The sequence below is a fragment of the Nonomuraea polychroma genome, assembly GCF_004011505.1.
Classification (GTDB): Bacteria; Actinomycetota; Actinomycetes; order Streptosporangiales; family Streptosporangiaceae; genus Nonomuraea; species Nonomuraea polychroma.
The window spans coordinates 3,308,720-3,758,778 of record NZ_SAUN01000001.1 but is presented as its reverse complement, the minus strand read 5'-3'; the positions used below and the strand labels follow the sequence as shown (position 1 = coordinate 3,758,778).

442 protein-coding genes, 4 tRNA genes, 8 pseudogenes and 2 riboswitches (2 of these 456 running past the window's edge) are annotated in these 450,059 nt (G+C 70.1%); of the genes and pseudogenes, 229 read left to right on the top strand and 225 right to left on the bottom strand.

The features are described from left to right. A protein-coding gene (locus EDD27_RS16940) for an LLM class flavin-dependent oxidoreductase (RefSeq protein WP_127933298.1) crosses the window boundary here: on the top strand, positions 1-556 show its 3' portion. The gene continues 350 nt to the left of window position 1, outside the view; 556 of the gene's 906 nt are visible here — the last part of the coding sequence; the start codon falls outside the window, past its left edge; it ends in the stop codon at positions 554-556. Positions 557-661: 105 nt separating this feature from the next. Here the strand turns inward: EDD27_RS16940 and EDD27_RS16935 are convergent, their stop codons facing one another. From EDD27_RS16935 to EDD27_RS16920, 4 genes are all read right to left on the bottom strand, one after another. After that, positions 662-1,039 carry a YceI family protein gene (locus EDD27_RS16935; protein WP_127933297.1) on the bottom strand — a complete coding sequence of 126 codons (378 nt, stop codon included), beginning with the start codon at positions 1,037-1,039 and terminating at the stop codon, positions 662-664. Positions 1,040-1,070: 31 nt separating this feature from the next. Next, on the bottom strand, positions 1,071-1,532 hold the full coding sequence (locus tag EDD27_RS16930; RefSeq protein WP_127933296.1) for a MarR family winged helix-turn-helix transcriptional regulator: 462 nt from the start codon (positions 1,530-1,532) through the stop codon (positions 1,071-1,073). Positions 1,533-1,657: 125 nt separating this feature from the next. After that, positions 1,658-2,635: an NADPH:quinone reductase gene (locus EDD27_RS16925; RefSeq protein WP_127933295.1), complete on the bottom strand. Its 978-nt coding sequence runs from the start codon at positions 2,633-2,635 to the stop codon at positions 1,658-1,660. Next, on the bottom strand, positions 2,635-2,937 hold the full coding sequence (locus tag EDD27_RS16920; protein WP_127933294.1) for an antibiotic biosynthesis monooxygenase family protein: 303 nt from the start codon (positions 2,935-2,937) through the stop codon (positions 2,635-2,637). Before EDD27_RS16920 ends, EDD27_RS16925 begins: the two co-directional genes overlap by 1 nt. A 180-nt stretch (positions 2,938-3,117) precedes the next feature. Here EDD27_RS16920 and EDD27_RS16915 point away from each other — a divergent pair, with 180 nt between their 5' ends. From EDD27_RS16915 to EDD27_RS16900, 4 genes are all read left to right on the top strand, one after another. Then, positions 3,118-3,624, top strand: coding sequence for a nuclear transport factor 2 family protein (locus EDD27_RS16915; RefSeq protein WP_127933293.1), 507 nt, complete (start codon positions 3,118-3,120; stop codon positions 3,622-3,624). Between the two features lie 583 nt (positions 3,625-4,207). After that, positions 4,208-5,515: an ABC transporter substrate-binding protein gene (locus tag EDD27_RS16910; RefSeq protein ID WP_241564083.1), complete on the top strand. Its 1,308-nt coding sequence runs from the start codon at positions 4,208-4,210 to the stop codon at positions 5,513-5,515. 58 nt (positions 5,516-5,573) lie between these two features. Further along, the gene (locus EDD27_RS16905) at positions 5,574-6,461 is read left to right on the top strand and encodes a carbohydrate ABC transporter permease (RefSeq protein WP_127933292.1); all 888 of its coding nucleotides are present in this window, start codon (positions 5,574-5,576) and stop codon (positions 6,459-6,461) included. Next, positions 6,458-7,312, top strand: coding sequence for a carbohydrate ABC transporter permease (locus tag EDD27_RS16900; RefSeq protein WP_127933291.1), 855 nt, complete (start codon positions 6,458-6,460; stop codon positions 7,310-7,312). The genes EDD27_RS16905 and EDD27_RS16900 overlap by 4 nt, the downstream gene beginning before the upstream one ends. Before the next feature lies 1 nt (position 7,313). Here EDD27_RS16900 and EDD27_RS55520 read toward each other — a convergent pair whose 3' ends face one another. Beyond that, on the bottom strand, positions 7,314-7,541 hold the full coding sequence (locus EDD27_RS55520; RefSeq protein WP_206641455.1) for an NAD(P)-dependent oxidoreductase: 228 nt from the start codon (positions 7,539-7,541) through the stop codon (positions 7,314-7,316). A gap of 262 nt (positions 7,542-7,803) precedes the next feature. Between EDD27_RS55520 and EDD27_RS16890 the strand changes: the two genes are divergently transcribed. Further along, on the top strand, positions 7,804-12,564 hold the full coding sequence (locus EDD27_RS16890) for a GH92 family glycosyl hydrolase (RefSeq protein WP_206641454.1): 4,761 nt from the start codon (positions 7,804-7,806) through the stop codon (positions 12,562-12,564). A gap of 70 nt (positions 12,565-12,634) precedes the next feature. On the opposite strand, the gene EDD27_RS16885 is transcribed toward EDD27_RS16890, so the two are convergent. From EDD27_RS16885 to EDD27_RS16875, 3 genes are all read right to left on the bottom strand, one after another. Further along, on the bottom strand, positions 12,635-14,356 hold the full coding sequence (locus EDD27_RS16885) for a glycerol-3-phosphate dehydrogenase/oxidase (protein WP_127933289.1): 1,722 nt from the start codon (positions 14,354-14,356) through the stop codon (positions 12,635-12,637). Between the two features lie 85 nt (positions 14,357-14,441). Continuing rightward, positions 14,442-15,959, bottom strand: a complete 1,518-nt coding sequence (glpK, locus tag EDD27_RS16880) for a glycerol kinase GlpK (RefSeq protein WP_127933288.1) — start codon at positions 15,957-15,959, stop codon at positions 14,442-14,444. Positions 15,960-15,993: 34 nt separating this feature from the next. After that, positions 15,994-16,821, bottom strand: coding sequence for an MIP/aquaporin family protein (locus EDD27_RS16875; protein ID WP_127933287.1), 828 nt, complete (start codon positions 16,819-16,821; stop codon positions 15,994-15,996). 303 nt (positions 16,822-17,124) lie between these two features. Between EDD27_RS16875 and EDD27_RS16870 the strand changes: the two genes are divergently transcribed. Both EDD27_RS16870 and glpK (EDD27_RS16865) read left to right on the top strand, forming a co-directional pair. Then, on the top strand, positions 17,125-17,892 hold the full coding sequence (locus EDD27_RS16870) for an IclR family transcriptional regulator (RefSeq protein WP_127933286.1): 768 nt from the start codon (positions 17,125-17,127) through the stop codon (positions 17,890-17,892). Positions 17,893-17,924: 32 nt separating this feature from the next. Then, positions 17,925-19,433, top strand: a complete 1,509-nt coding sequence (gene glpK / locus EDD27_RS16865; protein WP_127933285.1) for a glycerol kinase GlpK — start codon at positions 17,925-17,927, stop codon at positions 19,431-19,433. 108 nt (positions 19,434-19,541) lie between these two features. Here glpK (EDD27_RS16865) and EDD27_RS16860 read toward each other — a convergent pair whose 3' ends face one another. From EDD27_RS16860 to EDD27_RS16850, 3 genes are all read right to left on the bottom strand, one after another. Beyond that, a complete protein-coding gene (locus EDD27_RS16860; protein WP_127933284.1) occupies positions 19,542-24,836 on the bottom strand; it encodes a type I polyketide synthase in 5,295 nt (1,764 codons plus the stop codon). A gap of 178 nt (positions 24,837-25,014) precedes the next feature. Next, positions 25,015-25,428, bottom strand: a complete 414-nt coding sequence (locus EDD27_RS16855; RefSeq protein ID WP_127933283.1) for a VOC family protein — start codon at positions 25,426-25,428, stop codon at positions 25,015-25,017. A gap of 10 nt (positions 25,429-25,438) precedes the next feature. Beyond that, positions 25,439-25,879 carry a helix-turn-helix transcriptional regulator gene (locus tag EDD27_RS16850; RefSeq protein WP_127933282.1) on the bottom strand — a complete coding sequence of 147 codons (441 nt, stop codon included), beginning with the start codon at positions 25,877-25,879 and terminating at the stop codon, positions 25,439-25,441. Between the two features lie 137 nt (positions 25,880-26,016). Here EDD27_RS16850 and EDD27_RS16845 point away from each other — a divergent pair, with 137 nt between their 5' ends. Continuing rightward, positions 26,017-27,663 carry a RecQ family ATP-dependent DNA helicase gene (locus tag EDD27_RS16845; RefSeq protein ID WP_338324646.1) on the top strand — a complete coding sequence of 549 codons (1,647 nt, stop codon included), beginning with the start codon at positions 26,017-26,019 and terminating at the stop codon, positions 27,661-27,663. A gap of 31 nt (positions 27,664-27,694) precedes the next feature. On the opposite strand, the gene EDD27_RS16840 is transcribed toward EDD27_RS16845, so the two are convergent. The 7 genes from EDD27_RS16840 to EDD27_RS16810 form a co-directional block, all read right to left on the bottom strand. After that, positions 27,695-28,069 (bottom strand): chorismate mutase, encoded by a 375-nt coding sequence (locus EDD27_RS16840; RefSeq protein WP_127933281.1) that lies wholly within the window; start codon positions 28,067-28,069, stop codon positions 27,695-27,697. Positions 28,070-28,136: 67 nt separating this feature from the next. Next, a complete protein-coding gene (locus EDD27_RS16835) occupies positions 28,137-28,739 on the bottom strand; it encodes a gluconokinase (RefSeq protein WP_127933280.1) in 603 nt (200 codons plus the stop codon). Further along, entirely contained in the window at positions 28,729-29,958 is a 1,230-nt protein-coding gene (gene manD / locus EDD27_RS16830) for a D-mannonate dehydratase ManD (protein ID WP_127933279.1), read from the bottom strand. Before manD ends, EDD27_RS16835 begins: the two co-directional genes overlap by 11 nt. 39 nt (positions 29,959-29,997) lie before the next feature. Beyond that, positions 29,998-31,146: a galactonate dehydratase gene (dgoD, locus tag EDD27_RS16825; RefSeq protein ID WP_127933278.1), complete on the bottom strand. Its 1,149-nt coding sequence runs from the start codon at positions 31,144-31,146 to the stop codon at positions 29,998-30,000. Positions 31,147-31,152: 6 nt separating this feature from the next. Next, positions 31,153-31,968: a carbohydrate ABC transporter permease gene (locus EDD27_RS16820; protein WP_127933277.1), complete on the bottom strand. Its 816-nt coding sequence runs from the start codon at positions 31,966-31,968 to the stop codon at positions 31,153-31,155. Then, entirely contained in the window at positions 31,965-32,909 is a 945-nt protein-coding gene (locus EDD27_RS16815) for a carbohydrate ABC transporter permease (protein ID WP_206641453.1), read from the bottom strand. Before EDD27_RS16815 ends, EDD27_RS16820 begins: the two co-directional genes overlap by 4 nt. A 67-nt stretch (positions 32,910-32,976) precedes the next feature. Further along, positions 32,977-34,263 carry an ABC transporter substrate-binding protein gene (locus EDD27_RS16810; RefSeq protein WP_206641452.1) on the bottom strand — a complete coding sequence of 429 codons (1,287 nt, stop codon included), beginning with the start codon at positions 34,261-34,263 and terminating at the stop codon, positions 32,977-32,979. 138 nt (positions 34,264-34,401) lie between these two features. Here EDD27_RS16810 and EDD27_RS16805 point away from each other — a divergent pair, with 138 nt between their 5' ends. Continuing rightward, on the top strand, positions 34,402-35,163 hold the full coding sequence (locus EDD27_RS16805; protein WP_206641451.1) for a FadR/GntR family transcriptional regulator: 762 nt from the start codon (positions 34,402-34,404) through the stop codon (positions 35,161-35,163). A gap of 75 nt (positions 35,164-35,238) precedes the next feature. Here EDD27_RS16805 and EDD27_RS16800 read toward each other — a convergent pair whose 3' ends face one another. From EDD27_RS16800 to EDD27_RS16775, 6 genes are all read right to left on the bottom strand, one after another. Next, positions 35,239-36,105, bottom strand: coding sequence for a sugar phosphate isomerase/epimerase family protein (locus tag EDD27_RS16800; RefSeq protein ID WP_127933274.1), 867 nt, complete (start codon positions 36,103-36,105; stop codon positions 35,239-35,241). After that, complete coding sequence (locus EDD27_RS16795) at positions 36,102-36,863, bottom strand: ATP-binding cassette domain-containing protein (RefSeq protein ID WP_241564078.1); 762 nt, start codon at positions 36,861-36,863, stop codon at positions 36,102-36,104. The genes EDD27_RS16800 and EDD27_RS16795 overlap by 4 nt, the downstream gene beginning before the upstream one ends. Positions 36,864-36,896: 33 nt before the next feature. Next, a complete protein-coding gene (locus EDD27_RS16790) occupies positions 36,897-37,949 on the bottom strand; it encodes an ABC transporter permease (RefSeq protein ID WP_127933272.1) in 1,053 nt (350 codons plus the stop codon). Between the two features lie 76 nt (positions 37,950-38,025). Next, positions 38,026-39,108, bottom strand: a complete 1,083-nt coding sequence (locus tag EDD27_RS16785) for a substrate-binding domain-containing protein (protein WP_127933271.1) — start codon at positions 39,106-39,108, stop codon at positions 38,026-38,028. A gap of 112 nt (positions 39,109-39,220) precedes the next feature. After that, a complete protein-coding gene (locus EDD27_RS16780) occupies positions 39,221-40,213 on the bottom strand; it encodes a sugar phosphate isomerase/epimerase family protein (protein WP_127933270.1) in 993 nt (330 codons plus the stop codon). A 12-nt stretch (positions 40,214-40,225) separates the two neighbouring features. Then, positions 40,226-41,419: a Gfo/Idh/MocA family protein gene (locus EDD27_RS16775; protein ID WP_127933269.1), complete on the bottom strand. Its 1,194-nt coding sequence runs from the start codon at positions 41,417-41,419 to the stop codon at positions 40,226-40,228. Positions 41,420-41,587: 168 nt separating this feature from the next. On the opposite strand from EDD27_RS16775, the gene EDD27_RS16770 reads away from it, so the two are divergent. The 4 genes from EDD27_RS16770 (at position 41,588) to EDD27_RS16755 (ending at position 45,460) form a co-directional block, all read left to right on the top strand. Then, complete coding sequence (locus EDD27_RS16770; protein WP_127933268.1) at positions 41,588-42,637, top strand: LacI family DNA-binding transcriptional regulator; 1,050 nt, start codon at positions 41,588-41,590, stop codon at positions 42,635-42,637. 109 nt (positions 42,638-42,746) lie between these two features. Beyond that, positions 42,747-43,607 (top strand): SDR family NAD(P)-dependent oxidoreductase, encoded by an 861-nt coding sequence (locus EDD27_RS16765; protein WP_127933267.1) that lies wholly within the window; start codon positions 42,747-42,749, stop codon positions 43,605-43,607. Positions 43,608-43,616: 9 nt separating this feature from the next. Next, complete coding sequence (locus EDD27_RS16760; protein ID WP_127933266.1) at positions 43,617-44,159, top strand: MerR family transcriptional regulator; 543 nt, start codon at positions 43,617-43,619, stop codon at positions 44,157-44,159. Continuing rightward, a complete protein-coding gene (locus EDD27_RS16755) occupies positions 44,156-45,460 on the top strand; it encodes an MFS transporter (RefSeq protein ID WP_241564077.1) in 1,305 nt (434 codons plus the stop codon). Before EDD27_RS16760 ends, EDD27_RS16755 begins: the two co-directional genes overlap by 4 nt. Before the next feature lie 34 nt (positions 45,461-45,494). On the opposite strand, the gene EDD27_RS16750 is transcribed toward EDD27_RS16755, so the two are convergent. The 4 genes from EDD27_RS16750 to EDD27_RS16735 all read right to left on the bottom strand — a co-directional run bounded on the left by EDD27_RS16750 (position 45,495) and on the right by EDD27_RS16735 (position 48,165). Continuing rightward, entirely contained in the window at positions 45,495-46,346 is an 852-nt protein-coding gene (locus tag EDD27_RS16750) for an ABC transporter permease (RefSeq protein WP_206641450.1), read from the bottom strand. Beyond that, on the bottom strand, positions 46,343-47,323 hold the full coding sequence (locus tag EDD27_RS16745) for an ATP-binding cassette domain-containing protein (protein ID WP_127933265.1): 981 nt from the start codon (positions 47,321-47,323) through the stop codon (positions 46,343-46,345). Before EDD27_RS16745 ends, EDD27_RS16750 begins: the two co-directional genes overlap by 4 nt. Beyond that, positions 47,320-47,646 (bottom strand): alpha/beta hydrolase fold domain-containing protein, encoded by a 327-nt coding sequence (locus EDD27_RS16740; RefSeq protein ID WP_127933264.1) that lies wholly within the window; start codon positions 47,644-47,646, stop codon positions 47,320-47,322. The genes EDD27_RS16745 and EDD27_RS16740 overlap by 4 nt, the downstream gene beginning before the upstream one ends. Before the next feature lie 222 nt (positions 47,647-47,868). Then, positions 47,869-48,165 carry a hypothetical protein gene (locus EDD27_RS16735; RefSeq protein WP_127933263.1) on the bottom strand — a complete coding sequence of 99 codons (297 nt, stop codon included), beginning with the start codon at positions 48,163-48,165 and terminating at the stop codon, positions 47,869-47,871. Positions 48,166-48,474: 309 nt separating this feature from the next. Here EDD27_RS16735 and EDD27_RS16730 point away from each other — a divergent pair, with 309 nt between their 5' ends. Beyond that, positions 48,475-52,632 (top strand): phospholipase A2, encoded by a 4,158-nt coding sequence (locus EDD27_RS16730; protein WP_127933262.1) that lies wholly within the window; start codon positions 48,475-48,477, stop codon positions 52,630-52,632. A 120-nt stretch (positions 52,633-52,752) separates the two neighbouring features. Here EDD27_RS16730 and EDD27_RS58650 read toward each other — a convergent pair. Then, a pseudogene (locus EDD27_RS58650) lies at positions 52,753-52,908 on the bottom strand (TetR family transcriptional regulator); the annotation flags it as partial. Positions 52,909-52,933: 25 nt separating this feature from the next. Here EDD27_RS58650 and EDD27_RS16720 point away from each other — a divergent pair. Next, the gene (locus EDD27_RS16720; RefSeq protein ID WP_241564076.1) at positions 52,934-53,224 is read left to right on the top strand and encodes a hypothetical protein; all 291 of its coding nucleotides are present in this window, start codon (positions 52,934-52,936) and stop codon (positions 53,222-53,224) included. 190 nt (positions 53,225-53,414) lie between these two features. Here EDD27_RS16720 and EDD27_RS16715 read toward each other — a convergent pair whose 3' ends face one another. The 3 genes from EDD27_RS16715 to EDD27_RS16705 are packed head-to-tail and all read right to left on the bottom strand — an operon-like array spanning position 53,415 to position 56,043. Next, a complete protein-coding gene (locus tag EDD27_RS16715) occupies positions 53,415-54,074 on the bottom strand; it encodes a response regulator (RefSeq protein ID WP_127933260.1) in 660 nt (219 codons plus the stop codon). Beyond that, positions 54,071-55,225 (bottom strand): sensor histidine kinase, encoded by a 1,155-nt coding sequence (locus EDD27_RS16710; protein ID WP_127933259.1) that lies wholly within the window; start codon positions 55,223-55,225, stop codon positions 54,071-54,073. The genes EDD27_RS16715 and EDD27_RS16710 overlap by 4 nt, the downstream gene beginning before the upstream one ends. Continuing rightward, entirely contained in the window at positions 55,222-56,043 is an 822-nt protein-coding gene (locus EDD27_RS16705; protein ID WP_127933258.1) for a CPBP family intramembrane glutamic endopeptidase, read from the bottom strand. The genes EDD27_RS16710 and EDD27_RS16705 overlap by 4 nt, the downstream gene beginning before the upstream one ends. A gap of 368 nt (positions 56,044-56,411) precedes the next feature. On the opposite strand from EDD27_RS16705, the gene EDD27_RS16700 reads away from it, so the two are divergent. Beyond that, positions 56,412-57,326 carry an alpha/beta fold hydrolase gene (locus EDD27_RS16700; RefSeq protein ID WP_127933257.1) on the top strand — a complete coding sequence of 305 codons (915 nt, stop codon included), beginning with the start codon at positions 56,412-56,414 and terminating at the stop codon, positions 57,324-57,326. Between the two features lie 222 nt (positions 57,327-57,548). Here the strand turns inward: EDD27_RS16700 and EDD27_RS57755 are convergent, their stop codons facing one another. Both EDD27_RS57755 and EDD27_RS16690 read right to left on the bottom strand, forming a co-directional pair. Then, positions 57,549-57,674 (bottom strand): hypothetical protein, encoded by a 126-nt coding sequence (locus EDD27_RS57755; RefSeq protein ID WP_277750720.1) that lies wholly within the window; start codon positions 57,672-57,674, stop codon positions 57,549-57,551. An 11-nt stretch (positions 57,675-57,685) separates the two neighbouring features. Then, positions 57,686-58,504, bottom strand: coding sequence for a TetR/AcrR family transcriptional regulator (locus tag EDD27_RS16690; RefSeq protein ID WP_127933256.1), 819 nt, complete (start codon positions 58,502-58,504; stop codon positions 57,686-57,688). Between the two features lie 86 nt (positions 58,505-58,590). Between EDD27_RS16690 and EDD27_RS16685 the strand changes: the two genes are divergently transcribed. From EDD27_RS16685 to EDD27_RS16660, 6 genes are all read left to right on the top strand, one after another. After that, positions 58,591-59,535, top strand: a complete 945-nt coding sequence (locus EDD27_RS16685) for an ATP-binding cassette domain-containing protein (RefSeq protein ID WP_206641449.1) — start codon at positions 58,591-58,593, stop codon at positions 59,533-59,535. Further along, positions 59,532-60,350 (top strand): ABC transporter permease, encoded by an 819-nt coding sequence (locus EDD27_RS16680; RefSeq protein WP_127933254.1) that lies wholly within the window; start codon positions 59,532-59,534, stop codon positions 60,348-60,350. The genes EDD27_RS16685 and EDD27_RS16680 overlap by 4 nt, the downstream gene beginning before the upstream one ends. Before the next feature lie 64 nt (positions 60,351-60,414). After that, positions 60,415-60,834 carry a DUF6069 family protein gene (locus EDD27_RS16675; protein ID WP_127933253.1) on the top strand — a complete coding sequence of 140 codons (420 nt, stop codon included), beginning with the start codon at positions 60,415-60,417 and terminating at the stop codon, positions 60,832-60,834. A gap of 100 nt (positions 60,835-60,934) precedes the next feature. Beyond that, entirely contained in the window at positions 60,935-61,288 is a 354-nt protein-coding gene (locus tag EDD27_RS58295; RefSeq protein ID WP_127933252.1) for an FAD-dependent monooxygenase, read from the top strand. A gap of 101 nt (positions 61,289-61,389) precedes the next feature. Continuing rightward, complete coding sequence (locus EDD27_RS16665) at positions 61,390-62,733, top strand: FAD-binding oxidoreductase (RefSeq protein ID WP_127933251.1); 1,344 nt, start codon at positions 61,390-61,392, stop codon at positions 62,731-62,733. After that, complete coding sequence (locus tag EDD27_RS16660; RefSeq protein WP_127933250.1) at positions 62,733-63,200, top strand: SDR family NAD(P)-dependent oxidoreductase; 468 nt, start codon at positions 62,733-62,735, stop codon at positions 63,198-63,200. The genes EDD27_RS16665 and EDD27_RS16660 overlap by 1 nt, the downstream gene beginning before the upstream one ends. A gap of 203 nt (positions 63,201-63,403) precedes the next feature. On the opposite strand, the gene EDD27_RS16655 is transcribed toward EDD27_RS16660, so the two are convergent. Further along, positions 63,404-64,192 carry an SDR family NAD(P)-dependent oxidoreductase gene (locus EDD27_RS16655; RefSeq protein ID WP_127933249.1) on the bottom strand — a complete coding sequence of 263 codons (789 nt, stop codon included), beginning with the start codon at positions 64,190-64,192 and terminating at the stop codon, positions 63,404-63,406. 72 nt (positions 64,193-64,264) lie between these two features. Between EDD27_RS16655 and EDD27_RS16650 the strand changes: the two genes are divergently transcribed. From EDD27_RS16650 to EDD27_RS16635, 4 genes are all read left to right on the top strand, one after another. Further along, positions 64,265-64,879 carry a TetR/AcrR family transcriptional regulator gene (locus tag EDD27_RS16650; protein ID WP_127933248.1) on the top strand — a complete coding sequence of 205 codons (615 nt, stop codon included), beginning with the start codon at positions 64,265-64,267 and terminating at the stop codon, positions 64,877-64,879. Continuing rightward, positions 64,876-65,679 (top strand): maleylpyruvate isomerase family mycothiol-dependent enzyme, encoded by an 804-nt coding sequence (locus EDD27_RS16645; RefSeq protein WP_127933247.1) that lies wholly within the window; start codon positions 64,876-64,878, stop codon positions 65,677-65,679. Before EDD27_RS16650 ends, EDD27_RS16645 begins: the two co-directional genes overlap by 4 nt. 169 nt (positions 65,680-65,848) lie before the next feature. Beyond that, positions 65,849-66,229, top strand: coding sequence for a hypothetical protein (locus EDD27_RS16640; protein WP_127933246.1), 381 nt, complete (start codon positions 65,849-65,851; stop codon positions 66,227-66,229). 196 nt (positions 66,230-66,425) lie between these two features. Further along, on the top strand, positions 66,426-66,839 hold the full coding sequence (locus EDD27_RS16635; RefSeq protein ID WP_127933245.1) for an SRPBCC family protein: 414 nt from the start codon (positions 66,426-66,428) through the stop codon (positions 66,837-66,839). 183 nt (positions 66,840-67,022) lie between these two features. Here the strand turns inward: EDD27_RS16635 and EDD27_RS16630 are convergent, their stop codons facing one another. Next, complete coding sequence (locus EDD27_RS16630; protein ID WP_127933244.1) at positions 67,023-68,063, bottom strand: Tn3 family transposase; 1,041 nt, start codon at positions 68,061-68,063, stop codon at positions 67,023-67,025. Positions 68,064-68,237: 174 nt separating this feature from the next. On the opposite strand from EDD27_RS16630, the gene EDD27_RS16625 reads away from it, so the two are divergent. Both EDD27_RS16625 and EDD27_RS16620 read left to right on the top strand, forming a co-directional pair. Beyond that, on the top strand, positions 68,238-68,885 hold the full coding sequence (locus EDD27_RS16625; RefSeq protein ID WP_127933243.1) for a DUF2975 domain-containing protein: 648 nt from the start codon (positions 68,238-68,240) through the stop codon (positions 68,883-68,885). Beyond that, positions 68,886-69,128, top strand: coding sequence for a helix-turn-helix domain-containing protein (locus tag EDD27_RS16620; protein WP_127933242.1), 243 nt, complete (start codon positions 68,886-68,888; stop codon positions 69,126-69,128). A 17-nt stretch (positions 69,129-69,145) separates the two neighbouring features. On the opposite strand, the gene EDD27_RS16615 is transcribed toward EDD27_RS16620, so the two are convergent. The 3 genes and pseudogenes from EDD27_RS16615 to EDD27_RS58645 form a co-directional block, all read right to left on the bottom strand. Then, the gene (locus EDD27_RS16615; RefSeq protein WP_127933241.1) at positions 69,146-70,885 is read right to left on the bottom strand and encodes a hypothetical protein; all 1,740 of its coding nucleotides are present in this window, start codon (positions 70,883-70,885) and stop codon (positions 69,146-69,148) included. Positions 70,886-70,897: 12 nt separating this feature from the next. Beyond that, positions 70,898-71,458, bottom strand: a complete 561-nt coding sequence (locus EDD27_RS56545; RefSeq protein ID WP_241564075.1) for a hypothetical protein — start codon at positions 71,456-71,458, stop codon at positions 70,898-70,900. Between the two features lie 187 nt (positions 71,459-71,645). Next, positions 71,646-71,798 (bottom strand): annotated as a pseudogene (locus EDD27_RS58645) (helix-turn-helix domain-containing protein); the annotation flags it as partial. Between the two features lie 395 nt (positions 71,799-72,193). Here EDD27_RS58645 and EDD27_RS16605 point away from each other — a divergent pair. The 3 genes from EDD27_RS16605 (at position 72,194) to EDD27_RS16595 (ending at position 74,854) form a co-directional block, all read left to right on the top strand. Beyond that, positions 72,194-72,967, top strand: a complete 774-nt coding sequence (locus tag EDD27_RS16605; protein ID WP_206641448.1) for a class I SAM-dependent methyltransferase — start codon at positions 72,194-72,196, stop codon at positions 72,965-72,967. A gap of 268 nt (positions 72,968-73,235) precedes the next feature. After that, a complete protein-coding gene (locus tag EDD27_RS16600; protein ID WP_241564048.1) occupies positions 73,236-74,480 on the top strand; it encodes an IS256 family transposase in 1,245 nt (414 codons plus the stop codon). 191 nt (positions 74,481-74,671) lie between these two features. Beyond that, entirely contained in the window at positions 74,672-74,854 is a 183-nt protein-coding gene (locus EDD27_RS16595) for a hypothetical protein (RefSeq protein WP_206641447.1), read from the top strand. Between the two features lie 16 nt (positions 74,855-74,870). Here the strand turns inward: EDD27_RS16595 and EDD27_RS16590 are convergent, their stop codons facing one another. The 4 genes from EDD27_RS16590 to EDD27_RS16575 form a co-directional block, all read right to left on the bottom strand. Beyond that, complete coding sequence (locus tag EDD27_RS16590) at positions 74,871-75,281, bottom strand: HIT family protein (RefSeq protein WP_127933239.1); 411 nt, start codon at positions 75,279-75,281, stop codon at positions 74,871-74,873. A gap of 77 nt (positions 75,282-75,358) precedes the next feature. Next, positions 75,359-76,666 (bottom strand): hypothetical protein, encoded by a 1,308-nt coding sequence (locus tag EDD27_RS16585; protein ID WP_127933238.1) that lies wholly within the window; start codon positions 76,664-76,666, stop codon positions 75,359-75,361. After that, positions 76,632-77,348, bottom strand: coding sequence for a tyrosine-type recombinase/integrase (locus EDD27_RS16580; RefSeq protein WP_277750719.1), 717 nt, complete (start codon positions 77,346-77,348; stop codon positions 76,632-76,634). Before EDD27_RS16580 ends, EDD27_RS16585 begins: the two co-directional genes overlap by 35 nt. An 85-nt stretch (positions 77,349-77,433) precedes the next feature. Then, positions 77,434-78,903: a VCBS repeat-containing protein gene (locus EDD27_RS16575; RefSeq protein WP_127933236.1), complete on the bottom strand. Its 1,470-nt coding sequence runs from the start codon at positions 78,901-78,903 to the stop codon at positions 77,434-77,436. 387 nt (positions 78,904-79,290) lie between these two features. On the opposite strand from EDD27_RS16575, the gene EDD27_RS16570 reads away from it, so the two are divergent. Continuing rightward, the gene (locus EDD27_RS16570) at positions 79,291-79,947 is read left to right on the top strand and encodes a site-specific integrase (protein ID WP_127933235.1); all 657 of its coding nucleotides are present in this window, start codon (positions 79,291-79,293) and stop codon (positions 79,945-79,947) included. A gap of 25 nt (positions 79,948-79,972) precedes the next feature. Here EDD27_RS16570 and EDD27_RS16565 read toward each other — a convergent pair whose 3' ends face one another. The 5 genes from EDD27_RS16565 to EDD27_RS16545 all read right to left on the bottom strand — a co-directional run bounded on the left by EDD27_RS16565 (position 79,973) and on the right by EDD27_RS16545 (position 84,926). Further along, the gene (locus EDD27_RS16565; protein ID WP_127933234.1) at positions 79,973-80,887 is read right to left on the bottom strand and encodes an LLM class flavin-dependent oxidoreductase; all 915 of its coding nucleotides are present in this window, start codon (positions 80,885-80,887) and stop codon (positions 79,973-79,975) included. 30 nt (positions 80,888-80,917) lie between these two features. Continuing rightward, positions 80,918-81,850, bottom strand: a complete 933-nt coding sequence (locus tag EDD27_RS16560; RefSeq protein ID WP_127933233.1) for an aldo/keto reductase — start codon at positions 81,848-81,850, stop codon at positions 80,918-80,920. Then, a complete protein-coding gene (locus tag EDD27_RS16555) occupies positions 81,847-82,533 on the bottom strand; it encodes a response regulator (RefSeq protein WP_277750718.1) in 687 nt (228 codons plus the stop codon). Before EDD27_RS16555 ends, EDD27_RS16560 begins: the two co-directional genes overlap by 4 nt. Then, positions 82,530-84,518, bottom strand: coding sequence for a sigma-70 family RNA polymerase sigma factor (locus EDD27_RS58290; protein WP_127933232.1), 1,989 nt, complete (start codon positions 84,516-84,518; stop codon positions 82,530-82,532). Before EDD27_RS58290 ends, EDD27_RS16555 begins: the two co-directional genes overlap by 4 nt. Positions 84,519-84,596: 78 nt before the next feature. Continuing rightward, on the bottom strand, positions 84,597-84,926 hold the full coding sequence (locus EDD27_RS16545) for a YciI family protein (protein WP_127933231.1): 330 nt from the start codon (positions 84,924-84,926) through the stop codon (positions 84,597-84,599). A 146-nt stretch (positions 84,927-85,072) separates the two neighbouring features. On the opposite strand from EDD27_RS16545, the gene EDD27_RS16540 reads away from it, so the two are divergent. Both EDD27_RS16540 and EDD27_RS16535 read left to right on the top strand, forming a co-directional pair. Beyond that, the gene (locus tag EDD27_RS16540) at positions 85,073-85,726 is read left to right on the top strand and encodes a DUF998 domain-containing protein (RefSeq protein ID WP_127933230.1); all 654 of its coding nucleotides are present in this window, start codon (positions 85,073-85,075) and stop codon (positions 85,724-85,726) included. Between the two features lie 67 nt (positions 85,727-85,793). Then, the gene (locus tag EDD27_RS16535) at positions 85,794-86,165 is read left to right on the top strand and encodes a DUF1801 domain-containing protein (RefSeq protein ID WP_127933229.1); all 372 of its coding nucleotides are present in this window, start codon (positions 85,794-85,796) and stop codon (positions 86,163-86,165) included. Between the two features lie 59 nt (positions 86,166-86,224). Here the strand turns inward: EDD27_RS16535 and EDD27_RS55515 are convergent, their stop codons facing one another. From EDD27_RS55515 to EDD27_RS54230, 4 genes are all read right to left on the bottom strand, one after another. Continuing rightward, the gene (locus EDD27_RS55515) at positions 86,225-86,383 is read right to left on the bottom strand and encodes a hypothetical protein (protein WP_206641446.1); all 159 of its coding nucleotides are present in this window, start codon (positions 86,381-86,383) and stop codon (positions 86,225-86,227) included. Positions 86,384-86,632: 249 nt separating this feature from the next. After that, on the bottom strand, positions 86,633-86,875 hold the full coding sequence (locus tag EDD27_RS59185; RefSeq protein ID WP_241564074.1) for a hypothetical protein: 243 nt from the start codon (positions 86,873-86,875) through the stop codon (positions 86,633-86,635). Continuing rightward, positions 86,821-87,015 carry a hypothetical protein gene (locus EDD27_RS59180; protein WP_479680942.1) on the bottom strand — a complete coding sequence of 65 codons (195 nt, stop codon included), beginning with the start codon at positions 87,013-87,015 and terminating at the stop codon, positions 86,821-86,823. The genes EDD27_RS59185 and EDD27_RS59180 overlap by 55 nt, the downstream gene beginning before the upstream one ends. Before the next feature lie 200 nt (positions 87,016-87,215). Beyond that, positions 87,216-89,216 (bottom strand): ATP-binding protein, encoded by a 2,001-nt coding sequence (locus tag EDD27_RS54230; protein ID WP_164903641.1) that lies wholly within the window; start codon positions 89,214-89,216, stop codon positions 87,216-87,218. A gap of 347 nt (positions 89,217-89,563) precedes the next feature. Here EDD27_RS54230 and EDD27_RS16515 point away from each other — a divergent pair, with 347 nt between their 5' ends. Beyond that, on the top strand, positions 89,564-89,977 hold the full coding sequence (locus tag EDD27_RS16515) for a PadR family transcriptional regulator (protein ID WP_206641445.1): 414 nt from the start codon (positions 89,564-89,566) through the stop codon (positions 89,975-89,977). A gap of 219 nt (positions 89,978-90,196) precedes the next feature. Further along, the gene (locus EDD27_RS16510) at positions 90,197-90,793 is read left to right on the top strand and encodes an HAAS signaling domain-containing protein (RefSeq protein ID WP_127933228.1); all 597 of its coding nucleotides are present in this window, start codon (positions 90,197-90,199) and stop codon (positions 90,791-90,793) included. 379 nt (positions 90,794-91,172) lie between these two features. Here EDD27_RS16510 and EDD27_RS16505 read toward each other — a convergent pair whose 3' ends face one another. Continuing rightward, the gene (locus EDD27_RS16505; RefSeq protein WP_127933227.1) at positions 91,173-91,865 is read right to left on the bottom strand and encodes an iron-dependent transcriptional repressor DtxR; all 693 of its coding nucleotides are present in this window, start codon (positions 91,863-91,865) and stop codon (positions 91,173-91,175) included. 8 nt (positions 91,866-91,873) lie between these two features. Then, positions 91,874-92,407 (bottom strand): YbhB/YbcL family Raf kinase inhibitor-like protein, encoded by a 534-nt coding sequence (locus EDD27_RS16500; RefSeq protein ID WP_127933226.1) that lies wholly within the window; start codon positions 92,405-92,407, stop codon positions 91,874-91,876. A gap of 162 nt (positions 92,408-92,569) precedes the next feature. Between EDD27_RS16500 and EDD27_RS16495 the strand changes: the two genes are divergently transcribed. Further along, positions 92,570-93,274, top strand: coding sequence for a GntR family transcriptional regulator (locus tag EDD27_RS16495; RefSeq protein WP_127933225.1), 705 nt, complete (start codon positions 92,570-92,572; stop codon positions 93,272-93,274). 177 nt (positions 93,275-93,451) lie between these two features. On the opposite strand, the gene EDD27_RS16490 is transcribed toward EDD27_RS16495, so the two are convergent. Continuing rightward, positions 93,452-93,925 carry a hypothetical protein gene (locus EDD27_RS16490; protein ID WP_206641444.1) on the bottom strand — a complete coding sequence of 158 codons (474 nt, stop codon included), beginning with the start codon at positions 93,923-93,925 and terminating at the stop codon, positions 93,452-93,454. A gap of 1,180 nt (positions 93,926-95,105) precedes the next feature. Between EDD27_RS16490 and EDD27_RS16485 the strand changes: the two genes are divergently transcribed. Beyond that, positions 95,106-95,354 carry a hypothetical protein gene (locus EDD27_RS16485; RefSeq protein ID WP_127933224.1) on the top strand — a complete coding sequence of 83 codons (249 nt, stop codon included), beginning with the start codon at positions 95,106-95,108 and terminating at the stop codon, positions 95,352-95,354. Positions 95,355-95,774: 420 nt separating this feature from the next. Here EDD27_RS16485 and EDD27_RS16480 read toward each other — a convergent pair whose 3' ends face one another. Then, positions 95,775-96,935 (bottom strand): AAA family ATPase, encoded by a 1,161-nt coding sequence (locus EDD27_RS16480; RefSeq protein WP_127933223.1) that lies wholly within the window; start codon positions 96,933-96,935, stop codon positions 95,775-95,777. A 130-nt stretch (positions 96,936-97,065) separates the two neighbouring features. After that, positions 97,066-97,386 carry a hypothetical protein gene (locus EDD27_RS55510; protein ID WP_206641443.1) on the bottom strand — a complete coding sequence of 107 codons (321 nt, stop codon included), beginning with the start codon at positions 97,384-97,386 and terminating at the stop codon, positions 97,066-97,068. Between the two features lie 224 nt (positions 97,387-97,610). On the opposite strand from EDD27_RS55510, the pseudogene EDD27_RS16470 reads away from it, so the two are divergent. Continuing rightward, positions 97,611-97,973, top strand: a pseudogene (locus EDD27_RS16470) (MerR family transcriptional regulator); the annotation flags it as partial. Between the two features lie 265 nt (positions 97,974-98,238). Here the strand turns inward: EDD27_RS16470 and EDD27_RS16465 are convergent. After that, positions 98,239-98,844, bottom strand: coding sequence for a helix-turn-helix domain-containing protein (locus EDD27_RS16465; protein ID WP_127933222.1), 606 nt, complete (start codon positions 98,842-98,844; stop codon positions 98,239-98,241). An 88-nt stretch (positions 98,845-98,932) separates the two neighbouring features. On the opposite strand from EDD27_RS16465, the gene EDD27_RS16460 reads away from it, so the two are divergent. The 4 genes from EDD27_RS16460 (at position 98,933) to EDD27_RS16445 (ending at position 102,333) form a co-directional block, all read left to right on the top strand. Beyond that, a complete protein-coding gene (locus EDD27_RS16460; RefSeq protein ID WP_127933221.1) occupies positions 98,933-99,559 on the top strand; it encodes an SAM-dependent methyltransferase in 627 nt (208 codons plus the stop codon). A gap of 46 nt (positions 99,560-99,605) precedes the next feature. Beyond that, positions 99,606-100,100, top strand: a complete 495-nt coding sequence (locus EDD27_RS16455; RefSeq protein ID WP_127933220.1) for a DinB family protein — start codon at positions 99,606-99,608, stop codon at positions 100,098-100,100. 29 nt (positions 100,101-100,129) lie between these two features. Beyond that, complete coding sequence (locus EDD27_RS16450) at positions 100,130-100,909, top strand: alpha/beta fold hydrolase (RefSeq protein WP_241564073.1); 780 nt, start codon at positions 100,130-100,132, stop codon at positions 100,907-100,909. A gap of 68 nt (positions 100,910-100,977) precedes the next feature. Continuing rightward, complete coding sequence (locus EDD27_RS16445; RefSeq protein ID WP_127933219.1) at positions 100,978-102,333, top strand: FAD-binding oxidoreductase; 1,356 nt, start codon at positions 100,978-100,980, stop codon at positions 102,331-102,333. Between the two features lie 44 nt (positions 102,334-102,377). On the opposite strand, the gene pdxR is transcribed toward EDD27_RS16445, so the two are convergent. Then, complete coding sequence (pdxR, locus tag EDD27_RS16440; RefSeq protein WP_206641442.1) at positions 102,378-103,802, bottom strand: MocR-like pyridoxine biosynthesis transcription factor PdxR; 1,425 nt, start codon at positions 103,800-103,802, stop codon at positions 102,378-102,380. A 181-nt stretch (positions 103,803-103,983) separates the two neighbouring features. Between pdxR and EDD27_RS16435 the strand changes: the two genes are divergently transcribed. The 3 genes from EDD27_RS16435 to EDD27_RS16425 all read left to right on the top strand — a co-directional run bounded on the left by EDD27_RS16435 (position 103,984) and on the right by EDD27_RS16425 (position 105,831). Then, on the top strand, positions 103,984-104,301 hold the full coding sequence (locus EDD27_RS16435; protein ID WP_127933217.1) for a dihydrofolate reductase family protein: 318 nt from the start codon (positions 103,984-103,986) through the stop codon (positions 104,299-104,301). Further along, entirely contained in the window at positions 104,295-105,131 is an 837-nt protein-coding gene (locus EDD27_RS16430) for an MBL fold metallo-hydrolase (RefSeq protein ID WP_127933216.1), read from the top strand. The genes EDD27_RS16435 and EDD27_RS16430 overlap by 7 nt, the downstream gene beginning before the upstream one ends. Positions 105,132-105,231: 100 nt before the next feature. Next, the gene (locus EDD27_RS16425; RefSeq protein ID WP_164903640.1) at positions 105,232-105,831 is read left to right on the top strand and encodes a recombinase family protein; all 600 of its coding nucleotides are present in this window, start codon (positions 105,232-105,234) and stop codon (positions 105,829-105,831) included. Positions 105,832-106,137: 306 nt separating this feature from the next. Here EDD27_RS16425 and EDD27_RS54225 read toward each other — a convergent pair whose 3' ends face one another. Beyond that, positions 106,138-106,491, bottom strand: a complete 354-nt coding sequence (locus tag EDD27_RS54225) for a hypothetical protein (protein ID WP_164903639.1) — start codon at positions 106,489-106,491, stop codon at positions 106,138-106,140. Between the two features lie 160 nt (positions 106,492-106,651). On the opposite strand from EDD27_RS54225, the gene EDD27_RS16415 reads away from it, so the two are divergent. After that, a complete protein-coding gene (locus EDD27_RS16415) occupies positions 106,652-107,461 on the top strand; it encodes a helix-turn-helix domain-containing protein (RefSeq protein WP_127933214.1) in 810 nt (269 codons plus the stop codon). Between the two features lie 224 nt (positions 107,462-107,685). Here the strand turns inward: EDD27_RS16415 and EDD27_RS16410 are convergent, their stop codons facing one another. The 4 genes from EDD27_RS16410 to EDD27_RS16395 form a co-directional block, all read right to left on the bottom strand. Continuing rightward, complete coding sequence (locus EDD27_RS16410) at positions 107,686-108,528, bottom strand: helix-turn-helix domain-containing protein (RefSeq protein ID WP_164903638.1); 843 nt, start codon at positions 108,526-108,528, stop codon at positions 107,686-107,688. Between the two features lie 116 nt (positions 108,529-108,644). Beyond that, complete coding sequence (locus tag EDD27_RS16405) at positions 108,645-110,468, bottom strand: DUF2264 domain-containing protein (RefSeq protein WP_241564072.1); 1,824 nt, start codon at positions 110,466-110,468, stop codon at positions 108,645-108,647. Positions 110,469-110,576: 108 nt separating this feature from the next. Further along, positions 110,577-111,605, bottom strand: coding sequence for a LacI family DNA-binding transcriptional regulator (locus EDD27_RS16400; RefSeq protein WP_127933212.1), 1,029 nt, complete (start codon positions 111,603-111,605; stop codon positions 110,577-110,579). 29 nt (positions 111,606-111,634) lie between these two features. Beyond that, positions 111,635-112,411: a sugar phosphate isomerase/epimerase family protein gene (locus tag EDD27_RS16395; RefSeq protein WP_164903637.1), complete on the bottom strand. Its 777-nt coding sequence runs from the start codon at positions 112,409-112,411 to the stop codon at positions 111,635-111,637. Between the two features lie 294 nt (positions 112,412-112,705). Here EDD27_RS16395 and EDD27_RS16390 point away from each other — a divergent pair, with 294 nt between their 5' ends. The 8 genes from EDD27_RS16390 to EDD27_RS16355 all read left to right on the top strand — a co-directional run bounded on the left by EDD27_RS16390 (position 112,706) and on the right by EDD27_RS16355 (position 121,683). Then, on the top strand, positions 112,706-114,178 hold the full coding sequence (locus EDD27_RS16390; RefSeq protein ID WP_164903636.1) for an ABC transporter substrate-binding protein: 1,473 nt from the start codon (positions 112,706-112,708) through the stop codon (positions 114,176-114,178). Between the two features lie 63 nt (positions 114,179-114,241). Then, positions 114,242-115,246, top strand: coding sequence for a carbohydrate ABC transporter permease (locus EDD27_RS16385; RefSeq protein ID WP_127933209.1), 1,005 nt, complete (start codon positions 114,242-114,244; stop codon positions 115,244-115,246). Next, a complete protein-coding gene (locus tag EDD27_RS16380) occupies positions 115,246-116,100 on the top strand; it encodes a carbohydrate ABC transporter permease (RefSeq protein WP_127933208.1) in 855 nt (284 codons plus the stop codon). The genes EDD27_RS16385 and EDD27_RS16380 overlap by 1 nt, the downstream gene beginning before the upstream one ends. A gap of 8 nt (positions 116,101-116,108) precedes the next feature. Beyond that, positions 116,109-117,266 carry a hypothetical protein gene (locus EDD27_RS16375; protein WP_127933207.1) on the top strand — a complete coding sequence of 386 codons (1,158 nt, stop codon included), beginning with the start codon at positions 116,109-116,111 and terminating at the stop codon, positions 117,264-117,266. After that, a complete protein-coding gene (locus EDD27_RS16370) occupies positions 117,260-118,246 on the top strand; it encodes a hydroxyacid dehydrogenase (protein WP_127933206.1) in 987 nt (328 codons plus the stop codon). The genes EDD27_RS16375 and EDD27_RS16370 overlap by 7 nt, the downstream gene beginning before the upstream one ends. Beyond that, positions 118,243-119,211: a D-2-hydroxyacid dehydrogenase gene (locus EDD27_RS16365; RefSeq protein WP_127933205.1), complete on the top strand. Its 969-nt coding sequence runs from the start codon at positions 118,243-118,245 to the stop codon at positions 119,209-119,211. Before EDD27_RS16370 ends, EDD27_RS16365 begins: the two co-directional genes overlap by 4 nt. A 1-nt stretch (position 119,212) precedes the next feature. Then, positions 119,213-120,559: a BNR-4 repeat-containing protein gene (locus EDD27_RS16360; RefSeq protein ID WP_127933204.1), complete on the top strand. Its 1,347-nt coding sequence runs from the start codon at positions 119,213-119,215 to the stop codon at positions 120,557-120,559. Continuing rightward, on the top strand, positions 120,556-121,683 hold the full coding sequence (locus tag EDD27_RS16355) for a mandelate racemase/muconate lactonizing enzyme family protein (RefSeq protein WP_127933203.1): 1,128 nt from the start codon (positions 120,556-120,558) through the stop codon (positions 121,681-121,683). Before EDD27_RS16360 ends, EDD27_RS16355 begins: the two co-directional genes overlap by 4 nt. 223 nt (positions 121,684-121,906) lie before the next feature. On the opposite strand, the gene EDD27_RS16350 is transcribed toward EDD27_RS16355, so the two are convergent. Continuing rightward, entirely contained in the window at positions 121,907-122,497 is a 591-nt protein-coding gene (locus tag EDD27_RS16350) for a TetR/AcrR family transcriptional regulator (RefSeq protein ID WP_127933202.1), read from the bottom strand. Between the two features lie 89 nt (positions 122,498-122,586). Between EDD27_RS16350 and EDD27_RS16345 the strand changes: the two genes are divergently transcribed. Further along, entirely contained in the window at positions 122,587-123,786 is a 1,200-nt protein-coding gene (locus EDD27_RS16345; protein WP_241564071.1) for an MFS transporter, read from the top strand. 79 nt (positions 123,787-123,865) lie between these two features. Beyond that, positions 123,866-124,648: a hypothetical protein gene (locus EDD27_RS16340; protein ID WP_127933201.1), complete on the top strand. Its 783-nt coding sequence runs from the start codon at positions 123,866-123,868 to the stop codon at positions 124,646-124,648. 163 nt (positions 124,649-124,811) lie between these two features. On the opposite strand, the gene sigJ is transcribed toward EDD27_RS16340, so the two are convergent. Then, positions 124,812-125,750: an RNA polymerase sigma factor SigJ gene (gene sigJ / locus EDD27_RS16335; protein ID WP_127933200.1), complete on the bottom strand. Its 939-nt coding sequence runs from the start codon at positions 125,748-125,750 to the stop codon at positions 124,812-124,814. 153 nt (positions 125,751-125,903) lie between these two features. Here sigJ and EDD27_RS16330 point away from each other — a divergent pair, with 153 nt between their 5' ends. The 6 genes from EDD27_RS16330 (at position 125,904) to EDD27_RS16305 (ending at position 129,580) form a co-directional block, all read left to right on the top strand. Next, complete coding sequence (locus EDD27_RS16330) at positions 125,904-126,362, top strand: nuclear transport factor 2 family protein (RefSeq protein ID WP_127933199.1); 459 nt, start codon at positions 125,904-125,906, stop codon at positions 126,360-126,362. Beyond that, positions 126,359-126,904 carry a YceI family protein gene (locus tag EDD27_RS16325; RefSeq protein WP_127933198.1) on the top strand — a complete coding sequence of 182 codons (546 nt, stop codon included), beginning with the start codon at positions 126,359-126,361 and terminating at the stop codon, positions 126,902-126,904. The genes EDD27_RS16330 and EDD27_RS16325 overlap by 4 nt, the downstream gene beginning before the upstream one ends. Before the next feature lie 280 nt (positions 126,905-127,184). Next, positions 127,185-127,421 (top strand): hypothetical protein, encoded by a 237-nt coding sequence (locus tag EDD27_RS55505; RefSeq protein ID WP_206641441.1) that lies wholly within the window; start codon positions 127,185-127,187, stop codon positions 127,419-127,421. Positions 127,422-127,609: 188 nt separating this feature from the next. Next, complete coding sequence (locus tag EDD27_RS16315) at positions 127,610-128,008, top strand: VOC family protein (protein WP_127933197.1); 399 nt, start codon at positions 127,610-127,612, stop codon at positions 128,006-128,008. A 22-nt stretch (positions 128,009-128,030) separates the two neighbouring features. Next, positions 128,031-128,369: a YciI family protein gene (locus EDD27_RS16310; RefSeq protein ID WP_164903635.1), complete on the top strand. Its 339-nt coding sequence runs from the start codon at positions 128,031-128,033 to the stop codon at positions 128,367-128,369. Beyond that, positions 128,366-129,580, top strand: coding sequence for an RNA polymerase sigma factor (locus tag EDD27_RS16305; RefSeq protein ID WP_241564070.1), 1,215 nt, complete (start codon positions 128,366-128,368; stop codon positions 129,578-129,580). Before EDD27_RS16310 ends, EDD27_RS16305 begins: the two co-directional genes overlap by 4 nt. A gap of 4 nt (positions 129,581-129,584) precedes the next feature. Here EDD27_RS16305 and EDD27_RS16300 read toward each other — a convergent pair whose 3' ends face one another. Continuing rightward, on the bottom strand, positions 129,585-130,259 hold the full coding sequence (locus EDD27_RS16300; RefSeq protein ID WP_127933196.1) for a TetR/AcrR family transcriptional regulator: 675 nt from the start codon (positions 130,257-130,259) through the stop codon (positions 129,585-129,587). Positions 130,260-130,408: 149 nt separating this feature from the next. On the opposite strand from EDD27_RS16300, the gene EDD27_RS16295 reads away from it, so the two are divergent. Then, positions 130,409-131,173 (top strand): SDR family NAD(P)-dependent oxidoreductase, encoded by a 765-nt coding sequence (locus tag EDD27_RS16295; RefSeq protein WP_127933195.1) that lies wholly within the window; start codon positions 130,409-130,411, stop codon positions 131,171-131,173. Between the two features lie 215 nt (positions 131,174-131,388). Here the strand turns inward: EDD27_RS16295 and EDD27_RS16290 are convergent, their stop codons facing one another. Further along, positions 131,389-132,606, bottom strand: coding sequence for an FAD-dependent monooxygenase (locus EDD27_RS16290; protein ID WP_206641440.1), 1,218 nt, complete (start codon positions 132,604-132,606; stop codon positions 131,389-131,391). A gap of 85 nt (positions 132,607-132,691) precedes the next feature. Beyond that, positions 132,692-134,731 (bottom strand): SpoIIE family protein phosphatase, encoded by a 2,040-nt coding sequence (locus EDD27_RS16285; RefSeq protein WP_164903634.1) that lies wholly within the window; start codon positions 134,729-134,731, stop codon positions 132,692-132,694. Positions 134,732-135,117: 386 nt separating this feature from the next. On the opposite strand from EDD27_RS16285, the gene EDD27_RS16280 reads away from it, so the two are divergent. The 4 genes from EDD27_RS16280 to EDD27_RS16265 all read left to right on the top strand — a co-directional run bounded on the left by EDD27_RS16280 (position 135,118) and on the right by EDD27_RS16265 (position 138,062). Further along, entirely contained in the window at positions 135,118-135,708 is a 591-nt protein-coding gene (locus EDD27_RS16280; protein ID WP_206641439.1) for a 4Fe-4S binding protein, read from the top strand. 175 nt (positions 135,709-135,883) lie between these two features. Continuing rightward, the gene (locus EDD27_RS16275; protein ID WP_127933193.1) at positions 135,884-136,453 is read left to right on the top strand and encodes a TetR/AcrR family transcriptional regulator; all 570 of its coding nucleotides are present in this window, start codon (positions 135,884-135,886) and stop codon (positions 136,451-136,453) included. Between the two features lie 94 nt (positions 136,454-136,547). Then, entirely contained in the window at positions 136,548-136,964 is a 417-nt protein-coding gene (locus tag EDD27_RS16270; protein ID WP_241564069.1) for an SDR family NAD(P)-dependent oxidoreductase, read from the top strand. A 321-nt stretch (positions 136,965-137,285) separates the two neighbouring features. Beyond that, positions 137,286-138,062, top strand: coding sequence for a hypothetical protein (locus EDD27_RS16265; protein WP_127933192.1), 777 nt, complete (start codon positions 137,286-137,288; stop codon positions 138,060-138,062). 215 nt (positions 138,063-138,277) lie between these two features. Here EDD27_RS16265 and EDD27_RS16260 read toward each other — a convergent pair whose 3' ends face one another. After that, positions 138,278-138,697 (bottom strand): MerR family transcriptional regulator, encoded by a 420-nt coding sequence (locus EDD27_RS16260; protein WP_127933191.1) that lies wholly within the window; start codon positions 138,695-138,697, stop codon positions 138,278-138,280. 59 nt (positions 138,698-138,756) lie between these two features. Here EDD27_RS16260 and EDD27_RS16255 point away from each other — a divergent pair, with 59 nt between their 5' ends. Then, a complete protein-coding gene (locus EDD27_RS16255) occupies positions 138,757-139,464 on the top strand; it encodes an SDR family oxidoreductase (protein WP_127933190.1) in 708 nt (235 codons plus the stop codon). A gap of 477 nt (positions 139,465-139,941) precedes the next feature. Here EDD27_RS16255 and EDD27_RS54220 read toward each other — a convergent pair whose 3' ends face one another. Both EDD27_RS54220 and EDD27_RS16250 read right to left on the bottom strand, forming a co-directional pair. Further along, positions 139,942-140,097 (bottom strand): hypothetical protein, encoded by a 156-nt coding sequence (locus EDD27_RS54220; protein ID WP_164903633.1) that lies wholly within the window; start codon positions 140,095-140,097, stop codon positions 139,942-139,944. Further along, on the bottom strand, positions 140,094-141,158 hold the full coding sequence (locus EDD27_RS16250) for an SMI1/KNR4 family protein (protein ID WP_127933189.1): 1,065 nt from the start codon (positions 141,156-141,158) through the stop codon (positions 140,094-140,096). The genes EDD27_RS54220 and EDD27_RS16250 overlap by 4 nt, the downstream gene beginning before the upstream one ends. 257 nt (positions 141,159-141,415) lie before the next feature. Here EDD27_RS16250 and EDD27_RS16245 point away from each other — a divergent pair, with 257 nt between their 5' ends. The 3 genes from EDD27_RS16245 (at position 141,416) to EDD27_RS16235 (ending at position 144,250) form a co-directional block, all read left to right on the top strand. Further along, positions 141,416-142,117, top strand: a complete 702-nt coding sequence (locus EDD27_RS16245; protein ID WP_127933188.1) for an SDR family oxidoreductase — start codon at positions 141,416-141,418, stop codon at positions 142,115-142,117. 30 nt (positions 142,118-142,147) lie between these two features. Continuing rightward, on the top strand, positions 142,148-143,182 hold the full coding sequence (locus EDD27_RS16240) for an alpha/beta fold hydrolase (RefSeq protein ID WP_127933187.1): 1,035 nt from the start codon (positions 142,148-142,150) through the stop codon (positions 143,180-143,182). 87 nt (positions 143,183-143,269) lie between these two features. Continuing rightward, positions 143,270-144,250 carry an NAD(P)H-binding protein gene (locus EDD27_RS16235; protein WP_206641437.1) on the top strand — a complete coding sequence of 327 codons (981 nt, stop codon included), beginning with the start codon at positions 143,270-143,272 and terminating at the stop codon, positions 144,248-144,250. 124 nt (positions 144,251-144,374) lie between these two features. On the opposite strand, the gene EDD27_RS16230 is transcribed toward EDD27_RS16235, so the two are convergent. Together EDD27_RS16230 and EDD27_RS16220 are read right to left on the bottom strand one after the other, a co-directional pair. Further along, on the bottom strand, positions 144,375-145,646 hold the full coding sequence (locus tag EDD27_RS16230) for an aldehyde dehydrogenase family protein (RefSeq protein ID WP_241564067.1): 1,272 nt from the start codon (positions 145,644-145,646) through the stop codon (positions 144,375-144,377). A gap of 543 nt (positions 145,647-146,189) precedes the next feature. Next, complete coding sequence (locus EDD27_RS16220; RefSeq protein WP_127933185.1) at positions 146,190-147,146, bottom strand: NAD(P)H-dependent flavin oxidoreductase; 957 nt, start codon at positions 147,144-147,146, stop codon at positions 146,190-146,192. A 161-nt stretch (positions 147,147-147,307) separates the two neighbouring features. On the opposite strand from EDD27_RS16220, the gene EDD27_RS16215 reads away from it, so the two are divergent. Further along, positions 147,308-147,895, top strand: a complete 588-nt coding sequence (locus EDD27_RS16215; protein ID WP_164903632.1) for a TetR/AcrR family transcriptional regulator — start codon at positions 147,308-147,310, stop codon at positions 147,893-147,895. 22 nt (positions 147,896-147,917) lie between these two features. Continuing rightward, positions 147,918-149,129 carry a cytochrome P450 gene (locus tag EDD27_RS16210; RefSeq protein ID WP_127933183.1) on the top strand — a complete coding sequence of 404 codons (1,212 nt, stop codon included), beginning with the start codon at positions 147,918-147,920 and terminating at the stop codon, positions 149,127-149,129. Here EDD27_RS16210 and EDD27_RS16205 read toward each other — a convergent pair. Next, a complete protein-coding gene (locus EDD27_RS16205; protein WP_127933182.1) occupies positions 149,113-149,982 on the bottom strand; it encodes a helix-turn-helix domain-containing protein in 870 nt (289 codons plus the stop codon). The genes EDD27_RS16210 and EDD27_RS16205 overlap by 17 nt on opposite strands. A 175-nt stretch (positions 149,983-150,157) precedes the next feature. Here EDD27_RS16205 and EDD27_RS16200 point away from each other — a divergent pair, with 175 nt between their 5' ends. Together EDD27_RS16200 and EDD27_RS16195 are read left to right on the top strand one after the other, a co-directional pair. After that, on the top strand, positions 150,158-150,922 hold the full coding sequence (locus tag EDD27_RS16200; RefSeq protein ID WP_127933181.1) for an SDR family oxidoreductase: 765 nt from the start codon (positions 150,158-150,160) through the stop codon (positions 150,920-150,922). 56 nt (positions 150,923-150,978) lie between these two features. Further along, positions 150,979-151,860, top strand: a complete 882-nt coding sequence (locus EDD27_RS16195) for a class I SAM-dependent methyltransferase (protein WP_127933180.1) — start codon at positions 150,979-150,981, stop codon at positions 151,858-151,860. Here the strand turns inward: EDD27_RS16195 and EDD27_RS16190 are convergent. The 3 genes from EDD27_RS16190 to EDD27_RS16180 all read right to left on the bottom strand — a co-directional run bounded on the left by EDD27_RS16190 (position 151,849) and on the right by EDD27_RS16180 (position 153,976). After that, complete coding sequence (locus EDD27_RS16190; protein WP_277750833.1) at positions 151,849-152,724, bottom strand: haloalkane dehalogenase; 876 nt, start codon at positions 152,722-152,724, stop codon at positions 151,849-151,851. The two genes, EDD27_RS16195 and EDD27_RS16190, sit on opposite strands and share 12 nt — an antisense overlap. Next, entirely contained in the window at positions 152,721-153,071 is a 351-nt protein-coding gene (locus EDD27_RS16185; RefSeq protein WP_277750716.1) for a pyridoxamine 5'-phosphate oxidase family protein, read from the bottom strand. The genes EDD27_RS16190 and EDD27_RS16185 overlap by 4 nt, the downstream gene beginning before the upstream one ends. Positions 153,072-153,160: 89 nt before the next feature. After that, entirely contained in the window at positions 153,161-153,976 is an 816-nt protein-coding gene (locus EDD27_RS16180; RefSeq protein WP_127933177.1) for an NAD(P)H-binding protein, read from the bottom strand. A gap of 85 nt (positions 153,977-154,061) precedes the next feature. On the opposite strand from EDD27_RS16180, the gene EDD27_RS16175 reads away from it, so the two are divergent. After that, entirely contained in the window at positions 154,062-154,628 is a 567-nt protein-coding gene (locus EDD27_RS16175; RefSeq protein WP_127933176.1) for a TetR/AcrR family transcriptional regulator, read from the top strand. A 110-nt stretch (positions 154,629-154,738) separates the two neighbouring features. After that, the gene (locus EDD27_RS16170; protein WP_127933175.1) at positions 154,739-155,659 is read left to right on the top strand and encodes a TauD/TfdA family dioxygenase; all 921 of its coding nucleotides are present in this window, start codon (positions 154,739-154,741) and stop codon (positions 155,657-155,659) included. Positions 155,660-155,878: 219 nt separating this feature from the next. Here the strand turns inward: EDD27_RS16170 and EDD27_RS16165 are convergent, their stop codons facing one another. After that, on the bottom strand, positions 155,879-156,796 hold the full coding sequence (locus EDD27_RS16165) for a LysR family transcriptional regulator (protein WP_127933174.1): 918 nt from the start codon (positions 156,794-156,796) through the stop codon (positions 155,879-155,881). A gap of 113 nt (positions 156,797-156,909) precedes the next feature. Between EDD27_RS16165 and EDD27_RS16160 the strand changes: the two genes are divergently transcribed. From EDD27_RS16160 to secD, 5 genes are all read left to right on the top strand, one after another. Next, entirely contained in the window at positions 156,910-157,803 is an 894-nt protein-coding gene (locus EDD27_RS16160) for an MBL fold metallo-hydrolase (RefSeq protein WP_127933173.1), read from the top strand. A 256-nt stretch (positions 157,804-158,059) separates the two neighbouring features. Beyond that, positions 158,060-159,253 (top strand): sensor histidine kinase, encoded by a 1,194-nt coding sequence (locus EDD27_RS16155; protein WP_241564066.1) that lies wholly within the window; start codon positions 158,060-158,062, stop codon positions 159,251-159,253. Further along, positions 159,250-159,906 carry a response regulator gene (locus EDD27_RS16150; RefSeq protein ID WP_127933172.1) on the top strand — a complete coding sequence of 219 codons (657 nt, stop codon included), beginning with the start codon at positions 159,250-159,252 and terminating at the stop codon, positions 159,904-159,906. The genes EDD27_RS16155 and EDD27_RS16150 overlap by 4 nt, the downstream gene beginning before the upstream one ends. Positions 159,907-159,956: 50 nt before the next feature. Further along, entirely contained in the window at positions 159,957-160,298 is a 342-nt protein-coding gene (locus tag EDD27_RS16145; RefSeq protein ID WP_127933171.1) for a hypothetical protein, read from the top strand. Between the two features lie 39 nt (positions 160,299-160,337). Continuing rightward, positions 160,338-162,560 (top strand): protein translocase subunit SecD, encoded by a 2,223-nt coding sequence (gene secD, locus EDD27_RS16140; protein ID WP_127933170.1) that lies wholly within the window; start codon positions 160,338-160,340, stop codon positions 162,558-162,560. A 167-nt stretch (positions 162,561-162,727) separates the two neighbouring features. On the opposite strand, the gene EDD27_RS16135 is transcribed toward secD, so the two are convergent. From EDD27_RS16135 to EDD27_RS16110, 6 genes are all read right to left on the bottom strand, one after another. Then, positions 162,728-165,496: a heparinase II/III family protein gene (locus tag EDD27_RS16135; RefSeq protein ID WP_127933169.1), complete on the bottom strand. Its 2,769-nt coding sequence runs from the start codon at positions 165,494-165,496 to the stop codon at positions 162,728-162,730. Between the two features lie 189 nt (positions 165,497-165,685). Beyond that, the gene (locus tag EDD27_RS16130) at positions 165,686-166,459 is read right to left on the bottom strand and encodes a MerR family transcriptional regulator (protein WP_127933168.1); all 774 of its coding nucleotides are present in this window, start codon (positions 166,457-166,459) and stop codon (positions 165,686-165,688) included. 63 nt (positions 166,460-166,522) lie between these two features. Beyond that, positions 166,523-167,119, bottom strand: a complete 597-nt coding sequence (locus tag EDD27_RS16125; protein WP_127933167.1) for a hypothetical protein — start codon at positions 167,117-167,119, stop codon at positions 166,523-166,525. A gap of 73 nt (positions 167,120-167,192) precedes the next feature. After that, positions 167,193-167,798, bottom strand: a complete 606-nt coding sequence (locus tag EDD27_RS16120; protein ID WP_127933166.1) for a TetR/AcrR family transcriptional regulator — start codon at positions 167,796-167,798, stop codon at positions 167,193-167,195. 96 nt (positions 167,799-167,894) lie between these two features. Next, positions 167,895-169,118 (bottom strand): formaldehyde dehydrogenase, glutathione-independent, encoded by a 1,224-nt coding sequence (gene fdhA, locus EDD27_RS16115; RefSeq protein ID WP_127933165.1) that lies wholly within the window; start codon positions 169,116-169,118, stop codon positions 167,895-167,897. A gap of 57 nt (positions 169,119-169,175) precedes the next feature. After that, positions 169,176-170,069 (bottom strand): MIP/aquaporin family protein, encoded by an 894-nt coding sequence (locus EDD27_RS16110; RefSeq protein ID WP_127933164.1) that lies wholly within the window; start codon positions 170,067-170,069, stop codon positions 169,176-169,178. A 367-nt stretch (positions 170,070-170,436) separates the two neighbouring features. Here EDD27_RS16110 and EDD27_RS16105 point away from each other — a divergent pair. From EDD27_RS16105 to EDD27_RS16080, 7 genes are all read left to right on the top strand, one after another. Further along, a tRNA-Ala gene (locus tag EDD27_RS16105) sits at positions 170,437-170,507 on the top strand. Between the two features lie 13 nt (positions 170,508-170,520). Beyond that, a tRNA-Leu gene (locus tag EDD27_RS16100) sits at positions 170,521-170,593 on the top strand. A 10-nt stretch (positions 170,594-170,603) separates the two neighbouring features. After that, positions 170,604-170,676, top strand: a tRNA-Glu gene (locus EDD27_RS16095). 4 nt (positions 170,677-170,680) lie between these two features. Next, a tRNA-His gene (locus EDD27_RS54215) sits at positions 170,681-170,779 on the top strand. Positions 170,780-171,052: 273 nt separating this feature from the next. Continuing rightward, positions 171,053-171,877, top strand: coding sequence for a nitroreductase/quinone reductase family protein (locus EDD27_RS16090; protein ID WP_127933163.1), 825 nt, complete (start codon positions 171,053-171,055; stop codon positions 171,875-171,877). A 38-nt stretch (positions 171,878-171,915) separates the two neighbouring features. Continuing rightward, on the top strand, positions 171,916-172,482 hold the full coding sequence (locus EDD27_RS16085) for a helix-turn-helix domain-containing protein (protein WP_127933162.1): 567 nt from the start codon (positions 171,916-171,918) through the stop codon (positions 172,480-172,482). Between the two features lie 17 nt (positions 172,483-172,499). After that, entirely contained in the window at positions 172,500-173,030 is a 531-nt protein-coding gene (locus EDD27_RS16080) for a GNAT family N-acetyltransferase (protein ID WP_127933161.1), read from the top strand. 26 nt (positions 173,031-173,056) lie between these two features. Here the strand turns inward: EDD27_RS16080 and EDD27_RS16075 are convergent, their stop codons facing one another. Further along, a complete protein-coding gene (locus EDD27_RS16075; RefSeq protein WP_127933160.1) occupies positions 173,057-173,905 on the bottom strand; it encodes a MurR/RpiR family transcriptional regulator in 849 nt (282 codons plus the stop codon). 65 nt (positions 173,906-173,970) lie between these two features. On the opposite strand from EDD27_RS16075, the gene thrC reads away from it, so the two are divergent. From thrC to EDD27_RS16035, 8 genes are all read left to right on the top strand, one after another. After that, the gene (thrC, locus tag EDD27_RS16070; protein WP_127933159.1) at positions 173,971-175,035 is read left to right on the top strand and encodes a threonine synthase; all 1,065 of its coding nucleotides are present in this window, start codon (positions 173,971-173,973) and stop codon (positions 175,033-175,035) included. Between the two features lie 99 nt (positions 175,036-175,134). After that, a complete protein-coding gene (locus EDD27_RS16065) occupies positions 175,135-175,743 on the top strand; it encodes a biotin transporter BioY (protein WP_127933158.1) in 609 nt (202 codons plus the stop codon). Between the two features lie 55 nt (positions 175,744-175,798). After that, entirely contained in the window at positions 175,799-177,166 is a 1,368-nt protein-coding gene (locus tag EDD27_RS16060) for a class I adenylate-forming enzyme family protein (protein WP_127933157.1), read from the top strand. Between the two features lies 1 nt (position 177,167). Beyond that, positions 177,168-178,445 carry a thiolase family protein gene (locus EDD27_RS16055; protein WP_127933156.1) on the top strand — a complete coding sequence of 426 codons (1,278 nt, stop codon included), beginning with the start codon at positions 177,168-177,170 and terminating at the stop codon, positions 178,443-178,445. A gap of 105 nt (positions 178,446-178,550) precedes the next feature. Next, positions 178,551-179,225, top strand: a complete 675-nt coding sequence (locus EDD27_RS16050; RefSeq protein ID WP_127933155.1) for an energy-coupling factor ABC transporter ATP-binding protein — start codon at positions 178,551-178,553, stop codon at positions 179,223-179,225. After that, on the top strand, positions 179,222-179,827 hold the full coding sequence (locus tag EDD27_RS16045; RefSeq protein ID WP_127933154.1) for an energy-coupling factor transporter transmembrane component T family protein: 606 nt from the start codon (positions 179,222-179,224) through the stop codon (positions 179,825-179,827). Before EDD27_RS16050 ends, EDD27_RS16045 begins: the two co-directional genes overlap by 4 nt. 52 nt (positions 179,828-179,879) lie before the next feature. Further along, on the top strand, positions 179,880-180,230 hold the full coding sequence (locus EDD27_RS16040) for an ArsR/SmtB family transcription factor (protein ID WP_127933153.1): 351 nt from the start codon (positions 179,880-179,882) through the stop codon (positions 180,228-180,230). Next, complete coding sequence (locus tag EDD27_RS16035) at positions 180,230-180,847, top strand: SRPBCC family protein (protein WP_127933152.1); 618 nt, start codon at positions 180,230-180,232, stop codon at positions 180,845-180,847. Before EDD27_RS16040 ends, EDD27_RS16035 begins: the two co-directional genes overlap by 1 nt. A 53-nt stretch (positions 180,848-180,900) precedes the next feature. On the opposite strand, the gene EDD27_RS16030 is transcribed toward EDD27_RS16035, so the two are convergent. Beyond that, a complete protein-coding gene (locus EDD27_RS16030; RefSeq protein WP_127933151.1) occupies positions 180,901-183,861 on the bottom strand; it encodes a hypothetical protein in 2,961 nt (986 codons plus the stop codon). Positions 183,862-184,042: 181 nt separating this feature from the next. On the opposite strand from EDD27_RS16030, the gene EDD27_RS16025 reads away from it, so the two are divergent. Further along, complete coding sequence (locus tag EDD27_RS16025; protein ID WP_127933150.1) at positions 184,043-184,681, top strand: NAD(P)-dependent oxidoreductase; 639 nt, start codon at positions 184,043-184,045, stop codon at positions 184,679-184,681. Between the two features lie 22 nt (positions 184,682-184,703). Here EDD27_RS16025 and EDD27_RS16020 read toward each other — a convergent pair whose 3' ends face one another. Together EDD27_RS16020 and EDD27_RS16015 are read right to left on the bottom strand one after the other, a co-directional pair. Further along, the gene (locus EDD27_RS16020; protein ID WP_127933149.1) at positions 184,704-185,057 is read right to left on the bottom strand and encodes a YdeI/OmpD-associated family protein; all 354 of its coding nucleotides are present in this window, start codon (positions 185,055-185,057) and stop codon (positions 184,704-184,706) included. Continuing rightward, positions 185,054-185,506, bottom strand: coding sequence for a VOC family protein (locus tag EDD27_RS16015; protein WP_241564065.1), 453 nt, complete (start codon positions 185,504-185,506; stop codon positions 185,054-185,056). The genes EDD27_RS16020 and EDD27_RS16015 overlap by 4 nt, the downstream gene beginning before the upstream one ends. A 61-nt stretch (positions 185,507-185,567) precedes the next feature. Here EDD27_RS16015 and EDD27_RS16010 point away from each other — a divergent pair, with 61 nt between their 5' ends. After that, positions 185,568-186,512: a helix-turn-helix transcriptional regulator gene (locus EDD27_RS16010; RefSeq protein ID WP_127933148.1), complete on the top strand. Its 945-nt coding sequence runs from the start codon at positions 185,568-185,570 to the stop codon at positions 186,510-186,512. Here the strand turns inward: EDD27_RS16010 and EDD27_RS16005 are convergent. Both EDD27_RS16005 and EDD27_RS16000 read right to left on the bottom strand, forming a co-directional pair. Next, on the bottom strand, positions 186,500-187,636 hold the full coding sequence (locus tag EDD27_RS16005) for an SWIM zinc finger family protein (RefSeq protein ID WP_127933147.1): 1,137 nt from the start codon (positions 187,634-187,636) through the stop codon (positions 186,500-186,502). The two genes, EDD27_RS16010 and EDD27_RS16005, sit on opposite strands and share 13 nt — an antisense overlap. Continuing rightward, a complete protein-coding gene (locus EDD27_RS16000) occupies positions 187,633-190,353 on the bottom strand; it encodes a DEAD/DEAH box helicase (RefSeq protein ID WP_127933146.1) in 2,721 nt (906 codons plus the stop codon). The genes EDD27_RS16005 and EDD27_RS16000 overlap by 4 nt, the downstream gene beginning before the upstream one ends. 110 nt (positions 190,354-190,463) lie before the next feature. Between EDD27_RS16000 and EDD27_RS15995 the strand changes: the two genes are divergently transcribed. The 4 genes from EDD27_RS15995 to EDD27_RS15980 all read left to right on the top strand — a co-directional run bounded on the left by EDD27_RS15995 (position 190,464) and on the right by EDD27_RS15980 (position 193,636). Next, positions 190,464-191,081 carry a DedA family protein gene (locus EDD27_RS15995; protein ID WP_127933145.1) on the top strand — a complete coding sequence of 206 codons (618 nt, stop codon included), beginning with the start codon at positions 190,464-190,466 and terminating at the stop codon, positions 191,079-191,081. Further along, positions 191,065-192,165, top strand: coding sequence for a sensor histidine kinase (locus EDD27_RS15990; RefSeq protein ID WP_127933144.1), 1,101 nt, complete (start codon positions 191,065-191,067; stop codon positions 192,163-192,165). The genes EDD27_RS15995 and EDD27_RS15990 overlap by 17 nt, the downstream gene beginning before the upstream one ends. A 155-nt stretch (positions 192,166-192,320) precedes the next feature. Beyond that, positions 192,321-192,719, top strand: a complete 399-nt coding sequence (locus tag EDD27_RS15985; protein ID WP_127933143.1) for a hypothetical protein — start codon at positions 192,321-192,323, stop codon at positions 192,717-192,719. 263 nt (positions 192,720-192,982) lie between these two features. Next, positions 192,983-193,636: a glyoxalase superfamily protein gene (locus tag EDD27_RS15980; protein WP_127933142.1), complete on the top strand. Its 654-nt coding sequence runs from the start codon at positions 192,983-192,985 to the stop codon at positions 193,634-193,636. A 2-nt stretch (positions 193,637-193,638) separates the two neighbouring features. On the opposite strand, the gene EDD27_RS15975 is transcribed toward EDD27_RS15980, so the two are convergent. Beyond that, a complete protein-coding gene (locus EDD27_RS15975) occupies positions 193,639-194,742 on the bottom strand; it encodes an epoxide hydrolase family protein (RefSeq protein WP_127933141.1) in 1,104 nt (367 codons plus the stop codon). A gap of 87 nt (positions 194,743-194,829) precedes the next feature. Between EDD27_RS15975 and EDD27_RS15965 the strand changes: the two genes are divergently transcribed. From EDD27_RS15965 to EDD27_RS15945, 6 genes are all read left to right on the top strand, one after another. Beyond that, a complete protein-coding gene (locus tag EDD27_RS15965; RefSeq protein WP_164903630.1) occupies positions 194,830-195,786 on the top strand; it encodes a helix-turn-helix transcriptional regulator in 957 nt (318 codons plus the stop codon). 299 nt (positions 195,787-196,085) lie between these two features. Then, complete coding sequence (gene tsaA, locus EDD27_RS15960) at positions 196,086-196,487, top strand: tRNA (N6-threonylcarbamoyladenosine(37)-N6)-methyltransferase TrmO (protein WP_127933139.1); 402 nt, start codon at positions 196,086-196,088, stop codon at positions 196,485-196,487. A gap of 305 nt (positions 196,488-196,792) precedes the next feature. After that, positions 196,793-198,226, top strand: coding sequence for a DUF4158 domain-containing protein (locus tag EDD27_RS56525; RefSeq protein WP_241564064.1), 1,434 nt, complete (start codon positions 196,793-196,795; stop codon positions 198,224-198,226). Then, positions 198,216-199,277: a Tn3 family transposase gene (locus EDD27_RS58280; protein WP_338324752.1), complete on the top strand. Its 1,062-nt coding sequence runs from the start codon at positions 198,216-198,218 to the stop codon at positions 199,275-199,277. Before EDD27_RS56525 ends, EDD27_RS58280 begins: the two co-directional genes overlap by 11 nt. Positions 199,278-199,285: 8 nt before the next feature. Beyond that, a complete protein-coding gene (locus tag EDD27_RS57745) occupies positions 199,286-199,852 on the top strand; it encodes a Tn3 family transposase (protein ID WP_277750715.1) in 567 nt (188 codons plus the stop codon). Positions 199,853-200,189: 337 nt separating this feature from the next. Continuing rightward, positions 200,190-201,929, top strand: a complete 1,740-nt coding sequence (locus EDD27_RS15945; RefSeq protein WP_206641435.1) for a CocE/NonD family hydrolase — start codon at positions 200,190-200,192, stop codon at positions 201,927-201,929. Here the strand turns inward: EDD27_RS15945 and EDD27_RS15940 are convergent. After that, positions 201,919-202,962: a helix-turn-helix domain-containing protein gene (locus EDD27_RS15940; RefSeq protein WP_206641434.1), complete on the bottom strand. Its 1,044-nt coding sequence runs from the start codon at positions 202,960-202,962 to the stop codon at positions 201,919-201,921. The two genes, EDD27_RS15945 and EDD27_RS15940, sit on opposite strands and share 11 nt — an antisense overlap. A gap of 323 nt (positions 202,963-203,285) precedes the next feature. Next, positions 203,286-203,525: a zinc-binding dehydrogenase gene (locus EDD27_RS15935; RefSeq protein WP_164903629.1), complete on the bottom strand. Its 240-nt coding sequence runs from the start codon at positions 203,523-203,525 to the stop codon at positions 203,286-203,288. Between the two features lie 126 nt (positions 203,526-203,651). Here EDD27_RS15935 and EDD27_RS55500 point away from each other — a divergent pair, with 126 nt between their 5' ends. Further along, entirely contained in the window at positions 203,652-204,161 is a 510-nt protein-coding gene (locus EDD27_RS55500; RefSeq protein ID WP_206641433.1) for an LLM class flavin-dependent oxidoreductase, read from the top strand. A gap of 291 nt (positions 204,162-204,452) precedes the next feature. Here the strand turns inward: EDD27_RS55500 and EDD27_RS15920 are convergent, their stop codons facing one another. The 6 genes and pseudogenes from EDD27_RS15920 to EDD27_RS15895 all read right to left on the bottom strand — a co-directional run bounded on the left by EDD27_RS15920 (position 204,453) and on the right by EDD27_RS15895 (position 209,554). Then, positions 204,453-205,751, bottom strand: coding sequence for a serine hydrolase domain-containing protein (locus EDD27_RS15920; RefSeq protein ID WP_127933136.1), 1,299 nt, complete (start codon positions 205,749-205,751; stop codon positions 204,453-204,455). Positions 205,752-206,017: 266 nt separating this feature from the next. After that, positions 206,018-206,233 (bottom strand): annotated as a pseudogene (locus EDD27_RS58640) (SDR family NAD(P)-dependent oxidoreductase); the annotation flags it as partial. A 104-nt stretch (positions 206,234-206,337) separates the two neighbouring features. Then, positions 206,338-207,330 (bottom strand): medium chain dehydrogenase/reductase family protein, encoded by a 993-nt coding sequence (locus tag EDD27_RS15910; protein WP_241564063.1) that lies wholly within the window; start codon positions 207,328-207,330, stop codon positions 206,338-206,340. 98 nt (positions 207,331-207,428) lie between these two features. Next, complete coding sequence (locus EDD27_RS15905; protein ID WP_127933134.1) at positions 207,429-207,800, bottom strand: DoxX family protein; 372 nt, start codon at positions 207,798-207,800, stop codon at positions 207,429-207,431. Positions 207,801-207,901: 101 nt separating this feature from the next. Next, positions 207,902-208,576: an SDR family NAD(P)-dependent oxidoreductase gene (locus tag EDD27_RS15900; protein WP_127933133.1), complete on the bottom strand. Its 675-nt coding sequence runs from the start codon at positions 208,574-208,576 to the stop codon at positions 207,902-207,904. Between the two features lie 42 nt (positions 208,577-208,618). Next, on the bottom strand, positions 208,619-209,554 hold the full coding sequence (locus EDD27_RS15895; RefSeq protein ID WP_127933132.1) for an NADP-dependent oxidoreductase: 936 nt from the start codon (positions 209,552-209,554) through the stop codon (positions 208,619-208,621). Positions 209,555-209,652: 98 nt separating this feature from the next. On the opposite strand from EDD27_RS15895, the gene EDD27_RS57740 reads away from it, so the two are divergent. Beyond that, a complete protein-coding gene (locus tag EDD27_RS57740; RefSeq protein WP_127933131.1) occupies positions 209,653-210,345 on the top strand; it encodes a TetR/AcrR family transcriptional regulator in 693 nt (230 codons plus the stop codon). A gap of 159 nt (positions 210,346-210,504) precedes the next feature. Then, the gene (locus EDD27_RS15885) at positions 210,505-211,458 is read left to right on the top strand and encodes a recombinase family protein (protein WP_127933130.1); all 954 of its coding nucleotides are present in this window, start codon (positions 210,505-210,507) and stop codon (positions 211,456-211,458) included. 558 nt (positions 211,459-212,016) lie between these two features. Here EDD27_RS15885 and EDD27_RS15875 read toward each other — a convergent pair. After that, complete coding sequence (locus EDD27_RS15875) at positions 212,017-213,093, bottom strand: WD40 repeat domain-containing protein (protein WP_127933129.1); 1,077 nt, start codon at positions 213,091-213,093, stop codon at positions 212,017-212,019. Positions 213,094-213,632: 539 nt separating this feature from the next. Between EDD27_RS15875 and EDD27_RS15865 the strand changes: the two genes are divergently transcribed. Next, positions 213,633-214,307 carry a DUF4158 domain-containing protein gene (locus EDD27_RS15865; RefSeq protein ID WP_127933127.1) on the top strand — a complete coding sequence of 225 codons (675 nt, stop codon included), beginning with the start codon at positions 213,633-213,635 and terminating at the stop codon, positions 214,305-214,307. Next, positions 214,307-216,670, top strand: coding sequence for a Tn3 family transposase (locus tag EDD27_RS15860; RefSeq protein WP_127933126.1), 2,364 nt, complete (start codon positions 214,307-214,309; stop codon positions 216,668-216,670). The genes EDD27_RS15865 and EDD27_RS15860 overlap by 1 nt, the downstream gene beginning before the upstream one ends. A gap of 20 nt (positions 216,671-216,690) precedes the next feature. Here EDD27_RS15860 and EDD27_RS15855 read toward each other — a convergent pair whose 3' ends face one another. The 3 genes from EDD27_RS15855 to EDD27_RS15845 form a co-directional block, all read right to left on the bottom strand. Beyond that, the gene (locus EDD27_RS15855) at positions 216,691-217,446 is read right to left on the bottom strand and encodes a recombinase family protein (RefSeq protein ID WP_206641431.1); all 756 of its coding nucleotides are present in this window, start codon (positions 217,444-217,446) and stop codon (positions 216,691-216,693) included. Between the two features lie 383 nt (positions 217,447-217,829). Beyond that, positions 217,830-218,462 (bottom strand): cysteine hydrolase family protein, encoded by a 633-nt coding sequence (locus tag EDD27_RS15850; protein ID WP_127933125.1) that lies wholly within the window; start codon positions 218,460-218,462, stop codon positions 217,830-217,832. A 151-nt stretch (positions 218,463-218,613) separates the two neighbouring features. Next, positions 218,614-219,858, bottom strand: a complete 1,245-nt coding sequence (locus EDD27_RS15845) for an MFS transporter (protein ID WP_127933124.1) — start codon at positions 219,856-219,858, stop codon at positions 218,614-218,616. 135 nt (positions 219,859-219,993) lie between these two features. Between EDD27_RS15845 and EDD27_RS15840 the strand changes: the two genes are divergently transcribed. After that, positions 219,994-220,929 carry a LysR family transcriptional regulator gene (locus EDD27_RS15840; RefSeq protein WP_127933123.1) on the top strand — a complete coding sequence of 312 codons (936 nt, stop codon included), beginning with the start codon at positions 219,994-219,996 and terminating at the stop codon, positions 220,927-220,929. Positions 220,930-221,293: 364 nt separating this feature from the next. Here EDD27_RS15840 and EDD27_RS15835 read toward each other — a convergent pair whose 3' ends face one another. The 4 genes and pseudogenes from EDD27_RS15835 to tnpA form a co-directional block, all read right to left on the bottom strand. Next, positions 221,294-221,791 carry a VOC family protein gene (locus tag EDD27_RS15835; protein WP_206641430.1) on the bottom strand — a complete coding sequence of 166 codons (498 nt, stop codon included), beginning with the start codon at positions 221,789-221,791 and terminating at the stop codon, positions 221,294-221,296. Between the two features lie 125 nt (positions 221,792-221,916). Next, positions 221,917-222,042 carry a hypothetical protein gene (locus EDD27_RS57735; RefSeq protein WP_277750714.1) on the bottom strand — a complete coding sequence of 42 codons (126 nt, stop codon included), beginning with the start codon at positions 222,040-222,042 and terminating at the stop codon, positions 221,917-221,919. 423 nt (positions 222,043-222,465) lie between these two features. Continuing rightward, complete coding sequence (locus tag EDD27_RS15830; protein WP_206641429.1) at positions 222,466-223,062, bottom strand: TIGR03086 family metal-binding protein; 597 nt, start codon at positions 223,060-223,062, stop codon at positions 222,466-222,468. Positions 223,063-223,340: 278 nt separating this feature from the next. Further along, positions 223,341-223,752, bottom strand: a pseudogene (gene tnpA, locus EDD27_RS15825) (IS200/IS605 family transposase); the annotation flags it as partial. A 23-nt stretch (positions 223,753-223,775) separates the two neighbouring features. Between tnpA and EDD27_RS15820 the strand changes: the two are divergent. Together EDD27_RS15820 and EDD27_RS15815 are read left to right on the top strand one after the other, a co-directional pair. Next, the gene (locus tag EDD27_RS15820; protein ID WP_241564062.1) at positions 223,776-225,035 is read left to right on the top strand and encodes an RNA-guided endonuclease InsQ/TnpB family protein; all 1,260 of its coding nucleotides are present in this window, start codon (positions 223,776-223,778) and stop codon (positions 225,033-225,035) included. Positions 225,036-225,096: 61 nt separating this feature from the next. Then, a complete protein-coding gene (locus tag EDD27_RS15815; protein WP_127933122.1) occupies positions 225,097-225,531 on the top strand; it encodes an SRPBCC family protein in 435 nt (144 codons plus the stop codon). A 95-nt stretch (positions 225,532-225,626) separates the two neighbouring features. Here the strand turns inward: EDD27_RS15815 and EDD27_RS15810 are convergent, their stop codons facing one another. After that, on the bottom strand, positions 225,627-226,340 hold the full coding sequence (locus EDD27_RS15810; protein ID WP_127933121.1) for a CTP synthase C-terminal region-related (seleno)protein: 714 nt from the start codon (positions 226,338-226,340) through the stop codon (positions 225,627-225,629). A gap of 70 nt (positions 226,341-226,410) precedes the next feature. On the opposite strand from EDD27_RS15810, the gene EDD27_RS15805 reads away from it, so the two are divergent. The 3 genes from EDD27_RS15805 to EDD27_RS15795 all read left to right on the top strand — a co-directional run bounded on the left by EDD27_RS15805 (position 226,411) and on the right by EDD27_RS15795 (position 229,868). Further along, positions 226,411-227,292: a LysR family transcriptional regulator gene (locus EDD27_RS15805; RefSeq protein WP_127933120.1), complete on the top strand. Its 882-nt coding sequence runs from the start codon at positions 226,411-226,413 to the stop codon at positions 227,290-227,292. 213 nt (positions 227,293-227,505) lie between these two features. Beyond that, a complete protein-coding gene (gene bla / locus EDD27_RS15800; RefSeq protein ID WP_241564061.1) occupies positions 227,506-228,396 on the top strand; it encodes a class A beta-lactamase in 891 nt (296 codons plus the stop codon). Positions 228,397-228,506: 110 nt separating this feature from the next. After that, entirely contained in the window at positions 228,507-229,868 is a 1,362-nt protein-coding gene (locus tag EDD27_RS15795; protein ID WP_127933118.1) for an MFS transporter, read from the top strand. Between the two features lie 563 nt (positions 229,869-230,431). Here EDD27_RS15795 and EDD27_RS15790 read toward each other — a convergent pair. From EDD27_RS15790 to EDD27_RS15780, 3 genes are all read right to left on the bottom strand, one after another. Further along, positions 230,432-231,580: a serine hydrolase domain-containing protein gene (locus EDD27_RS15790; RefSeq protein WP_164903628.1), complete on the bottom strand. Its 1,149-nt coding sequence runs from the start codon at positions 231,578-231,580 to the stop codon at positions 230,432-230,434. A 61-nt stretch (positions 231,581-231,641) separates the two neighbouring features. After that, positions 231,642-232,847, bottom strand: coding sequence for a serine hydrolase domain-containing protein (locus tag EDD27_RS15785; RefSeq protein ID WP_206641428.1), 1,206 nt, complete (start codon positions 232,845-232,847; stop codon positions 231,642-231,644). Between the two features lie 94 nt (positions 232,848-232,941). Continuing rightward, the gene (locus EDD27_RS15780) at positions 232,942-233,520 is read right to left on the bottom strand and encodes a TetR/AcrR family transcriptional regulator (protein ID WP_127940724.1); all 579 of its coding nucleotides are present in this window, start codon (positions 233,518-233,520) and stop codon (positions 232,942-232,944) included. A 72-nt stretch (positions 233,521-233,592) separates the two neighbouring features. Between EDD27_RS15780 and EDD27_RS15775 the strand changes: the two genes are divergently transcribed. Then, positions 233,593-234,093, top strand: a complete 501-nt coding sequence (locus EDD27_RS15775; RefSeq protein ID WP_127933116.1) for an FBP domain-containing protein — start codon at positions 233,593-233,595, stop codon at positions 234,091-234,093. A gap of 30 nt (positions 234,094-234,123) precedes the next feature. Here EDD27_RS15775 and EDD27_RS15770 read toward each other — a convergent pair whose 3' ends face one another. The 4 genes from EDD27_RS15770 to EDD27_RS15755 all read right to left on the bottom strand — a co-directional run bounded on the left by EDD27_RS15770 (position 234,124) and on the right by EDD27_RS15755 (position 238,668). Continuing rightward, a complete protein-coding gene (locus EDD27_RS15770; RefSeq protein ID WP_127933115.1) occupies positions 234,124-235,455 on the bottom strand; it encodes a serine hydrolase domain-containing protein in 1,332 nt (443 codons plus the stop codon). A gap of 18 nt (positions 235,456-235,473) precedes the next feature. Further along, complete coding sequence (locus EDD27_RS15765) at positions 235,474-237,024, bottom strand: hypothetical protein (RefSeq protein WP_127933114.1); 1,551 nt, start codon at positions 237,022-237,024, stop codon at positions 235,474-235,476. Between the two features lie 22 nt (positions 237,025-237,046). After that, on the bottom strand, positions 237,047-238,015 hold the full coding sequence (locus EDD27_RS15760) for a CE1 family esterase (RefSeq protein WP_127933113.1): 969 nt from the start codon (positions 238,013-238,015) through the stop codon (positions 237,047-237,049). Positions 238,016-238,098: 83 nt separating this feature from the next. After that, positions 238,099-238,668, bottom strand: a complete 570-nt coding sequence (locus EDD27_RS15755) for a dihydrofolate reductase family protein (protein WP_127933112.1) — start codon at positions 238,666-238,668, stop codon at positions 238,099-238,101. A gap of 258 nt (positions 238,669-238,926) precedes the next feature. Here EDD27_RS15755 and EDD27_RS15750 point away from each other — a divergent pair, with 258 nt between their 5' ends. After that, complete coding sequence (locus EDD27_RS15750; RefSeq protein WP_127933111.1) at positions 238,927-239,277, top strand: VOC family protein; 351 nt, start codon at positions 238,927-238,929, stop codon at positions 239,275-239,277. 84 nt (positions 239,278-239,361) lie between these two features. On the opposite strand, the gene EDD27_RS15745 is transcribed toward EDD27_RS15750, so the two are convergent. Next, complete coding sequence (locus EDD27_RS15745) at positions 239,362-240,075, bottom strand: carbonic anhydrase (RefSeq protein WP_127933110.1); 714 nt, start codon at positions 240,073-240,075, stop codon at positions 239,362-239,364. A gap of 774 nt (positions 240,076-240,849) precedes the next feature. Between EDD27_RS15745 and EDD27_RS15740 the strand changes: the two genes are divergently transcribed. The 5 genes and pseudogenes from EDD27_RS15740 to EDD27_RS56510 form a co-directional block, all read left to right on the top strand. Beyond that, positions 240,850-241,503 carry a DUF4158 domain-containing protein gene (locus EDD27_RS15740; RefSeq protein WP_164903627.1) on the top strand — a complete coding sequence of 218 codons (654 nt, stop codon included), beginning with the start codon at positions 240,850-240,852 and terminating at the stop codon, positions 241,501-241,503. Further along, a complete protein-coding gene (locus EDD27_RS15735; protein ID WP_164903626.1) occupies positions 241,485-243,947 on the top strand; it encodes a Tn3 family transposase in 2,463 nt (820 codons plus the stop codon). The genes EDD27_RS15740 and EDD27_RS15735 overlap by 19 nt, the downstream gene beginning before the upstream one ends. 562 nt (positions 243,948-244,509) lie before the next feature. Beyond that, positions 244,510-245,442 carry a hypothetical protein gene (locus EDD27_RS15730; protein ID WP_127933107.1) on the top strand — a complete coding sequence of 311 codons (933 nt, stop codon included), beginning with the start codon at positions 244,510-244,512 and terminating at the stop codon, positions 245,440-245,442. Positions 245,443-245,474: 32 nt separating this feature from the next. Next, complete coding sequence (locus tag EDD27_RS15725; protein WP_164903625.1) at positions 245,475-249,059, top strand: hypothetical protein; 3,585 nt, start codon at positions 245,475-245,477, stop codon at positions 249,057-249,059. Between the two features lie 316 nt (positions 249,060-249,375). Next, a pseudogene (locus tag EDD27_RS56510) lies at positions 249,376-249,726 on the top strand (transposase family protein); the annotation flags it as partial. 11 nt (positions 249,727-249,737) lie between these two features. On the opposite strand, the gene EDD27_RS15720 reads toward EDD27_RS56510, so the two are convergent. After that, positions 249,738-251,903, bottom strand: a complete 2,166-nt coding sequence (locus tag EDD27_RS15720; protein WP_127933105.1) for a hypothetical protein — start codon at positions 251,901-251,903, stop codon at positions 249,738-249,740. 438 nt (positions 251,904-252,341) lie between these two features. On the opposite strand from EDD27_RS15720, the gene EDD27_RS15715 reads away from it, so the two are divergent. Further along, entirely contained in the window at positions 252,342-253,007 is a 666-nt protein-coding gene (locus tag EDD27_RS15715) for a recombinase family protein (RefSeq protein ID WP_127933104.1), read from the top strand. Positions 253,008-253,170: 163 nt separating this feature from the next. On the opposite strand, the gene EDD27_RS15710 is transcribed toward EDD27_RS15715, so the two are convergent. Continuing rightward, positions 253,171-253,542, bottom strand: a complete 372-nt coding sequence (locus EDD27_RS15710) for a hypothetical protein (protein WP_127933103.1) — start codon at positions 253,540-253,542, stop codon at positions 253,171-253,173. Positions 253,543-254,086: 544 nt separating this feature from the next. On the opposite strand from EDD27_RS15710, the gene EDD27_RS15705 reads away from it, so the two are divergent. Beyond that, positions 254,087-254,392, top strand: a complete 306-nt coding sequence (locus tag EDD27_RS15705) for a site-specific integrase (protein ID WP_127933102.1) — start codon at positions 254,087-254,089, stop codon at positions 254,390-254,392. 194 nt (positions 254,393-254,586) lie between these two features. Here the strand turns inward: EDD27_RS15705 and EDD27_RS15700 are convergent, their stop codons facing one another. The 3 genes from EDD27_RS15700 to EDD27_RS54210 form a co-directional block, all read right to left on the bottom strand. Then, positions 254,587-255,474 (bottom strand): IS5 family transposase, encoded by an 888-nt coding sequence (locus tag EDD27_RS15700; RefSeq protein ID WP_206642146.1) that lies wholly within the window; start codon positions 255,472-255,474, stop codon positions 254,587-254,589. 263 nt (positions 255,475-255,737) lie between these two features. Then, the gene (locus EDD27_RS58635) at positions 255,738-255,947 is read right to left on the bottom strand and encodes a DUF6082 family protein (RefSeq protein ID WP_421917283.1); all 210 of its coding nucleotides are present in this window, start codon (positions 255,945-255,947) and stop codon (positions 255,738-255,740) included. Between the two features lie 465 nt (positions 255,948-256,412). Then, positions 256,413-256,568 carry a hypothetical protein gene (locus EDD27_RS54210; RefSeq protein ID WP_164903624.1) on the bottom strand — a complete coding sequence of 52 codons (156 nt, stop codon included), beginning with the start codon at positions 256,566-256,568 and terminating at the stop codon, positions 256,413-256,415. A gap of 249 nt (positions 256,569-256,817) precedes the next feature. Here EDD27_RS54210 and EDD27_RS15695 point away from each other — a divergent pair, with 249 nt between their 5' ends. Then, positions 256,818-257,255, top strand: a complete 438-nt coding sequence (locus EDD27_RS15695; RefSeq protein ID WP_127933100.1) for a hypothetical protein — start codon at positions 256,818-256,820, stop codon at positions 257,253-257,255. Positions 257,256-258,637: 1,382 nt separating this feature from the next. Here EDD27_RS15695 and EDD27_RS15690 read toward each other — a convergent pair. Continuing rightward, positions 258,638-259,153 carry a hypothetical protein gene (locus tag EDD27_RS15690; RefSeq protein WP_127933099.1) on the bottom strand — a complete coding sequence of 172 codons (516 nt, stop codon included), beginning with the start codon at positions 259,151-259,153 and terminating at the stop codon, positions 258,638-258,640. A gap of 231 nt (positions 259,154-259,384) precedes the next feature. On the opposite strand from EDD27_RS15690, the gene EDD27_RS15685 reads away from it, so the two are divergent. The 3 genes from EDD27_RS15685 (at position 259,385) to EDD27_RS15675 (ending at position 261,864) form a co-directional block, all read left to right on the top strand. Continuing rightward, entirely contained in the window at positions 259,385-259,603 is a 219-nt protein-coding gene (locus EDD27_RS15685) for a hypothetical protein (protein WP_127933098.1), read from the top strand. A gap of 1,521 nt (positions 259,604-261,124) precedes the next feature. Beyond that, positions 261,125-261,580: a hypothetical protein gene (locus EDD27_RS15680; RefSeq protein ID WP_127933097.1), complete on the top strand. Its 456-nt coding sequence runs from the start codon at positions 261,125-261,127 to the stop codon at positions 261,578-261,580. Between the two features lie 95 nt (positions 261,581-261,675). Further along, the gene (locus tag EDD27_RS15675; protein ID WP_164903623.1) at positions 261,676-261,864 is read left to right on the top strand and encodes a hypothetical protein; all 189 of its coding nucleotides are present in this window, start codon (positions 261,676-261,678) and stop codon (positions 261,862-261,864) included. A 105-nt stretch (positions 261,865-261,969) separates the two neighbouring features. Here the strand turns inward: EDD27_RS15675 and EDD27_RS15670 are convergent, their stop codons facing one another. Next, positions 261,970-262,491, bottom strand: coding sequence for an RICIN domain-containing protein (locus EDD27_RS15670; protein WP_127933095.1), 522 nt, complete (start codon positions 262,489-262,491; stop codon positions 261,970-261,972). Between the two features lie 588 nt (positions 262,492-263,079). Between EDD27_RS15670 and EDD27_RS15665 the strand changes: the two genes are divergently transcribed. From EDD27_RS15665 to EDD27_RS15640, 7 genes and pseudogenes are all read left to right on the top strand, one after another. Further along, positions 263,080-263,826: a hypothetical protein gene (locus EDD27_RS15665; protein WP_127933094.1), complete on the top strand. Its 747-nt coding sequence runs from the start codon at positions 263,080-263,082 to the stop codon at positions 263,824-263,826. 589 nt (positions 263,827-264,415) lie between these two features. Next, positions 264,416-264,583: a hypothetical protein gene (locus tag EDD27_RS54205; protein WP_164903622.1), complete on the top strand. Its 168-nt coding sequence runs from the start codon at positions 264,416-264,418 to the stop codon at positions 264,581-264,583. Between the two features lie 34 nt (positions 264,584-264,617). Next, positions 264,618-264,896, top strand: coding sequence for a hypothetical protein (locus EDD27_RS15660; RefSeq protein WP_127933093.1), 279 nt, complete (start codon positions 264,618-264,620; stop codon positions 264,894-264,896). After that, positions 264,889-265,458, top strand: coding sequence for a hypothetical protein (locus EDD27_RS56505; protein WP_241564060.1), 570 nt, complete (start codon positions 264,889-264,891; stop codon positions 265,456-265,458). The genes EDD27_RS15660 and EDD27_RS56505 overlap by 8 nt, the downstream gene beginning before the upstream one ends. A 265-nt stretch (positions 265,459-265,723) precedes the next feature. After that, positions 265,724-265,981, top strand: coding sequence for a holin (locus EDD27_RS15650; protein WP_127933091.1), 258 nt, complete (start codon positions 265,724-265,726; stop codon positions 265,979-265,981). A gap of 74 nt (positions 265,982-266,055) precedes the next feature. Next, positions 266,056-267,283: pseudogene (locus tag EDD27_RS15645) on the top strand (IS30 family transposase). Between the two features lie 70 nt (positions 267,284-267,353). Then, complete coding sequence (locus EDD27_RS15640) at positions 267,354-268,067, top strand: GNAT family N-acetyltransferase (protein WP_206641427.1); 714 nt, start codon at positions 267,354-267,356, stop codon at positions 268,065-268,067. A gap of 516 nt (positions 268,068-268,583) precedes the next feature. On the opposite strand, the gene EDD27_RS15635 is transcribed toward EDD27_RS15640, so the two are convergent. After that, entirely contained in the window at positions 268,584-269,504 is a 921-nt protein-coding gene (locus EDD27_RS15635; RefSeq protein WP_127933090.1) for a hypothetical protein, read from the bottom strand. Beyond that, the gene (locus EDD27_RS15630; RefSeq protein WP_241564059.1) at positions 269,501-269,833 is read right to left on the bottom strand and encodes a PadR family transcriptional regulator; all 333 of its coding nucleotides are present in this window, start codon (positions 269,831-269,833) and stop codon (positions 269,501-269,503) included. The genes EDD27_RS15635 and EDD27_RS15630 overlap by 4 nt, the downstream gene beginning before the upstream one ends. Before the next feature lie 367 nt (positions 269,834-270,200). Between EDD27_RS15630 and recD2 the strand changes: the two genes are divergently transcribed. The 4 genes from recD2 to EDD27_RS15605 all read left to right on the top strand — a co-directional run bounded on the left by recD2 (position 270,201) and on the right by EDD27_RS15605 (position 274,504). Continuing rightward, positions 270,201-272,378 (top strand): SF1B family DNA helicase RecD2, encoded by a 2,178-nt coding sequence (gene recD2 / locus EDD27_RS15620; RefSeq protein ID WP_127933088.1) that lies wholly within the window; start codon positions 270,201-270,203, stop codon positions 272,376-272,378. Between the two features lie 124 nt (positions 272,379-272,502). Beyond that, on the top strand, positions 272,503-273,702 hold the full coding sequence (locus tag EDD27_RS15615) for a L,D-transpeptidase (protein ID WP_127933087.1): 1,200 nt from the start codon (positions 272,503-272,505) through the stop codon (positions 273,700-273,702). Positions 273,703-273,770: 68 nt separating this feature from the next. Beyond that, positions 273,771-273,983 (top strand): hypothetical protein, encoded by a 213-nt coding sequence (locus EDD27_RS15610; protein WP_206641426.1) that lies wholly within the window; start codon positions 273,771-273,773, stop codon positions 273,981-273,983. 17 nt (positions 273,984-274,000) lie between these two features. Then, on the top strand, positions 274,001-274,504 hold the full coding sequence (locus EDD27_RS15605) for a GNAT family N-acetyltransferase (RefSeq protein WP_206641425.1): 504 nt from the start codon (positions 274,001-274,003) through the stop codon (positions 274,502-274,504). A gap of 110 nt (positions 274,505-274,614) precedes the next feature. On the opposite strand, the gene EDD27_RS15600 is transcribed toward EDD27_RS15605, so the two are convergent. From EDD27_RS15600 to EDD27_RS15570, 7 genes are all read right to left on the bottom strand, one after another. Beyond that, positions 274,615-275,916: an MFS transporter gene (locus tag EDD27_RS15600; RefSeq protein WP_206641424.1), complete on the bottom strand. Its 1,302-nt coding sequence runs from the start codon at positions 275,914-275,916 to the stop codon at positions 274,615-274,617. After that, positions 275,913-277,025 carry a MerR family transcriptional regulator gene (locus EDD27_RS15595; RefSeq protein WP_127933086.1) on the bottom strand — a complete coding sequence of 371 codons (1,113 nt, stop codon included), beginning with the start codon at positions 277,023-277,025 and terminating at the stop codon, positions 275,913-275,915. The genes EDD27_RS15600 and EDD27_RS15595 overlap by 4 nt, the downstream gene beginning before the upstream one ends. A gap of 367 nt (positions 277,026-277,392) precedes the next feature. Continuing rightward, positions 277,393-278,451 carry a tyrosine-type recombinase/integrase gene (locus EDD27_RS57730; RefSeq protein ID WP_127933085.1) on the bottom strand — a complete coding sequence of 353 codons (1,059 nt, stop codon included), beginning with the start codon at positions 278,449-278,451 and terminating at the stop codon, positions 277,393-277,395. 106 nt (positions 278,452-278,557) lie between these two features. Then, on the bottom strand, positions 278,558-280,087 hold the full coding sequence (locus EDD27_RS15585) for a helix-turn-helix domain-containing protein (RefSeq protein WP_127933084.1): 1,530 nt from the start codon (positions 280,085-280,087) through the stop codon (positions 278,558-278,560). A 14-nt stretch (positions 280,088-280,101) separates the two neighbouring features. Then, on the bottom strand, positions 280,102-281,805 hold the full coding sequence (locus EDD27_RS15580) for an enoyl-CoA hydratase-related protein (protein WP_127933083.1): 1,704 nt from the start codon (positions 281,803-281,805) through the stop codon (positions 280,102-280,104). Between the two features lie 570 nt (positions 281,806-282,375). Then, the gene (locus EDD27_RS58630; protein WP_421917281.1) at positions 282,376-282,738 is read right to left on the bottom strand and encodes a GNAT family N-acetyltransferase; all 363 of its coding nucleotides are present in this window, start codon (positions 282,736-282,738) and stop codon (positions 282,376-282,378) included. A gap of 462 nt (positions 282,739-283,200) precedes the next feature. Further along, the gene (locus EDD27_RS15570) at positions 283,201-283,659 is read right to left on the bottom strand and encodes a winged helix-turn-helix transcriptional regulator (protein WP_127933082.1); all 459 of its coding nucleotides are present in this window, start codon (positions 283,657-283,659) and stop codon (positions 283,201-283,203) included. Positions 283,660-283,746: 87 nt separating this feature from the next. On the opposite strand from EDD27_RS15570, the gene EDD27_RS15565 reads away from it, so the two are divergent. Then, entirely contained in the window at positions 283,747-284,940 is a 1,194-nt protein-coding gene (locus EDD27_RS15565; protein ID WP_127933081.1) for an MFS transporter, read from the top strand. 91 nt (positions 284,941-285,031) lie between these two features. Here the strand turns inward: EDD27_RS15565 and EDD27_RS15560 are convergent, their stop codons facing one another. The 7 genes from EDD27_RS15560 to EDD27_RS15530 all read right to left on the bottom strand — a co-directional run bounded on the left by EDD27_RS15560 (position 285,032) and on the right by EDD27_RS15530 (position 288,774). After that, positions 285,032-285,214, bottom strand: coding sequence for a hypothetical protein (locus EDD27_RS15560; protein ID WP_127933080.1), 183 nt, complete (start codon positions 285,212-285,214; stop codon positions 285,032-285,034). 456 nt (positions 285,215-285,670) lie between these two features. Next, on the bottom strand, positions 285,671-285,925 hold the full coding sequence (locus EDD27_RS15555) for a hypothetical protein (RefSeq protein ID WP_127933079.1): 255 nt from the start codon (positions 285,923-285,925) through the stop codon (positions 285,671-285,673). 660 nt (positions 285,926-286,585) lie between these two features. Beyond that, positions 286,586-286,963, bottom strand: coding sequence for a nuclear transport factor 2 family protein (locus EDD27_RS15550; RefSeq protein ID WP_127933078.1), 378 nt, complete (start codon positions 286,961-286,963; stop codon positions 286,586-286,588). A 5-nt stretch (positions 286,964-286,968) separates the two neighbouring features. Next, on the bottom strand, positions 286,969-287,301 hold the full coding sequence (locus EDD27_RS15545) for a DUF952 domain-containing protein (RefSeq protein WP_241564058.1): 333 nt from the start codon (positions 287,299-287,301) through the stop codon (positions 286,969-286,971). Continuing rightward, positions 287,298-287,864, bottom strand: a complete 567-nt coding sequence (locus EDD27_RS15540; RefSeq protein ID WP_127933076.1) for a GNAT family N-acetyltransferase — start codon at positions 287,862-287,864, stop codon at positions 287,298-287,300. The genes EDD27_RS15545 and EDD27_RS15540 overlap by 4 nt, the downstream gene beginning before the upstream one ends. 20 nt (positions 287,865-287,884) lie before the next feature. Further along, positions 287,885-288,454 carry a TetR/AcrR family transcriptional regulator gene (locus EDD27_RS15535; protein ID WP_127933075.1) on the bottom strand — a complete coding sequence of 190 codons (570 nt, stop codon included), beginning with the start codon at positions 288,452-288,454 and terminating at the stop codon, positions 287,885-287,887. Next, positions 288,451-288,774 (bottom strand): DMT family transporter, encoded by a 324-nt coding sequence (locus EDD27_RS15530; RefSeq protein WP_127933074.1) that lies wholly within the window; start codon positions 288,772-288,774, stop codon positions 288,451-288,453. Before EDD27_RS15530 ends, EDD27_RS15535 begins: the two co-directional genes overlap by 4 nt. A 183-nt stretch (positions 288,775-288,957) precedes the next feature. On the opposite strand from EDD27_RS15530, the gene EDD27_RS15525 reads away from it, so the two are divergent. After that, on the top strand, positions 288,958-289,911 hold the full coding sequence (locus EDD27_RS15525) for a radical SAM protein (RefSeq protein ID WP_241564057.1): 954 nt from the start codon (positions 288,958-288,960) through the stop codon (positions 289,909-289,911). Positions 289,912-290,035: 124 nt separating this feature from the next. On the opposite strand, the gene EDD27_RS15520 is transcribed toward EDD27_RS15525, so the two are convergent. Beyond that, on the bottom strand, positions 290,036-290,287 hold the full coding sequence (locus EDD27_RS15520; protein ID WP_127933073.1) for a helix-turn-helix domain-containing protein: 252 nt from the start codon (positions 290,285-290,287) through the stop codon (positions 290,036-290,038). A gap of 117 nt (positions 290,288-290,404) precedes the next feature. Here EDD27_RS15520 and EDD27_RS15515 point away from each other — a divergent pair, with 117 nt between their 5' ends. Then, entirely contained in the window at positions 290,405-290,653 is a 249-nt protein-coding gene (locus tag EDD27_RS15515; RefSeq protein WP_127933072.1) for a hypothetical protein, read from the top strand. Positions 290,654-290,830: 177 nt separating this feature from the next. Here EDD27_RS15515 and EDD27_RS15510 read toward each other — a convergent pair whose 3' ends face one another. Further along, the gene (locus EDD27_RS15510) at positions 290,831-291,982 is read right to left on the bottom strand and encodes a hypothetical protein (protein WP_127933071.1); all 1,152 of its coding nucleotides are present in this window, start codon (positions 291,980-291,982) and stop codon (positions 290,831-290,833) included. A gap of 324 nt (positions 291,983-292,306) precedes the next feature. Between EDD27_RS15510 and EDD27_RS15505 the strand changes: the two genes are divergently transcribed. Then, on the top strand, positions 292,307-293,224 hold the full coding sequence (locus tag EDD27_RS15505) for a LysR family transcriptional regulator (RefSeq protein ID WP_127933070.1): 918 nt from the start codon (positions 292,307-292,309) through the stop codon (positions 293,222-293,224). 29 nt (positions 293,225-293,253) lie between these two features. Here the strand turns inward: EDD27_RS15505 and EDD27_RS15500 are convergent, their stop codons facing one another. Beyond that, entirely contained in the window at positions 293,254-294,600 is a 1,347-nt protein-coding gene (locus EDD27_RS15500) for an MFS transporter (RefSeq protein ID WP_127933069.1), read from the bottom strand. Between the two features lie 31 nt (positions 294,601-294,631). After that, the gene (locus EDD27_RS15495; protein WP_127933068.1) at positions 294,632-295,132 is read right to left on the bottom strand and encodes a cupin domain-containing protein; all 501 of its coding nucleotides are present in this window, start codon (positions 295,130-295,132) and stop codon (positions 294,632-294,634) included. A 531-nt stretch (positions 295,133-295,663) separates the two neighbouring features. On the opposite strand from EDD27_RS15495, the gene EDD27_RS15490 reads away from it, so the two are divergent. Next, positions 295,664-296,941, top strand: coding sequence for a chymotrypsin family serine protease (locus EDD27_RS15490; protein WP_127933067.1), 1,278 nt, complete (start codon positions 295,664-295,666; stop codon positions 296,939-296,941). A gap of 54 nt (positions 296,942-296,995) precedes the next feature. Here EDD27_RS15490 and EDD27_RS15485 read toward each other — a convergent pair whose 3' ends face one another. Then, positions 296,996-297,919 carry a helix-turn-helix domain-containing protein gene (locus EDD27_RS15485; protein WP_127933066.1) on the bottom strand — a complete coding sequence of 308 codons (924 nt, stop codon included), beginning with the start codon at positions 297,917-297,919 and terminating at the stop codon, positions 296,996-296,998. Positions 297,920-298,214: 295 nt separating this feature from the next. Between EDD27_RS15485 and EDD27_RS15480 the strand changes: the two genes are divergently transcribed. Further along, positions 298,215-299,252, top strand: a complete 1,038-nt coding sequence (locus tag EDD27_RS15480) for a hypothetical protein (protein ID WP_127933065.1) — start codon at positions 298,215-298,217, stop codon at positions 299,250-299,252. A gap of 88 nt (positions 299,253-299,340) precedes the next feature. Here EDD27_RS15480 and EDD27_RS15475 read toward each other — a convergent pair whose 3' ends face one another. The 3 genes from EDD27_RS15475 to EDD27_RS15465 are packed head-to-tail and all read right to left on the bottom strand — an operon-like array spanning position 299,341 to position 301,950. Continuing rightward, on the bottom strand, positions 299,341-300,039 hold the full coding sequence (locus EDD27_RS15475; protein ID WP_127933064.1) for a hypothetical protein: 699 nt from the start codon (positions 300,037-300,039) through the stop codon (positions 299,341-299,343). A 4-nt stretch (positions 300,040-300,043) separates the two neighbouring features. Further along, positions 300,044-301,297 carry a sensor histidine kinase gene (locus EDD27_RS15470; protein ID WP_127933063.1) on the bottom strand — a complete coding sequence of 418 codons (1,254 nt, stop codon included), beginning with the start codon at positions 301,295-301,297 and terminating at the stop codon, positions 300,044-300,046. Then, on the bottom strand, positions 301,297-301,950 hold the full coding sequence (locus tag EDD27_RS15465; RefSeq protein WP_127940718.1) for a response regulator transcription factor: 654 nt from the start codon (positions 301,948-301,950) through the stop codon (positions 301,297-301,299). Before EDD27_RS15465 ends, EDD27_RS15470 begins: the two co-directional genes overlap by 1 nt. A 215-nt stretch (positions 301,951-302,165) precedes the next feature. On the opposite strand from EDD27_RS15465, the gene EDD27_RS15460 reads away from it, so the two are divergent. From EDD27_RS15460 to EDD27_RS15440, 6 genes are all read left to right on the top strand, one after another. Beyond that, complete coding sequence (locus EDD27_RS15460; protein ID WP_127933062.1) at positions 302,166-302,762, top strand: hypothetical protein; 597 nt, start codon at positions 302,166-302,168, stop codon at positions 302,760-302,762. Continuing rightward, complete coding sequence (locus EDD27_RS54195; RefSeq protein ID WP_164903621.1) at positions 302,759-302,932, top strand: hypothetical protein; 174 nt, start codon at positions 302,759-302,761, stop codon at positions 302,930-302,932. The genes EDD27_RS15460 and EDD27_RS54195 overlap by 4 nt, the downstream gene beginning before the upstream one ends. Next, the gene (locus EDD27_RS15455) at positions 302,881-303,537 is read left to right on the top strand and encodes an ABC transporter permease (RefSeq protein WP_127933061.1); all 657 of its coding nucleotides are present in this window, start codon (positions 302,881-302,883) and stop codon (positions 303,535-303,537) included. The genes EDD27_RS54195 and EDD27_RS15455 overlap by 52 nt, the downstream gene beginning before the upstream one ends. 146 nt (positions 303,538-303,683) lie before the next feature. After that, entirely contained in the window at positions 303,684-305,144 is a 1,461-nt protein-coding gene (locus EDD27_RS15450) for a S41 family peptidase (protein ID WP_127933060.1), read from the top strand. 403 nt (positions 305,145-305,547) lie between these two features. After that, positions 305,548-305,745 carry a helix-turn-helix domain-containing protein gene (locus EDD27_RS58625; protein ID WP_127933059.1) on the top strand — a complete coding sequence of 66 codons (198 nt, stop codon included), beginning with the start codon at positions 305,548-305,550 and terminating at the stop codon, positions 305,743-305,745. Positions 305,746-306,204: 459 nt separating this feature from the next. Further along, on the top strand, positions 306,205-306,654 hold the full coding sequence (locus EDD27_RS15440; protein WP_127933058.1) for a hypothetical protein: 450 nt from the start codon (positions 306,205-306,207) through the stop codon (positions 306,652-306,654). Between the two features lie 232 nt (positions 306,655-306,886). Here EDD27_RS15440 and EDD27_RS15435 read toward each other — a convergent pair whose 3' ends face one another. From EDD27_RS15435 to EDD27_RS15420, 5 genes are all read right to left on the bottom strand, one after another. After that, positions 306,887-309,262: an ATP-binding protein gene (locus EDD27_RS15435; protein ID WP_127933057.1), complete on the bottom strand. Its 2,376-nt coding sequence runs from the start codon at positions 309,260-309,262 to the stop codon at positions 306,887-306,889. A 269-nt stretch (positions 309,263-309,531) separates the two neighbouring features. Then, a complete protein-coding gene (locus EDD27_RS54190; protein WP_164903620.1) occupies positions 309,532-309,693 on the bottom strand; it encodes a hypothetical protein in 162 nt (53 codons plus the stop codon). 57 nt (positions 309,694-309,750) lie between these two features. Then, positions 309,751-309,987 (bottom strand): DUF5999 family protein, encoded by a 237-nt coding sequence (locus EDD27_RS15430; protein ID WP_127933056.1) that lies wholly within the window; start codon positions 309,985-309,987, stop codon positions 309,751-309,753. A gap of 173 nt (positions 309,988-310,160) precedes the next feature. After that, complete coding sequence (locus tag EDD27_RS54185) at positions 310,161-310,706, bottom strand: hypothetical protein (protein ID WP_164903379.1); 546 nt, start codon at positions 310,704-310,706, stop codon at positions 310,161-310,163. Then, entirely contained in the window at positions 310,703-311,488 is a 786-nt protein-coding gene (locus EDD27_RS15420; protein ID WP_127933054.1) for a MerR family transcriptional regulator, read from the bottom strand. The genes EDD27_RS54185 and EDD27_RS15420 overlap by 4 nt, the downstream gene beginning before the upstream one ends. Positions 311,489-311,568: 80 nt before the next feature. Here EDD27_RS15420 and EDD27_RS15415 point away from each other — a divergent pair, with 80 nt between their 5' ends. From EDD27_RS15415 to EDD27_RS15405, 3 genes are read left to right on the top strand one after another with little or no spacing between them, the layout of a single operon-like run. Further along, a complete protein-coding gene (locus EDD27_RS15415) occupies positions 311,569-312,327 on the top strand; it encodes a MerR family transcriptional regulator (RefSeq protein WP_127933053.1) in 759 nt (252 codons plus the stop codon). Positions 312,328-312,372: 45 nt separating this feature from the next. Beyond that, complete coding sequence (locus tag EDD27_RS15410) at positions 312,373-312,681, top strand: ArsR/SmtB family transcription factor (protein WP_127933052.1); 309 nt, start codon at positions 312,373-312,375, stop codon at positions 312,679-312,681. Next, positions 312,678-313,472, top strand: coding sequence for an SRPBCC family protein (locus EDD27_RS15405; protein WP_206641422.1), 795 nt, complete (start codon positions 312,678-312,680; stop codon positions 313,470-313,472). Before EDD27_RS15410 ends, EDD27_RS15405 begins: the two co-directional genes overlap by 4 nt. A gap of 1 nt (position 313,473) precedes the next feature. Here the strand turns inward: EDD27_RS15405 and EDD27_RS15400 are convergent, their stop codons facing one another. From EDD27_RS15400 to purB, 3 genes and pseudogenes are all read right to left on the bottom strand, one after another. Next, positions 313,474-314,511 carry a DUF4037 domain-containing protein gene (locus EDD27_RS15400; RefSeq protein ID WP_127933051.1) on the bottom strand — a complete coding sequence of 346 codons (1,038 nt, stop codon included), beginning with the start codon at positions 314,509-314,511 and terminating at the stop codon, positions 313,474-313,476. A 198-nt stretch (positions 314,512-314,709) separates the two neighbouring features. Continuing rightward, positions 314,710-315,057 carry a hypothetical protein gene (locus tag EDD27_RS15395; RefSeq protein WP_127933050.1) on the bottom strand — a complete coding sequence of 116 codons (348 nt, stop codon included), beginning with the start codon at positions 315,055-315,057 and terminating at the stop codon, positions 314,710-314,712. After that, a pseudogene (purB, locus tag EDD27_RS15390) lies at positions 315,054-316,483 on the bottom strand (adenylosuccinate lyase). The gene EDD27_RS15395 and the pseudogene purB overlap by 4 nt, the downstream one beginning before the upstream one ends. Positions 316,484-316,772: 289 nt before the next feature. Between purB and EDD27_RS15385 the strand changes: the two are divergent. Beyond that, on the top strand, positions 316,773-317,360 hold the full coding sequence (locus EDD27_RS15385) for a hypothetical protein (protein ID WP_127933049.1): 588 nt from the start codon (positions 316,773-316,775) through the stop codon (positions 317,358-317,360). Between the two features lie 3 nt (positions 317,361-317,363). Beyond that, entirely contained in the window at positions 317,364-318,374 is a 1,011-nt protein-coding gene (locus EDD27_RS15380; protein ID WP_241564056.1) for a DUF916 domain-containing protein, read from the top strand. A gap of 102 nt (positions 318,375-318,476) precedes the next feature. On the opposite strand, the gene EDD27_RS15375 is transcribed toward EDD27_RS15380, so the two are convergent. From EDD27_RS15375 to EDD27_RS15360, 4 genes are all read right to left on the bottom strand, one after another. Then, positions 318,477-319,028 (bottom strand): hypothetical protein, encoded by a 552-nt coding sequence (locus EDD27_RS15375; RefSeq protein WP_127933048.1) that lies wholly within the window; start codon positions 319,026-319,028, stop codon positions 318,477-318,479. A gap of 144 nt (positions 319,029-319,172) precedes the next feature. Then, complete coding sequence (locus tag EDD27_RS15370) at positions 319,173-320,636, bottom strand: hypothetical protein (RefSeq protein ID WP_127933047.1); 1,464 nt, start codon at positions 320,634-320,636, stop codon at positions 319,173-319,175. A gap of 94 nt (positions 320,637-320,730) precedes the next feature. After that, a complete protein-coding gene (locus EDD27_RS15365) occupies positions 320,731-321,312 on the bottom strand; it encodes a hypothetical protein (RefSeq protein WP_127933046.1) in 582 nt (193 codons plus the stop codon). 13 nt (positions 321,313-321,325) lie between these two features. Further along, a complete protein-coding gene (locus EDD27_RS15360; protein ID WP_127933045.1) occupies positions 321,326-321,850 on the bottom strand; it encodes a zinc metalloprotease in 525 nt (174 codons plus the stop codon). Positions 321,851-322,396: 546 nt separating this feature from the next. Between EDD27_RS15360 and EDD27_RS15355 the strand changes: the two genes are divergently transcribed. Both EDD27_RS15355 and EDD27_RS57725 read left to right on the top strand, forming a co-directional pair. Continuing rightward, on the top strand, positions 322,397-322,963 hold the full coding sequence (locus EDD27_RS15355) for an RICIN domain-containing protein (protein WP_164903619.1): 567 nt from the start codon (positions 322,397-322,399) through the stop codon (positions 322,961-322,963). A gap of 26 nt (positions 322,964-322,989) precedes the next feature. Further along, entirely contained in the window at positions 322,990-323,124 is a 135-nt protein-coding gene (locus EDD27_RS57725) for a hypothetical protein (RefSeq protein ID WP_277750713.1), read from the top strand. Here EDD27_RS57725 and EDD27_RS15350 read toward each other — a convergent pair. Continuing rightward, positions 323,108-326,362 carry an efflux RND transporter permease subunit gene (locus EDD27_RS15350; RefSeq protein WP_127933043.1) on the bottom strand — a complete coding sequence of 1,085 codons (3,255 nt, stop codon included), beginning with the start codon at positions 326,360-326,362 and terminating at the stop codon, positions 323,108-323,110. The genes EDD27_RS57725 and EDD27_RS15350 overlap by 17 nt on opposite strands. Before the next feature lie 108 nt (positions 326,363-326,470). On the opposite strand from EDD27_RS15350, the gene EDD27_RS15345 reads away from it, so the two are divergent. Then, positions 326,471-326,926: a MarR family winged helix-turn-helix transcriptional regulator gene (locus tag EDD27_RS15345; RefSeq protein ID WP_127933042.1), complete on the top strand. Its 456-nt coding sequence runs from the start codon at positions 326,471-326,473 to the stop codon at positions 326,924-326,926. Between the two features lie 73 nt (positions 326,927-326,999). Here the strand turns inward: EDD27_RS15345 and EDD27_RS15340 are convergent, their stop codons facing one another. The 4 genes from EDD27_RS15340 to EDD27_RS15330 form a co-directional block, all read right to left on the bottom strand. Next, entirely contained in the window at positions 327,000-329,276 is a 2,277-nt protein-coding gene (locus tag EDD27_RS15340) for a HelD family protein (protein WP_127933041.1), read from the bottom strand. A gap of 114 nt (positions 329,277-329,390) precedes the next feature. Beyond that, the gene (locus EDD27_RS15335; protein ID WP_241564802.1) at positions 329,391-330,446 is read right to left on the bottom strand and encodes a lanthionine synthetase LanC family protein; all 1,056 of its coding nucleotides are present in this window, start codon (positions 330,444-330,446) and stop codon (positions 329,391-329,393) included. Continuing rightward, positions 330,413-330,712 (bottom strand): hypothetical protein, encoded by a 300-nt coding sequence (locus tag EDD27_RS56490; RefSeq protein WP_241564055.1) that lies wholly within the window; start codon positions 330,710-330,712, stop codon positions 330,413-330,415. Before EDD27_RS56490 ends, EDD27_RS15335 begins: the two co-directional genes overlap by 34 nt. A gap of 115 nt (positions 330,713-330,827) precedes the next feature. Continuing rightward, the gene (locus tag EDD27_RS15330) at positions 330,828-331,868 is read right to left on the bottom strand and encodes a LacI family DNA-binding transcriptional regulator (protein WP_127933040.1); all 1,041 of its coding nucleotides are present in this window, start codon (positions 331,866-331,868) and stop codon (positions 330,828-330,830) included. Positions 331,869-331,974: 106 nt separating this feature from the next. Here EDD27_RS15330 and EDD27_RS15325 point away from each other — a divergent pair, with 106 nt between their 5' ends. After that, complete coding sequence (locus EDD27_RS15325) at positions 331,975-332,736, top strand: SDR family NAD(P)-dependent oxidoreductase (RefSeq protein WP_206641421.1); 762 nt, start codon at positions 331,975-331,977, stop codon at positions 332,734-332,736. 22 nt (positions 332,737-332,758) lie between these two features. Here the strand turns inward: EDD27_RS15325 and EDD27_RS15320 are convergent, their stop codons facing one another. Beyond that, complete coding sequence (locus tag EDD27_RS15320; RefSeq protein WP_127933038.1) at positions 332,759-333,229, bottom strand: pyridoxamine 5'-phosphate oxidase family protein; 471 nt, start codon at positions 333,227-333,229, stop codon at positions 332,759-332,761. A 138-nt stretch (positions 333,230-333,367) separates the two neighbouring features. On the opposite strand from EDD27_RS15320, the gene EDD27_RS15315 reads away from it, so the two are divergent. Then, entirely contained in the window at positions 333,368-333,733 is a 366-nt protein-coding gene (locus EDD27_RS15315; protein ID WP_127933037.1) for a cupin domain-containing protein, read from the top strand. Between the two features lie 60 nt (positions 333,734-333,793). On the opposite strand, the gene EDD27_RS15310 is transcribed toward EDD27_RS15315, so the two are convergent. Continuing rightward, positions 333,794-334,135, bottom strand: coding sequence for a VOC family protein (locus EDD27_RS15310; RefSeq protein WP_127933036.1), 342 nt, complete (start codon positions 334,133-334,135; stop codon positions 333,794-333,796). A gap of 86 nt (positions 334,136-334,221) precedes the next feature. Here EDD27_RS15310 and EDD27_RS15305 point away from each other — a divergent pair, with 86 nt between their 5' ends. After that, positions 334,222-334,557 carry an ArsR/SmtB family transcription factor gene (locus tag EDD27_RS15305; RefSeq protein ID WP_127933035.1) on the top strand — a complete coding sequence of 112 codons (336 nt, stop codon included), beginning with the start codon at positions 334,222-334,224 and terminating at the stop codon, positions 334,555-334,557. Continuing rightward, positions 334,554-334,976 (top strand): SRPBCC domain-containing protein, encoded by a 423-nt coding sequence (locus tag EDD27_RS15300; protein WP_164903618.1) that lies wholly within the window; start codon positions 334,554-334,556, stop codon positions 334,974-334,976. The genes EDD27_RS15305 and EDD27_RS15300 overlap by 4 nt, the downstream gene beginning before the upstream one ends. Here EDD27_RS15300 and EDD27_RS15295 read toward each other — a convergent pair. From EDD27_RS15295 to EDD27_RS15285, 3 genes are read right to left on the bottom strand one after another with little or no spacing between them, the layout of a single operon-like run. Beyond that, positions 334,973-335,185: a hypothetical protein gene (locus EDD27_RS15295; RefSeq protein ID WP_127933033.1), complete on the bottom strand. Its 213-nt coding sequence runs from the start codon at positions 335,183-335,185 to the stop codon at positions 334,973-334,975. The genes EDD27_RS15300 and EDD27_RS15295 overlap by 4 nt on opposite strands. A 22-nt stretch (positions 335,186-335,207) precedes the next feature. Further along, positions 335,208-335,819 (bottom strand): LysE family translocator, encoded by a 612-nt coding sequence (locus EDD27_RS15290; protein ID WP_241564054.1) that lies wholly within the window; start codon positions 335,817-335,819, stop codon positions 335,208-335,210. 45 nt (positions 335,820-335,864) lie between these two features. Beyond that, positions 335,865-336,836: a helix-turn-helix transcriptional regulator gene (locus EDD27_RS15285; RefSeq protein ID WP_127933031.1), complete on the bottom strand. Its 972-nt coding sequence runs from the start codon at positions 336,834-336,836 to the stop codon at positions 335,865-335,867. A 44-nt stretch (positions 336,837-336,880) separates the two neighbouring features. On the opposite strand from EDD27_RS15285, the gene EDD27_RS15280 reads away from it, so the two are divergent. Both EDD27_RS15280 and EDD27_RS15275 read left to right on the top strand, forming a co-directional pair. Continuing rightward, positions 336,881-337,651: a DeoR/GlpR family DNA-binding transcription regulator gene (locus tag EDD27_RS15280; RefSeq protein WP_338324645.1), complete on the top strand. Its 771-nt coding sequence runs from the start codon at positions 336,881-336,883 to the stop codon at positions 337,649-337,651. Continuing rightward, the gene (locus tag EDD27_RS15275; RefSeq protein ID WP_127933030.1) at positions 337,648-338,796 is read left to right on the top strand and encodes an MFS transporter; all 1,149 of its coding nucleotides are present in this window, start codon (positions 337,648-337,650) and stop codon (positions 338,794-338,796) included. Before EDD27_RS15280 ends, EDD27_RS15275 begins: the two co-directional genes overlap by 4 nt. A 39-nt stretch (positions 338,797-338,835) precedes the next feature. On the opposite strand, the gene EDD27_RS15270 is transcribed toward EDD27_RS15275, so the two are convergent. From EDD27_RS15270 to EDD27_RS15255, 4 genes are all read right to left on the bottom strand, one after another. Further along, positions 338,836-339,597 (bottom strand): TSUP family transporter, encoded by a 762-nt coding sequence (locus EDD27_RS15270; protein ID WP_127933029.1) that lies wholly within the window; start codon positions 339,595-339,597, stop codon positions 338,836-338,838. An 83-nt stretch (positions 339,598-339,680) separates the two neighbouring features. Then, a complete protein-coding gene (locus EDD27_RS15265; protein WP_127933028.1) occupies positions 339,681-340,886 on the bottom strand; it encodes a M20 family metallopeptidase in 1,206 nt (401 codons plus the stop codon). A gap of 893 nt (positions 340,887-341,779) precedes the next feature. Further along, positions 341,780-342,397, bottom strand: coding sequence for an ATP-dependent Clp protease proteolytic subunit (locus EDD27_RS15260; RefSeq protein WP_127933027.1), 618 nt, complete (start codon positions 342,395-342,397; stop codon positions 341,780-341,782). Between the two features lies 1 nt (position 342,398). Continuing rightward, entirely contained in the window at positions 342,399-342,962 is a 564-nt protein-coding gene (locus EDD27_RS15255) for a ClpP family protease (RefSeq protein WP_127933026.1), read from the bottom strand. A gap of 143 nt (positions 342,963-343,105) precedes the next feature. Here EDD27_RS15255 and EDD27_RS15250 point away from each other — a divergent pair, with 143 nt between their 5' ends. Then, positions 343,106-344,299 (top strand): sensor histidine kinase, encoded by a 1,194-nt coding sequence (locus tag EDD27_RS15250; protein ID WP_127933025.1) that lies wholly within the window; start codon positions 343,106-343,108, stop codon positions 344,297-344,299. Then, the gene (locus tag EDD27_RS15245; protein ID WP_127933024.1) at positions 344,296-344,940 is read left to right on the top strand and encodes a response regulator; all 645 of its coding nucleotides are present in this window, start codon (positions 344,296-344,298) and stop codon (positions 344,938-344,940) included. The genes EDD27_RS15250 and EDD27_RS15245 overlap by 4 nt, the downstream gene beginning before the upstream one ends. A gap of 24 nt (positions 344,941-344,964) precedes the next feature. Here the strand turns inward: EDD27_RS15245 and EDD27_RS15240 are convergent, their stop codons facing one another. Both EDD27_RS15240 and EDD27_RS15235 read right to left on the bottom strand, forming a co-directional pair. Next, positions 344,965-345,825, bottom strand: coding sequence for a DUF2268 domain-containing putative Zn-dependent protease (locus tag EDD27_RS15240; RefSeq protein ID WP_127933023.1), 861 nt, complete (start codon positions 345,823-345,825; stop codon positions 344,965-344,967). Between the two features lie 45 nt (positions 345,826-345,870). Beyond that, positions 345,871-346,641, bottom strand: coding sequence for a hypothetical protein (locus EDD27_RS15235; RefSeq protein ID WP_241564053.1), 771 nt, complete (start codon positions 346,639-346,641; stop codon positions 345,871-345,873). 55 nt (positions 346,642-346,696) lie between these two features. Between EDD27_RS15235 and EDD27_RS15230 the strand changes: the two genes are divergently transcribed. The 8 genes from EDD27_RS15230 (at position 346,697) to EDD27_RS15195 (ending at position 353,799) form a co-directional block, all read left to right on the top strand. Further along, the gene (locus EDD27_RS15230) at positions 346,697-347,698 is read left to right on the top strand and encodes an AAA family ATPase (RefSeq protein WP_127933022.1); all 1,002 of its coding nucleotides are present in this window, start codon (positions 346,697-346,699) and stop codon (positions 347,696-347,698) included. A gap of 128 nt (positions 347,699-347,826) precedes the next feature. Next, entirely contained in the window at positions 347,827-348,774 is a 948-nt protein-coding gene (locus EDD27_RS15225) for a DUF58 domain-containing protein (RefSeq protein WP_127933021.1), read from the top strand. A gap of 1 nt (position 348,775) precedes the next feature. Next, complete coding sequence (locus tag EDD27_RS15220) at positions 348,776-349,723, top strand: VWA domain-containing protein (protein ID WP_127933020.1); 948 nt, start codon at positions 348,776-348,778, stop codon at positions 349,721-349,723. Positions 349,724-349,734: 11 nt separating this feature from the next. Then, complete coding sequence (locus tag EDD27_RS15215; protein WP_127933019.1) at positions 349,735-350,325, top strand: class I SAM-dependent methyltransferase; 591 nt, start codon at positions 349,735-349,737, stop codon at positions 350,323-350,325. Further along, complete coding sequence (locus tag EDD27_RS15210; RefSeq protein ID WP_127933018.1) at positions 350,322-350,861, top strand: TrmH family RNA methyltransferase; 540 nt, start codon at positions 350,322-350,324, stop codon at positions 350,859-350,861. The genes EDD27_RS15215 and EDD27_RS15210 overlap by 4 nt, the downstream gene beginning before the upstream one ends. A 36-nt stretch (positions 350,862-350,897) precedes the next feature. Then, positions 350,898-351,698, top strand: coding sequence for a glycerophosphodiester phosphodiesterase family protein (locus EDD27_RS15205; protein WP_127933017.1), 801 nt, complete (start codon positions 350,898-350,900; stop codon positions 351,696-351,698). Between the two features lie 10 nt (positions 351,699-351,708). Beyond that, positions 351,709-353,073, top strand: a complete 1,365-nt coding sequence (locus EDD27_RS15200) for an MFS transporter (RefSeq protein ID WP_127933016.1) — start codon at positions 351,709-351,711, stop codon at positions 353,071-353,073. A gap of 381 nt (positions 353,074-353,454) precedes the next feature. Continuing rightward, entirely contained in the window at positions 353,455-353,799 is a 345-nt protein-coding gene (locus tag EDD27_RS15195; protein ID WP_125637410.1) for an RNA polymerase-binding protein RbpA, read from the top strand. Positions 353,800-353,884: 85 nt separating this feature from the next. Here EDD27_RS15195 and EDD27_RS15190 read toward each other — a convergent pair whose 3' ends face one another. From EDD27_RS15190 to EDD27_RS15175, 4 genes are all read right to left on the bottom strand, one after another. Beyond that, a complete protein-coding gene (locus EDD27_RS15190; protein WP_241564052.1) occupies positions 353,885-354,379 on the bottom strand; it encodes an FxsA family protein in 495 nt (164 codons plus the stop codon). A gap of 58 nt (positions 354,380-354,437) precedes the next feature. Next, a complete protein-coding gene (locus tag EDD27_RS15185) occupies positions 354,438-355,187 on the bottom strand; it encodes a polyprenol monophosphomannose synthase (RefSeq protein ID WP_127933015.1) in 750 nt (249 codons plus the stop codon). Between the two features lie 3 nt (positions 355,188-355,190). Next, positions 355,191-357,350, bottom strand: coding sequence for an apolipoprotein N-acyltransferase (gene lnt, locus EDD27_RS15180; RefSeq protein ID WP_241564051.1), 2,160 nt, complete (start codon positions 357,348-357,350; stop codon positions 355,191-355,193). 516 nt (positions 357,351-357,866) lie between these two features. Further along, entirely contained in the window at positions 357,867-360,059 is a 2,193-nt protein-coding gene (locus tag EDD27_RS15175; RefSeq protein ID WP_206641420.1) for a HelD family protein, read from the bottom strand. Between the two features lie 323 nt (positions 360,060-360,382). Here EDD27_RS15175 and EDD27_RS15170 point away from each other — a divergent pair, with 323 nt between their 5' ends. From EDD27_RS15170 to EDD27_RS15145, 6 genes are read left to right on the top strand one after another with little or no spacing between them, the layout of a single operon-like run. After that, entirely contained in the window at positions 360,383-361,579 is a 1,197-nt protein-coding gene (locus EDD27_RS15170; protein WP_127933013.1) for an ROK family transcriptional regulator, read from the top strand. A 22-nt stretch (positions 361,580-361,601) separates the two neighbouring features. Next, the gene (locus EDD27_RS15165; protein ID WP_127933012.1) at positions 361,602-362,945 is read left to right on the top strand and encodes an ABC transporter substrate-binding protein; all 1,344 of its coding nucleotides are present in this window, start codon (positions 361,602-361,604) and stop codon (positions 362,943-362,945) included. A gap of 1 nt (position 362,946) precedes the next feature. Next, positions 362,947-363,885, top strand: a complete 939-nt coding sequence (locus EDD27_RS15160) for a carbohydrate ABC transporter permease (protein ID WP_127933011.1) — start codon at positions 362,947-362,949, stop codon at positions 363,883-363,885. Beyond that, positions 363,882-364,778 (top strand): carbohydrate ABC transporter permease, encoded by an 897-nt coding sequence (locus EDD27_RS15155; protein WP_127933010.1) that lies wholly within the window; start codon positions 363,882-363,884, stop codon positions 364,776-364,778. Before EDD27_RS15160 ends, EDD27_RS15155 begins: the two co-directional genes overlap by 4 nt. Beyond that, positions 364,775-366,034 carry a 6-phospho-beta-glucosidase gene (locus EDD27_RS15150; RefSeq protein WP_127933009.1) on the top strand — a complete coding sequence of 420 codons (1,260 nt, stop codon included), beginning with the start codon at positions 364,775-364,777 and terminating at the stop codon, positions 366,032-366,034. Before EDD27_RS15155 ends, EDD27_RS15150 begins: the two co-directional genes overlap by 4 nt. Next, positions 366,034-367,008: an N-acetylglucosamine kinase gene (locus EDD27_RS15145; protein ID WP_127933008.1), complete on the top strand. Its 975-nt coding sequence runs from the start codon at positions 366,034-366,036 to the stop codon at positions 367,006-367,008. Before EDD27_RS15150 ends, EDD27_RS15145 begins: the two co-directional genes overlap by 1 nt. A 55-nt stretch (positions 367,009-367,063) precedes the next feature. On the opposite strand, the gene EDD27_RS15140 is transcribed toward EDD27_RS15145, so the two are convergent. The 7 genes from EDD27_RS15140 to EDD27_RS15110 all read right to left on the bottom strand — a co-directional run bounded on the left by EDD27_RS15140 (position 367,064) and on the right by EDD27_RS15110 (position 373,588). Then, complete coding sequence (locus tag EDD27_RS15140; RefSeq protein ID WP_127933007.1) at positions 367,064-367,741, bottom strand: FadR/GntR family transcriptional regulator; 678 nt, start codon at positions 367,739-367,741, stop codon at positions 367,064-367,066. After that, positions 367,738-368,865, bottom strand: coding sequence for an L-talarate/galactarate dehydratase (locus tag EDD27_RS15135; protein WP_127933006.1), 1,128 nt, complete (start codon positions 368,863-368,865; stop codon positions 367,738-367,740). The genes EDD27_RS15140 and EDD27_RS15135 overlap by 4 nt, the downstream gene beginning before the upstream one ends. Then, positions 368,862-370,325 carry a glycosyltransferase 87 family protein gene (locus EDD27_RS15130; RefSeq protein ID WP_206641419.1) on the bottom strand — a complete coding sequence of 488 codons (1,464 nt, stop codon included), beginning with the start codon at positions 370,323-370,325 and terminating at the stop codon, positions 368,862-368,864. Before EDD27_RS15130 ends, EDD27_RS15135 begins: the two co-directional genes overlap by 4 nt. A 74-nt stretch (positions 370,326-370,399) precedes the next feature. Further along, complete coding sequence (locus EDD27_RS15125; protein ID WP_127933005.1) at positions 370,400-370,876, bottom strand: Lrp/AsnC family transcriptional regulator; 477 nt, start codon at positions 370,874-370,876, stop codon at positions 370,400-370,402. Positions 370,877-370,899: 23 nt separating this feature from the next. Beyond that, a complete protein-coding gene (locus EDD27_RS15120; protein ID WP_127933004.1) occupies positions 370,900-371,493 on the bottom strand; it encodes a GTP-binding protein in 594 nt (197 codons plus the stop codon). Between the two features lie 257 nt (positions 371,494-371,750). Beyond that, positions 371,751-372,617, bottom strand: a complete 867-nt coding sequence (locus tag EDD27_RS15115; RefSeq protein WP_127933003.1) for a terpene synthase family protein — start codon at positions 372,615-372,617, stop codon at positions 371,751-371,753. 200 nt (positions 372,618-372,817) lie between these two features. Continuing rightward, complete coding sequence (locus EDD27_RS15110; RefSeq protein ID WP_127933002.1) at positions 372,818-373,588, bottom strand: protein phosphatase 2C domain-containing protein; 771 nt, start codon at positions 373,586-373,588, stop codon at positions 372,818-372,820. A gap of 27 nt (positions 373,589-373,615) precedes the next feature. Here EDD27_RS15110 and EDD27_RS15105 point away from each other — a divergent pair, with 27 nt between their 5' ends. Continuing rightward, a complete protein-coding gene (locus tag EDD27_RS15105; RefSeq protein WP_127933001.1) occupies positions 373,616-374,191 on the top strand; it encodes an HD domain-containing protein in 576 nt (191 codons plus the stop codon). A 12-nt stretch (positions 374,192-374,203) separates the two neighbouring features. Here EDD27_RS15105 and EDD27_RS15100 read toward each other — a convergent pair whose 3' ends face one another. Continuing rightward, the gene (locus tag EDD27_RS15100; RefSeq protein ID WP_164903617.1) at positions 374,204-375,313 is read right to left on the bottom strand and encodes a M24 family metallopeptidase; all 1,110 of its coding nucleotides are present in this window, start codon (positions 375,311-375,313) and stop codon (positions 374,204-374,206) included. A 155-nt stretch (positions 375,314-375,468) separates the two neighbouring features. Here EDD27_RS15100 and EDD27_RS15095 point away from each other — a divergent pair, with 155 nt between their 5' ends. Beyond that, positions 375,469-376,671, top strand: a complete 1,203-nt coding sequence (locus EDD27_RS15095; RefSeq protein WP_127933000.1) for a PP2C family protein-serine/threonine phosphatase — start codon at positions 375,469-375,471, stop codon at positions 376,669-376,671. A gap of 5 nt (positions 376,672-376,676) precedes the next feature. Further along, positions 376,677-377,570 carry a 5'-3' exonuclease gene (locus EDD27_RS15090; protein WP_127940709.1) on the top strand — a complete coding sequence of 298 codons (894 nt, stop codon included), beginning with the start codon at positions 376,677-376,679 and terminating at the stop codon, positions 377,568-377,570. 17 nt (positions 377,571-377,587) lie between these two features. Here EDD27_RS15090 and menD read toward each other — a convergent pair whose 3' ends face one another. Continuing rightward, the gene (menD, locus tag EDD27_RS15085) at positions 377,588-379,249 is read right to left on the bottom strand and encodes a 2-succinyl-5-enolpyruvyl-6-hydroxy-3-cyclohexene-1-carboxylic-acid synthase (RefSeq protein WP_127932999.1); all 1,662 of its coding nucleotides are present in this window, start codon (positions 379,247-379,249) and stop codon (positions 377,588-377,590) included. Between the two features lie 164 nt (positions 379,250-379,413). On the opposite strand from menD, the gene EDD27_RS15075 reads away from it, so the two are divergent. The 3 genes from EDD27_RS15075 to EDD27_RS15065 all read left to right on the top strand — a co-directional run bounded on the left by EDD27_RS15075 (position 379,414) and on the right by EDD27_RS15065 (position 382,489). Next, the gene (locus tag EDD27_RS15075) at positions 379,414-380,559 is read left to right on the top strand and encodes an AMP-binding protein (RefSeq protein WP_127932998.1); all 1,146 of its coding nucleotides are present in this window, start codon (positions 379,414-379,416) and stop codon (positions 380,557-380,559) included. Between the two features lie 43 nt (positions 380,560-380,602). Beyond that, entirely contained in the window at positions 380,603-380,920 is a 318-nt protein-coding gene (locus tag EDD27_RS15070; RefSeq protein ID WP_127932997.1) for a hypothetical protein, read from the top strand. Positions 380,921-381,097: 177 nt separating this feature from the next. Further along, complete coding sequence (locus EDD27_RS15065) at positions 381,098-382,489, top strand: RNA polymerase sigma factor (RefSeq protein WP_127932996.1); 1,392 nt, start codon at positions 381,098-381,100, stop codon at positions 382,487-382,489. A 372-nt stretch (positions 382,490-382,861) separates the two neighbouring features. Here EDD27_RS15065 and EDD27_RS15060 read toward each other — a convergent pair whose 3' ends face one another. Continuing rightward, positions 382,862-383,260, bottom strand: coding sequence for a hypothetical protein (locus EDD27_RS15060; protein WP_127932995.1), 399 nt, complete (start codon positions 383,258-383,260; stop codon positions 382,862-382,864). Positions 383,261-383,373: 113 nt separating this feature from the next. On the opposite strand from EDD27_RS15060, the gene EDD27_RS15055 reads away from it, so the two are divergent. Together EDD27_RS15055 and EDD27_RS56485 are read left to right on the top strand one after the other, a co-directional pair. Then, positions 383,374-383,934, top strand: a complete 561-nt coding sequence (locus EDD27_RS15055; protein ID WP_127932994.1) for a TetR/AcrR family transcriptional regulator C-terminal domain-containing protein — start codon at positions 383,374-383,376, stop codon at positions 383,932-383,934. A 199-nt stretch (positions 383,935-384,133) separates the two neighbouring features. Beyond that, positions 384,134-384,325, top strand: a complete 192-nt coding sequence (locus tag EDD27_RS56485; protein ID WP_127932993.1) for a DUF5999 family protein — start codon at positions 384,134-384,136, stop codon at positions 384,323-384,325. Position 384,326: 1 nt separating this feature from the next. Here the strand turns inward: EDD27_RS56485 and EDD27_RS15045 are convergent, their stop codons facing one another. Then, positions 384,327-384,923 (bottom strand): alpha/beta hydrolase family protein, encoded by a 597-nt coding sequence (locus EDD27_RS15045; RefSeq protein ID WP_127932992.1) that lies wholly within the window; start codon positions 384,921-384,923, stop codon positions 384,327-384,329. 81 nt (positions 384,924-385,004) lie between these two features. Between EDD27_RS15045 and EDD27_RS15040 the strand changes: the two genes are divergently transcribed. Next, positions 385,005-385,358, top strand: coding sequence for a hypothetical protein (locus tag EDD27_RS15040; RefSeq protein WP_127932991.1), 354 nt, complete (start codon positions 385,005-385,007; stop codon positions 385,356-385,358). Between the two features lie 168 nt (positions 385,359-385,526). Here the strand turns inward: EDD27_RS15040 and EDD27_RS15035 are convergent, their stop codons facing one another. The 13 genes from EDD27_RS15035 to EDD27_RS14975 form a co-directional block, all read right to left on the bottom strand. After that, a complete protein-coding gene (locus EDD27_RS15035) occupies positions 385,527-386,315 on the bottom strand; it encodes a tetratricopeptide repeat protein (RefSeq protein ID WP_127932990.1) in 789 nt (262 codons plus the stop codon). Between the two features lie 132 nt (positions 386,316-386,447). Continuing rightward, positions 386,448-389,273 carry an aminomethyl-transferring glycine dehydrogenase gene (gene gcvP, locus EDD27_RS15030; RefSeq protein ID WP_127932989.1) on the bottom strand — a complete coding sequence of 942 codons (2,826 nt, stop codon included), beginning with the start codon at positions 389,271-389,273 and terminating at the stop codon, positions 386,448-386,450. 56 nt (positions 389,274-389,329) lie between these two features. Beyond that, positions 389,330-389,442: riboswitch (glycine riboswitch) on the bottom strand. Then, positions 389,443-389,541: riboswitch (glycine riboswitch) on the bottom strand. Positions 389,542-389,589: 48 nt separating this feature from the next. After that, on the bottom strand, positions 389,590-390,210 hold the full coding sequence (locus EDD27_RS15025; RefSeq protein WP_127932988.1) for a MerR family transcriptional regulator: 621 nt from the start codon (positions 390,208-390,210) through the stop codon (positions 389,590-389,592). Positions 390,211-390,357: 147 nt separating this feature from the next. Next, complete coding sequence (locus tag EDD27_RS15020; RefSeq protein ID WP_020539830.1) at positions 390,358-390,828, bottom strand: bifunctional nuclease family protein; 471 nt, start codon at positions 390,826-390,828, stop codon at positions 390,358-390,360. Positions 390,829-390,949: 121 nt separating this feature from the next. Beyond that, a complete protein-coding gene (ftsR, locus tag EDD27_RS15015; RefSeq protein ID WP_206641418.1) occupies positions 390,950-391,603 on the bottom strand; it encodes a transcriptional regulator FtsR in 654 nt (217 codons plus the stop codon). Positions 391,604-391,664: 61 nt separating this feature from the next. Further along, positions 391,665-392,177: an FHA domain-containing protein gene (locus EDD27_RS15010; RefSeq protein WP_127932987.1), complete on the bottom strand. Its 513-nt coding sequence runs from the start codon at positions 392,175-392,177 to the stop codon at positions 391,665-391,667. A gap of 280 nt (positions 392,178-392,457) precedes the next feature. Continuing rightward, entirely contained in the window at positions 392,458-394,962 is a 2,505-nt protein-coding gene (locus EDD27_RS15005) for a mannose-1-phosphate guanyltransferase (RefSeq protein ID WP_127932986.1), read from the bottom strand. A gap of 2 nt (positions 394,963-394,964) precedes the next feature. Next, the gene (clsA, locus tag EDD27_RS15000; protein ID WP_127932985.1) at positions 394,965-395,546 is read right to left on the bottom strand and encodes a cardiolipin synthase ClsA; all 582 of its coding nucleotides are present in this window, start codon (positions 395,544-395,546) and stop codon (positions 394,965-394,967) included. Between the two features lie 216 nt (positions 395,547-395,762). Next, positions 395,763-396,569: a GNAT family N-acetyltransferase gene (locus tag EDD27_RS14995; protein WP_206641417.1), complete on the bottom strand. Its 807-nt coding sequence runs from the start codon at positions 396,567-396,569 to the stop codon at positions 395,763-395,765. Positions 396,570-396,574: 5 nt separating this feature from the next. Further along, a complete protein-coding gene (locus EDD27_RS14990; protein WP_127932984.1) occupies positions 396,575-397,177 on the bottom strand; it encodes a phosphoribosylanthranilate isomerase in 603 nt (200 codons plus the stop codon). A 10-nt stretch (positions 397,178-397,187) separates the two neighbouring features. Beyond that, the gene (locus EDD27_RS14985; RefSeq protein WP_241564050.1) at positions 397,188-397,598 is read right to left on the bottom strand and encodes a hypothetical protein; all 411 of its coding nucleotides are present in this window, start codon (positions 397,596-397,598) and stop codon (positions 397,188-397,190) included. 111 nt (positions 397,599-397,709) lie between these two features. Further along, the gene (locus EDD27_RS14980; protein ID WP_127932983.1) at positions 397,710-398,384 is read right to left on the bottom strand and encodes a response regulator; all 675 of its coding nucleotides are present in this window, start codon (positions 398,382-398,384) and stop codon (positions 397,710-397,712) included. Beyond that, positions 398,381-399,994, bottom strand: coding sequence for a sensor histidine kinase (locus tag EDD27_RS14975; protein ID WP_241564049.1), 1,614 nt, complete (start codon positions 399,992-399,994; stop codon positions 398,381-398,383). Before EDD27_RS14975 ends, EDD27_RS14980 begins: the two co-directional genes overlap by 4 nt. A 128-nt stretch (positions 399,995-400,122) precedes the next feature. On the opposite strand from EDD27_RS14975, the gene EDD27_RS14970 reads away from it, so the two are divergent. Continuing rightward, entirely contained in the window at positions 400,123-400,713 is a 591-nt protein-coding gene (locus EDD27_RS14970) for a class I SAM-dependent methyltransferase (RefSeq protein WP_127932982.1), read from the top strand. An 88-nt stretch (positions 400,714-400,801) separates the two neighbouring features. Here the strand turns inward: EDD27_RS14970 and EDD27_RS14965 are convergent, their stop codons facing one another. From EDD27_RS14965 to EDD27_RS14945, 5 genes are all read right to left on the bottom strand, one after another. Beyond that, positions 400,802-401,356, bottom strand: a complete 555-nt coding sequence (locus EDD27_RS14965; RefSeq protein ID WP_127932981.1) for a hemerythrin domain-containing protein — start codon at positions 401,354-401,356, stop codon at positions 400,802-400,804. A gap of 43 nt (positions 401,357-401,399) precedes the next feature. After that, complete coding sequence (locus tag EDD27_RS14960; RefSeq protein ID WP_127932980.1) at positions 401,400-402,188, bottom strand: enoyl-CoA hydratase/isomerase family protein; 789 nt, start codon at positions 402,186-402,188, stop codon at positions 401,400-401,402. Then, entirely contained in the window at positions 402,185-403,099 is a 915-nt protein-coding gene (locus EDD27_RS14955; RefSeq protein ID WP_127932979.1) for an alpha/beta hydrolase, read from the bottom strand. The genes EDD27_RS14960 and EDD27_RS14955 overlap by 4 nt, the downstream gene beginning before the upstream one ends. A gap of 9 nt (positions 403,100-403,108) precedes the next feature. Beyond that, positions 403,109-403,795 carry a gamma-glutamyl-gamma-aminobutyrate hydrolase family protein gene (locus EDD27_RS14950; protein ID WP_127932978.1) on the bottom strand — a complete coding sequence of 229 codons (687 nt, stop codon included), beginning with the start codon at positions 403,793-403,795 and terminating at the stop codon, positions 403,109-403,111. Between the two features lie 235 nt (positions 403,796-404,030). Continuing rightward, positions 404,031-404,327, bottom strand: coding sequence for a hypothetical protein (locus EDD27_RS14945; RefSeq protein ID WP_127932977.1), 297 nt, complete (start codon positions 404,325-404,327; stop codon positions 404,031-404,033). A gap of 47 nt (positions 404,328-404,374) precedes the next feature. On the opposite strand from EDD27_RS14945, the gene EDD27_RS14940 reads away from it, so the two are divergent. The 3 genes from EDD27_RS14940 to EDD27_RS54180 all read left to right on the top strand — a co-directional run bounded on the left by EDD27_RS14940 (position 404,375) and on the right by EDD27_RS54180 (position 407,768). After that, positions 404,375-404,698: a hypothetical protein gene (locus EDD27_RS14940; RefSeq protein ID WP_127932976.1), complete on the top strand. Its 324-nt coding sequence runs from the start codon at positions 404,375-404,377 to the stop codon at positions 404,696-404,698. Positions 404,699-404,959: 261 nt separating this feature from the next. Continuing rightward, on the top strand, positions 404,960-406,078 hold the full coding sequence (locus tag EDD27_RS14935) for a globin domain-containing protein (protein ID WP_127932975.1): 1,119 nt from the start codon (positions 404,960-404,962) through the stop codon (positions 406,076-406,078). A gap of 250 nt (positions 406,079-406,328) precedes the next feature. Next, complete coding sequence (locus EDD27_RS54180; protein WP_164903616.1) at positions 406,329-407,768, top strand: sialidase family protein; 1,440 nt, start codon at positions 406,329-406,331, stop codon at positions 407,766-407,768. Positions 407,769-407,899: 131 nt separating this feature from the next. On the opposite strand, the gene EDD27_RS14925 is transcribed toward EDD27_RS54180, so the two are convergent. Next, a complete protein-coding gene (locus tag EDD27_RS14925; RefSeq protein ID WP_127932974.1) occupies positions 407,900-408,694 on the bottom strand; it encodes a helix-turn-helix domain-containing protein in 795 nt (264 codons plus the stop codon). Between the two features lie 236 nt (positions 408,695-408,930). Here EDD27_RS14925 and EDD27_RS14920 point away from each other — a divergent pair, with 236 nt between their 5' ends. The 3 genes from EDD27_RS14920 (at position 408,931) to EDD27_RS14910 (ending at position 411,199) form a co-directional block, all read left to right on the top strand. Beyond that, positions 408,931-410,010 (top strand): WD40/YVTN/BNR-like repeat-containing protein, encoded by a 1,080-nt coding sequence (locus tag EDD27_RS14920; protein WP_127932973.1) that lies wholly within the window; start codon positions 408,931-408,933, stop codon positions 410,008-410,010. An 18-nt stretch (positions 410,011-410,028) separates the two neighbouring features. Beyond that, on the top strand, positions 410,029-410,325 hold the full coding sequence (locus EDD27_RS14915) for a ubiquitin family protein (RefSeq protein WP_206641415.1): 297 nt from the start codon (positions 410,029-410,031) through the stop codon (positions 410,323-410,325). Between the two features lie 127 nt (positions 410,326-410,452). Next, positions 410,453-411,199 (top strand): DUF2071 domain-containing protein, encoded by a 747-nt coding sequence (locus EDD27_RS14910; RefSeq protein ID WP_127932972.1) that lies wholly within the window; start codon positions 410,453-410,455, stop codon positions 411,197-411,199. Positions 411,200-411,223: 24 nt separating this feature from the next. Here EDD27_RS14910 and thyX read toward each other — a convergent pair whose 3' ends face one another. After that, on the bottom strand, positions 411,224-411,952 hold the full coding sequence (gene thyX, locus EDD27_RS14905) for an FAD-dependent thymidylate synthase (protein WP_127932971.1): 729 nt from the start codon (positions 411,950-411,952) through the stop codon (positions 411,224-411,226). A gap of 209 nt (positions 411,953-412,161) precedes the next feature. Here thyX and EDD27_RS14900 point away from each other — a divergent pair, with 209 nt between their 5' ends. Further along, on the top strand, positions 412,162-412,512 hold the full coding sequence (locus EDD27_RS14900) for a DoxX family protein (protein WP_127932970.1): 351 nt from the start codon (positions 412,162-412,164) through the stop codon (positions 412,510-412,512). Positions 412,513-412,525: 13 nt separating this feature from the next. Continuing rightward, a complete protein-coding gene (locus EDD27_RS14895) occupies positions 412,526-412,984 on the top strand; it encodes a MarR family winged helix-turn-helix transcriptional regulator (RefSeq protein ID WP_127932969.1) in 459 nt (152 codons plus the stop codon). A gap of 249 nt (positions 412,985-413,233) precedes the next feature. Here the strand turns inward: EDD27_RS14895 and EDD27_RS14890 are convergent, their stop codons facing one another. From EDD27_RS14890 to EDD27_RS14875, 4 genes are all read right to left on the bottom strand, one after another. Next, positions 413,234-413,935, bottom strand: a complete 702-nt coding sequence (locus EDD27_RS14890) for a hypothetical protein (RefSeq protein WP_127932968.1) — start codon at positions 413,933-413,935, stop codon at positions 413,234-413,236. 46 nt (positions 413,936-413,981) lie between these two features. Continuing rightward, entirely contained in the window at positions 413,982-415,226 is a 1,245-nt protein-coding gene (locus tag EDD27_RS14885) for an IS256 family transposase (RefSeq protein WP_241564048.1), read from the bottom strand. 550 nt (positions 415,227-415,776) lie between these two features. Continuing rightward, positions 415,777-416,967, bottom strand: coding sequence for an amidohydrolase family protein (locus tag EDD27_RS14880; protein ID WP_127932967.1), 1,191 nt, complete (start codon positions 416,965-416,967; stop codon positions 415,777-415,779). 58 nt (positions 416,968-417,025) lie between these two features. Then, positions 417,026-419,152 carry an anthranilate synthase component I gene (locus tag EDD27_RS14875; RefSeq protein WP_127932966.1) on the bottom strand — a complete coding sequence of 709 codons (2,127 nt, stop codon included), beginning with the start codon at positions 419,150-419,152 and terminating at the stop codon, positions 417,026-417,028. A 259-nt stretch (positions 419,153-419,411) separates the two neighbouring features. On the opposite strand from EDD27_RS14875, the gene EDD27_RS14870 reads away from it, so the two are divergent. The 5 genes from EDD27_RS14870 to EDD27_RS14850 all read left to right on the top strand — a co-directional run bounded on the left by EDD27_RS14870 (position 419,412) and on the right by EDD27_RS14850 (position 425,097). After that, complete coding sequence (locus EDD27_RS14870; RefSeq protein ID WP_127932965.1) at positions 419,412-420,602, top strand: cytochrome P450; 1,191 nt, start codon at positions 419,412-419,414, stop codon at positions 420,600-420,602. A gap of 1 nt (position 420,603) precedes the next feature. Next, positions 420,604-421,185: a TetR/AcrR family transcriptional regulator gene (locus EDD27_RS14865; protein ID WP_127932964.1), complete on the top strand. Its 582-nt coding sequence runs from the start codon at positions 420,604-420,606 to the stop codon at positions 421,183-421,185. A gap of 441 nt (positions 421,186-421,626) precedes the next feature. After that, positions 421,627-422,490, top strand: coding sequence for a DUF4394 domain-containing protein (locus EDD27_RS14860; protein ID WP_127932963.1), 864 nt, complete (start codon positions 421,627-421,629; stop codon positions 422,488-422,490). A gap of 58 nt (positions 422,491-422,548) precedes the next feature. Further along, entirely contained in the window at positions 422,549-424,147 is a 1,599-nt protein-coding gene (locus EDD27_RS14855) for a CocE/NonD family hydrolase (protein ID WP_206641414.1), read from the top strand. Continuing rightward, positions 424,129-425,097 (top strand): helix-turn-helix transcriptional regulator, encoded by a 969-nt coding sequence (locus EDD27_RS14850; protein ID WP_127932962.1) that lies wholly within the window; start codon positions 424,129-424,131, stop codon positions 425,095-425,097. Before EDD27_RS14855 ends, EDD27_RS14850 begins: the two co-directional genes overlap by 19 nt. 2 nt (positions 425,098-425,099) lie before the next feature. Here EDD27_RS14850 and EDD27_RS14845 read toward each other — a convergent pair whose 3' ends face one another. After that, positions 425,100-425,993: an SDR family oxidoreductase gene (locus tag EDD27_RS14845; protein WP_127932961.1), complete on the bottom strand. Its 894-nt coding sequence runs from the start codon at positions 425,991-425,993 to the stop codon at positions 425,100-425,102. A 299-nt stretch (positions 425,994-426,292) separates the two neighbouring features. Between EDD27_RS14845 and EDD27_RS14840 the strand changes: the two genes are divergently transcribed. Continuing rightward, positions 426,293-426,502 carry a DUF3311 domain-containing protein gene (locus tag EDD27_RS14840; protein WP_127932960.1) on the top strand — a complete coding sequence of 70 codons (210 nt, stop codon included), beginning with the start codon at positions 426,293-426,295 and terminating at the stop codon, positions 426,500-426,502. Beyond that, a complete protein-coding gene (mctP, locus tag EDD27_RS14835; RefSeq protein WP_127932959.1) occupies positions 426,499-428,109 on the top strand; it encodes a monocarboxylate uptake permease MctP in 1,611 nt (536 codons plus the stop codon). Before EDD27_RS14840 ends, mctP begins: the two co-directional genes overlap by 4 nt. 41 nt (positions 428,110-428,150) lie before the next feature. Here the strand turns inward: mctP and EDD27_RS14830 are convergent, their stop codons facing one another. Continuing rightward, a complete protein-coding gene (locus EDD27_RS14830; protein WP_127932958.1) occupies positions 428,151-428,498 on the bottom strand; it encodes a DUF6285 domain-containing protein in 348 nt (115 codons plus the stop codon). A 49-nt stretch (positions 428,499-428,547) separates the two neighbouring features. On the opposite strand from EDD27_RS14830, the gene EDD27_RS14825 reads away from it, so the two are divergent. Genes EDD27_RS14825 through EDD27_RS14805 form a run of 5 tightly spaced genes read left to right on the top strand, consistent with a single transcriptional unit; the run spans position 428,548 to position 433,088 of the window. Next, a complete protein-coding gene (locus tag EDD27_RS14825; protein ID WP_127932957.1) occupies positions 428,548-429,330 on the top strand; it encodes a CPBP family intramembrane glutamic endopeptidase in 783 nt (260 codons plus the stop codon). 40 nt (positions 429,331-429,370) lie between these two features. Next, a complete protein-coding gene (locus tag EDD27_RS14820) occupies positions 429,371-430,561 on the top strand; it encodes an acyl-CoA dehydrogenase family protein (protein ID WP_127932956.1) in 1,191 nt (396 codons plus the stop codon). Further along, positions 430,558-431,523 carry a phosphotransferase family protein gene (locus tag EDD27_RS14815; RefSeq protein WP_127932955.1) on the top strand — a complete coding sequence of 322 codons (966 nt, stop codon included), beginning with the start codon at positions 430,558-430,560 and terminating at the stop codon, positions 431,521-431,523. Before EDD27_RS14820 ends, EDD27_RS14815 begins: the two co-directional genes overlap by 4 nt. A gap of 27 nt (positions 431,524-431,550) precedes the next feature. Further along, positions 431,551-432,270, top strand: a complete 720-nt coding sequence (locus EDD27_RS14810; RefSeq protein WP_127932954.1) for an ABC transporter ATP-binding protein — start codon at positions 431,551-431,553, stop codon at positions 432,268-432,270. Further along, the gene (locus EDD27_RS14805; protein WP_127932953.1) at positions 432,267-433,088 is read left to right on the top strand and encodes an ABC transporter permease; all 822 of its coding nucleotides are present in this window, start codon (positions 432,267-432,269) and stop codon (positions 433,086-433,088) included. The genes EDD27_RS14810 and EDD27_RS14805 overlap by 4 nt, the downstream gene beginning before the upstream one ends. Here EDD27_RS14805 and EDD27_RS14800 read toward each other — a convergent pair. Continuing rightward, on the bottom strand, positions 432,994-433,650 hold the full coding sequence (locus EDD27_RS14800) for a TetR/AcrR family transcriptional regulator (RefSeq protein ID WP_127932952.1): 657 nt from the start codon (positions 433,648-433,650) through the stop codon (positions 432,994-432,996). The two genes, EDD27_RS14805 and EDD27_RS14800, sit on opposite strands and share 95 nt — an antisense overlap. Beyond that, a complete protein-coding gene (locus tag EDD27_RS14795; RefSeq protein ID WP_127932951.1) occupies positions 433,647-434,087 on the bottom strand; it encodes a hypothetical protein in 441 nt (146 codons plus the stop codon). Before EDD27_RS14795 ends, EDD27_RS14800 begins: the two co-directional genes overlap by 4 nt. 384 nt (positions 434,088-434,471) lie before the next feature. On the opposite strand from EDD27_RS14795, the gene EDD27_RS56480 reads away from it, so the two are divergent. The 6 genes from EDD27_RS56480 to EDD27_RS14765 all read left to right on the top strand — a co-directional run bounded on the left by EDD27_RS56480 (position 434,472) and on the right by EDD27_RS14765 (position 440,107). After that, positions 434,472-434,699, top strand: coding sequence for an amidohydrolase family protein (locus EDD27_RS56480; protein WP_338324751.1), 228 nt, complete (start codon positions 434,472-434,474; stop codon positions 434,697-434,699). A 30-nt stretch (positions 434,700-434,729) separates the two neighbouring features. Beyond that, positions 434,730-435,431 (top strand): class I SAM-dependent methyltransferase, encoded by a 702-nt coding sequence (locus EDD27_RS14785; protein ID WP_127932950.1) that lies wholly within the window; start codon positions 434,730-434,732, stop codon positions 435,429-435,431. A 68-nt stretch (positions 435,432-435,499) separates the two neighbouring features. Beyond that, positions 435,500-436,270, top strand: coding sequence for a hypothetical protein (locus tag EDD27_RS14780; protein ID WP_127932949.1), 771 nt, complete (start codon positions 435,500-435,502; stop codon positions 436,268-436,270). Further along, entirely contained in the window at positions 436,267-437,397 is a 1,131-nt protein-coding gene (locus EDD27_RS14775) for a hypothetical protein (protein WP_127932948.1), read from the top strand. Before EDD27_RS14780 ends, EDD27_RS14775 begins: the two co-directional genes overlap by 4 nt. Then, positions 437,394-438,833 carry a hypothetical protein gene (locus tag EDD27_RS14770; protein WP_127932947.1) on the top strand — a complete coding sequence of 480 codons (1,440 nt, stop codon included), beginning with the start codon at positions 437,394-437,396 and terminating at the stop codon, positions 438,831-438,833. Before EDD27_RS14775 ends, EDD27_RS14770 begins: the two co-directional genes overlap by 4 nt. After that, positions 438,830-440,107, top strand: coding sequence for an AAA family ATPase (locus EDD27_RS14765; protein WP_127932946.1), 1,278 nt, complete (start codon positions 438,830-438,832; stop codon positions 440,105-440,107). The genes EDD27_RS14770 and EDD27_RS14765 overlap by 4 nt, the downstream gene beginning before the upstream one ends. 209 nt (positions 440,108-440,316) lie before the next feature. On the opposite strand, the gene EDD27_RS14760 is transcribed toward EDD27_RS14765, so the two are convergent. Continuing rightward, a complete protein-coding gene (locus EDD27_RS14760) occupies positions 440,317-441,246 on the bottom strand; it encodes a GNAT family N-acetyltransferase (RefSeq protein WP_127932945.1) in 930 nt (309 codons plus the stop codon). Between the two features lie 65 nt (positions 441,247-441,311). On the opposite strand from EDD27_RS14760, the gene EDD27_RS14755 reads away from it, so the two are divergent. Further along, positions 441,312-441,632 carry an STAS domain-containing protein gene (locus EDD27_RS14755; RefSeq protein ID WP_164903615.1) on the top strand — a complete coding sequence of 107 codons (321 nt, stop codon included), beginning with the start codon at positions 441,312-441,314 and terminating at the stop codon, positions 441,630-441,632. On the opposite strand, the gene EDD27_RS14750 is transcribed toward EDD27_RS14755, so the two are convergent. Further along, positions 441,613-443,187, bottom strand: a complete 1,575-nt coding sequence (locus tag EDD27_RS14750) for an MDR family MFS transporter (protein WP_241564047.1) — start codon at positions 443,185-443,187, stop codon at positions 441,613-441,615. The genes EDD27_RS14755 and EDD27_RS14750 overlap by 20 nt on opposite strands. A gap of 97 nt (positions 443,188-443,284) precedes the next feature. Between EDD27_RS14750 and EDD27_RS14745 the strand changes: the two genes are divergently transcribed. After that, a complete protein-coding gene (locus tag EDD27_RS14745; protein WP_127932943.1) occupies positions 443,285-443,824 on the top strand; it encodes a TetR/AcrR family transcriptional regulator in 540 nt (179 codons plus the stop codon). 183 nt (positions 443,825-444,007) lie between these two features. After that, on the top strand, positions 444,008-444,439 hold the full coding sequence (locus tag EDD27_RS14740; protein ID WP_127932942.1) for an ATP-binding protein: 432 nt from the start codon (positions 444,008-444,010) through the stop codon (positions 444,437-444,439). 79 nt (positions 444,440-444,518) lie between these two features. Here EDD27_RS14740 and EDD27_RS14735 read toward each other — a convergent pair whose 3' ends face one another. Both EDD27_RS14735 and EDD27_RS14730 read right to left on the bottom strand, forming a co-directional pair. After that, entirely contained in the window at positions 444,519-444,881 is a 363-nt protein-coding gene (locus tag EDD27_RS14735) for a hypothetical protein (RefSeq protein WP_127932941.1), read from the bottom strand. A gap of 76 nt (positions 444,882-444,957) precedes the next feature. Next, positions 444,958-445,917 carry a Ppx/GppA family phosphatase gene (locus EDD27_RS14730; RefSeq protein ID WP_127932940.1) on the bottom strand — a complete coding sequence of 320 codons (960 nt, stop codon included), beginning with the start codon at positions 445,915-445,917 and terminating at the stop codon, positions 444,958-444,960. Positions 445,918-446,245: 328 nt separating this feature from the next. Here EDD27_RS14730 and EDD27_RS14725 point away from each other — a divergent pair, with 328 nt between their 5' ends. Both EDD27_RS14725 and EDD27_RS14720 read left to right on the top strand, forming a co-directional pair. Further along, on the top strand, positions 446,246-447,061 hold the full coding sequence (locus tag EDD27_RS14725) for a formylglycine-generating enzyme family protein (protein ID WP_127940701.1): 816 nt from the start codon (positions 446,246-446,248) through the stop codon (positions 447,059-447,061). 4 nt (positions 447,062-447,065) lie between these two features. After that, positions 447,066-448,202 (top strand): UDP-N-acetylglucosamine--N-acetylmuramyl-(pentapeptide) pyrophosphoryl-undecaprenol N-acetylglucosamine transferase, encoded by a 1,137-nt coding sequence (locus tag EDD27_RS14720; protein WP_127932939.1) that lies wholly within the window; start codon positions 447,066-447,068, stop codon positions 448,200-448,202. Between the two features lie 317 nt (positions 448,203-448,519). On the opposite strand, the gene EDD27_RS14715 is transcribed toward EDD27_RS14720, so the two are convergent. Then, positions 448,520-449,464 carry a hypothetical protein gene (locus EDD27_RS14715; protein ID WP_206641412.1) on the bottom strand — a complete coding sequence of 315 codons (945 nt, stop codon included), beginning with the start codon at positions 449,462-449,464 and terminating at the stop codon, positions 448,520-448,522. An 11-nt stretch (positions 449,465-449,475) separates the two neighbouring features. Beyond that, positions 449,476-450,059, bottom strand: partial view of a hypothetical protein gene (locus EDD27_RS54175; protein WP_164903614.1) — the 3' portion only. 334 nt of this gene lie beyond the right edge of the window; the window shows 584 of its 918 coding nt (coding positions 335-918); the start codon falls outside the window, past its right edge — the gene reads right to left on this strand; it ends in the stop codon at positions 449,476-449,478.

Below are 450,059 nucleotides of genomic sequence, written 5' to 3'. Positions count from 1 at the left end.
CCGGGCCGAAGCCCTCGACCAGCTTGACGAGGCCGTCCGCGTTCTGAGGGCCCTGTGGCGCGGGGAGCCGGAGCCCGTCACCTTCGAGGGCCGTTACTACAACATCCCGGGGCTGCAGGGCGGACCGGTCCCGGCTCACCCGATCGGTATCTGGCTGGGCGCCCAGGGGCCGCGTTCGCTCAGGCTGACCGGCCGGGTGGCCGATGGATGGGCCGCGCCCATCCCCAGCTACCTGCCGTACGAGAAGTGGGCCGAGTCGAACGCGGCGATCGACAAGGCCGCCAGTGAAGCCGGCCGGGACCCGCATGACGTGGTGAGGATCGCTCAGCTTGTCGGCACCGTCACCGACCGGACCGGCGACGCCGAGTCGGCGTCCGGCAACGCGCCCATCCGCGCGACGGCGCGGCAGTGGGCCGATTTGATCGTCCGTCTGGCGACCGAGCAGCCCTTCCGGTCCTTCGTCTTCTGGCCGGAGCAGACCACGGTCGGACAGGTGGAGCGATTCGCCCGCGAGGTGGCACCCGCAGCCCGGGAAATGCTCGGCCGGCGGGCGTAGCCACCGGGCGAGCACCCCTGTGTACGGCAAGTGGAGGTGCGGCCGTGACGTTTCAGCGCTCCTTGACCGCCTCGATCTCCAGCTCCAGATCGACGGTGTCACCGATCAGCGCGCGCCCCCGCCCAGGGGTAGGTTCCCGGTGACCCCGAACTCCGATCGGCTGAGACGGGTGGTCGCCCTGAAGCCGGCCCGGACCGCTCCCCAGGCATCGGGTGCGACCCCCAGGAATTCCAGGCTGAGGGTGACCGGGCGGGTCTCACCCCGGATGGTCAACAGCCCGTCGACGGCGAACCGGCCGTCCTCCTCCCGGACGCCGGAGGACTCGAAGGACGCCGTCGGATACGACGAGGTGTCCAAGTAATCGGCACCGCGCAGGTGCTCGTCCCACTCCGCGTTGCGCGCCCACGCGGGCGTTCCATCGTGGAACGACCCCAGACACAAGACAAGGTGACAACGCCGAAACCGATTGTCGTCGCCGATCATCCGGGCATCCCAGCCGGGAAGACGGGCGGCCTCAGTCGCCGCGCCAGGCGAGCTGCTGCCGCGTGATTTCCCGGAAGGTGCCCTTGAAGGCGGCGAACCTGTCCTCGCTCGACGCTCGCGCGTGCCGCCGCTCGATGGCGGCCATGATCTCGTCTGCTTTCGCCATCTGGTCCAGCCCCCGGGGCGTGGGCACGATCAGCTTGGCGCGCCGGTCCTGGGGGTCGGGCCGGCGTTCGACGTAGCCGAGTTCCTCAAGTTCGTCGATCAGATTGCCGATGACCTGCTTGTGCGTCCCCGACAGCCGCGACAGCTCGGTCGCTCGGCTCCCTTCCTCGTCGAGGTAGCCAAGCACCGCCCCGTGCCTTGGTCTGAGCTGGGGGTGTCCCTGCTCGGCCAGGGTCTCGAAGAGCTCTTTCTGGATCGAGAAGAGCAGCTGCGCGGACAGGATCCCGAGATCCGGGTCCTGCTGCTTGCGTTCACTGCGTCGACCCACCGCGCGCTCCTCGTCACCTGCGCTGACTGTCACCTTTTGGAATGATAATGGTCATGCCAACGGCCGGCATGGCCTACGGACACGCTCGGATCGGGCACGTGGACGTGATGCGGGCGCCGGCGGGCTCAGAGCTCGATCACGACCCGGCCGGTGGAGCCCAGCGTCTCGGCAGCCTCGTGCGCCTCGGCGATCCGGTCGAGCGGGAAGCGGCTGGCGATCGGGTAGCGCAGGTCGCCTGCGGCCACAGCGGCGGTGAGGTCGGCGGCGGCCGCCTCATTGGCCGGTTCGGGGAAGTCGTCGTTGCTGAGGAAGCGCACGGTGATGTTCTTGAAGGCGATGGGCCAGTACGGCACCGCCGGATCAGTCGCGCCCGTGGCGTAGGTGGCCACCGTGCCGCCGTACCGGAGAATGTCGGCGTCCGTGGCAATACCGGTGTCGAAGGCGACCTCGGCGACTCGGTCGACGCCCTCCGGAGCGATCTTCAAGATCTGCTCGACCACATCTCCGGTGGAGGCGTCCACCACGTGGTGGGCGCCCGCGTCAAGGGCCTGCTCTCCTTGGGAGGACCGCCGTACGGTGGCGATGACCGTCGCGCCGCCGCGACGGGCGACGGCCACAGCGGCCCTGCCGACGGCGCCCAACGCGCCGGTCACCACGATCGTCTGGCCGCCGACCGGGCCGTCTCCGAAGATCGCCCGGTGGGCGGTGATGCCCGGGATGCCCAGCAGCGCTCCCTGCTCGTACGGCACTGAGGGGGGCAAGGGCACGGCGTGCCCGTCCGGAACCACTGTGTACTCGGCGGCGGTGCCGTACGGGCGGTAGGACTGGGCAAGGAACACCCAGACCCGCTCGCCGACCCGGTGCGGGTCTACGCCGGAGCCGACCGCGTCGATCACTCCCGCGCCGTCTCCGTGCGGGATCACCCGGGGAAAGGCCATGGTCGATCCCCACCAGCCCTGCCGCTTGCCCAGGTCGCCCACGTGAACGCCGGAGACCGCGATTTTGACGCGCACCTCGCCGGGACCAGGCTCCGGAGTCGGCAGCTCTCCGACGGTGAGCACCTCCCGCGCCGGTCCTTGCCGGTCGTACCAGGCGGCGCGCATCACCGCTCACCCCCGTCGGCACGTGTGCCCTCTTCCACGCTCACCAGCTCGCCGATCGCGGCGAAGAACGCGGCGATGCCCGGCAGGTTCGCGCCCTTGCCGCGGGAGGCCGCGAAGTCCTCTGCTGAGCGCCATTCCACGATGTCGAGCCACTCGTCATCGGGCAGACGTACCAGTCTCGCGTCGAGGAAGCCCTCGCGATCGGCACGGAAGTCGGCCAGCATGCCCGCTCGGGCCGCCAGCAGCGCCTGGACCTTCTCCGGTGGCACCCGGAAGCGGGTCAATTCCACAGTTGTCGCCATCACTGCCCTCGCTGAGGTGGTTCCTACGCCCCCATCATCTAAGACACTCTCTTGATAGTCAAGAAAATGACTATGATGGATAGGGGGTGGACGCCACATCCGGGGTGGGAATAGCCTCTACATAGTCAAAGTTGTGACTGTCATCTTCTATACCAACTACCTTGTCGTGAAGGAGTCGACATGAACAGCATCCGGAGGGTCCTCGCCCCCGTCATGGGTGTCGTGGCCGGCGCGGTGGCCGCCGGCGTGTTGCTGGGCGGCGACGCCACGGCCGCGCAGGGCGACAACCCCGATGACCGCCTCGCCATCCGTGAGGTGATCGACCATCACCAGATGTACATCGATCTGCGCGATGCCGACGGTTATGCGAACCTCTACGCCGAGGACGGCCGCTACAGGAGCCCCTTCGGCTCCGCTGACGGCCGGGACGAGATCAAGGCCATGTTCGTCGATCTGGCCGCGAAGGGCTTCACCAAGGGCAAGCGGCACATGACCGGGCCCGCCATGATCGAGGTGGCGGGCACGACCGCCACCGCCCGGTCCTGGTACTGGGTCGCGGAGACCGAGAAGGCGCCCGCCGTCTACGCCACCGGCACCTACACCGACACGTTCCGCAAGGTGAACGGCGAGTGGAAGATCGTCCAGCGCGTGCAGACGCTGGACCAGAGCTCTTCGCAGACCGAGTAAGCCCGCACGTCCATTCCCTCCCGCTCGCGAAGCCGTCTGCCGTCATCGCGATGCTCGGCTCTCACTCGATGGTCCCTTCGGCGCTGCCGGGCGAGGGCGCGTTCACCTTCGTCTTCGCCCTCGGCGCCGTGTTCGCGGCGGCCGGTGTCGGGATGGTCCTGCTTATGCCGAGGGCCGCGGCTCGGTGGGCCGGCCTCCCCCCACGTGCCGTGGTTGGCCAGACCGCGCCCCGCTCGCTCAACCGCTCCTTGGCCTCTTCGACGGTGGCCGGTCTCCTGCATTCGTGCGGCCTGGCGCGGGGCGACATCCCACTGCTGGTCGAAGCGCTCGGCGGTCATCTTGTCCATGTGGACGTGCCAGTCGGAGAAGGAGATCTGGCCGAGGTCGAGGGCCTCGTCGGCCATGCCTTGGAGCGTGCCCGGCGAGGCCGGCCATTCCGCCCCCGAGACCGGGTGGGCCTGAGTTTGCGGAGCTGTTATCCGCACATGCCTTGACGTCCGGGAGTGCGAAGTGGCTTGATTGCCCTGCTGACAACGTTGTCAAAATCACCACCTCGGGGGTTTCCGCGAAGGGATGATGTGCGATGCGGCGAAGAATGCGCTCACACTGGACGGCGGCCGCCGCCGTTGTGATGGCCGGCGTGCTGAGCCTGTCGGCTTGTGGAGGTGGCGGCGGCCAGGCGGCGCAGCCCACTCAGGGCGGCGGTGACGCGAAGAAGCAGGTCGAGGTGTTCTCCTGGTGGACCGGACCGGGTGAGGCCGACGGTCTGCAGGCGATGCGGAAGATCTTCGAGGAGCGCAATCCGTCCTACACCTTCTTCGACGCCGCAGTGGCCGGCGGCTCCGGTGACAAGGCCAAGGCGCTGCTGCAGTCGAAGCTGCAAGCCGACACCCCGCCCGACACCTTCCAGGGGCACGCGGGCGCCGAGCTGCAGGGCTACATCAAGGCGGGCGACCTGGAGGAGCTGAACTTCCTCTACGACGAGCTGAAGCTCAAGGACGCCTTCCCGGCCCAGCTCGTCGATCAGATCAGCGTCCAGGGCAAGATCTACTCGGTTCCGGTGAACATCCACCGGTCCAACGTCCTGTGGTTCAACCCGGCGGTGCTGAAGGAGGCCGGGGTCGCGGGCGCGCCGAAGACGCTGGAGGAGTTCGTCGCGGCGCTGGAGAAGGTCAAGGCCAAGGGCAAGGTCCCGCTGTCCATCGGCTCGGAGTGGACCGTCACCCACCTGATGGAGAGCGTGCTGCTCGGCTCGCTCGGCACCGACGCCTACAACGCGCTGTTCAAGCCGGGCGCCGACTGGAACAGCCCGCAGGTGACCAAGGCGCTGGAGCAGTTCAAGACGATCATGTCGTACGCAGGTGACCCGCAGGACGACTGGCAGCCCGCTGCCAAGCAAGTGGCGGACGGCGAGGCCGCCTTCAACGTGATGGGCGACTGGGCGTACGGCTACTTCCACAACCCGCCGGAGGGAGGCCTGGGCAAAAAGTCCAAGACCGACTTCGACTGGGCGCCCGCGCCAGGTACGGAGGGCACCTACCTGTGGCTTTCCGACAGCTTCACCCTGCCCAAGGGCGCCAAAAACCGTGACGGTGCGGTCGCCTGGCTCAAGGTCGCGGCGAGCAAGGAGGGTCAGGACGCCTTCAACCCGAAGAAGGGCTCGATCCCGGCACGCAAGGACGCCGAGCACTCCCTCTACACCGACTACCTGGCCGACGCGCTGAAGGACTGGTCGAGCAACAAGCTGGCCGGCTCCATCCAGCACGGCGTGGCGGTTAACCAGCCCTGGCTGGCCTCCATCAACGAGGCCGTGGGCCTGTTCATCGGCACGAAGGACGTGGCCGGGCTGCAGAAGGCGCTGGCCGACGCCGCGCAGGCCAACGCTCAGTGAACCGCGGCACGGCAGGCGCCGCCGTCAGCCGGCGCCTGCCACCGCCCCTTCGGAGGGAATGCTTGTGAGGCGGGTACGCACCTGGCTGCCCGGCCTGCTCCTCGTCGCCCCGTCGATCGTGGCGATCGGCGTGTTCGTGTACGGCATGCTGGGCTGGAACTTCCGGCTGGCCATGACCGACAAGCACGACGAGGTGTCGGAGGGCAGGTTCGTCGGGCTGGAGAACTTCATCGGGCTCTGGGACCAGCCCAGATGGCACCTATCGGTCAACCACGCGATCATGTTCACGGTCGTGTTCGTGCTGGGCGCGCTGGTGCTCGGCTGGCTCCTCGCCTTCCTCATGGAGAAGGGGATCAGGGGCGAGGCCACGTTCCGGGCCGTCTATCTGTTCCCGATGGCCATCTCGTTCGTCGCGACCGGCATCGTGTGGCGGTGGCTGATGAACTCGGGGATGGAGGAGCGGGCGGTCGGGCTCAACCGGCTGTTCGACGCGATCGGGCTGCCGCAGTGGCAGTGGTTCCGGGATCCGGACTGGGGGATGGCCGCCATGGCCATCCCCGCCATCTGGCAAATGTCTGGATATGTCATGGCACTGTTCCTGGCGGGGTTCCGGGGCGTGCCCGAGGAACTGCGCGAGGCCGCCCGGGTCGACGGCTGCACCGAGTGGGGCGTCTACCGGCACGTGGTGCTGCCCCTGCTGCGCCCGGTGACGCTCTCGGCGCTGATCATCCTGGGCCATATCTCGCTGAAGGTGTTCGACCTGATCGTGGCGGTGTCGGGCAAGCAGATCATCACCGACGTGCCCGCCGTTTTCATGTGGGTGGCGGTGTTCGACTCGCACGACCCGGCCAAGGGCGCCACCATCGCCTCGTACATCGTGCTCAGCGTGGCGATCTTCGTCGTCCCGTACCTGATCTGGTCCGTGCGAAAGGAGAGGCGGTCATGACGGCGGTCGCGGCCGGACGGCGGCGGGTGTCCACCGGGGTGCGGCTCGGCGTGCTGCTGGCCCTCGTGGTCGTCTTCCTGATCCCGATCTACGTCCTGCTGGTCACCAGCTTCAAGCCGCTCACCGAGGCCGACCCGAGCCAGGCCTGGAACCTGCCGCAGACCTGGACCGTCGAGGCGTGGCGGGTGGCCTGGGAGAAGCTGGCTCCGGGTCTGTGGAACAGTGTGCTGCTCGCGGTGCCCGGCTCGCTGCTGTCGTGCGCGCTGGGCTCCATGAACGGGTACGTGCTGTCGAAATGGCGCTTCCCGGGCGCCGACCTGCTGTTCACGTTGTTCCTGTTCGGCATGTTCATCCCGTATCAGGGTGTGATGATCCCGCTGGTGCAGCTCCTGGTGGGACTGAACGAGCTGACCGGGCTGCAGTTCTACGGCGCCATCCCCGGGCTGGTGCTGGCCCACGTGATCTACGGCATCCCGATCTGCACGCTGATCTTCCGCAACTACTACGTCACCATCCCGGACGAGCTGATCGAGGCGTCCCGGGTGGACGGCGCGGGCATGCTGCGGACCTACTGGTCGGTGGTGCTTCCGGTGTCGGGGCCGGCGATCGCTGTGGTGATCATCTGGCAGTTCACGTCGCTGTGGAACGATTTCCTGTTCGCCGTCTTCCTGACCGGGCCGACGAGCTGGCCCGCCACGGTGATGCTGAACAACATCGCTGGGGCCCAGGCCACGCCGTACAGCCAGCAGATGGCCGCGGCCATCCTGGCGTCGGTCCCGACGATGCTCATCTACGTGCTGCTGGGCCGCTTCTTCATGCGCGGCCTGATGGCGGGAGCGCTCAAGGGGTAGCTCAGAGGCCGACCGGCGCGGGGTTGGCGCAGTGGGCGAGCGGCTCGCCGCGTGGCGTGGCGCGGGCGTGCAGGGACACGAACCGCGAGCGCGACAGCAGCTCGTCCAGCTCCACGCTCCCGGGCGTCTTCACGTACGAGTCGAAGACCAGCACCTCCGCGCCGAACCCCTCCAGCGTGCGGTCCACCCGCTGAGTGCTCGAATCGAGCGGCGGCCACCTGTCGTCCACGACGCAGGCCTGGCCAGGACGGCCGCCAACGTCTGCGAAGCGGGAGCATTCGCTACCCACCTGCCACAGAAATGGACTCTTGACACGCTGATTCCGGTTTGAGAAGTTTCCTAACAGTTTCGGATTGACAACGTTGTCAATTTCCTCAGGCCAGCGGCACCGCCAATCGAGCACTTCTGCCGCACCTCCGCGATCCCCTCCGGTTGACCCACGGAAGGTACCGATGAAACGCCCTCACCCCCCACGACGTCGAGTTCTTCTGGTGGCCTCATGCGCGGCCGCCGCGCTCTTCGTCTCCACACCGGCCGCCGCCTTCGCATCCGGCCCGGTCCCCAACCCGGGCCCGTCGGCGACTCCGACCCCCGGCCCGTCGTACAGCCCCCCGCCCGGACCCGAGCGGCCGGAAGCGACCCCGCCCGAGGCGGAGCTACGCCGGTCGGCGGCGAACGGCCGCTCCCTCGCCGAGGCCGAGGGAGCCGCCTTCTACTCCTCCCTCGAATCCGGTGACACCCAGCCGACCTGGACCAACACCGCGGAGACCGACGCCGAAGGCAGCAAGAAGGCCGCGAACGTCACCGGGACGACGCCCGGAGGCATCCCCGGAAGCATCGCCGACGCGATCACGGAGATCGCAGCGAGCGGCGAGAACACGGCCGGGGGAGAGGTCAAGGAAAACCTCGCCGACGGCGACACCAACACCAAGTGGCTCGTCTTCGCCGGCACGGCCTGGGCACACTACAAGCTCTCCTCGCCGGTCGCGGTCGTGCGCTACGCGCTGACGTCGGCGAACGACGCGCCCGGGCGCGATCCCCGCGACTGGCAACTCCAGGGCTCGCAGGACGGGCAGAACTGGACGACGCTCGACACTAGGACCGAGGAGACGTTCGGCGCGCGGTTCCAGCGCAAGGAGTACACCTTCGCGAACACCACCGCGTACGCCTACTACCGGCTGAACATCACCCGTAACGGAGGCGCCTCCATCGTCCAGCTCGCGGAGTGGGAGCTCTCCGACGGCGACACGAGCCCCAAGCCGCCGACGGACATGCGCAGCCAGGTCGGCACCGGGCCGAACGGCGGCTTCGTCTCCAAGCCCAGGGCCGGCTTCACCGGGCTGAAGGCGTTGCAGTACGGCGGCACCACGACAGCCGAGAGCGGTGGCTACTCCTACAACAAGGTGTTCGAGGTCGACATCCCGGTCGCCCCGAGCACCGAGCTGTCCTATGTGGTCTTCCCCGAGTTCACGGCGGCGGACCTGCGCTATCCCAGCACCTACGTGTCGGTGGACCTGGCCTTCGACGACGGCTCCTACCTCAGCGAGCTCCGCGCCACGGACCAGCACGGGGCGTTGCTGAGCCCGCGCGGCCAGGGGGAGTCCAAGACCCTGTACGCCGACCAGTGGAACTACAGGCAAGCGGAGATCGGCCGGGTCGCCCGAGGCAAGACGATCAAGCGGATCCTCGTCGCCTACGACAGCCCCGCCGGCCCCGCCGGGTTCCGCGGCTGGGTCGACGACATCAAGATCGTCACCGCGCGGAAGCGCCAGCCTTACCAGGCGAGCGGCCCGCGCGCGGACGGCGTCAGGCTCTCCGAGCACGTGGTCACCACCCGCGGCACGCACTCGACGGGCGGTTTCTCCCGAGGGAACAACTTCCCGGCCACTGCCGTGCCGCACGGCTTCAACTTCTGGACGCCGATGACCAACGCCGGCTCGATCAGCTGGCTGTACGAGTACCACCGGGCGAACAACGCCGCCAACCTCCCGCAGATCCAGGCGTTCACCGCCAGCCACGAGCCGAGCCCGTGGATGGGTGACCGGCAGACGTTCCAGGTCATGCCGTCCACGGCAGAGGGCACCCCCGACCCGTCCCGTACCGCGCGGGCACTGCCCTTCCGCCACGAGAACGAGGTTGCCCAGCCGCACTACTACGGGGTGACCTTCGAGAACGGGCTGAAGAGCGAGATCGCGCCCACCGACCATGCCGCGATGTTCCGCTTCACCTTCCCCGGGGATGCCGCCAAGCTCATCTTCGACAACGTCAACAACAACGGCGGCCTCACCCTCGACACGGCAAGCGGCACGGTCAGCGGGTACTCCGACGTGCGCAGCGGCCTGTCGACCGGTGCGACCCGCATGTTCTTCTACGCCGTCTTCGACAAGCCGGTCACCGGCGGCTCGATGCTGACCGGGCAAGGCCGCGACAACGTGCTCGGCTACCTCGCCTTCGACCCCGGCGCCGACAAGGTCGTCACCATGCGGATCGCCTCGTCGCTGATCAGCGTGGAGCAGGCCAAGCACAACCTGCAGCTGGAGATCGCCCCCTCCGACACCTTCGACGCGGTCAAGGAGCGGGCGCAGCGGGCCTGGGACGCCAAGCTCGGGGTCATCGAGGTGGAGGGGGCGACCGAGGACCAGCTGGTGACGCTCTACTCCAACCTCTACCGGCTGTTCCTCTACCCGAACTCCGGGTTCGAGAACACAGGCACCGCTGCCGCCCCCGTCTACAAGCACGCGGTGCAGTCGTCGACGACCACCCCGGCGAGCACGCCCAAGCAGACCGGCGCCCCCGTGGCCGACGGGAAGGTCTACGTCAACAACGGCTTCTGGGACACCTACCGCACCACCTGGCCGGCGTACTCGCTGCTCACCCCGGAACACGCCGCCGAGATGGCGGGCGGCTTCGTCCAGCAGTACAAGGACGGCGGCTGGATCGCCCGATGGTCCTCGCCGGGCTACGCGGACCTGATGGTCGGCACCAGCTCGGACGTCGCCTTCGCCGACGCCTACCTCAAGGGCGTCACGGGGTTCGACGCCAAGGCGGGGTACGAAGCGGCGATCAAGAACGCCACGGTGGCCCCGCCGACCCGTCACGTCGGTCGCAAGGGCCTGTCCACCTCGCAGTTCCTCGGCTACACCTCGATCGGGTCCACCGGCGAGGCGATGTCCTGGGCCCTGGACGGGTACATCAACGACTTCGGCATCGCGAACATGGCCGAGGCGCTCGCCGGCCGATCGACCGGCGCGGAGCGCAAGCGGTACCTGGAGGAGCACGAGTACTTCCTGAACCGCGCGCGGGGCTACGTGCACATGTTCGACCCAGCCGTGGATTTCTTCCAGGGCAGGAACGCCGACGGCACCTGGCGCAACAAGCCGAAGACCTACGACCCTCGCGAGTGGGGCCACGACTACACCGAGACAAACGGCTGGAACAGCGCCTTCCACGTGCCGCAGGACGGGCAGGGGCTCGCCAATCTCTACGGCGGCAAGGCCGGCCTCGCCGACAAGCTCGACAGGTTCTTCGCCACCCCGGAGACCGCCACGTTCCCCGGCTCGTACGGCGGGATCATCCACGAGATGCGCGAGGCCCGGGACGTCCGGATGGGCCAGTACGGGCACAGCAACCAGCCGTCCCACCACATCATCTACATGTACAACTACGCAGGGCAGCCGTGGAAGGCCCAGGCCAAGGTGCGCGAAGCGCTGTCCCGCCTCTACACCGGCAGCGAGATCGGCCAGGGTTACCCGGGCGACGAGGACAACGGCGAGATGTCGGCATGGCAGATCTTCGGCGCCCTCGGCTTCTACCCGCTGCAGATGGGCAGCCCGTACTACGTGATCGGCTCGCCGCTGTTCACCAAGGCCACCGTGCACCTCGAGAACGGCGAGGACCTGGTCGTCAAGGCGCCGGACAACAGCCGCCGCAACGTCTACGTGCAGGGGCTGAAGGTCGACGGCAGGCCCTACACCAAGACCTACCTGCCGCACGACCTGCTCGCGCGCGGCGGCGTGCTGGAGTTCGACATGGGGCCGAAGCCCTCGCGCTGGGGCACCGGCGCGGACGCTGCCCCGCCGTCGATCACCCAGGGCGACGAGGTTCCGGCGCCGCTGGGCGACGCGACCGGCAAGGGGCGGGGCACGCCGTCAGCGAGCGGCGACGCCGCCGTGGCCGCTCTGTTCGACGACGACTCCGGCACCGAGGTGTCCGTGCCCGGCTCCGCGCCGTGGATCCGGTACCAGTTCACCGGCGGGCAGCAGGTGAGCTTCTACACGCTCACCTCGGGCACCAGGGCGGAGGCGGAGGATCCCAAGGCGTGGGTGCTCGAAGGTTCCGACGACGGAGCCCAGTGGAAGGTCCTCGACGAGCGCGACGGTGAGACGTTCCAATGGCGCCGGCAGACCCGCCCGTTCAAGATCGCCGATCCGGGCGCGTACGCGTACTACCGGATCAGGGTCACCGGCAACGGCGGCGCGGCCTCGACGTCGCTCGCCGAGGTGGAGCTGCTGAACCCCCGGCGGGCCGACACCTCGCCGCTGGTCGTGGAGGTCGAGGGCGTCGTCGCCTCGGCGGGGCAGACCGTCCCGGTGGAGGTCACCGTGTCCAACTACGCCCGCGACGCCGCGAGCGGTCAGATCACCGTGACGGGCCCGCAGGGCTGGAGCGTGCAGCCCGCGAGCGCCGAGTTCGGGCCCGTCGCGCCGGGTGAGTCCAAGACCTTCACCCTCCAGGTGGCGGTCCCGCAGGGCACGGCGCCGGGGAGCTTCCCGGTGCAGGTCGCCGTGACGTCCGACCACGGCTCCCTCACCGGCAAGGGCCTGGTGACCGTGGTCGGCGACACCATCGACTTCACGCCCGGCACCGACGCCGAGACGCCCTGGCTCCTCGACGCGGGCGCCTCCCAGCTCAACGGCGAGGTGTACGACGGCCGTGCCCGCTTCACCGACGGCGCGAGCACGGCGACGTACCGCTTCCAGGTGCCCGCCGACACCTCCGGCGGCACGCTGACCCTGGACATCGGCAATCAGTTCCTCGTCCAGACGTCGCCCGACGGCCAGACCTGGCGCACCATCCTGCAGGAGACGAACAACGTGCGCGACCTGTCCAACCGCGGGAAGCACGACTTCGCCCTCGACGAGTTGCGAGGCACGAGCCGCACGCTCTACCTGCGCATCGGCGACAGCCAGCCGCAGGACGGGTGGGGAGCCTGGCTCGCCAGGGTGACGCTCACCACGAAGGCGGCCGGCTAGCGACAGCGGCCTTCACCACCGGGGCCGGGCCGAAGATCTCCTCGGCCCGCCCCCCAGCGGTTGGGTCCGGTCAGACGTTGAGCGCGCGGTCGCCGGTCCGCGGGGCGGACGGCTCGCAGATGTCCGCGCGCGCTGCGTCCGCGGACAGGTCGTCGGGCTGCAGCTCCGCGGCCAGCTCGGCATGCACCATGGTCCGGTAGGCCTCCGTCTCGCGCCGCACGTCCTCGTCGTCCCAGCCCAGCACCGGGGCGATGAGTGCGGCCACCTCGGATGCGGCGGCGAGGCCGCGGTCGCGTTCCTCGATCGAGATGCGGGTACGGCGGGCCAGCACGTCCTCCAGGTGCAACGCCCCCTCGTGCGAGGCCGCGTACACCGCCTCCGCCCTGAGGTAATCCGCCGCCCCGGCGAGGGGCTCGCCAAGGGCGGGATTCGCCTCGATCATGTGGAGGAGATCCACGATGGCCGAGCCGTAGCGCCCGAGCAGGCGCTCGACGCGGGCGACGTCGATGCCGGCGCGCGCCGCCAGAAGTGCGCGGCCGTTCCGCAGCGCCTCGAACCCCTCTGCTCCCAGGAGCGGCAGCCGGTCGGTGACGGACGGGGGCACGGCCGCGTCCAGCTCCTGTACGGCCACGTCGACGGCGTCCCTGGCCATGACCCGGTACGTGGTGTACTTGCCGCCGGCGATGACCACGAGCCCGGGGGCGGGCCGCGCGACGGTGTGCTCCCTGGACAGCTTGGCGGTGTCCGAGGCGTCTCCGGCCAGGAGGGGCCGAAGACCGGTGTATACGCCCTCTATGTCGTCGTAGGTGAGCGGCGTGCTCAGCACCTGGTTCACGCGGTCGAGTAGGTAGTCGATGTCGGCCTGGCTGGCCACCGGGTGGCCCATGCCGAGGCTCCAGTCCGTGTCGGTGGTGCCGATGATCCAGTGCCGGCCCCAGGGGATGGTGAAGAGCACGCTCTTCTCCGTACGGAGGATCAGGCCGGTGTCGAGCCTGATCCGGTCACGCGGAACGGTGATGTGGACGCCCTTGGACGCCCGGACGCGCAGGCCGCCCTGGTTGCCCATGAGCTGGGCGGTCTCGTCGGTCCAGACCCCGGTGGCGTTGATCACCTGGCGGGCGCGCACGACGATCTCGCGGTCGCTCTCCAGGTCAAGCACGTGCGCTCCGGTGACCCGTGCCCCGTCGCGGACCAGCCCCGTCACGCGTGCCCTGGTCGCGATGGCGGCGCCGTACTGCGCGGCGGTGCGCGCGAGCGTCATCGCGAACCGCGCGTCGTCGACCTGCGCGTCGTGGTACTGGACCGCGCCGACGAGCGCCTCTGGACTGAGGCCAGGTGCGGCCGCCAGCGCGCCTCGCCGGCTCATGTGGCGATGGCGGGGAAGGGTCCGCGCGCCGTCGAGCATGTCGTAGAGGGCGATCCCCGCGCCGACATAGAGCCGTTCCCAGAGCCGGCGGCGGAGCGGGAACAGGAAGGGCACCGGGCGCACCAGGTGGGGCGCGAGCCTGGTCAGCAGCAGGCCACGCTCCTTGAGGGCCTCCCTGACCAGCCGGAAGTCGAGCTGTTCGAGGTATCTCAGGCCGCCGTGCACGAGCTTGCTTGACCGGCTCGACGTGCCTGCCGCCCAGTCCTGGGCCTCCACCAGCGCGACCGAGAGGCCACGGGACACCGCGTCGAGCGCCACGCCTGTGCCGACGACTCCGCCGCCGACGACGAGCACGTCGAACTCGTTCTCGCCTATCCGGCGCAGCGTTCCCGCGCGGTATGCCGGTCCCAGTGGTACAGATGTCACGGTCAGACTCCTCATCTCGGAAAAATCAGGCGGACCCGGAGCCGCGGTTTCCGCATGGCCGTGCGGAAGCCGCGGCCCAGGCGGCTCAGCCGACGTCGACCCAGTCGAGGGTGCGGGTGACGGCCTTCTTCCAGGCGGTGTAGCCGGTCTCGCGCTGGTCCTGGGACCAGTGGGGCTGCCAGCGGCGGTCTTCCTGCCAGTTCTGCTTGAGCTCGTCGGTGGACTTCCAGAAGCCCACGGCGAGCCCGGCGGCGTAGGCGGCGCCCAGCGCGGTCGTCTCCGCCACCACGGGCTTGGAGACCGGCACGCCGAGGATGTCGGCCTGGATCTGCATGCACAGGTCGTTGGCGGTGACGCCGCCGTCCACCCGGAGCACGTCGAGGGCGACTCCGGAGTCCTGGCGCATCGCCTCCACCACGTCGCGGCTCTGGTAGCAGATGGACTCCAGGGTGGCCCGGGCGATGTGCGCGTTGTTGTTGAACCGCGACAGGCCGACGATCGCGCCGCGGGCGTCGGAGCGCCAGTACGGGGCGAACAGTCCGGAGAAGGCGGGCACGAAGAACACCCCGCCGTTGTCGTCGACCTGCCGGGCCAGCGACTCGCTCTGCTCGGCTCCCGCGATGATGCCTAGCTGGTCGCGCAGCCACTGCACGGCCGAGCCGGTCACCGCGATGGAGCCTTCCAGCGCGTACACCGGCGGCTCCTCGCCGAACTGGTAGCACACGGTCGTCAGCAGGCCGTGCTTGGAGCGCACCGGGGAGGTGCCGGTGTTGAGCAGCAGGAAGTTGCCGGTGCCGTAGGTGTTCTTGGCCTCGCCGACCTCGAAGCAGACCTGCCCGACGGTGGCGGCCTGCTGGTCGCCCAGGACACCGCCCAGCGTGACCTCTCCGCCCAGCGGGCCGTCGGCCAGGGTGCGCCCGTACAGCTCCGGGTGGGAGGAGGGGACGATGGCCGGCAGCATCCGGCGGGGTATGCCGAAGAACGACAGCAGCTCGTCGTCCCAGTCCAGGGTCTCCAGGTCCATCAGCATGGTACGGCTGGCGTTGGTCGGGTCGGTGACGTGCAGGCCACCGTTGACACCGCCGGTGAGGTTCCACAGCAGCCACGTGTCGGTGGTGCCGAAGATCGCCTCGCCGGCGTCGGCCGCCTGACGTACCCCGTCGACGTTCTCCAGGATCCACTGGATCTTCCCTGCGGAGAAGTACGTCGCGGGAGGGAGGCCCGCCCTGCGCCGGATGATGTCGCCCTTGCCGTCGCGTTCCAGCGCCGAAGCGATCCGGTCGGTGCGCGTGTCCTGCCAGACGATGGCGTTGTAGTAGGGCCGGCCAGTGGTGCGGTTCCACACCACGGAGGTCTCGCGCTGGTTGGTGATGCCGAGCGCGGCCAGGTCGGAGGCCACGAGGTCGGCCTTGGTCAGCGTGGTCTCGATCGCCGCCCGGGTGCGCTCCCAGATCTCCGTGGGATTGTGCTCCACCCAGCCGGCTCGAGGCAGGATCTGCTCGTGTTCGAGCTGGTGGCGGGCGATCTCGTTACCACCATGGTCGAAGATCATGAAGCGGGTGCTCGTCGTTCCCTGATCGACGGCGCCGACGAAGTCCGGCATGGAATCGTGCCTCCTCATAGGCAGGTGGGGGTGGTCAGACGGTTTCGTACGAAGGCTTCGCCGGGACTCGGCCGGGCTCGGGCTGCTCTTCGAGCGGCAGGAACCGCCCCACGAGAGCCTGGTACAGGGCAGCGCCGATCAGGCCGCCGATGACGGGGGCCACGATCGGCACCCAGAAGTAGAGCTGGCCGTACTGGTCCTGCCAGGCCGTTTCATAACCGGTGAGGAACGACGCCAGGCGGGGACCGAAGTCGCGGGCCGGGTTGATGGCGTAGCCGGCGTTGGTGCCCCAAGCCATGCCGATCGCCACGACGAGCAGCCCGACGACGACAGGGGCCATGTTCGCCGCGGGCGCCGAGTTGCGCATGTCGGTGATGGCGATGACGAGGAACAGCAGGATCGCGGTGCCGATGACCTGGTCGCGGAAGGCGCCCCAAGTGTCGATCGGGAGGACGCCGTTGCCCGGCAGCGTGGAGAAGACCCCCTGGGTCTTGATGGTGAAGCCCGGGTCGACCTTGGCCAGCACCTCGGCGTAGTTGAAGCGGACGATCAGGGCGGCCAGGAAGGCTCCCGCGGTCTGCGCCAGGGCGTAAGGCATGACCTTGCGCCAGGAGAAGCCCTTGAACGCCGCGAGCGCGACGGTGACGGCCGGATTGAGGTGGGCCCCGCTGACCCGAGCCGCGACGTAGATGCCCAGGGTCACGCCGAGACCCCAAGCCCACGCGATGCTGTCGTGATCCCCGATGCCGGCCGCGGCGACCTGGGCCACCACTCCGACCCCGAAGAGGATCAGGATCAGGGTGCCCGCGAACTCGGCAGCCAGCTCGCCGAGCAGCCCTCGGGCCTTCAGTCGTTCCGCCATGTCTCCTCCTCACACTGCCTCGCCATTTCGCCGGTCCCCGGACGGGGAACGGGCGCTGCCGCAGGCAGGACGTCCGGTGAGGCGACCTGCCTCACAGTTGAAGGGACGTTAAGTGAGGAAATCCACAGGGTCAACGGCATGATGCCGACAATGTCGAACACTAGCCAGCTATGCCATGCCCGGTTATGGTCTAGAGGCTATGACGCAGAGCACATTTGTGGCGGTATGAGGTGGTATGAGTAGATCTTTTCTTTTGCCGTGCCGACATTGTCGAACAGCAGCCGCTGGACTACTCTGGATCGCGTGCCAGGTCCAGTGCAGTCCATCCAGCGGGGAGCGGCGATCCTTCGCCTCCTCGCCCGCAGCTCCGGCCGGCTCGGCGTGGGAGAGATCGCCTCCTCACTCGGTCTCCCTCGCGGCACGGCCCATGGCCTGCTGCGCACCCTGCAACTGGTCGGTTTCGTGGAGCAGGACGGTGCGACGGGCAAGTATCAACTCGGGGCGGCCCTGCTTCACCTGGGCACGAGCTACCTGGACGTCAACGAGCTCCGCTCACGAGCGATCAACTGGGCGGACGCGCTGGCGGCGCGCAGCTGCGAATCCGTCAAGATCGGCACTGTCCTCGACGGCCAGGTCCTCGTGGTGCACCACGTCTTCCGTCCCGATGACACGTTGCAGACGCTGGACGTCGGCTCGCTGCTGCCGATGCACGCCACCGCGCTGGGCAAGGTGCTGCTGGCTTTCGACGCCGGCGCGAGCGCCGCTCTCGGCAACGGTCATCTGGAGGCGTTCACCCGCCGGACGATCGTCGTTCCGAGAGAGCTGGCGAGCAGCCTCGCGAGGATTCGGGAGATCGGCTGGGCCGCCCAGGTTGAGGAGATGACCGTGGGCGAGGCCGGCATCGCCGCACCCATCCGCGGTCACGGCGGTCTGGTCGTCGGCGCCATCGGGATCTCCGGCGCCGTCGAGCGGATCTGCGACGTCAAAGGCCAGCCCAACACCGCCCTGGTGACATTCGTGCGCGATGCCGCGCGTGCGGTGTCGCGGGACCTCGGTGCCTCGCGCTGGTAGCAGCTACTTCCACATATTCCGAGGTAAACGACATGGCCACGCGCTATGTGATGTCCATAGACCAAGGTACGACGTCGACGCGGTGCATCATCTTCGACCGGCAGGGGCGCCTGGTGTCGGTGACGCAGCGCGAGCACCGACAGCATTTCCCTCGCCCCGGCTGGGTCGAGCACGACGCCGTCGAGATCTGGCGAAACCTGGAGCGCATCGCCCCAGAGGCGCTCCAACAGGCCGGGATCGGCCTGGAGCAGATCACGGCGATCGGCATCGCGAACCAACGGGAGACCACCCTCCTGTGGGACCGGCGAACCGGTGTGCCTCTCCGGCGGGCCATCGTGTGGCAGGACACACGGACGAACGCCCTGGTCGACGAGCTGGCCGCCCGTCCCGAGTCGTCGATGGTGCAGGAACGTTGCGGCCTGCCGCTCGCCACCTACTTCTCCGCTCCGCGCATCCGCTGGCTGCTCGACGACACGCCCGGGCTCCGTGAGCGCGCCGAGCGAGGGGAGGTGCTGTTCGGGACGATGGAGAGCTGGCTCATCTGGAACCTCACCGGAGGGCCCGACGGTGGCCGGCACCTCACCGACGTCACCAACGCCAGCCGTACGCTGCTGATGGATCTGACCACCCTGGAGTGGGACGATCAACTGCTCGACTTCTTCGGCGTCCCGCGCGCGATGCTGCCGCAGATCCGGCCGTCGGCCGAGACGTACGGCGTGGCCAGCCGCATCTTCCCAGGCGTGCGCATCGGCGCCGCGCTCGGCGACCAGCAGGCGGCGCTGTTCGGCCAGACCTGCTTCGCACCGGGCGAGGCGAAGTGCACCTACGGCACCGGCAGCTTCCTGCTGCTCAACACAGGAAACAAGCCGATCCGCTCCTCCCACGGGCTGCTCACGACCGTCGGCTACCAGGTCAGCGCCGAGCCCGCCGTGTACGCCCTGGAAGGGCCGATCGCCGTCACCGGTGCGCTGGTGCAGTGGTTCCGCGACGGCCTCGGCCTGATCAACAGCGCCCCGGAGATCGAGACGCTCGCCAAGACGGTGGACGACAACGGCGGGTGCTACATCGTGCCCGCGTTCGCCGGGCTGTTCGCCCCGCACTGGCGGAGCGAGGCCCGTGGCATGATCGTCGGCCTGACCTCCTACATCACGAAGGGACATCTCGCCCGTGCAGTGCTGGAGGCCACCGCCTGGCAGACTCGCGAGGTCGTCGACGCGATGAACGCCGACTCCAGGCTCGACATGCGGACCCTCAAGGTCGACGGGGGCATGACCGCCGACAACCTCCTCATGCAGTGCATCGCTGACGTCCTGGATGTTCCGGTCGTCCGCCCCATGGTGGCCGAGACCGTGTCGCTGGGAGCCGCGTACGCCGCCGGGCTCGCCGTCGGCTACTGGCCGGACCTGGAGGGCCTCCGCCGCAACTGGCACCGAGCCGCCCAGTGGCTGCCCGCCATGGAGCCCGAGCGCCGCGCGGTGGAGTACGACAATTGGCGCCGGGCGGTGGAGCGGACGTTCGGCTGGATGAAACCGCGCGGCTGAGGACATGGCTCGACCTTGGCAGCCCACATACGGCCGGCGCCTTGGGTCAGCCGGATCGACGGGAAGCCATCGATCCGGTTTCTCCCGAGACGCCGGCCGTATCTGCGCTCAGCGAATATCCGTCTGCTGGAGCGCCAGGGCTGCGAGGTCGCCGATCGTGCGGCGTTGCAGGAAGACCGCGACCGGCAGGTTGATCTCGAGGTCGACCGCGATCCGGTTCCGCAACTGGACGGCCATGAGGGAGTCGACACCCAGACGGTGCAGGCGTTGCGACGCGTCGACCTTCTCCCGGGGGAGTTGGACGATGGCCGCGACCTGCGTGCACAGGTATGCGGCGAGCAGTCGCTCGGCCGTCTCGGGATCCTGCTCGGCCAGCAGGCTCCGCGTCAGCTCCGGCTCGGCCGGCTGCTGCACGGAGCCCTCCTCGAGCAGCCCCTGGAAGAGAGAGGACGCTCGCAGGGCGGGGAAGAAGTGCGTCCACGTACCGGGCTCGAACGACATGACCCCGGCCTGGACAGGCGGGTCGGCCAGCAGGCGCCCGAGCGTCGTCAGGGCGTCGGAAGGAGCGAACCCGGCGAACCCGCGCTCGTCCAGGCGGAGGTCCTTGCTCGCCTTGGCCACCTGTCCGGTGCCTGCCCACTGCCCCCAGTTGAGGCTGAGGGCGGGCAGCCCGCACGCCCGCCGGTGCCAGGCCAGCCCGTCCTGGTAGGCGTTGGCGGCGGAGTAGTTGCCCTGCCCGGGTGAGCCGATGAGGGAGGCCGCCGAGGAGTAGAGGAGGAAGAAGTCGAGCGGCAGGTGCCGGGTGAGCTCGTGCAGATTCCACGACCCGTCGACCTTCGGGGGCATCGGGGCGCCGAAACGGGCACGATCGAGCTGGGCCAGCGTCCCGTCGTCGAGGACGACGGCGGAGTTGACGACACCGCGAAGCGGCGGCATACACCGGGCGATCTCGTCCAGGAGATCGGTCAGCTGGTCCCGGGAGGTGATGTCCGCCTTGGCGATGTGGATCTCCACGCCGCCGGCCGTCAGCGCCGCGATCCGGTCCGCGGCCTCGGGTGCCGGGCCGCTCCGCCCGACGAGAACGAGATGGCGGGCGCCGTGCTGGACGAGCCATTCCGCGGTGAGCAGCCCCACACCGCCGAAGCCGCCGGCGACCAGGTAGGAGGCGTCGGGGTGGACGGGGATCGGCCGCTCGGAGGGAAGCTGCCGACCTCGCAGCCGGGCGGCGTATCTGCGGCCGTCGCGCAGCGCGATCTCGGTCTCGGTCCCGTCTGCCGTGATCTCGGCGCACAGTGCGCCGAGCGTGGCGGCATCGGGGACGGCCGGGAGGTCGATCAGGGAGCACCGCAGCTCGGGATGCTCGTAAGGGATCACCCGGCCGAGCCCCCAGAGGGCCGTCTGCTCGGGGTCGACATCACCGGTTCCGAGCGGAGCCTGGGCTGCGGTGGTGACCAGCCAGAGACGAGGAGCGCTCTGGTCGCTGTCGGCCAGGGCCTTCACCAGAGCCAGCACATCGAAGCAGCCCTCGAGCGTCCGCGTTCCCGCTCTGGACACGTGCACCACTGCCTTGGGAGGCCAGGTCCCGTTCGCGGACTCGTCCTTGATGAGCCTCTTCCAGTCGTCTTCGCAGGACGGATCCAGGATGCACCGGTCGGGGCTGACTCTTCCGTAGGTGTCACCTGGCTGGACCAGCAGGACCTCGCCGCCGAGGTGGGCGCATACCTCGGCACCCAGCGGCGAGTCGGCCACGACCAGCCAGCGCGCCGCCTCGGGTGCGGAGTCGGGGAGCGGCTCCAGGGCCGTCCACTCGATGCCGTACAGCAGTTTCCGCGCTCGCTGCTCGACGATCTCCGGCAGGTCGGACGCCAGGCGACGGAGCTGGAAGCCGGTGATCGCGGCGATCAGCCGGCCGCTGTCGTCGGTGATGACGACATCGCCTTCGACCAGGTCCTTCTCCTGAGGTGGTGAGGTGCGTACCGCAGAGGACCGCAGCTGCTTTCCGGCTTCCGGCCGCCCGTACAGGCGGCAGCTGCCGGTCCGCACCGGCAGGTACGTGTCCTCGGCGACGCCGGTGGTGTCGAGCAGGGTCATGAGCGGCTGGAGAGCCGAGTCCAGCAGCGCCGGGTGGAGCAGGTAGCGCCCGAGCCCGGGGCTGATGCTGTCGTGTACGGCGAGCTCGGCGACAACGGCCGCGTCCGACCGGTGGAGCGCCGCCACGCCTTGGAAAGACCCGAACTGCTCGATGCCGCGACGCCGGGAGGCGGCATAGTGCGCGGCCACGTCCACCCGTTCCGGACAGGAGGCGAGGTCGGGTACGGCGATCGTGGGGGAGGGGCACGGGCGCAGCAGCGCCGTGGCGATCTCGGTCCACCCCGCGCTCTCACCGCCGGGGGAGGCCGCGTCGGCGGCGAAGACGGTCAGGCGGCGGCTTTCGTCGTCTCCGGCGGCGTCCAGGCGGACCTGGACCCGCTGGGCGGTCTCGGCGGTCAGGAACAGAGCGCGCTCGAGCCGCAGGTCTTCCACCTGGAAGGGTTGTTCCCCGTAGGCCGCCAGGCCGGATGCCAGCGCGAGCTCGTGGTAGGCGGCCCCAGGGAGCACCGGCATCTGGTGCACCCGGTGGTCGGCGAGATACGGCAGCCGGTCGAGGCCGAGGTCGAAGTCCCACACGAGCTGGTCGCCCGGCGCCAGGCGGAGGGCCTCACCCATGATCGGGTGCCCCGAACCGCCCCGTTTCGCCGTGGCCGCACCGGGGGTCTTCCAGTACCGCTCGTGCTGCCAGGGGTAGGAGGGCAGGGTGACGTCGTGCGGGCCGTACGGCTGGATCCGCCCGAAGTCCACGTGACGGCCGGTGACGTACAAACCGGCGACGGCCTCGAGCAGGCCGGTACGGCCGGGCAGGTCGCGGGCGAGTACGGTGACGGCCACCCCCTCCTTGCCGAGGTGGCGCAGGTTCTGCTGCACCGCGCGGGCGAGCAGCGGATTGGGACTGAACTCGACGAAGGTGTCGAAGCCGTCCTCGGCGAGCTGCTGCACGGCATCGGCGAACAGCACCGGCTCACGAAGATTGTCCACCCAGTACGCCGCGTCCATCTCCGGCCCGCTCAGGAACCGGGCGGTGACCGTCGAGAACAGCGGCACGGTCCCGGTCCGGGGGCGCAGCGGCGCCATGAGCTCCAGCAACGGATCGCGCAGCGGATCCATCTGCGGGCTGTGCGAGGCGATGTCCACCTGCACCCGGCGGCCGAACACGCCCTGGGCCTCCAGGTCGCGGAGGATGGCGTCGATCGTCTCCGGGTCTCCGGCGAGGACGGTCGAGGTGGGGGCGTTGCTCACCGCCACGCTCACCCGCCCGCCGTACCCGGCCACGAGTTCCTCCGCACGCTCGGCCGACAGCTCGACGGCGGCCATGGCGCCGCGGCCGCTGGTGGTGCGGATCAGCCGGCTGCGGCCGCAGATGATCCGTGCCGCGTCGTCGAGGTCGAGCACCCCGGCCACGTGAGCGGCGGCGACCTCGCCCATGGAGTGCCCGATCACCGCGTCAGGCTCGAAGCCCCACGAGCGCCACAGGCGAGCGAGCGCCACCTGCACCGCGAAGATCGCCGGCTGGACCACGTCGATCTCGTCGAGCCGCGACGTCTGCCGGTCGGCGGTGAGTTCGGCGATCAGGGACCAGTCGGCGTACGGCCACATGGCGCGGTCGCAGTCGGCGATGGCCGCGGCGAAGACGGGCTCGGTGTCGAGCAGATCGCGGCCCATCCCGATCCACTGCGCCCCCTGGCCGGGGAACACCCATGCGGTCCGGTGCCCCGTCTCGTCGGTCTCGCCGGTGTGCACCCCGTCGGCGTGGCCGCCGGCGGCAAAGGCTGCCAGCTTGTCGGCGGCGTCCTCCGGGGTGTCCGCGACGACCGCGAGCCGCAGATCATGATGGCTGCGCCGTACGCCTGCCGCCGCCCCCACCCGTTCCAGGGCCGCCCCCGGAGGGACGAGCAGGTCGCGGTACCGCCCGGCGAGGGCGGTGAGCGCCTTCGGCGACCGCGCGGACAGCGGCAGCAGCACCGCCCGGTCCGCGTTCCCCTCAGCGGCCTGCGTCGGCGGCGCCTCCTCCAGCACGACGTGGACGTTGGTTCCGGCGATGCCGAAGCTGCTCACCCCGGCGCGCCGAGGGCCGTCCTGCTCCGGCCACGCCTGGCCGCGGTCGCACACCCGCACGGCGATCCCGTCCCAGTCGATGGCCGGGTTGGGCGTCTCGAAGTTGAGACTCGCGGGCAGCCAGCCATGCTTGAGGCACAGCACGGTCTTGATGAGACCGGTGACGCCCGCCGCCCCCTCGGTGTGGCCGAGATTGGTCTTGACCGATCCCACCAGCAGAGGGCGCCCCGCCGGCCGCCCCTGTCCAAGGACCGCCTCCAGCGCGGCGATCTCGACGGGGTCCCCCACGCTGGTTCCGGTGCCGTGCGCCTCGACGTAGGCGACGCTCGCCGGGTCCACCCCGGCGTTGCGGTACGCCGTCTCCAGGCCCGCACGCTGGCCGGGGATCTGCGGGGCCATGAAGCTCTCGCCGTGCCCGTCGTTGCTGGCGGCCACGCCCCGGATCACCGCATGGATCCGGTCGCCGTCCGCCAGCGCCCGGGTGAGGGTCTTCAGCACCACGACGCCCGCGCCTTCACTGCGTACGTAACCGTCGGCGCGAGCGTCGAACGCCTTGCACTGCCCGTCGAGAGCCATCATCGAGCCCTGCGAGAACCCGACGGCGTGGTCCGGCGTGAGGATCGCGTTCACGCCGCCGGCGAAGGCGATGTCGCACGACCCGGCGCGCAGCGACTGCACCGCCAGGTCGATGGCGACCAGGGAGGACGAGCACGCCGCATCCAAGGCCACGCTCAGACCGGTCAGGTTCAGGGCATAGGAAATGCGGCCCGCGTTGCCCCCACGGGTGCTCCCGCCCACCGTGTGCACGTCCAACTCCTCCACGGCGCCGGACTGCAGATCCCAGTAGTCACTGGTGATGACCCCCATGAACACCGCGCCGGTCATGCCGGGCATCTGCTCCAGCGTGAGACCGGCGTCCTCGAACGCCTCCCAGGCCACCTCCATCGCCATGCGCTGCTGCGGATCCATCCGCGCGGCCTCGCGCGGCGAGATGCCGAAGAATCCCGCGTCGAACTCGTCGATGCCCGGGACGAACCCCCCGTACCGAGACGACAGCTTCCCCGGCGTGCCGGGAACCGGGTGGTAGAGCTCATCCACCGGGAACCGGTCCGAGGGGATCTCGGATATCACATTGGCGCCGCGGCACAGCAGGTCCCACAGCCCCTCCGGCGAATCGGCCCCCGGCAATCGACAGGCCATCCCGACCACGGCAATGGGTTCCTGCCGGGATGGAGTTTCACGGATCAAGGTCATGGCAGCTCGAGCCCCCCTGTTGACGATTTCTGCACTGAGCTGGCGGTTTTCCGGCCGTGCAATGCGGCGCGGGCAGCCTGGCAGTCGCGTCTTGAGGATGACTTGTAGATGCCTTGTTCGACGGCCGGTTGTCGAGTCGGTCGGCACGTCGGCGGCCTGGAACAGGTGGCCGGCTCGGTCAGCCCTTGGCCGCCTGCTGGATCCTCACCATGTTGCCCGAGGGGTCGCGGAATGCGCAGTCGCGCGGCCCCCAGGGCTGATCCATGGGTTCCTGCAGGACCTCGGCGCCGGCGGCGGTCCGTACCCGCTCGAAGGTCGCGTCGAGATCGTCGGTGCTGAAGACGATCATCGGCAGGACGCCCTTGGTGAGCAGTTCTTGCAGGGCGTCGCCGTCGGCCTGGGAACGGCCGGCGTGCGGTTCGGAGAGCACGAACTCCGGGCCCGGCTGCGCCGAGCTCCCGAGGGTGACCCAGCGGAACTCGCCGGAAGCGACGTCATTGCGTACGTCGAGGCCGAGCGCGTCGCGGTAGAACGCGAGCGATTCGTCCAGGTCGTTGACGGTGATGTGGCAGTACTTGAGTGCGATGGTCATGTCGCCAACGTTAGGCGGCGGCGACGCGACCCGCTTCTTCAATCCTGCTCGGTGGGTTTCTCGTCGGGCGGGTCTGCACCTTCGCCACGCACGCGGGCATCGCCGCCACGGCGGGGTGCTCCCGGCTGCGGTAAGCGCTCGGCGTCTCTCCCACGAGCTCGGTGAAGCGCGAGCTGAACGAGCCGAGCGACGTAGAGCCGACCGCCATGCACGCGTCGGTCACGCTCATGCCCCCACGCAGCAGCGCCATCGCCCGCTCGATCCGGCGGGTCATGAGATAGCTGTAGGGCGTCTCGCCATAGACCGCCCGGAACCGTCGCGAGAAGTGCGCCGGCGACATGAGCGCGCGTCGGGCCATGGTCGGCACATCGAGCGGCTGGGCGTAGTCCCGATCGATCAGATCCCGCGCTCGGCGCAGATGCGCGAGATTGGCGAGGTCCTCCGGGGTCATGGGCCCGACCATACCACCAGCCCCGACGCCCACCCCGTCGAAGCCGACCGCCTGGGAGGTGGAGCTGGGGCGGCCTGACGGCGCATGCGGCACGGGAGCGCGGGTAATGACCGCCCACCGATGGAAGGGTGGGTGGCATGGGATGGTGGATGGGGCTGACGGGCCGGTTCGGACGGCGGGGGCGGCGGTTACGGGCCACGGCCCGGCAGCGCTTTGGCTGGCGGAAGCTGCGACCGGGCCAGCAGGAGGCGATGGAGCACTTGCTCCGCGGGCGTGACGTGCTGCTCGTCATGCCGACCGGTGGTGGCAAGTCGGCGGTCTACCAGGTTCCTACGCTGCTGCTCGACGGACCCACGATCGTCGTCTCGCCGCTCATCGCGCTCCAGCGTGACCAGGTGACCGGCTTGCTCAAGGCCGACGCGGGCGGCGCCGTGGCGGTGAACTCGACCTCCTCTGTGACGGCCGGGCTGGAGAAGGTGACGGCGGGGGATGCGGCGTTCGTGTTCCTGTCCCCGGAGCAGCTCGCCAAGCCCGACGTCGTCGAACGGCTCGCGCAGGCCGGGCCGTCGCTGATCGCGATCGACGAGGCTCACTGCGTCTCCGCCTGGGGGCACGACTTCCGCCCCGACTATCTGCGGCTCGGGAAGGTCATCGAGCGTCTGGGGCATCCGCCGGTGGTGGCGATGACCGCCACCGCCGCACCGAACGTCCGCGAGGAGATCGTCCGCTCGCTCGGACTGGCCGACCCGGTGGAGATCGTCAGGGGGTTCGACCGGCCGAACATCTCGCTGGAGGTCCGGCGCTTCGTCCGCGCGGGGGACAAGAGACAGGCGCTGATCGAGTACGCCGCCTCCCGCGAAGGTCTCGGCCTGGTGTACGTAGCCACCCGCAGGGAGACCGAGGAGTACGCGGCGGCGCTGGCGGGCAGGGGACGTCGGGCCGAGGGGTATCACGGGGGGATGCGGACCGCCGAACGCACGCGCGTACACGAGCTGTTCACCAGGGGCGACGTGGACACCGTCGTCGCGACCTCGGCGTTCGGGATGGGCATCGACCGGCCGGACGTGCGCTATGTGCTGCACGCCGAGCCGCCGGAGTCGCCCGACGCGTACTACCAGGAGATCGGCAGGGCGGGCCGGGACGGCGAGCCGGCCTCGGCGGTGTTGTTCTATCGGCAGGAGGATCTGGGCCTGCGCCGGTTCTTCGTCGGCGGCCGAGCCGGCCGTGATGCGCTGCTGCGCGTGGCGACGCTGGTTCGCGAGCACGCCGGTACGGTGCCCGCCGGCGAGTTGGCCGCGCTGCTCAAGGTGAGCACGTCACAGCTCGCCAGGCTCGTCAACCTGCTGGAACGGGCGGGCGCGCTCTCCGTGACGGACGCCGGCGACCTGCGGTACGCCTCCGGCAGGCTGACGCCGGCGCAGGCCGCCGCGCGGGCGGTCGAGCTCGACGAGGCACGACACCGCGTCGACGACTCACGAATCGACATGATGCGCGGCTACGCGGAGACCGGCGGCTGCCGCCGCCGGTTCCTGCTCGCATACTTCGGCGAGCCGTACGCCGGGGCGTGCGGCGCGTGCGACACCTGCGAGAACGGTGAGGCGCTCGACCTGACGCCCGCGTCCGGCAAAGGGGGGTTCCCTGTGCGGGCGAAGGTGACGCACAAGATGTGGGGGCCAGGGACGGTCATGAGCCGCGAGCATGACCGGATCACCGTGCTGTTCGACTCGGTGGGCTACAAGACCCTGTCGCTGGCGGCTGTGGAGGACGTGCTCCGTCGTGCGTAAGTCACCTTAGGCGCTCTTGAACCCGGCCGGTCTAATGTTCGCGATCCGCTGATATGCCGCTCGCAATCAATTCGTGGTGGCGGACCACCTCTTCGATGATGAAACCCAGAAACCTCTCCGCGAAAACCGGGTCGAGTTTCGACTCCTCCGCCAGCGCGCGGAGTCTGCGTATCTGCCGTGCCTCCCGTTCGGGATCCGCCGGCGGAAGCCGGTGTTCGGCTTTGAGCCGGCCGACTTCCTTGGTGCACTTGAAGCGCTCCGCAAGGAGATGGACCAGGGCGGCATCGAGATTATCGATGCTGTCGCGCAGGCGCTGAAGTTCTTTTTGGACGAATAGGTCCGGCTGCGGCGCCGCTTCGGCGGTGGTGTCGCCGGATTCCCGCGGCTGCCCATGCAAATTTTCCATGAAAATATTCCCGCTTCATCGCTCCTGGCTTTCGGGAAAGGGATTTTATCATGGCTTTCGCGGTGTATTATGGACCCTGCTTTTCGGCGTCCCGGCGGACCAGGTGCCGGGACGAGCCGACCCTGGCGTGCCCCCGGTGCGATGCGGCCGGCACCAGGCCGAGCCGGGCGACCGCCGCCGCCACCAGCTCGTCCGGCGGCAGCGCCACCTCCAGCACTATCCCGGATTCATCCGGGTCGAGGTGCTCCAGGATCGCCCGCTGCGAGTCGAGCAGGTCAGCCGACATGTAGTGGTCGGTGCGGCGGGTCATCCGGTCCCGGATCAGCTCGGCGGACCCGTCGAGGTGGACGAACTCCACGTCCGGCGGGCCCTGTCGGAGCACGTCCCGGTAGGAGCGCTTGAGCGCCGAGCAGGCCAGCACCGTGGAGACGCCTTCGGCGTGCCGGGCGGCCATCCAGGAGGCCAGGTCACGCAGCCACGGCCAGCGGTCCGCGTCGTCCAGCGGGATGCCGGCGCGCATCCGCGCCACGTTCGCCTCCGGGTGGAACTCGTCCGCCTCGGCGAACCGCAGCCCGGTCAGCTCGCCGACCCCGCGCGCCACGGTCGTCTTGCCCGCGCCCGACACGCCCATGACCACGATGTGCCGGGTGGGCCGGCGCTCACCAGTCATGGACGGTGCCGTCCTTGAGCCGGTTGACCGGCAGGTACGCCGGTTGGTACGGGAATCGCGCCGCGGCCTCCTCGTCGAGCTCCACGCCGAGCCCCGGCAGCTCCCCGGGATGCAGGTAGCCGTCGGCGAAGCTGAACGACTGCTGGAACACGTCGTTGGTCGCCGACCCGTGCTGCATGTATTCCTGGATCCCGAAGTTGTGGATCGCCAGGTCCAGGTGCAGGGCGGCGGCCATGCCGACGGGCGAGATGTCGGTCGGGCCGTGGATGCCGGACTTGATCTGATACTGGGCGGCGTAGTCGAGCAGCTTCCGCATGGCCGTGATCCCCCCGGTGTGGGTGACGGCCGACCGGACGTAGTCGATGAGCTGTTCGCGGATCAGGGTCTGGTAGTCCCACACGGTGTTGAAGATCTCGCCGATGGCCAGCGGCGTGGTGGTGTGCCGGCGGACCAGGCGCAGCGCCTCCTGGTCCTCCGCCGGCGTGCAGTCCTCCAGCCAGAACAGGTCGTACGGCTCGAGCGCCTTGCCGAGCTTGGCGGCCTGGATAGGGGTCATCCGATGGTGCCCGTCGTGCAGCAGCGGCAGCTCGGGGCCGAACTCGTTGCGCACCGCCTCGAAGACGCCGGGCAGGTGGCGCAGGTAGGCGCGGGTGTCCCAGTCCTCTTCGGCGGGCAGCGCGGCGCGCTGGGCGGGTTCGTAGTCGTACCGCTTGCCGTCGACGCTGGGCTGGGCGGCCACGCCGTACACGGCGTTGATGCCGGGTACGGAGGTCTGCACCCGGATCGAGCGGTAGCCCATCTCCAGGTGGCGGCGGATCGAGTCGAACAACTCCGGCAGGTCCCGGCCGGAGGCGTGCCCGTACGCCATGATCCCGTTCCGGGAGGCTCCGCCGAGCAGCTGGTAGAGCGGCATCCCGGCGGCCTTGGCCTTGATGTCCCACAGCGCCACGTCCACGGCCGCGATGGCGGCCATGGTGACGGGCCCGCGCCGCCAGTACGCCGAGCGGTAGAGGAACTGCCAGGTGTCCTCGATGCGATGCGGGTCCCGCCCGATCAGCAGGGGGACCACGTGGTCGGCCAGGTACGAGGCGACCGCCAGCTCCCGCCCGTTGAGGGTGCCGTCCCCCAGCCCGGTGATCCCCTCGTCCGTCGTGATCTTGAGGGTGACGAAGTTGCGGTCGGGGCTGGTGACGATGACGTCCGCGGCAATGATCTTCACGCAGGTGCCTTTCTCACAGGTGGTGCTGGACGGTCATGGTCACCATTCCGCGTAGGAGCCGTCCCGGTGCCGCCAGATGGGGCTGCGCCAGGCGTGTCCTGTTTTGTCGGCGGAGCGTACCGCCTCGTCGTCGATCTCGATGCCCAGGCCGGGCGCGGTGAGCCGCTCGACGTGCCCGTCCACGAAGGTCAACGGGGTCTTGTCGAGGCAGTAGTCGAGCACCTCGGCGCCAAGGTTGTAGTGGATGCCGATGCTTTGTTCCTGGATCAGGTAGTTCGGCGTGGCGAAGCCGACCTGCAGGCAGGCCGCGAGGGCGATCGGGCCGAGCGGGCAGTGCGGGGCGAGCTGCACGTCGTACACCTCGGCGAGCGCGGCGATCTTGCGTACCTCGGTGATGCCGCCGGCATGTGAGAGGTCCGGCTGGGCGACCGCGATGCCGGCTTGGAAGACGGGCAGGAACTCCTGCCGGCTGTAGAGCCGCTCCCCAGTCGACACCGGGATGGTGGTCGAGCGGACGAACTCGCCGATGAGGTGCGAGTTCTCCGGGACGACCGGCTCCTCCAGGAACAGCGGCCGGTACGGCTCCAGCAGCGGCGCCACCCGGCGAGCATTGGCCAGGGTGAACCGCCCGTGGAAGTCGACGGCGACGTCGCGGTCGTCGCCGAGCACCTCACGAGCGGCGGCCACCCGGGCGACCACGCCGTTCAGCTCGGCGACCGAGGCGAGCGGGCTCATCTTGCCGGAGGCGTTCATCTTCACCGCGGTGAGACCGGCCTCGACCTGGGCGGCGACGTGGTCGCGGACTTCGCCGGGCTCGTCGCCGCCGACCCAGCCGTACACCCGGATCCGGTCCCGGACCGGGCCCCCGAGCAGCTGATGCACCGGAGCGCCGAAGTGTTTGCCGGCGATGTCCCACAGGGCCTGGTCGAGGCCTGCCACGGCACTCGCCAGGATCGGGCCGCCCCGGTAGAACGAGCCCTTGGTCAGCACCTGCCAGTGGTCCTCGATGCGCAGCGCGTCCCGGCCGATCAGCAGCTCGGCGAGCTGGTCGATGGCGGTGCGGACGGTCTCGGAGCGCCCCTCGCAGGTGGCCTCGCCCCAGCCGACGATCCCGGAGTCGGTCTCCACCCGGACGAAGAGCCAGCGGGGGGCGACGAGGAAGGTCTCTATGCGTGCGATGGTCGTCATGCCCCGTCAGCCCTTTGTCGCGCCGGCGGTGAGGCCGGAGACCACGTACTTCTGCACGAACAGGGCGATCACCATGATGGGCAGGGTGACCACGGTAGTCGCGGCCATCAGGCCGCCCCAGTCGATACTGGCGTAGCCGACGAAGTCGAAGATCGCCACAGGCAGGGTCTTGGTGTCGGCGTCGGAGAGCACGAGCGCGAACATGAAGTTGTTCCAGGAGAAGATGAAGGACAGGATCCCAGCGGTGGCGATGCCCGGCACGGACAGCGGCAGGGTGATGCGGCGGAACGCGCCGATATGGGTCAGCCCGTCGACCAGCGCCGCCTGCTCCAGCTCCTCGGGCAGGCTGTCGAAGTAGCCCATCATGATGTAGACGATCAGCGGCAGCGAGACGAACATGTGGCTGATGATCAGTACTCCGAAGCCCCCGACCATCTTCAGGTTGGAGAAGACGTAGAACCAGGGCACCAGCAGCGAGACGCCGGGGATGACCCGGGCCATCAGCACCACCAGCGCGGATTTCTTCATGTTGAACCGGCTCATCGAGTACGCGGCCGGCACGCCGAGGATCAGCGACGCCACGGTGGCGGCGAACGCCACCCAGAGGCTGTTGACAATGAACTCGACGTAGTTCGCCTGCTGGAGCACCTTGAAGTAGTTGTCCATGGTGGGCGAGAAGACCAGCGCCTTGCCCGGGTCGTAGATGTCGACGTTGGTCTTGAACGACGCGGCGACCATCCAGAGCAGCGGCGCGAGCAGTGACAGCACCACGAAGATGAGCGCCACCACCCGGAACGCCTGGTACGCGGGTCGGGGCTTCATCGCTGCGCCTCCTTGCGCCGGGCGGTTAGGGCCCACATCGCCCCGATGATGATCAGGAAGAAGAGGATGAGGACGGTGGAGGAGACGCCGTACTCGTTGTAGTCGAAGCTGAGCCCGTAGGCGTACACGTTGAGCGTCTCCACCTCGTGGAACGAACCGCCGCCGCGGCCCTTGGTGGCGTAGAGGATGTCGAAGGTCTTCAGCGCGTCGATGCCGCGCAGCAGGATCGCCACGGTCAGCGTGGGCATCAGCAGCGGCAGGGTGACGTGCCGGAACCGCTGCCAGGTGCTGGCGCCGTCGATCCGCGCCGCCTCCTGCGGCTCCTCCGACAGCGAGGTGAGCCCGGCGAGCAGGATCAGCACCACCATCGGCGTCCACTGCCACACGTCGATGAAGATCGTGGTGGGCAGGGCCGAGTGCTGGCCGGCGAGCCACGGCTGCGGTCCGATGCCGACCCAGCCGAGGACCTGGTTGGCCAGGCCGATGTTCGGGTCGAAGATGAGCCGCCACATCATGCCGACCGCGACCGGCGTGGCGACGAGCGGCATCAGGATGGCGACCCGGACCCACCTCTGGCCCTTGAACGGCCGCCAGAGAAGCAGTGCGATCGCCATCCCGAGGACCACCTCGAACAGCAGCGCGACGGCGGTGAAGGTGGCGGTCCGCCCGACCGCGGGCCAGAACCGTTCGGTGTCCGTCAGGACGTCGAGGTAGTTCTGGATGCCCACGAACTCGCTCTCCGCGCGGACGGATCCCTCGGCGTCGGTCAGGCTGAGGTAGCCGGTCCAGGCCAGGGGGAACACGAGCAGCACCGCGACGAAGATCATCGCGGGCGCGGCGAAGAGCCATTTGCGATGGTCGTTGGCCCAGCGCACCCAGCCGGGCGTTTCGGGGTCGGTGGGGGCGCTGCGCGGCGCCTTGGTGGTGGTGATGGTTGCCATGAGGTCTCCAGGGATGTGCGGGGTACGCGGGTGGCGGGCGCTCGGCCCCGCCACCCGCGTGTGCCGCCTACTTGGCCTCGTCGTCCAGGAACTTCTGGAACGCGGCGTTGGCCGTGTCAGCGGCTGCCGCGACGTCGTTGCCGGTGATCGCGTCGACGATCGGCTGGCCGACGATCTCGCGGGCCTCGGCAACCTTCACGACCAGCGGCCGGTCATGACCCACCCCGGCCTTGGTGCTGGCCGCGATGGCCTCCACCAGGTCCTTCGGGAAGGTTGAGGTGCCCTCGGGGTTGGCCCAGACGGAGGTACGCGCGCCCGGCACGCCGGACTTCTGCTGGGCGAGCGTCTGCTCCTTGCTGGTGGCCCACTCGATGAACTTCCAGGCGTTGCCCGTGTTCTCCGAGCTGGCGTTGACGCCCAGTGCCCACGACGGGATGTTGTACGGCTTCGAACCGGCCGGGCCGGCCGGGAACGGCGCGAAGCCGACCGTGTCCGAGACCTTCGATTTGGCCGGGTCGGTGGCGTTCTTGTACAGCGAGTTGGCCTCGGTGTAGAAGGCGGCCTTGCCCTGGGTGAAGATGGCCATCGCCTCGGGCCAGCCCATGTCGGTGCTGACGTTCGCCGGGCCGGACTCCTTGATCAGCCCGCCGTAGTAGGCGTACGCCTGCTTGGCCGCGTCGCTGCTGACCGCAGACTTGCCGCTGCCGTCGACGAAGTCGCCGCCGAAGCTGTAAAGGAAACTGGAGAACTGGGTGACCGCCGGCGACTTGCCGGTACGCGCGACGAAGCCGGCGATGTCCGGCTCGGCCGCCTTGATCTTGGCGGCGGCGGCCTTGAGCTCGTCGAGGGTCTTCGGCGGCTCGCTCAGGCCCGCCTTGGCGAGCAGGTCCTTGCGGTAGTAGAGGACCTCCTGCTCGGTGATGATCGGGACACCGACCGGCTTGCCCTCGTGGGTGGTGGCCTCCACCGGGCCGGCCTGGAAGTCGCTGAAGTCCCAGGTCTTATTGGCCTTCACCTGGTCCGACAGGTCGGCCAGGTACTTGTTCTTGGCGAAGAGCTTCCCCTCCTGCAGGGGGCGGTACATCATCACGTCGATGTCGGACGAGCCGGCGTTCAGCTTGACGTTGTACTGGTCGGAGAGCTGGTCCTCGCCGAGCTGGGTGACCTCGACCTTGAGCCCGGTCTGCTTCTCGAACTCCGGCAGGGCCTTCTTGATGTTCTCCGTCCACACGTGGTTGGCCAGGGTGACCCGGACCGTATTGGACGCTCCGCTGTCGCCGCCACCGCCACAGGCGGACAGGCCCATGGCGGCAACCACGGCCAGAGACGTACCGAATATCGCTCGACGTCGCACGTCGTCTCTCCTTTCTGTCATGGCCGCCGCCCCCCCGGAAGAGCGCCACACTCTCGTAACATCTGCTTAATGCCGGGATGCTAGGACAATAAAGCTGATTTATTCAAGGGCTGACCCTCAACTGATATGCTCTGTGCCGTGAATCAGTCCTCCCCCGGGGGCGCATCCAGCCAGCACGCCCCTGCCGAGGCAGGGCTGCACGCACGCGTCCTGGACCACCTCGGCACCGCCATATGCAGCGGCGACGTGGCCGCCGGTTCCGTGCTGAGCATCGACGACCTGGTCGACCGCTATCAGGTCTCCCGCTCAGTGATCCGCGAGGTGCTGCGGGTGCTCGCATCCATGGGACTCATCGAGACCCGGCGCCGGGTCGGAATCATGATCCAGCCCGCCGAGGTGTGGAGTGTCTTCGATCCGCAGGTGATCCGCTGGCGGCTCGCCTCGGACGGGCGGATGGCGCAGATGCGCTCGATCACCGAGCTGCGGACCGCGATCGAGCCGCACGCCGCCTGGCTGGCCGCCGAGCGGATCGGCGACGACGAGGCCAGCGAGCTGGTCGGGCTCGCGGCCAAGATGTGGGCCGCCGGGAAGGCTGGCGACGAGGCGCGCTTCCTCGTCCTGGACATCGACTTCCACCGGCGGGTGCTGGCCGCCTCCGGCAATGAGATGTTCGCGAAACTGCAACTGATCGTCGCCGAGGTGCTCGCGGGCCGGCACCACTACCACTTGATGCCGCACTATCCGGACGAGGAGGCGTTGCAGCTGCACACCGACGTGGCCCAGGCGATTCAGCGGCGCGACGGCGAGCGGGCCCGGGAGGCCATGGTGGGGATCATGGAGCAGGGCTTCGCCGAGATGAAGTCAATGTGGGAGCAGGCCGTCGAGCCCGGCGGTGCCTGACCGGCGCAGGTCAGCCGAAGGCGACCGCGGGTGCCGCGCTCGTCGAGCAGGTGGCGTGGACGAGCGCGGGCGGTGTCACCAGGACCCGATGTACTTGTCGATGGTCTGGCGCATGAAGGTCGCGGACTCGCGCGCGCGGTCCTCCCAGGCGAACACGCACGAGGTCATGATGGTGTCCGCGCCGTCGGCGAATCCGAGCCGGTGCAGGGTGGCGAAGAAGGTCTCCCAGTCGACCTCTCCCTGTCCGATGTCCAGGTGCTGGTGCACCCGGGCCGTGGAGCCCGGCGGGTTGACGATGTAACGCAGCCCCGAGGAGGCGGTGTGGTCGAAGGCGTCGGCCAGATGCAGGTGAGTCATCAGCGGCCCGGCGTACTCCATGATCTCGACCATGTTGCCGCCCATGTGGAAGGTGTGCGGGGCGCAGTACAGAAACGACACGTGCGGGGAGTCGATCCCGCGGATCATGTCGACGGCGACCTTGCCGTCCTCGACGAAGTCGTCCGGGTGCGGCTCGAGGCGTAGCCGCACGCCCTCACGCTCGAAGACCGGCAGCAGCTCCTCCATGGACTTCCAGAACTTCGCCTCCGACAGGCTCGCCTGCTCGGGACGGCCGTTGAACTCGCTGTTCATGATGGTGCAGCCGAGCTCGACGGTGATCTGGAGGGCGCGCTTCCAGTACCGGACGGCGGCCTCGCGCTCCTCCTCGTCCGGGCCGGACCACCGGTAGAGCGGCAGGACCGAGGAGATCTTCACGCCGGCGCCGTCGAGGGCCTTCTTGAAGGCCTTGACCTTCGCGTCGTCCGCCCGCGGATGCAGGAAGAACGGCATGAAGTCCTCGCGCGGCGACAGCTCGATGTACTCATAGCCGAGATCGGCCACGACGCCGGGGAGCTCCAGCAACGGCACGGACCGCAGCATGTACGGGTCGAGGGCGATCTTCATGCCGATGCCTCCAGTTCCGCGAGCTCCGCCTCGAGGTCCGCCATGGCCTCGCCGCCCGCCATCAGGTCCGTGATCTGCTCACGGGTCCGCTCGCCCTTGCGGAAGTCGTCCGCTTTCCGTCCGTGGATCAGGACCGCGAAGTGGTCGCCGACCATCATGGCGTGCAGGACGTTGTGCGTGACGAAGATGACGGCGACGCCCTTGGCACGTGCCTGCATGATGATCCGCAGGACGTGCGAGGCCTCCTTGACGCCGAGCGCGGCGGTCGGCTCGTCGAGGATGAGGACGTTGGCGCCGAAGTAGACGGCACGCGCGATGGCCAAGGCCTGACGCTCGCCGCCGGACAGGCTGCCGACCAGCCGCTTGCCGTCGGTCACCCGGGTGATGCCGAGGGACTGCATCTCGCGGACGGCGATCTCGCCGGCGAGGCTCTTGTCGAAGCGCTTGAATGGCCCCCAGCCCTTGGTGGGCTCGACCCCCACGAAGAACGACCGGCCGACGCTCATCAGCGGGAAGGTGCCGCCGAACTGGTGAACGGTGGCGATTCCGTACGCGCTCGCGTCCCGCGGGCTCTTGAAGACGACGGGTTGCCCGTTCACCTCGATGGCGCCGCTCGTGGGGGTGTGGACGCCGGAAAGGATCTTGATCAGGGTGGACTTGCCGGCGCCGTTGTCGCCGAGCAGGCACAGCACCCTTCCCGGGTGTACCTCCAGGGAGATGTCCTGCAACGCGTTCGTGCCGACGAACGACTTGCTCACGTCTGCGAGGCGAAGGAGTGGCTCGGGCATGGTTCAGGCCTTCTTCCCGGGGCGAGGCGCGTACGACAGCGCCAACCGGCGGAACGTGTTGTTCATGAGGACGGCGGCGAGGATGAGGACGCCGAGGATGAAGCTCGCCCAGTCGGAGTTCCAGCCTGTGTAGTAGATGCCCTGGTTCACGATCGCGAAGGTGAGCGTGCCGAGGACGACCCCGACAACGGATCCGTAGCCACCGGTCAGCAGGACGCCTCCGACGACGACCGCGATGATGGAGTTGAAGACGAACGACTGCCCGTTGGCGACCTGGGCGCCGTTGTAGAGGATGGTCTGGATCACGCCGACCAGGGCGGCGCCGAACCCGCTCCCGACGTACAGGGCGATCTTGAGCCGGTCGGTGGGGATGCCGGCGGCGCGGGCGCTGTCCTTGTCGCCGCCCACGGCCAGGATCCAGTTGCCGTACCTGGTCATCTGCAGCATCCAGCCGACGCCGAGCGCGACCGCGAGCCACCAGAAGATCGCCACCTCGAACTGGCCGGCGACGAGCGTGCCGAACACTGCCTTCGAGGCCGGGTCGGGGTTGATGGCGACGCTGGTGGTGCCGGTGATCACACGGGAGAGCCCCAGGGTCAGTCCGGCCGTCCCGAAGAGGGTCGCCAAGGTGACGACGAAGGAGGGCACGTTGGTGCGCGTCACGATGAGTCCGTTGAGCAGCCCTACCGCCACGCCGACGCCGAGGGCGAGCACGATGCCGAGGACCACCGGTCCGCCCCAGTAGCCCGAGACGATGGCCAGGGTCATCGAGCTGGCCGCGAGCACGGAGCCGACGGACAGGTCGAGCTCGCCGGCGATCATGAGGAGGCCGACCGGGACGGCGATGATGCCGAGCTCCGCGGCGACGTTCAGCCAGGCCGCGGTGCCGGAGGGCGCGAGGAAGTTGGCGCCGCCGAACACGGTGAAGAAGACGAAGACGCCCAAGGTCCCGATGAGGGCCCCGGCCTCGGGCCGGTAGGTCAAGTTGCGTAGGGTACGGGCCGACGACGTCCCGGGCACTGTGGGGCGGGCCGTGTCGGAGATCTGGACGGTCATTGTTCGTACCACCTCGAGTCTGATCGGAGTGCCGGGCCGGCGTACGAGACCCCGGACCCGGCCGCCTTCGGCGGGATCAGCGGACGCCTGCCTTGACACCGGCGATCGCGGCGTCGACGTTGCCGGCGTCGACGATGGCGGGCCCCGTCAGCAGCGAGTCCTGCGCGACGCGGAGTCCGAAGGCGTTGTAGGCGTAGGCCTGGGATACGGCGAGGTAACCCTGCAGGTAGGGCTGCTGGTCGATGCAGAAGAGCTGCTTGCCGGCCTTGATGCGCTGCAGCTGGGTCTCGCTCATGTCGAACGTGCCCAGCTTGACCTTGCCCGCGGCGCCTGCCTGGTCGATGGCGGCGGCCGCGCTGTCGGCGTCCTGGGTGCTGATGGTGATCAGGCCGTCGATGGTGCTGTCCTTGAGCAGGGCAGCCTTGATCGCCTGAGTCACGGCCGTCGGGTTGCCGAAGCTGGACGAGGGCAGCGGCAGCTGGGTGGACGTGCCGCCGGTGCTCATGCCCTGGGCGACGCCCTTGCACCGGGCCTCGGTGTTCACCGCGCCGGGAACGGTGTTGACGCACAGGACGTTCTTCGCGCCGTTCATGGCGAAGAACTCGCCTCCGGCCTTGCCCGCCAGCAACTCCTCGGAGCCGGTGTAGGACAGCGCGCCCACGTTCTTGGCCTGCTCAGGGCCACCGGCGTTGAACAGGAAAACCGGGACGCCGCCACTGGAAGCGGTCTTGAAGGCGTCGTTCTGCGCCTCCGGCACCCAGTCGGCGCCGATGATGGCGGTGGCGCCCTGGCTTTTGGCGCTGAGGATGAGTTTGGCGGCGTCCGGGCCGAGGTTGTCGTAGTTCTGCGGGCCCAGCCACGTCACCTTGCCGCCGCCTGCCTCGACGACCTTGGCGGCGTCGTCCCCGCCTCGCTTGACCGCGGACCAGAACGGGTCGTCGGACTTGCCGCCGATGACGAAGATGGAGACCTTCCCGCCGCCGGATCCGCCGGTGGTCGCGGCCGCGCTGGGGGCCGCGGCGGCCTGGCTCGCGGTGCCGCTGGTGGCCTTGCCGCTCGCGCAGGCGGTCAGGGTGGCGGCGGCGAGGAGGCTGATCGCCGTCAGCGAGAGGCGGTTGGGGCGGCCCAGCGGACGCCGCCGGGTTCGTGTGCCTTCCATTTTCTGCGGTACTCCTTCGTGTGATGGGCCGGCGCGACAGATCCCTGGGTGGGGAGCGCGCGGTGGATCGGGGGGTGTGTCGGTGGCCGCCCGGTGAAGGGAGCCCGCGCGGTCAGCGGCCGGCGGCCTGGAGCAGGGCCTTGGCCGCCGCGGCCAAGCCTTCGAGCTGGTCGAGTTCCTGGTCTTCGTGCTCGATGTTCACGGCCATGTCCGGGTCCACCTTCTCGAGCGCCTGGAGGAAGGCGGTCCACCAGGCGATGTCGTGGCCGCGGCCGACAGCGACGAAATCCCAGGAGGAGTCCTGCGGCCAGCGCGACAGGGTGTACGGCCCGCCGAGGCCGACGGCCCCGGGCTCGTCCGGTTGAACGCGGCCGAAGCGGTCGTCGAGGACGCCGTTCACCCGCGCCGCGGGATTGATCCGGGTGTCCTTGGCCGCGGCGTTGTACACCAGGGAACCGAGGTGCCCGATCGCCTCCACCGGATCGATGCCCTGCCAGAACAGGTGACTGGGGTCCATCTCGGCACCGACGTGCGTGGCATGGATCTTGTCGACGAGCCGCTCCAGCGTCGCCGGGTTGTAGACGACGTTGTGCGGGTGCATCTCGATCGCCACCTTGACGTCGAAGTGGGCCGCACGCTCCTGGACCGTCTTCCAGAAAGGGATCGCGACCTCGTTCCACTGGTAATCCTGGACATCGAGGTAGGCGCTGTCCCAGGGCAGGACGTTCCACGCCGGATTGCTTCCGGCGGCGCTCGCGGCCGGCGTGCCCGACATCGTGACGACGCGCTTGACGCCCAGGAGGGCGGCCAGCTCCAGTGAGCGCAGGAGGTCGCCCGAGTGCTTCTCCCGGACCACGCGGTTCGGGTGCAGGGGGTTGCCGTTGCAGTTGAGCGCGGTCAGCGTGATTCCGTGCTCGTCGAAGAGCCCGAGGTAGTCCTGGCGAGCCTGCGCGCTCGCGAGAATGCCGTCGATCGGCAGGTGCGGCTCAGGGATGAATCCGCCGGAGTTGATCTCCGCGCTCTCCAAGCCCATTCCTTTGAGAACGGCCAGGGCCTCAGTCAGCGGCTTGTCATGCAGGCAGGCGGTGTAGGCGCCGAGCTTCATGGGTTCTCTCTCCTAAGGGGTGTACGACGGGACCTTCACTTCGGCGCCGCCGTTGAGCGCCGACTCGGTGATGGCGGCGAGCAGCCGGAGGTTGTGCAGCCCGTGCTCGAACGAGGGGACCCGAGGCAGCCGGTCGAGACCGGCCACCTGCTCCAAGAACGCGCGGGCCTGGAAGACGAACAGGTCGTTCTGGCCGTATCCGACGCCGGGGAAGTCCATGGGCAGGCCGCCGGTGAGGTACGGGTGCTCCGGACCGACGGCCACCTGCCGGTAGCCCTTCGTCACCCCCTGCACCGAGCGGTCCATGAAGCGGAACTCGCTCGCCCGCAGCAGGTCGAAGGTCGCCGCGGCGTTCTCGGTGAACACCTCGAAGCCGAGGGAGTTCGCCAGGCCGAGGGCGACGCGCGAGGCCGACATCGTCGCCGTGGCACCGGACTCGAAGGTCGCGGTGAAGGTCACCAGGTCTTCGTTCTCGACCGGCTCACGCTCATCGCTCAGCGTCGTCGCGGCGTGCCCGATGGCCGTGCCGAGCGGCAAGGCACGCTCGGTGATGAACGTCGACAGGATCGATCCACGGACGGAGCGGATCGGACCGCACAGGAACTCGGCGAGGTCCACGAGATGACTGCCGATGTCGGCGAGCGCACCCGATCCCGGGCCGCCCTTGTACCTCCAGCTCATCGGCCCCGACGCATCGGCGCCGTAGTCGCACCAGTAGTGGCCGTTGAAGTGGATCGGCCGTCCCATCGACCCGTCGTCGAGGAGTCGCTTCACCGCCGAGATCGCGGGGGAACGGCGGAACGTGAAGCCGACTCCCGTCTGAAGGTCCGGCCTGGCCTTGGCCGCGGCCACCATCGCCGCGGCCTCCGCGATGGTCGGCGCGAAGGGTTTCTCGCACAAAACGTGCTTGCCCGCCGCCAGCAGCCCTTCGGCGATTTCCCGGTGCAAATGGTTCGCGACCACGACGCTCACGACGTCGATATCCGGATCTTCTGCCACGACCTGCCAGGACGTCTCCGCCCGCTCGTATCCGAAGCGGCGTGCGGTTTCCTCAGCGAAGTGTTCGTTCACGTCGGCGATCGCCACCAACCGCACGTCAGGCAGGCCCGCGTCGTACGTCGTCGTCGCGCTGCGATAGCCGGCGGCGTGCGATCTGCCGGCCATCCCGGCGCCGACGACGGCGACGCCGATGTGGTCGTGGGGCATGCTGGCTCCTCAATTCATGGGCATCACTGAAAAGGGGCGTTCGCGCTGCGTAGACGCCCTCAGAAGCGGTTTGGAAACCGGTTTAAAAGGTTGCGCCGAGCATGCGTTGTGTTACCGGCATATGTCAAGGGTTTGTGCTGACAAACCCTCCGGCCTTATCGTGCTCGCATGCCCGACCACACCGCGCCGGCATCGCCTCGGCCAGGACGCCGCCGGCCGACGATCCTCGACGTCGCCGCCGCGGCCGGCGTGTCCAAGGGGCTGGTCTCCAAAGTGCTCAGCGGCTCGGCGGGACCGAGCGCGGCCACGACCCAGCGCGTGCTGGCCGTCGCCGAGCGCATGGGCTATCGCAAGGACAGAACCGCCACGCTCCTCGCCCAGCGACGGACGCGGCTCATCGGCGTGACGATCCTCCCGAGCAACGTGTACCACGGAGAACTCGCCGAGGAGATTCAGGCGATCGTGGACGCCGCGGGGTACGAGACGGTTCTGGGAGCCATCACCGCCACCCACGACGAGCGGCGCTCCATCGAGACCCTCATCGACTTCCGGTGCGAGGCCCTCCTCCTGCTGGGGCCGACGATGCCCGAAGCCGAGCTGGCCTCCCTCGTCGAGAACGTTCCGACCGTCTGCGTGGGACGCCCGCTCAACCTGCCGGAGGTGGACGTCGTCCGCGCCGACGACGAGCAGGGCATCACCGACGTGGTGGACCATCTGGTCTCACTCGGCCACCGGCACATCGCCCACGTCGACGGGGGAGCGGGACACATCGCCGCCGTCCGGCGAGGCGCCTACCGGGCGGCCATGCGACGGCACGGGCTCGAGGCCGTTGTCCTTCCTGGAGGCCTCACTGAGCGGCAGGGGGCGGCGGCTTTCGAGCATCTCCCATCCGGCACGGGCATCACGGCCGTCGTCGCGTTCAACGATCGTGCGGCGGTGGGGCTGATCGAGGCGCTGGAGAGCAGCGGCATCCGGGTACCGGACGGCATGTCCGTGGCCGGCTTCGACGACAGCCTCATGGCGCGACACCCGCGGATGGCTCTCACGACCGTCAGCCAGTCACCGATCGAGCAAGCCCGGCTCGCCGTCCAAGCGGTCATAGACCGGCTGAACGGTGAACATCAGGAACGCCGCGAGATCGTGCTTCCGACACGCCTCGTCGTACGGGGCAGCACCGCCGCCCCCCGCACCCCGCTCGCGTTGCGCCGGAACAGCTGACCGGCCGTTCTGCTCCAGACGCGCGCGCTGACACCGGTCCTCCCGGCCCGGCGGCGGGGGTCGCGCGGGGTTTGCGTTCGAGCGCGCTCGAAGCCATAGCGTCGCCGCCATGACGACACAGACCTGGATCATTACCGGCGCGTCCCGCGGTTTCGGGCGCGCACTGGCGGAGTCGGCGCTCGCGGCGGGCGACCACGTGGTGGCGGCGGTGCGCCGTCCGGAGAGTGTGGCCGATCTGCAGGCCGAATACCCGGACACCTGCCTGGTCGCGGCGTTCGACGCCCGGGACATCGCTGCGGCCGCGGACCTCGTACAGGAGGCCCTCGGCCGCTTCGGCCGGCTCGACGTGCTCGTCAACAACGCGGGCCGGGCCGTGGTCGGAGCGGTCGAAGAGGTCGGCGACGCGCAGCTGCGTGAGCTGATGGATCTGCACCTGTTCGGCCCCGCCGCGCTCGTCCGGGCGGCGCTGCCCGTGATGCGCGCGCAGGGCACCGGGACGATCGTGCAGATGAGCAGCCAGGGTGGGCGGATGTCGTTCCCTGGCGTGTCGGCGTACTCCGCGTCGAAGTTCGCCCTCGAAGGCTGGTCCGAAGCCCTGGCGGGGGAGGTCGCGCCGTTCGGGATCCGCGTGATGATCGTCGAGCCCAGCCGGTTCCGGACCGGCTTCCACGCGGACGACGTGCTGGAGTTCACCGAGGCGTCGGAGACCTACCGTGACCTGCTCGCCGCCGTCCGCGCGGACATGGCCGGGGCCGATGGCCTCCAGGAGGGGGACCCGGCCCGGGCGGCCGAGATCATCGTGTCCCTCGCGCACAGTGACGAGGTGCCGCTGCGGCTGCCGCTCGGGCGCGAGGCGGTCGAGCGTATCTCGGGTGCGTACCGGCGCGGCCTGGACGAGGTCGAGCGGTGGGCCGAGACCGCCCGCAGCGCCGACTTCGCGGGCGTCCCGGCGTCGGTCCGGCCGATCTAGGCTCGCGTCATGGCCACCGACGATCTGATGACCAGGGCGCTGGAAACGCTCGGGGACGACGGCCCGCTGTCGGTCGAGGCGATCCACCGCCTCACCGCCGTGGCCGACGTGCCCGCGTCGATGACGATCGCTGAGGTCGCCGACCTCCTCGACATCTCGCCCCACACGCTGCGTTATTACGAGCGGGTCGGGCTGGTCGAGGTGGCCCGTGACACCAACGGTCATCGTGTCTACGACGCCGACGCGGTGCGGCGCCTGGTGTTCCTCACCCGGATGCGGCTGTCCGGTATGCCGATGCGCGACCTGCAGGACTACATCTCGCTCGTCGACGCCGGCGAGCACACGGTGCCGGAGCGGCTCGACATGCTGCTCGAACATCGCGACACCATCCGCCGCCGGATCCGTGAGCTGACCCTTTCCCTCACGGCGGTCGAGTACAAGATCGCCACGTACGGCGGCTCGACCGGGCCGGACGTTCCGGCCCTCGACGCCGCCACCGGCCGTACGGCGCTGCCGGACGAGCCGCGGCGACCGGCATTACCGGCAGGGTGAGGGGCACCGCGGCCACCAGTCCAGAAAAGCACCGCCCGATCCTGGCCTGGGCCATCACTCTCATGCTGCTCGGCTGCACGTTGATCGCATACCTGGACAAGGCGATTCTCGGGCTGGTCGCGCAACCGGCGATGGCCGACCTCGGGCTCTCGGCCGCCGAGTTCGGCAGCATCAGCAGCGCCGCCGGCCTGCTCGGCCCGGCCACGGCGCTGCTGTACAGCTTCGTGGCCGACCGGCTGCCCATCAAGGCCACGCTCTTCACCCTCGTGGTGGTGTGGTCACTCCTCCAGTTGCCCATTGTCTTCGCCGCTTCGGGTGGGCTGCTGCTGGCGACGCGGTTCGTTCTCGGAGCGGCGGAGGGTCCCACCGTGCCGGTGTCGCACGTGGCCGCCTACTCCTGGTGGCCCAATGAACGGCGCGGATTCCCCACGGCGCTGCTCACGACCGGGGCGTCACTCGGCAAGCTGCTCTTCGCTCCGCCGCTGGCCTTGGTGATCGCCGCATTCAGCTGGGAGTCGGGCTTCCTCGCCGTGGCACTCCTCGGCTTCGCCTGGGCGCCGGCGTGGTCGTTCCTCGGGAGAGAGGGTCCCTATGGCCAGGCCGGAACCGTGGCGGAGACCGGATCTCGTGCGCCCGTACGGACCATCCTGCTGACCGGCACCTTCGCCGGGTACGTGGCCGCGTTCACGGCCTCCTCGATGCTCGTGGCCGTGGTCCTGACCTGGCTTCCGTCCTACTTCGAGGTGGCGCTGGGGTTCTCGGCGGTCACGGCGGGCTCGCTGTTCGGCGTGCCCAGCATCTCCGCGATGGTGTTCCTGTACCTGTACGGCGGGTGGAGCGACCGGAGGCTCAGGAAGGGGGCCACGTCCCGAATCGTCCGCGGGATGTGGGGCGGTGTGCTGCTCGCGCTCGGCGGTGTCTTCCTGGCGGCCCTTTCCCTCGTCTCCGGTGTGGTGCTCCCCATGGCTCTGCTGATGATGGGCTACGGGTTGGCCATGACCGTCAATGCTGTGGCCAACCCGGCTCTGGTGCAGATCGTGCCGCCGGGGCAGCGCACGAGCGTGCTGTCGATCGGCGTGGCCGTCGCCGGTCTCCTCGCCGCCGCCGGGCCATGGGTCGCGGGCGTCGTACTGGACACGGCCCGTTCCGCAGGCTCGCTCGCCGAGGGCTACACCAACGTGTTCGTGCTGATGGGCGGCATCGCCATGGTGGGAGGCGCGCTTTTCGCACTGCTGGTGAATCCCGAGCGCGACGGCGCGAGGGTGGAGGCGGCCCGGGGGCGCACACGCAGCTTGTCGTGACCAGGTGCGGGTGCGGCGACGCCCCCGGGGCCGCTCAGGTCCTGCCGTTGTAGAGCCAGAGCGCGATCGGGGCGAACACGACCGTCATGACCGCTGAGAGCGCCAGGACCAGCGCGATGTCCCCGGTGTCGGGCACGCCGTCGAGGAGGCCGCGCGCCGCCTGGACGAGGAGCGTCACCGGGTTGACGGTCACGAACTCCCGCATCCAGGCCGGCATGGTCTCCGGCGGCGCGAACGCCGAGCTCACGAAGGTCAGCGGGAAGAGGATGACGGTGGACACCCCCATCACGGCGGCCGGGGTCCGCACGGTGAGGCCGACGATCAGCCAGAGCCAGCTCAGCGCGAAGCAGAAGACCAGGAGCAGCGCGATGGCCCCGGCGACGCCCCCGAGGCCGCCGGACGCCCGGTATCCGATCAGCGTCGCGATGCCGAACACGAACGCGGAGGCGACGCTGTACCGCAGCGTGTCGCCCAGCAGCGCGCCGACGAGCGGTGCCGGACGCCAGATCGGCTGCGAGCGGAAGCGGTCGAAGGAGCCCCGCTCGATGTCGGTGTTCAGGGTCACGGCCGTGTACATCGTCATGAAGACGACCGTCTGGGCGAGGATCCCCGGCAGCGCGTAGCGCAGGTACGCCTCCGGCGATCCGATCATCGCCCCGCCGAACACGTACGTGAACATCAGCGTGAACAGGATCGGGAACAGCGTGGCGTCGAGGAGCTGCTCGGGAACATGCCTGATCTTCAGCAGGACGCGCCACGCGAAGGTCAGCGTGGCGCGGAGCGCGCCGGCGCCCGTGTCCGGCGGCGGCGCGTCGGCGACGGCGGAGATCAGCCGGGTGTCGAGATGCTCGAACGTCGAGCGTTCGGCTGCCTGGTGGATGGTCACGTCGATGCCTCCTCATGGCCTGGCGCGGGGCCGTCGGCTGGCTTTCCGGTGAGGGCCAGGAACACCTCGTCGAGACTCGGCTGCGCCAGCGCATACTCGCCGATGCCGATTCCGCGTTCGGTGATGGCCGCGAGCGCGCTCGCGACCGCGGCCGGCTCGTCCACCCGCAGGGAGAGCGCGACGGGATCCGGCTCCAGAACGGGGGCGGCGCCGAGCGTGGCCGCGAGGAGCCTGGCGACCTCCGGGCGGTCGGCGCTGTCGGCGACCCGCACGCGCAGCGCGCTCGCCCCGACCAGAGCCTTGAGCCGGTCGCTCGTGCCCTCGGCGATGACGCGGCCGTGGTCGACGACGGCGATGCGGTCGGCGAGCTGATCGGCCTCTTCGAGGTACTGCGTGGTCAGCAGGACGGTGGTGCCGACGCCGACGAGCGCTCGCACGCTCTCCCACACCTGGCCGCGGCTGCGCGGATCCAGGCCGGTCGTCGGCTCGTCGAGCATCAGCAGGTCGGGACGGACGACGAGGGAGCCGGCGATGTCGAGCCGGCGCCGCATGCCGCCGGAGTAGGCCTTCACCTCCCGCCTGGCGGCCGCGCTCAGGTCGAAGGCCTCCAGCAGGTCGGTGGCGCGCTTCCTGGCCGCCTTGCCGCGGTGTCCGCGCAGGCGGGCGAGCAGGGTGAGGTTCTCGAGCCCGGTCAGGTCCTCGTCGAGGGACGCGAACTGCCCGGTGAGCGCGAGACGTGCCCTGACCTGGGCCGCCTCAGCGGCGACGTCGTGGCCCAGCACGCGGGCGGTGCCGCCGTCGGGACGGATCAGCGTGGCGATCATCCGGATGATGGTCGTCTTCCCCGCTCCGTTGGGCCCGAGCACCGAGTAGACGCACCCCGCGGGCACCGCGAGATCGACGCCGTCGACCGCCCGGTTGGCGCCGAAGACCTTGACCAGGCCGCGGGTTTCGATCGCCCATGTCTCGTTGCTCATACCGCGGCGCCTTCCCGGCGCAGCCGGTCTCCGACGAAGGCCAGGACGTGCGCGACGTGGCGGACTTCTCGCCTCTCGCGTATGACGACCTCAGCCGCCTGCCGACGGCCTTCATCCTGACCGCCGGGCGCGTCGTCGGCCGAGGCGGGAAGTGGGTGCTCGGGCGCCAGGCGGTCCTCCACCGAGACGACGACGGCGGGCACGCGCGCGGCGAGGTGAGAGCACGGCCGGTCGCTCTGCGCGCCGGTGCCGAGCAGCAGCAGGCGCGTGCCCGGCGAGGTGCGCCCCGGGCGGTGCGCCGGTTTTTCGGTCAGTGATGTCATGAGGGCAGCGTGTCCGACACCGGAGCCGCCGTCTTGGACGAATGTTCAGGGGGCAGACCAAGTACGCCTGAAAGGGCAGTGCCCCCTTCTTTGGCGATCCTGAACCATTACGCAGAGTTGCTTTGGGCGGGTTGCACGGACCCGAGTGGGGGGCCTTGCGCTCCCGTTCCGCACCGGACGGGAAACGACAGTGCCCGCCTATAGCCTGCCCTCCGCCTTCTATCAGTCTTCACCGCGATAGGCGCGCAGTTCGCGGCGCGCTTGGTGGCGGCTGCGGCGGCGGTCCTCACGACGGAGGTAGTACCCCTCCCGGTTCCCGCCCCTGGTTTCGCAAACGAGCACGTGGTAGCCGGGGGCGCCCCAGTAACAGCCGCCCCTGCGCCAGTTCGTGCTGTCGGGAGTGACCTCGTCCGGCAGCGTGCACGGCCCGAACCGATGATCATGCACGGGCACACAGGTCACCAGCGGCGCGTCGGCCATCCGCACCCACCTGGGCCGGGTCTTGTCGGTCTTGCTCATACGGTCACCTTCCGGCTCCGTGACGCCCCGGGCTGGGGCCGTCATAAGAGCTGGTGCACCGTGATCACCTCCGACTTCGCACATGACAAACCGGGACCGAAAGCGACGTCGCCGCTCAGAGAACCTGATCTCGACACTACCGCGAACCAACATCAGCAGCGCGCGTGACGAGGCCCGGTCGGCCGGCGCGCCCAGAGGCGCGCGGCTGCCCCGCAGCGACGGCGCGGTCGACGGCGCGGTCGACGGCGCTGTCCTCCACGCTGTGTCGGACATATAGCAAGAAGTCATCTAATGACTTAATATCCTGGCGTGATCACCAGATCTCGCAGCAGCCGGGAGTTATCCCGGTTACTCACTGCAGCCCTGTCGCTGATCGTCATGATGGGGCTGCTCCAAGCGCCCCACACGGCCGCCTCCGCCACCGCTACCTCAGCCACCGCGACCTCAGCCACCGCGACCTCAGCCTCCGCCACCGTTCTCACGCCGCCCCTCGACCTGGCCGAGATGTGGGGCCGGTACGGCAACGCCGGCGGCCACTGGACCGGCGGCGACGCCACCGTCTCCATCCCGCTGCCCGACGGCCGCATCGCCTGGATCTTCTCCGACTCCTTCCTCGGCGCCGTCAACCCCGACTACTCCCGTCCCAAGGACGCCCCGTTCCTGCGCAACTCGATGGTCATCCAGAACGGTTCGAACCTCGGCCCAACGCTGCACGGGGGCACCGCCGCCGCGCCGACCTCACTGATCGACACCGACCTGTCGCCCGACGACTTCTACTGGGTGGGCGACGGCACGGTCGAGGGCAACACCCTCAAGGTCATCTACGGCCGCTACCTCAGCACCAACGACGGCACCCCGCTCGGGTTCAAACGCCAGGGCACCGCGCTGGCCACCTTCAGCCTGCCCGATCTACGGGTGACCTCGGTCCGGCCGATGCCCGTCAGCGACTCCATGACCTGGGGCTCGGCGCTGATGGAGGACGGCGGCTACAGCTACATCTACGGCAGCGAGTACGCCGAGGGCACCAAGTTCGTCCACCTGGCCAGGGCCAAGGCCGGCGACCTCGGCGGCCCGTGGGAGTTCTGGACCGGCAGCGGCTGGTCAGACAAGGAAAGCGACTCCACGCGCATGGTCAGCGGCGTCGGCGAGGGCATGTCGGTCAGCAAGGTCGGCAACCAGTACGTGATGATCACGCAGGAGAACAACGACCTGTTCAGCGGCTGGATCGTGGCGTACGTGTCCAACGCGCCGACCGGGCCGTTCAGCGGGCCGACGTACCTGTACGAGGCGCCGGAGCCGGAGATCAGCAACCGGCGGCAGTTCGTCTACGTCGCCCGCCACCATCCGGAGTTGTCCGACCCCGGCAAGCTGCTCCTGACCTACGACGTCAACGCCTGGGACCCCGAGGATCTGTACCGGGACGTGCGTATCTACCGGCCGCGTTTCGTGGAGGTCCAGTGGCCGCCGGCCGTACCCGACCCGTCGAAACTGCCAGGCGCGCCGACGAACCTGAGCGTGCGGATGGCCGGTGACGGCACCGCCCACCTCACCTGGACAGCGCCGCCGGGCTCCGGCCTCAACTACTGGGTGTACAAGAAGGATCTGACGGCCGGGCAGACGCACTTCGCCAGGACCGGCAACCCAGTCACAGAGACCCGCTACGGCGACCCGTTCCTCAAGGAGGGCCACACCTACGCCTTCCACGTCAGGGCCGTCACCACCGCAGGGCACGAAGGACCGCCGTCCAACACGGTCAACACCGAGAGCCGCAAGACCGCCCCGCCCGCGCCGAGCGGCCTGGTCGCGACCGCCGGTGTGGCCGGTGACGTGAAACTGACCTGGAACGCCTCCGACCCCGGCGTCACCTACCGCGTCTACCAGCGGGACGTGACCGTGGGCGAGACGGTGTTCACCGAGAGCGCGACGGAGGACCCACTCCTCGAGAGCGCGACCCTGCGGGACCTGATCGCCACGCACGTCTACGAGTTCAAGGTCACCGCGGTCAACGACATCGGCGAAAGCCCGCCGTCCAACCTGGCGCGGGCGACCGCAGTGTTCACCCCGCCCGGTGCGCCGGGCAACCTGGCCGCGACCGCCCAATCCGACGGGTCGATCAAGCTCACCTGGACCGCGGTCGCGGGCGCCGATCGGTACTGGGTACGGCTGCGCGACGTGACCTCGGGCGCCACCGACTTCACCAAGATCGAGCTGCCCGTCCACGGCACGACCACCACCCTCACGCACTTGCTGAGCGGCAACACCTACGAGTTCAAGGTCACCGCGGGCAACGGTGGCGGCGAGGGCCCGGCCAGCAACGTGGCCAGCGCCACCGCCAAGGTCGCGCTGCCGGACGCGCCCACCGGGCTCGGGGCCACGCCGCAGGCGGACGGCTCGGTCAAGCTCACGTGGACGGCGGCGGCGCGGGCCAAGACCTACTGGATCTACCGCCGCGACGTCACCTTCGGGCACACCGAGTTCTCCCGCTATCACCTGCCCGCCTCGGGCACCAGCGCGGTCATCGCCGACCTGTTCAACGGCAACACCTACGAGTTCAAGGTGACCGGCGTCGGCGACGGCGGCGAGGGGCCGGCGAGCGCGGTCGTCAGCGCCGTCTCACGGGTCACGCCGCCGCAGGCCCCCACCGGTCTGCGCGCCGAGCCGGGCGACGGCACGGTACGGCTGAGCTGGACCGCACCCGTGGGCGCCAGCATGTACTGGGTTTACCAGCGCGACGTCACCGCAGGGGAGAGCACGTTCACCCGGCTCGCCTACCCCGCCGGGCAGCCTTCGGCCGACCTGCAGGGGCTGGTCAACGGCCACACCTACGAGTACAAGGTCACCGGGATCAACGACGCGGGTGAGGGACCGGCCGGCGGCGTCGTCAGCGTCGTGCCCAAGCCGCCCGCTCCGCCCAAGGTCACCGGCGTGAGCGCGCAGCCCCAGCAGGACGGCACGGTCAAGCTGACCTGGACCCCGATCGACGGCTCCTTCTACTGGCTGTCGTATCGGGACACGACCGCCGGCCAGACGTCCTACACGCGGCTGGAGTACCCGGCCACGACGAACAGCGCGCAGATCGGGCCGTTCACCGGGGGCCATGCCTACGACTTCCTGGTCACGGCCACCAACCCGGGCGGCGACGGGCCGCCGTCCGACCCGGTCCGCGTCACCATCCTGGGCAGCGCGACGCTCGGCAAGGTGTCGATGCCCCAACCGGCGGCCAAGGCGTCGGTGAAAGCGGTCGCCGCCCTTCCGCGGCCGCCCACGAACCTTCGGGTCACCCAGCGCACCCGCGACTTCGTCGCCCTGGAGTGGGATGCCAGCCCTGACCACGGCAGCGTCTACTACTGGGTTCAGTTCCGATCGGTGGGCCGCTCGCAGTGGTACAACCTGACCTACCCGACGCTCAACCTCACCTACCACGTCGGCAAGCCGCTGTGGCCGGGCTTCCAGTATGAGTTCCGCGTCGTGGCCGAGAACCAGACGGGCGCCTCCAGCCCGACGAACACGGTCCGCTCGGCGCTCGGCGGGTCGCCGCCGCCCCGGCCCACCGGCCTCAGGGTGGGCAGCACCGCGAACGGCGTGGACCTGCTCTGGACGCAGACCGCCGAGGAGGACTTCTACTGGGTGGAGTTCAAGCCGAGCGGGACCGGCACGTGGTACCGGCTCGCCTGGCCGGCCACCTGGCACGAGGCCAGCATCGGCGCGCCGCTGTGGCGCGGCTACTCCTACGACTTCCGGGTGATCGCCGTCAACCGCGACGGCGAGAGCCCGCCGAGCTCCTCCGTCTCCGCGGTGCCGGACTACCCGAAGCCCCAGCCACCCAGCGCCCTCTATCACACCGACGGACCCGGGTGGTCACGGATCTCCTGGAACGACAGCGGCTCCGACGTCATGTACTGGCTGTACTACCGGCCGGCGGGTAGCGGATCCTGGACCCGGGCCCGCTATCCCCTCGCCGAGTCGGAGATCACCCTGAAGTACCTGCCGATCGGCAGGTACGACGTCAGGGTGACCGCCGTCAACATGAGAGGAGAAAGCGCCGCCAGCCCCACGATCACGATCCGCCTGAAGCCGTCGAAAGCCCACATGCTGGCGATGCTCACGGAGATCTCGACCGCCGGGTGGAATCGCTGGCTGGGGCTCGACGGCGGTGACGCCTACTACATCGACGGCTACGAGTGGGACCACAGCACCGACCTGTGCTCGGGCAGTCCGGACCGGCCGGTCCTCGGGCTCGCCCCGTTCGAACGGGTCGACTGGCGCAAGCAGTGCGCGCGTCATGACTTCGGCTACCGCAACTACAAGGCCATGAGCGCCTTCGACTACAACCGGAAACTGCGCATCGACCGGATGTTCTACCGGGACATGCTGGTCGCCTGTGACGCGCAGATCGTGCACCACGGCGTCAAGTGCATCGGGCTGGCCCACGTGTACTACGCGGCCGTCCTGAAGCTCGGCACGTGACGCTGAGCCGGTCCCGGTGCCTGCCGGGACCGGCTCACCGATGCGAGACCACGTTCTCACCACATGCCCCGCCGGCCCGAGCTGCCGCAGACCTGACCTTCGTAGGGAACGGCGGTAGAGCGTCGCGACTCCCACGTGGGAGTGCCGGGCGATCGCGGCCATCGGCACGTCGAGTCCGTGGTCTGCGAACAGTTCGCGGGCGACCTCCACGACGCGGTCGCGGTTCTGTCGCGCGTCGGCGCGCAACCCTACGGCCGCGTCGGGGACGGTCGGCATACGAGATGTCTCAGCGATCCTGACGTTGCGCTCCTCTCCTCGATGGGGCCGACTGATCAGCAGACGTCTCACGGTCGTCACCTACACGGAGCGCCGCTCGGGACACACCTTCAGCACACCCGTCGCCTTCCGGCGCGCGGCCGGCACCGTCACGATCGGCGTTCAGTTCCCCGACGCCAACCTGTGGTGGCGCAACTTCTTGGCCGAGGGTGGTCCGATATCGCTGCAGCTGGATGGGATCGACCGCACCGGGCATGCAGTCTTCAGACGTGACGAAGCGGGTCAGGTGACCGTCACCGTCCGGCTGGACGGGTGATTGAGCCATACGCGCTGCCGGACAGGTCAGAACGTGGGTGAACCGAAATCTTCGGCTTCGCATCCGCGGCGCGATGCGCGTCCGGGTGGCGAATCTGCTGACGACGGATCCACACCGACTCGGGGCCGACGGCCGCGCGCTGATGGTCGAACAGGGCCACGGACCGGCGCCGGCTCCCATCGAGGTGTGCTCAGGTCACCAGCCCTCTGCGGTAGGCGTAGACCACCGCCTGCACCCGGTCGCGCAGGTCGAGCTTGGTCAGGATGCGCGACACGTACGTCTTGACGGTCTCCTGGCTGATCACCAGCGTGGCGGCGATCTCGCTGTTGGACCGGCCGTCGGCGATCAGGCGCAGCACCTCCAGCTCGCGCGGGGTCAGTGCGGTCTCGCCGGGCGTGGCCTGGGCGGGGCGGATCCGGGAGGCGTACCTTCCGACGAGCTGCCGGGTCACCTCGGGGGCCAGCAGCGCGGCGCCGGCCGCGACGGTGCGGATGCCGTGCAGGAGCTGCGCCGGTGGGGCGTCCTTGAGCAGGAAGCCGCTCGCGCCCGCGCGCAGCGCCTGGTAGACGTACTCGTCCAGGTTGAAGGTGGTGACGACGAGCACCTTGACCGGGTCCGGCACCCCGGCGCCGGCCAGCAGGCGGGTCGCCCCGATGCCGTCGAGCACCGGCATCCGCACGTCCATCACCACGATGTCGGGGCTCAGCCGGCCGACGAGGTCGACCGCGGCGCGGCCGTCGCCGCACTCGCCCACCACCTCCAGGTCGGGCTGGGCGTCGATGATGGTGGCGAAGCCGGTGCGGATCAGTGCCTGGTCGTCGCAGACCAGGACCCGGATCGGTGTCGTCACGACGGGCTTCCCGCGGGGATGGTGGCCCGTACGAGGAAGCCGCCGCCCGCCTGCCGGCCGGCGCTGAACTCGCCGCCGAGGGCTTCGACCCGCTCGCGGAGCCCGGTAAGGCCGCGTCCGCTCCCGCCGAAAGAGGCGGCCCGGGAGCCGGGTCCGTCGGTGCTGACCGTCACACTGATCTCCTTCCGGCCGTAGCACACGTGGACCACGGTAGGGCTGCCGTGGGCGTGTTTGAGGGCGTTCGTCAGGGCTTCCTGGACGACCCTATAGGTCGCGAACTCGGCGCTGCCCGCCGATTCCGCCGGACTGCCCTCCTCGGCGAACTCCACCGGCTGCCCGGCCTGGCGGGTCTGCTCCACGAGCGTGTGGAGCCCTCCGGCGGTCGGCACGCCGACGTCGGTGTCGTGATCGGCTTTGAGGAGGTCGAGCATGTGCCGCAGGTCGGTGATGGCCCGCCGGCCGGTGTCGGTGACGGCGCTCAGGGTCGCGTCGAGGCGGTCGGGGGCGGCGGTCAGGTAGCGGGCGGCCTCGGCCTGCACGACCATGGCGGTCACGTGGTGGGTCACGACGTCGTGGAGCTCGCGGGCGATGCGGGTGCGTTCGGCGGCGCGGGTGGCCTCGGCGATGTGGTGGCGGCGTTCGGCCTCGGTGGCGCGGGTGGAGCGCAGCCAGGCCCCGATACCCCAGGCGAGAGCCAGTGCCAGGTAGAACACCACGTACCCTTCCGGTCTCTCGGTCGCGCCGAGCCTGCTGAGCGCCAGCGCCAGCGGCACGTACGCCATGGAAAGGAGGACCACGGTGACACGCCGGTAGCGCTCCAGGTGGGCGCCCGCGCTGATGAGCGCGATAGGCATCGCGTTGCTCGCGAACACGTGGTAGGCGTGGAGCTGGTCGAGGGCGAAGCCGAGCGACACCAGGACGAGGCAGACGGCCGGCCACCGCCGGCGCACTGCGAGCGGGAGGGTCTGCAGAGCGATCACCAGGATCGCCAGCTCGTCGATGGGGCGGGCCGGCAGGTCGCCGACCTGCGTCCCCTTGCCGTGGAGCGCCGGAAGCAGTGACACGACGGCCAGCAGCAGCCCGAACGGTAAGTCCCGGACCGTGACGTGGCACCGCTGCCACAGCTCGGTGACTCGCCGGAGGTCGATCATCGGGAGAGCGTAGCGGTCGCGCGGCGCCGCAGCGGGACCAGGTTGCCGCGCCGACGGGCCAGCCACAGGAACACGACCATCAGCAGCAGGCCGAACACGACCGCGTACGGGCTCGCCTCCGGCCCGAACGCGCCGCCGGTGAGCAGGGCCGGGCCCGACGTCACGCCGTTCAGCAGCCCCAGCGAGGCGCCGTTGCCCGAGACCTCGGTGGCGAAGATGCCGGCCGCGGCGAAGTTCCAGCCGAAGTGCAGGCCGATCGGCACCCACAGGGTGCGGGTGGCGGCGTAGGCGGCGGCGAGCATGCCGCCCGCCTCGATCGCGATGGCGATCGCGCCCCACCAGTTGGCGTGCGGGTTGAACAGGTGCACCAGGCCGAACAACGCCCCCGTCAGCACGAGCGCGATCCACGTGCCGGTGCGCTCCTCGACGATCCTGAACAGGATGCCGCGAAACAGCAGCTCCTCGGTCACCGCGGCGGCGGCCATGAACCCGACCATCGCCACCGCGCCCGGCACCGAGCCCAGCCCTTCGATCCGGTAGCCGCCCAGGAAGGCGATGTTCACGATGACGGCCGCGAACATCCCGGCACCGATCAGCATCCCGCGGACGGTAGCGGCGACGGCGCCCTTCGCGATCACTTCGACCGGTGCGCGGCGCTCGGACCAGCGCACCGTCCGGGCGTACACGAGTACGGCCAGTACGGCCGTCGCGACGCCGAGGAGCAGGGTGAGGAACGGGATTCCCTGCACCGCGCCCACGATCATGCCGCCGGCGAAGGCGACCGCCGCGACGGGGACGAGCTGTTTCAACAACCGCATGACGACTCTCTTACGTGGGGACTCCGCGGCGGGGCGCCGCCGCTACGCCGGGAACGTTAGGGATTCGGCGTCCCGGAATCGTCCCCGCACAGTGGACAATCGCGAGTGGCTCGCACGGGGGACAGGCGCGCATGCGATTCGTCGTACGACGCCGCCGCGACGTCCGCACCGGACGTTAGAGCGCGGCGATCGCGGCCCTGCCCGGCAGACCGCACGTGTCCCTCGCACGAGCTACCGGCGAATGTCCACCGTGCGGGGACGATCTCGGACCGCCCGATCCGTAGCGTTACGGCGCGGCCGCGGCGCTCCGTCTGCGTTACACCGCCGTGCGCATCATCCCGGCGTCGACTCCCTCACTGGAGGACCTCATGCTCCGCAAGATCAAGACATCCGTTGCGGCCGCGCTGTGCTGCACCGCGCTCGGCATGGGGGTCGCCGGCTGCGACGGCGACGCGATGGAGAACTGGGACCCCCTCGTCCCCGCCACGCCGACAACCGATGCCGCCCCGATCTCCGGGACCGAAAAGATCGATGTCGCGGGCCGGTCGGTGAACGTGTCCTGTTCCGGCGACCCGGAGAAGGGTCAGCCGGTCATCATCCTGATGCACGGAGCAGGCGATGGGCTGGACAAGCTGGCCGCCCTCCAGCAGACGCTGAGCAAGAAGAACCGGGTGTGTTCCTACGACCGGCTCGGCGCGGGCGCGAGCGACCAGGCGGACGGCCCGCAGAACTTCGCCAGCACCGGAAAGATCCTGACCGGCGTGCTCGACCGGGTCGCCACAGACGGTCCGGTCGTCCTGGCCGGTCACTCGCTGGGCGGGCTGATCGCCGCCAGGTACGCACCCGACCACCAGGACAGGGTCAAGGGGCTGGTCCTGATGGACGCCACGCCCCCCACGATGCTGGCCGACATCTCGAAGTCGATCCCCGAGTCCGCCAAGGGGCCGGCGGCCGAGGTGCGCGCGCAGAACCTCGCGATATTCAAGGGCGAGAACCCGGAGAAGCTCGTCATGACCGACGGCAAGGTCGCCTCCGCCGGGAACATCCCGGTGGAGGTGATCCAGCACGGCAAGCCGTATCTCGCGGCCGTCCCCGAGTACGGGCCGCGCCTGGAGAAGGCGTGGGCCGCGGGCCAGCGCAAGTGGCTCACGCTGTCCAGCGGTAGCAAGCTGAGCACGGCCACGAACAGCGGCCACTACATCTACCTCGACCAGCCCGATGTCGCCGTCCAGGCCATCGAGCGCGTCGCCGCGCAGGCCGCACGTCAAGCGCAGGGTGGATGACTCGCCGCTTTGATGCTTCAGGCTGCCGGGCGCTCGGCCGCGCGGGCGGTGAGGCGTTCCCAGTTGCGGTGGGCGATGTCGGCCTTCTGATCGTCGGTGAAGGGCGCGTCCTCCAGGAAGGAGCGTGCGGCGCCGTTGCTGGTGTCGATGTAGGGGAAGCCGCCGGGACGGAAGCCGTAGGTGAAGGGGTAGCCGGTGGAGTACAGCCGGTGCCCATGACCTCTAGAACATGACGACCTCGCCCCAGTGCCCAGCGATCACCTGCAGGTCGGGGAACCGGTCGAAGACCCCCGAGAAGATCATCCGTGGGTGCCGCCGCTGCGCCTTTTTCGGTGGGCATTTAGGCATGGCTTGTGCGTCTATTTCGCTCTTGCTGCCCTCTCGGATGGTCGCCTACGAGCCTGCCCTGGCCCGTCCTGTTCTTCCCGCCCCTCTCGGTGCGCCGACATCGGAGACTCGGCCGTTGACGGGAGGGCCGCGGCGATGCAGTCGAGGACGCGCTGGAGTCCGTGCCGGAACTGGTCGTCGCGGCTCAGGTGCAGCCGGCGCGCCTCCATCACGATCTTGCTGAAGATCGGGTACTCCCCGCTCTCCAGCAGCTGCTCGACGCGCGGGCCGCTCCGCACCATCCACTCCGACTCGCTGAGCCCGCTGCGGCGGACCTCCTCGGCCCAGCCGATTTCCTCGCGGACGGCGCCCTCGACATAGCCGTTCAGCATGGCCATGAGGCCGAGGTTCTCGTCGATGGAGACGTGGGCGTCGAGGGCACCCATCACCCGTTCGATCACGAGCAGTTGGTTGGGGCCGAAGCTGGGGAGTGACCGCTGCACGGTGGCGATCCACGGGTGCCGCAGCCACATCGCCCGCAGCCCGTCGGCGTAGCGGGTCAGGTCGGCGCGCCAGTCGCCCGAGGGCATGCCCTCGACGTCGATCTCACCCTGCAGCCGATCGGCCATGAGCTCGACGAGGTCGTCGCGGCTCGGGACGTACCGGTAGAGGGACATCGCGCCCGCGCCGATCTCGGCGGCGATGCGCCGCATGGTGGCGGCCTCCAGCCCCTCGGCGTCGGCGATCCGGATCGCCGCCTCGGTGATCTGCGCGCGGCTGTAGGTGGGCTTCGGCCCGTAGGCCGGGCGCTCGGGTCGCATCCAGATGTTCACGTACTCGGCGTCGGTCATCGTTCCACCCTCCTGGTTGCGTACATAGTACCCGGTCCCTTAGTCTGGCCGCCATGACCGCGTACGGGGTACCCAATGGAGGGATCATGGCGGATCCGATCGTGGTCGCCGAGGGGCTGCACAAGTCCTTCGGCGACACCCAAGCGCTGCGGGGGCTGGACCTGAGCGTTCCGAGAGGAACGGTCTGCGGCGTGCTGGGGCCCAACGGCGCCGGCAAGACGACCGCGGTGCGCATCCTGGCGACCCTGTCCGATCCCGACGCCGGGCACGCCCGCATCGCCGGATACGACGTCGTCCGCGACGCCGGCCAGGTGCGAGCCAGGATCGGCCTCGCGGGCCAGCACGCCGCCGTGGACGAGAAGCTCACCGGTCGCAGCAACCTGCGCATGTTCGGGCGGCTCTACCACCTGCCGCGACGTCAGGCGCACCGGCGGGCCGATGAGCTGCTGGAGCGCTTCGGCCTGATGGACGCCGCCGACCGGCCGGTTCACGGCTACTCCGGCGGCATGCGGCGCCGCCTCGACCTGATCACCTGCCTCATCCTGCGCCCCGAGGTGCTCTTCCTGGACGAGCCGACCACCGGCCTGGACCCGCGCAGCCGCGGCGAGATCTGGGACAGCATCCGCGAGCTGGTGGCGGACGGCACCACAGTGCTGCTCACCACGCAGTACCTGGACGAGGCCGACCAGCTGGCCGACGACATCGCCGTCATCGACCACGGACAGGTGATCGCCACCGGCACGCCCGATGAGCTGAAGGCCACGATCGGGGACCGCCTCGACGTCGTCCTCGAAGACCCCGCCGCACTTGCGACGGCGGCAGCCGTACTGAACACCCTGGCCGGCACCGAACCCACGACGACCGACGCCGACCGGCTCAGCGTCGCCCTGCCCGCCACCGGCCTCCGGCTCGCCGACATCGTGCGCGAGCTCGACCGCGCCGGGGTCGCCGCCGCCGACGTGAGCCTGCGCCGTCCCACCCTCGACGAGGTGTTCCTGCGCCTCACCGACCGCAAGGAGTCCGTCCGATGACCGCCCTCACCTCACCACTGGGCCGCCTGCGCTGGACGTTCGCCGACGGGCTGACCCTGGTCGGCCGCGAGCTGGGACGGCTACGGCAAGAACCTGGGCAGATTGTCGCCGCGCTGATCTTCCCGGCCGTCATGGTGGTGCTGTTCGGGTATGTCTTCGGCAGCGCGATCCAGGTGCCGGACGGCGGCGACTACCGCGAGTACCTCATGCCCGGCCTGTTCGCGATGGTGACCTTCTCCGCGTGGTTGGGGGTCATGACGCGGGTGGCCGCCGACGCCTCCCGTGGTGTGATGGACCGGTTCCGCTCCATGCCGATGGCGCGATTGGCGGTGCCGTTCGGACAGACCGGCGCCGACCTGCTGACCGGCCTGCTGATGCTGGCCATCATGGTGGCAACGGGCCTGCTGGTGGGCTGGCAGCCGCACCGCGGCCTGATCCCCACGGCCCAGGCGTTCCTGCTGATGATCGTGCTGCGGTACGCGCTGAGCTGGGTGGGCGTCTATGTGGGCCTGGCGGTGAAGAACGACCAGGTCGCCGACGCGATGGTGCCGCTGGGCCTGCCGTTCACGATGCTGTCGAACGCGTTCGTCCCGACCGACGGCATGCCGGGCTGGCTGCGCTTCCTGGCCGACTGGAACCCGGTAAGCGCGCTCACCGCCGCCTCACGGGAGCTGTTCGGCAACCCGGGCGCCCCGTCCGGAAACGTGGCCTGGCCACTCGCGCATCCGGTGACCACCGTCCTGCTCTGGTCGGCCGCGCTGCTGGTGATCTTCATCCCGCTGTCGCTCCGCGCCTACATGCGCAGAGGACGCTGAACGCTCCAGGCATCTGTAAACCGCGTGTTCTCCTCCGAATAGTTCTCCTCCGAAAGGCATCAAAATGGCGCAAAACATCCACGAAGACGTCACCACCACCGCTACCTCTCCCGCGCGACCGCTGGTCATCGGTGGCTTGATCGCCGCGGTGGTCGCCGGCGCGGCGACCGCGGCCATCGCCGCGGTGGGGGCGTTCGCCGGGATCAGCCTGGTTGTCGGCGGCATGCCGATCCCGGTGTCCGGATTCGCCGTGCTGACCGTTGTCTTCTCCGTGGTGGGGTTGGTGCTGGCGCTGGTGCTGGCTCGCACGGTTCGCCGTCCGCGCACGGTATTCGTCCGAACCACCGTGGTGCTCACCGTGTTGTCACTGGTGCCGGATGCGCTCGTGGACGCGCCCGCAGCCACGAGGGTGCTGTTGATGCTGGCGCACGTGGTCGCCGCTGCGATCGTGGTCCCGGCCATCGCCCGCCGCCTGTCCGCCTGATCCTTCCAAGGAGTTCGAGCTCTGCACGGCGAACGTCTCCGCCGCCACCATTGATCGCATCATCTCGGGTGAGCCACCGGAGCTTGACCATCACGTGGACGTGTATGACGTCGTCAGCCAGATCCGCATGCCCGTCTGGTCTACCGGCCGCGTCGCCCTCGTCGGCGATGCCGCCTACGCGACGTCGTTCATGTCGGCCCAGGGGTCGAGCCTGTCACTGGTAGGTGCCTATGTCCTGGCCGACGAGCTGGCCAGGCACGGCGGCCACACCACCGCCTTCGCGGCCTACGAGAAGACCGTTCGGAACTTCGTGGAGCAGGACCAGGCCTTCGCCACCCGGCAGCAATTCGAGGCCCGCAACGCGATGCTGCGAAGTCAGACGGCGCTGCCATCCGACACCCAGGGTCGCGCAGCCCATACCGCCCTCACCCTGCCCAACAACAAGCCCCTCTGAGGCAGCCGGCATGTGGCTCACGTCACGGACTGCACGTGTCACAAGGAGTGGGCCACCGGCATCTTATGTCCGACCAGCTCAACCAATGCAAGGAACATGTCATGAACTCAGCACCTGAAACCCTTCGACGTGACTTCGGCGGCGACATCATCGAACCGGGCGCGGCCGACTACGCCGCGGCCAGTCGCTCGATACTGGCCTCCGGCAACCCGGCCTACGTGCTGCGTCCCAAGAGCGCCGCCGACGTGCAAGCCGCTGTCCGATTCGCCGCCGACTTGCGACTTGTACTGTCGGTGCGTGGCGGCGGCCACGCCTTCGCCGGCTTCGGCACCAATGACGGCGGTGTGGTGATCGATCTCAGCGGGCTGTCGAGCGTGGAGGTCATCGACAAGGACCGGCACCTGGTGCGGATCGGCGGCGGCGCCACTTGGGGCCAGGTCGTGGCCGCGCTGGCTCCGCACGGGCTGGCGATCTCCTCCGGTGACACCAGGAGCGTCGGTGTCGGCGGGCTGACGTTGAGCGGCGGCATCGGCTGGAAGGTCAGGAAGTACGGCCTGGCGCTGGACAACCTGGTCGCGGCGGATGTGGTCACGGCCGGCGGGCAGCTCGTGCGCGCCAGCGCGACCGAGTACCCGGAGCTGTTCTGGGCGCTGCGCGGTGGTGGCGGCAACTTCGGTGTCGTGACCGCCTTCGAGTTCGCCGCCCACCCGACCACCGACGTCATCTTCGGCAAGATCACCTTCCCGGCCTCCGAGACGGCCGCGGTGCTGCAGGGCTGGGCGGACTACCTGCGTACCGCGCCGGAGGAGCTCACCTCCATCGTCACCCTGGCCAACCCGTTCGCGGGCGGCCCGGAGGCGCCGGTGGAGATCCAGGTCGCCTTCGACGGCGACGACCCCGAACTCGCGGCCCAGGTCATCGACCCGATCCGGGCGCTGGGCACGGTGCTCTCTGACGATGTCACGCTCATGCCTTACGGCGACGTGCTCGCGGACGGCGCGACCCCGCCGCCCGGCATCCAGCTCGTCACCCGCAGTGCCTTCGTCGGACCTACGTCGGTGCCCGGCGCCCTGCGGACCCTGACCGAGATCGCGACGGCGCAGGGCTCGCCGGTCATCGCCATCCGCAGCGTCGGCGGCGCCGTCTCCCGCGTCCCCGACGACGCCACCGCCTACGCCCACCGGCAGGCGGAGCTGATGGTCATCACCACGACCATCGGCCCTGAGCCTGTCATCGCCGCCGGCCGGCCCGCGTTCGACGCGGTCTGGGGCAAGCTCGCCCCGCACGTCACCGGCGCCTACGCCAACTTCCTGGCCACCGCCACCGACGAGGACGTCGCCGCGGTCTACCCGCCCGCCACCTACCAGCGGCTCGCGGCGGTCAAGAGCGAGTACGACCCCGCCAACCTGTTCGCCGCCAACCACAACGTGAAGGGTTCCAACTGATGAGCAAGGTCTGGTTCATCACCGGCTCGTCCCGCGGCCTCGGCCGCAGCTTCGCCGAGGCCGCCCTGGCGCGCGGCGACGAGGTCGCCGCGACCGCGCGCGACGTCGGGAGCCTCGACGCGCTCACCGCATACGGCGCCGCTGTGCTTCCCCACAAGCTCGACGTAACCGACAAAGCCGCCGTCTTCGATGCCGTACGGCAGACCAGGCAGCACTTCGGCCGCCTCGACGTCATCGTGAACAACGCGGGTTACGGCCTGTTCGGAGCGGTGGAGGAGCTGAGCGACAAGGATCTGCGCGACCAGCTGGAGACCAACCTGTTCGGCCCGCTGTGGGGCGTCCAAGCGGCGCTGCCGATCATGCGCGAGCAGGGTGGCGGGCACATCATCCAGATCTCCTCCACAGGCGGCCAGGTCTCGTTGCCGCTGGGCCGCGCCGCCAGGGAGGGCGCTCCGTCGCGGAGGTAGGCAGCGCGCTGAACAGCGAGGATGTGGCCGAAGCGCTCCGCGTCCGTGGGCTGTGAGGTGGCTTCTGTGATGGTCATGATGTTGTTCCTTTGCTGCTGGCTGCTGGTGAGGACGACTGCTGCTGGTGGTGGCGACGGAGGAGCAGCGCCGCCTGGGACGTGGAGCGGGGCGCCGAGTATGTGGTGGAGAGCGGCGGCCTCCGGTTAGCGGCGGGCCATCCGGCCCATGAATCGGACGATCAGGCGGCGCGGCAGGATCTTGCTGGCGAGGGCGAGCGGGCGGCCGTTGGTGATCACCGACGGGGGCGCGGAGCGGCGGTCGAGCGTGTCGAGGGCCGTCCTGACGACGTCGGCAGGGGTGGCTCGCTTCGCGCCGTAGTCGGCCGACTGGCTGCCGGCGGCGTCGAAGAACTCGGTCTGCATGGCGCCGGGGCACACGGCGAGGACGCGTAGGCCGGTGTCGTGGTTCTCTTCCCACAGCGATTCGGTGAAGCTGAGGACGAAGGCCTTGGTGGCGCCGTAGACACTCATGTACGGGGTCGGCTGGAAGCCCAGCAGGCTCGCGACGTTGATCAGGACGCCGGTGCCGGCGGAGGCCAGCGGGTCGATGTAGGCGCGGCTGAGGTCGACCAGCGCGCTGACGTTCAGCGCGATCATGCTCTGCAGGCGGTCCGGGTCCTCGTTGATGAGGGCGTTGTGGGTGCCGAAGCCGGCGTTGTTGACGAGTCCGGTGGCGTAGATGCCGCGGGATTCGAGTTCGGCGCGCAGCGTGCGGCCGACGTCGGGCAGGCCGAGGTCGCGGGCGACGACGGTCACCGTGACGCCGTGGGCGCGGGTGAGTTCGTCGGCCAGATCCTTGAGCCGGTCCTCCCGCCGGGCGACGAGTACGAGATCCGCGCCGCGACGGGCCAGCTGGCGCGCGAATTCCGCGCCGAGCCCGGAGCTCGCTCCGGTGACGATGACGGTCTGGCGGCGGTAGTCGACTTTGCTCATGCATTCACCCTACGCACGAATGTGCACGAAGTGCAAGTTGCTACAACGTGTGATCCTCCGTACCATCGGTGCATGGCTCAGAAACCGACACCCCTTCGGGAGCAGACCCGCTCGGTGGTCCGCTCGCTGCTGGCTCGGACCGCTATCGAACTGTTCGCCGCCAAGGGGTACGACAACACGACGCTGGAGGAGGTCGCCGCCGCGGCGGGTGTCTCTCGGCGGACCCTGTTCAACTACTTCCGCAACAAGGAAGACCTCGCGCTCAGCGGCCTGTCCGAGCAGGGTGAAGCGATCGCCGCGCGGCTCGCCGAGCGCCCGGCCGAGGAGGACGCCTGGACCTCACTGCGCGCGGCGTTCCAGGTGCTCGAGGACATCGACACCACGCCCGAGCGCCGGCTCGAAATGATCACGCTCTTGTTCGGCAACGAGTCCCTGCGCGCCGGGCACGCCGAGAAGCAGGCTCGCTGGCAAGACCTGTTCGCGCCGCTGATCGAGCCGCGACTGCCCGACTCCGACCGCCGCGCCCTGCAGGCGCGCGCGATCGCGGCCGCGGCGATCACGTGCCTGCAGGCAGCGAACGAGGAGTGGGTGCGCCTGGGCGGACAGGTCGACCTGTTCGACCTCTACGACGCAGCGGTGCAGGCGATCCGCCGCCCGGCCTCACCACCAGAGAAGAAGATGACATGACCGATCGCCTGCCCGCGGCGGACCTGCGGAACATGGCCGCCGCCCTCCGCGCCGAACGCGCCGAGATGCTGAACTTCACCAGCAGCCTCACCGACGATGAATGGACCGCGCCCAGCGCCGCAGCTGGATGGCGCATCGCCGACGTCGTCGCCCACATCGGTGCGACGGCGCGGAGCTTCTACACACCCGCCGGGCTGCGCACGATCTTCGCCGCCAGCCTCGAACGGGTGAACGAGGACCCCGTCGACCGACGGCGGGACTGGAGCCGTGCCAAGGTAACGGCCGAGTACCAGCGCGCCGGCCGGCGAGCCACCACGCTCCTCGACGTCGTGAGACGCACACCCGCCGCCCGAGTGCGGGTACCGCTGGCCGAACTCGGTCGCCACCCCATGGGTCTGATGATCGGCGGCGCACTCGTCTTCGACCATCACACGCACCTGCGCCACGACATGGCCCCAGCGCTCGGCCGGCCCGTGCCGCCCACCGATGCGGACAGGATGCGCGCGGTCCTGACGTGGATGATCGCCGTACTGAGCAATCAGGTCGCGAAGGCGCCAGTCGCCAGGCTCGACGCCCGCGTCGCACTGACTCTCACCGGCCCCGGCGGCGGGACCTGGTGGATCGACGAGGCAGGCGGCCTGACTCCATCCAATGGCGCTGTCGCCGCGCACGTCACCGCCCCCGCGCTGACCTTCCCCGACTGGGGCACGCAGCGGTCATCCTGGCGCGACAGCGACGTCACGGTCACCGGCGACACCGAGCTCGCCGCCCGCTTCCTCGACGCCGTCAACGTCATCTGATCGGGCGCGGGAAGCCCGCCTCCCAGGCAGCCCCGGACCGCTTGTTCGCTACTTCGATGTTCCACGGGTTCACACCCGAAGAACTGGTCGTTCTGCGCGACCTGTGCCTGCGGCTGGCCGCCAACCAGCATCACCTCGCCGACCACCTGCGCCAGATCGGACAACAGCCATGAACACGACAGCTCAGGAACAGACCCGTCGCACCGTGCGCGGCTATCACGAGGCGCGCTTCCGCGGCGAGGTGTCCGCGGCGGCAGCGCACCTGGGAGAGCCGTTCCGCTTCCAGAGCCCGTTCATCACCTCCGACGATCGGACGGGCCATCTGGCGACCTTGCCAGGGTTCGTATCCATCGTGACCGGCGTCGAGCTGATCAGCGAGCTGTACGGCGAAGCGGAGGCCACACTCGTGTACGACGTGCACACCGCGACGCCGGTCGGGACTCAGCGCACGGCCGAGCACTTCCGGCTGGACGGCGACAAGATCGTGTCGATCATGCTGTTGTTCGACGCCTCGCCCTGGCAGCCGATGAAGGCCCAGATCGAGCTATGAAACGACGCGCCCCAGGGCCCGAGTCAAAGCGCGAACGACGTTGGCGAGTTTGGCGTCGGTGCACCCGCGACGGCGGCTCGCGGGTGGTTGGGGTGTCGGTGTGCCCCAGGGCAGCCGAAGAAGATGCCACCCACGGGTCGCGGTCCCTGCCTGCCGGCGAGGAGCTGCCCCATCCCGAGAAGGAGTTCCCGGCGTCATGGCCTCCATCCGCCACGAGATCGTCATCGATGCGTCCCCCGAGCACATCTGGGATGTGCTGCGCGACGTCGGAGCCGTGGACGAGCGCCTGCTGCCGGGCCGTGTCATCGACACCCGGCTGGAGGGCGACCAGCGGTTCCTGACCTTTCCCGACGGGCACGTCATCCGCGAGCTGATTGTCGCGATCGATGACGATTCCCGCTGCTTGGTCTATTCCGTTGTTGAAGGCGCGAGACCCGCGCTCGAGCACCACCACGCCTCGTTTGAAGTTCGCCCGGAGGGCGACCAAGCGGGCCGGCTGATCTGGACCACCAACGTGCTGCCACACACGCGAGCCGCCGAGATCCGCATTCGCATCGAACAGGGCGCATGGGAGATGAAGCAGGCAATCGAGGCCGCAGCACGCAGCTGAGCCACCTACCCATGTGAACTCCTGGAAAGGGGCAAGTTCGTCATGCTTGGCGACGTCAAAACCGCGTCGCCGGTGGGCGCGACGGGCGTGCTGGCCACTGATGTGGTAGTGCCATCGCCGCAACCCTGCGCTGTCGCGGCCCTCAGGATGCGCAACGGCTCATGACGGGTGGGTGGGGGTGGTTCACGCTGCATTGGCGTCCTCGCCGAGATCGGGGTTGACCTCCATGTCGTCCAGCGGCGCGTTGAGGGCGTAGATGTAGTCGCCGAAGCGGCGCACGTTGTCTTCCTGGTAGGGGGACATGATGGCCACGTCGGCGCGATGCATCGTCTCGCCCTCGGTGCGCAGCTGGTTGAGTACCAGGGACATGTCCGGCGTGGTCTGGTACATGATCAGGTCGGCGACCAGGGTGTTGAACTTGATCGCTTTCTCTTGTTCCTCGGGCTCGTTGTCGGCGATCACTCCGTTGTTGCCGAACCCGATCCATTTGGCGAAGTTGTTGTAGGACTCGACCATGTTGGTGGCCCGGGTGATGTTCTCCCGCAGAGCGGCGTCGGAGATGTAGCGCAGCAGCACCATCGTCCTCTTGACGCGGCCCAGCTCGCGGTAGGCGCGGTAGATCTTGTTGCGTTTGGAGTCGTGCCGCAGCCGCCGCAACAGGGTGATCGACGACAGCTCGCCTTCGCGGATCGAGATGGCCACCTTCATCAGGTCCTGCCAGTGGCCCTCGATTAGCCGCCAGTTGATCGGCTCGCCGAACAGCGCGTCGATGTGCCGATAAGCGATGCCGGCCTCGGGCCGGTGAAAGGTCAGATCCCGGAAGTTGCGGATACGTGGCAGCAGCTCGAACCCGAACAGGTACGCCAGCCCGAAGACCGGGAACGACTGGCCTTGCGTGTCGGCGTGGATCTCCTTGGGCGCTGCTTCGCTCTCCTGTTCCAGCAGGCCCTCGATGATGTAGACCGCCTCCCACACCCCGCACGGGATGAACCGGGAGAACAGCACGATGTAGTTGTCGGCGATGTGGTGGTAGGCGATGCCGCCGAATCCTAAAGCGCGTGAGTTCGCAGATTCCTGAGGGTGAAACAGCGGGAACCCGCGTTGGGGTGGGCGTTGAGCGTGCGATCGGTGCAGGTTGCGCTGTCTGAACCGGAGAGGGTCTGAGGGCTGTTGACGGGATCTCAGCCGAACAGAAGCTGCGGTGATGGCATTCGACGACGCCATCGTTGCTGAGAGACAAGGAGCCGACGTGCTCGATCGGCGGCCGTCGCCGACGGAATCGTCCGGGTTCCTTTCCGGTTACGCAGCGGGATGCATGTGCCTGCTCCGCTTGTTTTATCGTTTTTCGATGCTACCGTGAGCTACGTCATCATCGATAAACGATAAAGGAGGCGGCCGATGCCCGGCAGCCCGACAGCAACCGCGCCCTCGGCAGTCGGCGCGTGGACCCGGCGCCTGCACGCGCTCCTGACCACCGCCCTCGTCCTTGGCGTGCTCGCTTCCCTCACGCGGCTGATTGCCGACGTCATCCTCGCCTTGCCGACGGCGAAGGCCGACTACGGCTTCACCGGGCTCTGGCCGTCGCACGCCAGCGTGTCGCTCGACGGGGCTCTGGCCCCGGGAGTACGCGCGGTGGACGTCATGATCGAAGCAACACTCTACGATCCGGCGCGCGCGCCGCTGCTGGCCGCTCTGCACCTGCTCGCCTGGCTGCCCGGCGCGCTGGTGATGCTCTTGCCCCTGTTCTGGCTCGTCCGCATCACCAGCCGGGGCGTGGCCGGAGACCGCGCGCTGTTCTCCGCCGACACGGTGCAAGACCTACGGAGGATCGGTGCGATCCTCACCCTTGGCTCACTGGCGGCCTGCGCCCTCGACTTCGCGGCCAAGACCGCGGCAGCCCGGATGATGACCATCAACGCGTATCTGGTGCCCGGCGACGTCGACTGGCCGCTCGTCGCCGTGCTGATGGGTGTGGGAGCATTCGTGGTGGCTGAAGTGATCGGGCGCGGCCTGGCCATGCTCGACGAGATCGAAGGCACGATCTGAGTGCCACCAGGCGAGCTCAACGGGCGCATCGAGATCCGGCTCGATGAGCTGCTCGCTCAGCGCGGCATGACGTTGACCGAGCTGTCCTACCGGGTCGAGGTGACAATCGCCAACCTGTCCATCCTCAAGACCGGCAAAGGCAAGGCCATCCGGTTCTCCACCCTGGCCCGGCTGTGCGAGGTGCTCGAATGCCAGCCGGGAGACCTGCTGCGCTACACGGACAATCCCGCCGACGACCCGTGACGCCGGGGCTAGCCCCGCTACCTCGGCAGGGTTGATCGTCGTTCGGGGTGGGCGGCGTAGACGTACTTCATGGCGGTGGCGGCGGAGATGCCGAACACTCGCATGAGGTGTACGGGGTCGGCGGTGTGCTTGGCCTCGTCGAGGATGCGGTCTTGGCGGAGTTTGGACGGGCCGATCCCCAGCGGCCGGAAGATCTCGTTCATGACCATGTTGGAGACCGGGGTGTCCATGACGGCGGTCTGCTGGCTGAGCAGCAGGTGACGGTTGGTCGAACGGGGCCAGCGGCGTCGGCGTTCGCGCAGCCAGGCGATGGCGAGGGTATGGGTGAGGTCGTCGAGGTAGACGGTGTGGCGGGCCAGGTCGCGGCGGACGAGCAGCGTGCCGTTCTGCAGGTCCAGGTCGTCCAGGAGGAGTCCGGTGGTCTCGTTGCGGCCGAGGCCGTGGATGGCGACCAGGGCGACGACGAGCTTGGCCATCGGCCCGTCGGCGTGGTCGATCAGGCCGCGGAGGCGGTCGGTGGGGATCGGGATGGGCAGGCGGACGACGGCGGTCATGGTGATGCTGCGGGTGGGGTCGCGGAAGATGAGCCGTTCCTGCTTGAGGACCTGGAACAGGCTGCGTAAGGCAGTGGCCAGATCCAGACCGGGCTGGCCGGGCCGCTGCTTAAGGACGGCGTGGACATCGTCGCGGGTGATCTCACGCAGGCTGGCGACCTTCCCGGCCCAGCCGGTGAGGACCGGGGCCAGATAGCCGAGGTACTTGCGGATCGTTTCGAACGACATGGCACGGTGCTGACGGCGGCCTTCCCCGCGTAGGACCCGGACCCAGGCATGCAGCTCGTCGGCGATGCCGGCGGGAAGCTCGGCGAGTCGCTGCTGGATGGTGCGTTGGTGGATGTCGATCTCGCGGTCGGGGTCGGGGATGGCCAAGCCGCGCTGTTGGAGGAAGGCGAGGATGTGTCGGGCGCTGGTGCCGGGCCGGTCGGCGGGCAGTGACCAGATGTCGGCCTCGTGAATGGGGGCGTCCATGCCGAGCCAGGCCAGCAGGATCCGCAGGCTGCGAGCGGCGATTCGGTTGACCTGCTCGTCCAATCCCCGTTCGGCGGAGTGCCGCCGGAAATCCTCGAGCAGAGTCTGGGCGTCTGCGGTGAGGGACGGCAACTGGTCCAGGGCGCGCTTGGCGAAGCAGCCCCAGTCCCGGCGAACGTCGAACAGGACGCCCTGGCCGGGGTTGAGGAGGTGCCGTGAGAGCGGTGGTGGCGGTGGTCGCCGGGTCACGGCCCGGGCGCGGGCCTTCTGGTGGGGCGCGACGTAGCCGAGGGTGCCGGTTCGCATCGCCAGGCGCGGAGCAAGGTCTCCGCCCAGCCACAGCTGGGTCCAGGACTCGGCTCGCGCTGCGGGGCCGTGCTGGTCGATGTGCAGGCAGCAGGCGCGGCAGAGCCCGTCCGCCAGTGGGACGTCCGCGCGGCGGCAGCGGGTGCAGGTCCCGATCGGATGGTTCTGCTTGTTCCAGTTGCCGCAGCCCTCGCAGGTCCTGCGAAAGCCGCAGCAGTCGCAGGACCGGCAGCTGCGCTGTGGCTTGTGCAGAACGACTGGCCGGGGACGGTGGCGAGGACGGAGGATCCCGGCACCGGTCAGGCTGGCGTGGCGCAGGACATCGGCGACGGCGTTGCGGAAGCGAGGCAAGTCGTCGAGGGTCTCCTCGGGGAGCTTGTCGTCACCGTCGGCTTCGCGGACGGCCAGGACAAGGCGGAGCATGAGGCAGGTTCCTCACCACCACGCCGTACTCAGTCCGCGCTCTGCGGCCAGGGCGATCGCGACGTCCTTGAGACGCTCGTAGTCGGCCAGGTCACGGTCTTTGACCCGGCGGGCGTGCGCGTCGGTGAGCTGGCGGCGGGGTCGAAACAACAGCAGCTGCCCGCGGATCGTCGGTGGGCAGACGCGCGGGTCGTCGACCCGTTCGGCCGTCTCGATGCGCTTGCGCTCCAGCAGCGAGCGAGGCCGGGTGCGGTCGGGCGCCTGGCCGCGGACCGGCCGGTCGAGCGGCTGTGACTTGGGGAGCCGATCTCCTGGCAGGATGAGTATGAGCTGCGCCGACCTGCCACCGACCGGGGCCGCGACCCATTCGGGCTCGTCAAGGCGGATGGTCAGCAGGCATAACCGGCAGAGCCCATCGGTGTTGACGCGGCTGCCGTGCCCGCACCGGCGGCAGCGTGCTTGCGCCGGGTGTAGCTGTCGCCAGGAGGAGCACGCGATGCAGTCGGCGAACTGGGGTTTCTCGCCCCAGCCGAGGCAGACGCGGCATTGCCCGATCGGGCAACGGCGCGGCATCGTCAGTTCGGTGGTAGCGAGCGGCGCCGCCCGCCCCGCCGCGGTGTCGGCCGCACCGGGCCGCTGGGCTCGTCACCGGCTCCGACCGCCCGATTGGTCTGTTCCGCTGGCCGTCGGCGGTAGCGGCCGGCTCGGCTTCCAGCAGATCGGCGACAGTGCAGCCGAGCGCCGTGCAGATCATGTCCAGGTCGTCGAGGCGAATGGAGATCGGTTTGCCGCTCCAGAGCGCGGCTACCTTGCTGAGCGACGGGGTGAACCCCACCTCCTCGAAGGCCTTCAGCAGGTCGCTGGGCCGCCAGATGTCGCGCTTGGCCGCAGCCCAGCGCAGGTTCCACTTCATCTCAGGTTCCCCTTGTCCATCGTCAGCCGCAAGGCTTATCTGGGGTAGTTAGCCTCTTCCCGCAGGTCAAAGCTATATGATCTTGTCAGTCATGTAAGGCAAGTAAGCTGGCTGTTCCCGCTCAGCGGCTGGCGGCTGGCCCCTGGACAGGGGCTGAGTGGCTGGCGCAGGAGGTCTTCAACAACACCGGCAAGACGGACATCCTCATCCGCGTACTGGACACGCTGCGTATCAAGTTCGGACGTATTGATAGTTCCGAAGCGCCGAACACGGCGAATGACCGAGCGGATCAGCTCGCGCTATCCGCGGCATGGGCGGACGGGTTGTCCTTGCGAAAACCATTGGTGCCCGGCTTGCTCCTCTGATGGACTGACGTCCCGCCGTGAGTCTGCTGTGTGACGGAGGTAGTGGTTGTGACGGAATATGACGTGCTTGCCGAGGTGTACGAATGGCTCATCTCGGATGCAAAGTTGCCTCCCGCCGAGTTCGCTGCGTCGTTCGATGACGTCCTCAGTCTCCTGCCGTCGAACGCTCACGTCCTCGACTGTTCGTGCGGAACCGGACAGTTGGCGGTTGGCCTCGCCGGTCGTGGCATGCAGGTTGCCGCAACTGACGCCAGCGAAGCGATGGTTCGCCGGACTGCAGAGCTGTCTGAGGAGTTCGGGGCCTCCGTCCGGGCCGTGCGGGCGAACTGGGAAGAGTTGCCCGATCATTTCGAGGACGACACGTTCGACATGGTGTTCTGCGTTGGCAACTCGCTTCACCATGCCGCGGGCGCGACAGGCAGGGGTGCTGCTCTGGAGTCGATGTCACGGCTTCTGCGCCCTGGCGGGCGCTTGGTGCTCACATCCCGCACTTGGGAACTCGTGAGGGCCAGAGGTTCCCGGCTGGACATCAGGGACCGACTCGTCCGACGAAACGGTCGCGATGCCGTCGTGGTCTACCGCTGGGAGATTGCGCCGCATTGGGAGGATGAGCACCACATCGAGATTGCGATCGCCCAAGTTGATGCGACTGGGCTGGTTCTTGTCCGCTCGGAACTGCTGTCCTGCTGGCCCTACCGGTACGAGGAACTCGAAGTCGAGCTGCACCGGGTCGGACTCCGGACGGAAGTGAGCACGTTCGATCTTGAGGCCGAGAACTACATGGTGGTCGCGAGCAAGGTATAGACACCGGGCTCTCAGTCCCTGACAGGACCGCGCGGTTGCTCGCAGGACGCTTGCGCCCTCTCATCGCCTGGGAATGTGGACGAGGCCGAGCGGCAGCTCCTTGCCGAGCTGGCTGCCAGGGGTTAGCGTCCACGGGAGTGGTGTACGGGTTTGAACCTACTCGTCACCTTGATGCCCGTGAGGGAAGATCGATGTGACATGAGGGCGGCCACTCCGCGATCCTTCACAGCTGTCGAAGGCATAAGAAGGAGAACGAGAAGTGGCCGCTATGGACATTCTGCCTGCTGAGGGCGAGTGGTTCGACGAGAGCCTGGCGCAGGCCTCGCCCGATGTGCTGCGCGAGATGGTCGTGCGGATGGCGCAGATGATGATGGACGCCGAGGTCGAGCAGCGCTGCGGCGCCGGCTACGGCGAGGTGTCCGAGGCGCGCATCAACTCGCGTAACGGCTATCGGCGGCGCGAGTGGGACACCCGGGCCGGGACCGTCGAGTTGGCGATCCCCAAGCTGCGGCAGGGCTCGTACTACCCTGACTGGCTGCTGGAGCGGCAGCGGCGGGCCGAGCGGGCGCTGGCCTCGGTGGTGGCGACTTCGTATCTGCTGGGTGTCTCGACCCGGCGGGTGGAACGGCTGGCCGAGCAGCTCGGGGTGACCAAGCTGTCCAAGTCGCAGGTCAGCGTGATGGCCCGGGAGCTGGATCAGATGGTGAGCGAGTTCCGCAACCGGCCGTTGGATGCCGGGCCGTACACGTTCGTGTGGATCGACGCGCTGACGCAGAAGGTGCGCGAGGGCGGGCGCACGGTCAACGTGCACGCCCTGGTCGCGACCGGCGTCAACGCCGACGGGCACCGCGAGATCCTCGGCATCGACGTGGTCTCCAGCGAGGATGGGGCGGGCTGGCTGGCGTTCTTGCGCGGTCTGGTCGCCCGCGGCCTGTCCGGCGTCAGTCTGGTGATCTCCGACTGTCATGCCGGGCTGCGCGATGCGATCGGCTCCACGCTGCCCGGCGCCTCCTGGCAGCGGTGTCGCGCGCACTACGCGCGCAACTTGGCGACCTGCGTTCCGAAGGCGGCTCAGCCGTGGGTGTCGACCATGCTGCGCACCGTCTTCGAGCAGCCCGACGCCGCCTCGGTGCGCGCGCAGCACCGCCAGGTCGTCCAAGCGTTGGAGGACAAGTACCCCAAGGCCGCCGAACATCTGGACGAGGCGCGCGAGGACATCCTGGCCTTCGCCGTCTACCCCAAGGCGGTGTGGCGGCAGATCTGGTCCAACAACCCCCAAGAGCGGCTGAACAAGGAGATCCGCCGCCGTACCGACGTGGTCGGCATCTTCCCGCACCGAGACGCGATCATCCGGCTGGTCGGCGCGGTACTGGCCGAGCAGCACGACGAGTGGACCGAAGGCCGGCGCTACCTCGGCCTGGAAATCCTCGCCGACTGCCGCAAAGCAGCCGGAAGAAAGGCCAAAGAAGACGCCGCTGATGTCAATGTGACCAATGGTGCTATTGCTGCTTAAATAGCGATTCAGATCGCAGAGTGGTCGAATCTCATACACCACGATCTTGGACGCGGCCTGCCAGGGCCGCCGACCTGGTTACCAACCTGCAGCGTGAACGGGACCGGCTCCGGGCGGCCGGGGAGAACACGGCCTGGCTGGATCGGATGCTTCACGAGACGAAACCACTAGCTGCCGCCACTCACGATCTCATGATCTTCGGGGCCATTCGGGCGGTGATCGAGCGTCATGGCGGCGGGCCATACCCGGCTGAGGACCTGGCGGCCCTCGCTGGAGTGAGCGTCGAAGACGCGCAGCGAGTGCTGGAGCAGATGGTCCGTCACGGCCTGGCCACTCCGCCCGGCGGGGAGCCGCCGGGCGCGCCGCCATCTTGATCGGCAGATGCCTCGGTCAAGCAGGCCGGGTCTGTGGGGCCGGCAAGTGATGGGGCGGGCGATTCGAAGGGTCTTTGATCCAGAACCGAAGACCGCGTCCCGCCAGCGGCTCTCCCTCGTAGCGAGGGACTAGATGGCAATGAGCGTGATCGACGCTCTGTCCACCGACCGAGCCAACATTCCATCCGACGTTCCATCCGTCTGGGGCATGGGACGTGGTGAGGCGTTTCTTCATCTCGTGAAGAAGTTGCTGTGTTGCTGCCCATTCCTTGCGGGTCAGGTCGAAGACGGTGGGCCGATGGGCAAGAGGGATGATCATTGCTGATCCCTCGGGAGTCGCGCCCTGGGTGTAGATGGCATAGCAATGATCATTGGCGACTACGATTTCTGGCTCGATCTTCGGAAGACAAAAGGGGCAGTCCGGCATTCGATCATCATGCTCGATGCTCCTCGGGGCTGCCTCTCAGGTGCGTATGCCCTGCGTCGTCCGGATCGAGTGATGCCTCAGGCCAGGAGACCCAGGGTTTCCGGCGTTTCCCAGGCCGTCAGCTGCCGCTCGGGGTCGGTTTCCTGGTGTGCGAACTGGTTGATCAGCTCGGCGAGGGCTTGCCGGTCCTGCCCGGGGAGGGCCTGCAGGAGGGCGATCACCGGCTCCAGCAGCTGCATGGAGGCCTCGGCGATGGCGTTGTCTTCGCTGAGATCGAGCCCGATGACGATCTCCGTGAGGGCTTTGGCAAGGGTGCGTTCGAGCGTGGTCATGATGGGGCTCCTGGCCGGTCGTTGGGGTTGTGGTGCGTCCGGGACGGTCCTGGTCAGCCTGCTGCCTGCTCGGTGAACCGGGCTTCGAGGTCGGCGATCATCTGGGCCAGCATCTAGGGCGTCCTCGCCGTCGTCGATGTCGTCGCCGACGGCCTGCTCTGGCGGGTCCTCGGGCGGGTGCTTGCCCATCACGCTGTCGCCGTCTCGCGCCGAGCACGACGCTGAGCACCACGTTGAGCACCACGCTGCGCCGGGACGCCGGCCCCGCTGATGGCGGTGACCTGGCGTGCCCAGGTCATGAACACGTCCAGGTCGTCCAGCGCGACACGGGCGTCGGCCTGCTGGGTGACATCCAGCTGCACCAGACGCGCGAAGCGCTTGACGAGGCGTGCGGACTGCTCTGCCAGGGCGAGGAGTTCCGCCGGTCTCGGCCAGCAGCTGGATCAGGAAGGCGTCGCGGGCGTGCCGGGCCATGCCGAGCAGCACGGCGATCTCCTCATCCGACAGCCACTCATAGCCCGGGACCGCGGCCCGGAACTTGATCGTCCGGGCCCTCACCGTCCGGTTCTGGCCGTCCTCGCCCGCGTCGAACCCGACCGGCAGAAAGCGCAGATACTTCGGCCGAGTCAGCGCATTGACCAGCGTCGGCGGCACCCACCCCTGCAGACAGCACCACGACAGGAACTCCACCACTGTCCCCATGATCGCGTTCGCGGTGCCCTCGCTGCGGTAGTGCGCTTTCGCCCCCGGCCTGCGCGACCGCGCCGGCATCGGCTCGTCCACCAGCCACCGCATCATCGCCATCAGCTGCGCCAGGCTCGGGCTCGACCAGTCCACCCCATGGCCACGGCAGTACGACAAGTACAACGCGATCCGGCCCGCGTAGGTCTTCTCAGTGTTGAACGCCCGGCCCGCCGCCCGCAGCCCCGCCAGATACGCGCACGCCTCGACATGCAGCCCGAGATCCTCATCATCGACCACCACCCACGACACCGACTCGTCGGCGGCCACCGCCCGCTCAGGCCGGTAGAACCGAGGCAGTGCACCTGACATGGCTGACATGCCTGAAGACCCCTAGATATCTGTCTGGCAAGTACGCGCCAACCTTACTTAGCGCACATGTCTGACTACAAAGAGTCACACCAGATAACTGCACCGCCCGCCCGGCGGCGGCCAGGCTGGTCTTCTCCGGGTCGGCGTGGGCGGTGGCCAGATACGAGACCGTCGTGGTCGGACGATCATGACCGAGCATCTTCTGCACCTCCCACAACGACATCCCGCGCTCGTAGTTGTGCGTGGCCGCGGCATGCCGCAGCAGGTGAGGGTGCAGGTGCTGGACCGGGCCGGTCAGGAACCGCTGCCCCGCGATGCTTAAGGCGCGGCGGAACGTCGACGGGGTCACCGCGATCCCTGGTGTTGCGACATTCAGCGCGGACACCGCGCGCGGGATCCGTTCGGAGGGGAACAGCGGCGCGTTCGGGTCGTCGGGATCGTCGGGGAAGTCGCCGCGTACGTCCTCCATCCACCACCACAGCAGCGCCCGACCTTCCTCGAACATGTAGGCCTCGCGCGGTCGGGGCCCCGATCCGCGGGCGCCCTTGCCGTTGACCAGGAACCGGCCCCACTGCCCGGCCTCCCAGTGCAGGTCACCGATCGTGACCCCACAGAGTTCGGCGGCCCGGACGCCCGAGATGTAGGTGAGCTTGCCCATCACATAGTCGCGCCGGGCGATCAACGGCTTGCGGGCCTGGTCCAGCGACTCCCGCCAGCGGGCGAAGAACTCCCGGGTCGCCCGCTGCGGGCGCCGCTCTTTCAGGGCGTTAGTTCAACGGGTAGCCGAAGTCGTCGTCTCGTTGCGCGGGGGTGATGTGGACGGGGGCGTTGCGTCCAGTTGGTGAGTACACGGACACGGCCCCGTCAGCGGCGGCGAGGAGTTCGGCGGCGGCGTCGCCGTCGAGGTCGATCAGGGACACGGCCTGGCCGAATCCCGCCGTGTTGGGGTCGGAGATGCCGACGGTCTCGGGGACGAGCACCTGGGCATCCCGGGCCGACAGGCCGCCGCGTCGGCCACGCAGGACGTAGACAGCCCCAGTATCTCCATCGCCGCCGACAGCGACGTCGCCGTACCCGTCGGCGTCGACATCGCCGACGGCGACGGACGAGCCGAACCCGCCAGCGACATCCGTGGTCTTGGGCATGCCCGGAGACCCTGGCCCCAGCAACCGCCGCTCGGCCAGCCCGCCGGCCGAGCCTCTGCTGATGTAGATCTGGCCTCCCGAGTCCTCGGCGTCCGCGTAGGAGCTGCCCGCGATCACGTCGCCGAAGCCGTCGCCGTCGATGTCGCCGATCGCCACGGCGCCCACGCCCCAGCCGGGGAAACGGCCGGGCACCCGGCCCGCCAGGCCGGTCGGCGAGCCACGGTACACCACGCCCGTTCCTTCATCGGCTGGATCGTCCACCGAATAGGCCACAGCGAGGTCGGCGAAGCCGTCGCCGGTGACGTCGCCGGTCGCGAACGAGCCGACGTAGGTGGCCTCTGACAGGACGGTCTTCCAGCTTGCCCGTCCCTTCCTGATGCTGCGGCCGCCATAGGTCACCCAGACCCCGGCGTCGTCCGTCACGACCAGATCCTGGTATCCGTCCTTGTTGAAGTCTCCGGCGGCCGTCAGGAGGGTGAGCCACCCGGCCGCCAGCGGCTGCGTCACGGTGACCGGTGTGCCGGAGAGCCCATCGGCGGTGCCGAAGACGATGGTCAGCTGGTGGTTGGTGCGAAGTTCCTGCGGGGCGGCGGGGTCATTCGTCACCGGTACAACAATCGCCAGGTCGGCGTATCCATCTCGGTCGAAGTCGCCGGAGGCGAGACTCAGGATGTCGTCCTCTGTGCGGGGTGCCACGACGCCGGTGGAAACGATCTCGCGTTTGGTGGTGGTGAGGCCGTCGGCGGAGCCGTACAGCACCTCGGCCCGCAGGATCAGCGCTTTGCCGTCCGCCGTGGCCTGAGGGGCTCCGACGACCAGATCGGGGTAGCCGTCGCCGTTGTAGTCATGCGCGGCCCGGACCTTGCGGGCAGCCGCGCTGACGCTCGCCGCCGGAGTGGCGACGGCGGTGTAGGGCGTGACGCTCGGCGGCGGAGCCGAGGTGGCAGCATCCGCCCGCGTCGGGGTCGTGACCGGGGGTGGTGTTGTGACCGGGGGCGGCGTCGGGGCGGGCGTCGGCATCGTGCTGCATGCCACGGCGGCGAATCCGGCGAGGAGGCAGATTGCGAGTTTTCCCGGAACGGGGGAACGCATCCGATGATCATAGTTCGGCCCGTGCCAGGGGGACGTCATCCGCTGCGTTGCCGGGTACCTCAGGGAGGCGGCGACCGACGGTGCTCCCGGCACCGGCAACGGAGTATTCAGGGGGCCTTAGCCCTGGTGCTCGGGCTCGTCGGTGCGGTCCTCGGTGGGCTGGCTCTGACCCGCTCCCGCCGCACCCAGCCGAGCGGCTGACCGCCGCGAACACAAGCGCGCGATCGAGGCCCTGATGACCTCCGACCGCGTGTTTCATAAGCGGTCGTTACCTGTAGCGCCTGAGCCGCTGTCCACGACGTCCATGACGAACGACTCCTTCCCGGTGATCCGCCTGCTGGATGTGGTTATCTGCCGCCGTCCACCACGCAGATCACCGGAGGAAGCATGCAGGTGCAGCGCGTCTTGTCGCCCGTCACAGGGCTGGAGTCATGGACCGTGCTGGGCGACGACGGCCCGATCCAGCCGATCGAGGCCTATCTGGCGTACCTGACCGACATCGAACGGTCCCCCAACACGATCAAGGCCTACGCTCACGATCTGAAGGACTACTTCACCTTCCTCGACCTGCAGGGGCTGGACTGGCGCGAGGTGCGCCTGGAGGACCTGGGCGAGTCCGTGGCCTGGCTGCGCCGCCCGCCGGGCATGCGCGAGGGAAACATCGCACTGCTGCCCTCGGTGGAGCATCACTGCACCGAGGGACCGGATCGGCCAGCTGAACACCTTCCACCTCGATGTGAACGCCCGTCTGAACCTCACCCCGGCGCCGAGCTGGAGATCGACGCCCGAGCAACGACAGAACGAACGCCAGTGGCGATAGTGAGCTCAAGTCACGTGGATGTCGCCACTGGCCGTTCGACCGTGGTCCGGCCGGTTCATCAGTGGGATGTGGGTTCGTTGACCGGATGGAGCTCGATGGCCGGGGCGCCGAGGCTTCCCTGCCTCCCGCCGCCCTCGAGGAGGGGTGATGGCGGTCCAAGAAGAGCTTTGAGCGGGCAGCTCGGCCGGTGGGATGCCATCCGCGCGCGGTGTCACGTACGTTGAGATTCGGCGTGAGCCGGAGTACGGTTCAGCCGTTTTCCTTCGCGATTGCTTCGCGGACGGACGGGACGACTTCCTGGGCCCAGCGGGTCAGGAGGGTGAGGTCAGGGGCGCCGTGGCCGGCGGAGAAGAGCGTGAAGCCGGATGCGCCGTGCTCCAGCACGGCTCCGGTCAGTTCCTCGACCCACTGGCCGACGGATCCGCCGAGCCAGCGGCCGTCGCGGTCGCGGGTGGCGGGCAGTGGCCGGTCGGTGATGCGTCCGGAAAGGTTGAAGACCGTGCGGATCTGGCTCGGCTCGCGGCCCGCGGCCGCCGCCGCTTCGTCGATGATGGGCCGCGAGGCCCGGTAACGTTCGCTGAGCCAGTCGGCCGCATGGCCGGGGATCCAGCCGTCGGCCACGCGGCCGGTGGCGGCCAGGGATTTCGGGCCGACCGATCCCGTCCACACGGGAGGCGCGGCGACGGGAGCGGGCTCGATCTGGTGCACCTGGTAGTGGCGGCCCTGGTAGGTGACCGGAGGGCCGCCGCCCGACAGCAGCTTGACCAGGACGATCGCCTCTTCGAAGGCGTCCACGGCGTCGCCCGGTGACAGCCGCGGCACGCCCATGTCGGTGATGCGATCCCACAGCCCGCCCGCGCCCATGCCGAGTACGATCCGGCCGTCCGACAGCGCCGACAGCGAGGTCACCGTCCTGGCCAGCATGGCGGGGGGCCGGGTGGGCAGGTTGGTGACGTTGGCGAAGCCGGCGATGTGCTGCGTACGCCCGAGGATGAAGCCGAGCGCGGCGTAGGCGTCCAGGCGCCCGCCGATGTAGGGATGGTCCGACAGGGTGCAGATGTCGAGCCCGTCCCGGTCGGCCTGCTGGGCCATGCGCAGCAGCTCGGGTATGTCGTCGATGCCGGGATGTGTGCCGAAACCGAAGACCACGTTATGCGCGGACAATGTTGTGCCTTTCCGTGCGAATGGAGATGTTCACCAGGCGTACGCTTCCGGCGCGGGCTTGGCGCCGTTCGGCCCAGGCGGCGGGAACAGCTCATCCAGCCTGGCCAGCGTGCCCTTGTCAAGGGTGATCGCCAGCGCGCGCAGTGAGCCGTCGAACTGCTCGACCGTGCGCGGCCCGATGATCGGCCCGGTCACGCCGTCCTGCGCGAGTAGCCAGGCCAGCCCGACATGGGCCGGGTCCTCGCCGATGTCGGCGCTCATCTTCTCGTACGCCTCGATGGTTTCCCGGTGCTTGGCCAGGGTGTGGGCCGATCGCCCGGAGTCGCCTCGGGAGGCGCCGCCGTCCTTCTGTTTGCGCAGGACGCCGCCGAGCACTCCGCCGTGCAGCGGCGACCACGGGATCACGCCCAGCCCGTAGTGCCGCGCCGCGGGCAGCACCTCCAGCTCGGCCCAGCGGTTCATCAGGTTGTAGATGGACTGCTCGCTGACCAGCCCGAGCATGTGCCGCGACCGCGCGGCCTCCTGCGCCTGCGCGAGATGCCAGCCGGCGAAGTTGGACGAGCCGAAGTAGAGCACCTTTCCCTGCCGGCGCAGGACGCTGAAGGCCTCCCAGATCTCCTCCCACGGCGTGGACCGGTCGATGTGGTGCATCTGGTACAGGTCGATGTGGTCGGTGCCCAGCCGCTGGAGCGAGGCGTCGCACGCGCGCCGGATGTGCCGCGCGGACAGGCGGCTGTCGTTGGGCCAGGCCCGCATCGGCAGGTAGAGCTTGGTGGCCAGCACGGTCCTGTCGCGCCGGCCGCCGCCCGCGGCGAACCACCGGCCGATGATCTGTTCGGTGACGCCTTCGCCCTGCGGTGTGCCGTACACGTTGGCGGTGTCGAAGAAGTTGATGCCGTGCTCATGCGCACGGTCCATGATCGCGTGGCTGTCCGGTTCGGAGGTGTCCTGCCCGAAATTCATGGTGCCGAGGACGAGCCGGGGTACGGACAGTCCGCTGCGGCCCGGTCGCGGGCGCCGAGTTTGGTGAGCAGGCTGGCGACGTGGGCTTTGGCGGTGCCTGGGCTGATGTGCAGGTGGGCGGCGATCTCGGCGTTGGACAGGCCCCGCCCGACCAGGGTCAGCACCTCGCGTTCTCGCGCGGTGACGCCCGCCAACTCGCGCGACCGCGGGCGCGGTTCGGGGCGGCCGGCGAACTCGGCGATGAGGCGGCGGGTGACGCTGGGCGCGATCAGGGCGTCGCCGGCTGCGACCACGCGGACGGCGGACAAGATGTCCTCCAGCGCCATGTCCTTGACCAGGAACCCGCTCGCCCCGGCCCGCAGCGCGGCGTAGACGTTGCCGTCGTCGTCGAACGTGGTGAGCATGATCACGCGGGTGTCCGGGGCTTCGGCGGTGATGGTCTGGGTGGCCTCGATGCGGTCCATGCCGGGCATGCGGATGTCCATCACGACGAGGTCGGGACGTAGCTGCCGGGTGAGCTGGACGGCTTGGGCTCCCGTCCCGGCTTCGCCGGCGACGATGACGTCGGGAGTGCCGTCGATGACCATGCGCAGACCGGCGCGGATGAGCGGCTGGTCGTCGGCGAGCACGACGCGGATGGTCAACGCTTCCAACTCGATGATCAGCTTGGAGGGGTCGCTCAAGGGTTTCTGCCGGGCGTGTCCCGGGGTTTGAGGCGGCGGAGGGTGTAGCCGTTGCCTGCCGGGTCCAGGTGCCTGGTGGCCTGTTTGAAGAGGTATTCGGCTCGTTCGTAGGACAGGCGGCGGCGGCCGGTGTGCGGGCACAGGTCGGCGGGTGCCGGGGTGCGGGCCGGTGCAGGCCGCCGGTCGGAGAGGAACAGCGGCCCGCTGGTCCGGCCGGCGATCAGGTCGGGCAGCAGCCGGGCGGTTCGCGAGCGCCAGGTGACCCACGTGCGGCCGGCGCGGGCACGGCGGTCGTCCAGGTCGAGGTCCTCGACGTTCAGCGACAGCACGGTCGACACCGGCGCCGCCGACTCGTGCAGCAGGCTCCAGAGGGTGCGTTCCCGCAGCGACAGGTCGGAACGGCCCCAGAGGGCGTCCAGGGGCGCCGGGCCGTCCAGTTTTGTCGTGGCGCGGGGCTCGGGGCGACGCTGCAGGCCCGCGGCCAGGCCGTCCAGGCCCGCCCAGGTGGCGAACGAGCGGATGGTGGAAAGGTGCCGGTTCCACGTCTTGACCGCCGTACGGCCCCAGGCGGTGGTGGCCACGCGGGTCACCTGGTCGGCGGTCACGGAGGTGAGCGGGGTCTGCTCGCCCAGGCCCAGGCACAGGCGCCGCAGCGTCTGGGCGTACGAGCGCAGTGTCTGGGGATCGAGGTCGGGGCGGCTCAAGAAGTCGCGGACGGTCTGACCCAAGGTGGCGCCGGCGGGCTCGTCGGCGGTGATCAGTTCGGCGCGGCGCAGGAGGAAGGCCCGTTCGGCGGTGTTGCCGGTGAGGGACGCGGCGCGCTGGAACTCCAGCCGTGCCTCGTGGTGGCGTCCCAGCCGCAGCAGCAGGTCGCCGCGGACGCTGGGGAGCAGGTGGTAGTGCTGCAACGCCGGGTCGGTGGTCAGGGCGTCGACCAGGTCGAGCCCGGCCTGCGGCCCCTGTGCCATGCCGACGGCCACGGCTTGGTTGAGTCGCACGACCGGGGTGGGCGTCAGCCGTACGAGGGCCTGATAGAGGGAGGCGATGCGGGGCCAGTCGGTGTCGGCGGCGGTGCGGGCCTGGGCGTGGCAGACCGCGATCGCGGCCTGGAGGACGTACGGGCCGGGTGCGCCGCCGGCCTGGCGGGCGCGCAGCATCGCGGCGAATCCGCGGCGGATGCGCAGTTGGTCCCAGCGTCCCCGGTTCTGCTCGTGCAGCGGAACCGGCTCGCCCGACGGGCCGGTACGCGCGGCCGCGCGGGAGGTTTGGATCTCCATCAGCGCGACGAGGCCGTGCACCTCGGCCTGGTCGGGCGTCAGGTCGGCCAGCATGGTGCCCAGCCGCAGCGCCTCCAGGCACAGCCCGGGGCGCATCAGGTCGTCTCCGGAGGCTGCCGCGTACCCCTCGTTGAAGATCAAATAGATGACCTCCAGCACCGATGACAGGCGCTCGGCCATGTGCGTCTCGTCCGGGAGCTCGAATCGTACGTGATGCTCGGCCAGCGTCTGTTTGGCCTGGGCGATGCGCCGTACGATCGCCGGTTCGGCGACCAGGTACGCCCGGGCGATCTCCGCCGCGCTGAGCCCGCCCAGCAGCTTGAGCGTGAGCGCGGCTCGGGCCGGGGCCGGCAGCACCGGGTGGCAGGACAGGAACATCAGCCGCAGCGTGTCGTCGCGTTCGGTCTGCTGCTCGTCGGCGTCCTCGGGGAGCCGGCGCAGTTCATGGGCGAGGTGCTCGTTGGCGCGTTCTTGCCGCTGGGCGCGCCTGATGTGGTCGACGGCGCGGCGCTTGGCGATGGTCATCAACCAGGCGCCGGGGTTGGCGGGGACGCCTTGGGCGGGCCATCGTTCCATCGCGGCGACCAGGGCGTCCTGGGCCAGTTCCTCGGCCAGGCCGACGTCGCGCACCAGCCGGGTCAGCCCGGCGATGATCTTGGCGGACTCCAGTTTCCAGACCGCGTCGATCGTGCGATAGGGGTCGGTCACGGCAACGATGACAGCACCGCCCCGGCCCGCGCGGCAAGCCGGCGGGGGCCCGGGCGGGGCGTCGGCAGGGTCAGGAACTCAGGGGCCGAACACCTGGCGGATCTCGCTCACCCCGTCGCCGACGATCTTCCGGAAGCGGCGGGCCAGCTCGATCACCTCTTCCTTGGAGCGCACCTCCACCAGCGCGAACCCGACGATGGCCTCCTTGGCCTCGGTGAACGGGCCGTCCGTCACGGTGATCTCGTCTCCGGAGGAGGTCATGCGGATGCCGCCCGGCTCCAGCCCGCCGGTGGCCAGCAGGATGCCCTTGGCGGTCATCTCCTCGATGAACGCGCCCATCTCCGCGTACAGCTTCTCGTCCGGGGCGGGGGCGGTGTCGGTGGCCCTGGTCGTCATCAGGTAGCGCATCAGGTGGTCTCCCTTGATCTCGCGGCTTACGTCCGCCTAGACGTCGATCGCCAGTATGTGACAGGGAATGCTGGCGTTCCCTGTCACATTGGCCGATCGACGTGTGGGCGACAAGCGAAGAGCACAAGCCGAGAAAGGCAACTGACATGATCGCCATCCACGCCCCCGCCACCGTCTCGCCCACCACCCGTACCCTGCTCACGTGTGCGGCCGTCGCCGGGCCTCTGTGGTCGGTGGTGTCCCTGACCCAGGCCGCCACCCGCGAGGGCTTCGACCTGACCCGCCACCCGCTGAGCCTGCTGAGCACCGGCTCGCTGGGCTGGCTGCAGATCGCCAACTTCGTCCTGGCCGGAGCCCTGAGCATCGCCGGTGCGGCCGGACTGCGCCGGGCCCTGCGCGGTGCCCCCGGCGGCACGTGGGCGCCCCTCCTGCTCCGCGTCACCGGCATCGGCATGATCGCCGCCGGCGTGTTCGTCATGGACCCGGGCGACGGCTTCCCCGCCGGTACCCCGGCCGGGTCCGGGACGCTCAGCTGGCACGGCCTCGGCCACATGGCCGCGGGCTCGATCACCTTCATCGCGCTGATCGCCGCCTGCCACGTGCTCGGCCACCACTTCTACCGTGCCGGGCACCCCGGCCACGCCCTCGCCTCCCACCTCGCCGGCGCGGCGCTCCTCCTTGGCGACGCCTGGGCGATGAGCGGCGGCACGGCCGGCTCCCTGACCCTGGCCGTCGGCGCCATCACCGCGATGATCTGGGTCTCGTGGGTCGCGGCCCGCTACCGCCGCCGCACCGTCTGAGCCCACACCGACCCGCCGACCTTGACGAACCCGACCCCGCCCCGAACCGAGCGCGAAGGATCCCGCAATGCCCATGTTCACCACCGTCGAGGACTACATCGCCTCCCTGCCCGAACCCCAGCGTCAGGTGGCCGACCGGCTGCTGCCCTTGATCGAGCAGGTGCTGCCGGGCGCCGGCGCCCTCTGGCACGGCCACCCGGTGTGGAGCCTCGGCGACAAACCCGGCAAGTCCCCGGTCTGCTTCGTCAAGGCCTACCCCGCCCACCTGACCTTCGGATTCTGGCGCGGCAGGCAGATCACTGACCCCTCCGACCGCCTCCAGCCCGGCGCCCGGGACATGGCCTCGATCAAGCTGCGAACCTCCGACGACGTCGACGCTGACGTGTTCACCGGCTGGCTGGTCCAGGCGCGGGACCTCGAAACGCCGGCCAACTCATGATTCACCTGCTCGACCGTCGCAGACCGGCGGATCAGGGGATGAGGTCCCTTCCTGAAGCGTCAGACGGAGCGCTTGACGAAGGCCAGGGCGGTGTCGCAGACCTCCCGCCAGCCGCCGTCGATGGTCAGGGAGTGTCCCCAGCCGGGCATCTCGATGATCTCGGTGACCGCGTGCTCGTTGCGCTCTGCTTCTTGTACGAGGCGTGGACGATGGCCCACGGGACGGTGTGGTCCTTTTCGCCGGAGATGCGCAGCAGCGGGCCCCGGTTCTCCGCGGTGCTGTCGACCTTGGTCTCGCTCCACGGATTGAAGTTGGCCACCGCCGCCTGGAACAGCGGCGCGCCGGGGCCGGCACGGAGAAGCGCTCGTACAGCTCCTTGGCCTCCTCCTCGCTGACCGCGTTGGCGAAGGCGTAGCGGAACTGCTCGTACGTCAGCGGCACCGCGCGGTGGACGTTGGCCGGGTTGGTCAGCACCGGCGCGGCGGCGCGCAGGGAGGAGAAAGGCAGGGGAAGCACGCGGAGACCCGATTCGGCTCGCGGCCGACTCGCGCGCGCGTCCTGCCCGAATGACACTGGCCCAGGTACGCCTCGCGTACGCGGGGGTCGGCGAGCAGTTGTCTGGCGGGGCTTGAGAGGGTCGTGCGGCCGAGGTCGATCACGTAGATGTGGTCGGCCAGAGTGAGGGCGGCGAGAGCGTTCTGCTCGACCATGAGGATCGTGGTCCCCGGCCCCGGAGTACGGCGATGGTGTCGAGGATCTGCCAGCTCATGATAGGGGACAGGCCCATGGTGGGCTCGTCGAACATGAGCAGCCTCGGTCTGGCCATCATGGCTCTGCCGATCGCCACCATCTGCTGCTCGCCGCCGGAGAACAGCCCCGCCCGCTGAGTCCGCCGCTGCCCCAAGATGGGGAAGAGATCGTAGACGAGTGCCGCGTCCCAGGAGCGGGTTCTCCTCGACGGTCATCCCGGCGAACAGCCTGCGGCCTTCCGGGCACAGCGGCCCGATGGCGCGGGCACCCTGCAGCGCCGAACCAACACGATGTGGCGGCTCAGGTGGATCGATACGCCGGTGCGTTGGTGCCATACAGTTCCCGGTGCCACAGATCGGCGCAGAGGCGTTCGATGCCGGCCGTCAGGTGGCGGCGGTAGGTGGTGAAAGGCAGGCCGAGGTGTTCCGCGGCCAACTCCTGGGTGGATGCGCCGCGCAGAAACGTGACGGACAGCGCCCGGTGAAACTTGACCGAGCGCGGATCCTCGCGCAGGTCGTCGATCGCTTGGCGGAGCAGGTCACCCAGTGCTGCGGCCGGGTCCTGCCCGGCCCGCTCGGCGATCAGCCTGGTGCGCGTCAGCGGGGAAGCGGCCAGCGCGTCCAGCCGTGACAGCTGGCGCAACGCCTTGCGGACCGCCTCGGCGAACTCCGCCTGGGACAGCACCGCCAGTTCCGCCGTCGCGGCACTCGGGCCGTCGGCACAACCATCGACGAGCAGGTGGTTCATCCGCTCCAGCCACGCCTGCACCGGCACCGCCCGCCAGTCATGAACGAACAGGGTGTATACGTCATCTCCCAGCCGCGGCTGATCGGAGATGTTACGCATCCCGTACCGCCGTAAATGCTCCACCCAGGCTTTGTTCGGACGCTGTATCGCGATATATGACCAGGCCATCCGCTCGGCCCGCAAACAATTGCCGATCACCCGCCATTGGATCAAATCCATCACCGGCGAATTCCCGCGATACGGCGGCAGCACCCACAGCCGGCAGACCGCCAGATGTTCACCGGCGCGCAACGGCGTGGTAGCACGCGCATGCACCCACGCTTGGGCCACGATGGGATCGGCGGCCAGTTCCTGCTCATCGAGTTCCGCCAGGCGCAACCACGCGGAGAAGGCCACAGGCTCGCCGGTTTCGGTCCGTCGATACAGCCGGAACGCCTCCGGCTGACGTTCGGCCCAGAAGGCGGCGCAGCCCGCCGACGCCGCACCCTCCGCTGTCGCCGCCACCCGGAGCAACGTGCCGACGTCCTCTTGACGCAACACCTCTTCCTGGAATTCGCCCTCGTCGCGGCAGCGGTGGAAATCGGCCGACGCACCGTTGCCGCGATGCAGGTACAGCAGTGCCGCCACCGCGCCCAGCACGTCCGCATCGCTTGCCGTGCGCACCCTCTCCGCCAGATGCGCATGCATGCGGTCGTGCATCACCGCATACCCCTCGGGATCCCGCCATCGCAGGTCCGCCTCCAACAGCTCCCGCACCATGTCATGGGGAAACAGCCCGAGACTGCTCGACTCCACGAACGGCAACCTCCGCAGCCAGCCGAACAACCTCCCGGCATCCTGCGGTAAGGCCGCCCGCAGCAGGTCCTCCGTGGTCATGTGGGCATGTGCGCAGATCTCCAGAGCATGCCGATGCGCCGCCGAAGGCAGCTCGCCCACCAGCTGATCCAGCAACGTGGCCACCACGTCCTGATTCGGCTTCCACCGCCTGCTGGCCCCGCCGTCCTTCACCGCCACGGCCGCCCCCAGCAGCAGCGCCAGCGGATGACCGCCGGCAAACGCCAGCAGCGGCTCGCGCAGCTCGGCCGCCACCCCGCAGGAGTCCAGCAGGGCCTGCGCATCTCCGGCCCGCAGGTCACGCAGCGGCAGCACCTCCAGCGCCCCTGCCCATCCCGGATCCGCCTGCCACCGCATATCCGGCGGATATCGCCCTGCGATCACCACCAGCACCCCCATCGGCACCCGCGGCAAGAACCGCTCGCGCAGCCATCCCTCCAAGCCCTGAACGCGATCGAAGTCGTCGACCAGCAGCACCGCGTCCGCATCACCAAGCACCAGCTCGGCCTCGGCCTCGAACGCCGCCGGCGACGGCTCCACCGTGCGCCCGTCCACCGCCGACACCGGCCGCCCCGCCACCGCGGCCTCATGTGCGAACCACCGCAACAAGGCCGACTTCCCGATGCCGCCGGGACCGTGTACGTACAGAACGCTGCAGCCGCCGCCGTACAACGCCGCATGGAAAACCGCGAGCTCTTCCTCTCGCCCCAAGAACGCCATCTGGCGCGCTGCTTGCAGCCGCCATCCCAGCAATCCTGACTTATTGGTACTCCCCGATGACATTTCCCTAACTCCTCTCCTCTCCCAGCACTCGGTCGACACTGAGGCTTTCCGGGTAACGGTTCGCGACGCTGTGTGATCTTGGGGCGCGCTGGGCCGGAGGTGCATGTGAAAGCCGCGGGTGTCCTGAACGCTATGAGGCCGGCGGCTCGGAATCGTCACCACACAGTGGACATCTGCGGGTAGCTCGCACAGGGGACAACGCTGTCGCCCCGTCGTGAGGACGTTGAGCGCCTGGCGGACCCGTGAGCGCCCCGGCTGACCCTCTCGGGCGAGGTGGCGCCAGCATGCCGGTTGCCGACTTCTACGAATCTAGACCAGTCTCACTTCCGAACTACGGAGAGAGCGAGACCATGACAGGCATCGACCCTTCGCATGGCTGGCTTCGGGGCACGTTGGAGCTCGCTGTCAGTGCCGTGCTGGCCGAAGATGATCTGCACGGCTACGGGCTGATCCAGCGCATCGCAGAAGCGGGACTGGGCACAGTGCGGGGCAGCGTGCTGTACCCCGTCCTCGGCCGCATGGAGAACGAAGGCCTCATCGAGGCGCAGTGGACCGCGGGTCAGGGCGGCCCCGGGCGGAAGGTGTACCGGCTCACCGAGGCAGGTCACTCCCGGTTGCGCGACGAGGCCGCCGGGTGGGCGTTGTTCGCGTCCTCGATGAGTGCACTGCTCACGCGTGTGGAAGGAACGAAAAAATGATCACTGGTGAAGATCTCTGGCTCGACCGGGTTCGGGTGCACTCGCGGGAGGAGGTGCGTCGAAGGAGTTGATCGACGCGGTCGCGGCCGAGGTACGTGAGCATTGTGCGATGAGCGGCGAACGTCCCGAGGCGGCGTTCGGCCAGCCGGACGAGTACGCAAGGGCGGCCCTGCGGGAACGAGTGCCTCTGGAAGTCCGGCCGACCTCGACCAGTTCGGCATGTCCGGCGCCGAGCGCCGATCCGAGGTCGTCGCTCAGTTCGGATTGCTGGTGCTCGTCGCAGGTGTGTCCGCCTGGGCCGGCACCGGGCTCATGTTGCCGGTGACAGTGGCGGGGGCGATCGGAACGCTCGTACTGGCCGCCGGCGTGATCGTCGCTTTGCACGCCGTACACGTGATGAGGGCCGAAGAACACCGGTGGCCTGTCATCGCGAGGTCGTGGTGCCTCGCGCTGGCCATGGGAGCAGGCGCGGCGGCGGCGTTCCTGTTGCCGCCCGTCGTGCGGCTGACCGTCGTCCCGACACCGCTGATCGTTGTCCTGGGAGCCGTGATCCTGGGATGGGCCTTCACCCGCAAAGGCACGCCCAAGGCACGGAGGGTGCCTGCCGACGGCGACGAGCGGCTGAGCCGGCTGCATTCGCTGCTGATCGGGCGTTACCGGATGCCGGGCGCACAGGTGAAGGACATCGTGGCGGAGGTTCGCTCCCACCTCGACGCCAGCGGCGCATCGCCGCTCGAGGAGTTCGGGACCGCCGACCAGTATGCCGCGACCGTGGCGGCAGGCAAGCCGAACAAGTGGTGGCGGCGCTGGTTCTGATCAGCGTCTCATCGCGGCCGTGGCCGGCAACTGCGCTCAGCGCGCGCACGAAACAGGTGTTGTGCGGCATCCTGTTCTGCTCTACACCGGCATCCGTGGGAGTTCCTGCGCCAGAAGTCAGTTCGGCTGCTGTGACTACTGTGAAAGCCGCGGGACCCTACTGCGAAGTGGTCCTCTCACAGATCAACTTCACAGGGGTCCCGCGCTCGATGAGTGGCGCACTTGTGCACACCTTCGGCTGAATCCGGGGGATCGCGCCGCTGGTCGCGGTGACATCGCGGGTTGCCGCAACGAGGATGGGCCCTCGGCCGCGATCGCGGTCGAGGGCCCATCCTCGTGCCTGCGCGGGCCACGGCAACAGGCCGGCGCCCGGCCGGGCTCAGCGCTTGGTCACGAAGACGTGTGCGGCGGTCTGCGTGGGGAGTTCGGCGGCCTCCCCGTCGCTGCCGACCATCACGCCGCCGGGCGACGACGTCACGCTCACGATCGCGCCGGGCTGCACCCCGGCATGCCGCAGGGTGTACATCAGCTGGGGGTCGGTCTGGATCGGCTCCCCGATGCGCCGTACGACCGCGCTCGCGCCGTTCGGCCCGGGCTCCAGGTCGCTGAGACTGACCATGTTCTCGTCGAGGAACGGATCCACGATGCTCTTCTCGCCGAGCTCCTCCAGGCCCGGGATCGGGTTGCCGTAGGGCGACTGCGTCGGGTGCCGCAGCAGCTTCAGGACGCGGCGTTCGACGGCCTCGCTCATCACGTGCTCCCAGCGGCATGCTTCGGCGTGGACCTGCTCCCACTCCAGCCCGATCACGTCGACGAGCAGGCACTCCGCGAGCCGGTGCTTGCGCATCACGCGCGTGGCGATCTGCCGGCCCTGCTCCGTCAGCTCCAGGTGCCGGTCGTCGGCGACGTGCAGCAGACCGTCGCGCTCCATGCGGGCGACGGTCTGGCTGACGGTGGGGCCGCTTTGGTTCAGGCGCTCGGCGATGCGGGCGCGTAGGGGGACCACGTCTTCCTCCTCGAGCTCCAGGATGGTGCGGAGATACATTTCCGTGGTGTCGATGAGTCCGGACATGCTGTTGGTCAGGCGGGGGTTTCGGCGGTGGCGGTCAGGACCGCGCGGCCGAGGATGTGGCCGGCCATGGTGAAGCCGAGGAAGGCCGGGGTGGTGTCGGCCGGGACGCCGATGTGCTCGACGTCGAGGGCGTGCACCACGATGAAGTAGCGGTGGGGGCCGTGTCCGGCCGGCGGCGCGGCGCCGATGAAGCGGGCTGCGCGGGCGTCGTTGGGCAGCTGGAAGGCGCCTTCGGGCAGGCCCGAGCCGGTGTCGTCGCCGGCGCCCTCGGGCAGTTCCGTGACGGTGGTGGGGATGTCGGCCACGGCCCAGTGCCAGAACCCGGACCCGGTGGGGGCGTCGGGGTCGTAGATGGTGACGGCGTAGCTCTTGGTCCCTTCCGGGGCGCCGCTCCAGGACAGCTGCGGGGAGATGTCCTTGCCGCCGGGGACGCCGGAGGAGAACTGCTCGGGCGACCAGGCAGCGCCGTCGGTGATGGTGGTGCTGGCAACGGTGAAGGAGGCCGCCTCGGGGAGGCGGGCGAAGGGGTCGTTGGCGTTCATCGTGTCGTTCCTTTCAGGCCGTGCTGCGGGGTGGCGGTGATGCGGCCGACGCAGAGCCCGCAGAGTCGCGTAGAGGCACCGCCGTCGCCTTTCACTCATCGACCACCAAATCGACTATAGCAGAAATAATCGATTATTTATGGGATCGTCTATGGTGGAGATATGACCCAGACGGCCCACACCTCGACCTCGTCGGGAAAGCAGATGCTCTCCGAGCAGGTCTACGCACACCTGCGGGACGCGATCATGCGCGGGGACTACGCCCCTGGTGACGCCCTCAAACCGCAGGACCTTGCCAAGGAACAGGGCGTGAGCCTGGCCGTGGTGCGCGAGGCGCTGGTGCGGGTGGTCGGCGAGGGCCTCGCCGACCGGCTGCCCAACCGTGGCTTCGCCGTCCCGGCCTTCTCCGACCGCCGCTGGCAGGAGATCGCGGAGGCCCGCCGGACCATCGAACCGGTCGTGCTACGCATGTCCATCGAGCGCGGCGACGTCGACTGGGAGGCCCGCGTACGAGCCGCCCACCACCGTCTGGCCCGTACCCCGGCCTACGTGCCGCAGGAGAGCGAGTACTACAGCAGCGCATGGGCCGAAGCCCACCGGGTCTTCCACCGCACCCTGCTGGAGGGTTGCGGCAATCCCGTCCTGCTGGAGACCTTCGACCGGCTGTGGACCGCGAGTGAGCTGGCTCGCCGCTTTTCGGCGCACCGCGCCCCCGACCGGGACCACGTTGGCGAGCACCGCCGGCTGGAGGAGGCGGCGCTGGCCCGCGACGCCGACACCGCGGCCGAGGCACTGGCCCAGCACCTCACCCAGACCGCGGCCGGACTGACCGGCTGTACCCACGACGAACCCGCGAAGGAAGCCTGATGCGTCTCGCCAACCTAGCCGGACTACCGGGCCCCTCACTCGGGTCCATGCAACCAGTCCAAAAGTAGCTCTATGTAATCACCGCTACGGTCAGTCACGTTAAGGAGCCCGGCGGGCTTGTCTTATCGTGACTGGCCGTTCTGATGCCGGTGGGCCTACGGGGGCGACCACTAAGCCTCAATCAACGGGGGTATCAAGCCAGGAGCCCTTGAGCATGAGGGTACGGCCGCTGAACTCTGCCAGAGAATTCCATGCGAGTATCCGCTTGGGGACGAGGCGGATGTACAGGAACATGTCCGGGGCATTGCGTGGGTCTGTCGATACCTTTGCGTACGCCTCGGCTGAGGCGACGTCGATGTTGGGCACGTCGAGCAGAATCGTGTAGGCATCGATCAGGACGACGTCGGCGGTGTCCCCGATCGCCAACCGCGCCGTTGGCCTCGCTCGCAGGTTTGAGACCGTGCGACTGCGGCGGAAGGTCGCGGTAGTCACGGTCGAGCCGTTCCAGACGTAGGCGACCGGGATCAGGTGTGCCCCGTGACCGTCGCTCCCGGTGGCCAGCCACATTTGGAATCCGCTGCTCAGACGGTCAAGGGTGTCGGCTCGTCGCTGTGGGAGGTCACGTGCTGGCGGCAGGGTTGCCGAGGACATGGCTACTCCTTCATGAGGGCTCATATCCTGAAGACGAACGGGCGAGGGACAGATTCGACGCTGCCCATGAAAACGTGCGGTGCCGGGCTGGTCCTGCCCGTGCCGGCGCCGCCTCGGCCACCGCGCCACCTGGCCCGCATCGATGCAGGCCAGGCAAATCCGACCAAAATTTCCCCGAGACTACAGAGAGGCCGTTCCGCCACGCTGGTCAGATGTCGTCGTCGTCCTCGGCGGCATTCGGGTCGCGCAGGTCGCGGATGGCGCCCCTCGGTGGCGAGCGTCCTGCACATGCTCCGCGACCACGACGGCAGAACCAGCACCGATCCCATGCGGCGGACGCGGCGGCTCGATGACTTCGCCGTTGTCCCGGCCCGCCCACTCCAGGCAACGCATGCCGGAGCCAAGCGAGTCGATTCAGCCGGTGTATGAGCCGGTGTACGAAGTGGTGAAGGTCGTCCGCCTGCCCGTGCCCAACGAGATCCGCGAACCGGACTGCATGATCGGCCCGAAGGTCTGGGTCAGACGGCGGATCCGCCGCCTGACTCCCTGGCTCGTGCCCCGCCAGGCACCGCCTGCACGCTGCTGGTACCACCAGGTGGACTGGCGCCAGGCCGCAGAGGCAGCCATGCGTCTGGTCCGCCAGGCCCAAGCCGCTGGCCTACCGGGGGAATCGAGCCGAACACTGAACCCAACGCCGAATGGCGCTACTGCGAGGGGCAACACCGTGTGGCGGCCAGCTCGACCAGGGGGTGCGGCAGACCGTCGTGCAACGGTGGGAGCCGTTCGACCCCGCCACCGGCCTGCCGATCCGGCAGTAGACGGCGGGTCGACAGGGCTGAGCGGTGCCAGCCCTGGCCCAACCCCGTGCGTCACGGGGCGCTTCGTCGGCCTGGCCAGCTGGCAGCACGGGGGGACGTCCTCGGTGATCTGCTCAACAGCCCCGTAGTCGACGATGGGCAGGAAGTGGACGCGCTCCAACGGGAGCCAGTCCTCAGGGGGAACCAGCCCTCCCCGCGGCCAGGGGGTGATCTCTGTCCAGGACACCAGCGCTTCTTCGCGCCCGTCGGCGAAAGTGCGTCTCTTGAGCAGGTAGCCGGCGCCGTCGGGTGGGAGCTTGACTACTGGTGGGTCGGACATCCTCTTCAGGACGTAGCGGGTCGACGTCCCTTCCTCGAGCTCCGTGACGACGATGTCGCCGTTCTGGTTCTCCAGTTTCCGGTTGATCTCCCCGCCGACGAACTCGGCCTGCCAGCCCGCCCCGAAGACGCCCAACTCGGGCCGGGTGGCCGGGGCCGACTACGGCCGGGCCAGATCGCCTCCGGTCAGAGCCACGCCGTGCTCGCGGCTGATCATCCCTGCGGACACGTCCAGCTCGGAGAGCTTGAAGGTCTCGGTGTCGGAGGAGTACTGGCCGGGGCCGATCTCCTGAACGTCGGCCGGCGGGGGTCGGCGAGCGCCGTGGCGGAGACCTCCGGGGCGAGGAAGGGGAGGAGTGCTAATCGGCGCACGTGGTGCCTCCAGGTAAGGAGAAAAAGTGATTTGATCACCTGGAGAATAAATGCCGGTAAAAGCACATGGCAAGATTGGACATTTCCATGGAACGATGTTCAAATCGCTTACGAAGCCATGTTGCAGGGCGCCGATGAATTCATGTGTTCGCGCAGTTCAGCGGCCACCTGATGTGTTTATGGAGAATTTGTGGCAATGGTGTGGAGACTTCGAGAATAATGTCTTGGCAGCGTCTTGACAGTATGACGTAAAGGCGTATTCGGTTTATTCACCGGTGCGGGAAGGCAGGAAAATGAACGACGCCGGCCACCCGCGGACCGGCTGGTCCGGCTTGTGAGGGTCATCGCTTGGGCCAGTGCCAGGCGGGCTCGTCCAAGGGTTCCTGCCCCACGATGCGCGTCTGGCCGAACTCCTTGGTCAGTTCGATGGCGTTCGCGCCCGCGTCGCGAAGCGCCGCCATCAACGCGGCGGCGTGCGTGACGACCAGCACCTGGGCGTGCGCCGACGCGGTGACGACCAGGTCGGCGAGCGGAGCGAGCAGATCCGGGTGGAGACTGGTCTCCGGCTCGTTGAGCACCAACAGCGCCGGAGGACGCGGGGTCAGCAGCGCCGCGGTCCACAGCAGGTAGCGCAGGGTGCCGTCGGACAGCTCCGCGCCGGTCAGTGGCCGGAGCAGCCCATGCTGGTGAAAGGCGAGCTCGAACCACCCGTTCTGCGCGCGGACCTCGATCCGGCTGCCCGGGAACGCGTGGTCGATCGCCTTGTCCAGGGCGTCGCGATCCCCGATCTCCCGAATGGTCTGCAACGCCGCCGCGAGGTCTGCGCCGTCATGCCCCAGGACGGGCGTGCGCGTGCCGACCTGCACCGTCCGCGCGGGCGCGTGGGCGTCGGTACGCACATGGTCGTAGAAGCGCCACGAGCGGATCAGCTCGCGCAGGGTGAGCAGGTCCGGCGCGCGGTAGGGGTCGGCCAGCTCGCTGAGCATGCTGTCGAACGGTCCCAGCGCATACGGCATCGGCTGCCAGGCGCCCTCGGCGTCCCGTACGCGGGCGACCGCGTTGCTGCGGTCCGCCAGCAGCGTCGAGGAGCGCAGCACCGGGCCGCCCCAGACCGCCTCGCGCTTGATCTCGGGATCGAGCGCGAAGGCCGAACTTGAGGGTGTGGGCAGGCCGAGGTCCATGGCGTAGCCGTACTCGTCGCCGGAGAAGCCGAGCCGCAGGCTGACCGGCCCCTTCCGCCGCGTCCCCTGGACCGGGTGACGTCCTTCCCGTACGGCCCGGCCCAGGTGCTCCGGCCCGGCCCACAGCGTGGACGGCAGACCGCCTTCCCTGGCCAGCGCGGCCACCGCGCCGTTCCGCGCGGAGTCGGCCAGCAACCGCAGCGCGCGGTAGAGGTTGGACTTTCCGCTGCCGTTGGCGCCGATCACCACGTTGAGCCGGTGCAACGGGAGGATGAGATGACGCAACGACCGGTAGTTCTCGACTGCGAGCGTGGTGAGCATGAACCTGCTTAATGCCGTCCGGCCAATACGCGCATGACGATACCCGGCCATGGACGGTGACCCGCTGCCCTTGGGCCGAACGGTCGCGCATATGCCATGACGGCTTCATCGCCGTCCTGGGCGTCAACTCTCAAACGTCCTCACGGGGTACCGGTTCCCCGGCCGTGCGCCCTGGGCCTCGGCCTTGGCGTGCGCGGACGGCACCCCAGCCGGCCAGTGCGATCACCGCCAGCGCCGCGGACGTGGACGACATCTCTATGGTGAACACCGTCGCCAGTAGCGGGGACATTCCCAGGACCGCGCGTGCCACCGCCGGCCGCACCTCACCGGTCACAACCATGGTCAGCACCAGCATGCGCTTGCGGCCCAGCCGGTCGCCGAAGTGGCCGAACACCACGCCTCCGACCGGCCTGGCCAGGTAGCCGGTGACGAACGTGCCCAGGCTGGCCACTTTCGGTGATGAACTCCTCGGTGACCTTGGTGTCGGCGCGGGCGTTGATGCGGTGCACGGTGGTGATCAGCAGGTCCACGCCGCTGACTTCACTTGCCCATGATCTCTCGTGGCGCCGGCCAGTTCGGCTGCACAACTGGCCAACTCAAGTGCTCAGTCACAGAGGAGCGCTCAGTGGAAATCGACTTGCGCCTCAAGCGGCTTGAGGTACCACAGTGGCCCCCATGAACGACCACACGCTGTATCCCGTCGGAGACGCCGCGCGTCGCAGCGGCCTGAGCGTGAGCGCCGTCCGGTTCTACGCTGACTCCAGGCTCATCGAGCCCACGGGCCTGAACGAGGCTGGCCACCGGATGTACGACATCCACGCCATCGCCCGGCTCGAACTCGGCCGCACCCTGCGCGAGCTGGACACCGACCTGGACGAGATCCGCCGCCTGCTCGAAGGCGGCACGACCCTGCACGACTTGCTCGCCACGCACCTGGAGATCGTCGAGCGCCAGGAACGCACCCTGCGGGCCAGGCGGGCGGTACTCCGGGCCGTCGCTGCCGATGGCGGCCGAGACGGGTTGGCGCGCGCTCGACATGATCGCCGGTTGCGTGCTGATCATCGGCCTCGGTACTGGTGAGGTCGCCCATTCAACTGTCGCGAGTTGTCCTGCCTCCGGGCCTGATGGTGACGTTCCCTGTTTCCCCAGTGGTGTGCCTGCCGAATTTCGCGCTAAGTCGCTTTTCATCGCAACCTGATGACTGGATCGCCTACGAGCGCGCCCGCCTGCGCCCTGAGCTGACGCGGATCAGCCGGCTACAGGGCTCACTGCCGAGCGCGAATACCGAAATCTGTCGCTGAGTTCACCGCTGGCTCCCGCCGTGAGAGGGCCGATGTGGGTCGGCGTGTATGTGCGTACGCATCCCTTGCGGGTCGAACAGGATAAGTAGTTCGACAACGCCGCCGTCGGCGCTGCCCAGCCAGTGTGGCAAGGACGTGTTGAACTCGGCTGCCTCACCGGGCGGCAACATCAGGTCGCGGTCGCCGACGATGAGCCGCAGGCGTCCGTTGAGCACGTACAGCCATTCGAAGCCGTCGTGGGTCTGCGGGGTCAGTACGGGCGGTTCCGGTTGGGCGGGGATGATCATTTTGAACGCTTGCACCCCGCCCGGCCGACGGGACAGCGGCACGAAGGTCATCCCGAACCTCCGAATCGGTGTGAGGTGGATCCGGGGGTCGCCGGTGCGCGGGGCCCCTACAAGGTCGTCCAGCGGAACGTCGTAGATTCGGGCCAGCGGCAGCAGCAATTCCAGGGTTGCCCGGCGCTGCCCGCTCTCCAGCCGGGACAGGGTGCTCTCCGAGACTCCGGTCGTCGTCGCCACGTCGGCGAGGGTGATGCCGCGGTGACGACGCAGCGCACGAAGTCGCGGCCCCACCGCGTCGAGCACCTCGTCCATTTCACGGTCCATCAGGCCATCTTGCCAGAACCGCAAGTTTTCGTGCCAGATCGGTGCGCGCCTGACGAGACTGAGCGGACACCGACGGAAGGACTCTTTGATGAACGCCGCTGATGCGGTCATGTTCTGGGACGGCGTGTACGCGGCGCGGCCGGCGGCCACCGATCCGCAGCCGAATGTCCGCCTCACCGAGGTGGTTGCGGGCCTGCCGCCCGGCGACGCGTTGGACCTCGGCTGCGGCGACGGCGGTGACGCGCTGTGGCTCGCCGGTCAGGGGTGGCACGTCACCGCCGCCGACATCTCGGCCGTGGCGGTCGAGCGGCTCGCCGCCCTTGCCCGCACGTACGGCATGGGCGATCGCGTCACGGCCGTGCGGCACGACCTACGCACGTCTTTCCCGTACGGCGAGTTCGACCTGATCTGCGCCCACTACCTGCACACCCCCTTCGACCTGGACCGAGCAACCGTCCTGCGCACCGCCGCGCACGCACTGCGCCCGGATGGGCGGCTGCTGATCGTCGATCACGGCTCGGCCGCGCCGTGGTCGTGGAGCCAGGATCCGGACGTCCGGTATCCGAGCCCGTGCGAGGTCGCGGCGGGTATCGATCTGGACGCGGCGATGTGGACGGTCGAGCGGGCCGACGCACCCCGCAGGATCGCGACCGGGCCGGGCGGGCGCACCGCCGAGGTGACCGACCACGTGCTGCTCATCCGCCGCACCGCCTGACACGGCGAACAGCGCCGCCCCCCGCCCCCGAAGGGAGAAGACCACCATGGCTGACACCGTGCGCCGCCGCCGCGACACTCCGCCGCCCAGGACCGGGAGCAGCGAGGCTGAAGTCCTGCGCGGATTCCTCGACTACCTCCGGGCCTCGGTCGCCGCGAAGGTCGAGGGTGCACCCGAACCGCAGGTGCGAACGGCCGCAGTGCCATCAGGCACGAACCTGCTCGGCCTGCTCAACCACCTGACTTTCGTCGAACGCGCGATGTTCCTCGGGGACGACGTCACCGACTGGCAGGCGACGTTCCAGGCCGCACCAGCCGACAGCGTGGCCGACGTCGTCGCCCGCTACCGCGAGACAGTCGAGCGCGCCAACGACGTTCTCCACGAGTGCACCAATCTCAGGGCACCGGTCCCTCGACCGCGGCCGGACCGCCCCGCTCCCAGCATCCGCTGGGCCCTCACCCACATGATCGAGGAGACCGGCCGCCATGCGGGCCACGCGGACATCCTCCGTGAACTGATCGACGGCACGACCGGACGCTGATCCCACCACCTTCTCGTGGACAGGAACACATGATCACCGCAACACGCCCGTCGTCGCACCGCTTCCTCCGATCCGCGCGCACGGTGGCGACCGTCATGCTCACCGTCCTGCTCACGATCGGCACAGCGGCCTGTTCCACGCCGGCCTCGACTCCCACACCGACCTCGACTCCCACACCGACCTCCACCAACGCCGCCCCCTACGCCGTCGCCACCCAGGACGACCCGGAGTTCGACAACACCTTCCGACACGAGTTCGCCGATGTCGACGGCGTCCGCATGCACTACGTGACCGGCGGCAGCGGCACACCCGTGGTACTGATCCACGGCTGGCCCCAGACCTGGTACGGCTGGTGGCCGATCATGCAGGCACTCGCCGAACACCACACCGTCTACGCTGTCGACCTCCCGGGACTGGGCGACTGCACCGGCTCACCGACCGGCTACGACAAAGCCACCCTGGCGCAGTACGTGCACACGTTGATCGCCGATCGGCTCAAGATCCGGGACGCCGCCGTCGTCGGCCACGATTTCGGTGCCGCTGTCGCATCCCAGTACGCCAGCCAATTCCCCGACGACACCGCACGCCTCGGCTACTTCGACCTGCCGCTACCCGGGCCCACCGTCGATGCGGCCACGTACCGCTCACTGAGCTGGCACATCGCCTTCCACTCCCAGCGACGGGTCCCCGAGGCGGTCGTGGGCGACGAGGTCCGCGAGTACCTGGCTCTGTTCTACCCCCAGGTCTCTTTCGGCGGAACGGCGTTCGGCGGCACGTCAGACCGGAGCAGATCCTCGACCGGCCCCTGAATTGGTCCTCAATGAGCCTACAGATTCGGACCTTATCGCGTGTACCGATTCCTGCCAGGCTGAGTGGCATGACAACGACAGCGACCCGCTTCGACGGCCAGGTACTCACGCCTGGCGACGCCGGCTACGACACCGCCCGTACCGTCTGGAATGCCATGGTCGACCGGCGTCCACGCATGATCGTCCGCGCGGTGGGCGTCGCCGACGTGGTCGCCGCCGTGCGGATGGCCCGGGAACTGGACCTGGAGATCGGCGTGCGCTGCGGCGGCCACAACGTCGCCGGCTTCGCCGTGCCTGACGGTGGTCTCATGATCGACCTGACGCCCATGGGCGGCGTGCGGATCGACCCGGCCCGTCGCCGGGCTCGGGTGCAGGGCGGCGCGCTGCTCGGCGCGCTGGACCGGGCGTCCCAGCCGTACGGCCTGGCGACCACCGCGGGCAACGTCTCGCACACCGGCGTCGGCGGGCTCACGCTCGGCGGCGGCATGGGGTGGCTGGCCCGCCAGTACGGCCTGGCATGCGACAACGTCGTCTCCTACACGATGGTCACCGCCGAGGGGGACGTGGTGACCGCGAGCCGCATCGAGAACCCCGACCTGTTCTGGGGCCTGCGCGGCGGTGGTGGCAACTTCGGCATCGTCACCGAGTTCGAGTTCCAGTTGCATCGCATCGGCACGCGGACGCTGGTCGCCGAGTTCGACTTCCGCGCCGAGGACGCCGTCCCGGTCATCGAGGGCTGGCGCGACCTGAACGCCGTCGCGCCCCGGCAGGCGACGTTCACCGCCAGTGTCGGCAGCGGTCCCGCCGGCCCGATCGCCACGCTGGGGTTCGTGTGGGTCGGCGACCCGGACGAGGGCCGCCGGCTGCTCCCCGCGATGCGGGCGCTCGGGCGTCCCGTCGCGTCGCGCGTCACCACACCGTCGTACCTCGAACTTCAGCAACGTGACGACTCCACCGGCGGTCACGCCTACCGCCGCTATTCCAAGGGGCACTACCTGCGGAGATTCCCCACCGCGGCGATCGAGGCGTTCCTGCTGCGCGGCGGCGCCGACCTGAGCGCGAGCCCGCACCTGCCGGGCGTCGGCCTGCAGGCGCACGGCGGCGCGATCGCCGATGTCCCGGATGCAGACGCGGCGTTCAGTCACCGTGGCACGATGTTCGAGTTCGGTGCCGGCTCTCGCTGGACGAACCCGGCCGAGGACGACGCCAGGATGGGTGCTGCCCGCGCCGCCGGTGCGTCGCTCGAGCCGTACGCGAGTGGGGTGTACGTCAACTCGTTGACGGCCGACGAGCTGGCCGATGGGCAGCGCGGCGTACGGCGGGCGTATTCGGCCGCGAAGCTGGCCAGGCTGACCGCGGTGAAGACCGCGTACGACCCGGCCAACGTGTTCCATCTGAACCAGAACATCCGCCCGGCATGCTGATGCGCATGTCCTGGATGTGCCGCCGGCGGAGCGCCTGCGCGGGATCAGGGTCCCCGTACGTCCCGGATGGCCGTCGCCAGCAGCGCGACCCCCTCGGCGATGGCGGCCTCTCCGAGGGTGGCGTAGCCGAAGATGAGGCCACCCGGTCCGGTGCCGGCGATCCGGTACGGGCCGACGCCGTGGATGGCGAGCCCGTGCCGGGCGGCGGCCGTCACCACCGCCGCCTCGTCGAGGTCGGGCGGGAGCCAGGCGACAACATGCTGCCCGGCGGCGATTCCGGCCGGTTCCAGATCGGGCAGGTGGGTGCGCAGGGCGTCCAGCAGCGCGTCGCGACGGCGGCGGTACACCGGACGCATCCGGCGCAGGTGGCGGTCGAACTCGCCGCGTGCGAGGAAGTCGGCGAACGTCAACTGGTCGATGACCGGCGAACCGCGGTCGGCGAGCACCTTTGCCGCAGCGACGTCGGCGACCATCTGGGGAGGCACTATCAGCCAGCCGAGCCGCAACCCCGGCGCGAGCGTCTTGCTGGCCGTACCGCAGTAGACGACATGATCGGGCGCCAGGCCCTGCATGGCGCCCACCGGCAACCGGTCGTAGCGGTACTCCGCGTCGTAATCGTCCTCGACCACGATCGCGCCGCGGCGTTCCGCCCAGCGGATCACCTCGGCCCGCGCCGCAGCCGACAGCACTCCTCCGGTCGGCCACTGGTGCGACGGCGTGAGCACGACCGCATCGGCGTCGGCCCGATGGAGCGCATCGACCTGAACGCCGTCCGGCCCCACCGGGATGCCGACCACGTCCAGACCGGCGGCGCCGGCCAGCACCCGGGCGTCGTCGTTGGACGACGGGTCTTCCAGGGCGATCCGCCTGGCGCCGTGCTGGACGAGCACCTGGATCAGCAGCGAGATGCCCTGCCCATAGCCGTTGCAGATCACCACGTTGCCGGGGACGGCCGATGTGCCGCGCACCCGGTTGAGGTAGTCGCACAGGGCCTCGTGCAGTTCCGGCACGCCACGCCCGTCGAGGTAGGCGAACCGGTCGTTGGGCGTGGTGGTGAGCACGGTTCGGACCGAGCGCAGCCATGCGGCCCGCGGGAACTGCGAAACGTCGGTGCGCCCGTACCCGAAGTCGACCCTGAAGCCGACGCTGCGCGCGGCCGGCTGCGCCGTCGAAGCCGCCGAGCCCGCGGCGGCCGGCGGCATCGACGCGGCGACCTGGGTGTAACCGCCCGATCGGCTGACGAGGTAGCCCTCGGCGACGAGCTGCTGATAGGCCTCCACCACGACCCCGCGGGAAACCCCGAGGCCGGTCGCGAGGGTGCGGGTGGGTGGCAGCGACGCGCCCGCTCGCAGCAGGCCGGCCCGGATGCCTGCGCGGATGGACCTCTCGATCTGCCGGTGCAGCGGCACCCCGGCGTCGCGGTCCAGCTCGATGAGCAGGTCCTCGGCCGGCCCGAAATTGGTCCTCAATCGCCCCACAGGATCGGACCTTACCGGCGTGTACCAATTCCTGCCAGGCTGAGTGCCCTACCGGGTTCCTCGGTGGCGAACTATCCAGATGAGCTCCTGGCCGGGGGCACGGGGGACTGGGGCCATCTCTCATCTCTCTTCGACAAGTCACAAACCGCAAGCAGATCGCAGGAGGCGACAAATGAACGACACTGAACCGCAGACCGCAGGCGGGGAGGTGCTCTGGCACTTCACGATGTCCCTGGACGGCTTCGTGGCAGGGCCGAACCACACCATGGACTGGATGACCGGGATGTCATCTCGTCCGGGCCTGATCGACGAATACATCGAGACCGCCGGCGCCGTGCTGGGGGGTCGAGATGGCTGGGACATCGACAATGACGCCCGACCGTACGGCGGCGACGGGAAAGGACCGATCTCCGTACTCACCCACCACCCCGAGGATGCCACGCCCGCCGATGACGTCACGTTCCTGAATTGCGAGGCGTGCCCGTGTTGAGGCAGGTCGCGGAGGGTGTGCTGGTCCACGAGAGCGAGTTCGTGCAGACAAACGCCGTTGTGGTGCAGGGCCGGGCCGGTGTGTTGCTCGTCGACCCCGGAGTGACCGGCTCCGAGATCGACTGCCTCGCGAACGACCTTCGCGAGTGGGGTCAGCCCGTAGTGGCAGGGTTTTCTACGCATCCTGATTGGGATCACGTGCTCTGGCACGCCAAGCTCGGCGAAGCGCCCCGTTACGGTACTGACCGTTGCGCGGCTGCTATGCGAGATCTGCTGTCGGACCCGGGTGCGAAGGCCCGCATCGCCGACCACCTGCTCGAGACGGAAATCGCCGGGCAGGTACCGCTGGACCTGCTCGGCCTCATCACCGGCCTGCCCGCCGAAACTGCGCAGGTTCCTTGGGACGGCCCTCAAGTCCGGATCATCGAGCATCAAGCGCATGCCACGGGCCACGCGGCGCTGTTCATCGAAGAACGCGGGGTTCTCGTCGCCGGCGACATGCTCTCTGATGTCCTGATTCCGATGCTCGACTTGGACGGCACCGCGGACCCGATCGAGGACTACCTCACCGCGCTGCGGCTGCTCGAGGAGGTGGCGGACGACGTCGATGTCGTCATCCCGGGTCACGGGTCCGTCGGCGGAGCTGATCAGGTACGCGCGCGGATCGACCAGGATCGGGCGTACGTGCACGCCTTGCGTGACGGCCGGGATCCCAGCGACCCGCGGATCGGCCCATCGGCCAAGCCCGGCTGGGAATGGGTGAGCGACGTGCACACAGGGCAAGCCCAGCGCCTCGCCCGAAGAAGCGAGCGCGACGGGACGCCCCGCTAGCGATCGGTGTGCGACACAGCCAGTACGCGCGGGTCGCCAGTCGAGCCGGTCGGCGGGGGGTGCCCTCTGCGGCGGCGAGCTGGGCTTCTGCGAGGGTCTTGTGGACGACGCCGACGAAGACCTTCACACCGGCGGCGATGCAGCGGATGGATTCGCCGCGCTCGCGGCCGCGGGGGTGCTGCTGTTCGAGGACCCGGCGACTACCTCCAAGATCCCGGCGCTGGAGCGGCCAGCGTTCGCGAAGGTCGCCGCCGCCCCGCATCCCGGCGACGTCCTGACGGTGTCGGAGCTGTTCCGGCTGTGCCGCGACCTGGTCGACATCCACGCCGTCCGCGACTGGTGCCAAGCCCGCGGCGTCGCCCTGCGCGTCCTATCCGGGCCTTTGTCGAACTTCCACGACCTGGCCGCCAACGACGCCACCACCGCACTGCTCATCAACGTGATCACCGCCGTCGTACAGTTCCAGCGCGACCTGCAGAACGAACTCACCGCCGAAGGGATTGCCGCCGCCGAGGCCGAAGGCCGCTACCGCGGACGCCCGCCCGCCCTCGACGGCGCCCGGCGCGAAGAGGCGCGGGCGGCGTTCCAGGACCAGGGCGCGTCGATCGCCGCCCTCGCACGCACCCACGGGGTCAGCCGGGCCGCCGTGCGAACCGCGCTCGCCGACCTGCTGCCTAACCAGGCCCAGCCGGATCAGTAACCAGGCCACCAGCATCGGAACGGCCAGTGGCGATAGCGCGCTCCCCGCGAGTTCGTAAATGCCGCTGGCCGTTCGGTTGCTGCTCAAGCCCTCATCCCGCGCAGTGTCAACGGATGTGACACTGAACCCGGTTCGCCGTTCCGCCCTTACTGGGAGGCCACCTTCGCCTGTAGCCCGTCTCGATCCACGCTAAGGATCATGTCACCGGAGCCGGACTTCGCCCTCCGGCTAAGGGCTGGCTCGGGACTGCGTCGGGTGGGTGAGGCCCGGGTCGGAGCGCCTCACCGCACCCTTCGCCGGGTTCCGTCAGGCGCAGTCCCAGCGAATTCCCTGGAACGCCTGTCTGAAGCGCGGCCACGTGTACTTCCGTGAGTTCCCCGGCCGGATGATGTAGCACGGGCTGTCAGGGCCGTTGGCGTGGCGGACCACTGCACTGACGGTGTAACGGCAATTGTTGGTGATCCGTACGCTCTGGTCGAACCAGTGGACCCAGTGATCGACACGTGCGCACCGGGGACCTGCCGCGGCTGCGGCGGTGGTGGCGGTGGTGGCGGTGGCCTCCGCGGGGGCAGCGGCAAGGCTACCGGCCAGCGCGGCGGCGACGGCGGCCGCGACCGACGTGCGGAGCAAGGTGCGCGGTAAGCAGGAGGTGCCCTTCATGTGTTCTCCTTCCTGACCTCCGGTGGGAGGATGGCGATCTGGGCAGCCAGGACGCCGCCCGCCTCGACGTTCCACCGTGCGGCGGGTGTTCGCACGAGTTGTGGGCTGCGCAAGCAAAGCAGCAACAACCGCAATAACCGCCGGCCGGTGGAGGTGGGACGTGGCGCGGGGAGGACGCAGGGATCGTCCGATCGACCGTGGCTCGGGAGTGGTCGCGGAATTCGTTGATGACCTGCGACGGCTACGCGGCGAGCTGTCGCTGGAGGAGGTGGGGCGGCGGATGGGATACCACTCCAGCACGGTGTCGAGGCGGCTGAGCCCGGATGAGTTGCCGCCGCTGGAGTTCGTCAGGGCGTATGTGCGTAGCTGCCAAGCCGAGCCCGGCCCGTGGGAGGAGCGCTGGCGGAAGATCGAGCGCGTCACCGAGCTTGAGACCAGCGGCGCCACCTCCACCATGCTGGCGGTGCCGCCTGATGGGAAACGAGATTCGTTATGGGTGCGCCGGAAGCCGTACATCGTGAGCGCACTCGCCGTTGCGGGCGTGAGCGCGGCGGTGTGGCTGGCGAACGTCCTGTACGGCGGCGCACCTCCTTCGCAGGCGCCGGTCCTGACCGCTCTGCCTGCCGGCAGCCCGCCGCCGGCGGCTGAGGGGCGCGGCTTCGCATGGAAGATCGAGCGCATGACAGCCCGGCTGTCCTCACGCCAGTGGACGCTATCGGCGCCCGGCGACGTCGAGATCTGGGCGAAGCTGACCTGCCCGGCCGAGGTCACCTTCTACCGCATCGCCCTGTACCCGACGGGCGACTCGGTGAGGTTCGCCTGCGGCTCCTGGCAGTACCACCACTGGGTGGGCGTGCCGGAGGGCCTGCACCACTTCGAGGTGTGGAAGGTCGACGACGGCCGTGCGGTCAGCGGGGAAGGTGTGCTGCGCTCTTCGGTCAGCCTGGTGGAACAGCCGACAAGGGGATGACCGACAGTCAGCTGGCGACCGTTCGCCTGGCCCGGCGCAATTCTGCTACGCAACACGGCCGAGGCCGCCACGGCGTGAGATGGACCGGGATGCCGACTCTTCAGCGGCCTGGTCGACGGCCTCGGAACCGGGCCAGGCAGGCCGGGGAAGGGCGTCGGTGGTCTTGCGGGTCGACCTCCACAGCGGGTGACTGCCCCTTTCCGACGTATTTGGTCTGGCCCCCTTCAGGAGGCGTGCGCCAGCGTCCAGGCCGTGTTGTCGACCGTCCACAGCGGGTCGGAGGCGATCGACCCCGGGGTGCGGCCGGTGAACGTGAGCACCTCGCGGTGGAGGTGGGATTGGTCGGCGTAGCCGATCTCCGCGGCGACCTCGGCGACACTGGCGGTCGTGCCGAGCAGCCGAAGCGCCCGGTCGAATCTGACGATCATCGCCGCCCGTTTCGGCGTGACGCCGATCTGTGACTTGAACCGCTTCCAGAACCGCGTGCGGCTCCACCCGTACCGGCCGGGCAGGTCGCCGATCGGCACCTGCCCGTGGCCCGCTCTGATCCGTCGCCACGCGTCGGCCACCTCGGGGTCGATGTGGAACGAGGAACGGCGGCGCCGGGCGAGCACCTCGCGGACCAGCGCGAACCGGTCGTCCCAGGACCGCGCCTCGATCAACCGCGCGCGCAGCCGGCCGGCGTCACGCCCCCAGACCTCGGCCAGGTCCAGCGGCGCCCCGTTGAGCTCCGCCGTCGGCACACCGAGAAGGTCCGGCGCCGCCAGCATGTCCACCTGCAGTTCGACGCAGTCAACGGCGCGTCCGGCCATCCGGGCGGCCGTGGGGGAGATGCCGGCGACGATGCCGCCCTCGATGGCGCCGCTTCCGAGGGGTTCGAGGCTGCCCGGGGTGCAGTCGATCACGATCGCGATCGCCGGACCGGGGGGAATGCGCTCCTCGAACGTCCCGCCTGAGCGATCGCGGAAGCCGACCATGGTGACGCCCGGGATCGCGCGCCCCTCGGTGGGGGCCGCCACCTCCCAGGCGCCGTGGCGCTGAGGCGTCGGCACACGGTCCGCTCGCATGCACGCGATCATATGCCCGCGGGTACGCCGTTTCACCGGCCAGGGACGCTGCGCCCGGCGTCAACCGTCCGTGCGGGGGAGGCGGCCGCTCCAGCGCCGGCACGTGGCAGCCGGCCTCACGGCGTGGGCGCCGGGCCGAGCAGCGGCTCGATGGAAGCCCATGCGGGAGGCTCCGGCCACCCGGCCGCGGCGTCCGGTCCAGCCGATGCCGAAGCCGAGCTCGAGCCCTCCAGGCCGATGACCGCGCAGGCGAGCAGGTGCTCGCCAGGCGGCAGGTCGCCCTTCAGCGTGGGGATCGTGGTGCGCGGGGCGAACACGTTGGTGCCGGGCAGGGCCACGACGAGGGCTCCCTCCCGCCGGCTGGACAGGTCCTCGATCACGCAGAGACCGTTCGGCGAGTCGAGCCTGGCCCGGCCGGGACCGGTGTCGACCCGGGTGGGCGGCCGGTCCCGGTCGACCGCGAAGGCGCCCTCGGCCGTGCGCAGCGCCCGCCCGGTTCTGATCCGGTGCACCCGCACGTGCCACGGAGGCAGCGCCACCAGCCAGGTCTCGATCTCCACGTCGTCCCAGGGCGTCCAGCGCGCGTGCAGCACACCGTCGGAGGCGGAGGCGTCGTGCGGCAGCTCGCACGGCCGCCAGTGCTCGCCGTCCTCGCTGAGCGCCAGCGTGCTGTCGAAGGCCCCCTGCTCGAGCTTCAGCGTCCCGGCGGGCACGCTGAAGCCGAACCGCGTGGAGTAGGCGAACTTGGCGTATTTGGCCGCGCCGTGCCGCGCCCACGGGTTGCGCTGCCCCGCGCTCAGCAACACCACGTGCCGTCCCTCCTCGCAGCGCATCAGCGCCACGCCGGCCTCCGGCTGAGTGCAGACCTCGGGCAGCGCAGGCGCGTCGGCCTCCTTGGCGGCCCAGAACGGGTGCTCCGCGGGCAGGGCGAGCGGCAGGAACGCCTTCATGGCCCAGTACGGCGAGCCGGGCGCGTTGTACTGCTCGGCCATGTGCGGCTGGGGGTAGCCGTAGCCGATGGTGAGCAGCCCGGCAGCGTCGCGAATGGGGCGGTCGGCCCACCAGCGGAGGTTCCGCAGCAGATGTCCCTTGGTCACCTCCCAGGGCAGCGCCTCGACCCCGGCGAAGGCCAGCGCCCCCCAGAACGCCGACTGCGCGAAGCGGTAGGTCAGGCTCCTGCCGAACGGGACGGCGACCCCCTCACTGGTGAACCAGTGCTGGAAGTCCTGGGCGAAGGTCGCGGCCCGCTCGCGGAAGCGCTCGGCCCTGGCAGGGTCGTCGCCGAGCGCCGCGTAGATGAGGCCGTAGAAGTGCATGGCGAACGGGATGTAGTAGTCGCGCTGCCACGTGGGCCCGTCGGAGTACCACCCGCGTCCGAGGTCGAACTCCTCCAGCCGGTCGAGCCTGGCGGTGTTGGCGTCCTGGTCGTGGGGGACTCCGACCCGGCGCAGCCCGAGTCCCACCATGACCGGGAAGAACAGCCAGTTGTTGTCGTTCGGCTGCACGGTGACGGCATGCCGGAGCCAGGCGGCCACCGTGTCGCGCTGCCGGCCGGTCAGCGGGTCCCAGATCTGCTCGGGGGCGAGGGCGAGCGTCAGGCCGATGGCGGCGGTCTCGACCAGCCGCTGGTTCCGGTCGAAGACCGCCCCCCAGTAGTCGGGGTGCTCGGGGTCGGTCCCGGCGGCCAGCCCGGCGCGCCACAGGTCCCAGTGATCGAACGCCGCGCCGCCGGCCGCCAGCGGCGCCAGCCCCCACAGCGGGCGTGCAAACGCTTCCAGCTCGGAGGCCGCCTGGTCGTAGTGCGCCGTGTTGAACCCCAGCCGCAGCCGCCCCAGGCCCGGGCTGAACCGGGGTATCAGGGGTGCGACCAGGTCCTGGACCTGACGCTCCAGGTCCTCTCGGTCACTGCCAGGCCGTCCTGCGCGGTCGTCGATGTCCACGGGCTCCCTCTCATCGGCTGGGAAAGCGCTTTCAGAGCCAGCGTTGCCTCCGCCGCCCTCGCTTGTCAACAGCCCGGAAGTCCCGGCGGGAGAGGCGCGACCGTACGGTCAGCCGGCAAGTTCCCTGGTCACCGGGGGCGGTGCGGTGCTGTCGCGGACGTGCAGCTCCATCGACAGGTAGACCGGCTCCCCGTCGTGCCCCTCGGTCATGAGAGTCTCCAGCAGCTCGGCCGCCTGCCTGCCGAGCTGCCCCCGGGGCACCGACACCGTGGTCAGGCTCGTATGCGCGACGTGGTCCAGCTCGATGTCGTCGAACCCGACCACCGACAACTCCTCCGGAACCCGCACCCCGAGCTCGCGCATCCGGGTCACCGCCCCCAGGGCCACCAGGTCGTTGTAGGTGGTGAGCGCGGTGGCGCCGGTGCCGGCCACCTCGTCGGCGGCCTCGTAACCGCTGCGGCTGGTGGACCCGCACGGCAGGATCGTGACCGAGAGGCCGAACGCCTTGGCCGCCTCCAGCGCCCTGATCCGCTCGGAGTTGGCCCAGGACGCCTCGGGCCCGCTCAGGTAGGCCACCCGGCGGTGGCCCAGCTGCGCCAGGTGGCCGCAGATCAGCATCATCCCGCCGAAGAAGTCGGCGGAGACGGCGGGCGCGGCCAGGCCGGGCACGATCCGGTCGAGCAGGACGAGCGGGTGGTCGCGGGCGCCCAGGACGACCAGCTCGGAGCGCTCCATGCGGGGAGAGCAGAGCAGCACCCCGTCGCAGCTGCGCATCAGGTCCTCGACCAGGTCGTGCTCGATCGAGGGGTCCTCGTCCGTCTCCATGACCATGACGCGGCGCCCGTGGGAGCGGGCGACGGCCGAGACGGCCTTGAGCACGTCGGGAAAGTAGGGGTTGGCCAAATTGGGGACCAGCACGCCGATGGTGCCCCACTCCCCGCGGGCGAGCCCCTGCGCCGCGGCGTTGGGCCGGTAGCCCAGCTGCCTGACCGCGTCGTGGACGCGCGCCGCCAGCGACGGGTCGACCTTGGCCGTGCCGTTGAGCACGCGGGAGACCGTCGAGGCCGACACCCCCGCCACCGCCCCGACGTCGCTGATCGTCACCCGGGTCGGGCGGCCCTGCCGCAGATTCCGCACCTGCTCCTCCTACCCCCGTGGAGCGCCCGTCAGCCGAGCAGCCCGCGCAGATGATCCAGATCCCGCCGTACGGCCGCCGCCGGGTCGTCCGCCGGGTAGTGGACGTGCAGCGACAGCGGTCCGGTGTAGCCGCGTGCGCGCAACCCAGAGATGATCTCCGGCCAGCGGACCACACCCCCGTCCGCAAACGGTTGCCACTCGCACACCCAGCCGTCCGCGGCGGATCGCCACACGGCGTTCTTCACTCCCATGCAGGCCATCCGATCGCCCAGCAGATCGACATTGAGCGCCCATGCCTCGCTGCCCTCCTTGGCCTGGTTGCCGGGGTCGGCGTAGAAGCGCACGTCATTCAGGTCGCCTGCGAGTGCGAGTGCGAGCGAGGCGGATGGATGGATCGTACCGTGATGCAGCTGGAGCGCCACCTGTACACCGTGCCGGGCGGCGAGGCCGGCGAGGCGGGCCAGCGCGGCTCTGGACTCCTCCAGTTGACGGCGGTATCCGGTGGCGGGGTCGTAGCGGTAGAAGCCCGCCCGCATGAGGGGGACGCCGGTCTCGCCGCAGGCTGCGACGATCCGTTCGGCGTCCGCACCGGCGTCGAGCAGGTCGGTGGTGACGACGTCGAGGGTGAGCCCGCGGCGCTGGAGCTCCGCGGCGACGACGGCGATGCCGCCGGGGTCGGCGGGGCTGACCGTCTGCCCCTCGCGCACGACGAGATCCGCACCGTCGGCGCCCACCGAGGCCACGGCCTCGGCCAGCCGGGCGGGGTTGATGGGGCCGAAGGGCTTGGTGAAGGCGAGCAGGCGCATACGTTCTCCTGACGTCAGAAAGCGATTGTAGAGCTTCGTCCAGGGCGCTGATGGCCGCCACCCGTTCGCGAGCTTCTCGGCGTGATGATGCCAGGTGAGGCCGCATGTTTGAGACATCGGCCAGCGGTGGCGGCCGTCGGCAGACAGGCCTCCGCAACCGAGCATTGATCTGAAACCGCTTTCTCACAAGCCTTGAATCGGGTTATGAGCCGGGTTACTCTCGACAAACCCCCGGGCAAGCGCTTACCCGCTGCCCGTGCACCCCTCTGGCCTCCGCCTCTTAGGGAGGGCTCCATGAATCCTCGTCGGCGTGGCACCGCCGCGATCATCACCGCAGCCATCGCGTCACTGCTCGTGGCGGCGTGCGGCACATCGACCAACGGCAACAGCAGCGGCGGCGGTGGTGGTACGCAGACCACGCTGAAGATCTGGGATTTCTCCGCCGAACAGGTGCAATTCCACAAGGATGCCGGCGCTCAGTTCACCAAGGAACATCCCAACATCAAGATCGAGTGGCGCTCGATCACCCAGGCCGACTACATGAAGACGCTGCCCCTGGCCTTCCAGAGCAACCAGGCGCCGGACATGTTCTACTGGAACGCCACCGGGCTGTCCGAACTGCTGGACCAGAAGTGGATCCGCCCGCTCAGCCCGGACGGGACCGTCCCCGCCGACTTCACCAAGCGCTGGCCGGACGGATCCTTCCTGGAAGGCATCAACATGCAGGACGGGAAGACGTACGGCTTCCCGTTCACGGAGAACCTGTACTGGGGCTCCGGCTACATGTTCCTCAACAAGCAGGTCTTCCAGCAGGCCGGACTGGACGTCAACCACCCGCCCAAGACCTGGACCGACCTCAAGAACGCCTGCGCGCAGATCAAGGCCAAGACCAAGGCGGAGTGCATCGCCGCGCCCACCAAGGGCGAGGACATGCAGCGGATCTGGTACGGGCTGGTCAGCAGCGTCACGACCTCGTCGACCGACTTCTTCGACTACAAGACGGGCAAGTTCAACCTGACCGAGCCCGGGCAGCTGAAGACCTTCGCCTTCATCCAGGAGCTCAAGAAGGCCGGATACCTGGCGCCGGGCACCAACGACAAGAACTTCTCCCGCCAGCAGTTCGCCGCCGGGCAGGCCGGCATCTACTTCGACGGCACCTGGATGCTGAGCGTGTGGGACAGCCAGGGCTTCAGCAGCGACAACTACGTGGTGGCGCCGCGCGTCGACCCGGACGAGGGGCAGACCGGCGCGGGCGGCCGCACGTACGACGGCAACAAGTACTGGGTCAGCTCGCAGACCAAGCATCCCGACGCCGCCTGGACGTTCATCCAATGGATGACCGACCCGAACGGCTACTTCGTCCAGCAGTACTACAAGAACGCCTTCGGCACGCTGTCCTACGTCGACAACCAGAAGATGGTCACCCACCCGGTGCTCAAGCAGATCATGCAGATCGGCGCGAAGCCGGGCTACCGCGTCCAGCTCCCCGAGCCGCTGCTCAAGTGCCCCGACATCGCCAAATCCAAGGCGTACGTCAACGCGCTGACGAAGACCCCCGACGCGGAGTGGGAGGCCATGAACGAGGCGCTGGTCAGCGGCCAGTCCCTGGCGTCCGTGGGCGCCGCCATCGTCAAGCAGCGGCAGACCGCCCTGGAGGAAGGGCTCAAACAGGAGGCGGCCGGCGGCCTGAAGGTGTCGATGGACTGCTACACCTTCCCCGACTGGGACACCACCAAGGACTACACCTCGGACATGTACAAGAGCTAAGACCGGACGGCGCCGCCGGCCACGCGCGCCGGCGGCGCGCCCTTCTCCCTCGTGAGGACATCCATGACAACCATCGCCCCTGCCCCCGGCAGGGAGAGGGTGACGGAGAGCGACCGGTCGCCCGCCGAGCGTGTGCCCGAACGCGTCGATCACTCCCGCGAGCGCGTCCGCGGCTTCGACAGGGTCTGGCTGCTCGTCTTCCTGGCCCCCTTCCTCCTGCTCTACCTCGGCTTCACCATTTGGCCGCTGATCGCGACGATCTACTACTCCTTCTTCGACTGGTCGGGCATCGGCCCGATCGAGAACTTCGTCGGGGCCGGCAACTACGGCACGATCCTGGCCGACCCGCTGTTCTGGGTCTCGGTCGTCAACACGCTGATCTTCGCCCTGCTGACGACCGTCATCAAGCTCCCGATCTCGCTGGTGGCGGCGATCCTGCTCACCCGCAAGTGGCTGCGCGGCAAGCGGTTCTTCCGGACCGTATTCTTCGCGCCGCTCATCATCCCCGTCGCCATGGCAGGCCTGGTCTTCACCTACCTGCTCAACCCGTCCAACGGCGCGCTGAATGCGATCCTGCGTGACCTCGGCCTGGTCGACCAGGGGTTCGACGTGTTCGCCAACCGGTGGAGCGCGTTGCTCGTGCTCGTGCTCGTCTCCATCTGGCAGATCTTCGGCCAGTACATGATCTACTGGATGGCGGCGCTGCAGAACGTGCCGGAGGAGCTCTACGAGGCGGCCGCCATCGACGGCGCAAGCGAGTGGAAGAAGCTCACCCGCATCACGCTGCCGATCATCAGGCCGGTCGCCGTGATCATCACCCTGCTCGGCCTGGTGAACGCCATGCACGTCTTCGGGCTGGTCGTCACGCTCACCGCGGGCGGGCCCGGCACCAGCACCTACGTGGTGTCCTACTTCATCTACCAGAACGCCTTCGGCAGGGTTCCGTTCGCCTACGGCTACGCCTCGGCCGCGGCGCTGCTGTTCTCCGTCATCGCCTTCGTCCTGGTCTCCGCCCAGGGCCTCGCGGTCCGCCGGGCCCAGCGGCTCAGGAAGGAGTACGGCGTCTGATGACGACGACCACTCAGGCCACCCGGCGCAGCAACACCGTGCGGGCCAATCTCATCGCCCTGCCGATCCTGCTGCTCGTCGGGCTCGTGTGGGTCTATCCCTTCCTGTGGACGATCTCGGCCGCGTTCAAGACCCAGGCCGGGATGTTCACCAGTGGCGCGAGCCTCGTGCCCGACCAGCTGAACTTCGACAACTTCGTCCGGGCCTGGGTCAACGCCGGGTTCTCCGGATACTTCCTCAACACGGTGCTCTACTCGGTCGTCTCGACCCTCATCGAGCTGGTCAAGGCGGCCCTGTGCGGCTACGTGCTGGCCAGGTACGACTTCCCCGGCCGGACCCTGCTCTACCGGATGATCGTGGGAACCCTGTTCATCCCGGTCGCCTCGATCATCGTTCCGCAGTTCGTGCTGATCGAGAACCTCGGCCTGCTGAACACGCGGGCCGGGGTCATCCTGGCCATGTCCGGCGGCGCCGGCGCCCTCTACGTCCTGCTGTTCGTCGGGTTCTTCTCCAGCGTCCCTGCCGACCTGTTCGAGGCCGCCAAGCTCGACGGGGCCGGCTTCCTCAAGACGTTCGGCCTCATCCTCCCGCTGGCCAAGCCGGTCATCGCGGTGGTGGTCATCTTCCAGTTCATCAGCAGCTGGAACGAGTTCAACATCCCGCTGGTGTTCACGCTCGGCCAGCCCGACCTGCAGAACCTCGCCGTCGGGATGATGTCCTTCCAGGGCGAGTACGCCACCGACTGGACCGGGTTCGCCGCGGGGATGACGATCTCGTTCCTGCCGATGCTGATGATCTTCCTTTTCTTCCAGAACTACTTCACGCGCGGCCTGGCCGGCGCCACGAAGGGGTGACAATCCGCTTGGTAAGGCACGGCGCGTTCGCCTACACCTGGGACATCGTGGGCGATCCCGCGGCGGCCGAGCGCATCGCCGGCCTCGGCGTGAGCACGGTGACCCTGCAGGCCGCCTACCACTCGGTCCGGGCCACCACCGCGTGGCATCCGCGCCACCGCATCGTCCAGGCCGACCACTCGGCGGCCTACTTCCGGCTGCGCCCCGAGCGCTGGCGCGGGCGGCTCCGGCCGTACCCACCGAGCTGGGGGGTGCCCGAGGAGGACAGGTTCGGCGCGGCACTGGCCGCGCTGACCGGGGCCGGGCTGCGGGCCGAAGCCTGGCTGGTGCTCACGCACACTTCGGTGCTGGGCCGCGAAGCGCCCGACCTCACGGTCAGGAACGCCTACGGCGAGTCCTACCCCTACGCGCTCTGCCCGGCCCAGCCCGCCGTCCAGGACTACGCGCTCACGCTCGTGGGCGAGGTCTGCGAGCAGTACGACGTGCCCGCGCTGATGCTGGAGGCGTGCGGCTGGCTGGGCGCGGAGCACGCCGGCCACCACGAGAAGACCTCCGGCGCCCACCTGTCCGCCTGCGGCAGGGCGCTGCTGTCGCTCTGCCTCTGCCCGGCCTGCCGGACCGGGCTGGCCGGGCGCGGCCTGGACGTCGAGGAGCTGGCGCGTGACGTGCGCGCCGCCGTGGACGCAGAGCTGCAGCAGGGCGTCCCGGCCGGGACGAGCCTGGACGACGCGCTCGGCCGCGAGCGCGCCCAGGCCCTGTACGGTCACCGCGGCCAGGTCATCGCCGACCTGGTCCGCGCCGTGGCGGCGCTGGCCGGCGGCCGCGAGCTGCTGCTCATGGCCACCGACGACCCGCAGGTCACCGGCCCCGACGTGGGGATCGACCTGGCCTCCTTCGACGCGCCGGTCGACGCGTACGTGCTCAAGTGCTGGGGCCCGGAGGATGCGGCCCTGGCCCGGGTGAAGGCCGCGGCGAGCCGTACCGACGTCCCCCTCGTCGCCAACCTCACCGTGCTGGAGGACGGCCACGCCCAGATCCCCGGCCTGGCCGCCGACCTCGTCGCCGAGGGCGCGCGGCAACTGCGTTACTACCACGCCGGGCTCGGCTCGCCCGCCCGCCTGGCCAGCCTGCGGGCGGCGGCTCGCTTGAAGGAGAGGCAATGCTGAACGGCCTGTACGTGATGGACCCGAACCGCTTCGACGACGTCTACGGCCCGCAGGCCCGGGCCGCGATCGAGCGGCACCTCGCCATCCCCTCACCCCCGCTCACCGCCGACCGGCTCACCCCCGACGTACTCGCCGACCTCCAGGTGCTGGTTACCGGGTGGGGAGCGCCCAGGCTGGACGCCGAGCTGCTCGCCGCCGCGCCCAAACTCTCGCTGGTGCTGTACGGCGCCGGCTCCATCCGCCCGCTGGTCACCCCGGAGATGTGGGCCAGAGGAGTGCGGGTCACCTCGGCGGCCATCGCCAACGCCACCCCGGTCGCCGAGTTCGCGCTCTCGCAGATCCTGTACGCGCTCAAGCACGGCTGGCGCTACGTGCTGGCCGCGCGCGCCGCCGCCGCCCCCGCCGCGCGCGGACCCGAGATCGGGGCCTACGGCGCGGTGGTGGGCCTGGTCTCGCTCGGCGCCACGGGCCTGGCCACCGCACGGCTGCTCGCCCACCACGACCTCGTCGTGCAGGCCTACGACCCGTACGCCGACCCGGCGCAGGCCGGGCGGCTCGGGGTACGCCTGGTCGGACTGGCGGAGCTGTTCGCCACCTCCGACGTGGTCAGCCTGCACGCACCGCTCACCCCTGAGACGCGCGGCATCGTCGGCGCCGGGTTGCTGGAGTCGATGAAACCCGACGCCACCCTGATCAACACGGCGCGCGGCGGCCTCGTCGACGAGGCCGCGCTCGTCGACGTGCTGGGCCGGCGGACCGACCTGTTCGCCGTCCTCGACGTCACCGACCCGGAGCCGCCCGTCACCGGGTCGCCGCTGTTCACGATGCCCAACATCGTCGTCACCCCGCACGTGGCGGGCAGCCTGGGCCACGAGCGGCGCCGTCACGGGCAGGCGATGGCCGACGAGCTCGCCCGCTACGTCGCGGGGGAGCCGCTGTTGTACGAGATCACCGAGTCCGGACTGGCGAGAAGGGCATGAGCACCACCCTGGTCCTGCTGCCGCCGCACGATCCGGCCACCGAGGACTGGCAGGCCCGGCTGGAGCGGGAGGTGCCGGACCTCGTCGTGCTGCGACCGGGGAGCCGCGAGGATGTGGAGCACGCGCTGGCGGAGGCCGACGCCGCCTACGGCACGCTGCCGGCTGACTTGCTGGCGCACGCCGGACGCCTGCGCTGGCTGCAGGCCCCCCAGGCCGGGCCGCCGCCGGGGTTCTACCATCCGGCCTTGGTCGCGCACCCCGTGCAGGTCACCAACATGCGTGACACCTACACCGGCCACGTGGCCGCGCACACGCTGGCGCTGGTGCTCGCGCTGGCCAGGGGCCTGCCCAGGTACGTCCGCGAACAGGCCCGCGCGCGCTGGGCGCCCGACTGGGACCCCGGCGCCGTGCTTCCCCTGGGCGAGGCCACCGCGCTGGTGGTGGGGGTGGGCGCGGTCGGGGCCGAGGTCGGCAGGCTGCTGGCGGCGTTCGGGATCAGGGTCGTGGGCGTGGACGCCCGGCGCGGCGGCCCGGTGCCGGGCTTCGCCGAGGTGCTGCCGGCCGACGCTCTCGACCGGCTGCTTCCCGGGGCGGACCTGGTCATCCTGACTGTTCCGCACACGCCCGCCACCGAGGGGCTGCTGGACGCGCGGCGGCTGGCGCTGGCCAAGCCCGGGGCGTACGTCGTCAACGTCGGCCGCGGGCCGACCGTCCGGCTCGACGACCTGGCCGCCGCCCTGTCCGCGGGGCGCCTGGCCGGCGCGGCCCTGGACGTCTTCGAGACCGAACCGCTTCCCGCCGATCACCCGCTCTGGCGGCGTCCTGACGTGCTCATCACCCCGCACGTGGCCGGCGTGGGGCCGCATGCCGACGAGCGGCGCTTCGCCGTCCTGCTGGAGAACGCCCGGCGCTTCGTGGCCGGGCGGGAACTGATCAACCTGGTCGACAAGTCTGAATGGTACTGACATGATCAAAAGACGGAACTTCCTGCTCGGCGGCACGTTAGTCGCCCTGGCTCCGCTCCTGCCCGACTCGCCCGCGTTCGCGAGCGCGGGCTCCGGTTTCGCCGTCCAGACCGTCGCCACCGGCGTGGCGGCCAAGAGCGACCGGCGCGCCATGGCCGGCGGCCTGTACGACCCGGTCGCGGGCAAGACGTTCGTCTCCTGGACCGGGGAGAACACCCACCCCTACGTCGCCGCCTACGACCACGCCACCGGCGCATGGACCCAGCCGATCAAGGTCGGGCAGTCGCCGAAGGCCGACTCCCACCACTACCCGGTGATGATCCAGGCCGACGACGGCCGGCTCCTGGTCTTCTACGGTTCGCACAACAGCGTCCAGCGGCTGGCCACCTCCCAGCCGCACACCGTCGAGGGGGACTGGACCGACGGGACCATCGACGCCGCGCCGCGCTCGACGTACCCGATGCCCGTCAAGGCGAGCAACGGCGACATCTACCTCTTCTTCCGGTCGACCCCGCACAACGACGACCCCTCCCTCCCCACCGACTACCGGCCCATCCACTACGTCCTGTCCACCGACGACGGCCGCACCTGGACCCGCTCCCGGGACCTGGAGGGCATCCCGCACGCCATCGGCTCCACGGACCGGCCCGACAACTGCAACGAGATCTACATCGGCGAGATCGAGGTCACCCCGGCGCAGGGGAACGTGCCGGAACGTTTCCACTTCGTCTGGACGCTCGCCGGCGGCGGACCCGGCCGCCACGAGCACGACTACTACCACCGCAACCTTTACTACGCGGCCTTCCAGCCCGGCGACCGGCGTTTCTACAGCGCCGCCGGCGACGACCTGGGCGCCGGAGTGGACTGCGGCGCGGCCTCCCGGCTCCCGCTCGTCCTGGAGACCGAGCTGAAAAGGGCGAAGCCGCTGTCACGGGACGTCGGCTACACCCACCTGGTCGGGTCGATGGCGGGCAACCGTCCCGTGCTGCTGTTCATGCTCCAGGACGGCGACACCACCGTCGTGCACGCGGCCGCCTGGCAGGGCCACGACTGGCGCATCGCCGAGATGACCAGGGAGGCGACCCTGTTCGACAAGGAGCAGATCTCCCCGACCGCGTTCCGCGTCTACGCCAGCCCCGCCGACGGAACCTCGGCCGTCTACACCTACATCCTGGAGAACGGCAGCCACTGGCGGTCCGAGGCCAGGGTTCCCACCCCCACCAGGATCCAGCGTGCCAGCCTCATCGCCGGCTTCCGCGACCCCGCGCGCGTGGTTCTGACCGGCTCGGCCGCCAGCCCCACGGTCCCCGCGGGCGGCATGTTCGTCCTCGGGATGCCGGGCACGTGAACCGGATAGCACGCGTCGAGAGCTTCACCGTGGCCCTGCCGTCGCTGCGCGACTTCGCCGTCGCGGGCGGGCCCGTGGTCAGGGGCGGCCGCCCGGCCGTCAGAGTCCTGGTGAAGGTCACGGCCGACGACGGCGCCACCGGGTGGGGCGAGGCCACCCCGATCCCGTCCTGGACGTACGAGACCACCGAGTCGATCGTCTCCACCATCGAGGGCTACCTGGCCCCGGCGGCCGCCGGCCGCCCGCTGTGGGATTTGGACGGGCTCTGCCGCGCCTTCGACCGCACCATCAGCAAGGGCTTCTCGATCGGCATGCCGCTGGCGCGCGCGGCGGTCGACGTGGCCTGCCACGACGCCTTCGCCCGCAGCCTTGGTCTGTCCCTCGGCGAGCTGTGGAGCCGGCGCAGGCGCGACACCATCGAGCTGGCCTGGATCGTGGCCACCGAGTCGGCGTCCGCAGCCGCCGACTCGGTGGCCGAGGGCCGCGCGCACGGCTACCGCCACGTCAAGGTCAAGATCGGCCTGCACGCCGAGGACGAGGACGTGGCCATCGTGACCGCCGTACGCGCCGCCGCCCCCGACGCCGTGCTGTGGGTGGACGCCAACCAGGGCTATACAGCCGCCGCCGCGCTCCGGGTGGCCAGGCGCCTGGCCGACCTGGACGTCGCCGTCTTCGAGCAGCCGCTGCCGTCCAACGACATCGCCGGCCTGCGTCGCCTGCGTGACGCCAGCCCCATTCCGGTCGCCGTGGACGAGAGCCTGCGCCACCCGAGCGACCTGGCGACGTTCGTCCGGCTCGATGCCATCGACGTCGCCGTCGCCAAGGTGCAGCGCTGCGGCGGGCTGACCCTTGCCCTGCGCCAGTGCCAGCTCGCCGAGGACTGCGGCCTGGCGATCAGGGGCTCCGGCCTCACCGAGTCCGACATCGGGCTGGCCGCCTCGCTCCACCTGTTCGCCGCGTTCGGCGTGGACACGCCGGTCGACCTCAACGGCCGGCAGTTCATCACCAGCCCCTACGCCACGGACCCGGTCATCACCGTCGCCGACGGCGTCGCCCACGTACCCACCGGCCCTGGCCTGGGGATCGGCGTGAACGAGGAGGCGGTCCGCGAGCTCGCCCTTTGACGGCATCCGCCGGACCCCTTCGCCGGGTCGCGGTCGGCGTCCTGGTGGAGGGTGAGGAGGCCGCCCGGACCGGCGCCTCCCCGGCCACACCGAGTGGGCCCGCGTCCGCGTCGGCATCACCTGGGCCAACCGCAACGTCCTGGACGCCATCAGAGGGCGTGAACGGCGGCGATCACTCTCGGTTGCGGCGAGCCCACGAACTGCAGCCACGTGTAGACGGTGCTCATGACGCCGGCGTGGTCAGGCGCACCGCGGCTCGCATGAGAGCCACCTTGGCCGATTCGGCGCTGCTGTCGGCATCGGCGCGCATCATGCGTGCCATCTGAGGCACGGCGTACCACCAGCCGGCGAGGGCCAGGACGAGGAAAGCCAGGTCGGCGGCCGGGATCTGATCGCTGATGAGACCCGCTTGCTGGGCCTGCGCGAAGGCGGAGACTTTGGCCCGGTAGTAGTCGGTGCGGGAGCCCTCGTCGGGCACCTGGGGCAGGTCGAGGAGACCTTCCCACAGCAGCAGGCGGGTCAACTCCGGGTGGCTCGCGTGGTAGTCGTACACGGCTGCGGCGTACGCGCCGACGGCTTCGGGTCCGTCGAGGCCGTCGAGAGGGACGGCGGCCGCCACCTTGTTCAGTTCGTCGGCGAGCACGGTGGCGAACAGTTGCGACTTGTCGCCGAAGTAGTTGTAGAGACGTTCCTTGTTGACGGCGGCGCGACGTGCGATGCGTTCCATCGTGGTCCCGCCGAGGCCATGGGCGGCGAACTCGAGGACGGCCGCTTCCTTGAGTCTGCGCTTGGTCTCCTCGGTGTTCCAGGCCATGCCCACACCATATCCAACGCAAGCGTTGCAAATCATCGGGCACGCACCTATCCTCAACTCCAACGGAAGCGTTGGAATTGAGAGGCGTCGTGTCAACTGAGATGATCGCGCGAGGAGAGGCCGACGCCAGGGTCACCGGTCGGCGCCGCGCTCTGGTGCCGCTGCTCGTGGTGACGGGCTTGGTCGTGCTCATCCAGCTGTATGTGTCGATCCCGCTCCAGCAACCAGTCGCGGCCGATCTTGGGGATGCGGGTGTGACCGCGGCTCTGGCGTCGGGGTATGCGCTGTGCTACGCGGCGGGGTTCCTGGTCTATGGTCCTCTCTCCGATCACTTTGGCCGCCGACCGCTCCTCGTGATCGGGCTCGCCACACTCACGATCGCGACCCTTGGCGTCGGGCTCGCCCCGTCGCTGAGCGTCCTGGGTGTCCTGCGTGCGGTGCAGGGTGCGGCAGCAGCCACCTTCGCGCCGACTGCTCTGGCCTTTCTCGGTGAGGCGCTACCTCAGGGCAGGCGGACCAGTGCGATCGGCGCGATGTCGGTCGCCTTCCTGGCAGCAGGCATCATCGGGCAACTCGGCGCAGCCGGCATTGGCGAGACCGTCGGGTGGCGATGGACGTTCTACCTGAGCGGGGCGATACTCGGGTGTCTCACGCTCGCGACCTTCGCCCTGGTCGACGAACCGACGGTCGAGCGCCCACCGCAGCGCCTGCTTGCCCGCTACGCAGCCTTGCTGCGATTCGCCCTGCGCCCCCGATCGATCGTTCTCTCTGCGGGCCATCTCGTTGTGCTGGGTGGATTCGTCGGCATGTATACGTTGCTCGGACCGCACCTCACTGCCGCAGGGCTCACCGCCACCGAGATCATGGCCGTCCGAGGCCTGGCACTGCCCGCGATGTGCTGCTCACTGTTGCTCGGACCACTGGTGTCGCAGCTCGGCCCGGTTCGTACGGTTCTGACCGGATTCTCCATTGCTGCCGCGGGACTCCTGAACGAAGCAGCGCTGAGCCACAGTCTGGTGGGTCTCACGGCCGCGAGTATCGGTTTCGTCGCGGGGATCGCCGTTCTGGTGCCACTCATGATCACGCTATGGGGTCAAGCTGCCCCCCCGACGAGAGGCATCGGCATGGCCATCAACGGCTTCGTCCTGTTCCTTGGCGCCGGCCTCGGCCCTTACGCGACGTTGCTGCCCGGAGACTTCGCCTGGGCACTCACCATCATCGCCGCCCTGTATCTCGTAGCCGCCGCCCTCGTCGTCGTTGCGATCCGGCAGCGCCCAGGAACGAGCTGACCATCCCGCGCCGGCGTCAACCACCAACGCGTGACCGTATGCCGGACCTCCGGTCCATCACAGATCAACAGGGAGACCCATGCCATCCATCAAGTCATTGATCCTGTCCGGTGTCGCTGTCGCCGCACTCGGTGTGACAGGAGCCGTCGTCGCCGTCAGCACCGTCGACACAACCCAGCCGGCGTCGGCCGCGGCCCCGCCAAACAGCGATCCCTCCCAGAAAGTCACGCCCATGCCATCGAATACCGATCCTTCGACCATCAATCCCCGCGTTCGCCAGATGGAGGCCGATGCCATACGTGGTACGGGCCTGAACATCCCCCAAGGCTGGCGGATCGTCAGCGTCCGCACCGAGCGGCACGACGACCGGGAAGTCACCGTCATCAGGCATCAACCCGGCGGCTACCGGCCCGGGGGCGAACATGCCAGTGTCGTGCTCGACGAGCATGGGACCATCCTGGGCTTCACGCGACTCGAAGACGGCGGCGACCAGGCACTGCCCAGCCCTGAACGGAGTGAGCAGATCGCCCTCGACTTCCTGCGGGACGTAGCACCGGACCACGTCGACGGACTCAAGGTCGAATGGGCCAATCGGCACGACGAAACCGTGACCGGCTCTGGCGGCACGAAACACACAGTCTCTGGCATGAAAGTCAAGATGCGCCACGACAACGGGCTCTACACCTGGGTCATCGTCGGACCCGACGGCGCTGTGCTGACGTACGAGCGAGACATCACTTGGGACTCCAGTCAAGGACGACGTGGCACCCAGATGTGGCTCCACGACTCTTGGATCACCGCCCACGACGGCACCGGGCCACAACCCGACGCGCCCTACGCTCTCGCCACGCGGCGAGGGTGAGAAGCGATTCCCCACCGAGAGGCACGCTGCCGATCGAACCTTCGTTCCAGGGCCCGGTCCAGCAGGAACTGCTCCAGTTCCTTCATCGCCGTACTGTCGGCCGGGTCGCCCTTCCACCGCAGACAGCCCGCCACTAGACGAGTCTCCTGCGAGGGAATTCGCGTCAGCCTGTCGTCCAAGGCCGGAGCTTCTCGGGGTTGCGTACGGCCCAGATGCGCTTGATCCGGTCGCCTACGACGTCGAACGCCATCACCACCGCGGTCACGCCGTCTTGCTGGGCCACCAGACCGGGCTGGCCGTTGACCGTACGCTCCAGGATCGTCAGGTCAGGTGCCTTGCGGGCGAGATCGACGAGAATGCGCGCGATCTGCTCGCCTCCGTCAATGGGGTCGAGCTCGGCGCTGACGAGGCCGCCGCCGTCGGCGATCCCTGTGGCGTCGGGGGCGAGGAGGCTGATGAGGGCGTCGATGTCCTTGGCTTCCCAGGCCTGCTTGAAGTTCCTGACGATGTCGGCGCGCTGGGCTGCCGGAGTCGCGGAAGGATCCTGCGACGTGCGGATGCGGCGGCGGGCCGAGGAGGCCAGCTGGCGACAGGCCGCCGGCGTACGGCCGACGATCTCGGCCACTTCGGCGAAGGAGTAGCGGAAGACGTCGTGCAGGATGAACGCCACGCGCTCGGCCGGGGTCATCGATTCGAGCACGACCAGGAAGGCCATGTTGACCGACTCGTCGAGCGTGACCCGGTCGGCCGGATCGACCGTGGCGCCGCCCGGCCGCCCGGTGGTCCACTCCGTACGGTCGGGCAGCGGCTCGGGAATCCATGCGCCCACGTAGTGTTCGCGCCGTGCCCGTGCCGAGCCGAGCAGGTCGAGGCAGATGCGACTGGCGACCGTCGTCAGCCAGGCACCAGGGGACTCGATGGTCTCCTGCTGCCGGCGGGACATGGCGTACCAGCGGGCGTAGGTCTCCTGGACGACATCCTCGGCATCGGCCAGGGATCCGAGGAGCCGGTACGCGAGATTGATCAGCTGACGCCGCTCACTCATGATCGCGCTCAGGCTCGGATCGAGCCGGCCGTCTCCTGGCTCGGATGGAGTGGTCATGGTGTCGCCGGCCTTCCTTGTGTCGCATCCGCCCTCACCAGATCGACGAGACAACGCCGCGGAATGTGAGGTGGACGCGTCGCCTGACATTCCGCGGGGTCGTGTCGTCGTACTGCTGAGAGGGACACCATCTCGCGAACAAGGAAGCAACCGATGAGCGACATTCGGACCATCGCTGACCGCTTCGAGATCGAGGCGCTGCGCGGCGAATTCACCGACGCGGGGATGATGCGCGACTACGACCGCCTCGCGTCCCTGTTCACACAGGACGGCGTGTTGCGGATCCCCGACATCAACGTCGAGTACATCGGCCCGGAGGAGATCCGCGCCGGGGGCGAGCGGCTGCAGAGTCTCTGGGACTACTTCGTGCAGACCACGCACCCCGGCACGATCCAGCTTGAGGGCGACACCGCGGCCGGCCGCGCGTACATCGCGGAGTTCGGGCGCATGCGCGACGGCAGCTCGCACCTGAACTACGCCGTCTACCACGACCGGTACCAGCGCACCCCGGACGGCTGGAAGTTCAGTGAGCGTGTCTACGAGATCAAATACCTCGACACCACTCCGCTGGCGGGCTCGGCACCCCACGCATCCAGGAGTGACAAAGCATGACAACCCCGACCAGGCTCAGCGAGCTGACCGGCGACTACGTCCTCGACACCGCCCACACGCGGATCGGCTTCGTCGCCCGGCACACGATGGCCACCAGGGTGCGCGGACAGTTCGACCACTTCAAGGGCAGCGCGCACCTGGACGGCGACGACCCGTCGAAGTCCGGCGCCCGGCTCACGATCCAGGCGAAGAGCCTCCAGACCCGCAACGAGCGGCGCGACGAGCAACTGCGCGACACGTTCCTGGGCATGGACGACCACCCGGCCATCACCTTCACCTCGACCAAGGTGAAGCAGGTCGACGAGACCACCTTCGAGGTCACCGGTGACCTGACCATCCGCGGCGTGACCAAGCCGGTCACCGTGGACTTCGAGCTGACCGGCGCCGAGCACGGCCCCGAGGGCGACGTCCGGGTCGGCTTCAAGGGCAGCGCCACGATCAACCGCAACGACTGGGGTGTGAACTGGAACGCCGCGACCGCGGTGCTGGTCAGCCCGAAGGTGGTGCTGGAGTTCGACGTTGCCGCGATCCGGCAGTCCTGACACCCGTCACCGGCGCCCGTGGCGCAAGCACCCTGCCGCCTTCCTGAGACAACCCTTACCGAGCTCATGACCTCTGGCCACCGACCACGGGGAAGGACTCCGGAGGCATGGTCGATTTCCAGGACTCGGGGATGGTGGGGCGAGGCCGTTCCGGCCCAGGAGTTGAATGCCGGAGCGCGCATCATCCGCAGCTTCATCGAGGACTATCACGAGCGCCTGGAGGAGCTGTACGTCTTCCCGCGCCTGATCCGGGCCGGCGCAGTGGCGCCTGGTCGCCGACATGACGGCGTTCGTTCGCATGTACGAGCCGCACGAGGTCCGCGAGGACACTGTCGTCTTCCCGGCCCTGCGGGACGTCGTGCCGCCCAAGCAGTTCTCGGAGATGGCCGAGACCTTCGAGGACGAAGAGCACCGCCGCTTCGGCCAGGCCGGCTTCACCGGTGTCGTCAACCAGGTGGCCGACATCGAAAGGTCGCTGGGCATCTACAACCTCGCCCAGTTCACCCCACGCGGCTGACTCCTGCCGCGTCAACCCCGTCCCGGGCGAAACATTGCCATGAGTTCACGCGCACCCATGTCGTGTCGAGGAGTCTGCCAATCGTCTTTGAGGTGAAGGGTGGTAGCGGGCACGCACCCATGCGAAGGTGCCGGTGCGTTCCGCCACGGCCTGGAGAGACATCAGCGACCGACCTCAAGGAGCGGATCATGCACCCGACGCTGAACACCATCGACATCGTGGTGTCCGACATGGACGCGACGATCGCCTTCTATGCCCGGCTCGGGCTGGACTTCAAGCTCGACCCCCACACTCCCGAGCACGCCGGCTGCGACCTGCCGGGCGGGCTGCACGTGATGCTGGACACCGAGGCCTTCCGAACGCCGTTCCTGCCGGGCTGGAGCGCGCCGGTCGGCGGGCCGCGCACCTTGCTGTGCTTCCAGTTCGACGACCCGGCCGGGGTGGACGCCAAGTTCGCCGAGCTGGTCGAGGCGGGGTATCAGGGGATCAAGGAGCCGTTCGACGCCTTCTGGGGGATGCGGTACGCCACGGTGGCCGACCCGGACGGCAACGGCGTAGACCTGTACGCCACCCTCCCGGCAAGCTGACCTTACGGAAGGGAGACCCGAGGTGAAGTACGTACTGATGTTCGTCGAGACCGAGGAGTTCGCCAAGGAGCTGGAGGCGATGGGCGAGCTGGAGCAGGAGGCCGCCTATGAGGCGGTGGGCCGCTGGTTCGCGGAGCACGCCGACAAGATCACCCACCACGTGCATCTGCACCCGATGCACACCGCGACCACGGTGCGGCTGGACGGGGCAGAGCCGGTCGTCACCGACGGGCCGTTCGTGGAGGGCAAGGAGGTGGTCAGCGGGTTCGCCGAGGTCGAGGTGGCGGACCTGGACGAGGCGCTGAAGGTGGCTCGCTCGTGGCCGGCCTGCCCGATCGTGGAGATCCGCCCGGCCTCGTGAACGAGCAGGCGAAGGAGCGGATGGGCCAGGAGGTGCTGGCCCGCGTGGTGCGTGAACACGCGGGCCGGCTGGCCGCGTCCCTGGTGTCGCTGCTGGGCGACTTCTCCGCCGCCGAGGACCTCGTACAGGACGCGGTCGAGACGGCGTTGCGGCGGTGGCCGGTCGAGGGCGTGCCGGACCGGCCGGACGCCTGGTTGTTCACGGTGGCCCGGCGGCGCGGCCTGGACGTGCTGCGCCGCGAGTCGAACTACCGGGCCAAGCTCGCCCAGCTCACCTGGCCCGAGCCGGCCGCACGCGACGATCGGCTACGGCTGATCTTCACCTGCTGCCACCCGGCGTTGTCGCGCACCGCGCAGATCGCGCTGACGTTGCGGGTGGTGTGCGGGCTGAGCGCGGCGCAGATCGCGGCGGCGTTCGTGGTGCCCGAGACCACGGTGGCGCAGCGCATCACGCGTGCCAAGCGGAAGGTCGGCGAAGCCGGGATCCCGTACCGCATCCCGCCGGACGAGGAGTTGCCGGAGCGGCTGAATGAGGTGCTGGCGGTCATCTACCTGCTGTTCAACGAGGGCTACCTGTCCAGCACGCCCGAGCGGGCCCAGGCGCGTGACCTGGTGGAGGACGCCGAATGGCTGGCCGCGCTGCTGGCGAACCTGATGCCGAAGGAGCCTGAGGCGGCCGGGCTGCTGGCGTTGATCCGGCTGCACCGGGCGCGCGGCGCTGCCCGCTTCGACGCTCAGGGGCGGCTGGTGCTGCTTGCCGATCAGGATCGGTCGTTGTGGGATCGGCAGGCGATCGAGGAGGCGACCGCGCTGCTGATGCGGGCCGCACGCGCTCACCGCCGGCCGGGGCCGTACCAGCTGCAGGCGGCGATCGTGGCCTGTCATGCCGAGGCCGGATCCTTCGCCGACACCGACTGGGCGCAGATCCTCGTGCTGTACGACATGCTGGTGCATCTGGCGCCCTCGCCCGTGACCCGGTTGCACCGGGCGATCGCGGTGCGTTACGCCCAAGGACCGGAGGCGGCGCTGGCCGAGCTGAAGGACCTCGGCCGGGCACTGGAGCGCTATCCGCTCTTCCATGCCACCCGGGCCGAGCTGCTGCGTGATCTGGGTCGCCGGGAGGAGGCGCGCCGGGCCGATGAGCGAGCGCTGGAGCTGACCGCCAACCCGGCCCAGCAGGCGCTGCTGGAGGAGAGGATCAGCTGGGGATGAGCGTTCAGGAGCCGTCCTGGTGCGAGAAGCCGCGGGCGGCTGCCCGCAGCGCCTGGCCGACCGTCGCCTCGAGCAGGCCGGGCTGCTCCGCGACGGAGGGATCGGTGTGGGCGGCGTAATGCTCCACGCCCGTGCGCAGCGCGACGTTGAGCATGGCGGCCTGCACCTTGATGTCCAGGTCGGGGCCGGGCAGTCCGGCACGCTCGGCGAGCACGGCGGCGAACACCGGCTCGGCCTCCCGATGCGCTTCCAGCCACACCGCGCGTAGTCCCGGCTCGCTGCCGGTCAGACGTACGAGGTTCAGCAGCGCGGCTCTGTCGTCGGCGGCCTCTTCGGCCACCCGGCGCATGGCGTCGAGAAGGTCCGCCACATCCTGGTCGGGACGCCATGAGCGCAGGCAGCGGGTGGCGAGTTCGAGTCCGCCGGTCAGCAAGGGCAGGACGCAGCTCTCCTTGCTCGGGAAATACCGCCACAGCGTACGCGAGGAGATGCCGGCCGCTGCGGCGATCTCTTCGGCGGAGGTGCCGGCCACGCCGTTGGCGGTGAACAGGCGGACGGCCTCGCGGGCGATCTCCAGCCGGGTGGCGGCCTTGCGCCGCTCGGTCAGGGGCGGGCGCCCGGTCCGCCTGGCCGGGCGAGTCGCGGCCGCTCCGGCCAGCGCCTGTGAATCGCGGGACACGTCTCACGACGCTACCACTATTTGTCATGCGCCGCCTATCTGGCGCAAAGCGACAAAAAGTCGTACGGTCCTGACCAGGCCTCATCGGCGGGCGCCCGCGGCCCTGGTGAGACCGCCGCCCCTGACACACGACCGCGGAGGAGCACAACATGAGCAGCAGTGGACTGCGAGACAGCAGCGTCATCGTGACCGGCGCCGGATCCGGAATCGGGCGGGCCGCCGCCCTGCGTTTCGCCCAGGAGGGCGCCAAGGTGGTGGTGGCCGATCTCAACGGCGACGCCGCCAAGGAGGTCGTGGCGGAGATCCAGGCCGCCGGCGGCACCGCGGTGGCGGTGACCGGCGACCTGAGCGACCCGGCGGTGGTCGACGAGGTCGTCACCACGGCGGTGGACACCTTCGGGGGCCTGGACGTGCTGGTCAACAACGCCGGCATCATGGACCGGATGTCGGCCGCCGCCGAGGTCTCCGACGCCGAATGGGAGCGGGTCATCCGGGTCAACCTGACCGCGCCGTTCCTGCTCACCCGCGCCGCGCTGCCGCACATGCTGGCCAGGGGCAAGGGCGCGATCGTCAACACCGCGTCGGAGGCGGCCCTTCGCGGCAGCGCGGCCGGCACCGCGTACACCGTTTCCAAGCACGGCGTCGTCGGGCTCACCCGGTCGGTCGCGGTGATGTACCGCAACGCCGGCATCCGCGCCAACGCCATCGCCCCCGGCGGTACCAAGACCGGCATCGTCCTCGACATCGATCCCGCCGCCCACGGCCCGAAGACCCTCGGCGCGTACATGCACAACGTCGGCCAGCCGGCCGAGGCGGACGAGCAGGCCGCCGTCATCGTGTTCCTCGCCTCCGACGCCGCCAGCAACATCAACGGCGCCATCGTTCCGGTCGACAACGGCTGGGCCGCGGTGTGACCGCGGCCTGGGACCGCGAGGTCGACGTGCTGGTGGTCGGCACCGGCGCGGCCGGCCTGACCACCGCGGCCGCACCGTGTCCGACAACTACATCGCGCCCGCGGTCGTCTTCGGCTATCGCGCGGGGCGCCACGCGGCGGCGCGAGCCACGGCCGTGTCACCAGGCGACCGGTAGCTCATGCGGTCCGAAGACGGTCATGCGTGGGCGCCGACGATCAGCCGGGAAGCGCCCCGGGATCGGATGATCCGACGGCCCTCGCCCGCCTGGCTCGTCTGATCATCGAGCCCAGCGCGATGAACGGCGCCCCCACCTGCCCCATCCTGTAGAACAACCGCGGCGGCAGGTGCGGGAGCAGCCGGGAGTGCCGCTGGCCGAGCAGGGTGAACAACTCTTGCGGCGGCAGGTTGATGTAGCGCGGAAGGTTCTCATACCACTGCGCGCTGTAGTGGGCCGCCCTCTGGGTGGACCGGATCGCGGCCATGCGTCGCCGCTCGTAGCGGGCGAGGGCACGCTCCAGGCGCGGCTCCCGGTGCAGGGCGTCGACCAGGAAGGCGGCGTCTCCCAGCGCCAGGGCGGTGCCGGCGCCGACGGAGTAGTGCGTGGTGTGCGCGGCGTCCCCGAGCAGGACGAGGTTGCCGTGATACCACCTCCGGTTGGTCAGGGTGCGGAAGTTCAGCCAGTGAGCGGTGCCGTCGGGCTGGGCCCGGCCGATCAGCGGGTGACCGTCGAGGATGTCGGCGAAGAGTTTCTCCAACATGCCGAGGCTGTCGGCCTCGTTCGCCTGGTCGAACCCGAGTCCCTTCCACGTCTCGGGGAAACACTCGATGACGCAGGTGCTGTGCTCCTTGCCGAAACCGTAGCCGTAGCACCAGATCCAGCCGTACTGCGTCTCCACGAAGGCGAAGGTGAAGGCGTCGAAGATCTTGGTGGTGCCGAGCCAGGTGTAGAAGTTGCGCCCGACCGCGAACTGCGGGCCGAAATGGTCGGCGTGGCGCTCGCGCAGGACGCTGTTGACACCGTCGCCGGCGACGACGAGGTCGGCGTCGGCCACCTCCTCCTCGCGGGTGATCTCGCGCTCGTATTCGATCCGCACCCCGAGCGAGCGGGCGCGCTCGGCGAGGATGCCGAGCAGGTCGCGCCGCCCGATGCCGAAGCCCAGGTCCCCGTGCTCCAGGCCAACCGTCATCCGGTCCTGGACGTGCACGACCCAGCTTTCCCACCGGACCGAGCCGTCGACGATGACACGCGCGGACTCGGGATCGGCTCCGTGGAGATCCTCGAGCAGCTCGTACCAGTAGGTCACGCCCCAGCCGTACGTCGACCCGGCGGGATTGCGCTCGTAGACAGTGATGTCGTGGGAGGGGTCCACTCGCTTCATCAGGATCGAGAAGTACAAGTTGGCGGGTCCGCCGCCGACGCAGGCCACCTTCACACGAGCCCCCACTGGTGTGACAAATTATAATCAATGCATGACACAGGGTAACACCGCAGTTCTCGAGGGCGCCTTACCGGCAGGTCTACGGCGAGGTCGAGATGCAGGTACGCGCCAAGAGGAGCGCGATGTCGTCCTCGGATCCGGTCTCGCCCACCATGGTCCGGATGACCGAGGCGCAGGCGTGCTCCAGCGGGAGCGCGGCCGCATGGGCCAGAGCTGCGCCGAGGCGGTCGATGCCGGCTTCGATGTCGGCCTGGCGGGTCTCGATCAGGCCGTCCGTGTAGAGGGCGATCAGGCTGCCTTCGGCGAGTTCGAGCTCGAAGGATTCGTAGGAGCCGACTCCCAGGCCGATCGGGGTGCCGCCGGGCGGGCGGGGGAAGAAGACCTCGCCGGACGGGGTGACGATCGCGGGTGGCGGATGTCCGGCTCCGGCTATGGTGCAGCGCCGGGTGGCCGCGTCGTAGACCGCGTACACACAGGTGGCTCCCGTGGGGTCGAGCGGGAAGCCGTCGGGGCCGGCGTCCTCCTCCGACAACCGCACGAGGAGGTCGTCGAGGCGAGCGAGGAGCTCGTCGGGCGGCAGGCCCAGGTACGCGAGGGTGCGAACGGCGGTACGCAGGCGCCCCATGGTCGCCGCGGCGTTGATGCCGTGCCCGGTCACGTCACCGACGACCAGCGCGACCCGGCCGTCACCCAGCGGGATGGCGTCGAACCAGTCACCGCCGACGCCCTCGTGCACATCCGTGGGCAGGTAGTGGGAGACCACCTCGACGGCGCCGGCGCCGGCCAGGTTGCGCGGCAGCAGGTTGCGCTGCAGCGCGAGGGCGGCATTGCGCTCGCGGGTGTACCGGCGCGCGTTGTCGAGGCTCAGCCCGGCGCGGGCGCCGAGCTCCTCCGCCAGGATCAAGTCGTCTGTCGTGAACGGCTCCGGATTGTCGTTGCGGACGAACACGGCGACGCCGAGGATGTCGCCGCGGGCCTTCAACGGGACGACGATCAGCGTGTGCATGCCGGTGCCGCGGACGATCCTGGCCCGGTCCGGGTCCTGCTCGATCCAGCTGCCGGGCGAGGTGTCCAGCACGGGCTCGAAGTGGGCGCGGCCCGAGGACAACACCGCGGTGAAGGGGGACGACGGGGGCACGAAGACCGCCTGTCCGCGCTGCCAGAGGGACTCGGGCGTCCCCTCGTGGATGGAGGCCACGCCGGCGCGGCGGAACACGGGGATCCTCACGTCCGTGGCGGCCAGCCGCTGCAGGGGCTCGGTGTCCGGCAGGACCGCTTCGGCGAGATCGACGGTGACGTAGTCGGCGAGCGCCGGCACGGCCAGGTCGGCCAGCTCCTGCGCGGTCTTCCTGACGTCGAGCGTGCTGCCGATGCGGACACTTGCCTCGCGCAGCAGGGCGAGCCGGTCGCGCGCGCGGCTGTGGCTGATGTCGATGGCCACCGAACACACGCCGAGCGGCCGGCCGTCCACGCCTTCGAGCCGGAAGAGGGAGGTGGACAACGTTCGGTCCTCGTGCTGGTCGACCGAGGTCCAGCGGGCTTCGCGGTCGAGCTGCGGGACGCCGTCGACGATCACCTTGCGCATCGCCTCCTGCGCGGCCTCGGTGTTGACCCCCGGCAGGCGCTCGGCCAGCGAGCGGCCGAGCTGGTAGTGGGGGAAGACCGCGCGCAGGCGCTCCGCCGCGTCGTTCAGCCACACGCAGCGCAGGTCGCGGTCCCAGATCGCCACGGCCACCGGGCTTCGGTTGAGAATCGGCTCCATCCAGGAGCACGCCCGTCCCGACACCGCCGATGCCGCCGGCGTCACCGTCACGAGCCAGGCCGCCTGCTCGTCCGGCGTGATCAGCCGGGAGCCCTCGACACGTACGAGGATCCTGGTGCCGTCTCGATGGCGGGCCTCGGCGAATCCCGACCAGTGTTCCCCGTCGCCGTACGACGGATCCCACGTCGCGGCGCGCTCCGGCATGAGCAGCAGCGCACCGGACCGGTCGAGGATTTCGGCGGCGGGGTAGCCGAGAAGCTCCTGCGCGGACGGCGTCCAGCCGATCACGGTGCCCTCGGTGTCGATGACGACGACCGCTGCAGGTGCACCGTCCGGCATGCTCTGAGGTGTGGCCATGGCGACATCCATCCTGCATTGAGCGAGCCCTTCTGGTCAGGATAGGCACCGCTGACCTGCGGCGATTCTTGACCGGTACTTATGACGGCATAGGCGGATCACTGTGATGGCCCGCATCAGCGTGGCGCGTATGAGTCCGGGGCTGCTGGTGCGGCGCCACCTGGAGGTGTGTGTGTTCTCCCGCCTGGCGGCCGAGCTGCGCTCCGGCGACATCGCGGTGATCGGGTGGGACTCCTACGCCAACCTCCACGCCCGCTCATGTCGCGAGAGGAATGCGAGCCGCATGTGGCGCTGGAAGTTCAGGCTGCCCCCCGCCGGCAACCCAGCGCCGTGTGGGCCGGACTGCCCGCCGCTTGGGCTTGCGTGCCGAAACCGATCGGTTTACGGTGGGGGAAACTGATCGGTTTCTCGCCGTGGAGGCGAAGTACGGCAACTTCGTGCTGCTGGCCACCGTCCTGGTGGACGCCGAGGTGAGCGAGTACGGACAGGCGCTGGACTACACCCCTTGCATCGACTGCAAGCTGTGCGTCGCCGCCTGCCCGGTCGGCGCCATCAGCAAGGACGGAGACTTCGACTTCTTCGCCTGCACCACGCATAACTACCGTGAGTTCATGAGCGGGTTCACCGACTGGGCGCAGACCGTGGCCGACAGCCAGGACGCCGCCGACTACCGCTCCCGGGTCACCGATTCCGAAAACGCCTCCATGTGGCAGAGCCTGGCCTCTCCTCCCGGCTACAAGTCCGGCTACTGCATGGCCGTCTGCCCCGGCGGCGAGGACGTCCTGGGCCCGTACCTGGAGGACCGCAAGACCTTCATGGACACCGTGCTGCGACCGCTCCAGGACAAGAAGGAAACCCTCTACGTCCTGCCGGGCTCACACGCGCAGGAATACGCCCAGCGCCGCTTCCCCCACAAGCCCGTCAAAGAAGTCACCGGCGGCTGGCAGCCCCCGGCCGAACGCCCCACATCCTCCTGATCCGGTGCCCTCTCGCCCGCGCCCGTACTCGGTCGCGAAAGCCCTCGCTGTTGTCGGCGAACACTGAAGCTTGCTCCTACTGCATGAGGTGTCGCCCCGTGAAGGCGCCGCATATCGCCCCGACACCGGAAACCGATCGGTTTTCATTTTGCCGGAATCGAGTTAACCTCGCAGTATGACCACCGAAGTGAGGCCAAGTCCCCGAGAGCGGCTGCTGGAGGCGGCGGCCACGCTCACCTACCGAGACGGTGTCGGCATCGGCGTCGAGGCGCTGTGCAAGGCGGCGGGGGTGTCGAAGCGCTCCATGTACCAGCTGTTCGAGAGCAAGGACGAACTGCTGGCGGCGAGCCTGGAGGAGCGCTCGTCCGCCTTCGTGGCGAGGCTGCTGCCTGCGGCGGGTGATGGCCGTTCACCCCGCGAGCGGATCCTGCACGTCTTCGAGCAGGTGGAGTTGCAGGCGGGTGCGCCCGAGTTCCGAGGCTGCCGGTACCTGGCGGTGCAGATCGAGCTCAAGGATCAGAGTCACCCTGCGAGCCGGGTGGCGCACCGGGTCAAGGGAAACCTGATGGCCTTTTTCCGTGCCGAGGCCGAGCAAGGTGGGGCGAGCGACCCGGACCTGCTGGCCCGGCAGCTCTGCGTGGTCTTCGACGGCGCCAGCGCCCGTGCGGGGATCGGAGCCGACAACCTGGCAGGGCTCATCGCGCCCACCGTGGTCACCCTGCTCGATGCGGCAGGCGTGCGCTGACGCATCGGCATTCGCATTGCACGGAGGGCCTGCTCGCCGCCCTCCCACCCCGTTGACCGCCGGTCGAAAGCCGGCGGGTGTCCCGGTCCAGCAGATGATCGAGCGGTTCGGGCGGATTGACGTGCTGGTCAACAACGCCGGCATGGGCGCAATCGGTGCCGTTGAGGAAAGCTCTGTCGTGCAGGCTCAGGACATCTTCAATGTCAATGTCTTCGGTGTGATGCGCATGACAAAGGCCGTCCTGGCCCACATGCGCGCTCAAGGACGCGGGCGCATCATCAACCTCTCCTCCGTTGTCGGCTTCCTCCCCTCGCCTTACATGGCCGTCTACGCCGCCTCCAAGCATGCGATCGAGGGGTACTCCGAGTCCCTGGACCACGAGGTCCGCGAGTACGGCGTGCGGGCGCTTCTCGTCGAGCCCGCCTACACCAGCACCGGATTCGGGCCAACAGCCCGCACGCGGGGTTCTTGCACGCGAAACGCAGTCAAGCTCAACCAGCTGGCCGGCTGACGCCTGCCCGCATCCGAGCACACCCACAAGGACAAGACGCACATGGAGCGGCACATGGCGCAGATCCGGATCGAGTTCGATGTTCCGGCGCAGATGCGTGTCGGCGAGGGGCGTGGACCCGTTCCCGAAACGACTAGCGCACGCCAGACAGGCGCAAGCCTCCTGAACGGATGGCCAAGCAGACCGTAAGGGAAGGGCCACGTCGCCGAGCTGCTCGGCCGCGACCTCGACGGCCCGGGAGTCCGCGCCCAGCTGGGGATCACCCTGGAGGCAAGTCAGCCCAAGCCCGAAATGTGATCATTTCTTGGGATGATCACCGCCATGACGAAATCGATGACGGTGCTTACGGCCACCGTTTGCGGCGCCCTGCTGATGACCGCCACCCCCACCCAGGCGGCGCCGAACGACCCGGTCCGCGCGCTGAAGGCCCAACTGGTGGCGGGTCACGGCGTCCGTTTCGCCGACACCACCAACACGGTGGCCGACGACGGCGAAGAGCTGCTCATGCGGCGCAAGGGAACCTTTCAGTTCAGCAAGAAGGGCATGGCCGCCGCCGACATCACGGCCAAGATGTCCGGACCCCTGGGCGCGGTCTCAGGCATGGACACCCCCGAGCGCGCGATCGCGATCGGAAAGGTCACCTACCTCTCCGGCGGCATGTGGAAGGAGAAGATGCCGGCGGGCAAGAGTTGGTACAAGTCGGACGGCTTCTCCAGCGGCGCCTCGGGATACTTCGGACAGCCGATCAATCCCGTCGAGCCCGCGACGCTGGCCGCGCTGATCAAGAAAGCCAAGAAGGTCAAGAACGCCTACACCGGCAAGATCACCTTTAAGGAGCTCGACAAGGTGTCGCCGTGGTTCCGCGCGTCGATCCCCCTCCGGTACCACAACGACACCCAGGTCTCCTACACGCTCACGGTCGGCGCCTCGGGGCTCGTCACCAGGGTGACGAGCTCTTACGCGGCGACCGGCGTCTTCGACAACGACGCCTGGGAGGGCAAGACGTTCGCCGTCGAGACCCGCTTCACGGGCTGGGGGAGCAAGGTCTCCATCAAAGCGCCGGATGCCGGAAAGGTGACCACCAAGCTCGAAGAATGAGCGGTGAGTTCTTCTCCTTCAGGAAGCAGCAGATCATTCCCGTGGTGACGTCTCGTACGTGCGGCCGTCACGATGGCCGCCCTTGGCCGTCGTCCGCGGCTATCTCGGGTTGTCGAGCGAACTAGCTGGTCAGCCGCTTGAAGGCGGTCACCACGGGGCGGTGCGCGGCGCGGCCGTCCTCGGCGTAGCCGATGGCGTCTGGGATCGAGCCCGACCTAGCCGTCGCGATCACGGCCCGCGAAGTGGCTCGCCTGCGCGAAGACGTCCCGGTCCGCGATCCACGTGCAACCGCTGTCTGGGCTTCCGGAGAAGGCGATGACCGCGTCGAGGCGGTCACGGGTACGGGTCAACGCGGCGATCTGGGCGTCGATGCGATCGCGCTCGGCGGCCAGCCGGGCCCGTGACTCCGGAGTGCTGACCTTGGCCTCGACGCAGGGCAGCAGCTCGGCGATGGTCCGGCTGGACAGCCCGGCCGCGTAGAGCATCTGGATCAGCTGAACCCGGTCGACCGCCGATTCGGGATAGTGGCGCTGCCCGGAGTCGCTCCGGTTCGCCTCCAGCAGTCCCTGCTCCTCGTAGTAGCGCAAGGCCCGCACGCTGACGCCCGACCGCGCCGCCAATTCGCCGATACGCACCGTGACCTCCATCACAAGACTTGCCTCTGACGTCAACGTCAGGTTTTAGCCTATCCGGCATGCAGATCAACGGAGCTCACGTGCTGGTCACCGGCGCCAACCGCGGCCTGGGCCGGCAGTTTGTCCTTTCCCTTCTTGATCGCGGTGCCGGCAGGGTGTACGCCACCGCCCGCCGCCCCGATCTCATCGACGTGCCCGGGGTCGTCCCGCTGCCCCTCGACATCACCGATCCGGCATCGATCGCCGCCGCCGCGGCAGCGGCACCTGATGTCAAGATTGTCATCAACAATGCGGGAATCTCGACCGGGGCGAATCTGGTCACCGGGGACCTGGACACGATTCGCCGCGAGATGGACACCCACTTCTACGGCACCCTCAACGTGATCCGTGCCTTTGCGCCCCAGGTGGACGACGGCGCGATCCTCAACGTACTGTCGGCGATCTCGTGGCTCGCCTACGACGGCGCGGGCGCCTACCACGCGGCCAAGGCCGCCGAGTGGGCGCTCACCAACAACGTCCGCCTGGAGCTGGCCCACCAGCGCACCCTGGTGACGGGCCTCCACCTGGGCGCTGCGGACACCGACATGATGGCCTGGTACAACGGCGACAAGACCGCCCCCGAGGTGATCGTCGCGGCGGCCCTGGATGGCATCGAGGCGCACCGGCCCGAGGTGCTCGCCGACGCCTGGAGCCGCCAGGTGAAGGCATGGCTGGCGGAGGACCCGAGCGTCATCTACCGGGAAGCGGCGGCCGCCCTCACCACCTGACCTGCTGATCCTGAAAATCACGGCACCCGCGGCCGTGACTTCAGGCCGCGCCCCGTACGTTGAGCCACACTCGCCGGCAGGGTGGTACAGCGTGACCAGAACGATGCAGCCGCTGACGTAGCCGCATCGTTGCCGGCGAAGGCCGGCCCGATGACGAGTCTCATCCCTTCTGGAGATCGGCCCATTCAGCAGGCCACCGGCCAGGGCCGGACGGCTCAGGTCGCCTCGCCCTCCTCGTCTTCGCCGTCCATGCAAGACGAATGACGAGGACGATAGATCTTCACCGTTTTCAGCGGAATGGAGACGCTTCGCCAACACGGAACAATTGAGCTGGGTTTTCTGGTGAGGCGTGGGGGATCGCGAGTGTTGATCTTATCTGGGGTTGTTGATCCCGAGCCGCCCCGCGGCGAACGGCAGGCCCGCCGCGGTGGTGGCTTGGTCGTTCTGCCGCAGTCCGGCGCCGCCGCCTACGGAGGCTCAGGGGCCGAGATCGAGCACGTCCCACTGCACTTCGCCGGCGACCGCCCTGGGCTTCCAGTAGCCGATGGATGTGCCGTTCTCCATGGCGTCGGCGGTGGCCTTCAGCAGGGCGTGGAACGAACGGATACGGACTGCGCCGGGCCTGAAGCTCATGCTGCCCTCGTGGTCGGTCGTGCCGACGTCACGCTGCACCGAATCGACCACGAGATGGTCTCCCATGCCGTCGGCGCCGACGGCCAGCATGCGCCCGTCCCACCATTGCGTGCGCGCGTCCGCGTCGCCCCCGTCCCCCTCGTTCTCACCGTCGATCTCGCACAGGCCCCGCCAGTCGTCGAGGATCTCCGCGACGCTCGCGTTCGAGTGGCCCAGGAACCCGAAGGCCAGGTGTCGTCGAGGTAGATGGAGCCGTCGTGCCGCAGCAGCGACGCGCGCAGGTCGTCGGGGAAGCGCAGGCCCATGTCAGCCTCCGCCGCCGCGATGTCCGCCGCCTTTCCCGGCTTGCCGAGCGTGCGGTGGCTCCGGGGGGCATGCCTCTTCAGCCATGACTCGATCCGCCGCCATTGCCGGTTGACGGCCCGGGTCACCTTCGCGTCGATCTTGCGTACGCGCGGGGTGGCCTCCTTGGGCAGGCAGTCTTCGTCGACGTTGTCCACGGGAGGCGGCGCGACCGGCTCCTGCGCGGACGGGTCGTCGCTGTGGACGTAAGGGAACAGGCAGGTGGCCTGGCTCTCTGCGAGCGTGGGGTCGCCGCACACCTCGTCCGTGATCAAGCGCGGCTGCGTGACGGCCTCGCCGGCGTTCTGCGTCGCCGAGGTCTTGGAGAAGACCGCGGACTCGAGCACCTGGGTGCAGGAGGCCAGCAGGACGAGCGCGCATCCGGCCACGCCCCAGCGGGTCAGGCGGCGGCGGGCCGCTTCACTCAAGGGCTTCCGTGGCGCGCGGGCCCTGGCCGGGAGACGGTCCAGGATGGAGGGTTCGGCGGCGAAGCGCTTCAGGTCGCCTGCCGTGGGAGTGCCGAGGACCGGTACGGCGGCAGGCTGTTCGGGAACGGGAGCGCCGGCGCGGATGGCGGGCGCCGGCTCGTCCTGGTGCTGCGCCGGGCGCCCTCGCGGGGCGGCGAGACGACGGGACCGCCTCATCGTCAACACCGCCGCCGCCGCGAGGGCCGCCGCGAGCGCGAGCCACGCCGTCCGAGGAGTCATTAATCGCCGCACGCCCGGCAGGGTATCCGGTATCGATCACCGACGAAATCGAGGGCGGCGGCAGGGGGAAGCCTCATTCCACGACCTCACGGGCTCGTCTGGAGGAGTTGCGGGGACGGCCGCACATCCTGGCCGAGTCGAAGGCCGATCCCGGGCCGCTGGGGCTGGCCACGCTGCCGGCGGAGATCGGGAAGCTGACGCAATTTGCATGATGAAACCGATCGGTTTACGGTGGAGGAAACCGATCGGTTTTCATTGTGGAGGCAGTCATGACAGCAATCAAGGGCGCCAACGTCTTCGTCACCGGAGGCGGCCGCGGCATCGGCAAGGTGCTGGTCGAGGAGCTCTACGCGCGCGGCGCCGGCAAGGTCTACGCCACGGCCCGCGAGCCGCACACGGTGACGCACCCCGATGCCGTTGCGCTGGCGCTCGAGGTCACCGACCCGGCATCCGTGGCGGCCGCCGCCGAGCAGGCCCAGGACGTCACCATCCTGATCAACAACGCCGGCGCCTCGGTCCGCGCCTCGTACCTCGACTCCCCGATGGAGGACGTGCGCCGGGACCTGGAGACCAACTTCTACGGGCCGCTGCTGGTCACCCGGGCTTTCGCGCCGATCATCGAGCGCAACGGCGGGGGCCATATCCTCAACGTCCACTCCGCGCTGTCCTGGCTGGCCGACGGCACGCCCTACAGCGCCTCCAAGGCCGCCCTGTGGTCGCAGACCAATTCTTTGCGCCTGGAGTTGCAGCCGCGCGGCATCGCGGTGACCGGGCTCCACGTGGCCTACGTGGACACCGATATGACGTCGGGTATCGACGCACCCAAGGCCGACCCCCGCGACGTCGCCGTGGCCGCGCTCGACGGCATCGAGGCGGGGGAACACGAGGTGCTGGCCGACGACACCACGCGCTGGGTCAAGTCGCAGCTGTCCGCCGACCTGGAAGCCATGTACGCCCAGCTGAAGAAGTAGCACGCACTCACAGATCTCAAGGGGACCCTTGTGGAAAGTTCGCTCACCCACCGCTTCGTCGACGTGAACGGGGTCAGGCTGCACATCGCCGAGCAGGGGCAGGGGCCGCTGGTCCTGCTGCTGCACGGCTGGCCGGAGAGCTGGTACTCCTGGCGTCACCAGTTCGGAGCGCTGGCGGCGGCCGGGTACCGGGTCGTTGCCCCTGACCAGCGCGGCTACGCCCGTAGCGAGCAGCCGCCGGACGTCACGTCCTACACCCTGCTCCACCTCGTCGGCGACGTGATCGCCCTCATCGAGGAACTGGGGGAGGAGCAGGCGGTCGTCGTGGGTCACGACTGGGGTGCACCCGTTGCCTGGACCGCGGCGATGCTGCGCCCGGACAAGGTCCGCGCGGTGGCCGGGCTCAGTATTCCGCCGATCCTGCCCGGCGGGATGGTCCCGCCCTCGATCACCCGCACCCAGTACGGCGAGGGCTTCTACCAGGTGTACTTCCAGCAGCCGGGAGTCGCCGACGCGGAGTTCGCCAAGGACATCCCGGACTCCTTCCGCCGCCTCCTGGTCGGTGCCTCAGGCGACAACCCGCTCGGCAGGGAGCCCCGCCCGTTGGTCATACCTGACGGTCTGGGCCTCCTGGACACCATGCCGCAGTCGCCCGCTGTCCCGGCCTGGCTGACGGAGGAGGACATCCAGGCGTACGCCGAGGACTTCGCCCTGCACGGCGAGCAGGCCTTCACCGGAGCCTTCAACTGGTACCGGAACATCGAACGCAACAACGAACTGCTCGCGCCTTTCCGGGGGCTCGGGATCGACGTCCCCGCGCTGTACGTGGTGGGAGACCGTGACATGGTCACCTCGTTGCGTGGCCCCGACGGGGGCAGCTCACTGAGCGATCTTCTGCGTGGCGAGGGCGGGCCGGGAAACCCGCTGAGCACTGTCGCGCCTCACCTGCACGGCCCGGTGGTGCTGCCAGGTTGCGGGCACTGGACGCAGCAGGAACGTCCCGCCGAGGTCAACACCGCACTCCTCGACTTCCTCGCCCGCATCGACGGCCCGGCGCCCCGATGACACTACGCGTAACCCCAAGACGGTCGCCCACCACATCCTGGGCCTTCTGAACAGCTGACCCACCCCAACCAGACAGAGGACGCATCGATGCCACAGCGCAATCCCATCCTGATCACCGGCGCCGCCGGCGAAATCGGTGGTGTGAGCCGAACAATGGTCGACATGCTGCTTGAACAAGGGCACCCGGTGCGCGCGTTCGTGCGACAGGACGACGAACGCGCGCACTCGCTCCGCCTGGCAGGGGCCGAGGTCTTCGTCGGTGACCTGCTCAACATCGCCGACGTGACCACCGCGCTGAAGGGCTGCCGCCGCATCTACTTCAGCATGAGTCTGTCGCCGTACTACACCGACGCCGTCAGCCTGATGGCCGCGGCGGCAAGGGCCCAGGGCGACATCGAGGTCTTCGTCAACATCTCCGAGTACGAGCAGTGGTTCATGTCGTTCGAGAAGATGACCGCACCAGAGGAAGAACGGCGTTCGTGGCTCGGCGGACTCGTCACGGACTGGTCGCCGCAGCATCGGGCCCACTGGGTCGCCGAGCAGGTGCTGGACTGGTCGGGCGTCCCGACCGTCAACGTGCGGGCGGCCATCTTCGTCGAGAACCCCATCCTGACCTGGCTGGCGCTGGAGCCGCTGAGCAACGGTGAACTGCGCCTGCCCTTCGGCACCCAGCAGTTCGCGCCCATCGCCGGTTATGACGTGGCGGAGCTGTGCGCGAAAATCCTCGTCGACCCGGTGCCGCACATCTCGAAGTCCTACGAGCTCACCGGTCCGGATCTGAAGGACATGCACGGGTTCGCGGAGGACTACGCGGCCGCCCTGGGACGCCAGGTCACCTACGTTCCCGATGACGTCGAAACCTGGAACAAGCAGTACGTGGACCGCGCCATGGCCGCGTATCCACACATAGCGGAGCACCTGAAGTCCCTGACCCGGCTGGTCGCCGGCGGACGGTACGGCGCCGGTGGCGTCAGCGAACAGCTGGAAACCCTGCTCGGGCGCCCGCCGAAGACCGTGCGGTGGGCTCTGGAGAACCATCCGCGCATCCGGAAGCTGGCGGCTGCATGAGCAGACGCCCAGGCACGGTCCGCCTCCCCGCCGGGGTCGGCGGTCGGCAGCTCGAGATCTTCCCCCGGAGATGCCTCTGTGCCTGTCTCCCAAACTTGATCTTGATTGGGCAACGACGGTCCGGTCAGGATGTGAGCCGTCCGCTCGGCACGATCATGTACTGCCGCAGGTAAAGGTCGCGGAAGCTCACCGGGCCGCGTGGGCCGGGCACGCGGTCGATGTTGATGCCGGTCTCTGGCAACCGCAGCAGTTTGAATCCGTCGAGGAGCCGTGTGGTGGAGTTCCAGAAGACGCCGGAGCCGGTGTAGGCGTCGATGAACTGCGCGGCGGCGGCGGGGTCCTCGGTCGCGATGGCGGCAGCCAGTCCGGATGTCTCTTCGTTGGCGATCTGAGCCGCGTGCAGTGGGCCGTTGGCGGCGTCGACCGTCACGGTGGCCGCACGGTTCGGGTCGAGGGACCACTCATATCCGCGCGGGTGGGTGTGCGGTGGCAGGGAGGCGGTGATGCCGAGGCGGTCCAGGATCTGGAGAATGCCGGGTAGCCGCTCGTCGTAGACGGATCGGTCGATGAGCAGCAGATTGAGCCGGTTGCACACGCCCAGCCGGTCCAGGCTGTCGGTGATCAGTTGGTGCACGGTTTTGTCGTCGGCGGCCGAATCCACGTACAGGACCCCGCCGCCGTCGGCATGGGCGAGGGTACGCACGCCGTGGCGGGCGGCCTCGCGGCTGAGGTCGCGGGTGCTGTCTCCGCTTCCGCGCAGGATGACCAGCGGAATGAGCTCGGGCAGGGACACCAGCGCATACGCCGCCGAGCGGTCTTCGCTAGGGACCAACTGGATGGCGTCCGGGTCGAGGCCGGCCTCACCGAGGGCCGGTGCGATCACCTGGTCCACGATGGCCCGAGACGAGCGGAGTGCGGCCGAACCGGTGCGGAGCACGCCTGCGTTGCGTGACTTGAGGAACTGGGAGGCGATGTCGAGGGTGACGTTCGGGCGTGCCTCGAAGTTCGCGCCGATGACGCCGACCGGCCTGCGGCGTTCCAGCAGGGTGAGGCCGTCCGAGCGCTCTTCGAGGGCCTGGTCGCGAGGCTCGTGCGCCACGTCCGCCAGCGTGCGCAGCTCTGCGGCCATGTCCGCCAGCCGTGGGCCGGTCAGCCGCAGCCGGTCTTGGAGGGCGGGTGACATCCCGGCGGATACGGCTGCGGCGAGGTCTCCTTCGTTGGCGGACGTGAGGGTGTCCCGCGCCGCCCGCAACCGTTCCGCCATGGCGCGCAGCGCGGTGTCGATGGCCGTGTCCGTCGCGTTGTGGAGGGTCGCGCAGCTCTGTTTGGCCCGGATCGCGCAAGCACGCACCGCATCTTCGGTGGAGCGGGTCTGACGGTTGTCGTCGCTGGTCAAAGGCGTCCTTCCGTCGGCCCGGCACAGGGCAAGATTAAGTGGATTGTAGCATCGTTCAACAATTCCCATGGAATGGTCTCTTAACGTGACACATCCCCCAGCTCCGGCCCGCCGGGGCCCCGGACCGCAGCACCCTGCCCATCGCCGGCGATGACCCCGGCGCGAAGGCTCGGGCAGCGGAGCTGATCGACCGGCTCGGCTTCGACACCGTCGACGCCGGAACCCTCGCCCAGAGCTGGCGCTTCGAGCCCGAGGCCGGCGCCTACACCCAGATCTACCTCGCCGACCCCGACGTGCCGGTCGAGCGCATGCTCCAGGCCCCCGCCGCGCCGCTGCCGGCCGACAAGCTGCGTGCCGCGTTGGAAGGCGAGCCAGCGGGTGAAAGTCGCCGAGCGCGCCTTCTGAAGCCCGCACCGATGCCTCCGCCGGAACGCAGCACCCCGCAGCGGCACGGCTCCTGGAAGCTCAACGCTGCGCCCGGTCGCGCTGTCGACGGGCGGCGCGGATCTCCGCGCGAGGACGTGCGGCCCTCCTGACGGCGCTTTACGGGGTGCCGAAGCGGCCCAGCAGTTTGTCGGCGGCGGCGAAGTCGGCGACCACGTCGGCGGCCGTGCGGGTCCGGCCTACCATGCCGACGGCCTGCCCGGCGTAGATGTAGGCGGTGTCGAAGTCACCCGTGCGGCGGGCGGCCTCCAGCTCGGCCGGCGCCGCGTCGTCGGCGGCCAGATCGTCCTCCCGGCCGTGCCAGCGGTCGAAGAAGGGGTTACGCAGGGCGCGGCCGCCGTACTCGGGCGGCCAGGCGAGCCGCTGGGCCACGTCGAAGACCCGGCCGTAGGCGGTGCCGGTCTCGCCGGTGTCCAGGACACGCCGCCGGGCAGGCTCGGACAGGGTCGCCTCGGCGCAGCCGAGGAACGCCGTGCCTGCCCAGGCCCCTTCCGCGCCTGCCGCGAGCACGGCGGCCAGCCCCCGAGCCGTGGCGATGCCGCCCGCGGCCAGCACCGGGACGCCGACCGCGTCCAGCACGCTCTGCAGCAACGGCAGCGTGGCCACGTCGTCGCGGCCATGACCGCCGCCCTCGCCGCCGCGGGCCACGATCACGTCCACGCCGGCCTGCTCGGCCGCGCGCGCCTCGTCCGTGGTGCCCGCCTGGGTCGCGACGGCGATCCCCGCCCGCTTCAGCGGCTCGACGAACCGGGCGTAGTCGCCGTAGCTGACGGAGGCCAAGCTGGGACGGGCGGCGAGCACCGCCTCCAGCTGCCCGGGATCGTCCTGCAGCACCCAGGCCATCAGCCCGATCCCGTACGGCCGGCCGCTGTCGGCGGCGACGGCGGCCTGCTCGGCGATCCATGAGGCCGAGGCCGTGGCGGGCACGCCGAACATGCCCAGCGCGCCCGCCGCGGAGACGGCCGCGGCCAGCCGCCCGTCGCTCACCCCCGCCATCGGGGCGCCGACCAGCGGCACGTCGAGCCGGAATCGCTCGGTCAACCAGGTACGCAGCATCGTCTCCCGCTCCTTCGCACTCCCGTCACGACAATAGGCGTTCCACCACCACGCGTACGTCCCAGGGGCGGGCCTCACGTGGGTTGACCAAGCGCTCGTTCAAGGGATATATAGGGAAGCGGATATATGTTGGCGGGCCGATCGAGCACGTGGAGGCCCAGGTGGGTCGTACTCAGGATCAGCGGCGGGCCGAGACGCGGGCGCGGCTGATCGACGCCGCCGCCGATCTGTTCGCCCGCAAGGGCTTCCACGCCGTTTCCGCCGAGGCGGTGGCCGGCGCCGCCGATCGCACCACAGGCGCGCTGTACGACCACTTCGGCGGCAAGGAAGGGCTGCTGCTGGCCCTGCTGGAGGTGTGGAAGGAGCAGGCCGCGGCCGAATTGCTGGCCGGGTTCGAGGAGGTCAGCGGGCTCGACGAGCGGCTGGCCGCCATGTTCGGCGTGCTCACCCGCGATCGCAGCGCGCCCTGGCTCCTGCTGGAGATGGAGCTGTGGTTGCACGGCGCCCGCGACCCCGCCATCGGCGAGCCCCTGGCCAGGCGGTACGCCGACGTCCGCGCCCGGCTCGCCGAAGGGCTCTCCGACTGGGCCGCGGCGGCCGGCGTGCCGCTGCGCCGCTCGCCGGAGCAGACCGCCGCCGGCGTGCTGGCGATGCTCATCGGCTGCGCCGTGCAGCACCGCCTCGACCCGCCGGCGGTCGAGGCCCGCGCCGTCGTGGAGAACCTACGCGACCTGCTCGGGCTGTCGTAGCAGTCCGGAGAAGGAGGGCCAGATGCAGATCGACCTGCTGGAAGACACCTGGGAACGCGAGGTCCCGCACGAGCAGTTCGCCTACCTGCGGCGACACGCGCCGGTCCACTGGCACGAGGTGCCGGGCGACACCGGGTTCTGGGCCGTCACGAGATACCAGGACGTGAAGGCGATCAGCCGCGACGCGCACACGTGGTCCACCGAGATGGGCACCGCGTTCATCCGTACGCAGACCCCCGAGTTCATCGCCCTGGCGAGCCTGACCCTGCTCAACATGGACCCGCCCAAGCAGACCCGCTACCGGAAGCTGGTCAGCGCCGGTTTCACGCCGAGGATGATCGCCCAGCTCAAGGGGAAGATCCAGCGGCGCGCCGAGAAGATCGCCGACGCCGTGCTGGACAAGGGCGGCGAGGTGGAGTTCGTCGGCGACGTGGCACAGTATCTGCCGCTGCAGATGATCTGCGACCTGGTCGGCGTGCCCGAGCAGGATCACGCCCGGATCTTCGACTGGTCCAACCGCATGGTCGGCTTCCAGGATCCCGACTTCCGCACCACGCCGGAGGACGGCGAGATCGCCTCGGCGGAGGCGTTCGCGTACTGCGACGAGCTCGTCGAGGAGCGGCGCGCGCACCCGCGCGACGACATCCTGACCGCTCTGGTGCAGGCCGAGGTCGACGGCGACCGGCTGACCAGGGAAGAGATCGGCATGTTCTTCGTGATCTTGTTCGTGGCCGGGAACGAGACCACCCGCAACCTCATCGCCCACGCCATGAACGCGCTGATCGCCCATCCCGGCAGCTACCGGGAGCTGGCCGCCGGCATCGACGACGAGGAGTTGTGGCGCACGGCCACCGAGGAGTTCCTGCGCTGGGGCTCCTCGATACACAACTTCCGGCGTACCGCGACCAGGGACACCGAGTTGCACGGACAGCCGATCGCCGCGGGAGAGAAGGTGGTCACCTTCTACGCCTCGGCCAACCACGACGAGGACGTCTTCACCGATCCCCATGTGCTGGACATCCGGCGCAGCCCGAACGACCACGTGACGTTCGGCGGCGGCGGGCCGCACTTCTGCCTGGGCGCCGGCCTGGCCAGGATGCAGATCCGCTGCATGATCAGAGAGCTGCTGCGCCGCTTCCCCGCGGCCGAGCACGCCGGCCCGGTCCGGCGGATGCGCTCGGACTTCATCAACGGCATCAAGCACATGCCGGTGCGCTTCAGCGGCCAGAGCTGAGCGGGCGCGCCGGCTGGGGAGCGGTCCAGTCGGCCAGGAGCCGAAGCGACTCGGCGGTCGGCGAGCCGGGCTCGACGTTGTAGACGCACAAGGTCTGGTCCGGATCGCCGGGCGGCTGGAGCGACTCGTAGGCGAAGACGAGCTCGCCCACGTCCGGGTGTTGGTAGCGCTTCACACCGTGCGTCCGGCGCAGCACCCGGTGGTCGTTCCACCAGGCGGGGAACTCCGGCGAGCGCACCATCAGCTCGCCCACCAGATCGCTCAGCCGGCGATCGTCCGGATAGCGGCCAGCCTCCAGCCGGAGGACGGCCACGGTCTCGGCGGCCACCTGCTCCCAGTCACCCACCCGCTCGCGGGCCTCCGGGTCCAGCAGGTAGTAGCGGGCCATGTTGCGCTGGGGCGCGGGCATGGCCTCGAAGTCGGTGATCACCATGCGGGCCAGCCGGTTGGCGGCCAGCACGTCGGTACGGCGGCCGAGCACGAAGGCGGGCACGTGCTGGAGGGTCTCGAGCATCAGGTGCAGCCCCGGCCGCACACGTTGCGGCGGGGCGGGCGACGCGCGCCGGGCGGGAGCCGGCCGGGCGAGCAGGTCCAGCAGGTGCTCCCGCTCGGTGGCGTCCAGGCGCAGCGCGCGGGCGAGGTTGTCGAGGACCTCGGCTGAGGGGTTGGCGGCGCGGCCCTGCTCCAGCCGCGTGTAGTACTCGACACTGACCCCGGCCAGGCGGGCGACCTCGTCGCGCCGCAGCCCGGGAACCCGCCTGATCCGCCCGTCGGCAGGCAGACCGGCCTCCTCGGGATTCAGTCGGGCGCGACGAGAGCGCAGGAAATCGGAGACCCCGGAACTGCTTGCCATGCCTCCAGTGTGCCCCGGCACTGGATGAACCGGCATCGCCAGGGTGGTCCTGCCGGTACCTGCCTCGACAGGGTCCATTTACGCCCACTCGGGGAGCGCCCCCGGTGATGTGCTGAAGAAGCGGCGGGTGAACCGCCCGCACTCACCGAACTCACTGACGAAAGGCGAGGACACGATGTCCGACGCAATGCTCTCCGGTCGTGTCGCCGTGATCACCGGCGCCTCCAGCGGCATCGGCGAGGCCACGGCCGAGCACCTGGCCGCTCTGGGCGCCAAGGTGGCGGTCCTGGCGCGCCGCGCCGACCGGCTGAACGACCTGGTGGCCCGCATCGAGAAGAACGGCGGCGCCGCCCTGGCCCTGGCCGCCGACGTGACCGACGCGGCCGCTCTCCAGGCCGCCGCGGACCGGGTACGGTCCGAGCTCGGCGTGGCCGACCTGCTGCTCAACAACGCCGGGGTGATGCTGCCCGCGCCGATCGAGGAGCTCGCCACCGACCAGTGGCGGCGCCAGATCGAGCTGAACGTCACCGGCGTGATGAACGCGATCGCCGCGTTCGTCCCGCAGCTGGTCGAGGCCGCGGCGGAGCGGGGCGTGGCCGACCTGGTCAACGTCTCCTCCATCGCCGCCCAGAACATCTTCCCCACCTTCGCCGTCTACTCCGGCACCAAGGCGTACGTCACGCACCTGTCCCGGCACCTGCGTGCCGAGCTCGGCGGGAAGAACGTGCGCGTGTCGGCGATCGAGCCCGGCATCGTCGGCACCGAGCTGCAGGGCCACGTCACCGACCCGGGCGCGCAGGAGTGGCTTGAGGGGGCCAAGCAGTCGATGGAGTGGCTCACGCCGCAGGACGTCGCCCAGACGGTCGGCTTCCTCGCCACGCTGCCGCCGCGGGCCAACCTGCAGCAGGTCACCATCATGCCCACGGGCCAGGCCGCCTGACGTGGCGGAGGAAATTCGCTGGCGCCGGCGTCACGCGCGTCGCTAGCGTGACGCCGGTGATCTACGAGCATCCCCTGGCCTACGTCCTCGGCCTGGAAGGCCTCGCGCTGTTGCGCTCGTTCACCGGCGAGCACGACCGGACGTTCGTCGACGCCCGCCTTGCCGAGATCCGCAAGCTCCTCGACGACGACACGCTGGCCGACGCCGCCGTGGAGGTCGCCCGCGTGGACACGGTGGAGGGCTACCACATCTGGTCGAAGACGTATGACGGTCCCAATTCCGCGTTCGACATCGACGAGCCCTTCATCAGGGAGATCGTCGACGCGCTGCCCGCGGGCGTCGCCCTGGACGCCGCCTGCGGCACCGGACGGCTCGCGGCCTACCTGGCCGGCCGCGGGCACCGGGTCCTCGGTGTGGACAGCTCGCCCGACATGCTGGCCCGGGCCCGCGAACGGGTGCCGCAGGGCGAGTTCCACCTCGGCGACCTGAATCGGCTGCCGCTGCCCGACGACGCCGTGGACCTGGTGGTCTGCTCATTGGCGTTGACGCACGTCCCCGCGCTGGACCCGGTGCTGGCCGAGTTCGCCCGGGTGCTGCGGCCCGGCGGGCAGGTGGTCATCTCGGACATCCATCCCGACGGGGTGGCGCGTGGCGTGATCCCGTCCGTACGCCTGCCGGACGGGCGACCGGCGCGCGTCGCCACCTACCACCACCCGATCGGCGACTACCTCCGTGCCGCGCTGGCGGCGGGCCTGCAGGTGCGCCGCTGCGAGGAACCACCGCTCGAGTCCCATGACGGGCCCGTGCCTGCCGCCGCGCCACTGGGACCGTGGGACGTGTGGCCGTGGGTCCTGTACGACATCGTCCCCGAGGCGGCGCGGGCGGCCATGGCGGGGGAGCCGTCGATGGTCGTCTGGCAGTTCGAGCTAGGCCGCTAGTTTGGCCAGCCAGCTGTCGACGGCCGCCGCGATGGCCAGGGGATGGTCCTCCGGGGTGTGGTGCCCGGCGATCTCCTCGTGCTGAACGATCTCGAGTGCCGCCACGTTCGCCGCGCACCAGGCGAGGGTCTCGTCCGTCCACATCGTGCCAGGACCGGGGCGGAAGCCGATCAGCAGCTTCGGCACCTCCACGCTGGCCGCCAGCCACCGGTCGAACGCCTCGATCCAGGCCACAACGTCGGCCGGCTCCCCGCCCAGCGGCAACGAGCGAGCCCAGCGCAGCACCGGCAGGCGGCTCTCCCTGGTCGGGTACGCCCGCGCGTACGCGGCCACGTCGTGCTCGGCGAGCGGCGTGGCGACCGAGTTGGGCAGCCCCTCCAGGAGGAAGGCGTTGTTGTCGAGGATCATGGACTCGCCCACACCCTCTGTCTTGATCGCCCTGAACAGGTCGCGGCCGCCCTCGGGGAGCTCTTCCCAGCTCATCGGCTTGACGATGGCCTCGGTGAAGGCGATCCCGCGTACCCGATCCGGGTGGCGGGCGGCCCAGTCGAAGGCCAGCGCGCCACCCCAGTCGTGGCCGACCAGCACCACGTCGTCGAGGTCGAGGGCGTCGAACCAGGCGTCCAGATAGCGGGCGTGGTCGGCGAAGGTGTAGTCGATGGCGGGCTTGCCCGACTCGCCCATGCCGATCAGGTCGGGGGCCAGGCGGCGGCCGTGGCCGATGGCGGGCATGACGTTGCGCCACAGGTGGGAGGAGGTCGGGTTGCCGTGCAGGAAGACGATCGGCGCACCGGCGCCGAGCTCGCGGTAGGACATGGTGGAGTCGAGCACGTTCTGGATGGGCATTTTTCCGGTCCTGTTCAGATGTTGAGTGTCATGGTGCGGTCCACCGCGATCTCGACCACGACCCGGCCGGGCGGCGCGGGCGGCGGCGAACCGTAACGTCGGCTGTAGCGGCGGGCGGCCTCTGCCACCCGGCGCGGATCGTCGGACACCGTCGCGGCGCCCTCGAGGGTGACCCAGCGGAACCCGTCGACCTGGCAGAGCGCGGCACGGCCGCCCCGCACCAGGTTGCGGGCCTTGCGGGAGGCGGCGACGGTCAGCACGCGGGCCAGGGCGGCGTCGGCGTCCCAGGTGAAGCGCACGGCCACCACGTGCGGGGAGCCGTCGGGCCGCAGGGTCGTCAGCGTGGCCACGCGAGGCTCGGCCAAGAAGGACTCCGCCGAGCCGGTCGGGCCCTTCACGGCGCGGGATCCGGCGAGACGGTCACGTTTTTCATGGCGTGGACTTCGCGGGGCGGTCAGCGGAAGACCGCGACGTTGCGGGCGGCCCAGTCGGCGAAGTCACCTGGCGCACGTCCCAGGATCCGCTCCACGTCCGGGCTGACCTGCTGCTCGGCGGGGGTCGGCGTGCCCAGGATGGCGAGGGTGCCCTCGACGACCGGCTCCGGCATGAACTGCAGCATCTGCCCGCGCGCCTCCTCCCGGGTCTGCTCCACGAACCGCACCTCCTCGCCCAGCGCCGCCCCGATCGCCGCGGCACGCTCACGCGGGGTGACCGGCCGCGGCCCGGTGAGCGTGTACGTACGGCCCGCGTGCCGGCCCTCGCGCAGCACCACGGCCGCGACCTCGGCGAGGTCGGCCGGGTCGACGGTCGGCAGCGCGACGTCCCCGAACGGCGCGGCAGCCGTACGGTGGGCGCGGATCGGCTCGGCCCAGGCCAGGGCGTTGGAATGGAAACCGCCCGGTCGCAGGATCGTCCATTCCAGCCCGGACCCGCGGACGGCCTCCTCGAAGGCCACGGGGTGGCCGTACACCTCCGGCCGGGTCCCGGCTCCCTGAGACGAGAGCAGGACGACCCGCCGGATCCCGCCCGCCTCGGCGGCCTCCAGGACGGCCTGCGGTTCCTGCCCCGCGACGAGCAGGAACAACGCGTCAGCGCCGTCGAATGCGGCCTTCAAACCGGCCGGGTCACCCAGGTCGGCCGCACTGTGCCGGACCCCGTCAGGAAGCGGCGCGGGTCTCCGGGAGACCGCGGTCACCTGCTCGCCCGCGGCGGCGAGCAGCCGGACCAGCTCGCCACCGACCTTGCCCGTCGCACCCGTGACAGTGATCATGGTTGTACCTCGCAGAGTTAGTTAGTTGACTGACTTAGTTCGAGACCATAGCGGGCGAGCGAGGTGCCTGTCTATAGTGAGTCAGGTGACTAACTCAACGCGGTCGGGGAAGCGCGAACGCCTGGCAGGGGCCGCCGTACGGGTGCTGCACGAGCAGGGAGTCGAGAAGACGACGCTGGCCGACATCGCCCGCGCGGCCGACGTTCCGGTGGGCAACGTCTACTACTACTTCAAGACCAAGGACCAGCTCATCGAGGCCGCCATCGCCGCGCACGGCCGCCGGCTCGAGTCCATGATCGCAGCGCTCGAGCAGCTCCCCGCGCCACAGGACCGCCTCAAGGCCCTGGTGCACGGCTGGATCGAGCAGCGCGACGTCGCCGCCAAGTACGGCTGCCCCACCGGCACCCTCGCCTCCGAGCTCGACAAACGCGACGACGGCCTCGACCGCGCGATCGCCCAGGTCATGGGGGAGCTGATCGACTGGATGGAGCGGCAGTTCGCCGCCATGGGGCGCGACGACGCACGCGAGCTCGCGGTCGCCCTGATGGCCGCGTACCAGGGCATCTCCCTGCTGACCAACACCTTCCGCGACCCCGCCCTCATGGCGACAGAAGGCCGCCGGCTGGAGCGGTGGATCGACTCGCTGGCCTGATTCCGCTGCCAGTGAAGACGTTCCGCCGTGGGCGATGAGGGGGTGCGACGCGTGCCGGTGGACGGCATGGTGAGCCTAAAGAGCACTGGCGGAGAGATGGTGCGTGCACGATGACGGTGACGCAGGTGCTGGGGCCGGGGGAGTGGCTGGGCGCGGAGATCCGCGACAGCGACGCCTGGCGGGTCCGGCTCGACGAGGCACACCGGCGAGAAGTGCTGGAAGCCGTGCGTGCGGTGGAGGCCGGAGAGACACCCCCGGACGACTTTCCGTTGCCGACGCTCGGCCCCGTGCTGGGGCGGGTGCGCGAAGAGCTCGCGAACGGCCGCGGGTTCGTGCTGGTCCAGGGGGTTCCCACCGGCGCCATGACCGAGCGGCAGTGCGAGATCGCCGCGCTCGGGCTCGGGCGCCACGTCGGCGGCGTCGTCCCGCAGGGCCCGGACCAGGCGCCCCTCATGCACGTACGCGACACGGGCGCCGACCCGGCGCAGGCCCGCACCAAGAGCTACCAGCACAGCGGGCGGCTCGGCTACCACAGCGACCCGACCGACGTCGTGGCCCTGCTGTGCCTGCGGCCGGCGAAGTCCGGCGGCCTCAGCGCCATCGTCAGCTCCGTGGCGGTGCACAACGAGCTCGTCCGCACCCGGCCGGACCTGGCGGCGCTGCTCTACGAGCCGTGGTGGCACGACCGGCGCACCGGCGACGGCCCCGACAGCTTCTCCACCAAGCCGATCTGCGTCCCTCGTGACGGCGGCGGGGTGTCCGTCTCGTACGGACCCGACTACCTGCGCTCCGCGCAACGCGGCGCGCACGTGCCACCCTTCACCCCTGCGCAGGAGGAGGCGATGGACCTCCTCGACCGGCTGACCAACGACGCTCGATTCGCGCTCACCATGGACCTGCGGGAGGGCGACATGCAGTTACTCAACAACCATGTCGTCCTGCACAGCCGCACGGCCTACGACGACCATCCGGAGCCGGAGCGGCGCCGCCACCTGCTCCGCCTCTGGCTCGCCACCGACCCACCCCACTGAGCCGCCACCGCAGCCGCGGTGCTTCCCGTACGGGCTTCGCACCAGCACCACCGGCAACGACCCGGCTCCGAGCGGCCGGCAGCGATCGGCCACCAGCGTCACCCCGTCCGGCATCGGCACCCGCAGGTCGCGAGCGACCTCCACGTCGGGCGTCGTGGTCTCCGGCAACCCCAGAAGACGATCGAACAGCCTGCCGACCACTCCCACGCAAACCCTTCCTCACTCCGTGTGATCGCCCAGCACTGCGACAGCCGGGGTGGAGACGCCTGGGGCGGTGCGGGCAGGGCGGTAGACCGTGGCGGCGATGCGTGCGAACGAGTGGATGAGCGGGCCGGGGTGGGCGCCGTTCCAGGCCACCACAAGATCGCTGGACGGCTTGCCGGCCAAGGGAACGGCGGTGAGGCCCTCGGGAGGGGGGTGGGCGAGCGGCATCAGCCCCACGCTGCCGTTCCACAAGACGGCCTGCAGGCACTCGTGGACCGTTCGCACCACCGGACCGTCATGATCACGGCTGGCGGGGCCGCTCCAGAACGCCCGCCATACCGGGTCGGCGCCCTCGGGCAGCCGAAACCATCGGCGGTCGGCGAGATCGTGCAAGGACAGGCTGTCGCGCCCGGCCAATGGATCGTCGGACCGCAGGACCGCCGCAACTGGATCGGAGCGCAGGACATGGGTGACGATGCCGGTGTCGTCGAACGGCGTCCTGGTCAGCGCGACGTCCACGATCCCGGCGCGCAGTCCGGCGGTCGGGTCGGTCAGGTCGGCCTCACGGATGCGGACGGGGATCCCGGGGTGGTGCCGCCGGTAGGCGGCGGCGAGCCGGGTGCCGGCCGGGTCGGCGTTGTCGGCCAGGGTGCCGATGGTGATGGTGGCCGTGCCGGCGGCCGCGACGACCCGCGCCCGTGCCTGGTCGGCCTGCGCCAGCAGGGTGCGGGCCTCGTCGTGGAGGGCGGCTCCCGCCGGGGTCAGCGCCACGCCGGTGGGTGAGCGGCGGAGCAGCTCGCAGCCGAGATCGGTCTCCAGCTGCTTGATGGCCCTGCTCAGCGGCGGCTGTGTCATGTGCAGTCGCGCGGCGGCCCGGCCGAAGTGGAGCTCTTCGGCGACCGCCACGAAATAGCGCAACGTCCGCAAATCCATCAGCGGCAACGATACCGGTCCGGCATCGGGCGTGCGGAATCGGTGTTGGACGCCTGGGGCCGTCACGCGGTGGACTGCGACGTGCTCAATCGTCGTAATTCGCAGGAGTCAGAATGGCGGAACAGACAATGCTCGAGCCGGTCGTGGACCTCGCCGGTCTGCGGGAACTAGCCCGCGACATGGTGGTGATCTCGAACCGGCGCGTGCCTCTGGTGCCGAACATCGGTGTCATCGGCGGGCGACATTCCGTTCTCGTCGTCGAAACGGGAATGGGGCCGCGTAACGCCGAAACCGTGTTGAAGTTCGCGGCCGACTACGCCAAGGGCCGCAAGCTGTATTTGACCACGACGCATTTCCACCCCGAGCACGCGTTCGGCGCCCGGACGTTCGCCGGCGAGGCGACGTACCTGATCAACCGCGACCAGGCGGAGGACCTGCGGCTGAAGGGCCCCGGCTACGTCGGCATGTTCCGGGGGCTCGGCGAACTGGTCGCACGCCAGCTCGAAGGGGTCGAGCTGGGGCAGCCGGACATCGTCTACGACCAGGCGTACGACCTCGACCTGGGCGGCCGGGTGGTCCAGTTGCGGGCCACCGGTCGCGCGCACAGCAAGGGCGACCAAGTGGTCCAGGTGCCGGACGCGGATGTCCTGTTCACCGGGGATCTGGTAGAGGCCGGGCAGTTCGCGATCTTCCCGTGGTTCCCGCCGCACGACACCGACGTCTCGGGCACACGCTGGCTGGCGGTCATGCGGCGGCTCGCCGACGACCGTCCGCGGGTGGTGGTGCCCGGCCACGGTGACGTCGGCGACGCGCAACTGCTGGCCGACGTACGCGACTACCTGCAGCTGCTGCGCGACGAGACGTGGGCGCGCCGTGACTCGGCCATGAGCGAGGAGACGATCGTCGAGGAGATCTCCGCGCTGATGATCGCGCGGCATCCGGAGTGGGCCGGACGGGAGTGGATCGAAAAGGGCGTCGGCTGCCTGTGCGCCGAGCATTGCGCATGATGCGCGCCGCGCCCCCGCGGATGTCAGCCGAGCCGCCCTTGCTCATCAGGGAGAGCTCGTGGTGGTCCTTCTCCGCATGGATCAGCCGACCGTCGAGCATCCCGCCACCGCTATTCGTGACACCCTGCATGCTCTGCCACCGAGATCATCGAGAGTGAGCCAGAGCCCAGAAACTCGTCGCTCAACATTCGCGGCGGCCGAGACCGTACTTTCGGCCGGTTCACCGGGATGAGGCCGGCCTCCTACCCTGATCGGCGTGAACGTCGGGGATCGAGTGGGCAGCCGCGTCCACACGGCGGCGAAGGCAGGGCGCGCCGGTTTCGCGGCAGATGCCGCGCTCGGTGTCGCGTCCGCGACGTTGCTGGCCTTCTGGGCGTACCAGGTCGCCGTTTCCTGGGGCAGCGGTTACTGGCTCTTCGGCTGCATTGCCGGGACGGTGGTGTGCGGGCTGGCCCTGGCGCGCCGGCGCGGCCGGGTGTGGGCAGCGGCCGCGGGCCTGGCCGTCGCGGCGGCCTCCGTGCTGGCCGCCACGTTCGTCGATCTTCCCGCCGAGCCGGGCCCCGCCATGGCCCTGGGCCTGTCCGTGCTGGTCGGGTCGGCGGTCCGAACGCTCCCCGCCGTCGTGGCCTGTGCGATCGCGGCCGGCGGTCTGGCGGTGACCGCCGGAACCCCGCTCACCGCCAACACGCTCGCGTCCGGGCTCCCGTCCGTGACGATGCTGAACGCCGCCGGATGGCTCGCCGGCGTCTCGACCGGCCTGTGCTCGCGGCTGCTGGCCGCCCGCCATCGGACGATCGCCGGCAACGTACGCCGCCAGGAACGACTCCAGCTCGCCAGGGAGCTGCACGACGTGGTCGCCCACCACGTCACCGGCATCGTCCTGCAGGCGCAGGCTGCCCAGGTCCTCGCCCGCAAGCAGCCCGACCGGCTGGACGGCTCGCTGACCGGCATCGAGACCGCCGGCACTGACGCGCTGGCCGCCACGCGCCGCCTCGTCGGCCTGCTCCGTGAGACCGGCGCGCCCACGTCCCCGTCCGAAAGCCTCACCGACCTGGTCCGACGTTTCAACGGTCCCGCCGTGCACCTGCGCCTGCCCGACGGCGACGACGCAGCCGCCTGGCCGCCCGAGGTGACCAGCACCGTCTACCGGGTCGTGCAGGAGTCGCTGACCAACGTCTCCCGTCATGCCCCGCACGCGGGCTCCGTCCGGGTCACCGTCGCGTGCGAGGGCGACGACGGCGTCACGGTGGAGATCGCCGACGACGCGCCGCCGGTCTCCACCAGGCGTCACCGCCGTGGCGGCTACGGGCTGCTCGGCATGCGCGAGCGCGTGGAGGCGCTGGGCGGCACGCTGCACGCCGGACCTCGCTCCGGCGGAGGCTGGGGCGTGCTGGCCACCCTGCCCCTGCCCAGCCGGCGGGAACCGCCCGGTCAGGGGGAACGCCGATGACGATCAGCGTTCTGCTGGCCGACGACCAGGCGATGGTCCGCGCCAGCCTGCGTGTCATCCTCGAGGACCAGCCCGACATCACCGTCGTCGCCGAGGCCGCCGACGGCGACGAGGCCATCGCCCTGGCCCGGCGGCTGCGCCCGGACGTGTGCCTGGTGGACGTCCAGATGCCACGTGTGGACGGCATCGAGGTGACCCGCGCCCTGGCCGGGCCCGGCGTGCCCGCCCCGCTGCGGGTGGTCGTGGTCACCACGTTCGACCTCGACGAGTACGTCTACGGCGCGCTGCGCGGCGGCGCGGTCGGCTTCGTGCTGAAGGACGCGGGCCCGGCGCTGCTCGTCGAGGCCGTGCGGGCGGCGAATGCCGGCGACGCGTTGATCTCTCCGTCGCTCACGCTGCGGCTGCTGCGCCACGTGACGTCGGCCGGCGCCCCAGCCGCGCACCGGCCCGCGCAGCCGCTGTCGGAGCGGGAGATCGAGGTGGTCCGGGCGATCGCCAGGGGCCGCACCAATCGGGAGATCGCCACCGAGTTGTTCATTTCTCTCAGCACGGTCAAGGGTCACGTCTCCGCCATTCAGGCCAAGCTCGGCGTACGCAATCGGGTCGGGATCGCCTCATGGGCGTGGGAGAGCCGTTTGATGGGCGCCACGTAGCTCAGCGCGTTACGGTGAGGGCACGGTTGCCGGGAGGAGGGAGGGGGACGGTGCGGACCAGGCTGCCCGTCGCGCTGCTCCTCCTGCTGTCCTGGTTCCTGCCCGCGACCGCCCACGCCCTGCCCGCCGAACGGGTCACGCATGCGGTGGCGGCCTGGCGGGCTCAGGAGCAGCCGGGGCTCGGCCAGGAGCCGTACCACCACACCACGATGCAGGCCCGGCACGGCCTGCTCGGCCTGGCGGGTCCAGCCGGGCCTGCCGTGCTCCCGTCCGGCCTGCCGCATCCGGCGCCCGCGCGGGCCGCCGTCGGCACAAGCCCCGGTCCGGACGCTCCGTCGGGCCGCCGGCCCGAGGCGGCGTCGGCGCGGGGGCCTCCCTCCACAGGGTTCTGAGATTCCCTGTCCCGCACATCTGAGCCTGTGGAGGCTTTCATGTTCCGTGCGCCTGTTTGGCGTGCGGTGGCGGCGCTTGCCGTCATCGCGATCTCCTTAGCTTTTGCCCTGACCACCGCGCCGCGCTTGGGCCTGGACCTGCGCGGCGGTACCCAGCTCGTTTTCGAGGCGAAGGACTCGCCGACCGTCAAGGCCGACGCGGCCGCCACCGACCGTGCGCTCGACGTGCTCCGCCAGCGGGCGGACGCGCTCGGCGTGGTCGATCCCACCCTGGTTCGCTCCGGCGAGAAGCGGATCATCGTCGAGCTGCCCGGCGTGCTCGACCCACGGCAGGCGGCCGAGGTGATCGGCCGGACCGCGCAGCTGGCCTTCCATCCTGTTCTCGGCGCAGGCGATTCTTCAGGCGTACGCGACGAGAACGGCGAGCCGCTCAGGCTCGGGCCCGCGGCCATCACCGGCGACGGCGTGAGTGACGCCGTCGAGCAGAGCGATCCGCAGCGCGGCCCCGGCTGGTGGGTGCGCATCGACTTCCGCGACGCCGGCGCCTGGCAGCGGCTGACCGGGGCGGCGGCGTGCGAGCCGCAGGGCGATCCCAAGCGCAGGATCGCGATCGTGCTCGACCAGGAGATCATCTCCTCTCCGCCGCTCGACCCGTCGATCCCGTGCCGTACCGGCATTCCCGGCGGCGGCGCCGACATCACCGGGTCGTTCACCCACGAGGAGGCACGCGACCTGGCCGTGCTCATCAAGGGCGGCGCGCTTCCCGTTCCGCTGACCCTGGTGGAGCAGCGTACGGTCGGACCCACGCTCGGGGCGGCGGCCATCGAGGCCAGCGCCCAGGCGGCGGTGGCCGGGCTGGTGCTGACCGCCGTGTTCATCGTGGCGGTCTACCGGGTGTCCGGGCTGCTCGCGGCGGTGGCGCTGGCCTGCTACGGGCTGATCTCGTATGCGGCGCTGGTGGCGATGGGGGCGACGTTCACGTTGCCGGGACTGGCGGGGTTCGTGCTGGCGATCGGCATGGCCATCGACGCCAACGTGCTCGTCTTCGAACGGGCCAGGGAGGAACACGGTTCCCGGCGCGGGCTCGGGCGGGCGCTGGACCTGGGGTTCAGGAACGCCTGGAGCGCGATCGCGGACTCCAACGTCACCACTCTGATCGCGGCCGGGCTGCTGTTCTGGCTGGCCTCGGGACCGGTCAAGGGGTTCGGAGTGACGCTGGCGATCGGCGTGCTGGCCTCGCTCGTCTCCGCCATGGTGATCACTCGCGTGCTCGTCCACAGCGTCATCGGCAGGATCGGGCCGCGCGCGTCGGGGCTGGCCTCCCAGGGGGCCGTGCGGAGCTGGCTGGCGCGCAGGAACCCACGGCTCATGGCCGCCAGAAGGTTGTGGCTGGCGGTGGCCGGCGGGCTGGCGGTGGTGGCCGTGGCCGGGTTGCTGGTGCGCGGGCTGAACGTCGGCGTGGAGTTCACCGGCGGGCGGCTCGTGGAGTTCGCCACGTCGAAGCCCGTTCCCGCCGACGTCGCCGGGCAGGCGGTGGCGCGGGCCGGGTTCCCGTCGGCGGTGGTGCAGTCCACGGACGACGGCGTCGCGGTGCGGGCGGCGAGTCTGGGCCTGGACGAGGTGGCCAGGATCGAGCAGGCGCTGGCGCCGCACGGGGGTGAGGTGAGCAAGACGCGCGAGGAGTTCATCGGTCCCAGTCTGGGCGAGGAGCTACGGCGCAACGCTCTCGTGGCGCTCGGGGTGGCCGTGGCCATGCAGCTGCTGTATCTGGCGATCCGGTTCCGGTGGACGTTCGGGGCGGCGGCGGTGCTGGCGCTGCTGGTGGACGTGGCCGTCGTGGTCGGGTTGTTCGCGTGGCTGGGCAAGCCGATCGACGGGATCTTCGTGGCGGCGATGCTGACGATCGTCGGGTATTCGGTGAACGACAAGGTGGTGGTGTTCGATCGGGTCCGGGAGTTGTGGACCTCCCGGGGCGGGTTCGCGGCGGCGGTCGACGGGGCCATCGTGCAGACGCTGCCGCGTACGGTGAACACCGGGCTCGGCGCGTTGTTCATCCTGGTGGCGTTGATGGTCTTCGGCGGCGACTCGCTGCGGGACTTCTCCATCGCGCTGGTGGCCGGGATCGTCACGGGGACGCTGTCGTCGGCGTTCGTGGCCGGGCCGGCGGCCGTCGTGCTCGCCCGGTTCGACCGCCGCCCGCCCGCCCCTCCGGCCGGGCGCACCGCCCCGCGCGATCGTACGGGCAGCGGGGCGGTGGTCTGATCCACGGCGCATAGCGCGTCGCCCACCCTTGGGCCCTGGCCGCGCTGCATGTGCCACCTTCCGTGCCTCTGCCCGCGCCTCCTGGGGAGTCGCGGAGCAGGGGCACGGTGGGTCGGCCGAGGCCGGCGCGCCGGCGGGCGCCTGCCGATCCGGGCTGGAGTTCTCCTTCAGGCGGCCGCGTAGATGAGCGCGCCCGCGCGTTCGAAGGGAACGACGTTGCCGTTGAGGATCACTTTGGCGGCATTCGGCGCCGCGATCGCGATGGCCCGGGCCGGGTCGGTGCTGGCGGTCAGCCCGCTGCCGTCGATGCGTACGGTGCCGTCCCCGCCGAAGGTCACGGCCAGGTCCTTGACCGCGGCAGGCGCCTTGACCAGGGTCGCGCCGGCACGTTCGACCGACGAGCCGTCGACCATCACGATCGACCCGGCGTCGGCGTAGAGCAGCTGGCCGTCGAAGGTGTAGGAACCGAACGCGCGCGGCGCCTTCGGGGTCCAGGACTTGTAGTAGACCCCCGCGCCGCCGTTCAGGCTGAGGGCTGTCGCCTGGTACGACGGGATGGTGCCCACGGGGAGCCGTTCCACCGTCACGGACGTGTCGGCCGCGCCCCTGGACGGCACCAGGAGGGTGTCGAAGGTTTGCTGGCCGGTGTCCGTCTTGACGTAGGAGGCGTATTTCGCGTTCTCCACCGAGTAGAACCGCGGCGCGTAGAAGCCGTCGCGCAGGGTGGAGGCGACCTCGGCCGGGTCGGCGGGGACGATCGTGAGGTTCGCGCCCGTCGCGAAGGCGGTGGTCGTGGCCTCCGTCCCGGAGCGGATCGAGGGCTTGGCGCCCGAGGCGAAGTGCCAGTTCTGCTCGTAGCGGTGCCTGGCGGTGTCCACCGGCGTGAGCCGGTCGGAGACCACCCACAGGCCCGAGTGCAGCGACAGGACCGACCGTTCGTGGCGAGCACCGGCGGAGCTGTCGGTGTACGCGCCGATCAGATCGAAGGCGGGGTTGGTGATCAGAGGCGAGATCGCGCCTGCCGCGGTCGAGGTCTGCGGGTTGTCGTCGATCTCGATCGTGTTGTGCGCCTCCGTGGTTTTCCGCAGCCATTGCGCGCGGGCGTCCGTGCTGTAGGTGAAGGTGCCCATGTCAGGCAGGAGCGGCCGGCCGTAGGCGTAAGCGGTGATCGCCAGCTCGTCCGGGTGGCTGTGGTTGCCGCGGTCGGCGTTGATCCGGAGGTGGGAGTCGTCGGCGGTCCAGCCGGAGCGGGAGACCGCGACCCGGGTGTCCGGGTAGAGGGCGGAGGTGTGCGCCGGCTTCTCGCCCGACTTGCCGGAGGTGCCGGCGTAGAGGAGTTCGGGGTCATTGAGCAGCTGGCCCAGCTTCCCGAGGGTGCTGCGCAGGTCGAGGGAGTCGCTGTCGCCGTAGGCCGGGCCGTATCCGCTGGGATAGCTCTGGTCCATGAGGAAGCGGGCCAGCTGTCGCAGCTTGGCGGTGGCGGTGAACGCGATGCCGTTGCGCTGCATGTAGGCGACGACGTCCACGTACTGGCTGAGGTAGCCCCGCAGGTAGGCGTCCGTGGATTCCTTGTAGCCGCCGTCGGCGTAGGTCGAGTCGTTGAGCTGGGCCGAGAGGAAGTTGGCGGCGTTGGTCCGCCACGCCGGCGCCACGCGGAACTCCGGGAAATAGACGGAGGCGTGCAACAGCGTGATCTTCTGCGACTGCATCTTGTTCGGCGTGGCGTTGACGTTCTCCTGCAGGTACAGGCCCGCCCGGTTCATCGTCTTGAGGATCGCGGTGTTGGCCTCGGGGGTCAGCGACGGGCTCTTGCGCAGGATCTCGTAGGCCGCGATCCAGTTGTGCAGGCGGCGCGCGGCGTGCAGGTTGCCCGGGTAGGAACCGGCGCCCTGAATGGCGTCGTAGGCGTCGGCGTCCTTGATGAAGTCGGTCATCAGGCCGATGAGCGTGCGGGCGTACTGCTCGTTGCCCGTCTTCTGGTACTCCAGCGCCAGCGGGCCGGCGAAGTAGAAGCGGGGAAGCTGGTAGAGATACTCCATGTCGGCGATGAGATACTCCTTGTCGGCACCGCCGGGGAGCTTCCAGTCGAAGCCGCCGGGGTCGCCCTCCCAGGAGAACGTGTTCTGCACAGTGTTGGACCAGGTGCGGGTGGCCTCGTCGAAGGTCTCGGCGTTGCCGTACAGCATGATGTCCTTCGCGGTGTCGGCCGTGCCGGTCAGCGTCAGCTCCGCTTTCTTCACGCCGGTGACGCCGTCGAGGTCGAACCGCAGGTACGCCTTGCGCGTCTCGCCGGTGAACGGCCCCGCACCCTGGTCGCTGACCTGCATGTAGTACTTGGTGCCGTACACGCTGCCCGGGTGGGCCGCCCAGATGTAGGTGTCGTGCGTGGGGTGAAGGGTCTTCACCGATCCGTCGGCCAGGGTCAGCCGGAGGGTGGGCTTGCCCGACCCCTTGCTCCTGCTGTTGATGAGGGCGATGACCGCGTCCTTGTACCGGCTCATCAGGAAGAATCCGGGCTTGCCGCTGGTGATGCTGCTCGTGACGTCTGCCGTGACCGTCTTTTCCCCCGGGCCGAAGGTCAGCGTCTTGATGTAGACCTCGCCCGATCCCAGCGTCCAGATGTGGCTGGCGGTCAGCTCGAGTGCGCCCGGCCAGGTCGTGTGCGAGAAGCCACCCGCCTCGATCGCCGGGCGCGCGCGGTAGTAATCCAGCAGCCGCTGCTTGGCCAGCGCGTAGGCGCCCGCCTTCACCGCGCTCTCCACGGGCTTCAGGCCCGCGAGCGCGTAGTTCAGCCGCGGCCCCACCGTCCAGGCGCCGGCGCTCCACCTGCCGAAGAAGCCCGCGTCGGACAACGCAGCCGCGGCGGCCGGAGGGGCCGGCACCAGGCACGCGGCAACCAGAATCAGGACGGCGAGCCGCCGCCACGAGGGAGACATGCACGCCAACGTAGAGGTGCGCGGTATATCCGCGGTATGTCGGGCGCCGTCGACGCTGTGTTGTGCCGGGTCTCGGGCGCGGTCGGGGACACCCTCGAGGGTGTGCCGGTCCTCACCTCGTCGCCCGGCGCCGGCCGTTCGATCCCGGCAGGCAGTGGCTGCCCGACGCCGACCGTGCCGCCTTCACCCTCAGCTGAGGCGTGAGGTTTCACGTGCGATGAGCCGGACCGCCTGCCGTATCACCTCCGCCTGGGCCGGGGCCAGCCCGTCGAGGAACGGCTCGACCGTCTCGACGTTCCACGTGGGCCCGGCCGGCCCGGCGTCGGCCAGCAGGTGGCGCACGCTGTACTCGGCGACGATCTCGGCCAGCGGCGCGATCCGCGGGTCGTCCGGCTCGGCGTCGGCCAGCTCGTCGAGCCTGCGGTAGAACTCGTGCCCGCGCGCCTGCAGCTCAGGATCCGCGGCGAGCGTCTCCAGCATGGAGAACGCGCGTTGCCGGTCGGGCGACGCCGACACGGTGTCCATCAGCACCAGCAGCTCGCGGTCCCAGGCCGCGGCTTGCGACGTGGGGAGATCGACCGCCCGCAGGAAGGCCAGCAGGTCGGTCGAAGCGGTGTCCTCCGGGGCCAGCCTCCCGGCCTCGGCCTGCTGGAGCACCTCGGCCAGGCGTCGCCGCCGGTCCCGGATCGCCTGCTCCTGCCTGGCCAGGTCGGCGTCGATCTCGGCGAGGATCTCGGGCAGTTCCCTGGACCGGTCGTGGGCGATGACGTCGCGCACCTCTTCCAGGCTCAGCCCGAGCGCGACGAGACGGCGGACGCGGGCCAGGGCGATGGCGTCGCGCATGCCGTACTCGCGGTAGCCGTTGGCCCGGCGGGGCGGCTCGGGGAGGACGCCCTGGTGGTGGTAGTAGCGCACCGTCCGGGTGGACACTCCGAGCAGCGCGGCGAGCTCTCCGATCCGCATGACACCATTAAGACCTTGACGTCACGTCAAGGTCAAGCGGGCATGAACCGGCCTCCTGACCGGTCACCACCAGTCCTTCTTCGATTGCCTCCATATTCCTAGACGGATCGCCTCGCCGACCACAAAAGCAAAGAAGAGGCAATACGCACCGAAGTTGATGGCCCCGCGCAGAATCGTTCCGACCTCGGCCACGTACGTCTCTTCACTGATCACGACCCAGGGCTGCTCCAGGTCCGTGGCGCCCTGTTCGTCCAATGCGTACCGGCGGGCGTAACCGCCGTCGAGTGCTCTGTAGTCGTAGCTGTTGACCTTCGCGCACGAAGTCCGGTTGTCCGTGCAGACGAGTGACACATTGCCATGATCGGAGCTCACCCACACCGCTACGCCAACCGCCGCGAACAGCAGCCACAACGGCACCGACCGCCAGAGAGCCGACCGCTCGCGCACCCGCGGCCTCGGCTCCACCGCTCCCCAATGGATGAGAAGACCCCGGATCATCAGAATGCCGAACAACAGCCACGGCATAAATGCGAGAAGGGGCTCTAATTTTCTCGGCAGGGGAACACCATGGCTCATTGTCGCCACCACGAGATAACCGGCCATCAGCGCCAGGAAAAGAAACCGCGAACCGAGAAATGTCAGCACACGCCTCGCGACCATGCGCTGATCGTAGTACGGGCCAGGACACGGTAATAGGCTTCCCGCACCTAGTGATCAATTCCCTGCTGTCACGTCAATGTCGAAGCGGGGGGCGCATGGCCTTCAGGAAGAGGTCGACGAGCGTGTCGGCGTACTCGGGGGTCAGCGGGCCGGAACGCAGCAGCCAGCGTTGGAAGAGGGGGGCGTACAGCAGCTCCAGCGCCAGGTCGAGATCGGCGTCCGCGGCGATCTGCCCGGCCCGCTGCGCGCTGCGCAGCCGGGCCTTCTTGGCCTCGTCGACGGGGCCCGCCAGCTTCTCCCGGTATTGGGCGGCGAGGCCGGGATCGTTGATGATCTCGGTGGTGAGCGCCCGGATCGGCGCCTCGAACGCCGGATCGGCGAATTCGGCCACCGTCGCCCGCATCACGACCTTGAGATCGGCCTCGATGTCGCCCGTGTCGGGCAGCGCCATGCCGCTGTCCGCGCTCGGCTCGCTCAACGCCAGGATGGAGTCGAAGACCACCGCCCCCTTGGAGGGCCACCACCGGTAGATCGTCTGCTTGCCCACGCCGGCCCGCGCGGCGATGGCCTCGATCGTGAGCTTGGCGTATCCCACCTCGGAGACCAGCTCGCGGGCGGCGGCGAGGATGGCCTGCCGGGACCGCTCGCTGCGGCGGGTGGGGTCGGGCTGCTTGGACATGCCCGGCATCCTACCACTGCAGTGAGACGAGACGTTCCGTCTTGGCGATGGTCGCATCATGAGGCCGCCGGAGATCCGGCGGCCTCATGACTGTGGTCAGGATGCTCTGGTGAGCATGCCGTGCGGATCGAGCACGTACTTGCGTGCGGCCCCCTCGTCGAACTCGTGGTATCCCCGCGGCGCCTGGTCGAGCGGGATCGGTGTGGCGTTGACCGCCTTCGCGATCTGCACCCGGTCGTGCAGGATCGCCATCATGAGCTGGCGGTTGTACCGCATGACCGGGCACTGGCCGGTGACGAAGCTGTGCGACTTCGCCCAGCCGAGACCGATCCGGATGGACAGCGACCCTTGCTTGGCGGCCTCGTCCGCGGCCCCCGGATCTCCCGTCACGTACAGGCCCGGGATGCCGAGCGCGCCACCCGCCCTGGTGACGTCCATGAGCGAGTTGAGCACGGTGGCAGGACGTTCCACCTCCGACTCGTGGCCGTGGCCCCGCGCCTCGAAGCCGACCGCGTCGACGGCGCAGTCCACTTCCGGCTCGCCGATGATGTGCAGGATCTGGTCCTTCGGCTCACCCAGGGCGACGTTGATGGTCTCGCAGCCGAAACTGTGCGCCTGGTCGAGGCGCTCCTTGTTCAGGTCGGCGACGATGACCACGGCGGCGCCGAGCAGGAACGCCGAGGCGGCCGCGGCCAGCCCGACCGGGCCGGCGCCGGCGATGTAGACGGTCGAGCCCGGCTTCACCCCCGCGCTCACACAGCCGTGGAACCCGGTCGGGAAGATGTCCGCGAGCATGGCCAGGTCGAGGATCTTCTCCATGGCCCGGTCCTTGTCGGGGAACTTCAGCAGGTTCCAGTCGGCGTAGGGCACGAGGACGTAGTCGGCCTGTCCGCCGACCCAGCCGCCCATGTCGACGTAGCCGTACGCCGACCCCGGCCGGTCCGGGTTGACGTTCTCGCAGACTCCGGTCTTGCCCTCCTTGCAGTTGCGGCAGCGGCCGCAGGCGATGTTGAACGGCACGGACACGAGGTCGCCGGTCTTGATGTACTCGACATCGGGGCCGGTCTCGACGACCTCACCGGTGATCTCGTGGCCGAGGACGAGCCCCGAGGGCGCCGTGGTGCGGCCGCGGACCATGTGCTGGTCGCTGCCGCAGATGTTCGTCGCGACCGTCTTGAGTATCGCGGCGTGCGGCAGCTTGCGACCGACGTTGGCCGGGTTCACCCCGGGGCCGTCCTTGAGCTCGAATGTCGGATAGTCGGTCTCGCGTACCTCGACCTTGCCTGGGCCTTCGTATGCGACTCCCCTGTTGCCAGGCATGGCGATCTCTCCCTCGCTCGCAAGTGGCGGACGTACGGTCGTTCACGAGCTCATGGATCACCCCCTCCGGCCGAGATGCCAACGTCGGCGGCCGTGCCCGACACGGTCCCTGAGCTGATCGTCCTGCGGCGCACGGGCCCCCGGAACCTGACCCGCCAGCTCCTCCCGGGCGGCCTCGGGCCGCGGTTCCCTGGCGCCCGTGATCTCCCCGGCAGCTCCCTGCTCGGCCATCTCGGGCAGTTCGCGCGCCGGGCGGGCGACCACGTCGTACACGACGACGGCCACCACCGCGCCGATGACGGGCCCGGCGATGTAGACGCCGATCTGCGCCCAGGGCGTGTCGCCGCCGAACAGGCTGTTGGCCAGGTAAGGGCCGAAGGTCCGAGCCGGATTGACCGAGCCGTTCGTCGACGGGCCGATCAGGAAGATCTCTCCCGCCACCGCCAGTCCGATCATCAGCCCGGCCCATCCGGCCGGCGCCCGGCGATCGACGGCCAGCGCCATGATCGTGAGCAGTAGCAGGAACGTGCCGAGCGCTTCGAGCAGGATGCCCTGCGCGTAGTTCACGCCCTCGCCGAGCCGGGTCAGCCCGACACCGCCCGGATCGATGGCCCGCCGGCCGAATCCGCCCACGATGAGCAGTCCGCCGACGAACGCGCCGACGAGCTGGGCGGCAATGTAGAACGGCACCTCCGCCCACGGGAACCTGCGCCCCGTGGCGAGGGCGATGGTGACCGCGGGATTGATGTGAGCCCCAGAGGTGCTGCCGAACGCGTAGATGACGATCGCGACGACGAAGGCGAACGACAGCGAGATGAAGCCGAGCGCGGCGTAGTCCAGCTGTCCCGTCCCGAACACGAGCGCCGCCACGACCGACCCGGCGCCGAAAAGGACGAGCAACATCGTTCCGATTGCTTCCGCGACGAGCCGTCGCGGCAGGTCTCCAACCATCGCAACCCCCGATGACGATGGTTTGCTCCCAATATTCAAATATAACCCTGTGGGCCCGGACACTCCGGGTCGATGGGCAAAGCCCGGCCCACGGAACGGTTTCACCAACCGCAAGGCGCCGGGCCGACAATAAATAGGTGGCATTCGCGGAAAGCCCCGGGCTACCGTGGTCCACGTCGAACGCAGGACGTCAGGAAAGGCCAGGCCATGCGCTACGCAGCCGTCGCACACGAGCGGGAACGGCATCTCTATCGCCGAGCCGCCGTGTCCGGTCTCGCGCTCGCCGACCCGGCCCCGGGATGATCCTCGCAAGAGGGAATCCGCAGGCCGCCGGAGACGCATCCAGGCGGCCTTTCTCTTTTTCTTCGGGCTGATGGTGAAAAGGCATCACACCTGCCTTGCAAGCAGGAGTTCGGGTTTCGAGATCCCGTCGGTCCACGCTGGAATATACGCGTCCGTGGCCCAATGGCAGAGGCACCGGCCTAAGGAGCCGGACGGTGCGGGTTCGAATCCCGCCGGACGTACGTAATACGCGCCCCGTTGGTCTAGTGGTCAGGACGCCCGGCTTTCATCCGGGAAATCTCCGGTTCGAGTCCGGTACGGGGTACTTTGCGCGAGCTGGGCACGTGGGAGCCCACCCGGCTGTGAACCGGACGCTTCGGCTCTGGCTGTTCGGGAAACGGCCCTACGTTCGACTCCGTCCTCGCGCACGATCCCAGCCGGCCGGGTTGACAGGATGCGCGGTTGATCGTGTAATGGCGGTCGCGTCGCGTGACGCCGGCCGGGTGGACGGCGGCGGCATGGAGGCGCCGAATCAAAGGGGATGCCGCCGTGACCACTCACACCATCGGTCGTGCCTGACCGCGTAGTCCCCGCGCGACGTCCCATGCCTTCGGCGGTGTAGTCGACCCGCCGTCTCTTCCGGCATGCCGTGCGGGTTTCCCATGTCCTCGACTCCCATCCCGCCTGGAGAGAAAACACGCATGCCCATGGACTTCAACCAGCAGATCATCGACGAATTCCGCGCCAACAAGGGGCAGGTCGGCGGCCCCTTCGAAGGAGCCAGGCTGCTCCTGCTGACGACCGTCGGCGCGAAGACGGGCGCCCGCCATACGACGCCGCTCGGCTACCTGCCCGACGGCGACCGCATCCTCGTCATCGCCTCGGCCGGCGGCTCGCCTGCCCACCCGGCCTGGTACCACAACCTGCGGGCCAACCCGCAGGTCACCGTGGAGGACGGCGTCTTCACCTACCAGGCGAAGGCCGTCGTACTGGAGGGCGAGGAGCGGGATCGTATGTTCGCCCGCGCGGTGGAGGCCGACTCCGGGTGGGCTGCCTACGAGACGCGGTCGGGCCGGGTCCTGCCGGTGGTCTCGCTCATCCCGATCGACAACGGGCCGCCGGCCGGGCCCATGGGCGACGCGCTCAAGCGGCTGCACGACGCCTTCCGCAGGGAGCTGGCGCTGATCCGCCGGGAGGTCACCGCGTCAGGGCCGCGGCTGGGCGCGCAGTTGCGGGTCAACTGCCTGACCCTGTGCCAGGGGCTGCATGTGCACCATGAGCGCGAGGACGGGTTCATGTTCCCCGCGCTGGAGGGGCGGCATCCGGAGCTGGCCGCGGCGTTCGAGCGGCTGCGCGCGGAGCACGCCGTCGTGCAGGAGCTTCTCGGGCGACTGCAGGAGCTCCTGGCGGCGGACGACGTCGCTCCCGAGGCGCTGTCCATCGAGGTGAACCGCCTCACCGCGGAGCTCGAGGCGCACCTCGACTACGAGGAGGAGCAGCTCGTTCCGCTGCTCAACGGCGCCTAGTTCTCCGTCTGTCCCGTATTTGGGATATATTCCCGGATATGAGACAGGCTGAGGAGCTGGATACCCGGCTGGCCGAGCGGCTGGCGGAGCTGCGGGTCGAGCGTGGCTGGTCGCTGGACGAGCTGGCCCGGCGGGCCGCGATCAGCCGCTCGACCCTGTCCCGTCTGGAGCGCGGTGAGATCAGCCCGACCGCGGCGCTGCTCAACAAGCTCTGCGCAGTCTACGAGCGCACGATGTCCCGCCTGCTGGCCGAGGTCGAGTCCGAGCCGCCGCAGCTGGTGCGGGCCGAGGCCCAGCAGGTGTGGCGGGACGAGGAATCCGGCTTCGTCCGCAGATCGGTGTCGCCGCCGCACCCCGGCCTGCGTGGCGAGGTCGTCGAGGGCATCCTGCGGCCGGGCGCGGACATCGTCTACGACGCGCCTGCGGTTCCCGGGCTCGAGCAGCACATCTGGGCGCTGGACGGCACGGTGGAGATCACCGCGAACGGTCACGCGCACACTCTCGAAACCGGTGACTGCCTGCGGTTCCGCCTCTGGGGCGCCTCCCGTTTCCGCTGCCCGGGACCGGACCCGGTGCGTTACGCCCTACTCGTCGTCCTGCCATGAAAGCCGAGGAATCGTCCGTGCACACCATCGAGCGCCTGTCCGCCGCGGAGTTCGAGGCCAGTGTGAAGGAACTGGCCGATCTGCTCGTCGACGCCGTGGACGACGGCGCCTCCGTGGGGTTCCTGGCGCCGTTCGACCATGAGGCTGCCGCCGGTTGGTGGCGGGCGCAGGCCCCAGCCGTGGCCGAGGGCCGCCTGATGGTGTGGGTCGCCCGCGATGGCGCCGGCATCGACGCCACCGTCAGCCTGGCGCTGGCCGCCAAGCCCAATGCCCGCCATCGGGGCGAGATCGTCAAGCTCATGGTGCACCGCGAGGCGCGCGGCCGGGGCCTGTCGCGGGCCCTGCTGGCCACGGCCGAGCGGGCCGCCCTGGAGGCCGGGGCCGATCTGCTGCTCCTGGACACCGAGACCGGCAGCACCGCCGAGCACGTCTACCTCACCGGCGGCTGGACGCGTTACGGCATCGTCCCCGAGTACGCCGGATCGCCGGACGGCACGCTGCGCGACTGCAGCTTCTTCTACAAGCGGCTCACGTCAGGCTCCGCGTGAGCACGTCGAGTCCCTCTGCAAGGGGCTCACGTCAGACTCTGCGTGAGCGCATCGAGGTCGGCCAGGCGCTCGGCGGGTGACAGGCGCGCGGCTGCGGCGACGAGCAGCAGCTCGGTGACGGCGATCTCGTGCGCCAGCGGCGCGATCGGCCCCGCGGCCTCGCGCGGCAGGCTGACCAGCACCTCCGCATGGGGGGCCAGCGGCGACCCCCAGGCGTCCGTGACGAGCACCAGCCGCGCCCCCCGCTCGCGGGCAGCGTGTACGAACCGGGCGGTGGCGGGGGAATAGCGGCGGAAGTCGTAGGCCACGATCACGTCGGAAGCCCCCAGGTCCAGCAGGGTACGAGCGCGGCCATGCGCCGGCTCGGGCACCCGGTGCGCGCCGGGACGCAGGCTGGCGAGCTGGCGGATCAGATATTCGGCCGCCAGCTCGCTCAGCGGCCCGCCCAGCGCCCACACCGTGCGGGCCTCGGCCAGTAGCGCCGCCGCGGCCGTGAGCAGGGGCTCGGAGACAGCCGCAAGCGTGCCGTCCAGACCCGAGCGCAGGTCTTCCGCGGCCCGCCGCACCTCGGGCAGGCCGGCGGACGGCTGAGCGCGGGGAGCACCCGGCGCGGTGACGAATTCCAGCAGCCGTGAACGGTCCCGCGCCCCGTCCCTGACGGCGGCCTGGAACTCGGCGAACCCGGCGTACCCGAGCCGGTCGAACAGCCGCGAGGCCGTCGGCGGGCTGACCCCCGCACGCTCGGCGAGCGCGCGCAGCGAGCCGAGCGCCGCGAACGGATAGTCGTCGAGCAACACCCGCACGATCGCGCGTTCGCCGGGCGGCAGCTCGGAGTAGACGGCGCTGAGGCGGCTCGCCACCGGATCGTTCTCCATGATGACAATTGTTACATGGATCTCCACTTGCGCGCACTTACGGAACGAATGTTACGGTGGCGGGCATGAGTACCTGGCATGGTTTGATCGACAGCCGCTACCGGCGCTGGCTGCCGGTCACCGACGACACCCCAGCCGTCTCGCTGAATGAGGGCAACACCCCGCTGCTGCGTTCGGCGTACCTGTCCTCGCTCACCGGCTGCGAGGTGTGGCTGAAGGTCGAGGGGGCCAACCCGACAGGGTCGTTCAAGGACCGCGGCATGACGGTGGCGATCAGCAGGGCGGCCGAGCGCGGCGCCGAGACCGTCATCTGCGCCTCCACGGGCAACACCAGCGCCTCGGCCGCCGCGTACGCCGCCCGTGCCGGCCTCACCGCGGCCGTGCTCGTCCCCAAGGGCAGGATCGCACTCGGCAAGCTCAGCCAGGCGGTCCGCTACGGCGCCCGCATCGTGGAGATCGACGGCACCTTCGACGACTGCCTGCGCGTCACCCGCGAGCTGGCCGGCCACCACCCCGTCGCCCTGGTCAACTCCGTCGGCAACGAGCTGCGCCTGGCCGGACAGCGGACCGTCGCCTACGAGATCGTCGACGCGCTGGGCGACGCACCCGACGTGCACTGCCTGCCCGTGGGCAACGGCGGCAACATCACCGCGACCTGGGGCGGCTACCGCACCTACCACGAGGCCGGCCTGGCGGCCCGGCTGCCGCGCATCTGGGGTTTCCAGGCGGCGGGCGCGGCGCCGCTGGTGCACGGCGCGCCGGTCAGCGATCCGCGGACTGAGGCGAGCGCGATCCGCGTCGGCAACCCGGCCACCTGGGACGGAGCCGTCGCCGCTCGTGCGGAGTCCGGCGGGCTGATCGCCGCGGTGGACGACGAGCAGATCTTCGCGGCGTACCGCGAGCTGGCCCGCCGCGACGGCGTCTTCGTCGAACCTGCCTCGGCGGCCGGGGTGGCAGGGCTGCTCGACCGGCACGAGCGGGGCCTGGTGGAGCCGGGCCTGCGCGTGGTGATCACGCTGAGCGGCAATGGGCTCAAGGATCTCGACGCCTCCCTGCGCGACGGCTACACCACGACCGAGACCTCCGCCGCCACCGCGGACGTGGCCCGCGCCCTGCGCCTGGCCGCCTGAGTGCGGCGGGACGGTATCGTTCGCTCGCAGACCATCGACAGGAAAGTTGTGGGATACCTCCATGACTGAAGCGTGCCGTTCTGGTGTGGGATCGACCTCATGAAGAATGCAGGCAGGAAGCGCAGGTTCCCCACGGGAGACCTGGCGAGGGTGGCCGTGTTCGCCGCGCTGATCGCGGTGCTCGGGCTGCCGGGCTCGTTCAACGTCTTCGGCAACGCTGTGCCGATCACGTTGCAGACGCTGGGCGTGATGCTGGCGGGCGCGATTCTCGGCACGTGGCGGGCCGCACTCGCCGTCGTGGTGCTGCTCGTGCTGGTCGCCGCCGGGCTGCCGCTGCTGGCCGGCGGGCGCGGCGGCCTGGGCGTGTTCGCCGGGCCATCGGCCGGATTCCTCATCGGCTGGATCCCCGGGGCCGCCCTGACCGGCTGGCTCGTCGAACGGGCCGGCCGCAACCCGGGGACCGCCCAGCTCGTGCTGGCGTGCCTGGCGGGCGGGGTCGGGGTGGTCTACCTGTTCGGGATCCCCGTACAGGCCGTGGTCACGGGGGCGTCCCTGGGCACGACGGCGTGGTTCGCCCTCGCGTTCGTGCCGGGTGACCTGATCAAGGCGGTGCTGGCCGCGGTCGTGGTCAGGGGCACGCAGCGGGCCTACCCGGACGCGGTGCCCACCGTATACCGCGAGCGGCTGCGGGCCGGCAGGATGCATTGACTCGCGCCCATCCGGCCGGGGAAGTGTCGGCCGAGAGCGGCGGCGGGGCGGGTTCATGCCGGTAGCCGATCACGTCATGCGCCACGCGGCCCTTCGTCCGGGCCGGGTGGCGCTGCGCGGGCCGCTCGGCGAGCTCACTTACGGCGAGCTCGCCGAGAACGTCCACGGTGCCGCGCGGCATCTGCTGCGCCGCGGTGTGAGCCCGGCGTCGCTGGTGGGGATCGGGGTGGCCGACCCGGTGGCGCTGGTGGTGAGCGTGCTGGCGGCGGACCTGGCCGGTGCCACGCCGCTGGTGGGCGACCATGCCTGGGACCGGCGGCGGTGGGCTCGGATGATCGGCGCGGCGGCGGTGGACGTCCTGGTCGACGCGCCGCTGCCGTACGTGCCGGGTCCCGCCGTCGAGCACGTGCCGGGGCCTGGCGACCGGTCGTGGGCGTGCTTCAGTTCGGGCAGCACCGGCCGCCCGCGTGCCGTCGTCCGCACGCGCGCGTCATGGACGGCGTCGTTCCCGCACCTCGACGAGCTGGCCGGGATCGGGCGTGACGACGTCGTGCTGATCCCTGGGCCGCTGTCGTCCTCCTTGTACGCCTTCGCGGCCGTGCACGCCCTGGCCACCGGCGCGACGGCCGTCGTGCCCGGCCGCTGGCCCGCGGGATCGCTGGGCGCGTTCCTCGAACAGGCCACGGTCGTGCATCTGGTGCCGCACCTGCTGCCTGCCGTGCTCGCCGCGCCGGGTGCGCTGCGTACGGCCGTGGCCGGCGGCGCTGCCCTCGACCCCCGGTGGCGGGCGGCGGCGGAGCGGGCCGGGGTGCGGGTGGTGTCGTATTACGGCGCGACCGAGCTGTCGTTCGTCGCGGCGGACGCCGACGGGGGCGGGTTGCACCCTTTTCCGGGCGTCGAGATCGAGGTGCGGACCGGCCCAGGAGGCATGCTGGGCGAGGTGTGGGCGCGTTCGCCGTGGCTGGCCGAGGGATATCTGGGCGGGGCGGCGGGTCCGCTGCGGCGTGACGGTGACGGGTGGATGACGGTGGGCGACCTGGCGCACCCGTACCGGGAAGGAGAGGTGTTGCGGCTGCGCGGGCGCGGCGACGGCGCGATCCAGACCGGCGGCGCCACCGTCGTGCCCGAGGACGTCGAGGACGTGCTGAGGAAGGTGCCCGGCGTGGGGGACATCGTGGTGATCGGCTCGCCGCACCCGTCGCTGGGCTCGGTGGTCACGGCCATCCTGGAGGCCGACGGCGGCGGGCCCCCGCCGCGGGCGCTGCTGGAGGCGGTGGCCAGGAGCGGTCTGGACGTGGCGCAGCGGCCGCGCCGCTGGTACGCGGTGCCGAGCCTGCCGCGCACCCGGGCGGGCAAGCCCGCGCGCGCCCTGGTGGCGGCACGCCTGGCCGCCGACGATCCCGACATCCGGCGGCTGACCTGACATGGCTGCCACACCCATCGGCGCACCGGCAGGCGGCGACCAGCCGACCGGCGCAGGCATCCACCGCGAGCCCACGAGCGACCGGCCGCCCGCCGCAGGCACCGACCGCGAACCCACGAGCGACCGCCCTACCCGGCGCCGGCTCACGGGTGACGAGCCGGTCATCGTGGCCGCGCGTCGGACCCCGATCGGCACGGCCGGGCACGCGTTCAAAAACCTGACCGTGGACCTGCTGGCGGCGCCCGTGATCGAGGCCGTGGCCCGCGACGTCGCCGGACGCCAGGTGGACGACGTGGTGCTGGGCAACTGCATGGGTCCCGGCGGCAACGTGGCCAGGGTGGCGGCGCTGGCGGCCGGGCTGGGTCACGCGGTGCCCGGGGTGACGGTGGACCGGCAGTGCGGCAGCGGGCTGGCCGCGATCCTGCTGGCCGGGCAGGCGGTCCGCGCCGGGGAGGCGGACCTGGTGATCGCGGGCGGGGCGGAGAGCGCCTCGACCGCGCCGCTGCGTACGCACCGGGGGGCGGCCGAGCCGTACGGCCGGGCGCCGTTCACGCCCGCCGGTCACCCTGACCCCGACATGGGACCGGCCGCCGAAGCGCTGGCCGCGGCGCGCGGTGTCACCCGCGAGCGGCAGGACGCCTACGCCTGCCGCAGCCACGCCGCCGCGCTGGCCGCCCGCGAGGCGGGCCGGTTCGCCGAGGAGATCGTCCCGGTCGGCGGGCGGGGTGACGATCAGCGGCCGCGGCCACTGCGGCCGTCGTCGCTGGCCCGGCTGCCTGCGGCGTTCGTGGCGGGCGGTACAGTGACGGCCGGTAATTCCTCCCCGGTCAGCGACGGCGCCGCGGCCGTGGCCATCGTGCCCGAGCGGTTGCGCGCGGGCCTGCCGGGGATGCGGTTGGTGGCCGGGTCTGTCGTCGGGTGCGATCCCGAGCTGCCCGGGTGGGGGCCGGTGCCCGCGGTACGCCGGGTGCTGGCGCGTTCGGGGGTGGATGTGGCGGGGGTCGCCGCGGTGGAGGTCGTGGAGGCGTTCGCGGCGCAGGTGCTGGCCGTCACCGAGGCGCTCGGCCTGGACCCGCTGGGCGCCGACGGGGAGCGGGTCTGCCCGGACGGCGGCGCGCTGGCACTGGGCCATCCGTGGGGCGCCACGGGCGCGGTCGTGGTGACCAGGCTGTTCACCCGGCTCGTCCGCGCCGGCGCCCCGCAGGGAACGCTCGGCCTGGCCGCGGCCGCGGTCGGCGGCGGCCTCGGCGTGGCCGCCCTGTTCGAAGTGGTGAGGTGAGCGTGATCGAGTTCGCCGGCATGCACCTGTGCCTCTGCCGCTGGGTGGCGATGATCGAGTTCGCCGGCGTGCCGGTACGCCTCGGCCTGGGGGTGGTGGAGTGAGGTGATCGAGTTCAGTGATGTGCACGTGCGCCTCGGCCTGCGGGACGTGTTGTGCGGCGTCACCGCCTCCCTGCCGGAGCGGCGCGTCGGCGTGGTCGGGGCCAACGGCTCGGGCAAGAGCACGCTGGCCCGCCTGATCAACGGCCTGGCGATGCCGACGTCGGGCAGCGTCACCGTGCTGGGCATGGACACCCGCCGCCACGCCGCGAAGATCAGGCGCGGCGTGGGCTTCCTGTTCACCGACCCGGACGCGCAGATCGTCATGCCGACGGTGGCAGAGGACGTGGCGTTCTCGCTGCGCCGCAAAGGCCTGCCCCGAGAGGAGGTCGAGCGGCGCGTGGCGGACGTCCTGGCCAGGTACGGCCTGGCCGGCCACGCCGACCACCCCGCGCACCACCTGTCCGGCGGGCAGAAGCAGCTGCTCGCGTTGTGCTCGGTGATGGTGCTGGAGCCGGACGTGCTGGTCATGGACGAGCCGACCACGTTGCTGGACCTGCGTCACTCGCGCCAGGTCGCCGCCCTGCTGCGGGAGATGCCCCAGCAGGTGGTGGTGGTCAGCCACGATCTGCCGTTGCTGGCCGATTTCGACCGGGTGCTGGTGCTGGACCAGGGCCGAGTCGTCGCCGACGGCACGCCCGGCGAGGCCATCGGCCACTACCGCAAGCTCATGTCATGAACGGGCTCACCGGCGCCTACGTCCCCGGCGCCAGCCCGCTGCACCGGCTGCCCGCAGGCGCCAAGCTGGCCGGGCTCGCGCTCGCGTGCACGGTGTTGGTGGTGCTGCGCTCACCGCTCGCGCTGGCGGGGGCGGCGGCCGTGGTGGCCGGGCTCTACGCGGTCTCGCGGGTCGGGGTGGCGGCGGCCTGGGCGCAGGTACGGCCGGTGCGCTGGTTCGCCGTGGCGTTGTTCGGCATGCAGTGGATCTTCGTGGATCTGGCGGGCGCGACGTCCACGACGCTGCGGGTGGTGGTCGCGGTCGCGCTGGCCGGCCTGGTCACGATCACCACCCGCACGTCGGCCATGATGGCCGCGCTGGAACGGTGCCTGCGGCCGGCCAGGTTCGCCGGGCTGGACCCGTTCCGGCTGTCATTGCTGCTGTCGCTGACCGTGCGGAGCGTGCCCGTGCTGGCCGAGCTGGCCACCCGCGTACGGGAGGCCCAGCGGGCCCGGGGTGTCGAGCGCAGCCTGCGGGCCTTCGCCGTGCCGATGGTGGTCAGCGCGCTGCGGCACGCCGATGCGCTGGGGGAGGCGCTCAGCGCCCGCGGCCTGGACGACTGACCCTCCTCCCTCAGGTTTGACTTATATAAGTCGTCCCTGAAACACTGAGGTCGTGCACGCATTCGACGTCCTCGGCGATCCTGTCCGGCGCCGGATCCTGGAGTTGCTGGCCGGCGGCGAGCAGAGCTCCGGCGAGCTCACCGCCGTCATCCAGCGCGAGTTCGGCATCTCCCAGCCGGCCGTTTCCCAACATCTGAAGGTGCTGCGTGACAACGGGTTCGCCAGCGTGCGGGCTCAGGGCACGCGACGGCTTTACGCCGTCCAGCCCGGGCCTCTGCAGGAAATCGACGCGTGGCTGGAGCTCTTCCGCGGCTTCTGGACTCAGCGCCTGGACGCGCTGGCCACGGAGCTGGCCCGCGGCAAGCGCGAACGCCGCATGACAGGCGAGACGAAGGACACCTGATGGACTTGTTTGACGAGATCACCCGGGCGCATCGCGAGTTGCTCGACGGCGACCGCAAGGTCGTCACCTTGCGCCGGAGCTACGACGCCGACGTCGAGGACGTGTGGGACGCCTGCACCAGCGCCGAGCGGCTGAGCCGCTGGTTCCTGCCCGTGACAGGAGACCTGAAGCTGGGCGGCAAATACCAGTTCGAGGGCAACGCGGGCGGCGAGATCCTGCAGTGCGAGCCGCCCCGCCTGCTGAAGGTCAGCTGGCTGTTCGGCGACAACCCCGGCTTCTCCGAGGTGGAGGTGCGCCTGTCCGCCGAGGACGGCGGCACCCTGTTCGAACTGGTCCACACCGCCGAGGTGCCGCCCGAGTTCTGGGCGATGGGTGGTCCGGGCTCGGTCGGGGTCGGCTGGGACCTCGGGCTGCTGGGCCTGAGCCTGCACCTGTCGGGCCTGCCGCAGTTCGACGAGAGCACCTTCCACCTGACCGACGAGGGCCGGCGGGTCATCATCGAGAGCAGCGAGGCGTGGGGCCGGGCTTACGAGGCCGCGGGCGGCGCGCCGGACCAGGTCGCCGCCGCCGTCGCGAACATCACCGCCTTCTACGCCCCCGAGGAAGAGTCGTCGTGACGACGCCGAGGTAGCGGGCGGCCCGGCGGGCTCATCCTCGCCGCTTTCGCCGTTCAGGGGCGGGGGGTGGGGGACGGCGTGCTCTGGTTACCTGCTTCCCCGACCTGGGCGGTGGGCAGCGGTGCGATCACGTTGTTGACCAGGGCGGTCGCGGCCGTGGTCGCGATGGCGATGGCGGCGGCGGCCAGCGGCGGGCCCAGCGTGCGCAGCGTACGGATGCTCCTGATGCGCGCCCACGGCTCGCCCGCCAGCCGCATCAGCCGCCATTCCCACCACAAGCCGAGCCCGATGCTGACGACCGCGATGTTGCCCACGGCGACGAGCGTGCCGATCAGCGCCTCGTCCGCCGCGGGCACCGGTGCCGTGGTCGAGGGCGGAGTGGCGGTGACGGCGGCGAGCGTCTGGACGTAGACGGGCAGTTCGACGAGGAGCGCGGCCACCAGCAACGCCATCGACTTCGCGATCGGGTTGTCGCCGCGCACCCGCGGATAGAAGTAGCCGAAGATCATGCAGAGGGCGGGCAGCGAGATCAGGGCGAGCAGAGCCGTCAGCGCATCGGTGCTTCCGCTGCGCCACGTGTCGGCGGACACGATGATCCGTACCGTCGAGAAGGGCAGCGACAGGAGCGTTCCCATGGCGAGCGCCGCCAGCGCGTTCTGCCACGGCGTCCGCCCCGCGACGGTGGCGAGGGCGTAGTCGGAATCGAGGGGCCCGGCGTGCTCGTCGCCCGCCCGTTCGAGCGCCGCGCGCTGTTCCTCGAAGGCGGCCGGCGAGCCGTCACTCGCCGGTCCCTGCCGCAGCAGGCCGGTCAGGGAGAGGCGGACGGAGCGGCGCCTGATCATGTCGCGGACCAGGGTCCGGTGCTCGGTGGCGGACACGGGGGTCAACGCCGCGGGTCCCGCCGCGTCGGCGCGGGGCAGCAGCCAGGCGATGCCGGCCCAGGCCAGCAGCAGCGCCGGCCCGAAGTACTCGGTGCTCCCGGCGGCCTGCCAGCTCAGCATGAGCAGGAAGAACACGGCCGTGTGGAAGGCGATCGTCGAGGTCAGAGCAGCGCTTTCCTGGCCGATGCGGCGTACTCGGACGAGGAGCGCGGCCAAGGCCAGCAGCAGCACACCGTACGTGGCGAAGAAGTAGACCGGGGTCAGGATCGATTCGAGCTGGTCGGCGGTCATATGCGTCGTGGTCCACTCAGAGCTGGCCGCGTAGTACACGACGCCCAGCGGCACCGGCACGGCGACGGCGCATGCGGCCGCAGTACGTGTGGACCATCGGTGGCTCGCCTCGGTGACCCAGCCGATGGCCAGGACGGACATGAACACGACGTACAGTGCGAACCACACCGCGTGTCCGGGGACGATCCCGTCCACGGCGATCCGTCCGGCCATCAGCGCGCCGACGGCCAGCGTGCCAAGCGCGACGACCGGCAGAGCGCGCCGCCACCGGGGGACCGCCGCCACCACACCTGTGGCGACCGCGACGGCGACCGGCCCCCACAAGACGACCGCGTTGCCGGTGAGCATCCACAGTGCCCACAGCAAGAGCACGATGCCGGCCAGCGCTACCGCCCCGGCCCCGACCAGCGTTGGGCGGGTGTCGCTCAGGGCCCGGGCGGCGGAGACGACTGACAGCAGGGGAAGGCCGAACGTCAGAACCGCCATGGCGGTCACGGCCAGACTCCCTCCTTCGAGGAAACCCGAGCCGGACAACACCACGAGCAGGACGGAGACGGCCAGTGGCATGGCCGCGCACACCCAGTTGCGGCGCCGCCGCCACCATGCGCCGCCGAGCGCCCGCACGAGGGCGTAGAGCAGGGCCAGCCAGGCCGCCACCTCGGAGACGGTCTGCAGCGCTGTCCAGCTTCGCGGGAGGAGTTCCACCTCAGGCTGTTCCTCCGGACTGCTGTCCGGCTCGCTGCCTTCGATGTAGGAGGTGATCGCTCCGCCATCCAGGAGGTAACCGGCCACGGATCCGGTCTGGCCGTCCCTGAGGAAAGCGGCTCTCATCGAGCTCCGGGCGTTCATGCGCAGGTGGTGCCGGTCCTGGCTCAGCGGCGGGGAGCCGCGCGTGCCGCTCACCGTCCAGCCGGTGGCGGAGACGACGATCTCGTGCGCTGTCAGAGGAAGCATGTCTTCGCCGTCGGGCGGTGAGAAGTCGACGCCTATGAGACCGCCGTCGTCGGGGTCGGCGAAACCATAGGTCCGACCGGTGAAGGTGACGACCGCCTCGCTCGCGCCGCGCTCCAGCCGTACGACGGGCGCGGCGAAGACGATCGGCATCCGGGAGGAGTTCGAATCCGGGGTGACCCACCCCAGCCTGGTCACGGCGAACATATCGGGATAGCGAGCAGCGGCGCCCGACCTCATGGCGGCGACGTCGGGATCATCGGCCGGCACCCGCAGCTCGTGCGTGACCGTGAACACGTAGGGAATGTCGTCCGGCTCGTCGCCGCCGGCGGTGGCCGTCGCCGACGGATGGGCGCGCCAGGCGTCGGGCTGAGCCTGGGCGAGCGTGACGTAGGTGGTCGCGATCCGCGCCTGAGCGGACGGGGTTGGAGTGGCCGGACCCTTCGTGATGACGAGCTCGGCGCTGCCGACCTGGGCGCTGCCGGAGCCGTCCTCGCAACTGACGAGCACTCGGTACGTGCCGGGGCTGATGTTCCTCTCCAGCTCCACCTCGCCGGACACGCCGCCGCCGGCGGTGGGCTCCAGGGCCGTGTTGTACGGGAAGGCGTCAGATACCACGAAAGCGGTGGGTACCTGGCAGGAGGCGCTCACCCGCACCGCATCGGTTCCGGCCGGCACACGTGGCGGGTCGAGGGTCACGCGAAGCGGGGCGGGCGAGGGGGTCTCCGTGGGCTCTTCGGCGGGATACTCCCCAGGCGGAGGCGGCACGTCCACGTTCATCACCGTGAGCAACCCGCCGGCGACGGCAAGGAGCACCACCCCGACGCTCAGCCACCGTGCCGTCCGGCGCCGCGGCCGGGACTCTTCTGGTGCCACCCCCACATCACGCATGATCCATCTCGGGCCCGCATATCAGGGCACGAAGATGCGGAATCGTGATCACCACCGTGACGGAGAACGTCTCCTCGTTGCCGAGGACGGCCTTCTCTGGCTTCGGGCGGTCGGCCGGGCGGCGGCTGCACTGGGTAGGGTGGTGAGTGAATGCTCACTAACGAACGGAAGGGGAAGGCGCATGAGGCTCGTCGTATTCGGCGCGACCGGCGGCATCGGGCTGGAGGTGGTCCGCCAAGGGCTCGACCTGCGCCACGAGATCACCGCGGTCGTGCGCTCGGCGTCCCGGCTGCCCGCTGAGCTGCATGCGCGGGTCGACGTCGTCGAGGCCGACGTGATGGACCCCGACGCCATCACGCCGGCGGTCAAGGGCCGCGATGCGGTGATCACCGCGATCGGCCCGCGCGGACGCGGCCCGACCACCGTCCACTCCGCCAGTATCGCCTCCATCATCGAGGCCATGCGGCGGACGGGGGTGCGGCGGCTGCTGACGGTGGGCGCGAGCGGCATGGTGGCCGACGCGGGCGACGGCCTGCTCACGCGGTACGTGCTCAAGCCGCTCGTCGTGCAGCGCGTGTTCGGCCAGTCCTACGCCGACCTGGCCGCGTCGGAGGAGCTGGTGCGGGCCTCCGATCTGGACTGGACGATCGTGCGGCCCTCGCGGCTGACGAACGCGGGGCGTACCAACCGCTACCGCACCGCCCGGGACCTCAATGTGCGGGGCGGCATGAGCACCACCCGCGCCGACGTGGCCGACTGCATGCTGGGGCTGATCGGCGACCCCACGTCGGCGCGGCACGTCATCTCGGTGGCGTCCTAGGCCGTAGTCCGGGCCGGTCGCCTCAAGGGCGTTCGTCCCAGCGGCCGTCGGCCTTGGCACGTTCGACCGCCGCCAGGCCGGCCGGGCGCATCCGGCCCTCGCGTCGCAGGCGCTCGACGCGGGCGATGTTGGGCTGGGACCACGGGCTGCGGGTGCGGCGCGGGCTGAAGCGCTGCAGGTAGGTCGCGGAGTCGCGGGAGCGGGCCTGGCCGTCGATCCAGCCGTAGCACAGCGCCTCCTCCAGCGCCTGCCCGTAGGTGAGGGTCGTCGGCTCCGTCGTGCCCTTCTTGGCGATCACGAGCCACACCTCGGTCTCGCTGTCGTGGTGGCCGGCCAGCCAGTCCCGCCACGCGGCGGCGTCGGTGAATATGGTCATGACGTCTCCTTGAGTGCGGCGCGGACGCTCAGGTAGTGCGGGTTGTACATCAGGCCCAGGATGTTGCCCCAGGGGTCGATCACTGAGGCGGTGATGAAACCCTCGCCCCGGTCGTGCGGGGCGTCGTGCTCCCGGGCGCCCATGGACACGAGCCGCGCGAGGGCCGCCGGCACGTCGTCGACGTGCCAGAACACCACGGCGCCCGCCGGTCCGACCGTGCTGGGAGCCGGGGTCTTGGCCAGCTCGCTGCCCGCATGCTTGCTGTTGACGAAGCCGAGCTCGTGCAGGTAGTCGCCGATGCGGAACTCCATGTAGTCCGGCGTGTCGAGGTAGGGCGCGAGGCCCAGCAGCTCGGTGTACCAGCGCTTGGTCGCCTCCATGTCGGGGGTGTAGTAGGCGACGGTGGTGAGCCCGGCCAGCATGGTCGGTTCCTTTCCTCTCGGGTTCATGTGACCATCCTCGCCGCGAAAGTGCTCATCAATTGAGCACTTTGTTTGCGAGGATGAGGACATGCGTGCCGACCGTCTCGTAGCCGTCCTGTTGCTCCTCCAGGCCCGTGGCCGGGTGACCGCCGCTGAGCTGGCGGAGGAGCTGGAGATCTCCGTGGCCACCGCCCGCCGCGACCTGGAGGCGTTGTCGGCGGCGGGCATCCCGGTGTACCCGCAGCAGGGCCGCGGCGGCGGCTGGCAGCTCGTCGGCGGCGCCCGTACCGACCTCACCGGTCTGACCGCGGCCGAAGCCCGGGCGTTGTTCCTGATGCTGGGGCCGGCGACGACCGCGGCAGCCCCGCTGACGTCGGCGCTGCGCAAGCTGATGCGAGCCCTGCCCGCGACGTTCCGGGCCGACGCCGAGGCCGCGGCGCGAGCGGTGGTGTCGGACTCGGCGCGGTGGGGCGAGGTCGGCCGGGAGCTGCCGGAGCTGGTGGAGGACCTGCAGGGCGCCGTGGTGGGCCGGCGGAAGGTGCGGCTGGCCTACACCGGCAGGGGCGGGCGCTCGACGGAGCGGCTGGTGGATCCGCTGGGGCTGGTCGACAAGGACGGCGTGTGGTATCTGCTGGCCGGCACGGACAGCGGGCGGCGCACGTTCCGCGTCGATCGGATCGCCGGCGCCCAGATGACGGACCTGCCCGCCGAGCACCCCGACGACTTCGACCTGTCGGCGGAGTGGGAGCGGGTCGTCGACGAGGTCGAGCAGCGGCGCTCGCTCGTCTCGGCGGTGGTGCTGATCCACGACCGGCACGTGCCGGTGTTGCGTGACCAGTTCGGCCGCCATTGCGAGGTGCTCGGGCAGGACGCCGGCGGCCGGACCCGGGTGCGGGTGGCGGCGCCGATGGCGCTGTCGATCGCCGAGCACCTGGCCGGGTGGGGCGCCCGGATCGAGGTGGTGGAGCCGGAGCAGGTCCGCGCCGAGCTGGCCAGGATCGGCGCGGAGCTGGTCGCGCGTTACGCCCCCTGAAGGTGGTGGGTCAGCGCCGAGGGGTCGCGTTCGGGCGGACCGGCCGGCCACCAGCCGCCGTCGCGCTCGACGAACGGGTACCAGCGGCCGTCGCGGCCGTAGCGCAGCTGTAGGGAGCCGAGGGTCCAGCGGTTGCGCCACGCCTCGATCGGGGGTGGCCGCTCGCCTTCCCAGCCGGCTTCCAGCAGGGCTCGCGCCCTGGCCAGGTCCCGCCGGGGCGGTGTCCAGGCCGATTCGAGCACCTCCAGGCCGTCGGCGCCGCCGTGGCGCCAGGCCGCCACCGCGCTCTCCAGGCCGAGGTCCAGGTCGTGCTCGGCGGCCAGGCGTACCCGGTCCTGGTATTCGGTCAGCTCCGGGAGACGGCCGCGTACCAGCAGCTCGCGGGCGCGGGCGGCGGCGGAGGCGGCCAGCACCCGCAGGGCCGCCACGTCCACGGACTCGGCACCGGTTCCTGGCTCCAGGGCGGGCGGGGCGAAGGGGACGTCGGAGGGGGGTGGCTCGGGCAGCGGCGGCACGCCGGCGGCGAACGCCTCTGCCGCCGGCACCCCGCGCGCGGCCTGCGCGGTGTCGGGCACGTCGCGGCCCTGGAGCGCCTCGATCAGCTGCCGCTCGCCGCGCCCGCGCATCAGCAGCAGCACGAACGGGTCGGCGTCCAGCAGCCAGGAGACCTGGTAGCACAGGGCGGCGGCGTGCTGGCACGGGTGCCCCCAGTCGGGGCAGGAGCACTCCGGCTCCAGGTCACCGACGGCGGGCAGCAGCGGCACGGCGGCGTCCTCGGCGGCTTGGACCAGGTCGTGCGGCATGTCGCGGTCGAGCAGCGCGGCGATGTGCCCGCTCTTGGCGGCGACCTGGTCCAGGAAACGTTCCCATTCGGCGTCGGTGAGCTGCTCGACACGTACGACGGTGTCGTATTCGCTGTCGGCGACGGCGGCGATGCGCCCCGGGCTGACGGTGATGGGGCCGAGCCGGCCGATTTTGGCGTACGTGCGGCCCTTGCGCAGCAGGACCTGGTCGAGCGAGGTGTCCTCCATCGCCTTGATCCAGGCGCGCCCCCACCAGGAGGTGGCGAAACGGGCGCCGGCGCGCTGCGGCGGGAAAGCGGAGAATCCGCGTGCGTCGTTCATCGCAGCTCCACGAGCGCGGCCAGTTCGGCGTCGGTCAGTTCGGTGAAGGCGGCCTCGCCCGAGGCGAGCACGGCGTCGGCGAGCGAGCGCTTGGCTGTCAGCATCTCGGCGACCCGGTCCTCGATCGTGCCTTCGGCGATCAGCCGGTGCACCTGGACGGGGCGGGTCTGGCCGATGCGGTAGGCGCGGTCGGTGGCCTGGTCCTCCACGGCGGGGTTCCACCAGCGGTCGTAGTGGATGACGTGGTCGGCGCGGGTGAGGTTCAGCCCGGTGCCGGCGGCCTTGAGCGACAGCAGGAACACCGGGGCCTGGCCGTCCTGGAAGCGGCGCACCATCTCCTCGCGTCGGGCGACGGGGGTGCCGCCGTGCAGCAGTTGCGTGGGCACGCCGCGTTCGGTCAGGTGTTTGTCGATGAGGCGGGCCATGGCGACGTATTGAGTGAACACCAGCACCGCGCCGTCCTCGGCGACGATGGTGTCGACGAGCTCGTCGAGCAGCTCCAGCTTGCCGGAGCGGCCGGGCAGCCTGGAGGCGCTTTCGTGCAGGTACTGGGCGGGGTGGTTGCAGATCTGCTTGAGCCCGGTCAGCAGCTTGACGATGAGGCCGCGCCTGGCCATGCCCTGGGCGTCCGCGATCTGCTGCATGATCTCCCGCACCACCGCCTCGTACAGGCCGGCCTGCTCGGTGGTGAGGGCGACCGGCCGGTCGGTCTCGGTCTTGGGCGGCAGCTCGGGTGCGATGCCGGGGTCGCTCTTGCGGCGGCGCAACAGGAACGGCCCTACCAGCCGGGCCAGCCGGGCCGCCGTCTCGCTGTCGCCGGACTCGACGGGTTTGGCCCACCGCGACCGGAATCGGGCGAGCGGGCCGAGCAGCCCCGGCGTGGTCCAGTCGAGGATGGCCCACAACTCCGACAGGTTGTTCTCGACCGGGGTGCCGGTCAGGGCGACGCGGGCGGCGGCGGGGATCTCGCGGAGAGCCTTGGCGGTGCCGGAGGCCGGGTTCTTGACGTGTTGTGCCTCGTCGGCGACAAGCAGGCCCCAGGAGTGCGCGCCCAGCCGGGCCGCGTCGAGCCGCATCGTGCCGTACGTCGTCAGGATGAATCCCTCGTCGGCCAGGGTGCGGGCGGCGCCGTGGAAGCGTCGTACCGGGACTCCTGGCGCGAATCTGGCGATCTCCCGCTCCCAGTTGCCCAGCAGCGACGCCGGGCACACCACGAGCGTGGGCCCGGCGTTCCTGTGCAGGTGGAGGGCGATCAGCGTGATGGTCTTGCCCAGGCCCATGTCGTCGGCCAGGCAGCCGCCGAGCCCGAGCGAGGTCATCCTGGCCAGCCAGCGCAGCCCGTGCAGCTGGTAGTCGCGCAGGGTGGCGGCCAGCCCTTCCGGCTGGGCGATCTCCGCCGGCTCGGCCAGCCGGTCGCGCAGCTCCCGCAGCCAGGCGGTGGGCTCCACGGGCACCTGTTCGCCGTCGACCTCGACCGATCCGGTCAGCGCGGCGCCGAGGGCGTCCAGCCCGGTCAGCGGCTTGAGGTCGCGCTGGCGGGCCTTGCGGGCCAGGTCGGGGTCGATGAGCACCCACTGGTCGCGCAGCCGTACGACGGGCCGGTGTGCTTCGGCCAGCCGGTCCATCTCGGCGGCCGTCAGCCGCTGCCCGCCGAGGGCGAGCTGCCAGTTGAAGCTGGTCAGGTGGTGGCCGCCGAGGAACGACGGCAGGTCGGACGGCGCCGCGTCCTGCTCGCCGATGACGGCGGTGGCGGTCAGGCCGCGCACCAGCGACCTCGGCCAGTGGACTTCCACTCCGGCCGCTGCCAGCCGCTGCGCGGCGCCGGCCAGCAGGTCTTCCACGTCGCCGTCGGACAGGGCCAGCTCGTCCGGCACCGCGTTGTCGAGCAGCCGTTCCAGCCGTGGCCAGGCGCGGGCCGCGCGGCGGATGGCGAGTGTCGCCTCGATCCTGGCCCGTGGCCCGAACCCGGGATCGTTGCCCTGCCACAGCTCGGCCGCGTCCACCACCAGCGACGGATCGGCCAGGCTGTGCAGCTGGACCACCGCGCGGAACTCGGCGAGTGCCAGGTCGTCGCCCTCCAGGCGCAGGGACAGGCGCACCCCGGCGTCGAGCCCGGCCGACAACTCCTCGGCCCACCGGCGCAGGTGCGGCACTTTCACGGGTTTGACGGCGGCGTAGGCGGTGGTGCCGGTGGCGCGTACGGCGCCGGGCGAGCGCGGCATGGCGTCGGCGACGGCGTCGAGGAAGGCCCGCAGCAGGTTTTCCGCATCGGGCAGCCACAGCTCCTCGCCGATCGGCCCATCGCCGCCGTCGATCGGGACGGCGCGGGCGGTGGCGGGCATGGCGGCGGCCAGGTCGCGGATGCGCTGTACGTCTGCCGCGTCCAAGGGGCCGGCGCGCCAGGAGTCGTGGTCGCCCGCCGTCACGCCGGGCACGATGCGGCCGCGGGTGACAAGCTGGAGAGCGACCAGCGCGGCCGCGCCCCAGAAGCGGGCGGCGGGATGGGCCTGTTCGTCGGTGCGTGCCCTTGCCAGGGCCGCCACCGCCGTCGCCACAGGCACCCGCGTGGCGGCGACCCGGCGGGGGCGCACCGCGCCGGCGTGCTGCTCGGCCACGGTCACGGCGTCGTCCCCGCCCGGGTCCAGAAACGTCACATGCCCGGACCTGGGCGGGTCGCCGGGTTCGAAGACTGCTGCGTGCCTCACTAGATCCGTCATGACATTCACGACCGTACAGTGTACGGTACGGGAGGGGTGTGGTTTACCACAGTCACGGTCGGGCACTCGCCTCATTCCGGGCATATCTGATCTTCCATAGCCTTGAGCCCATGACTGATTGGCTCGTTGCACTGATGGAGACTCTCGGGGCCCCGGGGGCGGGCCTCGCGATCGCGTTAGAGAACCTGTTCCCGCCCCTGCCCAGCGAGGTGATCCTGCCGCTGTCCGGCTTCACCGCCAGCAGGGGCGAGATGGACCTGGTGGCGGTGCTGGTGTGGACGACACTGGGCTCGGTGGTCGGCGCGCTGGCGCTGTACTGGGTGGGGGCGCTGCTGGGGCGCGAGCGCGTGCACGCCATCGCCGCCCGGCTGCCGCTGGTGAAGGTCTCCGACATCGAGAAGACGGAGGCGTGGTTCGCCCGGCACGGCCGCAAGACGGTGTTCTTCGGCAGGATGATCCCCATCTTCCGCAGCCTCATCTCGGTCCCGGCGGGGGTGGAGCGCATGCCGCTGCCCGCGTTCATGCTGCTGACGACGGCCGGGAGCCTGATCTGGAACACCATCTTCGTGCTGGCCGGCTATTTCCTGGGTGAGAACTGGTCGCTGGTCGAGGCCTACGTCGGGGTCGGCACCAACATCGTGATCGGCATGGTGGTGGCGGCGGTGCTGGTGTTCGTCGGCGTGCGGCTGGCCGAGCGCCGTAAGGGCAAGCATGCGGCTCGTCGTTGAGGGGCTGCGGCAGCTGGGCGCGGTGACGCTGGGCGCCGTCACCGCGCTGGGCGGCCTGGCGTTCGTGCTCCCGGCGCTGCCGTTCGCGGGCCGTCCGAACGTCGGCGCGGCGGCGCGGCGGCTGGCCCGGCTGGAGGCGCGCCGCCTGCGCGTGGACATCGCCGCCCTCGACGCGCTCACCGCGAACGACGGGCGGCCGCTGCGCTATCTGGCCGCGCGGGCGCCCGTGGGCCTGCTGGGCGGGATGGTGATCCTTATGCTCGCCTTCGGGGCATGGCAAGGGGGGCAGCTGGCCTGGGCGTGGCTGTGGGGTGAGCCGTTCGACGGGATGGCGCGCTCGCTGCCCCTCGCCCTGTACACCGGCACCTTCGGGAGCGTGCTGCTGTTCGTGGCCCTGTCGGGCGTGGCGGGGGTGCACGTTCTGGAGCGGCGGCTGGCGATGCGGATGCTCGGCCCGGACCGTACCGAGGCGCTGGAGCGCAGGATCGCCGAGCTGGCCGAGAGCCGGGCGGGCATCGTGGCGGCGGTGGACTCCGAGCGGCGCCGCATCGAGCGGGACCTGCACGACGGGCTGCAGCAGCGCCTGGTGGCGCTGTCGATGCTCGTCGGGCGCGCCCGGCGGGGGCGGCCGGAGCTGCTGGAGCAGGCGCACCAGGAGGCGCAGCAGGCGCTGGCCGAGCTGCGCGAGGTGGCCTGGCGGGTCTATCCGAGCGGCCTGGACTCGCTCGGGCTGGGCGAAGCGCTCGCGGGCGTGGCCGAACGCTCCAGCGTGCCGGTGAGGGTAGCGTGCGACCTGCGCCGGCGGCCGCCGATGGTGGTGGAGACGGCGGCGTACTTCGTGGTGTGCGAAGCCGTGACGAACGCCGCCAAGCACGCCGGCGCGGAGCTCATCACGGTCGAGGTGCGCGAGGAGGATGCGGCGGTGGTCGTACGGGTGCGCGACGACGGGGTGGGCGGCGCGAGCCGCGCGGGCGGCGGGCTGTCCGGGCTGGCCCGGCGGGTGGCCGCGCTGGACGGCGTCTTCGAGGTCGACAGCCCGGCGGGCGGGCCGACGACGATCACGGCGGTGCTGCCGTGCGGGTGATCCTGGCCGAGCCCGCGGTCGAGGTGCCGGTGTTGTCGCATACCAGTGGGTACAGCCGGCGGGTGCCGGCCGAGCCGCACTTCCTGGAGTCCTGACGATCCACCGACAAATGCAGCAGCCTTGACCACTTGATTTGTCGGTGGAAGGGTTGGGGCATGTCCACCAAGACCGTTGCCGCCAAGCTGCTCGTCAAGCCCCAGACCACCGTGTGGGTCTCCGACCCCGCCCACCGCCCGCTCCTCGAACCGCTGCCCGACGGCGCCCACCACGTCGAGGACCTGAAGGAAGCGGACGTCGCGGTCGTCTTCGCCGCCGATGCCGCCGCGGCTCGCGGCCTGCTCGACCGGCACCGCGACCAGCTGACCGCGCCGGGCGTGTTGTGGGTGGCCTACCCCAAGGGCAACAAGTCCGACATCAACCGCGACACGCTGTGGCCGATCGTGGGCGAGTACGGCCTGCGGCCCAACAGCCAGGTCGCCGTCGACGAGGTGTGGTCGGCGCTGCGCTTCCGCCCGCTCAAGGAGGGCGAGGCGCCGTTCACGGGCGGTCGTTGACCACGCGCTCATCACCCTGCCGGGGTCGCTCCGCGGCAGGGTGAGCCAACGGCGTACCTGGGCACCACGTATGCCGTTGACACGCTCGGCCTCGTCTTCGTACGCTCGGGCTCGGCTGGTGCGGCCTGCCGCTTGCACCCCTTCCGGGGAGGGTGAACGCACCGCGATCTCGCGCCTGATCCTCTTCACACGGCCGCGGACGCCGTCAGTAACGCAAGCGCTGATCATGTGCGTCCGCATCGGCACTCTGGAGGATCACCTTCATGCGTACCTTCCGCGACGCCAAGGCGATGGCCAAGACCCTGCGCGCCGAGCTCCTCGACCGCTGCCAGGTCGAGCTCTCCCACAGCGCCTGCCTGGAGATCGTGGCCCGGCAGTTCGGCCTGGACAACTACAACATCCTGGCGGCCAAGCTCGAGGAGAGCGGGCCCGGCGAGCAGCCGCGGGCGGGCTCGGTGTGGCGCACTCCGTTCTCGGAGACCACCACCATCCCGGTCCTGCGGGTCTTCTCCGAGGAGGCGGCCAAGGACTTCTACGTCGACTTCCTCGGTTTCACCCTGGACTTCGGCGGGCCGGCCCGCGGGCCCGGCACCCCGTTCTACGGCCAGGTCTCCCGGCCGGGCACGACGCTGCAGCTGAGCGAGCACGCGTACCAGGCCGGGCCGGGCGCGACGGTCGACATCTGGCTGGCCGGGCTCGACGGCCTGTGGGAGGAGCTGTCGGCCTACGTCCAGGAGAGGAACCTCCGCATCTGGGGGCCGGGGATCTGGGTGCCGGACATCATGAAGGTGGAATGGGACGCCCGGGTGCTGATCCTCGCCGACCCGTTCGGCAACCACCTGCGGCTCAGCGAGCCCGATGATCCGGCCTCCCACGCCGTCCTGCCCCGCTGGACGTTCTCCCGCGACGCCGGCTGACGCTATTTCAGCTGGCCGAAGAAGGCCCGCAGGTCCGCGGCCAGCGCCTGCGGCGCCTCCATGGCCGGGAAGTGGCCGCCCCGCTCGTGCTCCGTCCAGAAGGTGTCGGCGGACGGGTTGAGCAGCCTGCGGACCGTGGCGTCGGCGCCGAACACCGAGAGTCCCTGCGGCACCGCCGCCGGCGCCCCCCAGTCGGTGGAGTGGGCCTGCTCGTACAAGTGGCGGGCCGCCGAGATGCCGGAGCCGGTGAACCAGTACAGGCTCACGATCGTGAGCAACTGGTCCCGGTCGTACGGCAGGTCAGTCCACTCCTCGAACTTCTCCGCGATCCAGCCGAGCTGTCCGGCCGGCGAGTCGTTGAGCAGGTACCCGATGGTCTGAGGTCGGCTGTTCTGGATCGCCAGGTATCCGCTGCCCTCGCTGCGGAATGCCGCCATCCGGTCCAGGATCAGCCGGTCCACCTCGTCCTGCGGGTCCAGCCCGTCCGCCATGCCGGGCAGGAAGGTGGCGGTGCTGGCGGCGGTGCGGGCGTCGGTCACCACGTGCACCCCGGCGACGTGCTCACCGTCGAGCCCGGCCACCGCGCCGGAGACGCCGGCGCCGATGTCGCCGCCGTGGACGCCGTAGCGGCCGTATCCGAGGCGGCGCATCAGCTCGGCCCAGGCCCGCGCGGTGCGGCCGAGCGCCCAGCCCGCCTCGCGGACGGGGGTCGAGAAGCCGAAGCCGGGCAGCGACGGCACCACCAGGTGGAAGTCCTGCCTCAGGTGCTCGATCAGGGCGGTGAACTCGGCGAACAAGCTCGGGTAGCCGTGGGTGAGCACCAGCGGGAGTGCGCCGGGGTCGTCGCAGCGAAGGTGCAGGAAGTGGATCGGCTGCCCGTCGATTTCGGTGACGTACTGCGGATACTCGTTGAGCCGAGCCTCGGTGGCCCGCCAGTCGTAGCCGTCGGCCCAGTAGGCCGCCAGCTCCTTCAGGAACTCCAGCGGCACGCCGCGGCTCCACCCGACGCCGGGCAGCTCGTCCGGCCAGCGGGTCCTGGCCAGCCGGTCGGCCAGGTCATCGACGTCGGCCTGGGGGACGGCGATGCGGTACGGCTGGATGTCCATGGGGTTTCTCCTTCGGCTGAGGTACGCCTCCCACGCTACGGACCAATCCGGAACACTTCTTTCCGCTATCGATGTCAGAGTCGAAGAATGCTGGAGACCTCGGCGAGGCTGCTGAAATTGCTGTCCCTGTTACAAGCGCGGCGTGACTGGACCGGCGACGAGCTGGCCGCACGCCTGCACGTGACCACGCGGACCATCCGCAACGACATGGAACGGCTGCGCCGCCTCGGCTACCCGGTGCACGCCACGGCTGGTCCGACCGGCGGCTACCGGCTCGGCGCGGGGGCGGCGCTGCCGCCGCTGCTGCTCGACGACGAGGAGGCGGTGGCCATCGCCGTGAGCCTGCGCACGGCCGCCGGCGGCACCGTCGCCGGGATCGAGGAGACCTCCGCCCGGGCGCTGGTCAAGCTGCAGCAGGTGCTGCCGCCGCGGCTGCGCCGCCGGGTGGAGGCGCTGCGGGTGTACACGGTGCCGGAGCGCTGGGCGGGGCCGAGCGTCGACGCCGGTGTCCTGACCACGATCGCGACCGCGTGCCGGGATCATGAGCGGCTGCGCTTCGAATACCGTACATACGACGGCGGCCAGGCGGTCCGCACCACCGAGCCGCACCGTCTCGTGCACACCAGGCACCGCTGGTATCTGCTCGCCTGGGACCTGGATCGCGACGACTGGCGTACCTTCCGGGTCGACCGCATCCAGCCCCGCACGCCCGCGGGCCCTCGCTTCACCCCGCGCCCGCTGCCGGAAGGGGGCGACGTCGCGCGGCACGTGGCCCGTGGCGTCGGCGAGGCGACCTGGCGCTACCGGGCTCGGGTGATCGTCCATGCGCCGGCCGAGCGGGTGGCGAGGCGGTTGCCGGTGCCGGCCGAGATCCAGCCGGTAGGGGAGGACCGGTGCGTGTTCGAGCCCGGGTCGGACGATCCGCTGATGCTGGCGGGCTACCTGGCCATGCTCGGCGAGGACTTCACGGTCGAGGGGTCGCCCGAGCTGGCCGCGGAGCTGCATACGATCGCCCGGCGGTTCCTGCGCGCGATCGGCTCCTAGCCCGCGGCCGGTCAGGTGCCGCCGGCGGACCTGTCCAGAAGGGAGACGATGGACATCTCATGCGACAAGATCACAGGCGCGCTTGCGTCGAGGACTGAGCCCCGGCAAGATGCAGCATCTGCTCGAGCTTGCGAAGCGGGACACGATGGCCGCGATGCGGGTGGTTCGCGGGTTCGTCTGCGACCGGCTCGGAGCGCCGCCTACGCCGGCGATCATGACGCCTTTGTGTTTGACACGATCAAAACGCGGCAGTCGCTGCTGCACCGCCAACGAGAAGTCCCCCGCGGTATGGAGGAGTCGTGACGTACGAGATTCGTCCAATCGGAGTCGTCGAGTCGCCCTTGGCGGATCGCGCGAGCGCTCCGAAGCAGGGTGTGGAGGGCAGCCCCGAGGCTTGGCTGGTGTTCGATCCCGCAATGGCCGACGGTATCCGTGATCTTACGGTCGGCGATGAGGTGTTCGTCCTCACGTGGCTGCACCTCGCCGACCGATCCGTGCTGGCGGTACATCCGCGCGATGACCTGCGGAATCCGCTGACCGGTGTCTTCAGTACCCGTTCCTCCGACCGGCCCAATCCCATCGGTCTGCACCGAGTTCGGGTGCTCGCGATCGACGGGCTTCGGGTGCGGGTAGCCGATCTCGAGGCCATCGACGGCACCCCGATCGTTGACGTGAAACCGGTCCTGGACGCGACGCGCTAGCGGTGTTCTTCGGCCGAGAGGTGCCGCTCGGGGTCACGGCGAGCGCGGTCAGGAGGGTGGCCGCCGGTCTGCCTACGAGCCGGCGACGACTCCAGCGGGAGCCACCTCCCAGACGAAGCCGTCCGGATCGGTGAAGGGCCCGGCATCGCTGCCAATGATGAGCCGGTGCGAGCCAGTGCCGTCGGGAGCGACGCCGGCGACCTTGGCGAGGGCACGACTCTTGTAGAGGTGCCGGTAAGAAACGTGTCATGAGCCCCAAACGGCGTTGATCTTGCTGTGACTTGCCTGGTCAATGCTGGGCGGTCATGAAACACCCCCCGATGCACATCGACGAGCTGGTCGAGCACTGGACGATCCTGGACGAAGAGCGCGACCTCATCGCCGGAAAGCGCGACGCCACGCGACTCGGCTTCGCGATCTTGCTGAAGTTCTACACGCAGCACGGCCGGTTCCTGCGCGGCCGCTCGGAACTGCCAGACGACGTGGTTGAGCACGTGGCCAAACAGGTTCAGGTGCCGGCCTCAGAGCTCGGCTTCTACGAGTGGTCCGGCTCGACGATCGAGTACCACCGCAGTCAGATCCGCACGCACCTGGGCTTTCGCACCTGCACGACCGCGGACGCGACGAAGCTGGCGGTGTGGCTGGCCGAGAACGTCGCGCACGCCGAGCGGCGGCCCGAGCGGGTACGAGAGGAGTTGCTCAAGCATCTGCGCGAGGAGCGGATCGAACCGCCGACGCCTGGGCGGATCTCCCGGATCGTGGCTTCAGCGCTGCACAACGCGGAGGTCACCTGGTCGGTGCGGATCTGCTCCCGGTTGAGCCCCGAGACCACCCAGCGCATCTGCGCGCTGGTCGGCATCGACGATGCCAGCCGCGCGGGAGCCGAGGCGGTCGGCGACGGCCAGGAGCCGGCCAGCGAGACGGCTGTAGAGGACGACGACGAGAACTTCGACGTGCTGGCGTTCATCAAGTCCGCGCCGGGCAACGTGAGCCTGGAGTCGATGATGACCGAGATACGCAAGCTGGCGGCGGTCCGCTCGATCGAGCTGCCGCCCGGGTTGTTCGCCGACGTGGCGCCCAAGATGCTGGCGTCCTGGCGGGCCCGGGCGGCGGTGGAGGCTCCCTCGCACATGCGCACGCACCCGCGCGAGGTGACTGTCCTGCTGCTGGCGGCGCTGGTCCACGAGCGGGAGCGGGAGATCACCGACACACTGGTGGAGCTGCTGATCGCCACGGTGCATCGGATCAAGGCGCGGGCCGACAGCAAGGTGACCAAGGAGCTGATCAACGCGTTCAAGCGGGTGACCGGCAAGGAGAACATCCTGTTCAAGGTCGCCGACGCCGCCCTCGGTCACCCCGACGATCCGGTCCGCCAGGTCATCTTCCCGGCCGTCACCGGCGGTGAGCAGACGCTCAAGGATCTGGTGCACGAGTTCAAGACCAAGGGCCCGGCCTACCGCACCACGGTGCACCACGCTGCGCGCCTCCTACACCAACCACTACCGCCGCGGCCTGATCGCGCTGCTGGACACCCTGGAGTTCAGGAGCAACAACACCGTCTACCAGCCGGTGATCGAGGCGCTGGAGCTGATCCGCCGCTACGCCAAGGCGGGCAACACCACCTACTACCCGCGCGGCGAGGTGGTGCCCGAGCACCGCGGCACCGCGGGCGACTGGGAGAACCTGGTGTTCAAGAACGACAAGCGCGGGCGCCGGCGGGTGGTGCGGATGGTGTATGAGATCGTCACCTTCCAGGCGCTGCGCGACGCGCTGCGGTGCAAGGAGATCTGGGTGGCCGGCGCCCACTCCTTCCGCAACCCGGAGGAGGACCTGCCCAAGGATTTTGCCGCCCGCCGTGTGGAGAACTACGCCGAGCTGCGCAAACCGCTGGACCCGAAGGACTTCATCGCCGAGTTGAAGGCCGAGATGCGCGCGGAACTGGAGGCGCTCAACACCGCGCTGCCCAAGCTGGACTGGGTGGCGATCTCCGAGCGCAAGTTCGGCGCGATCAAGCTGACGAAGCTCGGCCCGACGGAGGAGCCGCGAAACCTGCGCAAGATCAAGAACGAGGTGAGGCGGCGCTGGGGCTCGGTTCCGCTGATCGACATGCTCAAGGAGGCGGTGCTGCGCACCGGCTGCCTGAAGGCCGTCACCTCGGTGGCGGGCAGCTCCAGCCTCAGGCAGGAGGTCCTGGCCGAACGGCTGATGCTGGCGATCTTCGGGTACGGCACTAACACCGGGATCCGGGCGGTCGCCGCCGGTGGCCACGCTTACAGCGAGGACGACATCCGCTACGTGCGGCGCCGCTACCTGACCCCTCAGATCGCCACCGACATCGCCACCGACATCGCCACCGACATCGCGATCGCCATCGCGAACGCGACCTTCACCGCGCGGGACGTGGAGCTGTGGGGCGAGGGGACGACCACCGTCGCCTCCGACTCCACGCACGTGCGCGCCTACGACCAGAACATCTTCACCGAGTGGCACTCCCGCTACGGCGGCCGAGGCATCCTCATCTACTGGCACATCGAACGCGGGTCCATGGTCGTGCACTCCCAGACGTTGCGCGCCTCGGCCTCGGAGGTGCACGCGATGATCGAGGGCGCGGTACGGCACGGCACCACGATGAAGGTCGAGGGCAACTATGTCGACTCCCACGGCCAGACGGAAATCGGGTTCGGCGTGACCAGGCTCTTGGGCTTTGACCTGCTGCCACGCATCAAGCAGATCAACAAGGTCAAGCTCTACCGCGTGGAGAGCGGTGAAAGCGACCTGTACCCGCGCTGACACCGGCGATGACCCGGCCGATCAAGTGGGAACTGATCGAGCAGAACTACGACCAGATGATCAAGTACGCCACCGCGATCAAACAGGGCACCGCCTCCACCGAGGCGATCCTGCGCCGCTTCACCGAGTCCGCCTCGCACCCGACCTACCAGGCCATGCTGGAGGTCGGCCGCGCGCAGAAGACCATCTTCGTTGCTCGCTATCTGCGCCTGCGTGAACTCCAGCGGGAGATCCAGGAAGGGCTCAACGTGGTGGAGTCCTCCAACGGCGCCAACAGCGTCATCTTCTACGGCAAGGGCGGTGACATCGCCACCAACCGGCGTGAGGAGCTGGAGATGAGCGTGTTGTGTCTGCGGATCCTGCAGGCCGCACTCGTGTACATCAACACCCTTATGCTGCAGGACGTCCTCGCCGATCCGGAGTGGGCCAAGCTGCTCAAGCCCGCCGACCGGCGCGGACTGACTCCGCTGTTCCGGCAGCACGTCCAGCCCTACGGCGAGGTACGGCTGGATGTGGCCAAGCGCCTGCCGCTCGGCGGCAGTGCACCGGCCCCGGAGGCGGGCAACCCGGAGTAGCTTCACGATCGTGATGGTGGACCGGTGCGCGCCGGCCCGACGCGACCGCGCGCATCGCATGCCTGGCCAAGCCGGGTCATCGTTTAGCGGCGATCTTGGCAAGCAGATCGTCGAAGGCGGCGCAGGACCGAGCCTGCCCGACGCGAGGGCACGCGGTGAACGAGCAAGATCCTAAAACCGAAGATGATCAATCAGGGCCTCTACGGGGCGAGGGGGTTGGCATTGTCATCGCTCCCTGTGGCCACCCGGCACGCCATTTGGCGGATAGGTTCCGACACTTGGCGATGCCGGGAAAGGGCGCCCGCGTCCTAGGCTCCGAGCCGGAAGGGAGTATTCAATGGGCAAATACACCATTTCGGACGACGTGCTCGTGCCTATGCGGGACGGTACGAAGCTGGCGACCACCATCCTCCGCCCTGACATCGACGAGCCTGTCCCGGCGCTGTTGTTGCGCACCCCCTACGGCAAGAGCTGGCAGGACCTCGCCCCGTTGGACTTCCTGCCGCCTCTCGCGCTGGTCGAGGCAGGATACGCGGTGGCGCTCCAGCTCAACCGGGGCATGTTCGACTCCGAGGGCACGTTCACCCCGCACATCGATGATGCCGCCGATGGCGAGGACGCGGTGCGGTGGCTGTGCGAGCAGGCCTGGTGCGATGGAAACGTCGGCGCCTTCGGCCCCTCGTACCTGGGATTCACCCAATGGGCCGCCGCCTCGACCGGGGTCGAGGGGCTGCGGGCCATAGTGCCCATGGTGTCCAGCGCCGATCTGTACCGTGCTCCCTGGTATTCGCCGGGAGGCGCGATGTCCCTGCACACCGGGCTCGCCTGGAGCCACACCCAGGCCGCGAATGTGCTGCGGGGCGATGTCCATCTCGACGCCGAGAAGGCGCGCGACCTCGCGGCCCTGGGCGCGGTCATGGCCGACCCCGACGCGGTCGTCCGGCACACCCCGACCTGCGACCACCCCTTGCTGGCCAAGCGCATGCCGTGGATGCTCTCCGAGGTGCTCCGGCGCCCGGACCGCGACGAGCACTGGCAGGCGCTCAGCGTGATCGACAAGGCGGCGTCGATCACCGCGCCGGCGCTCACCATCGCGGGCTGGTACGACCTGTTCCTCGGCGAGGGCTTGCAGGCCTACACCCGGATGAAGCAGGAGGGCGGCTCGGCCGCGGCCCGCGAGGGACAGCGGCTGATCATCGGGCCGTGGAGCCACATGAACCACCTCGGGAAGTTCCCCGACCGGAACTTCGGCATGATGGGCGGCATGGCCATGGCCGATCTCATCGGCGCGCACGTGGCCTTCTTCGACCGGTGGGTACGGGGCCGCGAGGACGCCCTGGACGGCCGGTCACCGGTGCGGATCTTCGTCATGGGAATCGACCAGTGGCGCGACGAGGCCGACTGGCCCCTGCCCGACACCCGCTACGTCCCGTACTTTCTCGACGGCGCGGGCCCGGCGAACACCGCCGCCGGCGCCGGACGCCTGTCCACGGCCGATCCTGCCCATGAGACCGCCGACGCCTATCTGTACGACCCGCGCCGCCCGGTGCCCACGCTCGGCGGCACGATCATGGATATGGTGAACTTCGACGGCCCGGCTGATCAGCGCCCGGTGCACGGCCGTGACGACGTCCTGTGCTTCAGCACCGAGATCCTCGACGATCCGCTCGAGGTCACCGGCCCGGTGTCGGCGACCTTGTTCGTGTCGTCCTCGGCCTTCGACACCGACTTCACCGCGAAGCTGGTCGACGTGCATCCCGACGGCAGGGCCATCATCCTGTGCGACGGCATCCAGCGCATGCGCTACCGCGCCTCACTCGAACGTCCCGAGCTCATGACGCCGGGCGAAGTGTACGAGATCACCATCGACATGACCGCGACCTCGAACGTCTTCCTGCCCGGCCATCGGATCCTGCTGGAGATCTCCAGCAGCAACTTCCCACGCTACGACCGCAATTCCAACACCGGCGGCGTCATCCACAAGGAGCACGAGGACGACATGGTCGCGGCCGTCAACCGCGTCCACCGCGGCCCCGATCAGCCCAGCAGGCTCATCCTGCCGATCATCAGCCGGTGATCTCGGGCGGGTGCAGCAGATAGCGCCGGGCCGCGAGCGCGAGGTGGACACGCAGCCGGCCCGGCGCGTCGCGTACCGGCCATCCCAGATGCCGCTCGATCGTCGCCAGCCGGGCGTGCAGGGTCGAGTGATGCACGAACAACGCCGCCGCGGCCAGCCGCAGACTGGCGTGGGACACGACGGCGACCAGCGTTTCCAGCACCCACGGCGCCGTCGCGGCCACGGCCTCGAGCGTCGCCACGTCCGGCACCTGCCCACCCGCGCCCCGCAGACCGGCCGCCAGCACCGTGAGCGTGCCCAGCTCTTCGGCCGAGACGACGCTGGGGCCGGGATCGCGCTCGTCGCCCTCGGCGGCGAAGGCCAGTGCCAGGCTCGCCTGCCTCCAGGATTTCGGCAGGTCAAGGACGGTAACCGCCGGACCGATGCCCGTCCTCGGGCTCCCTGTGGGACGCCGCGCGGCGGCGATGCGAAGGGGCGACGCGCCGTTCCGCCCCTGGAGCTCGATCTGTCCGGGGACGCCGGGTCGTGCGATCACCCTGCAGACGTCCTTCGTGCGCAGACCAAGCAGGTGCGCGGCCTCCAGCCGCGCCGGCTCAGCGGCGGCCGCGTCGAGCACCACGGAGACGGCGTCCGCGACGTCGACCGGCCCGATGAAGTCGTCCTGCTCGCGGCGTATGGCCTCGCGTATCGCGAACACCGCCCGATCCAGGACCATGCCCTCGACCAGCGTGCAGGACCCGATCCGCTCCAGCCACAGGGCAGGAGGGCCGCCCTTCGTCACCGGAGCCGACAGCCAGTCCGCGTCCGGCGCGGACACGGGCGGCCCCGACCAGCCGTCGACATCCACGCGAAGGGCGATGCCGCGCTCACTGTCGACGAACCGGACCGGGCAGCGGGTGATGTCCGCGACGGCGCGGAGGATCGGCTCGACACCGGTCCGGCCCTCGACCAGCGCATCGAAGCGCTCGATCACCCGGATCGCGGCCCCAGCCTCGGGGTCGAGCGAGGTGAGCTTGGCCGCGACCACGTGCATGTCCGCCATCCTGCCACGGCCGAAGCCGGGCCTGCACGTCAACGACAAGCTCACCGGCTCCGACGACAAGCCCCTCACGGTGACAGTGCGGCGGCACGCTCAAGGGGCAGGTCACGCTCGCGTTCGTTTCTGGTCAGCTCACCAGCGTGCAGGCTCTCGCGTACGCCTTGTCGGCCGTGCCAGGCAAAGCCGGGGATCCGCGCTGGCGGAAACAATCACGGTCTTGCCGGCCAGGGCAGCGGGGGTTACGACGGCCCCGGGCGTGAGCTGTGCTGACCGCCGGCAACATCGAGAAGCGTGGAGCCCCTTCGTTCTCAGCCGGTTTACGGAAGAAGGATGATCTTGCCGACGACGGTGCGGTCGATGAGCATCTGGAGCGCCTTGGCAGCCTCGGACAATGGCAGCCGCGCCGCCACCTCGGGTCGTAGTTCACCGGTGCGGAGCAGTTCGAGGAGGGTGGTCAGGTCCTCGTCGAAGTTCTTGTTCTGGCTGAGGCCGTAGAACGTCCAGCGGCGTCCGCCGGGTCGCAGCGACCACCACAGCAGCTTGCCGACCGTGGACAACAGCTTTCACGGCGGCCCGATCCGCGACCACGCCGGGTCGGGCCGCTCCTTCCCGACCCCTGTCCGCCCTATCGGAGACGACCGTGGAACTGGGCATCCTCTCCTTGCCTCGAGGACTACGACGACGTGTTCGCGGAGAAGCTGCGGCTGCTGCTCGCCATCCGTGAGAACCCCGAACACGTCACCTGGCGCGGGCGGTTCCGCCCGGCCATGGACGGCCTGTCCGTCCAGCCCTCGCCCCAGCAGTTGCCGCTGTGGCTCGGCGTGGGCGGCACCCCCTCCAGCGTGGAACGCGCCGGCTGCCTCGGCCTGCCCATGGCGCTCGGCCTCATTGGCGGGGACATCCGAACTGGTCCGCCCCCTCGCCGAGCACTACCGCCTCACCCCGCAGCACCGCGAAGGTCGAGGCGCGCGGATGTCTTCATCAGGGGCATGTGGGCGTTGGGCGACGCGTCGGCGTACGCGACCATCCTGGAGAGCGAAGGGGGGAGCCTGGCGAACGTCGTGCACTGGAGAATCGCAACGGTGGAAGGCCAAAGTTTCGACGAGGGTGTGGCCGCGTTCCAACAGGTGTGGAACCCGGCTGACCATCACGGTCCACGTCGTCGCCGGGTTGGCCCCTGGGTTCCTGGTTGAGATTGACGCCGTCGCGGTCGTGTGACACCCGCCGGGATTGTGCCCGGCGGCTTCGGGCGTACTGGGCCATTACCGGACGGCGGCGGCAGGTGACGACTGTTCACTCCTAGGTCAACGACGCCCGCGGCAACTACGAGGGCGCTCCAGCGGCCGGCTCTACCTGCCGTCCGGCCAGGAAGCCTTCTACTGGACGCAGCACCGTTGCCATCCACGCGGGCGCCCGGACCCCGGCGACGACCCGAAGGACGTCGACGCCTTCCGAAGTGTCGGTCGCAAGCCGTGACGCCTGCCCTACCGCGGAGTGTCGACCGCCGCGGCCAATCGCTGGAACTCCTCGTAGTAGCCGTTGAACCAGAAGTCGATGGTCTGCGTCAGGGCGATCGCGGTCAGGTCGCGGTGCGGGTCGTTGAACCAGCTGGTGCCGTAGCCACCCTCCCAGCCGTAGCGGCCCGGCTGCGAGACCTCGTCGGGTGTGACGCTGACGGCCATGCCGTACCCCCAGCCGCGACCGGTGAGCGGGAAGCCGGCATCGGCGAGCTGCCGTGGCGTCAGGTGGTTCATGGTCAGCAGCCGGATCGACTCGGCCGAAAGCAGGCGCCGGCCATGGTGGACGCCCTGGTTGAGTAGGAACCGGCTGAATGCCAGGTAGTCGTCGATGGTTGAGGCCAGCCCTGCGGCACCGGAGGGAAACGCGGGCGGCCGGGTCCACTCCTCCGGCCGCGAGTAGGGCTGGAGCTCCAACTGTCCCGTCTGTGGGTTTGCCCTGTACAGGCCGGGCAACCGCGAGGCGTCGGCGCGTGACAGGGAGAATCCTGTGTGGTTCATGCCCAGCGGCCGGAAGACACGCTTGCGGAGAAGCTTCTCCAGCGGTTCCCGCGCGGCCCGGGCGATCAGCACGCCGAGCACGATGGAGCCGGTGTTGTACTGCCACCGCTGGCCGGGCTTGTACATCAGGGGCAGGGTGCCGTACCGCCGGATCCACTCGTCCGGGTCGTGCGGCGTCCGTGGGTCTGGCTGATCCATCACCAGCTGCAGCTCGTCGGCCGCGGTGATGATCGGGTACGGCGGCTGGAAGCTGGGTTCGAAGATGATGCCGTGGCCCATGCGGACGGTCAGCAGATCTTCGACCGTGATCGGGCGCGCCGCCGGCACAGTTTGGTCGAGCGGTCCGTCGATCCGGGTGAGCACCCGCCGGTTGGCCAGCTCGGGCAGCAGCCGGTCGACCGGCTCGTCCAGTACCAGCCGGCCCTCCTCGACCAGCATCATCGTGGCTACCGCGATGATCGGCTTGGTCATCGAGGCCATCCGGAACGGCGTGCTCCGTCGCATCGGCTCGTGGCCATCCAGCGTCAAGGTGCCGATCGTGTTGACGTGCAGCAGGCCGCGGTGGGCGACGAGGTAGACGATGCCGGCCAGCTCGCGCCGCGCGACGCGGGCCGCCATCGCCTCGTGCAGCCGCGCGAGTCCAGCCCGCCACGACCCGCTGGTGCCGGCCGACGCCGGCGCCACCAGACCGCCCGGCACCACACCAGCGGTCAACGCGGACGCGCCGATCGCCGCCGCACCCGCCAACACTGTTCGCCTATCCATGTCACGGTTCCTTCCATCTCGTACCGACAGCGGATGTTCCGCTTCGCGCATGCTGGGTGAGAAGCTTGTCGCCGGCCGAACTCATCGGTGGCCGTCACCTTCGCGGCCCGCCCAGAAGCCGCACTGGTGGTCGACCGCGAACGGGATGCTCGCGTAGTTGCGCAGTGAGGCGGCGGCGATACCGATGCTGCCGCAGGTGCCTCCCCTCGGCCGCACCGAGGAGCCGCCGGTGGAGAACAGGAGGGTGCCGCTGTGAAGTGGTCGGCCGCGGCGGCGAGTGCGGATCGCAGCGTGTCCGGACGCATCACGTCGGCGGCGAAGCCTGCGGCGTGGACTCCGGCCACGGCGAGTTGCGCGGTGAGCCCGTCGACCTTCTGCTGGTTCCGGGCGATGAGTGCGACCTGGTAGCCCTCGGCTCCGAAGCGGTGGGCGATTGCCAGGCCAAGGCCGGGTCCCGCGCCGACGATGGCGATGACGGGCATGGATGAGCTCCCTGTCCGAATAATGACTCGGGTCGATTCGGGTCCGTCCGGTGCAGGCGGCAGCCAGGTGACAGCGGGCCGGCGCTCGTTCGTTCTTGGCCGGTCTACGGAAGAAGGATGATCTTGCCGACGACGGTGCGGTCGATGAGCATCTGGAGCGCCTTGGCGGCCTCGGACAATGGCAGCCGTGCCGCGACCTCGGGTCGTAGTTCACCGGTGCGGAGCAGTTCGAGGAGGGTGGTGAGGTCCTCGTCGAAGTTCTTGTTCTGGCTGAGGCCGTAGAACGTCCAGCGCCGTCTGCCGGGTCGCAGCGACCACCACAGCAGCTTGCCGACCGTGGACAACAGCGGTGTGAACCGCCAACCTGTGTCGTCCAGGCTGGATGTGGTGCCGTAGGCGACCAGCCGGCCGCCGCGGGCCAGTGACCGCCAAGACTCGTGCAGGCCGGGACCGGTGCCGTGGTCGAAGACTGCGGCCACGCCGTCGGGGACGATTTCGCGTACCCGGTCGGCGAGGTGCGGCTGCCGGTAGTCGAGCGGGATCGCGCCGAGTTCGCGGAGCCGGTCGTGTTTGGGCGGCGAGGCGGTGCCGATGACCTGGGCGCCGGCGCGCAGCGCGAGCTGGACCAGCAGCGTGCCGACGCCGCCAGCCGCGCCGTGCGCGAGGACCGTCTGGCCTGCCTTCACCTTCGCGGCGCGGTGCACCATCTGGTACGCGGTGACGCCGTTGGTAATGAGGGCGACGACTTCTCCGGCATCCAGTTCGTCGGGGACCGGCACGAGATGGGCCGTCGGCAAGACGATCCGCTCGGTCCATGCGCCGGTACGGGTCATGGCCGCGACCTGCTGGCCCACCGGCACCGCGGCGTCCGGTCCGGCCGCCTCCACCGTGCCGACCAGGTCATAGCCGGGCACGAATGGAAACTTCGGCTGGGCGAAGTAGCGCCCGCGTAGCATCTGCACCTCGGCGGAGACCACCCCGGTGGCCGCGACACGGACCAGCGCTTGGCCCGGACCGGGTGGCCGCACCTGCCGCCGCCGAAGCTCTAGCACGTCCGGCTCGCCCGAGCGTGGCATGACGACCTGCAGTGTCTCCACGGCTATGCCTCCTTTTCGTCAGGATCCCGCTCGTCTGCCGGGTGCAGGCGGGTCAGGGCTCGGTACATGGCGTGGCGCGAGGGTCGGGGGCCGGGTGGTCAGAAGGCGTAGGGCCCGTACCGGCCCCACATGATGACCGCGGCGACGATGAGCAGGATCGCGTTGAACCCGATTGCCTGCGGCTCCTTGCGGCGGGCGTGGAGGCCCATGGCCAGGACCATGATCACAGCCAGGCCGGTGGCGGCCAGCGGGGTGAGCACGGTGGCGATGTCGAAAGCACCCGGCAGGATCAGCCCAAGGGCGCCGGCGAGTTCGGCGACGCCGATCAGACGCACCACGGGTGTGGAGACGTCACTGACCCACGGCAGCTGGGATATGAGCTTTTCGCGGGGCTGGGTGGCCTTGGTGACGCCGGCGGCTGCGAACAGCGCGGCGAGGACGCCTTGCAGGATCCACAGGAACACGTTCATCGGAGCGGAAAACCTTCTTCTTCGGTCGCGCCGCAGCGGGGATCGCCGCGGCGGACGAGGATTGAGCGGATCAAGATTCAAAGGCGGAGAGCTGGGCAACGTCAGCCGGTGAAGACGCGCTCGGCTTCGTCGCGCTGGGTGTGCAGGTCCCAGTAGAGAGGGGCGATCTCCTCGGCCTCGGCGGTCGGGATTTCGGGAGGGCCGCCCGCGCCGATCCACACGCCGATGGCGACGTGCGCGGCCTGGATACCGGTGCCGGCCAGCTCCTTGTGCAGGTTGAGCGCCCAGTTGCGCAGCGCCGCCTGGGCGGGGTTGACGTTGCCGAGCATCGGGATGGGGTCGACCGAGCCGGCACCGTTGGTGAAGAGCAGGGTGCCCGCGCCGGCCTCACGCATCGCGGGCAGGACGGCCTGGGTGGCGGTGATGGCGCTGCAGAGCAGGAAGTCGATCCATCCCTGTACATCGGAGGCGCTGGTCTGGGACGGGGAGGTGAGGTTCACGGAGCCGATGCTCGGAGCGGGGGAGTGCTCCAGGACGTCGATGCCGCCGAAGCGGTTGGCGGCGTCCTTGAGGGCCTGGGTCAGCGCGTCGTGGTCGAGCACGTCCGCCGGGAACGCGGCGGCGGTGATGCCCTCGACGGTGAGCCGGCCGACGAGGTCGTCGAGCTTGGCGCGGTTGCGGGCGATGAGAGCGACGTCGTAGCCGCGCGAGCCGAAGGTGCGGGCGATGGCGAGGCCCATTCCGGGGCCGGCTCCGACGATGGCGATGCTGGGCATGGTGAAGTCCTTTCGTGGGGAAGCGTCTGGGATACGGACTGGTCAGGCGACGGTGATGGCGATCTTGCCGAGGGTGCCGCCGCCGAACGCGGCGAACGCCTCGGGGGCCCGCTCCAGGTCGAACTCGGAGTTCACCGACACCTTGAGTGCGCCGGAGGCGACCTGTCCGGCGAGTGTGGACAGGGTGTCGGCGGTCGGGTTGGACCGGATCATGGCGGTCTGCAGCTTGCGGTCCTCCGAGGCCTCGGGGACGGTGAGGGCGGAGGCGACGGCGCCGCCGTCGCGGGTGAGCGCGGTGAGCTCGGCCACGTCGCCGGCGAGGTGCAGCACCGCGTCCACTCCGTCGGGAGCGGCCGCGCGGACCTGCGCGCTCACGTCCTGGGTGTAGTCGATGACGGTGACCTCGGCGTCGGTCAGCGCGGCGACTAAGTCGGTCTCGGGACCCGGCTTGGCCGTGGCGATCACGCGCGCGCGCCGGGCCGCGGCCAGCTGTACGGCGATCGCACCAACGCCGCCGGTGGCACCCGAGATCAGCACCGTCCTGCCTTCCAACGGGCCGACCAGGGCGAGACCGTCGAAGGCGGCGGTGCCCGCCAGCCCGAGCGCACCCGCGTCACGCACCGAGACTCCCTCCGGCCGGCGGGCGAGGCCGATGGCGGCGGGAACGGCGACGTACTGCGCCATCGACCCGGTGCCCAGGTGCGGCTTGGTCACCACGCCGAACACGGCGTCGCCGACCGCGAAGCCCTCGACACCGTCACCGACCGCCTCGACGGTGCCGGCGAAGTCCTTGCCCGGGATCAGCGGGAAGCGGTGCTCCATCATGCCCTGCAGGTATCCGGCCGCGGTGCCCAGGTCGAACCCGTTCACCGACGACGCCTGCACCCGTACCAGCAGCTCGCCCGCCTCCGGGCGGGGTGCCTCCACCTCGGTCACCTCGGGGGTCCCTGGCACCTGCGCCAGCGTCACGGCTCGCATCACACACTCCTCCAGTCGATCTGGAAAGGTCTTTCCGGTTCTTCGGTCAGCATAGCAGCCAAATGGATAAGCCTTTCCAGTTCGGTAGAGTGGGGTCCATGAACCCAGGCGACCAGCAAGCCGACGACCTCACCCCGCCGCTGCGCAGCGACGCCGAACGCAACCGCGAACGTGTCCTGGCCGCCGCCCGCACCGTGTTCGCCCGCGACGGCCTAGGCGCCTCCATGGCGTCGGTCGCCCGCGAAGCGGGCGTTGGCATCGCCACGCTGTTCCGCCGCTTCCCCGCCAAGGAAGACCTGGTCGCCGCCGTTTTCGCCGACCGCATGGACGCCTACGTCGACGCCGTCTCCACCGCCCTGGCCGACCCCGACCCCTGGCACGGCTTCACCGGCTACCTCCACACGGTGTGCGCCATGCAGGCCGCCGACCGCGGCTTCGCCGACGTGCTGACCATGACCTTCCCCACCGCCAAGGCCCTGGAAGCCCGCCGCGAAGAGGCCTACGACGGCGCGGTGCGCCTCATCGCCCGCGCCAAAACCGCAGGCCACCTGCGTGACGACTTCGCCCCGCAAGATCTGGTCCTGCTCCTCATGGCCACCGCGGGCGTCATCACCGCCACCGCCGACGCCGCCCCCGAGGCCTGGCGCCGCACCCTCGCACTGATGATCCAGTCCTTCCAGGCCCCGGCCCGCGACCCGCTCCCCGCCCCGCCCACGAACACCGCCCTGTACCGAGCCATGATCAGCCTCGGACGCACATGCTCCGCTCCCCGTGAATCGGCCGGAAGCTGATCTCGAAGGGCGCTCTCACAAACGGTCCTTTACTGGAGCAAGATCATTCGATAGCTGAGGAGACCCTCTGGACCCCCGGATCGATTCGCACAACCCGTTCTCACTCGAAAGCGGGAGACACCCCCTTATGAGAGTTGCATTGTGCGAAAATTCGGGCCTATGACGAACCCTCACCCCGCACCCGCGTCCGATCCGGACGACATCGAGCGCCACCCGTGCCCGCGCTGCGGCGCCGAGCCCGGTTCGCCGTGCCGCTCGCGCGGCGGCGCGGTCGCCAGCGCCTACCACACCGGCCGCTTCACCAAAGTGCCCCGACTGGCGAAACTGCTGCGGGTCCCCACTCCGGCCGACCGCGGACCCGGGCAACCTTGGCGGCCCGGCACCCCGCCCCCGGCACCGATCGACCCCGACACCCCGACCGCGGACATCCGGATCGGCTACGCGCGCTGCTCGACCCTCGGCCAAGAGCTCGACTCGCAACTCGACGCGCTCGCCGCCAAGAACATCCCCCGAGACAAGATCTTCGCTGAGAAGATCAGCACCCGGGTGCGGGTCCGTCCGCAGTTCGAGGCCGCGCTGGCCGCCGCCCGGGAGATCAAGGCCCACGCCCCGCACTGCCGGGTGATCCTCGCGGTTTACGAGATGAAGCGGCTCGGCCGCGACGCCGCCGAGCTCACCGCGCTCGCCGACCACCTGTCCGCCCACGGCCTGGTGCTGGAGATGCTCGCCGGACCCCTCGCGGGGATGTACGACCCCAGCGGGCACGGCAGGCTGCTGTTCGCGTTCTTCGCGGCGATGGCAGAGACCGAGCGGGAGAACATCCGCGAGTCCACGCTGGAAGGGCTGGACGCCGCGGCCCGAAAGGGTAAGCAGGGCGGCCGGCCACCGGTCATTACCGAGGACATGCTGCACACCGTGCTGCGGCGCCGAGCGCTCGGAGAATCCGTCGAGCAGATCCAGCCCGACCTGATCATACCCACCGGCAAGCGCAAGGGACGGAACCCCTCCGTCGCCAGCATCTACCGGGCGCTCGCCGAGCACGCCAAGCGCGAGGCATACCCCGAAGCCGTCGAACAGGCGCACGCCGACTTCGCCGCCCTCCAGGCTTGGTGAACTTCCGGGTCCGCACACCGCGACGGCATCCAGCACCGACCATGGTCGTACTCATCGACAACCGCTGTACCGATGCATCAAAACCGAACCCCGCAGGCTTGACGGCACAAGCATGGGTAAGACCCGGCACAAGAACCCGCGCACCGCCACGCGCTACGTCAAACCCGGTACCGAGGCCATGGCGGCCGTCACCACCCACCTAGCGCCGCCCCGCCGTACCCATTGAACAGCTTTTCTCTCTGGCGAACGGGTCGCTGCCCCTCAGGCGTACTGCCATGCGCGAGCTGGAGATCCGCCATCCCGGCCTAACCTGATAAACCACCGGCCAGTACGAACACGCCAAGCGCTTCTACAGCAATACCGGCAAGACAGCGACAGCCCTCGGACCGAGAATCAACGCCCCTGCCCGCACTTCTGACGACGATCGCCGACACCCGCCCAGACAACAATCACGTGCTGTTGAGCAGGGCCGACGCCGCCGTTTGGGGCTCATGACACGTTTCTTACCGGCACCCCTACTAGAACATAAGCCGCAAACTACTCAAATCAAACGCCCTCTCAGAGGGTCAGGTCCCAGACGCGTGCGACGCCGTCCCGACCGGCGGTCAGGGCGACCGGGCGATCTTGCATCGTGGTGACCACCACAGCTTCGACGCTCCAATTGTGGCCGGTCAGTGGCGGCCCGATTTGTCGACCGCTGGCGAGGTCCCAGAGCCGTATGGTCCCGTCCTCGCCGCCGGTCACCACGACCGCCCGTTCGCCGACCATGGCGACGTCCAAGGCGTTGATCCTGCCCTCATGGCCGGTAGACGGTTCGTGGATCGGATCATCCTCTTCGCCCCCGGACAGGTCGAACACGTACACCTTTCCGGAGTCCGTGCCTGCCACGACGACCGGACGGCCGTCGAGCTCGGACAAAGCGACGGCGTATGTCCGCCCGTCGTTCACATAGAACGACGCGGCCTGCTCGCCGTTCGCCAGATTCCACATCTCCACATACTCTTCCCCGCCCCCAACGACCAGCGAGCGGCCGTCGATTCGTGCGGTGGCGAGACCCCAGATGGGGCCAGCGGCCAACTCCACCGGAAGCTCCTCGGCGGACAGCCCCAACACCTGGACTCCGTCCCAATGGACCCCGCTGCTTGCTACGAACTGGGGCGGTCCCTCGCCCTTCACGGTGGCGATGGACGAGATGTAGAGCCCGTCGTACGTCGTCCCGCGGAGCAGTTCGCCGCTGTCCAGGTCCCAGATGGCCGCTCCCTGTTCATCGCCGCCGGCCGCCAGCACCACGCGCCCGTCGGAAACGGCCACGGCAACCGAGTCGATATCGTTCTCGGCGTCCGGATACTCGGCGGCGAGCGGATCCTCGGCGCAGGCGTACGCCAGCGGCCGCTCCCGCCACTCGTCCTGCAGCGGAGCCCAGCTCCACAGCTTGTAGTCGCCGGTGCATACCACCAACGGCGCCCCGTCCACATCGACCACCGCGAGGTCGTCGATCCGGCCGTCAGGCGCCGCGCTGCTCAGAATCAAACGTTCGTCAGACACCCGGGCAGGATAATCGGCGCGTGCGACGACCTGGATGGCATCAAGAGGTGATCCGCAGGGCAAAACAGTGAGCCAGGACAGTAGGGACACCCAAACCTGTTCCTGCCGATAATGTCATCCGCGCAGGTCATCCGGCTTGCCCGACTCCTCCTGGCGTGAAACCGCGCTGCGGTTGCTGCCGCTGGGGGATAGGGACAAGGACGCCGAGATTCTTGCCCTCCGCCACCAGATCCGCGTTCTTGAACGGCAACTCGACGCCGACGCCAGGGCGAGGTTTGCTCCGAGGAGCGCGCCGCCGGCCCTTCACCCACCACGCCCACGGGTGGCGCGGCGGCTCCCACCCTGTACCCCTCGTACCCCTTCGACAGCTCTCAGCAGGCCGACCTCTGGGATCAGCTCTTCAGCAATCTCGATTCTGACGACGAATTCTGGAACGAGATCACCACTCGCGACGTCAAGACCAAGCGCCGCCTGCCATGGATCCGCCCGGCAACCTGGTAGGCGCCAACGCCACCGCAACCGGCCTTCAGGGAGGATCGGACCGGATTTTGGCGCTACAAAGTCGATCTTGACGACGATTCGGTGACGACGGCTTTTTGCCCTGATGGCGCGCCCTAACGTGCCTGCTCATGCCTGTGGATTTCCTCTCAGATGAGCAAGTAGCCCGCTATCGCCGGTTCCGGCCCGAGGTGTCGGTGGCCGAGCTCGAGCGGTTCTTCCGGCTGGACGTCAAGGCGCTGCAGGCGCTGGCGGGCAAGCGTCGTCCGGCGACGAAGCTGGGGTGGGCAGTGCAGTGGGGGACCGTGCGGATGCTCGGCACCTTCCTGGCCGAAGACCCCCCGGACGTGCCAAGGGACGTGCTGGAGTTCGTCGCCGAGCAACTCGACATCAACCCGGCGTGCGCGCCGGAGTACCTGACCCGGCCGAAGACCGCCTACGAGCACGCCTGGGAGATCCGGGACCTGCTGGAGCTGTCGGAGTTCTCCAAACGCGAGCAGGAGGTTCGCGACTACCTGGCCGCCCGGGCGTGGTCGACGATCGAGGGGCCGCGGGCGTTGTTCGACCGTGCCGTGGTGCACATGCTGCGCGAAGGCATTCTGCTGCCCGCGGGTATCACCACCCTGACCCGGCTGATCAGTGAAGTGCGCCGGGCCGAGCACGCCCGGTTGTATCGCACACTGGCCGAGCGCGCCGGCCCAGAGCTGCGGGCGCGGCTGGCCGATCTGCTGCAGGTGCCCGCCGATCGGCGAGTGTCGGAGCTGGACGGCTACGTACCGCGCCGACGCGGGCCTCGGGCCGAGTGATGGTGGCGGAGCTGCATCGGGTGGCCGAGATCGTCGGATTGGGCGCCGGGGCCGTGCGGCTGGACCCGGCGCCGGCGGTGAAACTGTCGGCGCTGGCCCGCTACGGGCTGGTCTCCAAGGCGCCGACGTTACGAGATCTGGAAAGCGATCGGCAGGCGGCCACGCTGCTGGCCACCGTGCGGCACCTGGAGACCTCGTCCGTCGATGACGCCCTGGACGTGCTGGATCTGCTCATCACCTCCAACCTGCTGGCCCGGGCCGAGCGGGCGGGCAAGGCCGAGCAACTGCGCACGTTCCCCAAGTTGCGCAAGGCGGCGCGCACGATGGCCTCGGCGGTGGAGGTGCTGATGTCGGCGCCGGAGGCGACCGAGGATCGGCTGGTGTCGCTGGTGGAGGTGTGGAAGGCGATCGAGGAGGTGGTGCCGCGCGAGAAGCTGGCCTCGGCGGTAGAGACGGTCGCGGCGTTCGTGCCTACGACTGACGATGACGCAGCCGCCGAATGGCGAGCCGAGCTGGTCAAGCGCTACCGCACCGTGCAGGGCTTCATCGAGCTGCTGCTGGAGGTGATCCGCTTCCGCGCGGTCGAGGCCGACCGCGCGGTGCTGGCGATGGTGCGCACCGCCGCGGCTATGGCCAAGAGCCGCCGCCGCTACGCGCCGAGCGATATCGCCGCGCACGAGGAGCTGATCACAGGGTCATGGCGGCCGCTGGTCTACCGCAATCCGGATGTGCCGGAGGGGAAGATCGACAAGGCCGCGTTTGTGCTGTGCGCGGTCATGCACCTGCATCACGCGCTGCGCCGGCGCGATATGTTCGCCGAAGGGTCCGAGCGCTGGAGCGACCCGCGGGCCCGGCTGCTGGACGGGAACGCGTGGCAGCAGGCGCGGCCGCGCGTCCTCACCTCGCTGGAGCTGGAGGTCGAACCGGCCGGGCATCTGGCCGAGCTCGCCAGTGCATTGGAGGGCGCCTACGCCCGGGTGCTGGACGGCTTGGGCGCCAACACCGCGGTGCAGTTCGTCGGCGGCCGGCTGCAATTGGAGAAGCTCGGCGCGGCCGAAGAACCGCCCTTGATGAAGGAGCTGCGCGCGCTGATCGATGGCATGCTGCCCCGGCTGGACTTTCCCGAGCTGGTGCTGGAGGTGTTCGACCGCACCGGCCTGCCGGGCGACTTCACCCACATCTCCGGCGCTGATGCGTCGATGGAGGACTTCGGGGTCAGCCTGGCCGCGCTAATCGTGGCCGAGGCATGCAACGTCGGCCTGGTCCCGATCGAGAAACCGAACGTGCCCGCGCTGACGAGGGCCCGGCTACTCCAGGTCGACCAGGGCTACCTGCGCGGCGAGACGATCGCGGCGGCCAACGCCCGCCTTATCGCCGCCCAGGCCGAACTCGACATCGTCGCCTGCTGGGGCGGCGGGCACATCGCCTCGGCCGACGGGCTGCGCTTCGTGGTGCCGGTGCAGAACCTGCACACCGGCCACAACCCCGTCTACTTCGGCCGCCAGCGCGGCGCGACCTGGCTGAACGTGGTCAACGACCAGGTGATGGGCATCGGCGGGCTGGTCGTGCCCGGCACACTGCGCGACTCGCTGTTCATCTTGGACGCCATCCACAACCTCGACGGCGGGCCCAAGCCCGAGACGGTGGTCACCGACACCGCCAGCTATTCCGACATCGTCTCGGGCCTGTTCGCGATCTGCGGCTACCAGTTCTCCCCGCGCATCGCCGACCTGGCCGACACCCGCCTGTGGCGCACCAACACCCGCGCCGTCTACGGGGCGCTGGAGCACATGTCCCGCCACACCGTCCGGCTGGACAAGATGCGCGCGCACTGGGGCGATATGCTGCGCGTGGCCGGCTCGCTGACGATGGGCACCGTACGCGCCTACGACCTGATCCGGATGTTGTCGGCCGACGGCCGCACCACCGGCCTGGGTGAGGCGTTCGCCCACTATGGCCGCATCTTCAAGACGCTGCATCTGCTGCAGTTCATCGCCGACGAAGGCTATCGTCGGATGATCGGCACCCAGCTGAACGTGCAGGAGGCCCGCCACCGGCTGGCGCGGAAGATCGCCTTCGGCAACCGGGGCCAGCTGCGTCAGCGCTACCGTGAGGGCCTGGAGGACCAGCTGGGCAGTCTGGGGCTGGCGTTGAACGCGGTCATCTGGTGGAACAGCCTGTATCTGGATGCTGCTGTCAAGCACTTGCGCGAGCAGGGGTTCCCGGTCACTGACGAGATGTGCGCGCGGCTGTCGCCGATTCAGTACGACCACATCAACTTCCTGGGCCGCTACGCCTTCTCCCGCGCCGATGTGGCTGGGGGCTTGCGTCCCTTCCATGACGGTGCTCACGAGGGCGGTTGAACCCCGGCGTGGCCAGGCGGTCAGGCGCCGAGACCGGGACCGGCATCCTCGGCCAGCATCCGATAGGCGCTGGCCAGCGACGGGTGCCGGCCCTTGTTCTTGCCCGCGGGGATGACCAGCTTGGCCGCGATCTCCGGCACCGGCACGCCCCGGGCACGCAGACTGCGGGCGTAGGCCGCCATGTCGTCGTCGAACACCTTGGGACGTCCGCCGTGGCGGCCGCGCTCGCGCGCGGAGGCCTGGCCTTCGAGGGACTTCTCCCGGATGTACTCGCGTTCGGACTCGGCCATCCCGGCGAAGAACGCGAACAGCGCGGCCCCGTGCCCGGACGGGTCGTACACCCCCTGCAACGGGCCGGTCAGCAGCTCCAGCTGGATGTCGGCCCGGCGCAGCTCTTCGGCGATGGTGAGCAGCTCGGCCGCGCCGCGGCCCAGGCGCTTCATCTCGTGCACCGTGAAGATCACCCGCTGGTGCGGGACAGCGGTCTTGATCGTGCGGGCGTAGTCCATGGCCTTGGCGAACTCCGGCCGCACCTTCACGCGCGTGCTGATTTTCTCGGAGAAGATCGGCTCGCATCCCGCCGCCTCTAGGGCGTCCAGTTGGCTCTGCAGTTCCTGTTGCACGGTGCTGCACCGGGCATAGCCGACCCTGGTCGGCCTGACCCGAGCACCGGCGACAGCGGCCTCGCGTGCCGGGCCCGCCGCCCAGGCCCGGCCCGGCCCGCGATCGACGGGCGTGCGCACCTCCAGCTCGGCCCGCAGTTGCGGTACCAGCATGAAGCGCGGTGTGTGGTACTTCGGGGCAACCTTCCCACCCCGGGGTCCGGCAGGCGCTGCCCGCCGATGCCTGGCACGTCGGACAGTCGAACGCCTCAACCGCGGCCGCCGGGTCATCAAGATCGCTCATGTTGCAAAACCTACCGCGAGCCTTGTTGTGAGAACACGGTTTTGCGAGAGGTTGTGAGAATGACGGTCAGGTACAAATCGGACACTGCCGGGTGGCGGGTCGGGATCTGTCAGAACTCCTCATTTCTGCGAGTACGGTCTCACGCGCAGGAAGGATGCTCTGGGAACGAGATGGCCACATGATCCGTCAGTGGCCAGAACCGAGTCTGGTCACTGACAGCGATCCCCTGACGGTAACTGATCATCATTGGCGGTTATGCCGTGCCGCTCTTTGCCCGATCGGGATGGCTCTCGTGCAGGAGGGAGCGCAGTTCGGCGGTGTCGATGATGTGGGCCAGCCTCGGGAAAATGCTGGTCATCAGGTTCTGGTGGGCCTGTGGATCCGGGTCGGTGACGCCGTCGGAGAGGACGTAGAGCTGGTAGTCGCGGTCGGCGGCGTCGGTGACGGTGGACAGTACGACACCGCTGGTGGTGATGCCGGCGATGACCAGGGTGATGATTCCGCGATCCCGCAGTTGCCGGTCGAGGTCTGTGGTGGACAGGGCGCCGTAGCGGGTCTTGCGGACGGTGATGTCGCCGGGCTCGGGAGCGAGTTGATGGTGGAAGGCGGTGTCAGGTTCCTCGTGGTGCATGAGGTGCTGCTGGCCGATGAAGGAGAATGTCTTGTTGGCCGGCGGGATCGCCGCCCAGTCGGCTTCGGTGAATCCGACTCGCACGTAGGCGATGGTGGCGCCGTGGGCTCGCATGTCGGCGATGGCGCCGGCCACCCGTGACAGCAGCGCGTCCGGGTTGGCCAGACCGGGGAGCGAGGCCAGGATTCCCTGCTGGTAATCCAAGACGAGCAGCGCTGCCGTCCGGGGGTCCAGCGCCGGGGTCGTGAAGGTCATTTCTCTCCTTGGGTGATGAGGGCGCCCTGACACGCGAGATCACGTCCCGGGGCCTGCATGTTGGGCGTGAGTCGTGAGGTGCCGCTGGGTGACGGTGGAGGCCGTCTCCGAGCTGTGCGCGGAGGGGCGAACCGCTCCGAAGAGGGGGTTGTCAGGCGCGGCTCGGTGCTGGGTCCGGCTCGGCGAGGGGCGCCGCGGCGCGTCGGGGGAGCAGGAGCGGAGTCGTCAGCAGGAGCACGCCGGCCAGGCCGATGGCCGTTCGCGGGCCGAGCAGGCCGCCGAGCACGCCCCATGCGGCCGTCCGGAGCGCGGTCGAGGCCTTGGTCGTCACCGTCCAGGCGGACAGCGTGCGGGTGATCCGGTCGGGCGCGGTGCGCTCGAGACGGTAGGTGGCGCAGACGGGGTTGAAGAGCCCGCAGCAGAAGATCAGCCCGAGCTGGACGCCCATCACCAGCAGCAGCCCTCCGGTCCGCGGCCCCACGAGGGTCAGCCCGACGAGCCAGATCGCGCGCAGCGTCCCGGCCACGACCAGGACCCGGTGCTGCCCGAACCGGGTGACGAGCGGTCGGGCCAGCCGCGCACCGAACAGCCCGCCGATCGCGGGCGCGGCTAAGGCGAGGCCGTACTGCCACGGTGTGAACCCGAGCTGGCCGAGCATCAGGACGGCCAGCAGCGCGTCGGTGGCCATCACCAGGCCGTTGAACAGGGCGGTGTTGAAGAACAGCGGACGCAGCGTCGCGTCGGCGAGGATGTACCGCCAGCCGTCGAGCAGGTCCCCGGCCCGCATGCGCGCGGCCGGCCGGCGTTCGGGCCGCGGCTCCTGGCCGCCCGCCGCGCGGATGCCCAGGGCCGAGAGCAGGTAGCTGACCGCGTCGGCCACCACCGTGGCCACCGGACCGAGGAGCCCGATTGCGGCGCCGCCCAGCGGCGGTCCGATGATGGTGATGGTCCAGGTGGTGGACTCGAATCGGGCGTTGGCGACGAGCAGGTGCTCGGCCGGCAGCAGCGTCTTCAGGTACGCACCCGAGGCGGCGCGGAAGGTGATGTCGGCGGCCGCCACGACGACCGAGACCAGCAGGAGCTGAACGAAGGACAACACGCCGAGCGCGAACGCGGCGGGGATCGTCAGCAGCGCCGCGAACCGCACCAGGTCCATCCCGATCAGCACTGGCCGCTTGCGGCGGAACTCCACCCACGGGCCCAGCGGCACCGCCACGGCCGCGCCCGCCAGAGCCCCCACGGAGGACAACGCCGCGACCTGCGCCGGCCCGGCGTGCAGCACCTGAATCGCGATCAGCGGGAACGCGCCGAAGGCGAGCCACGTGCCGAGCGCGCTGGTGCCGTACGCTGCCCAGAGCCACCCGAACTGCCGCCCCAACCGGTGCCCTCTCCGCATGCCCAACGCTCCTCGCCACTCACTCGCACAACCGATTTGCGATCGCAAGCATCAAAGCGCGCGCCGTACCAGGGCATCAAACAACTGCGGGGCCGTTAGCCACAACGAACGGTTGTATCCGTAGGGTGTGTCCGCATGGACCTCGACACCATACGGACCTTCGTCGCCGCCGCCGACGCGGGGCAGTTCCAGGAGGCCGCCGCCGACCTGGCGGTTACCCAGCAGGCCGTCTCCAAGCGCATCGCCGCGCTGGAGCGCACCCTCGGCGTGCGACTGTTCACTCGCACGCCGCGCGGCGCCGAGCTCACCATCGACGGGCAGGCGTTCCTGCCCCACGCCCGCGAGTTGCTGCGCGTCGCTGAGCGCGCGGTCGCGTCCGTGCGCACCGGCCGCCGTCCGCTGCGCGTCGACATGATCACCTCGCGCAGCGCGGCGTCGGGCCTGATGCGCGGCTTCCACCGCGCGTACCCCGAGATCGACCTCGACGTGGTGATGCTGTTCGACATCGAGACGGCCCTCGCCGCCATTCGGTCCGGTGCGATCGACGCGTCCTTCCGCGCCGTCGCCATGCCCGGCCGGCCCCTTCCCGAGGACATTGAGTCAGTCCGGGTGCTCGACGAGCCTCTCCAACTCCTCACCGGCCCCGCTCACGCGCTGGCGTCCGCCCGTTCGGTGACCCTGACCCAGCTCGCCGGGCACCGGATCTGGATGCCCGGCCTCGTCCCCGGAACCGAATGGGCCGCCTACTACGACGACCTCGTCGCCGAGTTCGGCCTGACCATCGAGGCGACCGGCCCCAACTTCGGCTCCGACGCGCTCCTCGACACCATCGCCGACACCCCGGCCCTGGCCACCTTCATGGGCGCGCAGACCCGCCTCGTCTGGCCCGCCGGCCACGGCCTGCGCCGCATCCCGGTCATCGGCCCCACGCCGGTCTACCCGCACTCGCTCCTGTGGCACCGCGACAACCCCCACCCCGCGCTGGCCACCCTCCGCGCCCACCTCGCCGCCACGGCGGCCGGCCACGGCGCCGCCGGGACCTGGGCGCCGGACTGGGCAATCCCGCTCTGAACGCGGCCTCGGCGGGCCGGACCGCCAACCGGGATTCAGGAGGCAGGCGTGGCCCATCGGCACACTCCGGCCCTGCCCTCCGTATGCCTCACCTGAGGCATGAGCAGGCACGCTAGGGCGCTCAGCCAGGGCAAACAGCCGTCGTCACCGAATCGTCGTCAAGATCGACTTACTAGCGCCAAAATCCGGTCCGATCCTCCTCGGAGGCCTCTACAGCAATACCGGCAAGACAGCGACAGCCCTCGGACCGAGAATCAACGCCCCTGCCCGCACTTCTGACGACGATCGCCGACACCCGCCCAGACAACAATCACGTGCTGTTGAGCAGGGCCGATGCCGCCGTTTGGGGCTCATGACACGTTTCTTACCGGCACCCCTTGTAGAGCGACAGTTTGACGGGACTCGACGAAGTGGCGAACTCGACGTATCTGCGGCCATAGCTCTTCGTCACGGCGAAGCCGCGGTCAACGTAGAACCGCTTGCTCGCGGCCACGTCCGCGACTCCTAGTTGGAGCACGATCTCGTCGATCTGCCGGGTGGCCGGGCCGGTGTCCTTCTTCCCCGAGGACGCGACCGTCCAGATCGTCCCGTCCGGGGCTTGTACGACACCGCCGTAGCCCCATAGCGACTTCGCGGCCGGCTTCAACGGCGTGGCGCCGGCGTCGAGTGCGGCACCCATGAGGCCGTTGACGGTGGCCGGCTGGGACACGATGAGCGACAGCGTGAACCCGCGGAAGCCAGTCGTGGGTGCCGCCGAGGCCTGCAGGCGTACCCAAATGTCCGAACCGAAGGCAGTGGTGTAGAAGCGGCTGGCCGCCGTGGGGTCGGCCACCTCGAGGGTGACGAATTCGATGGAAGCCATAGGTGTCACGCTAAGTGCGGCTCGGTGACCCGCGCTTCTCGATTTCTGATCGCTCCGTCCCGCTGGGCGCCGCTACTCTCACCGACATGCCTGAGCGCTGTCCAAACCGCGGCCGGCTCCTGGCGTCACGGGATGTCGACGAACCTGACCTGGAGGGCCGCCACGGCCGCCTCGGCCTCTTCCTGGGACGCCCACAATCCGATCGGGTGCCCGCCGCGTGGTTTCCACGGCCGCGACAGTGCGCGCCACACGGCGGGGCTGTACACGCCGCGGACGCGGAAATCGCGCAAATGCCGCAGCGGCACCACCAGCCGTACCAGCCGCGGGGGCCGCGCGGTGCCGCCCCACCACGATCACCTGCTCCCAGCCATCACCCCACTGCGGCAGCAGCACCCACACCTTGGCGCCGGCGGAGAAATGCCTGAGCCCGCGCCTGGTCCGCCTGCCGCCTTCACCGTAGGGGATCTCCTCGGCGACATTGGCCACCACGCACCAGCCGTAGGGGGACTGCTCGCTCATGAGACAGTGTCGCGGAACGACGATCGGCGACACCGCTCAATATCAGCAGAACGCCCCTTCGGATGGCGTGCATGGCTCAGAGGGCCGGGTTTCCGGCCCCATCCCGCGCTATCGGGCAGGAGGATGGCCCGCGCGTTCCGACGGTGTCGCGATCGTCACGGCCGCCACCGTGGGTCGCGTCCGACGAAGGCGAGCAGTTTGTCCTGCGGGGAGGCGTTGTCCTCGATCTGCACCTGCGGGCCGAACACCTCGATGCCCGGCCCGAACGCGCCCGGCGTGCGGAGCTTGTCCATGAATTCGGCAGGCAGCGCCTTCATGGCCGCCCAGGCGCGTTCGACGTCGTCGGCATCCATCGTGTCGTCCTGCGACGTCGCGCGAGCCAGGTCCCACCCGTGCAGCGGAAGATCGTCGCTGACGACCTGGTCGATGTGCTGCTCGGCCGTCATCGGTCCGGTGGGCGTGTCGCAGGGCAGGGCGGCGAGGACGGGATCGCCCAGGATCGCCCCCACGTCGGCGCGGGCGGCGCGGAAGGCCGCCACCGGGTCGTCGTCGACCGTCGGCGCCGGGCTGAGCGAGCGGCCCAGGGGCCGCAGCATCGCCGCGTGCATGTCGACGATGTGCCGGACCACGTCCCTGGCGGTCCACTGCGCGCATGGGGACGGATGCGACCACTGGTCCGGGCGTACGGCCGCGACCTTGCGCTCGAAGGCGTCGGCCCGGCGCCGGTAGCGGCCGGCGATCTCACTCGTCACGAGAATCCCCTTTTCCTTGAGCTCGTCGAGCACCGTGTCGAGGGTCCGGTCGCGCTCCTCCCAGCCCGTGGCCTGTTCGCGTGCGCCGGCCCGGGGGCTGGGTCATGGCGGACCGCACTCTATCCGACAGGTGTGACAAAGCCGTCTCGGCGGACGCGGCTACCGGAATCGTCGGCAGTGCTCCGGCCTCCAGGCCGGGGGAAGCCGACCAGCCCGCGTAGCGGGGCAGGAACAGCCGTTTCGCCGCCAGGAGAAACGGCGTCCACCCAGCTCAGACGGGGCCGGTTTTGCTCCTCGATGTACTGGCGCAGAACACTCATCGAAGCGCCGTCTACCGATCCGGCGAAGTAGGAGCCCGATCACAGCTTGTTCGCCCGGTAGTAGCGGCGGGCCAGTTCGGGAACTCCTGACGCATCCGGCGCGAGGACACGCCCTTGAGGCAGTTGACCAGCTTGGACAGGGGCCACCTTGGGTGGCAAGTTGACCAGCGGGTGGACGTGGTTGTCTTCGCCGTTGAACTGGCGTAGCTCGGTTTTCGAAGTCGGCGCACACGGATCTCGTGATCTCTTGCAGCCGGGTCAGGTGTTCGCCGGTGAAAGGCCGATGCCGGAACTTCGTCACGAAAACCACATGTGTGTGCAGCACGAAAACGCCATGTCTGCCGGTCCTGATATCGCCGTACTCGGCCATGACCCGAACCGTAGGATGATCGTGTGCAGTTGCGGTACGCCTTCCGCATTGACCCGACCCCCGGCCAGCGCATCGCGCTCGCGCGGGCGTTCGGGTGCGCCCGGGTGGTGTTCAACGACGCGGTCGCACTGCGTAACCACGCCCGCCAGCAGGGCTTGCCGTTCATCACCGACGCGGAACTGTCCCGCCTGGTGATCATCCAGGCGAAGCAGACACCGGAACGCTCCTGGCTGGGCGAGGTGTCGGCGGTGGTGCTCCAGCAGGCGCCGGCCGACGCGTGCGTGGCGTTCCGGAACTTCTTCGCCTCCCTGGCCGGGACCCGCAAGGGGCCCAAGCTGGGGCCGCCGCGTTTGCGGTCCCGCAAGGACAACCGGCAGGCGATCCGCTTCACGCGCAACGCCCGTTTCGCCATCACCGCGGTCGGCAAGTTGCGGCTGCCGAAGATCGGCGATGTGGCGGTGCGCTGGTCACGGCGCTTGCCGTCCGAGCCCTCTTCCGTCACCGTGGTCAAGGATGCCGCCGGGAGGTATTTCGCCTCGTTCGTGGTCGAAGCCGCCGAAACCCCCTTGCCTGCGGCCGAGGCCGAGACCGGGATCGACCTCGGCCTGACGCATTTCGCGGTGCTGTCGGGCGGACGGAAGATCGACAGCCCGCGGTTCCTGCGCCGAGCGGAGAAGAAACTCAAGCGGGCACACAAAGCCCTGTCACGTAAGGAGAGAGGCAGCAAGAATCGGGCCAAGGCCCGGGTGAGGGTCGCCGGCCGGCATGCCAAGGTCGCCGACGCGCGCCGCGAGTTCCACCACCAGTTGTCCACGAAGCTGATCCGCGAAAACCAAGCGATCTATGTGGAGGATCTGGCGGGCAAGGGACTGGCACGAACCGGGCTGGCCAAGAGTGTGCACGATTCGGGCTGGGCGTCGTTCATCGGCATGGTGGAGTACAAGGCGAAGCTGTACGGCCGGACGTTCGTGAAGATCGGCAGGTTCTTCCCCTCCTCCAAGCTCTGTTCGGCCTGCGGGGCGCTGGCCGAACAGATGCCGCTGGCCGTACGCCGGTGGACCTGCCCGTGTGGGGTCACCCACGACCGGGATGTCAACGCCGAGATCAACATCCGGGCCGAAGGGCGCCGGATCGTCGCCGCTGGACGGAAACCCGTGCCTGAGATGGGCGGGAAGCGGAGACGGAAAACGCCTGCGGAGACCGGTAAGACCTCTGCGCTCGCTCCTCGGGGCGAGCGCGAAGGCACGGTCGATGAAACAGGAAGCCACAGAAGTGCCGCGTGACACCACGCGGCACAGGCTGAATCCCCGGCGTTCACGCCGGGGCGCGCGTCAACATCGGATCATGGGCAGGCCCGTGTACGTGGCCGCCGCGGTTCAGGTCGCGGCGCCGCCGGAGCAGGTGTTCGCATTGATCACCGACTGGCCCCGGCATCAGGAGTGGATGTTCTTGACCACCGCCCGCCAGGCCGGCCCTGACACGATCGAGGCCTACACCGGGGTGCGGCCGTTCGGCTTCCTGGACACGATGACGATCACGCATTGGCGGCCGCCCGCGTTGGTGCGGGTGGAGCACACCGGCCGGATCGTGCGCGGCCGGGGCGCCATCCGGGTCCTTGCGCGCGCGGGTGGCAGCCGGGTGGTCTGGGCCGAGGAGTTGTGGCCGCCGTTCGGGCTGCTGGGCCGGGTGGTGTGGCCGATCGCCCGTCTGGTCAGCGTCGCGTTCGCCCGCCGTTCGCTGCGCAAACTCGCCGTGCTGGCCGAGCGCGACCGCGACTGACCGGCTCGCGGGCTTCGGCCTGCCGTTCTCCGGCTGACCGGCTTGGCCGCTTCGGCCGACTGTTCTCCGGCTTCTGAGCTGGGTCGCGTATGCCGTCAGGGCGTGCCGGCGTACGCTGTCTCGCCCTGGCCGGCGTGCCGGACGACCGCGGCCGCGAACGCCGAGATCACCGGGTGCGGCCGGTGCCCGTCACCGGCCAGTTCCGGCTGGAACAGCGTGGCGAGGAAGAACGGGTGGCCGGGCAGTTCCGCCGCCCGTGCCGCGCCGTCGTCGGCGGCGTGGCCGGAGAAGACCAGCCCGCCTGCGGCGAGCGTCTCCTTGTAGGACTCGTTGAGGCCGTAGGAGCAGACGTAGGCCTCCATGGTGGAGGGCGTGCCCATGATCTGCTCGATGAGCGAGCCGGGCGTCAGGCGTACCAGGTTCTCGTGGCCGGCCAGCGAGCACGCCAGTGGCGTGAGCAGGAGGTCGCGGGCGCCCGGCTCGTTTTCGGCGTGCGCCACGTCGAGCCCGCACACGTGGCGCGCGAACTCCAGCAGCATGTGCTGGAAACCAGCGCACGTGCCCAGGAACGGGATCCGGTGCTCGCGCGCGACGCGCGCCGCCTCGACCGCGCCGTTCTCGTCGCGGAACGGGCTGCCGGGCACGATCCAGATGCCGTCGAAGGCGTCCAGGCCGGTCACGTCTGTGGTGGGGATCCAGTATGGGTCGAGCGCGATGCCGTCGCGCTCGCGCAGCGCCTCCATCAGCAGCGGGATACGGGCATGCGAGCGGACGCTGGGGGAGCGGTCCCCCACGAGGGCGATTCTCATGTCTTCATCGTGGCCGTTCACGCCACTTAAGCGCCAACGATGAAATCTGCATCTGCTATAAGTAACGCTAATGGATCCTCATCTGCTGACGACGTTCGTGACCGTCGCCCGGCGCGGCTCGTTCTCCGCGGCCGCCGCTGAACTCGGCTACACGCAGTCGGCGATCTCCCAGCAGATCGCCGCGCTGGAGGCCGACCTGGGGCTGGCGTTGCTGAGCCGCCGCCCGGTGGAGCCGACACCGGCCGGGCGGCGGCTGCTGGAGCACGCCGGGCCGTTGCTGCTGCGGTTGCGCGCGGCCCGCGCCGACGTGCTGCGTGCCGCGGCCGGGCCCCGGCACCGGCTGCGCCTGGCCGCGACGCCGCTGGCCGTCAACGCGGCCGTGGCCGGCCGCCTGGCCCGGGCGCGTGCCGCGCAGCCGCGGCTGGATGTGACGCTCGTGTCATGCGGGCGCGAGCAGGTCGGCGCGCTGGTCGCCGAAGGGGAGGCGGATCTGGGGCTGGCTGACGGCATCGCCGCGCCGAGTGATCCGCTGCGGCTGCCCGACACCGGCCCGATGACGACGGTGGCGGTGAGCGAGGAGGAGCTGGTGGTGGCGCTGCCTGCCGGTCATCCCGTGGCGGGGCGGACGGCGCTGCGGCTGGACGACCTGGTGGACGCGCGCTGGCTGCAGACGGAGGTGTGCCCGCTGGCGCGCTTGCGGGATCTGGCGGGCGACGGGTTTCCCGTGGCGCTGGAGTACCGGGGCGACGACGTGCACACGGTGATCAATCTCGTGGCCGCCGGTCACGGCCTGACCCTTTTGCCGGCCTCGGCTCTGTCAACGGGTTCGGTGCCGCCGGCCACGCGGGGTGTGCCGCTGGCCTGGCCGCGCCTGGTGCACCGGGTCGAGCTGCTGCATGGCGCGCTGCCTCCTGGCTCGGCCGCGGACCTGGCACGGACGCTGTCGAGCTGACGGCGACCTGCGTGCCGGCCGACTCCACAGCGCCATGATGAGCTCCCCAGCGGAGTATGGGGCAATCACCCTCATTGGCGTCATTTGCGCTGCGGACCATCATCGATATCCATATCGATATGACGGCACCATCCTTATCAATATTGGACATTCCTGGATAGCTTCTGATCTTCTCTCGGCATGACACGACATCTCCGACTGCGACTAGCGATCGTGACATTGGCAGCTTCTGTGGTGCTGGGCGGCCCCGCCTATGCGGCGGGTGCCATCACCGGAGCCTCCGGCTCCGAGCTGGACAAGACGCTGCAGGAACTCGAGAAGTCCTATGACGGGCGTATCGGCGCGGTGGGTATCGACCTGGGGACCGGTAAAACGGTCGGCTACCGGGCCGGTGAGCGTTTCCCGTTCAACTCCATGTTCAAAGTGTTCGCGTGCGCGGCAGTGCTGCGCAAAGCGCGCACCAGCGACCCCGGGCTGATGAACAGGGTGGTTCGCTGGAAGCCTGCCGAGATGGCGGAGCTGACCGGGAACTCCCCGGAGACCACTGAATACACCGACACCGGCATGACGCCCGCGCAGCTGTGCCGTGCCGGGATCACCAAGTCCGACGGCTTCGCGGGCAACACGCTGCTGAAACAGATCGGTGGGCCGCGCGGGCTGACCGAGTTCTTCCGGACCATCGGTGACCGGACGAGCCGCTTGGACCGTACGGAGCCCACGCTGACCGAGTGGAAGCCCGGTGAAGAGCGCGACACCACCACCCCCGCGGCGGCCGCACAGACCTTCGCCAAGCTCACCACCGGTAAGACCCTCCACTCCCGTGACCGGGCGCGACTGGTCGGCTGGCTGAAGGCCAGCCTCACCGGCGCCAACCGGATCCGGGCGGGGCTCCCCAAGGACTGGATGGTCGGCGACAAGACCGGCACCGGCGGTGCGAGCAACTACGGCACCGCCAACGACGTGGCGATCGTCTGGCCACCCGAATCGAACGCGCCGATCATCCTGTCGGTGTTCACCAACCGCAACCTCGACGACACCCCGCACGATGACAAGGTGATCGCCTCCACCGCGACCGCGCTGGTCAAGGCTCTCGGCAGGTTGTGACCGGCCATCGGGTCGTGACGCGCCGTGGCCGCCGGCGGCGCTCCCTGACGGCGGTCACGGCGATCTTCTCCGCCGGGTGACCTCTAGAATCTCCTCCGGAAAGGGTGGGCATGGTCGGGACGTTGGGTTCGCCGCGCGCCGGCACCCTGGACGCGCGTTCGCGCGCGCCGTTCGGCTGGACGCCGCTGATCGTCCTGTTCATCGTCGGGTTCGTGGACCGGATCGAGCACAACCTGCTCATCGGCGTGCTCCCGGCTGTTCAGAGCGAATGGGGCTTCAGCGACACCGCCGCCGGCTCGATCCCGACGGCCGCCGCTCTGGCCGCGGCGGTCGTGACCTTGCCTGCCGGGTATCTGGCGGACCGCTTCAGCCGCACCCGGATCATCGTGGTGGTGGTCTTCTTCTGGGCGATCGCCACGCTGGGCTCCGGGCTTGCCGCCGGCTTCGTGATGTTCTACCTGATGCGCGTGCTGCTGGCCACGGCCGAGAACATCGACAACCCGGCCTCCGGCAGCCTCCTTGCCGACTACTACCCGCCGGTCAGCCGGGCGAAGGCGTACGGGCTCACGCGCATCACCGCGCACCTCGGGGGTGTCGGGACGCTGCTGGGCGGGGTGCTGGCGGAGGCGTTCTCGTGGCGTACGGCGTTCCTCGTCATGGTGGTGCCGGGAGTGCTCACGGCCCTGCTGGTCTGGCTGCTGCGCGAGCCGCGCCGTGGCGAGCTCGACCGGCTGGTGGCGGCCGGCGACGCGTCCCCGGCCTCGCTCCCGCTCGCTCACCCGGCCTCCGTCACGTCCGCGTCCACTTCCACCGCCTCCGCCACGCCGCCGTTCTGGCGGCAGTTCCGGCAGGTCCTCGCCATCCCCACCCTGGTCTTCGTTTGTGCCGGTCTGTCGCTGCTCACCTTCGGCCTGGCCGGGATCTTCTACTGGTTGCCCACGTTCATGGTGCGCACCCACGGCGTCGGCACGGGCACGGCAGGCTCGCTGAGCGGACTGATCACGGTCGCGGGCACGCTGACGGGCACCCTCGTCGGCTCGTGGCTGGGCAGGAGGTGGCACGGCACCCGCAAGGGCGGCCGCCTACTGGCCGGCGGCAGCGGCATCACGGCAGGCTCATTGGTTCTGGCCGGAGCGCTGTCGATGGAGTCGATCGACACGATGACCGCGCTGCTCCTGCTCGCCTGCTCGCTGATGGCCATCGCGATGCCGAACATGACGGCCTGCCTGGCGGACGTGGTCCCGGCCGCCTCACGCGGGCTCGGCTTCGCCGTCCTGCAACTGCTCACCACGGGCGGCGGCGCCTTCGGCTCCCTGATCGTCGGCATCGCCTCGGACCGGCTCGGGTCGCTGCTCGCCGGGATGTACATCCTGGTGCTCCCGATGGTCGCCGGCGGGCTCCTCACGCTCAGGGCGAGGGCGTCGTTCGAACGCGACGCGCGCAAGGTCATGGAGGAGGCCGCCAGCGGCTGAGCTCCGGGCGGTCATCGACCGCCTCCCGTCCGGGCAGCCAGTAGCGGTAGCACTTGACCTTGGCTCTGCCCCCAGGAAGGGGCCGCGTAGCTGGATAATCGCTGGTCAGCGCTGTGCGAGTGCTGCATAGGCCTGGGCCGCCAAGAGCCAGTGGCAGGTGCCTGGACGTTCAGGATGCCGGCCGCGCCCACGGCGCCAACGGCCTGCAGGCCACCTTTCGGGGCGGCTCCCATCAGATCTGGCGTCTCCGCACCCCATGAGCGCCAACCGACGGTCTTAACACCTCCGGACCCCGGCCCCCGCGTCGCTTCGGCGCGGGGGCCGTCCGCCTGCTTCGCCGCGCGGCGGTCGCTGGGAGGAAGCGGGGAGCTTTGAAGCCGCGCCCGGGCCGCAGACAGCCCTGTTCCCCCATGAGGACGGTTCTACGGTGCCCTGACCAGCGCTGACGGACGGCACAACCACCACTCAGCGCACGCTGTGGATCACGCTCCTGCGGGGTCCGATTGCTTGGCGGGAATTCTCGGCGGCGGGGTCGGTGGCCATCGGGGTGCTGAGACGCGGGTTCATCTTTGGGTCGCGGGGCAGAGCACCGCTTCGACGGCTTTGATCATTGCGGGGATGACACTGTGGGTGTCGGCGGTCTTCAGCGTGACGGACATGGCGAACTGGAGCCGGCCGTCGGCCGAGGCGAAGGTCAACGCAGTCAGACCAGGTGCCGACCCGCCGGGCATGTTACCTTTCAGTCTTCCTCCGCACAGGCCCGATCCCTGCTGCCCGCCTCCGCCCGCGGGGGGTTGGGTGAGGACCTGCTGCAGTGACGGCGGCAGTAGCTTGCCCTGGGTGAAGGCCCGCTGGAAGGCGCTGACGTCGTGCGTGGTGGAGACCACGCCTCCGGCTCCGTTGCCGTAACTGGCGTTGAACCGGTGCACGTCGCGCAGCGTGCCGGTGGAGTCGGGGTAGTACCCGTGCCCGTGCGGGCCCTTGATGCCCTCTGGAGGCTTGGTGAGCTGGTAGGTCCGGGTCATGCCCAGCGGTCGGAACACGCGCCGCTTGAGCGCGTCGGCCAGAGTGTGGCCCGTCACCTTCTCGATGATCATGCCGATGAGGGTGTAGTTGGTGTTGGAGTAGGCGAACTTCTCGCCGGGTTCCCCGGTGCGCGGCCACCCGCGAGTCATCTTCACGATGTCGATCGGCCGGTAGTAGGTGGTGAAGTCGAAGACGTCGAACGCCGGGGCGGTCGAGGTGCCCCTGCGGAACCAGTCGGGGATGCCGGAGGTGTGCTGGATCAGCTGCCGCACGGTGATCTCGCCGGCCCGCTCCACCAGCCCGTCGGCGGCCACCTCGGGCAGCAGGTCGCCGAGCTTGTCGTCCAGGCCGAGTTTGCCTTCATCGACCAGTTGGAGCAGCACGGTGGCCACCATCTGCTTGGACTGTGATCCGATGCGGAACCGGGAGCCTGCGGGGATCCTGCCTCCCTTGCCGTCAAGCAGCCGGGAGCCCGCGGATCCCTGGCCGGCCGGCTTGCCGTCCACGTACGCCCCGCTGATGGCGCCGACCACGCCGGGAGTCTTGGCCAGGGCGTCCATCGCCTGCTGGACGTCCCCGATCGCAGCGCTGCGCGTTGAGGCTGCCGTCACGGGCGAGGTCGCGGCCAGCAGCAGGGTCGCCGCGGTCGCGGCGGTGATGGTGCGGACAACGGTCGCGTGATTCAAAGAAACAACTCCCTCGGAGTCGAACATGTCAGGAAACCGCGCCGGCACTCGGCCGGGCGTATCAGGTGATGATCTGTCGTGCCATCTCGGCGATGGGGGCTATGGGGGTGTCGTAATTGCCGAGGATCACCGATACCGAGTCCTGGCTCGGGAAGGTGTCCAGGTTGTTGGCGGCTCCTGCGGAGGCGCCGGAGTGGCCGACGACGTGCCGGCCGTTGACGATGGCGTCGATGAAGCCGTAGCCGTAGAACAGGTGCTGGCGGGTGAGACCCTGCTGTTCGGACGGCGGCATGATCATCTTTCCGGTGGTGATCAGTTCGGCGTGGGCAGGGCCGAGCAGCGTGCCGTTGCCGAGGGCGCGCGTGAAAGCGAGCAGGTCGGCGACGGTGGAGTAGGCGCCGCGATGCGGGCCGCCGACGAACGGGAAGAAGTCGCTGGCGGTGAAGTCGACACGCGGGCCGGACCGCTGGGTGGCATACGGGCGTGCGATGGTCGGGTCGGCTGTCACCTGGGGTTTGGTGAAGAAGTCGGAGTGGGTCATCCCGGCCGGGGTGAAGATGTGTTCGCGGACGTAGTCGTAGTAGGACCGCCCTGACACCGTGGCCACGATCTCGCCGAGCAGGAAGAAGCCGTCGTTGCTATAGCGGTACTGGGTACCGGGGGTGAACTGCAACGGCAGAGCGCGGATGGCCTTGGCGGTGCCGTCCCACAGCTTCTGGATCGTGTCCCATTCCGGTCTGGTCGGCGGTTCCGTGCCGACGGCCGGCCTGCCGATGCCGGAGGTGTGCGTCAGCAGCTGGTGGACGGTGACGGTCTGGCCGATCTCCGCCGGGAACCCCTGGAGATAGGTGCCGAGCTTCTCGTGAAAAGCGATCTTGCCCTGCTGCGCGAGCTGGGCGACGGCCACAGCGGTGAAGGTCTTGGTCACCGACGCGAGATCGAAACGGGTGTCCGCCCGGTTGGGCGTCGATGTGGCCTTGTTCGCCATGCCGTAGGTTCGGCGCAGCACCGGCCTGCCCCGGTAGGCCAGCACCACGACGCCGGAGAACAGGTCCTTGGCGGCCCGGTCGGCGAGGAAACGGTCGAACCTTCCACCGGGCCGCAGATCTGCGGGTATCGCGCGGGAGGTCGAAGCCTTCGCCTGTGCGGGCCGGCCGGCCGCGAGCATGCCGGCCGCGATCGGAGCGCTGCCCAGCAGGCCCAGTACGGAGCGCCGGGAGGTGTGCGTGGACCATGCCGGCGGTGATGATGATCGGTGTCGAGCCACGCGGACATGTCACACGGGGGCGTGTTTCCTCACCGTTTCCGCCGCCGCGGTACCCCTGAGTGCACGAGGTCACCGGCGCGGCCGCGCTGCCCCCTTACAGGCCCGGTTTCCTTGACCGGTTTCTGAGGGCGATGTCGAGGGTGTCCAGAGCCCACGCCCAGGAGGCGTCGGCGTCGCGCGGGGTGTGGCGGAAGCCGCCCGCCATTTCCAGGCTCACGTAGCCGTGGAAGGTGCTGCCCAGGAAGCGCACCGCGTCGGTCTGGTCCGGCTCCGGCAGGTCGTAGCCGCGCAGGATCGCCCGCATCATCTCGGCGTGCCGGGGTCCTGCGCTGCTCGCCGCGGTCTCCGGGTCGAGCTCGAACCGGGCGGCGGCGTACCGGCCCGGGTGCTGCTTGGCGTAGCCGCGGTAGGCGTTGGCGAAGGCCACCAGCGCGTCCTTGCCCGCGCGGCCGGCCAGCGCCGCGGCGGCCACGTCGGCGAGCTCCTCCAGGGCCAGCAGCGCCACGCGCACCTTCAGTTCTCGCGCGTTGCGGATGTGGGCGTACAGGCTCGGGTCCTTGACCCCGAGCCGGCGGGCGACCGCCGAGCCGGTCAGATTGTCGAAGCCGATCTCGTCGGCCAGTTCCGCCGCTGTCCGGGCGAGGCGTTCGCCGGTGATGCCCTCGCGTGCCACCGAAGCTCCCATCAATTTCTCATCAAATAAGGGATTTGCCTAATTATATTAGGCAAAGCTAGCCTGCGGAACATGAGACCCATCACGGAAAGCGACGTCCGCAGCTCCTTCGTCAACTGCTCCAAGGGCGAGGCCAAGCGCCTGGGCGTCCCCCACGACCTCGACGAGCAGCCCTGGGACGACCTCGACTTCCTCGGATGGCGAGATCCTGGCGCGCCCGGACGCGGCTACCTGGTCACCGAACGCGACGGCGGGCTCGTCGGGATCGCGCTCCGGGCGGCCCCGGGGACTTCACGCGCCTTCACCGCGCGCAGCATGTGCTCGCTGTGCCTGACCACCCACACCAGCGGCGGCGTGGCGCTGATGAGCGCGCGCCGCACCGGCGAGGCCGGACGCCAGGGCAACACGGTCGGGGCCTACATGTGCACCGATCTGGCCTGCTCCCTCTACACCCGAGGCAAGAAGCAGCCGGCCGTCGCGGGAGACCTCGACGAGACCCTCTCCGTGGAGGAGAAGATCGCCCGCACTCAGGTCAACCTGGCCGCCTTCGTCGACAAAGTGATCAAAGGCTGAGGGCCGACCGTTACGGTCGGCCGATGATCGTCAGGCGTGCCAGTCCGTCACCCCGCCCGGCACCGGCGCGGCCGGATCGTACGGATCGCGGGTGAAGATGAAGGTGTTGAGGTCGAGATGGTCGGCCGCCACCCGCAGCGTCTCCCCGGCGTAGTAGCCGTCCAGCCCCAGCCAGGTCCCGTCCGGCTGCGGCACGAACCGCGAGGCGCGCCCGGTCCCGCCGACCGGCTCCAGCGACAGGCCCCGCTCGGGCAGCAGCCGCAGCGTGTACGGCTTGGGCCCCCAATGCCACAGCCCCGTCAGGGCGAGCAGTTCGGGGTCGGCCGGCACGGGCCGCCATTCGTCGGGCAGGCGCGGCTCGTGCTCTTCCAGGATGTCGAGCAGGTCGACGGCCAGGCTGCCGCTGAGCCCGCTGGTGGTGTTGGCCATGAACAGCACCCCGGCCCCGTCGGCCGCGTCGGCCCACACGGTGGCCAGGAAGCCGGGCATCGACCCGGTGTGCCCGGCCAGGCGGCGCCCGCCGGTCCGCGACAGCTGCAGGCCGAGCCCGAACCCGCCGGTCCAGGCGTCGCCGTCGTCCACGCCGACCGGTTCGCGCATTTCGGCCAGCGTGTCGGGGCACAGCACGCCGCCGGTGTCGCCGCACAGGAACGCCGCCCAGCGGGCCAGGTCGTGCGGGGTGGACCACAGCTGCCCGGCCGGGCTCATGGCGTCGGCGTCGTGCTCGGGTTCGGCGAGGACGACGTCGGCCCACGGGTGCACGGCGTAGCCGGTGGCGTGCGGGGCGCGGGGGCGGGCGGTGGTGTCGTTCATGCCGAGCGGGGCGAGCACCTCGCTCTGGACGGCCTGCAGCCATGTGGTGCCGCGCAGGCGGGCGACGAGCTCGCCGAGCAGGGCGAAGCCGACGTTGGAGTAGTGGAAGCGGCGTCCTGGCCGGTGTTTGAGCTCGCCGGGGCCCAGCCGCTTGAGCAGGTCGTCGGCGGGGATGCCGGGGGTGCGTTCCCACCAGGGGGTGGGGGATTCGGCGGTCAGCCCGCTGGTGTGCGACAGCAGCTGGGCGATGGTCAGGTGGCCGTGCGGCGCACCGGGCAGGTGCGCCTGCAACGGGTCGTTCAGCTCGAGCGCGCCCTCGTCGCGCAGCCGCAAGACGACCACGGCGACCATGGATTTGGTGATGGAGCCGAGCCGGTATTGGGTGTTGGCGGTCGGGGGTGCGTCGCCGACGCGTCCGCGGCCGCCGAACCACGCCGGCCGGCCGTCCCGCACGATCGCGGCCGTCAGCGACGGCACCCTGCATTCCGCCTGTTCGACGGCCAGTCTGCGCAGCAGGGCGCGGGCCGTCGTGTGTCCCACCTGACTCATGAGCGACAAGGGTAGCCGTTAGATGAGCACCAGCCGCGGCCCGATCAGCTCGCCCTGGTGGGGCTGCGGGTGGGCCTGGTCGTGGTAGTAGTGGCCGGCGTACCAGACGACGACGTTGGCGCCGTTGATGTTCTCGCCGTTGAGCCAGCGGTTGATGGCGGCGCGGTCGCGGGGGCCGGGGTTGCCGTCGTCGAGCTCGCGCGGGTGGTGGCGCAGGAACCACAGGTCGGACACACCGTAGGCGTCGGCGGTGCCGTCGAACTCGCCCGGGTGTATCTGGTAGCCGCGGCCGGACGCCTTGTCGCGTACCTGCCAGTAGCGGGCGGGGTGGCGGCGCCGGCGGGAGGTCTCGCGGATGATCGGGACGGGTTCGGGGATGATCGAGCCGGTGTCGTCGATCTGCTCGACGACGTCGTTGCCGGCTCCTTCGATGTCGAAGTCGAGGCGCCAGTAGGCGTGGTGGCGGTGCACCAGGCACGTCATGGGGTTGCGGGTGGCGGCGAACCCGAAGCGCGGGCTGATGTCGCCGTCGTCGCCGAGCCGCCAGTCGCTGGCGTAGCGGTACCAGCCGGCCGCGATCTCACTGACGATGCGCAGCTGCTCGCCGTCGTGGTGGAAGGCCACGCCCTGGAAGTTGCCGGCGTCGGTGTCGGGGCGTTCCAGGATGGTACGGGGGGCGCTGGTGCACAGCCGCCACCCCCAGCCGACCGGGTCGGTGCCGCTGGCCGAGAACCGGGTCTCGAAGGCGACGTCGTCGCGGAACGTCGTGCCTTCGTCGTATTCGACGTTGAGGATCGGCAGGTGGGCCTGGCGCAGCAGGAGGCGGCCGCGGTAGCGGACCTGGCGCAGTTCGACGCCGCCGCCCAGCCCGGGATTCTGCGGGGAGGAGGCGCGGGGGCGTACCACCAGCAGGTTCCACAATTCGGTGGAGCCGCGGTGGACGCGTACGCGTACCTGGTCGGGGCCGCCGCGGTCGGCGAGGGAGTCGACGCCTTCGGGGACGCTGGTGTCGCAGTCGTGGTGCATGCGCACGTTGATCCCGGCCGGTGTCCAGTCGACCGCGCGGTTGACCAGGTCGACGGCGACGATGCGGTGGCGCAGCCCGGTCGGCTCGCCCGGTGTGTACACCCCGAGCGCGGGCCGGCGCACGGTGGTGCCGTCGGGGTTTTCGGCGTCGGCCAGCGGCGGCATGGGCCGGTAGACGACGACGTCGTCGCCGATGGGGAAGCCGGGGTCGGCGCGCAGGATCGCGGCGGCGGCCATGAGCTCCTCGCGGCTGGGCGGCGGCCGCCAGGCGCTGGGCCGCAGGTCGGCGCGTTCGGGCCGGTCCAGGGTGCCGCGCAGTTCGACGGCGCGGTTGCCGACCGGGTCGAACACGGTCGCCTGGAACGGCGCGTTCTCGCCGGGGTCGTGGCCGAGGCCGGGGGCGAAGGCGACGGTGAGCCGGCCGGGGTCGGCCACCTCCAGCGCCGATAACGCCTCGGGGTGTTCGGCCACCGCCTGCCGTAGCCGCTGCTCGGTCAGGCCGGCGCGCGGGACGGCTTCGATCGTGACGCGTACGTCGTCCATGGACTCTCCCTGGTCGGGCTGGTCAGCGTGAGGGGGTGCGGTCGAAGGTGTCGAGGATGAGCGCGGTGGCGTCCAGGTCGCGGGCGGTGGCGCCCAGCCTGGGCACCTCGATGGGGCCGGGCCAGGTGTGGCCGCCCCCGTCGATGGTGTACAGGCGCAGTGTGGCCCCGCCGGGGCAGGATTTCCAGCCGCGCAGCCGTACCTGCTCGCTCAGGCCGCTGGTGGTGCGGCCGGTGCAGCCTTGCGCGCTCGCCCAGCCGTCCATGGCCTGCTCGACCGGAGCGAGCACCACCAGCTGCGCCAGGCTGCGCAGGTTGCCGGTGGCGTCGCGGAACGGGTGGCCGCCGCGGTAGGGGACGATGCGGTCGGCGGTGCCGTGGAAGGCGAGGATGGTGGTGGGGCGGGGCTGGGCGCACGGGGGCACGATGTTGATCCCGGCCACGGCGGCGATCCCGGCCAGGCGGCCGTTCAGGGCGCAGACGAGGCCGGCGGCCATGCCGGCGCCGTACGACATGCCGGCGGCGAACTCGCGCCGCGCGTCCACGCACAGCCGCTGCTCGAGCCGGTCCAGCAGCGCGGTCATGTACCCGGTGTCGTCGGGGCCGCCGGTGTGGGGCAGCGTCCAGCCCATGCGGCCTTCGGCGGCCTGCGGGGTGGCGACGATGTAGCCGCGCAGCGACCCTTCGGCGGCCAGCCTGCTGTAGGTGCTCTGCTGGCGGGCCGAGGAGCCGAGGCCGTGCAGGTCGAGCAGGAGCGGGTGGGGGCCGTCGCCGTCGGGCACCGACAGCAGGAAGCGGCGCTGCTGCCCGCCGTGCGTGAGGGTGTGGCTGCCGGGCCGCAGCGGCTCGGCGGCCTGGCAGCCGCTGGTGGGCGTGGGGGTCGGGGTGGCGGTGGGTGCGGCGGCCTGGGCGGGCGGGCTGGGCGTGGGCGGGCCGCCGCAGCGGGTGGCCAGCAGCACCGCCAGCATCATGATGATCGCGCCTTTGGCCATCGCCCGTCTCCCGCCTGCCGGTGGGTGTCCCCTTTTGAGGGCAGTGTGCTGGACAGCGCGCCGCCGCGCACCCCTTCAGGCCACTACCTGGCGATCCGGAACCGTACGTGCGTGACCGCGGCGGAGGCGATCAGCCGGGTACGCTGCAGTTCGATGCGGCCCAGGTCCTCCAGCAGCCGGGTTCCGCCGCCCAGCACGACCGGTACGAGGTTGATCTGCAGCTCGTCCAGCAGCCCGGCGCGCAGGAGCTGCCGCCCGGTCTGGGCGCCCATGACGATCACATCCTTGCCGCCGGCCGCTGCCTGGGCGTGCTCGAGGCAGCTGGCGATGCCGTCGGAGACGAAGGTGAAGGTCGCGCTCGTCATGGCGAGGACGTCGCGGGCCTGGTGGGTGAGCACGAAGGACGGCGCCGGGTACGGGGTGTCCTGCCAGTGAGGCAGGCCGACCTCGAACGTGCGCCGGCCGAGCACGACCGCACCCGCCGAGGCGACGATCTCGGCGACGATCTCCTGGTCGCGCGGATCGAGCGGGTCGGTGAACATCCACTCGTGCAGCCGCATGCCGCCCCGGCCCATGGGATGCGCCATGCCGACCTGCGGGCCGGTGACGAAGCCGTCGAGCGACATGCTCATGTGCAGCACCACGGTTCCCACGAGAGCCTCCTGAACGTTGTCCTCAGGAGGATGGACCGCCCGGCTTCACGCAACTCATCGGTGTCCAGGTGGCGTTGCCGGCGATCGGCGGCGGCGGCGTTTGGCGGCGGCGTTTGGCGGCGGCGGCGTTTGGCGGCGGCGTTTGGCGGCGGCGGCGTTTGGTGGCGGCGCGAAGCCGCCTGGACCCTCCTCCGGCCCGCCTGCGCGACCATGAGCCCTGCTCGCCCGCTGTCGCCGTGGCACGTTACGCTGACCGTCATGCGTGCGCGCCTCAACCAGATCGTGGTTGATTGCCGGGATCCGCACCGGCTGGTGCGTTTCTGGGCCGCCTTGCTCGGCGGCGACCCGGTGGACCGGGCCCGGGGCTGGTCCCATGTGGAACCGCCCGGGAGTGCACGCCTGGCCTTCCAGCCGGTCACCGACGGCAAAGCCGGAAAGAACCGGCTGCACCTGGACATCGCGGTGGAGGCAATGGAGCCGGCCATCGCCCAGGCGCTGCGGCAGGGTGCCACCCGGATCGGCGAGACCGTCACCGACGACCAAGGCTCCTTCCAGGTCATGTCCGACCCGGAAGGCAACGAGTTCTGCTTCGTCACATCCACTGCCTGACCTGCTGCTCCGGGGCCGGGCAGGATCAGGGGCTGCCTTGCGGACGAGCTGGCACCATCCGGCGCCGTGCTCGTCCGGCCAGCCTCAGACGAGGCGGGTGACCTCGCCGCTGTCGATGGAGTAGTAGGCGCCGATGACCTTGAGCTGTCCCTTGGCGATGCGGGGGGCGAACAGCTTGTCCTTCTTGAGCTGGTTCACCACGTCGACGGTGTTGATCCGGATCATCTTGTCGACGTCGCCGCCCGAGCGCTTGTAGGCCGACCGCAGCGAGGAGGCGATCGTGTCCAGCTCGCCGGGCAGCTTCTTGTGGTCGTGCAGCGATTCGGCGGCGGCCGTGACGGCGCCGCAGCGCTGGTGGCCGAGCACGACGACGAGCGGGGTGCCCAGCTCGGCGGGGCCGTACTCCGCCGACCCCGTGACGAGCGGGTCGATGGTCTGCCCGGCGGTCCGCAGCACGAACAGGTCACCCAGCCCGGTGTCGAAGACGAACTCGGGCGCCACCCGCGAGTCGATGCACGAGAAGACGACCGCGAACGGGTCCTGCTTCTGCGCCACCTCCGCCCGTCGCGCGGCGTCCTGGTGCGGGTGCGTGGAGGTGCCGGCCACCCAGCGGCGGTTGCCTTCGCGCAGCCTGGCCCACGCCTGGCCGGGGGTGGCGGGACGCTCGTCGGGCGCATTCTGCCCTGCGCTCGTGGCGAGGACGGCGGTGCTGCCGGATGCCGTCGCGGCGAGCACGCCTCCCATGACGAGCCCGGCCCGCAGGAGTCCGCGCCGTTCGATCCGGTGATGATTTTGCATGGCCGTGAGTATGCGCCGCCTGCGGGTTTACGCGCCAGAAAATGTAACGCTCATCACATGTCACATCGCGCACTGTCCATCAGGGGCTCACGTCAAGACCGCCCGCGACCACCCCTCAGCGGGATCGCGCACCCGCCCGGGACGGCCATCGGTGACGTACCCGTTGTGCCGGCGGGACACCGGAAACCGTGGGCGACCGGCCTCCCGATCGAGCTCGATGTCAGAAGGCGTGGAGAGCTTTCCGGCAGAAGAGGCGGATTGCGGCGACTTCGCTGGGCGCGGCCATCAACGGGCGAGGATCAAACGCAGAGCGAAGGCCGTCGCAACCCGCGGCTCTCATCGGGTTGGTCTACCACCAATCCCCGTGGTCTCCCCAGGGGCCCCACCAGCCGCCCCACCAGCGCCGCCGGCGGCGGCAGCGACGGCGACGCCACCAGCGGCGGCGCCTGCAGCCTCCCCCTTCGAGGAAGTCATTCATGCCGGCCATCATTCATCCCCCCGTCGACTTGCCTCCTCTAATACCGACGTTAACAGCCAAATCAGGACAAACTAGGATATATTCTCTGATTTCGCCTAGATTTGACGGCGCATTCAAGACGTAAAGAGCGATGCGGCCGGCTCCAGACCGGGGCTCCGGGACTCTACTAACGGGTAACTACGCTAGGGATTGATCCGCAGGTGGAGCAGGGTCGGGGTCAACCGAGCGGGTTTCGTTGATCTCAGTTTGGGCGTACTGATCGGTAGTAGCTGGCTGCTTCCATACCGTCGCGATTTGTGGCTGTTGAGTATCTTTCGGATGAGCAGGCCCGGCGGTATGGGGCGTTCGTGGCCGACCCGACGCCTGAAGAGCTGGAGCGGTTCTTCTTCCTGGATAAGCAGGGGCTGGCCGAGGCTCGGAAGAAGCGGCGCAAGCACAACCGGCTGGGCTGGAGCGTTCAGTGGGGCACGGTCCGGATGCTGGGGACGTTCTTGGCCGATCCCCTGGATGTGCCGCAGGTGGTGGTGGACTTCGCCGCCGAGCAGCTGGGGATCGATGACCCGTCGTGCATCAAGCAGTACGCCGAGCGAAGCGAGACGCAGTACGAGCACACCGGCGAGATCCGAAAGCTGCTGAAGTTCCGAGAGTTCGCCGAGGCCGAAGAGGAGGTTGTGTGGTTCGTCGCTTCGCGGGTGGCCACGACGCGCGACTCACGGCGGGAGTTGTTCGACCGGGCGGTGTTGTGGCTGGTTGAGGAGAGGGTGCAGCTGCCGGGGATCACGACGTTGGCGCGGTTGGTGCGCGATGTTCAGTTGGAGACGCTGGAGGAGATCAACAGAGCGGTGGTGGCGCCGACGCCGGTGCACACGCGGCGGGAGCTGATCAGCACCCTGGAGGTGCCCAAGGCCAGCGGGTCTCGATGCTGGAGTGGATGCGGACGCCGGTGGTGAAGCTGACCGGCAAGGGTATGGTCGACGCGCTGGAGCGCACCTCCTACGTGATGGGGCTGGGGACGGGCGCGGTGGATCTGTCGGCGGTGGCGCCGGTGAAGCTGGCGGAGCTGGCTTCCTATGGGTTGCACGCCAAGGCTCCGAAGATCAAGAACTTGAAGGGTGAGAGGCGGGTCGCCACCTTGGTGGCGACGGTCCGGCAGCTGGAGCGGTCCTCGGTCGATGACGCGCTGCTGCTGTTCGACCTGCTGATGTCGACCAAGCTGCTGTCGGGGGCGACTCGGGCGAGCAACAAGGAGAAGCTGAAGAACTTCCCGAAGCTGAAGACTGCGGCATCGCGGATGGCGGCGGCGTGGGCGATCGTGCTGGCCGACCGGCCTGAGGGGCAGGCGCCGGTGTCGGTGGCGGAGATGATGGCCGCGGTCGAGACCGTAGTGTCCCGGCAGGACCTGGCGGCCGCGGTGGAGTCGGTGCGCGGGCTGCTGCCGCCGCCGGGCGCCGATGACGATGGGGACGCCGAGTGGCGGGCGTCGCTGGTCGACCGGTACGCCACAGTGCGGCCGTTCGTGGAGATGCTGACGTCGGTGATCCCGTGGGGCGCGACCGAGGCCGGCACCGAGATCCTTTCCGCGCTGCGCGCCCTGCCGAAGGTGATCGCGGCCCGCAAGCCGGGCCTTGAGCACATCCGGGGGTTCGAGGGCCTCATCAGCGGGTCGTGGCGGCGGCTGGTGCTGGCCAACCCGAAGCTGGTGCCGCCGGCGATCGACCGGCCCGCCTACGTGTTCTGCGTGCTGGAGTTGCTGCATGACGCTCTGCGCCGCCGGGACGTCTACGCGGTCGGCTCCGACAAGTGGGCCGACCCGCGCGTCCAGCTGATCGAACCGAGGATATGGGTGCGGGAGCGGGACACGGTGCTGACCGCGCTCGGCCTCCTGGCGGATCCAGCCGAGCACCTGGCCGCCCTCGCCGATCTCTTGGACGACGCATTCAAGCAGGTCGGCGCGAGCCTGGCGAGTAACGACGCTGCCAGGATCTCGGGCGGGAAGCTGTCGCTGGCGCGGATGGAGGCGGCTCCGCATCCCGAGGGGTTCGCGGCCGTCCACGACGCGGTCGCGGCCATGCTGCCGCGGATCGACTACCCGGAGCTCATCTTGGAGGTGAATGCCCGCACCGGGTTCCTGGACGCGATGCCGCACATCTCCGGGTCGCTGGCCCGTCGCGACGACCTGGACCTGTCGTTGGCCGCGCTGTTGGTCGCCCGCTCCTGCAACATCGGGCTGACGCCGGTCGCCAAGCCCGGGACCGCCGCGCTGGGCGCGAGCCGCCTGACCGGGGTGGAGAAGGGCTACTTCCACGGCGAGGGCATCGGGAAGGCCTCAGCGATCCTGGTCACCAAGCAGGCCGGCATTGGGATCACCGCCGACTGGGGCGGCGGCCTGGTCGCCTCCACCGACGGGCTGCGTTTCGTCGTCCCGGTCCGTTCCCTGCATTCGCGCCCTTCGCCGCTGTACTTCGGGATCGGTAAGCGGCCACGGGGCACGACGTGGCTGAACACGGTGTCGGACAAGGTGATGGGGCTCGGCGGGCTGGTGGTACCGGGGACGATGCGGGACTCGATGTACATCCTGGACGCCATCCACCGCCTGGACGCCACTGAACCGCCCGACATCGTCACGACCGACACCGGCTCCTACAGCGACGTCGTCTACGGCATGTTCGCGATCTGCGGCTACCAGTTCGCGCCCCGCCACGCCGACATCACCGACACTCAGCTGTGGTGGGTCGACAGCGCGATGCTGCACGGGGAGATCACCCGCGACCACCGCGGCTGCAACGGGTGGGGCGCGTTCAACGAGCTGCAGCTGCGCCGGGTGTCGGTCCCCGCGATCGTCCAGTACTGGGACGACATGGTCCGGGTCGCCGGCTCGTTGTCGACAAACAAGGTCCGTGCCTACGACCTGATCAAGATGATGACCGCAGACGGACGGCTGACCGGTCTGGGCAACGCGTTCGCGGCCTACGGCCGGATCTTCAAGACCCTCCACCTGCTCCAGATCATCCACGTCGAGTCCTATCGGCGGATGATCGGAACCCAGCTCAACACCGGTGAGTCCCGCCACCAGCTCGCCCGACGCGTCTTCTTCGGCAACCTCGGCCAGCTCCGTCAAGCCTACGAGCGCGGCATGGAGAACCAGCTCGGTGCCCTCGGTCTTGGACTGAACGCCATCACCTGGTGGAACAGCCTCTACATCGACGCCGCCGTCGCCCGGCTGGGGGCCGGTGGTCGGGGAATCAGCCACGAGATCAAGGCCCGCCTGTCACCGCTGGTGTTTGAGCACATCAACTTCCATGGCTCCTACCCCTTCCAGCGCCCCCAGCTGGAAGAAGGGCGCCTGCGTGACCTGCGCGACCCCAACGTCGCCGAGGACGAGTCGCAGGAATAGGGCACCCGGTGAGCGAGGACCCCACCGCACACGCAGATCAGGCACCGGCCGGACCCGCCGGCTTCACCGTGCCCTCCCGCCCCGACGGCTGGCCCGACCTGCTCGGGCGTCGCCCCCTGACCAGCACCGAGCGTGCGGACCTGCGTCGGGCGCTGGAGACCGAGCCCGAACCAGCCGGTACGACGCCGGATCCGCTGTTCCTGGCCTATCTGACCATCGACGGCCTGGACGGCGCGGGCGACCCGCGCAAGGCGATGCAGCTGCGCGGCCGAACAACGCCGCACCACTTTCCACACCACCGCCTCGACCATGACGATCGGGATCTACGGCTCCGACGCCGCCGATCGGATCACCCTCCTGCGCGCCGCCGTGGCCACGCTCGCGAGCAAGCACGGGCTGAGCGCCCGTGAGGAGGCATGGTGATCTTGACCATTGGGCTCCGGACTGGTGAGGTGGCGTATTCAACTGTCAGGCCAGGTGATTGGCCACTTCTGGCCGTCTTCTTGCCAGGCTTCGTCCGGTGGCGCACTGTCGTGGAATCGGCACACATCTGGAGACTTTCATGGCCGTCCAGCACCGCATAAACAGCCGAAAATCGTTCGAGCAGGTCACGGCTGGCCCATACGAGGTCTCCGCGCTGTACTACTACCAGTCTCTCGACTGCCTGGTGGACCTGGCCTATCGGATCGCGGAGGACTTTTTCGCGCGGCCGCATCTTTACACCAACGTCGGTGCCGGGAGGGGCGGGCGTCCCCTCGCGCCCAGTCTCGCGCGCTTCCATGCCCGCTATGGGACTCACGAAAAGCTGCCGTCCAAGGCGCATCGCGAAGCGATCTTTGCGCCCATCTTCGGGGCGCCCGGCGGGGCCACCGACTTCCAACGGTTGCGCAATGAGCTCGTTGAAGCATCCGCCGCCTACGCATCGCGCGTGTTCGACGAGGGCGTGGAGATGCTCAGGGAGCGGGTCCGCACCACCCACAGGCCGTTCAAGGAGTACCTGCGCGGGTTGAACGGCGACTCACTCCGGTGGAGCGCGGAGGAGGCGTTGAGCGAGATCACCGAGAGCGTCAGCTACCGAATCCTGCGGTCCGATGGCATTGTTGCCGTCTTCGGCATCGCCCAACGGCCGCGGGACGAGTGGCCCTATGTTGAGGACAGCAACGGGGACAAGGCAGTCGAACAGATCTCCCGCACGCTGGCCGGGAGGGCGACGGACAGCTCCTCGCAGTCATGGATATCGCGCGAAGCCATCAGCAACCGGCAGCGCACCGCGCTACGCGGCGCGGAAGCTATCGCCGCGGTCCTCGAGTACGAGGAATCGATGCCCAACGATAAGCTCATCGCCCTCATTACCGCCTGCTACACGTGGGGCGCGGCGTTGCGCACTCAGGCCGGTTCAGGCCTGGGGCCCGGCGGCGGAATGTCGGCATCCCAGCGTTCACCGCTCGCCGATGGTGGGCGTACGGTGACGACCGCATACGACCTGCTGAACTGAGTAGGGCGTCGAGCATGAGAGCCCGTAGCTTTGTGATCTCGCGTACCACCGGCCAGCCGGTGGCAGGGGCGCCCATCACGGCCAAGGCCCGGCAAGGCGGCGTCGTCACCACTCTGGCGATGCTGGCGAGCGACGATGTCGGCTACGTCTCCTTCGACCTTCCCGACGACCAAGAATGGTCCGACGTCTGGTTGGAAGCGGTGGGAGACCCGCAGGCGCGTTCGTTCCTCCTGACGTCGGGTGACGTAGGCAAGACCAAAGCGGACGGAAGCAAGGGCGAAGGGAACGGAAACAGGACAGCGCCAGCAAAGCCGACCGAGGACACCGTCGACTTCGACCGGACCGTCTCGGTGCTCCAAGTGGATCCGGCGATCCTGTCATTGGAGCGTAGTAGCACGCTGCCGTCGATTCAGGGCTCGCCGGACGCCCGGGACTATTCGTTGTCACCGGCGTCGTTCCTCACCCCTCGCAAGATCAAGATCGGCGACCGCGACTGCGCTATCCCCGTCCGCTCGAACATGCCCGTGCACACCGTGCGCTTCACCCAGATCGTGCGACGCCCTGCACAGCCGAGGACGAGGGAGGTCCAGGAGGGCCGAGAGCCCGCCGACCGCGATCAGCGGGGCACCAGCGCACCGGTCCTCGATCTGTTCGACGACCCGAAGGCGCAGCCGAACCTCAAGGTGTTGGCGTGCGACATCCTGGAGTACGAGCAACAGTGGTTCGATCTCGGGGAGACGCTCGGCACGATCCTCTACAGCCTGCCGCTCGCTCCGTGCGAGTCGGTGGACATCGCGGTGATCGAAGCGTCCCGTTCCGACGACGTGGCCCGGACCGATTCGGCGGCCGCCGGCGAGCATCTGGAACACTCTCTGTTTCGTGATCGCGGCATCACCGACTCGGTGGACGGTGCTCTCAAGGAGTCTCAAGGCGGCTGGTCGTTCATGGCCGGGCACGGCGGGGCTTACAGCGGATCCTTCCCCATCGGGAATTTCGGTGCTACGCACGCGATCGGGTACGGCACCAGCCGCTCATGGGGCGAACGCAAACTACACGGGGAATCCGCTCAGGACCTGCACGACTCGACCGTGCAGTCCACCGACCTGGTTCGCAGTCTCAACAGCACGGTCATTGTGCACGGCACGCAAGCCGAACGCCACCAGCTACAGACCCGGACCATCACCAACCACAATCACTCGCATGCGATGACGGTCCAGTACTACGAGGTCCTGCGCCGCCTTCGGCTGCAAACCCGATTCGTGCGGACACGTCCCGGGGTTTTGGTCCCCTACCGTGGCCTCACGTTCACCACGGCCAGGCCGACCGTGAGTTGGATTGGGGACCTGGTGCAGCTCTGGAAGATCACCGATCCGGAACGGAAGGAGCTTCATCTCGTCAACCGCGTGCGCCCGATGCTGCTGGACGATCTTCTAGAGCCGCGCCTGCGGGAGAACTTCGACGCCGTACGCAGACTGTTGTTCTTCGATGCAACGTTGCCGCCTCAGTACTTGCCGGGCGACCCGGGCGACTACACGATCACCGGCCTCAAACTCACGCTGCGCCGGGGCCAGTGGGGCACCGGCGCCGATACCGTGAGCATGCAGCTCATGGTTGACGACCAGCACGGTGTGGAGTTCGCGCAGCCGATCGAGCCCCACAACAAGGTCTACGCTGATCGGCCGATCCTCCGGGACAAGGGCTGGTGGGGAGACGACTCAGCGTTCGAAGACGAGCCCCGCCCGCTCGGCCCGTTCACCTTCAGGTTGAAGTCGCCTACGGCGAGGTCCCGGCTCAAGGAGTTCCGGATCTTGTGGGAGCCAGAGGGTGTCGACGACGATCTGTCGTTGAAGGGCCTCAAGGCCGTGGCCTTGAAGGCAGACGGCAGCGAGGACGTTCTGGTCGACGAGTCGGTGAACCGGGTCTTCACCAAGGAGAACGCCGTCCGGTTCGAGCGCTTTCCGATCAAGCCAGTCCCGTCGCCGGAGGAGGCCGGCCCCGACGTCTCGACCGCGGCCGCTTACGCGCGCCGCAGCCAAGACGTCGCGCTGGCCTGGGAACTGATCACGCACCTGAACGACCATCGCGATCACTATTCGCAGTTCCTGGCCTCGGTGAAGGACCCGTCGTGGTTCGCGGACGCGCTCGATGCAGAGTTCGGCTCCTCGGGCTCGATCCGCGACAGCATCGACGCCGTGCCGGTGGCCGTCTGCGGGCATCACCTGGCCTTCCCGTTCAACCCCTCGGAGCAGCCCAGCGCGCAGCCCGCGCCCGCAGCGCCAGAACCTACGATCGTGAGCCTGCCCACCAGAGGGGTCTTCGCCGAGGTTCAGCTGAGCTCGTGCAACGCCTCCGAGAAAAGGGACATCACTCGGCTCTGGAACTGGCAAGAGCAGGCCCAATGCGAGCGGCCACCGAGCATCGAAGGCGTCTCCCCCGGGTTCCGCGGGCAGGCCCCCGGCGTCGAACCAGCCCAGCTCCCGAACGCGGTCGTCCAAATCACGCAGCCACCCGCTGCACCTGATCCGGTGGGCCTGGCGGCCGCTCTGCAGCTCCTCGGCCGTCCGGACATCTTCCGCGACATGTCCGGACTGCAGCAGGTCAGCGATCTCCTCGATGATTTGGTCAACGGCGCAGTGAGCGGAGCCGAGGCGGCGAGCAGAGCGGCAAGCGCCCGCAACGCTCTGCCAGCGGACCCGGCGAGCAACGGGCGAGGCGGGGGGATGAACCGTTCAGCACCGTCAACGCCGAGCCCGCAGCGGCAGGTCGACGCGCTAGACGCCATCAAGTACGCCCAAGAGCAGGGCCTCATCGACGAGCAGCAGGGCAACAACGCCGCAGTGGGCGTGCTCGGCGGAGAACCACTCGCCGGGGTCGAGTTGGCTGCGGAGATCCTGCCCGACTTGCGAGCCTGGGAGTCCTTGCTCCGGTTCCGGGTGCCTGCAACTATCCAGGACGCGTTGCGCCCCCGCGATATCCACGTCCAGGTGTTTAGCGAGGCGCTCGGGCCTATCAGCCTGGACTACTTGCCGGTGCACATCACCAAGTTGCCCACAGTCGGCAGCAAACAGCTCACACCGGCCGAGCTTCTTCGCACCGTCCGCCTGGGGATGACGGGCCCAAGCCCCATATTCGTCAACCCCTCGTACAGCACATTCGAGCCGTACGCCGCACGCGACAAAACGAAGTGGGAGTCGTCGGACCCTGCCGGATCGGTCATCTTCATCAACATCCCAGGTTTTGACAACGCCTCCGTCGTACTCAGCGCGATCAACCAGGAGCAGTGGATCTTCAGTACCGTCTATGCGAACGAGGACCGACCCGGCGGGAAACCGCAGCAACATCCGGTGAGCGGCAACCGGCAATTTGGCATCAAGCCGACCGAGTCGGGAAGCTGGATCTTCTACACGCGGGGTGCCGACCGCACCTCCGGCTTTCTAGAAAGCATCGGCAGCGGTATCACCTTCAATCTAGCCGACATGCTGTGGTTCAGCCTTCAGGAGCGGGTCGAAGCGTGGGTCCGGGCTCACGGTGGCGCCGCGCAGGCACTTCCCAAGGAGGGCGGCCGGTACCGGTGGGCACGCGTACGCGACACCCTCGGCCTGCCGGTGGAAATCTGACGCTAGAAATCCTGACAGCCGGCGCCACAGTGACGGGGGGCTTTCGGGGCGAGGAATCGGCAGACAGCCGTTGGCGCTGAGAACGATCTTGACTGCCCACCTGACCGAGCGGGCCGACCGAGTCGGCGCTCTGGCAGAAGCCCGGCGTGCCGTACGACCGGGCGCTCCGCTCCCGAACGCGTCCCCAGCCGCCAGGTACGCAGGAACGGACTTTAGGGATGAGAAGGATCTTGTAATTAGATGATGAAGGGCGTCGCTTTCTGGGGGAGGATGCCCTTCATCGGTCGTGGTCGGATACAGGGTGGCTGGCGGCCTCTCCCCAGACGGCACGATCATCTGGACCTCCGGCAGCCTGCCCGGCAGGAGTCACGACCTGACCGCCGCCCGCCTCTGGGGCATCCTGCCCGCGCTGGAGCGGGCCGGCATCCTCACGCTCGCGAATACGGGCTATCAGGGAGATGACGGGCCGTCATCACACCGCAAAGGGGAAGAACAAGCCCGACTCGCATTGGCAGGCCAACCGTGTCCACGCACGTCTGCGGTCCCGGTGAGCGAGCGAATGCCCAGCTCAAGAGCTGGCGTATCCTCCCCGCTGTTGCTCACACAAGGCCGGACATCTCTCAAAGCCATCGCCGTGCGACAGACCTACGAGCTCACCCGAGGATGAAAAGGGTTCAGTCACACGGTGAAGTATTGGTTGAAGCCCTCGTCGTCCAGCCCGCCGAAGACGGAGGGAATGACAAGGAGCAGCAGCATGAACAGCGGCCCGACAGCGAGGATGTTCTGCCGAACTACATGCCGGGCGAGCCCAGCGAGCGCCCGGTCCTCGTCCGCGGTCACGGGCCGGCCGGTGGCGGCCGCCTGCGCGTAGACCCACTCGCGCTGCCGACGGACGTGGGCCAGGTTGTTCTTCATCACGTACTTATACGCGTCCCCCATCAGCGCGAGGTAAAAGATCACGAGTCCCCACCAATTGGCCAGCCCTTGCACGTGCGAGAAGAAGAACGTCGGCACCCACGCCACGCTGACCGAGAGCACCAGCACGACGAAACTGTCCTGCAGGATTCCGTGGAGAGGCCGGTTCGGAGTGAACTGCCGCGGCGGGTGCACGCCAGGCAAGGTACGCGCGGCCAGAGTCGGGATCAGCAGGCAGGCCCCGGCGCCGACGAACAAGCCGACCAAGCCGGGCAAGACACCGCGGCCGGTGGCGGACGACTGCAGCGCCGGACCGGTCATCCATACGGTCGCCGCCGCGCTAGCGAAGCCGCATGCCACGGCGACTGTCCGTTCCCCCCACCCGATGACCACGTTCTGTAGGTATCCGGCGTTACTGATGATCCCCTCGGTGACGAAGCAGAGCGTCACCAGGCCCGTCAGGGCGGCCAGAGCTATCGGCACCCAGCCCGCAAATCCCTGCTCGCGGATCGACGCCCCCAGAGCGGCGGCGAAGCCGAGGCACAGCGCCGTAACCAGGGCGTGTCGGATGCCGCGGCCGACCGGCAACACGGCGGCGAGGGCGAGCCCGGCACACGTCACGGCGACGATTGCGACCACGCCACCGAGGCGAAACACGTCCGCCTGGGATACCGACCCAGGAGTCCAGTCAGCGGCCGGGGTCGTGCTCGCGGCGAAGACGATACTGGCCAGAATTGTGCCGACATAGGCGACCACCATCCCGGCATACGCCTGCCACTTGAACTCGCTGAGGCGCGGCGCCATCGGGCCGCCCTGCTCGGCCTTGATGACCAGGTTGAACTGGGCCCGAACGGACCGGCCGGTGACCGTCACGAACAGGGCGGCGGCCACCACCCCAGCCAGGTTGACGGCCAAGGGGTTCACGGGCTGGTGGGCGGCGAAGTACTGGCCCGCCAGCGCGTACCCGACCACCGGTACCATGGCGAGGGGAATTACCCAGGTCCACAGCGGATCTGCTTTGTCGTCGCGCAGCAGCCGGAGCCCGAGGGTCGCTGCCAAGACGAGCACGACGCCGACGGCGGCAGCTGTGATGAGCTGGCGCGGCGCCGCCGCCGCCGTCACGGCCTGATAGATCGGTCCGACGGCGCAAACGAGCAGAATCGCGGAGAGGACGCACCGCTGGGCCACAGTAACCGCAGTGAGCGCGCCAGCAGCGAAGACGCCCGCCAGCCCAGCGATGACTACGACTAGCGCGATCCACAAGTCGTACCGCAGGTCGTGGGGGAACGCATAGGCGAGCGCGCCAGCCGGCAGCAGCGCCGTAACCACCAACTGGGCCGCCCGGCCAAGCAGCCGCCACCGCGTGGCAAACCCGAGCAGCACGAAGGCCGATACGGCACTCGCGCCGAGGTGCAGGGCCAGCAGCCCCGGCACGTCGCGGGAGGTCGCTGCGTTGTCCACGGCGACCAGCGCCATGAAGCCGAATACCGAGGCCAGAGTGCCGACCGCCCCCACGGACCGAATCCGCGACTCGACCACTGCAGGCGCCTCGCCGCGCAGCCGTACCACCACGGCGATCGCGGCGCCCGCCAGAAACGCCATGCCCAGTGCGAAGAAGACAGCATGCCACCAGCCGGGCAGGTTGAAGTAGTGCGGCCGCGGCAGCGTCCAATTAGCCCGTGGCCGTGGGTTCAGTAGCCACTGCGCCTGTATCGCGGCGCCAGCTAAGAAGATGCCCACCGCAGTGAACGCGACGGCCCGCCGGCGGAACGCGATGACGCCGCCTGACGCACGCACGAGCGCGTAGCTCAGCAGCGGCAGCAGCAGGCCATCGCCGACGGTGGCGGACCGGAACGTAAATAGACCCGGCAGGCCCTCGGCACCCAAGCCGAACACAGAGAATACGGTGAGCGCGCCGAAGCCGAGCACGGCGACTCCGACGGCGACTCGGAGTGCAACGAAGGGCGGCGCGAGAAGACTTCGGTCGACAGGCGGAACAGCCATGCGGGCGACTCCCGACGCGCGTATTCGGGCGGGCAGGAACCCATCGTCTACCAGACTCATCTCTGCTGGACCATCTTCGGAGCAACTGGACCATCTCGGAGCAAGTTGCGGTCGTACCGGCGCCACATCAGGCAACGTTCGCCCTATTGAGGAAGTAGGGGCGGAGGCCACGGCCCTGCTACCCCCAGTGAGGCGTCGGGATTAGAAGATTTGACGACACCCTCCGACTGGGCCCCGCAAACCCTTCCGGAAATCGGACATCGAGCTACGAACCGTGACGTCAGATGGCCGGTTCCGCACACGGATTGACGACAGGATTTCCCGACAGGAAGATCGGGCTCCACCCCACCCGAGGAGAGCCCGGTGCAGATTGTCTACTCTCGCGTCTCCACCGCGACCCAGTCCCTGCTACGCCAGCGCCACATCCTCACCGAGGCCGGCCTTCTCGTGCGCACCGAAGGCGTCGCCGAGGGATTCCAGCCAGCCGACGGGGTCCTCCTCTTCGAGGACCCCGCCACCACCTCCAAGATCCCCGCGCTCGACCGGCCCGCGTTCGGCAAGATCGCAGCCAAGGCGCACCCCGGCGACACCCTGACGGTCTCGGAGCTGTTCCGGCTCTGCCGCGACCTGCTCGACATCCACGCCGTTCGCAACTGGTGCCAAGCCCGCGGCGTCGCCCTGCGCGTCCTGTCCGGGCCGCTATCGAACTTCCACGATCTCGCCGCTGGCGACGCCACCACCGCCGTCATCATCAACGTGATCACCGCTGTCGGCCAGTTCCAACGCGACATCCAGAACGAGCTCACCGTCGAGGGGATCGCCGCCGCCGAGGCCGAAGGCCGCTACCGCGGCCGCCCGCCCGCGCTCACCGGTGAGCGCGTGGAAGAGGTGCGATCGACCTATACCCAGCGGGGCACCTCGATCGCAGCACTCGCTCGGGCTCACGGGGTGAGCCGCGCCGCCATCCGAACCGCGCTCTCCGATCTGCTACCCGATCAGGGACACCCTGGCCACCCTCAATCCTCCTGACCGAGATCAATCGGCCTGAGCTGTGGGTGAGTCCTTAGCGTAGTTACCCGTCAGTAGAGTCCCGGTTCCCCAGACCCACACCAGCCCACGGCCTGGAGGGGGCCGAGATCACTCGTCGAATCCCAGCCGGGCGGGCAGTCGGTGGGTTCGAAGGAACCATCGGCTAGCTGGATCTCGCACCGGGCCGTGTCGTCGCCCTCCCTGAGGGGATCGCCGCGCCCAGGGCCTGAGGGATGCCGGCGAAGAAGACCAGGCCGATGACGATCGGGATGAGCCCGAAGACGATTGCGCCGTAGCCGCCGCCCGCGTTGTCTGCGGGCACGGTCCTGGTCGGGTCCTGCGGGTCGTAGAGCACCTCGGTCGCGTTGCCCTGCCCGGCGAACGTGGTCCGGACGTCGCTGACCACACCGGGGACCCGCTGTGCCCGCCCGGCGAACCGCTTGCCGCCGATGACCCGCTTGATCGAACCCAGAATGATCAGCATCCCGAACGCCACGAACAGCAGCGGGACGTACGTGGACAGGTCTTCCAACACAGATCTCCTTCGGTGGCCTGCACCTCTGGACCGCTGCGGACGATCACAGGTTCCCGCCGTCAGCCGATGAAGACCTCGGCGTAGCGCTGGTTGGGGACGCGGGCTTGAAGGGTCACATGCACCGACAGGGGAGGGACGGGTGGCGATCAACGTTGGCCGGATCTTTCGTCACCCTCGGCTTGAGGGAACAGAACCTCCCGGCAGCTCGCCTGGGCGGGGAGCCAAGTCGCCGAGCTCATGGCCAAGGCATATCTCACCCGCGTCGGCATTGTGGTGGAGGCGGTGCGGATCTGGCGCAAGGGAGTGGTCGTCGCCGGCTACCGCCCAGGGCACTACTTCGGGGAGGACTCGCCGTGATGACCGGGCTGGTCCCCGCCCAGGGGGCACGCTCACCTTCCCGTTCTGCGCCGCCCGCACGGTGACGTCTACAAGCGGTGGCCCGGCCTGCAGGCGGAAGAGCCGCTCCCCGCCAAGACGCTCGCTCGCCGCGGTGTCGTCCTGGTACAGCTGCCTGGTGGGGAAGGACTGCGGCCGAGTTCAACTCATGGAGACCGGCGTCCGCGTCACCGAGGCCCTGGCCGCGCAGCTCGGCGACCTCGGGCGCGAGCGCAGCCGTCGCACGCTGCGGATCGTCGCCGAGGGCGACAAGGCGAAGACACGGAAGGTGCCGCCGGCCGCCGCGCACGCGATCGACGTGTACCTGGCCGACCGTGCGGAGCGCTCGAAAGTGGCGGTGGAGCAGCTGAGTGGCCCGCTGTTCGCGTCCGGCGCAGGCCGGGATCGGGGGCTGCGCCCGCACCAGCTGCGGCACACGTTCGCGTCGCTGGCGGAGGAGTCGGGCCTCGGCTGAGGAAAATCCAGGCGCGTTTGGCCACGCGGGGAGAAAGCCCATACATCATGAAGCCCTGATGAGCCGCCTGTATTGGCATCGCGCTCGGCAACGATGCTCTGCGCGAGGCGCCCACCGGCATGGCCGCCCAGCACTCTGTGGACAGACCGCTCCCTAGGCACGCTACGGTGCTGTCGAACCAGCTAGGCCGTGTTTCATAAGGCATTGAGCCACTCGTTGATCGCGGCGATGGTGAGTGTGGCCTCGAAACGGACAGCGAGCTTGTCGTACCGGGTGGCCATGGCGCGGTTGCGTTTGAGCTGGTTAATGCCGCATTCCACAGCGTGCCGCTGACGGTAAAGAGCGGGATCGAAGGCAGGAGGTCGCCCGCCCCTGGAACCCTTGGCGCGCCGGCTGGCGTCCTGGTCGGCCTTACTCGGGATGCACGCCTTGATCCCACGCCGGCGCAGATGGCCGCGGTTGGCCTTGCTGGTGTAGGCCTTGTCGGCCAGGACTCGATCGGGGCGGGTCCGGGGCCGGCCGCCGCCAAGACGAGCGACCCGGATCTTGCTCAGCACGGGGATGAACTGCGGGCTGTCACCGCGCTGACCGGCCGTCACCAGCAGGGCCAGGGGTTTGCGGCCCTGCTCGCAGGCCAGGTGCGTCTTGGTGGTCAGCCCACCGCGTGAGCGGCCCAGCGCATGATCGTCCGGTTCGCTCTGCACCCCGCCAGGCGGTTCCTTCTGCAGGTGACTGTCCCGGCGTGCCCCGGCGGCGTGCTGATGGGCGCGGCTGATGGTGGAGTCCACGCTCACCGTCCAGCCGATCTTTCCGGCGGCGTCCGCGTGCGCCTGCATCGCGGCCAGGATCTTGGCCCAGGTGCCATCACGCTGCCAGCGGCGGAACCGGCCGTACACCGTTGACCAGGGCGCGTACACCTCGGGGACGTCCCGCCACGGCGCGCCGGTCCGGATCCGCCACCGGATCCCGTCGATCAACTGCCGCCTGCTCCACTTCGGCGGACGACCGCGGCCCGAGGCGGCGGGTAACAGCGGCTCCAGCGCTGCCCACTGCCCATCGGTCAGGTCATGCCGCCTCGTCACCGCTACGCTGGCCACGAGGTCTCCGGTACTTGGCTCTTCTTGGTCGTTGAACCAACTACCGGAGACCTCGTCGTTTATCGATGACCGCCACGCCGCAAGCCCTCAAAGACCCTTTTGAAACACGGCCTAGTGCTGTCCTCCGCGAGCGCGACCTACCGCGACGCCCACCGCCAGAGCGGCACCCGCTGCGGCTGCTACTAACCATCCCCTTTATCCGACACGGGGCTTGGGATAACAGTCGGTATCGCAGGCTTATGAGCCGATCATGCCAGCTCTTCATCGAAGATTCGACAAAACGCGCGAGTGCGGGCAGTGCGTTGATCGGCCCTGGAGCCGTCGCTGTTCATCGTCCAGTGCCGTCTACCCGCTTCCCCAGTGAAGAGATACTGGGCAAGTCGACGAATCTCTGCATCGTCCATTAGGCCGAAGTTGTGCATGGAACGCCATGGCTCGATCCAAAGATTGACAAGGATGCGAAGCCCGAGGGGCAGGTCGTCCTCGGGGCCACGCCACTGGCCGCCTGCTGCCTGTACTAGTTTCTTCGCCCCGACAACGACAAGGACACCTGACGGACATCGGTCTGCCCGACACCTACACGGAAGTCCACCGCGCCCGTCTGCTGGAGCAGATCAGGGCGGCTGGAGGCCGCGATCTCGGCATCCGCTTTTCGACCGCGGTCTGGTAGAACAAGCCGGGCTGCGACATGCTCATGCTTATCACTGGCGACCGCCGAGTAGCCGGAGGGGAGGCGTCCAAGGCAATGAGGAAATGGGTGCTGTTCCTGATGGCGGTAACGATCGCTCTTGTAGTCACTGCTGCAGCGACCGGCACCCTCCCGCAGTGGTGGGCCGCATGGGGGTTGTGGCTCACGGGGACCTCGCCTAACCAGATGCCCCTCGGTGGCTGGAGCGTGATGATGTGGGGGCGCCTCGGCAAGATCATGCAGTTTCGTCGCAGGTCTCGTCGCCATATTCGACTTCATCAACATCGACAAACTGAGAGCGTTCGGGCAGCGTGCCCGTGAACGGTACGAGTCCGGACGGGTGAGGCTCGAGGCTGCGCAGATCGCCGGAAAGGCCGACAAACTGATCCACAGGCTTTGGGGAATGGTAATCAAAGGCCCCGCAGGGGAACTTCCAGCCGGCCTGAACGTACCACCCGACCTCGCGTTCGCCATGGCTCGGCCGATCGGGTGGTGGATCAGGAAGACCCCGCGATTCTGGATTCCATCGAGGACAATCAGCCGATGTGAAGCCCGTCGGTTCCACGCGGATGTCCTACGGCACATCCGCGACGACATCAGGCACAGTAAGGGGAACCCCTACATTGCCTCCGACGAGAGCGTGCTAGAGCTCGCCCGTGACCTGGTGCAAACAAAGCTGGGCCAGTACGACGCCGTGATCAGTGAACGCCTCGAGGAACGAGCAGAGAATGCGATGCTTAAGACTGGCTGGATAGTTGCGCCCCTGATGATCGTTCCCTTCGTCCTGTGGATAGGCACCAGTTTCCTTCGTGCCCTCCATGTGCCGTTACCCGGTATGGCTTGGCTGGATTTCATCGCGCCCCTGGTGTTCTTGGCCGGTTTCGGCACCCTGATCGTCGCCAGATTGACCGTGCGCAGGGCCCTCTTCGTGACTCAACTGTTGCCTGACGGGGCTGCGGCCGTGGTGGCGCGTGCGCTGGTGGTCGCCTTCGACAAGGCGCATCCCGACCACGCGTTCCGGCTTATCGCACTGTATCTGTTTGTGGCAGGTTTCCAGCTCGACCTTCTGGCGTCGTAGTTCCTCCGAACGGGATGACGAGCCGGTGGTGTAGTCGTACTCGGTGAATGATTCGTTCCCGAACCTGGGCACTGCCGGCTGAGAGCCGCTGCTCGACGAGGACGACGAGCCGCGTTGGGGCGCCTGGTACGAGCTGTCGGAGGCGGAGCAGTGCGAGCGCGGCACGGCCGGGCTGCGGGAGCACCGGCCGTGGGCACAGCTGGGCCCGGACACCCGGTCCGAGGTCACCTTCCATCTCCGGGTGACCGTGTACGACCTGCTCACGGACGATCGGGAGGACCGGGTACGGCGCGCCGCCGACCTATGAAGCCTCCTGCGGAGTGAACCCCTTTTGAACACTGTTGCGATCTCGGCTGTACCGCTTGGATAGCGGCATGGAGAAGACAACAGCGATCTTCAAACGGCCCTGGTTCGGTGGGCGGCGGGCGCCTTTGACGACGAGGTGATCTCGCAGACGGCCGAGGTGACCTACGAGGCCCCGGGCGCTATTCCGCCGACGGGCACGAAGGCGGGGAGTCGGCTGCTCCGCCCGTAAAGGCAACGTGGCCAGCGATTGTCGCTTCAAAGCGCCATGATCTTGCAAAGGTGCGCTTTGAAGCGCCCTTTTATATGCGCCGAAAACGCGACCGAGCTGCTATTCGGCGCGCTACGATGGGCGTCAGCTCGTTGCTTGACATATCTCGGATACACGGCCGCTCTCGCGAGGAGGTCGGGCAATCCGACCCCGAGCCCCACAGGGATGACACATGAGGGGAGATCGTATGGGCACGGCTGCTGATGGCACTGGACCTGCTACTCAGGGCCCGGGGGCTCAGCTGGTGCTGTAGCCCCCGGGTAGTTAGGCGAACGCGGTCCCGTTCCTCGGCTTGCATACTGAGAGCGGGACCGCTTCGTCTGTACTCGCATCCTAGCCGATCGGGGGCCGCACTTTCCGCCGGTCGATCCAATATCGCAGATGGTTTATTTGAGAGAGATGCGCCTTGCCCATCTTTAATAATCTCCGGTTCGCCAGAAGCTTTAAGATTATGCAGTGGCGATCCGACTGCTTGACCATAACAAGTGAGGATCCGACTGCTTAACCGCAATCGGTGAGACTCGGCTTCCAACGCCATGGGGCGCCGTCGTGGATCTGTCATAGGTACGTCGGGTTTCCTCCCGCGCGTACGGTTCGGACAACACGCTGAGAGCGTCTCTCCCGCACGAACGCGAGGGTTCCGATACCACGGACCCCCGGGAACGATCTTGTCTCAGACTTCATGATCGCTAGCTAAGGCCCTGGATACCCCCGGTCCAGGGCCTTTCGCATGCGCTCAACCAGCAGCCTGCCGTGCCCAGTGACGTCGCGCGCGTCAGCAACTGCGCCGCAGAGCCAGACTGCGGCCTCATCCGGGGCGCCGCTCGTCGATCCACTGCCGCAGCCTATCGACGCACTTCCGGTTGTGCGGCTCCACCGATTCCACGCCAAGCTGCTCGAAACGGCTCGTGCGGCTACCGGGGTAAACGGAGAGCACGGGGATCCGCATCCGCCGCGTCCGCCCGTTCTCCCCCTTCCACCACAGATCGACCTGGCCGGTGCTGGTACGGCCAACCTTGATGATCCTCTCGACCGGCAGACGGCGACTCCACAACACCTTGTGCACCTTGACCTGCGTCTCGGTGCAGGTGACGCCCAAGAGGGGCGCCCGCGCCATGATCAGAGCGCCAATCGCCAGCAGGGGCACCGAGAGGACGGCCACCGCGACCAGATCGTCCCACGATGCCCGCACCAGATGCTCTAGCCGTAGCCCCTCCTTCCCGGGGTCCAGCGCGGCGCTCGCCAACATCAGGCCGCACGTTAGGAGGAAGAACCCCAGAAAAGCATGCAGGAGGCGCACGACCCAATCCCCACGCAGCTTCATGTCTCCATGATGTGGTCCCACAGGGCGACATGTGCACGACCGCGTGCGGGCACGGCACCGCCATCCAGGCGTCATCAATCTGAAGTTGTTCCTCGACGGCAACGACACCTAGTGGGCCACCTCCTGCGCCGGAGACAGCACGCCCGGCACCTGGACGTGGCCGCCCCGCGTCTAGTACCCCCTGCCCGGCCGCCGGCAGCGGACGCCGGCCTTCCCTCCCAAGGACCCTTCATGTGGTGGCACTCGATCGACCATCTCAAGCGGGACGGCCGCCAGCGCGGCCTGCTCGTTCACCGCGGTTTCTGGCTGAACGAGGTGCCCCGGCCCATACTGTGGTGCCTGATCTGCGGGCACCGGCCGGTGGTCGACGGGCACGGCCCGGTCGGGGCCACCCTGTGTGCGGCCCGCTGGGTGGCGTGCGGCCTGACCCGCAGGGCAACCTGCCCGTGAAGCTACTTCGAGCTCGGCCAGCCGTACACGAACGACCTGTACCGGCCGAGTTCATCCAGGCGATGCGCGAGCTGGGCTCGCGCACGTGGGGTCCGGGCCCGTGGCCGGACCGCCCGACCGGCGTCCTCGGCGGCGAGCTCGTCATCGGCAAGACGTTCGGCGTCTTCTCCGCCGAGGTCACCATCTGCGAGGCCGGCGCGGAGCACACTTTGTCGGGCATCTCCTGTGGGCCAGCAGATCAGCCGCTCTCCGAAATGCTGCCCAACCTCGCCAGGATCAGCCTGCGGTACCGGGACCGGTCCCTGGGAGCTGGTCCGTATGCTAATGATGATCCAATACAGAAAGTATTCTCCGTTTATGGACTGAAGGTCGGAATTGGAGCCATCATGAGCAGTCTGCGATTCAGAGTCAGTCTCAACCTGGCCTTGGTCGCGGGTTGCCTGATGGTTCTGGGAGGTTGCGCACGTGACCAGAATGGAGTCTGCTTTTTCAGTTGCGACGAGGCGCCGCCCACAGCGGCTAAGCAGCCATGGGAGTTGCCCCCGGCCACGCCATCGGAGTCGGCATCCGCCGCCGACTCGCCAGTGCACACTACGTCCTACTCACCGACACCGACATCCACCAGGTCCAGGACGACGGTACCGTCTCCCGCCGATCCAAGTACAAGCGAGCCGCCCTACCCTGCTGACGGCACAAAGGTCAAGTCTTGTAACGACCTGAGCTGTGAAGTTCAAGTATCCAGGGGTGTTACGGTGCCCACCGGTCCGGGCAATCCCACATTCACCGTTCAGAGAATCACCTCACGGAAGGTGCACTTCCTGGTCACTTACCCCGCCCGGAACCGCGCGACTCTGGACCTCGCGCCGCTCGACTTCGCACCGTTCGGCGACTTCAGGATCACTCTTGAAGAGATCGACGGTAGAAAAGCAGTGGTGTCAGTCTCTGCACCCGGGCTGCCCTGACCGGCGCAACAAGATCTTTTGCGCCTTGGAAGGTCATTAACGGGGAATAGGGACACCCTCTCATCTCATCGCACTTATCCGGCGCCATCATGCGTCCATCATCACGGACGGGGGTGACGTGTTCGACCTCCGCCTGATCGTCCACGCCCCCCAACGGGGCCGCTTTGGGGGTGCTGCCGACCCCGTTGAGCGTGGAGATCGCGTGCCCGTTCCTGGACGTGCCCGCGCTGAAGCTGTCCTACAGCAAGCGGGCCGTGAACACGGAGCTGCTCGGCGGGCCGGTGGATGCTGCGCAAGGTGATCCTCTACCCGGGCGCTGCGCCGCTGGTCGACGGCAAGCGGGCGTTCCTCAGCTCCATGCCGGGAGCGATCCTGCAGACGTTCCTGCAGGAGGGCCAGGCGCGCGGCGCGCTGCCCGCCCTCGACTGGGACTTCACCCCCCACGCACGACAGCGCCGGGCAGCCGTGGGCGAAGATCCTGACGATTTACTTCCGGCCCGGCCTCGACGCGCTCACCACCCTCATCAACCTGGCCGAGCAGGGCGTCTGCGACTTCCGCATGCAAGGTCGGACGCTGCAGGTCTACAACGCTGACACCGAGCTCGAGCGGGACCTGGCGGCCGGGGAGGCGCCGGTGGATCTGCGGTTCGGCCGCGACGTGGTGCAGGCCACCGACGTCGGCACGTTCGAGGGTCTCGCATCGGCGGCGCTGGTGGTGGGGGACGACGGGTTCCGCGCGACGTACCACAACGGCGGCGCGGCCGAGCCGTGGGGACGGTGGGCGACCTACATCGGGCAGGGCGGCGTCTCCGACCCGGGCACCGCGCAGCTGCTCGCCGAAGCAGTGCTGCTGCGCTCAGGTCACGAACGGGTCCAGCGAACCCGCCAGATCACCCCGTACACCGTGCGGTGGCTGCCCTGGCGCGACTACCGGCCAGGCGACCGCATCCTCGCCCCGGGCGACGCCGGGGTGATGGAGAGCATGCGGGTCCGGCAGCTCACCGTGAGACGTTGAACGCGACGAAGTGTGATGCCGCCGCCGTGGTGAGGTTGCGGGCGAACATGACCAGGCCCGCAGCGGCCTCATAGGTGAAGGTGCCCCGGAACGCCGTGTACCCGGTCGTCGACCCGGCGCCGCACGTGGACCTGCACGTGGATCCGAACGCCGCGGTGGCAGTCCTGCGCAGGCGCATCGATGAGCTGACGTACGAGAACGCGGTCCTGGCCGCTGCTGTGGATCAGCTTCAGCACCGGGCGAAGGAACGGAATGGATACCGGGGAGCGAGTGACGCGCTTTGACTGGACTGGTACAACGCAACACGGCGCCATCGCGGTCTCTCGGGGCCCCGAGAGACCGCGATGGCCCCTCCTGATGAGGACAGCCTGGATAGAGGCGGGACGCCGCTAACCGGTCACGACGTGCATATACCACTGTCGTGATCGATGGCTGTCGCAGTCGTACTGGACGAGACCGACGTTGTTCTCAGTGCTGGTACCGCCGGCCAGCGTCATGCACTTGAGCGTCTTCTGGTTGCGGATCTGGTAGGCGCCGGAAGCGGCGTCATGCCAGAACGCCCAGGTGCGTGACATGTTGTAGTCGCAGTTGTACTGGACGAGTTCGAGGTTGTTCCAATTGAGTTCGCCGCCCGCGACGGTGGCGCATTTGCCGGTCTTGACGTTCCTGAGCCAGTACTGGGTGGTGCCGTAAGGCATCTCTAGTTTCCAGCGGCGTGAGGGGTGGTTGTCACACTCGTACTGAACGAGTACGACATTGTTCTCGGTGCTGGTACCGCCGGCGACGGTAACGCACTTGCCGGTCAGCCGGTTGATCAGGATGACCTCGCTGCCGGCGGTGGCCTGGGCCGGCGTGGACAAGACGGTCAAGCCCAGGGCGAGGGTGGCTGTCAGGCCGATGGTACGGCGCATCGGGATCTCCCAGCGTTCGTGAAGGTCTGCGGACACTCGTCAGGTTGAGCGCCCGCACGCCAGAGCGCATGAGTAGGCCCCTGCTTACTTACGGGGTTCAAAGAGCCGCCGACAGTGTCGTCCGCCGTGGTGTGCGTTCCTCGAATTGCTCAGTTAGACCCTGACTGGCCCACGGGCGCAATTACTGTGCGCCCCTTCCTGGCACGCGAAGGACCCCTCGGCCCTGTCTTCCATCGCACTACAGCAGCGGAGAGGGGAGTTGTCGTGCAAGTGATCATTCCGGGTGAGTGATGCGGTACGGGCTGCGGCTCGTCGCCTACGCCCCGAACGGGCCCCGGCTTGGAGTGCTGGGGCAGCATCTCGGGTTCGAGGCAGGGATGCCGCTCAACGACGTGCCGTCGCTGCGGCGACCTGTTCGACGCACGCGGCCGGCGCGCAGTGGCTCGCCCAGCCGTGCGAGATCGCGGTCGAGTGGTCGGCGGGCGGTGCGTGGACGGAGCCGCAGGGCGGCCGGTTCCTGCGGATCAAGCGCGCCTCCGACGCGACCGATCATGCGGGGCCGCTGTCGTTCGACGCGCCGGGCTGGTCGTGGCAGCTGCGCAAGCTGGTGCTGTATCCGAACGGCGCCCTGGTCGAGGGGAAGCGGCCGTTCAGCGCGGCAACGCCGGGCACGATCCTGCGGACGGTGGCCGACGAGGGACAGGACCGGGGACACTGCCCGGCCTGGCGGTCGACTTCACCCCCACGCACGACAGCGCCGGGCAGCCGTGGAACAAGCTGCTGACGATCGGGCTGGACCCGGGCGCGGACCTGCTCACCCTGCTGATCAACTTGGCCGAGCAGGGGGTGCTGGACTGGACGATGCAGGGCCGGGTGCTGCGGGCCTTCAACGAAGGCACCACGCTGGGCCGGGACTTCGCGACGGGGCCCGCTCCGGTGGACCTGAGGATGGGCCGGGACGTCGACGACGCTCCCGATGATGCGACCCTGGAGGACGCCTCCAGCGCGATCCTGATCGTCGGGGAGAACGGCCTGCAGGTCGAGGTGACCAACCCCAGCGCGGTCGCTCCGTGGGGCCGCTGGGAGACGTACCAGTCGCAGTCCGGGGTGTCCGACGAGGGGACCGCGAGGCTGCTGGCGCAGTACGCGCTGGACCGGGCGTCGGGGGAGCAGGTGCAGCACACCCGGCAGATCCGGCCGTACGCGGCCCGCTGGCTTCCCCTGAAGGACTACCGGCCGGGGGACACGGTGCTCGCCCCGGCGATCAGGGCGTCGTGCAGGGCCTTCGGCTACGGCCGATCACCCTGTCGTGCGACGGCGACGGCGACGGCGTGATCGGCGGCAATCTGGTCCTGAATGACAGGTTCCGGGAGAGGGACATCCGTCTGGCTCGCCGCAGCTTGGGCATCCTGGACGGCGGCATCAGCTCGGGAGGCGGCGGCGGAGTGCCAGCACCCGACACCGATGGCCGCGTGCCGGCCGCGCCGCCCGGACTGCTCGTGCAGCCTGCCGCGTACCTGGACCAGCACGGGAACGCGAACTACAGCCGCTTCTACGCCCTCGACGGGTTGTATCCCGGCGAAACGACGACCTTCATCACCAGCGGCACCAACCAGCCCGGCAGCGCGCGTGCCGAACTCCAGGTCGCCGCCGGCCTCGTACGGCTCGGCATCCGGCAGCCGTCATCGTCCACCCGCAAGGGCGGCGGTCTCGACCTCGCCGAATCCTACGGCCGGTTCGGCTACGACGACGGCTTCTCCAGCTCGCAGTCCTACATCCACTGCAACAGCAGCGGGCGATGGTACCTACGCGGCCGGGTGTGGGACACCAACACGGCCGATCCGTATGACACGGTGCACGCCGGGTCTGCTGTGACCCCGCCCCGCCGGACTACGGAGGTGGGACGGTCACCTACGGGCCAACCATGGCCTCCAACATGGGGCCTGTCTGCACGATTCGCGACGGCGCGGCCAACCCGAATTTCTACTGGTGCGAGGACCTGTCGAACCAATCCGCCTTCTCCACCGCCTGGTCTCAGGGCGGCGGCGTCTGGTCCGGAAAGGCGGTCTACTGGTGGTCGCACCGCCATTGATCACGAGAGGGGGCCCGCCGATCATGGCGGAAACGTGGACCATCTGGGACGCCGAGTCCGGATGGTGCCGGAGGCCCGTGAGGTCCGCCAGGGCACGGTCGATTTCGTGGGGCCGGCCATGACCGTTCCGGAGGATCCGCTGGAGCCGGTCGAGACGCTGACCAGGCTGGACCCGGCCCGGGTGGCGGCCCGCCGCAAGAGCGTGGACTACTACCGAGCCGGCCGTGCGGGGCTCGTCACGTCCGGCTTCGACGTCAAGCCGCCGAACACCTTCATGGGTCGCAAGCCGTGGCCGGCGCTGGCCGGTGTATGAGACTCCGAACCTGGCCCTGGCGCTGGCCGAACTGCGCGGCGCGGTCGAGCTCGGGTTCGAGCGCACCAACAGCAGCACCGCGCTCATCTTGCAGCGGCTCGACCAGGTCGACGACCGGCATGCCGAGCTGGCCAAGACCGTCGAGACGCTCCAGACCCGGTTGGCCGAAGTCGAGAAGACGGCCGTGACCACGACGCAGCTCACCGAGCGCACCCGGCAGATCATCGCGATCGTCGGAGTCCTGGTGGCGCTCGGTTATCCGCCACGAACGAACACGATCGCTAGGCTCAGGGCCTCCAGGGCCTCCAGGGCCTCCAGGGCCTCCAGGGCCTCCAGGGCCTCCAGGGCCTCCAGGGCCTCCAGGGCCTCCAAGGCCTCCAAGGCCTCCAAGGCCTCCAAGGCCTCCAAGGCCTCCAAGGCCAAGCCTGCCCACAACAGCCTCGTCCCCCCGAAGAACCGTCTCTTCTGGCGCTCCCAAACACCGTATTGCCCGGCCCACCGCTGGCGAGCATGCCGAGCATCAGCAGAAGCCATACATCTGACAATCGCCATGCGCGCATAGTGCTCAGCACGGACGTAGGTGAAGAAGAAGACCGCAGAGGTGCCGATTGAGAGATCTCCGAAGCGACCTGCGGAGTTACAAGCACCACTACGATCGCCCTGCCCGGCCCGCGTTGCTCAACGGATGCGGAGTGAGTAGGGCGCAGCTGTGGCAGGTCCCCGGATCGCGCACCCGCGCTTGAGGACGAGACCAACCGAACCGACACCACGGCGTCTGCCCGGCCTGGGTGGGCTTTCGCATGTCCGCACCCTTGTTGGAGGGAACCATGCACGGAGAGCCCATCAGCTACGGCAAGCCCAAGGTCGAGCGGAAGATCACCGCGTCCGCCGCGGGCTCCTACCTCGGCCTGCTCGCGGTCCTGACCGTTCTCCAGGCGATCAACGCCGACCTCGACCTCATCGCGTTTCTGCCGGACTGGCTGGAGTCGCTCGCGGTCCCGCTGCTGCCTGGCCTGATCACGTACGTGTCCGGGTACAAGGCCAAGCACACCGCCCGGCCGGACCTGCCGCTGGATCAGCGATAGTACCTGCATCTTTGCCCCGCCATACTCCACTTCCGTTCTAGCGGTCGTCGCAACACCCCAGCTTGGGGAGTGCGATGGAGTTCGAGATCCGCAAGGTTCGGACCCCTCAGGGACGGAAGAAGCTGACCCGAGAGCGGGAGGCATACTTCCGCCTTATGGATCAAGGGTTCAGTAGCCAGGAGGCGTGTCGAATCGTCGGGATCAACCGGCGCACCGGGAAGCGGTGGCGCAACGGCTCGGCGCCGAACAAATCAAAAAAGAAGGGGGCACCGCCGGTCAGACGACCGACGCTGCCCCCTTCTGATGCGTCCCGCTACCTGCGAGAGGACGAGCGGATCCATGTCGCGGACCGGCTGCGGGAGAAGGTCTCGATCCGTGAGATCGCGCGCGAGCTCGGCCGTGCGCCCTCCACCATCAGCCGGGAGATCCGCCGCAACCGGCACCCCACCAACGGGCAGTACCGGCCGCACGCGGCCCAGGCCCGCGCCGACACGCGCCGGCCCCGCCCCAAGCCCAGCAAGATTGGGCAGAACCCGGAGTTACGGGCATACATCCAGGACCACCTGCACAAGCGCTGGAGTCCTGAGCAGATCTCCCAGAGCCTGCGCAGGAGCTTCCCTGATCGGCCGGAGATGCGCGTGTGCCACGAGACGATCTACCAGGCACTCTATGTCCAAGGCCGCGGCGAGCTGCGCCGCGAGCTGACCAAGGCACTGCGCACCGGCCGCGGGATGCGCAAGCCGCGCCGCGTCGCCCAGCAACGGCAGCCCCGATACGCCGCGCCCATGGTCATGCTCAGCGAGCGTCCCGCCGAGGCTCACGACCGCGTCATTCCCGGCCACTGGGAAGGCGACCTCATCATCGGCAAGAATCAGCTGTCCGCCATCGGAACCCTGGTCGAGCGGACGACGCGCTACGTCATGCTGGTCCATCTGCCGCACGACCACAGCGCGGTAAGCATGCGTGATGCCCTGCTGGACACCATCGCAACGCTTCCGGCCCAGCTTCGGCGCTCTCTGACTTGGGATCAGGGCAGCGAGATGGGCCGTCACCACGAGTTCTCCGTCGCCGCCGGCATGCCGGTCTACTTCTGCGATCCGGCCGGCCCCTGGCAGCGCGGCTCCAACGAGAACGCCAACGGCCTGCTGCGCCAGTACTTCCCCAAGGGCACCGACCTGTCCGTCCACACCCGCGCTCAGCTCGACGCCGTCGCCGTCGAGCTGAACTCCCGACCCTCGCAAGACGCTCGGCTGGGACAGCCCGGCGGAGCGTCTCGCAGAGCTCCTCGCAACCTGCGTCTAACCTGGCGGGCCGTGGTTCGCAGCACTGCGGCTCAAGGGGGCAAGGGCGCACCCACTGGCGAGGCGCTGACATGCCGATGACAATCCTGATCTCGGCAGTAATTCAGTTGCGTGGCGTGGACTTAGTCGTCATGATCCGGCCTGTGCTTTCTGACCTGTGGCCCCAATACGGCCTGACCATCTTCACCCCGCGACTTGAACTCCGCCTGCCGCGGGGGGAAGAACTGGCGGCACTCGCACATCTGGCAGGCAAAGGCGTGCACCGGGCAGAGGAGCGCCCGTTTTTGACTCCGTGGACCGACGGCGGTCCCGAGAATCGCGCACGGTCTGTGCTCCAAGGACATTGGAGCCAGCTCGCAGGATGGAGCGTGGCAGCGTGGCAGCTCGGACTCGGGGTCTTCCACCACGGCCAACCGCTTGGCGTGGTCACCCTTCGAGCACGCGATTTCCTCGTCGTTCGGGAGGTCGCAACGTCCTCGTGGCTGGGCATCGAACACCAAGGCAAAGGCTACGGAACCGAGGCTCGGGTCGGCCTGCTCACCCTGGCCTTCGATCACCTCGACGCACGTGTTGCGCGTACCGAGGTGTTCCAGGACAACCATGCCTCTCAAGGCGTGTCCCGCAAGCTCGGCTACGAGCACGACGGCGTCTCGGTGGACGCCCGCGGTGACGAGGCCCTTGTGTCCGATCGTCTACGGCTCACCAGGCAGAAGTGGACTCAGCAGAACCGGCACCCCGTAAGGGTTGACGGGATAACAGCGTGTCGTCCGATGTTCGGCCTCTGACGCCATCCGCTCATCTTGTCGCGGACATGAAGAGCTGCCGACCTCCCGGCTGCCTCGAGATCACCGCGTCGCCCCTGAGCGGCCTAGCAGACCGGACACATCACCCGCTGATCCCCAAAAGGACCGCATCGTCGCGGCCCGCATCGCATGAGCAGGCAAACGAAAAGGCCTCCGCCCGATACCAGGGGCGGGCGGCCATCGCCGCGCTGCTCGGAGCCAGTTCGGACCTCCTCGCGCACTGGATGCGCCGCCACCTGGACGGAATGCCCGAGCCCGACGCCATGGGTGGAGGAAGGCCGCGCCTCGCCCCGCGGTAGTACCCGGCCGGGAGAACGAGCGACAGTCATGGCGGGCATGCTTCCGGGGCTCACCTGTCGCCCGCGGAAGGATGGCCAGCGATGACCATCTCGCTATGCTGGCTGCCGCCAGCAGATGGTCACCTGTGTTGCGACGACCTCTCGAATGCGCCTCAGGATGGCGGGGTGTTTTCTTATGCTCAACGGCTGGGCGAATTGCTCACTCGGCCGAGGTGGTGCGATCACGTCTCCGTCGTTTGACCTCCACCCCCCAGCGTGCCCGGAGCCACTCGACGCCCGCATAGAAGGCCACGACCGCGGGGATCGTGAAGAAGGCCGACCCCCACCCCTCCTGAATGAACACATTGACGATGGCGAAGGCCATCAGCGGGCCGAGCAGCCCCCAGGTGCGCCAGTCCGACGCGAGAATCCAGCACAACATCCGGTGCAGTCGGTGGTACATGGGCCGTTCGGGCGCCTGCAAGGCAGCACGAAGTTCCCATATGCGGCCTAGCTGATGAAGGGCGTACACCACCATTACTATGGTAGGCGTGGAGTCCGCCTGCTCATGAAGCTCTGCGAGCAATTCCTCTTCGTACCGTTCCCGATGCGCTGCCGGTAGAAGATAAATGGCGATGCCGATGAGCCACTTGGGGCAGCGTGGCACCTTTGCCCGTGACGATCCAGCGATCTGCGATGTAGCAGTTTCGCGGAGCGTTCTAAGCCCTTCCACGTCCTTGATCATTCTTCGAATCGCCAGCGAGGCCCTCACCAAGCAACTATGGCGATAAAAATCAATCGCTCTTTCACGATCCGGATTGTAAGAACCAACACCGCGCTGATCCCTGTAGGCATGCTTCAATGCTCGGCGGAGGGCCTTAGCGTCGTAGCGGATGCCGGTGAAGGCGCGGTCACGAACGAACTCGTTGCTTATGACGCAGTCAAGCTCACGGCCGAGTGTCTGATAGCGGAAATAGAAGTCGCCTTGGTTCAGGTAAGGATCACCGGCCAGGGTTCCTGTGATCAGGCGATCGAGGTCGAGAGCAACGCTGTGCAGGCGATCGAGCGCTTCGATCCTGGAACACCTGGCCTCTTGCTGGGGTTCCGCGGCGGATGCCGAGCCGTCCTCGGTGGGGGTCACGCCGTTCCCTCCACTGGCCGAGGACCCACTCCCAGCCCGAATGCCTTGGTGCGGGTCTGCGCCAGAGCGTTCCGCGCCTGCTCGGCGCCCTCAGACGTGAGCCAGTAGTAACGGCGGCGCGGCCTGCCTGCCTTATGCGGGTCCACGTCCTCGAAACGGGACTCCAGCCAGCCAATGCCCTCGAACCGAGCCAGGATGGGATGGATGGTGCCAGGGGCGAGGCCGGCGGCCTGGCAGATTTCCAGCCCGTACATCTCGCGTGTGGGGTCTTCGAGCAGGGCTCGGAGGACGAGTTGGGTAGGGATGGTCATGCGGGGCGTCTTACCCATGCTCTAACTCTAACTAGGGGCTGGTTACAGTTCCACCTGGATGGAGAATCTAGGCGCTACCTGTTTGAGTGTCAGCCCCGGCCTCACGAAGATCAGCGAGGTGGAGGCCGAGCGTTTCCAGGAGGTCTGTCAACTCGCGTAGCTGGTAGTAGCCGGGCAGCCTCCCGACCGCTGCGCCGCCTCGGGTGACGACGTACCAGACCTCGCCCGGCTGGACATCTGGTTTGACCACGGGTGAGGAATGATAGACCGCTGTCTCAGCGGCCGGGCGGTAGGTGTCGCGGCGCTGAAGATCTGCCCTAGTCTCGTCGGTGTGGGGAGGCCTGAGGGGAGCCCGGACGCGGGTTCCAAAGATGTCGCTACCAATTTGAGCGCAGTACTTGAACGCATCACCTACGCCAACGAGGACACCGGCTACACCATCGCCCGCGTCGCGACCGAACGCTCCGGCTCCGAGCTGCTGACCGTCGTCGGCCCCCTGCTGGGCGCTCAGGTGGGGGAGTCGCTGCGGCTGCACGGCCGCTGGACCTCCCATCCCCGCTACGGCCGCCAGTTCGAGGTGTGGTCCTACACCACCGTCCTGCCGGCCACCATCCAAGGCATCCGCCGCTACCTCGGCTCCGGCCTGATCAAGGGGATCGGCCCGAAGATGGCCGAGCGGATCGTCGACCACTTCGGCACCGACACCCTGGAGATCATCGAGCAGCAGCCGGAACGCCTGACCGAGGTCCCGGGCCTGGGCCCCAAACGCACCAAGATGATCGCCGCCGCCTGGGACGAACAGAAGATCATCAAAGAGGTGATGATCTTCCTGCAGGGCGTCGGCGTGTCCACCTCGATCGCGGTGCGCATCTTCAAGCAGTACGGCGAGCAGTCCGTCTCCGTCGTCAAGACCCAGCCGTACCAGCTGGCCGACGACGTGTGGGGGATCGGTTTCAAAACCGCCGACACCATCGCCCAGGCCGTCGGCATCCCGCACGACAGCCCCGAACGAGTCAAGGCCGGCCTGCGCTACACCCTGTCCCAGGCCGCCGACGACGGCCACTGCTTCCTGCCGGTCCCCAACCTCATCGCCGACGCCGTCAAGATCCTCGAGGTGCCCGCCGATCTCGTCGCCGCCTGCCTGGAGGAGCTCGTCGCCGATGAAGGCGTCATCCGCGAGCCCGTCCCGGCCGGCGACACCGTGCTGCCCGCCGTCTACCTGCCGCCCTTCCACCGCGCCGAGCAGTCCCTGGCCTCCGGCCTGCTCACTCTGCTGCGCAGCGGCCACGACCGGCTCAAGGCCTTCGCCGACGTCGACTGGGAGCGGGCCGAGGCCTGGCTGCACGCCCAGACCGGCGCCGAGCTCGCCCCCGAGCAGCGCCAGGCCGTCCGCCTGGCCCTGACCGAGAAACTCGCCGTGCTGACCGGCGGCCCCGGCTGCGGCAAGAGCTTCACCGTACGCTCCATCGTGCTGCTGGCCCGCGCCAAACGCGCCCGCGTCATCCTGGCCGCCCCCACCGGCCGCGCCGCCAAACGCCTGGCCGAGCTGACCGGCCACGAGGCCACCACCGTCCACCGCCTGCTGCAGCTGCGGCCCGGCGGCGAGGCCACCTTCGACCGCGACAACCCCCTGGACGCCGACCTGGTCGTCGTCGACGAGGCCTCCATGCTGGACCTGCTGCTGGCCAACAAGCTCGTCAAAGCCGTCGCCCCGGGCGCGCACCTGCTGTTCGTCGGCGACGTCGACCAGCTGCCGTCGGTCGGCGCGGGCGAGGTGCTCAAGGACCTGCTGGCCGCCGCCGACGTCCCCCGCGTCCGGCTCACCCAGGTCTTCCGTCAGGCCCAGCAGTCCGGCGTCGTCGTCAACGCCCACCGCGTCAACACCGGCCACCACCCCGTCCTGGAGGGCATGAAGGACTTCTTCCTGTTCCCCTGCGAGGAGCCGGAGGACATCGCCGCCCTGACCGTCGACGTCGTGGCCCGCCGCATCCCCGGCCGCTTCCGCCTCGACCCCCGCCGTGACGTACAGGTCCTGGCCCCCATGCACCGCGGCGCCGCCGGCGCCGGCGCGCTCAACGCCGCCCTGCAGGAAGCCCTCACCCCGGCCCGCGAGGGCATGCCCGAACGCCGCTACGGCGGCCGCGTCTTCCGCGTCGGCGACAAGGTCACCCAGCTGCGCAACAACTACGACAAGGGCGCGGCCGGGGTGTTCAACGGCACCGTCGGCATCGTCACCGACATCCGGCCCGACGAGCACAAGCTCACCGTCCTGACCGATGAGGACGAAGCGGTCGAGTACGCCTTCGACGAGCTGGACGAGCTCGCCCACGCCTACGCCGTGTCCATCCACCGCTCCCAGGGCAGCGAATACCCCGCCGTCGTCATCCCGCTGGCCACCAGCGCCTGGATGATGCTGCAGCGCAACCTCCTCTACACCGCCATCACCCGCGCCAAGAAGCTCGTGGTGATCGTCGGCTCACGCCGGGCGCTGGCGCAGGCGATCCGCACCAAGGGCGCCGGACGGCGGCACACCGGCCTCACCCACCGCCTGACGCCGCGTTGACCTGCGCCTTACCACAACAAGTGATCTAAATGTGACCGAACTCTCCCAAATCATTCGTCGTCTTACATGCAGGAGCATTAAGGTTTTTGGGGTGCCTTTGGCACCCCTGGGGGAGAGGACAGTCTTGAACGTTACGCCCATATGGAGGAAACCGGCCGCCTCCGTCGCGCTGCTGGCCGCGGCCGCCCTGACCGCCTCCTGCTCGAACGGCGGAACCACCACCGCCGCCGATCCCGGCGTACCCGACACCACCGCCACCACGGCCACCCCCCAGGCCCCCACTGTCACGATCACCCCCGCCGAGGGCAGCGCCAAGGTCAGCCCTGAGAAGAAGATCACCGTCGCCGCCGCCGGAGGCGCCCTCGAGGACGTCACCGTCGCCGCCGGCGAGGAGCAGATCGAGGGCCGCTTCAACGCCGACAAGACCCGATGGGTGTCCAAGACGCCACTCAAGCCCTCCACCAGCTACACCGTCACCGCCAAGGCCGGCGCCACCACCGCCACCAGCGCCTTCACCACGGCCAAACCCGAGCGCGCCCTGCAGGTCATCGACGTGACCCCCAACGCCAAGGGCGAGACCGTCGGCGTCGGCGCCCCCATCATCGTCACCTTCAACCAGCCCGTCGCCAACAAGGCCACCATCGAACGCGCCCTCGAAGTCGACGCGGAAAAGCCCGTCGAAGGCGCCTGGCGCTGGGTCGACGACTCCAAGGTCATCTACCGCACCGCCGAATACTGGCCCGCCCACCAGAAGGTGAAGTTCAACGCCAACATCACCGGCATCAAGGGCGGCAAAGGCCTGTACGGCACCAAGGACTACACCGCCACCCTCACGATCGGCGCCAAGCAGATCAGCAAGGTCGACACCCGTACCAAGCGCATGTACGTCTACAAGGACGGCAAGCGGGTGATGTCGATGCGCATCAGCGCCGGCATGGCCACCACCCGCGAATACACCACCACCTCCGGCGTCCACCTCACCATGGAACGCGGCAACCCCGTCCGCATGATCTCCCCCGGCCGCAAGAAGGGCGACCCCGGCTACTACGACGTGATGATCAACCACGCCGTCCGCATCTCCAACTCCGGCGAGTACGTCCACGCCAAGAACAACGTCTGGGCCCAAGGCGTGCGCAACGTCTCCCACGGCTGCATCAACGCCCGCCCCGACCAGGCCAAATGGTTCTACGACAACGTCCAGCGCGGCGACGTCGTCACCATCGTCGGCACCGACCGCGACCTGGAATGGAACAACGGTTGGGGCTATTGGCAGATGTCGTTCAAGGAGTGGAAGAAGGGCAGCGCCCTCAACGGCAAGGCCTAACCCGCCGCACCCGGAGCGCCGCGGCCACCGCAGATGGTCGTCGCCCCGCGCCGCCAAGGAACGCCGCATTGACCACGTTCCTGACCCTGCCGTTCCCGCGGATGTTCATGTACGGCGAGCAGAACGCCTCCCTGTCCTACCTGCCGCGACCGGCCTCAGCCGGCGTCCAGCTCGCCGAGATCCCGCAGTGCGGGCACTTCCCCCTGTACGCCAATCCACGGCTCATGTGGGCCCGGATCGCCGCCTTCCACGCGCAGGTGCCGGAGACCCCGCGCACGTGACCCCCTACAGTGATCGCGTGGACATCCGCGAAGGGACTACCGGCGACATCCCCGCCGTGCTGGCCATGTTCGACAGCGCCGTCGCCTGGCTGACCGCCCAAGGACGCACCGGCCAGTGGGGCAGCCGGCCCTTCACCGGCGACCCCCGCCGCACCCAGCAGATCACCCACTGGGCGGAAAGCGGCGGCATGCGCATCGCCGACATCGGCGGCACCCCCGCCGGCTGCGTCGTCGTCGGCCCCGCCCACGACTACGTCACCCCCGCCACCGAACCCGAGCTCTACGTCCAGGCCCTGGTCACCGACCGCCGCCACGCCGGCCGCCGGGTCGGGCGCACCCTCCTGGACTGGGCCGCGCAGCACGCCCGCGCCCTGGGCCTGCCGCTGCTGCGCGTCGACTGCTACGCCGGCGACGACGGCCGCCTCGTCGCCTACTACGAAAGCTGCGGCTTCACCCGCGTCCAGCCCTTCACCGTGGGGGAGTGGCCCGGCATGCTCCTGCAACGCCGCCTTCCGCAGTGACACCGACCCGACACCACCCCTCCTGCCGGCGGCCGGCGTCGTCCGCGCTCCGGCCACCGGGGGGTTGGCACCTGCAGGGGAGGGGCTGACCGCCACGTGGAGCCCAGTGGTCAGAGATCATGGTGCCGAGGGGTGTAGTTCCGCAGCTCTGGCACGGCCCACGCGATGGCCGCCACGGTCACGGTGGTGAGCAGCCCGCCGGCGCAGATCACCATGCGGGGATCGAGGATCGACGCGGCGGCCCCGTGCAGCAGATTCGCGATGTGGGGACCACCGAACAGGACGACGGTGAGCGATCCCTGGATCCGGCCGCGCATGGCGTCGTGGGTGTGCGCTTGGGTGATGGCATTGCGGAAGGTGCTCAGCACGAAGTTGACAGCACCGCCGATGACGAGCGTTGCCAGCGCGACCCACAGCTGTGCGGCCAGCCCGAGGACCACGACGGTGACGCCCCACGCTGCGGCGGCCGCCGCCATGAGCGCACCGTGGCGACGAACGCGGGTGAACGTCCCCGACAACAGGCCGGCCGTGACAACCCCGGCCGGATAGGCGGCGTAGAGCAACCCCAGCTCCAGGCCACCTCCCGCAGAGCCCCCGTAGGTGTGCTGGGCAAGCTCCGGAAACAGGGCTATCGGCATGCCGAAGACCATCGCCGCGAGATCCACCGCGAGCACCGCCACCAGCAACCGGCTGGCCGCCACGTACCGGAAACTGGCCACTACCTGGCCGATCGTGGGACGACGCGTGCGCCACTGCGCGTCCGGATCGTGCGATGGCCCGGCCGGGTGCGGCAGGGGCGGCAGCGGTGGCAGCCTGACGACGGCCCACACGACGGCCAGCAGTGCGACGGCGTCGCACAGGTACAGCGTCCCCAGCCCGACAGCCGGTATCACGACACCGGCCAGCACCGGACCGAGGATGGACCCGGCGTAGCGGGTCAGAGACATGAGACTGTTGGCCGCCGGGAGAAGCTCGACCGGTACCAGGCGGGGCACCACGGCGCCCATCGTCGTCATGATCGCCCCAAAGGTCAGCCCCTGACAGGCCACCAACATCATCAAGACGGCAACAGAGCGCCCGCCCAGCACGGTGTGGATCCACAAGCCCGCGTACGTCAACGCCAGACCGCTGTGAGCCGCCAGCAACACTCTTCGCCGGTCCATGACGTCGGCGAGGGCACCGATCCACAGCGCCGCCACGACCAACGCCACGAACGACACCGCCCCCGCGCCGCCCACGGCCGCCGAGGAACCGGTCACGGTGAAGAGCTGCGCCGGTACGGCGACCACGCTGAAGGAACCGCCCACCGCGCACACCGCCGACGCCACCCACAGCCGCCGGTAGGCGGCGACGGCCAGCGGGCGGCGATCCATCGTGTAGGCGCCGAGCGATCGTGCTGCTGACCTGATCACTGTCCGCTACCGCCGGCATCGGCCGCGGCCGCCCTCTCCAGGCTCACCACATCGGCGACGACGCACGCGATGTTGTCGGGGGCGCCGGCCGCGTACGCCCGCGCGACCAGCTCGTCGAGCACCTGCTGGGGAGCACCCGGCCCGGTCAGCACCTCACGCAGCGATCCGTCCGGCACGACGGCCGACAGCCCGTCGGAACACAGCAGGTACCGGTCACCGGCCACGGCCCCATGCAGCGACAGCTGCGGCCGGGCGCCGCCTGTGCCGGTCAGCGCTTGTGCCAGCAGCGAGCGTTGCGGATGCGAGGCCGCTTCCTCCGCGGTCAGCCGGCCCTCGTCGACCAGCCCCTGCACGTAGGTGTGGTCATGGGTGATCTGGAACAGCTCGCCGTCACGCACCACGTACGCCCGCGTGTCACCGATGTGCACCAGCGCCAGCCGGGAACCCGCCCACAACAACGCGGTCAGCGTGGTGACCGCCTCACCCGACGCCGTGGACGCGGCGATCTCCCCGATGGCCCGCTCGGCTTCACCCACCGCGTCGGCGAGGACACCGAGCAGGTCCTCAGCCGGTACGGCCAGGGTCTCCAGCGGTTTGAGCGCGTCGATGGCCGCCGCGCTCGCCAGGTCCCCCGCTGAACCGCGGACCCCGTCGGCCACCGCCAGCAACCGGGGACCGGCGTAGGCGGTGTCCTCGTTGCTCGTGCGCACCAGTCCCGACTCCGACCGGGCGGCGTAACGGATCCCGAGTATGGTCGCCGTCTCCTCCACGGTGCTTCCTCTCCCCGACAGATAGTCGACGAGGAAGGTGGCCAACTGCCCGCGTGCGGCGGTTTCGGCCAGCACCTGCTCCCAGTAGCCGGCGACCTCTTCGGCCGCCGCCGGCGCCGGCAGGTCGCACACCCGCCGGATACGCGCCAGCGGCATACCCAGCCGCCGCAGCCAGGCGATCAACCGGGCCCGCTCCAGTTGCGCCGGATCGTAGAACCGATATCCGGACTCGCCGTCCACCGCGGCCGGCCGCAGCAACCCGAGCTGGTCATACAGCCGCAACGCCTTCGGCGACAGCCGCGCCGCCTGGGCGAACGCCCCGATCGTCAGCAGCCGCACCACTCCTCCTCGTCCCGGCCACCGCGGCCGGTGCCGACAATGCTGCTGCTTCACCCAAGGGGAAGGTCAACACCACGGCGGGTGGACCCTGCCCGCCTGCCCGCCTGCCCGCCTGCCCGGCTGCCCGGCTGCCCGGCTGCCCGGCTGGGAAGGCTACCCCGCACGCCTTCCCAGGGACCGTGCGCGGACGGTCAGCCCTCATCACGGCGACGGTCGCCGTGGTCATGAGGCTTCTCAGGTTCGACAGCCGAGGAGACACAGGCGGCCCGCCCAGCGGTCTTGAACAGGAGCCGGGCGGACGGGCGGCCCGGCCGGTCCGGCGCGGGTGATGGCCCCGACACCGCCACCCACGCATACGACCTGCCGGTCAGGCGGGCGGCGTGCCCCGCAGCAGCGGATGCGACCGCATCGCCACCTCCAGCTCACCCGGCAGCTCATCACGATAACGCCCCAGCGTCGACAGATCACTGTGCCCCAGCACCCGCCGCACCGCGTCCATGTCCACCGCATCGGCCAGCAAATGCGTCGCCGTCGTGTGCCGCAACCCATGCGGCGTCACCGACCGCCGCTGATCGGGATCCACCCGCGCCTGCACCCGATCGATCACCGCCTGCACGTCACCCCGCGCCAGCCGCCGGCCCCGCCACGACAACAACAACGCCTTGTCCTGCACCGCCGGCCGCCCTCGCTCCAGATACGCCTGCAGCACCCGCGCCACGTCGTCCGGCAACGGCACATCGCGCGTGCGCCCGCCCTTGCCGAAAATCCGCCAATAGCGCACCCCGTCGTTGGTGAAGAAATCCTCCACATTCGCCCGCACCAACTCCGACACCCGCGGCCCGACGGTCGCCAGCAACAACACGATCAGCCCGTCACGCAACTCCGTCCGCTGATCACGCCGCTTACCGGGAGCGGGCGGCTCCACCGTCTGCGCCGCCCCGATCAGCCCCTGAGCCTGCTCCCGCGTCAACGCCCGCCGATGCGGCCGCAACCCGCCCCGCTCCTGAGCCGTCACCGTCGAGGCCGTCATCGGGTTGATCTGCACCCACCCGGCCAGCACCGCGTGCTTGAACAACGCCGAGATCGACCGCCGGAACCGCGCCTGCGACGACGCCGACTGCCCGACCGCCCCCTCCACCGCCCGGCCCGCACCCGGCCCCGCACCGGGTGCCCGCCCGGACCGGCCCGCCGACCGCCCGTCCGGCTTGCGCGCGAACGCCAGCAACACCGCATCCACGTCCTGGCCCGTCAGATCGTCCAGCACCACCTCGGCACCGGCCAGCTCCACCAGCGTCGCCACGTCCCGCGCATAGACCTCCGCCGTCGACGGCGACAACCCACCCGTCACCGTCCTGGCCCGCACCAGCTCCACATAACGATCCGCCGCCTCGGCCACCGTCACCCGCTCGAGCTCCGCAGGCCGCACGCCCGGCCACCCCTCTCCATCTCGGCACCATCACCACCACGCACGGTAACGGCCCTCACCGACAAAAACGCCGGCCGGCAAACCACCGGCCGGCGAATCCGTCACCTCAGATGTCGCGGAACGTCTCGATCCGCGCCCCCAGCGCGTTCAGCCGCTCGGCCAGATCCTCATACCCGCGGTTGATCACGTACACGTTCCGCAGCACCGACGTGCCCTCACCCGCCATCATCGCCAGCAGCACCACCACCGCCGGCCGCAACGCCGGCGGGCACATCATCTCCGCGCTGCGCCACCGCGTCGGCCCCTCCACCAGCACCCGATGCGGATCCAGCAACTTCACCGACGCCCCCAGCCGCGTCAGCTCCGTCAGATAGATCGCCCGGTTGTCGTACACCCAGTCGTGAATCAGCGTCGACCCCTGCGCCGACGCCGCGATCGCCGCGAAGAACGGTACATTGTCGATGTTCAGCCCCGGGAACGGCATCGGATGGATCTTGTCGATGGGGGAGACCAGCTTCGACGGCCGGACCGTCAGGTCCACCAGCCGCGTCCGGCCGTTCGCCGCCGCGTACTCCTGCCCGCGATCGTGATCGAGCCCCATCTCCTCCAGGACCGCCAGCTCGATCTCCAGGAACTCCACCGGCACCCGGCACACCGTCAGCTCCGACGACGTCACCACCGCGGCCGCCAGCAGGCTCATCGCCTCCACCGGGTCCTCGGAGGGGGAGTAGTCGACGTCACGCTCGATCACCGGCTGCCCGTGCACCGTCAGCGTCGTCGTGCCGATGCCCTCCACCTGCACCCCGAGCTGCTCCAGGAAGAAGCACAAGTCCTGCACCATGTAGTTCGACGACGCGTTGCGGATCACCGTCACGCCGTCGTGCCGCGCCGCCGCCAGCAGCGCGTTCTCCGTCACCGTGTCGCCCCGCTCGGTCAGCACGATGGGCCGCGACGGCGACACCCCCCGGTCCACCCGCGCGTGGTAGAAGCCCCCGGTCGCCGTGATGTCGAGCCCGAAATGCCTGAGCGCCGACATGTGCGGCTGCACCGTGCGCGTCCCGAGGTCGCAACCCCCCGCGTACGGGATCTGGAACCGCTCCGTGCGGTGCATCAACGGCCCCAGGAACATGATCACGCTCCGGGTCCGCCGCGCCGCCTCGGTGTCCATCGCCTCCAGCTCCAGCCGCGCCGGAGGAATGATCTCCAGATCGCTGCCCTCGTTGATCCACCGCGCCCGCACCCCGACCGACGCCAGGACCTCCAGGATCCGGTACACCTCTTCGATCCGCGCCACCTTGCGCAGGATCGTCCGCCCGGAGTTCAGCAGCGACGCGCACAGCAACGCCACGCACGCGTTCTTCGACGTCTTCACGTCGATGCTGCCCGACAACCGGCGGCCGCCCACGACCCGCAGATGCATCGGCCCCGCGTACCCGAGGGAGACGATCTCGCTGTCGAGTGCCTCACCGATCCGGGCGATCATCTCAAGACTGATGTTCTGGTTGCCGCGCTCGATCCGGTTCACCGCGCTCTGGGACGTCGCCAGCGCATCCGCCAGCTGCAGCTGCGTCCACCCGCGATGCTGCCGCGCGTCCCGGATGAGCCGGCCGATCCGCACAAGATAATCATCTGCCACAACAGGACCATATCTCACATATGAGATTCACCCGCGCCTCCGGGTGCCGACGCGCCGGACAATTCCCGATGACGCGCCAAATGCCCCGGAGTCGCCACCGGCCGCTCCTTGTGCACGAACGCCCGCCGCGCCGCCCGGAACCCGTGGCGATCGTCGAACATGTCCCGGCTCATCTCCGCCAGCTCTTCTGCCCGGTACGCATCCAGCGGCTTGCGCCGCTCGTCAGCCTCCCGCGCCTGCCGCCGCGCCGCCAGCAGCCGATCATAAGCCGGATCCGCCGACAGCCGCTCAGCGTACTCCAGCACCCGCCGCTCGAACTCCAGCCGCGGCCCGCCCAGCACCCGATCGGCCAGCCCCAGCTCCACCGCCTCGGCCGCCCCCACCGGCAACGCCTCCTGCGTCAACCGCAACGCCTGCTCGGCCCCCACGCGCCGCGGCAGCACGTACGTCCACAGCTCACTGCCGAACAACCCCATCGTCCGATAATGCGGATTCAGCACCACCGCCTCCCGCACCACCACCCGATCGGCGCCCAGCCCCATCATCACCCCGCCGGCACCCGCATTCCCGCCGATCGACGTCACCACCAGCTGCCGCGTGCACGCCACGATCTCCCGGCACACCGCATTGATGGCGTTGATGTTCATCCACGCCTCCAGCTCCGGATGCCGCGCCGCCTCGATCACGTTGAGGTGAATGCCGTTGGAGAACACCTCCCCGCCCCGTACCACCAGCACCCGCGTATCCTGCGCCGCCGCATACCGCACCGCCGAGGCCAGCCGCCGGCACTGCTCGGTCGACATCGCCCCGTTGTAGAAGTCGAAGCTCACCACCCCGACGCCCTCACTGCGGTCATAGGTGATCTCGCTGTAGCCGGACCGCTCCGGCGCGCCCGCCACCAGCTCACCCAACGCCATCGCCGCCGGCAGCTTCACCGCGCCTTCACGTTCCAGCCGCACATGGCCCACCCACACCGTGCCGTCCCCGGTGTGCACGAGCACCGCACCCTCACGCCGCGCCACCACCCGGCCGGGCTCCCCGGCCAGCTCCGGCCCCCGGTACACGTCGAACACCCGCACCGGCAGATCACACAACCGCGTCCGCCCACCCGGAGCCCCGTCCGCCGCCCGCACCCGGCGGACGATGTCCTCACCCGGCTCCTCCCACGCGAACTCACGGTCGGCGTGCCGCATCGCCCGCCGCAACCGCCCTCGCACCTCAGGGGAGCGGTAGTCCAGCGGCACCGGCCGGAACGACGGATCCGCCGCCTTGTCCGCGACCTCCACCACCAGCTCCACCGCGGCATCGGCCACCGGCCCGTTGTACAACGCCGACTTGCGCGGCGCCTCCGCCGGCATCGCGAACGTCCGAAACCCCCAGATCGGACCCGCGTCCATCTCCTCGACCGCCTGCAAGGCCGTCACCCCCCACTCCGGCGCGGCCTCGACGATCGCCCAATCCAGCGACGACGGCCCCCGATCCCCGGGCGGCCCCGGGTGAACGATCACCGTGCGGACCTGCCCCCACACCCGCGACGGCACCCGGTCCTTCAAGAACGGGCAGATCACCAGATCCGGCTTGGCCAGCTCGACCGCCTCCGCCATCACCTCCTCCGACACGGCCAGCTCGACGCTCACGTCATGACCGGCCCGGCGCAACTCCAGCCATGCACGCTGGGTCAGGCCGTTGAAGGAGGAGCACAGCAGCAAGATACGCAACGCCAGACTTCTTTCCGGGAGAGCAGGGGGAGACGACAACGATCACAGGCACAGGCGCGGGCGCGCACATGGTCGGCCGGCCACCGCAGGCCGATCCCACCAGTTCCGCCGATTTACGGCAGCCCCATAAGGCCCATACATGCATCGATGCTGACATGAAAAACCCACTGCCGCTGACATATCAGCGCAAAAACCTGCACCCGACAGCCCCAATTGACCCAATTTGCCCAGAAACGCCCCGTGGTACGCCCACCGGCCAGGGCCGAGATCGCGGAGCGCCACGGACCCTACAGACGTTCCCAAAGGGGAACCGTCAGCGCCACCGGACGGCCGGCCATCACAGGCCAGGTGCACATTGCCGGTCACCTCACCGTGCGGCCGTCCCAGCGCCGGCCGCTTCCTTGAGCTACGGCCTCGCTGTGACGGGTGTGCACGATGGGGGAACGTGGACCTCCCGTACAGGCAGCCGGCGGGCGGGCGTCGCTCGGGACCTTCCTGCGTTATGACCAGCCCCTGGGCCATAGCGTGTGGCCTCCCTTGTCCGCCCTCCACCGCCTGCTCAGCGGAGCCTCACAAGGTGGCACCTGCTTCCGGTGAACGGCTGAGGCACGTCGGCATCAGGTGCGTTGCTCGTCGCCTCGGATGCGGGCGTGCAGGTGCATGTCGTGCCGGCCGTCGGAGTGGACGGCGGCGCTGCGCACGGTAGAACCCGGCCTCGCCCAGCGCCCAGACGCTCAAGGCCGTCAGTGCGCGGGAGGCCTCCTGCGCCCAGGCCTGGCGATACTGGTCGAACCACTCACGGACCTGATCTTCAGACGCGGGTTGACGAGTGTGCCAATGCCGGATCTCGGGGTCCTGGTAAGCGGCGAGGAAGACTGCTGCATCAGAAGGCTCCCAGGGTCGCAAGAGCAGGCCACCCGGGGCGGAAAGCATGGGTTTGCGGGCCAGCGGCAAGGGTTCCGGGGAGGATGGCAGGCGGCGTCGAAAGAGTTGATCGCACGCCGTATCCTCTCCCGCGGCGGCAATGACCTGTGTCAAGTTGCCGCCCGTCGCAACATGCCCCACGTGCTAAAAGAGATCGTCACGCTCTGACCTGCGGAAGAGGCCGGCAAACCCACACGCCGCGCTTCATGCCGGTGCCGCAGGTGCGTGCCGAGCCCGAGGGGCGCACCCGGAGTCGGTCACGGCCTTATCGGTGTCGGTGACGCGCGAGTCGTGCTCGGCCTGTTGCGCGGCGGCGTCTGCCGCCCGCTCTGTGAGCGCACCGTGGCCGGCCGGGAGGGTTCCCCACTCGTCTCGGAGCCGGTCCCGCATCGTCTCGGTGTGGTGGCGTACGGTCTGATGGTCGCGCGTGGCGCGAACCGGCCCACTGTGAAGGCGCCGAGGGTCTGCCTTCTATCGGGTCTTCTGCACGTGGGTGGTGTCGGTGTCGAGGAGGGTGCCGTCGGCGCTGGTCGGCGCGATTTCCGGCACAGGGCTGCCGTGCTGGTCGACAAGGATGGAGTGGGTCTCGCCGGACGCGAAGGCGTGGCGTTCTCCCCACTGTCGCAGGGTGAGGATGACCGGGAAGAGGTCGCGGCCGGCGTCGGTGAGCACGTATTCCTGGCGGCGGCCCGACGGTGCAGTGCGCTGGGCGAGGAGCCCGTGAGCGGTGAGCTTGCGGAGGCGATCGGTGAGGATGTTGCGGGCGATGCCGGTGCGTCGCTGGAACTCGGTGAACGATCGTGCCCCGTCCATCGCGTCGCGGATGACGAGAAGGCTCCACCTGTCGCCGACGAGGTCGAGCGTGCGGGCGACGGGGCAGTCGGGGTCGGTCCAGCCGGGGTTCGGGGCGCGCATGGTGGTGCGCGACATGACACCTCCCGATGAGTTGCGGATTGAAACCATCATGCCGTACGGTCAAATTGGTTGCAAACTGCTACTGATTGGGATTGGAGTGCGATGGACGTGTGGCGGCGGTTGCTGCTCGCGGTGGTGTGTGGTGTCGCCGTGGCGAGCATCTATGCCGCGCAGCCGGTTCTGGGGCCGATAGGACGCGATCTCGGTGTGCCGGCAGAACTCACCGGGTGGATCGTTGCGACCGGCCAGGTCGGCTATCTGGCAGGGCTGGTGCTGTTGGTGCCGCTTGGCGATGTGGTCGACAGGCGCCGACTCATCGCCGTGCACCTGGCGCTCACCGCAGGAGGCATGATCCTGACGGCCTCGGCGTCAGCCGCATGGGTGGCGTTCGCGGGGCTCGCGGCGGCTGGGGTGTTCGCGGTCGTGGTCCAGACCACGGTGGCCTACGCCGCGTCGGTCTCGCCGCCTGCCGAACGCGGACGAAACATCGGTGTCGTGACCTCGGGCGTTGTGGTCGGCATCCTGGGCGCACGGGTCGTCACCGGCACGCTCGCCGAGGTGTGGGGCTGGCGGAGCGTCTATGCCGTGCTCGCGGTGCTGTCACTCGGGCTCGCGGCCCTCGCCCTCGTCGTACTGCCGTCAGAGGAGCGCCCCAACCGACCCGCCGGGTACAGGCAGGCCATCGTCTCACTCGGAGCACTGTTCGGGCAGCGCATCTTCCTGACGCGCGGGCTCATCGCGTTCTTCTTGTTCGCATCGTTCGGAACGCTGTGGAGCGGACTGTCCCTGCCGCTGTCGGACAGGCCGTGGCAGCTGAGCGAGAGCCAGATCGGACTGTTCGGCATCGCCGGACTCGCCGGCGCACTCGGCGCGGCACGCGCGGGACGGTGGGCGGATGCAGGACGGGCGGCCCCGGTCACCGGTCTCGCGCTCACCCTGCTCATCCTCTCGTGGGCAGCGATCGCGCAGCTGCCGTGGTCACTGTGGCTCCTCATCGTCGGAATCGTGGTTCTCGACTTCGCGGTCCAGGCCGTGCACGTGAGCAACCAGCACCTGCTCACCGCCGCGCATCCGGATCGCACCAGCAGCGTCATCGGCAGCTACATGGTCTTCTACTCGCTCGGCTCCGCCCTCGGCGCAGCCGCAACCACCGCCATCCTCACCACCCACGGCTGGGCGGGCTCCAGTCTCCTCGGGGCCGGATTCGCGGCCTGCGCGCTGGCCGTCTGGGCGACCGACAGGCGACCACCCCTCGATAGCGCGAACCTCCGATCCGAGAAAGCAGGCACGCGATGACCTCACCTGACCCGTCTGCCGAAGCCGAGCTGATCGCGGACGCGGACCGACGCGCCCAGCGTTGGCCCGACGAACTCGAAAAGACGACGAGTCAGCCCAGGCACACGGTGCCGCCTGCACGAACATCACAGATGACGTCTCGTGGCAGCTCCCTTACCGACAGGCCGACTACATCAGTGGGACAGACCCCGTACGCGAGCAACTCCGGCAGGAAGCCCAGCGTCTCCTTCAGCAGGCCCAGCGCCTGCTCGATCTCACCTCCGACCCCGTTCAAGCCGCCGCCGACTCCTGAGACGCACACGGGTTACCGACGCGCCCAGTCGTCTCTGACCAGCGAAGACGTCACCCGTGGTGTCTTTCTGCCGTATTCCGGCCGTCCCCCTTCCGGACCAGCCAGGGCGGGGGAGAGGCAGAGGCCGCTGAAGTCCGGCCCACCGTCTTCTTTCAGCGCGATGCCGGGCGCGCAGCTCGCGGCATGCCTGGCGACGGCTGCGACGGCGCTCCTCACAGGGGAAGGCGCACCACTGCGGCCGATCCTGAAGCGACACAAAAGTGGGCAAACGTAACAAACTGCCTATACCAAACAGAATCCCACTTCTGTCTTGTATCGCACTAAATATCCCTATTTGAGCAGCTCTGTCGGTGTCGTGCGGCACGCGCCGGCGCACCGGTCATCACCACGCCTGGGCACGCCGGGGAAGCGGCCTCGCGACCCGCACAGGAAGCGGCCTCACAGGCGGTTGACGAAGCGCGCGGCGGCGCTTTGGCTCATGCCGGTTTCGCCGCGCACGAGGAAGACGGCTTCCTGGATCTGGCCGAGGGCTTTGAGCTCGCGGGCTTGGTCGACCAGGTCGATGCTGGGGTTGGGACGGTTGCGGGGCCGCTGGGTCAGGCGGGCGGCGACGATGATGAGCCAGATGGCGGCTGCGGTGATGACGGCCGTGAGCGCGATGATGCCCGGGGTCGTGATCTCCAGGGGTGGCATGGAGTGCGTCTTCCCAGGAGTTCGGGGTTTATGCGATGGTTCGTTAGTTGCTTGATAATGGACATTATGTCAAGTAACGCTGGTTCGGGGGCTCCCCGGCACTCCCTCGACGGTTGAGGACAGAGGGTCTAGTGATGAATGTCTCTTCCGTCCCTACAGGGCGAACCGGTCGCTCCGGGAGCCGGCGGCGGGAGGCGGCGGCGGCGCGCTGAGCGGCGCATTTGCCGCCCCGCGTCCCGCCGTGTGGGTCGTCGCCGTGCCGGGCCGGCGGTTTGACGGTGGCTTTGACCTTGTGTTGATTCGCTGTCTTTGGCGCCGGGTCTGGTCATAGGGTGGAGCTCCTGCTATTCGCGCCGCGAGAGGAGCAGCACGTGGGGAGCCAGTCGGTGCTATGCCCGATATGTCAAGGTGTACTGCCCGCTTCAGGCAAGGAGGCGTACACCGCGCTCCGGGGGCGCCTGATCGTGACCAACGGGTACTGCGGGGGCGGTTGCGCCGAGCGGCGTGGTGAGGCGGCGGAGCAGACGCAGCAGGTGGCGCGTCCGGAGCCGGTGGTACGCGCGCAGCCGGCGCCGAGGCCGCCCGCGGTGGCCGGTGGGCTTCCTGGTGGTGCGCCGTTGCGGGTGGTGCGATGAGCCGCTCCCCCGTCGCCGGGTCGTGTCAGAGGTGGCCGTCGGCGGTGTGCCAGTAGTCGCGGGTTTCCACGGCGAGCCCGTCGGTGTCGAAGCGGGCGATGACGCAGCCGGCCAGGGTGGTGGGGTGGCCGGCGTTGTCGTGTGCGTGGACGCGGAATTCGATCACGGCGTGGTCTCCGTCGGCGATGGGGGTGGCGAAGGCGACGGTGGGGTCGTTTTCGCCGGCGAAGGACCAGGCGATGTAGTCGGCGATGGCGTGTTTGCCGTGGTGCGGGGGCCGGAACGGCATGCTGGTGTGGACGGCGTCGTCGTGGTAGAGGGCGGTGATGGCGTCGACGTCGTGGTGGGTCCAGCCGTGTTGCCAGGTGTCGGCGAAGCGCTGGGCTGCCGTGCGGGTGTCCATAGCGGTCATTGTGGCCGGTGATCTCCCTGCCCGGTGCCGGGCTGGGTGGTGTAGGGGCGGACGGCGGTGACGGCGGTCACGGGCAGGGGCCCGTACAGGTGGGGGTAGCCGTTTTCGGTGCGGACGTCGAGCCCGGTGGGGTCGATGTCGAGGATCAGCAGCGGTGCGCTGACGTGCAGGTAGTAGGCGGTGTGGACGTCGCGCAGCTGGGCCAGGTCGCGGCTGCAGTGGATGAATCCTTCTTCCTCGAGGGTGCGGCCGAGGGTGGAGATGCGGTACTCCCCCGTGTGCTGGGCGGTGTGCCAGTCGGCGGCCAGGGCGAGGTGGTGGATGGTCATGCCGCCCATTCGGTGTCGAGGATGGCGTAGATGGCTTCGCTGGCCCATTCGCCTTTGACGAATTCGTTGTCGATGAGGGTGGCTTCGCGGCGCATGTGGAGTTTTTCCAGGACGCGGGCGGAGGCGGTGTTGCGGGCGTCGAGGCGGCCGGTGATGCGGTGCAGGCCGAGGTCGTGGAAGCCGAGGTGGAGCATGACGCGGGCGGCTTCGGCGGCGTAGCCGTGGCCGTGGTGGTCGGGGTGGAGGATGTAGCCGATCTCGCCTTGGCGGTGCTCTTTGCTGGTCCAGATGAGCAGGACCGACCCGATGACGCGGCCGTTGTCGGGGCCGGTGTGGCGCAGGGTGATGGCCAGGTCGAGGGCGTCGCCTTCGTCGTGCACCGCGGTGCGGGTGATCTTTTTGTCGAGGAAGGTGCGGGAGGTGTCGCGGTCGCGGGGCTGCCAGTAGAGGTAGCGGGCGACGTCGGGGCGGGATTCGTAGGCGTGGACGGCGTCGAGGTCGGCCTCGGTGAAGGGGCGCAGGAGGAGCCGCTCGGTGGTGATCGGGTAGCGGGGTTGGAGCACGCAGGCAGTGTAGGGAGGGGTCATGGGGGGCGCAATGTGTTTTCGATGGCGAGGGTGAGCAGGCTGCGGGTGTCGTCGAGGGGGCGTTGTTCGACGATGTGTTCCAGCCAGAGGGTTGAGACGGTGGTGTAGAGGAGGCGGGCGCGGGGGTCGGTGTGGCCGAGGTGGAGGGCGTCGGCGATGAGGTGGATGCAGCCGTCGGTCCAGCGGCGGGCGATCTGCCGGAGTGCGGGGTCGCGGCCGGCGTGGACGTACAGCTCCCACAGGCCGAGCTGGCGGGTGCGGTCGGCGGTGGCGAGGTGGTCGGGCAGGCCGGTCAGGCCGTGGTCGGTGATCCAGGTGCGGGTGGTGGCCAGTTCGGTGTCGACGAGCTGGGCGAAGGCTTCGGCCAGGAGCTGGTCGCGGGAGGTGAAGTAGTAGGTGGTGGCGGCCAGGGGCAGGCGGGCGCGCTGGGCGACGGCGCGGTGGGTGATGGCGGCGAATCCCCCTTCGGTGAGCAGGTCGACTGCGGCGTCAAGGAGGGTGGCGCGGCGGCGGCGGCCGCGGGCTTGGGTGGCGGTGTGGGGTGCGGGGGCGGGCTGCCGGTTCACTGGCCACCTGCGAGGTTGAGGACGACGACGCCGCCGACGATGAGGAGGATGCCGGCGATCTTGAGGGGGGTGAGGGTCTCGCCCAGGAAGGCGGCGCCGATGAGGGCGATGGCGGCGGTGCCGGCGCCTGACCAGATGGCGTAGGCGGTGCCCATCTCGAGGTGGAGTTTGAGTGCTTGGGACAGCAGGGTGAAGGAGGTGATGTAGCCGGCGGCGACGAGGAGGGTCCAGCCGAGGTGGGTGAAGCCGTTGCTGAGTTTGAGTGCGGAGGTGGCCAGGACTTCGGAGGCGATGGCGAGGGCGAGCAGGAGCCAGGCCATGGGTGTCCCCCAGGAGGAAAAGTGGTACGGGTGTCCCAGTTTATCCCGGGGGCCGCCGCCGGTCGCGGGGCGGGGGTGGGCGGTGGTCGTGCGGCCGGTGCGGCCTCTCCCCGGCTCTCCCCCGCTTGCGCGATGGGCGGAACTGCTTGAAAACGTAGTCGAATACGTGTTCCACTGGACGGTGTGGGTTGGGACGCGCTTCCGCTTGTTGACGCCGCCGACGATCGTCCGCTGATCGAGCGGCGCGCGGTGGTGCGCGGTGATTTCCTTGAGATGCAGGCCCGCACGATGATCGAGCGGGTGCCGCAGGCCGCGGGCATCGCGCAGCGGTGGGCCGTCTCTCCCTACCGTGGGTGCGCCCATGCCTGCCGCGGCTGTGGCGCCCGCGCGGGTCATCGCCGGCTGGGTTTGGACGCGGGGCGGGATTTCGACACGCGGATCGTGGTGAAGCCGAACGCGGTGGCGCGGTTGCGGGCGGATCTGGCGCGCTGGGGTGGTGAGGAGCTGGCGGTCGGGGTCAGTGGTGACTGCTACCAGGCGGCGGAGGAGACCTACCGGTTGATGCCGGGGGTGATCGGGGCGCTGGCGGAGGCGGGGGTGCCGTTCACCGTCTACACCAAGGGTGCGCTGGTGTTGCGTGATGCCGCGTTGCTGGCGGAGGCGGGAGCGCAGGTGGCGGTGTCGATCGCGTTCGTCGATGAGCGGATCCGGCGGGCCGTGGAGCCGGGCGCGCCGACGGCGCAGGCCCGCCTGGAGCTGGTGTCGTCGCTGGTGGAGGCGGGGGTGGCGGTCCGGGTGCTGATGGCGCCGGTGTTGCCGCTGTTGAGTGATGCGGCCGATCAGCTGGCGGCGACGGTGCGGCGGATCGCGGGGACGGGTGTGCGGGCGGTGGAGCCGGTGGTGCTCCGGCTGCCGCCGGGGACGCGGGCGTGGTATCTGGAGTGGCTGGGGCGGGCGCATCCGCAGTTGGTGACCCGTTATGAGGAGTTGTACGACCGGTCGGGGTTGCCGTCGGCCGATTATGAGGGGCGGATCACGGGGCAGATCGCGCAGTTGTGCCGGGTGTACGGGATGGAGTGCGGCCCGGTGGTGGCGCAGCGGCGTGAGCCTCGGGTGGCGCAGCTGGCGCTGGTTTAGGAGGGCGCTGCCCCCGGCCCGTCCGGCGCGTGACGCTGCCGGGCCTGTCCGGCGTACGGCGGGCTGCCCGGCTCGTCCGGGGCATGGCCGGCCGAGGCGGGCGTGCCCGCTGCTCCCCCGGTTGTCAGGTGGGTGCGGGGGTGGAGCGGGTGGCGAGCTGGTCGAGGGAGACACCGAGCACGTCGGCCAGCGCGGCGATGGTGAAGAACGCGGGTGTGGCGATCCGGCCGGTTTCGATCTTGCGGAGGGTCTCGGCGGACATGCCGGCGGCCGCGGCGACCTCGACGATGCTGCGCTCGCCGCGGGCTTGGCGCAGCAGGTGGCCGAGGTGTTCGCCGCGCAGGCGTTCCTCGGGAGTGAGCGGAGGTCGTACCATGCCTCCATTCTACACCCCCGGGATATCAATACCGGTATTGTTATCGTTGGGTTAGGGGCAGGATGGTTCGGGGGCGTTGGGGCGAGGATGAGGATGTCGCCCTGGCCGGGGCCGTTCTTGAGCTCGATGATCGCCGTGTGGGTCTTGGCGCGGGTGACGATGCGCGCGTTGTGCCGGGGCGCGGTCTGCTCGGGGGTTGGGCAGCATGATCTGTTCGTAAGCAGCGGTGGCCTGGCCGAGGTCGGGGTGGGTCGCGATGGCTGTGGCCAGGTCGCTGCCGTCGATCAGGGCGAGGTTGGCGCCGATGCCGAAGGGCGGCATGAGGTGGGCGGCGTCGCCGAGCGAAGATGGGGTGCCGGCCGGTGAACACCTCGCTCAGGTAGTCGCACGCGGGATGCAGAGGCTCGCGGACGGGCCGAAGAACCTGACCGAGAGGTTCTCGAACTGGCTGAAGAAGTAAGCTGGCGTGGCGCTTGATGACCATGTGGTCGCCGGTGTCGAGGTCATGGGTAGTGGATTGGCCGACCGTCACGCGGGTGGAACTCAGCGGTAGCGGGCGATCATGGGGCCGAAGTTCTTGCCATAGGCGAGGCCGACTGCGTAGACCGTCCTCGTCCCGGGCACCGCGCTCACCGCGGAGACGCCGACCTCGCGCCTGCGGTTCGCCCCCGCCATCGGCGGTATCTCGGTCCGGCTGCCGTCGGGCGCGACACGGATGGTTCCGCTCAAGCCGCTCTCGGCGGCCTCCGAGTCGACCAGGATGATCCCGTTTGCGCCGTCGGAGCCGGACGCGCTGACGTCGGCCGAGCCCGGAACCAGCGACCAGGCCATGCCGTCCCAGCGCATGGCGATCGTGGTACTGCTGCTGCCGTCCTCGTAGTCGAACACCGTGCGGGTGCCGATCGCCCACACGTTGCCGGGACCGTGGGCGACGACCTGGGTGAGCATGATCGACGGGATGCTGCCGTCCGGCTTGCCCTGGCTGTTGATCTCCTTGCTCGGCGTGCGGTCCTCAGGCGCGGGGACCAGCTGCCATGACCGGCCGTCCCAGCGCATGGTCGCCGCCTGTGAGCCGGAGCTCCCCTGCGCGAGCGGCTGGCTGGTGCTGCCGACCGCCCACACCTGGTCGGGCGTCGCGGCCGACACCGACGCCGCCCAGGCGGGCAGGCGCATGACCGTCCAGGCTCGCCCGTCCCAGTGCGCGGCGTGATCTCCAACCACCAGCCACATGTCGTCGGGCGCGAGGGCGGTGGCACCGGCCCGCTCGCCCCGGTCGTAGTCCATGTCCGGTAGCGGGACCCTGCTCCAGCGCTCGCCGTCCCAGTGGTGCGCGGCCAAAGCGGAGGTGGCGGCGAAGATCCAGGCGTCGCGCGGTCCGGTCGCCACCAGCGCGGGAAACCTCTCGTAATCTTTGGAGTCCCACGTCACCTCGGGTGCAGGGCGCTCGCGCCAACGCTGGCCGTCGAAGTGCAGGAGCAGCAGTTGGCCGGTGCCTTCGTCCGGGCTGCCGAGCGCCCACACGTCGCGCGGGCCGCTGGCTGCGACCGCATTCAGCCGGATTCCGCGCTGGTCGCCGACGTACTCGAGCCGCCAGCCCCGGCCCCGGGTCGTACGGACTGGAGAGGGTTTGGGGGTTGCCGCGGCGACGCTGGGGGAGGTGGCGGTCGGCGCGGGTGCACCGCGGGGCGGCGGCACGGCGGCGCACCCCGCGCCTAGGATGGCAGCTGCGCATAACGCGGCCAGGCGCTTGGCGCTCAGAGCACGCGATGCTTGAGATGGGCGGTGACCTCGTTGAGCGGTTCCCCACGACACCAGCGTGGCGGCCTCTGCAACGATCTCCAGATCTGACACGTCTACAAACCCCCTACGCCGTGTGCGACTCCCCGGCAGTGTACGGAGCGCCACTCGCACCCAAGTCAGCACTCAAGCGAGCAGGGGCCGTCCGCTTGGTCTGCTGCCCATGTACGCTCCAGAACCAGGCAGGAGCCCACGCGAACGGCGGTGATGGCGGGAGGATGAGTGGAACTCCGGCAGCTTCAGTACTTTGTCGCGGTCGCGGAAGAGGGTGGCTTCGCCCGGGCCGCCGAACGCCTCAACATCGTGCAGTCCGCGGTGAGCCAGCAGGTCCGCAGGCTCGAACGCGAGCTGGGGGTGAGGCTGTTCGACCGCTCCACCCGCCATGTGCGCCTCTCGGCTGCGGGAGAGCGGCTGCTGCCGGAGGTGCGGACCGTGCTGGGGGCGGCGGATCGTCTGCGAGGGGTGGCGGCCGGCATCGCCGACGGTACCGACGGCGTCCTGCGGCTGGGCGCGATCCACAGCACGGGAGACCGGCTCTCCCGCGGCCTCGCCGAGCTGGCCGTGATCGCACCCCGGCTCCGGGTGCGGCTCAAGCAGGCCCCGCCGGCCGAGCGGCTGGCCGCAGTCCGGGAGGGACGGCTGGAGGCCGCCTTGGTCCGCGCTCAGGCGGCAGTGCCCGGCCTGCGGCTTATCCCCGTGTGGACCGATCCCTTGTTCGCCGCGCTCCCCGCCGACCACGTGCTGGCCGCTGAGCCTCGGCTGCGTCTGGAACAGCTCGCCTGCCTGCCGCTGCGGCTGGCTCCGCGCGAGAAGAATCCGCCCTTCCACGATCTGATCACCGCGGCCTGCCGCGCCGCCGGTATCGCACCGCCGCCGGGACCGCCGTTCACCAGTCTGCGCGAGACGCTCTCCGAGATGGCCACCGACGCTCCCTCCTGGACCGTCTTCTACGAGGTCTCGGGATTTCCTTCCGTACCGGGAATCGCCGTCCGCCCGCTGGCCGAGCCCGCCGTCGTGACCTCTCTCGCCGTCCGCGCCGCACCGCTGGCTGCTCCGATCAGACAGCTCCTCACCGCGCTCAAGCCCCAGCTGCTACCGGGCCAGGCGCCATCGGCTACGGGCGGGGACCCAGGCGGATGAGCCGGGCCTGCGGCCGCTTCGGGAAGGGACTACTGCCGGGGTGGGCGTACCCGGGTCAGCGCCACCACCGCCGCGATCAAGGGGAAGCAGGCGGTGGCGGCGACTGAGCCGGGCAACCCCATCCATGGGGCCAGCGCCCCTGCGACGGCGGAGCCGATGCCGCCGCCGACGAAGAAGGTGAGGTTGAGCAGCCCCATCCCGGCGCCGCGCCGGGGAATCGGCAGCCGGGCCGACATCTCCCCGGTGATGACCACCTGGGTGACGGCGAACGACGCCAACGCCAGCGAGGTCGCCGCGACGAGGATGTACGGGCCGCCGCCCGCCGTACCGGCGATCGCCATGGCGGCCGCAGTGGCGGCGGCGACGCCTGCCAGGAGCCGGCGGCTTGTCACGGTTCCGAGCCTGCTTGCCCTCCGCGATGACACGGCGCCCAACACGGCACCCGGCAGCAGGGCGAATCCGATGGACAGCACAGCCCAGCCGTAGGTCTTGCCCAGGATCTGGGGTGCCGCGTACATCATGGCGAACAGGCCGCCGTAGACGCCGGTACCGATGAGCGCCGCCAGCCAGAACCCCGCGTCGGTTGCCACCGGCAGCGGCACGAAACCCTCCGGACGGCGTCGTACCCGCCGGTTCAGGCCCAAGGCGCACAGCGCGACCACGCCCCCGATCGCCGCGACGGCCCCAAGCGGCAGGCTCAGCGCCTGCGACTGGATCAGCAACACCAGCGAACTGACCGCGAGCGTGAGCAGGGCCGCGCCGATCGCGTCGATCGGCCGACGCGAGCCCCGCCTGGTGGCCAGGGGCACACAGAACGGCACGGCGAGCAGGGAGAGCGCCGGGAGGACCAGCGTGACCCGCCACGACAGCCAGGTGGTCGCGATCCCGCCGGCCAGTGTGGCGCCGGCTGCGAAGATCGCCATGATCCCGCCGTACGTGGCCAGCAGCTTGGGCCGCTCGGCCGTGTCGGCAGCGGCCAGGAGAGCCAGGGCGCAGGAGGTCATCGCGCCCGATCCGGCCGCCAGGACCAGACGGCCCGCTATCAGCAGGCCCAGGTTCGGCGCGGCGAAGCAGGCCAGCGTGCCGGCGGCGAGAACGAATGAACCGACGGCCAAGGCCGCCCGGACTCCCCACGAGTCGGCCAGCCGCCCGAACACCGCGGTGCCGATGCCCAGCGCGAGCGCATGGACGGTGAGGACCCAGGCCACGGCGGGCCCGGCACGCAAGGCGAGCGCCACCTCCGGCAGGGCCACACCGGCCGCTGTGACGCCGAACACGGCGGGCCCGAACAGCGTGCCAAGCCGGATGGCGGCCGAGACGGCCCCGACCGAGACGGCCGCCTTGGCGGACGCTCGATCGACAAGCCTGGATGTCATGGCTGCCTTCTCTCTTCCCGAACGATCCCGGTCATCGGGCCCGCGCCCGCGGCCAGGCCGTGGAGTCGGCGAAGTGGACGTCGAAGCGGTCCTGCTCGGGCAGCAGGCTGTCAAAGGAGTCCTGGCCGTGCGAGATCCGCCCGAGCCGCCTGAAGTATTCGAACCGCTCGACCCCGGGCGCCATGATCACGAGCAGGTCGGCCGTCGAGTCCGGGGCCGCGCCGAAGGCGTGGACCACCTTCGGCGGAACGGCGACCAGGCTTCCTCGCCCAGCGGTGACGATCCGCTCGCCGAGCAGGAACTCCGTCGTCCCTGCGAGCACGTAGAACAACTCTGACGACAATGCGTGGTAATGCGGCTTGGCGCCGTCGACGCCAAGGCTCAGCGTGAGGCGGTTCGCGCTGAACGCGCGGCTGGTCGCGCTGGCGTCGACCAGCAACCGGAACGCACCCCCTTGCGACAGCTCCACCACTTCCGCCGAACCCTCTGGGACGACCACCGCATCCCAGGTGTGAGGGCTGGTCAAAGACATCTCGGCTCCTTCCTGATGATCTCGTCCATTGCATCGCTGGGTCATCCCAAGGAGCCAGAAGCAATCCGAACCGGCAGATATCACCGATCGAGATAAATGCGTCGAGACCAAGCTGGAGCGCATCGAGCACACCCTGACCCAGCGGCCGGAGCTGCCCACCCGTACGTGCTGGCGGCCCAACGTCGTGAACGCCCCCCGTCCCCAGCGAGTAAGGCATCCGCTGGGGCCGTGGCCCATCCCCCTTCTCGGTCGCGCTCGCAGGGTGGGGTCACCGATTCGGTGTTCAGGCAGGAACATGCCGGGCCCGGCAGATAGGTGCCGGGCGTTTCACGTGTGTCGACCAACCCCTCCGACCTGGGCAAACGATCCAGGCCACAGCTCGGGAAAGGCCGAAATGCCTGGTCACACAGCCCGCGCTCGCCACGGTTGACCGAGATCGTTGACCCCGATTACGGTCCGACCCGTAATCGGGGCGCGGTCAGCGGAGCGCCGTGGTCGCCCCTCCCCCGGCAACCCTGAAGGAGCCGTCCAGTGGTCAGTGTCCGTCCAACGAGCCGCCGCGGATTAGCGATCTTCGCCTCCACGATCGCCGTGGCCACGCTCTCCCTGAGCCCTGCCGTTCCCGCGAGCGCGTACGACCGCCCGCTCGCTCCCCTTGCCGACACGTCCGAACCGGTGGAGCCACCGGAAGAGGCCATCAAGCGCATCGAGGATCTCAACCGGAGGATGGTCAAGGACCCGGCGCAGTGGGCCGGCGTCTGGTACGACAAGGCGAGCGAGCAGGTGGTCGCCGCCCTTCCGCCCAGCGCGTCGGCACGTACCCGGTCCACCGCCCGATCCGCGGTCGGCGCGGCAGGCGCCACGCGTACGGCCGCCCGCAGCTTCGCGGACCTGCAACGGCTGGCCAACGAGATCATCGCGCTCGATACGGTCGCCTCGGTCCCCATCGCCAGCACGGGAATGGACTGGGAACACAACGCTGTCCGCGTCGGCCTGGAGACCGTCACCGACGAGGCCAGGGCGCAGCTGGCCGCCAGGTATGGCGATGCAGTCACGGTTCATCAGGAAACCAGACCCAGCCTGCAGGACGGGCCTGACCGCTGGCGTGACCGGTATCCCTACTGGGGCGGCTCCGGCTGGGGGATCCCGGGGAGCCCGGTCGGTGAAACGTCTGGTTGCTCCACGGCGTTTGCGATGATGCGCCCGGACCGCTCGAAGAAGTTCCTCGTCACAGCCGGACACTGCAACAGCCCGACCCCCCTGGACGCGGCGACGGCGAACACGGCCGCCACGGTCTGGGACAACGTCATCGGCACCAGCAAGGGCTACCAGAACTCACTGTGCGCGTCTACGGGCGACAGTTGCGACATCGGCTCCACGAAGTACGGCGACATCTCGGTGATCCGCGTGTCCGGCGTCGAGCCTCGCATCTACAGCGGTGGCGCCCGTGCGACGACCTCGGTCCCCGTGGTGTCGACGCAGACCGGCCACCCGGCCGTCGGTGACTCGATGTGCGTGAGCGGGGGCACGACCGGCACGACATGTGGCTACAAGGTCGTGGACAACTTCGTGACGGTGACATACGACAACGGCCAGACGATGTCACCGGTGGTCAAGACCACCAACTACACCGGTGCCTGCACCAACGGAGGCGACTCGGGTGGCGCCGTCTACAAGCCCGTGCAGGGAGGTGCGCGCGCCTCGGGCATCCACAGTGGCAGCAACCGTAGTCCGGGGGACTGCGTCGAGTACTACACCTCCATCTACTACGCGCAACAGCTCTTCGACGCGGTGACCGTGACGTCCTGACCCACGGCCACCGCGGCTCACCTGGCCCCAGCCGCCGGCCCGGTGGCTGGGGCTTCAGAGCCAGCCCCGTTCCTTGGCCAGGATCGCGGCCTGGAAGCGGTTGGACGCGCCCAGCCGTACCAGCAGTTGGGCGACGTGCCTGCGGTAGGTCCGCAGTCCCACCCGCATCTTCCTGGCCGCGGTCTCGTCCTTGTCCGTCGAGCTCAGCAGGTACAGCACCTGCCGCTCCAGCGCGGTGAGGCGGGATGCGCCGTCGGGTTCGAGGTCGGTCGCGTGCCGCCAGACGCGCTCGAACAGGTCCACCAGCGTGGCCACCGCGCCGGGCTGGCGGATCATCAGCGCGCCCGAGGCCGGGATGTTGGGCACGGTGGGCACGAAAGCGGTGGCCCGGTCGAGGATGATCATCTGCTGGACGCGCTCGTCGGTGACCCGGTGCCGGTCTCCCGCGCTGTGCAGGCGGCGGTAGTACTCGACCAGCTCGGGGTTCATCAGGCTCTCGCGGGGGATGATGGTGCGCCACTCGACGCCTTCGCCGAGCCGCTTGAGGTACTGCGGCAGCATCCCGACGTGGACCTGGAGCCGGCGCTGGTGCAGGTGCACGGCGAGCACCTCCCGCGCGTCCTGCGCCAGGCACCAGATGCGTTCGCCGACCCCCTCGTCGATCCGCTCGATCTGGTCGGCGGCGGCGCCGCGCCCCTCGGTCAGCGTGTGGAGCGTCTCCCACGCCGACGAGATGCGGCGCAGCTCGGCGTTGGCCTCGCGCATACGCCTTCTGATCAGCCTGGGGATGCCGACGTCCGGATCGACCGCCACCATCCGGCCGTCGCCGTCCCGGCGGACCAGCTCCAGCTCCACCAATCGGGTGAGCGCCGCATGGACGGCGTCCGGCTCTCCACTGATCTCTCTGCTGGGATCCTTCAGGAGGGCGCGGTAGGTGTGTTCCTCGTATTCGGTCAGCCCCACACTGCGGAGGCTCATGGACGTTCTCCTCTCCCGTCTCGCACACGGCGCAGCCAAACAGAATGCCGCGCGGCCGGTTTCAGCGGCGTTACAGAGCCTGTCCATCCCGTACAGCGCGCTGAGCGGGATAGGCGCCAAGACGTACCGCCGTCGGCGGCGGGCGTGGCGGCACTCGCCGAGAGGGCGACTACAGCCGGCGCGGTGGCCGCCGCCATGCTGGCTGCTTGATTACGGCCCTGGTCGCAAACGAGGAGCCGTTTACTTATATCCGAAAAAAAGCGAATTCCGGCCACCACCGGAAATGGGGGAATCTATGCGCTGGCTACTCCTACCTCTGTTGCTCCTCCCTCTGCTCGCCACCCCGGCCCACGCCGTCGCGCTCCCCGGCGGCAAGGCGAACTACGTCGTCAGCCTTGGCTCACTGAAAGCAGGCTCACGCGACAACTGGGTCCGGCTGGGCACCTACCAATTCTCCACTGACGGCACCGTGCGCGCCCGCACCTACCTGTGGTGGCAGCGCTACCCCACCGCCCGGGAGGGCACCGGCGCCGTTCCCGACGGCTCCTGCTCGACGACCCGGATGCCGGTGGGACAGACCCTGGTCCGCAACTGCGAGGTGCGAACGGCCGGCGGCTTCATGTCCGACCCCGGGGAGACCAGGACCGGCACGTTCAGCGTCTCGGGCGATGTCTTGCACATCACCTGGAACATCGGGCAGGCGTGGTCGGAGCAGTGGAACATCGTCCTGCGCGGCGACGGAAAGCTCGCCCGGATCGACTTCCGGTCCAACACCCTCGCCGACTACGGCTACGCCTACGGCAGCAACGCAGCGCTGACCACTCGCCGGGCCATGCCAACCGTGCGAGCCTTCAGCGGCACCCTGCGGCACGACATGATCACCTGGACCCAGGACAAGATCGCCCCGACCTCGGGGGGCGCGTTCAACCTGGGCGCGTACCGGACGTGCACGCTCACCACCTGGTGCCTGACCTACCTGCAGCCCAACTCCACCAGCGCGTGTCAGGCCGGCGGCGGCTGCCCGTACACGGGTGGCGGCAGCACGATCAACGACAGCTCGCTGCAGAACTACATCGTCCAGGTCTCCAGCCGGGACAGGCGGGACACGCACTGGCACTGGTGCACCTGCCTGACCAGGAACAGCGACGGCACCGACCGGGAGAAGTGCTACTCGGGCAACTCCCATGTCAAGCCCATGATGCAGATCGTCGACGACGACGGGGAGTTCCACGGCTGGGTGGGCGTGGACGCGGCCTTCTACCCCTCCAGCGACATCGCGGAGCCGCGCAAGAGCGACATGCTCTCCGTACTCCGTGTCAGCGACTTCCGCTGACCTGTTCCCCTGGGGCGTGTCCCGTGAGGTGACTGGGTCCCGGAGCCGGATTCGGATCGAGGCGACATCGACAGTTGGGGCCGGGCGGTCAGGCCAGCTCGTAGATCAGCAGGGTGCCGTCGACGCGCCGGGCCAAAGCCCACAGCCGGGTAGTGCCCGGCACCGGGAAGATGTCACGGAGATTGAGCACGTACGACTGCCCACGGGAAGCGTTGGCGGCGATCCACACGCCGCCGACCCGGTCAGCGCGGACGGCGGGCAACCAGCTCTCGGTCAGCGGCAGATCCAGCCACGTCCACGCGGTGCCGTCCCAGCGCGCGACCATACCGCGGTCAGGCACCTCGCAGGACCCGGACCGCACGGAGCCGCCCTGCGTCACCAGCCACGCGTCATCGTGGGCGCGGGCCGCCATACCGTAGAGCCGCCGGCGGGCGAAGGAGGGCAGCCGGGCGCGGGAGGAACCGGGCGCGGGAGGAAGGGGAGTGGTGGCCCATCCGGAGCCGTCCCGCCGTGTCACCGTGGCCACTCCTTGGGAATGGATCACTGCCCACACCTCGCCCCCGCCGGTGGCGGCGACGCGCGAGACCCAGTCATGGTCGCCGTACGGGCTCGACGTGGGAACCTGCTTCCACGAGCGGCCGTCCCAGTGGCTGAGCCCGGATCCGACGTAGTCGTCCGGGCCGCCGTACTCGGAGATCCGAACGTCGTCCTTGGCCCCGACGGCGACAGATTCACGCGAACCTGCCGGCCCACGTGTCAGGGCCCCGGCAGCTACAGAAGCGCTCACGTCGTCATGGACGGTCGCGGCGGCGGCCGCCGGCCCCGCCGATGGGTGGGAAGGTGACGGTGACGGTCAGACCGCCCTCGGGTCGGGGGGTGGTGGTGATGGTGGCGTCGTGGGCGGTGGCGATGGCTTCGACGATGGACAGGCCGAGGCCCAGCCCGTCCGGGCGGTCGGTGCGGGCGGTGCCGAGGCGTTGGAAGGGCTGGAAGAGGCTTTCGACGGCATCCGGGGCCACCACGGGGCCCGAGTTGGCGATCGTGAGCACGGCATGGCCGTCAGTGGTCCGGGTTTCCACCTCTACCCAGCCGGGCGAGGTGTTGTGACACAGCGCGTTGTCGACCAGGTTCGCGACCAGGCGTTCGGCGAGAGAGCGGTGACCGGCTGCCAGGGCCGCGCCGAACGACCGACGGATCGTCACACTGCGCCGGTGGGCTTCCGCGCGGCGGGCGTCCACGATCTCTTCGGCGAGTAGGGCCAGGTCGAAGGCATGACGGATCTCGATGCCCGCGTGCCCGCGGGCCAGGGTGAGCAACGCCTCGATGAGCCGTTCCTGGTGGGCTCCGGCGGCGAGAATCTGCTCGTGCGCCTCTCGTAGCGACTCCACGGTGGGCATGGGGTCGGACAGGGCGACCTGGCCGAGTGCCCGCTGGCGGGTCAGCGGGGTGCGGAGCTCGTGGGAGGCGTTGGCGACGAACCGGCGCTGGGCCTGGAAGGACGCCTCCAGCCGGGCCAGCAGGCCGTCGAAGGTGTCGCCCAGCGCCTTGAGCTCGTCGGCGGGGCCGTCGAAGGCCAGGCGCCGGTGCAGGTCGGTGGCCGAGATGTCTTCGGCGGTCGCGATGATCGTACGGAGCCTGCTCAGGATGCGTCCGGCGATGACCCAGCCGAGCACGACCGAGATCATCGACATGAGGGTGAGCGCGATCCCGGAATTGATCAGGAGCTGGTCCAGCACGTCGGCCCTCTGGCGCTCCAGGACCTGCTGCATCTGGGCGGGGAGCAGTTCCACGGAGTGCGACTTGCCCGGCGGTGGCATGTCCGGTAAGGGCACGGAGGCGCCGTCCGGCGCGGGGATGAAGCTCTTGACCACGGAGCCCATGACCGCGTGGCGTACCAGCCCATAGGTGATCGCCAGCAGGACGGCGCCGGAGACCAGGAACAGGCTTCCGTACAGGAGGGTCATGCGCAGCCGTACGGTACGGCGGGGCAGGCGCGGACGTACCAGGCGGCTCGCGAGCCGCGTGACAGCCGACAGGGACGCCATCAGATACGGTATCCGCGCCTGGCCACGGTCTCGATGATCGGTGGATCGCCGAGCTTGGCCCTGAGTCTGCTGATGGTGATTTTCACGGCGTTCGTGAACGGGTCAGCGGCTTCGTCCCAGACCCGCTCGAGCAGTTCCCCGGCGGAGACCACCCGGCCTTCGGAGGCCAGCAGCAGCTCCAGCACCCCGAACTCCTTGGGGGCCAGGTCCAGCGGCCGATCGCCCCGGCTGACCCGGCGCCGCGCGGTGTCAAGAGCGAGATCACCGTGGCGCAGCACGGGAGGGAGGGCCGGATGGACGCGCCGAGCCAGCGCGCCGATCCGCGCCACAAGTGCGGGGAAGTCGAACGGCTTGGTGAGGTAGTCGTCGGCGCCCAGGCCGAGTCCGTCGACCAGGTCATCGGTCGTCGCCGCGGCGGTCAGCATCAGCACCCGGCTGCGGCAGCCGGCGGCGAGCAGTTCGGCGCACACGTCGTCGCCGTGCATCCCCGGCAGGTCGCGGTCGAGCACGATCACGTCGTAGTCGTTGAACAGGGCGCGCTCCAGCCCGCCGGGTCCGTCGAATGCCACGTCCACGGCCATCTGGGCCCTGCGCAGCCCCACGGCCACCGTCTGCGCCGTCACCTCGTCGTCTTCCACCACGAGCACGCGCACCCGCACCTACCTCCACCGAGAAGGAACACCTCCCCCAGCATCCTCCAACCCCGGTTTCGGCAGCGTTTCATCCGCAGACAAAGGCTGGCGAAACCTCGTCGAAACCGCTGATCCCGTACAAATGGTCGCATGCCGCAAGGCGCACCCACCCTCGAACGTGCCGTCCGCAGGCGTAAAGGCTTTCGGGCATCTCACCGGACGTAATGGAGAGCGATATGCGAATCGTTGTCGATGCCGGCATCCGCAGGAAAGGCCGCGAGCGGCGAGGCGGCGCGATGGCCGTGCTGCTGGCCTCCGTCGCGCTGGCCACTGGGGCCTGCGCCGGCAGCGAGGGGCCGGCCAGGGCCGTCGCGTCGGTGGCGTCCCCGACGGGCGGCGCGCCGTCGCAGGGCGCGACCGCCTCAAAGGGGGACGCGCTGGCCTTCGCGAAGTGCATGCGCGCCAACGGCATGCCGGACTTCCCCGATCCCCAGCCGGACACGGCTCTCGCCTTCTCGCCGGAACTGCTCGGCTCCCCGCAGTTCAAGGCGGCGGAGAAGAGCTGCAAGCAGTTCCAGCCACCGGCCCCGGACCAGCCGCCCGTGCGTGAGGATTCCTGGCCGGTGACGGACAAGCGCAAGTACGCCACGTGCATGCGGGAGAACGGCGTGCCGAGCTTCCCCGACCCCGACGACAACGGCGGGTTCATCCTCCCGCAGAACGGCACTCTGGACCTCGCCTCGGAGCAGTTCAAGAAGGCGGAGGAGGCCTGTAGGCGGTACCAGCCGCAGAACATGCCGAAGCAGGGGCAGATGCAGGGCGGCATGTCGTGAGTGCAGCCCAGGCGGTGGACGCCGGCCCGGCGAGCGCGACGGGCCGGCGTCCGCGCCGCCGTCGGATGGGCCGGCTCGTGGTGCTCCTCGCAGGCGGGGCGATGATCGCGGCCGGTACGTGGTTCGCGCTGTCCGGCCCGTTCGCCGCCGGGACGAATCCGCCGCCCTGACCCCAGAGATCGACTCCTCAGTGCTGGCCGGCTACCCGGCCGCGCAGAAGTACCTGGACTTCGACGGCCACCCGTTCACGGTGTACGTGCGAGCCCAGACCGAGCAGGTGAGCAACGTGCAGAAAGTGCTCGCCGCAACGGCCAACCCGCAAAACCCCGGCGAGGTCAGCGTCAGCCGGCCCTCGGCCGCCCTGGTGGCCCGCGCTGCGGCCCGGTCGGCGCTGAACGGCCTGTTCCTCGGCCTCGGCGCGGTCGCCCTGCTCGTGGGCGGCATCGGCGTGGCCGACACCATGGTCATCTCCGTACTCGAGCGCCGGTCGGAGATCGGGCTCAGGCGCGCGCTCGGCGCGACCAAAGGGCACTTACGGCTGCAGGTCTTGTCCGAGGCGATCCTGCTCGCCGTGCTCGGCGGGGCCGCCGGAGTGGCCATCGGGGTGGCGGCCACGGCGCTCTATGCCCACCTCAAGGACTGGGCCACCGTGGTACCGCCGCTCGCCTGGGGCGGCGGGCTCGGCGCGGCCGTCGCCATCGGCGCCCTCGCGGGACTTCTGCCTGCGCTGCGTGCCGCACGCAGGCAACCTACGGAGGCGCTCAGAACCGTCTGAGCCCATCGCCGAACCAGCACCCGGCACCTCGGGTGAGCAGCGCGGTGCCGGGTATCGGCATGCCCTTTGGCCAGGTACGGCATCCGTTCAGGGCAGGCGGCCGACGATACCGTGCCGAAACCACCGACGCGCTACAACCATGAGCCATGACGAACATCACGACCGGCACCGGCCGCTCTCGACGGCGTGCCGCCGCCGTACTTGCCTGTCTCGGCCTCGGCGCGGTGGTGGTCCTCCCGAGCGGCGCCGCGGCGCAGACCGTGCAGACCTGGCAGGCGGCCTCGACGTGCGCCGAGCCGAAGCCCGGCGGCGAGCCGCAAGCGCTCAAGCCGACCACCATCAGCACCATCGAGCAGGCGTACTCCTGCATCCTCACGAACTACTACGGCGCGGACACCCTGGACAACCGCCAGCTGCTGATCGGGGCGTTCGCCGGGCTCACCCGGGAACTCCACGCAAGCGGACACGACGTGGCCGACGCCACGCTGCCCGCGCTGACCGGCAAGAGAGACAGCGACTGGGAAGCGTTCAGCGCCGTCTACACGCGCGTCAACGACCAGCTCTCCGGCGCCACGGAGCGCCAGGCTGCGGCCGCGGCCACCCTCCTCGGCATGCTGGGCAGCCTGCACAACAACCACGCCCATTGGGACCGCACCCAGATGCCGGAGGACCCCCAGCCGGGCACCGAATACGGCATCGGACTGGACACCGCCCCCTTCAAGGGGCCCATCTTCAGCGAGCCGGACCAGGTCACCGGGCCGATGTACGTCTCCCGCGTGCGGGGCGGATCGGCCGCGAAGGCGGGACTGCGCCCCGGCGACATCATCGAATCGGTCAATGGAGCGGTTCCGTTCGCAGGCGGCGTCCTGTCCCTCGGCGCCGTCGTACCGCTCTTCCAGAACTACCCGGACGACGACCCGGTCCGGATCAAAGTCCGCCGCCCCGCCAACGGCCGCACCTGGACAGCGACCCTGACGCCCGGCGTCTACAAGCCCGACGAGAAGGCCACGGCAAGGGTGACCTCAAAGCTGCTCAAGGGCGACGTCGCCTATGTACGTCTCGCCAGCTTCGGGCAGCGCGTCGCGCAGACGGCGATCGACGCGATCAACGACATGAAGAAGAACAAGAAGCTGACCGGTGTCGTGCTCGACATGCGAGGCAACAGCGGCGGCCTCATCGGTGAGGTCAACCGACTGCTCGGCGCGTTCGCCCACGACCAGGTCACCGCCTGGCAGTGCGACGCCGACGATCGCTGCACCGCCGACCGCACCGACGACAGCGTCCCACTGCTCGGCCTGCCCCTGACCGTGCTCGCCGACCGTGACTGCGCCTCGGCCTGCGACCACTTCGTCGCGGCGATCAAAGACAACAAGATCGCCCCTGTGGTCGGCACCCGCACCGCCGGCGTCGTCGCCGGTGCCGGCAAGATGTATCTGCTCGATGACAACAGCCTCCTGTCCTTCCCCGACAAGCGCACCCTGGGCCCCAAGAAGGAACCCATCAACGGCATCGGCGTGGCAGCCGACCACCTCGTCCCGCTGACCGCCAAGGACATCTCCACCGGTAAGGACCCGGGCCTGGACAAGGCACTCGATCTGCTCAAGTAGAGCTGCACCGCCGAGACGAGGTGGAGGGCGTCCCACCCGCCCCGGACATCCTCCGCTGAACCTCTGAGCGCCCGACGTGAGGAGCCTGCGGTCGCACCCATTCCTGACGTAGAGCTGGGAGCGGGAGCTGCACGTAGCGTGGTCGGGTCGAGACGACCTAACCACCGAGCCGAGGCCGGCGGCGCTGTCGGAGGTGCTGGCGGCGGTGAGCAGCACCGCGAGGAGCAGGCCGAGGGTGTCGGGGACGATGCTGCGCCTGCGGTCGGCGATCTTCTTATGCGGCGCCCGTATCCCTGGCTGTGGGCGGGACGTTGGTGGCAAGCACTACTCCCAGCGCGGCCCCACCACAGCGCGGTCTTCACGCCTGAACCGAAGCGCTGGAAGAGAGTGACGGGCCGGGAGCTTGCAAGCGCGTCGGTGCCTTCGGACGTCATGGAGTTCGGTCGGGAGGTCTTGGTGGCCGGAGAACACCGTCTCCTCCATCGCCCGCCTACTCGGCGTCAGCCGCTCGACCATCTACAAGTACGTCCCCGGGCTCACGACAGGCCGTCCTGCAATCGAACAGCCAACGGCTCGCGCAGAACTCGAAACAGGAGACTGAATTACCAGCTCAGGGCCTATATGGCGGCTGGTGCCACAGTGGTTAACGGCACCCCACGTCCGGCGGCCCCGCAGGAGCGTGCCGGTGGCGCGCAGCCGTTCGGCGTTGTGGTCGTCGAACGCCTCCTCGAACGGCACGGCCATGACATCCCCGCAGGGTCCTTCGAAGAAGCCGTCGAGCGAGACGATGTCGCACACGATGAGCCGGCGCATGTCCGGGTCCTCCCTTCCGGTGCAGGGGTGTCGTCCGTTGAGAGACGGCGCCGGCGGCGGATTCATCGCTCCTGCATGGGTTTTTCGCGCGTGGGGACTACGTACGTAGAACATCTAGGTATCCATATGGGGATTTTTCCCGTATTGGGGGTTTCGGGCTGAGTGTGATGCTGGACACGTACTCACATCACCGGGGGAAAGGATCGACGTGGGGGCCATGTGTCAGACACCATTCACTCAGGGCGACATGCCGCGGCGGGAAGCACCCGCCTGGCGATTGCCCTCCTGGAACGATCTCCTAGCCGTAGGACATGACCTGGCGCTGCGCGCCGGCTGGACCGGGCAGGAGCGTACGGTCACCTGGACGCTGTCGGCCCGGCCGTCGGCCGTGCGCACCGCGCGGCGCCTGACCGCGGCGCGGCTGTCGGCCTGGCAGCTGGACGCGCCGGCCGCCACCGCCGAGCAGCTGGCCGGGCGGCTCGTCGAGGACGCCCTCGCCCGGGGCGCGGAGAAGATCACACTCACGCTGTCGGCCGAGGACGGCCTGCTGCGCTGCGAGATCCACGAGCACGGCAGAGACCACACCGCCGCTGGGCGGATCTCCGCCGCCGTCGCCGCTCATCTGGAGCTGCTGGCGTGCTGCTGGGGCAGCGCCGGCGCCGCCGTCTGGTTCGAGCTCCGTCTCGCACACGACTGACCGCCGAAGGCCTCACGCGCGACCGACCAGCGAAAGGGAGTCACCCGCACCGTGCGCAGGATACAGATCCGCACCACCAAGAAACCCCGCACCGGGCACGGCCTCGACCTGCGGACCCCATCAGGGCGGACACTGCCCTACTGACACCTGACACCTGGCAGCCGGAACCGGCGGTCGCCCCCGTTTACCGGTTCCGGCCCCCATGCTGCCAAAGGACCGGAACCGGGGCCTGTCACGCCGGCGCGTCGCCGTCGGCGCGCGCCTGCTCCCCCACCCACACCGCGATCTGGCTGCGCGAGTTGAACCCGAGCTTGGTCAGGATGTGCTCGATGTGGCCCTCTGCGGTGCGCTGGGCGATCACCAGGGACGCCGCGATCTCCTTGTTCGTCATCCCCTGCGCCACCAGCTGAGCGATCTCCCGCTCGCGGCGCGTCAGCTGCGCCTGCTCTCCCTTGGGCTCGCCAGCCTCCTTGGGTTCCGGCCCGCCCGGCTTGTCGTCGGCCAGCGCGTACGCCACCGCCTCCTCGTACGGCAGCCGCGCCCCCCGCCGCACCGCCGCGGCGAAGGCCGTCTCCCCCAGCGCCTCGCGGGTGCGCGCCTGGCATTCCTCGTGGTAGCCGGCCAGATGCCCGTACCCGGACAGCGGCGCCCCGACCAGGCTCCACACGCTCTCCAGCACGCCCAGCAGCTTGGCGGCCCGCTCGTGCAGGCCCTGCGTGGCGGCGATCCAGGCCAGCACCTCGATCGTGATCCCGACCCCCAGCAGATCGCCCAGCGACTGGTTGAACGCCAGGCTTTGGCGTTCCAGCTCGGCGGCGCGCGGCAGGTCCCCCTGCCGCCACACCTCCACCCCCAGCGCCATCATGGTGTACGCCTTGTGCCAGCCCTCCCCGTGGGCGTCGCACACCTGCAGCGCCTGCTCGGCCGCGGCGATGGCCGCATCCGACTCGCCCAGGTACGAGCGGGCCAGCGACAGCCGGATCAGCGACGAGGCCAGGCCCACCGGGTCGCCGGTGCGGCGATGGCGTTCCAGGGCCCGCCCGTAGCAGCCGATCGCGTCATGGGGACGCTTGTGACACATGGCGATCATGCCGGTGAACAGCTCGGCGTAGCCGAGCAGCGCCTCATCGTCCAGGCGGGCGCCGATGCGGCGGCATTCGTCCAGCATGGCCGTCGCGGCCGGCAGGTCGGCCTGGATGACGGCCAGCCAGCCGCCGGCCCACAACGCGCGGCCGCGTACATCGTCAGGTGAGGAGACGGCGGCCAGTCCCCGCTCCAGCCATGCCCGTCCCTCACCCAGGTAATAACTGGTGATCCAATGAAACAGCAGGTCGGTGGCCATGCTCAGCCCGGTCGGGGCATCCGCCGGCGTCGCGAACCAGCCGTCCAGGGCGCTGCGCAGGTTGGCGTGCTCCAGATGCAGCCGGTTGAACCAGGTCACCTGCTCCGGCCCGAACAGCTCCGCATGGGCGCGGCCCGCCAGGTCGCGGTAATAAGCGCGATGCCGCTGCCGCAGCCGCGCTTCCTCGCCGCGCTCGCACAGCCGTTCGCGGCCGTATTGGCGCAGTGTCTCCAGCATCCGGTAGCGGACGCCGCCCGGATGGTCTTCTCGAATCAGCACGGACTTGTCCACCAGGCCGATCACCAGGTCGAGGACGTCCTCGCGGTCGATGCCGGTCCCGGAGCAGACCGTCTCGGCCCCCTCCAGGTCCAGGCTCCCGGCGAACACCGAGGCGCGATGCCATAGCAGCCTTTCCTCCTCCGAACATAGGGCGTGACTCCAGTCGATCAGGGCGCGCAACGTCTGGTGGCGCGGCAGTACCGCCCGCGACCCCCCGGTCAGCAGCCGGAACCGGTCGTCCAGCCGCGCCAGCAGCTGTTCGGCCGACAGGACCCGCAGCCGCACCGCGGCCAGCTCGATCCCCAGGGGCAGGCCGTCGAGGCGGCGGATGATGCCGGTCACGACGTCGCGGTTGTCGTCGGTGACGGCGAACGACGGCAGCACGGCGCAGGCCCGCTCGGTGAACAGCTGCACCGCGTCCGCCTGCGTCAGCGATTCCAGCGGCGGCCAGGCGCCGTTCCCTTCGGGCAGCGGCAGCGGCAGCGGCGCCACCGGCACCGCGTGCTCGCCGGCGATGCCCAGCACGTGCCGGCTGGTGGCCAGGATGCGCAGCTCCGGAGCGGCGCGCAGCAGCGTGTCGGCGAGCACGGCGCAGGCGCCGACCAGGTGCTCGCAGTTGTCGAGGATCACCAGCGTCTGCTTGTCGCGCAGGTGGTCGGCCAGCACCTGCAGCGGCGGCGCAGCGCTGGTGTCGCGGATCTCCAGCGCCTCGGCCACGGCCCGGGCCAGCATGCCGGGGTTCTCCAGCGCGGCCAGCTCCACCACCCATACACCGTCGCGGAAGGCGCGCCGCACCTCGTGGCCGACGCGCAACGCCAGCCGGGTCTTGCCGACCCCGCCCATCCCGGTCAGCGTGACCTCGCGGGAGACGGACAGCAGGTGCCGGACCTCGGCCACTTCCTGCCGACGTCCCACGAAGCTCGTCACCTCGGCCGGGAGGTTGCCGCTGTGCTGCCCCCGGGAGGCGCTGGTCGTCACCGTTGTCATGGCGCCTTTCGCGACGCGGCCGGCGGGTCACCCGTGACCCCACCATCGCCCCCAGGTTATGTCCCGGCCGTTTTCCGGGGCAGTTCACGCCAAAAACCCACAGGAAGTTTTTCCCTTCCATGGGTGTCCGGCGACCGGGCCTTGACCGGCGGGCGCGTGGCGTGTGGCGCGTGGCGCGGATCGCGAGGGTGAATCCGCGCCACGCGCGTGGCCCCGGGCGGCCGGCCCGCGGCGTACCGGGCCGCCCCGTGCGCGTGAGCAGGGCAACCTCACGCGTCCAGGGCCGCAGGCACCGGCAGGTCGAACCCGACGGGCGTGCCGCCTCCGGTGGGGGCGCTGCCCCAGGCGGACGACAGCGGCTGTACCGGCCACAGCCGGAGCGAGCTCTCCTCGTCGTCGAGGGCGCAGGGGGCGTGGCGCGCCTGCGGCACCGGCCGGTGTGGGGTGGAGAACGTCCACGACGCCGCCCGCGCGGGGGCGGCGTGCGTTCATGCCGCGCTCGCGGGGGCGCCGACCTGGACGCGGCCGGTGTGGCCGGCGTAGGCGGGGCCGGCCTGCGCGGGTACGAGGCTGCGCCCGTCGGGCAGCAGCTCGCCGGTGTCGTCGAAGAACACCACCCCGTTGCACAGCAGGCCCCATCCCTGCTCGGGGTGGTAGGCGACCAGGCGCGCGGCCTCGCGGCCGACGGAGTCGGCGGGCGGGCACGGAGGCAGATGCTGGCACATGATGCGAAACCCTCGAACTTTCGTTTCCCTCGCTACCCGCTTCCGCGGGTCACACCATCAGAGTGCCTCCGCCCCCACCCCGAGAAAGAGGTGAGAAATCCCCATTTAGGTACCTATGTCCGAACGTAGGGAGAGGGCCGCCCCCGCCTCGGGGACGACCCTCCACCGCAGCATCAGCCGGCCGCACGCACCGGCTGGCGCAACACCGTCCGCGGAAGCGGATCGTCGAACGCCGTCAGATACACCTCGTGATGCATCCCGCAGGGCACCAGCCCTCCCGCCGCCATGAACTCCTCCATCACCGCCAGCGACACATGCTCCTCACTGAACGGCCCCTCGTGAACCATCTCCACACACAACCCCTCCGTGAACGTGACCACCTGCACCCGATCCACCGCGGCTCCGGAACCCCGCGCCGCCTCCCGGGCCCGCTCCAGCGCCCCCGCCTCCAGCGCCCCCGCCTCCAGCGCCCCCGCCTCCAGCAGCCCCGCCGGGGGCAGCAGCACATGCCAGCGCCACAGCTCCCGCTCCACCTCCAGCCCCGGCCGCTCGTCCTCCACCCACCACATCCCCTCCAGCGGCCCACCCGGCCCGCCCATCGCCCCGGCCACCGCATACAGCGCCCGGATCGCCGCGGCATGCTCGGCACCACCCGGCGCCCCCACACCCGAGACGCTCAAACGCGTCACCGGACCGTGCGTCACCACCTCAGGCGTCACTGCTCCTCCTCCACTGCGACCATCACGTCAGTCGTCAACGACTCCGGCGGGGTGACCGCCGGATCCGACACGTACACCTCGCGGATCGGACCGCGCACCCCATGCCGCCGCTCGGCACACCACGCCAACACGGCATGCGCCGTCAGGGAAATCTGCTCATAAGGCCCGAAATGCGTCGCACACGCGAACACACCGCCCGGCAACACCTCCACCTCCGCTCCCCCACTCTCCTCATCGCCCAGCACGCGGGCGACCGACACCTCCACCACCTCGCCCAGATCCGCGGGGAACAAGCCGATCAACCGCACCCCGTCCCCGACCGCCGGCACCGCCCCCAGCACCCGGCGCACCGCCGCCGACGTCGCCCGCCCGATGTCCTCCGGCCCCCGCGCCACCTCCCGCACCACAGCCGCCCGCCGCGCCGGCTCGGCCACCAGCCGCACCGGCGCCGACGGCAACCCCTCGGCCATCACCCGCTCCAAAACGGCCAGCATCCGGCGCCGCCGAGCCAGCTCCGCCTCCAGATCGTCACGCACCGGCGCCAACGCGCCCGGCCCGCCCGCCAGCACCCGCGCCACCACCGCCAACGGCACGTCCATCGACCGCAGCAGCCCGATCGCCAGCGCCTCCCGCGCCTGCGCCGCCCGGTAATACCGGTAACCCGTCCCCGCATCCACATACGCCGGCCGCAACAACCCCAGCTCGTCGTAGTGCCGCAACTGCTTGACGCTCAACCGCCCCAGCCGCGCGAACTGCCCGATCGGCAGCAGATCATCCTCCACACCCCCAGCATGAGGCCTCCCACCGAGGGAGAGTCCAGCCCGCTTGACCCTCACGCCACGGAAGACTGCAAGGTGGAGACATGAGCCTCTCCGTAGGGCAGGTCGCCCGCCTGGCCGGCGTCACCGTCCGCACCCTTCACCACTACGACGAGATCGGCCTGCTCACCCCCGGCGAGCGCACCCGCGCAGGCTATCGCCGCTACACCGACGCCGACCTCGTCCGCCTGCAGCACATCCTCCTCTACCGCGAACTCGGCTTCCCCCTCGAGGAGATCGCCGTCATCCTCGACGAACCCCACACCGACGAGTTCACCCACCTGCGCCGCCAGCACGAACTGCTCACCCGCCGCGCCCAGCACCTGCACCAGGTCATCGCCGCCGTCGAACGCGCCATGCAGGCCCACACCCTCGGCATCCCCCTCACCCCCGAAGAACGCTTCGAGATCTTCGGGGACTTCCGCCCCGAAGACCACGAGGCCGAAGTCGAACGCCGCTGGGGCAGCTCCCCCCAGTACGCCGAAAGCCGCCGCCGCGTCGCCGGCTACACCAAGGCCGACTGGCTCGAACTCAAGGCCGAGGCCGCCGCCATCGGCGACGACCTCGTCGCCGCCTTCAAGGCCGGCCTGCCCGCCGACGGCGAACACGCCATGGATCTGGCCGAACGCCACCGCGGCCACATCAGCCGCTGGTTCTACGACTGCACCTACGACATCCACCGCGGCCTCGGCGACATGTACGTCGACGACCCCCGCTTCACCGCCACCTACGACGCCCTCGCCCCCGGCCTGGCCGGCTACCTGCGCCAGGCCATCCACGCCAACGCCCGCCGCCACACCTGATACATGCCCTTGCAGGCATATAACCGTGTCGGTATATTCAGCGGCATGCGCTTCGACGTGCTCGCAGAACCCGCCCGACGCCACATCCTCGACCTGCTCCTCGAACGCCCCCGCCTCGTCGGCGAACTCACCGCCCACCTCGGCCTCACCCAGCCCGGCACCTCCAAACACCTGCGCGCCCTGCGCGAAGCCGGACTCGTCACCGTCCGCAAAGACGCCCAACGCCGCTGGTACGAACTCCGCCCCGCCCCCCTCGCCGAAATCGACGCCTGGCTCACCCCCTACCGCCGGCTCTGGACCCACAGCCTCGACCGACTCGAAGCCCACCTCGACACCATGGAGGACAACCAGTGAACGAAACCCTCACCCTCCACCCCGACGGCCGCACCACCGTGCGCATGCAACGCCGCCTCCCCCACCCACCCGACAAGGTCTGGCGCGCCATCACCCAGCCCGAGCACCTCGCCGCCTGGTTCCCCGCCGAAGTCACCATCGACGGCGACCGCATCACCTACGGCTTCGGCCCCGACGGCCGCATCACCCAGCACGACCCACCCCACGTCTTCGCCCACACCTGGGGCGACGACCACCTCCGCTGGGAACTCCAACCGGACGGCCCCCACGGCACCCTGCTCTCCTTCACCCACACCTTCACCGACCGCCACGGCGCCGCAAGCTTCACCACCGGCTGGCACACCTGCATCATGGCCATGCTCGCCCACCTCGACGGCCGCCCCTTCCACCACGACCCCGCCGCCATGGCCCGCCTGCACGACGACTACATCCACATCCTCGGCCTCGACCCCGTCACCGTCGACGACGACACCGTCCGCCTCGAACGCCAGCTCACCCGCCCCGCCGACGACGTCTGGCAGCACCTCGGCGGCGACCACGCCACCGCCGGCCAAACGCCACCCGCCCCCTTCACCGTCTCCGGCGTCCCCGCCGGGCCCGTCATGCGCGCCGAAACCGGCAAGATTCTCGAATACGCCACCGAGCGCGGCACCGTCCGCTGGGAACTGACCGAAGGCACCGGCCACGGTGCCCGCCTCATCCTCACCTGCACCGGCGATCCTTCCGTCGCCGATGATTGGAGAATCCGGATGGAGGAGTTGGCGTCCGAACTGACGTCCTTTACAAAGTAGATCATTCAGGTGTGAGGCCGAGCGCGGCAGCCGCCGCTGCCCTGGCCCGCCCGGGGGACATCAGCAGGTCCGTCGAATCCGACAGCTGATCCACACATCCCGCCGCCGGCAACCCCTTGATCACCGGATCCGACACCGACGCCATCAGCGCCTCGGCGAACCGGTCCCCGCCGATCACCCGGAACGGCCGGTCGAAGAACCCCCGCACCCCCTCATCCAGCCGCTCGGCCAGCCCCACCCGGTTCTGCAACGCCGCCACCCGCGCGTACGCCCCGGCCAGGCCCTCCTCCCGATCCCGCCACGACCGCGCCGCCACCGCCGTCCCCAGGCACTCCCCCAGCTCGGTCGAGCCCGGCAGCCGCGCCAGCGCGCTGCCCAGCCATTTCGCGTACGGCGGGTAACGGCGCCGCAGCAGCAACGCCAGCCGCATCACCTCCCGTGCCAGCCGCGCCCCCTCCACGGCCGAGCCCAGCTCGTCGCCCACCTCGCCGCACCGGCCGGGAAACGGCTCCTCCTCCGCGATCCGCCGCCACTGGCAGGCCAGCACATACCGCCACACGTCCTGCGGATACCAGCGCAGCGCCGCCCTGGCCGCCTCCAGCGCGCCGAGCCCGTCGTGGAAGACCTCCCCGGACGTCACCTCGGCCAGGCGCTGCCACGGCACCGACAACCAGTCCAGCAGCGACATGCCCGCCCGCGGGTCGAACCCCAGCATGCCCGTCAGCCAGGCGGCCGGCTCCGTCACCCGCACCCCCGGCCGCACCTCACCGTGGTAGCCGAACACCGTCGGCAGGTCGCGGAACCGCTCCGGCAGGCCCGCCACGACCTTCGCCTCCACCTCGGCCGCATCCGCCGCCTCCGTGAACAGCAACACCCGCGGCCCCCAGTCGTGATCGGCCGAGCGCGCGGTGTCGAACGCCAGCACCTCCGACCCCGGGCCGATCAACGCCGCGCTGTGCGGCACACGGGGCAGCAACGGCGCCACGACCTCGTGGTAGAAAGCTCGGGACAACTCAATACCAGGCACAAAGTTGGACATCACCCCGTCAACTGTGCACGAGCGCCGCCGGAACCACACCCGATTTTCCCCGCACCCGCTCCCCGGGCCAAAAGCCCAGGTCAACCCGCAAGGCGAAGCCGCCGCGTCGAGCGGCCGGGGTCAAGCAACCGCGTCGAGCGGCCGGGTCAGGTGGCGACGCGCGAGGCCATCACTGGGCGGCGCCGGTAGCCGATCCGCTCATACACCCGGATCGCCGCGGCATTGTCGTCGTCCACCATCAGCGCCGCCCGGCTCCAGCCCGTCCACCGCGCCGGTGACGTGCCGCATCAGCTCCACCTCGCCGAACGGCCGGAACGCCGGCCCGAGCTCGGCCAGCGCGTGCCGGACCAGCGCCGCCGCGCCCGCCCGGCCGCCCCACACGGCCAGCCGGTCCCGCCGGGAGACCGCCGGGCAGGCGGCCACCACCGCGTCCCCCAGTGCCCAGGCGCGGGCGCCGCTCCGCAGGCCCTGCGCCACCCACATCACCAGGTCGTCGTCCCCGCACGCCGCCCGCACCTGCTGCGGGCGGCGCAGCTCGTGGATCACAAGATGGCGCCCGGGCGGTACGCCGCCGCCTCGGGATGCGCCGCCACGACCTCGCCCACCTGCTGCGAGACCGCCTCCACCTGGTCGGCCGCGGCGCCGGTGAACGACACCCGGTCGGCCAGCAACGCCTCCAGCCGCTCACGGTCGAGCGGGAACCGCTCATCGCCGGCCAGCAGGTCCAGCAGCGCGTTGCCGGCGCCGCGCGAGCGCATCGCCAGCGCCGCCGCCACCGCGTGCTCCTTGATCAGCTCGTGCGCCTGCTCGCGGCCCATCCCCGCGCGCACGGCCGCCATCAGCATCTTCGTCGTGGCCAGGAACGGCAGATAGCGGCCCAGCTCCGCGGCGATCACCGCGGGAAGGCGCCGAACTCGTCCAGCACCGTCAGCATCGTCTCCACCAGCCCGTCGAAGGCGAAGAACGCGTCCGGCAGCGCCACCCGCCGCACCACCGAGCAGGACACGTCGCCCTCGTTCCACTGGTCGCCCGCCAGCTCCCCGGTCATGGACGCATAACCGCGCAGCACCACGGCCAGGCCGTTGACCCGCTCGCAGGAGCGGGTGTTCATCTTGTGCGGCATCGCCGACGAGCCCACCTGCCCCTCGGCGAACCCCTCGGTGACCAGCTCGTGCCCGGCCATCAGCCGGATCGTCTTGGCCAGCGACGACGGCGCCGCCGCCAGCTGCACCAGCGCGGTGACCACCTCGAAGTCCAGCGACCGCGGATAGACCTGCCCGACGCTGGTGAAGCGGCGGGCGAACCCCAGATGCGCGGCCACCCGGCCCTCCAGCTCGGCCAGCTTGGCGCGGTCGCCGCCCAGCAGGTCCAGCATGTCCTGCGCGGTGCCGACCGGGCCCTTGATGCCGCGCAGCGGGTAGCGGCCGATCAGCTCCTCCAGCCGCCGGTAGGCCACCAGCAGCTCGTCGGCCGCCGTCGCGAACCGCTTGCCCAGCGTGGTGGCCTGCGCCGCCACATTGTGCGAGCGGCCCGCCATCACGGTCGCCTCGTGCTCCTCGGCCAGCGTCGCCAGCCGCGCCAGCAGCGCCACCGTACGGTCGCGCACCAGCAGCAGGCTGTCGCGGATCTGCAGCTGCTCGACGTTCTCCGTCAGGTCGCGCGAGGTCATGCCCTTGTGCACCTGCTCGTGCCCGGCCAGGGCGTTGAACTCCTCGATGCGGGCCTTGACGTCGTGCCGGGTGACGCGCTCGCGCGCCGCGATCGACTCCAGGTCGACCTGCTCGACCACCTTGTCGTAGTCGGCGATCGCGCTGTCCGGGACCGCGATCCCCAGCTCGGCCTGCGCCCGCAGCACCGCCAGCCACAACCGCCGCTCGGCGACGATCTTGTATTCGGGCGACCACAGGCGGGTCAGCTCCGGCGAGGCATAGCGGGTGGCCAGGACATTCGGGATACGCGGCTTCGACGTCACGTCGCACAAGTCTATGCACCCGCCCGCGCCTGCACGGTCGACACCCCGAGCCTGCCCACGGCCGCGCCGGGGTTCGCATGGCGACCATGTGCATGAGGCGGCATAGTGAAACGTCGTTGTGACACCAACCGGCAATTCTTTTGCACTATGACCGAAATGCACCTAATCGCTGCGGCTTGCGTTGAGCATTCTTTGGCCGTCATTGACTCCATAGAGTCGCAGGATGGGCCACATGCCGTGTTAACGTGCTAGCGGAGATCTGTACGGCACTAAAAGGACAGTCATTGATATGAACAGATATATTCGCATTGCCCTGGCCGGAGCAATGGTGCTGGGAGCCGGCATGGTCTCCACAACTCCGGCCTACGCAGCGACCTGTGCTGAAGATGTCGCCTGTAATACCACGACGACGTTCGCCGTGACGGCGGACGTCCTGGACATCACCATTCCCGACACAGCCGCTCTCTCCGGCGCGACACCGGGTGGCTTCGCCTCGGGAAACCTCGGTGCGATCACCGTGACCGACGAGCGCGCGGCAGCCGACGCCAGTTGGACGGCGACCGTGACATCGACGGCCTTCACCACCGGCACAGCGCCGTTCGACGCCTCCGAGACCGTCCCGACCACCAACGTGTACTACTGCTCGGGCGCCGCGACCAGCACCTCCGGCAGCGGAACCTTCACTCCGGGCCAGACAGGCTGCGCCGCGCCGCCGCCCGCCACCGGGCAAGACATGAGCGTTGCGCGCACCGCCTTCTCCCACACCGGCGGCACCGGTGTCAACACCGCGGTCTGGAATCCTCTCATCACGACGGACCCCGAGGCCGAGGACATCGCGGGCACGTACACCGGCACGATCACCCACACGATCACGTAGCCCATGACACGACGATCCCGGCTGTTCACGGCAATCAGTGTGCTGGCTCTCGTGCTGCACGGCACGGGAGCCGCCCCTTTGTACGCGGACGGCGGCATCGGCATCAGACTGCGCGAAGCCACCTTGGGCCGCAAAAACGACCCGCGAGCCCATATCTACATCATCGACCATGTCAATCCCGGCACCCGGTTCTCCCGGCGACTCGAAATCAGAAACACCTCCAGCGAACCGCAACACGTGAAGATATACGCCGCCGCGGCGGAAATCCACGACGACAAATTCATGCCGGCGGCCGACCCGAACGCCAACGAGCTCAGCTCATGGATTTCCCTCGACCGTCCGGAAATAGTCGTACCCCCGAACAGCCGCACACCGGTCAAGGCCACGATCAGCGTGCCGGAATCGGCCACCCGAGGCGAGCGGTACGGCGCCATCTGGGCCGAGGTCGGCTCCACGAGGCCCGGCCCCAGGAAAAACGTCCAGATCGTCAACAGAGTCGGGGTCAGGGTCTATCTCGACATCGGGCCGGGCGGCGATCCCCCGTCGGACTTCTCCATCGACCACCTGATCCCCGGCCGCACCGAGGACGGCCTGCCCGTGATCAAGGCGACGGTGCGCAACACCGGCGAACGCGCCCTCGACCTGAGCGGGAAGCTGTGGTTGTCCGATGGGCCGGGAGGCCTCAACGCCGGACCGTTCGCCGCCCAGACAGGGACGACGCTCGCCCTCAACGACACCGCGCCCGTCATGGTGGTGCTCGATGCCCGGCTGCCCAACGGCCCCTGGAAGGTCACGCTCACGCTGCAGAGCGGCCTCATCAAGCGCACCGTCACCGGCACGCTCACCTTCCCCGAGCAAAACGCCTTCTGGGGCCTGCCCGCCCTCCTGGACTCCCCCGTGTCCCCGATCGTCATCGCCACATTGATCGTCATCGCCGCCTGTTGCGTATACCTGTTCGTCCTGCCCATCCTCCGGATGCGCCGTCGCCGCCGGCTTCGCGCCGCACGGGCGTAGGCCTGCCGGCCGTCAACGATCAGCCATCCCGGCCAGGGAGGCACCTGGTGTAGCGCGTGGCTGGTCATGAGTTCCCGGCCTCACCCGCGGCGCAGGCGAGGATCAGGTCACCGAGTGGACGATGACGCCGGTGTACGTGCCCGCCACAGCCGAGAGCGGCGGCGTGATGACGAGCGTCGGCTGCCAGCTCGTGATTTGCGTGGACAGAGAGGTCTTACGCCCGCTGAACGCCGTCACAGGCACCGACAGAGCGACACGCGCCTGCGCGGTGTCCTGTCCCGGTGTGTGGGAGCCACCGCCCGATGAGCCGGTGACGGGACCGGACCAATATGCCACCTCGCCCGCGGTGACGGTCTCGGCCGCCGATCCGCCGCCGGTGGTGAAGTCCGTCGCCGACACCGTCACCGACCACGAGGGATCCGACGGCCGGGCATCGGTCACCGTCACCGTGCCGAGCGTGGCGCTGATCGTACCGCCCGGACCCGTGCTGCCGGCAGCGACCGAATCCGGCACGGTGATCTCCAGGGGGAATTGACGCAGAGCCATGGTGGCCATCACGTGTCCGGTGCGGACATCCTCGGCCGAAGCTGTCGAGACGGCGCCGAGCCTGAGCGCCACGGCAACCGAGACCAGCAGCGAGAGGGCCGATTGCATGCCCTTCCCCTCTTGTTCGACGACACCGCTGGCAGCCTAGAACTCACGCGAGGCCGGCTGTCTGGAATCTCGCCCGTGGATGGCAAAATCGACGCCAAGGCAAAGGACCACACGCCCCAACGCCTCGCCGCGTGCGTGCCCGGGCTAATGTCCCGGCGGCAGAAATACGTACCGCCGGGTTCCGCCGTCCAGCCGCAACTCCACCGCCGTCCACGACGTCAGGAACGGGGCCGGAGGCCGGCGGGAGGCCGTGATCACGCCCACCCACTCGCCCCGCCGCAGCGCGGCCCTGATCGACGACGGCACCGACGACCGGCCGCCGTAATGGCGGAAGACGCCGTGCGCGGCGCACCGCGCCAGGTAGGCGATCTGCACGGCGTCGTGACCGTACAGGAAACACGGCGGGCGCATGCCCAGCTGCTGCAGCCGCGCGGCGACCGCCGGATTCACGGCGCGGGCGGCCTGGATCTGCCCGCCGTGGACGACGACGGACCTGGCCTGCAGGGCGAAGTAGCACGCCACGCCGGCGACGGCGAGCACCGCGGTGCCGCGCCGCCGGCACAACCAGACGACCCCCGCGGCGGCCGGCAGGGCCAGCAGGGCGTAAGCGGGCAGCAGGAAACGCGGAGCGGCGTAGCCGACGGTGAACAGGTAGACGAAGGCGAGCGACAGGCCGCAGGCCGCGGCCGCCAGCAGTGAGCGGCGCCGCGCCGCCCACACCCCCAGCCCCGCCACGACCGGCACGGCCGCGAACCAGGCGATCTGCGCCGGCGGGAAACCCCCGCATTCGACGCCGAACCGGCACAGCAGCGGCCCGTTCAGCGCGCGCAGATGATCGGGCAGGCTGAAGTGCAGCCCTGTCGCGTTCTCCGCCCCCGCCGCGCGCAGCCGCGCCATCGGCCCGCCGAACCGCACGAGCGCCTCGCCCATCCACTGCGCCCAGCCGATCACCAGCCCCGCCGCCACCGCCGCGAACAGCCGCGCCCGCCGCCGCACGATCCCGTACGCGAGCAGCGGCGCCGCCAGCCAGGTCGCGTCCGAAGGGCGCAGCAGCGACGCCAGGGCGAACGCCGCCACCACCCCGGCCGTGGCCAGGCCGGACGCCGGGCGCCGATCGGCCAGGCAGGCCAGGCCCACCCCGGCGACCGCGCAGTACGCCAGCCACATGTTCGGCATGGCCTCGTTGCCGTACAGCACCGACAACCACAGCCCGGCGAACAGCGCAGCGGCCAGCGGCGCGAGCGATCCTGGCCGCAGCCGGATCCACGGCGCGTACGCCAGGAACAGCGCGATCCCGGACAACATGCTCAGATACCAGCGGATGGCCGTCACCGACGGCGTGAGGAGGGCGACGGGCGCGGCCAGCAGCTGAACCCCGCGGGCGCGCGGCGCGGTGAACTCGGCGGCGGGCACGCCGCGGGCCACCTGGCTGAGGTAAACGCTCTCGTCCCAGCCCAGCCCGATCCGCGCCGTGAACACCAGCTGCACCACCGTGAAGCAGACGGCCACCAGCGCCAGCACCGCATAAGGGCGGCGCGCGGCGGCCCACACCGGCGGCCGGTCCACCGCACGCCGCCCCGCCATGGCGGGATCCCGGGCCTCATCCATGCGTCCCACGCTAGGAACGGCCAGGTAAGAGACTGTTCACAGCACGGTCAGCGGCGCGCACGGCCTGCCCCCCAGTGAGGGGCAGGCCGCTTTCTCAGGACCTCGTTTCCAGCTCGGCGCGCGTCACCTTGATGGTGTTCTCCGGCAGCGGCGCGGGGTTGCCGGCGGCATCCAGCGGATACTTCGCCTGCACGGGATTGAGCAGCGCGGCCGGCGAGTCGGGGAAGGTTTCCAGGAACAGGATGTAGCCGCTGTCCTGCTTCAACGGCGTGGTGTGCTCCTCGGCGTAGGTCACGCCCTCGAACACGCCCCCGAGTTCCTTGACCTCGATGGTCTGCCCCACCTGAGCCTGGCCTTTGTAGACCTTCAGCACCTGGGCGGTGGAGACGGTGATGATCGTCGGAGGGGCCTCGGGCTGAGCCGCCGCCGCGGGAGGGGCTCCGGCCTGGGGGTTCAGCTTCGGATCCGTCACGGCCGGATCAGGCGCCGCCACTTGCTGGAGATGACGCGGCGCCCCGACGATGCGGGCTTCGACGACCAGGGTCGCCTTGTCGAAGAGCGCGTCCGCGCTCTCGTAGTGGGGATAGTCGGCGCGATAGAGAACGGGCTCGGCATGAGCCGAGCACGCGGTCACGAACACCGCAGCGCAGACGAGCGCGCCAAGACGTCTCAACACAGCACGGCCCCCTTTAGTAATAGGAGTTGACGTCGGCGACATCATGCGACTGGGGTTTGGTCATCGTATTACGGTTCCGGCTCGTGTTCATGATCGACGTGAGCGAGTTGTGCGCGAGATTCAACGCGTGCCCGAACTCGTGAACGAGCGTGCTCGTGACGAAATTCGCGAAGTTCGACGCGTCCCTGTTGATCGTCCTGGAGTTCAGCCGGACGTACATACAGGAGCCGCCGCACCGCTGGTAGTACCCATACCAGGTGTCGCTGTAAGAACTCACCGTGATCGTCGAACCCGAATACGTGCTCTTGTAGAAATTGGCCGGGCTGGCGGTCGCGTTCCAATTCGACAGCGCCGCGTTCATCGGCGTCTGCCAGGTGCTGTTATAGCTGTAGGGGTAGATGGCGATGCTGGCGATGTCCTGGCCGGTGCCGTTCCAGTGGGCGGCAGCCGGATTGGCTCCCGTCACCCCCACCAGCATGACGGCGAGGACCATGAAAAGCCCTCGCCGTGCATGACGTTTTAACGCTCCCGAATGCATGTCGAGACGTCACTCCTTGCGTCCTGGGGGGTGGCATGCAGGAAAACACAACAGGCCTGACAACCGAGATGACACTGAAGGCCCGGGCATTGAAGGGAAAGTGCTGGAACGCAAATTGAAGCGCTTCGAAGGGAGTATGAACTTCTGGTGATCACCTGTCAAGGGCAGGCGAAACAGGCCGCCTGATCAGCGGCGGAGTCACGACGAACCCAGGCCTGCCCGCAGAGGCGCGGCCGGCATCCCGCGCACCGCGCCACCACCCGCATCGCACGCGACCGCGCCCGAACGGCTGAGCCACGTCCCCCGTCAGTCGGCTCAGCAAGCCGCTCGCCGTCGACGACGCGACCGGCCGAGTGAATTGAGTATGAGGTACTCATGCTGCTGTTCACGCCGCCGGGAGACCCTTGTTCCGCACGACGCAGAAACGTCGATCGAAGGCATGGCAGGGTCCGCCTCGTTCCAGGGGCTCAGCCCGATCGAGGTCTGCGTCCGATCAATCACCGAACATGCAGGGGGAAAACCATGTCCAGGACGAGAAAACGACAAATGATTCGTGCGGCGGCAGTCACGGGCGCGGCGCTGTTCACCCTCGCCGCGGGACTGACGGCTCCCGCGCACGCCACGCCGGCGGCGCCGGGCTCCTTCTTCACCATCCGTCCGGACCACGCCAGGGGCAGCATGTGCCTGGACGTCGCCCACGCCAGCGCGGCCCACGGCGCCGACGTCGTCCAGGCTCGATGCACACCAGGCAACCGCAACCAGCACTGGACCCTCGTGCCGCTGGGCGGCAACCTCTTCGAGATCCGGCCGCGGCACGCCGGGAACAAGTGCCTGGACGTCGCGAACGCCAGCAGGGCCCATGGCGCGGACGTCATCCAGGGCGGCCGCTGCACGGGCGGTTCCAACCAAGCCTGGTTCTTCCGCGGGAGCACCGAGACGTCCCGCGGGCAGGTCGTGCCTTCCATAGGCGGCCTCGTCGAGGTCCGGCCCAGCCACGCCCGCAGCATGTGTCTCGACGTCGCACACCTCAGCATCGCCCACGGCGCCAACGTCCTTCAGGGCCGATGCTGGAACGGTCCCAACCAGCTCTGGCGTTTCACTCCGGCCAGATGAAGGACCGCGCACCAGGCATCCCGCTCATGAGCCACATTCGAAGCCGGCCTGCCTGGCTGCGCCGCTCGTCCTTCGCCCGGCCGGACAGCGGAAAAGCACCGGCGCCCGCACAGCACCTGGCCGTGCGGGCGCCGGCGCGCACGATCACGTGGCAGGAGTGAGAACCTTCTCCTCCGGCCGAGGCGCGGCCGGCTTGCGCCGCATCCGCTCCTTCGTCCGCTCCACCATCGTGTACAGCGTCGGCACCAGCACCAGCGTGAGCAGCGTCGAGGAGATCAACCCGCCGATCACCACGATCGCCAGCGGCTGCGAGATGAACCCGCCCGACCCGGTCACCCCCAGCGCCATCGGCGTCAGCGCGCAGATCGTGGCCACCGCCGTCATCAGGATCGGCCGCAGCCGCCGCCGGCCGCCCTCGATCACCGCCTCGACCACGCCCATGCCCTGGTCGCGATACTGGTTGATGAGGTCGATCAGCACGATCGCGTTCGTCACCACGATCCCGATCAGCATCAGCATGCCGATCAGCGCCGGCACGCCCAGCGCCGTGTCGGTCGCCACCAGCAGCCCCACCGCGCCCGTCGCCGCGAACGGGATCGACACCAGCAGGATCAGCGGCTGGATGAAGCTGCGGAACGTCGCCACCATGATCATGAAGACGATCGCGATCGCCGCCAGCATCGCCAGCCCCAGGTCGGAGAACGCCTCGGCCTGGTCGGCCGACGCCCCGCCCATCTCGTAGGTGGCGCCCGAGCCCAACTGCAGCCCGTCCAGCTTCGTCGTCAGCGTCTGCGTCACCGCGCCCAGGTTCCCCGCGTCGGCCACCTTGGCCGAGACCGTGGCCGACCGCTCGCCGTCGATCCTGGTCACCTGCGTCGGCCCGGCCACCTCCTTGACGTCGGCCACCGTCGACAACTTCACCGTGCCGGCCGCCGTGGCCAGCTCCAGGTCCTCCACCGCCGCCACGTCCTCCGGCGCGTCCGCGCCGCGCAGCACCAGGTCACTGGTGCGGCCGTCCAGCGTGATCTGGCCCAGCGGCGCGCCGCGGAAGGCCTGCGCCACCGCCTGCCCGATTTGCGCCTCCGACAGGCCGCGCTCGGCCGCCTCCTCACGATCGACGACGACCTCGATCCGCGGCGCGCTGGCCTCCAGGTTCGACGACACGTCCTGCAGCCCGGACACCTCGCCCATCGCCCGCGTGACCTCGCCGGCCGCCGTACGCAGCGTCTCGACATCAGGAGCGCGCACGATCACGCTGACGGTGTCGGAGTTGAACCCGCCACCGCCGCCACCGCCCACGGTCACCTCACCGACCCCGGACACGCCCGCGATCTTGTCCCGCAGCTCCTGCTCGACCTTCGGGGTGTCCGCGCCGTCCTTGAGCGTGACCGAATACGACGCCCGGTCGGCGCCCCCGCCACCCCCGCCGAACCCGCCGCCGCCGAACCCGCCGCCGCCTCCGCCTCCGCCGACGTTCACCTGGTACGTCTCCACCGCCTCCACGCCCGCCAGCACGTCCTCGACCTGCTGGGCGGCCTTGTCGGTGGCCTCCAGATCCGAGCCGACCGGCATCCGCTGCGACAACGAGATCGTGTTCTGCCCCGAGGAATCCAGGAAGTTGGTCCGCAGGCTGCCGGCCAGCCCCATCGTGCCGACGAACACCGCCACCCCGATGAGCACCGTCACCAGCTTGAACCGCGTCGCGAACCGCAGCACCGGCAGGTAGGCCCGCTGCAACGGCGAACGCAGCTCCTTGGCCTCGGCCTCCTCACGCTGCTTGCGCGCCTGCTCGGGCGTCAGCTCCGGCGCCTTGAGGAACCAGTACGCCAGCACCGGCACCACCGTCAGCGACACCACCAGCGACGCCAGCAACGCCACCGCCACCGTGATCGAGAACGGGCCGAACAGCTCGCCCACCATGCCGCCCACGATCGCGATCGGCGCGAACACCGCCACGGTCGTCAACGTCGAGGCCGTCACCGCGCCCGACACCTCACGCACCGCCGTCAAGATCGCCTGAAGTCTCGCCTCGCCGTAGCCGAGATGCCGCTTGATGTTCTCCAGCACCACGATCGAGTCGTCGACGACCCGGCCCACCGCGATCGTCAGCGCGCCCAGCGTCAGCATGTTCAGCGAGTAGTCGCCCGCCCACAACACGATCAGCGCGATCACCACCGACAGCGGGATCGACACCGCCGTCACCAGCGTCGACCGCACCGACAGCAGGAACACCAAGATGACCAGCACCGCGAACGCCAGCCCCAGCAGGCCCTCGGTGGTCAGGCTCTCGATCGACTGCTCCACGTACGGAGCCTGGTCGAACACCACCGTCACCTGCGTGTCGGACGAGTCGCCCAGCGCCCTGGTCAGCTCCGGCAGCTTCTCGCGGATCTCGTGCGAGATCGTCACCGCGTTGCCGTCGGGCATCATCGTCACCGACACGCCCAGACTCGTCTTGCCGTCCGTACGGGTGATCGTCGTCGCGTCCGCCAGCCCCCGCTTGATCTCCGCGACATCGCCCAGCTTGACCGGCTTGAGCGGCTTGGGCTGCGGCGCCTGCTGCGGCAGCCCGGTCTGCCCCGCACGCGCCTGGGCCTGCGGCTGGCCGGGCCGGGCCTGACCCTGGGCCGGCGTCTGGCCCTGGGCCTGGGCCTGCTGCGGCTGGGCGGGCGTCAGGTACAGGTCCTTCAGCTTGTCCACCGAATCGACCCGCGCACCCACCTGCACCGTCAGCGTCTTGCCCGCGTCGGTCAGCGTGCCCGCCGGGATCGGGGTGCCGTTCGCCTTCAGCACGTCGGGAATCTGCGCCGCCGAGACCCCCTTCTCCTTCATCTCCTCGGCGTCCGGCTCGATCGTCACGACCTCGTCGCGGGTGCCCGTGACCGTCGCCTCCCGCACGCCCTCCACGCCCTGCAGCTCCGGCACCATGATCCGGCGCAGCTTGTCGGCCATCGCCCGCTCATCACCGCCGTCACCCACCGCGAGCACCAGCACCGGCAGATCGTCGGTGTTGCCCGCCGTCACCTGCGGCTCGACCCCGTCGGGCAACGTGACCCTGTTGACCGCCTGCTGCATCTTGTTCAGCGACGACTCGACGTCGGTGCCATAGGCGAAGGCCACCTGGATCTGGGCCATGCCCTCCCTGGAGGTGGAGGTCATCTGCTCCATCCCCTCCAGCCCCTGGAAGGAGTCCTCGATCGGCTTGGTGACCTGCTCCTCCACGATCTCGGGCGACGCGCCGGGATACTGCGCGAGCACGAACGCGCCGGGGAACGACAACGACGGAAGCAGCTGCTGCTTCAACTGCGGGATCGTGAACACGCCGAACGCGCTCAACACGAACGCCACCAAGACGACAAGAGTGCGATTGACCAGGCTCAACCTGGCGAAAGCGGTCATACGGGCTCCCTCTCCAGAGTTTCGCCCCAGACTAACACTTCGCCTCATGCGAATATTTAGATCACCCGACCGTTCCTGATAACCTTCTCAGGAAACGAGAGGGCGGCAGTGAACGACGAACGCGAAGACCTGATCCGGCGCATCACCGAAACACAACGTGGCCTGGGACGACTGTTCGCCCAGCAAAGATCGTCCCTCTTCACCTCCAACCTCACCATGCGCCAGCTGAAGGTCATCATGCTGCTGTCCGCCCAAGGCTCCGCCTCCGGCCAGGAACTCGCCGCCGGGCTCGGCGTCGGCCTCGGCACCGTCACCGGCATCGTCGACCGGCTCATCGCCCAGGGCTACGTCAGCCGCCGCGAAGACCCCCACGACCGCCGCGTCCGCCGCGTCGAACTCACCGCCGCCGGCGCCGCCCTCATCGCCGACATCAACAACGCCGGCGCCGACCAGCTGCGCCGCATCATGGAGCACCTCGACACCCAGACCCTGCGCAACCTCGACCAGGCGACCCGAGCCATCCGCGCCGTCGCCGACAAACTCGACAGCGAACCGGGCGCGTGACCTTCCCTCGTCGCCGGTGATTCTGCTGAGCCGGACATGCTCATCTGACCCGGCGCCTTTACATTGTAGATTTCTAGGCCAGGCGGGACAGGACGTCCGGCAGCTCGCCCTCGTAGGCCACCGTCAGCCGCCGCGTCGCCCGCGTCACCGCCACGTACAGGTCCTGCCCGCCCATCGGCGACTGCGCCAGGATCCCCGCCGGGTCCACCACCACGACCGCGTCGAACTCCAGCCCCTTGGCCTGCCCCACCGTCAGCACCGCCACCGGCGCGTCCAGGTCCCCGCCCGGCAGCAGCCGCGCCACCGCCTCATGGACGGCATCCGAGGTCACCACGCCCACCCGGCCCTCGCCGATCGCGGCCAACTCCTCCTCCACCAGCGCCGGCAGCCCCGCCGGCGGCATCCGCACCGCCCGCGGCCGGGAGCCGCCCGACCGCACCGACTCCGGCGGCTCCTGCCCGGGGTCGAACGCCCGCAGCACGTCGGCCGCCACCTCCATGATCTCCGCCGGCGTGCGGTAGTTGACCTTCAGGTGCTCCACCCGCCAGCGGCCCTCCAGGTACGGGTCCAGCACCTCGGCCCACGACCGAGCCCCCGCCGCCGACCCCGTCTGCGCGAGATCGCCCACCACTGTCAGCGACCGGGCCGGCACCCGCCGCATCACCATCCGCCAGGCCATCGCCGACAGCTCCTGCGCCTCGTCCACGATCACGTGCCCGTAGGCCCAGGTGCGGTCGGCCGCCGCCCGGTCCGCTGTGGTGAGCTCCATGCCGTCGTCGGCGTGCCGCTCGGCCAGCACGTCGGCCCGATCGAAGATGCCCTCCTCCAGCACGCCGGTGCTCCGCAGCACCTCATCGGCGTACAGCAGCTGCTCGGCCTGCTCCTCCCCGGCCCGCCGGGCCGCCGCCCGCCGCGACGAGTCGTCCTCGCCCAGCAGCTCCGCCGCCTCGTCCAGCAGCGGCACGTCCCCGGCCGTCCACGGCGCGTCCGCCGGCCGCAGCAGCTGCTGCCAGTCCAGGCCCGGCGGCGCCACCGACCACAGCGTCTCCGCCGAGGACAGCAGCTCGCCGATCAGCCGCTGCGGGGTCAGCTCCGGCCACAGACCGTCGACCGCCCGCCGCACCTCCGGCTCGCCCCACAACCGCTGCGCCGCCAGCTCGATGTCGACCTCGTCCAGGTCGGCCTCCAGGTCGAGCGGCTGGGCCAGCTCCTCCATCTCCGGATCGCCGTTGGCCAGCTCGTCGATGTGCAGCGACTCCTCCAAGGCCCGCGTCTCGGCCCTGGCCAGCTCTTTGAGGATCTCGGTCACGTACAGCTTGCGGGCCATGTTGTGCGGCAGCCGCACCGCCCGCGCCCGGTCCCGCAGCCGCGCGCACACCGCGTGCGGCACCCGCAGCTCCAGCCCGTCCAGCTCCACCACCAGATCACCCTCCGGCACCCGCTGGCGCAGCTCCAGCGCCCCGGCCACCACGCCGGCCATCCGCGCGTCGCCCTTGACCACCGCCGCGGCCGGGCTGTCGGCCGCCACCGCCCGCACGCCCGGGAACATCTCCCCGACCGTCGTCATCACCACCTGCGTCTCCCCCAGCGACGGCAGCACCTGCCCGATGTAACGCAGGAACATCGCGTTGGGGCCCACCACCAGCACGCCGCGCCGCTCCAGCGTGTCGCGGTGGGTGTAGAGCAGGAACGCCGCCCGGTGCAGCGCCGCCACCGTCTTGCCGGTGCCCGGGCCGCCCTGCACCACCAGCGCACCCTGCCACGAGGCGCGGATCACCCGGTCCTGCTCGGTCTGGATGGTCGCCACCACGTCGCCCATCCGGCCCGTCCGCCCCCGGCGCAGCGCCGCCAGCAGCGCCGCCTCGCCCACCAGCGTGCGCCGCTCGCCCTCGCTCATCCCCTCCAGGTCGAACACCTCGTCGTCGATGCCGATCACCGCACGATCCTTCAGATGCAGATGCCTGCGCCGCACCAGACCCCGCGGATCGGTGGCCGTGGCCACGTAGAACGGCCGGGCGGCCGGCGCCCGCCAGTCGATCAGCACCGACTCGTGCCGCTCGTCCCGCAGCCCGATCCTGCCGATGTAGACGCGGCCACCCGAGGCGTCGTCGACGCGGCCGAAGCACAGGCCCCGCTCGACCGCGTTCAGCTGCGCCAGCCGGCGCGCCTGCTCCGAGGCCAGCGTCTCGCGCTCGACCATCGCCTGGCGGGTGCCGCCGCTCCTGCCGTACACCTCGCGCAGCGCCGCCTGCGCCCGCTCCCTGGTGTGGTCGAGCAGCCCGTACAGCCACGACACATGCCGCTGCTCGATGTCAAGGGCTTCCGCGAGACCATCTTGACGATTAGCCATTCGCTGATATACTCCTAACGGGAGGACTGTGGAGCTCGTGCCGAATGTGGGGCGTTCGAGCTTACATCCGCCTCCCGTCCGCGCGCAAACGCCGCCGCCACTCCGGGCGTGCCGCTACGCGCGTGACGTGCCCGCCGGCACCGGGATCTCCGGGAACGGATTGTCCGGCAGCAACACCACCCGCCGCGCCCGCCCACCGCGCAGCGCCGCCTCCAGATGCAGCATCGCCGCGCCGATCCCCGCCGCACCCGCCATATAGCCCGTGTCGGCGCTCACCTCACCGGGACGAAGCCGCCGATAGGCCTGATACCAGCGCAACCCTCCGCCGCCGTCCTCAAGGGCCCGCCCTGCCAGATGCTCCCCCAGCACCTGCGCGAACTCCAGGTACGCCGCCCGCCCCGTCGCCGCCCACAACCCGGTGAACAACTCCACCAGCCCCGCCGCCCCGCAACACTGGCAGGCGGTCTCCCACAGCCCCGGCACCCGCCGCCACGGCACGCCGCTGGCCATCACCCCGCCCGCCAGCCGCTCGGCCCACTCCAGGTCGCCCGCATCGCCCGCCACCCGGTACAGCTCGTAGAACATCCGCGCCACCCCGGCCGAGCCCGAGCAGTAGCCCAGATAGTGCAGCTCCCTGCCCTGCGGCAGGTGATGCGGCACCAGCGCCGTCGCGCCGCTGACCACGCTCACCTCACGCACGAACGCCGCTCCCCGGCGCGCCGCCTCCAGGAAGCGCTCCTGCCCCGTCGCCCCGTACAGGCGGGCCAGCACGTACGCCGTCCCCGCCGTACCGGCCAGGAAACCCGGCGTCACCGCATCCTCCGGCAACCCCGGGCAGTGGCCGAACCGGTGCCCCGGCACCGCCAGCCGCGCCGCCCGCGCCCCCGCCTCCACCGCCAGCTCCTCATAGGCCGGCACGCCCAGCATCGACGCCGCCCGCAGCAGCGCCAGCACCACGCCCCCATCGGCGCGCAGCGCCGGATCCCCCGACCAGCCCGCCCCGCCCTCCATCGGCCGGGCCGAGCGCGCCACCCGTTCCATCGCCGCCGCAGCGGCCTCCTCCGCGACGCCGTCCCCCAGCACCCAACCGGCCTCGCACAACGCCACCGCGACACCGCCCAGCCCACGGTGGAACGTCACATCCGCCATCTCGCGCCAGGCCGAGGCCAGATAGCGGCAGCCCGCCCGCGCGTCCCGCAGGTATTCCTCCTCCCCCGTGACCCCGCCAGCTCCAGGAAGAACAGCACGATGCCGGGGGCGCCCGCATACAGGGAGGCCGGCTCGGGGGCCAGCGCCGACGTCCCGCGCGCGTCGGGGTTGGCCAGCCAGCGGCCGTCATCCGCGGCCGCGGACCTGATCCAGCGCGCCGCCCCGACCGCGACCCGCAGCGCGGCGTCCGCGCGCTCACCCGCCGAGCGGGCCCGATCCAGGCTCATGACACAGGGAACTCTTCCTGGACTGGAGACTGCAGGCCCCACATTCTCCCCCACCCGCCCGTGCCCGTCGACCATCCCCGCCGCCAGACCATCCACCCCGCAACGCGTCGCGGCCTCACGCCTCCGGGGCGGGCGGGCCCGTGGAGCGGCGGGGCACCAGGCTCGGCGTGACCGAGAAACGCACCGACGACGTCCGCCCCTCGATACGTTCGAGCAGCAGCCGCCCCGCCGTCCGCCCCATGACCGCGCCGTCCTGGTCCACGCTCGTCAGCGAGATGCTCGACAAGGCGGCCAGACGCGTGTTGTCGTACCCGGCCAGCGACACGTCCGCCGGCACCGACAACCCCGCCTCGTGCAACGCCCGCAACGCCCCCAGCGCCGCCAGATCCGCCCCCGCGAAGATCGCCGTCGGACGCGGCGACCGTTCGAGCAGCTCCCGCGCCCCCCGGTAGCCGGCCTCCTCGGTGTAGGCGGCCCGCGCCACCGCGATCTGGCTCTGCAGGCCGTGCTCGCGCATCACCCGCGCGTACGTCTCCGCCCTGATCGCATCCAGCACTCCCACGGCCCGCTCCCGGGAGCCCGGCGTGTAGCCGATGTGCGCGATCCGCCGGTGCCCCAGCCCGATCAGATGCCGCACCACCAGCTCCGCGCCGAGCTCGTCGTCGTCGTGCACCACGTCGTACAGCGCCGACTTCTCGTGCAGGCCCAGCACCACCGTCGGCATCTGCGCCGCCACGTCCTCCAGCCGCACCCGCCGCACCCGTGGCGCGATCATGAGGATGCCGTCCACCTGCCGGTCCACCAGCGCGTCGATGGCCCGGGTCTCCGCTGTGACATCCGGGCCGCCCTGCACCATGATCACCTGGTAGTCGGTGCCGGCGAGCTGCTCGGACAGCCCATCGAGGATGTCGGGAAAGAACGGATTGCGCAGATCGGGAAGCAGCACCCCGATCGTGAACGTCCGCCCCCGCATCGCCCGCGCCGCCGCATGCGGCCGGTAGCCGAGCTCCTCGATCGCGGCCTTGACCCGCTCCCGCATGGCCGGGCTGACCCCATAGGCGCTGCGCAGCACCTTCGACACCGCCGTCGTGGACACCCCGGCGTGGCGCGCCACATCGGCGATCGTCACCCGCCGCGGCCGCTCGCGCGTGGCCATCCCCCCGCCTCTCCTTCGGACGAGCCGATTGTACGAGCGGCCGCCCGTCCCCCGGCACCACCCACCCCCGCACCACCGGCACGGCCGGGTGCTAACTTGACCGATCGTGTCTGACTATCTGCGGGAGCTGTTCTCCCTCCACGGCCGCCGCGCCCTCGTCACCGGCGGCAGCTCCGGCATCGGGTACGCCATGGCCGAGGCGATCGGCCGCGCCGGCGCCGAGGTCGTCCTGGTCGCCCGCAGGCCGCACGAGCTCGACCAGGCCGTCACCCGGCTGCGCGAGCACGGCGTCACCGCCACCCGCATCAGCGCCGACCTCGGCGAACGCGACGACGTCCAGCACGTCTGCGACCGCGCCGGAGACATCGACATCCTCGTCAACGACGCCGCCAACAACATCCGCAAGCCCATGGCCGACCTCACGCCCGACGACTACGAGCAGACCATCGCCGTCAACCTCACCGCCCCCTACCTCCTCGGCCAGCACTTCGGGCCGAAGATGGCCGCACGCGGCTGGGGCCGCATCATCAACGTCGGCTCGCAGCAGACCGTCAGCGCCTTCGGCGACAGCGGCGTGTACGGCGCCGCCAAGGCCGCCCTCGGCGGGCTGACCCGCTCCCAGGCCGAGGCGTGGTCGGCCGGCGGGGTGTGCGTCAACACGATCATCCCCGGATTCGTGCTGACCCCGCTGACCGAGCCCGCTCAGGCCATCCCCGGCCGGGTCGAAGCCCTCGCCGCCCGCCACATGGTCGGCCGCAACGGCGTACCCGCGGACTTCGCCGGAGCGGCGGTGTTCCTCGCCGGCGAGGCCTGCGCCTTCGTCACCGGCCAGATGTTGTTCGTCGACGGCGGCTTCTCCGTCCACTGACCCGACGCCTTTACGTTGTAGATCATTTACGGCGGATCTGCCGCACCCCGATCCCCTCGCGCCAGGCGTCCATGACGATCTCGTCGCCCTCGACCCTCGTCCACACCACCTCCGTCAGCTCGACCCTGAACAGGTGCGAGTCCGTGCCCGGCATCTCGAACGACGCCAGCACGCCCGCGTCGGTGATCTCCACTGCCCGCCCGGCCAGCTTCAGGTCGCCCTCCCATCCCGACGGATCGGCGCCTTCGGGCGCGAGGGAGGTGACGTGCAGCGCCATGCGCGGATCCCGCCGCAGGTCGGCCGCCTTGACCGCGCCGGCCATCGACCCCGTCCACAGCTCGCCGTCCCTGAAGCTCGTCTCGATGCCGCTGACCCGCGGCGATCCGTCCTTGCGCAGCGTCGCCAGCACCTTGTGCCGGTAGCCGTCCATCAGCGTGCGCGCCACCGCCGCCAGCTCCGGCGCCTGCCGCTCGAACTCCTGCCATGCAGCCATGGCCCCATCATGGCCGCCGCCACCGACATGGGCGAATCCCCGTTGACACATGCCGGAGATCGTCCCGTCCGCCTGCCGACTCCTTGTAGCGGCATGTCGCCGGTGGAAGACTGGATCTGACGGAAAGGGGGGACCGTCATGATCGAGGTCAAGAGCATCGACAAGCCGGACGAACGCCGTGACTTCCCGCGGGGCCACCTGGACGTGTGCAACCTCACCGGGCTCACCTTCGGGGTGGCCACGTTCGACCCCGGGTGGCGCTGGTCGGAATCGGTCAAGCCCATCGCCGGGACGGAGTCCTGCGAGGTCCACCACAACGGATTCGTGGTCCAGGGCCGGCTGCGCATCCGGATGAACGACGGCGGCGAAGCCGAGGTGGGCCCGGGAGACGTGTTCGTCTGCCGGCCGGGGCACGACGCCTGGGTGGTCGGCGACGAGCAGTGCATCGTCTACGACTTCGCCGGCGGCATGGCCGAGTACGCCAAGGCGTCCACGAGCGGCTAGCCGGGACTGGTTTTCAGCGTGGCGTGGCCGCGGTGACGCCACAACGGCCACGCCATCGAGCTATGCGAAGCCGGGGGCGGGCTGCCACAGGCTGATCTGCGTCCCCTGGTCATCGGTACAGGTGCAGCCGTGCCCGGACTTGCTCTCGAACATCTCGCCGGTGCTGCCGCCGAGCTTGCGCACCTGCTCGACGGCCGCGTCGATGTCGCTCACGTGGTAGTACAGGTTCGGCTGCGAGGACGGCCCGTCGGACACGAAGCCCATCGGCACGGCCGTGTTGGTGACGTGCAGATACCGCTCGTGCTCGCGGGTGAACTCCCAGCCGAACAACGCCCCGTAGAAGGCGGCCGCCCGGTCCAGGTCCGCGACCGACAGGGTGTAGTAGCCGAGCTCGACACTCATCTACGAACCTCCGCAATAATTGCCGCTATCGTTAAACATCGACAGCCTAACGGAAGCAGGCAAATATTAACAGCGACGTTAACGATATGGCGGAGCTCGACGCGACGCTGGCGGCGCTCGCCGACCCGACCCGGCGCAAGGTGATCGACCTGCTGCGCCAGGGCCCGCGCCCGGCCGGCGAGCTGGCCCAGGCCGTGCAGATGAGCGCCCCCGCCCTCAGCAGGCACCTGCGCGTGCTGCGGGCCGGCGGGCTCGTACACGCCGAGACCGGCGGGACCGACGCCCGGCTGCGCCTCTACACGCTGCGCCCCGAGCCGTTCGCGGCGCTGCAGGCGTGGCTGGACCAGGTGCAGGCGTTCTGGGCCGAGCAGCTGGGCTCGTTCAAGGAACACGTCGAACGCACGCAGGAGGACACTTCGTGAATGCGGTCCAGGCCAGCGTCACCGTCCCGGTCGACCCGGCGACCGCCTTCCGGATCTTCACCGACGAGATCGACAGCTGGTACGTCCGCGGCCGCCACAGCTGGGTCGACCCCGACCGCGCCGTCGGCATCCGGTTCCAGGACGGCTACCTGCGCGAGCTGTGGTCCGACGGCGGCCACGTCGACACCGGCAAGATCATCATGTGGGAGCCCCCGCGCCGCCTCGTCTGGGCGGACCTCATCAACGAGACCGGGCAGATGGAGATCGAGGTGGCCTTCAGCCCGGTCGACGGCGGCACCGAGGTCGTGCTGGAACACCGCGGCCTGGACACGCTGCCGCCCGACGTGGCCGGGCGGATCCGGCGCGGCTACTCCTGGAACATCGTCCTGCGCTGGTACGCCGACCAGTGGGAGCGCTAGCGCCGGCCGTACTTCTTGTGCACGGCCTGCTTGCTCACCCCGATCGCGTCGGCGATCTGCGCCCAGGCCAGCCCCGCCACGCGGGCCCGCCGCACCTGCACCGCCTCCAGGCGCTCGATCTCGCGGCGCAGCGCGGTCGTGGCGTGCAGGGCCAGCAGCGGATCGTCGTCCTGCGCCTGCCGCATCAGGGCCGCGAGGTCGTTCGTCATGCCCCCACGGTAGTCCCGATCGTCACCTGGATTCGACCACCAGCCGCACACCCAGCCCGATCAGCACGACGCCGGAGATCCGCTCCAGCGTGCGCCGCACCGCCGGGCGTCCCAGCCACTCCTTGGCCTGGGCGACCGCCCAGACGAGCAGCCCGTACCACAGCAGGTCGATCAGCACCCACACGACGGCCAGCGTCACCAGCGTGACCGGCACGTTCTGCCCCGGCGGGACGAACTGCGGCAGGAACGACATCGCGAACACCGCCGCCTTCGGGTTGGCCAGGCATGTGCCGACCCCCGCCAGGTACGCCCCGCGCCACCCCGGCGCCGTGGCCACCTCAGGCGGCGGCGCGCCCTTGCGGGCCTGCCACAGCGACTGCGCGCCCATCACGACCAGCACCACGGCGCCGGCCACGCGCATCACGTCGTAGGCCAGCTGGGAGGCCACCAGCAGCGCCGACAACCCGAACGCGGCGGCCAGGCCCCACAGCAGGATGCCGGTCTCGTTGCCGAGTGTGGCCGCCATGCCGCTGCCACGGCCGGCCCGCAAGGTCTGGCGCAGGATGATGGCGGTGCTGACCCCGGGCACCATGGCCACCAGGACGCACGCACCCGCGAACGCGAGAAGATACATGCCGACGATCATGACAGAAACGGCCCGGGAATCTCCTCCGGATTTTCAGCCGTAGAGCTTGCTCAGCTCGGCGACCGCCTCGCGCATCATCACGCGCAGCTCCGGCGGCTCCAGCACCTCGACGTCCGCCCCCATGCGCAGCAGCAGCCAGCGCGCGTGCGTGAGCGACTCGACCGGCAGGGCCAGCGTGACCCACCCCTCCGGGTCGGTCTCCCCGGCGGCCGCCAGCGCGGCGTCGACGACGTCACGGCCCATCGTGTACGCCAGCAGCTCCCCTCGTCCCGGGGCGAGCTTGACCACGACCTCGGCGGTGTACATCCGCTCGCGGAACTCCTTGGCGTACGCGGTCCAGAACGCCGTCAGCTCGAACCCCTCCGGCCGCGGGAAGTGCCCGGGCAGCGTCTCCAGCGTCAGGATGCGCGCCACCCGGTACGTGCGCGGCGAGGCCCCCGGCGGGGCGGCCACCAGATACCAGGACCCGCCCTTGAGCACCAGCCCGTACGGGTGGATCACCCGGTCGACCTCCTGCTGCCCCCAGCGCCGGTACGTCATGTGCAGCGGCCGCTGCTCCCACACCGCCTCAGCCACCTCGCTCAGGTGCGGCACGTCGTCGCCCGAGCGATACCAGCTCGGCACGTCCAGCAGGAACCGCTCCCGGATGCGCGAGGCGTGCGAGCGCGGCTCGGGCGGCAGCGCGGCCAGCAGCTTCAGCTCGGCGGTGGCCGCCACCTCCGCCAGCCCCAGCTCGGCCGCCGGCCCCGGCAGCCCGGCCAGGAACAACGACGACGCCTCCTCGGCGGTCAACCCGGTCAGCCGGGTGCGGTAGCCGTCCAGCAGCTGATAACCGCCCGCGGGCCCGCGGTCGGCGTAGACGGGCACGCCGGCCGCCGACAGCGCCTCCACGTCGCGGTAGACGGTGCGGACCGACACCTCCAGCTCCGCGGCCAGCTCGGGCGCGGTCATACGGCCGCGTGTCTGCAGGAGCAGCAGGAGGGAGAGCAGGCGGCTGGCGCGCATACCCGCCATTGTATTGCGCACATAGGGCGTGTTTATATGAACACGTGGAACGTTTGCAATCCATCATGAACGCCTTGCGCACGCAGGACAGCGTCACGGTCGCCGAACTGGCCGCCGAGCACGGCGTGTCGGAGATGACCATCAGGCGCGATCTGGACGAGCTCGCCCAGCAGGGTGTGGTGCGCCGGGTCAGGGGCGGCGCGCTGTCGCTGCTGCTGCGCGGCGAGGAGCCGCCGTTCGGCGTGCGCGAGCGCGAGGCGGTGGAGGCCAAGAAGCGCATCGGCGCCGAGGTCGCCGGCCTGCTCGCCGACGGCGAGGCGGTGGTGCTGGACGGCGGCACGACCGCGCTGGAGGTCGCCCGCGCGCTGGTCGACCGCCGGCTGACCGTGCTGCCGCTGGCCCTGCAGCCGGTGCCGCTGCTGGCCGCCGCCCCGCGAGTCCGGCTGGTGCTGCCCGGCGGCGAAGTACGCAAGGGCGAGCTCAACGTCATGGGACCGCTGACCGAGAGCTCCATCAAGGCGCTGCGCTTCGACACCGCGGTGGTCGGCTGCTGCGGCCTGTCGGCCGAACACGGCCTGACAGCGCACGACCTGCCGGAGGTCGCGGTCAAGCAGGCCGCCATCGCCTCGGCCCGGAGGGTGATCGTGGTGTGCGATTCCGGCAAGTTCTCGCGTACGGCCTTCGGCGCGGTCTGCCCGATCTCGCGGCTGGACGTGGTGGTGACCGACTCCGGCATCCCGCGCGAGCAACGCGACGCCCTGGTGGCGGCGGGCGTGATCGTCAGGGAAGTCCCCCTCGCGGGCGAGCCCGGATGAGGCGCGAGCGCACCGCCGTCTGCCTGCTGTTCTTCCTGGCCGGCGCGGCCATCGGCACGTGGACCGCCCGCATCCCCGCCATCAAGGAACGCCTCGGCCTCGGCGAAGGCCACTTCAGTCTCGCCCTGCTGGCCATCGCCGCCGGCGCGATGATCGGCATGACGGCGGTGGGCCGCCTGGTCGACCGGCACGGCAGCCACCGCGTGATGATCCCGGCGGCGCTGGTGCAGGGGCTGGCACTGGTCCCGGCCGCGTACGCGCCGGACCTGGGCGTGCTGGCCGCGGCGCTGCTGCTGTTCGGTGTCGCGCACGGAGTGCTGGACGTGGCCATGAACGCCAACGCCGTCGAGGTCGAGCGGGCCGGCGGACGACCGGTCATGTCGTCGTTCCACGCCGTCTTCAGCCTCGGCGGGTTCGCCGGGGCCGGCACCGGCGGCCTGTTCGCGCACCTCGCGCTGACGCCCGCGGCCACGTTCTGGTCGGTGGGGGCGGTCATCGCGGTGCTCGCCTGGTGGGCCGGGCGGTGGGCGCTGCGGACCGCCCCCGCCCGGGGACCGGCCGCGGCGGGCCGGGCCCGGCTGCCCAAGGGAACGCTCTTCCTGGGCGTGCTGGCGTTCTGCTGCCTGGTGGGCGAAGGCGCGGCGGCCGACTGGAGCTCGGTCTACCTGCGCGAGGACCTTGGCGCCTCGCCGGGGTTCGCCGCCGCCGGCTACGCCGCGTTCTCCCTCATGATGACCGCCGGCCGGCTGGCGGGAGACCGGCTGGCCGCCAGGTTCGGGCCGGTGCCGCTGGTGCGCTGCTGCGGGCTGCTGGCCGCCACCGGGCTGGGACTGGCGCTGCTCGGCGGGCATCCGCTGGCGGGCGTGGCCGGGTTCGGCTGCTTCGGGGCGGGATTGTCGTGCATCGTGCCGCAGGTGTTCTCGGCCGCGGGGCACCGGGATCCGGCCTTCGCCGGGCGGGCGCTCGCACGGGTGGCATCCATCGGATACCTCGGGTTCCTGACGGGACCCGTGCTTATCGGGGCCGCCGGCGAGGTCGCCGGGCTGCCGCGGGCGCTGGCCGTACCGGCGCTGCTGGCCGCGTTCGTCGCCTTGACCGCCACCGCCCTGCGCACACCCGCGACCGAGCCCGCGCGCTCCCGTTGAGGGGCTCAGCCTCGAGTGCGGCTCAGCTTTGAGAAGGGCTCAGGCGAACTGCTGCCAGCCAAGCCTGACCACCATCGCCGCCACGACGCACAGCAGCACGATCCGTACGAAGGCGGCACCCCGCTTCAGCGCCATCCGCGCGCCGACCTGGGCGCCGGCCACGTTGCACACCGCCATCCCCAAGCCCAGCGCCCACTGCACGTGCCCCTGCAGCCCGAACACCACGAGCGCGCCGACGTTCGTCCCGATGTTGATGATCTTCGCGGAGGCCGACGCCGAGACGAAGTCCAGCCCGAGGATGGTGGTGAAGGCGATGATGAGGAACGTTCCCGTGCCCGGCCCCATGATGCCGTCGTAGAACGCGATCCCCACCCCGGCCACCGCCACGGCTGCCAGCACCCTGGCGTCGGTGCGCAGATGCGGCCGCGGCACCGCCCCGAACGACGGGCGCAACGTCACGAACGCCGCCACCGCCAGCAGCACCACCATGACGGCGGGGCGCAGCACCTCCGCGGAGATCGCCGCCGCGGCCCACGCCCCCAGGCCCGCGCTCAGCACGGCCAGGGCCGCGCCGGGGATCGCCACCTGGCGGTCGACCTTGGTGGAGCGGGCGTAGGCGACGGCTGCGGAGGTGGTGCCGAAGACGGACGACAACTTGTTGGTGGCCATCGCCTCGACGGTGGGCATGCCAGTGATCATGATGGCGGGCAGCTGCAGCAGCCCGCCGCCGCCCACGACGGCATCGACCCACCCGGCGCCTGCCGCTGCGACCAGCAACACCAGGACCTGCTCCAGCGGCACGCCACTCCCCCGATTTCCCCCAAGAAAACCCCAAGAGTGTACAAGTGCCGCATTAGCCACTATTCGCCGGGTGGCGGGGGCGATCAGTCCTCGGCGGCCAAGGCCCGGAGGATGCCCGCGGTCAAAGCCGCACGTTCGATCATGCCGTCCACGCTGATGTGCTCGTGCCGCGCATGTGCCCCGGCTCCGACGGCGCCCAGGCCGTCGAGGACGGGTAGGCCCAGCGCAGCGGTGAAGTTGCCGTCGCTGGCCCCGCCGACCGAGCATTCGCGCAGGTCCAGGCCCATGTCGAGGGCGGCCGCGCGGGCCAGGGCGAACAGCCGCGCCGTGCCGGGCCCGCGCTCCATGACGGGGCGGTTCCACCCGCCGCGCACCTCGATGGAGGCCCGGGGGTCGTGGGGCCGCAGGACGGCGAGGGCGGCGTCCACACGGTCGGCCTCCGCCCGGCTGGCGACCCGGACGTCCACCTCGGCCCGCGCCGCACCGGCGACCACATTGGAACCGGTGCCGCCCGACACGACGCCCACATTGACCGTCGTGCCCGCGCCGGGGTCGGCCAGGTCGTGCAGCCACCGCACGGCCCTGGCCAGCTCGTCGATCGCGCTGGCGCCCTTGGCGGGCTCCAGCCCGGCATGCGCCTCCACACCGGTGAAGGCCAGGTGGAAGATGCCCACGCCCTTGCGCGCGGTCTTCAACGCCCCGTCCGCACTGGCCTCGAACACCAGCACGGCGGCGGCCTCGCGAGCGGCCTCCTCGATCAGCGGCCGCGAGGCGGGGCTGCCGATCTCCTCGTCGCCGTTGAGCAGCAGCCGCAGCGGCGGGCGCGGCAGCCCCGCGCTCTCCAGCGCGCGCAGCGCCCACACGAGCTGGACCAGGCCCGCCTTCATGTCGAAGACGCCGGGCCCGGTGGCCCGGTCCCCGTCCAGGGTGAACGGCCAGGAACGCAGCGTCCCGGCCGGCCAGACGGTGTCGTAGTGGGCGAGCAGCAGGATCGGGGCGCCACCGCGGCCCGGGTAGTCGTTGATGCGGACGTCGCCGTACACGCCGCCGTCGCCGCGGCCGCCGATGTCGCCGCACGCGCCGCCGTCGATCCGCCGCGTCGCCGCGGGTCGCCCGATCCGGGCCTCCAGGTAGCCGTCGAGCCAGTCCAGGCCCGCATCGAGCAGGGTCTTGTCGTTGCTGGGGGTCTCGAGCGAGACGTACGCGGCCAGGTCGGCGAGCATCTCGGCGCGGTGCCCGCCGATCCAGCCGCGCAGTTCCCCGGCCTCCACCTCGTTCTCCACGGTCATCAGGCGACCTCCTGCTCCTGCTCGTGCTCGTCGAGGCGGGTCCTCGCGCATCGGCCCGCGCCCGGCCTGGACGTCGGCCAGGCGGCACGACAGCAGCCATGCCGGCCCAGGCGAAGACGGTCGCGGTGGTGGTGGACTCGGACGGGATGACGACGGGACGACGATGTCGCGCCGGATGGGGCCGGGATCCTCCGGCAGGGTACGCAGCCAAGCCGCCGAACGATCCCTCGCCCCCTGTCATACCCGCTCCGGACCGCGGGTAGCCCGAGCAGACCGGCAGCGGAATCGAACACACCCGCCTACTTCAGTCGCACCGCCGCCGCACCACCACCACGGCGACCGCCACACCGCCGGCCACCGGCCGGGGTCCGAGCACTCGCCATCCACCAGGTCCCCGACGCGAACGCACTGACCGCCCATTCCGTATCAGCGCGAACAGCTCATGCAGCCACCGACGACGCCTACCCTCCTCGGGCGAGGCAGGCGGCGGTCCAGGCGGCATGGCGGCATGGCGGCACGGCGGCATGGCGATGAGCGACGAGCCGATCGGAGGAGCGCCACGTCCCACGCGCATGCCCCTCACGCAACATGCCCGGGGCCGGCTCAGGCGCACGCCACGGCCCCTGGCCGCACGCGTCACAGCGCCACGTCAGGAGCCACAACCAACGCCCCAACGCCACGCGCGACGCCCATGCTTCAGGCCACGCCCTCTCACGACGCACGCCTTGGGCACCTGGCCGCACGCGCCACGCCCCACGCCCCACGCGCCACGCCTCCGACGACTCACGCCTCGAGGCCCCATGGACAACGCGCGACGGGCCACGGTCCACGGGCGACATGGGGAGGCGGCGTGCCCCCGAGAAAGGGCGCGCCGCCTCCGGCGAGGAACGTGGTCAGTGGGCCGGGGCGAGCGTGCGCTTCCTGGAGGCGTAGATGTCGTCCACCAGCCCATACGTCCGCGCCTGCTCGGCCGTGAAGATCCGATCCCGTTCGATGTCCTTCCTGATCTCCAACGGCGACCGCCCCGTGTGCCGCGACAGGATCTCCTCCTGCTGGTCCCGCATCCGCAGGATCTCCCTGGCGTGGATCTCCAGGTCACTGCCCTGCCCGCGCCCGCCCTCGGTCGCCGGCTCGTGCAGCAGCACCCGGGCGTGCGGGAGCGCGGCCCGCTTGCCCGGCGTGCCGGCCGCCAGCAGCACCGCCGCCGCCGAGGCCGCCTCGCCGATGCAGACCGTGTGGATCTCCGGCCGGACGAACTGCATCGTGTCGTAGATGGCGGTCATCGAGGTGAACGAGCCGCCCGGCGAGTTGATGTAGAGGTTGATGTCCTGGTCGGGATCGATCGACTCCAGCGTCAGCAGCTGCGCCATCACGTCGTTGGCGACGGTGTCGTCGATCGGCGCGCCCAGGAAGATCACCCGGTCCTCGAACAGCTTGTTGTACGGGTTCATCTCCTTGATCCCGTACGACGTGCGCTCGGTGAACGACGGCAGCACGTAACGCCCGCTCATCTCAGTTCATCCCTTCGGCGATGTGGTCGACGATTCCGTATTCCAGGGCCTCCTGGGCGGTGAACCAGCGGTCGCGGTCGGAGTCGGCCTGGATGCGCTCCAGCGGCTGGCCCGTGTGGTGGGCGATGATCTCGGCCATCCGGCGCTTGGTGTAGAGCATGTTGTCGGCCTGGATCTGGATGTCGGTGGCCGAGCCGCCGATGCCGCCCAGCGGCTGATGCATGACGATGCGGGAGTTGGGCAGCGCGTAGCGCTTGCCCCTCGCACCCGCGGTCAGCAGCAGCTGCCCCATGGACGCGGCGAACCCCATCGCCACCGTCGTCACGTCGCACGGAATGAACTGGATCATGTCGTAGAGCGCCATCCCGGCGGTCACGGACCCGCCCGGAGAATTGATGTAAAGGGTTATGTCGCGTTTGGGGTCCTCGGCCGCCAGCAATAGGAGCTCCCCGCAGAGCCGGTTGCAAATCTCGTCGTCGACCTCCTGGCCGAGGACCACGATGCGCTCTTTCAACAGGCGCTGGCCGAGCTGGTCCGGCCAGGCCACGCGCTGCGTCTCCGTCATGACGGTCGCCTTTCTGCTCGAGTATTTCTGCGAAAAACGCTAGACCGAGACGACGTGAATTAAGGAATCTTTTCGCTGGCGGCGCATTTCTCTAACGGCGCATTCCACCGAGAGCGAATTTCTCTCGACATACAATCGCGGATGTGCGAAGGACTCTCTTCCGGCGATGGACGTGCCTCATTCTGGGCGGCGCGCTGCTGATGCCGTACATGATGGCCGGCGTCTTGGTCTCGGCCGTCTGGCAGGGCGAGCAGGCGAACCTGTTGCTGCCCGTCCAGGTCGGCGTGTTCGCGGCGGTGCTGCCCGTCGTGGCCGTGACAGGGTTGTTCCTGCCGGTGCGGGGACTGGAGATCAGCGCGGCGCAGGGGCTGCTGGGGGCCCGTGTGGCGGCGCCGCCGCGGCAGCCCGAGCGTCGTTCCTGGCAGGAGCGGCGGCGCACCGCCGCCTGGTTCACGCTGCACCTGACGGTCGGGGGCGTGGTCAGCGGGTTCACGCTGGCGGTCGTGCCGTTCACGGTCTACACGCTCGCGCTGCCGTTCACCGGGCGGGCGGCGGTGGTGCTCGGGTTCACGGTCGCGCCGGGGTGGGCGGCGGCGCTGTGGGCGCTGGCCGGGCTGGCGCTGCTGGCGGCGCTGGTCGCGACGGCGGCGGGGGCGGGCGCGCTGCTGGCGCGGCTGGCGCCCGCCCTGCTCGGCCCGACCCCGTCCGAGCGGCTGGCCGCCGCCGAAGAGCACGCCCGTACGCTCGCCGAGCGCAACCGGCTGGCCCGCGAGCTGCACGACTCGGTCGGGCACGCGCTCAGCGTCGTCACCCTGCAGGCCGCGGCCGCCGGCCGGGTGCTCGACCGCGACCCGGCCACGGCCAGGGCCGCCCTGGCCGCCATCGAGGAGTCGGCCCGCGCCGCCCTCGACGAGCTCGACCACGTGCTCGGGCTGCTGCGCCACGGCGCCGAGACGGAGCGGAGGAGCCCGGCGGGGACGCTGGCCGATCTCGGCGAGCTCGTCGCCGCCTCCGGCGTCCAGGTGCGGCAGGAGGTGGGCGACCTGTCCGGCGTGCCGGCCGCCGTCTCCCGCGAGGCCTACCGCATCCTGCAGGAGGCCCTCACCAACGCCATCAAGCACGGCCGCGGCCCCGTGCGGCTGTCCGCCGCCGTCCACGGCGACGACCTGCGCCTCGAGGTCACCAACCCGGGCGGCGGGAACGCCCCGCGCTCCGGAGGCAGGGGCGTGCCGGGCATGCGCGAGCGCGTCCGGCTGCTGCGCGGCGACCTGGAGGCCGGTCCCGCCGGAGCCGGGTGGACGGTGACCGTACGTCTGCCGCTACGGTCGGCCCCATGACGCTGACAGTCGTGATCGCCGACGACGAAGACCTCGTCCGCACCGGCCTGCGGATCATCATCGACGCCGAACCCGATCTCGCCGTGGTCGGCGAGGCGGCCGACGGCGCGGCCGTGCTGCCCGTGGTGCGCCGCGAGCGGCCCGACGTCGTGCTGATGGACGTGCGCATGCCCGCACTCGACGGCATCCAGGCCACGGCCCGGCTCGTGGCCCTGGACGACCCGCCCAAGGTGCTCGTGGTGACCACGTTCGAGAACGACGACCACGTCTATGACGCGCTGCGGGCCGGGGCCAGCGGGTTCCTGCTCAAGCGCGCCAGGCCGGACGACCTGGTCAAGGCGATCAAGGTGGTGGCGGCGGGCGAGTCGCTGCTGTTCCCGGCCGCGATCCGGGCGCTGGCCGGCGGCCGTACGGCGGGCCGCGCGGCCGCGCCGGGGATCGACCGGCTCACCTCCCGCGAGGGGGACGTGCTGCGGCTGATGGCCAGGGGCCTGTCCAACACCGAGATCGCCGCGGAGCTGGTCGTCGGTGCCGAGACCGTCAAGACGCACGTCGGCAACGTGCTGGCCAAGCTCGGCGCGCGCGACCGCACCCAGGCCGTGATCGCGGCCTACGAGTCCGGCTTCGTCTCCCCCCGCTAGCCGCGACCGGCTCGCGCCCGCCGGTCACCGGATGCCGGCGCGGCGCATGAGCTCCGCCGCGGGCAGCAAGGTGGCCTCGGCGGCGGTCAGGCCCGTGGCGGCCAGCGCACGGTCGACGAGCCGCAACCCCACCGCGTACCCCGCCATGTCGGGGATGCCGCGGGGTTCCTGCCCGAAGCGGCGCATGGCGCTGTCCCCCAGCACGTACGCCGGCGTGTTCCGCATCCCCTCCAGATCGAAGTCCGCCATGATCAGCTCGTACGCGCGGTCGAACTCCTGCCCCGTCACCATCGACGACCACGGCCCCATGGCCTCGGGGCCCGACAGCTCCCGGACGAACGCCTCGGCCAGCCCTTCGGCGACCACGTGCTCGCCCACCGTCACCGTGACCGGGTTCCATTCGACGTTGGTGAAACGCACGTTGTGGTGGAACTCGTGCACCGCGCAGTGCGCGATCCTGCCGATCACCTCCTCCGACGGCCAGGCCAGCAGATACAGCCAGCCGGGCGAGCCGCCCATGCCGTAGTAACCGCCGGAGATCTTCATCAGGTGCTCGTTGTCGGGATTGCCCAGCACGAACATGACCTGCAGCGAGTCGGCCTGCTTGGCCTCGCCCAGCGCCTCGCCGGCGCGTTCCAGCTCGCGCCGCACCTGACCGATGACGTCGGCCTCGATCATGCGCCGGACGGCGGGCAGGTAACGCGGATCGTCGGCGTCGACCCGGAAGCCGCCGCCCTGGTGGTGGATGTCGACGATGTCGCCGGGCACCGGGATCGCCGCGCGCATGGGCGCCAGCATCTCCCGCAGCGCTTCGGGCCGGTCCTCCTGCGGCTTCTCGAGCAGGCCGGCCATCGCCGTGAGCGTGTCGTGAACGATGAATTCCATGCCGAGGACGCTAAAGCCTCACGCCACGTGAGGCTCAAGCGGAATTCACAGCGGTGACTCCTCGCCGGGGTCGTCCCCGGGTGAGCGGCCCGGCGTGGGCTGCCCGCTCTCGGTCGGCGAGGGCGACGGCGACGGCGAGGGCCGCGGCTCCGGCGTCTCCGGGGTCGGCGGCGGCGTCGGCACGAACACCGTTGCCGGCAGCTGCCGGGGCTGCGGCTCGCTCTCGCGCCTGCCGAACAGCAGCAGCAACACGATGGCCGTCACCAGCAGCAACAGCAGCACCAGCGCCAGCGCGGCCAGCAGCACCCGCCGGCGGGTCTCGGTCAGCGGCCGGCGCCGCCTGGTCGGCCCCGGCAGCGCGGGCGCGCGGTCGGTCAGCCAGTACGGGACGAAGTCGGGCCCGTGCGCCTGCCCGATCAGCGTGCCGCCCACCATGACCGGCTCCAGGTACCGCTCGGCCCCCGGCCGCCCGGGCACGTACGGCACCGCCACCCACGGCGCGTGCCCCAGGTCGCTGTCCAGCACCTCGGGCATGCCGTCCAGCACCGCGCCCCGTGGCCTGGACCCTCGGCCCAGCCAGCCGCGCATCCCGGACCGCCCGCCGGCCGCCTCCCTGATCGCCGTCACGAACCGCTCGCGCGCCGCGGCGTCGAACGCGGCCCCCCGGGTCAGCACGGCCAGCGACACCGCGCGGCCGTCGGGCCCCTGGCCCAGGTACACGAAACCGGCGGGCGCCTGATGCAGGCGCGCCTGAACCACATACCGCCCCAGCCGGGGCGGATCGCCGTACTGCAGCGGACTTGCCACGTTTGCCATGAAAGCACAGACGTGGCGTCGTGCACGTTTGCGGCGTGTTTGGTGGAATGGCGTCATGAGCGTCGCCGAAGAGTTGCCAGGCGGAAACGACGCGGCACTGCTGCGTCAAAGTCTCGACGAGGTCCGGCGGGTCATCGTCGGCCAGGACCACATGGTCGAAAGGCTCATCGTGGCCCTGCTGGCGCGCGGGCACTGCCTGCTCGAAGGAGTCCCAGGCGTCGCCAAGACCCTTGCCGCCTCCACGCTGGCCACCGTCGTGGGCGGCACGTTCGCCCGGATCCAGTTCACCCCCGACCTCGTGCCGAGCGACATCATCGGCACCCGCGTCTACCATCCCTCCAACGAGAAGTTCGACGTCGAGCTCGGCCCCGTGTTCGTCAACTTCCTGCTGGCCGACGAGATCAACCGTGCCCCCGCCAAGGTCCAGTCCGCACTGCTGGAAGTCATGGCCGAGCGCCAGGTCACCCTCGCCGGCGTCACCCACCCGCTGCCCAAGCCGTTCATCGTGCTGGCCACCCAGAACCCCATCGAGTCCGAAGGCGTCTACCCGCTGCCGGAGGTGCAGCGCGACCGGTTCCTGTTCCGGGTCCGCGTCCCGCATCCCAGCGCTCACGAGGAGCTGGAGATCCTGCACCGCATGAGCGTCACCCCGCCGGTGCCCGAGCGGGTCCTCGACCCCGACAAGCTGCTGGCCCTGCAGGAGGCGGCCGAGCAGGTCTCGGTCCACCAGCTCGTCGCCGACTACGTCGTCCGGCTGGTCATGTCCACGCGCGCCCCCGCCGAGTACGGCCTGGCCGACCTCGCAGAGACCATCGAGATCGGCGTCAGCCCCCGCGCCACCCTCGGCCTGGTCGCCGCCGGGCGCGCCCTCGCCCTGCTGCGCGGCCGTGACTACCTGCTGCCCGACGACGTGCGCGACGTGGCCGTGGACGTCATGGCCCACCGGCTCATGCTCACCTTCGACGCCCTGGCCGACGGCGTCGACCCCGAGCAGGTCGTCAAGCAGATCCTGCACGCGGTGCCCCCGCCCCTCGTCGTCTGGAACCAGAACCGTTGAGCCCGAGCACGGCGCGAACCCGACGCCCCGCGAGCGGAGCGAGCAATCGGACAGGGGGCGTCGCGAAGCGGAGTAGAGGCCCGACGGGGGAGGGACTCCGCGCAGCGAATGAGGAGGGTGAGCGACCAATGAGCACTGCTGAGCAGGCACTCCGGCGGCTGGAGCTGACGGTCACCCGGCGGCTGGACGGGCTGCTGCACGGCGCGCACCAGGGGCTGCTGCCCGGCACCGGCAGCGAGGCCGGCGACAGCCGCGTGTACGTGCCCGGCGAGGACGACGTGCGCCGCATGGACTGGAACGTCACCGCCCGCACCACCGTCCCCCACGTCCGCGACCTCATCGCCGACCGCGAGCTGGAGACGTGGGCGCTGGCCGACCTGTCCCCCAGCATGGACTTCGGCACCGCCGACACCGACAAACGCGACCTGGTGATCGCCGCCGTCGGCGCCATCGGGTTCCTGTCCAGCCGCCTGGGCGACCGGTTCGGCGCGCTCGTCCTGCACGACGAGTACGTTCACCGCATGCCCGCCCGCACCGGCCGCCCCGCCCTGTACGGGCTGCTCCACTCCCTCATGGACGCCCCGCGCGGCCGCGTCGTGGAGGACGCGCCCGACCTGGCCGAGGGCATCGACGTGCTGTCGGCCAGCCGCCGGCGCCGCGGCATGCGCCTGGTCGTGTCCGACTTCCTCGACGCCCACCCCGACCTCGACCCCGACGCCGAACGCCCCTGGGAACGCCCCATCCGCCGCCTCGCCGCCCGCCACCAGGTCCTGGCCGTCGAAGTGATCGACCCGCGCGAGCTCGAACTGCCCGACGTGGGCCGGGTCGCGTTCACCGACCCCGAGACCGGGAACGTACGCGAAGTGCACCTTTCGCCCAAAATCCGGCAGGCGTACGCCGAAGCGGCCGCCCTGCAACGCGAAGGCACCCGCCTGGCGCTGCGCCGCGCCGGCATCGCCCACCTGGTGCTGCGTACCGACCGGGACTGGGTGTTCGACATCGCGCAGTTCGTGCTGCGCCAGCGCCGGATGAGACACCTCGCGCACCGAAGCCCCCACAGACCCGCAGGAAGGTGACATGACGTTCCTCGCCCCCTCCTGGCTGTGGTTGTTCGTCCTGGTGGCGCTGCTCGTGGCCGGATACATCGCGGCGATGTTCGCCCGCCGCCGCTACACCGTGCGCTTCACCAACCTGGCCCTGCTCAACCTCGTGGCCCCGGCCGGGCCCGGCTGGCGCCGCCACGTGGCCCCCGCGTTGTTCCTCGTCATGATGTCGTTCCTGGTCATCGGCGCCGCCAAGCCCGCCGACCAGGTACGCGTGCCGCGCGACCGCGCCACCATCATGATCGCCCTCGACGTGTCGCTGTCCATGGACGCCGGCGACGTGCAGCCCAACAGGATCACCGCCGCCAAGGCCGCCGCCCAGGCCTTCGCCCGCGAGCTGCCCGACCGCTTCAACGTCGGCGTGGTCTCCTTCGCCCGCTCCGCCAACGTCGTCATCTCCCCCACCACCGACCACCAGGCCGTCATCACCGCCATCGGCAATCTCACCACCCGCCCCGGCACCGCGATCGGCGAGGCCGTCTTCAACGCGCTCGACTCTCTGCGCTCCTTCGACCAGCAGGCCGCCACCGACCCGCCGCCCGCCGCGATCGTGCTGCTGTCCGACGGCGACAACACCTCCGGCAGGTCCGTCAACGAGGCCATCGAGGCGGCCCAGCAGGCCCGAGTCCCGGTCTCCACGATCGCGTACGGCACCCAGGAGGGCACCGTCAACATCGACGGCCGCCCGGTGAACGTGCCGGTCAACAAGCAGACCCTGCAGTCGTTGTCCGACGGCACCAGCGGCCGCGCGTACGCCGCCGAGTCCGGCAGCGAGCTGCGCGAGGTCTACGAGCAGATCGGCACCTCACTCGGCTACAAGCTGGTCAACCAGGAGATCACCCAGTGGTTCATCGTGGCCGCGATCCTGGCCGGGCTGCTGGTGGCGGGTGCGGCGGTCATGTTCGGCTCACGCATCCCGTAACGTGAGGGGACGTGGCCCACTACTTCTCCGAGCGGCCGGACACCCGCTCCAGACCGGGCTCGGTCGACCTGGTCCTGCCCGACCTGCACCTGCGGCTGGAGACCGACAGCGGCGTGTTCTCGCCGGAGCGGGTCGACGTCGGCACCCGCGTGCTGCTGGAGACGGTCCCGTCGCCGCCGCAGGAGGGCGACCTGCTCGACCTGGGCTGCGGCTACGGGCCGATCGCACTGACCATGGCCTCCCGTGCGCCCGAGGCGACGGTATGGGCCGTCGATGTGAACCGGCGCAGCCTGGAGCTCACCGAGCGGAACGCCCAAGCCGCCGGCCTTTACAAAGTAAGGTCTGTGCATGTCGATGAGATGCCAGAAGACGTGAATTTTCGCGCAATCTGGTCCAATCCTGCGATCCGCATCGGGAAGCAGGCCCTCCACGACATGCTCACCAGGTGGCTGACCCGGCTGACGCCCGACGGCGTGGCCTACCTGGTCGTCCAGAAACACCTCGGCTCGGACTCCCTGCAGCGCTGGCTCGGCGAGCAGGGCTGGCAGGCTTCCCGCGAGGCCAGCCGGGCCGCCTACCGGATACTGAAGGTGACCCGATGAGAAGGCAACTGCGCCCCACCGACGTCAAGCGGCTCAACCGCACCTGGCGCAGGAACACCGGAAACCGCCTCGGCCTGATCATCGAATCGGTCACCGGCCCGTTCAACATCGGCTCGATCTTCCGCAGCGCGGCCGCGTTCGGCGTGGACGAGATCTGGCTCGCCGGCAACGCCACCCCGCCCACCAACCCCAAGGCAGGCAAGACCGCGCTCGGCACCGAACGGCTGGTCACCTGGCACGAGCCCGTCCCCGCCACCGAGGCGGTCAAGGCCGCCAGGGAGAGCGGCTACACGGTGCTGGCCATCGAGCTGACCGCTGAGGCCGTCCCGCTGCACAAAGCCGATCTGGCCAGGGACGTGTGCCTGGTGGTGGGCAGCGAGGACCACGGCTGCTCCCCCGCCCTGCTCGACGCCGTGGACGGCGTCTGCTACATCCCGCAGGTCGGCCGGGTCGGCTCGTTCAACGTCGCGGTGGCCGCCGCCATCGCCCTGGCGGAGGCCCGCCGCCAGGAGTGGGAGAATCTTGCTGATTCGTAACTACAGCGTTCATCCCGGAAGGGCATACTTCAGGACGTGCTCAGCCGCCGCTTCGCCTTTCTCGACCACCCGGGCCCGCTGGCCTTCGCCCACCGCGGAGGCGCCGCGGAAGGCGCGGAAAACTCCGTCGCCGCCTTCGAGCGGGCGGTCGAGCTCGGCTACACCTATCTGGAGACCGACGCGCACGCCACCTCCGACGGCGTGCTGGTCGCCTTCCACGACCACACGCTCGACCGCGTGACCGACCAGCGCGGCCGCATCTCCGAGCTGCCCTACCGGGCGGTCAGGCAGGCCCGCATCGCCGGCGTCCACGAGATCCCGCTGATGGAGGACCTCCTGGGCACCTGGCCGGAGATCCGCTTCAACATCGACGTCAAGGAGGCGGCGGCCATCGCCCCGCTGGCCGAGGCGATCAGGCGCACCAACGCCTACGACCGCATCTGCCTGACCTCTTTCTCCGACGAGCGCCTGGCGCTGGCCAGGGCCGCGATCGGCAGGGAGGTGTGCTCGGCGCTCGGGCCGCGCGGCGTGGCCGCGCTGCGCGCCGCCGCCGCCACCTCCGGCTACGGCCGGCTGCTGGCCCGCCTGTCCCGCGCTCAGATCCCCTGCGCCCAGGTGCCGGTGGGCTTCCGCGGCCTGCGCGTCACCACCCGGCGCCTGGTCCGCACCGCGCACGCCATCGGCATGCAGGTCCACGTGTGGACCATCAACGACCCCGCCCGCATGGAAAACCTGCTCGACCTGGGCGTGGACGGCATCATGACCGACAACGTCACCGGCCTGCGCGACGTGCTCGAACGCCGCGGCCAGTGGCACCCCGGCTCACTGGCCGCGTAAGAGGAGCAGCATGACCCTCCCCTCACCCCCCGCACTCTTCGACGACTCGCCCGCCGCGCGCAAACGCGAGCAGTGGGGCTGGTACTTCTACGACTGGGCCAACTCCGCCTTCCCCACCACGGTGCTGACCGTCTTCCTCGGCCCGTATCTCATCACGATCGCCGAGACCGCTGCCGGCGGCGGCCAGTACGTGGACGTGATCGGCTTCGACGTGCGGCCGGGCGCGTACTTCTCCTTCGTCGTCGGCGTCGCCGCCATCCTGCAGATCGTTTTCATGCCGATGGCCGGGGCGCTGGCCGACCACACCGGGCGCAAGAAAGAGCTGATGGGCTTCTTCGCCCTGCTCGGCGCGCTGGCCACGGTCTGCTTCTGGTTCGTCAGCGACGGCCGCTACATCCTGGGCGGCGCGCTGTTCCTCGTGGCCAACGTGGGCTTCGCGTGCGCGTTCGTCATCTACAACTCCTTCCTGCCCGAGATCGCCACGCCCGATGAGCGCGACAAGGTCTCCGGGATGGGGTGGGGGTTCGGCTACCTCGGCGGCGGGCTGCTGCTCGCGGTCCATCTGGTGCTGTTCCTCCAGGCCGAGTCCTTCGGTCTGGACTCCGGGACGGCGGTGCGCATCGCGCTGAGCTCGGCCGGGCTGTGGTGGGGCGGATTCACGATCATTCCGCTGCTGCGGCTGCGCAACCGGCATGCCCTCGCGCCGCGCTCCGAGTCCGCGGGGCAGGCGATCGGCGGCACGTTCCGTCAGCTCGGCCGCACCGCCGCGGGGTTGCGCGCCTACCCGCTCACGCTGGCATTCCTGGTGGGCTACCTGCTGTACAACGACGGGGTGCAGACGGTCATCTCTTTCTCGGCGACCTTCGCCGAGAAAGAGCTGCAGCTCGGCAAGACGGTGCAGATCGGCGCCATCCTCATGGTGCAGTTCGTGGCCTTCTTCGGCGCGCTGCTGCTCAGCTGGCTTGCCTCGCGCGTGGGTGCCAAACGGGTGGTGCTGGGCGCGCTCGTGGCCTGGACGATCGTCGTCACGATCGCTTACTTCCTGCCCGCGGGCTCGGCTCTGGCCTTCTACGCCCTCGGCTTCGCCATCGCCATCGTCATGGGGGGCACGCAGGCGCTGTCGCGCTCGCTGTTCTCGCATGTCATCCCGAAGGGCAAGGAGGCTGAGTACTACAGCCTGTACGAGATCAGCGACAAGGGCTCGACGTTCCTCGGCTCGTTCACGCTCGGCATGGCCTTCCAGATGTCGGGCAGCTACCGGCTGGCGATCATCTCACTGATTGCCTTCTTCGTGCTCGGCGGCGCCATCCTGGCCGCGGTGAACCTGCCCAAGGCCATCCGCGCCGCCGGAAACGAGCCTCCGGGCAAGCTCTAGCCGTCCGCCGGGCGCGCCAGCACCATCGTGCCGGGCCCCTGGGCCGCGCCCGGCCCGCCGACGACCGTGATCGTGTCCGCGCTCGCCTTCTCGCCGCAGTGCGGGCACGTCACCACCGGCGTGAACTGCTCGCCGCAGGAACTTCGGCCCCTACCCGCTGCGAATCGCGCACGGCGCGCTCATCATGATCGGCGGGCTCTGGCTGGCCACAGCCCTGCGGACGGCGCGGACACGAGGGAAATCGGCAATCGTCTGAAGAACCGAGGCTCCATCCGGGATTGGATCACCCCGCAGGTGGGAATCCCATCACGGTACCAAGCGTTAGACACCGTGGGAGACAGACCCCCCACTTCAAGGGGGCCCTGTAGGAGGCATTGAGACATGGGCGAGCGCGCGCTTCGTGGCACCCGGCTCGGGGCAACCAGCTACGAGAACGACCGTAACACGGATCTGGCTCCGCGCCAGGAGGTGTCCTACACCTGTCCTAAGGGCCATCGCTTCGAGGTTCCGCTTGCCGCCGAGGCCGAAATCCCCGCGACGTGGGAGTGCCGCATGTGCGGCGTGACCGCGGTCCGCGTGGACGGCGAGCAGCCGGAATCCAAGAAGACGAAGCCCCCACGGACGCACTGGGACATGCTCCTGGAGCGGCGCTCCATAGAAGACCTTGAGGAGGTGCTCAACGAGCGTCTCGCGGTGCTGCGAGCCCAGCGTCGTAAGAGCGCCTGACCTCCTCTCACGGTGAAACCCCCGGGCTCCGGCCCGGGGGTTTTTCATGCTCGCACGCCGGCGCGCATGCGGCCGGCCGAGGCCGTCAGTCGCGGTCCTCCCGGATGACCTCGCCGTGCACCACCCTGCCGCCCTGCGGGGCGTCGCCGTGGGCAGCGCCGGCACCGGGGCTCGGCGGGAAGAGGTTCGCATACGGTGACGCGGCCGCCATCCGCTTGACCCGGCGCTCGAAGAACCACGCCCCCAGGCGGCGCATCATCGGCCGGGTGAACGGCAGCACGCACAAGAACCCGAACACGTCGGTGAAGAACCCCGGCGTCAGCAGCAACGCGCCACCCACCAGCACCAGGCCGCCGTCGGCCAGCTCGCGGTTGGGCATCCGGCCGGACTGCAGCGCCTCCTGCAGCGCCCGCCAGGCCCGGCGTCCCTCACGGCGCACGATCCACGCGCCCAGGAGGCTGTCGGCGATCAGCAGGGCCACGGTCGCCGGGCCGCCGATCACGGAGCCGACCTGGATCAGCAGCCAGATCTCCAGGACGGGGACGACCAGGAAGGCCAGGAAGAGCAGGAGCCGCATCATTTCCTCGATTCCGCACACGCGTACGCCAGGAACAACGCCCGGCGCACCGGAAGCGTTCCTATCCTGACTCGCCTTTGCGGCGCAGCCGCCTGGGCAGGCCGGTGACGCCCCACATGCCGATCCGCCACAGCGCCTCGGACATGACCTTGCCGCTCATCTTGCTCTTGCCCACCGTACGCTCCACGAACGTGATGGGCACCTCCACCACCCGCAGCCCGTGCCGGGACGTGCGCAACGTCAGGTCGACCTGGAAGCAGTAGCCCTGCGACTCCACCCCCGACAGGCCCACCTTCTCCAGGGTGGCGGCGCGGTAGGCGCGGAAGCCGGCGGTCGCGTCGCGTACCGGCAGACCGAGCATGACGCGCGTGTAGACGTTGGCGCCCTTCGACAGCAGCTCACGCCGGTGCGGCCAGTTGACCACCTTGCCGCCGGGCACGTAACGGGACCCGATCGCCAGGTCGGCGCCGTCGGCCAGCGCATGGAGCAGCTTCGGCAGCTCCTCCGGCTGGTGCGAGCCGTCGGCGTCCATCTCCACCAGCACGTCGTAGCCCTGCTGCAGCCCCCAGCGGAAGCCGGCGATGTAGGCGGCGCCGAGGCCCTGCTTGCCCGGCCGGTGCAGGACGTGCACGTGGTCGTCGGCGGCGGCGAGCTCGTCGGCTACCTCGCCGGTGCCGTCGGGGCTGTTGTCGTCGGCCACGAGCACGTGGGCCTCCGGCACGGCCGCGCGCACCCGCCCGACGATCATGGGCAGGTTGTCACGCTCGTTGTAGGTCGGTACGACGACCAGCACCCGGCCGAGAGTCTCCATTGTTCAGTCGTTCCTCACCTGGTCGCCTCGCCGCCTGCCACGCCACGCGGCGACCGCGGCGGCCGCCGCTCCCATCACCATCAATGCCCACTCAGGAAGCCCTCCCACCTTGGTGGCGAGCGTCTCCTGGGTGCGTACGGGCACCTTGACCACGTTCATGTCCGCGACCAGCTCGCGGGTCTGCCATGCGACCCTACCGTCAGGCGTGACGAAAGCCGAGATTCCCGTGGTCGCGGCGGTCACCACGGCCCTGTTGTGCTCGACTGCACGCAGCTGCGACATCGCCAGCTGCTGCGGCGGCAGGTTGGACAGGGCGTAGGAGGCGTTGTTGGTCTGCACCACGAGCGGGGTGCCGCCGGCGCGCACGGTGCCGCGCACGGTGCCGTCGTAGGCCACCTCGTAGCAGTTGACCGCGCCGATCGTGACCGGGCCCAGCTTCAGATCACCTGGTTTGTTGCCGGGAACCGACTGCCTGCCGACCAGACTGGCACGCTCCCACAGCGCCAGCACGATGTCCTTGAACGGCGTGTACTCGCCGAACGGCACCAGGTTCTGCTTGTCGTAGTAGGCGCCCGGCCCGGTCACCGGGTCCCACACGAGGCTGCGGGTGGCACGGTGGTCCTCGCCGATCGCGACGACGGCGCCGACGAGCGTGGGCACGCCGACGTCCCGTACCGAGTCCTGAATGATCTGGCGCGCGAACTCGTCCTGGTAAGGATCGATGTCGGTGGAGTTCTCCGGCAGGACGACGATGTCGGGTTTGGGGAGCTTTCCGGCGCGTACGGCCTCGGCGAGGCGTTTCGTCTCGTTGGCATGATTTTTCAGGACAACGGCGGGCTCGTCGCCGAGGGCGTACATGCCGCGGCCCGGGACGTTGCCCTGCACGATGCCGACGTTGACCGTGCGGCCCTCGTCGCCAGGGCGCGGGATCGCCAGGGTGAGCACCGGCACCGCCAGCGCCATCGCGACCGGGACCGCCCTGCGCCACGCCCGGCTGCGCACCAGGACGGCGTGCGCCAGGAGGGCGCCGCACAGGGTGACGGCGAACGACACCAGCGGCGCGCCACCGAGTGCCGCGTACGGGGTGAACAACGACTCACCCTGGCTGAAGGCCACCCGCGCCCACGGGAACCCGCCGATGGGCACCAGGCCGCGTGCCCACTCCATGGCCACCCACAGGCCACCGAACCACACGGGCCACCCCGGCAACCTGAACACCAGCGCGGCGAGCGCGGCCATGGCGGCGTAGAACAGGCTTTCGGTGCCGACCAGCATGAGCCAGACGTCGTCGCCGATGGTGCGCACCCAGGCGAGGGCGGGGAACAGGAACACCGCCGCACCGAGATACCCCAGCCAGGCGGCCCGCCTGGGCCGGGCCCCATAGAGCGACCCCACGATGAGTCCTATGCCGAGGGGCGCGCACAACCACCAGCCGAGAGGCGGAAAGGCGGCGAACAACACGATCCCGCCGACCACAGCCGCCACGACCCGGGCCGCGAGCACCTTCCGCGGCTCCCGCCGCCCGGACTCCCCGGGCGCGGCGTGCCCCGCAGGCGGCACAACCCCCGCCTCGCTCTGGGCTCCCCTCACCGTCGGCGCAGCGGCCTCCAGCGCGACCTCGGGGTCGTCACCGGTCCCGCCCTCGGCCGACGGCGCAAGGCCCACGGACGCGGCCTCCGGGGCGTCACCGGTCGCTCCGGCCTCCGCCGGCGGCGCGGCGGCCACGGGCGCGGGCTCAGGGGCACCGGTCACACCGCCGCCGGCCGGCGGCTCCTGCGCCGCGCCTGCCTCTGGCGCGTCCACGTGCATGGGCGCGAGCCGCAAGGCCGCCCCTGCCCCGTCGGCCGCTGCGTCCTTGGCCGGACCGGCTCCGGTCGACGCGGTGCCGAGGCCGCCGATCGCTCCGTCCCCGGCCGGCCGGCCCTTCGTCGCGTCGCCGTCGGGCGACGGCTCATGGGCCTGGGGAGTCTCGGGCCGAGTGGTGTTGCCAGGGGTGTTCAGCGTCTGGGGAGTCTCGGGCGCAGTGGTGGCGCCAGGGGTGTTCAGCGTCTGCGGCAGTGGCGCGGCGCTCCCCGGAGCGTCCGGGGAGGACGGGTCGGCCTGTGCGGCCGGAGGTGAGCCGTGCCCGGTTGTGGGCGGTAGGCTCGCTCTGTCCTGAACCACTCCGGGATCTCCTCGCCACCATCGAACTCCTGCTTGCGAAAACGCTACCGCCCCGCGGCCGCGCTCATGCCAGCACGGGCACAAGAAAGATCGAAAAGAAATGGTGGCGGCAGGGTGATCCCGCGATCCACGGGACCACCCGGCGCACTGGTCGGTCCTGCGCACGAGAGCGGGAAGAGGGCCCGGAAACCCTTCGGACCGGACCCGTCTCGTCGGCGGCGAGCGCGGAATTCCGTTGTCTACTGGGCTCCCGGACCCGTCCCGGGTCCAACCCCCCGCCCGGTTGGGGTGCCCCGACTCGACGGACCGACGGCCCTGCACCTGGCTGTGTAGACGAAGTCACGCTCCGTCACGGACGCAGGATCCGGCGATGTCAGAGACGGCCAACCGGCCAAGTCCCGTGCTGGACTGCGCAGCAAACTACCGACTCCACCTCAGATGTCAACCGTGTCCCGATCAGCAGAAACATCAAGTTTCCGCAGGTAGGACATGTATCACCTGCCGCCGCAATGCAGATCAAAGCCCACTTGCCGGTGCGGGCGAGCGGCTCGCCAAGCCCTGCAGCGCCGGGGAAAGCGGCCGTTCGTGAACGACGCCGAGCCGCTGCGTGGCACGGGTGAGAGCAACATACAGGTCGCTGGGTCCTCGTGGCGACTGGGCGGCGATGAGGTCGGGTTCGGCCACGATGACCGAGTCGAACTCCAGTCCCTTGGCGTCGGCCACCCCCATGACGGCCACCGGCGCGTCGAGGGCCTCGGCCCCCCTGGCCCGCCCGGCCCCGGGCGTGACCACCACGGTTCCCGTGACGGCCGCCGCGACCTCGGAGCCCAGGGAGGCGAGCAGCGCGTCCGGCACCACGACGGCGACCTTGCCGCCCTCGCCGACCTCGGCCTTGGCCAGCTCGGGCAGCGCCGACAGCGGCGCCGACCACGGCTCGACACCCAGCTCCCGCACCGAGGTCGGAGCCTCGAGCGCCGGGTCGATGGTGGTCAGGACGCGGGCGGCCACCGCCATCAGCTCGACCGGCGTGCGATAGTTGACGGTGAGCCGCTCCTGGCGCCAGCGCCCGGCCACATACGGGTCGAGCACCGACGACCACGACCGCGCCCCGGCCGCCGAGCCGGTCTGCGCGATGTCCCCGACGATCGTCATCGACCGCGTCGGGCAGCGGCGCATGACCGCCCGCCAGGCCATCGGCGACAGCTCCTGCGCCTCGTCCACGATCACGTGCCCGTAAGCCCAGGTGCGGTCGGCGGCGGCGCGTTCGGCGGTGGTGAGGTACGGGCCCTCGCCGCGCTGACGTTCGGCCAGCCGCTCGGCCTCCATGACGTCGGACAGGCCCGTCAGCTCCAGGACCTCGCGGGCGTAGGCGAGCTCGGCCTCACGCTGGTGCTCCTCGGCCTGCCGGGCGGCGGCCAGCTCCTCCTCCGCCTGCAGGGCGGTCGCGCGCAGCACCTGCTCGTCGATCTCGCCGAGCAGGTCGGCGGCCTCGTCCAGCAGCGGCACGTCGGACTCGGTCCAGTCCCCTCCGTCGCGGCGCAGCAGCGCGCGTTCCTCAGGCGTCAGCTGAGAGGCCGCGTAGTCCAGCCGCTCCGGCGAGCCGTAGAGGCCGAGCAGCAACCGCTGCGGCGTCAGGTACGGCCACAGCCGGTTGAGCGCCGTCTTGACCACCGGCTCGGTCCGCAGCTCTTCGCGCAGGTCGGCCAGCTCCTCCTCGTCGATCAGCCCCTTGCCGATCTTGCGGGCCTGCTGCCTGGCCAGCGCGTTGAGCAGCGACCTGACGAACACGGTCCGGGCCTGGTTGTGCGGGCGCCGCGACCGGGTGGCCTTGTTCCTGGCCGCCTCCAGCATCGAACGGTCGATGGTGAGCGTGATCCGGCCGATGGGCAGCTCGATGGGCTTGCGGGGCACCTTCTGGCGGTCGCGCACGGCCTTGGCGATGACCTCGGCCATGCGCAGGTCGCCCTTGAGCGCCGCCACCTCGGGGCGTTCCCTGGCGGTGGCCGTCACGCCGGGATAGAGCTCGCCGACCGTGGACAGCAGCACGTCGGTCTCGCCGAGCGAGGGCAGGACCTGCTCGATGTAGCGCAGGAACGTGAGGTTGGGCCCGAGGATGAGCACGCCGCGGCGCTCCAGGCGCTCCCTGTGGGTGTAGAGGAGGTAGGCGGCGCGGTGCAGGGCCACGACCGTCTTGCCGGTGCCGGGGCCGCCCTGCACGACCAGCACGCCATTGAGGTCGCTGCGGATGACGCGGTCCTGCTCGCCCTGGATGGTGGCGACGATGTCGCGCATGCGGCCGGTGCGCCGCTCGTCGAGCGCGGCCAGCAGCGCGGCCTCGCCGTTGAGCGTGGCGCGGTCGGCGTCGCTGAGCGAGTCGAGGTCGAGCAGGTCGTCGTCGACACCGACGACCGTGCGGCCCTTGGTCTGCAGGTGCCGGCGCCTGGTCAGGCCCATCGGCGCGGCCGGGGTGGCGCGGTAGAAGGGCTGCGCGACCGGGGCCCGCCAGTCGATGAGCAGCCGTCGCTGGTCGTCGTCGGTGAGGCCGAGCTTGCCGATGTAGAGCCGGCCCTCCTCGACGTGATCCAGCCGTCCGAAAACCAGGCCGCGCTCGACCGCCCAGAGGCGCGCGAGCCTGGAGGCGTACATGTCGGCGAACGTGTCGCGCTCCGACCGGTTCTGCATCGTGCCGACGGCGCCCGAGGCCAGCACCTCCTTCAGCTGGTGCTGGGTACGCTCGCGCAGCGTGTCGAGCCGGTCGTAGAGGCGGGTGACGTACGCCTGCTCCCTGGCGAGCTCCGTTTGACGGGTTGCCGCCTGACCATTATTGTGGTTAATGGGACACTCCGGGCCATTCTGCTTGTTGTTACGACAAACGACGACATTAGCATGCCTGTCGAGGTAGTCTGCCCCTCTTTTCTTCCTTCACCGGCGTTCGGTTACGTCTTCGTTTCGACTCTTGACCATTCCGGCAGGTCCGCCTTACGTTCTTCGCAAGTTAGGAAAGTTTCCTAACTCCAAGCGAAGGAGCCACCGTGAGCGGTCCCGTGCCGGGGACACCCAGTCTGCTACGTGCCATCAACGATCGCGCGGCCCTGCAGGCACTCCTCGAACGCGGCCCGCTGACCCGCCCCGAGATCGGCACGCTCACCGGCCTGTCCAAGCCGACGGCATCCCAGCTTCTCGCCCGGCTGCAGGAGGCGGGGCTGGTGGTGCTCGACGGCATCAGGGAGGGCCTGCCGGGCCGTACGGCCGAGGTCTACCGGATCAACCCGGCGGCCGCCTACGTGGGCGCGCTCGACGTCACCCCGGACCGGATCGAGGTCAAGGTGGCCGACATCACCGGCGCGATCGTGGGCGAGCACACCCTGCCGACGCCGCGCCGGCCCCACGGCGAGCTGGTCGACCGGCTCAACGCGGCGCTGCTGGGCGCGAATCCGCCCGACAAGCTGCGCCGGGTCGTCATCGGCGTGCAGGCCGCGATCGACCCGACCACCGGCAGGCTCGGGTACGCCGCCACCAAGGACGTGCCCGGCTGGCAGATCCCCGACCTGGTGCCCACGCTCAGCGCCGGGCTGGGCGTGCCGGTGGACATCGAGAACAACGTCAACCTCGTCGCGCTCGCCGAGCAGGCGCACGGCGCCGCCCAGGACAGCCAGGACTTCGTGCTGCTGTGGGCGGACTCGGGCATCGGCTCGGCCATCGTCATGGGCGGGCGCATGCACCGGGGCGCGACCGGCGGCGCGGGCGAGGTGGGCTACATGCCGACCCCGGGCGCGCCGACGGCCCGGGAGGCCGGCCGCCTCGCCGACCACGGCTACCAGGCGCTGACCGGCGGCCCGGCCGTGCTGAAGCTGCTGCGCTCGTACGGCGTGCGCGGCGCCGACTTCCGCCAGGCCGTCGCGAACGCCGTGCGCGCCGCCGAAGGCACCGGCCAGAAGGCCGACGACGCCAGGGCCGGGCTGCGTGACATCGCCGCCCGCCTGGCTGTTGGCCTGGCCGCGATCACCTCGGTCATCGATCCCGGCCTGATCGTGCTGACCGGCGGCGTGGTGCTGTCCGGCGGCGAGACCCTGCGCGAGCTCGTCGAGCACGAGCTGCACGCGCTCACCATCCCCCGCCCCCGCGTGCGCCTGTCGAGCGTCGAAGGCAACCCGGTCCTGGCCGGCGCTCTCGACCTGGCCCTCGACACCGTGCGCGAGGAGGTCTTCAGCTCAACCGTTCCCTCATGAAACCTGGCAGGAGGCACCCCCCGTGCGCTTCGTCCCCCTCGCGGTCGTCGCAGCCCTTTTGGGCTCCACAGTGCTGACCGCCTGCACCGCCGGCAAGGAGGCCGGGCCCTCGCTCGGCGCCCAGCCCCAACCCTCAGGATCCGCTTCACAGGCCCTTCCCGCCGCCACGATCGAGCTGTGGCACGGCTTCTCCACCGACGCCGAGGTCAAGGCGTTCGAGGACGCCATCGCCGGGTTCAACAAGAAGTTCCCGCAGATCACCGTCAAGGCCACCAAGGGCGTGCAGGACGACCAGATCACCCAGGCCATCCGCGGCGGCAAGGCGCCCGACGTCGCGGCCTCGTTCACCACCGACAACGTCGCCCAATGGTGCAAGTCGGGAGCGTTCCAAGACCTCACCCCGGTGATCCAGCAGGACGGCATCGATCTGACCGTGCTGCCGGCGGTGGCACGTTCCTACACGGCCTTCGACGGCAAGCAGTGCACGCTGCCGCTGCTGGCCGACGCCTACGGCCTCTACTACAACAAGGCCCTGATGAAGGGCAACGAGCCGCCCAAGACGCTGAGCGAGCTGACCGAGCTGACCAAGAAGCTCACCGTCCGCGACGCCGACGGCGACATCAAGGTGGCCGGCTTCATCCCGAGCGTCCAGTACTACGAGAACAGCCCCAGCCACATCGGCCCCATGGTGGGCGCGAAGTGGTACAACGACGACGGCACCTCGGCCATCGGCTCCGACCCGGCCTGGAAGCAGCTGCTGACCTGGCAGAAGGAGCTGATCGACTGGTACGGCTACGACAAGCTGGACAAGTTCCGCAAGAGCCTGGGCGACGAATGGAGCGCCGAGCACCCCTTCTACAAGGGCAAGGTCGCCATGATCCTGGACGGCGAGTGGCGCAACGCCATGCTCGCCAACGACGCCAAGGATCTGGACTACGGCACCGCTCCCCTGCCCGTCGCCGACGACAAGCCCGACCTGTACGGAAGCGGCTTCACCGCCGGCACCGTCATCGGCGTGCCGAAGGGCGCCAAGAACCCCCAGCACGCCTGGGAGCTGATCAAGTACCTGACGACGGACACGAGCTCGCTGGTGACGCTGTCGAACGCGCTGCGCAACGTCCCCACCACGAAGGCGTCCATGGAGTCGCCCGACCTGGCCAAGGACGCCAACTTCAAGACGTTCCTCGACATCTTCAGCCACCCCAAGACCTCGACGCTGCCCGCCAGCGTGAACAGTGTCTTCAATCAGGAGGTCTTCGCCTCCTTCATCACCAAGTGGGAGAAGGGCTCCGTACCGGACCTGGACGCCGGGCTGAAGGACGTGGACAAGCAGATCAACGACAAGCTGAAGTTGTCCGGAGGCTGATGTGAGCGCCGTCCACGCCGCGCCGCCGCGATGGCGGCGCGGCGAGGGCCTGCGTGCCCTCCTCTGGTTGTCTCCGTGGATCGCCGGAGTGTCGATCTTCTTCGTCTACCCGCTGCTGTCCACGGTGTATTTCTCCTTCCACCGCTACGACATGTACACCCTCGAGTTCATCGGCCTGGACAACTACCGCTACCTGCTGAAGGACGCCCGGGTGGGCACCTCGGCGCGCAACACGCTGTGGCTGGTGCTCATCATGGTCCCGGCGACCGTGCTGTTCTCGCTGGTACTCGCCCAGCTGGTGATCAGGCTCAAGGCCGGCGTCGGCCTGCTGCGGACGATCTTCTACCTGCCGTCGCTGGTGCCGATGACCGCCGGCACGATCACGTTCGTGTTCCTGCTGAACCCGGGCACCGGGCCGGTCAACCAGGTGCTCGCCTGGTTCGGCGCCCAGGGGCCGGACTGGTTCGGCGATCCGGCCTGGTCCAAGCCCAGCCTGACGATGTTGTCGCTGTGGGGCTGCGGCCAGCTCATGGTGATCTTCATGGCGGCCCTGCTCGACGTACCCAAGCATCTGTACGAGGCCGCCGCCATCGACGGCGCGGGCCCGTGGCGGCAGTTCCGCAGCGTGACCCTGCCGATGATCGCGCCGGTGCTGATGTTCGCCCTGGTCACGAACGTCATCTACGCCCTGCAGTACTTCTCCCAGGCCATGGTGGCCTCCCGCGTGGCCTCGGGCGAGACCGACTCGGCCGGCAGCTCGTTCTCCCCGGGCTACCCGGACGAGTCGCTGCTCACGCTGCCGCAGTGGCTGTTCCACGTCGGCTTCCGCGACTACACCATGGGGTACGCCTGCGTGCTGGCGCTGCTGCTGTTCGGCACCTCCATGATCTTCACGTTGATCCTGCTGCGGCAGTTCCGCAGGGCCGAGGAGGTCTCATGAGCGCCACGATCACCGCGCCGCCCCGCACCGCGCTCGCGCGGGGCGCGCGGCACGACGGGGCCAGGGCGCGCAGGCGGCGCGTGCTGGTGTGGATCGCCACGCACGCCCTGGCCATCGCGCTGGCGCTGATGTTCCTGGCGCCCGTGGTGTTCATCGGGCTCACTGCGCTGATGACCGACGAGCAGGCGCTGACCAGCGCGTTGTGGCCGCAGAGCTGGAACTGGGGCAACTTCGCGGAGGTGTTCGAGAAGTCGCTGCTGCTGCGGTGGGCGGGCAACACGCTGATGTACGCGGCGCTCGGCACGGTCTTCACCCTGGTGTCGTCGGTGCCGGTGGCGTACGCGCTGGCCAGGTTCCGCTTCCGGGGGCGGCGGCTGGCGTTCCTCGTGGTGGTCACCACGATGATGTTGCCGCCGCAGGTCGTGGCGGTGCCGATCTATCTGGTGTGGGCGCGGCTGGGGCTGACCGACAGCCTGTGGCCGCTGATCCTGCCGCTGCTGCTCGGCGACGCGTTCTCCATCTTCCTGCTGCGCCAGTTCCTCCTCACGATCCCGCGCGACTACACCGACGCGGCCAGGGTGGACGGCTGCTCGGACGTCAAGACGTTGCTGCGGGTGGTGCTGCCGATGGCGCGCCCGGCGATCGCGGCGGTGGCGCTGTTCCAGTTCTTCTACTGCTGGAACGACTACTACGGGCCGCTGCTGTACGCCGGCGTCGAGCAGGAGAAGCTGACGTTGTCGCTGGGCCTGGCGACGTTCAAGGCCTTCCACAGCGTGCAGTGGAATCTCACCATGGCCGCCACACTCCTGGTGACGGCACCGGTGATCATCGTGTTCTTCCTCGCCCAGAAAGTGTTCATCGAGGGCGTCACCTTGACGGGAGTGAAGGGTTGAAACTGGCCGTGGTCGGGGGCGGCTCGACGTACACGCCGGAGCTGATCGACGGGTTCGCGCGGCTGCGCGACGAGCTGCCGGTGTCGGAGATCGCCCTGATAGACCCTGACCCCGTGCGGCTGGAGCTGGTGGCCGGGGTGTCGCGGCGGATGCTGGCGCACGCCCGGCACCCGGCGCGGGTGCTGGCCACCTCCTCGGTCGCCGAGGGCGTCGCCGGGGCGCAGGTGGTGCTGTTCCAGCTGCGGGTGGGCGGGCAGGCCGCCCGCGACCTGGACGAGACGCTGCCGCTGCGCTGCGGCTGCGTCGGGCAGGAGACGACAGGTGCGGGCGGCCTGGCCAAGGCGCTGCGCACGGTCCCGGTCGTGCTGCGCATCGCCGAGACGGTGCGCGAGCACGCCCCGGACGCCTGGATCGTGGACTTCACCAACCCGGTCGGGATCGTCACCCGGGCCCTGCTGGACGCCGGGCACCGGGCGATCGGGTTGTGCAACGTGGCGATCGGGTTCCAGCGGCGTTTCGCCGCCTGGCTCGGCGCCGACCCGGCGCGGGTCTCGCTGGGCCACGTCGGGCTCAACCATCTGACCTGGGAGCGGGCCGTCTACCTCGACGGCCGGGACGTGCTGCCGGCGCTGCTGGCCGAGCACGGCCAGGAGATCGCCGACAGCCTCGGCCTGCGGCTGGGGCTGCTGCGGCGGCTCGGCGTCGTCCCGTCCTACTATCTGCGGTATTTCTACGCTCATGACGCGGTCGTGCGCGAGCAGCGCTCGAAACCGTCGCGGGCCGCGGAGGTGGCGGAGATGGAGACACGGCTGCTGGAGCTGTACGCCGACCCGTCCGTGGTGGAGAAGCCGGAGCTGCTTTCCCAGCGGGGCGGGGCGTTCTATTCGGAGGCGGCGGTGGCGTTGATCGCGTCGTTGCTCGGCGATCGGGGCGACACGCAGGTGGTGAACGTGCGCAACGCGGGCACGCTGCCGTTCCTCGGCGACGAGGCGGTGATCGAGGTGCCGGCGACCGTCGGCGCCGGCGGGGCGGTGCCGCTGCCGGTGGCTCCCGTCGAGCCGCTGTACGCCGGCCTGATCGCGAACGTGTCCGCGTACGAGACGCTGGCCCTGGACGCGGCCCGGCAGGGCGGCGCGGACCGGGTGCGTGACGCGCTGCTCGCCCACCCGCTGGTCGGGCAGGACGAGCTCGCCGAGGAGCTGACCGGCCTGCTGCTCGAGGCGGGGCGCGAGCGCCTGCCCTGGACGGTGGGCTAGTGACGCCTCCCAGGCTCGTTCTGGCCGTGGACGGCGGCAACAGCAAGACCGACGTGGCCCTGGTGTCGGAGGACGGCGAGGTGCTCGGAACGGGCCGCGCCGGCCCTTTCGTGCCGCAGCAGGACGGTGCCGCGGCGGCCGTGAGCGTCGTCGAGGCGGCGGTCGCGGCGCTGGCGCCCGCCGGTGGCTTCGACCACGTGTCGGCCTGCCTGGCCGGGGCGGATCTGCCCGTGGAGGAGGAGGCGCTCGCCCGGGAGTTCACGGCCCGGGGGTTCGGGGCGGACGTCGTGGTGCGCAATGACACGTTCGCGCTGCTGCGGGCCGGCGCGTCGGCCCCGTGGGGGGTGGCGGTCGTGTGCGGGGCGGGCATCAACGCGGTCGGCGTCTCTCCCTCCGGCGAGATCGCCCGCTTCCCCGCGCTCGGACCGATCAGCGGCGACTGGGGCGGCGGCCATGGACTGGGCGAGCAGGCCCTGTGGCACGCCGCCAGGGCCGAGGACGGCCGGGGTGCGCCGACCGCTCTGGCCGGGCTGGTGACGTCCCACTTCGGGACCCGGACGGTCGAGGAGCTGGTGCTGGAGATCCACTTCGGCCGCCTGGACGGGGCGCGGCTGCACGAGCTGGCGCCCGGCGTGTTCGCGGTGGCGGCGGGCGGGGACGCGGTGGCCAGGTCGCTGGTGGAGCGGCAGGCCGAGGAGGTGGCGGTCATGGCCGAGGTCTGCCTGCGCCGGCTCGGGCTGCTGGAGACGCCGGCGCAGGTGGTGCTGGGCGGCGGCCTGCTGACCGCCCGGGACCCGCTGATGACCTCGCTGCTGGACACGGAGTTCGCCGTGCGGGCGCCGCGGGCGCAGCCGGTGGTGGCCGACGTGCCTCCGGTCATGGGCGCGGCCCTGCTGGGCCTGGACCGCCTCGGCGCCGCCGAGGCGGCCAGGACCCGGCTCCGCGCCCACTTCGAGCCGTCTCGCACGCCCTGAGCCCGCGCAGGACCGTCTGCGCGGGCGCTCGGCACCGTCTTGGACGCCCCGGGCGTCAGGCTCGGGGGTCCTCGTCCTGCAGGAGGCGGGCGCGGCTGTTGGACAGGTGCACCCGGACGGCGGCGCGGGCGCCCTCGGCGTCCTGCCGCCGGATCGCGGCGTAGATGTGGTCGTGCTCGGCGACGATCCTGGCGAAGTCCGGCCGGTCGGGACGCAGCCGTTCCCGCGGCATGATGATCATCGACGGGCCCAGCGACGCGAGCAGATCGGCGAAGTACCGGTTGCCGGTGACCAGTGCGATCCGCAGGTGGAACAGGTAGTCGGCGTTGACCGCCGCGCTCGGGTGCCCGGCCGCCGACTCGAAGCTCTCCAGCGCCTCCCGCAGCCCCGTCAGCCCGGCCTCGGAGCGGCGGGCGGCGGCCAGACCGGCCGCCTCGACCTCGACCCCCATGCGGAAGTCGAGCAGGTCGAGCACCTCCTGCCGGGTCCTGGCCGGTGCCGGGTCGAAGCCGGTCGTGCTGGGCCGGGCCAGCACGAAGCTGCCGCGCCCGTGCTGGGTCTCGATCAGCCCGGCCGCCTTCAGCCGCGCGATGGCCTCGCGTACGACGGTCCTGCTCACGCCGTACGTCTCCACGAGGTCGCTCTCGGTCGGCAGCCGCTCGCCGGGCCTGATCACGCCTTCCTGGATGCGCGCGGTCAGGGTGTCGACGAGCTGCTGCGTGCGGCTGGTCATGTCGTCTCGTACCGCTCGGCGGTCCACTTCGCCGCCTGCTCGCTCAGCGTGACGCCGATGCCCGGCCGGTCCGGCACCAGCATGCGGCCGTCGCGGATCTCCAGCCGCTCGTTGAACAGCGGCTCCAGCCACTCGAAGTGCTCCACCCACGGCTCCAGCGCGTACGCGGCGGCCAGATGCAGGTGGATCTCCATGGCGAAGTGCGGGGCGAGTTGCAGCTTCTCGTGCTCGGCCAGGGCGGCCAGCCGCAGGAACGGGGTGACGCCGCCGATGCGGGGCGCGTCCGGCTGGATGACGTCCGCGCCGCGCGCCCTGATCAGCTCGGCGTGCTCGCCGACGCTGGTGAGCATCTCGCCGGTGGCGATCGGCGTGTCCAGCGCGGCGGCCAGGGCCGCGTGCCCGGCGTGGTCGTAGGCGTCCAGCGGCTCCTCGATCCAGACCAGGCCGTATTCCTCCATCGCCCGGCCCATCCGCGCGGCGGTCGGCCGGTCCCACTGCTGGTTGGCGTCCACCATGAGCGGCACCTGCTCGCCGAGGTGCTCACGCACGGCCTTGAGCCTGGCCAGGTCCGCCCGGGTGTCCGGCTGGCCGACCTTGATCTTGATGCCGCCGATGCCGCGCTCCAGCGCCGCCGACGCGTTGTCCAGCACCTGCTCGATCGGCGCGTGCAGGAAGCCGCCGGAGGTGTTGTAGCAGCGTACGGAGTCGCGGTGGGCGCCGAGCAGCTTGGCCAGCGGCAGGCTCGCGCGCTTGGCCTTCATGTCCCACAGCGCCACGTCGAGGGCGGCGATGGCCTGGACCGAGAGCCCGCTGCGGCCCACCGACGCGCCCGCCCAGCACAGCTTGTCCCACAGCCGGGCGATGTCGTTGGGGTCCTCGCCGACCAGGTTGCCGGCGATCTCCTTCGCGTGCGCGTACTGGCCGGGGCCGCCGGCGCGCTTGGAGTAGGCGAACCCGATGCCCTCGTGCCCCTGCTCGGTGCCGATCTCGGCGAACAGGAACGCGATCTCGGTCATCGGCCGCTGCCGGCCGGTCAGCACCTTGGCGTCGCTGACCGGTGTGTCGAGGGGGAGGTAAACGGAGGACAGGCGCACCCGGGCAATACGATCGGCAGAAGTCATCATGATGACATCCTATGTTGTCGTACAACCCAGACGCCAGCGGCCAGGGCGGCCGCCGCGGCGTAGGCGGGGGCGCCGGCCGGCGTCAGGTACGCCGCCGCGCCCGCCACCGGCACGCCCAGCCACTCCCAGCGGCCGTCGAGGGCGACCAGGCCCACGATCAGCAGGGCGTACCAGGGATAGCCGGGGGTGAGGACGAGGAAGGCCGCGCCGGTCAGCACGAGCGCGCCGCGCCACGGGCGGTCCGGGTCGCCGCGGGTGAGGACGTGGAGCAGGACGGCGGCGAGGATCACCAGGGCGGCGGGCAGCGCCCAGGAGTCGGGCAGCGGCCAGCGCAGGAGCGCGTACCTGTCGCGGGCCGCGGCCTCGTCATATCCTTCCTCGGCCACGTAGCCGGACAGGTAGCCGAGCACGGACCCCTGCGAGGCGAGCACGTACGGCAGGTACGCGAGCACCACGACCAGGACGGCCGGGACCAGAGTCCGCAGGGCTCGGCGGAATGCCGAGGCGTTCGACAGCGCCCCGGCGAGCGCGCCCGGGACCGCCACGACGGGCACCAGCTTCACCGCGACCGCCGCCCCGAGCAGCGCCCCGCGCCCGGACGGCCGGGCGCCGGCGGCGCCGAGGGCGACCACGACGGCGGCCACGGCGAGCATGTCGACGTGGGCGTTGTTCACCGCCTCCATGGGCACGGCGGGGCACCACGCCCAGTACGCGGCCCGGCTGACGTCCCGCCTGCGCAGCATGACCAGCAGGGCGGCCATGGTGCCCGCCGCCAGCAGGGCGCCGGAGACCTGCAGCGGCTTGTGCCGCGCCCCCTCGGGCGAGAGGCGGTCCACCAGCAGGAAGTACGCCTCCGCCAGCGGCGGGTAGATCGTGTGCACGGTGGGCCTGTTGATCCTCGTGCAGGCCCCGTCGATCGGGTAGAGGCGGCCCTGCGCGCAATCGGGGAAGAGCCAGGGATCACGCAGGTGGGCGAGGGCGGGGTCGGCCGGGGTGTGGTCGTAGGGCGAGATGCCGGCCGCCTGGACACGGCCGTCCCAGGCGTAGCGGAAGGAGTCCGTGCTGGTGGCCGGCGGGCCCAGCAGGCCGGTGGCGATCACGGCCAGTCCCCCGGCCAGGATCAGCCGTCCCGCCGGGCGGTCCGGCACGCCGCGCAACGCCCACGCCGCCGTCCCGAACAACGTCCAGGCGGCGGCGTACCACCAGAAGAGCCGGTCCGGGGCGGCGTGGAAGATCACGGCGAGGACGGCCACCTGCGCGGCGAGCAACGCCGCCGCCACACCCGCCCGCCGCCGTGCCCGGCGGGACGGCAGCGCGTCGTCCTGGCCTGCCTGGCCTGCCTGGCCGCGCGCGGGCCGGGAGGCCGCGCCTGCCCGCGGCGCGGCCGTCACGCGGCGCGACCCGGCGACGGCCGCCGGGGGTGGTGTCGTGCTGTCGTGCTCATGACGGCAGCGTCGCATCGTCCCGAGCCGGTGAAACGGCGGAGGAGCGATCCGTCCGCACTTCGTAAGAGGTGTCGCGGGGGCGGAAGCCGTCAGACGGAGCCGTCTTGGGCGGAGGCGGGTTCGGGGGCCACGTCAGGGGCGCGGTGCTCGTACGGCGTGCTCAGCACCACCGTGGTGCGGGTGGAGACGTTGGCTGCGGCGCGGATCTGCTGCAGGAGGTCCTCCAGCGCCACCGGGGAGGCGACGCGGACCTTGAGGATGTAGCTCTCCTCGCCCGCCACGCTGTGGCAGGCCTCGATGGCCGCCAGGTGGGCCAGCCGCTCAGGGGCGTCGTCGGGCGCGGCGGGGTCGATCGGCTTGATCGACACGAACGCGGTCAACGGCAGCCCGATCGCGTCATGGTCGATGATCGCGGCGTATCCGCGCAGGACACCCCGCTTTTCCAGGCGGCGTACGCGCTGGTGCACCGCTGAGACCGACAGCCCGGTCTCCCTGGCCAGGTCGGTGAAGCTCATCCGGCCGTCGCGGGCCAGCAGCGTGACGATCCGGCGGTCGATCTCCTCCATCGGTCAAAGGTAGCCGGTCGTGGTCACGACATGGTCCCGACCGGGGTGACGCCCCGGCGCATCGCATGCTCGACCAGCGTGACCAAGACCTCTCTGCCGGAGTCGCGCCTGCGGGCGTCGGTGCGCACGATGGGGATGTCGGGCTCCAGGCCGATCGCGTCACGCACCTGGCCGACGGTGAAGGGCTGGGTGCCCTCGAAGCAGTTGAGCGCCACGACGAACGGCTGCTCGCGCTTCTCGAAGTAGTCGACGGACGGGAAGCAGTCGTCCAGGCGGCGCGTGTCGGCCAGCACCACGGCCCCCAGCGCGCCCATGGCGAGCTCGTCCCACACGAACCAGAACCGCTCCTGGCCCGGGGTGCCGAACAAGTAGAGCATGTAGTCGTTGCGGATGGTGATGCGCCCGAAGTCCATGGCCACGGTGGTGGTCAGCTTCCGCTCCACGCCCGACAGGTCGTCGACGTGCGTGCCGATCTGGGTGAGCGCCTCCTCCGTGCGCAGGGGACGGGTCTCGGACACGGCGCCGACCATGGTGGTCTTGCCCGCGCCGAATCCGCCGGCGATCAAGATCTTGATCGCCGTCGGCAGTCGCCAATGGTCAGAGCGACCGAATTCCATCCAGCACCGCCCGTACATCTCCCGCGCATGCGCGGCCCGCCCCTGAGGTGCCGTGGTCAGTGGTACCTGTCAAGGTGTGTTGAGTAGGCCGATCCACATGCCTGGCATCGAGACACCCTAGCAACGCCACATTTTCCACTCAAGCCGCAATTTATTGCAAGAATCAATATGTCACGGTTTGTCGCTCGAAGCGCTGTTATTCGCTGATCCGGGGCGAACGCAGTCAAGCCAGTTTGTCATGGGCTCCGACAAGGCTCTTACGTGGTGGGGCCGGGGTCGGAAATGCCGTTGAACCCGGCCTGGAAACCGAGCTGTCTGCGCAGGTAGGCGGCGGTGCGCGGGCTGTGCTCGCGCACCGGCTCGATCAGCCGCCCCGCCTCGCGCGCGAGCCCCGTCATCGCGTCCGTCACCTCGGCGCGGCTGACGCCGAGTGCCAGGATGTTGAGATCGCCCCAGCTCATGTCTCTCCGATATGACGCCACGTCACCGAGCAGATGCAGATAGCGCTGCACATGCCGGCTGACCCCGCGTAATTGCTCCAGGTGGGCTTTCGCCCAGTCATCGCCCGTGTAAATCCAGTGCGACAGGTCGGCGAAGCACGAGCCGCGGCTGTCGGCGTTGTCGAGATAGCGGGCCAGCGTGGGCACGACCTGAGTGTCACGCCACACCCACGCTCTGGCCATGCCCGCCAGCATCCTGGCGAGCTGGTCTCGCCAGAGCCACCGCAGGCCGTCGAACTCCTTGACGGTGCCCAGCTCGTCGCGCAGGTCGGCGAGGAACCGGGTGACCGCCGAGCGGGGCACGGCGCCGTCGGCCACGGACAGGCATTCGCGGGTCAGGCGGTTGACCTGCTCGCGGGTGATCGCGGTGTGGTTCACGAGCCGGTCGACGGCCAGGACCCACAGGGCGGCCCGGTTGACGACCTTCAGGCGGTCGGCGGTGGCCCAGGGGGCGCTGAAGGCGGTGGCGAGGGTCAGGGTGTTGTACAGCTCGAGGTCGAAGGCCGCGGGCGGGAACAGCACGCCGTACATCTGGGCGCAGCGTCGCAGGTCCCTGCCGCACTCGGCGGCCAGCGCGCACGTCCTGCCGAGCTCGTAGGCCTCGCCCGGCTCGCCGTCCGACATCCTAGGGCCGCTCGATCGGCTCGCGGATCATGGGCGCCGACCCCCAATACCCCGATATCCGTCTGTGGGAAAAGTGTTTCATGATCGCGCACTATCGATCAAGGTATCAACACCGTGGCTGATCAGCCCGCCCCGCCGGCTGTCACCTGACCCGGCAGCGATGGTGAGCTCCTGGGGCGGTGCGTGCGTTCCTGAGGCGGTCAGCTTGGAGCGGCCACCAGCCGGCCCCACGCCGCGGAGGCGTCGTCGTGCCGTTTCCCCCGGACCGGCCCACGCGCGACCTCCAGCCCGCGCACGGCCCCGATCACCGCGCGCGGCCCCTCCCCGTCCAGCGCGGCGACCACGTCGTCCCAGCTCCACCCGTACCAGTCGACGAGCCGCGCGACCCCGTCGGTGCACACCCCGACCCCTCGCAGCTCCCGTGCGTCCACTGACCCGCCCACCCCTTGGGCGGCCGCCTCGGGCCGGGCCGCGGCCACCCAGAACCCTCCCGGCACGTTCCGCATCCGCCGCACCAGCTCCACCGTGTACGGCCGCCCGCCCGGCAACCGCTCCAGCCGATCATCGGCCACCACCTCGGCCCCGCCGGCCGCCGGCGCGAGCACGACCGGCGAATCCCCCAGCACGAGATATTCCACCCGTCCGCGCGCGACCCGCACCACGGCCACCGTCGACGACGGCGAATCCGGATGGCCCAGATCACACCCGCCCCCGTGCGCCGCCGCCGTTTCCTCGATGGCCTCCTCCAGCACCCCGGACAGCGGCGTGTCACCGTCCACGGCCAGCCGCGCCGCCAGCGCCCCGCCGAGCCGCGCCACCAGCCACGGCACGTCGTGCAGGCACCCGCTGTCCACCCCGGCCGCCGCCGTGGCCCCGTCGAGCACGACGATCCAGGACGGGCCGGCGATCACCAGGTCCTCGTTGGGCCGCCCGGAGCCGGCACTGGTGGCGTACGTGACCTCCGCGAACATGACAGCGACTGTGCCACAGTGGCCCCCGTGACCTCGAACGCCCTCGACCGCGCGCTCACCGACCCGCCACCCCGCCCGCTGCCCGCCGAGGCGGAAGCCCTGTTACGCGACCTGGACGCGCCGCCCCGCCTGGCCGCCCATCTCCGAGCCGTGCACGACGTGGCGGCCGAGCTCCTGGACTGGGTGGCCGGCCACCATCCGGCCACGCCGGTCGACCGGGAGGCGGTGCTGTTCGGCGCCGCCATCCACGACATCGGCAAGTGCCTCCACCCGGCCGAGCTGTCGGGCCCGGGCTCGGCTCACGAGCACGCCGGCCACCGCCTCCTGCGCGAGCGCGGAGTGCCGGAGCGGCTGGCCCGCTTCACCCGTACCCATGCCGCATGGACCGGCGAGGCCACCACGGTGGAGGACCACCTGGTCAGCCTGGCCGACAAGATCTGGAAGGCCAAGCGCGAGCCGGACCTGGAGCGACTCGTCGTGGACCGGCTCGCGGGCGAGGCGCCGGCCTGGCAGGTCTTCATGGACCTGGACGACCTGCTCACCACGCTCGCGAACGGCGCCGACGCCCGCCTGGCCTTCCAGAACGCCTATCCGATCGCCTGACGGCGGCGGCCCCTACACGATCACCAGGTCGCGGGGCGTGTTGTTCAGCCGGTCCCCGCCGTTCTCCGAGCACACCACGATGTCCTCGATCCTGGCGCCGTGCCGGCCCGGCAGGTAGATGCCCGGCTCGACGGAGAAGGCGAAGCCCGGCTCCAGCGGCTCCCCGTTGCCGGACACGATGTAGGGCTCCTCGTGCGTCTCGATCCCGATCCCGTGCCCGGTCCGGTGGATGAAGTAGTCGGCGTACCCGGCCTCGGCGATCACGTCGCGGGCGGCCGCGTCGACCGACTCGCACGACACACCCGGCCGCACGGCCGCGCACGCCGCCTCCTGAGCGCGCTGCAGCACCTCGTAGTACGCCCGGAACTCGGCGGGCGGCTCGCCCACGCTGTAGGTGCGCGTGGAGTCGGAGCAGTAGCCGTTGTGCAGCTGGCCGCCGATGTCGACCACGACCGGCTCGCCCGCCTGGATCACCCGGTCGGACACGTCGTGGTGGGGGCTGGCGCCGTTGGGGCCGGAGGCGACGATCACGAAGTCGACCGTCTCGTGCCCGGCCGCCAGGATCGCCTCGGCGATGTCCCTGCCCACCTCGCGCTCGGTCCGCCCGGCGCGCAGGAACTCGGGCACCCGCCGGTGGACGGCGTCGATCGCCTCCCCCGCCTCGCACAGCGCCGCCACCTCGGCCGGGGACTTGCGCATCCGCAGCTCCCGCAGCACGCTGCCGGCCAGCACCTGCTCGGCGCCCGGCAGCACCTCGCGGAAGCGCAGCGACGACATGGCCCACATCCGGTCGGCGAGCCCGACCTTGCCGACGTCGCCGAGCCGGCCCGCCACGATCGCATACGGGTCGTCGGTCTCGTCCCAGGCCACGAACTCCAGCCCGAGCCGCGAGGCGGGCGAGGCCTCGGCGGCGGGCAGCTCCAAGCGGGGCACCATCATGTACGGCTCCCCCGCCGCGGGCACCACCAGGCAGGTGAGCCGCTCCAGCGGCTTGGCGTCATAGCCGCTCACGTACCGCAGGTCGGGGCCGGGCGTGAGCAGCAGGGCGTCGAGACCGCTCTTGGCGGTGGCCTCCTGAACGGCGGCGAGACGGGACACGGGATACAGATCTGAGGACGTCACAGGCCCAAATCTACTCCGGCCGCCGCTACTTGCCCGCCTTCTAAAATCCGCGAAAAGCTCTCACAACACAGGAAGCGATCGCTACACTCCGTTCAACAACGATCACGTAGTGTGGGGACAATTGTCCAGATCCACTGCACTTTGAGAGTGAGACTATGGTCGACGTCATGGGCAACGCCGCGGTGGAATCCGGGCTGCTCGGGCACGAAACCGACGCGGAGATGCTCGCCGTACGGCTGGCGCACGCGCAGCGGCTCGGCAACATGGGCTGGGCGGAATGGCACCTCCATACCGGCGAGACGATCTGGTCCGATCAGGTGTACACGATCTTCGGACGCGACCCGGGCCAGGGCCCCATCCCCCTGCCCCAGCTCGCCAAGCACGTCGAGCCCGCGTACGTGGCCGCGCTCGACCGGCTCTTGTGGTCGGCCGTGCAGGGCGTCGAGCCGGTCCAGGCCGAGTTCCGCATCCGCCGCGGAGGAGAGCTCCGCGACCTGCGCGTGGTGCTCGAGCCGCTCATGGCCCCCGGCGGCCCCATCGGCCTGCACGGCGTCATCCAGGACATCACCGGCCGCCGCCGCGCCGAGCGCCTGATGTCGGAGTCGCGCCGCCAGCTCCTGGAGGCCCGCGAGCAGGCGGCCGAAGAACGCCACGTCATGCTGGCCCTGCGCGACGCGATACTCCCCGACCCCGCCTGCTGCCCCAGCCCGCCGCACACCAGCATCGCCGTGCGGTACGTGCCCGCCGAGAAGACCGCGAACCTCGGCGGCGACTGGTTCGAGGCCGCCCCCGCCCCCGACGGCCGCCTGCTGCTGGCCATCGGCGACGTCTCCGGCCACGGCCTGCCCGCGATCGCCCACATGGCCCAGCTGCGCCACGCGCTCGTCGGCCTCGCCATGACGGGACGACCCGCCAACCGGCTGCTGGACTGGCTCAACGAGCTGGTTCTGCACCAGCTCAACGACACCACCGCCACGGCGATCATCGGGCATCTGGACCCGGAGACCCGGGTGTTCGCCTGGAGCCAGGCCGGTCACCTGGCGCCCATCCTGGTGCGCGACGGGGTGGCCGGCCGGCTCGACCAGCCCAGGGGCGTGCTGCTCGGCGCCACGTTCGGGCGCCCGTACGAGCTGGCCACGACCCGGCTGATACCCGGGGACGTGCTGCTGCTGTTCACCGACGGGCTGGTCGAGCGGCGCACCCGCGACATCGACGTCGGCCTCGACCAGGTCGTGGCCGTCGCCGGCCAGGTGCCGGGCGGCGACCTGGAGGAAGGGCTCGACCGCCTGCTGTCCGACATCGGCGGCCCCAACCCGGAAGACGACGCGTGTCTGCTCGCGGTGGGCATACTGGCCTAGTGCTGATGGTTCTGGACACTCCGTCCCTCTACTTCCGCGCCTTCTACGGCGTGCCGGAGTCGATCACGGCTCCCGACGGCTCGCCGATCAACGCGGTACGCGGCCTCATCGACATGATCGCCACCCTCGTGCGCCAGCACTCCCCCAGGGAGCTGGCGGCCACCATGGACGCCGACTGGCGGCCGGCCTTCCGCGTGGCGGCGATCCCGACGTACAAGGCGCACCGCGTCGCGCACGGCAACACCGAGGTGGTGCCCGACGCGCTCGTGCCCCAGATCGCCGTCATCCAGGAGGTGCTCGACGCCGTCGGCATCGCCCGCCCGGAATCGCCCGGCTACGAGGCCGACGACGTCATCGGCACGCTCACCCACCAGGCGAGCGGCGCGGTCGACATCGTCACCGGCGACCGCGACCTGTTCCAGCTGGTCGACGACGCCCGCCCGGTCCGGGTCCTCTACACCGCCCGCGGCATCCGCAACCTGCAGATCGTGGACGAGGCGTTCGTCACCGCCAAATACGGCGTCCCCGGCCGCGCCTACGCCGACTTCGCCACCCTGCGCGGCGACCCCAGCGACGGCCTGCCCGGCGTCGCCGGCGTCGGCGAGAAGACCGCGGCCGCGCTCATCACCCGCTTCGGCTCCCTCGACGCCCTCATCGAGGCCCTCGACGCGGGCGTGACCGACGGCTTCCCCGCCGGCAGCCGCACCAGGCTGGCCGCCGCCCGCGACTACCTGAGCGCCGCCCCGGCCGTCGTCAAGGTCGCCCACGACGCCCCGCTCCCGGCCACCGACCTGACGCTGCCGGCCAAGCCGCGCGACCCGGAGGCGCTGGTGCGCCTGGCCGACCGCTACGGCCTGGACGGCCCGCTCAACCGCCTGCTCGACGTGCTGGGCGGCTGACCCGCCCGCTCGAGGTGCTAATCGACCAGCAGGGCGCGCACGGCCTCCTGCGCGGCCTCGCGCAGGCGGGCGTGCACGAGCACGTTCTCCTCGCGGTCGGTGCGCACCTCGACCACGCGCGGCCCCTCGCCGCGCAGCGCCTTCGGCAGCTCCGTGATCTCCGACACCAGCGTGTACGGCGTCCCGGTCGCGGCCGCCGCATACCCGAGATCGACCCCGTGCGGCGTGCCGAAGACCCGCTCGAACGGACCGCGCACCGCCGCCTGCGGCAGCAGCGAGAAGATCCCGCCGCCGTCGTTGTTGACCACCACGAAGCACAGGTCGGGCCGCGGCTCACGGGGCCCGAGGATCAGCCCGTTCTGGTCGTGCAGGAACGACAGGTCGCCGAGCAGCGCGAAGGCGGGCCCGTTGTGCGCCAGCGCCGCCCCCATCGCGGTCGAGACCAGGCCGTCGATGCCGGAGGCGCCCCGGTTGGCCATCACCCTGATGCCGCGCCGCGGACGCATCGCCTGGTCCAGGTCGCGGATCGGCATCGACGACCCGCTGAACAACAACGCCCCGTTCGGCAGCGCGTCCACCAGGTCCCTGGCCAGGCGCGGCTCGCTGAGTCCTGAGGCGTCGAGCACCTCGTCCACGGCCGACCTGGCCGCGAGGTCCGCCCGCCGCCAGGCGTGCAGCCAGCTGTCGTCGCCCGCGGCCACCGGGATCTCCACCGCCTGCGCCACTTGCGTGGCCGACCGGGTCGGGTCGGGCCAGCGGTCCAGGTCGGGCGCCACCACGATGTGCTCCGCCGTCCGCCGGAGCCACGACAGCAGCGGCCGCGACAACCCGGGCCGGCCGAGCGTGACGACCACGTCGGGCCGGTGCCCGTCGGCGAATTCGGGCGTGCCCAGCAGGTAGTGATAGGTCGAGATGGCATGGTCGCCGTAGCGGGCGCCGCCGTTCGGCTCCGACAGCACCGGCCAGCCCGCCATGCCGGCGGCGGCCACGTAGCGGCGCACGTTGGCGGCGCCGTCGCCGACGACGAGCACGCCGCGCCGGGTCGGCGGGATGTGCAGGGCGATCGGCGGGGGCGCGACCCTGGCCCGCACCCATGGGCCGTTCGCGCCGCCGTCGAGCGGCTCGCTCCAGGTGGTGTCGCCGTCGGGGATGAGCGGCTCTCTGAAGGCCAGGTTGAGGTGGACCGGGCCGGGGTTCGCCGGGCCTGCGGCCCGCTGGTAGGCGCGGCAGGCCAGCGACCGCCAGTAAGCCACCTGCCCGGGCCGGTCCTCCGGCACGCCGACCTCGGCGAACCAGCGCGTGGCCGTCCCGTACATCTTGATCTGGTCGATCGTCTGGTTGGCGCCGGTCCCGCGCAACTCGGGCGGGCGGTCGGCGGTGAGCACCAGCAGCGGGACGCCGGCCTCGCTGGCTTCGATCACGGCCGGGTGGAAGTTGGCGGTGGCCGTGCCGGACGAGCAGATCAGCGCGACCGGCCGCTCGGCGCGCTTGGCCAGCCCGAGCGCCAGGTATGACGCCGAACGTTCGTCGATGCGCACGTGCAGACGCACCCGCGACTCGGCGTGCAGCGCCAGCGCCAGCGGGGCGGAGCGGGAGCCGGGTGCCAGCACCACGTCGGTCAGGCCGCAGCGCACCAGCTCGTCGACCAGCACGGTGGCCAGCGCGGTGGCGGGGTTCAACGTGACGCCTCCTGCATCCGGCGAAGCGACTGGGGAGATTCAATCCTAAAAACCGACAAAAGCTGCGGATTCACTGATGGTCGGCGTGCCGAGGGAGAACGCGCCACGACCCTCCCCGCTTTCCCTGCGCCGCTGTCCGACGTGTCGCCATTAACCTTACGAGCATGTGGAGGAACCCGTCGCATCCGGACCGTCCGCTGCATGCCATTGTGCAGCCTCCGGGACCCGCGCTGTTCACGGCCGTACGCGACGCGCTCTCCGGCGACGGACCCGCCGTCCTCCCCCTGCCTCCAGGCCAGGCCGACGCCGCGCTGGCCGCGCTGCGCCCCACCCACGTCGGCGGGACACCCCAGGACGGCGGCGCCGGCGTGCCCGCCGATGTGGCGGTCGTCATCGCCACCAGCGGCAGCACCGGCACGCCCAAGGGCGTGATGTTGTCGGCCACCGCGCTGCGCGCCTCCGCCGCGGCCTCGCTGCGGCGCGTGGAGGCCTCCAAGGGCGAGCGCTGGCTGTGCTGCCTGCCCGTCTCCCACGTCTCCGGCCTGCAGGTGCTGGTGCGCGCCCTGCTGTCGGAGAGCGAGCCGATCATCCACCCGCGCTTCGACGCGCGGGCGGTCCTGGACTCCGGCGCCGACCACGTCTCCCTCGTGCCCACCCAGCTGCACCGGCTCGTGGAGCTGGGGGCCGATCTGTCGGGGTTCCGCACGATCCTGCTCGGCGGCGCCGCGCCGCGTCCCGGCCTGCTGGAGCAGGCCCGGGACCTCGGTGCCCGGGTCGTGACGACGTACGGGATGAGCGAGACGTGCGGGGGCTGCGTGTACGACGGCCAGCCCCTTTACAATGTAGATCTCAAAATCGGCGAGGACGGGCTGATCCGGATCGCCGGTCCCGTGCTCTTCTCCGGCTACCGCTCCGGCGATCCCGCCCCCTTCGACGGCGGCTGGTTCGTCACCTCCGACCTGGGCGAGCTGGCCGGCGGGCGGCTGCGGGTGCTGGGCCGGGCCGACGACGTCATCAACACCGGCGGCGAGAAGGTCATGGCCGCCGCCGTGACCGCCGTGCTCGGCGGCCATCCGGAGGTCGCCGACGTGGCGGTGATCGGCGTGCCCGATCCCGAATGGGGCGAGCTCGTCACCGCGGTCGTGGTGCCTGCTGACCCCAACACGCCGCCCACGCTTGCCCAATTGCGGGCATACTGCCGCGATAGGCTTCCCCCTCACGCCGCTCCGCGCGCGCTGCGCCTGGCCGCCGGACTGCCGCTGCTGCCGAACGGGAAGACCGATCTGGTACGGCTGAAGGCAGGAACCTGACGAGGCGCGGCTGCGTCAGAGTGGGGAGAAGGAGGGAGCCTTCATGGACCAGACCCGCAAGATGTGGGCATCCGCGGCCATCGTCGGCGTCATCGTCGTCGCAGGCGTCTCGATCGCGGCGGCCGCCTCGGCGGGCAGGCTCGACCAGGTCGGCGAGGAGACCAGAGCAGTGGTGGAGAAGGCGCCACCGTCCGGCTCGCCGGCCCCGTCCTCCGAGCCCACCGACGACATCGTGGTCTCCCGCGAGGTCAACCCCGATCCCGGCAAGGTGCTCGACTACTGGTCGGACGACCGCATGGAGGAAGCCGAGCCCATGCCCATGCCGGAGGCCACAGGCGGAGAGATCGACGTGGTGGAGTAGGACCCCACGAGGGGCGGCTCGCCGGGCAGGGCGATCCGCCCTTTTTTGACATTTCGTCCGCGCGGGAACAAATGACGGCGAATGGCGTTATTGATACTGGTGCGCCGTGCGGACAACGAAGCCGCCCGCCACAACACTGCCTGATCGCTTCTTACTCCGTACGGAGGAGGTGTCCTCATGCCCAGATCCGCCGTGGCGACCCCACCCGCGACTCTCGACCAATTGCTTGAACGAGGGCGTAACCAGGGTCACCTTTCTCTCGCGGAGCTGCGTGACGCGTTCGCCGATGCCGGGATCAGCCCCTCTGAGGGCCGTACGATACTGCGCGAGCTGTCGGAGGCCGGCGTGAGCCTGGCCGCCGAGAACGAGCCGTCTCTCAGCAAGACCGCCCCCAAGAAGACCACCACCAGGAAGCCCGCACAGCCGAAGGCCACCGAGGAGCATGAGGACGCTGCTCCGAAGAAGTCCTCGACCTCGCGAGCAAAGGTTACCGGCCGCAACGCGGCCAAGGCAAAAACCGACACGCCGGCCGCGGCGAAGGGCATCGTGCCGCCCGACCCCAAGCCGGAGCACGAGGAGGACGTGCCGGACGACGTCGTCTTGAGCGCCGAGAACGACGAGGTCGAAAGCGAGCCGCTCGACCTGGACGACACGCAGTCGACCATGGGCGACTCGGTGCACACCTACCTCAAGTCCATCGGCCGCCGCACGCTGCTCACCGCGGCGCAGGAGGTCGAGCTCGCCAGGCGCATCGAGGCCGGCCTGTACGCCGAGTACAAGCTGGAGACCCACCCCGAGCTGCCGCTGGACGTCCGTGAGGACCTCCTCATGGTCGTCGAGGACGGCAGGCAGGCCAAGGACCACATGCTGGAGGCCAACCTGCGGCTGGTCGTCTCGGTGGCCAAGAAGTACACCGACCGCGGCATGTCACTGCTGGACGTGGTCCAGGAGGGCAATCTGGGCCTGATCAGGGCGGTGGAGAAGTTCGACTACACCAAGGGCTTCAAGTTCTCCACGTACGCCATGTGGTGGATCAGGCAGGCCATCCAGCGTGGCTTCGCCGACTCGGCCCGGACCATCCGGCTGCCCGTGCACGTGCTGGAGATGCTCTCGAAGCTGTCGCGGGTCGAACGTGACATGCACCAGCGCCTGGGGCGGGAGCCGACGCCCGAGGAGCTGGCGGTCGAGCTCGACAAGACGCCGGACCAGATCGAGGAGCTGCTGCGCACCAGCCGCCAGCCGATCTCGCTGAACGCGACGATCGGCGAGGACGGGGAGACCACGATCGGCGACCTCATCGAGGACGTCGACTCGCCGGAGGCCTCGGAGATCGTCGACCGCCAGCTGCTGGGCGACCAGCTGCGGGGCGTGCTCGACAACCTCTCGCCCCGCGAGTCGAAGATCATGGCTCTGCGGTTCGGCCTGGTGGACGGCAAGCCGCACACGCTTGACGAGATCGGCAAGCACCTGGGCCTGACCCGGGAGCGGATCCGCCAGTTGGAGAAGGAATCGCTGTCCAAGCTGCGCCACCCGAGCAACACCCGCCCGCTGCTCGACTGGGCCAGCTGACCGCCGAAGCCCCGGCCACATGAGGGAGGTGTGACCGGGGCTTTCCCATGCCACCGGCCGTTTTCCCGACACGTCCCGCCCGGCCCTGACGCCAAGACGCCATCCCACCCAGAGGCCCTCAGCCCGGTCTCACCGGCGATCCCCGTGCGAAGACCTACCAGCGCAGGCGGGCACAGTGAACCGGGCGCGACTCACACGCGCGGGGTCGGCGGGACGCGGCACGGCGACCCCGCGCGAGAAGAACGGCGGCCGACCGGGTCAGCGCGACACGGGAACGACCACGATCCAGGACGACACCGGAACGACCACCGGCGAGAACCGCAACCGGTGGTAAGACACCCGGTCGTCAGCGCGCGCGGCGAAGCGGTGAGGTCAGAGGGTCGCGGGGACCGGACGGGGCACGCGCGGCATCCCCGAGAGCCGGTTCTCCTCACGCAGCGTGCGCAGCCGCTCGACCTCGTCCGTCCACATCCGCCCGGCAGGCGTGGCCCGAGCCTTGCGCCGCGCGATGCGATCGTCGTAGGCCTTCACCCCGAACGTGGCCCGCTGCCCCGCCTCGGCGGCCCGCAGCGCGTCGGTCAGCGCCTTGTCGAACTCCCGCGCCGCGGCCAGCAGCTCGATGTCGTCCACCGCCGCGGCCCGCAGCTCACGCAACGTCTGCTCGGCCTGCCTGGCCTTCTCGAGCAGCTCAGGGAAGCTCTTGGAGATCTCCTGGTCCGCGTGGTAGCGAACCTCGGCCTCCCGGCTCACCCGCGGACGGAAAAACGCCATCGATCCTGCCCTTTCACCAGCCGGCACCTCATACAACCGCCAAGGGTACGCCGTCCCGCGACACGAACTGAAATCACCCCGGCGCAGCGCCCTTTACATTGTAAGATGATCACATGCCCGCCAAGCGACCACCCGTCCCCCTCTCCCGCGAACGCATCATCGAGGCCGCGCTCCACATCGCCGACAGCCAGGGCCTGCGCCGGCTGACGATGCGCCGCCTGGGTGACGCGCTCCAGGTGGAGGCCATGGCCATCTACCACCACCTGCCCCGCGGCAAGGAGGCGCTGATGGACGCCCTGGCCGAGCACGTCACCACCGTGCACGTGGAGCAGGGCCCGACCTGGCAGGAGACGGCCAAGGCCTGGTGCCGGGCCGAGCGCGAGCTGCTCCGCGAGCACCCGGGCGTGCTTGCCCTGGCTTTGACGAAACCCCCCAAGGGCGCCACGGCCCTCGCCATCAAGGAGCAGATCGAGCAACTCGCCGACGGCGGCCTGGTCAACGCCGCGGAGGCCGTACGCGCGCTGCGGGCCTTCGTGTTCGGCAGCGTGGCCGTCGAGGTGCAGCAGTCCGGCTGGGCTGATCCCGAGGTTGATGAATGGGTCAGGAGGGACGAAAGAGCCGATATGGACTTCGAGCGCGGACTCGACGCTCTTCTCAAGGGTTTGCAAACGTGATGCGCGTGTCACGCTTGGCCCGTTATCCTGCATAAGGCACGCTGTGTCGAAGGTCACACGCTTCGGGGACCCTCCTGTAACAGTCCTAACGGACTATGTCGGAGTGTGTGACATACGCCGCACACTTGCCGAGAAAAGTGAACCCGAGCTGCTCCCGTCCCTCACGGGGGCCATCCCACGAGATATCGGAGGCACGCCGATGTGCCCGCACCACCCGGCCTGTCCGGATGCAGAGGCGCCAGACCGAGAGAAGGCACGCACTCTTGCCTGCCACCCAGAGCAGGGATGGAGCCTGCTCTGCAACGGCGTCGTCCTGTTCGAGGACACCGGGGAGCTCCTGCCCAGCGGTGCCACCATCGAACCGCACCGGCCCGTGGTCGGCGCCGCCTGACCTAGTGAGCCGCGTAGCGGGCGATCCACTGCGCCACGACCTCGCCCACCCGGGCGGGGTCACGTTTCAGATCGTGGCCCTCACCGGGCAGCACCACCAGGCGCGCCGCGTCCGCGGCGTCGGGGATGCCGAAGGGGTCGCGAGTTCCGTTGACGACCAGCACGTCCACCCCGGCGGCGCGTAGCTCCTCGGCTCTCGAACGCTCCGGCTTGCCGGGCGGGTGCAGCGGGAAGGCCAGCGCCACGACCGCCGCCGCGCCGACCGCCTTGGCCGTACGGCAGGCGACCCGCGCCCCATTGCTCCGGCCGCCCTGCACGAGGGGCAGGCCAGGATAGCGGGCACGCACCCGCGTCAGGACGATCTCCCAGGCCTCGTCCTGCTTGGCCGGCGAGCCCGGCGCCCGCGCACCCGCCACCCGGAACGCCTGCGTCACCCTGGCCACGACGGCCCCTGCGCCGAGCGCGGCATCGCGCACGGCCAGCAGGTCCGGAGCGCCCACTCCCCCGGCGGACCCGTGGGTCAGCACGAGCAGCAGCCGAGGCTCGGCCACCTCGTCGACCTCGACCAGCGCGGGCCCTCGCGGGGTCATGACCTCCATGGCAGAACCGTACCTTCGGACGATCCCGCCCTACCCCTCAGGGCTGATGACGGCGCGCCACCTGCCAGGCATGATTTTCGTATGCCAGACAAACGTCCCCTCCGGGATGATCTGCAGGCCACGCTCGACGCGCGCCGCGATCTCGGCCCGGACTACGACGCCGCGCTCGTCGAGTCGTTCGTGGAGCGCCTCGACGAGACGATCGCCGCCCGCGTGCGCGCCGAGCTCACCCTGCACGGCGCCGCCCCGCACAAGCACCAGGCCAAGAACCCCGGATCGGCGATGATCCCGATCGCCCTGGGCTCGATGGGCATCGGCATCCCGCTGACGGCGATCGCGGCGGGCAACGCGGGCCTGGTGGGGCTGACGATCACCTGGCTGGCGATCGTCATCATCAACGTGGCCGCCGCCGCGGCCATCATGCGCCGCGGCTGACCTCGGCTCCTTCTCCCAGACGCCTCGGGGGCGGCGGACACCACGCCAGCCCGCTCTGGACGCGTCGCTGGCACCCCGGACGCCGCGCCGAGCTCTGGTCAGAGGGCGGTGCATGATGCGGCGCGGCGCAGCGCCGTCTCGGACGTGGCGGTCCCAGACGTGGCTGTCTCAGGCGTCGCGGTCGTAGCGGAGGCGGACCTCGGCGGCCAGGGTCTCGTCCTCGTGCTGCAGCCCGTACGACCACACCCGCTCGGCGTCCTCCTCCCGCCCGCGCAGCGGCAGGGTGCGAGCCAGCAGCTCGATGGCCAGTGCGCTGGTCTGCGCGTCGGCCCCGCCCTCCACCGTCTCGGCGAACTCGGCGCAGGCCAGCTCCAGATGCGCGATCCCGAGCTGCACCCGCAGCCCCGGCACATCCTCCTCGGGAGCCGACTCCAGCGCCTCCATGAGCACGTCGGCCGCCATCCCCGGCTCGCCGTGCTCCATCAGCAGGTCGGCCAGCTGCCGCGCCGCGTGCGCCCCGATCTGGCCGTCGCCGGCCGCCATGGCGGCCCGTAGCTCGCTCTCCGCCTCCTCGAGGTCGGCGGCCAGCCGGGCCAGCGCGAGATGGGCCAGCGGCACGTAGGCGGCGGTGCCGACGCCGAGCACGGCCTGCCAGGCGGCCCTGGCCTGCTCGGCCCGCCCCTCCCGCTCGAAGCCCTGCGCGAGATGGCAGGCGGCCTGCGCGGCGTATTCGGGATGCCCGGTGGCCAGTGCCGTCCTGGCCGCGGCCCGGGCGGCCTCGACGTCGCCGCGCTCCTCCAGCACCACGGCCAGCCCCACGGCCGCCTGGGCCCGGTCAGGCCCCTCGGGGTCGGCGACCAGCCGGCTCAGGATGGCCGCGGCACCCTCCAGATCGCCGCCCTCGGCGAGACGGCGGGCGGTGTCGAGGGGTGGTGTCTCCAGCTCTGAGGACGTCAAGAGAGCTCCTTCTCGCGACGGTCGCACCGAGCCTAACGACTTCTGGCGATCATGTCTGCCCACTTGACGGTGAAGGACTGGCCGCTGCTCGTTTCGCCCGATTCAGGGCGCCGGAGCAGCGGCCAGAGCCCCTCAGTCCTCGTAGGCCTCCAGCGGCGGGCAGGAGCACACCAGGTTGCGGTCCCCGTACGCCTGGTCGATGCGCCGCACCGGCACCCAGTACTTGCCGTCACGCAACGACGGCACCGGGTAGGCGGCCTCGGTCCGCGTGTACGGGTGCGTCCACTCGTCGGCGACGACGGACTCGGCCGTGTGCGGCGCGTTCCGCAGCGGGTTGTCGGTCTTGTCGTAGTCTCCCGACGCCACCTTGGCGATCTCCCCGCGGATCGCGATCATCGCGTCCACGAACCGGTCGAGCTCATCGAGGTCCTCGCTCTCGGTCGGCTCGATCATCAGCGTCCCGGCCACGGGGAACGACATGGTGGGCGCGTGGAAGCCGTAGTCGATGAGCCGCTTGGCCACATCGTCCACGGTGACGCCGGTCTCCTTGGTGATCTGCCGCAGGTCGATGATGCACTCGTGGGCGACCAGCCCGCCGCGCCCGGTGTACAGCACCGGGTAGTGGGGGGCCAGGCGCCGTGCGAGGTAGTTGGCCGACAGGATGGCCTGCTCGGTCGCCGCGGTGAGGCCGTCCGAGCCCATCATCCTGATGTACGCCCACGAGATCGGCAGGATCCCCGCCGACCCGTAGGGGGCCGCCGAGACGGGCCCGACAGGCGTGTCGTTGTGCAGCGGGTGCCCGGGCAGGTAGGGCGCCAGGTGGGCGCGCACCGCCACCGGGCCGACACCCGGGCCGCCGCCGCCGTGCGGGATGCAGAACGTCTTGTGCAGGTTGAGATGGGACACGTCGGCCCCGAACTCGCCCGGCTTGGCCAGCCCGACCAGCGCGTTCAGGTTGGCCCCGTCGACGTAGACCTGCCCGCCGGCCCCGTGCACCTTGGCGCACACCTCGGTGATGCTCTCCTCGTAGACGCCGTGCGTCGACGGGTACGTCACCATGATCGCGGCCAGGGCGTCCCGGTGCTTGTCGATCTTGGCGTCGAGGTCGGCCAGGTCCACGTTGCCGTCGGCGTCGCAGGCCACGACCACCACGCGCATCCCGGCCATGACGGCGCTGGCGGCGTTGGTGCCGTGCGCGGAGGACGGGATGAGGCACACGTCGCGCCCGATCTCCCCGTGGGCGCGGTGGTAGGCGCGGATGGCCAGCAGCCCGGCGAACTCGCCCTGCGAGCCGGCGTTCGGCTGGATCGACACCGCGTCGTAGCCGGTGATCTCGGCCAGCCAGCGCTCCAGCGTGCCGATCAGCTCCACGTACCCCCCGGCCTGGGCCTCCGGCGCGTACGGGTGCATCGCGGCGAACTCGGGCCAGGTGATCGGCTCCATCTCGGTGCTGGCGTTCAGCTTCATCGTGCAGGAGCCGAGCGGGATCATCGAGCGGTCCAGCGCGATGTCCTTGTCCTGCAGCTTGCGCAGGTAACGCAGCATCGCCGTCTCGGAGTGGTGGCTGTGGAAGACCGGGTGGGTCAGGTACGCCGACTCGCGCAGCAGCGCGGCGGGCAGCACGTCGCCCTCCAGCGCGACGTCGGAGGCGTCCACGCCGAACGCCGCCCATACCTTGGTCACCTCGGCGGCGCCGGTCTTCTCGTCGCAGGCGACCGAGACGTGGTCGGCGTCGGCCTGCCAGAGGTTGACGCCCCGCTCGGCGGCCGCGGCGACGACCTCGGCGGCCCGGCCGGGCACGCGGACCAGGACGGTGTCGAAGAACTCCCGGTGCACGACCTCCAGGCCGGCCGCGCGCAGCCCGTCGGCGAGGGCGACGGCGTGCCGGTGCACCCGGTGGGCGATGCGGCGCAGGCCCTCGGGGCCGTGGTAGACGGCGTACATACCGGCGATGACGGCGAGCAGCACCTGTGCGGTGCAGATGTTGCTGGTGGCCTTCTCGCGGCGGATGTGCTGCTCGCGGGTCTGCAGGGCCAGCCGGTAGGCGGGGTCGCCGTCGGCGTCCACGGACACGCCGACCAGGCGGCCGGGCATCTGCCGCTGCAGCCCCTCGCGTACCGACATGTAGGCGGCGTGCGGCCCGCCGAACCCGAACGGCACCCCGAAGCGCTGCGAGGAGCCGACCGCGATGTCGGCGCCCAGCTCGCCCGGCGCGGCCACGAGCGTGAGGGCCAGCAGGTCGGCGGCGGCCACGACGAGCGCGCCCGCCTCGTGCGCGGCGGCGGCCACGGCGCGGAAGTCGCGCAGCCGCCCGGACGCCCCCGGGTACTGCACGAGCACGCCGAAGCACTCGGGCAGCTCGCCGTCGAGCGGGTGCTCCACGAGCGTGATGCCGAGCGGCTCGGCTCGGGTGGCCAGGACCCGCTTGGTCTGCGGCAGCGCGTCGGTGTCGACGACGAACACGTTGCTCTTGGACTTGCCGGCGCGCCGGGCCAGCGTCATGGCCTCGGCGGCGGCCGTGGCCTCGTCGAGGAGGGAGGCGCCGGCCACGGGCAGGCCGGTGAGGTCGGAGACGACCGTCTGGAAGTTCAGCAGCGCCTCGAGGCGGCCCTGCGAGATCTCCGGCTGGTACGGCGTGTACGCGGTGTACCAGCCCGGGTTCTCCAGCAGGTTGCGGCGGATGACGGCAGGCGTGATCGTGTCGTGGTAGCCCAAGCCGATCATCGAGGTCAGCACCTGGTTGCGGCCGGCGAGGGCACGCAGCTCGGCGATCGCCTCGGTCTCGCTCGCGGCGGCGGGCAGCTTGAGCCGGTCCTTGGCCCTGATGGCCTCGGGGACGGCCACGGCCACCAGGTCGGACACCGACTCGAAGCCGACGGCCTCGAGCATGCGCTGCTGCTCGGCCTCCGACGGGCCGATGTGCCTGGACGAGAACGGCGGAGCTGACAGGTCGGTCATGGACAGTGCCTCCTGAGGCTATGGAGACCGGCGCCAGGGCGCGGGCGAGTGCCGGATCTCCCCACTCTGTCAGCGCGGCGTGACCGCGACCTGAGAGCTTCACCCCCGCGAGGGGGCTTGCACCGTCGGTGAGGCACGCCTGGCGGGCGCGCCTGCTTTCCAGAGTTGCCTCGCCCGAGCGGTACGGGGTGCCTGAGAGATTCCGGGGAGGGTTGCTCCTTCGGCGCCCTGGGACCCAGGGTCCCAGGGACTCTCCCGCACGGGGTCGTCAGCCTTGCTGTCCTAGATTACAACCCCTAGGTGTTACAAGGGCATTTCACCCTGTCCGCCGGGCGCGGCGGCGCCGGGCGAGCTCGTCAGCGGGGTGGTCGGCCGGGACGGTGTCCTCGACCGCCGCTCGTTCCCCCGGCAGCTCCGCGAGGGATCCCTCGACCTCACGCCAGACCCGGCCGAGCGCGATGCCGAACACGCCCTGGCCGCCCTGGAGCAGGTCGATCACCTCGTCGGCCGAGGTGCACTCGTAAACGCTGACGCCGTCGCTCATGAGCGTGATCTGGGCGAGGTCGGCGACCCCGCGATCGCGCAGATGCTGCACGGCCGTGCGGATCTGCTGCAGCGACACCCCGGTGTCGAGGAGCCGCTTGACGACTTTGAGCACCAGGATGTCGCGGAAGCTGTAGAGGCGCTGGGAGCCCGAGCCTTGCGCGGCCCTTATCGTGGGCTCTACCAGGCCCGTGCGCGCCCAGTAGTCGAGCTGCCTGTAGGTGATGCCGGCCGCCGCACAGGCCGTGGGCCCGCGGTATCCGATGTCGCCTGGCAACGCCGCCGGCTGCTCGTCGAAGAGCAGACCCTGCTCGCCGGCACGCTGCCGCGCGTTCTCGCGCCGCACCGGATCTTCCTGGCCGGCCGTCTTTCCCTCGCCGCTGCTGACCGCCACGCGGACCTCCGGCTTTCTCTCATCCCGTGGCCTGATCTGGGGGTTCGTAAAGGGCGGCCACGGGTTTCACTTGCACCGTAGGACCGTGACCATGCTCAGTCAACGATCCGGCTCGGCGCGTCGTGAAGCGTAAATGCACCGAAATACCTACCCCGCCCTGCCGAAGTCTTCGGGCGTGATCGTGTCAAGGAACTCCCTGAACTTCTCCACCTCGTCCTCTTGGTCGTCGGGGATGACCACACCGGCCTCCTGGACCACCTCCTCGCTGGCGAAGATGCGGGCTCCGGTGCGCAGCGCGAGCGCGATCGAGTCCGACGGCCGCGCGCTCACCTCCACGCCGTTGGAGAACACCAGGTCGGCGAAGAAGATCCCGTCACGCAGGGCGACGATGTTGACCGCCCGCAGGCCGACGCCCAGGGCGCTCAGCACGTCGCGGAAGAGGTCGTGGGTGAGCGGCCGCGGCGGAGGCTCCTCCGCCTGGGCCAGGGCGATGGCGGTCGCCTCGGTCATGCCAATCCATATAGGAAGGAACCGCTCCCCGTGTGCCTCCTTGAGCAAGACGATCGGCTGATTTGTGGGCATTTCAACTCTTACGCCCACGACCTCCATCTGCAACACGGGCTGCTCCGTATTCCTGACCGGTCACCCGGCACAGCTCTTTGCTCGACTTGGCTACTTCAATTCAACGTAACACCCGGCGGGCCTGGAATGTGCCGTCGGCTCCCTGCTCGCCTCGCTCTCAACGCCCCAGGATCGACCGTACGCCCGTGCGCACCAGGGATGCGTGCAGATCGAGCAGCAGGGCCGACAGCTCCCTGGCGGTCTCCTCCGCCTCGCCGATGGCCCCGGGGGCGCGCCGCTTGAGCACCGGAGCGACGGTCTGCTCGACCAAGCCGCACTCGCGCTCGGCCGCCGCCTTGACCGCGCGCAGGTGCCGGGCGTGCAGGCCGAAGCGGGCCAGGGCGCCGACGGTGCGCGCCACCTTGAGCGCCTCCTCGTCGTAACGCCTGGCCACCGGGGTGAGCAGGCCGTAGTCCTCGAGCTCGGTGAGCGTCTCCTCGTCGATCCCCGCGGACTCGATCAGCTCGGCGCGGCTGAGCTTGATCTCCTGGGTCTGCTGCACCGCACGGGGGCGGCCGAAGCTCTCGGCCATCCTGTCCTTGATCACCCGCAGCGGCAGGTAGTGGTCACGCTGCTCGGTGAGGATGAAACGCAGCTGCTCGACGTGCAGGTGCGTGAACTTGCGGTAGCCGGAGGGGCTGCGCTCGGGCTCGATCAGGCCTTCGCCCTCCAAGAATCTGATCTTGGAGATCGTGACATCGGGGAACTCGCCCTGCAGGAGCGCGAGCACCTCCCCGATGCTCATGTACGAGCGTGCCGCCTGTGAACTCATGAGCCCTCCGGCCTCATGGGTTCACGAGAAGCTGTGTTGATGGGTCGCTCGCTTCGCTCACTCATACGCCGGCGTTGCCCCGCATCAGGAAGACCAAGCGGAGTTTGCCGATCTGCACCTCGTCGCCGGAGTGCAGGGGAACCTCCTCGATCCGCTCCCTGTTGACGTAGGTGCCGTTGAGGCTGCCGACGTCGCGGACGGAGAACTGGCCGCCGCGGTGCCGGTAGAACTCGACGTGGCGGCGCGAGACCGTGATGTCGTCGAGGAAGATGTCGCTCTCCGGGTGACGCCCGGTCGTGGTGAGGTCCTTGTCCAGCCGGAAACGGCTCCCCTGATTGGGGCCCCTGGTCACCGTGAGCAACGCCGCGCCGGGCGGCAGCTGCTCGACGAGCGCCCGCTCGGCCAGGAGCATGTCGCCTGTCTCAGCCTCATACGCCTCGATTCCCGCGACGGAGATCGTCGATGTGGTGTCCCCGGAGACCTCGGGTCTGGTCAGCGGTGACCCACAGCGGGAACAGAAACGGGCATCCTCGGGGTTGGCGTGCCCGCACTGCGTGCAGTAGACGCTCGGCATCGATCGGCTCGGCCTCCTACCGCGAAGACGCGGCGACGGTGCTCGGGACGCGCCTCGCTTCGCTTTTTCAAGTTTGCGAATGCCGCAACATACGCTGATCAGCGGCAAAGGTCAACTCGGGGCGCTGGACGGTGGTGTGGACGCAGACAAAGTTACCGCCGCTTCCGCCCCGTGGTCCATGCCGCCGCGCGTTTCAACATTACGATCTTGCGGCGCCGTGCGCGCGCATCGGGGGCCAACTCTTTCACGTCACTTTCGGTGACAGGGTGACCGGCGCCGCTCAGGTGGCGGCCTGCTCCACGATGCGCGCCCAGCGTTCGAGCAGCGCCTGGGCGCCGTCCATGTCGGACGCCTCGGCCCACAGGTCGGTGAGGGGCTCGGTGGCGGCGGGCAGGATCAGCACCCAGCTCCCGTCGCCGTGGGTCACGCGCACCCCGTCGGTGGTGTCGAGGGGGTGGCCCTCGGCCTCGGCCTCGGCCGCCTCGATGACCGAGCGCATGACGGCGCCCTTGGCCGCCCAGGGCGTGGGCACGGCCCGCTTGAGCAGCTTGATCTCGGGGATCCTGGCGTCGATCTGGCTGAGCGACAGGCGGGTGCGGGCGACCAGGCCGAGCAGGCGCATGAACGCGGCCAGCCCGTCGATGGCGGGGGTGAACTCGGGCACGACGAATCCGCCGCGCCCGTCCGCCGCGAAGATCATGTCGGGTCCGGCGGCAGCCGAGGTGAGGGCGTCGAGCGCGGTGGAGGTCCACTGCACCTGCACGCCGTGGAAGCGGCAGACCTGCTCGGCGACCCGGGTCGTGGTGACCGGGAGCGCCACCTGGCCGCCCTGGCGCTCGGCGGCGACGAGGTCGAGCACGACGAGCAGGGCGCGTTCGTCGTTGATGAGCTGGCCCATCTCGTCCACCAGGGCGATGCGCTCGCCGACCGGGTCGAACCGCACGCCGAACGCCGCCCGGGAGGAGCTGACCAGCTCGGACAGGCGCTGCAGGTCGCGGCGGCGCTCGGCCAGCGTCTCGGTGGGCGAGACGTCGTCGAGGCGGGCGTTCACGGTCAGCACCTCCACCCCGAGCCGGCCGAGCAGCGAGGGCAGCACCAGCGACGAGGTGCCGCCGGCGCAGTCGACGACGACCTTCATGTCCCTGATGCCGTCCGTGCCGACGTGGCGCAGCAGCTCGCGGGTGTAGTCCTCGACCGCCCTGGCCGGGTAGGTGAGCTCGGCGATCTCACCGGGGAAGGCCCGGCGGAACTCCTGGCGGGAGAAGACCCGCTCCAGCTTGCGCTGCGCGGCCGGCGGCAGGTCGGCGCCGCGGCCGTCCATGATGACGATGTCGACGCTCTGCGGGTCGCCCGGCGTGGTACGCAGCGAGATGCCGCCCGCGGCCGACTCGCGCCCGGTGTGGAAGCGGGCCACCGGGAGCGGGGCCGCCTCCAGGTCGAGCACGTTGATGGCGCTGGCGGTGAGCGCGGCGTTGACGGCCCGCTTGAGCGCCCTGGCGGCCAGCGAGCAGTCGCGGGAGGTGACGACGTGCTCGCCCTTGTTCAGGGTGGTGGCGTACGCGCTGGCCAGGCGGACGCACAGCTCGGCGGTGATCTCGACGTTGACCAGGCCGCTCACGCCCCGGGGGCCGAACAGGTTGCGCTGGCCGCGCGACTCCCAGATGACGCTGGTGTTGACGACCGCGCCCGCTTCGATGATCTTGAACGGGTAGATCTTGACGCCGCTGGAGACGTACGCCTCGGCCTCGATGACGCATTCGTCGCCGATGATCGCGTTCTCCTCGATGCGGGCGCCTGCCATCACGTCGGTGCTCTTGCCGATCACGCAGCCGCGCAGGTGGGCGCCGGGGCCGAGGTAGACGTTGTCGTGGACGATCGCCCGGTGCAGGAACGCGCCCTCGCGCACGACGGCGTTGTTGCCGAGCACGGTGAACTCGCGCAGCTCGGCGCCCGCCTCGACCTTGGCGTAGTCGCCGATGAGCAGCGGGCCCTTGAGCACGGCGTCCGGGTCGACCGAGGCCGACTCGGCGACCCAGACGCCGGGCGAGAGCTCGAATCCGGCGATGTCCACGGCGACCTTGCCGGACAGGGCGTCGGCCTGGGCCTTGAGATAGCTGTCGTGGGTGCCGACGTCCTCCCAGTAACCGTCGGCCACGTACCCGTAGATGGGGGCGCCGCGCTCCAGCAGGGCGGGGAAGACGTCGGATGACCAGTCGACGGGTTCGCCGGCCGCCACGGCGTCGAGGATCTCGGGCTCCATGACGTAGACGCCGGTGTTGACGGTGTCGGAGAAGACCTGCCCCCAGGTGGGTTTCTCGAGGAAGCGCTGCACGCGGCCTTGTTCGTCGACGATGATGATGCCGAACTCGAGCGGGTTCGGCACGCGTTTTAGACCGATTGTCACTAGCGCCGCGTTTTCCCGATGAAATCGGACCATTTCCGTTAAATCGATATCCGTCAGGGCATCGCCGGAGATCACCAGGAATCGATCGTCACGGAGGCGGTCGGCGGCGTTCTTGACGCTGCCCGCGGTGCCGAGGGGCAGGTCCTCGGTGGCGTACTGGAGGCTCATGCCGAGCTCGCCGCCGTCGCCGAAATAGTTGCGCACCAGCGCCGCCAGGAACTGCACCGTCACCACGGTCTCGGTGACGCCGTGCCGCTTGAGCAGGCGCAGGACGTGCTCCATGATCGGGCGGTTGACCACAGGGAGCAGGGGTTTGGGCTGGTTGGCGGTCATCGGACGCAGCCGAGTGCCCTCCCCGCCCGCCATGACGACCGCCTTCACGATCACTCCTTTTTGGCCGACGTTACGAGCTGCCGCACCTGTACCGCATACAGCACTCCTGCCCACCAGTAGAGGCCTGTTCCCCAGAGCGCGAACGCCCATCCGACAATTCGGGCTACATCGGCATACCACCCAGTGTGGGAGGCAAGGAAGAGGAGAGGGAAGGCATACATGAGGTTGAACATGGCGGCCTTGCCCAGGAAATGCACCTGAAGTGCCCTATAGCCGTATTTCCGGAGTACGGGGAAGCAACTCGCGACGAAGAGTTCCCGGGCCACGATCACGGCGACCAGCCACCAGGGGATGACGTCGCGCAGCAGCAGCGCCAGGATCGTGGCGCCCACGTACAGCTTGTCGGCGGCCGGGTCGATGACCCGGCCGAGCCTGCTGATCTGGTTGAACGCGCGAGCGATCTTTCCGTCGAGCCAGTCGGTGAACCCGGCCACCGCCAGGACCCCGATGGCCCACCCGTCCGCCTTGGGCCCGAGAACCAGCCAGAGGAACACGGGCACGCCGAGGAGGCGCAAGAAGCTCAGCAGGTTGGGAACCGTCCAGATCCGGTCCTCGGCGGAAGTTTCGCTCACGAGGCAGACCCTACTGCGTGGAACTCCAACACAGCGGCCCCCACCTGTGACCTTCCAGCCGGCACGCCCCACCACCGCCCCCGTCCCGCGCCTTTCCCGCGCGGCCGGGTGCTCCTCCCTCGCCTCTGCGGGCCGGTGTCACAGCCCGCAGGACCGGTGCCACAGCCCGGAGCCGGACCGGCGCGCGGCGGAGGGGTCGAGTGCGGGGCGGAGGGGTCATGTGCGCAGGTACGCGTGGACGCGGCCCAGCTCCTCGAAGCCGAGCCGGGCGTAGAAGTCCTTCGGCCAGCTGAAGTCGTCGGCCACCAGGAAGATCAGCTCGGCTCCGGCCGCCTCCGCCAGGAGCGCGTTCATCAGGGTGCGCGCGTATCCCCGGCCTCGGTGCTCCTCGCCGGTGAAGACGTCCTCGATCTGGGCCACCGCGCCGTGCACGTAGAGGTCCGCCCGGGCGGCGATCTCACCGCCGGGGGCGCGGACGCCGCGGAAGGCCACCACGTCGGCGCCGCGCAGCCGGGTCTCCACGCGGCGGGCCAGCTGGTCGATCACCTGTTCGGACGCCTGGGGCAGACTGCGGCGCCAGTCGCGGCGCAGCACCGGCAGCAGGTCCTCCAGGCCGAGCTGCTCGGCAGCGGGCGGATCGGCCGGGATCTCGCCGCGGAAGGCCATGACCACGCTGGTCTCGTGGTGGTAGCCGGCGGCGGCGAACGCGTCGGCGAAGGCCCTGCCCAGGCGGTCGTCGTCCACGGTCACCAGCCGGTGGGCGCGGTCGGCGAGGGTCTCGTCGGCCGCTTGCAGCACTGCGTCGGGGGCCGGGGCGGGGCCGTCACCGGCGCCGACGATCAGCTTGTTGTCGTCGTAGGAGCCCGGGTAGCGGTCGTCGAGCACCGCGAAGCCGCCGGGGACAGGGATCTTCCGCGGCGCCCTGCGGCGGGCGAAGGCACGCATGAAGCCGACGGCGCGGGCCAGGTCGGCAGCCGCGCCGTGCCGCTGCAGCGCGGCGGCGTGGGCGAGCTCGTCCGTCACGCCGATCAGCTCGCTGGGCGGGCGTCCCGCACCGCTTTGACGAACGCCTTGATCAGGGCCGGGTCCTTGACGCCGGGCGAGGCCTCGACGCCGCTGGACACGTCGACCCCCCACGGCTCAGCGGCCGCGATCGCCTCCGTCACGTTGGCCGGGGTGAGGCCGCCGGCCAGCAGCCAGTGGCCGGACGGGCGGCCGCGGATGGCGGCCCAGTCCCACGGCAGGCCGGAGCCGGCGTGGGGGGCGTCGACGAGGAGCAGGTCCTCGTCGTAGGCGCCGCATCGCAGGTCGGCCTCGGCGTCGACGGCTCTGATCAGGACGGCGCCGAGGTCCTTGAGCGCGGTGAAGTCGCCGTGCGGGTGCCTGCCGTGAAGCTGGACGGCCCGCACTCCGGAGGTCAGCGCCGCCGCCCGCACCGTGCCGGGGTCCTCGCCGCGGAACACGCCGACGGTGAGCACGTGGCCGGGGACCAGCGCGGCCAGCTCGGCCGCGCGCTCGGGTGCGATCTGCCGGGGGCTGCGGGTCATGACGAACCCGACGGCGTCGGCGCCCGCCTCGACGGCGGCGGCCACGTGGCCCGGCTCGGTCAAGCCGCAGATCTTGACGTACACACGTGAAACCTTAGCGGCGGCGGGCGACTGCCGGTGACCACGCCCAGATCAGCACCGCGGCGACCAGGCCCACCAGCAGCACCCCGGTGGGCAGGTGCGCCGCCGGCCCCCAGGTGACGAGCTGGAGACCGCCGGCGACGATCAACACGACGCTCGCCAGGGCGGGCCGGCCGGCCCCGCGTCCCGGCCGCCGGACGAGTACGGCCAGCACGATCTGGACCAGCGCCACCAGATGCACGACCATGCCGGCCATGACGTGGATCTCGCTCATCGCGCCGGACTCGACGGCCTGACCGGCGAAGGAGGCCGCCACGAGCACCGCCGCCGCCTGGGCGGTCACCGTGATGCGCAGGCCGTAGAGCAGTCCCGCCGGGACCCGGCCCGTGGTGGCCGGCCGCGGCATGACAGTGGTGGCGTCCATGGTCGTGGAGTCCTTTCCGTGCCGGGCGGTAAAGGACACCATCGTGGCGGCGGGCGTCGCGGGCGTCGTCAGCCTGCGGGATGATCACCGGTCCATCCCGTGGGGGACCGCTCAGCCGAGGCCGCGGCGCATCGGGCGGAAGGAGGCGTCCACGAGGCCGGTGCGGTGGGCCACGACCGCCGCCTGGATGCGGTTGCGCAGCCCCAGCTTGTCCATGGCGGCGGCGATGTGGGTCTTGACCGTGGTGACGCCGACGTGCAGTTGCTCGGCGATCTCCGCGTTGGACAGGCCGGTGCCGACCAGGGCCAGCACCTCCAGCTCGCGGTCGGTCAGCCCGGCCGGCGGCGGCGTGGCCGCCTGCTCCTCGGCCGCCAGGAATCGTTCGACGACCCTGCGCAGCACCGACGGCGCGAGCAGCTGCTCGCCGGCCGCGGCCCGGCGCACGGCGTCCACCATGCGTTCGGGGTCGTCGTCCTTGACCAGGAAGCCGACCGCCCCGGCCCGCAGGGCGGCGTACACGTTGGCGTCCTCGGCGAACGTGGTCAGCACCACGATCCTGATCCCCGGGCGGGCGGCGAGCACCCGCTTGATCGCCTCCAGGCCGTCGACCCTGGGCATGCGCAGGTCCATGAGGATCACGTCGGGGAGGTGGCGCTCGGCCAGGCGGACCGCCTCGGCGCCGTCCTGGGCCTCGCCCACGACCTCCATGTCGCCCGCGGCCTGCAGCAGCATGCGCACGCCCGCGCGGACGAGCGCCTGGTCGTCGGCCACCAGCACGCGGATCACGCGGCGCTCCCCGACGGCAGACGCGCCGGCAGGCTGGCGGCCAGCAGCCAGCCGCCCTCGCCGTCGGGCCCGGCGGAGAGGGTGCCGCCCAGGGCGCGGACCCGCTCACGCATGCCGGCCAGACCGCGGCCGGAGGAGGGCAGGCGTTCGATGCTGGTGGGCGGGCGGCCGTTGTGGATCTCCACCGACAGCCCCTCCCCCTCCGGGGTCACGGTGACGCTGACCCGGGTGCCAGGCCCTGCGTGTTTGAGCACGTTGGTGAGTCCTTCCTGGACGATGCGGGCCGCTGAGGTGCGGGCGATGAGGGGGGCGTGGTCGGTGGCCGGGTCGAGATCGAGGTCGACCACGAGCCCGGCGGCGGCCATGCGCTCGGCCGACTCGCGTACCACGTCGGCGGGGTTGGCCAGCAGGTGCGGCTCTCGCTCGGGGCGGGCTTCCGCGCGCAGCAGGTCGAGCAGGTCGCGCAGGTCCTGCAGCACCTGGTGGCCGGTCTCGCGGATGTCGTTGAGCGCGTCGGCGACGGGGCCGTCGGGGGCGGTGTAGCGGGCGGCGCCGGCCCGCAGCACCATGGCGCCGACGTGGTGGGCGACGATGTCGTGCACGTCGCGGGCGATGCGCTCGCGTTCGGCGAGCTGGTCGGCCCGCACCTGCGCGACCGCCGCCCGGGCGGCCTCCTCGGCGCGCAGCCGCTCGGCGGCCGCGGCGGACTGCCGCATGCCGAGGTAGCGGCCGATCGCGATCGGCGTGGCGACCAGCGTCATGAGGACGCCGACGCGGAACGGGGTGATGTCGGTGTCGTCGCCGACGACGGCGATCGCGGTCAGCAGGCAGCCGGCGAAGTACGCCGCCACGGTCCACGGCCAGGAGGCCACCCGCATGGAGAACACGCCGATCGCGACGAGGGTGAGGATCACGCAGGTGTTGACGGCGTCGTTCAGGTAGGTGTCGGCGGACACCAGCAGCACGCCCTGCAGCAGGAAGACCAGCCCGGGGAAGCGCCTGGCGATGCCCAGCGACAGGCCGCCCACCACGGCCAGCAGGCCGACGACCCAGACGGGCTGCGTGCCGGAGTGCCAGGAGGTCCAGGTGCTGAGCACGGTGATCGCCACCCCGCCGGCCGCCAGCAGCGCGTCAGGGGTGACGTCACGCTCCTCCAGGCGGCCGGCCGAGCTGCGCAGGTACGCGCCCAGCACGGCGGGAAAGACGGGGAGCAGGACCGAGTACATCCACGCGTTGATGGTGAGCGCGATGCCGGGGTCGGCGATGTTGACCGCGGTCGCGCCGATCGCGGCGGCCACGGCCACCGCGGTGGCCCGCCAGCCGGAGCGGAACCCGGCCATGCCGAGCGCGACGCAGATGAGGATCTGGGCGGTGTTCGACGTGAACGACCCCAGCTGGTCGGTGACCACCAGGAGAACGGCCAGATAGAGGGTGACCGGCACCGGCCACCGCCGGACCAGTCCCATGGGCAGGCCCGCCAGGAGCGCCATCGGGATGTTCATCTCCGCGGGCAGATATCTCGTGTCACCCGCATGGGCCGTGGTCAACAGATCCAGGGCCACACCCGAAACCGCCAGCAGGACATCCAGCGGTACTCCACGCCAACGCATGGGCTCACGGTATCCGGCCGTGGTGCAGGGCCAATCCTCCCGGCGGAGGACTGCGCCTCCTCCTTCTGGCCGCATGGACCGTCCTCAGGGGGGAGCGCTCAGTCAGATCTTGGCCCTAGTTTTGTCCTATGTCTAACGGCACTGCACTCTTTCTCGGTCAGTTCCTGCGTTCCCCTGCCACGATCGGCGCGCTCGCGCCCAGTTCCCGCCGGCTGGCCTCCGCCGTGTGCGCGCCCATACCTGAGCGTGGCGAGCCGACCGTGGTGGAGCTGGGCCCCGGCACGGGGTCGTTCACCACGGAGATCCAGCAGCGGCTGGCCGGGCGTGGCCACCATCTGGCCGTGGAGCTGAACGCGCCGTTGGCGCGGCTGCTCGCCGAGCGTTTCCCTGGCGTTGACGTGGCGCATGCCGACGCGGCGCGGCTGGGCGAGCTGCTGCGGGAGCGGGGGTTGCGGCAGGCGGACGTGGTGGTGAGCGGGTTGCCGTGGGCGGCCTTCCCTGAAGACGTGCAGCGCGAGCTCCTGGGCGCGGTGACGGGGGCGATGTGCCCAGGGGCGGCGTTCACGACGTTCTCCTACGTGCACGCCGTCCCGCTCAATTCAGCGCGCCGATTCCGCGAGCTGCTGGCCGAGCGTTTCGAGGAGGTCGTACGAGGCAGCACGGTGTGGCGCAACACTCCCCCGGCATTCGTCTTCCACGCACGCCGGCCCAGAGCCTGACCGATTCTGCCGGGAAAGGTGGCACCCGCGGCGGAGGAGCTCCTGCTCAACTACCTCACAGCCCCGGGTGCTCGGTCCTGCCCGTGGTTCAGCCCGGCTTCCCCATCGCCTTGCGGATCACGTCCCGGGCCCGATCCATGATGGCGACGGGCGGGCCGACGAGCAGGTTCTTGGCCGCCGTCTCGACCCCTGGGTGCGGGTGCGTGGGCGCCATGGCCTCCGCTGCCTTCACACCGACGGCCATCGCCTGACGCTCCTTGTCGCCGGTGGCCTGCCTGAACCTGGGGAACTCCTCGTGTTCCTCGTGCTCGGCGTGGTCGACGACGGCCTTGCGCAACGTGGCGAGGTTGGTGGCGAACTGAGGATGGTCGACGCCGTCCTTCTCCATCTGCGTGAGCATGTCCTTGGCGGCGTTCTCCTCGGCGAGCCGTTCATCCACCACCTCCTCGCCGTGGTCGATCTTGCGGCGCGCGTACGGGTGGACGATCTCCTCCTCCGCTGTCTCGTGGACGGCCAGCAGCCGCACCAGGCGTTGGAAGGCCTCTGCTTTGTCCTCCGGGGCGGCGTTCTCGACCTCGTCGAACAGGCCCTTGATCTCCTCGTGCTGGCGTAGCAGCAGGTCGATCACATCGTTGTCCTTCATGAGCCTGCGCCTACCCCAGGCCCGGGGAAGCACACGCCCGCGCTCACCCGAACGACGGGGGCCGTTTCTCCCGCAGCGCGCGCACGCCCTCGGCCACGTCGGGACCGCTGAAGCCGAGGAACTCCATGGCCAGCGAGGCGTCGAAGGTGGGGCCGGCCAGCCGGAGCCAGTTGTTGAGCGAGTATTTGGTCAGCCTGATCGCCTCCTGGGAGCCGGCGGCGAGCCGGACGGCGATCTCCATGGCCTTGTCGTGGACCTGGTCGTCGTCCACGCACAGGCTGACCAGGCCCATCCGCTCGGCCTGCTCGCCCGTCACCGGCTCGCACAGCAGCAGGTGGTATTTGGCCTTGGCCAGCCCGCACAGCAGCGGCCAGACGATCGCGGCGTGGTCGCCCGCCGCGACGCCGAGCCTGGTGTGCCCGTCGATGATGCGCGCGGTGCGGCCGGCGACGGAGATGTCGGCCAGCAGCGCGACCGCGAGCCCGGCGCCCACGGCGGGACCCTGGATGGCGGAGACGACCGGTTTGGCGCAGTTGAGCACGTTGTAGACGATGTCGCGGGCCTCGGTGAACACCCGCAGCCTGGTGGCGTGGTCGCGCATCATCTCTTCGATCATGGACAGGTCGCCGCCGGCGGAGAACGCCTGGCCCTCTCCCCTGACCACGATCGCCCGCACGCTGTCGTCGCGGCCGGCGTCGCGCCAGATCTCGGCCAGCTCGCGGTGCCCGGTCATGTCGACGGCGTTGAGCCTGGCCGGCTCGCTGATCGTGATCCGCAGCACGCCGTCGGCCGGGACATCCGTCTTGAGCTTGGTGTAGGCGTCGTAGGTCACCACGACTCCCTGAGCCGCCGCGCCACGTAGTCGCGGGCCTCGCCCGCCTGGTCGAACAGGCCGGGCAGGGCGAAGAAGCCGTGCACGGCGCCGTCGAACCTACGTGCCTCGACGGGGACCCCCGCCTGGGTCAGCCGGTGCGCATAATGCTCGCCTTCGTCGCGGAGCACGTCGTATTCGGCGGTCACGACGGTCGCGGGCGCCAAGCCGGTGACGTCGGGCAGGAGCAGCGGGGACAGCCGCGGATCCGCGGGGTCCGCGGCCTCGGCGTATTGCCGGGCGAACCACGCCATCTCCTCGGCGTCGAGCCCGAACCCCTTGGCGAACTCCCGGTAGCTGGGTGTGTCCATGGCCACGTCGAGCACCGGATAGACGAGCGCCTGGTGCGCCAGCCGCAGCCCGGCGTCACGGGCCCGCCAGGCGGCGACGGCGGCGAGGTTGCCACCCGCGCTGTCGCCGATGACGGCCACGCTGCCGTTGCTCTGGTAGAAGGCGGGCCTGGCGAAGATGTCGCGCACCACGGTCCACGCGTCGTCGGCGGCGGCAGGGAAGGGATGCTCGGGAGCCAGCCGGTAGTCGACGGACACCACCACCGCGCCGGTGCGGATGGCCAGGTCGCGCCCGGCCGCGTCGTTGCGCTTGACGCTGCCGAAGACCCAGCCGCCGCCGTGGAAGTAGACCAGGATCGGCAGCAGGCCGTCGCCGGGGTCGGCCCGGTAGATGCGGATCGGCACGTCCTCGGCGCGCTCGTCGCGGACGAACGGCAGCTTCGTGAGCGGGCCGCGGTGGAGGGCCAGACCGTCCTGCGCGCGCAACTCCTGGATCGTGGACAGGTCGAGCGTGGCCAGGTCGGTGTTGAGGTCCGACGGGTAGAGGGCGACGTAGTCCCGCGCCTGGGGGTGCAGCGGCATGATCGCAGCCTAGCGGGCCGCCTCCATGAACGCATCGAAGAGCCGGTTGTCCCCGCCCCGCTCCGGGTGCCACTGCACGCCCACGCCGAACCTGTGTCCCTGCAGCTCGATGCCCTCGACGATCTGGTCCTCGGCCCAGGCGACGGCCAGCAGGCCGCTGCCGAGCCGCCGTACGGACTGGTGGTGCGGCGCGACGACCTCCACCTGGTCGCCGACCGCCTTGCCGAGCTTGCTGGAGACGCTGACCTGGATCGTGTGCGTGGCGCCCGGCTCGCCGTGCCGGTCGTGGTCGAGCATCTCGGGCAGCCACGGGATCAGCGTGCCGCCCTGCGCGACGTTGAGCACGTGCATGCCCCTGGCGATGGCCAGGATCGGGACGTCGGCGCGCACGGCCGCCCTGGCCAGGGCCAGCTCGAAGCGGTCGCGGTGGACCTGCGGCTCGGGGGCGCGCTCGTCCTGCTCCCCGTTGTAGGCGGCGGCCTCCACCTCGACGCCGCCGGCCAGCACCACCCCGTTGAGCCCGCGTACGTAGTCCTCGACGGCGTGCGGGCCGAGCGGCGGCAGCACCACGGGCGCGCCGCCCGCCCGCACGACCGCCTTGGCGTAGGAGGGTGGGGACAGCACGGCCTCCCGGACCCAGTCGCCCCAGCGGGCGGCCTCGAGGTAGGCGGTGATTCCGATCAGCGGTCGGGACATGCGATCTCCCGGGGCATGGGTGGAGTTCGTGCCGCCGCCAGCCCATCTGCGGCGACGGCCACTTGCCCCATCATGGCGCACACCCTTTCCGATATGTCACCTCTCCCCAAAGATCCCCACCTATCACTTGCCTCCCCCGCCACCGGACTCGTGGCCTTTCATCCGATTTCGCACCGAAAGGGCCGACGGGAGGACGCCTCGGCGAGCGTTGCGATCGGCGTCGACGGCCATGAGGTCAGCGGGAGGGGAGGCGGGAGGAGGTCTCGGTGATCAGCTGGGTGAGGATCGAGGCGGTGTCCGGGTGGGTGTCGAGCAGCTCGTCCAGGCGGGCCCGCCAGGCACCGGCCTCCTCGTACAGCGCGTCGTCCTCCGCCTGCAGGCGCATCCGGGTCTCGCACAGCTGCAACTGATACATGAGCCCGAGGTAGTGCCCGACCGTGTCGCTGAGCCACCAGTAGGCGTCCGTGTTGGCGGCGAAGACGAAGATCCGAGCGCCTTCCCAGGCCACCCGTCTGGGGTGGAGGACTGCCATGGCCGGATCGTACGCCCGCCCGGCGGTTTCCGGAACGTTTCCGGAACGTGTCGGTCGGCTCGGTCCAGGACGCGGAGGAGGCGCTGCTGGGCGCCTGGCACGGGCTGTCTGCTTCGAGGGCCGCAGTTCCCCACGTACGTGGCTCTGGCTTCGTGGCGGCGCTCCAGCACCTGCCCGTCACGCAGCGGGCGGTGCCGATCCTGCGCGAGGTGCCGGGCGGACGTGCCCGCCCTGCTGGAGCTGCTGACGCGGGACGCCAGGTTCACGATGCCGTCGTGAGCGTACGTGGCGGGCGCATCACGGAGATCGCCGGATTCCTGGACCCGGGCGTGTTCCGCTGTTTCGGCCTCCCCGCCGAACTGAACGAGTAACTGCGAATACGACTCGCATTCATATTGACTGTCCGAAAAACATTAACGCTGCGTGCGGAGAATCACGCCCCCGCTACGCAAAGTTCTACTTCGCAGCATATTGGGGTGAAACGGTTGTGGCGCGTCACAGGCGGTGTAACACTCGATTTCGAGCGCGCCGGATGTGCCGGGGCCGCCGCACGCTCACGACCCGGAGCCGTCAGGGAGGTGGAACGACAGACCGGAATATGTTTCCGGTCGATAAGTGGGGGTTGCTAATTCATGTCGCTGAATCCGCGCCTGGTGAAGGAGAGTTTCTCCGTCGTCGAGCCGCATGCCGACCGGGCCACGGCCTACTTCTACGGCCGCCTGTTCGCCGAGAACCCGCACCTACGCGCCATGTTCCCGCCCGCCATGGACGTCCAGCGCGACCGTCTGTTCAGCGCGCTGACCCGGATCGTGTGGAGCCTGGACAGCCCCGACAGTCTGGCCGCGTTCCTCGGCCAGCTGGGCAGGGACCACCGCAAATACGGCGTGATCGCCGAGCACTACACGGCGGTCGGCAACGCCCTGCTCGCCACGATCCGCCGCTTCGCCGCCGACATCTGGGACAAGGAGATCGAGGCCGCCTGGGTGGCGGCCTACACGGCCGCGGCGAACATGATGATCGAATCCGCCGACATCGACTCCGGGGCCTCCCCCGCGTGGTGGCTGGCCGAGGTGATCGACCATGAGCTGCGCCATCGCGACATCGCGGTCATCACGCTGCGGCCCACGCAGCGGCTGCCGTACCAGGCCGGCCAGTACGTCAACGTGCAGACCGCGCGCTGGCCGCGCGTGTGGCGGACCTTCTCCATCGCCAACGCGCCGCGCACGGACAACACGATCAGGCTGCACGTGCGCTCGGTCCCCGGCGGCTGGGTGTCCACGACGCTGATCAGGCACACCCGCATCGGTGACACGCTCATGGTGGGTCCGCCGATGGGCACGATGACGCTGCGCGAGCAGAGCACGCGCGACGTGCTGTGCGTCGCGGGCGGCACCGGCCTGGCGCCGCTGAAGGCGATCATCGAGTCCATCATCGCGTCCGGCCGCCGGCCCAACATCCACCTGCTGTACGGCGCCCGTACCGCCGATGAGCTCTACGACCTGCCCGACCTCATCGCGATGGAGTCGTCCTTCCCCTGGCTGCGGGTGCTGCCGGTGGTCTCCGACCAGCAGTCGTACGACGGGATGCGCGGCCGCCTGCCCGAGGTGACGCAGCGCTTCCACTCCTGGGCCGAGCACGACGTGTACGTGTGCGGCCCGCCCGCCATGGTCAACGAGACCGTCCGCCGCCTGCAGATCGACGGCGTGCCACTGTCACGCATCCACCGGGACATCATCCAGGCCGAACGCTGACCCTCGGCCACCGCGACCAGCGCCTACCGGGTGGACACTCGCGAACCCGCGCTGTCCTCTGCCCCGGCACGGGCGAGCCGGGCGTTCCGCCCAGGACGTGCACGGCGCCGACGCCGCAGGCCGATCCGGCCAACGAGCAGGAGATCTTCACGGCACGCAGGTCCGTCTTCTGATCAGGAGGTTGACAGCCGGCGTCGGACGGTGCGAGGTGGAAGTTGACACGCGCACCGTCCAGCCGTGGAGGTCGACTGTGCCATCGCCCGCCGGCCGCCGAGGAATCGGCGCGCTCGTCATCGCCGGCACGCTGCTGCTCGCCTCCGCCCCGGCGGCGGCCGCGGACGTGGACGTGCCGCTGACCGAGATCGGGACCGACCCGTACGCGAACGCCACCAGCCAGCACGGCACGCAGGCCGGCCCCGACACCTACCAGTGGGGCACGACCATCGTGACCGCGCAGCAGGCCGGCCGGTTCTTCGACGGCGGTGCGTCCGGCATCGCGTTCGCGACGTCGGGCGACAACGGCGCCACGTGGGCCAAGGGCGTGCTGCCGGGGCTCACCGAGTTCGGCGGGGGGCCGTACCAGCGGGTCAGCGATCCCTCCGTGGCCTATGACGCCAGGCACGACATCTGGCTCGTCGCCTCCCTGGCCATCACCGACACGGACGGGATCAGAGGCGCCGCCGTCGTGGTCAGCCGCTCCATCGACGGCGGCCGTACCTGGGCGGACCCGGTCGCCGTCGCGAACGGCGGCGACCTCGACAAGAGCTGGATCGCCTGCGACAACACCCCCGCCAGCCCGTACTACGGCCGCTGCCACGTCGCCTTCGACGACCACGCCGCGGGCAACACGATCAACCTGGCCCGCTCCACCGACAGCGGCCTGACGTGGGCCGTGACCGCCACGCCTGCGACCGGCCTCGGCGCGCAGCCGGTGGTGCGGCCCGACGGCACCGTGGTGGTGCCGTATCTGGGCGGCGACGACCGGATCCGGGCCATCCGCTCCCGCGACGGCGGCGCCACCTGGAGCGACAGCGTGCCGGTCTCCGCGGTGCAGCGGCATGCGGTGGCGGGCGGATTACGCGCCTTACCGCTGCCGTCGGCCGAGACGGACGCGACCGGCACCGTGTACGTCGTCTGGCAGGACTGCCGCTTCCAGCTCTACTGCGCAGGCAACGACATCGTGCTGGCCACGTCGGCCGACGGCACCGAGTGGGACCATGTCACCCGCGTCACCGCCGACGGCGGCGACCACTTCATCCCGGGCCTCGGCGTCGACCGCTCCACCTCGGGCGGCTCCGTGAGGCTCGCGCTCACCTACTACCGCTACCCCGACGCCGCCTGCGCCGCCGCGACCTGCCGGCTCACCGTCGGCTACACCTCCTCGGCCAACGGCGGCCGCAGCTGGTCGGCGCCCGCCGAGCTGCGCGGGCCGATGAAGCCGGACTGGCTCGCCAACACCGCGCAGGGGCGCATGGCCGGGGACTACATCTCCACCTCGATCGTCCCCGGCGGGAATGCCTTCCCGGCCTTCGCGGCCGCCGCCGCACCCGCGGGCGGCGCGTACGACGTGCGCACCTACACCGTCTCCGGCGGCCTCCCCATCACCGGCGGCGGCCCCGCCCTGCTGTCCATCGACGGCCCCGTCGCAGCCGGCGACCCCCCTCCCGACATGCCGCCCACCGCCCGCTGACCCCGTTCTCCGCTCCCGCCGCGCCACCCCACGCCAACCGATCGGACCCCGCCCTCCCACAGGGGACTCCACCGACGCTCCGCCGCCTGCCCAAAGGTCGTGCGCCGAAGTACGGAGGGTGGCGAAGGGGGCTAGCCGCGGAAGGCGGCCGCCGTCTCCTCGTCGTTGGGCCAGAACGTCTCGATGGCCAGCTCCGACACCGTCACGTCCACCGGCGTGCCGAACGTCGCGATCGTCGTGAACATCGACAGCACCCTGTCCCCGGCCGCGATCCTCAACGGCACCAGGATGTCGGCCGGCCCCGGCACGTGCGCCACGTTGAGATCCACCCCCGGATAGGTGTACGACGCCAGCTCGTCGTGCAACTCGGCCAGCCGCCCATCCGCAGACATCTCGGCCTGCCTGCGCAACTGGTGCAGCAGGTGGGCGCGCACCTCGGCCAGGTTGAGCAGCCTGCCGCCCATGGCCTGCGGGTGCAACGACAGCCGCATCACGTTGATCGGCTCCTTCAGCAGCTCGGCCGGCACGCCCTCCATGAACATCCCGGCCGCCGCATTGGCCGCCACCAGGTTCCACGCCGCGTCCACCACGACCGCCGGGTACGGCTCGTGCCCCGCCAGGATCTTGTCCAGCGCCCGGCGGACGACTTCCATCTCGGGAGCGCGTACCTCGCGCTCGGGATAGACCGGCGCGAACCCCGCCGACACCAGCAGCCGGTTGCGGTGCCGCAGCGGCACCGCCAGCTCCTCGGCCAGCTTCATCACCATCTCACGGCTCGGCCGGGCCCGCCCGGTCTCCAGAAAGCTGATGTGGCGGGCCGAGACGTCGGCCTCGATGGCCAGGTCGAGCTGGCTCACGCGGCGCCGCTGGCGCCATGAGCGCAACAGATCGCCAAAGGACTCTTCTCGTACGGCTACCGCTTCCATGTCCGGAAACCTATCGGGTGGAGGGAATTGTCTCGATTACCTGGCAGGTAATGCGGGTCCGTTCTGCTCACCGGGTCAGGAAGGGCAGTTCTGGAATTCTCCGAAAGGTCCCCAGCATCCACGCCGATCTCCGCATATGCCGACGGAATCACCCTGGTACTGGGGGTAAATCGCCCAGTCCTCGGTTCTTGTCGGTCCCGCGTGGCACGATGGCCGCAAGCGAAGGGAGCAACGGTATGAGTGACGCACTGCTCGCGATCGGCACCCGCAAGGGCCTGTTCCTCGCCCGCTCTGCGGACGGCGGTCCGTTCGAGATCGAGCCGATCCAGTTCTCCACGGTCGCGGTGCCCTCGGTGGCCATCGACACCCGCGGCGCCACACCCCGGCTGCTGGCCGGCATCGAATACGGCCACTTCGGCCCGTCGGTCATGTATTCGGACGACCTCGGCCAGACCTGGGGCGAGGCGGACAAGCCGCCCATCGCCTTCCCGGAGAAGACGGAGGCGACCCTGACCAGGGTGTGGCAGCTGACGCCCTCGCCCTCCGAGCCCGAAGTGGTGTGGGCGGGCGTCGAGCCGGGCGCGCTGTTCCGCTCGCAGGACCGCGGCGTCACCTACCAGCTCATCGAAGGCCTGTGGGAGCACCCCCACCGGCCGCAATGGCAGCCGGGCGGCGGCGGCCTGTGCCTGCACACGATCATCCCGCACCCGTCCGACCCCAAGATCATCGGTGTCGCGATCTCCACGGGCGGCTTCTACCGCTCGACCGACGGCGGCCTGTCCTGGGAGGCGGCCAACCAGGGCATCCGCGCGCCGTTCATGCCCGAGGGGCAGCAATATCCGGAGTTCGGGCAGTGCGTGCACAAGGTCGCCATGCACCCGTCCCGGCCCGACCGGCTCTTCCTGCAGCACCACTTCGGCGTCTACCGCAGCGACGACTTCGGCGGGGCCTGGCACGACATCGGCTCCTCGCTGCCGTCGGACTTCGGCTTCCCGATCGTCCTGCACCCGTCGCGGCCTGACACGGTCTACGTGCTGCCGCTGCACGCCGACATGGACCGCACGCCCGTCGACCATCGCTACCGCGTCTACCGCAGCGACGACGCGGGCGCGACGTGGCAGCCGTTCGGCCAGGGCCTGCCGGCAGGGCCGGTGTACGCGACGGTGCTGCGGGACGCGTTCACCTCGTCGGAGGCGGGGCTGTTCTTCGGCACCCGCGACGGCGAGGTCTATTGCTCGCGCGACGACGGCGAGACGTGGACGCTGGTCGGCCGGCACCTACCCGACGTGCTCACCGTGCGTGCGGCGGTGCTGTAGCCGATGATGGCGAAACCCGTGACGATGGTCGTGTTCGTGCTGCCTGCCACACTGCGGCGGTGGGTGAGCGGGCGGACGGAGGTCAAGGTCTTCGCCGTCGGCGCCGACCGCGACTCACCGCCCACCCTGGGCTCGGCCCTCGACCGGCTCCGGCGCGTCCATCCGCTGCTGGAGGAGCGGCTGCGCGACGACTACGGCCGGATCCGCAGGCACATCAACATGATCGTCTGCGGGGAAAACTCCCGGGGGCTGGGCGGCCTGGACTGCGCCCTGCCGCCGGGCGCCGAGGTCTACGTCCTGCCGGCGCTCGCCTGAGCCCGCGCCTCCCCGATCCGGTGGTCGCCGCCCCGCACCGCGGCGACCGACCTGGCCTGTACACGTGCCGGCCGCGCGCCGCAGGTTCCACGTCGCTCACCCGGGCGGCGATCATACTGTTGACGTCATGAGCTTCGACGGCACACCCCGGCCAGACCCGCGCTGGCACCACGCGCAGACCGACCTCGACGACTTCGCCATCGTCAGTTACCGGGTGGATGCCGACGCCGTGGCCCGGCTCCTGCCCGAGGGCTTCGCACCGATGAAGATGGACTTCGCCGACGGGCCCGGCACCCTGATCTCCGCGGTGGCCTTCAAGGACCGGAACTTCCACTTCCGTTTCCTTCCGCAGGTGAGCATCGATTGCGGTCAGATCAACTACCGGGCCTACGTCACGGCGTACGGCATGACGGGCGTGTGGTTCTTCGGCACCAGCCTCGACCACCCCGTCGTCGCGATCCCGCAGCACCTGTGGGGCATGCCGTGGCGCCGCGACCGCATCCGCATCGAGGCCGACTGGGACGGCTCCCCGGCGCGCTGGCTGCTCGACGCCGGGGACGCCTACTGTGACGCCGCCGAGCTCCCTCAGCCGCTGAGCCTCCTGGACGGCTTCACGGGCGAATCGGACTGGCTCGAACGGCTCACTCATCCCACCCTGGGCTGGTACCGGCGCCGGGGCGGCAACCTGGGGGTCTACAGCATCTGGCACCCGGTCATGCGCCCTCGCTATCTCGCCGCGGCCTCCACGAGCTTCCCCGTGTTCGAACGCCTCGGCCTGATCACGCCCAGTACGCCGCCGCACTCGATCCTGGGACAGGCACGCCTGCGCTTCGACATCCACACCCCGCCTCGCCGTTTCCGGCCGGACTCGTGAGCGGAGCAGGCGGCGCGAGGTCGTTCACGGGCAAACGCGCCCGTTGGCCTCGAACGCCTCATGCGTCAGCGGCATGAGGCCGGCCCACAACTCCTCCATCTTCTCGGCGACCATCTCGATCTCCCGCTGGGGGAACGAGGGGAACGTGGAGTCCTCGCGCTTGGTCCGGAGGGAGAGGAAGTTCATCAGGGCACGAGCGTTGCACGTGGCGTACATCGAGCTGTAGAGGCCGACCGGCAGCACCGTCCGGGCGACCTCCCGGGCGACCCCGGCCTCGAGCATTTCCAGATAGGCCCGATAGGACTGCCGATAGCTCTCCTGCGTCGCCTCGGTCACGAGCTTGTGCTGCTCGGGGCTGCCGTCCTTGAACACGTACTTGCCGGGCTTGCCCTCTTGCACCAGCTTGCGATCAGGGCCGGGCACGTAGAAAACCGGGACCAGTTGACGGTATCGGCCGGACTCCTCGTTGTAGGAGAAGGTCCGGTGCCGCATGAACTCGCGAAAGACGAAGATCGGCGCGCTGATGTAGAAGGTCATGGACGAATGCTCGAACGGCGTGCCGTGCCGGTCGCGCATCAGGAAGTTGATGAGGCCCTTGGAGCGCTGAGGGTCGGCTTCGAGCTCCGCCAAGGAGCTCTCCCCCTTCGTGGAGACACGGGCGGCCCACAGCACATCGGCGTCCGACGCGGCGGACTTGATCAGCTCCACGTCCATGTCGCTACGGAACTTGATCTCAGTTTCGACAGTGCCCATAGGGAGCCCCCGCTCGGGTTGGGTGTGTGGTGACGGGCTCAAGGAAACCAGTTCGCGCGGCTTGGCGCGAGTCGGCAACCCGTCTCATTCTCCGCCGTGTGGCGAGCGCCTGACCAGGTCAGCGGTGGTGCGCGGCGGCAAATACTCGTCGCTTCAAGTTTTTAGGTCTACAGTCGGGGCCTCCGGCAAAAACTTGAAGGGTCAAGCTTATGGACGTCTTCCTCTGGGTCGTGCAGATCCTGCTCGGCGCCGCCTTCGTCCTCTCGGGGATCGGCAAGTTCCTGCCGCTCAGCGAGCGGATGCGGCAGCAGCAGGCGTACCGGGACGACTTCACCGACGCGCAGATCAAGGCCATCGGCGCACTGGAGGTGCTCGGCGGGATCGGCGTGGTGCTGCCCTGGGCCACCGGGATCGCCCCCGTCCTCACCCCGCTCGCGGCCGCCGGCCTGGGCCTCATCATGATCGGTGCGGCCTTGGTGCACCGGAGGCGAAAGGAGGCTTTCACGGTTAATCTGGTCTTGCTGGCGATGGCCGTCGTCGTGGTGGCAGGACGCATCTGACCCTGGGGGTTCCTTGGTCGAAGGGCTCGGCGAGGACGAGCAGCGGGCGTGGCAGGGGCTGCTCGCGGTCATGCTCGTCGGCATCCCGCAGGTGGAGCGCACCTTCCGGGCCCACGGCCTGGTGCACATCGAGTACGGGCTGCTCAACGCCCTGGCCAGGCAACCGCTCCGGCTGAGCGACCTGGCGGCCGTGGGCAACGTGTCGATCAGCCGGCTCAGTCACCGGGTCAGCAAGCTGGTGGAACGGGGGTACGTCCGGCTGCGGCCGGATGCGAGCGACGGGCGGGCCAGCGTGGCGGAGATCACCGACGAGGGCCGGGCGGTCATCGCGGAGATCGCCCCCCACCATGCCCAGGCGCTGCGCGAGGTCCTCTTCGACCACCTGACGCCGGAGCAGACGGCCGCCCTGGCCGACGCCATGCAGGTGGTCGGCACCAAGCTCGGCGCCTGCCTCGACGGCCGCCCCCACTGACCCAACGAGCGCGCCTCGCATATCGGGTTGCCGGCTGTTCCTGCGGCTGCGGATTCGGCGTACCTGGCCTTGGGCACAGGCATTCGTCTTGGCCAGGCGGCGCCTCACCCAGATACCGGCCCACACCTGAGCGCTGGTCCACCCGCCTCGACCACCGGGCTCGCCTCAACCACCCAGGAAGGAGCCCAACCCTGGGTCCGTGGACCGGCGTCCCCGCAGCGTCATGCGACGGCCGCCCCTACTAACGAGTCAGCCGTACCAGTCAGTAATGAGCTCGTCGAGACGCTTCCGCAATGCGGCTCGTCGTTTGAATGCGCCCTCGTTCGCGGCGAGGCGATTGCGAAGCGCGTTCAACGACTCGTACATCGTCGACTCTCCCTCCTGGATCTTCTCGATATTGGGGAACGACACCAGATCCAAATACTCCTCGAGTGCGTCTCCCAACCAGGCGTCGGACGGCGACTCGTTCGGGGATGGTTCCCAGAGCCCCTGCAAATACCGCTCCGGCTCTTCCAATAGCCAGCCAACGAGCCGGTCATCGGAGAGGAGCAAGTCGAATCCCATGCCCACTCTGAGGCGCCGGGAAAGTGCCGATGGCACGGAAGCGGCCAGCGTATCGATGCCTATCAGTACGCGGCCTCCTGGAGCGCACCATCGCCCGGCTGTCGAGGCGAGGTGAAAGGGCTCGTCGCGTGAGCATGCCAGGAGTCCCGCGACCACCGGCACGTCGAGCCAGCCGCTGATCGACGACACAGCGGCTGGCTCTTCGGGCACTCGGAACCACAGGCTCGCCATGTGCCTGTTCTGCTTGGCGAAGCGCATCTCGTCCTGATCGCTGAACGAGAACCAGTCCACACTGCCTGTGGTCTCCAACACATGTCGCTCGTGTTCCTCGCTGGAGAAGTAGGGACCGATCACAAGAGATCGGTCACGAAGGTCGGCCGCGTCCAAGATCGTGGTGTATGAGATTCGACCACTCTGCGATCTGAATCGCTATTTAAGCAGCAATAGCACCATTGGTCACATTGACATCAGCGGCGTCTTCTTTGGCCTTTCTTCCGGCTGCTTTGCGGCAGTCGGCGAGGATTTCCAGGCCGAGGTAGCGCCGGCCTTCGGTCCACTCGTCGTGCTGCTCGGCCAGTACCGCGCCGACCAGCCGGATGATCGCGTCTCGGTGCGGGAAGATGCCGACCACGTCGGTACGGCGGCGGATCTCCTTGTTCAGCCGCTCTTGGGGGTTGTTGGACCAGATCTGCCGCCACACCGCCTTGGGGTAGACGGCGAAGGCCAGGATGTCCTCGCGCGCCTCGTCCAGATGTTCGGCGGCCTTGGGGTACTTGTCCTCCAACGCTTGGACGACCTGGCGGTGCTGCGCGCGCACCGAGGCGGCGTCGGGCTGCTCGAAGACGGTGCGCAGCATGGTCGACACCCACGGCTGAGCCGCCTTCGGAACGCAGGTCGCCAAGTTGCGCGCGTAGTGCGCGCGACACCGCTGCCAGGAGGCGCCGGGCAGCGTGGAGCCGATCGCATCGCGCAGCCCGGCATGACAGTCGGAGATCACCAGACTGACGCCGGACAGGCCGCGGGCGACCAGACCGCGCAAGAACGCCAGCCAGCCCGCCCCATCCTCGCTGGAGACCACGTCGATGCCGAGGATCTCGCGGTGCCCGTCGGCGTTGACGCCGGTCGCGACCAGGGCGTGCACGTTGACCGTGCGCCCGCCCTCGCGCACCTTCTGCGTCAGCGCGTCGATCCACACGAACGTGTACGGCCCGGCATCCAACGGCCGGTTGCGGAACTCGCTCACCATCTGATCCAGCTCCCGGGCCATCACGCTGACCTGCGACTTGGACAGCTTGGTCACCCCGAGCTGCTCGGCCAGCCGTTCCACCCGCCGGGTCGAGACACCCAGCAGATACGAAGTCGCCACCACCGAGGCCAGCGCCCGCTCGGCCCGCCGCTGCCGCTCCAGCAGCCAGTCAGGGTAGTACGAGCCCTGCCGCAGCTTGGGGATCGCCAACTCGACGGTCCCGGCCCGGGTGTCCCACTCGCGCCGCCGATAGCCGTTACGCGAGTTGATGCGCGCCTCGGACACCTCGCCGTAGCCGGCGCCGCAGCGCTGCTCGACCTCGGCGTCCATCATCATCTGCGCCATCCGCACGACCATCTCGCGCAGCACATCGGGCGAGGCCTGCGCCAGGCTCTCGTCGAACCACTCGCCCTCAGCAGGCAGAATGTCCATAGCGGCCACTTCTCGTTCTCCTTCTTATGCCTTCGACAGCTGTGAAGGATCGCGGAGTGGCCGCCCTCATGTCACATCGATCTTCCCTCACGGGCATCAAGGTGACGAGTAGGTTCAAACCCGTACACCACTCCCGTGGACGCTAACCGAAGGTCGAGCCGCGGAACGTACGGCAGCGACTCGCCTGCCACAACATGGGCAGGGACGCCTTCTCCAACGAGGACGGACATGCTTGCTCCCTATCGGATCTGCACGGCGGGAGGCTCGAACCCACCGCCGGGACGCGGAATCTGACCGTTGATGATCATGTCATGGGTGATCGGCGAGAAGCCGGGATGGGATTCACGGCAAGCTCACAGCAACGGCTTCACCTCACAGGGCTCAAACGAGGAAATCGACCCAGGCGGGCGACCCTTGACGGCAGCCATCGTCCACGTGTGGACCAAGATCGAGTGCCGCACACGCCGGAGGAGACATCATGGCGACAGCCACCCGCGCGCCGTGACACGGCTGAAGCCTTCTCGATCTCACCCCTCCGGGAGGAGTCCTCTCACAAGCGGTAGATGCGGCGGGCGTTGCCTGAGCCGATCATGTGGGCGATCCTGGCCGCGTCCGCGGCGCTCCACTCCCCCGCGCCGACCCTGGCGGCGAGCGCCGTGCCCAGCGCCTGCCGGTAGTAGAGGGCGCCCAGCAGGCAGCTCTCGGCCACCCCGCGGCAGCCGGAGCTGAACAGCTGCTTGTGGAACGGGGCCAGCTCCAGCAACTCCTCCATGACCCTGGCCGACGCGGCGGCGGTGTGCGGCAGGGCGAGGCCGACGTCCACGTAGACGTGCGGGTAGCGGCCGGCCAGGTAGGCGGCCTGGCGGTGGTACGGGTAGCAGTGCAGCAGGATCACCGGCACGCCGGCGGGCTGGAGTCCGGCGATGAACGTGCTCAGCTTGGCCGGGTCGGTGCGGTGCAACTCGGCCGCGGCCCAGGCGGCGGTCCCGGCCCCGGAAAAGCCACCGAGCCCCGCGGCGGCGCCGAGGCCCGTGTGGAACTGCACGGGGAGGCCGCGTTCCCTGGCCACGTCGATCGCGCACCACAGCAGGTGGCGCAGCAGGACGGGGTCCGTGAGCGGCTCCTTCGGGTCGGCGAGCCGCCGGTTGGCCGCCGCGATCACCGAGCCCCTGCTCGGCCTGGCCGGGTCGAAGTCCAGTCCGCAGAGCCCGGCGATGACGGTCTTGAGCGCGACCGCCCGGGCGGCCCGGGCGGTGAGTTCCTCGCCGAGGCTGTCGAGGTAGTCGAGGGCGATCCGGGCCGACTCGGCCACCTCGCGTTCGATGTGCTCGATCCTGACCAGTTCGTCGGCCGCCGCGCCGCCGTGGCGGCCCATCTCGGCCGCCGCCAGCAGGTCCGCGTCCTCCGAGGCGGTGTCCACGAGGAACGCCACCACCCCGGCCGCGGTCAGCAGCCGCCGGTTGACCTCGGCGGCGCCCAGCTCCGTCCGCCGGCTGAGGTAGACGGCGGGCGGGGCGTGCGGCTCCAGGTCGAGAAGGGGCGCGCACCAGCGCCGTATCGCCAGGCCGAACGGCGTGTCGAAGTGGGTGGTGCCCGGCGGGGCCGCGCCGCCGCCCTCGTGGAGGAGCAGCTCGAACTGGGCTCTGGTCAGGTCGTCCCGGCGAACCCCGTGACAGTGGTGGTCGACGAGCGGGGCGTGCAGCGCGTCACGCACCGTGTCGGGTAGATCTACCGAGAGCATGCGGAGACTCTATGGGAGTCCCGCATGCCCCCGCGGATGTTTTACGCGGCCCGCACCCCTAGCGGCGGCACAGGCGCAGCACGTTCGCAATGATCTTCGCGCCTGCGCCGCCCTCCTGGGTCAGGATCGATTCGGGGTGGAACTGCACGGCGAAGCGGCGCCGCTGCACGTCCTCGATGGCCATGACGTTGCCGTCGGGCGTGAGCGCGGTCGGCGTGAAGCCGACCACCCCCGGCTGCTTGGCGTGCAGCGAGTGGTAGCGGGCCGCGGTGAACTGCTCGGGCAGCCCGTCGAGCAGCGCGCTGTCGCCGAGCCGCGTGACCTGGCCGCGCTTGCCGTGCTCGGGATAGTCGAGCAGCTCCAGCGTGCCGCCGGCCTGCTCCACCATGGCCTGCAGGCCCAGGCAGACGCCGAAGACGGGCAGGTCGCGGGCGTAGACCTGGTCGAGCAGCGCCGCCATGCCGAAGTCGGTCGGCCAGCCGGGGCCGGGCGACAGCACCACGAGGTCGGGCCGAATCTCGTCGATCATGTGGGCCGGGAAGCCGTGGCGCAGCGTCACCACGTCCGCCCCCTCCTGGCGGAAGTAGTCCGCGAGGGTGTTGACGAAGGAGTCCTCGTGGTCGACGAGCAGCACCTTCATGCCCAGGCCAGGCTGCGGCCTGGGCTCGGCGACCGGGACGGCGTCCGGCTGGTTGACCGCGGCCAGGGCGCCGAGCAGGGCGCTGGCCTTGAGCTCGGTCTCGCGCTCCTCGGCCTCGGGGTCGGAGTCGAACAGCAGCGTGGCCCCGGCCCTGACGGTCGCCACGCCGTTCTTGATCTGGGCGGTACGCAGGGTCAGGCCGGTGTTCATGGAGCCGTCGAAGCCGATGAAGCCGATGGCGCCGCCGTACCAGCGGCGGGTGGTGGCCTCGTGGTCCTCGATGAACTGCATGGCCCACGTCTTGGGCGCACCGGTGACGGTGACGGCCCACATGTGGGTGAGGAAGGCGTCGAGCGCGTCGAACTCGGGGCGCAACCGGCCCTCGATGTGGTCGACGGTGTGGATGAGGCGGGAGTAGAGCTCGATCTGGCGGCGGCCGATGACCCTGACCGTGCCCGGCACGCAGATCCGCGACTTGTCGTTGCGGTCCACGTCCGTGCACATGGTCAGCTCCGACTCCTCCTTGATGCTGGACAGGAGCGTGCGGATGGCCTCGGCGTCCTCGACCGGGTTGCTGCCGCGGGCGATCGTGCCGGAGATGGGGCAGGTCTCGACGCGGTCGCCGGTGACGCGGACGTACATCTCGGGCGAGGCCCCGACGAGGTGCTCGCCCTCGCCGAGGCTGATGATGAACTCGTACGGGGCCGGGTTGCTGTGGCGCAGGCCGCGGTAGAAGGCGGCGGGATCGGTGCAGGCGGCGTGGAAGACCTGCCCGGGCACGACCTCGAACAGGTCGCCGCGCTTGAACTTCTCCTTGGCGGCGGCGACGACCTTGGCGTATTCGCCCTTCGCGGGGTTGGGCGGCAGCTCACCGGGGACGGCGAGGGGCGTGCCGGCGCCGGTGCGCTCCAGGCCGCGGGTGGTGGTCCCGTCCACGGTGAACTCGTAGCGGTATTCGACGCACGTCTCGCGCTGCCGGTCGATGACGATCAGCCGGTCGGGCAGGTGGAGCACGAGGTCGCGCTGGTCGTCGGGGCGCAGCAGCTCCTGCCTGATGGGCTCGAACTGGAAGGCCAGGTCGTAGCCGAAGGCGCCGTAGAGCCCCAGGTGCGGGTCGTCGCCGCGGAAGGCGGCGATGACCTCGCGGATCGCGGTGAACACGGTGGGCCTGCGGCTGCGCATCTCCTCGGGCAGCAGGTCCTCCGACTCGGGGACGTGCACCTCCACGCGGTCGGCCGTGGGCTCGGTGACCGGCTTGCCGGCGGCCAGCAGGCAGGATGCGACGGCGGGCAGCACGACCCTGCCGCGCTCGTTGAGCGCGGTCGCCGTGATCGTGCGTCCCTTGGCGACCAGTTCAAGGCACGGATCGACATAGCCGAACGCCCACCGGCTGTAGCGGCCCGGGTAGTCCATGCCCGAGGAGAACGCGCCGCCGCGGCGTTCGCCGAGCGCCGTCACGATCTCTTCGAGCGCCGCCTCGTCCACCTCGCGAGCCTCACGCTCGACCCCGATGCCCCCGGCGGTGGTATATCCGCTGGTCTCCATCTACTGCCCCTTATCACGTCAAATGATCGAGCCCCGGGGGCGGACACGAGAAAGGCCGCCATCCGGGGCGGCCGTCCGTCGAGAAACGCGAAATCCACGCCGCCTAAGAGCGGCGCCACCACTGGAGCTGAGCGTGATTTCGCATGCCGACAGGTTAACCGGCCAATCAAGATCGCGCAACGCGGCACCCCCTGCGTGTCCCATTTCAATACAGTCCTGTACTGTATTGTTGTTGTCACCGGACAAAGGAGGTCCCGAGATGACCGACAACGGCGCCGTGGTCCTGCCCACGGAGCGGCCCATGCCCGACGACCCGCCCACCGGCCTGGCCGGGCTGCGGGAGACGCGGCCCATCGCCCCGCTGGCCTATCCCGACGGGCACCTCGGCTGGGTGGTCACCAGCCACGCCCTCGCCCGCGAGGTGCTGGCCGACCGGCGTTTCAGCGCCCGCGCGGAGCTGCTGCACGTCCCCGTCGAGCAGCCCGGCCGGGGCCCGGCCCAGCCGGCGCCGCCGGGCATCTTCGTCTCGCAGGACCCGCCGGAGCACACGCGTTACCGCCGCCTGCTCACCGGCGAGTTCACCGTGCGCAGGATGCGCCTGCTGACCGAGCGCGCCGAGGAGATCACCGGCACATACCTGGACGCCATGGAGCGGCAGGGCCCGCCCCTGGACCTGCAGGCGGCGTTCGCCTCGCCGATCCCCGCGGTGATGATCTGCGAGCTGCTCGGCGTGCCGGAGCAGGATCGGGAGCGGTTCCGCAGCCAGGCCGAGGCGATGACCGCCGGCGGCGTCCCGCAGGAGGAGAGGATCGCCGGGTTCCTCGGGATGCGGGAGCACATGCGGGAGTTGATCGAGGCCAAGCGGGCCGCGCCCACCGACGACGTGCTCAGCGGGCTGACCAGGAGCGACCTGAGCGACGAGGAGCTGGCCAACATCGGCTTCATGCTGCTGGGCGCCGGGCTCGACACCACCGCCAACATGATCTCCCTGGGCGTCTTCACGCTGCTGCGCCATCCCGGACAGATCGCCACGCTGCGCTCGGCACCCGACCAGGCGATCGAGGAGCTGCTGCGTTACCTCAGCATCATCCCTTTCCTGACCCGCACCGCGCTGGAGGACGTCGAGCTGGGCGGCGAGAAGGTGCGGGCCGGCGAGACGGTCACGATCTCGATCACGGCCGCCAACCGCGACCCCGGCCGCTTCCCCGACCCCGACGCCCTCGACCTGGGCCGGGCCGCGACCGGGCACGTGGGCTTCGGCCACGGCGTGCACCAGTGCCTCGGCCAGCAGCTGGCCCGCGTCGAGATGCGGGCGGCGCTCCCCGCGCTGTTCGCCAGGTTCCCGTCGCTGCGCCTGGCCGTGCCGCCGGAGCAGATCCGGTCGCGCACCCCCGACGTGCTCATCCACGGCGTGCTGGACCTGCCGGTCACGTGGGACGGGGGGCATTGACATGGTGGGCAGGCCACGCAGTCAGGAGGCGGACACGGCCATCCTGGCCGCCGCCCTGGACCTGCTGATCGAGGTCGGCGCCGAGCAGACCAGCATCGAGCAGGTCGCGCGGCGGGCAGGGGTCACCAGGGCCACGGTCTACCGCCGCTACGCCGACAAGACCACCCTGCTGGTGCGGGCTCTGGAGTGGTCCAACCGCGACAACGACCCGTCCTTCACCGGCTGGCGCGACGTCGACCACATGCTCGGCGACTGGGCGGCCCATCTGGCGGTGCCGCGCAACCGCCGCCTGCTGCGCCGGGTCTACGCCGCCCGCGACGACTATCCCGAGCTCCCCATGACCTACCGCAGCGTCAACAGCGGGCGCCGGGCGGCGATGGTGCGCGAGACGCTCGTCCACGCGCGCGATCTCGGCCACCTGCCGGCGGAGCTGGATCTGGATGTGGTGCAGGAGCTGCTGACCGGCGCCGTGCTCAACCATCTCGGCTCCCATCCCGACGACGAGGGCTTCGCGATGATCAAGGCGTACCTCATAGCGATCATGAAGCAGATGGGGTATCGCCCGGCGGTGACGATGGTCTAGCCGAGGCGTTCATGGAACGGCCCGCGGGCAACTACGGCGCGCACGGCGCTGGATCTGCTGACCAGATTACATTTCAGCCGGTCACGTCATATTTACGACACCTCTTGCTTTCCGGACAAGATCTCTTCACCCTTCTCGACAGAGGCTCGACCTGCTCCCCGCCCTGAAGGACCGGGGATTCCCGTGCCGCTTACGCGGCAGCTCGCGGCGCGCCGCGAACGCCGCCCGGCCTGATGCGCCGGGCGGCTCGCGCTTCGCGCTCCGGGATGGCTCGCCTGACGGCGGCCATCCCGTGGCGGAGACCGCATTCATCCCGGACCGGGCAACCCCGTAACACGCCGCAGAGACCCCGCCCTGCCCGAAATGCCGGGCGGGGTCTCATCCACAACGATCCCAGCCGCGAAGAAAGGAGCAAGGCAACACCCCACAAAAGGAGATCTGATGCGTAAGCACCTGGCGCTCGCCGTCGCCGTCCTCGGCGCGGGCGCTGTTCTGGCCTCGCCCGCGCAGGCCCAGCAGCGCAACGCCGGACCGCTCGTGGCGGGCCTGACCACCGCCGGCGATCTGGTTGTCTTCCGTAGCGACAACCCGGGCAACGTCGACCGGGCCGGCCGGATCAGCGGCCTCAGAGGCGACAGAAGGGTCGTCGGCATCGACTACCGCGTCCAGGACGGCCGGCTGTACGCGGTCGGCGACCGGGGCGGCGTCTACACGCTCGACGACCGGGCGCGGGCGACCAAGGTGTCGCAGCTGACCGTCGACCTGCAGGGCCGGACCTTCGGCGTCGACTTCAACCCGGCCGCCAACCGGCTGCGGGTGATCAGCGACACCGGCCAGAACCTGCGGCACAACATCGACGACCCGAACGGCGCGCCCGCCCGGGGCGCCACCGCCACCGACGGCACGCTGACCAACCCGCCCGTGCCGCCCGCCACGGCCGGGGCGACCGCGACCGGCGTGACCGGCGCCGGCTACACCAACAACGACCTGAACGCGGCCACCGCGACGACCCTGTTCGACGTGGACACCATGAACGACCAGATCGCGGTCCAGTCCCCCGCCAACGCCGGCAACCTGGCCCCCACCGGCAAGCTCGGCGTGGACGCCGCCACCGACGCCGGGTTCGACGTCTACAGCAGTCTGAGCAACGGCGTGACGGTGTCCAACACCGCGTACGCCACGCTCAAGGTCCGCGGCGCGTACCGCTTCTACACGGTGAACCTGCTGACCGGCGCGGCGAACCTCGTCGGAACGTTCCCGGGCAGCCGCCAGGTGACCGACATCGCCGTCCAGCTGGATAGGTAGCCCCCTACGATGCCCCCGGGCTACCGCACCCCGGGCGGCATCTGTTACTGGTTAGTACATGAGACGCGTGCGGCTCCACCGCGATCTTCCGGTGCCGATGCCCGACGGCGTGACGCTGCTGGCCGACCACTACGCTCCGGCCACGGGCGAGCGGGCCCCCGTCATCTTGATGCGCTCCCCCTACGGCCGGCGCGGGCCGTTCGCCTGGCTCTACGGCCGCGGCTTCGCCCGGCAGGGCTTCCATGTCGTGATCCAGAGCTGCCGGGGCGGTTTCGGCTCCGGCGGCCTGCTCGACCCGCTCGGCGACGAGCACGACGACGGCTTGGCGACCGTGGCCTGGCTGCGCGAGCAACCCTGGTACGGCGGCTCGTTCGCGATGTTCGGCCCTTCCTACCTCGGCTACACGCAGTGGGCGGTCGCGCCCTACGCCGGGCCGGATCTGAAGGCCATGTCCGTGCAGATCACCGCCTCCCAGTTCAGGGACGCCGCCTACGTGGGCGGCGCGTTCGCGCTGGAGTCGGCGCTGAGCTGGACCACGCTCACCGACGCCATGTCGCGCCGCTTCGGCGGCGCCGCGCTGTGGACCGCGCCCCGGCTCACCCGCAAGGCGGTGCTGTCCGGCCGGCCCGTGGCCGAGCTGGACCTGGTGTCGGCGGGCCGGCCGCTGCCGTTCTTCCAGGACCTGGTGACGCATCACGCGGACCCGGCGGTGCCGTACTGGGACAAGCGGGACTTCTCCCTGAAGGTCGGCGACGTGGACGCGGCCGTCACCATGCTGGGCGGCTGGTACGACGTGTTCCTGCCGTGGCAGCTGAAGGACTATGCGACCCTGCGGGCGGCGGGCCGGCGGCCCTACCTGACGATCGGGCCCTGGTACCACATCGACACGCGGCACGCCCGGCCCACGATGGCCGAGGCGTCGGCGTGGTTCCGGGCACACCTGATGGGCGACACGTCCCGGCTGCGGCCCGACCCCGTGCGGATCTACGTCACGGGCGCCGAGGAGTGGCGCGACTATCCGGACTGGCCGGTGCCGGGCATGCGCGAGCAGCGCTGGCACCTGCAGCACGGGTTCGGGCTGGGCCCAGAAGGGGTGGGCGCCGACGGGGCGCGGGAGGCCGGGCCCGACCGCTTCCGTTACCACCCCGACCATCCGACGCCGGTGATCGGCGGGCCGGTGCTGCTCGGCGACTCCCGGCCACGCGACCAGCGGCGGCTGGAGCAGCGTCGCGACGTGCTCGTCTACAGCTCGCCGGCGCTGGAGTCGGGCGTGGAGATGATCGGCCCGGTACGCGCGGAGGTGTTCGTGCGCTCCAGCACCCCGTACGTGGACGTGGTGGTGCGGGTCTGCGACGTGTGGCCGGACGGGCGCTCGTTCAACGTGTGCGAGGGCGTGCGCCGGCTCGGCCCCGCGCCCGAGGCCGATGACGTGCGGCGGGTCGAGGTGGACCTGTGGCCGATCGCGCACCGGTTCCGGCGGGACCACCGGATCCGGGTGCACGTGGCCGCCGGAGCGTACCCGACGATCGCCCGCAATCCCGGCACCGGTCACCCGCTCGGCGCGGGCGGCCCGATGGTGCCCGCCGACGTCGAGGTGTTCCACTCCCCCGACCGGCCCTCGGCCGTGGTGTTCCCGCTGTGCGCGCCTCGCGGCTGATGTCCCTGGTCCTGCTGCTGCAGGGCCGGGGCGGGATGACGGCGGCCGAGCTGGCCAAGGAGCTGGAGGTCTCCGAGCGCACCGTCCACCGCGACGTGCTGGCGTTGTCGGAGGCCGGCGTGCCGGTGTACGCCGACCGCGGCCGGGGCGGCGGTTACCGGCTGCTCGAGGGCTACCGCACCCGGCTGACCGGGCTGGACCGGGCCGAGGCGGAGGCGTTGTTCCTGTCGGGCGTGCCGGCCGCGCTGCGGGAGATGGGGCTGCAGGACGTGGCGGCGACGGCACGGCTGAAGGCGGCCGCCGCGTTGTCCCCGGCCCTGCGCGACGCGCCGTCGACCGCGGCGCAACGCTTCCACCTGGACGCGCCGGGCTGGTTCGCCGGCGACGACCCGCCGCCGGCCGCGCTCGCGCCGCTGGCCAGGGCGGTGTGGAACGACCGCCGCGTGCGGACCGCGTACAAGGGCAACCAGCGCACGCTGGAGCCGTACGGTCTGGTGCTGAAGGCGGGCGTCTGGTATCTGGCGGCGCGGCTCGGGCCGCGGTTCCTGGTCTTCCGGGTGCACCGGTTCGGGGCGATCGACGTGCTCGCCGAGACCTTCGACCGGGATCCCGCCTTCGATCTGGCCGCCTTCTGGGCGGAGCGGTCGGCCGAGTTCACCCGCTCGCTGCTGCGGGACGTGATCAGGTTGCGGCTGAGCGAGCGGGGGCGGCGCATGTTGCGGCACATCGCCGACCCGGCCGCGCTGGCGGACGCGCTCGGCTCGCTCCAGCCGGACGGGACCGTGCACTTGGCGGTGGAGTCGGTGGAGGTGGCGTTCTCTCAGGTGCTGCGGTTCGGGCCGGAGGCGGAGGTGCTGGCTCCGGCGGAGCTGCGGGCGATGGTCGCCGAGGCCGCCGCCCGCACCTCCGCTCTCTACGGTGGGCCGCCTCCGCCGGCCGGCCGCACGTAGCGTCAGCGGTAGTCGTCCGGGTCGGCGTCCTTGCCGGCCTCCTCGACCTCGGTGATGAAGCGCCAGACCTGCGGGCGGCTGCCGTCCACGTCGGTGAGACCGTACGCCTCGGCCAGCTGCCCGCTGTCCACGGATTTGCCCGACCAACGTTGTTTGTCCGGGTCGGCGGCGATCGCGGCGATGCCGCGGCCGACGTAGGCGGGGGTCTCGGAGACCAGCCAGCTCTTGTGGGGCACCTTGGCCTCGCGCCAGGTGTCCTCGGTGACGCCGAAGTTGTCGAGCATCGCCTCCGAGCGCAGGAAGCCGGGCGTGACGGCCACCGCTGTCCCGCCGTACGGGTGCAGCTCCTTGGACCAGGCGAACGCCAGCCGGTTCACCGACATCTTGGCCAGGTCGTAGTAGACGTTCTGCCGGTAGCGGGTCTCGTTGAACGCCCAGGTGCCGTCGGTGACCTCCACGACCAGCCCGCCCTCGTTCCTGATCAGCAGGGGCAGGAGATGTCCGCTGCTGATGATGTGGGTGTCGACGGCCAGCCGGAGCAGCCGCAGACCCTTGTCCATGTCGTGTTTCCACACGGGGGTGTCCCACTCCCACAGGTGGTCGCTGCCCCACACGTCGTTGACCAGGACGTCGAGCCGCCCCTGCTCGCGATCCACGCGCTCGGCCAGCGCCGCCACCTGGGCGGGCTCCAGATGGTCCACCTGGACGGCGATGCCGGTGCCGCCGGCCGCCGTGACCAGCTCCGCCGTCTCCTCGATGGTCTCCGGCCTGTTCATCTCCGAGCGGCGCTCGCGCGTGCTCCTGCCGGTGCAGTAGACCGTCGCGCCGGCCGCGCCCAGCGCCACCGCTATTCCTCGTCCCGTGCCGCGGGTCGACCCCGCCACCAAAGCAATCATGCGGCCGAGCGTTCCCGGGAAAGAGGACATCTCATGTCATGTTTTCCGCGGGCTGCCGTTCAGCGCGCGCAACCGACCATTCGCCGATCGTTGATCTGCAGGCGGCGTCCCGGTAATTAAGCTCCCAGAACGGTGCCACCCTTATGGGTCTCATATGTCGAGACGGCGTTCCGACATTTAGGCCAAACCGTAACATCAGGGACATTGGGTTTAATACCACCGTAAAGCTACTCTCCCTCCATTGACTACCTGTCAGCAGCCGGTCACCGCCGGCCGCTGATCCATGCATCGGAGGGTCGATGACTACCGGGGAACCCGGGCAGCCGCGCACCGATCGCAGCCCCTGGAACTGGCTGCTGATCGTGCCGATCGTGCTGCCGCTGATGACGTTCCTGTTCAACAGTGACGAGCCCCGCCTGCTGGGCTTCCCGCTGTTCTACTGGCTGCAGCTGGCCTTCATCGGGGTCGGCGTCGTGTCGACCACGATCGTGTACAGGATGACGAAATGAGCCAGCACACGACCGAGCTGGTCGTCTTCGTCGTGTTGTTCCTGGTCGTCAGCGCCATGGGGTTCGTGGCGGCCCGCTGGCGGCGGCCCGAGACCATCGAGAGCCTGAACGAGTGGGGCCTGGGCGGCCGGAACTTCGGGTCCTGGATCACCTGGTTCCTGGTGGGCGGTGACCTGTACACCGCGTACACGTTCGTGGCGGTGCCCGCGCTGGTGTTCGGCGCGGGAGCCATGGGCTTCTTCGCCGTGCCGTACACCGTGATCATCTATCCGCTGGTGTTCCTGGTCCTGATCAGGATGTGGTCGGTGTCGCACGTGCACGGGTTCGTGACGCCGGCCGACTTCGTCCGGGCCCGCTTCGGGTCGCCGACGCTGGCGCTGCTGGTGGCGATCACCGGCCTGGTGGCGACCATGCCGTACATCGCGCTGCAGCTGGTCGGCATCGAGGCCGTGCTGAAGGCGATGGGCATCACCGGGCACCTGCCGATCATCATCGCGTTCGCGATCCTGGCGGCCTACACCTACCAGTCGGGCCTGCGCGCCCCCGCGCTGATCGCCTTCGTCAAGGACACGCTGATCTACATCGTGATCCTGGCGGCGGTCATCTACATCCCGGCCAAGCTGGGCGGCTGGGGGTCGATCTTCGACGCGGCCAAGGCCAAGTTCGACGCCTCGCCCGCACCCGGCGACGGCATCACCCTCAACGCCGCCAACCAGCTGCAGTACATCACCCTGGCCTTCGGCTCGGCGCTGGCGCTGTTCCTCTACCCGCACAGCCTCACCGGCGTGCTGGCCTCCAAGAACCGCAACGTGATCAAGCGCAACATGTCCGCGCTGCCCGCCTACAGCCTCCTGCTCGGCCTGATCGCGCTGCTCGGCTACATGGCGATCGCGGCGGGCACCAAGCCGGTCATGAACGCGAACGGCAAGCCGGACGCCAACACGATCGTGCCGCAGCTGTTCAATGACATGTTCCCCGACTGGTTCACCGGCGTCGCCTACGCCGCCATCGGCATCGGCGCGCTGGTCCCCGCGGCGATCATGTCGATCGCGGCGGCCAACCTGTTCACCCGCAACATCTACCGCGAGTACATCAACAAGCAGGCCACCGACGCCCAGGAGGCCAAGGTGTCCAAGGTGACCTCGCTCCTGGTCAAGGTCGGCGCGGTGCTGTGCATCCTGGTGCTGGACCCGCAGTTCTCCATCGACCTGCAGCTCATCGGCGGCGTGATCATCCTGCAGACGCTGCCGTCGGTGGCGCTCGGCCTCTACACGCGCTGGTTCCACAAGGGCGGCCTGATGGCGGGCTGGGCGGCCGGCCTGGCGGCGGGCATGTGGATGCTCTACCTCATCCCGAACCCGGCCACCGGCAAGGCGCACTTCGGCGGCTCGGCGTTCCCGCTGGCCAACTTCGGTTTCGACACCAAGATGACGATCTACGTCGGGTTCGTGGCGGTGATCGTCAACCTGGTGGTGGCGGCGCTGGGCACGCTGCTGTTCCGGGCGCTCAAGGTGGCCGACGGGCCGGACGCGACCTCGCGTGACGACTACTTCGCCGACGAGGGCGACCCCAAGGTCAAGGACCTGGACCTGACGGGCTCGCACTGACCCCCGCAGGCCCGCCCCTTCCCCCGGGGGCGGGCCTCCGGTCACTCCTCCACGAGGTAGCCGGGGTTGGCGACCTCCAGCTTGGCCCGGACGGTCTCCTCCAGGGCCACGATGAGGTCGTGGTCGTCGGCGATCCGGCCGCCGCGGAGGGCGGCGGCCAGCTCGGCGTCACTGGCCACGCCCAGCGCGGCCAGCCGCGCGGCGTGCTCCTGCGCCTGCGCCGGGCCCAGCTCGATCTCCCGCTCGACCATGCCCAGCACGTTGATCGCGACCCGGGTGTGGAACCGCACCCGTCCCTCGACGGCCGGCAGCACGTCGCTCTCGAGGAAATCACGCACGGCGGCCACGAGCTCCGCCGCCGTGGGCACGTCGTGCGGCCCCTTCGTCATCCGATCTCCCTTTATCCAGATTCGAGCGGCCAGCCGCTAACCTGCGGCCATGCGCACAGAGTCTCCCACCGCACTCTCCCCCGTGCTCGGGCCCAAGCTCATCCGGGCCGAGATCTTCGTCGTGTTGTCGGTCTCGCTCGGCGCGAGCGCCCTGGTCGCGTTCGTGCGGCTGGTCGGGGCGCTCACCGCGCCCAAGGAGCTGAAGAGCCAGCAGGCGGTGCTCGTCGGCTCGATGGCGCCGGGGCGGCCCTGGCTGGATCTGACGTTGCAGCTCGTGCAGATCGCGATCTCGGTGGCGCCGGTCGGGCTGGTGGCGTACTTGCTGGTGCGCTCCGGGGAGTCCATGCGCACCATCGGCGCGGACCTGCGCGAGCCGGGGCGCGACGCGCTGCGCGGGGCGTTGCTCGCGGCCGCGATCGGCGGCAGCGGGCTGGCGTTCTACCTGGCGGTGTGGGCGAGCGGGGTGAACCTGACGGTCGTTCCCGGGGCGCTGCCCGAGGTGTGGTGGCAGGTGCCGGTGCTGCTGCTCGCGGCAGCGCAGAACGGCGTGCTGGAGGAGGTGCTGGTCGCCGGGTATCTGCTGCACCGGCTCGGGCAGGCCGGGTGGGGTCCGTGGAAGGCGATCGCGGTCTCGTCGTTGCTGCGAGGGTCGTACCACCTGTATCAGGGGTTCGGCGGGTTCGTCGGGAACGTGGTGATGGGCGTGGTGTTCGGGCGGCTGTACCAGCGGTGGGGGCGCGCGATGCCGCTCGTGGTGGCGCACACGCTCATCGACGCCGTCGCCTTCGTCGGGTACGCGTTCCTGCGCGGCCGGGTCAGCTGGCTGCCCTGAGACCGTTGACTCGGCAACGATTGTCGGCTGAGATCATTTCATGAGTTTCGCCGTGCCCGCCGGCGTCCGGCCGATCCGCGATGCCGTCCACGCGTTCATGACCGAGCGGGTCGAGCCCGCCGAGCCGGTGCTGCACGGGGGCGGTCCGGCCGCCGCGGCCGCACTGGACGAGCTGCGGGACGAGGCGAAGAAGGAAGGCCTGTGGGCGCTCGGCCACCCGCGCGAGCTGGGCGGCGGCGGTCTGCCGTTCCTCGACTACGTCTACGTCAACGAGGTGCAGGGACGCAGCGAGTACGGGCAGCTCGCGCTGGGCACGTTCACCTTGCAGGACTCGCTCATGCTGCACGAGCACGCCTCGCCCGAGCAGCGCGCACGCTACCTGGAGCCGCTGGTGCGCGGCGACATCTGGCCCAGCTTCGCCATGACCGAGCCGTCGGTGTCCAGCTCCGACCCCACCCAGATCCGCACGGCCGCCGTGCTCGACGGCGACGAATGGGTGATCAACGGGCACAAGTGGTTCACGACCGGGGCGTCGCGGGCGGCGTACACGACCGTGATGTGCCGCACCGAGCCGGACGCGCCGCCACATCTGGCGTTCTCCATGATCCTGGTGCCGACCGACACGCCCGGCTACACGATCGTGCGCGAGACGCCGGTGCTGGGACTGGACGGGGCGCACTGCGAGGTGCGCTACGAGGACGTCCGCGTGCCCGCCGCCAACCTGCTCGGCCGGCGCGGCCACGGGTTCGCCATCGCGCAGCAACGCCTGGGGCCCGGCCGGATCTTCCACTGCATGCGCTGGCTCGGCCAGGCACAGCGTGCCTTCGACCTGATGTGCCGCAGGCTGCACGAGCGCAGCGCGTTCGGCGGGCCGCTGGCGGACAAGCAGCTCATGCGCCGGCACGTGTTCGACTCCTTCACCGAGATCCAGGCGGCCAGGCTGCTCACGCTGCAGGCCGCCGAGGCCATCGACGCCGGCTCCGACGCGCGGGTGGAGATCGGCGCGATCAAGGTCGTCGGAGCGCGTATGCTGCACAACGTGATCGACCGCGCCATCCAGGTCTACGGGGCCGCGGGCCTGACACCGGACACGCCACTCGAGCGGATGTATCGGCACGCGCGCGCCGGGCGGATCTATGACGGGCCCGACGAAGTGCACATCGACTCGGTGGGACGGCGGATCCTGGGCGTCTACGCGGCGGGCGGCAACTGGGAGTTCGGCCTGCGATGAGCCGGGTCGAGGAGATCGTCCGCACGGTGTTCGGGGCCGGGTCGGTGATCCCGCACCGCGTCCGGCTGCCCGGCGGGGCCTCCCGCGAGACGTGGGCGCTCGACGTCGCCGCCGCCGACGGCACCCGGCACGAGCTGGTCCTGCGGCTCGACTCCCCTGGCGCCGCACTGGAGGCCGGCGCCACGCTGGCGGAGGAGGCCGTGCTGATGCGGACCGCGTTCCAGGCCGGGGTGCCGGTGCCGCGGATCATCTCCAGCGGCGCGTCGCACATCCTCATGACGCGGGTGCCCGGCGAGACGATCCCGCGCAAGATCCTGCGCGACGACGCCTACGCCGCGGCCCGGCCCCGGCTCGCCGCCCAGTGCGGGCAGGCGCTGGCCGCCATCCACCGCATGCCGCTGTCGTGCCTGCACGCGGAGGCGGAGCCCGAGACCGATCCGCTGCGCCGCTGGCAGGACGTGCTCGACCGGCTGGGCCAGCCGCACCCGGTGTTCGAGCTGGCGCTGCGCCGGCTGGCCGCGACCCGGCCACGGCCCGGCCGGCGCAGCGTGGTGCACGGCGACTTCCGCAACGGCAACCTGATCATCGGCCCCGAGGGCATCAGGGCGGTCCTGGACTGGGAGCTGGCCCACGCCGGCGACCCGCTGGAGGACCTCGGGTGGTTGTGCGTGAAGGCGTGGCGGTTCGGCTCGCCGCTGCCGGTCGGCGGGTTCGGCGACTACGACGACCTCATCCACGCCTACGAACGCGCCGGCGGCGACCCGGTGGACCGGGACGCGCTGCGCTGGTGGGAGACCTTCGGCGTGCTCAAGTGGGGCGTCATCTGCGTCATGCAGACCATGCGGCACCTTCGCGGCGGCGCCCGTTCCGTCGAACTGGCCGCGATCGGCCGCCGTGTCTGCGAGAACGAATGGGACCTGCTCAGGATGTTGCGCCGGCGGGCGGAAAACCCGTTGCCTTGACCCGGCCCGGGAACGCAGGCTTGACCGGTGGCCATCCTGCAGGCATCCCATCTGCTCAAACGGTTCGGATCGGTCACGGCCGTCCGCGACCTGAGCCTCACCGTCGGCGAAGGCGAGGTCGTGGGGCTGCTCGGCCCCAACGGCGCCGGCAAGTCGACCACCCTCCACATGCTGCTCGGCCTCATCATCCCGGACGCCGGCAGCATCAAGCTGTTCGGCATGGAGCTGGCCCAGCACCGGACCGAGACGCTCAGCCAGGTCAACTTCGCCGCCAGCTACGTCGACCTGCCCGGTGTGTTAAGAGTGCGGGAGGTGCTCGACGCGTTCGCCCGCCTCTACGCCGTACGCCACCCGCGCCGGCGCGTCGAGGAGGTGATCGAGCTGTTCGAGCTGGGCCCGCTCGCCAAGCGGCAGATGATGGCGCTCTCGTCCGGGCAGCGCACCCGCGTGCAGCTGGCCAAGGCACTGCTCAACGCGCCCCGGCTGCTGGTGCTCGACGAGCCCACGGCCAACCTCGACCCCGACGCCGGCGATCGCATCCGCGGCCTGCTGTCCCGCCTGGCCAGGGACAACGGCAGCGCCATGCTGATCACCTCGCACAACATGCGGGAGGTGGAGCGCATGTGCGACCGCATCCACTTCATGTCGGACGGCCTCGTCGTGGCCGCCGGCAGCGCGGCCGAGCTGGCCGGCCACTACGGGGCCGAAGACCTGGAAGAGGTGTTCCTGAAGGTGGCCCGCGGATGACGACCCTGACCCTGCCTCCCCTCGGTTTCGCCGCCCGGCGCATGCGGGTGCTGGGCGTGGTGCGGCGCGACTTCGCGGCGCTGCGGCGCAGCCCGATCCGCATGTTCGAGATCCTGTTCTGGCCGACCGTCGAGCTGGTGTTGTGGGGCTTCGTCACGTTGTTCCTGCAGGCCCAGAAGGTGCCGTTCGTGGTGTCGTTCCTGCTGGGCGCGGTGTTGCTGTGGCAGGTGCTGCAGAAGGCCAGCAACGAGATCTCGATCGCCTTCCTCGAGGACATCTGGTCACGCAACCTGCTCAACGTGCAGGTCAGCCCGCTGTCCAGCGCCGAATACCTGACCGGGCTCGTGCTGTTCTCGCTCGGCAAGGTGGCCTTCGCCGTCACCGTGATGGCCGGGCTCGCCCTCGGGCTCTACGGGTTCGGGGTGACGAGCATCGGGGTGGGGCTGGTGCCGTTCATGGGCGTGCTGCTCGCGCTCGGCTGGTCGCTCGGCCTCGTCGGCATCGCGGCGGTGCTGCGTTTCGGCGAGAACGCGCAGGTCATCGCCTGGTCGCTGGTGTTCGTGGTGCAGCCGCTGGCCGGGATCTTCTACCCGGTGTCCGTGCTGCCCGCGCCGCTGCAGGCCGTGTCGTGGTTCCTGCCCGCCTCCCACGTGTTCGAGGGCATGCGCGCGGTCATGGCGGGCGGCGCGCTGCCATGGGACCGGCTGGCCTGGGCGGCCGGGCTCAACGTGGCATACCTGGCAGCGACGCTGGGGTTGTTCGCGTGGGCGCTGAGGTACGCCCGGCGGCACGGGAAGCTCTCCCGCTTCGGGGACTGAGCGCCGCGGCGATCACGTCCACCAGGCCCTCCACGACCTGGTCCCGGTCCACCTCGGGATGCTCCAGCCACCAGTCGCCGGTCGTCTGCACCATGCCGACGAACGCATGACCGAGCACCTGCGCCCGCACCGGATCGAGCCCTGCCCGCTCGGCGGCCAGCACCCCGCCCAGCTCCTCCCCCAGGCCGCGGACCAGCGAGGTCATGTGGGAGCGGATCCTGCTGTCCTCCGCGCTGGCCCGCTGGAACAGGAACCGGTAGAGGTTGAGGTTGGCCGCGATCAGGTCCAGGTAGGCGCCGATCGTCGCCCTGGCCCGGCCGCGCACATCCGTCCCCGGCTCGTCGAACCGCGGCCGCAGCTGGGCGATCACTCTCCGGACGTGCCGGTCGGCGAGCGCCTCGTACAGGCCGCTCTTGTCGCCGAAGTGGCGGTAGAGGATGGGCTTGGTGACGCCGGCCGCGGCCGCGATGGCCGCCATCGACACCTCCGGGCCCTCGCTGGAGATGACCCGGTCCGCGGCGTCGAGCAGCGCCCTGCGCCGATCCGGATCGCGTCCGCTCATCCACTCAGGATAGATCGCAAACGGCGGGGCAGCAGCGCCGAGAGCACCAGCAGGGCGCCGATGAGCGTGTAGAGGCCCGTGAGGCCGGCCAGCGTGCCGGGCGGCTCGGCGAGCTCCGCCGCCGGCAGCCCGTGCCACAGCACCCCTGACCAGGGGAGGGTGGCCGCCATCCCCAGAGCGGCCTCGGTGTCCAGGGCGAACAAGGCGCCGGCGGAGATCAGCGGAACGCCGCAGGTCAGCGCCGCCGCGGGCCACACCGTCAGGACGGCGACGAGCACCGCCACCGCCGCCAGGCAGGCGAGGCCGGCCGGTGCGGGACCGGCCGCGGCCGTGCCCATCCGCAGGGCCTTGGCGCCGGCCTCGGTCAGGTAGTAGACGGGGACGAGGGCGGCCAGGCCGGCGGCGGCTCCCATCACATGACGACTCTCACGGGTCACACCGGCATCGTCCCCTCCTCCCGCACCGGTTACGCACGGGGTGGGCACGGCAGGGGCTCCCACCACCCGCCTGGCCTGCGGGCAAGCACCCCGATCACACCCGCGGCGGCAGGGCCGCAGACGGGAAACGCTGCGGGCCGGGGTGACGACGGTGTGCGACCCGCAGGTCTCCCGCCGCGAGCGCTGGTGCGGCGGGCCGCGCAGGCGGGCTGGCAGGTCGGCATCCACTCTCGGCGACCGGCGGGCGCACCGGCTGCAGCCGATGCGTGAGGAAATCGACGCGGGGCTGCGGCCGGTGCTGTCCAGCGACTCGTTCGTCTCCTCGCTGCGGCCCATGGAGACCATCGCCAACGCGGTGCGCCGCCGTACCCGGAAGGCGGGCCGATCGGCGCCGAGCAGGCGGTCACACTGGAGGAGGCGCTGCGGGCGCACACCATCGACGCCGCGCACGCCGTGCGCATGGAGGACCGCATCGGCTCCCTCGCGCCCGGCAAGCCGGCCGACGTGGTGGTGCTGGACGCCGACGTGCACAGCCTCGCCCCCGACGCGCTCTCCGGCGTGGACGCGTGGCTGACCATGCTGAACGGGCGGATCGCCTACCGCACCTCCTGAACCGGCCGGTGCGCGGGTTAGCGTCGGATCATGGCGAACACCGGATCGGGCCCCGGGCCCATCACCCCCGACGGATCCCCGGTCGACTTCTACAGCGTGCTCAAGGCGGGCGACGAGCCCGGGATCGTCGCCCAGGTCACCCCGCCCGGCGGCTCCGTGCTGGAGCTCGGCTGCGGCGTGGGCCGGGTGACGCATCCGCTCGTCGAACGCGGCTTCCAGGTGGTCGCCGTGGACGAGTCGCCGGAGATGCTGGCCCGGGTGCGGGGCGCCGAGACCGTGCTGGCGCGGGTCGAGGAGCTGCGGCTCGACCGGCGCTTCGACACCGTGATGATGGCCTCCCAGCTGGTCAACACCGTGGACGACGCCGTCAGGCACGCGCTGCTGGCCACCTGCGCCCGGCATGTCAAGCCGGGCGGGGCAGTGCTGCTCCAGTGGATGCCCGCCGAAGCCCACGATCGGTGGCACGTCGGCATGGGGCGGGTCGACGGGGACGTCACGATCACGATGGGCGCCGTCGAGGAGGTCTCCCCCGGGATCTTCCACGCGACCATGCGCTACACGTACGGCGACGACAAGCTCTGGACCCAGTCGTTCTCCTCCAGACGGCTCACCGACGACGACCTGGCGGCCGACCTCGCCGCCGTCCGGCTGCGGCTCGATCGGTTCCTGACCGAGGACCGGACGTGGGTCCTCGCAACGACCGGCGAGGAGGCCGTCCCCTTTACATCGTAGATCACACAATGGCGTCGATCGTCGTCTAATTACTGGAAAATACTGGGACAGTTGATACGCTCGCCGCCATGAGTGACCGGCTGGACGATCTCGAGCGGCGGATCGACGCGTTGCGGGCCGGGGTGCGCAAGGCCATGCGGGACAGGGACGGCGCGGCGGCCCGCGTGCTGCGTGCCGAGCTGCGCAGCGCCGAGCGGGACTGGGACGCGCTGGTCAGCGGCGAGCAGCCGAAGGCCGCGCCCGAGCCGCCCCCGCTGGTCACCGTGCGCGAGCAGGTGCACCAGGGGCTGCGGTTGCTCGGGGCGACGGCCCAGCCGAGGCTGATCGTGGCCGTCAGCGAGGCGTTCCTCGGCGGCACGATCCGCAGCGCCCAGCTCACCAGCCTGCGCAGGGACGAGGAGCGTTCGTTCCGGTCCTCCCCGTACGGGCGGCCGTACTACCTGTGCGCGGCGCTGACGGACCGCCTCTCCCCCGGCCGCGGCCTCCTCGCGCTCAGCAGCTGGCCGCTGGAGCGGCGCGTGGTCGGGCCCCTCAGTCCCCGCGTCGACTTCCTGACCTGCGCCATCGCGGTGGCGTCACAAAAGTCCGAGGACGAGCGGGCGGCCAGATTATTGGGGCGGATGGCCAGGAACATCCCCGGCGCGAGCTCCGGCGCGCTGGGCCCGCCGCACCCGGAGCGGGTGATCGAGGCGGCCCGCGCCGAGCTGGCCGTGCACGCCGAGCGCGACACGCGCGACCGCGCCGAGCTGGCCCGACGCGCCGCAGCGCAGCTGGATGACGCCGCCCGGCTGTTCGGCGCCGCTACGCTGAGCACGATCAAGAAGGAGTACGTCACGTGAGCGGCTTGAAGCGCGAAGGCGACACCGTCCAACGGCTCGACGCGCTGCGCGGCACCACGCCGCCGCGGCCGCACGACGCCCGCGCCATCGCGGCGCTGGCCGCCAACCCCGGCTGCACCCGCCGGGCGCTCATGGACGGGGCCGGCGTCGACAAGGACGCCGCGGCCCGGCACCTGGGGTTCCCCGCGCCGTTCGGGCAGTCGCCGTTCGCGATCACGCGCGGCAACGTGTTCGAGTCGCTGGTCAAGGCCGACGGGTGCGCGGAGCTGCTGCGCATGTTGCGCGAGCTGCTCGGTCTGCCGATCGCCGAGGTGGCCTACCACGACGTGGAGAACGTCGGCGCCCACCTGCGCCACGCCCATACCCGCGCGCTGATCGACCGGGCGGCCCGCGACGCCCAGGACGCGGGGACGCTGTACGACCACCCGCTGCTCACCCTCCAGATCGCCGGTCACACCGCCTACCTGGAGCCCGACGTGGTGGCTTTCCAGTTGGGCGGCCGCTTCCACATCGTGGAGATCAAGTCGTTCGCGGTGATCGACGGGCAGGCCGACCCGGCGGCGGTCGCGGCGGCGGCCCGTCAGGCGGCCGTGTACGTGCTGGCGCTGCGCACCCTGCTGGAGGACCTGGGCCACGACCCGCTGAAGGTCTCCCACGAGGTGGTGCTGGTCTGCCCGGAGAACTTCGCCAACCGCCCGGTCGCGACGCTCGTCGACGTACGCAGGCAGCTGGCCGTGCTGAGGCGCCAGCTCACCAGGATGACCACCCTCGACCGGCTGCTGGCGGACCTGCCCGACGATCTCACCTTCGACCTGCGGCCCGGCGAGGACGGCCGGCCCACCAGGCCGGTCGCCGAGCTGGCCGACGCCCTGCACAGGACGACGGCACGGTACGCGCCCGACTGTCTGTCCACCTGCGACCTGTGCTTCTTCTGCCGCGACGAGGCCCGGCAGGAGGGCGCGTCGGACCTGCTCGGCCGCCAGGTGCGCGACGAGCTGGGCGGGGTCGCGTCGGTGGCGGAGGCGCTGGGCCTGGCCGACGGGGTCCGCGACCCGGCCGAGGGGCAGGAGGAGATCGCCCGGCTGCTCCGCAACGCCGAACGCCTCCGCAGAGAGTGCCTGACGTGAGCCTGCTGACCTCGCTCGCCCGGTTGCGCGCCCTGGACGAGGGCATCGCGCAGCCCATCGCGACCGTCCGCCACTGCCATCTGTCGGACCGGCCGATGGTGTTCATCCCGCTGAAGTTGTCCGGCGAGGCCGCCGCGCCGCTGGCGGCCATGCTGGGCACCGAACGCGACCGGCCGCGCCTGCTCGTGGTGACCCAGCCGCGCAACCGTGACCTGCGTTTCGCCTGGGCGGCCGAGCTGGCCGGGGTGCTGCTGCCGTACATCGAGAGTTTCCTCGCCGACACCGAGACGGTGGAGCGGCGCGGCGCCGATCCCTACGAGCGGGCGCTGGACGCGCCGCAGCTCGTCGTGCCGAACCCGGCCGGCGTGGCCTTCACCCGGCTCCTCGGGCGCTCCACCCGTTTCCGCCGCGCCGACGGACCCTACCCGGTGCCGGACGTGGTGCCGCTGCTGGGCCGGTGGCTGACCTATTTCGGGGAGCGGGCCGCCTACCCGGGCTCGTCGCTCATGCCGGCCGCCACCGAGGAGCTGGGCCGGCACTGGGCGAGCGGGCAGAGCTCGCTGGAGGACGCCAACCTCGCCGCGCTGCTCGGCTGGATCACCGAAGGGCCGAGCGACGCCGCCGAGGACCCGCTGATCTGGCCGCCCGCCGGGCCCGCGACCGACCCCGGGTTCGACGCGGAGGTGCTCGCGCCCGCCATCGACAGCGGGTCGGCCGAGCGCATCACCGAGGCGCTGCGCAGCCAGCTGGAGCCCACCTGGCGGCTCATGTGGCAGGCGATCGACCTGCTGAACGGCCTGGAGCCGGGCGCGAGCGTGGCCCAGCGGTGGGAGCAGGACCGCGGCTCCTTCAGCGGCATGGCGCAGAGCATCGCCGAAGGCGGGCCGCCGCAGGCCCGCAGGGACGGCGCGGTCGCGGCCGCCGCCAAGCTGGCCCGCATGGAACGCGCCCAGGCCGCCTACGACGTGCAGCGCGCCTACGACGACCCGCTGATCATGGCGGAGTACCGGCTCACCGGGGAGGCGTTCGCGGGCGAGGTGATCGAAACCGTCCCGGACAACATCGAGGGCGAGGGCCGCTCACGCAAGCTCCGCCCCCTCGTGGTGATCAAAACCGACGATCCGGTACGGCTGCCGCCCGGCGCGTCCCTCGGCACCCCGCAACGCCGCGCCCAGGGCGCCGAGCTGGTCTCCGCGGACGAGGGCCTGATCACCGTGAAGATCACCAAGGGAATGGGCCGGGGCAAGACGCCCACGCCGGGGGCCGTGCCCGAGATCGGCGAGCGCGTCTGCTACACCTCGCTCACCGACGACTTCCAGGGCTCGCCGACCCTGCCTGACGCCGAGGCCACGCCGTGGACGCACGGCGGCCCCCCACAAGACAACGCTGCGGAGTACACGCCCGACGACGAGGACGCCCAGGAGGAGTGGTCGTGACCGGCAGCCCGGAGCAGGTCATCGCGGACGTGCTGGCCGACCTGCCGCGGCATCGGGGCGTGGTCGTCGACTCGCCGCCGGGTGCGGGCAAGTCCACCCTCGTCGTGCGGGCGGCGGCGCACATCGCGGCCACCGGCGAGCCGCTGATGATCGTCGCCCAGACCAACGAGCAGGTCGACGACCTGGTGTCCCGGATCTCGGACAAGCATCCGCGCCTGACGGTGGGGCGGCTGTCGGCGAGCGGGTACGTGCCGCCGCTGCGCCTGCTGGAGCTGCCCGGTGTGCGGTTCGGCACCAGGATCCAGGATTTGGGCGATCCGGACATCGTCATCGCCACGGCCGACAAGTGGGCGTGGATCGGCGACCGGGTGTGGCCGTGGGCGATCGTGGACGAGGCGTACCAGATGCGCTCGGACAAGCTGCTGCGGATCGCGGGGCTGTTCGAGCGGGCGCTGTTCGTGGGAGATCCGGGGCAGCTGGACCCGTTCTCGATCGTGGACGGGGACCGCTGGTCGGGGTTGTCGTGGGACCCGCTGCAGAGCGCGGTGTCGGTGCTGCTGCGGCACAATCCGGATCTGCCGGTGCACCGGCTGCCGGTGTCGTGGCGGCTGCCGGCGTCGGCGGCGCCGGTGGTGTCGCGGGCGTTCTACCCGTTCACCGGGTTCAGGTCGGGAACGGGGCCTGGGGATCGGCGGCTGGAGCTGGTGACGGGCGGCATGGGGACCGTGCACGACCGGGCGCTGGAGGAGGCCGCCCGGTCCGGGTGGGCGCTGCTGGAGCTGCCGAACCGGCACACGGTGCGTACCGACGGGGAGGCCGTGCAGGCGGTGGCGCTGCTGGCCGAGCGGCTGCTGCAGCGGGGCGCGGTGGCGAGCTCGGAGCAGGGCGAGCGGCCGGTGACGGCGGACCGGATCGCGGTCGGGGCCGCCCACCGGGACCAGGTCGCGGCCATCCGCGCGGCGGGTCTGCCGCCGGAGATCACCGTGGACACCGCGAACCGGCTGCAGGGGCGGGAGTACGACGTGACGATCGTGCTGCACCCGCTGTCCGGCCGCCGCGACGCGACGGCGTTCCACCTGGAGTCGGGGCGGTTGTGCGTGCTGGCCTCACGGCACCGGCACGCGTGCGTGGTGGTGGCCAGGGCGGGCATCGCCGAACTGCTGGACGCCCATCCGTCGGCGGAGCCGGTGCAGCTGGGGGTGCCGGTGAAGTTCCCGGACGGGTGGGAGGCCAACCAGTCGGTGCTGGAACACCTGTCCCGGCACCGCGTCTAGCCCTCCACCGATCCCGCCCGCACCACCCCACCACACCATCCCGCAGCACCGCTTCGGCGCCCACCAGGCCGCCCCACCTCGCCGCACCGCTGGATTCGGCTGTACCGAGCGGCGCGGGACGGACCGTCGCATGTCTGCGGACACCGACCGCGGCGCAGGCGGGCTGGTGTGAGCGCGCCAGGGGCGACGCCGGCCAGAGGCAGCGCGGGTCAGAGGCGGCGGCGCCAGACGTCGATGACCATGACCGGCCGCATCCCCGCCGACTCGTACAACCCCAGCGCCGGCGTGGTGTTGTTGGAGTCCACGTGAAGGATGGTGCCCTTGCGCCCGCGGGCCGCGTCGGCGGCGAAGGCGTGCCCCAGCAGGAACCGCCCCAGTCCCCGCCCACGGAACTCGGGCAGCACGCCCAGCGTGGCCACGTATCCGCAGTCCTGGTCCGGCAGGAACTGGTTGTTGCCGATCAGCACCGCCGCCGCGCGCCCGTCGATCCTGGCGAGCGCGAGCTGGCTCCAGTCGTTGACGCTCTGCGCCTGCCTGCGCTCGTACCACAGGTCGTAGTCGAGCTTCACGAACCCGAAGTGCTCGGCGAAGGACTCCTGCTGCACCCGGTGCGCCTCCCGCCGCACGTCCTCGCTCTCGCCTGAGTGCAGCGTGAGCCCGGCCGGCGGGACCGGCGCCTCGACGGGGCCCTCGTGGTCGATACGCATGCGATGGAAGCTCGTGCCGGGCTCGAAGCCCTGCTCCTTCGCCATGCCCTGCTTGACATGGTCGGCGCGGTAGATCCCGATGTGCAGGGTGAGACCGTCGTGCCCGCGCTCGGCGGCCAGCTCGCGGGCGCGCCCGATGACCAGCGGCCACAGCTCGTCCGCGAGCCCTTCGACCCCGGGCCGGACGATCACGTCGACGTGCACCAGATCGCTGTCGCCGTCGCTGCACGCCCAGGCCGACGCGAGGAGCCTGCCGTCGGCGTCCTGTGCCAGCCAGCCGTCCTTGTCGCGGTCGAAGTCGGGCTCCACCAGCTCGTCCTGGACGTCTTGGAGCGTCATGTCCGGCGCCCCGAGGACCGCGGTCTCATAGGCCGCGATGAGCTCGTACATGGCGGCGGCGTCGTCCACGCGGGGCCGGCGGAGAGTATGCATGGGCTGGATTGTGCACCGGCCGGCCTGCCCGGCGCCTCCCATTTTCTCCCGGTTAAGCTATGGGGGTGCTCGAGAGGATGCCCTTGCGCATCGAGGTCGCCGCTCCGGACGCGACGACCGTCGCGCTCGCACTCGGCGGCGCCCTGGACCACGGCTCGGCGTCCCAGCTCGCAGCTCTGACCTTCGCGGACGGCTACCGCAGGATCGACGTGGACCTGTCGGAGCTGACCTTCATCGACTCCTCCGGCCTGGCCGCACTCGTACGCCTCCAGCAGCGGGCCGAGGAGGCCCGCGCGGTGGTGCATGTGGTGGCGCTGACGCCCTATCTGCGCAAGCTGCTCACGATGACCGCGCTCGATCCGCTGTTCAGCCTGCCGCCGGAGTGACGGGCTCCTTCGGCGGGGCGGCCACGGGCTCGCCGCCGCGCAGCGGGATCTCCTTGATGAACGCCGCCAGCACCGGCACCACCACGGCGAAGGCGATGGCCCACCAGAAGACGCCGGAGATCGACGTCGCCAGCGACTCCAGGATCCCCGTCCGCTGCGCGCTCGACAGCTGGGCGAGGGACGCCGGGTCCATCCTGCCGCCGCCCGCGGCGATCCCCTCCGCCGCGCGTGCCCCGAACCTGGCGGTCAGCTCGGACTGGAAGGTGCTGTTGAAGACCGCGCCGAACAACGAGACGCCGAACGAGCCGCCGATCGACCGGAAGAACGTGGTGGCGCTGCTGGAGACGCCGAGGTCGCGCTGCCCGACGCTGTTCTGCGCGATCAGCAGCGTGGTCTGCATGAGGAAGCCCATGCCGAGCCCGAGCACCGCGATGTAGACGCCGGTCAGCCAGGTGGGCGTGCCGACGTCCATCGTGGACAGCAGCCACATGCCGGCCGCCATGCCGACGCCGCCGAGCACCGGATAGATCTTGTACTTGCCCGTGCTGGTGATGGCCTTGCCCACGACCAGCGACACGACCATGGCCGCGCCCATCATCGGCAGGAGCAGCAGGCCGGAGTTGGTGGCGCTGGCGCCCTGCACGGTCTGCTGGAACAGCGGCAGGAAGTTGATCGCGCCGAACATGGCGAAGCCGAGCAGGAAGCCGATGGCCGAGATCAGCGTGAAGTTGCGGATCCTGAACAGCTGCAGCGGCATGATCGGCTCGTCGGCCTTCCGCTCGACCAGCACGAACGCCACCAGCGTGAGCACGGCGGTCGCGGCCAGGCCGAGGATCTGCCAGGAGCCCCACGCGTATTCGTTGCCGCCCCAGGTCGTGATGAGCACCATCGCCGTGATGCTGATCGACAGCAGGACCGCGCCCGCCCAGTCGATGCGCACCTTGTTGTGCAGCTTGGGGAGGTGCAGTTTCGCCACGATGAGGACCAGCGCGACCGCGCCGACCGGCAGGTTCACGTAGAAGGCCCAGCGCCAGTCGAGGTGGTCGGTGATGAACCCGCCGACCAGCGGGCCGGCGATCATCGCCAGCGACATGATGCCGGCCATGATGCCCTGGTACTGGCCGCGCTCGCGGGGCGGCACCAGGTCGCCGATGATCGCCATGACGTTCACCATCAGGCCGCCCGCGCCGAGGCCCTGCACGGCCCGGAACGCGATCAGCTCCGCCATGCCGCCGTCCACCCCGCCGAACAACGACGACCCGGCCATGCCGCAGAGCGCGGATCCGATCATGAAGATGACGATCGAGACCAGGAAGATGATCTTGCGTCCGTACAGGTCCCCGATCTTGCCCCAGATGGGCGTCGAGACGGTGGTGCCCAGCACGTACGCCGTCACGACCCAGGACAGGTGCGACAGGCCCCCGAGCTCCCCCACGATGCGCGGCAGGGCCGTGCTCACGATCATGTTGTCCAGCATGGCCAGCACCATCGCCAGCATCAGCCCTGGCAGGACCACCACGACCTCGCGACGCCGCCCGACTGCCTCCGCCACCACGCAGCCCCCATTTTCCCCGCATGCTTACTTGCCGACCGGCAAGCATAGACTAAGCTAAATACTTACTTGTCGGCCGTCAAGTTGGAAGAGGTGCACAGTGCGGGAAGACACGCGAACGCGGATCCAGGAGATCGCGCTGAGACTCTTCACCGAGCAGGGGTACGAGGCGACCTCGCTGCGGGAGATCGCCGAGGAGCTCGGCGTGACGAAGGCCGCCCTCTACTACCACTTCAAGACGAAGGACGACATCGTCACGAGCCTGGTCGATCTCCGCATCGCCGACGTGGAGGAGCTGCTCGAGTGGGTGAAATCTCAGCCGAGGACGCCGGAGACGCGGCGTGAGGTGCTGGAGCGCTACGCCGCGAAACTCAAGCGACCCCAGCACATCCAGATGGCGAGGTTCCTGGAGCGCAACCAGACGGCGCTGCGCGACCATCCGAAGCTCAGCAGGATGCGCGACCTGATGCTGGAGCTGGCGAACCAGCTGAGCGGTCCCGAGGCCACGCCGGTGGAGCGGATCAGCCGCTCGCTGGCGTTGTTCGCGTTGCACGCGGGCAAGTGGATGCCGGGCGATCTGACCGAGGACGAGGTCGACAAGGCGTCCATGGAGGTGGCCCTGCGGCTGCTCGAACCATAGGTGCACACATCGCTACCTATCCGCTGGTCGGGAACCACCCGCAGGTGCACAAATCGCTACTACGGTGGTCCGCTGGACGCGGACCATCGTAGCCTTTCCGGACTTTTAGCGGCTAAAGGGACGATTGGGGCGGAGGATCGGGGGCAGGAGGGCGAGGCACGCATCCAGACGGGAGGAGGCGCAGTGGAGGCCACAATCGCGCTCCGACTGCCCAGAGATGCGGCGAGCGTCCCGCTGACCAGGCAGATGCTGGACGGCACACTTCGCTCGCTCGGCGTCGAGCAGCAGGTTCGCGAGGACATCGAGCTCATGCTGACCGAGGCGTGCTCCAACGTGATCAAACATGCGGGGCCGAGCGACAACTACACGGTCAGCGCCAGCGTCCACGATGACCTGTGCGTCATCAGGGTCGTCGACGCGGGCGACGGCTTCGACCCGCGCGCGGTGCTCGATCCCGAGCCGGGATCCGAGCACGGACGAGGACTGCAGATCATGCGGGCGCTCGCCGACGACATCCGTTTCACGAACAAACGCGAGAACGGGGCGGTCGTGTGCCTGGAGAAGAGGCTGCGATACGCACCGGGAGCGGCCGGCCCACCCCTCATGGCGTCGTGACCCGGCCCTGAATACCCCTGCCGCTACGCACACCCCCTACGGCGACCCCCGCCCCCTGCGATCCCTCGGGGACCGCCCGCTACGAGAGTCTGGAGTGCCGCTCTGCCGGCCGGTGCTCGCGGGGCGCGGACCGGTGCGGGCCGCCTCCGAGACCGCGGCCTGTCCTGGGCGCGGCGCCGCCGAGCTGGAAGCGCCGCCGGAGCCGGGGCGTGCCGCCGCTCAGTTCCGCCCGCCGCCGCTCAGGCACCGCGCTCCCGCTGAGCTTCAGCGTCAGCCGGGCCTGTCTGCGGGTCAGCCGCCGCCACAGCCTGCGCCAGTCGGTCATCGACCCGACCAGGGCGGCGAGCGTGACCAGGACGACGGCCGAGATGACGAGGGTGGCCAGGACGATCAGCAACAGGACGACCACCAGGGACCCGATGGCGCCGAACACGTCCAACATTCGCCGGAAGGTGCCCGGTCGCCCGCGGCTTATGCAGATTTTTGGGGATATATCAGGCTTACTCCGATGACTGCGGCTACTCCGACCCGGGGGCGGACTGGTCGTGACGCCCCGGCAGGAGGTCGAGTCGGCGTAGTATCACGCCCTCGCGCAGCGCCCATGGACACACCTCCAGCCGGTCCACCTCGAACAGGTCCATAGCCGCATCCGCGACCAGGGCCCCGGCGGCGAGCTGGGCGGCCCTGCCCTCGGACACGCCGGACAACTCCGCCCGTTCGGCCGCGTTCATCGTGGTGAGCTTGACCGCCCACTCGGCCATGTCCTGCCGGGACAGCGAGCGCGCCACGTACGGGCCGTCACTGGACGGCGCCGCTCCGGCGATCCTGGCCAGCTGCTTGAAGGTCTTGGACGTGGCCACGGCTCGGTTGGGCTCGCCGTACCTGACGATGTCGCCGACGGTGCGGGCGATCTCGGTGCGTACGTGCTTGCGGAGCTTGCGCACCTCGTCGGCGGCCGGCGGGTCGGCGGTGAACCAGTCCCGGGTCAGCCGCCCGGCGCCGAGTGGCAGCGACACCGCCACGTCCGGCTCCTCGTCCACGCCGGCGGCGATCTCCAGCGAGCCGCCCCCGATGTCGAAGGCCAGCAGCCGCCCCGACGACCAGCCGAACCAGCGGCGCACGGCCAGGAACGTCAGCCTGGCCTCGTCCCGCCCGGACAGCACCTCGATGTGCACGCCGCAGCTGTCCTCGACGCGCGCGAGCACCTCCTCGCCGTTGGCCGCCTCGCGCACGGCTGAGGTGGCGAAGGCCAGCAGGTCCTCCACCCCCTTGTCCTCCGCCAGGTGGACGGCCTCCTGGACGAAGGCGCACAACCGCTCGATGCCCTCCTCCGCCAGCCGGTTGTCCTTGCGGAGGTACTCCGTCAGACGGAGCCCCTCCTTGTGAGAGAACGCGGGAATCGGCCGGGCGCCGCGATGGGCGTCGACGACCAGTAAATGAACCGTGTTCGAGCCGATGTCCAGCACGCCGAGTCGCATGGGAAAACGCTACCGTTCTGGGGCTTTTACGGCGAAACAGAGGGTGGGTACGGGCATCGGATCCTCCAACGTGACGGGTGGCCTGACTGAGCGCTCACGCAGGAACGCCCGCGGGCGCCCGGTGCCACGATGCTCGGTCACCAAGGAGGGCGAGACCTGGGGCGGCCGCGTGATCGTGGGGCACGGTCCAGGGACTACCCTTCCTTGGTGTCGTGACACGTTTGGGGGATCTTTGAGCGCTTGCTGTGGCCCGAGCAGGGACGGCGCGGCCGCCGGGACGCACCGGCAGCCGGTGGGGATCACCACGCGGCGGGCGGCGCCGCGTGGGATGGTGCGCGTCCCCGGCGGGACGTTCCTCATGGGCGGGAACGACCCGGACGGCCGGCCCGAGGACGGCGAGGGTCCGGTCAGGGAGGTGCGGCTCGACCCGTTCCTGATCGATCCGGCGTGCGTGACGAACGCGCAGTTCGCCACCTTCGTCAAGGACACCGGGTACGTCACCGAGGCCGAGCGGATCGGCTGGTCGTTCGTGTTCCGGCAGTTCGTCACCGGCGGCGTGATGGACGCGACCGTGCCGGGGGCGCCCTGGTGGGCGGGCGTGGAGGGCGCCACGTGGCGCTCCCCCGAAGGCCCGGGGTCGTCGATCGGCGACCGGCAGAACCACCCCGTCGTGCACGTGTCATGGAACGACGCCACCGCGTATGCCACATGGGCGGGAAAGCGGCTGCCCACCGAGGCGGAGTGGGAGATGGCCGCCCGCGGCGGGCTGGAGCAGAAGAGGTACCCGTGGGGCGACGAGCTGGCGCCCAGCGGGCGGCCACGGTGCAACATCTGGCAGGGCCGCTTCCCCACCGCGCCGAGCCGGGGCACGATGCCGGTCAAGTCGTTCCAGCCCAACGGGTACGGCTTGTACAACGTGTCCGGCAACGTGTGGGAATGGACCGCCGACTGGTGGGGCACGACGTGGGAGCCGCACGCCGAGAACCCGGCCGGACCCGCGGAGGGGTCGGCGAAGGTGATCCGCGGCGGCTCGTACATGTGCCACGACTCCTACTGCAACCGCTACCGGGTGGCCGCCCGCACCGCCAACACACCGGACTCCTCGACCGGGCACACGGGTTTCCGCTGTGCGGCCATAGTCTGATCGCATGTCACGAACCCTGCGACTGTTGATCACCGGCGGCGGCACCGGTGGTCACACCTATCCGGCTTTGACCACCCTGTCGGCCATCCAGCGGCGTCAGGTGCCGCACGACGTGCTCTGGGTGGGCACGGCCGGCGGTTTGGAGGCCAGGATCACGGCCGAGCACGGCATCCCGTTCAAGGCGATCACCACGGGGAAGCTCCGCCGCCGCCCGAATCTCAAGGAGCTGGGCACCAACATCGCCGACGTGTTCCGCATCCCGGTGGGGGTGTGCCAGGCGATCGGGCACGCGGCCCGCTACCTGCCGGACGTGGTGTTGTCGACGGGGGGTTACGTGGCGGTGCCCATCGGGGTGGCGGCCAAGCTGATCAGGCGGCCGCTGGTCATGCACGAGCAGACGACCGTCGTGGGGCTGGCCAACCGGATCCTGGCCAGGCTGGCGACCAGGATCGCGTTGTCGCACGAGTCGTCGCTGGCGTACCTGCCCGCTTCGGCCAGGAAGAAGGCCGTGGTGACGGGCAACCCGGTCCGGCCCGAGCTGCTGCAGGGCAATCGGGCGGCCGCGTACGACCTGTTCGGGCTGACGTTCGAGGTACCGCTGATCTACGTGACGGGGGGCGCGCAGGGCAGCAAGCAGATCAACACGCTGATCGCGGAGATCCTGCCGCGGCTGCTTCCGCACGCGCAGGTCGTGCACCAGTGCGGTCCCGCCTGGATCGAGCAGATGCGGGCCGTCGAGGTGCCCGCCGACCTGGCCGACCGCTATCACCCGGTGCCGTACGTAGGCGGCGAGCTGGCCGACCTGTTCGCCGCCGCCGACGTGGTGATCGCGCGCAGCGGGGCGGGCACGGTGTCGGAGCTGACCGCGATCGGCAGGCCGTCCGTGTTGATCCCGTTGATCCCGACCGGGGGTGACGAGCAGCGTAAGAACGCGGCGTACCTGGCCTCGGCGGGGGCGGCGCGGGCGCTGCTCGAGCCGCATCCGACCGGCGAGCAGCTGCTGGCCGAGCTGATGCCGCTGCTGGCCGACCCGGGGCTGCGGCAGGCGATGGGCCAGGCGGCGGCCAAGCTCGGCCGGGTGGACGCGGCCGACGCGCTGTGCGACCTGCTGCTGGAAACGGCCAGGCCCCAGACGGCCTAGCGCTCCCGGACGCGGCCCCCGGCCCAGCCCGGCCTTGCTGTCCCCTCGTCACCGCAACTGGCCCTGCGTTCCTTCGCCACCCTCCGCACTTCGGCCGCGTCCTCCTGCGGGGAGGCCCAAGGGGGCGGAGGGGCCCAGAGCGGGCGCATGGCCGAGAGTTTGGGCGGAGGGCCCCAAGCGGCGCACGCCCCAAGCGGCGCACGCCCGAAACGGCGCAGGGCCTTGGGAGGTCGGAGGGCGGGCGCGGGGGCTCTTTGGGAGGCGCTCTGGGGCCGCAGGCGGCGGCGCGGGGCGATGCGGGAGGTGTGGAGGAGCGGCTAGGGGCGGTCGCCGTCGGGCGCGCCCCGGAGGGGTGGCGGGTCATCGTCGCCGGGTGGGCTGGGGTCGAGGTAGCGGAAGGCCTCATGGGCGGAGCTCACGCTCCGCCTCAGCGCCTGCTCCAGCCGGTCGGCATCGGCGGCCAGCCGTTCCAGCTCCGTCGTGGCGAAGCCGTCCGCGCCGGTCTCGGCCACCAGCTCCTCGTATTGGTGCAGCCGCCCCCGCAGCTCCGCGATCTGCTGGTGGGCTCGGTAGGCGCGCTCGGCCTCGGTGACGTTGGCCGCGTAGCGTTCCAGCGCCTCCACCCGGGCGACCACGGCGGCCTCACTGCTGTCGAGCGCCCGCCCCAGGGGCGCGGCCACCGCCTCGACCTCGGGCGTGACCCCCCGTGAGATGGTCTCCCTGTGCTTGGTGCGCAGTGCCGACAACTTGGCCAGGAGCCTGGCGATCTCCCACTCCTGCGCGGGCAGCATCACCGCGTTGCGCGCGTCGTCCAGCAGCCCTTCGGCGTTGACACGGGAGCCGGTCACCGTGGCGATCGCCCGCTGGGCGCGGGTCAGCAGCCTCTTGGAGGCCTCGTCGAGGTCGTCGGTGAGTACGTAACGGCCTTCGTACCAGCGCAGTTGCTCGTAGATGTCGCGCTCGAAGTCGTCTTCCTCGTCGCCAGGCAGGTCGTTGCGGACGAACAGCACGATCATGAGGGGGATGCCGAAGAGCACCAGCATGAGCAGGCCGAGTCCCCTGCCCGCGGCGCCTAAGCCGAGCATCAGCCCGAAGAACGCCACCGTGGCGAAGGCCGCCACCATACGCCAGTGCGCGCTGGACAGGACCCTGCGCGGTTGCGGAGCCCAGCCCTGTCGCATCTTGATGAGGATCCGCCGGCTCTGTTTCAGCAGTTGCGCGTCGTCCGGCGGCACTCCGGGGTCTACCACGACATCCGCCACAAAATCGGATCCTAAGCGAAATCGCCCCCAAGGTGACGAAAAGCCTCATAAGCCGAGCTGACGCTCTCGCGTAGCGCCTGCTCAAGGCGGTCGGCGTCGTCCGATAACTCGCTGAGCTCCGGTACGGCGGACCCGCCCGCGCCCGACTCGGCCAGGAGCTCCTCGTAGCGGGGCAACGTGGCGCTGAGGCGCTCGATCTGGTGCCTGGCGCGATAGGCGCGCTCGGCGTCGGCGACGTGGCCGGCGTAACGTTCCAGCCCCTCCACGCGGGCGACCACGGCCGCCTCGCTGCTGTCGAGCACCTCGCCGAGGGCCTCGGCCACGGCGGCCACCTCAGGGGTGACGCCTTCGGAGACGACCTCCTGGCGTTCGGCCCGCAACGCGGACAACTTCGCCAGCAGCCGGGCGATCTCCCACTCCTGCACAGGCAGCATCACCGCGTTGCGCGCCTCGTCGAGCAGCCCCTCGGCGTTGACCCGGGAGTCCATGATCTGCCCGACGGCCGACTGGGCGCGGGCCATGAGCGCGCGGGCGGGCTCGTCGAGGTGATCGCGCAGGACGTACTGGCCGTCGTGCTCGCGGCTCTTGTCGTGGA

Coding starts and splice junctions, on each gene's coding strand:
- EDD27_RS16935 (WP_127933297.1), bottom strand. CDS start 1,039: ATGATCGGCGACGACAATCGGTTTCGGCGTTGTCACCTTGTCTTGTGT.
- EDD27_RS16925 (WP_127933295.1), bottom strand. CDS start 2,635: ATGCGCGCCGCCTGGTACGACCGGCAAGGACCGGCGCGGGAGGTGCTC.
- EDD27_RS16920 (WP_127933294.1), bottom strand. CDS start 2,937: ATGGCGACAACTGTGGAATTGACCCGCTTCCGGGTGCCACCGGAGAAG.
- EDD27_RS16915 (WP_127933293.1), top strand. CDS start 3,118: ATGAACAGCATCCGGAGGGTCCTCGCCCCCGTCATGGGTGTCGTGGCC.
- EDD27_RS16910 (WP_241564083.1), top strand. CDS start 4,208: ATGCGGCGAAGAATGCGCTCACACTGGACGGCGGCCGCCGCCGTTGTG.
- EDD27_RS16905 (WP_127933292.1), top strand. CDS start 5,574: ATGCTTGTGAGGCGGGTACGCACCTGGCTGCCCGGCCTGCTCCTCGTC.
- EDD27_RS16900 (WP_127933291.1), top strand. CDS start 6,458: ATGACGGCGGTCGCGGCCGGACGGCGGCGGGTGTCCACCGGGGTGCGG.
- glpK (WP_127933288.1), bottom strand. CDS start 15,959: ATGCCGGACTTCGTCGGCGCCGTCGATCAGGGAACGACGAGCACCCGC.
- EDD27_RS16875 (WP_127933287.1), bottom strand. CDS start 16,821: ATGGCGGAACGACTGAAGGCCCGAGGGCTGCTCGGCGAGCTGGCTGCC.
- glpK (WP_127933285.1), top strand. CDS start 17,925: ATGGCCACGCGCTATGTGATGTCCATAGACCAAGGTACGACGTCGACG.
- EDD27_RS16860 (WP_127933284.1), bottom strand. CDS start 24,836: ATGACCTTGATCCGTGAAACTCCATCCCGGCAGGAACCCATTGCCGTG.
- EDD27_RS16855 (WP_127933283.1), bottom strand. CDS start 25,428: ATGACCATCGCACTCAAGTACTGCCACATCACCGTCAACGACCTGGAC.
- EDD27_RS16850 (WP_127933282.1), bottom strand. CDS start 25,879: ATGACCCCGGAGGACCTCGCCAATCTCGCGCATCTGCGCCGAGCGCGG.
- EDD27_RS16845 (WP_338324646.1), top strand. CDS start 26,017: ATGGGATGGTGGATGGGGCTGACGGGCCGGTTCGGACGGCGGGGGCGG.
- EDD27_RS16840 (WP_127933281.1), bottom strand. CDS start 28,069: ATGGAAAATTTGCATGGGCAGCCGCGGGAATCCGGCGACACCACCGCC.
- EDD27_RS16835 (WP_127933280.1), bottom strand. CDS start 28,739: ATGACTGGTGAGCGCCGGCCCACCCGGCACATCGTGGTCATGGGCGTG.
- dgoD (WP_127933278.1), bottom strand. CDS start 31,146: ATGACGACCATCGCACGCATAGAGACCTTCCTCGTCGCCCCCCGCTGG.
- EDD27_RS16820 (WP_127933277.1), bottom strand. CDS start 31,968: ATGAAGCCCCGACCCGCGTACCAGGCGTTCCGGGTGGTGGCGCTCATC.
- EDD27_RS16815 (WP_206641453.1), bottom strand. CDS start 32,909: ATGGCAACCATCACCACCACCAAGGCGCCGCGCAGCGCCCCCACCGAC.
- EDD27_RS16800 (WP_127933274.1), bottom strand. CDS start 36,105: ATGAAGATCGCCCTCGACCCGTACATGCTGCGGTCCGTGCCGTTGCTG.
- EDD27_RS16790 (WP_127933272.1), bottom strand. CDS start 37,949: ATGACCGTCCAGATCTCCGACACGGCCCGCCCCACAGTGCCCGGGACG.
- EDD27_RS16785 (WP_127933271.1), bottom strand. CDS start 39,108: ATGGAAGGCACACGAACCCGGCGGCGTCCGCTGGGCCGCCCCAACCGC.
- EDD27_RS16780 (WP_127933270.1), bottom strand. CDS start 40,213: ATGAAGCTCGGCGCCTACACCGCCTGCCTGCATGACAAGCCGCTGACT.
- EDD27_RS16775 (WP_127933269.1), bottom strand. CDS start 41,419: ATGCCCCACGACCACATCGGCGTCGCCGTCGTCGGCGCCGGGATGGCC.
- EDD27_RS16770 (WP_127933268.1), top strand. CDS start 41,588: ATGCCCGACCACACCGCGCCGGCATCGCCTCGGCCAGGACGCCGCCGG.
- EDD27_RS16765 (WP_127933267.1), top strand. CDS start 42,747: ATGACGACACAGACCTGGATCATTACCGGCGCGTCCCGCGGTTTCGGG.
- EDD27_RS16760 (WP_127933266.1), top strand. CDS start 43,617: ATGGCCACCGACGATCTGATGACCAGGGCGCTGGAAACGCTCGGGGAC.
- EDD27_RS16745 (WP_127933265.1), bottom strand. CDS start 47,323: ATGAGCAACGAGACATGGGCGATCGAAACCCGCGGCCTGGTCAAGGTC.
- EDD27_RS16740 (WP_127933264.1), bottom strand. CDS start 47,646: ATGACATCACTGACCGAAAAACCGGCGCACCGCCCGGGGCGCACCTCG.
- EDD27_RS16735 (WP_127933263.1), bottom strand. CDS start 48,165: ATGAGCAAGACCGACAAGACCCGGCCCAGGTGGGTGCGGATGGCCGAC.
- EDD27_RS16710 (WP_127933259.1), bottom strand. CDS start 55,225: ATGATCGACCTCCGGCGAGTCACCGAGCTGTGGCAGCGGTGCCACGTC.
- EDD27_RS16705 (WP_127933258.1), bottom strand. CDS start 56,043: ATGCGGTTGTTGAAACAGCTCGTCCCCGTCGCGGCGGTCGCCTTCGCC.
- EDD27_RS16700 (WP_127933257.1), top strand. CDS start 56,412: ATGCTCCGCAAGATCAAGACATCCGTTGCGGCCGCGCTGTGCTGCACC.
- EDD27_RS57755 (WP_277750720.1), bottom strand. CDS start 57,674: ATGCCTAAATGCCCACCGAAAAAGGCGCAGCGGCGGCACCCACGGATG.
- EDD27_RS16690 (WP_127933256.1), bottom strand. CDS start 58,504: ATGACCGACGCCGAGTACGTGAACATCTGGATGCGACCCGAGCGCCCG.
- EDD27_RS16685 (WP_206641449.1), top strand. CDS start 58,591: ATGGCGGATCCGATCGTGGTCGCCGAGGGGCTGCACAAGTCCTTCGGC.
- EDD27_RS16680 (WP_127933254.1), top strand. CDS start 59,532: ATGACCGCCCTCACCTCACCACTGGGCCGCCTGCGCTGGACGTTCGCC.
- EDD27_RS16675 (WP_127933253.1), top strand. CDS start 60,415: ATGGCGCAAAACATCCACGAAGACGTCACCACCACCGCTACCTCTCCC.
- EDD27_RS16665 (WP_127933251.1), top strand. CDS start 61,390: ATGAACTCAGCACCTGAAACCCTTCGACGTGACTTCGGCGGCGACATC.
- EDD27_RS16660 (WP_127933250.1), top strand. CDS start 62,733: ATGAGCAAGGTCTGGTTCATCACCGGCTCGTCCCGCGGCCTCGGCCGC.
- EDD27_RS16655 (WP_127933249.1), bottom strand. CDS start 64,192: ATGAGCAAAGTCGACTACCGCCGCCAGACCGTCATCGTCACCGGAGCG.
- EDD27_RS16650 (WP_127933248.1), top strand. CDS start 64,265: ATGGCTCAGAAACCGACACCCCTTCGGGAGCAGACCCGCTCGGTGGTC.
- EDD27_RS16645 (WP_127933247.1), top strand. CDS start 64,876: ATGACCGATCGCCTGCCCGCGGCGGACCTGCGGAACATGGCCGCCGCC.
- EDD27_RS16640 (WP_127933246.1), top strand. CDS start 65,849: ATGAACACGACAGCTCAGGAACAGACCCGTCGCACCGTGCGCGGCTAT.
- EDD27_RS16635 (WP_127933245.1), top strand. CDS start 66,426: ATGGCCTCCATCCGCCACGAGATCGTCATCGATGCGTCCCCCGAGCAC.
- EDD27_RS16630 (WP_127933244.1), bottom strand. CDS start 68,063: ATGGCGTCGTCGAATGCCATCACCGCAGCTTCTGTTCGGCTGAGATCC.
- EDD27_RS16625 (WP_127933243.1), top strand. CDS start 68,238: ATGCCCGGCAGCCCGACAGCAACCGCGCCCTCGGCAGTCGGCGCGTGG.
- EDD27_RS16615 (WP_127933241.1), bottom strand. CDS start 70,885: ATGCTCCGCCTTGTCCTGGCCGTCCGCGAAGCCGACGGTGACGACAAG.
- EDD27_RS56545 (WP_241564075.1), bottom strand. CDS start 71,458: ATGCCGCGCCGTTGCCCGATCGGGCAATGCCGCGTCTGCCTCGGCTGG.
- EDD27_RS16600 (WP_241564048.1), top strand. CDS start 73,236: ATGGACATTCTGCCTGCTGAGGGCGAGTGGTTCGACGAGAGCCTGGCG.
- EDD27_RS16595 (WP_206641447.1), top strand. CDS start 74,672: ATGATCTTCGGGGCCATTCGGGCGGTGATCGAGCGTCATGGCGGCGGG.
- EDD27_RS16590 (WP_127933239.1), bottom strand. CDS start 75,281: ATGCCGGACTGCCCCTTTTGTCTTCCGAAGATCGAGCCAGAAATCGTA.
- EDD27_RS16585 (WP_127933238.1), bottom strand. CDS start 76,666: ATGTCAGGTGCACTGCCTCGGTTCTACCGGCCTGAGCGGGCGGTGGCC.
- EDD27_RS16575 (WP_127933236.1), bottom strand. CDS start 78,903: ATGCGTTCCCCCGTTCCGGGAAAACTCGCAATCTGCCTCCTCGCCGGA.
- EDD27_RS16570 (WP_127933235.1), top strand. CDS start 79,291: ATGCAGGTGCAGCGCGTCTTGTCGCCCGTCACAGGGCTGGAGTCATGG.
- EDD27_RS16560 (WP_127933233.1), bottom strand. CDS start 81,850: ATGAATTTCGGGCAGGACACCTCCGAACCGGACAGCCACGCGATCATG.
- EDD27_RS16545 (WP_127933231.1), bottom strand. CDS start 84,926: ATGCGCTACCTGATGACGACCAGGGCCACCGACACCGCCCCCGCCCCG.
- EDD27_RS16540 (WP_127933230.1), top strand. CDS start 85,073: ATGATCGCCATCCACGCCCCCGCCACCGTCTCGCCCACCACCCGTACC.
- EDD27_RS16535 (WP_127933229.1), top strand. CDS start 85,794: ATGCCCATGTTCACCACCGTCGAGGACTACATCGCCTCCCTGCCCGAA.
- EDD27_RS59185 (WP_241564074.1), bottom strand. CDS start 86,875: ATGGTCGAGCAGAACGCTCTCGCCGCCCTCACTCTGGCCGACCACATC.
- EDD27_RS59180 (WP_479680942.1), bottom strand. CDS start 87,015: ATGGTGGCGATCGGCAGAGCCATGATGGCCAGACCGAGGCTGCTCATG.
- EDD27_RS54230 (WP_164903641.1), bottom strand. CDS start 89,216: ATGGCGTTCTTGGGGCGAGAGGAAGAGCTCGCGGTTTTCCATGCGGCG.
- EDD27_RS16515 (WP_206641445.1), top strand. CDS start 89,564: ATGCCGGTTGCCGACTTCTACGAATCTAGACCAGTCTCACTTCCGAAC.
- EDD27_RS16510 (WP_127933228.1), top strand. CDS start 90,197: ATGTCCGGCGCCGAGCGCCGATCCGAGGTCGTCGCTCAGTTCGGATTG.
- EDD27_RS16505 (WP_127933227.1), bottom strand. CDS start 91,865: ATGTCCGGACTCATCGACACCACGGAAATGTATCTCCGCACCATCCTG.
- EDD27_RS16500 (WP_127933226.1), bottom strand. CDS start 92,407: ATGAACGCCAACGACCCCTTCGCCCGCCTCCCCGAGGCGGCCTCCTTC.
- EDD27_RS16495 (WP_127933225.1), top strand. CDS start 92,570: ATGACCCAGACGGCCCACACCTCGACCTCGTCGGGAAAGCAGATGCTC.
- EDD27_RS16490 (WP_206641444.1), bottom strand. CDS start 93,925: ATGTCCTCGGCAACCCTGCCGCCAGCACGTGACCTCCCACAGCGACGA.
- EDD27_RS16480 (WP_127933223.1), bottom strand. CDS start 96,935: ATGCTCACCACGCTCGCAGTCGAGAACTACCGGTCGTTGCGTCATCTC.
- EDD27_RS16465 (WP_127933222.1), bottom strand. CDS start 98,844: ATGGACCGTGAAATGGACGAGGTGCTCGACGCGGTGGGGCCGCGACTT.
- EDD27_RS16460 (WP_127933221.1), top strand. CDS start 98,933: ATGAACGCCGCTGATGCGGTCATGTTCTGGGACGGCGTGTACGCGGCG.
- EDD27_RS16455 (WP_127933220.1), top strand. CDS start 99,606: ATGGCTGACACCGTGCGCCGCCGCCGCGACACTCCGCCGCCCAGGACC.
- EDD27_RS16450 (WP_241564073.1), top strand. CDS start 100,130: ATGATCACCGCAACACGCCCGTCGTCGCACCGCTTCCTCCGATCCGCG.
- EDD27_RS16445 (WP_127933219.1), top strand. CDS start 100,978: ATGACAACGACAGCGACCCGCTTCGACGGCCAGGTACTCACGCCTGGC.
- EDD27_RS16435 (WP_127933217.1), top strand. CDS start 103,984: ATGAACGACACTGAACCGCAGACCGCAGGCGGGGAGGTGCTCTGGCAC.
- EDD27_RS54225 (WP_164903639.1), bottom strand. CDS start 106,491: ATGAAGGGCACCTCCTGCTTACCGCGCACCTTGCTCCGCACGTCGGTC.
- EDD27_RS16410 (WP_164903638.1), bottom strand. CDS start 108,528: ATGCGAGCGGACCGTGTGCCGACGCCTCAGCGCCACGGCGCCTGGGAG.
- EDD27_RS16395 (WP_164903637.1), bottom strand. CDS start 112,411: ATGCGCCTGCTCGCCTTCACCAAGCCCTTCGGCCCCATCAACCCCGCC.
- EDD27_RS16390 (WP_164903636.1), top strand. CDS start 112,706: ATGAATCCTCGTCGGCGTGGCACCGCCGCGATCATCACCGCAGCCATC.
- EDD27_RS16385 (WP_127933209.1), top strand. CDS start 114,242: ATGACAACCATCGCCCCTGCCCCCGGCAGGGAGAGGGTGACGGAGAGC.
- EDD27_RS16380 (WP_127933208.1), top strand. CDS start 115,246: ATGACGACGACCACTCAGGCCACCCGGCGCAGCAACACCGTGCGGGCC.
- EDD27_RS16370 (WP_127933206.1), top strand. CDS start 117,260: ATGCTGAACGGCCTGTACGTGATGGACCCGAACCGCTTCGACGACGTC.
- EDD27_RS16365 (WP_127933205.1), top strand. CDS start 118,243: ATGAGCACCACCCTGGTCCTGCTGCCGCCGCACGATCCGGCCACCGAG.
- EDD27_RS16360 (WP_127933204.1), top strand. CDS start 119,213: ATGATCAAAAGACGGAACTTCCTGCTCGGCGGCACGTTAGTCGCCCTG.
- EDD27_RS16350 (WP_127933202.1), bottom strand. CDS start 122,497: ATGGCCTGGAACACCGAGGAGACCAAGCGCAGACTCAAGGAAGCGGCC.
- EDD27_RS16340 (WP_127933201.1), top strand. CDS start 123,866: ATGCCATCCATCAAGTCATTGATCCTGTCCGGTGTCGCTGTCGCCGCA.
- sigJ (WP_127933200.1), bottom strand. CDS start 125,750: ATGACCACTCCATCCGAGCCAGGAGACGGCCGGCTCGATCCGAGCCTG.
- EDD27_RS16330 (WP_127933199.1), top strand. CDS start 125,904: ATGAGCGACATTCGGACCATCGCTGACCGCTTCGAGATCGAGGCGCTG.
- EDD27_RS16325 (WP_127933198.1), top strand. CDS start 126,359: ATGACAACCCCGACCAGGCTCAGCGAGCTGACCGGCGACTACGTCCTC.
- EDD27_RS55505 (WP_206641441.1), top strand. CDS start 127,185: ATGACGGCGTTCGTTCGCATGTACGAGCCGCACGAGGTCCGCGAGGAC.
- EDD27_RS16315 (WP_127933197.1), top strand. CDS start 127,610: ATGCACCCGACGCTGAACACCATCGACATCGTGGTGTCCGACATGGAC.
- EDD27_RS16295 (WP_127933195.1), top strand. CDS start 130,409: ATGAGCAGCAGTGGACTGCGAGACAGCAGCGTCATCGTGACCGGCGCC.
- EDD27_RS16285 (WP_164903634.1), bottom strand. CDS start 134,731: ATGGCCACACCTCAGAGCATGCCGGACGGTGCACCTGCAGCGGTCGTC.
- EDD27_RS16275 (WP_127933193.1), top strand. CDS start 135,884: ATGACCACCGAAGTGAGGCCAAGTCCCCGAGAGCGGCTGCTGGAGGCG.
- EDD27_RS16270 (WP_241564069.1), top strand. CDS start 136,548: ATGATCGAGCGGTTCGGGCGGATTGACGTGCTGGTCAACAACGCCGGC.
- EDD27_RS16265 (WP_127933192.1), top strand. CDS start 137,286: ATGACGAAATCGATGACGGTGCTTACGGCCACCGTTTGCGGCGCCCTG.
- EDD27_RS16255 (WP_127933190.1), top strand. CDS start 138,757: ATGCAGATCAACGGAGCTCACGTGCTGGTCACCGGCGCCAACCGCGGC.
- EDD27_RS54220 (WP_164903633.1), bottom strand. CDS start 140,097: ATGAGCTTCAGGCCCGGCGCAGTCCGTATCCGTTCGTTCCACGCCCTG.
- EDD27_RS16245 (WP_127933188.1), top strand. CDS start 141,416: ATGACAGCAATCAAGGGCGCCAACGTCTTCGTCACCGGAGGCGGCCGC.
- EDD27_RS16235 (WP_206641437.1), top strand. CDS start 143,270: ATGCCACAGCGCAATCCCATCCTGATCACCGGCGCCGCCGGCGAAATC.
- EDD27_RS16220 (WP_127933185.1), bottom strand. CDS start 147,146: ATGCTGCGTACCTGGTTGACCGAGCGATTCCGGCTCGACGTGCCGCTG.
- EDD27_RS16210 (WP_127933183.1), top strand. CDS start 147,918: ATGCAGATCGACCTGCTGGAAGACACCTGGGAACGCGAGGTCCCGCAC.
- EDD27_RS16205 (WP_127933182.1), bottom strand. CDS start 149,982: ATGGCAAGCAGTTCCGGGGTCTCCGATTTCCTGCGCTCTCGTCGCGCC.
- EDD27_RS16200 (WP_127933181.1), top strand. CDS start 150,158: ATGTCCGACGCAATGCTCTCCGGTCGTGTCGCCGTGATCACCGGCGCC.
- EDD27_RS16180 (WP_127933177.1), bottom strand. CDS start 153,976: ATGATCACTGTCACGGGTGCGACGGGCAAGGTCGGTGGCGAGCTGGTC.
- EDD27_RS16170 (WP_127933175.1), top strand. CDS start 154,739: ATGACGGTGACGCAGGTGCTGGGGCCGGGGGAGTGGCTGGGCGCGGAG.
- EDD27_RS16165 (WP_127933174.1), bottom strand. CDS start 156,796: ATGGATTTGCGGACGTTGCGCTATTTCGTGGCGGTCGCCGAAGAGCTC.
- EDD27_RS16160 (WP_127933173.1), top strand. CDS start 156,910: ATGGCGGAACAGACAATGCTCGAGCCGGTCGTGGACCTCGCCGGTCTG.
- EDD27_RS16150 (WP_127933172.1), top strand. CDS start 159,250: ATGACGATCAGCGTTCTGCTGGCCGACGACCAGGCGATGGTCCGCGCC.
- secD (WP_127933170.1), top strand. CDS start 160,338: ATGTTCCGTGCGCCTGTTTGGCGTGCGGTGGCGGCGCTTGCCGTCATC.
- EDD27_RS16135 (WP_127933169.1), bottom strand. CDS start 165,496: ATGTCTCCCTCGTGGCGGCGGCTCGCCGTCCTGATTCTGGTTGCCGCG.
- EDD27_RS16130 (WP_127933168.1), bottom strand. CDS start 166,459: ATGCGGATCGGAGAGCTCGCCGCGCTGCTCGGAGTGTCCACCCGGACG.
- EDD27_RS16125 (WP_127933167.1), bottom strand. CDS start 167,119: ATGGTCGCGAGGCGTGTGCTGACATTTCTCGGTTCGCGGTTTCTTTTC.
- EDD27_RS16120 (WP_127933166.1), bottom strand. CDS start 167,798: ATGTCCAAGCAGCCCGACCCCACCCGCCGCAGCGAGCGGTCCCGGCAG.
- fdhA (WP_127933165.1), bottom strand. CDS start 169,118: ATGCCTGGCAACAGGGGAGTCGCATACGAAGGCCCAGGCAAGGTCGAG.
- EDD27_RS16110 (WP_127933164.1), bottom strand. CDS start 170,069: ATGGTTGGAGACCTGCCGCGACGGCTCGTCGCGGAAGCAATCGGAACG.
- EDD27_RS16090 (WP_127933163.1), top strand. CDS start 171,053: ATGCCCATGGACTTCAACCAGCAGATCATCGACGAATTCCGCGCCAAC.
- EDD27_RS16085 (WP_127933162.1), top strand. CDS start 171,916: ATGAGACAGGCTGAGGAGCTGGATACCCGGCTGGCCGAGCGGCTGGCG.
- EDD27_RS16075 (WP_127933160.1), bottom strand. CDS start 173,905: ATGGAGAACGATCCGGTGGCGAGCCGCCTCAGCGCCGTCTACTCCGAG.
- thrC (WP_127933159.1), top strand. CDS start 173,971: ATGAGTACCTGGCATGGTTTGATCGACAGCCGCTACCGGCGCTGGCTG.
- EDD27_RS16065 (WP_127933158.1), top strand. CDS start 175,135: ATGAAGAATGCAGGCAGGAAGCGCAGGTTCCCCACGGGAGACCTGGCG.
- EDD27_RS16060 (WP_127933157.1), top strand. CDS start 175,799: ATGCCGGTAGCCGATCACGTCATGCGCCACGCGGCCCTTCGTCCGGGC.
- EDD27_RS16055 (WP_127933156.1), top strand. CDS start 177,168: ATGGCTGCCACACCCATCGGCGCACCGGCAGGCGGCGACCAGCCGACC.
- EDD27_RS16045 (WP_127933154.1), top strand. CDS start 179,222: ATGAACGGGCTCACCGGCGCCTACGTCCCCGGCGCCAGCCCGCTGCAC.
- EDD27_RS16035 (WP_127933152.1), top strand. CDS start 180,230: ATGGACTTGTTTGACGAGATCACCCGGGCGCATCGCGAGTTGCTCGAC.
- EDD27_RS16030 (WP_127933151.1), bottom strand. CDS start 183,861: ATGCGTGATGTGGGGGTGGCACCAGAAGAGTCCCGGCCGCGGCGCCGG.
- EDD27_RS16025 (WP_127933150.1), top strand. CDS start 184,043: ATGAGGCTCGTCGTATTCGGCGCGACCGGCGGCATCGGGCTGGAGGTG.
- EDD27_RS16020 (WP_127933149.1), bottom strand. CDS start 185,057: ATGACCATATTCACCGACGCCGCCGCGTGGCGGGACTGGCTGGCCGGC.
- EDD27_RS16015 (WP_241564065.1), bottom strand. CDS start 185,506: ATGAACCCGAGAGGAAAGGAACCGACCATGCTGGCCGGGCTCACCACC.
- EDD27_RS16010 (WP_127933148.1), top strand. CDS start 185,568: ATGCGTGCCGACCGTCTCGTAGCCGTCCTGTTGCTCCTCCAGGCCCGT.
- EDD27_RS16005 (WP_127933147.1), bottom strand. CDS start 187,636: ATGAACGACGCACGCGGATTCTCCGCTTTCCCGCCGCAGCGCGCCGGC.
- EDD27_RS16000 (WP_127933146.1), bottom strand. CDS start 190,353: ATGACGGATCTAGTGAGGCACGCAGCAGTCTTCGAACCCGGCGACCCG.
- EDD27_RS15995 (WP_127933145.1), top strand. CDS start 190,464: ATGACTGATTGGCTCGTTGCACTGATGGAGACTCTCGGGGCCCCGGGG.
- EDD27_RS15990 (WP_127933144.1), top strand. CDS start 191,065: ATGCGGCTCGTCGTTGAGGGGCTGCGGCAGCTGGGCGCGGTGACGCTG.
- EDD27_RS15985 (WP_127933143.1), top strand. CDS start 192,321: ATGTCCACCAAGACCGTTGCCGCCAAGCTGCTCGTCAAGCCCCAGACC.
- EDD27_RS15980 (WP_127933142.1), top strand. CDS start 192,983: ATGCGTACCTTCCGCGACGCCAAGGCGATGGCCAAGACCCTGCGCGCC.
- EDD27_RS15975 (WP_127933141.1), bottom strand. CDS start 194,742: ATGGACATCCAGCCGTACCGCATCGCCGTCCCCCAGGCCGACGTCGAT.
- EDD27_RS15965 (WP_164903630.1), top strand. CDS start 194,830: ATGCTGGAGACCTCGGCGAGGCTGCTGAAATTGCTGTCCCTGTTACAA.
- EDD27_RS56525 (WP_241564064.1), top strand. CDS start 196,793: ATGAAACACCCCCCGATGCACATCGACGAGCTGGTCGAGCACTGGACG.
- EDD27_RS58280 (WP_338324752.1), top strand. CDS start 198,216: ATGGTGTATGAGATCGTCACCTTCCAGGCGCTGCGCGACGCGCTGCGG.
- EDD27_RS57745 (WP_277750715.1), top strand. CDS start 199,286: ATGACCCGGCCGATCAAGTGGGAACTGATCGAGCAGAACTACGACCAG.
- EDD27_RS15945 (WP_206641435.1), top strand. CDS start 200,190: ATGGGCAAATACACCATTTCGGACGACGTGCTCGTGCCTATGCGGGAC.
- EDD27_RS15940 (WP_206641434.1), bottom strand. CDS start 202,962: ATGCACGTGGTCGCGGCCAAGCTCACCTCGCTCGACCCCGAGGCTGGG.
- EDD27_RS15920 (WP_127933136.1), bottom strand. CDS start 205,751: ATGGATAGGCGAACAGTGTTGGCGGGTGCGGCGGCGATCGGCGCGTCC.
- EDD27_RS15905 (WP_127933134.1), bottom strand. CDS start 207,800: ATGAACGTGTTCCTGTGGATCCTGCAAGGCGTCCTCGCCGCGCTGTTC.
- EDD27_RS15900 (WP_127933133.1), bottom strand. CDS start 208,576: ATGCCCAGCATCGCCATCGTCGGAGCCGGCCCCGGAATGGGCCTCGCC.
- EDD27_RS15895 (WP_127933132.1), bottom strand. CDS start 209,554: ATGCGAGCCGTGACGCTGGCGCAGGTGCCAGGGACCCCCGAGGTGACC.
- EDD27_RS57740 (WP_127933131.1), top strand. CDS start 209,653: ATGAACCCAGGCGACCAGCAAGCCGACGACCTCACCCCGCCGCTGCGC.
- EDD27_RS15885 (WP_127933130.1), top strand. CDS start 210,505: ATGACGAACCCTCACCCCGCACCCGCGTCCGATCCGGACGACATCGAG.
- EDD27_RS15865 (WP_127933127.1), top strand. CDS start 213,633: ATGCCTGTGGATTTCCTCTCAGATGAGCAAGTAGCCCGCTATCGCCGG.
- EDD27_RS15860 (WP_127933126.1), top strand. CDS start 214,307: ATGGTGGCGGAGCTGCATCGGGTGGCCGAGATCGTCGGATTGGGCGCC.
- EDD27_RS15855 (WP_206641431.1), bottom strand. CDS start 217,446: ATGCTGGTACCGCAACTGCGGGCCGAGCTGGAGGTGCGCACGCCCGTC.
- EDD27_RS15850 (WP_127933125.1), bottom strand. CDS start 218,462: ATGACCTTCACGACCCCGGCGCTGGACCCCCGGACGGCAGCGCTGCTC.
- EDD27_RS15845 (WP_127933124.1), bottom strand. CDS start 219,858: ATGCGGAGAGGGCACCGGTTGGGGCGGCAGTTCGGGTGGCTCTGGGCA.
- EDD27_RS15840 (WP_127933123.1), top strand. CDS start 219,994: ATGGACCTCGACACCATACGGACCTTCGTCGCCGCCGCCGACGCGGGG.
- EDD27_RS15835 (WP_206641430.1), bottom strand. CDS start 221,791: ATGGCTTCCATCGAATTCGTCACCCTCGAGGTGGCCGACCCCACGGCG.
- EDD27_RS15815 (WP_127933122.1), top strand. CDS start 225,097: ATGGGCAGGCCCGTGTACGTGGCCGCCGCGGTTCAGGTCGCGGCGCCG.
- EDD27_RS15810 (WP_127933121.1), bottom strand. CDS start 226,340: ATGAGAATCGCCCTCGTGGGGGACCGCTCCCCCAGCGTCCGCTCGCAT.
- EDD27_RS15805 (WP_127933120.1), top strand. CDS start 226,411: ATGGATCCTCATCTGCTGACGACGTTCGTGACCGTCGCCCGGCGCGGC.
- EDD27_RS15795 (WP_127933118.1), top strand. CDS start 228,507: ATGGTCGGGACGTTGGGTTCGCCGCGCGCCGGCACCCTGGACGCGCGT.
- EDD27_RS15775 (WP_127933116.1), top strand. CDS start 233,593: ATGAGACCCATCACGGAAAGCGACGTCCGCAGCTCCTTCGTCAACTGC.
- EDD27_RS15770 (WP_127933115.1), bottom strand. CDS start 235,455: ATGAGTCAGGTGGGACACACGACGGCCCGCGCCCTGCTGCGCAGACTG.
- EDD27_RS15765 (WP_127933114.1), bottom strand. CDS start 237,024: ATGGACGACGTACGCGTCACGATCGAAGCCGTCCCGCGCGCCGGCCTG.
- EDD27_RS15760 (WP_127933113.1), bottom strand. CDS start 238,015: ATGGCCAAAGGCGCGATCATCATGATGCTGGCGGTGCTGCTGGCCACC.
- EDD27_RS15750 (WP_127933111.1), top strand. CDS start 238,927: ATGCGTGCGCGCCTCAACCAGATCGTGGTTGATTGCCGGGATCCGCAC.
- EDD27_RS15745 (WP_127933110.1), bottom strand. CDS start 240,075: ATGCAAAATCATCACCGGATCGAACGGCGCGGACTCCTGCGGGCCGGG.
- EDD27_RS15735 (WP_164903626.1), top strand. CDS start 241,485: ATGCGGACGCCGGTGGTGAAGCTGACCGGCAAGGGTATGGTCGACGCG.
- EDD27_RS15730 (WP_127933107.1), top strand. CDS start 244,510: ATGGCCGTCCAGCACCGCATAAACAGCCGAAAATCGTTCGAGCAGGTC.
- EDD27_RS15705 (WP_127933102.1), top strand. CDS start 254,087: ATGGAGACCGGCGTCCGCGTCACCGAGGCCCTGGCCGCGCAGCTCGGC.
- EDD27_RS15690 (WP_127933099.1), bottom strand. CDS start 259,153: ATGAAGCTGCGTGGGGATTGGGTCGTGCGCCTCCTGCATGCTTTTCTG.
- EDD27_RS15685 (WP_127933098.1), top strand. CDS start 259,385: ATGTGGTGGCACTCGATCGACCATCTCAAGCGGGACGGCCGCCAGCGC.
- EDD27_RS15680 (WP_127933097.1), top strand. CDS start 261,125: ATGCAAGGTCGGACGCTGCAGGTCTACAACGCTGACACCGAGCTCGAG.
- EDD27_RS15670 (WP_127933095.1), bottom strand. CDS start 262,491: ATGCGCCGTACCATCGGCCTGACAGCCACCCTCGCCCTGGGCTTGACC.
- EDD27_RS54205 (WP_164903622.1), top strand. CDS start 264,416: ATGGCCTCCAACATGGGGCCTGTCTGCACGATTCGCGACGGCGCGGCC.
- EDD27_RS15650 (WP_127933091.1), top strand. CDS start 265,724: ATGCACGGAGAGCCCATCAGCTACGGCAAGCCCAAGGTCGAGCGGAAG.
- EDD27_RS15640 (WP_206641427.1), top strand. CDS start 267,354: ATGCCGATGACAATCCTGATCTCGGCAGTAATTCAGTTGCGTGGCGTG.
- EDD27_RS15630 (WP_241564059.1), bottom strand. CDS start 269,833: ATGGGTAAGACGCCCCGCATGACCATCCCTACCCAACTCGTCCTCCGA.
- EDD27_RS58630 (WP_421917281.1), bottom strand. CDS start 282,738: ATGCTTTCCGCCCCGGGTGGCCTGCTCTTGCGACCCTGGGAGCCTTCT.
- EDD27_RS15570 (WP_127933082.1), bottom strand. CDS start 283,659: ATGTCGCGCACCACCATGCGCGCCCCGAACCCCGGCTGGACCGACCCC.
- EDD27_RS15565 (WP_127933081.1), top strand. CDS start 283,747: ATGGACGTGTGGCGGCGGTTGCTGCTCGCGGTGGTGTGTGGTGTCGCC.
- EDD27_RS15555 (WP_127933079.1), bottom strand. CDS start 285,925: ATGCCACCCCTGGAGATCACGACCCCGGGCATCATCGCGCTCACGGCC.
- EDD27_RS15550 (WP_127933078.1), bottom strand. CDS start 286,963: ATGGACACCCGCACGGCAGCCCAGCGCTTCGCCGACACCTGGCAACAC.
- EDD27_RS15545 (WP_241564058.1), bottom strand. CDS start 287,301: ATGACCATCCACCACCTCGCCCTGGCCGCCGACTGGCACACCGCCCAG.
- EDD27_RS15530 (WP_127933074.1), bottom strand. CDS start 288,774: ATGGCCTGGCTCCTGCTCGCCCTCGCCATCGCCTCCGAAGTCCTGGCC.
- EDD27_RS15520 (WP_127933073.1), bottom strand. CDS start 290,287: ATGGTACGACCTCCGCTCACTCCCGAGGAACGCCTGCGCGGCGAACAC.
- EDD27_RS15500 (WP_127933069.1), bottom strand. CDS start 294,600: ATGACATCCAGGCTTGTCGATCGAGCGTCCGCCAAGGCGGCCGTCTCG.
- EDD27_RS15495 (WP_127933068.1), bottom strand. CDS start 295,132: ATGTCTTTGACCAGCCCTCACACCTGGGATGCGGTGGTCGTCCCAGAG.
- EDD27_RS15485 (WP_127933066.1), bottom strand. CDS start 297,919: ATGAGCCTCCGCAGTGTGGGGCTGACCGAATACGAGGAACACACCTAC.
- EDD27_RS15480 (WP_127933065.1), top strand. CDS start 298,215: ATGCGCTGGCTACTCCTACCTCTGTTGCTCCTCCCTCTGCTCGCCACC.
- EDD27_RS15470 (WP_127933063.1), bottom strand. CDS start 301,297: ATGGCGTCCCTGTCGGCTGTCACGCGGCTCGCGAGCCGCCTGGTACGT.
- EDD27_RS15460 (WP_127933062.1), top strand. CDS start 302,166: ATGCGAATCGTTGTCGATGCCGGCATCCGCAGGAAAGGCCGCGAGCGG.
- EDD27_RS15450 (WP_127933060.1), top strand. CDS start 303,684: ATGACGAACATCACGACCGGCACCGGCCGCTCTCGACGGCGTGCCGCC.
- EDD27_RS15440 (WP_127933058.1), top strand. CDS start 306,205: ATGCCGCGGCGGGAAGCACCCGCCTGGCGATTGCCCTCCTGGAACGAT.
- EDD27_RS15435 (WP_127933057.1), bottom strand. CDS start 309,262: ATGACAACGGTGACGACCAGCGCCTCCCGGGGGCAGCACAGCGGCAAC.
- EDD27_RS15430 (WP_127933056.1), bottom strand. CDS start 309,987: ATGTGCCAGCATCTGCCTCCGTGCCCGCCCGCCGACTCCGTCGGCCGC.
- EDD27_RS15415 (WP_127933053.1), top strand. CDS start 311,569: ATGAGCCTCTCCGTAGGGCAGGTCGCCCGCCTGGCCGGCGTCACCGTC.
- EDD27_RS15410 (WP_127933052.1), top strand. CDS start 312,373: ATGCGCTTCGACGTGCTCGCAGAACCCGCCCGACGCCACATCCTCGAC.
- EDD27_RS15400 (WP_127933051.1), bottom strand. CDS start 314,511: ATGTCCAACTTTGTGCCTGGTATTGAGTTGTCCCGAGCTTTCTACCAC.
- EDD27_RS15385 (WP_127933049.1), top strand. CDS start 316,773: ATGAACAGATATATTCGCATTGCCCTGGCCGGAGCAATGGTGCTGGGA.
- EDD27_RS15380 (WP_241564056.1), top strand. CDS start 317,364: ATGACACGACGATCCCGGCTGTTCACGGCAATCAGTGTGCTGGCTCTC.
- EDD27_RS15375 (WP_127933048.1), bottom strand. CDS start 319,028: ATGCAATCGGCCCTCTCGCTGCTGGTCTCGGTTGCCGTGGCGCTCAGG.
- EDD27_RS15370 (WP_127933047.1), bottom strand. CDS start 320,636: ATGGATGAGGCCCGGGATCCCGCCATGGCGGGGCGGCGTGCGGTGGAC.
- EDD27_RS15360 (WP_127933045.1), bottom strand. CDS start 321,850: ATGCATTCGGGAGCGTTAAAACGTCATGCACGGCGAGGGCTTTTCATG.
- EDD27_RS15355 (WP_164903619.1), top strand. CDS start 322,397: ATGATTCGTGCGGCGGCAGTCACGGGCGCGGCGCTGTTCACCCTCGCC.
- EDD27_RS57725 (WP_277750713.1), top strand. CDS start 322,990: ATGAGCCACATTCGAAGCCGGCCTGCCTGGCTGCGCCGCTCGTCCTTC.
- EDD27_RS15350 (WP_127933043.1), bottom strand. CDS start 326,362: ATGACCGCTTTCGCCAGGTTGAGCCTGGTCAATCGCACTCTTGTCGTC.
- EDD27_RS15340 (WP_127933041.1), bottom strand. CDS start 329,276: ATGGCTAATCGTCAAGATGGTCTCGCGGAAGCCCTTGACATCGAGCAG.
- EDD27_RS56490 (WP_241564055.1), bottom strand. CDS start 330,712: ATGAGCCTGGATCGGGCCCGCTCGGCGGGTGAGCGCGCGGACGCCGCG.
- EDD27_RS15330 (WP_127933040.1), bottom strand. CDS start 331,868: ATGGCCACGCGCGAGCGGCCGCGGCGGGTGACGATCGCCGATGTGGCG.
- EDD27_RS15320 (WP_127933038.1), bottom strand. CDS start 333,229: ATGGCTGCATGGCAGGAGTTCGAGCGGCAGGCGCCGGAGCTGGCGGCG.
- EDD27_RS15315 (WP_127933037.1), top strand. CDS start 333,368: ATGATCGAGGTCAAGAGCATCGACAAGCCGGACGAACGCCGTGACTTC.
- EDD27_RS15310 (WP_127933036.1), bottom strand. CDS start 334,135: ATGAGTGTCGAGCTCGGCTACTACACCCTGTCGGTCGCGGACCTGGAC.
- EDD27_RS15305 (WP_127933035.1), top strand. CDS start 334,222: ATGGCGGAGCTCGACGCGACGCTGGCGGCGCTCGCCGACCCGACCCGG.
- EDD27_RS15295 (WP_127933033.1), bottom strand. CDS start 335,185: ATGACGAACGACCTCGCGGCCCTGATGCGGCAGGCGCAGGACGACGAT.
- EDD27_RS15290 (WP_241564054.1), bottom strand. CDS start 335,819: ATGTATCTTCTCGCGTTCGCGGGTGCGTGCGTCCTGGTGGCCATGGTG.
- EDD27_RS15285 (WP_127933031.1), bottom strand. CDS start 336,836: ATGCGCGCCAGCCGCCTGCTCTCCCTCCTGCTGCTCCTGCAGACACGC.
- EDD27_RS15275 (WP_127933030.1), top strand. CDS start 337,648: ATGAGGCGCGAGCGCACCGCCGTCTGCCTGCTGTTCTTCCTGGCCGGC.
- EDD27_RS15265 (WP_127933028.1), bottom strand. CDS start 340,886: ATGACCGTGGAGAACGAGGTGGAGGCCGGGGAACTGCGCGGCTGGATC.
- EDD27_RS15260 (WP_127933027.1), bottom strand. CDS start 342,397: ATGAGCGGGCGTTACGTGCTGCCGTCGTTCACCGAGCGCACGTCGTAC.
- EDD27_RS15255 (WP_127933026.1), bottom strand. CDS start 342,962: ATGACGGAGACGCAGCGCGTGGCCTGGCCGGACCAGCTCGGCCAGCGC.
- EDD27_RS15245 (WP_127933024.1), top strand. CDS start 344,296: ATGACGCTGACAGTCGTGATCGCCGACGACGAAGACCTCGTCCGCACC.
- EDD27_RS15240 (WP_127933023.1), bottom strand. CDS start 345,825: ATGGAATTCATCGTTCACGACACGCTCACGGCGATGGCCGGCCTGCTC.
- EDD27_RS15235 (WP_241564053.1), bottom strand. CDS start 346,641: ATGGCAAACGTGGCAAGTCCGCTGCAGTACGGCGATCCGCCCCGGCTG.
- EDD27_RS15230 (WP_127933022.1), top strand. CDS start 346,697: ATGAGCGTCGCCGAAGAGTTGCCAGGCGGAAACGACGCGGCACTGCTG.
- EDD27_RS15225 (WP_127933021.1), top strand. CDS start 347,827: ATGAGCACTGCTGAGCAGGCACTCCGGCGGCTGGAGCTGACGGTCACC.
- EDD27_RS15220 (WP_127933020.1), top strand. CDS start 348,776: ATGACGTTCCTCGCCCCCTCCTGGCTGTGGTTGTTCGTCCTGGTGGCG.
- EDD27_RS15210 (WP_127933018.1), top strand. CDS start 350,322: ATGAGAAGGCAACTGCGCCCCACCGACGTCAAGCGGCTCAACCGCACC.
- EDD27_RS15200 (WP_127933016.1), top strand. CDS start 351,709: ATGACCCTCCCCTCACCCCCCGCACTCTTCGACGACTCGCCCGCCGCG.
- EDD27_RS15195 (WP_125637410.1), top strand. CDS start 353,455: ATGGGCGAGCGCGCGCTTCGTGGCACCCGGCTCGGGGCAACCAGCTAC.
- EDD27_RS15190 (WP_241564052.1), bottom strand. CDS start 354,379: ATGATGCGGCTCCTGCTCTTCCTGGCCTTCCTGGTCGTCCCCGTCCTG.
- EDD27_RS15185 (WP_127933015.1), bottom strand. CDS start 355,187: ATGGAGACTCTCGGCCGGGTGCTGGTCGTCGTACCGACCTACAACGAG.
- EDD27_RS15155 (WP_127933010.1), top strand. CDS start 363,882: ATGAGCGCCACGATCACCGCGCCGCCCCGCACCGCGCTCGCGCGGGGC.
- EDD27_RS15140 (WP_127933007.1), bottom strand. CDS start 367,741: ATGACCAGCCGCACGCAGCAGCTCGTCGACACCCTGACCGCGCGCATC.
- EDD27_RS15135 (WP_127933006.1), bottom strand. CDS start 368,865: ATGATGACTTCTGCCGATCGTATTGCCCGGGTGCGCCTGTCCTCCGTT.
- EDD27_RS15130 (WP_206641419.1), bottom strand. CDS start 370,325: ATGCGACGCTGCCGTCATGAGCACGACAGCACGACACCACCCCCGGCG.
- EDD27_RS15125 (WP_127933005.1), bottom strand. CDS start 370,876: ATGGAGGAGATCGACCGCCGGATCGTCACGCTGCTGGCCCGCGACGGC.
- EDD27_RS15120 (WP_127933004.1), bottom strand. CDS start 371,493: ATGGAATTCGGTCGCTCTGACCATTGGCGACTGCCGACGGCGATCAAG.
- EDD27_RS15115 (WP_127933003.1), bottom strand. CDS start 372,617: ATGTCGGACGGCGAGCCGGGCGAGGCCTACGAGCTCGGCAGGACGTGC.
- EDD27_RS15110 (WP_127933002.1), bottom strand. CDS start 373,588: ATGTTCGCGGAGGTCACGTACGCCACCAGTGCCGGCTCCGGGCGGCCC.
- EDD27_RS15095 (WP_127933000.1), top strand. CDS start 375,469: ATGGTCGACGTCATGGGCAACGCCGCGGTGGAATCCGGGCTGCTCGGG.
- EDD27_RS15090 (WP_127940709.1), top strand. CDS start 376,677: ATGGTTCTGGACACTCCGTCCCTCTACTTCCGCGCCTTCTACGGCGTG.
- EDD27_RS15075 (WP_127932998.1), top strand. CDS start 379,414: ATGTGGAGGAACCCGTCGCATCCGGACCGTCCGCTGCATGCCATTGTG.
- EDD27_RS15070 (WP_127932997.1), top strand. CDS start 380,603: ATGGACCAGACCCGCAAGATGTGGGCATCCGCGGCCATCGTCGGCGTC.
- EDD27_RS15065 (WP_127932996.1), top strand. CDS start 381,098: ATGCCCAGATCCGCCGTGGCGACCCCACCCGCGACTCTCGACCAATTG.
- EDD27_RS15060 (WP_127932995.1), bottom strand. CDS start 383,260: ATGGCGTTTTTCCGTCCGCGGGTGAGCCGGGAGGCCGAGGTTCGCTAC.
- EDD27_RS15055 (WP_127932994.1), top strand. CDS start 383,374: ATGCCCGCCAAGCGACCACCCGTCCCCCTCTCCCGCGAACGCATCATC.
- EDD27_RS56485 (WP_127932993.1), top strand. CDS start 384,134: ATGTGCCCGCACCACCCGGCCTGTCCGGATGCAGAGGCGCCAGACCGA.
- EDD27_RS15045 (WP_127932992.1), bottom strand. CDS start 384,923: ATGGAGGTCATGACCCCGCGAGGGCCCGCGCTGGTCGAGGTCGACGAG.
- EDD27_RS15040 (WP_127932991.1), top strand. CDS start 385,005: ATGCCAGACAAACGTCCCCTCCGGGATGATCTGCAGGCCACGCTCGAC.
- gcvP (WP_127932989.1), bottom strand. CDS start 389,273: ATGACCGACCTGTCAGCTCCGCCGTTCTCGTCCAGGCACATCGGCCCG.
- ftsR (WP_206641418.1), bottom strand. CDS start 391,603: ATGAGTTCACAGGCGGCACGCTCGTACATGAGCATCGGGGAGGTGCTC.
- EDD27_RS15010 (WP_127932987.1), bottom strand. CDS start 392,177: ATGCCGAGCGTCTACTGCACGCAGTGCGGGCACGCCAACCCCGAGGAT.
- EDD27_RS14985 (WP_241564050.1), bottom strand. CDS start 397,598: ATGGACGCCACCACTGTCATGCCGCGGCCGGCCACCACGGGCCGGGTC.
- EDD27_RS14975 (WP_241564049.1), bottom strand. CDS start 399,994: ATGCGTTGGCGTGGAGTACCGCTGGATGTCCTGCTGGCGGTTTCGGGT.
- EDD27_RS14970 (WP_127932982.1), top strand. CDS start 400,123: ATGTCTAACGGCACTGCACTCTTTCTCGGTCAGTTCCTGCGTTCCCCT.
- EDD27_RS14965 (WP_127932981.1), bottom strand. CDS start 401,356: ATGAAGGACAACGATGTGATCGACCTGCTGCTACGCCAGCACGAGGAG.
- EDD27_RS14955 (WP_127932979.1), bottom strand. CDS start 403,099: ATGCCGCTGCACCCCCAGGCGCGGGACTACGTCGCCCTCTACCCGTCG.
- EDD27_RS14950 (WP_127932978.1), bottom strand. CDS start 403,795: ATGTCCCGACCGCTGATCGGAATCACCGCCTACCTCGAGGCCGCCCGC.
- EDD27_RS14945 (WP_127932977.1), bottom strand. CDS start 404,327: ATGGCAGTCCTCCACCCCAGACGGGTGGCCTGGGAAGGCGCTCGGATC.
- EDD27_RS14935 (WP_127932975.1), top strand. CDS start 404,960: ATGTCGCTGAATCCGCGCCTGGTGAAGGAGAGTTTCTCCGTCGTCGAG.
- EDD27_RS14925 (WP_127932974.1), bottom strand. CDS start 408,694: ATGGAAGCGGTAGCCGTACGAGAAGAGTCCTTTGGCGATCTGTTGCGC.
- EDD27_RS14920 (WP_127932973.1), top strand. CDS start 408,931: ATGAGTGACGCACTGCTCGCGATCGGCACCCGCAAGGGCCTGTTCCTC.
- EDD27_RS14910 (WP_127932972.1), top strand. CDS start 410,453: ATGAGCTTCGACGGCACACCCCGGCCAGACCCGCGCTGGCACCACGCG.
- thyX (WP_127932971.1), bottom strand. CDS start 411,952: ATGGGCACTGTCGAAACTGAGATCAAGTTCCGTAGCGACATGGACGTG.
- EDD27_RS14900 (WP_127932970.1), top strand. CDS start 412,162: ATGGACGTCTTCCTCTGGGTCGTGCAGATCCTGCTCGGCGCCGCCTTC.
- EDD27_RS14885 (WP_241564048.1), bottom strand. CDS start 415,226: ATGGACATTCTGCCTGCTGAGGGCGAGTGGTTCGACGAGAGCCTGGCG.
- EDD27_RS14880 (WP_127932967.1), bottom strand. CDS start 416,967: ATGCTCTCGGTAGATCTACCCGACACGGTGCGTGACGCGCTGCACGCC.
- EDD27_RS14875 (WP_127932966.1), bottom strand. CDS start 419,152: ATGGAGACCAGCGGATATACCACCGCCGGGGGCATCGGGGTCGAGCGT.
- EDD27_RS14870 (WP_127932965.1), top strand. CDS start 419,412: ATGACCGACAACGGCGCCGTGGTCCTGCCCACGGAGCGGCCCATGCCC.
- EDD27_RS14865 (WP_127932964.1), top strand. CDS start 420,604: ATGGTGGGCAGGCCACGCAGTCAGGAGGCGGACACGGCCATCCTGGCC.
- EDD27_RS14860 (WP_127932963.1), top strand. CDS start 421,627: ATGCGTAAGCACCTGGCGCTCGCCGTCGCCGTCCTCGGCGCGGGCGCT.
- EDD27_RS14855 (WP_206641414.1), top strand. CDS start 422,549: ATGAGACGCGTGCGGCTCCACCGCGATCTTCCGGTGCCGATGCCCGAC.
- EDD27_RS14845 (WP_127932961.1), bottom strand. CDS start 425,993: ATGATTGCTTTGGTGGCGGGGTCGACCCGCGGCACGGGACGAGGAATA.
- EDD27_RS14840 (WP_127932960.1), top strand. CDS start 426,293: ATGACTACCGGGGAACCCGGGCAGCCGCGCACCGATCGCAGCCCCTGG.
- mctP (WP_127932959.1), top strand. CDS start 426,499: ATGAGCCAGCACACGACCGAGCTGGTCGTCTTCGTCGTGTTGTTCCTG.
- EDD27_RS14830 (WP_127932958.1), bottom strand. CDS start 428,498: ATGACGAAGGGGCCGCACGACGTGCCCACGGCGGCGGAGCTCGTGGCC.
- EDD27_RS14825 (WP_127932957.1), top strand. CDS start 428,548: ATGCGCACAGAGTCTCCCACCGCACTCTCCCCCGTGCTCGGGCCCAAG.
- EDD27_RS14820 (WP_127932956.1), top strand. CDS start 429,371: ATGAGTTTCGCCGTGCCCGCCGGCGTCCGGCCGATCCGCGATGCCGTC.
- EDD27_RS14815 (WP_127932955.1), top strand. CDS start 430,558: ATGAGCCGGGTCGAGGAGATCGTCCGCACGGTGTTCGGGGCCGGGTCG.
- EDD27_RS14805 (WP_127932953.1), top strand. CDS start 432,267: ATGACGACCCTGACCCTGCCTCCCCTCGGTTTCGCCGCCCGGCGCATG.
- EDD27_RS14800 (WP_127932952.1), bottom strand. CDS start 433,650: ATGAGCGGACGCGATCCGGATCGGCGCAGGGCGCTGCTCGACGCCGCG.
- EDD27_RS14785 (WP_127932950.1), top strand. CDS start 434,730: ATGGCGAACACCGGATCGGGCCCCGGGCCCATCACCCCCGACGGATCC.
- EDD27_RS14780 (WP_127932949.1), top strand. CDS start 435,500: ATGAGTGACCGGCTGGACGATCTCGAGCGGCGGATCGACGCGTTGCGG.
- EDD27_RS14760 (WP_127932945.1), bottom strand. CDS start 441,246: ATGCATACTCTCCGCCGGCCCCGCGTGGACGACGCCGCCGCCATGTAC.
- EDD27_RS14735 (WP_127932941.1), bottom strand. CDS start 444,881: ATGTTGGACGTGTTCGGCGCCATCGGGTCCCTGGTGGTCGTCCTGTTG.
- EDD27_RS14730 (WP_127932940.1), bottom strand. CDS start 445,917: ATGCGACTCGGCGTGCTGGACATCGGCTCGAACACGGTTCATTTACTG.
- EDD27_RS14725 (WP_127940701.1), top strand. CDS start 446,246: ATGGTGCGCGTCCCCGGCGGGACGTTCCTCATGGGCGGGAACGACCCG.
- EDD27_RS14720 (WP_127932939.1), top strand. CDS start 447,066: ATGTCACGAACCCTGCGACTGTTGATCACCGGCGGCGGCACCGGTGGT.